Below are 452,975 nucleotides of genomic sequence, written 5' to 3'. Positions count from 1 at the left end.
GTACAAAACTTCACGACCTCGGTCAATGGCCAAGCGGTAGAAACTGTAGACCAAAGTAACCGAGATATTGGTTTTGTGAATGGCATGGCGACTACAGCGAGAATGACGGATAACAAAGATATCACCTTTGATGTGAACGTGGATGATACGACCATCAAAGTTGAGGGTGAGCAGTTGGTTGCAGTGACCACGGATTTAACGACCAACAACGGAAAAACGGATATTCCGACGGGGAATGATGCAAAAGCCTTAACCACGGCGGAAGATGTTGCTCATGCGATTAATGATGCTTATCACAACATTAATGTTGCACAAGATAGTGAGCAAACCGTTGCAGGTGGGAGTGTACAGCAAATCAATGCGGGCGACAGTGTTAACTATGTGGCAGGTAAGAATCTAGTTGCGAATATTTCGACAGAAACCGATGGTGTGACGAATGTCACCTATGGTTTAGCAGAAAATATCAGCGTGAAGCATGCTAATGTGACAGAAAGCCTTAAATTAGGGGATGAAAAAAATAAAACGATTTTAACCTCTACTGAAAAAGGTTTGGATGTTGGGGGAGATAAGATCACCAATGTGAGTTCTAACCTTAATCTTCAAACAGTAGCAACAAACCCTGATGCAGACAGCTCAACGGCTAGCGCCCCAACAGAACTGGTAAATTTGACTGAAACAACGGTGAATCCAAATTCTGCAGCGACGGTCGGTGATTTACAAAATATGGGCTGGGTTGTTTCTGCGGAAGATGGTTACCGTGATGTGGTTAAAAATGCGAATGAAGTGAACTTCACTGGCTCTGGTGTGGCGAACGTGACGGGTTCCACGGATACGGCAGGTGTGCGTACCATCAATGTGGAGGTGAAACGTGAAGATTTAGTTGGTGATATTACCAACGCATTGGATACCGTCACAAAAGATGGCAAGGTGGAAAGTTCATCTCATAACTTCTTGACGGGTGAACAAATTGCAGGAGCCATTAATAGTGCTTATTTCACAGTGAGTGCCACGGAATCGGAGGGTATTGTCGAAAGTCAAGGGGCTAAAAATGTGACCGCAGGCACGGCATTGACCTTTGATGCGGGTCGTGGGGTAGCGATTACGCAAGATGAAAATGATCCTGGTAAATTCTCTTTCAAAGTGTTAGATGCAACCTTGGAATTACCAGAAGGGGTAATTGGTGAAGATGGGAATGACTTAGATGGCACGGTAAGAATAAAACGTGAAACTGAAGGCACACCAGAAGAAATTGAGGCTAAAAATAAAGCGAATGAAAATCTGACCGTGACGGCTGGCAATGTGGTGGAGATGATCAATGGTGCTTATCATAAGGTTAATGTGGCCAACTCTGACCAGCAAGTGACAGCAACAGCGGGTTCAACTAAGGTGAAAGCGGGTACCACAATGAATTATGTGGCCGGTAAAAATCTGGTTGCTAACATTGATACTGCTACCAATACGATCACTTACGGCCTAGATGAAAATATTGATGTAAAACAAGTGAAAGCGGAACAAATTCAAGCAGAACAAGTGAGCGCTGGCAATATTACGATCAATAATGGAGGACGTATTTCTGGGGTAGCCTCGGGGATCAATGATAAAGATGCGGTGAATGTGTCACAATTAAAAGGCACGGAGCAAAGACTGGGTAGCCGCATCAATCGAGTTGGCAAAGAATCAAGAGCTGGGCTTGCAGGTTCCAATGCTGCAGCCGCTTTACCACAAGTTTACACGGCAGGTAAATCTATGGTGGCAGCGTCGACAGGAACGTTCAAAGGACAAGGTGCTGTGGCGGTGGGGTATTCTCGAGCCTCGGATAGTGGTAAAGTGATCCTGAAATTCCAAGGTAACGCCAATACACAAGGGGATGTAGGCGCCGGTATTGGTATGGGTTATCAATGGTAATTCAGCGCGTTAACCCCTGATTCAATGAGAGTGCGGTCGAAAATATTGGATTTTTTCACCGCACTTTATTTTATATATGCTTTGGATGTATTTTTTATCGCAAAATTCCGACGCAAACGTTTTCGTTAAACCATTTTTTCCTTTATAATAGGCGAGTTTTTTATTCATTCCATCTCTCACTCAAAGGAAAACATAATGTTGCAAATTTTCCGTGGCTCTCCAGCCTTATCTGAATTCCGTTTAAATCAACTAGCGGCTCGTTTTCAAAAAGCCAGTTTACCTGTTAAATCCTGCTATGCGGAATATGTGCATTTTGCCAATTTAACATCAGCATTAAGTGTAGAAGAAAGCAAAGAATTAGAAGAATTGTTGCATTACGGTCCAACCTTGGCACAACATGAACCGCAGGGTGAGTGTTTTGTGGTGATTCCTCGGGTTGGCACGATTTCATCTTGGTCATCTAAAGCCACCGATATTGCGCATAACTGCGGTTTAGATAAAGTGTTGCGGTTGGAGCGTGGTTTGGCGTTTTATTTTGAGTTTGAACGTGTTTTAACGGAAGATGAACAGGCAAAATTGCGTTCCCATATTCACGACCGAATGATGGAAAATGTGGTGCGTGATCCTGCCGAAGCGGCAAAATTATTTGAACAGCAAGAGCCAAAAGCCTTTACCTCAGTGGATATTTTGAGCGGTGGTCGCAAGGCGTTAGAACAGGCTAACGTCAATTTAGGCTTGGCGTTGGCGGAAGATGAAATTGATTATTTAGTGGAAAATTTCACCGCACTTGGGCGTAACCCCGTGGACATTGAATTGTATATGTTCGCACAAGCCAACTCGGAACATTGCCGCCATAAAATCTTTAATGCGGATTGGGTGATTGATGGTGAAAAACAAGAAAAATCCTTGTTTAAAATGATCAAAAATACCTTTGAGAAAACCCCTGATTATGTGCTGTCCGCTTACAAAGACAATGCGGCGGTGATGAACGGCTCAAAAGTCGGGCGTTTCTTCCCAGACGCAGACGGGCAATATCGCTATCACAATGAAGATGCTCATATTTTGATGAAAGTGGAAACCCACAACCACCCAACCGCCATTTCACCATTCCCAGGGGCGGCAACAGGTTCGGGCGGTGAAATTCGTGATGAAGGGGCGACGGGACGGGGTGCCAAACCAAAAGCAGGGTTAGTGGGTTTTTCCGTATCTAACTTAGCGATCCCAGGTTTTGAGCAACCTTGGGAAAATCCGTTATCCAAACCAAATCGTATTGCCTCGGCGTTAGATATTATGATTGATGGACCTTTAGGCGGTGCAGCATTTAACAATGAATTTGGTCGCCCTGCCTTATTAGGCTATTTCCGTACCTATGAAGAAAAAGTGAACAGTTTTGCGGGTGAAGAAGTGCGAGGCTATCACAAGCCGATTATGTTGGCAGGCGGGATCGGAAATATCCGTGCCGAACATGTGCAAAAAGGCAAGATTGCCGTTGGTTCAAAATTAATTGTGTTGGGCGGTCCTGCCATGAATATCGGTTTAGGTGGCGGTGCGGCATCTTCTATGGCATCAGGTAAATCCAAAGAAGATTTAGATTTTGCCTCCGTACAACGGGATAATCCCGAAATGGAACGCCGTTGTCAGGAAGTGATTGACCGTTGTTGGCAGTTAGGCACGGACAACCCGATTTTATTTATTCATGACGTGGGAGCTGGCGGTTTGTCTAATGCCATGCCTGAATTGGTTCACGACGGCGGTCGTGGTGGTAATTTTGAATTACGTAAAATTCTCAGTGATGAACGTGGTATGTCGCCATTAGAAATTTGGTGTAACGAATCGCAAGAACGCTATGTCTTAGCGGTGTCGCCTGAAAAATTACCGTTATTTGAAGAACTTTGTCAGCGTGAGAGAGCGCCTTATGCGGTGATTGGTGAGGCTACTGAGGAACTCCATTTAACGCTTAATGACAGCCATTTTGGCAACAAACCGATTGATTTACCAATGAATGTGTTATTGGGAAAAACCCCGAAAATGACCCGCAATGTACAATCAAGTGCGGTGCAAAATTTACCAGTTTCTCAACAGGGCATTGCCTTAAAAGAGGCTTTACATCGTGTGTTGCGTTTACCAGTAGTGGCAGAAAAAACGTTCTTAATCACCATTGGCGACCGCTCTGTAACAGGAATGGTGGCTCGTGATCAAATGGTCGGCCCGTGGCAAATCCCTGTGTCTGATGTAGCAGTCACTACCGCCTCTTTAGACAGCTATCATGGCGAGGCCATGACCATTGGCGAACGTGCGCCTGTTGCCTTATTAGATTTTGCCGCTTCAGCTCGTTTAGCTGTAGCGGAAAGTATCACCAATATCGCTGCCACCAATATCGGCGATATTAAACGCATTAAACTCTCTGCCAACTGGATGTCAGCGGCAGGACACAAAGGCGAAGATGCAGGTTTATATCAAGCAGTCAAAGCCGTGGGTGAAGAACTTTGCCCTGCTTTAGGCTTAACCATTCCTGTGGGCAAAGACTCCATGTCAATGAAAACCACTTGGCAGGAAGACGGCGAACAAAAATCTGTCACCGCTCCGTTATCGTTGGTGATTTCTGCCTTTGCTAGAGTGGAAGATGTACGCAAAACCGTGACCCCACAATTACGTACTGATCAAGGGGTAACTCGTTTATTGTTAATTGACTTAGGTGAAGGGAAAAATCGCCTTGGTGCAACGGCATTAGCACAAGTTTATAAACAATTAGGCGACAAACCAGCGGACGTAGTCAATGTGAGCTTATTGAAAAACTTCTTTAATGCGATGCAAACTCTGGTTCAAAAGGGTAACTTGTTAGCCTATCATGACCGTTCAGACGGTGGTTTAATTGTCACTTTGGCTGAAATGGCGTTCGCAGGACATTGTGGTGTATCAGTGCATATTAGCACTTTAGGCGATAACGATCTTAGCGTGCTATTTAATGAAGAACTTGGTGCGGTTATTCAAGTGCGAGAAAGTGAGCTTAATGCCGTACGTGATGTGTTAAACCAACACGGGCTACTTCATCTAACCAAAGAACTGGGCTATGTGACAGAAAATGATGAATTTGAGATTTACCGTGGTAATAAACTATTACTTAGTGAAAAACGCTCCGAATTGCGTGGGGTTTGGGCAGAATTAACCCACCAAATGCAACGTTTACGTGATAACCCTGAATGTGCGGATCAAGAATTTGCAGCCAAGAAAAATGCCGATGATAAAGGATTCTCAGCCCATTTAAGCTATGATGTTAATAAAGATGTGGCGGCACCTTATATTGCGAAAGGACTAAAACCACGTATTGCAATTTTGCGTGAACAAGGGGTGAATAGCCATGTTGAAATGGCAGCCGCCTTTGATCGTGCAGGCTTTGCGACCATTGATGTACACATGAGCGATCTGCATAATGCACGCCACAATCTCAAAGATTTCAATGCGTTAGTGGCTTGTGGTGGGTTCTCTTATGGTGATGTTCTCGGTGCAGGCGGTGGCTGGGCAAAATCTATCCTATTTAACACCGCACTTCGTGACCAATTCCAAGCGTTCTTTGAACGTGAAGATACTTTAGCTCTTGGTATTTGTAACGGTTGCCAAATGATTTCTAATCTTGCTGAAATTATCTCTGGTACAGAAAATTGGCCTCGTTTCGTGCGTAACACGTCTGAACGTTTTGAAGCTCGTGCCGCGTTGGTTCGTATTAATGAAAACCATTCCCCTTGGTTTGCTGGTATGGCTGGTTCACACATGCCGATTGCCGTGTCGCACGGTGAGGGGCGAGTGGAATTTAAACACGAAAATCAATTACAAGGGTTACGTGAACAAGGGTTAATTATTGCTCAATATGTAGATAACAATATTCAACCTACCGAAATGTACCCAGCCAATCCGAATGGTTCAGTCGAGGGCATTACGGCACTATCAAACAACAATGGACGAGTGGCAATTATGATGCCACACCCAGAGCGGGTATTCCGTGCAGTGAGCAACTCTTGGTATCCAGAAGACTGGAACGAAGACGGGGCGTGGATGCGGTTATTTAGAAATGCGAGAGTGTTTTTTAAATAGAGCCAGATAGAAAATCAATGGGTAATGCGTAAAATCATTGCCCATTTTTTTATGGGTTAATAGAAATGCTCTGAAAAAAAATAGCTAAAACGGTTCAGTGAAATAATACTGTCAAGACCTATTGGTCATCCTCTTTGATAAAAATCAACAAAATATTAAATCCTGTGCTAAATTTTATTTTTGATACAAAATATTGTAATTTCCACTTGAAATAGAGTTTTTAAGGAAATATTATATTGCCCGCAGTTTATAATGAGATTTGATTTTTTTATTAAGGAGAATACAATGAAAATCACTTATTTCAAATATTCGGCGTTAACACTGGCTTTAATGGCGAATTGTGCTGTGATCCAATCTGTGCAGGCAGAGGCCTCAGAAGTGGATCCCCAACCTATTATGAATAGACCAACTTACACCTTAAAAGATGTACATATCAAGGATAGAGGTGCGCTAAGTTCTCTTAGCCTCGCTAATGTCACTCATGCAACATTAAGTAATATTTCGATTTCCCATTCAGAAAAACAAAATGGGGCGATCCATGTGAGTGATAGTAATGTCACTATTAATGGGTTAATGCTCAACGCCACGAATCCAGCCAGTTATTTCAGTTTATTATTTGATAACTCGAATGTGACGATCAATCATGCGAATGTCAATGTTTCAACTAAATCTTCAGATAATCAACCTCAAGGATTACTTGGCGCATTGGAACTTAAAAATCGCTTTAATGGTAATGATCCGGCTTCAGAGGTGCTAAATTCCTCTTTTACTAATCGCGCAGATCAAAGTGCCGTGGTAGTATTGGCTAAAAATTATGCCATATTTGATCAGGTGACATTGAATGCAACGGGTAATAAATCGACGTTATTTTCATTAAAAGACGATTCTAAATTGGTGGCGAAAAATGTCACAGCAAAAAATATTCAGGGTCAAGAGGGATTATTTGTTCATATCGACACAGGGGGACTAAAGGGAGAAACCGTTAAGGTTCCGCATAATCATGATTTGCAATTTGAACAAAGCAATATTCATGCTACACAAGGTATTCAATGGATGGATGCCGAGGGGCGAATGACCTTAAACCTGTTGGATAGTACCTTGCAAGTTGACGATCAGCTAGTGAAAATCAATGATCCGAATGATGTTAAAAGCGATATTTTGACCGCCATTAGTTTAGATCGCTCCATCTTAATTGGTGGTTTACAACAACCAAATAGTTGGGTGGATATTCAATTGCTTGATGCGACATGGAAAGTGACCTCAAATTCTATTGTACATAATTTATCCTCTGTTGGAGAGGCATCGCATATTTATTTTGAGGATCAGCCAGATAAATTCAGTACTCTAACGATAACGGGTACCTACAATGGCGCACATCACTTCCACGTGAATTCAGATATCTCGAAAAATCAAAGTGATAAAGTCATCCTATCGGGCCCGATGAATGATAAAAGCAGTGCGACTTTTTTTGTTACCGATCAGAGTGAACATCAACAATTTGAGAATCCGACCGCACAACAGGTGACATTATTAGAATCTGCGGACCTATCCAATCAATTACGTGTAACATTGGGCGGTGAAAATCAATATGTTAATGCTGGCGGCTATCGTTATCGTTTACATGACAAAATTATTGCTCAGACTAAAATATGGGAGTTGACCAATCAATTAGATAATAACGGTCAACAGGAAAGTGATCCAGATTTTAATAAGCCGAAAGAGGTGCCGAAAGTAGAACAACCTGAGGAAACGCCTAAAATGGAACAACCTGAGGAAACGCCTAAAATGGAACAACCTGAGGAAACACCTAAAGTGGAACAACCTGAGGAAACGCCTAAAATGGAACAACCTGAGGAAATTCCTAAAGTGGAACAACCTGAGGAAATGCCTAAAATGGAACAACCTGAGGAAATGCCTAAAATGGAACAACCTGAGGAAACACCTAAAGTGGAACAACCTGAGGAAATGCCTAAAGTGGAACAACCTGAGGAAATGCCTAAAGTGGAACAACCTGAGGAAATGCCTAAAATGGAACAACCTGAGGAAATGCCTAAAGTGGAACAACCCCAAGTATTACCAAATGTTGTACCAAAGGTTGAATCCAAGCCTATGTTAGAACTGAATGACACAGCCAATAATTTGGCATCTTTACGTGCTGCACAAGTAGCAATATTAGATACGGAGTTAGCCGGTATTCACCAGCGTTTAGGCGATGTAAGACATGGCAAATCAACCAGTGTATGGACACGTAGCGTCAATCAAACTCAAAAATTTGATGAGCAATCTGTATCTTCACAAAGTAAAACTTCTGGAGGTACATTGGATACCTACAATTTACAACTCGGTGCAGAGACAAGTGTGACAGATAATGTACGTCTTGGTGGATTTGTTAGTGCTACTGCCGCTAAAATGGATTTTGACGGATCCTATAGCGATGCCAAATTATATTCAAAAGCGGTTGCACTTTATGCGAGCTATTTGAATGATAATGGCTTCTATTTGGATGGTATTGCCAAATACTCTCGTTTACGCTCCGAGTTTAATGCGGGTGGAACCAGCAAAAAAGATGTGACATATCATTATAATGCTTACACTGTTTCCACTGAAGTTGGTCGAGAATTTAGTTTTGCCAATCAATGGTCAGTAACACCACAAGTACAATTAGGTTGGTCAACTATTTCTGGTAACAAATATGAAGATCGCTTAAATGTATTGCATAGCAAAGCAGGTGTACGTTTAGCGAAAGGTATTCAAACCAGTCGCTTGACGTTAAAACCATTTGCCGAAGTGAACGGGGTTTATGATAAATTTAACCATAATAAAGTGACATTGGGTCAACAAGGTTTTGATATTGCCCGCCTTGGTGGTAGAGTGGAAACCGCCGTTGGTTTAAGTTTATCAGGGGGTAACCATAGCTTTAGTATTCAAGCGAATAATGCCTACGGTAAACACATCAAACAACCTTGGTCTGCACAAGCGACCTATCGTTATCAATGGTAACTGAATGAGGGAATCACCATGGCGAGAAAACCATGGTGATTTTTTAATCTAGCCGATCCTTATTGGCATAAGAAATTTGTCATCAATGCATTCTGTTACGTGATAAGATTTTTTTTGTGATCCAGTTCACAATTTCAACAAAAAATACTTTTTTTCTTTTATTTTTTCTTGTATCGTCTTGTTAAATTTAAATCGAAACGTTTCGATAAGTAAGTTTAGGGGAAAATAACAATGAAAAAAACAACCTTACTCAACGCTCAACTTTCTCATTGCATTGCCACATTAGGGCATACAGATGGAATCACCATTTGCGATGCAGGTTTACCAATTCCTGAAACAGTGGAACGTATTGATTTGGCGTTGACTGTTGGTGTACCAAGTTTTTTGCAGACATTTAATGTCGTAGTTACGGAAATGTTTGTAGAGCGAGCCGTGATCGCTGAAGAAATAAAATCAAAAAATCCTGAAATTTACACCGCACTTTTAAGTCGTTTGCAACAGCTTGAAAGCCAACAAGGCAATCAAATTCACATTCAATACGTGGCTCACGAGATTTTTAAAGAACTGACCCATAGCAATAAAGCCATTGTTCGTACGGGGGAATGTTCCCCTTATGCTAATGTGATTTTGTATTCGGGTGTGCCGTTTTAAGGGGAAAGTATGAGAAACGATCCTTTATTAAAGATTACAGGTATTGATAAATCTTTCCCTGGAGTGAAAGCCTTGTCTAATGCTTGTTTGTCTGTGTATGCAGGGCGTGCAATGGCATTAATGGGTGAAAATGGGGCTGGCAAATCGACCTTGATGAAAGTGCTAACGGGAATTTATAGCAAAGATAAAGGCACGATTGCCTATCTCGGGCGTGAAGTTAATTTCAAAAACCCGAAACAGTCGCAGGAATCGGGGATTAGTATTATTCATCAAGAATTAAATTTAGTCGGCAATTTGACCATTGCGGAAAATATTTTTCTCGGGCGTGAGTTTACCAAGCCTTGGGGAGCGATTGATTGGGCGAGAATGTATGCCGAAGCCGACAAATTATTAGCTCGTTTGAACGTTCCACACAGCAGCCAACAGCGTTGTGGTGAGTTGTCCATTGGCGAGCAACAAATGGTGGAAATAGCTAAAGCTCTGAGTTTTGAATCCAAAGTGATTATTATGGACGAACCCACTGATTCCTTGACGGATACGGAAACCGAAGCTCTTTTCAAAGTGATTCGGGAACTCAAAGCGGAAAATCGGGGTATTGTGTATATTTCACACCGTATTAAAGAAATTTTTGAGATTTGCGATGATGTGACCGTGCTGAGAGATGGTCAATTTATCGGTGAAAAAACGGTCGCAGAGCTTAATGAAGATCGTCTGATTGAAATGATGGTGGGACGGAAACTGGAAGAACAATATCCGCATATTGAACAGCAAGTGGGCGAAGTGCGGTTGGAAGTTGACGGACTTTCGGGCAGTGGCATAAACGATGTGAGTTTTCAGTTACACAAAGGCGAGATTTTGGGCGTGTCTGGTTTAATGGGGGCGGGGCGTACCGAATTAATGAAAGTGATTTATGGGGCGTTGCCAAAAACGAGCGGAAAAGTGCGGTTAAATAATCAAGAAATTTCTATCGATTGCCCACAAGACGGACTTAAGCACGGCATTGTATATATTTCCGAAGATCGCAAGGGGGACGGTTTAATTTTAGGGATGTCAGTGAAAGAAAATATGTCGCTCACCGCTCTCGATCATTTCGCTAAACTGGGGCGGATTAACCACAAAGCGGAGCAAATGGTGGTGACGGATTTTATTGATCTGTTTAATGTGAAAACGCCGAGTTCTGATCAGTCTGTGGGCTTGCTGTCAGGCGGTAATCAACAAAAAGTGGCGATTGCCAAAGGCTTAATGACTCGCCCTGATGTGCTGATTTTAGACGAACCCACAAGGGGCGTGGACGTGGGGGCGAAAAAGGAAATTTATCAGCTGATCAATAAATTCAAACAAGAAGGCTTGAGCATTATTTTAGTGTCTAGCGAAATGCCCGAAGTGTTGGGAATGTCGGATCGGATTTTAGTGATGCGAGAAGGCAAAATTAGCGGCGAATTTTCACGCACGCAAGCGACCCAAGAAAAATTATTAGCGGCGGCGATTGGTAAGCAAGGAGAATAACAATGACAACGGAAAAAAATACATTTCAATTCGGCAAATTTTTGCTAGAACAGCGGTCTATCGTGGCGTTATTGGTGTTAATCGCCATTGTATCGGCGATTAATCCTGATTTTTTCAGCCTAGATAACATCTTGAATATTTTACGCCAAACATCGGTCAACGCTGTGATCGCCGTGGGAATGACCTTTGTAATTTTAATTGCAGGGATCGATCTGTCGGTGGGTTCCATTTTAGCCTTAACAGGGGCGATAGCCGCCAGTCTGGTGGGAGCGGAATATCCGATCTTATTGGTGGTGCCAGCCACGCTTTTATTAGGTACATTGCTCGGTTCAATCAGTGGCGTGATCGTGGCAAAAGGCAAAGTGCAATCTTTTATCGCGACACTAGTGACGATGACCTTATTGCGTGGCGTAACAATGGTTTACACCGATGGTCGCCCCATTAGCACAGGCTTTTCCGATACCGCAGACAGCTTTGCTTATCTCGGCACAGGCTATTTATTCGGGATTCCATTTCCCATTTGGTTAATGGCGATTGTGTTTTTGGTGGCGTGGTATGTGCTAAAACACACCCAAATCGGACGCTATATTTATGCTTTAGGGGGCAATGAAGCGGCTACCCAATTATCAGGCATTAATGTGAATAAAATCAAAGTGTTTGTGTTTGCAGTAAGTGGTTTCTTATCTGCCTTGGCGGGTTTGATTGTCACGGCTCGTCTTTCTTCTGCTCAACCGACCGCAGGCGTTTCTTATGAATTAGATGCCATTGCCGCCGTGGTGGTCGGTGGCACTAGCCTAATGGGTGGTAAAGGGCGTGTAATGGGGACACTGATCGGGGCGTTGATTATTGGATTTTTAAATAATGCACTGAATTTATTAGATATTTCATCTTACTATCAAATGATAGCAAAAGCGTTGGTTATTCTCGTGGCGGTTTTAGCGGATAACTATTTGGGTACTAAAAAAGCGTAAATTAATAGGAGATTTCACTATGAAAAAATTAACCACATTAGCATCAGCCTTATTACTCAGTGGCGTATGCGGCGTAGCCTTGGCACAAGATACTATTGCGTTGACCGTGTCCACGCTGGATAATCCGTTCTTTGTGTCGTTAAAACAAGGGGCGGAGAAAAAAGCCGAAGAATTGGGCTACAAATTAGTGGTGTTGGATTCGCAAAACGACCCAGCCAAAGAGCTTTCCAATGTGGAAGATTTAATGGTGCGTGGGGCAAAAGTGCTGCTCATCAACCCAACCGACAGCGAAGCCGTAGGCAATGCGGTGGCGATTGCCAATCGTAATAAAATCCCCGTGATCACCCTTGACCGCAGTGCGGCAAAAGGCGAAGTAGTGAGCCATATTGCCTCCGACAACGTGGCAGGTGGCAAAATGGCAGGAGATTTCATTGCCGAAAAACTGGGCAACGGCGTGAAAATTATTCAACTGGAAGGCACCGCAGGCACATCCGCCGCTCGTGAACGGGGCGAAGGCTTTAAACAAGCCATTCTTGCACATCAATTTGACGTACTCGCCAGCCAACCCGCGGATTTTGACCGCACCAAAGGCTTGAATGTAATGGAAAACTTACTGCAATCCAAAGGCAGCGTGCAGGCCGTCTTCGCTCAAAATGACGAAATGGCATTAGGGGCATTGCGTGCCATTAGTGCGGCGAATAAAAAGGTGTTAGTGGTGGGTTTTGATGGCACGGATGACGGCGTGAAAGCCGTAGAAAGTGGAAAACTTGCCGCCACCGTGGCTCAACAACCTGAATTAATCGGCAGCCTAGGCGTAGAAACTGCTGACAAAGTGTTGAAAGGCGAAAAAGTGGAAACGAAAATTCCAGTGGATTTGAAAGTGGTCACGAAATAATACCATAAACCGTAGGGGCGTATTGCATACGCCCTAATAACCCTTTGATATAAACTAACATTTTTGGGCGTATGCAATACGCCCCTACAATGGAAAATATTATGAGCAAAACACTCACCATTCTGGGCAGTATCAACGCCGATCACGTCATTTCCGTTCCCCATTTCGCCAAACCAGGTGAAACACTCACAGGACATCACTACCACATCGCCTACGGTGGCAAGGGGGCGAATCAAGCGGTGGCGGCAGCAAGGTTAAGTGATGAACATACCCAAGTGAATTTTATCGGCTGTATTGGTGATGATGACATTGGTCGCACAATGAAAAATGCCTTTGAGCAGGACGGCATTAACACTCAATTTGTTCATCAAATCACCAACCAAACTACAGGGATTGCGATGATTCAAGTGGCAAGTAGTGGCGAAAACAGTATTGTGATTTCTGCTGGAGCGAATGGTTGTTTAGATGAAAATATTGTCGAGCAAAGCCGAACTCAAATTGAGCAAGCGGATATATTATTAATGCAATTAGAAACGCCATTGACCGCCATCATCAAAGCCACTAAAATTGCTAAAAATAACGGTGTAAAAGTGGTGTTAAACCCTGCACCTGCACAAAAATTGCCTGATGAATTATTAGAAAATCTTGCAATGATCACTCCCAACGAAACCGAAGCAGAAATTTTGACTGGGGTGAAAGTTACTGACCTTGAAAGTGCGGTGAAATCGGCGGCAGTTTTTCATCAAAAAGGTATTGAAACTGTGTTGATTACACTGGGTTCAAAGGGCGTGTTTGTAAGTCACCAAGGACAACAAGAAATTGTAGCAGGATTTAGAGTAAAAGCCGTTGACACCACCGCTGCAGGGGATACGTTTAATGGTGCATTTTTAATTGCCTTATTAGACGGCAAACCGTTACAAGATGCCATTCGTTTTGCTCACGCAGCAGCGGCGATTAGTGTAACCCGAGAAGGGGCGCAGCCGTCTATTCCGAGCAGAAAAGAAACGTTGGATTTTTTAACCGCACATTGATATATTGTAGGAGCGTATTGCATACGCCCTTATGCTCGATCTGTTTTTGGGCGTATGCAATACGCCCCTACAATACACCCCACGATTATTAAGGTTTCAACATTATGGCAACAATGAAAGACATTGCACGGCTTGCACAGGTTTCCATCTCCACGGTGTCGCTGGTTATTAACAATGCCCCCAATGTCAGTCCAGCAATGCGATCTAAAATAATGGCGGTGGTAAACGATCTGAATTACAAACCGTCAGCCCTTGCTCGTAGCCTAAAAGTCAAAGAAACTCGCACCATTGGCATGCTCGTCACTACCAGTGATAACCCATTCTTTGCTGAAGTGGTGGCGAATGTAGAGCGTTATTGTAATCGATTGAATTACAATCTGATTTTATGCAATACTGATGATGATCCACAACGCCTAGAAAAAAATATCCAAACACTTATTCAAAAGCAAGTAGATGGTTTATTGTTAATGTGTACTGAAAGCCATTTTCAGAACTTACAAGCTAAACCCTTAAATTTAACCTTGCCTTGCGTGATTATGGACTGGTGGCCAACTAAAGTTTGTGCCGATAAAATCGTGGAAAATTCTGAACTTGGTGGCTATTTGGCGACAAAAACCTTAATTGAACATCATCATCAAAAAATTGGCATTATCACAGGGAGCCTAAAAAAGCCGTTGGCACAAAACCGTTTAAAAGGCTTTAAACAGGCGTTAAAAGAGAATAATTTGGCAATCAATGAGCAATGGATTATCGAAAGCCATTTTAATTTTAATGGCGGTATTTGGGGAATGGAACAGTTACTTAACCAAAACGAACGCCCAACGGCTGTGTTTTGTTGTAGTGATACCATTGCCCTAGGTGCTTATCAATCCTTATGGCGACAGGGTTTATCCGTGCCACAAGATATGTCGATTATCGGTTATGACAATATCGCCCTTGCCCAATATCTCAGCCCACCGCTCACCACCATTCATCAGCCCAAAAATCGCTTGGCAGAAATGGCTGTGGATACGTTGTTACAACGGATAAAAAATGCGGATAAAAATTACCGCACTTTAATGTTGGAACCCAGTCTTGTTATGCGGGAATCCGTGGCTAAAGTGTGGTGAAATCATCTTCTTCATATTGAATGAAATCACTACATTTTTTCACATTGGGTGCCGTTGTGATGAAGTGATAGAAATGACTCGGCTCAGCAATGCTTCCGTTTGCATGTGTATTAAGAATTAGATATAATTTTTCATTTGATAATTGTAAATGGTAAATAGTGAGATCATCGTAACCAGATATTCCTGCCATAGGTGCATTATCTCTATCCTCCATAGTGCAAAAATCTTTGGCATCTAATGTTTTAGTTATTTTAATCGACTTTAAGCCGAGATATATTAACTTTTGATTGATGTTAAATTTATAATAGGATGTTTCAGCATTATTTTCTATGTTTAATTTGATCGCATTATTCTTATTTTCTAAAACCGCATTCGCTTTTCCATAATACGCTTTGTGTGAATCCAAATCCATTCCTTGATACTGTTTATAACTTTTCAATATTAAAGATTTTTTCACCGGTTTGCCCTGTGCAAAATCTAGCAAATATTGTTCACCTTTGCTTAATTTTGCATGGCTACTTGCCGTCTTGGTTGAGGTTGTAGTGGTGGCTGCTGTTGGTTGGCTGACGGGTTCAGTGGTGGTTGGGTTGAGATTTTCCACAAATTGATCGAGTTCTGCACAGCCGGTTAATGCGAACGGCATTAACATGAGTAAAGCATATTTTTTCATTTTAAACTCCTTATTTTTTTCTACGGGTGGATTTATCTTTAATACAAGCATTCACTGCAGCTTTAAAGTTATTGACATCATCAATAAAACATTGAGTGTCGGTGCATTTGAGCTGATATTTTACCGAGACATTTTCCTGATTGACGGCGTCAAAGAATTTGGCAATCACCACGTTATTGGGTGCGCTACTTATCTTTAACGTGCTTTTAATTTTTTCAATTTCATTACTGGAATAATCTTGCCAATAATAAGCGGCTGGAAATAAAAAGGTGAAGACATCTTTACGATTATTTAAAGGGTAAAAATCACAACTGGAATATTGATTAAATTCAGGATCATAACCTTGATATTTTGCGCCTTTTTTCAAGGTGGCTTTTAAATCATCAGAAAGATAGGGGGTAAATTGTTTAACAGATAAAATTTGTTGATTAGAGGTTGCGTGTTGATTGGCCATGTTAAGCGTTTCTGCTAAATATCCTTTTATCATTCCTTGTTGATAAGCATTGGATGGGGTAGCAGAGATGTTGGCAGAAAAACACATAATGAAAGAAAGGGCTGAACATTTGAGGAATGGTTTCATAAAAAATCCTTAGTGAGATACGTAGATTGAAAAGAAAACTTACCTATTGTAAAAAAAAAAATAAAAAGTCAAGCCAGTGAATTATTAAATGGTGAAGTCTTGAACAGTTAGTTTAGTCTGCTGGTCAGTGATTGATAGAGATATAAATGATATATTTTTTATTCATTTATGATAATGATGGAGGGGATTATTGATAATACAAAAGGTGAACCCCAAGCCAGTAGCTAGAAAGGATTCACTTTTGTTATCATTGTATAGAGATTAGACGTGGAATTTATTTAACTCAATGCCACACCACTCAATCCAATAAATAACCCCGCAATCGTGGCGCTCATTAAATTCGCCAAGGTGCCTGCAATCACGGATTTTAAGCCAAGACGGGCAATATCCGAACGGCGATTAGGTGCCATACTGCCGATACCGCCAATCAGAATTGCAATGGCCCCAAAGTTAGAGAAACCGCATAATGCAAAAGTGATAATGGCTTTGGTTTTATCACTGAGTTGCACCACCGCATCCGGTTGCAGATATTTAGCAAATTCAAAATAGCCCACAAATTCGTTGACGGCTAATTTCATGCCGATCATTTGCCCCGCAATGTCGGAATCGGCCCAAGGCACGCCGATTAGATATGCCAAAGGTTTAAATAAATAACCAAATAAAATTTGTAAGGTCAGCTCCTCCATGCCAAACCAACCGCCGATCCAACCAATCAAGCCATTTAATAAAGCGATTACGGCAATAAAGGCGATTAACATTGCACCGACATTCAGCGCAAGCATTAAACCTGAGCTTGCACCATTGGCGAGCGCCTCAACTACATTATGGGGTTGTTCTTTATCTTCCACGTTATCCAATGAATCGTTAAATTTTTCGGTTTGTGGATACATTAATTTGGCGAATACCAAACCTGCGGGGGCAGCCATAAAGGAACCGGCAATCAAGTAGGTTAATGGCACGCCCATACCGGCATAACCCGCCAATACGGAGCCTGCAATGGAGGCGGTACCGCCCACCATAATGGCAAATAATTCGGATTCGGTCATTCTGCTGACATAAGGGCGAACGACCAATGGTGCCTCGGTTTGTCCCACAAAAATATTGGCCGCTGCTGACATGGATTCCGCTTTTGAGGTACCGAGTGCTTTTTGTAAGCCACCGCCTAAAATGCGGATTACCCACTGCATAATGCCGATATAATAGAGTACGGAAATTAAGGCAGAAAAGAAAATAATCACGGGCAACACTTTCACCGCAAAGATAAAGCCAATGCTTTTAGGATCGGCAAGGTTACCGAATACAAAGGCGATCCCCTCGTTGCCGTAATCAATCACTTTTGATACGGCATTGGCCGTGCCGATTAAGGCGTCACGTCCAGCAGGCACATAAAGAATTAAGGCGGCAAAACCAATCTGAATGGCCAATGCGCCTAGCACAGTGCGGTAATTAATGGCGCGTTTGTTATTAGAAAGCAGAATCCCAATGGCTAACAACACCACAATGCCGATAATACTCATGAATATTTCCATATTTTAATCCCTTTTTAAATTAATAAATCGTTGTTATTTTTTGAATGCCACATTGTTTAGCAAAAGCCGCTAATTCGTCCGTTTGTTCAATGGTGGGAACAAACGGCGTTAAACCTTGTTCATCCCTTGTCCCTTTGGTATGTACCCGAATAATTTTTAACAGTACGTCGGGATAAGGTTCTAGTAATTTAGCTACTTTTTCAATCAGTTGGTGCGCATCAAAAAATGTTGTTACAAAAACTAACCGCACTTCTTCCACTTTGCCAAGGGGCAATAATTTGGCTAAATTTTGCAAATTTCGGGCGAGATTTTCGGGCTTAATATGGGCAATGGTCGGAATAATCTGTTCGGGCACTTTGCCTTGTTGATTTTTACGATCAAAACACAACGTTTGCAATCCCTCGCCATCACCTTTTAAGTCAAATAGAAATTTGTCCGTTACCTCAATCAGCGGTTCAATTACCTCATAGTCAAAAAAACCGCTGCTGTCCAAATAACAAGTTAAACCTTGCTTTCTTAATGCCTGAAATAAGGGCACCAATTTTTTATGATGAATCGTTGGTTCGCCACCCGACACCGTCACCCCCCGAATAAATGGCACCGCCGACATGGCTTGCTCATACAAATATTGTAGGCTGACTTGCTTGGCCTCGTCAGTATAACGGGGAATAGTTTCGGGATTGTGGCAATATAAACAATTCAGCTTGCATCCTTGCAAAAAAATACTGGTGCGATTACCTTGCCCCTCCACATTGGAAAAGGGAATAATGCGGTGTAATGGCACCTGTATTGTCGAAAGATCCATCTCATCAAGCATTTACATCATCTTCATCACGCAACTGACGATCAAAGACGTTGGCACAATCATCCGTGCCTGAACCGTACCAAGTGGTATCTCGCAACACGGCCTCGCCTTTGCGATAACGTTCGACTTCGCTTTTCTTGACTAAATAACCTGTTACCCGAATAAGATCGGTGTTTTTCAAATAGGTCGTGATGTAGCGATAACCGCTAGCAAAGGAGCCATCAATAATATCCACCACCGCATCCAAATGATCCGTATAGGTTTGGTCAAAGGCAAACAGATCGCCCGTACCAGAGGGGAAATATTTATGGAATGGGGCAGATTGTTTTAAATGGGCTAATAACGTTGGTTCTTCGCCCACCCGAATACGGTGTGCCGGCGTGTTGGTTTTATCTTCGGCGTGATTACTCGCACCCACTTGCGCATGCAACAAGTATTGATTATTGGTGCGTTCCACATACAAGCCTTTGTGTGCATCATTGACTTCTTTGAGTTTGTCCATTATTAAGGTAGCAATTTCATCACCACGCTGACTTTGTCCAAAGGTTTCGTTTAAGCCCTCTTTTTTGAGCAAGTGATTAGTGGCATCCGCAAGCCCAACAATGGCAATCATACTGGTGAAATTGGTGCGTTTAATAAAGCCCTCTTTGACCAAGAAATCGGTTTCAAAGAAATTGCTTTGTTCCACCAAGAATTTATGCCGTTTGTCCATGGTGGAAAGGGCAAGTTTAGCCACTTTCGGCAATAATTCACTGACCATTTCATCTACGCTTTGACAAGCACGCCCAATGGTACCTAAACGCAAACGGGTTAATGTATAAGCACCACCACATTCTGGCAAGGCATTATAACAACTGGCGATACCATATTCTTCACCAAGATCGGCAATATAATAAGCGTCATTGGCAAAGGACGGTTTAGACACTAACAAACAGGCTTTAGCGGCCAATTCGGCAAATTCCCGAGACGTTTTGTTTTTATCATAACGAATACTCATATTCGGTGTTGGATTTTCAAGCTCAATCACCGCTTGCAAAATCAACCGCCCCGCTTTGGTGTCGTAAGGACCTACATTAGCGTGGCAGAACGAGTCAGGAATGGTTTTATCAATATGATTTAAGAACCGTTTAATTTTAATATAATCTTGTTTTTCATCCGTAATAAACGGATCCAACAACACATCAAGACGACCGATATAAACAGGATAAGTGGTAATAGAGGGAACGTGAGAATAGAGAATTAATAAGCCGTCAAGGGCTTCATCTAAGTTGGTCGGTGGTGGTAAATCAAGGAATTTACAGCCTTTTTGAATATAAACGTTATAATCAGGCAAAATATAACGTGGGCGATAAATGGCATACCCCTCATTCAAATCACAAATCATTTGATTTTCAATATATTGCCATTCTTCTTCGGTGTAACCCAATAATTCAGTCGGATTAAATAAACGCTCTGCAATATTGCCTAAACACATCAATTTTTGATGGTAGGTGAGAGCATTCGATTTTACCGTGTCCAAAATATCTTGTAAGGTCGCTTGCATAATGAAATCCCCTTAATAACAATAAAAATCGTAGGGTATTTTAGCATAGGGAAAAAAGATTATGCAAAATATATTCGATCAGGCGGAGAGGAACTTCGTTAAGTCATCTGTTTAAATTTTAAGGGAATAGTTCATTGCCACGGCTGATAGTTGCAATCTGTAATTATTTTTTGCGAGTGCGATCAAAAAATTAAAATTGATCCTTTCCATTTACGAAATTACATTACATAATAGCGCTGATTTATCCGATGAGTAAATATTTTTTAAGGAATAATTATGGCTCAATTCAATTCTATTATCGCAATTTTAGGTATTATTGCTACTATCTACTTTTTAATCAAAAAATATGAAACCCGCACCGTGTTAATTGGCGTGGGGTTGATTATGGCAATTTTAACGTTCAAACCAATGGAGGCGTTGGATGCCTTTGCTAAATCCATGACTTCGGGCGGTTTGATTATGGCGATCTGTTCTAGTATGGGTTTTGCTTATGTGATGAAATTTACTAAATGCGATAGTCATTTAGTGCATTTACTCACCAAACCTTTAAGCGGTTTAAAATTCTTTTTAATTCCGATTGCGACAATTATTACGTTCTTTATTAATATCGCCATTCCCTCTGCAGCGGGCTGTGCGGCGGCAGTAGGCGCAACCTTAATTCCCGTGTTAAAAAGTGCGGGTGTACGTCCCGCCACCGCAGGGGCGGCAATTTTAGCAGGGACATTTGGTTCCATGATGAGTCCAGGGTCTTCTCACTCTGCTATGATTGCAGAAATGTCGGGCTTAACCATTACAGAAGTCAACCTTTCTCATGCACCCTATACTTTTATCACAGGTGCGATTGGTGCATTGGTATTGACGATTTTAGCACTAGTATTTAAAGATTACGGACAACAACATCGTGATGCTTATCTCCAAGAAAATCAAGAAACAGAATCGCATTTTGAGAAAGTGAATCTATTGTATGCCCTTGCGCCGTTAGTTCCTCTAGTCATTTTGGTGATTGGTGGGACTTCACTGCAACAGGTTTCAGGTTTAGAGTGGACCAAAATGGGTGTGCCACAAGCCATGTTAATTGGGGCCATTTATGCTTTAGTGGTTACACGGATTTCACCGATTAAAATCACCGAAGAATTTTTCAATGGGATGGGTAATTCCTATGCCAATGTGTTAGGTATTATTATTGCGGCTAGCGTATTTGTTGCGGGTTTAAAAGCCACAGGTGCAGTGGATTCTGCTATTGACTTTTTAAAACATTCTAACGAATTTGTGCGTTGGGGGTCTACTATCGGTCCATTCTTAATGGGTGTAGTCACAGGGTCAGGTGATGCGGCAGCGATTGCCTTTAATACAGCCGTGACACCGCATGCCGTAGAATTAGGCTATACCCATGTGAATTTAGGTATGGCGGCGGCTATTGCTGGAGCCATTGGTCGTACTGCGTCACCTATTGCAGGCGTGACCATTGTTTGTGCAGGATTGGCTATGGTTAGCCCTGTGGAAATGGTGAAACGTACTGCACCAGGTATGATTGTTGCAACCTTGTTCTTGGCGTTGTTTATGTTATAAAACTTATGCAAAAAACACCGCACTTTGATTAATTTTTCCAAAACTGCGGTGTGTTTTTTCAGACTTTTTAAGGAATATCATTATGGCAAATTTAAATCAATTAACCCAATGGCGACGTGAATTTCATCGTTTTCCCGAAACAGGTTGGAGTGAATTTTGGACAACGAGCCGTATTGCGGATTATTTAGAGGAAATGGGGGCAGAACTTTTATTTGGTAAACAAATTATCAACCCTGATTTTGTGCGGGGTCGTAATCAAAAAGTGGTAGAAAAAGGTATTCAAAACGCCCTTGCCTATGGTGCAAAACAAAAATGGCTAGATAAAATGGACGGCTACACGGGTTGTGTGGCGATTTTTGATTCAGGCAAAGCGGGGAAAACCGTAGCGTTACGTTTTGATATTGATTGTGTCAACGTGGGGGAAACCAAAGCGGAAAATCATATTCCAAATCAACTCGGATTTGCCTCTATCAATGATGGCTTTATGCACGCTTGCGGACATGATGGACACATTACTATTGGCTTAGGCACAGCATTATGGTTATCACAAAACAAAGATAAATACACGGGCAAAGTCAAAATTGTGTTCCAACCTGCGGAAGAAGGCGTGCGAGGTGCGGCTGCCATTGCTGCCAGTGGGGCCATTGATGATGCCGATTATTTTGCTAGCTCACATATTAGTTTCTGTGCCTTTAGTGGGACAGTAATTCCTGATTTAAAAAATTTCCTCTCTACCACCAAAATTGATATTCGCTATCGTGGCAAACCCGCTCACGCAGGTGCAGCACCGCATTTAGGAAAAAATGCCTTGTTAGCGGCAGCTCATGCGGTGACACAATTACACGGCATTGCTCGCCATGGGGGCGGTATGACCCGTATCAACGTTGGCGTGTTAAACGCAGGCGAGGGACGGAATGTTGTGCCAAGCAAAGCGGAAATTCAGCTTGAAGTGCGGGGAGAAAATAAAGAGATTAACCAATATATGGTGGATCAAGTGATGCAAATCGCCAAGGGTATCGCTATCAGTTTTGATGTGGAATATGAAACGGAAATCATGGGCGAAGCGGTGGATATGCTCAATGACAAAGAACTGGTGGATTTAGTCAGTGAAATCGCTTTACAACAACCGCAAGTGAATGAAATCGTAGATTATGCTTTTAACGCCAGCGAAGATGCCACAATTTTAGGTAGACGGGTGCAAGATCAGGGTGGTAAAGCCATTTATTTTATCTTGGGTGCAGATCGTACTGCGGGTCATCATGAGGCCGAGTTTGATTTTGATGAAAATCAATTAGAAACTGGCGTGAATATGTATACAGCACTGGTGGAGCGGTTGCTGAAATAACACATTTTATCTTGAAGAAAGACATCGTGGCGAGGTGATCGCCACGATTTTTCACACCACACCCCCTTTCAACAACTTCCTTAACCAACTTCGATTTCCCACCAAATTATGCAAAATATCTTCACTTAACGGCAAAGGTTCGCCGTAAATTAATGAACCCAATAGTTCGCCGAGTAAAGGGGCGGAGGTTAATCCTCGAGATCCTAATGCACCAATGAGGTACAAATTTGGGTAGTTAGCTGCTTGTGGAATGGGTTGTCTGCGGCGGCGTAGGTTGTAGATATTTTTGTAATCAATACGTTGTTGCTCAAAATTGGGTACGTTACCAACTAACGGCATGCGATCTCGTATGGCACAACGAACGCCCACTCTTGCAATATTACTTGAAGTATTCACTTCTTTTGTCCAATCTTCACCAATGTTTTGTTGAATTTTTTGTTGGTTTTGTTGCTGTTCTTCTCGGCTAAAATGGCGAGTGGCATTATCCCTAACGTGGCTTGCACCGATACAGTGGCTCATTTTCGATTGATCCACTGGCGTTAAATAGCCGTCATAACAAAGTACGGTGTTGAGTTTCAGTAAATTCTCGCTAGTCGGAATTTGGCTCACTTGTCCACGTACAGGGTAAGTTGGCAAGGGTTGGGTTTGCTCAAATTGACTGAGTTGATGACCGTTGGCAAGGATCACAATTTGATGTGGAAACTGTTCACTCTGTTGATTGGTTAACAGCCAACTATCTTCTTGTCGCTGAAGTGCGGTGATTTTTTGCGATGTTTTTAGGGTTAAGCCTAATGCTTGCAAATAAGCAAAGGTGTTTTGCACAAATTGGCGAGGATTGAGCCACGCACCTTGTGGAATAAAACCTCCGCCACAGGGTAGTGGCAAGCCGACAATATCCGATAATTGTTGTTGGTTAAGCGGTTGATAAAGACTGTTGTGCCATTGATATTGCGAAATTTTATCTAATTTCACCGCACTTTTTTGATCATAACCACACAATGCCACCCCACAAAATTGGTGTTCAAATTCAATGCCTTGTTTGATTGCCCATCTGAGTTGCTGTTGACCATAAGCAAAGGCATGAATATAGAAACGAATATTGCGAATATCATCATCACTTAATTGCGGATAAAATGCCCCTTGTTTGTTGCCTGAGGCGTTTAAGGCAGGTTGTTCATCTTCACAATAAAGCGTGACTTTTGCTCCACGTTGCAACAGGGCAAGTGCGGTAAAAAGTGAGGCAATGCCACCGCCGATAATCGCAATTTCCGCTTGTTGTTCAAATTGGGCGGTTTGCCAGTGATACCAAGGAAAAGCAAAGTGCGGTGTATTTTTGGTGAGTTTTTGACCATGCAAACATTCTCGTTTTTTGCCAAATCCTTTGCGTTTTTCTACCGCAAAACCGGCATTTTCTAAGCCTTTTCGCACCGCACTTGCAGCGGTGAATGTGGCAAATGTGCCGTTGTGTTTGGTGTAACGATATAGTTGATCGTAAAGTTGATTATTCCACATATCTGGATTCTTGCTCGGTGCAAAGCCATCTAAAAACCAAGCGTCAATGCGGTTTTGCATATAATCACCGAGTTGCGGAAGTTGTTCGTTAATGTCGCCAAACCAGAGATCTAAGGTCGTTTCGTCAAAATGAAAACGTTGGCAACCTGTGATCGGTTCAAGCCATTTCTCTTGTAAAGATTGCGTGAGATGGGCAAATTGAGCGTAGGCTTGATGAGCCTGTTTTAAGGATTCAATGGGAATCGGGTATTTTTCAAAGGAAATAAAAAACAGTCGTTTTAACGGAGATTGCGGATTTTCGGCTCTAAATTGGCGAAAAAGTGCGGTGGTAATAAAGAAATTTAACCCTGTACCAAAGCCTGTTTCAGCGATCACAAAATGGGCTTGTTTATATTTAAGCCAACGTTGCCAAAGTTGATTGCCTTGCACAAAGACGTAATCACTTTCTGCCATGCCGTCTTGATTACAAAAATACACATCATCAAATTGTTGAGAAACTGGCGTATTCTCTTGATTAAAATGAATTTCTGCGGATTTCACTTGTAGCATGGTTTTATTCCTTTTTTGCAATCTGTTATTTTGTTATAATAGCCAAAATTTTGGCACTGGTCGAACAAATCAATTTTAACTTGAAATTTTTTGATTTCGTAGTAAGTTAGCCAGAAATTTGAAAAATTTCACGTACAAAGGAAAATAAGTAATGAGAAGAGCAGTTATCACTGGATTCGGTATCGTTTCAAGTATTGGTAATAACAAAGAAGAAGTATTAGCGTCATTAAAAGCCGGTAAATCAGGGATTGAATTTGTGCCTGAATTTGCAGAGGTGGGCATGCGTAGCCAAGTGGCGGGGACGATTAAGTTAAATCCAGCGGAATTAATTGACCGTAAAGTTTATCGTTTTATGGGAGATGCGGCGGCTTATGCTTATCTTTCCATGAAAGAGGCGATTGAAGATTCAGGCTTGAGCGAAGATCAAGTGTCGAATGATCGTACGGGGTTAGTGATTGGTGCAGGAACCGGCTCGGCACATAGCCAGTTAGTGGCCTGTGATGCGGTGCGTAATGGCAGCGTGAAAAAAGTGGGGCCTTATGCCGTGACGAAAACCATGGCGTCCAGTGTTTCTGCTTGTTTAGCGACGCCTTATAAAATTCGTGGCGTAAACTATTCCATTAGTTCAGCTTGTGCGACCTCTGCTCACTGTATCGGTCATGCCTTAGAATTGATTCAATTAGGCAAACAAGATGTGGTCTTTGCCGGTGGTGCGGAAGAACTTTCTTGGGAATGTGCTACCGAATTTGACGCCATGGGAGCAGTTTCAACCAAATATAACGACACGCCAACCAAAGCCTCTCGTGCTTATGATGCCAACCGTGATGGTTTTGTGATTGCCGGTGGTGGTGCTGTTGTGGTGGTAGAAGAATTAGAACATGCGTTAGCTCGTGGTGCAAAAATTTATGCAGAAATCGTGGGTTATGGGGCGACTTCTGATGGCTATGATATGGTGGCGCCAAGCGGTGAGGGGGCAGAACGTTGTATGAAACAAGCCCTTGCTACGGTGGACAGCCCAGTGGATTATATTAACGTACATGGTACCTCAACACCCGTTGGTGATGTGAAAGAGTTGGGGGCGATTGCGAATGTTTTTGCGGGTCAAAAACCAGCCATTTCATCCACAAAATCCATGACTGGCCACTCATTAGGGGCGGCGGGCGCACATGAGGCGATTTACACCTTATTAATGTTACATAATGATTTTATTGCACCAAGCATTAATATTGAAACCCTTGATGAAAAAGCAGCGGGCTTAAATATTGTGACAGAAACCAAAGAAAATGCGGGATTACAAACCGTGATGTCAAATAGCTTTGGTTTTGGTGGGACGAATGCGACGTTGGTGTTTAAGCGTTATAAATAAAATCCCTGTTTGAATGAAGATAGTTGCTGATGGTGAACATAAGCAACTATTTTTTATCGGCGTGCAGTCTCCCGCACCGGTGTAATAACAAAATGAGTAGGGGCGTATTGCATACGCCCTAGAACCTGATGTTCCCATAATTTGAGAAGAAAAGAGATCGAGCATGGGCGTATGCAATACGCTCCTACATTAGATTGAAAAATAGTCAATTTTAGCAAGGATTATAATCCTTTTAGTTGTTATTGACATAACAACTAAAACACCTCTGCATATAAAAATAATCCATTGGAGTTTCGTATGAAAAAAATTGCTTTATTGATGTCCCTCCCTATTTTATTATCTTCTTGCGCTCAACTTAGTTTTGCCCAGAATACAGTCCTGCCAGATTATGAAACCTTTGAAAAATTTGCCAGTACAAATAATGGTGCTGAATTTAAACGTTATTTTGATCAAAAATACCCTAGTTCTGATGGGTATAATTTTAAATCTGATGTAAGTGTGGCCAAAAAAGCCTTTCCTGTTTATGATCTTGATGATTTTGAGTATCCTAGTTATTTCAAAGGTAAGGTGTATTTGGTGGGAGATAAGTTTAATGATTTAAAAAAAGAAACTACATTAGAATTTGAATTTCATTCATATTTAGATTTTACTCGATATAACTTTTATAAAGTATTTGGATTAGATTCAAATGATATTGGTATTGAAAAAATAAATAGATGTAAAAGAGGTCCTGGTTTTTGGGGAGAAGATGAACAATATAAATTAACACTAAAATCTGGAAAAGTGTTATATTTATTTTATTCTGGAGGTTATAATCCTGGTCCTAGAGAGTATACAAACTTAGTTATTTATAAAAATAAACAGAGTTGTAAGGCATTCGGGGATTCTCAAGGTAAACTTGATAAAAATGCACTTCAAGACTTTGAACGCACTGGCCCAATGAAAAATAAAATGTACGAAGAATAGGAATTTTATCTATGAAAAAACTGATATTATTACTGCTACTATTAACTGGCTGTGTACCATTACAGGCAGAAAATTCAACCTTAAGCAGCAAGAAAATACCTAATTATGTCGCCTATGAAACCTTTGCAAAGGCGAATAGTGCTGATTTTAGACATTATTTTGAGCAACAATATGCACCAATACAAAGCAAAACGAAAGGCAATTTTGCTTGGACGGCACTTTCCTATGATGATTTACAAGGAAATAAAATGGCTGCGCCAGTGCTGATTGTGGGGTTTAATAAAGCCTATAATTTTGTCACTCAAAAACAATTTTATAATTTGCTGCATCTGAATAAAAATGAGGCTAAGGTTGATATATCAGGTAACTATTGTGATGGTGGTGCAAGTAAAGCTACACCTTATAGACTGACGTTGAAAACAGGTGATGTATTACATGTGATGACTTATGTTTATTACTATATAGGGGAACCTGGTGACCCGTCAGATGTATCTACACAAGAAACATGGTTTATATTCTCTAAGCAACAGCTCACTTGTGATTTTTTTAACATACAGGGTGTAAACAAGCATACGACAAAAGAACTACAACGTTTTGAGAAAAATTAGTTGGTTTGAACTTTCATCATAAAATACCTGTTTTTGGTTATTATCTCAGAAACAGGTATTTACACAAATTTTGTTATAAGCATTAAATAATAATGCCCTATCTTGCTTGAATTTTTCCGCCTTTTTTGGTATAAAGTCAAGGTTTTATGCGTGCTTTCAGCATTTCAGTGGAAATCCGAAAGTGTATCGTTAATCTGATTTTGAACCTCTTACACATGTTATTTCCCACAGTTGAATATGCTCTCTTTTTTGTTTTTGCCTTTGCCGTATCATGGGGATTATGGCGCAATAATACTGCCAGAAAAGTCTTTTTATTAGTCGCCAGTTATGTTTTTTATGGCGTGTGGGAATGGTATTATGTGTTGCTGTTATTTGCGATTTCGCTGTTTAGCTACTTTATTGCGGCTCGCATTCAATATCATCCGAACCGTAGCGTGCAAAAACGTTGGTTAATTTTCGGGGTGAGCGTTTGTTTAGCTGTCTTAGCCTATTATAAATACATTGGCTTTTTTGTGTTAAACATCATCAATGTGGCGAATATTTTTGGCCAAGATTTGACCATTAATATTGCGTCGCCCATTTTACCATTAGGCATTTCTTTCTTTGTCTTTCATGCCATTTCGTTATTTGGTGATACTTATCAACAGAAAGTGGCGGTGCAGATTAAGCCTCTGGATGTGTTACTTTATATCGCTTTTTTCCCTCAACTTATTGCGGGCCCTATTTTGCGAGCCTCCGCCTTTTTACCTCAATTACAGCAATCGCCTAAGCCGCAAGATATTCGTGCCACATTGGCATGGATGTTAATTCTGTCCGGTCTGATCAAAAAGGTGATTATTTCCAATTATTTATCGAGTATGTTGGTGGATCAAGTGTTTGAATCACCGCAATCCTATAATGGCATGGATATTTTATTGGCTATCTATGGGTATGCTGTACAAATTTATTGTGACTTTTCTGGTTATACCAATATGGCGATTGGCTGCGCATTTTTGCTAGGCTACAAATTTCCGAAAAACTTTGATTCCCCTTATTATGCCACGAATCCACAGGATTTTTGGCGCCGTTGGCATATTTCCTTGTCCACTTGGTTAAGAGATTATCTCTATATTCCATTAGGCGGTTCTCGAGCATCGGTGAGCCGTACCCACGTGAATTTATTTATTACAATGGTGTTAGGTGGCTTATGGCATGGCGCCAGTTGGAATTTTGTCATTTGGGGTTGCTTGCACGGAATCTACCTCATTATTCACCGCACTTGGGCGATGAATACGCATGCCACTTTGACGACATTGCGACAGACGACAGCGTGGCGCTGGCTATCTCGCTTTTTGTTGTTCCATGCGGTCTGTTTGGCTTGGATCTTCTTTCGTGCGGCCGATTTGGATACGGCTTGGCAGATGATTCAAGGTCTTCACAATATTGACATGTCAATATTGGTTACCCCTGCGATTATCGGCTTAATCTTGGTGGGATTATTTGCCCAATATCGCCCGAAACGTTGGGATCGCACTTTAGAACTTGAGGTGAGTCATTGGCATCCCGTGATGATTGGTATCGCCATTGCTGTGGTGATTTATTTGATTGAATTATATGGTCCAACAGGTGTGGCACCTTTTATTTATTTCCAATTTTAAGGAGAAACACATGGAGAAGATCACACAAGAGCAAGTCAAAACAGTGAATCCTTTGTTACTATTCTCCGTGAAAAAAATCACGGTCAGTATTGTGGCGGCATTGATGATGCTGATTCTTCTTGAGGCCCAAGGGTTAGTCGTGTGGTCAGAACGGTTGGATAATCCCCGTGTGAAATCCTTTTTCTTGCCGATAACACAGCAACTTTATACGTTGGTGCAGCCACTTAAAATCGCTACGTATCGCAAACCGATTGCAGACAATATTCATCAAGACGGCGTGGCCACAACACCTTTGATACAACTGCTCACGCATGATGAGATGAATGACACGACACCACGCAGTTCAGAACAGCCGATGGTGGCACAAGAAATAAATGTACCTGTTGAATCAGTAGATTTGCCAATCGCAGCGTCTGAATTAGCAACAAATGAGCATACTGATTTACAGACCCACTCCGAATCAGCCACAATATTGATTCATGAAAGCGAAGCAGAGGAAAGTACGGTTCAAGAACAGATAGCATCAGACATCAATAACGTGGATGCGACAATGTCTACGTCGACGATGACTGCAACAACCTCAACAGCAGCCCCAACAACAGTGGCACTATTGAACGATAAATTGTTACTGAATTTACCGCCGTTACCCACTCATACGGTGTTTTCTCCAATGATTACAGCATTACCGAAACAAGCGTTAAAGGTCGCTTTGGTAGGGGATTCCATGATGGCCGTGGGATTGGCGGCGCAGATTCAGCATTATGATCGCCAACACAATATGCGCTTTATTCGGGCTTATAAATCGGGAACAGGGTTATCACGCCCTGATGTGTTTAATTGGCTACAAGAATACCCGAAAATGATCAAAGGGCAATCCCTTGATTTAGCCATTGTTGCTATCGGTGCTAATGATGCACAGCCTTATTATGTACGTGGTAAAGTGATTCATTTTGGTAGTGCGGAATGGTTAAAAATCTATGCGCAACGGGTCAATGATTTTGCGCAGTTGGTGAGTCAACCTAACTTGCCAGTGATTTGGCTTGGGCTACCGGCAATGAAAAGTGCCGCTTTTAATAAAAAAGTAGAAACCATCAATCGATTAACCTATCATGTGCTGTCGGTCTATCCGAATATCACTTGGTTAAATACGAATACCTTGCTTTCTACGGATGGCACTTTCCAAGAATATGGCAAAAATGCGGCGGGAAAAACGGTTCGATTACGCACGGAAGACGGTATTCATTTTACTTACGATGCTGGGAAATTATTGGTTCCTGCCATTTTCCAGTGGTAATACCACAATTTACGTATTCTTAAAGAGAAAATATCATGTTAAAAAAAAATCTATTATGGTTACTATTGAGCAGTAGTCTGATTGGCTGTTCAACTCAGCCACCTATGGTGAATCAACAGGTTGCGTCTCAAGCTATCAATATTCATCAATTAGACAGTTTTTCACCGCAAGGTTACAAAAGCCGTGAAATCTATCCCAATGTGATCGTACATGCGCTAGGTGAGGGGGAAAATCGGGTGTATATCTTTTTACCTGATACGCCAAAAAACAATCAGCTTTTCCCTGTGGTATTTTTACATCATGGTTGGCTAGGTATGAATCCGCTAAATTTTGGAGCGTTAACGGATCATTTAGCGCGTACAGGGCATATTGTGATTTACCCAGTATATCAATTTTCGGAAGTCACCAATCCGCAACATATTACACAAAATGCGGTTAAAGCCGATCGCAATGCTTTAACCTTTATTCAGCAACAGGGTTACCAATTAGATCAAAATCGAACGCTATATATTGGTTTTTCTATGGGGGCAGCGATCACGCTCAATATTTTGGCTGAACCTCAGCATTATGGTTTACCTACTCCAAAAGGGGCAGTGTTAATGGCACCGGGTGATGCCTACCATGTGAAACATGGTGAACAGGGTAAGAGTGTTTTTCCGAACTTGAAACATATCCCGAAAAATTTACCCGTTGCCATTATGTCTGGCAGTGCGGATACCCAAATCGGGGTGCCGACAGCCAGATTAATTGCCAAAGGATTATGCCATTTACCGAACAATAAACGGGTATTGTTAATGCTGCCAAATGACAGCCATGCAGGACGAAATGTCAAATCTGGTCATGGATCACCTGGGGCGCCAGATAGTCGCTATAATTTTGCGTTAACCGATCATGCGTTCCCTAAAACCATTGTAGGACGCCCACAATTTGAGGCCTCTGGATCGTTAAATAACTTGGATTTTTATGGCTATTGGCGTGTGATTATGACGCTAGATAACACACTGAATCAAGCGTCACCAGTATTAGTGGGCGTGGGGGAGAAACAGGTTAGCTTAGGTTATTGGCCAGATGGTACCGCATTTGCCCCGATGGTAAGCGAAAATTATTGCCAATAAGTATTTCCTTTCTATTTTCTCTCGTATAAGAGCGGGAATAGGGAGCCTATCCCACATTTTGTGTAAACACCAATTTCACTTAAAGGTGCTCCTTTAAACGATCACCAAATTCTAGCACAAAATGGTTCAATGCTGCTCGCCAATTTCGGATTGGCATTGACCATTTTTTAGATGCATTTTTAATCGCAAGCCAAATGATTTTAATCACGGATTCGTCAGTCGGAAAGACATTTCGTTTTTTAATCACTCGTCGAATCACGCTATTTAACGATTCTATCGCATTTGTCGTGTAAATTGCCTTACGAATATCGTCAGGATAGCTGAAAATCGTGACTAAATTTGCCCAATGATTCTGCCAGCTTTTGGCGATTAAGGGGTATTTTGCTTGCCATTTTTGCTCAAAATTAGCCAGTGCCTGTAGGGCTGCCGTTCCGTAGGTGATTGATAAATCAGATTTAAATCCGCTGTGACGGCTTTGTAATCTTTCCAAGTGACATATTTCAAATTATTACGAACCATATGCACGATACAAAGCTGAATTTTCGTTTCAGGAAAAACAGTATTAATCGCATCAGGAAAGCCTTTTAAACCGTCAATGCAAGCAATCAGAATATCCTGTACGCCACGATTTTTAAGCTCGGTTAGCACGTTTAACCAAAATTTTTCCCCTTCATTTTCAGCAATCCAGAGTCCTAATAGTTCTTTGTGTCCATCCAGATTCACGCCCAAAAGCGACAAAAACCGCTTTATTGATAATTCGACCATCTTGGCGAACTTTCACTACGATAAAATCCAAATAAACAATGGCATACACCGTGTTAAGGGGGCCATTTTGCCATTCAATAATGCGTTCTTTGACTGAATCTGTTACCCGAGAAATTCAGCTAGGTGAAACATCAGCATCATAAAATTCCTTAAACGAATCAACAATCTCTTGATTACTTAACCCTTTGGCATATAAGGCAATAATTTGCTCATCCATACCCATGATGTGCGTCTGATTTTTATCATAACCGAGATGTGAGGTCAACTCGGTATTGAGAGCCGCTTCAACGGTGATTTTTTTCAGCATTCGAGAAAGCTGATTGAGATCTTCTGGCGTTTTGAGGTTTTTAGCTAATTAATTAGCCAATAATTTAATTTGTTGTTCATTCATAATGAAAATACCTGTTTTTGGTTATTATCTCAGAAACAGGTATTTACACAAATTTTATTATAGGCTCTTACATATCGCTATAATGTTTGGATTTTTGTCAAATATAGACTGGAGTATATTATATAGATGTTATTTAGGATTAATATGCTTATTGTTAAGTTTTTCTTTGTGTTTAGTTTTTAATTCATATAAATTATAATTAACAGAAAAATTTTTTCTCGGCTGATAAATCTTCTTTTAGCGGAAGAGTACTGTTAAGCATTTATCGGAAATACCACCACTCTTCATTTTTACAAACTTATAACTACTGCATATCAATAAACACAATATAACTATCTCTTTATATATTTCAAAGTGAATTTCTTCATCTAAATATATTATTATACTTGTTAGAACCATAAGTATTACAAATACCCCAGTCGTTATTTTGCATAATTTTTTAGTTTACTGTTGATTTTACGGAACAAGTTTTATTTTGAACGTTAGAAATGTTGTGAGATGACGTGGACTTATTCATTTTTTACCCCTTTGATTAACAGATTGCGTTTCATACTAGCATTGTTTTTTTTGCACAATATCAGATTCTTTATTTGACTATGTTTCAACCAAAAGAAGAACGGGATTGAATGTGCTATCCAGCACGAAAGGAATGCCGTAATTTGCTGAAAAATCGGGAGAGGAGAGGGCGTTTGTACAATATCCTTTCTATTTCGCTAAAACTTGTCCCATCCTGAAGATGGGAATTTTCTTATTCTTCTTTTATGCAGAGGTAAAAAATTATTGGTTTTTTACACAAAAAATGATAATTTCCTTTGACTAATTCGCCTCCAACAGGTAATATTCGCACCCTATGCAAAAGGTAAAACTACCCCTAACCACAGATCCTGTGAAAGATGCGCAACGGCGGTTGGATTATGACGGTTATTATGCTGTCAGTCAGCTTGAGCGTCTTGGGCAGTCTGTGCTGAATGTGCTTAACGATGCGCAGGTTAGATTATCGTTTTTTATTGATCCACAGAAGTTGGTGGTGATAAAAGGTGAGGCAACGGTGGACGTTGAACTGGAATGTCAGCGTTGTGAGTCGCCTTTTGTACAAACATTGCGCTGTGAATTTTGTTATAGCCCAGTGAAAAACTTGGATCAAACTGATGAATTACCCGAAATTTATGAGCCGATTGAATTTAATGAATTTGGCGAAATAGATTTACTGGGCGTGATTGAAGATGAATTTATTTTATCTTTGCCTATCGCACCCATGCATTCATCTGAACACTGTGAAGTGTCCGTAGTGGAACAGGTTTTCGGCGAATTGCCAGAGGAATTGGCAAAAAAACCAAACCCGTTTTCTGTATTAGCTAGTTTAAAGCAAAAGTAAAATTTAGGAGATAAGCCCGTGGCTGTTCAACAAAATAAAAAATCTCGTTCACGTCGTGATATGCGTCGTTCTCACGATGCCTTAACTACTGCTGCCGTATCTGTGGATAAAGCAAGTGGTGAAACACATTTACGTCATCATGTTACTGCTGACGGTTTTTACCGTGGTCGTAAAGTGATCAATAAGTAATTGCTGTTATAAGGTAATAACTTGAGCCGTCTAACCCTAGCGTTAGATGTGATGGGCGGGGACGTAGGTCCCCGTATTACTATCCCCGCATCGTTAAAAGCATTGGAAGCTGATCCAATGTTGTCTTTGCTATTGTTTGGCGATAGCCAACAGATTTCGCCTTTGCTGGCAAATGTGCCTGAAAACCTCACCAAACGTCTGACCCTTTGTCATACTTCCCATCAAATCGAAAATAATCAAGGTTTAGCTTATGCCTTACGTCACAGTAAAGGGACGTCCATGCGTTTAGCCATTGAGGCGGTGCAAAAAGGTGAGGCGCAAGGCTGTGTCAGTGCGGGCAATACGGGGGCGTTAATGGGGTTGTCAAAAGTAATTTTGCAACCGCTGAAAGGGATTCAACGCCCTGCCTTGTTGGCCCTCTTGCCGACCATTGAGGGGCAATGTTCGGTGATGTTAGATCTGGGCGCCAATATTGATTGTGATGCGGAAAATCTGTATCAATTTGCTTTGATGGGGGCGATTTTCGCTGAACATCAATTAAATTTGGTGTATCCTCGAGTGGCATTGCTGAATATTGGGGTAGAAGAAATCAAAGGGCATCAGTCCATTCGTTCGGCGGCAGAAATGTTGCAAAAAGACACCGCACTTAATTATATCGGGTTTATTGAGGGCAATGATTTGCTCAATGGCAAAGCGGATGTGATTGTGAGTGATGGGTTTGCGGGCAATATTGCGCTGAAAACCTTAGAGGGCGTGGCGAAGAATATCATTGATATGCTCAAAGGGCATTCACGTCAGCATGTATTATGCCAACCGTTATTGCGTTGGTTTGGGCGTCAATTATTGCCTAGTAGTTATCAGCGTTTAAAAAACATTAATCCGGATAAATACAATGGGGCATCTTTAATTGGATTGACCTCCGTGGTAGTGAAAAGCCATGGCAGTGCGAACGTGGAGGCGTTTAGCAATGCAATTAAAGATGCGGCATTACAAGTCCGTCAACAAATTCCACAGAAAATTTTAGCGGGATTAGCACGCTATTAGAAAAATAATGAGAACATTATGCACAGTCGAATTTTAGCCACAGGTAGCTATTTACCTGAACAAATAAGAACCAACGCCGATCTGGAAAAAATGGTGGACACCTCCGATGAATGGATTGTCACTCGTTCAGGGATCCGTGAACGCCGTCTTGCTCGCCCTGATGAAACCGTGGCAACCATGGGCTACCAAGCCGCACAAAACGCCTTTGCGCAAGCGCAGATTGATCCGAATGATATTGATCTTATTGTGGTTGGCACTACCACCAATTCCCATGCTTACCCAAGTGCGGCCTGTCAAATTCAAACCTTGTTAAATATTGATGATGCCATTGCTTTTGATGTGGCGGCGGCTTGTACGGGTTTTGTGTATGCCTTATCCGTGGCCGATCAATTTATTCGTACAGGGCAAGTGAAAAAAGCCTTAGTGATTGGCTCAGATATCAATTCACGCAATTTAGATGAAACCGATCGTGGCACGGTGATTTTATTTGGTGATGGTGCGGGTGCGGTGATTTTAGAGGCCAGTGAACAGCAAGGCATTATTTCTACCCATTTACATGCTAGCCCTGATCGCCATGAAACCCTGTTGTTGCCGCAGTCTAAGCGCGGTGAAAAACAATCGGGTTTTATTCAAATGCAAGGTAATGAAACCTTTAAATTAGCCGTGCGTGAATTGGCCAATGTGGTGGAAGAAACCTTGACCGCAAACAATTTAGATAAATCCGATCTGGATTGGTTGGTGCCACATCAGGCAAATTTACGTATTATTGCGGCCACCGCCAAAAAATTGGAGATGGATATGTCGCAAGTGGTGGTGACCCTTGATAAATATGCGAATACCAGTGCGGCGACGGTGCCAGTGGCCTTAGATGAAGCCATTCGTGATGGACGTATTCAACGTGGACAGTTGTTATTATTAGAAGCCTTTGGTGGCGGCTGGACATGGGGTTCGGCGTTAGTTAAATATTAACCTCCTCTTTATTTTAACCCTCACCCTCACCCTAGCCCTCTCCCAGAGGGAGAGGGGATTAGAAAAGAGGGAACCAGAGATTAAGAGAGAAGAAATAAGCATTTAAAAAAGGAATAAAAAATGAAAAAATTTGCAATGGTTTTCCCAGGTCAAGGTTCGCAAGCTGTTGGTATGTTGGCGGAATTAGCCAGTGAATTTCCGATCGTTGAACAGACGTTTAAACAAGCCTCTGACGTATTAGGTTATGATTTATGGCAGTTGGTACAACAAGGCCCAAGCGAAGAATTAAACAAAACTTGGCAAACCCAACCCGCTTTATTAGCCGCCTCCGTGGCGATTTATCGCGTGTGGCAACAACAATATCCGGATTTGCAACCTACGCTGATGGCAGGCCACAGTTTAGGGGAATATTCGGCCCTAGTTTGCTCTGGTGCCATAGATTTTCAAGATGCGATTAAATTAGTGGAATTACGTGGTCGCTTAATGCAACAAGCCGTCCCTGAAGGCACAGGCGCCATGTATGCGATTATTGGCTTAGACAACGAAAGCATTATTGCCGCTTGCCAACAAGCCGAACAAGGCGAAGTGGTGTCAGCGGTGAATTTCAATTCACCGGGTCAAGTGGTGATTGCGGGTGCCAAAGCGGCGGTGGAACGTGCGGCGGTGGCTTGTAAAGAAGCAGGGGCAAAACGTGCCTTGCCGTTAGCGGTGAGTGTACCATCACATTGTGCTTTAATGAAACCGGCGGCCGATCAATTAGCGGTTGCGTTAGAAAGCATTGCGATTAAAGCACCAACAACGCCTGTCATTAACAATGTGGATGTGAAAACCGAAAATGAAAGTGCCGACATTCGTACCGCACTTGTGCGCCAGCTTTATAGTCCTGTACGTTGGACAGAAAGTGTAGAAAAAATGGCAAAATCAGGCGTAGAAGTGTTAGTGGAAATCGGGCCGAATAAAGTCTTAACAGGTTTAACGGGCCGTATTGTCAAAGAACTTACTGCGACGGCGGTTAATGATGTGAAATCATTGCAAGCAGTACAAGATGTTTTATTATAGGAATATTGCCCATGAAAAAATATTTGTTTATGTTATTGACTACGCTTTCATACAATGTAATGGCTGATTATGCGTTGGTTTCAGAACATTCTTCTTGGGGAATGAACCCAGTTGTTCAATCTAAAACATTGGAACAATGTCAGCAGAATAAAGCGAATTTTGAAGCGGTTATTCAACAAGATGAACAAAAAAAGAAAAGATATAATTTTCACTGTATAGAATTAGCACAAGGTTCAACTATTTAAATTTATAAGGAAAAATGATGCAAGGTAAAATCGCATTAGTCACGGGCGCAACTCGTGGAATTGGTAAGGCTATCGCCGAGGAATTAGTCAGCCGTGGGGCCTTTGTTATCGGTACCGCCACCTCGGAAAAAGGGGCGGAGAGTATTTCTGCTTATTTGGGACAACAGGGTAAAGGTTTAGTGTTGAATGTGGCAGATCAAGGTTCTATTGACGCTGTTTTGGCGAAAATCAAAGAAGATCACGGTGATATTGATATTTTAGTCAATAACGCAGGGATTACTCGTGATAACCTGTTAATGCGCATGAAAGAGGATGAATGGTTTGATATTATCCAAACCAACTTAACTTCCGTATTCCATTTATCTAAAGCCATGTTACGTTCAATGATGAAAAAACGTTTTGGGCGCATTATTACCATTGGTTCCGTCGTGGGTTCGATGGGTAACCCAGGTCAAGCCAACTATTGTGCGGCCAAAGCGGGGTTAATTGGATTTAGTAAAGCATTAGCCAAAGAAGTCGCAAGCCGTGGGATTACCGTTAATGTGGTGGCACCCGGTTTTATTGCGACAGATATGACAGAGGCGTTAACGGAAGAACAAAAAGCCCAAACCCTTGCAAATGTGCCTGCGGGTCGTTTAGGTGAGGCGAAAGATATTGCCAAAGCGGTGGCGTTTTTGGCGAGTGATGATGCGGGGTATATTACAGGAAATACGTTGCATGTGAATGGTGGGATGTACATGGCGTGATTTTCTTACTTTCTTTTGCTTGTGCAAAAGAAAGTAACAAAGAAAACACACCCTGATTTTGCCTTGTTTCCTACAAATTAAAAAATTTTCAGGCGGCAAAGACGGGGCCCATACTGGTAGGGGCGTATTGCATACGCCCTAAAAAAGCAGGCTTTTGCCTGCTTTTTTTGTTTTTGGGCATTACATTGAGCCAGTGGCACTGCCTAATCCAATTAGGCCTAATAATAATGGGGAGGTGAATAAGCCGATTATGGTTAAAACCCATGCCAGTATATTTACGCCGATACCACCGATGTTTTTGTTTTTGATGGCAATAATACTGCCAATGAGTGCGGTGATGGCGGCTAAGGGGACAAAAACCGTGCCTAGAAATAAAATACCTAAAATGGCTAATACGCAACTAATAATGCCAGCGATCAGTCCTGTTCCCGTTGATTTTGCTACATCTGTCATATATTTCTCCTTTTTGGGTGTTGAATAGGCATTCATCTTAACCTTGATCTAAAATAAATTCAATCGGATAGATGGCGTTGGCTGGTCTAATGAGCGATTGCATTATTGCGCATAAAAGCAAAGAAAATTACCGATTTAGCCTAGCCAAACGCCTTTCTAAATGGTAGAATTAGCCCAATTGTATAGGGTTTTTGCGGTTTGACCTGTAATAAAACACTTGCAAGTTTTGTAAAAATCCATAAACTAATCATTCTAACCAGTTAGGTAAACTACAATAGGAAACAAAAATGAGCATTGAAGAACGCGTAAAAAAAATCATTGTTGAACAATTAGGTGTTAAAGAAGAAGAAGCAAAACCAGAAGCTTCATTTATTGAAGATTTAGGTGCAGATTCTTTAGATACCGTTGAATTAGTGATGGCTTTAGAAGAAGAATTTGATATTGAAATTCCTGATGAAGAAGCAGAAAAAATCACCACTGTTCAATCAGCGATTGATTACGTACAAAACAATCAATAATTTCATTTTAGGCGGTGTTTATCACCGCCTAAATTTTTTTACCCTCACCCCAACCCTCTCCCAGAGGGAGAGGGGGGATTTAGTTATTCCGTTTTTCGACCCTTTTCAAATTCCTGCAACGATTGCCCCTGTTTTAAAATATGCGGTGTGACAAAAATTACTAATTCCCGTTTTTGATGTTTATCACTTTGTTTTCGGAATAAATGTTTCACTACAGGAATATCGCCTAGCACAGGCACTTTATCCACGCCTTTACTGAGCGTGTCTTGAAATACGCCACCCAACACAATGGTTTCCCCATCTTTGGCGAACACTTGGGTGTTAATTTCTTGTTTATCAATGGTGATCACTTCGCCCTCGCCAGATTGTACGGCGGTACCTGGGGAATTTTGGCTGACCAACAAATCCAATAAAATAGCATTGTCTTGGGAAATATGCGGTGTGACTTCTAAGCCTAACACTGCCTCACGGAATTCAACGGTTTGTGATCCGCTTTTTTCGTTGGTGGACACATAAGGAATTTCTGTGCCTTGTTTGATACTGGCGGCTTTTTTGTTGGTGGTGAGCAATTTCGGGCTAGCGATAATTTTTACGTTATTTTCTCGTTCCAGTGCGGTGAGTTCAAGATCTAATAGTCGCCCGTTAATTTTGGCTACTTGTAAAGCCAGTGAACCCGCCGGCGTGTTGACGGCGCCAAAATTGACGTTTAAATTGTTGGTGACATTGCTAAACCCGTTGGCGGCAAGGCTACCAGCCACTTTGTGGGTACTGGTGGTGGGATCAAATAAGCCCCAACGGACACCGAGTTCTTGTAAACTTTCATCGGTAATGGTGACAATTCTGGCCTCAATGGCAATTTGCTCAATGGGTTTATCTAATTCTTTGATCAGTTGACGAATAGTCTTAATTGAACGGGCATTATCTTTGACGATAAGTACATTGCTGCGATCATCAAAACTCATACTTCCCTCGCCAGACAATAGAGAACCGCTCCCCGTGGTTAAGGATTTGATCATTTCCGAGGCTTTGGCAAACTGCAGTTTGATGGTGGCCGTTTGTAGCGGTGCGGTTGCCGGTATATTGGGTAAATTCGCCAGGTTGGGCATATTATCTTTATTGGCGGTAGGAGCCTTATCCTCTTGATTAAGGTAATATACGCCTTTTTCCTTGACTAAAGACAAATGCTTAATTTTGGCCACCGCATGAAATAAATGATCGAGCGTGGTATTTTCGAGCTGTAAGGATAGCGTGCCTTTGAGTTCATCATTGATCATTAAATTGGTATTTTGCTCCAACGCCAGTTGTTGCAAGGTGGCTACTAAAGGCGCTTGTTTGAGGCGAATAGAAAATGTGGGATCTTCGTTTTCGGCATAGCTCATACTTGAAAAAATCCCCAAAATTACACCGCACTTTAGGCTAAATTTAATAACAGAAATCCATGTTTGCATTGCTATGTTCCTATAATTTACGTTTAATGATTTCACCGGCTGAACAATCCGCTTTCCAAGGTTGAAATTCAGCGTGGCTTTTATTGATACTGAGTAATTGATAGGCCTCTGCGCCGATCAAATCTTGTTCCGAGGCACTTTCTACATCACCGGCTTTATTTTGGAGCAGAATTTGTTTTTTCTCCTTGAACAGGAGAATACCGATAAAGGTGAGTTGCTCAAAAGGGCTGTCGGGCAAAATAGTCGCCTGTTTTTCTGGGCATAGATTGGCTTTACTTTTGGCAACCTGTTGAACAGGGGCAGCCTCTTGCGTGCGTTGCTGTTTATCAAAGGGATCGCCTTTGGCGAGGGCAGTGATGCCGTAGCAAGCTAACAAAAGGAGAGTAATTTTTCGATACATATCATGGGTTTCCTATTGAGGGTTTTCTGGTGGAGGATTTTGGGTGGCAAGGGTTAATTGAAAGATCACATCACTTTCAATGGAATACTCCGCCTGATCGGCTTGCTGGATTTGCAGTGATACCAAATGCAAGGTGGGATGTTGGGTTAAAAGTGCGGTGATAAATTGCTGAAGATCTTGAAAATAGCCTTGAATATGCAAATTCAACTGCGGTTTTTGATTAAAAATCCATTGCTGATTTTCAAGTTGCAATGCGCCTGATAATTGTTGAATAGCCTGATTAATCGGTGCTACCTGATTGGCTAATTCAGGAGTTAATAAATGCTGTTCAAGTTGTTGTTTAACCTGTTGTAATTGCTGTTGTTTGGCCACTATATTTTGTTGTGTTTGCTGATTGCTTTGTGCTGTTTGTTGCAATAAATAATAATGAGATCCTCCCTGAAAGAGTGGCCAATATAACAAGGTGCCAGCGAGCAAAATGAGGCCACAGCCTTGTTGTCGTGGAGAGAGTTTTAGCCATTTTCCCCATAAATTATCGGGGTTATTCAATATCGTCCAAGGCATGAGCGTGCTCCATATTAACGAATTGTAACTGAAATTCAAAGTGCAGTTTGCCATCAGACTGCGGTGAAAATTGCGCGAGTTTTAATTGCTTGATTTGTGGGTATTGTTTAAAAAATTGATGAATCTGTTCAAATTCGCTTTGCTGTTGAGCCAGCCCTTGCAGGCGAAATTGTTGGGCGGAAAATTGTAACCCCGTGAGTTCGCCTTGTTGCAAGGGTAACTCCGCAAGCAAATCAAATAAGGCGGTGACAAGATCCGTCGAAATATCCACCGCACTTTGCTTGCCTTGTTGCTGTAAACGTTGTTGAGATTGCACTAATTTTTGCTCCATTTGATGATGTTGCAACTGGATAGTCTGTTGTTTTTGTTGTAGCTCGGCATATTGCTGTTGATAATGTTGCGCCATTTTATCCAACGCAAATCCGCTGAGAGCGATCAATATCACGCACACACCCAGTCGCCATAGGCCTTGCCGACTGCGTTGTTGATGCTGTTCAAGGCGCCAAGGCAATAAATTGATTGTACTCTCTTGTTTATTGTTCATCTTGTTAATCCATTTGCCAACCTGTCTTCCATAACGCAGCGCCTAAGGGAATCAGGGGAATGTCAGAGGTGACCCGTTGATGTGGCACGGAAAAATGGTAGTCTGGCAGCGTGGAATAGTACAAAATCTTATCAATGGGTTGCTCGTAGCGTTGGGTAAATTGTTGATATAACTCGGTTAAATCTGCTTGCTTGGATTGCGAGAGAATTTGCCATTCCTGCTGAGTTTGACGGAATAACAGGGTGAATTGTGTATCTTGATAAATATATAAACTTTGTGCAGAGGGCGTGCTGTTTAACACATAGCGAAAGGCACGATAAAGGCAGCCCGTCATGGTATCAAGTACTTTTATTTTTAAGGGCAGAAAGTGGGTTAATAAACCTTGTGCCACCTCTCTTTTTACTGCAAATATATCCAAGCGTAGCCCTTGTTTTAATGGTGTTGTGACATAATCAAACCAAAGCTCATCAAGCGGAATTGGCAATTCCTTTTCTATGGTGTAACGGCATTGCTGTTTGCATTCACTTTCTGCTAACTGTTCCTGTAACAATAAATTTTTATACCACACTTGATGGGGCAAGCAGGGGGTGACCCAATCAATCGACAAAGGCCGTGGGGTGGTCATGTGTGCAGGCAGTTTTTCGTATAAAGTGGTGCGAATATCGGTGATAGCAAGATGTGTGACACGGCAAAAGTGCGGTGTTTTTTTGGCGTTTTTATCGCTCTCTAACCAAACCAGTTCATAATGATGTTTGGTCACCCAGATGCCCACTTGTAGACGGTTGTGTTTTTTGATGAATTTTTCCATTTGTTGTCCTTTTCTGTTTATTTTTACTTTCGTTCAAGAGTGTTAATCTTTATACTATTCACATGAAGTATGAACGAGAAATCAAATTCACGCATTAATTAAGAGTAAATTTTGGAATGAAGATCACAAAATTAATATTAAGTAGCTTACTGACCATGATCATTTTGGGCTGTGTGTTGGTGGGATTGGGCTATATGCACATCAAATCACAACTTCCCGACGTAGAAAGTTTGAAAACCGTGGAACTGCAACAGCCTATGCAGATTTATACCGCTGATGGCAAACTGATTGGCGAAGTGGGCGAGCAACGCCGTATTCCGGTGAAATTAGCCGAGGTGCCAAAGCAACTGATTAATGCCTTGATTGCCACGGAAGATAGCCGTTTTTATGAACACCATGGCGTGGATCCGGTAGGGATTGCTCGGGCAGTGTCGGTGGCGATCAGCAATGGTGGCGCCTCACAAGGGGCAAGTACCATTACCCAACAGTTGGCCCGTAATTTCTTTTTAACCCCTGAAAAGACCTTAATGCGTAAGGCCAAAGAGGCGGTGTTAGCCATTGAAATTGAGAATGCACTCAGTAAAGACGAAATTTTAGAATTATATTTAAATAAAATTTATTTAGGCTACCGTTCCTATGGCGTGTCTGCCGCAGCTAAAACCTATTTTGGTAAGAATTTGAATGAATTATCTTTATCCGAAATCGCCGTCATTGCCGGCTTGCCAAAAGCACCATCGACGATGAATCCATTGTATTCCTTAAAGCGTGCAACGGATCGCCGAAATGTGGTGTTAGGACGGATGCTGGAAACCAAATTTATTACTCAAGAAGAGTACAATCAAGCGATTCAAGAGCCTGTTGTGGCCTCGTATCATGGGGCTCAGTTGGATTTCCGAGCAGATTACGTGACGGAAATGGTGCGTCAAGAAATGGTCAAACGTTATGGCGAAGATGTGTCCTATAATCGAGGATACAAGGTGTATACCACAGTGTTGTCACAGGATCAATATCAAGCACAAAAAGCCGTGCGCAAAAATGTGATGGATTACGATCGGCGTCATGGTTACCGTGGTGCTGTCACATTATGGAAAAAAGATGAAAAGGCTTGGGAGCCAGAAAAAATCATTGATGAATTGCGTAAATTACCGCATTCAGATCCTTTGGTGCCAGCGGTTGTGCTAGCCACGGGCAAGGCCAGTGCGCAATTATTGTTAAGTTCAGGCGATAATGTGACGATTTCTAATACGGCGATGAAATGGGCTGGCAGCAAATTGCCGAAAACAGGTCAGCAAATTTGGGTATATCAACAGGATAAAGGCAGTTGGGCATTGGGACAAATCCCCGAAGTGAATTCCGCCATGGTGGCATTAAATAGTGATAATGGTGCGATTGAGGCTATTGTCGGGGGATTTAGCTTTGAGCAAAGTAAATTTAATCGTGCTACCCAATCTTTGGTACAAGTGGGATCAACGATTAAACCCTTTATTTACGCTGCGGGGTTAGAAAAAGGCTTAACCCTGTCGAGTGTGTTGCAAGATACGCCCATTGTGATTAGAAAACCAGGGCAAAAAGAATGGCGGCCTAAAAACTCGCCGAATCATTATGCGGGGCCTGTACGATTACGGGTGGGATTGGGACAATCCAAAAATATGATTGCGATTCGTACCATTCAAATGGCGGGCGTGCCATTTACGGCCGAGTTTCTGCAACGTTTTGGCTTTAAACGAGAACAATATTTTGCCAGTGAATCTTTGGCACTCGGTGCCGCCTCTTTTACCCCGTTAGAAATGGCCAGAGCCTATGCGGTGTTTGATAATGGGGGATTTTTAATTGAACCGTACTTAGTGGAAAAAGTGTTGGATAATACGGGCAAAGAAATTTTTGTGGCCAACCCGAAAATGGCCTGTTTGCGTTGTGATGATATTCCTGTGATTTATGACACCACGCAAGAGAAAATTGACGGTTATCAAGAAAACACTTCAGCGCTCGAACAGGGGCAGCAAGTGCAAAATAATGAAGTCAATGTCGAGCCTGATGACATCGAAACAGTAGAGGACGATAACCCAGAATTGGCCGGTAAAAATGGTCAGTTAAAAGACGATGAAATCAGTGTAATGGCTGATGATAGTCGGCAAAATGCTACCCCGCAATATGCGCCACGGGTGATCAGTGGGGAAATTGCTTTCTTGATTCGCAGCGCCCTGAATAGCGCTATTTTTGGCGAGAAAGGGGTTGGTTGGAAAGGGACCAGTTGGCGCATGGCTAATGAAATTAAACGCTCGGATATTGGCGGAAAAACGGGGACAACCAATAATTCTAAAGTTGCATGGTATGCGGGGTTTGGGGCGAATATTACGACCACCGTGTATATCGGCTTTGATGACAGTAAACGTAATCTCGGGCGTGGGGAAACGGGGGCAGCGAGTGCCATGCCTGCGTGGATTGCCTACATGAAAACTAGCTTACAAGATATGCCTGAAAGAGAGAACATATTACCCGCTAATATTGTTGAAAAACAAATTGATATTGCATCAGGTCTGCTTTCTAATGGTGGCGGTCGAGTCGAATATTTCATTAAAGGAACGGAACCGAAACGTGCCTTTGTTCAAGAAAGAGGCTATTATGTCCCGCAAGGTGTGTTAGATCGGTTTAAACCAAAACCAAGTGGCGACAGCCATTTACCGCCAGTCAATCCGTCTGGTGGTGTGCAAGAAGAATTGTTTTAGTACGTCCATATGCGTTAAGTGCGGTGTAAAAATAGCATTTTTTTACACCGCACTTTTTTATTTTGTGATTAAGGATAACCACAATGCTGAAATAGGCATCGCAAGAAACAACGCAGGTAGCATGTTGGCCACGGAGAATTGTTTAATGTTGCAAATGCGTAAACCCGTAGCAATCATAATGGCACCACCGACACCGCCAAAATCTGCTTTCATTTCAGGGGTAATTAGCGGCAGAATAATGATGGCCAAATAGGCGAGGATCAGTTGTAAGCCCATTTGTGGTAGACAGATTGTACACACGGAAAGACCTAAGGTGGTGGCGAAGATAATGGCGGTAAAAAAATCCAGTGAAGATTTGATAATCAAAATACTGCTATCGCCTACTAAGCCCTCGTGCATAGCGCCAAAAATACCCGTGCCACTGAAACTAAATAGCACCATTAAGCCCACAAATTTTTGTAAAAATTCTTCTTGAGAGGGGCTGTTTTTGGGCTGTGGGAATAAGTGCTCAACGCCTTTTTTGGCTTGACTGGATAGGCGGTTAATCAAATGTTCAACGGACAGAATTTCCCCAATAATGGTGCCGATTAACAGGGCGAATACCATCGCGGGCATGCTAGCAACTCGAGCAAGCATGACGACGCCCATGGCCATAGAACATAAACCGAAAAGCAAGGTGAGGTTATTGCGTAAGCGTTCGGGTATTCTGCCCCCTAAATAGGCACCGATTAGCCCACCGACAATGATACAAGCGGCGTTAATATAAGGTCCGATAATCATGTTTTTTCCTCAAATAAAAAAGGCGGTTAAATTTAACCGCACTTTGTCTGTTGATAGGTTAATGAAATAAACGACGTTGATTTTTTACTCGTCCGCCAAAGCATTGGCTTAATAAAAGGAATGCGAAAAGCAAACTGTATACCGCAAAAATAAACACTAACCATTGCACCATGGTAAAATTTAAAAAGGTCCAACTGATTTCACTGCAAAGTCCAGTGGGGTGAAAAAGCGCAGGGAACCATTTATCCAAGGGGAGCGTCGAGGGAAAATCGACGTTGATGGGGCATTGATCCCACGGATTAGGATTCAGTTGATAGCCGACGTGTTTAATGGATAGCAATAACCCTTTTATAGCACCCCATAATCCGACTCCTAAGGCCAATAAACGCATGATCATAAAACGGGGCGCAATGCAACCAATCAGGGCAGAAAAGAGAATACCAAATAAAGCGACACGTTCATAAATACACATGACGCACGGCTTTAATTCCATGCCATACTGAAAATAAAGTGCGGTCAATTCTAAGCACAAAGCAGAAATAAGGCATAATAACCAGATTGTTCGTTGGCTTGACAGCACTTTAATTTTATTCAGCATGCTTGTTCCTTTCTTAACAAATTAATGACCAACCATTGATTCCAATGGAATATGTGGACTACCGATTAACCCCATATTAGTTAACCATTGTGTGGCACCAGGGAGAATAAATTCTACGGAAATCAACCCAACAAGGGTTAATACAATGGTGTAAGGCAAGGCCATATAGACCATTCTGCCATAGGATAAACGAATTAATGGCGCAAGTGAAGAGGTGAGCAAGAATAAGAACGCCGCTTGTCCGTTTGGTGTGGCCACGGATGGCAAGTTGGTTCCCGTATTAATGGCCACCGCAAGCAATTCAAATTGTTGGGCGGAAATAGAATTTTCCATTAAGGCTTGTTTGGCCTCATTAATGTAAACTGTGGCCACAAATACGTTATCAGAAATGGCGGATAATAAGCCATTAAACACGTAGAACAGCAAAAGTTGGACATTTTCTGCGGCATTAAGGACAAAGTGAATTAATGGCGCAAATAAGTGTTGATCGATAATCACGGCGACAATGGAGAAAAAGACCACTAATAAGGCAGCGAACGGCAAGGATTCTTGGAAAGAACGGCCAATTTCGTGTTCGCTGGTGATGCCACAATAAGAGGTGGTTAAAATAATCACGCTTAACCCAATTAGGCCCACTGAGGCTAAGTGGAACGCTAACCCGATAATCAACCAAACGCCCACAAAAACCTGTACCCATAATTTGACTTTATCTTGTGCGGTCATTTTGGTTTCTTGGTTACGGTCGAATTTCGCTAATACAGACCAGACTTTACGGGGTAACTTGGTGCCGTAGCCAAATAGGCTAAATTTTTCCACCAACACACAGGTGGCGATACCTAAACATAAAACAGGAATAGTCACCGGTGACATACGGAAGAAAAACTCAATAAACTGCCAACCTGACTGCTCTGCAATAATCAAGTTTTGCGGTTCACCGACCATGGTCATCACGCCACCTAAGGCCGTACCGACGGCAGCGTGCATTAATAAGCTCCGTAAGAATGCGCGAAAATCTTCTAAAGTTTGTTGGTGATGATTAATTTTATCGTCATTGGTAATGTCGGTGGAATCCTCAAAGGAGGCACCTGAGGCGACTTTGTGATAAACCCCATAGAATCCCATGCCCACACTGATAATGACCGCAATCACGGTTAACGCATCTAAGAACGCAGAAAGAAACGCCGCACTTAAACAGAATGACACGGATAACACAATTTTAGAATGAATACGAAGCAATAATTTGGTGAACGCATACAGCAATAATTGTTTCATAAAGTAAATGCCTGCCACCATAAAAATCAGTAACAGAACCACTTCAAAATTCGCCATAATTTCGGCTTTAACATGGGCGGTACTGGTCATGCCGATAGTGATGGCCTCAATGGCTAACATCCCACCTGGCTGTAAAGGATAGCATTTTAATGCCATGGCTAAAGTGAAAATAAATTCGACCACCAATAACCATCCAGCAACAAACGGATTGATCCAAAAAATAACAGGGTTAATCAATAAAAATGCCACAATCGTGACTTTATACCAATTGGGACTTTTGCCCAAAAAGTTATTCATAAATGCTTGAACATACGTCATATAAATACACCCTTTAAAAATATGCTTTGCATATTTATTATTTTAAACTGATAATAGGCTACTATTCTTACCTGTAAATGAAAAAATTGCTAGTATCTTTGCTCTTTTTGAGTATTTTTTTGATCTATATTAAACAAAGTAGCTAAATATGACGAATCGACAACCATTATTAAAAGCACAAAGCCCTGCGGCCTTAGCCGAAGAATATATTGTGCAAAGTATTTGGAATCAGCATTTTCCTGCTGGCACCGACTTACCTGCAGAACGTGAATTAGCGGATAAAATCGGTGTGACTCGCACCACCTTACGTGAAGTGCTACAACGTTTGGCTCGAGAGGGGTGGTTGAGTATTCAACATGGTAAACCGACCCATGTGAACAATATTTGGGAAACCGGCGGACCGAATATTATCAGTAAAATTATTCAGCTTGATCGTGGCATTATGCCAACCATTATTGCTAATGTGGTGTCACTGCGTACCAAAATGGCGGAATATTATATTCCTGAGGCGGTTCGTCTGAATCCAGAGGAATCTTTAAAATTATTCGAGAATTTAACCGCACTTTCTGACGACGCACAGGCTTATGCAAAATTTGATTATTATTTATTCCGTCAATTTACCTTTATTGCCAATAAACCGGTGTATGGCTTGATTTTAAATAGCTTTAAGCAAATGTATCATCAGGTGGCGCATTTATTTTTTGTGAATCCCACTTCACGTCAAATTGCCTTGGCCTTTTATCAAGCCTTGCAACAGGCTTGTGAAATGAAAGATAGCGAGCAAGTGGCCGCTTGTATGGCGTTACACCGTGAACGCAGTACCGCCATTTGGGGGGATATTTTGAAACATTTACCTGAAGATTTTGGGTTATAATGTAAAGCAGCATGAAAGATAACGCACTGATTGATTTATTTTTAAATGAACTCTGGTTAGAAAAGGGCTTGTCAGATAATACGATTCAGTCTTATCGCCTTGATCTCACCGCACTGTCTGACTGGTCAGCCAAGCAAATGCTGAGCCTGATCGAAGTGGATGCGGTGCATTTACAACAATTTCTCGGTGAACGTGTCGACAAAGGCTATAAGGCTACTAGCACGGCACGTTTGCTCAGTGCTATGCGCAAATTATTTCAATATTTGTATCGGGAACAATACCGCCAAGATGACCCTAGTGCAGTATTAAGTTCACCGAAATTACCCAGTCGCCTACCGAAATATTTAAGCGAAGAACAAGTGGGCGATTTACTTGATTGCCCTTGTACTGATGAACCGCTCGAATTACGGGATAAAGCCATGTTGGAGCTGTTATATGCTACCGGTCTACGAGTGACGGAATTGGTGTCCTTAACCATGGACAGTATCAGTTTACAACAAGGCGTGGTGCGGGTGATTGGTAAAGGCAATAAAGAACGCATTGTGCCAATGGGCGAGGAGGCGGCTTATTGGGTCAATCAGTTTGTGTTATATGGGCGTCCGATGTTGCTGAATGGGCAAAGTTCAGATGTGGTGTTTCCAAGTAAACGAGCCGTACAAATGACAAGGCAGACCTTTTGGCACCGCATTAAACATTATGCGATTTTAGCGGAAATTAATACCGAAAGCCTGTCACCACACGTGTTACGTCATGCGTTTGCCACCCATTTAGTTAATCATGGGGCGGATTTGCGAGTGGTGCAAATGTTGCTTGGGCATAGCGATTTATCCACCACGCAAATTTACACCCATGTGGCAAAAGAACGCTTAAAACGCTTGCATGAGAAATTTCATCCAAGGGGATAAGTGATATTTGGTGGAAGAATCAAAATAAATTGCGATTTAAGGTTGAAAACATAGGGCATTTATTGAGATAATTCCGCCGTTTTGGTGATCCTTTTTTTATCGTTGAGAAATTTTTACGATATTGGGTCAATTTTTTACTTTAATAATAATGAAAAGATAATAACAATGGCAGAAAAACGTAATATTTTTTTAGTTGGACCTATGGGGGCGGGCAAAAGCACGATTGGTCGTCAGTTGGCCCAACAACTAAGCATGGAATTTGTTGATTCCGATAATGAAATTGAATCTCGGGCAGGGGCCGATATTGGCTGGATTTTTGATATTGAGGGCGAGGCGGGTTTTCGCAAACGTGAAGAACGTATTATTAGCGAGCTCACTCAGCGTCAAGGGATCGTGCTGTCCACGGGCGGTGGCGCAGTGTTGTCAAAAGATACCCGAAATCATTTATCCGCACGGGGCATTGTAATTTACTTAAAAACCACCGTGGATAAACAATATGAACGTACTCAACGTGATAAAAAACGCCCGTTATTGCAAGGGGTAGATGATGTGCGCCAAGTGTTGGAAGATTTAGCCAAAGTACGTAATCCGTTATATGAAGAAATTGCGGATATCGTGTTACCCACAGATGAACAAAGTGCGAAATTAATGGCCAATCAGATTATTGATTTGATTGATAATTTTCAAAATTAATTTCTCCCTGAATTAAGGTTAAAAGGTGCAATATGTTAACTGTCAATGTTGAATTAAAAGAACGCCGTTACCCCATTTACATTGGCGAAAACTTACTCAAAGATCCCGCTGTTTATCCGTTGAAAGCGGGCGATAAAGTGATGATTGTGAGTAATGAAACCGTTGCACCCTTGTATTTAGCCACGGTCACGCAAACCCTTGAAAAAATCGGTTGCCAAGTGAGCCATGTGTTATTACCGGATGGCGAAAAATACAAAACCTTGCCATCTTTAGACTTAATTTTCACCGCACTTTTAAAAGAAAATCACGGCCGAGATACCACGCTGATCGCCTTGGGTGGCGGTGTGATTGGTGATGTGGCGGGCTATGCAGCAGCAAGTTATCAACGTGGCATTAAATTTATTCAAATCCCGACGACGTTATTGGCGCAAGTGGATTCCTCCGTGGGCGGCAAAACGGCCGTTAATCACCCGTTAGGCAAAAACATGATTGGGGCGTTTTATCAACCCATCACCGTGATTGTAGACACCTTGACGCTGAACAGCTTACCGAAACGGGAAGTCAATGCGGGTTTGGCGGAAGTGATTAAATACGGCGCCATTTTAGATTTACCGTTTTTTGATTGGTTAGAACAGCATATTGATCAGCTCGTCGCCTTAAAACAAGCGGAATTGCAATATTGTATTGCTCGCTGTTGTCAGATTAAAGCGGACGTGGTGGCCCGTGATGAAACCGAAAAAGGCGACCGTGCCTTATTAAATTTAGGGCATACCTTCGGTCATGCCATTGAAACCCATTTGGGTTATGGCAACTGGTTACATGGTGAGGCAGTCGCCGTAGGCATGATGATGGCGGCAGCGTTATCTGAACAACTCGGCAATATCCGCCAAGCAGACGTCGGGCGTTTAGAGAAATTATTAGCCCGAGCCAATTTGCCAACGGTCAGTCCCGATACCATGCAACCCGAGGATTATTTGCCGCACATGATGCGTGATAAAAAAGTGTTAGCGGGTAAATTGCGTTTGGTGTTGTTACGCCATTTAGGGCAAGCCTATGTCACAAGCGACATTGACAAAGCCTTGGTGTTATCCGCCATTATGGCTTGTACGCAAACTGATTAGTTGCTTTTTATCTCATGGCAAAACAGGCGAAAAAATCCGTAAAAAAACACCGCGCTTTTTTAAAATGGGCGGGGGGCAAATTTCGCTTAACGGATGATATTAATCGACTGTTGCCAAAACAGAAACAATGCCTTGTTGAACCTTTTGTGGGCGCTGGCTCGGTGTTTTTAAATAGCCAGTTTGAACGCTATATTTTAGCGGATATCAATCCCGATCTGATAAACCTATTTAATACCATAAAAGCCGATGTGGAAAATTATATCAATACGTTGAAACCGATTTTCTTCCATCCCGAGGCCAATTCAGCAAGTTATTATTACGCCCGTCGTGAAGAATTTAACCGTTCCACGGATCCTTTTATCCGTTCAGTTTTATTTGTGTATTTAAACCGTTTTGGCTTTAACGGATTATGTCGTTACAACGCCAACAACGAATTTAATGTGCCTTTTGGCGCCTATAAAAACCATTATTTTCCTGAACAAGAAATGCGTTATTTCGCCGAAAAAGCGCAAAGTGCGGTGTTTATTTGTGGCGATTTTCAGCAAACCTTTGCCATGGCAGATGAACATTCGGTGATCTATTGCGATCCGCCGTATGCGCCTTTAACGCAAAGTAGCAACTTCACCCAATATTCCGGTCATGATTTCGGCTTATTACACCAACAGGCGTTGGCGGAACTGGCGAAACAAACCCAATTAGAGCGGAATATTCCGGTATTAATTTCCAACCACGACACGAAATTTACTCGTCAGATTTACAAAGGCGCCAGATTTCGCAAAATCCGAGTACAGCGTTCCATCAGCCAACATGGCGCTCGCCGTATTAAGGTCGGGGAATTAATTGCCGTGTTTAAAGTGAAATAAATATTACAAAATACGACTATTTTTGCAATATAAAATAAATTTGTAATATATATTTCCTCTTTTATGGAAATTTGCTAAACTTTTCACCACTGAATTGACATGTGAGGAAAGTTTTATGCTACATTCTCAACCCCAACCCCCTTATTTACAACCGACAACAGCCATTCCTATGTTGTTATGTGATTTTTATAAAGTCTCTCACCGAGAACAATATCCTGAGCATGCCGAAATTATTTACAGCACGTTCACGCCTCGCAGTAATCACTTAGCGCCCCATTTGGATCGTGCGGTTTCCTTTGGTTTTCAAGCCTTTATTATTAAATATTTGCTGAACTATTTTAATCTGAACTTTTTTGCTCGCCCAAAACAGCAAGTCGTCAAGGAATATGTGGCGTTTATTCAGCGCACCTTAGGTATGGACACTACGGGCGAACATATTGCACAATTACATGATTTAGGCTATTTACCGCTCCGCATTAAAGCCATTCCGGAGGGGCAATCGGTGGCCATGCGGGTGCCAATGATGACCATTGAAAATACCCATAAGGATTTTTTCTGGCTGACCAATTATGTGGAAACCTTGATTAATGTGTCTCTATGGCAACCGATTACCTCCGCCTCCATTGCCCGAGTATATCGTCGAACCTTGTTGCAATATGCCGAACAAACCTGTGATAACCACGATCATATTAATTTTCAATCGCACGATTTTTCTATGCGAGGCATGAGTTCCTTAGAAAGTGCAGAAACCTCGGGCGCAGGACATTTAACCGCCTTTTTAGGCACCGATACCATTCCGGCCATTTCTTATGTGGATTATTACTACGGCAGCCAAAATTTAGTCGGTACCTCAATTCCCGCCAGTGAACATTCCGTCATGAGTTCTCACGGTGTGGATGAATTGCCGACTTTTCGTTATCTTATGCAGAAATTCCCGAATAATATGATTTCAATCGTGGCAGATACCACGGATTTTTGGCATAACATTGCCGTCAATTTACCGCTGTTAAAAGATGAAATTATGGCTCGCCCTGAACATGCCCGTGTCGTTATTCGTCCTGACAGTGGCGAGGCCATGGCAATTTTGTGTGGCAATGCGCAAGCTGAAACTGAGGTAGAACGCAAAGGCTTAGTGGAAAGTTTATGGGATATTTTTGGTGGCACGGTCAATCGTAAAGGCTATAAAGTGTTAGATCCGCATATCGGCGTTATTTATGGTGATGGCGTAAACTTTGAGAAAATGGTGAATATTCTCAAGGGATTACAAGAAAAAGGGTTTGCCTCCAGTAATATCGTGTTTGGCGTCGGCTCCCGTACGTATCAAAGCAATACAAGAGATACCCTCGGTTTTGCGGTCAAAGCCACCTCGATTACGATCAACGGGGTTGAGAAAGCGATTTTCAAAGCCCCGAAAACAGACAGCGGGTTGAAAAAATCCCAAAAGGGACGAGTCAAAGTGGTGGATTTAGATCATTACATTGACGGCTTAACCGCTGACACGGATTTCAGTGACGATAAATTACAGCTTATTTTTGAGAATGGGCAATTATACAATCGCACGGATTTTGATCAGATTCGTCGGTATACCATGTTTGATGTTTAGCGCTAAACGTTATGCAAAGGAAAAGTGCGGTGAAAATAATCTGATGTTAAACACACCGCACTTTCAGTTTCCTTGCCCCAATGCTGGATTAATCCTAAACGTCAATTTCGTTATATGGGGCATGTCTTGTTGAATCATGCCCAACAATGTCTGTTGATGAAATAACAAACTTTGTCGCACCATGGCATTGGCCACTTCAATATTCAGGCTATTTTCGCTGAAATTCGCAAGGCGATAGAAACCTTTAAATTGAGCCGGAAAAATCTTCCCTAATTTCTCATTTAATTCATGAATTAATAAGCCTTTTTTCATGATCTTCGCCAGCTCTGATCTGGCTAACAGATCCTTGATATTGACGGCTTTTTCATAACGTTTTTGTTTCATCGCTTGTTTTCTCATCAATCGTCCCAATATTTAACGACATTCTAACGGATTTTCGGTATAATTCGATCACTTTTTCTGAGATAACTAAAAATAATGACATTAACAAAAGGTAAGCACAATTTCTGGTCGCAATTACTCGTCAGTATGATTGCGATCTTTGCCTTGCCTGATGTTCAGGTGGTGGAGCGTTCAGCGGACTATCCGCCCGCCTATCAAAACCAATCCATGCAACAACAGGTATTGCGTGCGATTTATCAGAGTCAGCAAGAGATTCAGCCGGCTAATTATCCGCCTGCCCATGGGGTGATGGCGATAAAACAGGCGGAATTTCAACCGCACTTTGTGGCCGCTATTTTGGCCGAACATGCGCCGATTCGAGGCAGTCCGTTAGCATAATATTGCGTTATTCTTATTTCCCTGTTTTCGTGTTTGACGAAAACGCCATCTATTTTTATAAAGAGAAACAATATTATGTTAACAACCATTGCCACCAAAATTTTTGGTAGTCGTAACGACCGTGTATTACGCCGTTTAAATAAACAAGTTAAAAAAATCAATGCCCTTGAACCCACCTTTGAGGCCTTAACCGATGACGAACTGCGGTCAAAAACCGCTGAGTTTCGTCAACGTTTGAGCCAAGGCGAAACCCTTGAACAACTTTTACCCGAGGCTTTTGCCACGGTGCGTGAGGCCAGTAAACGAACCTTAGGCATGCGCCCGTTTGATGTGCAACTCGTAGGTGGCATGGTGCTGACCAACCGCAATATTGCCGAAATGCGTACCGGTGAGGGGAAAACCTTAACCGCCACCTTGCCTTGTTATCTCAATGCTTTAACTGGTAAAGGCGTGCATGTGGTGACAGTCAATGATTACTTGGCTCGCCGTGATGCGGAAACTAACCGCCCATTATTTGAATTTTTAGGTATGACCGTTGCGGTCAACGTCCCAGGTTTACCGCCCGAAGTGAAACGTGAGGCTTATCAAGCAGACATCACCTATGCCACCAACAGTGAATTAGGCTTTGACTATTTACGGGATAATTTAGCCCATTCCGCCGCAGAACGCTTTCAACGTCCGTTGCATTACGCCTTAGTGGATGAAGTGGATTCCATTTTAATTGATGAGGCACGTACCCCGTTAATTATTTCAGGACCCGCCGAGGACAGCTCAGAATTATATATTGCCATCAATAAGTTAGCGCCAATTTTAATTGAACAAGAAAAAGAGGACAGTGAGGATTTCCAAGGGGAGGGCGACTACTCTTTAGATTTAAAACACAAGCAAGTGAATATGACCGAACGAGGTCAAGAAAAATGCGAACAATGGCTGATTGAACAAGGTTTGATGGGCGAAAATGAAAGTCTGTATTCGCCACAACGTTTGGGGTTGGTTCATCATATTAACGCCGCTTTGCGAGCCCATACCTTATTCCAAAAAGACGTGGATTATGTGGTCAAAGACGGTGAAATCGTGATCGTGGATGAACACACTGGCCGTACCATGGCGGGGCGCCGTTGGTCAGATGGTTTACATCAAGCCATTGAGGCCAAAGAGGGCGTGAAAATTCAAGGGGAAAACCAAACTGTCGCCTCCATTACCTATCAAAACTATTTCCGTTTATACGAAAAATTAGCCGGTATGACGGGGACAGCAGACACCGAGGCCTTTGAATTTCAACAAATTTATGGCTTAGAAACCGTGGTGATCCCAACCAACCGTCCAATGATCCGTGATGACCGAACAGACGTCATGTTTGAAACCGAGCAATATAAATTTAATGCGATTATTGAAGATATTAAAGATTGCGTGGCTCGTCATCAGCCTGTGTTGGTCGGTACGGTCTCTATTGAGAAATCCGAATTGCTTTCCAATGAACTGAAAAAAGCAGGCATTCCACATAATGTATTAAACGCCAAATTCCACGCCCAAGAGGCGGAAATTGTGGCCAATGCGGGTTATCCGGGGGCGGTCACCATTGCCACCAATATGGCCGGCCGTGGTACAGATATTGTGTTAGGCGGTAACTGGAAAGCGGAAATTGACAAACTAGACAACCCAACGCTAGAACAAATTGAGGCGATTAAATCCGCATGGCAAGCACGTCATGATATCGTGATGCAAGCGGGCGGGTTACATATTATCGGCACCGAGCGCCATGAATCACGCCGTATTGATAACCAGTTGCGTGGGCGTTCTGGCCGTCAAGGTGACCCTGGTTCCTCTCGTTTTTATCTTTCTTTAGATGATGCGTTAATGCGTATTTACTTAAACGAGGGCAAGCTGAATATGATGCGCAAAGCCTTTAGCACCGCGGGCGAGGCCATGGAATCCAAATTGTTGGCCAAAGTGATTGCCTCGGCCCAAGCCAAAGTGGAGGCGCATAACTTCGATGGTCGTAAAAACCTGTTGCAATATGATGATGTGGCCAACGATCAACGTCATGCGATTTATGCACAACGCAATGAATTATTGGATAACGGCGACGTGTCTGAGGCCATTGCAGCCATTCGTACCGATGTGTTTAATACGGTAATTGATGAATATGTTCCGCCACAATCTTTGGAAGAACAATGGGATATCCCGAGTTTAGAAACCCGTTTACGTCAAGATTTCGCCTTGGATTTACCGATTCAACATTGGTTAGAGGAAGACAATCAATTTAACGAAGATACCTTACGTGAAAGAGTCGTCGAGGCCGCCATCAGCGAATATCAACGCAAAGAAGAAATGGTCGGCGAAGAAACCATGCGTAACTTTGAAAAAGGCATTATGTTACAAACCCTTGATGAACTTTGGAAAGAACATTTAGCCGCCATGGACAGATTACGTCAGGGCATTCACTTACGCAGCTATGCGCAAAAAGATCCAAAACAAGAGTACAAAAAAGAATCCTTTGCGATGTTTACGGACATGCTCGAGGCGTTAAAATTCAATGTGGTGAGAACTCTCAGCCGAGTGCAAGTGCGTTCTGCGGAAGAAGTGGAACAAGCGCAACAACAGCAACAACAAGCTGCCGAACAACAAGCCAAAGCCCGAGAATACAACGGTGCCACGGAAGAAGTGAATGAACAAGTGGCCATGGCGGAAAGCGAACGCAAAATTGGTCGTAATGAACCTTGCCCTTGTGGTTCGGGCAAGAAATATAAGCATTGCCATGGCAATCGAGCGACTCAGGTTTAATCAAGCAGAGTGCGGTGAAAACTGCACTCTTTTTTATAGGAACATCATGCGATGAAGAAAAAATCGGTACAGGTCGCAGCAGGTATTATTCGTAATGAATTTGGCCAAATTTATCTCACTCAACGCCTTGAGGGACAAGATTTTGCGCAATCTTTGGAATTTCCGGGGGGCAAAGTGGATAAAGGCGAAACGCCAGAACAAGCCTTAAAACGTGAAATTGAAGAAGAAATCGGCTTGCATGTGCTAAGTGCGGTACTTTTTGAGCAATTTTTATTTGAATACCCGACCAAAATTATTCATTTTTATTTCTATCTCGTAGAAGAATGGGTCGGCGAACCCTTTGGCCGTGAGGGACAAGAGGGATTTTGGCTAGCGCAAAGTGAATTGGATGCGGGGTTATTTCCGCCGGCGAATACGAAATTGATTGCTCGTTTAAAAGCGGAATCAGAATCAGGGGCGTAGCTGATTAATACATGCAGTTTTGCCCCTTACGAGATCAATTTTTGTGATCTTGATTCCAAAACGACACATCCATTCTTGCAATTTTCGTCCCCTACCTCCTAAACTGGGTTTCTTCAAACAACTAAGGAACCCAGAATATGTACAGACCTCAACCTACCCGTTATCTCGATCTCACCACTGACTACGGTTTTAAACGTGTATTTGGCCGAGAAAGTCACAAAGCCGTTTTAATTGCCTTTTTAAATGATCTCTTTCAAGGTCGAAAAATTATCAAAGATCTGATGTACAACAAAAACGAGCACCCAGGTGCCACTGAAGAACAAGGTACTGTGATTTTTGATTTGACCTGCACCGCAGACGACGGCAGCCAATTTATTATTGAAGTACAACGCAGTAAACAAGCCCATTTTAAACAACGTACTATTTATTACGGGGCTAAACTTATTAGCGATCAAGCACCCCACGGCAACCGAGCAGAATGGGCTTACGACATTAGTGAAGTTTATGTGATTGCTATTATGGATAATTTTCAACTCTCTCAAAGCCAAAATGTATTGCATAATATTTGTCTATGTGACCAAAAGACAGGCGAAATTTTTTATGATAAACTGAGATTTATTTATATTGAGCTGCTAAATTTTGACAAATCCGAAGACCAGTTAGAAACAGATTTAGAAAGATGGCTATTTTTACTCAAAAACATGCCCAAACTAGACCAATTTTCAGCGCACTTCCAAACGCCCGTCTTCGAACAAGTTTTTAGCATTGCCGAATACACCCAACTTAATCAGGAGGAAAAACAAATGTATGATGTTAGCCTAAAACGTAAATGGGACGAATATGCGGTAAAACAATATTGGAAAGAAGAGGGAATGGAGTTAGGGTTACAGCAAGGGTTACAGCAAGGATTAGAGCAAGGATTAGAACAGGGATTAGAGCAAGGCTTGAAAAAAGGACGCTTAGAAGGGCTCAAAGATAGCGCCAGAAATATGTTGAATAGAGGTCTTGATGTACAATTTGTTTCTGAAATGGTCGGTTTATCGATTGAGGAAGTGAAGAAATTAATGAATTAAACGGGGACTAATTATCGGGTTATTTTTCGCCCGTCTTCGAACAAGTTTTTAGCATTGCCGAATACACCCAACTTAATCAGGAGGAAAAACAAATGTATGATGTTAGCCTAAAACGTAAATGGGACGAATATGCGGTAAAACAATATTGGAAAGAAGAGGGAATGGAGTTAGGGTTACAGCAAGGGTTACAGCAAGGATTAGAGCAAGGATTAGAGCAAGGATTAGAGCAAGGCTTGAAAAAAGGACGCTTAGAAGGGCTCAAAGATAGCGCCAGAAATATGTTGAATAGAGGTCTTGATGTACAATTTGTTTCTGAAATGGTCGGTTTACCGATTGAGGAAGTGAAGAAATTAATGAATTAAACGGGGACTAATTATCGGGCTACTTCTCGCTCGTTTTTAAACAAGTCTTTCGCATTTCCGAATGTACCCCACTTTATTTAAGCCTCGTACACCAGTGCGAGGCCTTTTAATTTATTATTTCCTTTGAATATCTGGTCAGACCTCTTGTATTGCTAAATGCTCAAAAAAACATCATAATTAATTGTTGTTGTTGTTGTTGTTGTTGTTGTTGTTGTTGTTGTTGTTGTTGTTGTTGTTGTTGTTGTTGTTGTTGTGTTCAAAAATAATCGGTGTATAATGACAACGATTTTTTATGTTTTAACTGAAAATTAAACGGCGTGTGTAGGCTAGCTTTAGGGATTTTAATAAAGTTAGGGCTTATTAGAGGCAACGGATGTATGGTTGTCTTGTTTCCGTTAAGTTAGTTGGAACAACGTCGTCGGGTAGATTAAGTAGGGGCGAAGTCTCTGCTTTTTTTGCCTATTTCATCTGCGACACTGGAAATGTCGCAGTTTTTTTCTTCATCAATAAACGAATGTGTGTCATTCGTTTACATTAAATAGGGTATTTAAATGAATAAAATTTTCCGCGTAATTTGGAATGCGAGCATTGGGGCTTTTGTGGTCACCTCAGAATTGGGTAAAGCAAAAGGAAAAACAAAATCAAGCAGCACGGCGAAAGTGTCACTTTCTGCGGTTGCCATTGCGGTTGCGGGTACAGGCCTTATGGGTGCAACTATTGGCACTGCACAAGCAGCAGACCAGTGGGTTCCTGTCTATGGTACAGTTGATAATCTAGCTACAAGTGGTGGTAATTGGGTAGCGCAAGAAAATGCAACCTACGGTATCGCCATTGGTGAAGGTAGTGAAGCACATAGTAATGCCATTGTTATTGGTAAAGATGCTGATGCTCAATACTCAGGTATTGCCGTTGGTAATAATGCAAGTGCTAATACATCTGCGGGACCTTCAGTTGCCGTCGGTTTAAATGCAAATGCGTCGGGCGCTTATACTGTAGCCATCGGTCATACGGCAAATGCATCTGAGGTTAATGCTGTATCTATCGGTTATATCACTAATTCAACAAATAATGGTGTTGCGATTGGTGCTCAAGCAAAAGCGGTACAAAGTGATGCTGGAGAACAAGGTGCTATTGCCGTCGGTGCAGGTTCTAATGCAAGCCAAAACCAAGCAGTTGCGGTGGGTCAGAATTCAAAAACAGAATCTGAAGTTTCTACTGCGATTGGTGGCGGGGCGACCGTTGAAGCAGACGCTCGTGGCTCTGTGGCAATAGGTCAGAACGCACACGTTTTTGCAGGCAGTGAATACTCACAAATCGTTGGTTGGGGTTCAGGTGTTACTGGTGATTCTTCAAACGGCTTTGGCACAAGAACGTCTGTTACTGGTGATGCTTCAAATGCCTTTGGTGCGAATACTTCGCTTACAGGTAATCACTCAAATACATTAGGTAATAACAACACGATTAAAGCAGATGATTCTACTGCGGTAGGTTATAACAACACCGTTACTGGTAACAACACTGTTGTATTAGGTAACAACGTTACTGCTGCCGATTCAGGTTCTGTGGTGTTAGGTGATGGTTCAACAGGTTCACCTGCGACCCCTGAAAAATTCGTGGATATTTCAGGTGCACATATTGAAGGCTTTTCTGGTGTAGTTGCTGAAGGGGATTCTGGTAATTACGTTTCTGTAGGTAATGCAACCGATCCACGCCAAATCAAATACGTAGCCTCTGGTAACATCTCTGCAGGTTCTACCGACGCAATCAACGGTTCACAACTTTATGCGGTAACCGACTACCTATTAAATATGGGTTGGGAATTGCAAGAAAACGGCACAACCGAAGATAAGAAAGTTAAACAATCTGATGTGATTAACTTCGTAAACGGTACGGGCACAACGGCAGTTATTGATCAAGTTGCAGATGACGGCAATGGCAACGTAACCAAAACTAACATTACTTATAATGTAAATACCGACGGTAAAACCATTAAACTTGATGGCAATAACATCACTGCGGTAACCAGCGACATCACACCAACAGGCACAAATAAAACAGCCGTAGCAACTACTGGCGACAGCCTTGTGAATGCTTCAACTGTGGCTGGTGCGGTGAATAACGTGAGCTTGAATTTTGCAGGAAATTCTGGCGGTACAGTTAATAGAAAAAATGGTGAAACGCTTAATGTCGTTGGTACGATGGATAGTTCAAAAACGGCGAGCTCTCATAACATTAATACAGCAGTAACGAATGAAAGTACTTTGGTTATTCAATTTGCTGAAAGTCCTGTTTTCGGCGGTGATTTAACCGCAAATACCCTTACATCAAATGGCTCTATTACGGGCGGTTCTTTAAAAGTTAATGGTCCAGCAACAGTAGCCGGCGACTTCACTGTTACACCATACCACGTTGTGGATATGGGTAATAACCGTATTCAAAACGTATCTAACGGTACCCAACCGAACGATGCCGTGGCATTGCAACAATTAACCGATAACATCTCTAACGTCACCGCATTAGCGAAAGCGGCAGAAGAAACCGTTACCGGTACGCACGGTGTGAACGTTACTAATTCAACCAACACCACAACTGGCGGTACAGATTACGTTGTTAAAGCTTTAACTGATGATAAAACTATCACAGTAAATACAACAACGGGTAATTTAGAAGCGGTTACTTCTGGCACAACAACGAATAACAATGGCCGTGCGGAAACCACAAACGGCGGTGGTATTGTGAATGCGACAACACTTGTAAATACAGTAAACAATGCGTTCCATACTGTTGCAGTGGGTGAGACTAAACAAGCTATCACGCAAGGCGGAAGCTCAGATCCAGTTAAAGCAGGTGATACCGTCACTTATGTTGCTGGTCAAAACTTAGTTTCTAATATCGCGACTTCTGGCACAAACACAAATATTACTTATGACTTGGCTGAAAACATCACTGTAAATAACATTACAGCGGCGAACAGCACTTTAGGTAATACCACAGTTTCTAACTTCACTGTTAAACCGAATTCAAATGTGGATATGGGTAATAACCAACTTCACAACGTGAAAGCAGGTACTGAAGGTACTGATGCGGTGAACTTAGACCAGTTAAATGCAACCACTAGCCTTGCAAATGCGGCGAATGAAAACATCACTGGTGAAAATGGTATTTTGGTAACTAACACCACTAACCCAGACGGCAGCTCAAACTACACCGTTAAAGCGGTAACCACAACATTAACCCCTGATAACACAGGTAAAGTTGCCGTAACTTCTGGCGGTAATGCAACGGATTTAATGAACGCAAGTTCTATTGCAGCTGCAATCAACAATAGTGGTTTCGTTACAACTTCAGCGAAAACTGGTACGGGTGAAGTAAGCGGCACAAGCAATGAAGTCGTTAATCCAGGTGAAACCGTTACTTTAACCGCTGGCGATAACATCAAAGTGGTTCAAAACGGTGCTAACTTCACGGTTCAAACTACTGAAAACGTTAAATTCAATAACTTAACTGCTGCAAACAGCACGTTAGGTAATGCGACTGCAACGAACTTAACCACTGGTAACTTAACTGTTAGTCCGAATGGCAACATTGATATGGGTAATAACAAAATCCATAACGTAACAGCGGGTACTGATGATACTGATGCAGTAAACGTAAGCCAGTTAAAAGAAGTTAAAAACACCGCAGATTCTGCATTGCAAAACTTCACCACTTCTGTAAATGGTGAAAAAGCGGAAACTATTGATAAAACAAACACAGATATTAACTTCATCAATGGTAATGCAACTACTGCACGTTCAGACAACGGCAACCTTACTTTTGATGTGAAAACTGATGGTTCAACTGTTACCATTAAAGACGGTAATGTTTCTGCGGTTACTACAGCAGTTGGCACAACTGATGCGGGTAAAGCAGATGCGGGCGATAAAGGTTCTAGCTTAGTGAATGCAAGTTCTGTGGCTGATGCAATTAATAACGCTTATTTCACCGCAGTTTCAAAAAGCACAACTGACCAAGTTACTAGCAACGAAGGTTCAGTACAAATTGGTGCCGGCGATAAGATTTCTTATGTTGCAGGTAAAAACTTAGAGGCGAATATCACAGGTGATGTGATTACTTACGGTTTATCACAAGATATTGATGTGAGAAATGTGAATGCAACAACTGTTGAAGCTGAAAACTTGAAAGGTGGTAACTTAACTATCGATTCAGGTTCAAACATCGATATGGGTGGCAACCAAATTCACAACGTATCTAACGGTACAAGCGACAATGACGCGGTGAATTTAAGCCAGTTAAATGCAACAACCGCAACCGCTAAAGCAGGTAATGAAAACATTACTGGTACGCACGGTGTGAATGTTACAAACGTATCAAATACTACATCTGGCGGTTATGACTATGTCGTTACTGCGAAAACTGATGATAAAACAATCACAGTAAATACAACCACAGGTAATTTAGAAGCCGTTACTTCAGGTACAACCACGAATAACAATGGTCGTGCGGAAACTACAAACGGTGATGGTATTGTGAATGCAACTACATTAGTAAATACCGTAAACAATGCGTTCCACACCATTAATGTTGGTGATACCCAACAAAAAGTGGTGCAAGGTGGAAGTTCTGCACAAATTAACCCAGGCGATACCGTAAGCTATGTTTCTGGTAAAAACTTAGTTGCAAACATCTCAACAGATGGCACAACAAGCAAAGTAACTTACGACTTAGCTGACGACATTACAGTGAACAATATCACTGCGGCAAACAGCACATTAGGTAATGCAACTGCGACTAACTTAACCACTGGCAACTTAACTGTTAGCCCAGATGGCAACATCAATATGGGTGGCAACCAAATCCATAATGTGAAAGCAGGTACTGAAGATACTGATGCGGTAAACGTGAGCCAGTTAAAAGAAGTGAATACGACTGCAAACTCTGCAATCCAAAACTTCACCACTTCTGTAAATGGTCAAGTAGTTGAAACCATCACTAAAGATAACAAAGACGTGAACTTTGTGAATGGTACAGGTACAACTGCCGCAGCTGACGGTCAAAACATTAAATACAATGTGAACACTGACGGTTCAACCATTAAAGTAAACAGCACTACAAACAACTTAGAAGCTGTAACTGCTGGAACTTCAGTATTAAACAATGGTTCTGTAAGTGCGGGTACAAATGGCGGTTCATTAGTTAATGCAAGCACATTAGCGGATGCAATCAATGGTGCATACTTCACCGCAGCGTCTAAGAGCACGACTGACCAAGTTACAAGTAACGAAGGTACAGTACAAATCGGTGCGGGTGATAAGATCACTTACGTTGCTGGTAAAAACTTAGAGGCGAACATTTCAGGCGATACAATCACTTACGGCTTATCACAAGATATTGACGTGAGAAATGTGAATGCGACAACTGTTAAAGCAGACACTGTTGAAGCTGAAAACTTGAAAGGTGGTAACTTAACTATCGATTCAGGTTCAAACATCGATATGGGCGGAAACCAAATTCACAACGTATCTAACGGTACAAGCGATAATGACGCGGTGAATTTAAGCCAGTTAAACGCAACGACTGCAACCGCTAAAGCAGGTAATGAACAAATTACAGCTGAGCACGGTGTGGTAGTTACAAATGTAGCAAATACCACTTCTGGCGGTTATGACTATGTTGTTTCTGCAAAAACTGATGATAAAACAATCACAGTAAATGCAACTACAGGCAACTTAGAAGCAATCACTTCAGGTACAACAACTAATGACAATGGTCGTGCGGAAACTACAAACGGCGCTGGTATTGTGAACGCGACTACATTAGTAGATACTGTAAACAATGCATTCCACACCGTTGCAGTAGGTAAAACCACGGACACTGTTGTACAGGGTGGCAAATCTGCGCAAATTAACCCAGGTGATACGGTAAACTATGTTGCAGGTAGCAACTTAGTAGCGAACATCTCAACAGATGGCACAACTAGCAACGTAACTTACGACTTGGCGAAAGATATTACTGTAACCACAGTAACCGCAGTTGAGAAAGTAACTACTAAAGATTTAGTTTCTACTGGTAACACAACTGTTCACAACTTCACTGTAAGCAAAGATTCAGAAGTGGATATGGGTAATAACCAAGTTCACAATGTATCAGCAGGTACAGCGGATACTGACGCAGTAAACGTAAGCCAGTTAAAAACAGCTGAAAGCAATGCAACTAAAGCGGCAACAGCAGCTGATGAAAACATCACTGGTGTACACGGTATTGATGTTACTGAAATGAAAAATGCTGACGGTAGCTCAAACTACACTGTTAAAGCGTTAACTGATGACAAAACCATCACTGTAAATACTGACGGTAACTTAGCGGCTGTAACGGGTGCGTTAGATAATACGACTAACAGCAACGGTTCAATCGCCGTATCTAGCGGTAGCACAGGGGATAACCTTGTAAATGCAAGTACAGTGGCGAACGCAATTAACAGTGCATACTTCACAGCAACTTCTAAAGATACTGATGATCAAGTTGTAAGCAACGAAGGTTCAGTGAAAATCAACGCAGGCGATAGCATCAACTACATCGCAGGTAAAAACTTAGAAGCGAATATCACAGGCGATAACATCACTTACGGTTTATCAAATGATATTGATGTGAACTCTGTAAAAGCCAACACTGTTGAAGCTGAGAACTTGAAAGGCGGTAACTTAACCATTGATGCGGGTTCAACCATTGATATGGGTGGAAACCAAATCAATAACGTAGCTGCTGGTACAGAAGATGGCGATGCAGTAAACGTTAAACAGTTAAACGACACTGTAGCGAAAAACAAAACTTATGTTGAAGGCGACCAAGGTGTAACAGTAACACCTATCGAGAATGCTAACGGTACAACAACTTACAATGTGAGTGCGAAAACCGATGGCACAACGGTTACCATCAATGCGGCAGGTCAGTTAGAGGCGAAGACTGCGACTTTAGGTACATCTGAGCCAACAACAAGCACCGTTAAAGTTACTGCACCAGATGGCACTGTGACTGAAACCACAACGACAACCCCAGGCGGTAAAGCGCAAATTACTGAGGGTGATAAAAACAACCTCGTTACTGCAGGTGATGTGGTCACGGCAATTAACAACGCTTACTATACTGTCACTTCTAAAGATACAGACGATCAAGTTGTGAGCCACGATGGTTCAACAACAATCAAAGCAGGCGACGAAGTGACTTATGTTGCGGGTAAAAACTTAGAAGCAAACATTGTTGGCGACACAATCACTTATGGTTTATCTTCAAGTATTGATGTAGATACCGTTACAGCGAAAGACTTGAAAGGTGGTAACTTAACCATTGATGCAGGTTCAACCATTGATATGGGTGGAAACCAAATCAATAACGTGGGTGAAGGTGTAGAAGATGGCGATGCAGTTAATGTTAAACAGTTAAACGACACGGTTGCTAAAAATAAAACTTACGTTGAGGGTGACCAAGGCGTAACGGTAACACCTAAGACAAATGATGACGGTAGCACAACTTACAATGTGAGTGCGAAAACGGATGATAAAACGATCACCGTAAACAGCACAACAGGTAATTTAGAGGCCATTACTTCAGGTACAACCACAACAAGTAACGGTCAAGCAGCAACTGAAAACGGTGCAGGTATTGTTAATGCAACGACATTGGTGAAAGCGGTGAATGAGGCTTACCACACTATCAAAGTGGGTGAAACAACACAAACCGTTACCCAAGGTGGCGACTCTGCACAAATCAATGCAGGTGATACTGTAACTTATGTTGCAGGTAAAAACTTAGTGGCAAACATCAGTACTGATGGCACCACAAGCAGCGTGACTTATGATTTGGCAAAAGACATTGCGGTTAATAGCACCACGATCGGTTCTGGTGATAACACCACGAGATTAACCTCCACCGGAGATAGTTTAAGTGTGGGTGGTGATAAGATTACTGGCGTAGCGAATGGTGATATTTCTGCGACATCAACGGATGCCGTAAACGGTAGCCAACTTTACAACTTAACCAAATCATTCAGTGGCGAGTTAACCTTTGCAGGTAATAATGCGACGAACACCACGACTAAAAAATTAGGTGATACAGTGGTGATTAAAGGTGAGTTAGCTGAACAAGCAGCCGCAAGCGGTAAAAACGTGATTGTGGATGTGGACAGCAACGGTGATTTAGTGATTAAAATTGCTGAAAATCCAACCTTTAATTCAGTTCACGCTGATGACAACATGACGGTAGGAACGAAAACCACTATCGGTGATGGCAATGCGACTATTGGTAACGTTGAAATTAAAGACGATGGTCAAATTGACGGCGTGAAAGCGGCAACCTTAAATAGCACCAGCCAAGAAGCGGTGAATGGTAGCCAGTTATATGCAACTAACCAAAACGTTAGCAATTTATCGACCGAAGTTGCGAAAGGTTGGAATATTACCACAACGGGTAATACAACAGGTTCTAGCTTATCTCAAGTGGCCATGGGTAATACTGTGACATTTGACGGTGGTAAAAATATTGAGCTTACTCAATCAGGTAACTCCGTATCTATCGCTACAAGCATGAACCCAACCTTTACCAGTGTGACCTCACAAACCGTTCATTTAACTGACGGCAATGGCGGTGGTGTAGCATTAAGTAACGTTGGCAACGATCTTAAAGTGGCTGATGCTAATGGCAATGCCGTTAAGATTACTAACGTTGCACCAGGTACAGAAGATACCGATGCAGTTAACGTGTCACAACTTAAAGCGGCGACACAAAACGGCGTAGGTAACATTGCAAATCAAGTCAACAAACTTGATAAACGTGTACGTGGTATTGGCGCAAGCTCTGCAGCGTCATCTTCGTTACCGCAAGTGTTTATTCCGGGTAAATCGATGGTTGCTGCCGCAGGCGGTGCTTACAGCGGTGCATCAGCTATCGCAGTGGGTTACTCTCGTGCAAGCGATAACGGTAAACTCTTATTGAAACTTACCGGTACAGCGAACAGCGAAGGCCACTACTCTGGTGGTGTGGGTATCGGTTACCAATGGTAATCTAACCAGACAAACAAAAGCGGATCAGATGATCCGCTTTTTTATTGGCGAAATTTAAGATAAATAAATAAGAGGGAAAGTGCGGGGAAAATGAGAGATAAATAAGGAGAGGTTAAAAGAAATATGTAATAGCGTAAAGATAGATCGTGCTATATAGTCCCTTTACGCCACCACAAGAATAGCTTATTAATTCATGAGCTTTTTGATTTCATCAACAGGTAAACCGACCATGTCAGAAATAAATTGAATATCGACACCATGCTCAAGCATATTTTTGGCCGTATTTTTCAATCCTTGCTGTAACCCCTGTTGCATACCTTGTTGTAATCCTATCTGTATGCCCTCACGTCTTCCTCTCGTTTCAGCAGAGGTAAGTACAGAATATTCATCCCATTTGCGTTTTAAACTGACGTCATACATATTTTTTTCCTCCCTATTCAGTCGGCTGTATTCGGCGCTGTTAAATAATTCTTCGAAAATTGGTGTACGTAAATAAGGCGATAATGCCTCTAATGTGGTGATATTTTTTAGTACAAATAACCAACGTTCTAAATCTGTTTTTAACTGATCTTCAGTTTTGTTAAAGTTGAGCAATTCAACATAAATAAAATCCAGTTTATCATAAAATATTTCGCCTGTCTTTCGGTCACAGAGGCAAATATTATGCAGATAATCTGTTCTCTCGGAAAAGCGAAAACCATCCATAATTGCAATGACATAAACTTCGCTAATGGCATAGCGCCATGTCTTTCTGTTGCCTTTGGGGGCTTGGTCGCTAATTAGTTTACTACCGTAGTAAATAGTGCGTTCTTTGAAATTTTCTTGGTGACTGCATTGGATTTCAATAATAAATTGGCTCCCATCTTCTGCGGTGCAAGCAAGATCAAAAATGACCGTGCCTTGCTCAGCAATATCGCCTTGATGTTCATTTTGATTATACGTCAAATCTTTGATCGTTTTCCGCCCTTGAAATAAATCATTGAGAAAAGCAATTAATAAATTTTTGTGTGTTTCACGGCCGAAAATGCGTTTAAAACCGTAGTCGGTGGTGAGATCGATATAGCGTGAATGTTGTTTGTACATAGTCATTTCTTGGTTGAGTTAATCTTTCCGCCAGTTTAGAGGACGTTGGCAGAAAAACACAAAAATCGTATGGAATACTTGTAAAACCGCCCCTTTTAGCTTATTCAACAACGCCAATGTAGATAAGCTCAAAGTGAATTAAAGGCTTTATTTTTGCCCCTAAAACCAGTATGCTATGCACAGTTTTGAATTGATTTATAACAAAGATGTAACAAATGTTAAACCAACAAATTTCCCAACTGATTGCTGACGAATTAAACGTTCGCCCAGACCAAATTTTAGCCGCTATTCAACTCGTGGATGATGGCAATACGATTCCCTTTATTGCTCGTTATCGCAAAGAAGTTACGGGTGGGTTAGACGATACTCAATTACGCCATTTTGAAACCCGCTTGATTTATTTGCGGGAGCTGGAAGATCGTCGCCAAACCATTTTGAAATCCATTGATGAACAAGGCAAACTCACGCCTGAGCTACAACAACAAATTCAGCAAACCCAAAGCAAAACCGAGCTAGAAGATCTTTACCTCCCTTATAAACCCAAACGTCGCACCAAAGGCCAAATTGCCATTGAGGCGGGGCTTGAGCCGTTGGCAGATTTATTATGGACAGAACCGAATCATGATCCTGAAAATACAGCGAGCCAGTTTGTGAATGCGGAGAAAGGCATTGCAGACAGCAAAGCTGCATTAGATGGCGCAAAATATATTTTAATGGAACGCTTTGCCGAAGATGCCACACTGTTGGCGAAAATTCGCCAGTATTTACAGCAAAGTGCGGTATTAATTTCCAAGGTTTTTGAGGGAAAAGAAAGCGAGGGTGCTAAATTCCAAGATTATTTTGCTCATCAAGAGCTACTGAAAAATGTGCCATCACACCGAGCATTGGCTATGTTGCGTGGCCGTAATGAGGGGATTTTGCAACTCAGTTTAAATGCAGATCCTGATGCCGAAGAGGGCAGTCGTTCAAGCTATTGTGAGGAAATTATCCGTGAGCATTTAGGCGTGCGTTTCAATGCACAACCCGCCGACAAATGGCGTGAGCAAGTGATTGCATGGACGTGGAAAATCAAGGTGGCGTTACATTTAGAAACCGAATTAATGGGCGCCTTGCGTGAAAAAGCGGAGGACGAGGCCATTGATGTTTTTGCCCGAAATTTAACCGCGCTTTTAATGGCGGCGCCGGCGGGAGCGAAAAATACCATGGGTTTAGACCCCGGTTTACGTACGGGTGTGAAAGTGGCCGTGGTGGATAACACAGGTAAATTGTTAGATACGGCGACGATTTATCCACATACCGGCCAAATAGATAACGCATTAGTGACCTTGTTTAAATTAATCAAAACCCATCATGTAGAATTGATTGCCATTGGTAACGGTACGGCCTCACGAGAAACGGAACGTTTTGCTAAGGAAGTGATTAAACAAATACCGCAGGCACCGCAAATTGTGGTGGTGAGCGAGGCGGGGGCGTCGGTGTATTCGGCCTCGGAGCTGGCGGCACAAGAGTTTCCGCAATTAGATGTGTCCTTGCGTGGGGCGGTGTCTATTGCTCGTCGTTTACAAGATCCCTTGGCGGAACTCGTGAAAATTGAACCCAAAGCCATTGGGGTGGGACAGTATCAGCATGATGTGAACCAAGCGCAATTAGCACGCAAATTGGATGCGGTGGTGGAAGATTGTGTAAATGCCGTGGGCGTGGATTTAAACACGGCCTCCTCGGCGTTATTGGCACGTGTTGCAGGCATGAGCAAAACTTTGGCACAAAATATCGTGGATTATCGTGATGAACATGGCCGTTTTGACAGCCGTGCGGCATTGAAAAAAGTCCCACGTCTCGGGCCAAAAGCCTTTGAACAATGTGCGGGTTTTATGCGCATTAATAACGGTAAAAATCCGCTTGATGCCTCGGGGGTTCACCCTGAAACCTATGCGGTGGTAGAAAAAATCTTGCAAGCCACGGAACAATCAATTCAAGAATTAATGGGCAATGCCAGTGCGATTCGTCAGCTTGATCCGAAACAATTTACGGATGAACAATTTGGTTTGCCAACGGTGAAAGATATTTTCAAAGAATTAGAAAAACCGGGCCGTGACCCACGGGGTGAATTCAAAACGGCTACCTTTATGGAGGGCGTGGAGGAGATTACTGATTTAAAAGCGGGCATGATTTTAGAGGGAACCATTACCAACGTGACTAATTTCGGAGCCTTTGTGGATATTGGCGTACATCAAGACGGGTTGGTGCATATTTCCTCGTTGTCGGACAAATTTGTGGAAGATCCCCATCAAGTGGTGAAAACCGGTGATGTGGTGAAAGTCAAAGTGTTAGACGTGGACGTGGCACGTAAACGTATTGCGTTAACCATGCGGTTAGAAGAAAGTGCGGTGCAAAAAGACAAAAAAGATCCGAAAAATGACCGCACTTCGGCACCAAAACGCCAAGAACGTCAGTCTAGCTTTAGCAATAATGCCTTTGCAGATGCGTTGAAAGGTTGGAAAAAATAATTTTACTTTAATATTAAGGATAGTATATGGGTATTTACGCTTATATCTGTTTTTTGTTTGGCATTTCGATTTTATTGGCGTTCATCACCCATAAAATCAGCGACCGAGTGCAATCCACCATTGCCATTACGGCCTCTGCCATGGTGGGGTCGTTGGTGTTATTGCTGTTAGGCTTTTTAGGCTGGTTGCGCTTAGATAACGTGGCCACCCATATTATGGAAGAACTGGATTTTAAAAACTTCTTGCTGAACGGTATGCTTGGCTTTTTGCTGTTTGCAGGGGCGTTAGGGATTAAATTGCCTTTAATGAAAGATCAACGTTGGGAAATTGCCACTTTCGCCTTATTCTCCACCTTATTTTCTACCCTGATGATTGGCGCGCTCATTTATTATGCGGCGAGTTTATTAGGTTGGCAGATTGATTTTATTTATTGTGTCGTGTTTGGTTCGTTAATTTCACCAACCGACCCGATTGCGGTGTTGGCGATCATCAAAAATTTGCGTGCGCCGAAACGCCTTTCCATGCAAGTCGAGGGCGAGTCCTTGTTTAATGACGGGGTTGGCTTAGTCATTTTTACCACTATTTTTGCTGTCGCATTCGGGGGCGAAGAAGCCTCTATCTCGGGGATCTCGACCTTGTTTTTACATGAGGCTGTAGGCGGTATTTTATTTGGTTTAATTACTGGCACGGTATCGCATTATTTGATTTCTGCCACCGACGACGGGAGTTTGGAGATTTTAATCACACTTACCATTCCCACGACGGGCTTTATGGTCGCCAACTTTATGCACGTATCGGGTGCACTCGCCATGGTGGTATCGGGTATTCTGATTGGGAACTGGACTCGCCGTCATGGGTTTTCAGAACAGAGCCAACGTTATTTAGACCACTTCTGGGAAATGGTCGACCATTCGTTAAACTCCTTATTATTCTTGTTAATCGGCTTGGCTTTGCTATTGGTAGACTTCACTTGGGCCAGTTCTATCATGATGTTAATTGCTATTCCTGCTTGTCTATTGTCTCGTTATATTAGCGTTTGGCTGCCTTTCAAAGTGATGCAACGGTTCCGTCAATACAATCCCTATACAGTGAGAATCCTCACTTGGGGCGGTTTGCGGGGTGGATTAGCCCTTGCTATGGCGCTGAGTATTCCAAGCCACGTGGCATTAATGACCGGTGATGATGTGGTAGTAGATGTGCGTGATTTAATTTTGTTAATGACCTATGCCGTGGTGACCTTTTCAATTTTGGTACAAGGTGTCACCATTGAGAAAATGATTGAACGCTCTAAACTGGTGGACCCAAAACGTCAAGCTTATGTCAAACTTGGTGCAGGAGATGATTATTCGCCTGATGTGTAAGGAAATCAGATGAGGGAAATGTGCAAAGTGCGGTTTATTTTTCTCTATTTTGCGCTAAATTCTGTTAAAATAGCGCTACTTTTTTTATTTAACCAATAATTGACATTATGAGCTTATTAAACGTATTAATTTACCCCGATGAACAACTTCGCACGTTGGCCGAGCCAGTGACGGCGTTTAACGATGATTTGCAAACCTTGATTGATAACATGTTTGAAACCATGTACGAACATGAGGGAATTGGATTGGCTGCCACTCAAGTGAATGTGCATCAACGTGTGATTGTCATTGATATTGAGGGCGACAAGGCCAATCAACTGGTGTTAATCAACCCTGAAATTTTAGAAAGTACAGGTGAAACGGGGATCGAAGAGGGATGTTTATCTATTCCTGGTTTCCGTGGTTTAGTGCCACGCAAAGAAACCGTAAAAGTACAAGCCTTAAATCGTCAAGGCGATACCGTGACATTTGAGGCGGATGGTTTATTAGCTATTTGTATTCAACATGAAATCGATCATTTAAACGGCGTGTTATTTGTGGATTATCTCTCGCCTTTAAAACGCAACCGGATTAAAGAAAAGTTAGTCAAATTACAAAAGCAAATGGCTCGAGGAAATGCTTAAGATAACAAAACCTGGCTTAATAGACAAAATGGTTGCTAAGTAGTGAGTTAAAGCCTTATAGTATCGGTATTATGTAGCAAATGTACAAAGCCCACATTAAGCTACCGTTGCATCCTCAATGGTAGCTTTTAGTTTTAGGCATAGTAGACAAAAACCGTATCAAATAATTGATACGGTTTTTTGATATTTGGTGGAGGTAAACGGGATCGAACCGATGACCTCTTGCATGCCATGCAAGCGCTCTCCCAACTGAGCTATACCCCCGAAAGTGACGATATAATAAATTCCGCCACGCTGAATGTCAATAGGAAATTTCGCTTATTTTTGAATAAATTCAACTGCTTTAGCGATTCTGGCTAAAGTGCGGTTTTTTCCTACAAGTTTTGCTGTAATATCCATCGATGGCGATTGGCCAGAACCCGTCACAGCCAAACGGAATGGCATGCCGACCTTACCCATACCGATTTCTAATTCCGCAGCGGTATCATTCATGGCTTGATGAATATTTTCCACCGTCCAGTCAGCCTCAGAAAGTGCGGTTAATTTTTCGGCTAATTTTTGTAATGGCACAACGGCCTCTGGTTTAAAGTTTTTCGTTGCGGCTTTTTCATCATAGCTATCAAACTCTTCATAGAAATAACGGCTTTGAGTCGCTAATTCTTTCAAGGTTTTCGCACGTTCACCTAACACAGGAATAATCTCTTCCAATGGCACACTATTTTCATAATCAATGCCTTGATCTTGCATATGCCATGCCAAATGTTTCGCCACATAGCTTGGATCTAAGGTACGAATATAATGCTGATTCAACCATTGCAATTTTTCCGTATTAAACGCACTGGCCGATTTGCTGACAGAATGAATGTCAAACAGCGAAATCATTTCATCTCGTGAAAAAATTTCTTGATCGCCATGTCCCCACCCCAAACGCACTAAATAGTTGATCAAGGCCTCAGGCAAATAACCGTCATCACGGTATTGCATCACACTCACTGCACCGTGGCGTTTTGAGAGTTTCTGACCGTCATCACCATTAATCATGGAAACATGTGCATAGGTCGGCACAGGAGCATTTAACGCTTTTAAAATATTGATTTGACGTGGCGTATTATTAATGTGATCTTCACCACGTACGACATGGGTAATGCCCATGTCCCAGTCATCTACTACTACACAGAAGTTGTAAGTCGGTGAGCCATCTGTACGGCGAATAATCAGATCATCTAATTCACTGTTGCTAATTTCAATACGACCACGCACGGCGTCATCAAATACCACAGAACCCTCTTGTGGATTTTTAAAACGAATCACGTGTGGTTCATCTGGTGAGTGACTGTGGTCATTTAAACAATGACGATCATATTTGGCTTTTTCTTTATTTTGTTCTTGTTGATGACGTAATTCATCTAAACGTTCTTTAGAACAATAACAACGATATGCGGTGCCTTCTTCTAACATTTGATCAATCACTTGATTGTAACGGTCAAAACGTTTGGTTTGGAAATAAGGGCCATGATCCCAAGCTAAATTTAACCATGCCATGCCCTCTAAAATCGCTTGTGTTGCCTCTGGCGTTGAACGCTCTAAATCGGTATCTTCAATACGTAATACAAACTCACCTTGATGATGTTTGGCATATAACCAAGAATACAAAGCCGTTCTTGCTCCTCCAACATGTAAATAACCAGTTGGACTCGGTGCAAAACGGGTACGCACGTTCACATTGGGATCTAAAGGAAATAAATTGTCGATTTTCATGAGTTACCTTTCTTATTCTTATTTAATTTGTGGGCTATTGTACCTTCTTTTCGGATTTAGCTTAACTGAATTTTGCATTTTATGGCTATTTTTACGGCAATTAAACCATTTTTTGCAGAAATAGATTGACTGAAATTCAAGAATACTTATAATGCACTCCACAACGCAATTAGCGGTGCAAGGGCGATTAGCTCAGTTGGGAGAGCACCTCCCTTACAAGGAGGGGGTCACTGGTTCGAGACCGGTATCGCCCACCACTTTTCAACGATGTAATATTGATAAGTTTCTTGCAACGTTTATGTGTTTTCCCTTGTTTAAGTGGGCGATTAGCTCAGTTGGGAGAGCACCTCCCTTACAAGGAGGGGGTCACTGGTTCGAGACCGGTATCGCCCACCACTTAAACAATCTACAAACAGGCTTTTATAGCTGTTATCGTAGGGCGATTAGCTCAGTTGGGAGAGCACCTCCCTTACAAGGAGGGGGTCACTGGTTCGAGACCGGTATCGCCCACCACTTTGATTATGTTTTAGATAAGATTGAGTAAATAGAGTGTCATTTCTAAACCTTGAAACGCTTATCGTTACGCTTTATTTGGTATTTTTTTATTTACTAGGTTTTGCATTATTTCATCGTGAAATCATGATAAAAATGTTTGTAACAAAAGAAGTACGAGAAAGTCAGCAATATGCACCGCACTTTAAACGATTACGTATACTCGGTATGCGATTTGATGCTAAATATATTGCGATTATTTTATCTCTCCCTTTTCTTATCGGTTCATTATTCAGCTTTATTAATACTCACCTCTCTGTCAATGCTTGGATCTTGTCGGGCTATATTTTTATTATTTCTTTTATTTTTATCAGCATTCTCATTGGGAATTATTTTTACTTTAAAACCTATCAAAATTACTATGATATTTTCATGTTCGGCCTAAAAGAAGATGATACGCAAGCCGTACTGAAAAATATCTATGAAGATTATCCCGTGATAAAAATGTTGTTTTTATGCCTGATTTTGGCCTATCTTCCTGCTAGTTTTAGTTATTATGCGACCCAAAATCAAGTTTTCTCTTTTTCAGACAGCATTTTTATACTCATTTTAGTTTACTTCATGACTTTTCTCGGTATTGCATTCTTAGCTCGTGGCACGATTCGTTCTTTACCCTTAGGGAAATCTCATGTCCAAATTTCCACATTGGCGATTTTAAATAAAATGGTACCTAATGGGATTGTGGCAATGGAATGGGCATTTAAAGATAGAAAAAGAGAAATCACATTTGAACCAGTGGATTTGGAAACAGGGCGTGCTTTAATGCAAGCCGCATTACAGAAAGATTCCTTGCTCGATAGCGTTCCACCATCAGATTATCTCGCTAAGACTCGTCCAAATGTGGTGTTAGCTTTGATGGAAAGTTTTGCCATGAATTGTTTGGTATTAGACGATCCCATTCATAATGATTTACTCGGAAAACTCCGTCCATTTTACGAGAATAGTTTCACGTTCAAACGTTTTTTATCTTCATCCAGTGGCACAGCGCCAAGTTTGGCTTATCTTTATTTTAATAGCCCGATACAAAATATTAGCCAATCCATTGCACAAAAAACACCATTAGCTCATACGCCATTTTTAGCTTATAAAAAACAAGGCTATAAAACCATTTTTATTACCTCTGGTAACATTATGTGGCGTAATTTGGGCAATTATCTGCCTTTACAGGGTGTAGATGAGATCTACGATCAAAGCCATATTATTGACATTTTTCCTGAAGCTCGTAAGACCTTATCTTACTGGGGAATTGCGGATGAATTTGCTTTCGCCTTAGCTGAAAAATGTTTATTGGAAAATGATGAACCTGTATTTATTAACATTTTAACCATTACCAATCATCCGCCCTATCAAGTGCCGAATCATTATCAAACCTTACCGATTCAACCCAATTTGTTGGAAAAGAGATTTGGTAAAAATCATGAAGAACGCAGCAATATGCTCAGTACATTTCAGTATGCCAGCAATGCGTTAGGGCAATTTATGCAAAATATTACCCAAAGTGCGGTGAAAAATAAGACGATTTTAGCTGCAACAGGTGATCATCATGTCAGATCCTTGAGCGCAAACTTACCTGAACAATATTTCATTGCCCATGCGGTTCCTTTTATCTTGCATATTCCAGATGAAATACAACAAAATCTGAATATTACCTTTGATCCTAAACGAATAGGATCACATAAAGATATTATGCCAACCCTTTATGCGGTGAGCTTATCCGATATAGAATACTGGAATTTGGGTGGGCAAAACCTGTTAGCGCCATCCGTGAATGATCATTATAATTTTGCTTATAATGAACAAATATGGGCGGATAATCATGGCGTGATTTGCCATTCAGATAATCTCACCAAATATACTTGGAAAGATGATATGTTAGTGTCAGATGAAACTCACTTATCTACGACAGAAGAAACCAATAAAATTAATGCCTACAAAAAATTATTATTTTGGCAAATCAATTTTCAAGTAAAAGGTTCAAATTAACCCTATAACAATAACGAGAATTTTATGAACAAAAACACCTTTATTGTCGGCTTTATGCTTTTTGCTATCTTTTTTGGTGCGGGTAATTTAATTTTTCCGCCTAAATTGGGCCTAGAAAGTGGCGAACACATGTGGTTGGGTGCCTTTGGGTTTATCGTCACCGGTGTTGGATTACCGCTATTAGGCATTATGGTTAGTGCGTTTTACCCTGGTGGTTACAGCAAAGCCCTAAAAAAAATTAACCCATGGTTTTCCTTACTATTTCTGAGTGCAATTTATCTGAGTATTGGGCCGTTTTTAGCCATACCTCGTACTGCAGCGACTTCTTTTGAAATTGCGGTACAACCCTTTTTACAAGGTGATACCCAAATTCCACAATTTATTTTCACCGCACTTTATTTTATTTTATCCCTGTGGTTAGCGTTAAGCCCTTCTAAAATGGTCGAGCGAGTGGGTTCTATTTTAACACCTGCACTTCTGATCTCTATTGCCGCATTAGTGATTAAAGCGATTTTCGCCCTATCAAGTGTGGATTACGTCCCTAGCACAATTCATGAACCATCCTTTTTTAAAGGCTTTGTTTCGGGTTATCTCACTATGGATGCTTTAGCCTCTATTGCCTTTTCCATGATTGTGATTTCCGCCATTCAGTCAAAAGGTGTCACACAAAAACAACTGACCCAACAAACCATTTTTGCTGGCCTGATTGCCGCCGCTGCATTAGCATTTATTTATCTCTCGTTAGCTTGGATTGGCAGTAAATCACATTTGAGTGAGCAAGCATTAGCTTATATTCAAGAAAGAAATCTGGATATGGGGACCTATTTGCTGAACAATATTGCTCAACAAACCTTTGGTGAATTAGGGCGTATTATTTTAGGTGTTATCGTGACCTTGGCCTGCTTAACCACGGCGATTGGCTTAATTGTTTCGGTCAGTGAATATTTTTATGAAATTTACCATAAAATTTCCTACAAAATTTATGCGTTATTTTTCACGGTGATTAGCTTTATTATTGCCAACCAAGGCTTGAATACGGTGTTAAGTAAATCGGTGCCGGTGTTATTGGTGTTATATCCCATTGCGATCACGGTTATTTTACTCATGGCAATCCATATTTTCATCAAACTGCCTATGCTTGCTCAACGCTGTTCCATTGGTTTGGTGTCGATTATTTCATTCTGTTCTGTGTTAGGTGTGAGCTTTACGGAGAAACTACCGCTTAAAGCCTATTCTATGGAATGGGTAATTTTCTCGGTGATTGGTTTGGGTATGGGTTATCTACTGCATGCGGTATTAAAAAAGTCCGAGAACGAAAAAGTGCGGTAATTTTCACCGCACTTTCATCCTGTTATTATTTATTCGACCCTTCGGGGTGTAATCCAATGCCTTGGTGGCGTTCTTTTAGTTTGTCCATCACATTCGCCCAATTTAAGTTGGCGTCTTGTAATAATACGGTTAAATGATAAAGCAGATCCGCAGTTTCAGAAACCACTTCATCCGGATCTTTCGCCATGGCTGCTAAGGCCGTTTCCACCCCTTCTTCACCGACTTTTTGCGCAATCTTTTTTGTTCCTTTGGCATACAATTTAGCAGTATAAGAACTGTCTGGATCGGCATTTTTGCGTGATTTAATCAGATTTTCTAATTTGCTGAAAAATACCCAATCGGGCAAGTTTTGCAATTCACTAAAACAGCTTTCGGTGCCTTTATGACAAGTGGGACCAATCGGATTGACTAAAATTAATAAGGTATCCTGATCGCAATCCAACGCCATGTCCACCACATGCAAAAAATGCCCAGATGTTTCGCCCTTTGTCCACAAACGCTGTTTTGTGCGAGAATAAAAGGTCACTTTCTTTTCCGCCAACGTTTTATTTAAGGCTTCCGCATTCATATAACCGAGCATTAACACTTCGCAAGTTTGTGCATGTTGCACAATGACAGGGAGCAAGTTATCGACTTTTTGCCAGTTAATTTGTTGGATATTGATCATCTTCTCACTTCCACCTGTTGTGTGGCTAAATAGGTTTTTAGCTCTCCAATATTAATCACTTGCTTATGAAAGACACTCGCCGCCAAGGCGCCGTCAACATTGGCGTCCACAAAGGCGTCCAGAAAATGCACCATTTCGCCCGCACCACCTGATGCAATTAACGGCACATGACAAACCTCACGCACTTTTTTTAACTGCACCAAATCATAGCCATTACGCACGCCGTCTTGATTCATCATATTCAACACGATTTCGCCCGCACCCCGTCGTTGCACTTCAGCGACCCAGTTCAATAATTGCCAGTGGGTTTGACGAGTACGCTGTTCATCACCGGTATATTGGTTCACCCAATATTTCCCCGTTTCCTGTTCAAACCAACTATCAATGCCCACTACAATGGCTTGTACGCCGAAACGTTGAGAAAGTGCGGTGATTAATTCGGGATTTTCCAACGCAGGCGAATTAATGGAAATTTTATCTGCCCCAAAGGCGAAAAGCTGTTCCGCATCGGCAATGGTTTTAATACCACCTGCCACACAAAAGGGAATATCAATCACTTTGGCGACACGTTCCACCCAGCTTTTATCCACGGTGCGACCGTCTGATGAGGCGGTAATATCATAAAAGACCAATTCGTCCGCCCCTTCTTCGGCATAACGTTTTGCCAGTGGCACAATGTCGCCAATCAATTCATGGTTGCGAAATTGCACGCCTTTTACCACTTGACCGTCTTTGACGTCTAAACAAGGAATTATCCGTTTTGCCAACATGCAATCGCCTCAGCTACATTAAATTTACCCTCTAATAAGGCACGTCCCACAATCACGCCCGCCACGCCAGTGCCTTTTAAGGCTTGAATATCCGACAATCCGCCAATACCGCCCGAAGATTGAAAATGGATTGCGGGGTATTTGGCACAAATTTCACGATATAAATCCACATTAGACCCCGATAAGGTGCCATCTCGGGAAATATCAGTACATAAAACATGTTGCAAACCCACGGATTGATAATCTTCAATTAATCTTTCAAGCGACACCCCACTAGTTTCTTGCCAACCACTGATGGCGATAATTTTATTGCCGTTTTCATCAATATTGACATCTAACGCCAAGACAAATTTTTCCGCCCCATATTTTTCAAACCAACCTTTCACAAGGTCTGCATTTTTCACCGCCGTTGAACCGATCACCACACGATTCGCCCCTACGGCTAATAAATCCGCCACATCTTGTTCGCTGCGAATACCGCCACCCACTTGAATGTTACATTGCGTGGTTTCAATAATGTGGCCAATGAGCTTGGTTTGACGTTTGGCCGGATCTTTCGCACCGGTTAAATCCACCAAATGCAACTGTTCCGCCCCTTGTACCAAATAATGCGCAAATTGCGCAATGGGATCATCACAATAGGTCGTTTGTTTGGCATAATCCCCTTGATGTAAGCGTACGACTTGCCCATCAATCAGGTCAAGTGCGGGGATAATCATGGATTTTTTCATGGCGTCGTCCTAAACCTGTTAACGTAAACGTAAGGTGGAACCCACTTTGAGTTTGGCCGTAGATGAAATGCCGTTTAAGCTCGCAATGTCATTGATACTTTTCCCGCTTAAATAGCTGATCAAATAAAGGGTATCGTATTTGCCCACGGTATAACTGGCATTGGTATAGCAACCTTTTTGAATTTGGCTATATACAGGGGTATTGTTCGCATCACGCACCACCGTACAATTTCCTACTTGCTCGCTGTTGTTGCTTGCGTCATAACTGGCTTGTGGCGGATTATAGGCGGGCTGTTGAATGGTCGGTTGTTGATAGGTCGGTTGCCCCATATTGGTTGGCATTTCGGTTACTTGTACATTAGTATAAGGTTCGCTGACATCCACCACTTCGGTTGATGATGCTGTATCTGTCGAGCTACTATTGGTACAAGCCACTAAAGCTAAGGCTGCCAAAGGGAAGATAAAACGTGATTTTTTCATTTGATTGTCCTATTTAAATAACATATAAATTATGGTTGAGCATGAAAGTTATAGCCTATCATAAATCTGTATTGAACGTAACCAATTCCAGCGCATTACGTTAGATATTTTCCACAAAATTGCGTAATAATTGTGCCCCATTTTTGCCGGAACGTTCAGGGTGGAACTGCACACCATAGAAATTGTTATGCGCAATGGCCGCCGAAAAATCAACCCCATATTGACTGGTCGCAATGGTGTTCTCATTCGGTAACACTGCATAACTATGCACAAAATAGAAATGGCTAGCTTGTTCAATCTCCGCAAACAATGGGTGATTTTCTGTATAATGTACCTTATTCCAACCCATATGTGGCAACGGTAAACCTGTATCAGGGATTAATTGCGTATTGCCAGTCATAAGATTTAAGGTGGATACATTGCCCTCGGCGGAATATGCCGTCATTAATTGCATACCTAAGCAAATGCCTAACATGGGTTGGGTTGCATTTTTAATGATGTCAATCAGTTGGCGTTGTTCTAAATTTTGCATCGCAGCAATCGCCGTACCAACACCGGGTAAGATCAATTTATCCGCAGAGTGGATTTCATTTATCTCTTGTGAGATTTCAGTACGGAAACCTAAACGGTCAAAGGCAAATTTGACCGAGGAGAGGTTGGCGCAGCCCGTGTCGATGACAATAATTTTTTGCATTAATTACTCCATTTGTAATTAGGGTAACTGGGTCAGTTTACGTAAATCTAATGTCATTGGTGGATTTTTAGGTTTTTCCCAGTGTGATTTTTCTTTATCTGAACCAATAAACATATTTGTTACTTTTTCTTTATTAGTTAAATAATTGGTGCTAATTTTGTCAATAGTATCGTAACTATGACTTGTGTATTCAGAACCGATTAAACTGAAAATTTGATTTTTATAGCGAATTTGATAGGTTTTATGCCAATTTCCAGTTGTGGAGCAATTTAAAGACCAACCCGTGTCTAGCCATAACTGACCTTTCTTAATTTCTATTCCTCCCTCAATCAACTCATCATTACAACTTTCTGCCACATTGACAGTGGGCAATAAACGTTCTTGGGTTTCTAATACCTGTTGATAAGCATTATTTTGGTTTAAGAAAATAAAGAGCTTACGAGGATAAACGGCGTCATCATCTACTTTGATGGATTTTCCCCCTTGCGCAATGACAGCGACATCATTTTGTTTATCGCCATTTAAGTCACCAATGGCATGATAGATGGGTTTCCAACTATTAGGCAGTTGAGATAGAACGTCATTGGGGAGCTGACTGGCTTGTGCCATGGTTGAATATAAACCTAACATCACTGCGGTAAACCCCATTGAACGTGATAAGATATTTTTCAATTTCATTTTATTACTCCTACTATAAAATCATTACAATACGCCTTTTGAACTCGGCAACACATCACTTTCAATCCGAATCGCCTGTCTTAAGGTGCGTCCAAACACTTTAAACAAACTTTCAATTTTATGATGATCATTCTCGCCTTGCACACTTAAATGTAAAGTCGCTAACATGGTAAACGCAATAGATTGGAAAAAATGTTCCGTGAGTTCAGTGCTGAAATCGCCCACTTTGTCCCGTTTGAAATCCGCATGAAATTTAATAAACGGACGCCCCGATAAATCTAATGCACATTCTGCTTTGCATTCGTCCATGGGCAACACAAAACCAAAACGAGCGATACCACGTTTGTCGCCAATCGCCTGTTTTAAGGCGGTGCCGAGGGCAAGTGCAGTATCTTCCACACTGTGATGTTCGTCAATCCATAAATCCCCTTTACAAGACACATTCATGCGAAAACCGCCGTGGGTGGCAATTTGATCGAGCATGTGATCGAAAAAGCCAATGCCTGTTTTGATCTCATTGACACCGGTTTCATCTAACCAAACCTGTACTTTAATATCGGTTTCTTTGGTTTTACGTACCACTTCCGCATAACGTGGCGCACGGTGGACAATATTGGTGACAGGCTCACCTAGCAATTTTTCCGCAATTAAATCCCAATTTAATTTTTCAGGGTGATATTGTAAGGCTTGAATACCTAAATTTTCGGCTAACTGCACATCCGTGGTACGGTCGCCAATCACAAAACTACTGGCAGGATCAAAAAGCTGTCTGGCAATATATTTTTCCAATAATTTGATCCGCGGTTTGCGGCAATCGCAATGATCTTCTGGCTTATGCGGACAAATCAGCACCTCATCAAATTCAATCCCTTGCGAACGAAAAATGTCCATCATGGCATTGTGCGGTTTATCAAAACTGTCTTGCGGAAAAGAATCCGTTCCCAAGCCGTCTTGATTACTGACCATCACAAAATGATAACGATCTTTCAGTTTAAGTAAGGCAGGAATCACATTTTTTTCCAGTTTTAGTTTTTCTAAACTATCAATCTGAAAATCGGTTTTGGGTTCATCAATTAATGTCCCGTCACGGTCAATAAATAAAATCGGTTGTGCAGTCATGGTGAGGTTTCCTTTTGTCTGTGATTAACCGTATTTTTAACAGTAAATGCCATAGAATTCAATCATTAATTGCTTGATGGCGTTTCTCTTTCACGGATTTTCTGATAAATCGCCTCTAAATCTGCCGCAAAATGAATTTTTTTCAATTCAACCACCGCATTGGATTTCACGATCATGCGCAACGGCTGAAATTGCATATTACACATATAAAGCTGTTGATGTGGCAACATGTGTTGCACAAAGCGGGTTAAGGCATGAATGCCCCCCGTATCCAACACCGTCACCGTATCACATTGCAACACAATATGCTTGATTTCGTTATCCGTATGCACGGTTTTTTCGTGTAAATCCGCAAACAGATTATCCGCCGCCGCAAAAAACAACGGACCACTAATGCGATACACCAACACATCATTTAAATCTTCGGGATGCGATTGCTCAATGGATTTGGTCATTTCCGCAATGGTACGAATAAACAGCAAACTGGCCAATAACACGCCCACCGTAATGGCAATCACCATATCGAAAATCACGGTTAAAAAAATACAGGTTAATAACACCGCAATTTCATTGGCCCCCGAACGGCGCACCAAGTGAATAATATTCCGAATATCCGCCATATTCCACGCCACCATTAACAACAAGGCCGCCATAGAGGCTAACGGCAGATAAGATAGCGCAGGGGCAAATAACAGCAACGCAAACAGCACCAACAAGCCATGGACCAAACTGGCAATCGGGGAGAACGCCCCCGATTTGACATTGGCCGCCGAACGCGCAATGGCCGCCGTGGCGGTAATCCCGCCTAAAAATGGCGCCACAATATTGCCCAACCCTTGTGCCAATAATTCGTTATTAGAATGATGTTTGGTATTGGTCATATTATCCAACACCACCGCACACAATAAGGACTCAATCGCCCCCAACACCGCCATGGAAAACGCTGCCGGCAATAAGGCTTGCAGGGTATCAAAATTCCATTCTACCAATTTCCCTTGCGCATTCGGTATCTGCCAAGGCAACACAAATTCAGGTAACACATTGGGAATCCCTTGTCCCACCGTGCCGTCCGCCAGTTGGTATTGGAACGCTGATCCAATGGTTTGCACCTCATAACCGCACGCAATCAGCCCCAAAGATAACAGCGTGCCGAGCAAAACCGCCGGCAAATGGCCGGGAAAGGGGAGGCGCAAACGGTGCCATTGGGATAGCGTCAATAACGTAACCACACCAATCGCCGTATCGCCCCAGTTTATGCTAGGAAGTGCGGTGAAAATGGCATAAATTTTTTCCACATAATGGGCGGGCATGACCGCAATATCTAACCCCAGAAAATCTTTGATTTGTAACGTGGCAATGGTAATCCCAATCCCACAGGTAAACCCGAGCGTCACAGGCAACGGAATATATTCAATTAACCGTCCCAATCGAAACAGCGCCATCAGCACTAAAATCATCCCCGATAACAGGGTCGCCATCAGCAAGCCACCCAACCCAAATTGTTGGGTAACCGGATATAAAATCACCACAAAGGCAGCGGTCGGTCCGGAAATATTAAAGCGAGAACCGCCCAATAACGCAATCACCATGCCCGCCACAATCGCCGTATATAACCCATGTTGCGGTGGCACGCCACTGGCAATCGCCAAGGCCATGGATAATGGAATGGCAATCACCCCCACGGTTAATCCGGCAATAATATCTTTCACCAACTGCGTTTTGCCATAACCCAAGCGAAACGCATCTTGTAACGCACTAAAAGGCTTAACCGCCAGCAGGGCATTTTTAGTTAGAAACCATTTATTTAACATTTTTCTCTCTCGAAAATTAAACGTGACGGACTATTCTAACTAAAATTTCAGCAAAAAACCTTGCGTTATCTCAAAAAATGCAAAAAAGACTAGACGAACGCAGCGTTAATTCTTATAATCACGCCCGCTTATTCCGATTAAGCAATCAAATTAACGGTGAGATGTCCGAGTGGTTGAAGGAGCACGCCTGGAAAGCGTGTATGTGGGAAACTGCATCGGGGGTTCGAATCCCCCTCTCACCGCCATTCTTTTAATATATTATTCCGCTATCTATCTAGTTCTTATTCTGTTTTTTATTTTTTCTTTTTCTTATTGGCTTTTTTGCTTCTTTTATTTCTTTGGTGGGCAGTTTACTTGCTGTTTTGCCATCCTTTTTTACGATTTTTGTGATCTGCATTCCAAAACTGCGGTAAATTTCTTGAGACTTTTTGCATTTTGCTTGAAATTACGTTCTGTTGAGTTTACTCACAATATTCTCAGCAAAAAAATCAACATTCATTTTCAAAAAGGAAATCTTATGAAATCTATTAAAACATTATTAAGTACTGTGGTACTTGTAGGCTCATTATTAAGCGGTGCAAACGCATTCGCAGAAAACACTCAACCAGTCACAGCTCCGACTCAACAAGTAGCAGTACAAACGGTTGCAACTGAAACACAAGCAGAAGTTGCCGTAGTCGGTGATAAATTAAATATTAACACCGCATCTGCAGCAGAGATTCAAAAAGCCTTAACTGGCATCGGAGCGAAAAAAGCGGAGGCGATGGTTCAGTATCGTGAAAAGCACGGCGCTTTTACGTCAGTAGAACAGTTATTGGAGGTGCAAGGTATTGGGCAAGCCACATTAGATAAAAATAAAGATCGGATTATTTTCTAGTTATTTGCCAATCATTAATCAAAAGCCATTGCAATATTATGGCAATGGCTTTACAACTTAGAATATACACCGCAAGGATAATATTCTAAATGTTAATTTATGGCATACCCTTGTGGCGAAAGTAATTGACCATCTAAATAGGCTTTTCCGTCAATTTCTTTCAAACGATCATCAACAAACCATTTCACCACCAAAGGATAAATTTGTAATTCTTGTGTTTTCACTCGTTGTTGAATATCTTCTATGCTATCGTCAGGGAAAATCGGGACTTTAGCTTGCAAAATCACGGCACCTCCATCCACTTTCTCATTCACAAAATGCACCGATGTACCATGTTCCGTTTCGCCAGCGTCCAAAGCCTGTTGATAGGTGTTTAAGCCACGGAATTTTGGCAATAATGACGGATGAATATTTAAAATCTTGCCGGCAAAGCGTTGGGTAAATTCAGCGGTGAGAATTTTCATATAGCCAGCCAACACAATCAAATCTGCCTTAATATCAGTAATAAAATCCCCAATAGCTAAATCCATTGCCAGATTATTTGGATAATGTTTACGTTCAAAAAGTGCGGTGGGAATATTGGCATTTTTGGCACGTTCTAAACCGTAAGCATTGGCTTGATTGCTAATCACAGCCACAATTTGCCCATTAACCATTTTATTTTCGCAAGCCTCTATAATCGCTTGTAAATTGGTGCCTGAACCTGAAATAAGAATAACGATTTTTTTCATAAAGATAGGTATTAAATTGAAAAATTAAGGGCGGACATATCGTTCCGCCCCCGAATATTATTGAATAATCACTTGTTGTTCGCCTGCTTGTAACGGTTCAATTTGACCAATTAACCAAGCGTCTTCACCTGCTGCACGCAACACTGTCAAGGCTTTTTCCACATCTGCTTGTGGTAATGCAATCACCATGCCCACACCGCAGTTAAAGGTGCGGTACATTTCATAGGTTTCAATATTGCCTTTTTCTTGCAACCATTTAAACACAGGCTGCCATTGCCAGCTTTTTTCATTAATGACCGCTTTCAGATTCTGTGGCAAAACTCGTGGAATATTTTCCCAGAAACCGCCACCGGTTAAATGCGCAATCGCATGCACATCAACATTTTCAATCAATTCTAACACCGATTTGACATAAATTTTGGTCGGTGCAAGCACTTGTTCGCTTAACGGGCGACCTGCTAATTGTTCTGTAGCAGGGTTTACGCCTGATACTTCAATCACCTTACGCACTAAAGAATAACCATTGGAATGTGGACCACTTGACGCTAACGCAATTAACGCATCGCCCGCTTGTACCTGCGAACCGTCAATAATTTTAGATTTTTCCACCACGCCAACACAGAAGCCAGCTAAATCGTAATCACCAGCGTGATACATCCCCGGCATTTCTGCTGTTTCACCGCCAACTAAGGCACAACCTGATTGTACACAACCCTCCGCAATGCCTTTCACCACATCAGATGCCACATCTACTTCCAATTTTCCTGTGGCATAATAATCCAAGAAGAACAACGGTTCTGCACCTTGCACCACTAAATCATTGACGCACATTGCAACCAAATCAATCCCAATCGTATCGTGTTTTTTCAAATCAATCGCTAAACGTAATTTGGTGCCAACACCGTCTGTACCTGAAACTAAAATCGGTTCTTTATATTTGCTTGGCAACGCACATAACGCACCGAAACCACCTAAACCGCCAATCACTTCAGGGCGAGTAGTGCGTTTTACGTGCGGTTTAATCCGTTCAACTAATTCATTGCCTGCGTTAATATCCACGCCAGCATCTTTATAACTTAATGATGGTTTGCTCACGATGTTGTCCTTTTATTAGAAATTTTGCCATATTATACCGAGTTTACTGATTTACGTAAACGTTTGCGTAATGGTATTTAAAATAAAAAAGTCCTAAAAAAGATGCTCCCCAATATCTAGGATATTAGGGAGTAGAGCTTTACGGTTATTTTTTCGGAAATTTCAAGAAATAATAATTAATTTAATGGCTTAAATACATTGAAACGAGCTGGATCTTTATTTTTCGCCTCAAAGAGAATTTTAAACAATGAATACAAAACTTTATTAGGGACAGGTCTAGAATTATCTTTACCGGATTTTCTTCTCCAACTTCGAATATTAGCCTTAGTCGCCTTTACCCCTTTTTCTTCCAATAGAGATAGCAATAGATCAATATCGTCAATTAATCCTGATAAATACAAGAGGTGATTAAAAGAGTCATTATTATCCATAAGATTCAACTAATTAAAGAAAATATTGGTCTTTTAGTATAGTTCAAAAACTATAATAACTCAATATTTCTACAATTTAAGCCAGAATACACATTATACCTTTTAGAGGTTAATTTGTGTTTTACCCTTTATGGGGGATTGAATTAAACCCTCAATATACTTTTTGTTTTTTCCTCGATCCCTTGCAAAATAGGTTCACGAATAAATTCAGGAATATGATCACATTGAATTTGTGATAGTGTTGGCAATGTTTGACTAATCTCATGTAAAATATCTTCCACATTTTCTTTGGCAAAACCTGCTAGTTTGGCGGTATGGAAGATATGGCGAAGTTGGATTTTATCCCAGAAATAATGCTTATTTTCGCCGTGCCATGCCATGGCCATTTTGATTTTTTGACGGCGTAGCCCTTTCGGATTAATTAATGGATAAGCTGACATCACATCATAAAATGGCGTTAGGCGATAGCGGTTACCTTGTTCCAGAAAAATACTGAAATTTTTGGTATGCCCATCAATGGCACATAACAGCCAATACAAAATCTGAGCTTTAAAAAAGCGCTTTCGGTCATTGAGCGGATCAGCAGAGCTATTGAGTAAGTTCATAATCGACAAAATGCCAGCACCGCCATCTGATTCATATTTGCGAGCGGGAGCAATATTTAAGGCTTGGCAGAGGTCTTCTTGTGGCAAACGTACAAGCCAATTTCCCGATTTTGCCCAACGGCGGTCAAATCGTTCTACAATTAACACTTTGGTTTCTCCAAAATGGCGAATTTCGGCGTTAGGTACATCTAAACCAAAGAGGCGTAAAATTTCCAAACAAAGCCATTCATTTTCACAACTCATTGAAAGATCAAGCTGACCTTGAGCGACTTGCCCAATGGGTAACTTAAAAATATGGCTAGTTGCGGTGGAATAAAGCGGACGTTTCCATTGTCTTTGATGAAGTAACAAGGCTGTTTTTTCTTGAGCACCAGCAAGTGAAATACGAAAATCATCTGATTTATCCATGCCTAATGGTAAGGATTGATAATTTTTCAACAGCACTTCAATTTCATGCTCATTTAATGTTGCTGCCTCGATTTGACGAATAAAATGCGGTGTTTCTTGATAAAGTTGAATTGCCCCTACACAATCTTGCCCAATGGCAGCAAGTAAATCAAAAGGGGTTTTGGTGTGAGTTTGAAAACGTTGCTGAATACGAGAGCGAATTTGCTCATTATCAGGTAATAAATTATCAAAAAAATTAAATACCACTTCGCCTTTATAAATTTTATTTGAAAGTGGGAGCGAAAGTGATATTGGTCGGCCACGTTCAGAATGTAGCCAGTTTGGGTTATATTGAAATTCGGTTGCCCCACTCGTTAGCTTGCGCCATTGTCCAACGTGAAATCCATTCATTGCAATATTCAAAATATTTTCCATTACCAAATCTCACTATCAACAATATAAGTTGCACTTTCTTCTCTAATCATATTTTTATCTGAGTCTTGTTTTTGGGTCGGCAACACCTGCCCCTGAGTTGGACGAGGTTGAACAATCAGTTCCAATTCCAATGCCATTAAAATTTTAAACAATGTGTCTAATTTTGTGCTTTCGGGCGTGTTTTCAAATACGGAAACAGTCGCTTGTTTTGTCGCCGCTTGTTTTGCTACATCTGTTTGGGATAAACCTGCTTGATAACGATATTCTCTAATAATTTGTGCAAGCATTTTTGCACTGGTAATACTTAATGCCATAATCTATTCCTATATGTTAAAAAGGGATAGTTTGCATTTTATCCTTTTTAAAGGTTAAATGCAAATTTATCCTTTATAGAGTATTGTTTTTCCTGTTTTATATAAAAATGAAAACATTCCCTCAAAAGAGTAGATAAAATTGAAGTCAGCAAGGAATTTACTACGATTTAGGTGATATGGCTGTGATTTTCTTTTTCACGAACAGTCCCACGACACGAAATAACACAAATAATAATAGCAGAAAGTACAATGGTTTGTTCCCTAACACGGCATAAGGTGTTTTACCTTGTGTTGGGGCAATTTTGTGCGTTAATGTCGTTTCCACAAACTGCGGTGCTTTTTGGATGATATTTCCTTGTGCATCAATAAAAGCGGTTACGCCAGTATTCGTGGCTCGAATCACGGGTTTACCTAATTCTAAGGCTCGCATTCTGGCCATTTGGAAATGTTGCCAAGGACCGTAGCTGTCACCAAACCAAGCATCATTGGAAACGGTTAAAATAAAATCGGTATCAGGTTTTAAATTAGCTTGTAATTGGCTGCCTTCAATAATTTCATAGCAAATTGCGCCCATAAAATGACGACCTTGGCTGACGAGATCAGGTTGGATAGCGAGGCCACTTTGGAAAGCAGACATGGGGAGATTAAAGACCGATCCAAGAGGGCGCAATAAACTTTCTAAGGGGACATATTCCCCGAATGGCACGAGATGATGTTTATTGTAACGTTGTGCCGTGTCAGAACGGTACTGGCCGTCAACTAAGGCAATGGAATTAAATAATTTTCCGCTCTCGTGATCATGATGAACGGTGCCTATCATAATATCCGTATGGGTGGTTTGACTGGCTTGATTTAATTCCGCAAAAAATGGCTGGATACGTTCTTCTAAGGCGGGTAGGGCGCTTTCGGGCAGAATAATCAGATCGGATTTGCCAAGATGTTGGCTAATTAACTTGGCGTAAATTTGCAAGGTGGATTGTAAGTAGTCGGGATCCCATTTTAGCGATTGGGCAATATTGCCTTGTGCTAATGTAATGGTAATGGCTTTTTCTTCCACGGGTTTGGTGTAATCCATTTTCGCTAGAGAGGCCACGGCGCTGACGACAATAGCCAGCAAGATGTTCACCAAGGCAATATTTTTTTTACGTGGTCGGTTGATTAAGGAAAAAACAGCATTAAAAATCATCGCACTTAACCAAACCACAAAGAACGTTAATCCACTGACCCCGAAAATAGGCGCAATGCCGGCAAAAGGGCTGTCAATTTGCGTGTAGCCGAATTGGAGCCACGGAAAACCGGTAAATAACCAACCTCGTAAAAATTCGGTCAATGTCCAAATTGCGCCAAAAATAACAGGGCTTGATACTTTAAAGCGTTGGACTAAATAACTGAAGAATAAAGGGAAAAGCGCTAAATAACAGGCGAGAAGTAATACCAATCCATAGCTTAACCAGAGGGGCGAACCGCCAAATTGGTGAATACTGACATGTAGCCAACTGGTGCCAATGCTAAAAAAACTCACGCCCCATAAAAAACTGGCCCGAAGTGCGGTGCTTTTTTGGGGAATTTTAGCCACATAAAGTAAACCAAACAGAGAAAGATAGGCAATGCCCCAATAATCAAAGGGAGAAAAGGCAAAGACGCCCACGCCACCTGAGATTAACGCAATAAGATAGGGTAAGCCTCGCATGGTTATTCTTCCGTGTTGTTTTCAATATGGCTGATGGTTTCCAACTGTTCATCCGTCACGGTAATGCGTAACTGAATAATCCGGCGGCTGTCGGCGGAAGTGACTTTAAAATGAATGCCGTCTAGCTCAATTTCTTCGCCTCGTTTGGGCAAATAACCAAAGGCTTGCATGATCACACCGCCGATAGTGTCCACTTCTTCATCCGCAAAATTTGTACCAAATTTCTCATTAAAATCATCAATGTCTGTTAAAGCCAGTACGGCATAAGTATGGCGAGAAAGTTGGCGGATATTGGCAATCACTTCTTCTTCATCAAATTCATCTTCAATATCGCCGACAATTTGCTCTAAAATATCTTCAATGGTCACCAACCCTGAAATGGCGCCAAATTCGTCCACCACGATTGCCATGTGAAAGCGTTCGGTACGGAAATCTTTCAGCATGCGATCCACCCGTTTACTTTCTGGCACGATCACCGCAGGGCGTAAAATCGCTTGTATATTGAACTCATCAGGCTGTTCGCGCAGAAATTGCAACAGATCTTTGGCATGCAAAATCCCAAGTACGTTATCTCGTTCATCCGTAATTACCGGAAAACGTGAGTGTGCAGTGTCAATAATGGTATCAAGGCAACTTTCGAGATCAAGATCGTTTTCAATAAAGACGATTTGCGCACGTGGGATCATAATATCCCGAACACGCAGTTCAGCGATTTCCATGACGCCCTCGATCATTTCTCGGGTGTCTTGGTCAATGAGATCATTTTGTTCAGAATCCCGAATGACTTCCACTAATTCTTCACGGTTTTTCAGTTCGCCCTGAAAAAAGCGACCAAATAAAGATTGAAAGAACGATTTTTTTTGAAAATTATCGGTTTGGGTTGGGTTATTCGAGTGTTCGTCCATAGTTTTTTTATTGGTTTGATAGTTGACCTGTTGAAATTAGCATATTTTTCATGCAAAGAAAAGGTTAGTTGAGCGAAAAGTGCGGTAGATTTTTAATGTGTTTTGCCAAAAAACAAAAGCCCGAATGTTTCGAGCTTTGTTGGTCAATATTTAATTATCTCGCACGGAAAATAATGCGCCCTTTGCTTAAATCATAAGGGGTCATTTCTACGGTCACTTTGTCACCAGTTAAAATACGAATATAGTTTTTACGCATTTTACCTGAAATATGAGCCGTCACCACGTGACCATTTTCTAATTCCACACGGAACATTGTGTTTGGCAAGGTTTCCAAAATGGTACCTTGCATTTCAATGCAATCTTCTTTAGACATTAATTGATTAATCCTTTTTTCTTTAACATAAATATAAAAAACGGGCGAATTATACTATTTTGTCGCCTGTTCTGAAAGCATTAATTTGATAAAATGTGATTAAAACTGTACAATAGCCAACCGATTTTATGACCCGATTAATAAATTAATTAAAATGACACAAAAATTACATATTAAAACTTGGGGCTGTCAAATGAATGAGTATGACAGCTCAAAAATGGCAGATTTACTTTTAAGCACGCATGGCTTAGAACTGACCGAAGAAGCCGAAGACGCGGACGTATTGTTGTTAAATACTTGTTCCATTCGTGAAAAAGCCCAAGAAAAAGTATTCCACCAACTCGGGCGTTGGAAACAATTAAAAAAACATAATCCGAATTTAGTGATTGGTGTGGGCGGTTGTGTGGCCTCACAAGAGGGGGCGCATATTCGTGATCGTGCGCCATTCGTGGACATTATTTTTGGCCCACAAACCTTGCACCGTTTGCCGGAAATGATTAATCAAATTCGGGGCGGAAAACGTGCTGTGGTGGACGTGAGTTTCCCTGAAATTGAGAAATTTGACCGTTTGCCAGAGCCTCGAGCCGAGGGGCCAACGGCATTTGTGTCAATTATGGAAGGCTGTAATAAATACTGCTCATTCTGCGTGGTGCCTTATACCCGTGGCGAAGAAGTGAGCCGTCCTGTGGACGATATTTTATTTGAAATCGCCCAACTTGCCGAGCAAGGTGTGCGGGAAGTAAACCTGTTAGGACAAAACGTGAATGCCTATCGTGGGGCAACCTTTGATGGCGAAATTTGTTCCTTTGCGGAATTGTTGCGTTTGGTGGCTGCCATTGATGGTATTGACCGTTTACGTTTCACCACCAGCCACCCGATTGAATTTACTGATGATATTATTGAGGTTTACAGCGATACGCCAGAGCTCGTGAGTTTCTTGCATTTGCCAGTACAAAGCGGGTCGGATCGTGTGTTAACCATGATGAAACGTAACCATACGGCGTTGGAATATAAAGCGATTATTCGTAAATTGCGTAAAGTTCGCCCAAATATTCAAATCAGTTCGGATTTCATTGTGGGATTCCCTGGTGAAACGGATCAGGATTTTGAAGATACCATGAATCTGATTGCCCAAGTGAATTTTGATATGAGCTTTAGCTTTATTTACTCGGCTCGCCCTGGGACACCTGCGGCAGATTTGCCTGATGATGTGAGCGAAGAGGAGAAAAAACAACGTTTGTACCTGTTGCAACAACGTATTAATAACCAAGCGGCACAATTTAGCCGTGCTATGTTGGGGACAGAACAGCGTGTCTTGGTAGAGGGGCCGTCTAAAAAAGACATTATGGAACTCACTGGTAGAACCGAAACCAACCGTATTGTGAATTTTAAAGGGACACCAGACATGATAGGCAAATTCGTGGATATTAAAATCACCGATGTCTATACCAATTCCTTGCGTGGTGATGTGGTGCGTACCGAAGATCAAATGGGCTTACGTGTGATTCAATCTCCACAAGCCGTGATTAATCGAACGCGTAAAGAAGATGAATTAGGGGTTGGCAAATATGCCGCCTAATTAAAAAATTCTGTCTATTTTCACCGCAGTTTTTGTTCTCAAATAAAAACTGCGGTTTTTTTTCACCAAAAAATGCTTTTTACTGTATAAACTGCTTGTCAATTAAACGATCTAAGTATAGAATTGAAAAAAATGTGGGAAAAAGTGGAGTTTTGTGTCGAATGACCTCGCTTAACACGCATTTTCAAGTAAATAACGGACTGAATAAGGCAAATAACAATGTTTCGTGGTGCAACAGCGGTGAATTTAGATACAAAGGGACGTCTTGCGATCCCGACCCGCTATCGTCCAGAAATTCTTGAACAAGATCAAGGACAAATGGTCTGCACTGTGGATATTCGCCAATCTTGTTTATTGTTATACCCCTTGAGTGAATGGGAAACCATTGAGCAAAAATTGTTAGCCTTATCGAATTTTGACCCTGCTCAACGCAGTTTACAACGTGTCATGTTAGGGTATGCCACGGAATGTGAATTAGATAGCGCCGGTAGAATTTTAGTCAGCGCACCATTACGTCAACATGCGAAATTAGAAAAAAATATCATGTTAGTCGGTCAGCTCAATAAATTTGAGATTTGGTCTGAAGCGGAATGGCACGCACAAATTGAACAAGACATGGCACTCGGTTCAAGTGGCCAATTTGCCTTGTCAGACGCATTAAAAACGCTCTCTTTATAAAGAGGGCAGCACTAGCAAACTCACTTAAGGGACAAAGATCCTCCGGTGAGATAATAAAAAAGGTGGCGAGCTAGAATTTTCTAGCTCCGCTCAACCTGATGAATACCTTTCTTGGATTAATTTTAGTTTTGGGATAATTTTATGAATGCGCCAAATACCTTATGTCAAACGCATATCACTGTGTTACTTCATGAAGCAGTGGACGGTTTGGCATTAAAAGAAAAAGGTATTTATATTGACGGCACTTTTGGCCGTGGCGGGCATTCTCGTTTAATCCTTTCTCAACTGGCGGATAATGGGCGTTTAATTGCCATTGATCGAGACCCGCAAGCTATTGCGGAAGCCAATACCATTCAAGATCCCCGTTTTCAGATTGAACATAATAGCTTTTCGGCCATGCCAGAGATTTGTGAAAAATTAGGTTTAGTCGGCAAAATTGATGGCATTTTACTCGATCTTGGTGTTTCCTCTCCGCAACTGGATGATGCTGAACGTGGCTTTAGTTTTATGAAAGATGGTCCGTTAGATATGCGTATGGATACCAGCAAAGGGCAATCGGCTGCGGAATGGTTGGCGAAGGTATCGGAAAGTGATTTAGCATGGGTGTTGAAAACCTTTGGCGAAGAACGTTTTGCTAAACGTATTGCGACGGCGATTGTGAATTATAATAAAAATGCCATGCAAAATAATCAGCCCATTTTACACCGCACGTTGCAATTAGCAGAATTGATTGCCAATGCGGTGCCGTTTAAAGATAAGCATAAACATCCGGCTACACGCAGTTTTCAAGCGATTCGTATTTTTATCAACTCAGAATTAGACGAATTAGAAACCGTGCTAAATTCAGCAGTGAAATTGTTAGCCCCACAAGGTCGTCTGTCCATTATTAGTTTCCATTCGTTGGAAGATCGCATGGTGAAACAGTTTATGCGTAAGCAAAGCAAAGGCGAGGAGATTCCAAAAGGGTTGCCGTTGCGTGAAGATCAAATTCAGCGTAATCAAACTCTCAATATTATTGGTAAAGCCATTCAAGCCAGTGAGCAAGAAGTGGTGTTAAATCCTCGTTCACGTAGTGCCGTGTTACGTATTGCGGAGAAAAGATAAATGAGCGAGCCTTTATTAAATAGTCAACGCTATCCGTTACAACATGTTGTGATTCAAGATATTTTTTCGGCCAATAAATTTGCCCTTTGTTTATTGCTTGCTATTGTCGTGACGGCCGTCGGTACAGTTTGGATTACTTATCAAACCCGAGACTTAATTTCACAAAAAGCAAGGCTTATTTTTGAAAAAGAAAAACTTGAAAATCAATTTAAGAATTTAACATTAGAAGAGGCCTCCTTAAGTGACAGTGGTCGTATTGAATCTATGGCGACCAAGGGCTTGGGGTTGAGTCGTGTTCAACCTGAACAAGAAGTGGTGATAGTAGAATGAAAGTGAAATTTAACTCAACACGTGGTAAGTCGAAAGCCAAAAGTGCGGTGAAAAAATCAGCCAGTTCACCGAGTGTTAAACTCAATAAGCCTACCAAGGTCTATACCAATAGTTTCTTAAAAGGACGTTATCGTTGGGCGCTTGGTGCGGTGTGTTTGTGTTTTTCCGCTTTGGTTGCCCGTGCCACTTTTGTGCAAGCGATTGAAGTTGATACTTTTAATCATGAGGCAGACAAACGTTCGTTACGTCAACAGAAAATTCTATCACCTCGAGGATCTATTTTAGATCGTAATGGACATCTCTTATCTGTCAGTGTCCCCACATACAATATTAAAGCCGATCCTAAATTTATTTTAGAGGGTGACTATTTAGCTGATAAAGAACGTTGGAAAGCCTTGTCTGATGCATTGCATATTAAGCATAAAGATCTTGTGGCGAAAATTCAAAACAAACCCAAATCTCGGGATATTATCTTAAGCCGCCAAATGAGCGAAAGCGTGGCAGAGTATGTTCGTCAATTAAAAATCCCAGGTATTATACTAGAAAACGATTTTCGTCGTTTCTACCCTCGGGCAGAAGAAACGGCGCATTTAATCGGGTTTACGGATATTGATAATAACGGGATTGAGGGCATTGAAAAAAGTTTAAATACCGATTTAACGGGTAAAGCGGGATTACGAACGTATCGTAAAGATAAAAAAGGCAATATTGTCGAAGAAATTTCCGATGTGAAAAAATATGCCGCCCATGATGTGGTATTAAGTATCGATGAAAAATTACAATCAATCGTCTACCGTGAAATTGCGAATGCCGTTAAACAAAATAAAGCGGACTCAGGCACGGCAGTACTCGTGGATGTACGTACGGGGGAAGTATTAGCGATGGCGAATGCGCCCTCTTATAACCCGAATAAACGGGACGGTATTTCCGAAGAATTAATGCGTAACCGAGCAGTTACAGATACCTTTGAGCCAGGGTCTACGGTGAAACCATTCGTTGTATTAACGGCATTGCAACGTGGTGCAGTGAAACGGAATGAAATTATTAATACTGGGCCATTGGTATTAAATGGTCATGAAGTCAAAGATGTGGCGCCACGTGATCAGCAAACCTTAGATGAAATTTTGGAAAATTCTTCAAACCGAGGCGTGAGTCGTTTAGCCTTGCGCATGCCACCCTCAGCGTTGATGGAAACCTATCAAAGTGCTGGATTAGGGAAATTTACTAATTTAGGTTTAGGAGGAGAACAAGCCGGTATGTTGGGGGCAAATCGTCCGAAGTGGTCAGATATTGAACGGGCTAACGTCGCCTTTGGTTACGGTATTAATGCCACACCATTACAAATTGCACGTGCTTATATCACCCTCGGCAGTTTTGGTATTTATCGTCCATTGTCAGTGACCAAAGTGGATCCACCGGTGATTGGTAACCGTGTCTTTTCTGAAAAAATCACCAAAGATGTGGTGCATATGATGGAAAAAGTGGCGATTAAAAATAAACGTGCCATGGTTGAGGGTTATCGTGTGGCGATTAAAACCGGTACGGCAAAAAAACTTGAAAAAGGCCGTTATGTGGATAAATATATGGCTTATACGGCTGGACTTGCCCCAGTGACTGATCCTCGTTTTGCTTTAGTGATTTTAATTGATAATCCGAAAGCGGGTCAATATTATGGGGGCGCCATTTCAGCCCCAGTCTTTTCGAGTATTATGAGCAGTGCTTTACGTGCTTATAACATTACGCCAGATGCTGAGGGCAGTGCGTCGAATATTAAAAATACAAAACGGGTTGTTCGGCTCAGTGATAAAAACACAGAGAAACAAACCAACTAAGTGAGAAAATAATGATAAAATTGACCGCACTTTTGGGCGATAACCGATTATCTGGGGAAAACTTATCGACCGAAACCATTGAGCAACTTGAACATATTTTCCCCCGTGATATGACCTTAGACAGCCGCTCTGTGAAGACTGGCTGTCTTTTCGTTGCAATTAAAGGGCATACTGTTGATGGTCGTCGTTTTATTCCACAAGCCATTGCAAAGGGTGCGGTTGCTGTATTAGCTGATGCCGACCAACCAAATGAACATTTAACCGTTCATGTTGAAAACAATGTCCCCGTTATTGCGTATTTTGATTTATCTTCGCACCTGTCTGAAATCGCTGATATTTTCTACGCCAGTCCCTCACAAAAATTAACCTTAGTTGGCGTGACTGGTACCAATGGTAAAACCACGATAGCCCAATTAATTGCACAATGGACGCAGATTTTAGGTCATAAACCCGCCGTTATGGGGACTATTGGCAACGGCTTATTTGGTCAGGTGAAACCCGCCGAAAATACCACGGGTTCGCCGATTGAAGTACAATCGTCTTTGGCTGATTTCGTTGCGCAAGGGGCAGATATTGCCGCCATTGAAGTGTCCTCCCATGGGTTAGTGCAAAAACGTATTGAGGCCTTGCATTTCGCCGTCGCCATTTTTACCAATTTAAGCCGTGATCATTTAGATTATCACGGCACCATGCAAGCCTACGCTGACGCTAAAAAACGGTTATTTACGGAATTAGTAACACAACAACAAATTATTAATGCAGATGATCCTATTGGTGCCGCTTGGTTAGCTGAATTACCCCATGGGATTGCGGTCAGTTGCCAACCGGATTTTCAACCGAATCAAAAAAATTGGTTAAAATGCACCGCAGTTTCTTTTCATCACAAAGGCGCAAGCATTGCATTCCAATCAAGTTGGGGCAGTGGCACATTGGACAGCCGTTTAATCGGGGCTTTTAATGTGAGCAATTTATTACTTGTGGTGGCGACCTTATTGGCGTTAGGCTACCCATTGGCGGATTTAATCAAAACCGTATCACAATTAACCGGCGTTTGTGGTCGAATGGAAATGTTGCACGCATCACATAAACCCACAGCGATTGTGGATTACGCACATACGCCAGATGCGTTAGAAAAAGCCTTACAAGCCGCACGAATTCACTGCCAAGGGAAACTTTGGTGTATTTTTGGTTGTGGCGGTGATCGGGATAATGGTAAGCGTCCACTGATGGCAAAAGTCGCAGAAAAATTTGCGGATGTGGTGATTGCCACGGATGATAATCCTCGTACGGAAGATCCAAGCAAAATTATGGCCGATATTGTGACCGGATTTGAACATCCTCAAGCGGTGCAAATTATCCATGACCGCCAGCAAGCGATTAAAACCGCTATGCAAAGTGCGGTGGAAAATGATGTGGTTTTAATTGCGGGTAAAGGACATGAAGATTACCAGATTATTGGGAAAGTGAAACAGCATTTTTCGGATCAGGAAGTGGTAAGGAAATATATTAATTAATTTAAATTGGGTTTCGCCCGATGGGCAACCATACTTTCTTTTGCTTGCTAGGTTCAGACGGGGCCCCGTCTTTGCCGCCTGAAAATAGTTAAATTTGTAGAAAAAGTTGTACTGTTTGAGCGAAGCGAGTTTACAACTTTTTCGTTAAGCAAATTTAACTATTTTCAGGAAACAAGGCAAAATCGGGGTGTGTTTCTTTTGTTACTTTTCTTTGCACAAGCAAAGAAAAGTAAAGAACATGGCAAAATACAATAATAACAATTTGAAATGAAAAACCAAAATGATAAAACTAACAACCAAAAAACTCACTGAAATCCTAAACGGCACTCTTATCGGAAATGCTGATACGCAAATTGAAAACATCAGCACCGATACCCGCCAACAAACCCAAAACGGTTTATTTTTTGCCCTAAAAGGCGAACGTTTTGATGCGCACCAATATCTTGAACAAGCCATGACACAGGGTAATGTCGCCGTGATTGTTGATCATCAATGTGATGTCAATGTGCCACAAATTATTGTCACCGATACCCGTTTAGCCCTAGGACAATTAGCCCAATGGCTAAAAGCCGAATTACATCCATTAACCGTAGCAATGACAGGATCTTCTGGCAAAACCACTGTCAAAGAAATGACCGCCGCCATTTTAGCTCAAACGGCAAGCAAAAGTGCGGTAGAAAAAAATCAAGTTTTATTTACCCATGGCAATTTTAATAACGATATTGGCGTGCCATTGACGTTGTTACGGTTGAACGAAAAACACCAATTTGCTGTCATAGAATTAGGGGCAAATCATCAAGGTGAAATTGATTACACCACACATTTAACCCAGCCAGATGTGGCTTTAGTCAATAACGTAGCCTCCGCCCATTTAGAGGGATTTGGTTCTATTGAGGGCGTGGCACAAGCGAAAGGTGAGATTTTTCGTGGTTTGAGCGAAAAGGGTGTCGCTATTGTGAATTTAGATTGTCATTATTTAGATATGTGGAAAAAAGAAATTGGGACACATAAAATCCAGTCTTTTTCCGCCCATCATGATCAAGCGGATTTTTATGCAAGCAATGTCAAGGCCACAGCAACGGGTTCAACCTTTATGTTGCACAGTCCACAAGGACAAATTGAGATTAGCTTGCCTTATTTAGGTGAACATAATGTCAGCAATGCCTTGGCTGCAACGGCGTTAGCCATGAACGTGGGCGCCAGTTTACAAGATGTGCAAGCAGGCTTAGAACAAAAATCCCAAGTGAAAGGACGTTTGTTCCCGATTCAGCCTTGCGAAAACTTGCTTTTATTAGACGACACCTATAATGCCAATGTGGGTTCATTAACCTCTGCTATTGACGTTTTGAAAAAATATCCCGCATTTCGCATTTTTGTTGTTGGAGATATGGCAGAATTAGGCGAAAATACACCGTTCTGTCATCAACAAATTGCCGATTATGCGGCACAAGCAAAATTAGAATGTGTGGCGAGCTTTGGCGTGCATAGTGCTGTTATTTCGCAGCAATCACAAGGGCAACATTTTACCGATAAAGCCGTGATGGCAGATTATTTAACGCAAATAATTAAACAAAAATTAGCGAATAATCAACAAGTTGTATTATTAGCAAAAGGATCACGTAGTCAAAAAATGGAAAACGTGATCGACATTTTAAAAGAAAATTTTAAAGGGTAATTTTCATGTTAGTTTGGCTTGCATCTTATTTACAGCAATATTTTAGTGATTTTCACGTGGTGTCTTACCTCACCGTGCGCTCGGTTTTTGCACTTTTAACGGCATTGTTATTGTCCCTATGGATTGGGCCGAAAATGATTCGCCGTTTGCAGATTTTCAAATTTGGTCAAGAAGTGCGCAATGATGGGCCAGAAAGCCACTTCCAAAAACGGGGTACGCCAACCATGGGCGGGATTATGATTTTATTTACCATTACGGTGAGTACGCTGTTATGGAGCGACCTGTCTAATCCCTATATTTGGTTCAGCTTGTTTGTGTTATTGGGTTACGGCGCTGTTGGGTTTGTGGATGATTACCGCAAAATTAAATACAAAAATACGGATGGCTTAATTGCACGTTGGAAATATTTTTGGTTGTCTGCGATTGCCCTGATTGCGGTGGTGGGGATGTATCTGATTGGAAAAGACACAGATGCCACACGTTTGGTGGTGCCATTCTTTAAAAATATCATGCCTCAGCTCGGCTTTTTCTATATTATCCTGTCTTATTTTGTGATTGTCGGCACCAGTAATGCGGTGAATTTAACCGACGGTTTAGATGGTTTAGCCATTATGCCAACGGTGTTTGTCGCCGGTGCCTTTGCCTTAATTGCGTGGGCAACAGGTAACATTGAAATTTCCAAATATTTGTATATTCCTTATGTGAAATACAGTTCGGAACTCGTGATTTTCTGTACTGCTATTGTCGGTGCGGGATTAGGTTTCCTTTGGTTCAACACTTATCCTGCACAGGTCTTTATGGGGGATGTGGGTTCACTTGCCTTAGGTGGTGCTTTAGGCGTGATTGCCGTATTAGTGCGTCAAGAATTTTTATTAGTGATTATGGGCGGTGTGTTTGTCATGGAAACCATTTCGGTGATTTTACAAGTGGGTTCTTACAAATTACGTAAAAAACGCATTTTCCGCATGGCACCGATTCATCACCATTATGAGCTCAAAGGTTGGCCCGAACCCCGAGTCATTATCCGCTTTTGGATTATTTCATTGATGTTGGTGTTGATGGGATTAGTGACCTTGAAATTGCGTTAGGACCCTCACCCTAGCCCTCTCCCAAAGGGAGAGGGGACGATTTAGGGAGAGATTAAAATAAATTATGCCTCATACTGTTCCCTCTCCCTTTGGGAGAGGGCTAGGGTGAGGGTAAAAACAGTGATGACAGAGAAAATAAGAAATGAATAACCTATATAAAAACAAAAACGTCGCCGTCATTGGCTTAGGTAAAACGGGTTTATCTTGTGTGAATTTTTTCGTCAAAAAACAAGCGAACGTGCGAGTTATTGACACAAGACCTTTACCGGCAGGCATCAATGAATTAGATGAAGATATTGATGTGCATACGGGATCGTTGAAACTGGATTGGTTATTAGACAGTGATTTAATTGTGATTAGCCCCGGGTTAGCGGTAAAAACCCCTGAAATTCAGACCGCACTTTCAGCCGGTGTCGAAGTGGTCGGGGATATTGAATTATTCTGCCGTGAAGCCAATAAACCGATTATTGCCATTACCGGTTCAAACGGCAAAAGTACCGTGACGACGCTGGTCGCAGAAATGGCAAAAGCGGATGGTTTGCGAGTTGGTATGGGCGGTAATATCGGTATTCCAGCCTTGTCCCTGTTAGAGGATGAATATGATCTTTATGTGTTGGAACTGTCCAGTTTCCAATTAGAAACCACGTCCAGCCTAAAAGCGGCGGCAGCGACCGTGTTAAATGTCACCGAGGATCACATGAACCGTTATGTGGACTTAGAAGATTATCGCCAAGCAAAATTGAAGATTTATGTGAATGCGGAAACGGCGGTGATTAACGGCGAAGATCCGTTGACCAAAGAAGACGGTCAGCAAAGTGCGAAACAGCAAGTCAGTTTTGCGGAACACCATGCGGATTATTGGTTAAAAACCGAAAACGGTAAACAATATTTAATGGCGGGTGATGACGTGATTTTACCTTGTGATGAGGTGAAAATCAGTGGTCGTCATAATTATATGAATGCCTTGGCATCGATTGCTTTGGCTCGGGCGGTAGGCGTAAAAAATAAGGGAATTTGCACCGCACTTCGTACTTTCACTGGACTCGATCACCGTTTTCAATTAGCCCATTTTGCCAATGGTGTGCGTTGGATTAATGATAGCAAAGCGACCAATGTCGGTAGTACGGTGGCGGCGTTAACAGGATTACATTTAAATGGTAAATTGCATTTATTATTAGGCGGTGACGGCAAAGGGGCGGATTTTAGCGAGTTAGAAAAACTGATCAATAAGCCTGAAATTTTATGTTATTGCTTTGGTCAAGACGGTGCCGAATTAGCTAAATTATCGGCTCAAAGCCAATTATTTGATACCATGGAACAAGCTATTCAAGCCTTGCGTCCATTGTTAAAATCAGGTGATATGGTGTTATTATCACCGGCTTGTGCGAGCTTGGATCAATTTAGTTGTTTTGAACAACGGGGTGAGGAATTTACCCGTTTAGCACAACTGGCAGAATAGGATGACAAATGGGATTTTGGAATAATGTGAAACAGGGCTGCCAACGTTGGACCACAATTACGCCAGCCAATGCGCTTTATGACCGCACATTGCTGTGGTTATTTGTGATCTTGCTATTTATTGGTTTTATTATGGTGGCCTCAGCCTCCATTCCTGTTGGCTCGAAAAATGAATTAGATCCTTTTTATTATGCGAAACGTGATGCCATTTATATTTGTTTTTCTATTATCACGTGCTATATTTTTCTGCGTATTCCGATGGAAAAATGGGAAAAATACTATGTTTGGATTTTCCTGATTTCTTTACTTTTATTGGTTGCCGTGAGTATTCCTGGGATTGGAAAATCGGTCAATGGTGCTAGACGTTGGTTGCCTTTCCCATTGTTTAATTTTCAGCCAGCAGAATTTGCAAAATTAGCCTTGATTTGTTTTCTTGCTAGTTATTTTACCCGCCGTTATGATGAAGTACGTACTCGCAAATTGAGTGCCGTGAAACCGTTCTTAGTCGTCGGAGTGATGGGGGCATTTTTATTATTGCAACCCGATTTAGGTAGCACGGTCGTCTTATTTGTGATCACCTTTGGCTTGTTGTTTATTGTCGGGGCGCATTTTTTACAATTCCTCGGTCTTCTGGGGTTAGGCGGTGTGTTGTTTATCTGGTTAGTGTTAACCTCCTCTTACCGTTTAAAACGCTTTATCGGTTTTATGGATCCGTTTAAAGACCCGTATGGTGTGGGATTCCAATTATCCAATTCCTTAATGGCATTTGGCCGAGGTGAATTTTTTGGCGAGGGCTTGGGCAATTCTATTCAGAAATTAGAATATTTACCAGAGGCCCATACTGACTTTGTGTTGGCGATCATGGGTGAAGAATTTGGTTTCTTTGGTATTATGCTGATGGTCTTTTTATTAGCTGCATTAGTCTTCCGAGCCATGAAAATTGGTAAAGAATCCTTATTATTGGAACAACGTTTTAAAGGCTTTTTTGCTTTTGGCATTAGTTTTTGGATTTTCTTCCAAGGTTTTGTTAATTTAGGCATGGCGTTAGGGATGTTACCAACTAAAGGGTTAACTTTTCCATTGGTAAGCTATGGCGGATCGAGCGTGATTATTATGTCTATCAGTATTGCGATTTTATTACGGATAGACCACGAAAATAGGCTGATGTGCGGCGGTCATGCCCGATTACGAGATGATTAGACAATAAAAAATAGTCAGGGATAAATTAGGTTATATGGAACAACAAAACGAAAAAAAACGATTACTGGTGATGGCGGGTGGCACGGGCGGTCATGTGTTTCCAGCCATTGCCGTGGCACAATATTTACAACAGCAAGGTTGGGAAATTTGTTGGTTAGGCACCGCTGACCGCATGGAGGCCCAACTTGTCCCGAAACATGGTATTCCGATTAAATTTATTCAAATTTCAGGCCTGCGTGGCAAGGGCATTGGGGCATTGTTGAAAGCGCCCTTTGCGATCACGAAAGCGGTGTTACAAGCGAAAAAAATTATTCAGGATTATCAACCGCATGCTGTGTTAGGTATGGGCGGTTATGTGTCAGGCCCCGGTGGCATTGCGGCTAAACTTTGTGGTGTACCCGTGATTTTACATGAACAAAATGCCGTGGCAGGACTGACCAATAAATGGTTAGCGAAGATGGCGAAAGCCGTATTGCAAGCCTTTCCAACCGCATTTTCTGATGCCGAAGTGGTCGGCAACCCTGTTCGTGCCGAGCTATTTCAAATGCCCTCACCGGAACAGCATTTTGTGGAACGTTGGAATGAACATGACGGCAAATTGCGTGTGTTAGTGGTCGGCGGTAGCCAAGGGGCGAGAGTGCTAAATCAAACGCTACCACAAGTAGTCACTCAGTTGGCGGATAAATTAGAGGTTCGTCATCAAGTGGGTGCCGGTTCGGTAGAAAATGTGACCGCACTTTATCCAGAAAATGTGCGAAGTGCGGTGAAAATTACAGAATTTATTGATAATATGGCAGAGGCCTATGCGTGGGCGGATTTAGTGATTTGTCGTTCAGGCGCATTGACCGTGTGTGAATTAGCCGCAGTGGGTACGCCTGCCATTTTTGTGCCGTTTCAACATAAGGATCGTCAACAATATTTAAATGCAAAATATTTAGCAGATGCAAATGCGGCTTATATTATTGAGCAAGTAGAGTTGACGGCCGATAAATTAGTGAACTTAATTAATCAGTTAGATTTAACTAAATTAAGAGACATGGGTATTCAAGCCAAATCTAGAGCGACGCCGTTGTCTGCTCAACGTGTAGCGGAAGTGATTATACAAAATGCGAATTAGTTTACCCTCACCCTAGCCCTCTCCCAGAGGAAGAGGGGATGGCTCAGTGGATAATAATGAACAGCGTAAAAGTAGAATAAAAGCGAGAAAATAAATGACATTACGACAAGAAAAAATTAGACAAACGGTGCCAAGTATGCGGCGAGTAAAACAAATTCATTTTGTTGGCATTGGTGGTGCCGGTATGGGCGGTATTGCGGAAGTATTGTTAAACGAGGGCTATGCCGTCACGGGGTCGGATATTGCGGAAAGTGCGGTGACAAATCGGTTAGTTTCTTTAGGGGCAAAAATTTACTTTTCTCACCAAGCAGAAAATGTGCAAGATGCGAGCGTAGTGGTGGTATCTAGTGCGATTAAAGCGGATAATGTGGAAGTGGCGGCGGCACGTGAAAAACGAATCCCCGTGATTCAACGTGCGCAAATGTTAGCGGAAATTATGCGTTTCCGTCATGGTATTGCTATTGCCGGAACGCACGGAAAAACCACCACAACAGCCATGGTGTCGATGATTTATACCCAAGCCGGATTAGACCCGACTTTCGTTAATGGCGGTTTGGTCAAATCTGCGGGAACCAATGCTTATTTGGGCGCCAGCCGTTATTTAATTGCCGAGGCTGATGAAAGTGATGCGTCGTTCTTGCATTTGCAACCTATGGTATCGGTGGTGACCAATATTGAACCAGACCACATGGAAACCTATAACGGTGACTTTGAAGAAATGAAACGCACTTATGTGAATTTTTTACATAATTTGCCGTTTTATGGTTTATCGGTGATGTGTGCAGATGACGCAGTACTGATGGAATTGGTGCCACAAGTGGGGCGTCAAGTGATTACCTACGGTTTTAGTGAGAGTGCCGATTACCGTATTGAAAATTATGAACAAACCGGTTTCCAAGGCCATTATGATGTGATTACCCCAACGGGTGAGCGGATTAATGTATTGCTCAATGTGCCAGGCAAACATAATGCCTTAAATGCCACGGCGGCGTTAGCGGTGGCGAAAGAAGAAGGCATTAATAATGAGGCTATTTTAGCCGCATTGGCGGATTTCCAAGGAGCGGGACGTCGTTTTGATCAACTCGGTGAATTTATTCGTCCGAATGGTAAAGTGATGTTAGTGGATGATTACGGTCATCACCCAACGGAAGTCGGTGTCACCATTCAAGCGGCTCGTTCGGGTTGGGAGAATAAACGAGTGGTGATGATTTTCCAACCGCACCGCTATTCTCGCACCCGTGATTTATTTGATGACTTTGTACAAGTATTGTCGCAAGTGGATGTGTTGGTATTGCTTGATGTGTATGCCGCCGGTGAACAACCGATTGCAGGGGCAGATAGTCGATCATTGGCGCGTTCCATTCGCAATTTAGGTAAAGTAGACCCGATTTTTGTGGCCGATCATAGCCAATTACCGGAAATTATGGATCAAATTATCCAAGATGGCGATTTAATTTTAGCCCAAGGGGCAGGCAATGTGAGTAAATTGTCACGCCAACTTGTGGAATTGTGGACAAAATAAGAAAAAGATAAAAGAAAAGGAAAAAGAAGATGATACCAGCACCGCATGAAATCAGAATTGCAGTATTAATGGGCGGCACCTCTGCCGAACGTGATGTGTCGTTAAACTCAGGGGCTGCCGTGTTACAAGCCTTACGTACGTTGGGCTATGATGCTCACCCTGTTGATCCGAAAACCGATGACGTGGCTAATTTAAAAAAACAGGGCTTTGCTTGTGCGTTCAATATTTTGCATGGTCGAGGCGGGGAAGATGGCGTGATTCAAGGCGTATTAGAACAAATTGGCTTGCGTTATACCGGTTGTGGCGTGATGACATCTGCTTTAACCATGGATAAAATGCGGACCAAAATGTTGTGGAAAGGTTTTGGCTTACCTATTGCGGAGATGGAAATTGTCACAAAAAACACCGCAGATTCGCTTAATCCACAAGCCGTGGTCGATCGTTTAGGCTTGCCGTTAATGGTAAAACCATCCCGTGAGGGGTCTAGCGTGGGCTTAACCAAAGTGAAATCCGTGGCGGAATTAAAACCGGCGGTAGAATTGGCATTGCAACATGATGAAACGGTATTGATTGAAGAATGGTTGGCGGGGGATGAATTGACCGTGCCGGTGTTAGATGGCGAAGTCTTACCAGCGGTGCAAATTATCCCAGACGGTGAGTTTTACGATTATAATGCCAAATATATTTCCGATAACACCCAATATATTTGTCCAATGCCAATGTCAGATGAACGTTGGCAAGAATTGCGTAGCTTAGTGAAGCGAGCTTATGACGCCGTGGGCTGTCAGGGTTGGAGCCGTATTGATGTGATGACTGATAGCCAAGGTAATTTCCGCTTGGTCGAAGTCAACACTACCCCCGGCATGACAAGCCATAGCTTATTCCCGAAATCAGCGGCGACCGTGGGGTATTCCTTTGATGATTTAGTGGGTAAAATTTTGCATACGGCGTTATGGGCGGATTTATCTCAAGATCCAATGGTGATGTATTAATTTGAATTGGAATCAAGTATGTCTGTGATTAAACGTAAACCACCACAAAAAACAGCAAAACTGCCAGAGTTTGGTCTGAAAAATTTTATTCAGATCAAACCAATCCTTTTGCTATTGTGTTTAGGTTTGCTATATTATACGTATACCCATTGGCAATCGTTATTAGAAAAATTAGATGATAAGCCAATCAGCGCCTTTGCCTTGTTGGGTTCACCACAGTATACGACCAATGAGGATGTGCGGGATAAAATTTTACAGCTCGGTGAGTTAAAAGGCTTTTTTGGTCAAGATGTTCATCTTGTGCGTGAACAAATTCAATCCTTGCCTTGGATTAAAGGGGCATTGGTGCGGAAAATTTGGCCAGATCGACTCAGTATTGTGGTGAGCGAATATACCCCAGTGGCATTTTGGAATGAAAATGAATTTCTGGCGAGTGACGGCACGGTATTTAGTCTGCCTTTTGATAAACTGAAAAATACCGATATGCCACGGCTATTTGGGTTAAATTACCAAAGTAGTGAAGTATTAGAGGCATGGAATAAAATCTATAAAGATTTAAAAGCCAAAAATTTAAATCTTAAAACCCTTGCCGTCAATGAACGTGGGGCATGGGAAGTGATATTGGATAACGATATTACCTTAAAATTAGGGCGTGGTGAGTGGAAAAATAAAATTGATCGTTTTGTGACAATTTATCCACAAATTGATGTGCCTGAGAATAAAAAAATTAATTATGTGGATTTAAGATATAACGTAGGGGCGGCAGTGAGTTTCACTGATGTGATTAAATAAATAGCGAAGTAAAGAAAATGGCAAAAATTGTAGAATCAAAAACCATTGTTGGATTAGAAGTTGGCACATCAAAAGTCGTCGCTGTGGTGGGTGAAGTGTTACCTGATGGCGTAATCAATGTGTTAGGTTATGGCAGTTGCCCCTCTAAAGGGATCGATAAAGGGAGTATTACAGATTTATCGGCGGTGGTGAAATCTATTCAGCGTGCAATTGACAGTGCAGAGGCCGTGGCGGATTGTGATATTTATTCCGTTACGTTGGCGATTACGGGAAAACATATTCAAAGTCTAAACGATAGCGGATTGGAACCGATTGCGAATAATGAGGTGACGCAAGAAGAAATTGATTCTGCCATGCACACAGCGAGTTCGGTTAAGTTACCTGAAGGCTTGTCCCTATTACATGTTATTCCGCAAGAATATGCCGTGGATCAACAACAAAATATAAAAAATCCGCTTGGCTTGCAAGGCATGCGCTTGAAAGCGCAAGCCCACCTTATTGGTTGTCATCAGGCTTGGTTAAGCAATTTACAAAAAGCGGTTGAGCAGTGTGGCTTAAAAGTCGATCAGGTAGTGTTTTCTGGATTAGCCTCAAGCTATTCAGTGTTAACCGAAGACGAAAAAGATTTGGGCGTTTGCTTGGTGGATTTTGGTGCGGGATCCATGGATATTATGGTGTATACCAATGGTGCGTTACGTTATAGCAAAGTGGTACCTTATGGCGGTAATGATATCACGGATTTCGTGGCACAAAGCTTAACCACCTCACGCCATGAAGCCGAAAATATTAAAATTAACTACGGAAGTGCGGTGAATCCGAGCCAAGATTTAGCGGAACATTTTGCCAAGAAAAAGGTCGAAGTAGCAGGGTTAGGTGGCACGTCTACACGCACCTTTACCAAAGCACAAATTGTCGATGTGACATCCAAATGCTATCGTGATTTACTGTTTGTGGTTAAAAATGAATTGGATAATTTACGTCAAGAGTTGATTAAAAAAGATGTCAAAGCGGATTTAATTGCTGGTGTGGTGTTAACTGGTGGTGGTGCCAATATGGATGATGTCGCAAAATGTGCAACAGATCTTTTTGGTTTCCATGTGCGAGTAGGTCAGCCATTAAATATTACTGGATTAACGGATTATGTGAATAAACCACAATATGCAACCGTATTGGGTTTATTGCAATATAGTCATCATAATAATGAAGAAAATAGCCCATTAATTAGTGGTCTGACCTCTGAAGACAGTATTTTAGGCTCAATTTGGGGCGGAATGAAAAAAATTGTAAAGAAAGTGGGCTCGGAGTTTTGATAATTCAGCCTTTTTCGGCTACAATAGGAAGAATTTTAGAATAGCTTATGTGCTATACCTTTTTTAGCACCCTCGGAGAATATAAATGGAAATGTATGCACCTGTACAATATGATTTTGATGATGAAGTCGGTCGCACACTGATTAAAGTAGTCGGTGTGGGTGGCGGTGGCGGTAATGCCGTTAACCACATGGTTGATAGTTTACTCAGTAATGGCGGTTCGCTTGTCGGGGAAGATTCTCTTGCCAGTGATGAACACGGTGAAATTATCTTCTATGCGGTGAATACGGATGCGCAGGCTTTACGCAAAAGTAAGGTTCAACAAACCGTACAAATTGGTGCAGAAACGACGCGTGGGTTAGGTGCTGGTGCTAATCCTAATGTAGGGCGCAAAGCGGCAGAAGATGATCAAGAGGCCATTCGTTCTATGCTCGAGGGCGCAGATATGGTGTTTATTGCGGCCGGTATGGGCGGTGGGACAGGAACAGGTGCTGCTCCTATCGTTGCGCAAGTTGCCAAAGAATTAGGTATTCTTACTGTGGCGGTGGTCACTAAACCGTTCTCCTTTGAGGGGAAAAAACGTATGGCGTTTGCGGAATTAGGCATTAGAGAACTTTCTAAACATGTGGATTCTTTAATTAGTATTCCAAATGAAAAATTATTAAAAGTATTAGGTAAAAACACTACCTTGGTGCAAGCATTTTCAGCCGTCAATGATATTCTCCGCAATGCCGTGACGGGTATTTCCGATATGATTACCTCACCGGGTTTGATTAACGTGGACTTTGCTGACGTGCGTACCGTAATGTCAGAAATGGGCCGTGCCATGATGGGTTCAGGTATTGCCAAAGGCGCATCCAGTGATGGCCGTGCAGAAAAAGCAGCGCAAGATGCGGTGGCCAGTCCTTTATTGGAAGATGTAGATTTATCGGGTGCAAAAGGGGTATTAGTCAATATTACTGCGGGCCTTGATTTAGGTTTAGATGAATTCTATGCGGTGGGGGATATTATTCGTTCTTTCGCCTCAGATGAAGCCACTGTGGTGGTGGGAACCAGTTTAGTGCCTGAAATGTCCGATGAAATTCGAGTCACTATCGTGGCGACGGGGATTGGCGATATGGAAGAACCTGTTGTCGTGACACCTCCGCTTGCCGGTGGTCGTCCTGAAAGTTTACAGGAACCGAAAAAAACGGTGGAACCACTCCGACCAGAGCAGCCTGTTAGACTGAATAATAATGATGTATTTAAGCCTGCTTTTTTACGTGGCAGCAATAACTAAAAAGATAACGAGAAACAAAATGTCACCCATTTTGGTATAAGTTGAGAAAAACTATGATTAAACAAAGAACATTAAAACAAAGCATTAAAGTGACTGGTGTGGGATTGCACAGCGGTAATAAAGTGACTTTGCATTTACGCCCTGCGGCGGTAAATACAGGGGTGATTTATTGTCGTACTGATCTCAATCCGCCAGTGAGCTTTCCCGCTGATGCGAAAGCAGTGCGTGATACGATGCTTTGTACTTGTTTGGTGAATGATCAAGGTGTGCGTATTTCTACTGTGGAACATTTGAATGCGGCACTTGCAGGGCTTGGCATTGATAATGTGATTATTGAAGTAGATGCGCCTGAAATTCCAATTATGGATGGCAGTTCTAGTCCGTTCATCTATTTATTATTAGATGCTGGCATTGAAGAACAAAATGCAGCGAAAAAATTTATTCGTGTGAAGAAAACAGTACGGGTAGAAGAGGGTGATAAATGGGCGGAAATCAAACCTTATCGTGGGTTCCATTTAGACTTCACCATTGATTTTAATCATCCAGCGATTCCGAAAAAATTAAGCCATTATCAACTGGATTTTTCTGCACAAAATTTTGTGCAACAAATTAGCCGAGCAAGAACCTTTGCTTTTATGAAAGATATTGAGTATCTCCAATCTCAAGGGTTAGCCTTAGGTGGTAGTTTGGATAACGCCATTGTGTTAGATAATTACCGTGTATTAAACGAAGATGGGTTACGTTTTAAAGATGAGTTAGTGCGTCATAAAATGTTAGATTCTATCGGTGATTTATATATGTGCGGTTACAACCTGATTGGGGCATTTACTGCTTATAAATCTGGCCATGGTTTAAATAATAAATTATTACGTGCCTTATTAGATGATCAAGAGGCTTGGGAGTTTGTGACTTTCGAGGATAAACAAACAGTGCCGCAAGGTTATATGGCAACCCAGCAAGTACTGATTTAATTCAGGTTATCAAAAAGCTATACTTTATTAAGTATGGCTTTTTTTGTATCTATCATTTAGATTTTAGCAAAAAATATCTTAGCCCTATGCTATAATCGGGTCTGTTGAAATTCATCAGACCCTTATTTTTATTACAGGATATTGTTATTTTATGGCACAAGATTTAGTGGAAATTCGCCAACAGATTACGCAAATTGACCGCAGTTTATTGAAATTATTATCAGAACGTCATCGTTTGGCCTTTGATGTGGTGCGGAGCAAAGAAATTACCCAAAAACCCTTACGTGATGAAGAACGTGAGCAAATCTTATTACAAGAATTAGTCAAATTTGCCGAAAGCCAAAATTATCAGTTGGAATCACAGTACATTATGCAAATTTTCCAACGAATTATTGAAGATTCGGTAGTAACACAACAGGTTTATTTACAGAAAAAACTCAACCAACAACGTGAGCAGAGTATTCATATTGCGTTTTTAGGCAAGCGTGGATCTTATTCCCATTTAGCCGCTCGCAATTATGCTACACGTTATCAAGAGCAGTTAGTCGAATTAAGTTGTAGCACCTTTGAACAGGTGTTTGACAAAGTCAAAGCAGGCGAGGCAGATCTCGGCGTATTGCCTTTAGAAAACACCACATCAGGATCTATTAATGATGTGTATGATTTATTACAACACACTGATCTTTCTTTGGTGGGCGAACTTGCTTATCCGATTAGACATTGTGTGTTGGTGAATGAACAGCAAGATCTTAGCCAAATTGACACGCTATATAGTCACCCGCAAGTGATACAACAATGCAGTCAATTTATTCGCAGTTTGGATCGTGTGCATATTGAATACTGTGAAAGTAGCTCGCATGCCATGGAATTAGTCGCCAGTTTGAATAAACCGAATATTGCTGCTTTAGGCAATGAAGATGGTGGTCATTTATATGGTTTGCGAGTATTAAAAACGGATATTGCCAATCAACCTAATAATATCACCCGTTTTATTGTACTGGCGAAAGAACCGTTATCGGTGTCGCCACAAATAGCTAGCAAAACCTTGTTATTGATGACCACAGGTCAACAAGCGGGGGCGTTAGTCGATGCCTTATATGTGTTTAAGAAACACCAAATTAATATGACCAAACTCGAGTCTCGCCCGATTTATGGTACACCGTGGGAAGAAATGTTTTATTTGGAAATTGAGGCCAATATTCATCATCCGAATACTCAGCAAGTGTTGGAAGAATTAAAACAATACAGCACCTTTTTAAAAGTATTGGGCTGTTATCCAAGTGAGATTGTGAAACCTGTTTCAGCCTAGATCTTTCCTCTTTTTTACTTAATTGAAGAAACTGTGGTGATTTTCACCGCAGTTTTTTTATATCTTCATCCTATCTGATTAAAATTTTTCAAAAAAATCTTTTTTTACTTGCTTGACATTATTTTTTTTTTTTTACAATAGGGAAGATTTAAGTTCAATTTAGTAAGGAGTGTTATGAATAAGAAAAGCATGATGATCGGCTTAGGATTATTGCTGTGTGGTTGTTCTTCCTTAAGTTCGATGTATTTACCTCAACCTACCCCTGAAAGTGATGGGGCGATTGCACAGCGACGGGCAGAGATCCGAGCAATGGAACAACAAGATTATAAAGATATGCGTCAAAAACGTAAGGACAGTATTCAAGATCTTGGTGAAATGCAAATGAATGAGGCAAAAGCCATTAATAAGGCTTATGAAAATCGTAGTAAACAATCTATCCAAATTCTTTATTAACAAAAGGGACATTCTATGAAAAAAGTATTGGTATTAGTTAGTTCAATTACTTTATTAACGGCCTGTGCAGGGAGCGGTGAGATTAATGCCTCAAGAGGAGTGAATTCCTCTCGTGTAACACAAGCTGAAATAGATCAATATCACAAACAACGAGCGAATGAAGTAGAAGAAGCGCAATCTCAAGCCGCAAAAGCGCAGGGTTATTCGGAAACGATTCGCCAAGGTTCTTCTGCCGTACAATCTGCGGTGGGCGCAATTAATTCTATTCGTGGCGTATTTGGTTTTTAATGATTATCCTTTGATAGCCTCCGCCCCCTAAAAAACGGAAGTCTTTCCGATAACTTAGGAGGCGGATTTTTTATTTAGAGAATCAGTTCCCCGATCAAACTTCGTGTTTCTTCTTTCACTTCGTTTAATTGCATATTAACAATATCACCAATTTTATAACAGCGTTCACCTTTGATATATAAGGCAATTTCATCAGAATTGACTTCCATTTCCTCTTTATTCGGGTGAATGGTCGAGGCTGGAATAAACACGCTTGCCCCATTTTCTAACAGTTGCACACGTAAACCGCCACGCATGACATCTTGCACTTCTGCCTCAAATTGTGGTTTTTGTGCTACTTTTTCATTAAGATAACGGCAATATAACCAATCGGCAATATCTCGTTCGACTAAGCGATTTTGACGGCGTGCTTCTTGTAGACGTGCCAAAATTTCATCAGCGGGTTTTTGATAGTTGCCCTGTTGAGCAATCGCTGCTTTGATTAAACGGTGGTTGACCATGTCGGAATATTTACGAATCGGTGATGTCCATGTGGCGTAACCGCTTAATCCTAAGCCAAAGTGCGGTGCTAATTCGGCTTTAAATTCGGCAAAGGTTAAGAAACGGCGTAAGCGGAATTCGTAATAATCACCGTCAAAGGGTTCAATGTCGTGTCGCATTTGGCAATAGCCACTGAGCGTACTCAAATTTTCCACCGAATAACGCTGCTCTAATTCTGCTCGATTTTCATCATTGGCAAAATTTGCCATCAAGAAATGATGGGCATTGGCAAGGAATTTCGTATCAAAGCCTTTATGCACATTGAAAATTCCTGTTTGAGTTTGTTCATCAAGATAATGTGCCGCACAAATATTGGCAATAATCATGGATTCTTCCACGATTTGATTAGCAATACGGCGGTGTTCGGCTTTGATCTCTAACACGTGACCATTTTCTGCCAGTACAAAACTATAATCAGGTTTTTCTTTAAATAATAAACCGTGCGTTTTACGCCATTGCATACGAGCCAACGCAAATTGGTGTAAATTGTTGACTTGTTCGGCGATTTGCGTGGTTTCAGGTTGCCACGCATTCGGTTGTTGCTCCAAATAATCGGACACTTTGTTATAAGCCAGTTTTGCTTTAGATTGCACATAAGCAGAAACAAAATAAGGTTGATTGGTGATTTCTCCCTTAAGATCGGTTTCAATATAACAAACTAAAGCTGGGCGAGTTTCATTGGGCATTAACGAACAAAGATCGTCGGACAATTCACGTGGCAACATAGGAATGTTAAAGCCTGGTAAATAGTTAGTGAAACAGCGTTGTTTGGCATCTTTTTCAATTTGTGAATTGACATCAATATAGGCTGTTGGATCGGCAATCGCCACCACTAAACGCCAGCCTGTTTGTGCATTATTTTGTTCGATCTTTTCGATATATAACGCATCATCCATATCCTGCGTGCTTTCGCTGTCAATGGTGACAAAATGAAGTGCGGTTAAATCTTCACGAGTTTGTTGATCAAGCATTTCGTACTGATCTTGCCCTTGAACCGGATGTCGTGATTGCTGATGACGTGCCAACGTCACCCACCATGGCGCAAATTCATCTTCTGCACGGCAAATAAATTCACTGATCTGAGCAAATAAGAAACGATCATCACGTAAGGGGTGGGTTTTAAGCGTTGCCACCACCCAGTCGCCTTCTTTTAATTCTTCTGGCACAGTTTTTAACTGAACGGCACCGATCGGCTGATTAATATTCGGGTGATCTACTAATACTTGTAATTTATTGTCTTTATTAAACCGCACTTTAGCAATAAATCGGGTGAGCATGGTTTCCACTAATTCTTCGGGAACCGCTTGCTTTTTGTCGCCCACTTCTTCGATCACAGCTTTAATTTTGTCGCCGTGTACCACTTTTTTCATCTCGGGTGGTGCGATAAAAAAGGTTTCTTTATCGGTTTCGAGAAAGCCATAGGCTTTATCCGTACCTTTTACCGTGCCTTCCACACGTACTTTGCTATCGTGCAGTTGTTGTTTGAGTTGGGAGAGTAGGGGGTTGTTTTGGAACATTTTTTTGTCTTTATGTATGATAAGATTGTAGGGGCGTATTGCATACGCCCAAAATAAATGAAGAACGTTAGAACGAACATAAGGGCGTATGCAATACGCCCCTACATAAAATAATTTTCAAAATTATTCTTCGCCTAATTCGCCCATGGCGGTGATACTAAAGCCAGCGTCAACATGCAAAATTTCGCCTGTTACACCAGAGGCTAAGTCAGAACATAAGAATGCGGCTGAATTACCCACGTCATCAATGGTTACGGTACGACGTAATGCGGCCGTATTTTCGAAAGCGGATAACATTTTTTTGAAGTTCTTAATGCCTGATGCCGCAAGGGTACGGATTGGACCGGCGGAAATGGCGTTAACACGAATCCCTTGTTTACCTAAATCGGCTGCCATTACACGAGTTGCCGCTTCTAATGAGGCTTTGGCTAAACACATCACATTGTAGTTTGGAATAGCACGTTCTGCCCCTAAATAAGATAGGGTTAAAAGTGCGGCATTTTCAGTTAAGAACGGACGAGCCGCTTGTGCCATAGCGACAAAACTGTATGCACTAATATCATGTGCAATGCGATAACCATCACGAGTCGCTGCATTGACATAGTCACCGTCTAATTGATCACCTGGTGCGAATGCAATAGCATGCACAAAACCGTCAAATTTTTCCCATGTTTTGCTTAATTCAGCAAAGCAATGTTGAATACTTTCATCCGTGGCAACATCTAATGGCAGAACAATATTTGAACCAAATTCTTTGGCAAATTCTTCTACACGAGGTTGTAATTTATCGTTTAAATACGTGAATGCTAATTCAGCACCTTGTGCTTTCATGGCCTTAGCAATACCGTAAGCAATAGAACGATTGCTAGCAAGACCAGTGACTAAAATTCGTTTACCTGTTAAGAAACCCATTTTGAAATCCTATAATTGTTGATTAGTAAAAATTGTGCTTAGTATAAGGCAAAAAGGCCATAACGCAAAGCTGACCTGAGAATTATTTATTTTTATTATTTAACAGATAAATGGCACCTAATCCTAAGGCGGAATAAGTTAATCCTTTTACTGAAAGCAATTTTCGATTGAGCAAGGAAAGAAATAAAGCTCGCATTGCGGGTTGAGCAAGGGTTGAACTGACGTGCTTAATCTGTGCTAATGGGTAAGCAATGTGATGCTGAGTATGCTGACTTTGGGCTAATAATTTCATTCGTAGGGCATCACCTTTCAGGATAAGCAATTCTTTTTCTTCGGTTAAGTGATCTTTCATATACCCTCCGATTATTCCGTGCGATTGGCTAATTGTTTTAATGCGACAATATCTAATTTGACTTCTTCCATTGTGCGTTGCATAAAACCGCGTTGTTTTTTTAAGGCGTTTAATATCATAAACATGCACAACAACACCAACAATAGTGCGACACCGCTGATACTCATAAAGGCGATTAAACGTTGGCTAGGATCATCAAAATAAGCGTTGACGGCAAATAACCCACTCATTAATGCAATAAACAGAAATACAATGAGTAACAGGGCTGAAATTAATACGGCAACCAATTGTTGCGTATGTTGGCGGAGTTCTATCCGTGCCATTTCTAAGCGAACCTGAGCTAATTCAAGGGTCGTTATTAGCATATTTTTTACGCCAGTTTTGATATTTTGAATTGTCTGCATAGGATGTCCTTAGAACATGAAGTTAAAGGGAGTTGCCTGTCGCCAAGCAACTCTGCTGAATCAGTACAATGCGTGATTATTTTTTGCTAATTAATACACCCAATAATAAACCGATTACACCAGCCACCCCGACAGCTTTATAAGGATTGTCTTGAACCAAGGAATCGGTTTGTTTCACCACTTGTTTTGCACTGGCCACGGCATCTTCTTGTAAGCCAGCAAATTTTTCTTTGACATCACCCACACGAGAATTTAATTTCTCTTTTAATTTTTTCAATTCTGCTTCGCCAGATTTACTTTTTTCATCAAATAAATCTTCTGCGTTAGTTAGAATGTCACGAATTTCATCTAATAATTCTTCACGTTTTTTATCGAATTGACTCATTATATTCTCCTTATTTATGCGATTGTATGTTGTTGTTTTAGTTACCTAGTGATTACTGAATGAATGACTAGGTGCTTTTATAATAAACATATTTTTTCTCAGATGTCAAATTCCGCTCAAAACTAATCGTATGATTTATCAACTGTTTTGGTTTGCATTATGTGTTAAATCTGCCCTAATTTTCTTTGTTTTTGTGATCTTGATTCCAAAAACTGCGGTGAAAAGTGGCGTAGTTTTTACTCTTTTGCTAGGATTAAAATATCCATTAATTATTGTATATACACAAATTGTGAGTTATAATCAATTGAAAATTGAATTTGATCCCAAAAAACGAGAGATAACGCTACTCGAAAGAGAGCTTGACTTTGCTATGGCAAATGAAATCTTTGCAGGACAGCACTTTACCTTGGAAGATACAAGGCAAGATTACGGTGAAACACGTTATATCTCTATTGGGAGATTAAAGTCAGCGAAAATGGTGGTGGTTGTATGGACATATCGTCCAAATTCAATTCGTCCTACCCATAGACGCATTATTTCAATGAGGAAAGCCAATGAGCGAGAAATTAGAAAATATGAACAGCATCTTAGATGAGGCACCAGAATTGGATGATGCGTATTTTGAGCAAGCGGATTTATACCAAGGTGACAAACTGATTCGCCGTGGTCGCCCAAAATCAGCCCAAACTAAAGTGGCTATATCAATTCGTTTAGATAAAGAAGTTGTCGATTATCTTAAAAACTCGGGGGCAGGTTGGCAGACCAGAGTCAATCATATTTTGCGGAGCAGTTTGTTGTAGCTTATCACAACATGATTACGTAAATGAGCTGATTTGCCAAGTTTGTTCCGTACTCAAATTCAACCGCCAAATAGCCGTATTCGGCATTGGTAAGTGCGGTTGGAATTGACGGAATTTTCGCATATCTTCGCTCGTGTTAGCTGAAAAGCCTAGCAGTCGCCAGACCAATAAGGCGATCCAAATACCGTGCGTAAAACACAAACTTTGATCGGGTAATGTCTTGGCTTGATGCAGAAAATGCACAATACGTTGATTAAATTCGGCAAAACTATCCGTATTTTCACCGCACTTTTCTAAGGGATTGGCTCGTTGCCAGTAGGCTTGGCTAATGGGGCGACGTTGTTCGCCATTGAGTCCGTCAATTAAGCTCAAAGGCAAGTAAGAAAATTCGTTCAGTTCGGGTAGAATTTGTGCGGTTAATTGATAATGTTGTAAATAGGGTTGTGCTGTTTGTTGTGTGCGTACAAATTCAGAAGTAAACACATGCTGGCTCGGTGGTAAATGTGGAATGATCCCCTGAGCTTGTCTTTGTCCCTGTTCGCTTAATGGAATGTCTTTATCGGGTAAACTTTTGGCTCCTGAATTGGCAAGACTTTCCGCATGACGAATTAAATAAATGGTTTTCATGATTAAGCTGGATTATCAATATCCACAAATTCTACATCCAAATCATATTCAGACGCTAACCATTCGCCTAAGGCTTGGATTCCGCAGCGTTCAGTGGCATGATGTCCGCAGGCGAAATAATGAATGCCTTGTTCTCTTGCAGAATGGGTGGTTTGTTCGGAAATTTCACCGCTGATAAAGGCATCACAGCCTTGTGCGTAAGCCAAATCAATGTAACCTTGACCGCCCCCCGTACAAATACCGATTTTTTGGATAAAGTGCGGTGCATTTGGGTTAAATTTTTCCACATCACAGGTGATCGGTTTTTTGCCTAATACTTTAGCAATGCGTTGTTGAAAATCTTGCACAGAAACTGGTTCACTCAACATGCCCCACATTGGAATACTGGTTGAACCTTGTTCTAACGGTTGTAAATTGTCAATGCCGAGCGATTTAGCTAATAAGGCGTTATTGCCCAATTCAGGATGAATATCTAACGGCAAGTGATAGCCATATAGATTGATGTCATTGACTAACAAGCGTTTAATCCGTTCGCCTTTCATGCCCCGAATACAAGGATTTTCGCTTTTCCAAAAATAGCCATGATGCACCAAAATGGCATCGGCTTGTTGTTGAATGGCATAATCAATTAAGGCAAGGCTAGCGGTGACGCCTGTGATGATTTTTTTGATTTCCGCCTTGCCTTCCACTTGTAATCCATTCGGGGCATAGTCATTAATGGCTTGTGCATTTAATTTTTGGTTAATCCGTTGTTCTAATTGAATATTCTTCATTTTTACACCGCACTTTTTACAGGATGAATAGAGGATATTTTAAATTTTGAATAAACTAATGCGAAGATAAACAGAACCGCTTGTAACAGAATGATACAAGGGCCAATATCCGCATTGAGATGAAAGCTAATAAGCGTCCCTAAGAAACTCGACAACACAGAACTCACCATGGCAATGGCAATCATATAGTCAAATTTCTTGGTCAGCATAAAAGCGGTAATCCCCGGTGAAATTAACATGGCGACCACCAAAATAACCCCCACCACTTGCATGGCTTCTACTATCGTCAGGGCTAACAGGGCAAGTAAGCCATAGTGTAAGATCCTTGGGGATAAACCAGCGACTCGAGCGTGACTTGGGTCAAAACAGAACAGTAAGAAATCACGGCGTTTTAATAACATGGTGAAGAAAATCAACACTGAAATGACTAAAATTTGCAGAAAGTCGTTTAGTCCCACGCCGAGTAAATTACCAAATAACACATGAGTTAAGTGCTGATCGCTTTCCACTTTGACAAACAATACCAAGCCAAAGGCAAACATACCTGAAAACACAATGCCCATCACGGTGTCCTCTTTGATTCGGCTATTTTCTTTTAAATAACCAATGGCTAAGGAACAAAATAAGCCAGACAGAAAGGCACCCAACATCAAAGGGAGACCACACACATAAGCCAGCACGATACCGGGTAATACTGCATGGGAAATGGCGTCCCCCATTAATGACCAGCCTTTTAATACCAAATAGCAGGATAACACCGCACACACAATCGCCACCACCACGGCTGTGGCTAATGCCATTTGCATAAAAGGGTAAGAAAGCGGTTCAATAAACCAATTCATCAAGGTTTCCATTAGCGATTCTCCCCAGTGACGAGCGGTTTATTTCGCATAAACAGGCCATATTTAGGCGAGAAAAAGAACGCTAACAAAAATAATAGGGTTTGTAAGCAGATGATTAATCCACCGGTGGCACCGTCTAGGAAATAGCTGACATACGCCCCAATAATGCTGGTGCTGATGCCTAAACATACCGCAATAATAATCAGTTTATGGAATTTATCGGTGAGCAAATAGGCGGTTGCCCCCGGTGTCACCACCATGGCAATGACTAAAATTGCTCCAACGGTTTGCAATGCTGCCACAATACAGGCACTTAACAAACTGAAAAATAACACTTTATAACGATAAGGGGATAACCCGACCGAAATGGCTTGAATTTCATCAAAGAACACCAGCAATAAATTTTTCCAAAAGAGTAAAAGCAACAGGGTGGCCACACTGATAATGATCGCAATTTGCACCACATCTTCATCAGAAATGCCCAAAATATTGCCGAGTACAATGCTTTGTACATCCACAGCAGTTGGATTTAACGACACAATTAACAATCCAATGGCAAAAAAAGTGGTAAAAATAAAGCCAATAATGGCATCTTCTTTGAGTTTGGTCATGGATTTGACCCAAAGAATCGAAAGTGCGGCTAAAATGCCAGAAAAAAATGCCCCAACGGAATAAGGCAAAGCGAGTGAATAGGCAATGGCCACACCGGGGACAACGGAATGCGAAAGGGCATCACCAATCAGTGACCAGCCTTTTAGCATTAAATAAGCGGATAAAAACGCACAAATTCCCCCCACGCCAGCACTGACCCAAATGGCTTTGACCATATAATTGTAATGAAAGGGTTCAAGTAAAATGTCTAACATTATGGCTGTTCCTGTACATCTTTTTTGCGGATCGGGGCAGGTGGATCGATTTTGGTTTGCCCATAGAACACCGCAGGGCGTTCATCATCAGTTAATACCGTGACCGCACGTTCATCTTCATCATCATGCAAATCTCGATTAGCCAATTTAACATGGCGTAAAACCCCACCAAATAATTTCTCTAAATTATGTTGGTTAAAGGTGCTTTCGGTGGAACCGGCGGCAATCACGGTACGATTAATCATCACCACTTGATCACAAAAATCTGGCACAGATCCTAAATTGTGGGTCGAAACTAAAATTAAATGCCCTTCTTGACGCAGTTGACCGAGTAAATCCACAATGGCATTTTCGGTTTTTACATCCACGCCGGTAAAGGGTTCATCAAGCAAAATCACTTTACTTTGTTGAGCTAACGCACGCGCCAAGAATACACGTTTTTTTTGACCGCCGGAAAGTTCACCAATTTGGCGATCTGCTAAATGTTGAATATCCACACGTTCCATGGCTTGCTGGACTTTTTGCTTATCAAGTGCGGTGGGAATGCGTAGAAAATTCATATAACCATAACGCCCTTGCATTACCACGTCATACACAGACACAGGAAATTGCCAGTCCACATCTTCACTTTGTGGCACATAGGAAATCAGATTTTGTTTCAGGGCCTTTTCCACCGGCAAATGGCAAAGCTGAATATTGCCTTGTTGATAGCGGATCAAGCCCATAATACTTTTAAATAAGGTTGATTTACCGCCACCATTGACACCAAGCAAGGCACAGATCGTTCCGCCTTCTAGTTGGAACGAGACATTTTGAATAGCAATATGCCCATTATTATAACGAACAGTGACATTTTCAATATCAATAGCAGCAGTAATATTTTGCATTATTTTTCAAATCCTTATTTTTCAAATCCCTGTGCAACAGTGGAAACCGTGGTTTTTAATAAATCAATATAGGTTGGAACAGGGCCATCCGCTGTGGAAAGTGAATCCACATACAGCACGCCACCGTATTTTGCCCCTGTTTCTTTGGCCACTTGTTTCATAGCTTTATCCGAAATGGTACTTTCGCTAAACACCACAGGAATATTGTGTTTGCGGACTTCATCAATCACTTTACGCACTTGTTTTGGCGTGCCTTGTTGTTCCGCATTCACTGCCCAAAGATAAAGTTCATGATAACCATAATCTTTCGCTAAGTAACTAAAGGCACCTTCACTGGTGACTAACCAACGTTTTTGTTCGGGGACTTGCATTAATTTTTCACGTAACGGTGCATCTAATGCCTTAATTTTTTCCGCATAAACAGCGGCATTTTTATTATAAGTTTCCGCATTCGCTGGGTCATATTTGCTCAACGCATTTTTAATGTTTTCAATATAAATCAACGCATTGGAAGTGGACATCCAAGAATGGGGATTCGGTTTACCTTGATATTCCCCTTCATAAATGGACAGTGGGGTAATCCCTTCTGTCACCACAACCGCAGGTACATTTTTCATATTTTGGAAAAATTTCTCAAACCAGCGTTCTAGATTTAATCCATTCCATAGAATCAAATCTGCCGATTGAGCCTGAGCCAGATCTTTTGGTGTCGGCTGATATTCATGAATTTCTGCCCCTGGCTTAGTGATAGAATATATATCCGCAGCCTCTCCAGCCACATTTTGTGCAATATCTTGAATCACCGTAAAGGTGGTGGCCACTTTAAATTTCGCATAACTGCTGGTGGCAGTAGCGGCAAGTAGGGTAATTAACATCAGTTTAGCAAGTTTTTTCATAGTTTCTCCTTAATAAATGAATGTAAACTTTAACATGATTTATCTACAATGCGGTTCCATAGAACCGAATTGCCCTACGAATTATAAGTATATATTTCACTAAGTCAAGCGATAATCATTCTCATTATCAAATTGATTATCATTTAGCTATGCCGCTAGCTTATAAGCATTTTGCCGGTTTGGGTAATCCGGCCAATTTAGTGGCTTGCTTAGCCGGTCCATCAGGGAATAAACGTTGTAAATAGCGACTGTTGCCTTTGTCAGCCCCCAATTTTTCCGCCATGGCTTTCACCAGCATGCGAATGGCTGGCGACGTTTTATATTCTTGATAAAATGACCGCACAAAGTAAATCACTTCCCAATGGGCATCCGTCAGTGACAGATCTTCCTGCTCGGCAATCGCCATAGCCACTTCTTCATTCCACTGATTTAAATCCAACAGATAACCTGCAGAATCGGTTTCAATTTGTATTTGGTTCACTTCAAGCATGCCATACCCTTACTTTTTGGGTGATTATAACAAAAAAACGCCCCACAATAGGGACGTTTCATTATTATTTTATCAATTGGTTAAACTAATCATCACCACGGAAAATACCGAGTAAATTTAATAGGCTGATGAATAAGTTATAAATTGAAACGAATAGACTCACTGTGGCACGAATATAGTTGGTTTCGCCACCGTGAATAATGTTGCTGGTTTCAAATAAAATCCCACCGGCAGAGAACAAGACAAATAATGCACTCATGGCCACATGCAAGGCTGGCATGTTTAAGAAAATATTCGCTACCATGCCGATTAACAACACGATAAATAAGGCAAACATCATGCCAGACAAGAAAGACATATCTTTCTTAGTAGTTAAGACATAAGCCGAACAAGCAAAGAATGTCGCTGCGGTACCGCCTAACGCAAGGACGATAGCGTCACTTAAACCTGCCCCCACATAGGCGTTTAAAATCGGCCCAATGGTGTAACCTAAAAAGCCAGTAAAGGCAAAAACAGCTAAAATTCCCGCCGCACTATTGGCTAAGGCATTGGTTAAAAACAATAAACCATAAAAACCCACTAACATCACAATGATACCTGGACGAGGTAAATTCAGTGACATAGAAACATAAGCCACGATAGCAGAAAAGGCTAAGGTCAGGCTTAATAAAAAGTAAGTGTTGCGTAACACTTTATGCGTTTGAAGAAGTGATTCGCTTTGCTCACGACCACCTAAAACAATACGAGATTGTTGTTGCATAGATTTTCCTTTTAAGTAATAAAAATAACTTCCGTTAAATTAATGTTAAATGAATGAAAAGTCAACGTATTTTGAACTTATCACGATTTATATGGGGGCTTTGTTTAAAATTTCAACGTTACTGCGCCATATTCTTAACGGATTTCAAAAAGCCAACGGCTGAATTGTATACTTCAGCTTTATTTTGTGCAGCTAAAATCATATCCGACATTTCACGAAATGCCCCTTTGCCACCGCCTAAGGTGAGCACATAATCCGCTTGATCTTTCACGTAATCGGCTGCATCCGCCACCGCAAAAGCCAAACCACAGACCGCAAAAGCAGGCAGATCCACGCTGTCATCACCAATATAAGCCGTTTGTTCTGGCGTAACATTGGCTTGTCGCATTAATTCAAAGCAAGCGGTTTCTTTTTCTAGTTTACCTAATATGGATAACCTAATGCCCAGATCCGCCATGCGTTTTTGTAAAATCGGGGAGGAGCGTCCAGACAATACCGCCACTTGAATACCTTGTTCCATCAGCATGCGAATGCCTAAACCATCACGTACGTGGAAACTTTTAATGGCCTCACCGTTGGCATCATAATGCAACAAGCCATCGGTTAACACGCCGTCAATATCGGTGATCACGAATTTGATTTTTTGTAATTTTTCTAACATATTGGCCTTTTTTAGCTTGAGAATTCAATTAGTCCCACCACTTCACGCTGATCATTCACTACCACTAAAGAGTGAATTTTATTTTCTTTCATAAAGATTTCAGCGGAGGATAAAAATTCATCTTGGTGAATGGTTTTCGGGTTGCGGGTCATTAAATCTTGTGCGGTTTGTGTTAGCGTTGTCGCCCCATTGGTGGTTAACGCACGGCGCACATCACCGTCGGTAATAATGCCTTGTAATTGATTATTTTCCATCACTAAGGCCACGCCCATTCGGCCCTCGTTCATAATCATCAAGCAGTCTGTAAAACTGGTGCTTGGCAAGGTGAGAGGCAAGCGGGTTTGCATTTGATCTTTTACACGGCAAAGCAAACGACGACCAAGAGAACCGCCTGGGTGGAATTTGGCAAAATCAATGGGTTTAAAATCTCGAGCATAGATTAATGCCACGGTTAAAGCATCACCCAACGCCAAGGTGACTAACGCAGAGGTGGTCGGCGCAAGATTATTCGGGCAAGCCTCACGTTCGATACTAATATCCAACACATAATCGGCGTGTTTGCCCAAGGTGGAATGCGGATTGCTGGTTAATGCAATGATTTTGTTACCAAAATTTTTCAAGCTAGGAATGAGTTTATTGACTTCGTCGCTTTCACCGCTATAAGAAATCAAAATCACCACATCAATGGGTTTTAACATACCTAAATCGCCGTGAAAGGCCTCGGTGGGGTGTAAAAAAAAGCTCGGCGTGCCAGTGGACGCAAGACTGGCCACAATTTTCTGCCCGATCAGGCCTGATTTGCCCACGCCACTGACGGCAATTCGCCCGTCACATTGTAGAATAAGCTCAATCACTTGATTAAAGGTATTGTCTAAATTCTGACTTAATTTTATTAAAGCCTGCTCTGCCATAGTAATGGTTTCACGGGCATTGTGTAGATGATCCATTTTGTCCCCAGCAAAAGTGCGGTGAAAAAAACTGCTGTTTATTCACCTAAAATTGTTGTTGGTATTTTAGCGCAAGTTTTGATTTCACTCTAGCAAAAATTCCGTTATACTACCGCCCGAGTTGGTTAGACAATCGCTGGTTTATTGAAGCCCTAACGTGTTCGTAAGAACGATCTAGTGGGACAAATAGACGAGAGGAAAGTCCGAGCTACACAGGGCAGAGTGCTAGGTAACGCCTAGGGGGAGCGATCCCACGACCAGTGCAACAGAGAGCAGACCGCCCCTCACCTAGATTGTTTACAATGTAGGTGAGGGGTAAGGGTGAAAGGGTGCGGTAAGAGCGCACCGCATGGCGGGTAACCGTTCATGGCATGGTAAACTCCACTCGTAGCAAGACCAAATAGGAACTCAATGGATGGCCCGTCCAGAGTTCGGGTAGGTTGCTTGAGCGTGCGTGCGAACGTACGCCTAGAGGAATGATTGTCCACGACAGAACTCGGCTTATCGATCAACTCATGTTATTCCAATCCCCTCTCCCTCTGGGAGAGGGCTAGGGTGAGGGTAGCTAACCCACTGCTTTCACTTTCACCAAGCACACCGCCCCAATCACAATCATCAAAAACGATACATAAAACACTGAGCTATAATGCCAATATTGCGCCAATAAGCCCGCCACTGGGCCAGATACCACCCAACTTAATTTGGCGGCGTTACTAAATAATGTGGTGGCAGCGCCCGCTTGGTTTGGCATTAAATCTTGGAAATACACCATACCGAGGGTGGCGATAATGCCGATAAAAATGGCGTTGAAAAATTGCAACAATACTAATTGCCATGTTTCTTGAAAAAATAATAAGCCAAAATAGAACAGAAAACCAGCGAATAGTGCGGTGAAAATTAACGCTTTTTTGCTGAAATATTGGGTTAAATAACCGCCTAATAACATGATCGGGATTTCTAATCCTGCGGCGGTTCCCATTAATGTCCCAGCCAGTTCAGCGGATAAATGCAATTCGTGGATCACATATAACGGCATATTAATCAAATACATACCGTTACAGTTAAAGATCATAAACACGGTGATAAACAGATACAGCACACTTTTTCGATTATTGGTGGGGGCTTGTCGTGGCGTATTGGTTTCCGTTTTTTTGCGTGGCACTTTGGGTAATAGCGTGATCGAAATCAACCCACAAAAAACAAACGCCAAGCCCGCAATGGAATACATCCAATCAAAGCCCCAATTTAACGCAATACTAAAAGACAACGGTGGCCCGACAATCCACGCTAGCGAGATTTGGGTTCGCATAATGGTGGAAAACATCACGGTTTCTTTGCCTGTGCTGTCGGCATATTCTCGTGCCAACGCAAAAGATTGTGGATTAGCGGAGGAGCCCAAGCCAAGTAATGTCGTCCCCAAGATCACTAATAACCAATAATCTCGGATAAACGCAAACACCAAACAACCGCCCACCGCTAATATACAGCAATACATCATTACTTTTCGGCGGTCGTCCAGATTGTCGGAATATTTGGCGAGTAGCTGGCTTAACCCAATGCCAATTAACGCATTAATAGCATAAAAATACCCCACCATGGCTGGGGAAACCTGAATTTCTTGCGATAAAAACAGGCTCAATGTGGGTAATTGAAAAGAGGAGGCAATGCCGGTTAAAAAGGCAATTAACAAAAACGCAAAAGCCACTAAATTGGCCGGTTTTTCAATGGATTGGGTTGGGGTGAGCATAATCGATCTCTGAAAAGCAAAAAGTGCGGTAGATTTTACCGCACTTTGGACAAATAAAATATTAAAAATCTAATTGAATGGGAGCAAGTTTTAACGCTTTTGCCACTTTTTCTTTAATTGCAGACTTTAATTGCTTCGCTTTTTCGTATTTTGCATAGGCAGGTTGAGAAATACCCAAACGTCGTGCCACTTCGCTTTGTGTGATATTGAGATATTTTCGCCAAGCCTGTAAAGGGGAAAGTCCATCTACAACGACCAGTCCTACCACTTCGTGTGGAACCGTTGGTTCAGGCTTTTTGTTTTCTTGCAATAAGTCAACATAGTCTGTATAAGGCAAAATCGCCACAAGGGGATTGCCCATGGTATCATTGACAATTTGCACATTATGCGTATGTACGTTCATCTCTTTTCTCCACTTGGTTAATGGTGATAATAATCGGATTGCCTTGCGTGTCAATTTCAAAAATAACTCGGTAATTGCCTACTCGTAGCCGATAATCTGAACGATTTTGCAATTTCTTAATGTCCAAACGACAATTTGGCCAATCGACAAGTAACCCTATTGTGTTAAATATTTTGAGCCGAATTTCTCTATTTGAAATTTTGCTTAAATTTTTACGAGCGGAGGCTTTCCATTCAATTTTATTCATGTTGATAATGAGTTAATGATGATAACGAAATTATAACTTTATAACTGATAGTATTCAATCTTTTAAGATAAATTTGTTTTCTATTTAATGAAAAAATACCCCGCACTTTCGTACGGGGTTAAGTATGGTGACGATACTTCGCACCTTATTTGGGCAACACTATTTCCCCAAATTATCAAAAAACTTCTTCACGCCATCAAAGAAACTGGAATGTTTTGGTCTTTGGGTGTCATGGCCCTCCAAACTTTCTTCCAATTGACGTAACAAGGTTTTTTGTTCTTCGTTGAGGGAAACCGGGGTTTCTACGACGATTTTGCAAATTAAATCGCCCGCATAACCACTTCGCATGGCGGTAATCCCTTTGCCACGCATACGGAACATTTTACCGGTTTGGGTGCCCTCTGGAATTTTTAATTTTGCACGACCCTCTAAGGTCGGCACTTCAATTTCGCCCCCAAGAGCGGCTTGGGTAAAGCTAATCGGGACCTCGCAGTATAAATTATTGCCGTCACGTTCAAAAATATGATGATCCTGTACATGAATAACCACATATAAATCCCCTGCTGGCGCACCATTTTCACCGGCAGCACCTTTGCCCGTTAAGCGTAATTGGTTGCCCGTATCCACACCCGCTGGGATTTTAACCGACAGACTTTCGGTTTTGTGTACACGTCCGTCGCCGTGGCATTGTTTACATGGTTTTTCAATTTTCTTACCTGTACCATGACAATGCGGACAAGCGGTTTCGGTGACAAAGAAACCTTGTTGACGGCGAACCCGACCCTGTCCGTGACAGGTTGAACAGGTTTCTACTTTGGAACCTTTTTCTGCCCCTGTGCCGTTACATTCATCACAATGCACCAAGGTGCGAATTTGAATGTCTTTGGTGACACCCCGCACGGCCTCTTCCAAGGTGATTTCAATGTCATAACGCAAATCGTCACCACGTACTACACGTTGACGACCACCGCCGCCCCCGCCGAACATTTCGCTGAAAATATCTTCAAAGCCACCGAAACCCCCAAAGCCACCGCCAAATCCGCCAGCACCGCCACCGAATCCGCCTTGTTCAAAGGCAGCGTGACCGTATTGATCGTAAGCCGCCCGTTTTTCTTTATCATTTAAGATTTCGTAGGCTTCGTTGATTTCTTTAAATTTTTCTTCACTGTCTTTATCGCCCTTGGTTCTATCGGGGTGATATTTCATGGCGAGGCGTTTGTAGGCACGTTTGATTTCTTTTTCATCCGCCCCTTTTTGAATGCCTAGCACATCATAATAATCTCGTTTTGCCATAATCTGTTACTCGAAATAAGTTAATCTGTAAATTTAATATTATGTACCCATTTAGCAATCAATGGCTGTAAAAACCAAATGGTTGGAAATGCGACACAAAAAGCCGTGAGCCAATTTTTTGTCCAAATAAATAAAAAATCTGGCGTAAGGCCGTTATTCGCTAACGCCATGCCAAGTGAAATAAACATGGAGTAAATAAATACCGAAACCGTCACCATAATGGGACGAAACCATCTTCGTTTGATTGCCATTTAAAATTCTCTTTATTTAACAGTGGGGAATGATAGAAATATAAATTTCTACTTTGCCATCTGGATAATATTTTTCATAATCAATGGAATAAGCACGTTTTAATAAACCTTGTTTAGATTTATGCCAAATGCTTTCCCAAGCTTTTCCGATAAATTCAGTGCTAGTAATAAAGGTTTCATACCAAATAGAAGAATCAATACTATAGGGTTGAATCCCAGTGTTATTCGGTGTTTCAGTTGCAATAGAAAACTCATATTTATCCAATTGATTATTCACATAATTTGTATAAACACCATAATAAGGTTGTTGTACTGGCAAATGTTGCTGATGCTGTTGCCATAATTTAATGATGCTATTAATATCATCATTACTCGTTGTTATGGTTTCAATCGGATAAAGTTGCATATTGTGTCCATTTCATATTGATTGAATACACTAAAAGGGCGTATCACTACGCCCTTAATCGGTTATCAAGATAATTATTTATTATCTTTCACTTCTTCAAACTCTGCATCCACCACATCATCTTGTGGTTTGCCGTTTTGAGCTTGTTGAGCGTCTGGTTGTGGTTGAGCGGCTTGCATTAATTTTTCAGAGACCTGAATTAACGCTTGCAATTTCGCATCAATTTCTGCCTTATCTTCGCCTTTTGCAGCGGTTTCCAATTCGCTTAACGCTTTTTCAATCGGCGCTTTGTCGTCCGCAGAAAGTTTGTCGCCCACTTCGCTTAATTGTTTGCGAGTAGAGTGAACAATGGCGTCTGCTTGGTTGCGAGCTTGCACTAATTCTTCAAATTTACGGTCGGCTTCAGCGTTGGCTTCCGCATCACGTACCATTTGTTGAATTTCTTCATCACTTAAACCAGAGGAGGCTTTGATCGTGATTTGTTGCTCTTTACCTGTGCCTTTATCTTTCGCTGACACGTGGATAATACCGTCTGCGTCAATATCAAACGTCACTTCAATTTGTGGCATACCGCGTGGTGCTGGGTTAATGCCTTCAAGGTTGAATTGACCCAAAGATTTATTGGCTGACGCTTGTTTACGTTCACCTTGTAACACGTGGATGGTTACCGCACTTTGGTTATCTTCTGCGGTGGAGAACACTTGCGATTTTTTGGTTGGAATCGTGGTGTTTTTCTCAATTAAGCTGGTCATTACACCGCCCATGGTTTCGATACCCAATGATAACGGGGTCACGTCTAACAATAACACATCAGTCACGTTACCAGACAACACGCCACCTTGTACCGCTGCACCCACTGCCACCGCTTCATCTGGGTTCACGTCTTTACGTGGTTCTTTACCAAAGAACTCGGCAACTTTTTGTTGTACCAATGGCATACGAGTTTGACCGCCGACCAAAATCACATCATCAATTTGTGAAATGCTCAAGCCTGCGTCATTTAATGCCACTTTGACAGGTTCAATAGAGCGAGCCACTAAATCTTCCACTAAAGCCTCTAATTTGGCACGGGTCAATTTAATATTCAAGTGTTTAGGACCTGTGGCATCTGCGGTGATATAAGGCAAGTTCACATCTGTTTGTTGTGCAGAAGAAAGTTCGATTTTCGCTTTTTCGCCTGCTTCTTTTAGCCGTTGCATTGCTAATGGATCGTTGCGTAAATCGACACCTTGTTCTTTTTTGAACTCGTCAACCAAGTAGTTAATCACACGGTTATCAAAGTCCTCACCCCCTAAGTGGGTGTCGCCGTTGGTGGCTAATACTTCAAAGGTTTTCTCGCCGCCCACTTCATCAATTTCAATGATGGACAAGTCGAATGTACCGCCCCCCAAGTCGTAAACCGCAATGGTTTGGTTGCCTTTGCCTTTATCTAAACCGTAAGCCAATGCCGCTGCAGTTGGTTCGTTGATGATACGTTTTACATCTAACCCTGCGATACGACCTGCGTCTTTGGTGGCTTGACGTTGGGCGTCGTTAAAGTAAGCCGGTACTGTGATGACGGCCTCGGTGACGGTTTCGCCCAAGAAATCTTCGGCGGTTTTTTTCATTTTTTTCAACACTTCGGCTGAAATTTGTGGTGGCGCTAATTTGTCGCCTTTCACATCCACCCACGCATCACCGTTGTCGGCTTTTACAATGCTGAATGGCATAATGTTCACATCACGTTGTACTTCTTGGTCCTCAAAACGGCGACCAATTAAACGTTTGATGGCAAATAACGTATTTTTCGGATTGGTCACCGCTTGACGTTTCGCTGGTTGACCGACTAAAGTTTCGTTGTCATTTGTATAGGCAATGATTGACGGGGTGGTGCGATCGCCCTCGGCGTTTTCAATCACACGTGGTTTGTCGCCATCCATGACAGCCACACAAGAGTTGGTTGTCCCTAAGTCAATACCGATAATTTTTCCCATAATTTGTTTTCCTTCTAGTTAAATCTGTTTATTTCGCAATGCTTTTCTGGTTTATATTCAGAATAAGCTCGCTTGCTTGTTACTTAAAATGTGGTTGGCTTTTCCTTTTTCAAGGGCTGTTTTAAAATTTTTTTGACATTTTAAAATAGCAGGACAATATCACATTTTTTGATTGTGTTGATAAAGTAAGGTTGGTTTTGCGTATTTCAAGTGGGGAGAAAGAAAATAGGGGGAGAAAGAGAATGGGGGGAGGTGGCTTAAAATCAAGGTGAAACTGCGGTGTAAAAAAGTGAAGATTTTCCACCGCACTTTGTTGCAAGTTACTGATGTCGGATTAAGCTCAGTGTGCCTTGAATAATCCAACCTACCGCAAGCGCATAGACTAATGTGCCGATACCGACCGTACCACCGAGCCAATATCCTAAGGCGCAGGCAGTCACTTCAATGATGGTTCTGACCACCGCAATGCGCCAATGAAATTTTTGGCATATTCCCACCATTAAACCATCACGAGGGCCTGCCCCAAGATGGCAAGTGAGATAAAAGGCGGTGCCAACGCCAAGTAGTAACATGCCCATTAAAAAGTAGCCAATTTGCCAGATTAAATCTGTTGGGAAAGGGAGATAGGCAACGGTGAGACCGAGTAATATGGCGATCACAATGACATTTAACAGGGTGCCAATACCCAGTCGCATTTTTAGCGGGATCCAGAGCAGCATGACGATTCCGCTGATCAGAAAAGACGCCCAACCGACACTAAAATGGCCTTGCAACGCAATGCCTTGCGAGAGTACTGTCCACGGAGCCGAACCGAGATCGGAAAGCAAAATCAAGCCCTCACCGATCCCCATAATGATGAGGGTTGGCAATAGCACAAACAAAGACTTGGTTTCCAGTGACCAAATATGTTTGGCGGTCCAAATCGTGTCGGGTAACGTGGCGGGTTTTAGTTTCATTCAATCGTTCCAAAGCAATTAAGTCTATCATAATCAAAAAATGATGAGAAAAAAACAAAATTAAACGCATAACTTATAGCAGAAAAATATAAAAGCGGTTAGAATGGGGCAATTTTTACTTTCAGGAGAAATACATCATGGGGTCATTAATTAGTATCTTAGGGATTGTGGTATTATTGGGTATCGCATTCTTATGTTCAAACAATCGTAAAGCCATTAATTTCAGAACCGTGTTCGGGGCGTTACTTATTCAAATCATTTTTGGCGCACTGATTCTTTATGTGCCTGCGGGACGAGATGCCTTGCTCTGGTTATCCAATGGCGTGCAAAAAGTGATTGGTTATGGCTTTCAGGGGATTGAATTTGTTTTTGGTGGTTTAGCCAGTAATAAAATTTTTGAAGTAATGGGCGGTGATGGCTTTATTTTTGCCGTGCGTGTTCTCCCAAGTATTATTTTCTTCTCCGCATTAATTTCCGTGCTGTATTATATCGGTGTCATGCAATGGGTGATTAAAATTATCGGCGGTGGCTTGCAAAAATTATTAGGCACTTCTAAAGCGGAGTCCATGTCTGCGGCGGGGAATATTTTTGTTGGACAAACCGAGGCCCCCTTACTGGTGAGACCTTACATCAGCAAAATGACCAACTCTGAACTTTTTGCCATTATGTGTGGTGGTTTGGCGTCAATTTCAGGCTCTATGTTAGCCGGTTATTCAAGCATGGGCGTGCCATTACCTTATCTGATTGCTGCCTCCTTTATGGCTGCACCGGCGGGTTTATTGTTCGCTAAAATGTTATATCCACAAACCGAAAAATTTGATGACAGTATTGAACATGTTGAATTAGAAAAACCCTCTAATATTTTAGACGCCGCAGCAGGTGGCGCCTCTTCTGGTTTACAACTAGCGTTAAATGTGGGTGCAATGTTAGTGGCCTTTATCGCTTTAATTGCCTTGATTAATGGTATTTTAGGCGGTGTCGGTGGCTGGTTTGGCTATGATGAATTATCTCTTGGCGTGATTTTTGCTTGGATTTTCAAACCATTAGCTTGGTTGATCGGGGTACCTTGGGAAGATGCAGGTGTCGCAGGCCAAATGATTGGTACAAAATTAGCGATTAACGAATTTGTCGGTTATTCAGATTTTGCCAAATATTTAAGCCCAGAAAGTGCGGTGCAATTAGCGGACAAAACGAAAGCGATCATCACCTTTGCCTTGTGTGGTTTTGCGAACTTTGGTTCGATTGCGATTTTGATCGGTGGCTTAGGTGCCATGGCGCCAAATCGCCGTGGTGATATTGCTCGTTTAGGCTTGAAAGCGCTGGTTGCAGGAACATTATCAAACTTAATGAGTGCGACTATTGCGGGCTTATTTATCGGTTTAAGCGGTGTTGCTTTAGCCTAAACCACGGTATAATGAATGACCGATTTAAGGAGTACACCACAGCATTGTCTGTGGTGTTGTTATTTTTAACCCTGTTAAACGTTTGCGTGAACGGAAATAAGGAAAGAAAAGGATGAAACGTGTATTCATCATCATGCTTGATTCGCTCGGCATTGGCAGTGCAAGGGATGCGGATAAATTTGGCGATCAAGGGGCCAATACATTGGGGCATATTGCACAATATTGTGCGGCCAATCAAGCAAACAGTACGGATTTATCCATTCGTCAAGGGCGCTTGAAATTACCTCATTTGGAAACCCTCGGCTTGGGGCTTGCCGCCGAAAAATCTTGTGACGTGTTACCTGACGGCTTTCAAGCCGCACCCGAATTAATCGGTGGTTATGCCTTTGCACAGCAAATTTCATCCAGTAAAGATACGATTTCAGGGCATTGGGAAATAGCGGGAGTCCCCGTCTTTTTGAAGTGGAATGTTTTTCCGCAAGCAGAACAGAGTTTTCCTGAGGATTTGCTTGAGCGCATTGTACAAAAAGCGGGCTTGGCAGGGTATTTAGGAAATTGCCACGGCACCAGTGCGACAATTTTAGATACCTTTGGCGAGGAGCATATCAAAACGGGTTATCCGATTTTTTATACCTCGGAAGAATCCGTGTTTCAAATTGCTTGCCATGAACAACATTATGGCTTAGAGAAACTGTATGAACTTTGCCAGATTGTGCGAGAAGAATTAGCTCTCGACAATATTGGGCGAGTGATTGCACGTCCTTTTGTGGGGGAAAAAACAGGAGAATTCCAACGCACTACGAATCGTCGAGATTTCACCGTAGAGCCACCGGCCAAAACCCTGTTACAAAAACTCATTGAAGAAAAACAAGGGATTGTGGTTGCCGTGGGCAATGTAGCGGATATTTATGCACATACGGGGATTAGCAAAAAAGTCAAAGCGACGGGGCTAGAAGAATTGTTTGATAAAACCTTGCAAGAAATCCGAAGTGCGGGGGAAAACACCCTCGTTTTTGCCAATTTTGTGAATTTTGATGCCACCGTGGGTTATCACCGAGATGTCACAGATTATGCCATAGGCTTAGAATATTTTGATCGCCGTTTGCCGGAATTATTGGAATTAGTCAACAACGAGGATCTATTAATTCTGACCACCGATCATGGTTGTGATCCAACATGGCAAGAGTCCATTCATACCCGTGAACATATTCCCGTGTTACTGTATGGTTCAAGCATACCCAAAGCCTTTCTTGGTCAACGAGAAACCTTTGCGGATATCGCACAAACCGTAGCACAATATTTTGATTTATCGCCGATGGATTACGGTAAATCGATCCTTTAATTGATTAAACAGAGAGGAAAACATTATGACTCCACATATTAACGCACCAGCAGGCGCATTTGCAGATGCCGTATTAATGCCGGGTGATCCACTTCGTGCTAAATACATTGCAGAAACATTTTTAGAAAACGTTCAAGAAGTAACCAATGTTCGTAATATGCTTGGTTATACGGGGACTTACAAGGGCCGCCGAATTTCCGTGATGGGACATGGCATGGGGATTCCCTCTTGCTCGATTTACAGTAAAGAACTGATTACCGAATATGGCGTGAAAAAAATTATTCGTGTTGGTTCTTGCGGTGCCGTCCGTCAGGATGTGAAAGTCCGTGATGTGGTGATTGGCCTCGGCGCTTGCACCGATAGCAAGGTCAATCGTATTCGTTTTAAAGATAACGATTTTGCCGCCATTGCGGATTTTGAGATGACACAAGCTGCCGTACAAGCGGCGAAAAACAAAGGCGTTAAGGTTCGAGTTGGGAATTTATTCTCTGCCGATCTTTTCTATACACCGGATGTGGAAATGTTTGATGTGATGGAAAAATACGGTATTCTGGGGGTTGAAATGGAGGCTGCAGGGATTTATGCTGTGGCGGCAGAATATGGGGCGAAGGCCTTATGTATCTGTACGGTTTCCGATCATATTCGGACAGGCGAACAAACCAGTTCAGAAGAACGTCAATTCACCTTTAATGAGATGATTGAGATTGCATTAGACAGTATCTTAATTGGCGATTCTGCCGAATAAGGCGCATAAAAAGTGCGGTGATTTTATTCAATAATTTGATTGAATTTTGCACCGCACTTTATGCTTGAGACAAGGGTTAAGCCTTTTTCAGAAACGCCGATTTTAATGAAAAAGGTTGGCCCTCAATTTTACAATCCACATCATGATCGCTGTCGACTAAGCGAATATTCTTCGCTTTGGTGCCTTTTTTCAACACAATAGATGACCCCTTTACTTTAAGATCTTTAATTAAAATAACGTCATCGCCATCTTGTAATAGATTACCATTGCTGTCTTTCCACACTTTTTGTTGGTTTTCTTCGCTTATTTCTTCACCTGACCATTCATAAGCACAGTCAGGGCAAACAAAATTCACGCTATCGTGATAAACATAGTCACCCTGACATTTGGGGCAAGTCGGCATTTGATCCATTTTCTTTTCCTTACGTATAAAATTGGGCGCCAGTATAGCAGAGAATCGGCGATTTATCCAAAATTCGTCCTTGTGCGAATTTCTTTTATGCTCGGATTTCTTTTATACTCACTTTTCAGTAGAATAGAGCGCAACATTTAATTAAGAGGTGAGTATGAAAACAAAACAACTGATTATTGCATTATCCACAGCGTTATTTTCGAATGTGTTATTGGCGCATAATATTCAAGTAAACAGCCCATTACCGGCAGTTAGCGTACAAAAAGACGGTGAGATAAATCTCAATGGTGACAAAATTCAATATCAAGGTTGGCATTCTGCCCAATTAGTCGGCAAAGTTCGAGTGGTACAGCATTTTGCCGGCAGAACCGCAGCCAAAGAAAAAAATGAGGCATTAATTCAAGCCATTAAACAAGCGGGATTTGACCGTAACAAATATCAAACCACCAGCATTATTAATGCGGATGACGCCGTGATCGGTACGGGGATTTTTGTTAAAAACAGCGCAGAAAAAGGTAAAAAGGAAAATGCCCACAGTCAGGTGATTTTGGATCAACAAAGTGCGGTGAAAAATGCGTGGCAATTACGTGAAAAAGACAGTGCGGTGATTGTGTTAGATAAAACCGGTAAAGTCCAATTTGTGGCAGAGGGCAAATTATCGGTGGAACATGTAAAAGAAGTGATTGATTTAGTGGAAAAATTACTCAAATAATCCTTAAAAATTTGCCCCATACTTCACATTCAGGAAGATGGGGCATTTTTTATCGCTTATTGTGCATTAGCTTTCGCTTTAGTCGGTTTATCTTCTGGTAAGATTAAATTTAAGATCAAGGCAAGCAAGGAGCCGACGGTAATGCCTGAACCAAAAATTTCTTTGAAGAACGTTGGCAGTTTATCCAATAATTCTGGACGTGTGGTGACCGCTAATCCGCAACCGATAGAAATCGCAATAATTAAACCGTTGCGTTTGCTACGTTCAATGTTGTCCAACATTTGAATACCGGCCGCAATAATCATGGCGAACATCATTAAGCCCGCCCCACCTAAAACAGGCAATGGAATAGAAACGATTAACGCCCCAAACACAGGGAATAAGCCCGCTAATACCAATAAACCGCCCGTCAGTGCAACAACATAACGACTTGCTACGCCTGTCAAGGTGATTACACCGATATTTTGTGAGAAAGAAGAAAATGGCGTGGTCGACATCACGGCTGCTAAAGCAGAACCTAACCCATCACACAAAATACCACCACGTAAATGTTTGCCCGTGATTTCCGTTTGGGTCGCATTGCCTAAAGCAAGGAAATTACCGCTACTTTCTACGATAGTGACTAAATAAGCAATCGCCATACCGATAATGCCGGTAATCGGGAAAGATAAGCCAAAATGTAAAGGTTGTGGCAAGGCAAAGGCTTGTGCCTCTTTTACGCCAGTGAAATCAATCCATCCGAGGGCAAGGCAAAGGATATAACCGGTCATCATGCCGATCACAATCGCAGCCGCAGAGAAAATGCCGGTTCCCCATTGCACTAACGCCACTACAATAACGAGTACAAACGTCGCCATCATCAGATTTTCAGGGGCTGCATAATTGGCATCAGAACGCTGACCACCCGCAAACCAGTCCACCGCCACAGAAATCAAACTTAATCCGATCATCATGACGACCGTGCCAGTGACCACCGGTGGGAATAATTTACGAATACTCGGCATAAAGAAACTGCCGATAATCATCACTAAAGCACCGACTAAGGACGATCCAAGAATACCTGCCACCCCATGTTCACTAAAGCCTACGGCAAGGGCGGCTGACACGAATGTAAAGCTGGTTCCCATTACGCTAGGTAATCGAATCCCAATCGGCCCCAACCCACGGCATTGAATGATCGTCACGATCCCCGATACTAACAAGGCAGCGTTGACTAAAATAATGGTGTCGGGAGTAGGTAATTTTAATACGTTACCAATCACTAATGGTACGGCAATAATACCGCCGAGCGCAGCGAGTAAATGTTGTGCCGCTAATAATAAACTTAACCCAAAAGGCGGTTTATCTTCTACGGTATAAAGTAGGTTGTTATTCATAATGGTTCCTTAACGAAAAAATAGGCACGCATTATACAGCAAACGTTTGCGTTTTGTTAGAAAAAAGTGCGGTGGGAAATCGAAAAGTTTTTCAATGTAATACTGATATTGATGTGGCGTGACAAGGAGATTGCTCCCTCCATTTTCGGAGGGAGTGAGATTCATTCCTAAGGATCGGAATTACGAGCGTTTCATAATCTCAAAAAATTCTTCGTTGGTTTTGGCGACCATGAGTTTATCAATTAAGAACTCCATGGCGTCCACTTCACCCATAGGATTAAGAATTTTACGCAAGATCCACATTTTTTGGAGTTCATCTGGCGTGGTGAGTAAGTCTTCTTTACGAGTACCAGAACGGTTGAAGTCAATAGCTGGGAATACACGTCTTTCGGCGATTTTGCGAGAAAGGTGAAGTTCCATATTCCCCGTTCCTTTAAATTCTTCGAAAATCACTTCGTCCATTTTTGAACCCGTATCCACTAAGGCCGTCGCAATAATAGTTAAGCTACCGCCTTCTTCGACATTACGGGCTGCCCCGAAGAAACGTTTCGGGCGGTGTAAAGCGTTGGCATCGACACCACCAGAGAGGATTTTACCAGAGGCCGGTGTGACGGTGTTGTAAGCTCGGGCTAAACGAGTGATACTGTCTAATAAAATCACCACGTCTTTTTTATGTTCCACTGAACGTTTCGCTTTTTCGATTACCATTTCTGCCACTTGTACGTGACGGGTAGCAGGTTCGTCAAAGGTGGAGGCAATCACTTCACCTCGTACGGTGCGTTGCATTTCGGTCACTTCTTCAGGACGCTCATCAATCAGCAATACAATTAGCTCACATTCTGGGTAGTTGTGAGTAATACTTTGGGCGATATTTTGTAATAATACGGTTTTCCCCGCTTTTGGCGGCGCCACAATTAAACCACGTTGGCCTTTCCCAATAGGTGAGGCTAAATCAAGAATACGAGCGGTTAAGTCTTCGGTAGAGCCATTTCCTCGTTCCATACGTAAACGAGAGTTAGCGTGTAATGGCGTTAGGTTTTCAAAGAGGATTTTACTGCGAGAAACTTCGGGTTTGTCATCATTGACTTGATCGACTTTGAGAAGTGCAAAATAACGTTCTCCCTCTTTAGGTGGGCGAATTTTGCCCTCAACTTTGTCACCAGTTTGTAGATTGAAACGACGAATTTGACTCGGGGAAACATAGATATCATCAGGGCCAGCGAGGTAGGAACTGTCGGCAGAACGGAGGAAACCGAAACCATCAGGTAGAATTTCTAAAATACCACCGCCGAAAATATCTTCGCCACTTTTGGCATGTTGTTTGAGGATGGCAAAGACGATGTCTTGTTTACGTAAACGGGCTAAATTTTCTAAGCCCATTTGACCTTCACCTAGCTCAACTAACGTTGACACTGGCGTATTCTTAAGTTCTGTTAAATGCATAATGTTTAATTTGTAGATTTGAATAAATGGATTGTTATGAGTTGACATTGTTGTCATTAGGTGTCGCTAAGGTAACACTAATTTTTGGCATTGTCTAGTTTTCAAGGAAAAAAATCAAGAAAATGCGGTGTTTTTTTGGGGATTTTTGCATATCGTGCTATGCTAGCAAAAATTTTTACTAGAACGAAAGCCATTATGACAACAAACCATTTATCTCAGCAACGCTTTGCTGATTTACCGTTAAATTCCCAAGTATTGCAAGCATTACAAAGCAAAGGTTTTGATTATTGTACCCCCATTCAAGCCTTATCTTTACCCATTACTTTGCAGGGCAAAGATGTGGCTGGCCAAGCGCAAACGGGCACGGGCAAAACCATGGCGTTTTTAACTGCGACTTTTCATCATTTGTTAGAAAAACCGCAGAACTCAACGAAAAATCAGCCACGAGCATTAATTCTAGCGCCAACGCGTGAGTTGGCGGTGCAAATCGATCATGATGCAGAATTATTAGTCGAAACAACGGGATTAAAGACCGCACTTGCCTATGGCGGTGACGGTTACGATAAGCAATTAAAAGCCATTGAGCAAGGCGTGGATATTTTAATTGGCACGACGGGGCGTGTGATTGATTATGTCAAACAAGGCATTATTAACTTGGAGGCGATTCAAGTGGTGGTGTTAGATGAGGCGGATCGCATGTTTGACTTGGGATTTATTAAGGATATTCGTTACTTATTGCGTAAATGCCCGAGTGCATCACAACGGTTGACCATGTTATTTTCAGCAACGTTGTCATACAAAGTACGAGAATTGGCTTTTGAAGATATGAATGATCCAGAATATGTGGAAATTGAACCTTTACAGAAAACCGGTCACCGCATTAAAGAGGAATTATTTTATCCGTCCAATCAGGACAAAATGGCGTTATTGTTGACTTTGTTAGAAGAAGAATGGCCAGATCGTTGTATTGTATTTGCGAATACTAAACATAAATGTGAAGATATTTGGGGCTATTTGACGGCTGACGGCCATCGTGTCGCCTTATTGACTGGGGATGTGGCGCAGAAAAAACGGTTATCCTTGTTAAAACAATTTACGGATGGCGACTTGGATGTTTTAGTTGCCACAGATGTTGCTGCTCGTGGCTTGCATATTGCCGATGTGACCCATGTGTTTAATTATGATCTGCCTGATGATTGTGAAGATTATGTGCATCGTATTGGCCGTACTGGACGTGCTGGCGAGAGTGGTGTATCGATTAGTTTTGCTTGTGAACAATATGCTATGAATCTGCCAGCCATTGAAGAATACATTGGCCACAGTATTCCCGTGAGCCAATACGATCCTACCTCGTTAATTCAGGATTTACCTCGACCGGTACGGATTAAACGTAATAGTTCACCGACCAGTCGGGCCAAACCGAAAAAACCGTTTACTAAACGTTATTAGGAAAACATGATAAAGTCGATTTCACGTATTTTTACTTTTTTATTATTAACGATGTTAGTGAGTAATATGGCGAACGCTGGGATCGTAACAAAAGCAGTTGGCGCCTATATTATTTATAAAATAGTGACTAAAGATAAAAAAGACGATAAATCGCAATCCGAGCTGAAATCAGCACAATCATCTTCTGAAGTTGAAGAGGAAGATTGTGAAGAAGATGACTGTGCAGAGGAGAGTGAAGAATAATGTGGTATCGTATTAGCTAGTTTATATATTAGGGAGAGAGATCATGCAAAGTCAATCCGCATTAGCAACAGCACTTCATCACCGTTCGATTAGGCGTTTTACCGATCAAGCGATTCCAACGGAAGTATTTGAGCAATTAATTGAGGCTGGACAAATGGCCAGTTCATCAAGTTTTTTGCAGTCGGTGAGTATTATTCGAGTGACCGATTCGATTAAACGCCAACAAATTCGCACCATTTGTGGCGGAGGCAGTGAAACAGGGCAAATGTATGTGCAAGAAAGCCCTGAGTTCTTGGTGTTCTGTATTGATACCTACCGTCACCAGCAGCTTGTCCCTGAGGCACAGACTGATTGGATGGAAATGTTGTTAATTGGTGCAGTAGATGTGGGCATTATGGCTCAAAATGTATTACTTTGTGCGGAAAGTGTCGGCTTGGGTGGCGTGTATATTGGCAGTTTGAGGAATGGTATTGCACAGGTTGCGGATATTTTAGGTTTACCGACGGGCGTGGTGCCCTTGGTCGGATTATGTTTGGGCTATCCTGATCAAACCCCATTACAACGACCACGCTTGCCAACGCATGTCATTTTGTCAGAAAATCACTATCAAGCGGCTAGTCAACGGGATCTAGCGGAATATGACGAGCAAGTGCGAGCTTATTACGTACAGCGGAGCAGTAAAGCATTGAATTGGACGGAGCAGGTGAGAAATACGTTGGCAAAACCAATTCGTCCAGAGATTTTACCGTTTTTACATAAACAAGGCTTGGCTAAACGGTAATTTTATTTCTATTTTGATATCAGCAACAAAAAAAGGCGGATTCCCATTGGGCATCTGCCTTTTTATATGGCTAGAAAAGCGTTTTACCAGTGATAACGGCCATAATGGTAACCAACCGATGGCATTAACACCACAGGAAACGTACTACGGCGAGTCGTGGTATTTTTGGGTTGACTGTCACTGGCGTTTAATGGCATATTCACTGGTGCTTGTTGGACTTTCTGATTAGCGGGTACCGTGTTTCCGCTATATACTTTTTGATTGTAGGATTCGACAGTTTTCATGTCTAACGGCGCTTGCGGTTGGCCCATTGGTGGGTGAGAACTGCAAGCAGTGAGTGTCATACTCGCCATGATAAAAATGATTTTGTTCATAATTTATTTTCCTTTCTTATTGTCCTTTTTAGGTGGACATACCACGTTAGATAACACAGAGGTGCGATCTTGCAAATTTTTCTTCGCTATATTTTGCCCCCGCAGTGTATCCTGTTCTTTCAAATATTTTGACATACGGGGATCATTGATGTTAAACACTGAGGCATATTGCACCTTTTTCGGCACACCCTCATGATTTACCACTCCCCCTGAAATATTAGCATAATATTCTTCTTTAGATTTATCTTTGACATAATAAGTAGCAGAGTCGGTGACTTCTACACCATTATTCAGATAGCCGTAACAGATGCCACCACCATGCTCAAATACCGTATGAATTTGGCTATTTTCGTTGATCACAAAGACTTCAAATTCCACACTTTTGGCTAATTCGTTGACATCACTTTGATCTTTTAAGTCAAATTTCTGTAAGCTACCTTTGGTGACATAGGTCGGTTCATTATTGGAATCAGACTCAGTAATGACCGTATTATCTTCTGAAATATGGATGGAGATCGTTGAGTCAGCCAGTGCGTAAAAACTGACCCCACTCAATAATGCCATCACGGTTAAGATATTGTATTTCATCAATAATATTTCCCTTTTTCTGGTTTCGAAAACTATGAAGACAGGGTTTCATAAAATTCTAGTGGTAAGTTATCAGGATCTTTAAAAAAAGTAAAACGTTTTTGCGTGATTTCGTCAATTCGAATCGGTTCACAAGCAATATCAAAATCAGCTAAATAATCCACCGCACTTTGCACGTCAGCAACTTTAAAGGCTAAGTGGCGTAAACCACAGGATTCAGGCGTAGAGGGGCGTGGAGGCGGTGTAGGAAAAGAAAATAATTCTATTTGACTGCCGTCAGGAAAAGCAAGATCGAGTTTATAACTCTGTCGTTCTGCACGATAAGTTTCTGCTAATATACGGCATCCCAGTATATTGACGTAGAAATGCTTTGATTTCGTATAATCAGAAACAATGATAGCAATGTGGTGAAAACCCAGTATCGGTGACATATAAATCCTTTATGACAGAGATTAGTCTAGTATAGCTATTTTAAGCATGGGAATAAAGTGAATATCATCTGATATGACCAGTAAATGGCACGCCCTAAAGGATTCGAACCTTTGACCCACGCCTTAGAAGGGCGTTGCTCTATCCAGCTGAGCTAAGGGCGCATTGCAGAGGATATTAAGTGGTAAAAATGAAGTGGTCGGCGAGATAGGATTTGAACCTACGACCCACTGGTCCCAAACCAGTTGCGCTACCAAGCTGCGCTACTCGCCGACAAAGTGATGCTTATTATAAAAGGCTGTAAATTTCCGTCAATCATTTTTTTACTTTTTTGGTTTAATTGATTAAATTTATTGCGAAATACAAATCTATTCGCCTTTTGAATGATTTTCTGACAAAATAGCAATCGTTTTCTTGATTACTCATCATTTATCATTAAGGTAAGATTATGACGGCAAAATTCATTTCTGGCACCGAGTTGGCCAAACAAGTAAAAGCAGAGGTGGCGGATAAAATCGCTTATCATGTGGCACAGGGCAAACGTTCCCCCGGATTGGCGGTGATTCTCGTGGGTGCCGATCCCGCTTCGCAAGTATATGTAGGCAGTAAACGCAAAAGTTGTGCAGAGTTAGGGATCGCATCTAAATCTTATGATTTACCTGAAAACACTAGCGAAACCGCATTACTAGCATTAATTGATGAATTAAATCAAGATGATAGCATTGATGGTATTTTGGTACAGCTCCCATTGCCGAAACATATCGACAGCACTAAGGTCATTGAACGTATTTCCCCGACCAAAGATGTGGACGGTTTTCATCCTTACAACGTGGGGCGGTTATGTCAACGTATTCCAACCTTAAGAGCTTGTACGCCTTATGGTGTGATGAAATTGTTAGAAACCACCGGCGTTGATTTATACGGACAACATGCCGTGATCGTAGGTGCCTCTAATATTGTGGGGCGTCCAATGGCATTGGAATTATTGCTTGCCGGCTGTACAGTGACGGTGACCCACCGTTTTACTAAAGATCTGGAACAGCATGTCCGTCAAGCAGATATTTTAGTCGTCGCCGTTGGAAAACCGGCGTTTATTCCTGGCGAATGGATTAAATCGGGTGCCATTGTGATTGATGTCGGAATTAACCGTGGTGCAGACGGTAAATTAACCGGTGATGTGGCACCAAGTGCGGTGCAAAATGCGGGATTTTTAACACCCGTCCCAGGTGGTGTGGGGCCAATGACGGTGGCTATGTTGATGTTCAATACTTTAGCTGCTTACGAAACCCATTGATCAGGAACAGAATAAAAAGCTCAATTTGATTAAATTGAGCTTTTTGTATGTATGTGAACAAATCATTGACAAAATGCAGCGGAAATCTCATGGAGTTGTGACCATACATCAGCACTAAAATCTAATTTGGTTGCACGTTCAAGATCGGCTAATTGTTGGATAATCCCATATAATTTTCGATAGGTGAAACGTTGAAAGGTGGCTGTATACAAGGAACGTCGATTTTGCCAGACTTTTAAGCGATCAAATCCCTCACGTAATTGTGCGGTAGGAAGGGGGAGATCCAAATGCTCAAGCCGTTGTTGAGGTTTGGATAACTCAAGCAAGATCATAAGTTCTCGTTGTAAGGTACGTAATAAAATAATCGGCTGGATGTCCTCGCCTTGTAAGCCTTTTAGGATCCGTCTAGCACGAGATAATTTCCCCTCTAATAAGGCATCAATCCATTGAAAAGGGGTGAATACTGAAGATTGTTCCACCACCTTTTGCACACGAGCTAAGGTTAATTTGCGGTCACTGTACAACAATGCGAGTAATTCTAAGGTTTGTTTTAATGCAATGAGATTATTTTCATGGCTGTAACAAAGTAATTGAATGGCATCTTGTTCTGCATGGCATTGCATTTGTTTCACTCGTTGGCTGACCCAACGGGGTAATTGCTCAATACTTGGTGTCTGGCAATTAACCACGGTTAAGTGCGGTTCAAATTCAAGGGATTTTTTGATCCAGTCTTGTTTCTCGGCGGTTTTCGCAAGTTTGGGCAGTTGAAAAACAAACAACAAATCCTGATGTAATAAGCTGACTAATTCGCTTAATTTGGCTTGTAAGGCAGCGGTGAGGGTTTCTGGTAACTGCACATTGATCACTTGCCGTTGAAAGAATAACCCCATGGCTTGACAGCTTTCAAATAGGGTTTGCCAGTCGGTATTTGCCTCAATTTGAATGGATTGTTTTTCATCAAAACCTTGTTCGGATGCCTTGCGAAAGATCGCATCTTGACTTTCACCGAGTAATAGAGGATCTTGCCCGACCAAATAATAAATACTCGCCAAACGAGTGTTTAGCGAGTGGGGAAGTTGTTCAGGAAAAATCCGATTCATAGGCATGTTTACTTGGTTTGAACCTGCGTTTGCAACGCCACCATTTTGGAAATTAATTGGCGTGCGACTTGTTCACGCATATCTGCCCAGATGATCTCACGTTCAGAGGATTTGGCTAACGCTGCGCGAGAGTTATCAAAGAACGTCCGACTGACTTTGGCTGAAATTGGATAGGCGTCTTTGTTAGGTAATTGTACGCTCGCATCTACTTGTAACATCAGCATTTTTTCTGCCTCACGGCCTTGTTTAAATACGGAGGCCACTTCATCATCTGTGCTAACTTTGGTAATCCGCAAAATAGGGACGCCTTGTTGTTCTACAATACTGATATTGTTGGCTTGTAATTGCTTACGCATGGCTATGGACATATCGCTGTAAGGATCACTGCTTTCAAATTTTAAAGTGCGTAATTCTTGCGGAATTAATTCACCATTTTGAAAATGAAATCCGCATGCGGTAAGTAATGTGATACTTAGCATGAAAAAGGCGGTTTTAATTGGTTTGAACATTGATTTATTCCTATTTACAAATAATATTAAATAAAATACTGGCTTTTTCTTGGATATTCGCCACGGCTAAATTTTTGCCTCGTTTTTGCTCATCTTGTTTCATCAGCGCTTGAAAGTTGGCATCATTGCCAGTAAAACTGGCATTATAACCGATTTCTTGTGGTGCTTGCTGAGTTTGTAATTTTACCTCAAGCAGCGCAGTGTAAAAATCGGTAAAACTATTTTCAGGGTAATAGTTGGTTGTCATCACTAAATCCACACCATTTTTCCCTTTGAAATCTTTACAAATTTCAGTTTTAGCTCTGAATTTAGCATGGCTTAAGCGCATGCCACCAAATTCGTAAAACTCAAAAGCATGGGCTTTAGCAAGGGTTTGTACATCTTCTGTTTTGTAAATATTGAGCGATTTGTTATCCAATAAAAAAATGGTTGCCATGGAATAGTCGCCCTTGAAGTGGCCGAGTGGGAAGATTTCACCTAAGCGTTTGAAGGTTTTACTTTTTCCAAAAGGCACCGCAAGGTTGGCAAAATGACGTTCAACGGGCTGAGATGTCTTGGATTTATTAATTTGTTGTTCTGTTAGCGTGACAAAAGACACTTCTTGTATTGTGCCATCAATATCTTTGTAAGGTCGCCATTTCAGCTGTTCTGCATCATTTGTACAAGCGATTAATAAAGAAGAACACAAGGCGACAACAGATAATTTTGTCAATTTCATTTTAATTTCTCATGGGTTATAGGGCAGATATATGGATCCGCCCCTACAAGTCTGAATTACTTCGCCACAAAACTAAACAATTTACCCGGCACATAAATGGTTTTCACCACATTCAAGCCATGCAAGAATTTTTGCACATTTTCATCTTGTAACGCTACGGCTTTGATGTCATCTTCTGCCATATCCGCAGGCACAGTGATTTTTGCTCGTACTTTACCGTTCACTTGCACCACCACCAATTTTTCATCTTCCACCATAGCCGTTTCATCAGCGACCACCCAAGGGGCAAAATCAATGGCGTTTTCGTTGCCTAGATCTTGCCAAAGTTGGAAACAAATATGTGGCGTGATTGGGTACAGCATACGCACCACGGCATTTAAGGCCTCCGCCATCACCGCACGATCTTGTTCGTTGTCTAACGGTGCTTTGGTGAGCTTGTTCATCAACTCCATGACCGCCGCAATCGCCGTGTTAAAGGTTTGACGGCGACCAATATCATCACTGACTTTGGCTATGGTTTTGTGTACGTCACGGCGTAAGGCTTTTTGTGAGCCAGAAAGTGCGGTAATTTCCACCGCAGTTTTGGCGGGGTTTTTGTTGTATTCAAACACCAAATTCCACAAACGGCGTAAGAAACGGTTTGCTCCCTCTACACCTGACTCTTGCCATTCTAACGTCATTTCTGCCGGTGATGCAAACATCATAAATAAACGCACGGTGTCCGCCCCGTATTTGTCCACCATTTCTTGCGGATCAATCCCGTTATTTTTGGATTTTGACATTTTGGTCATACCGCTATGCACTAACTCGTGACCCTCGTCATCAATGGCTTTCACAATCCGCCCTTTTTCATCACGCTCAAGGGTGACTTTGGTTGGACTGACCCAAATTCGCTCATTAGTTGGGCTGATATAATAGAACGCATCGGCTAACACCATGCCTTGACAGAGCAATTTTTGTGCAGGCTCATCGGAACTCACCAAGCCTGCATCACGCAATAATTTATGGAAGAAACGGAAATACAACAAGTGCATGGTGGCGTGTTCAATCCCGCCGATATATTGATCCACAGGCAACCAATAATTGGCCTCGTCTGAATCCAACATGGCGGAATGACTTTGTGGACTGGTGTAGCGAGCATAATACCAAGAAGACTCCATAAAGGTGTCGAATGTATCGGTTTCTTTCAATGCAGGTTGTCCGTTAAAGCTAGTTTTCGCCCAGTTTGGATCCGCTTTAATCGGGCTTTTCACCCCGTCCATCACCACATTTTCTGGCAACACAATCGGTAAATCTTGTAATGGAGCAGGCACCACATCACCATTTTCCAAAGTTAACATTGGAATCGGCGCCCCCCAATAACGCTGACGAGAAACGCCCCAGTCACGCAAACGGTAATTTACTTGACGTTTGCCTACGCCTAATTTTTCTAATTTATCCGCGATGCCGTTGAATGCTGCATCAAACGCTAAACCATTAAATTCATCAGAATTGACTAATTTACCGTGTTCGGTAAACGCAACTTTGCTTAAATCAATGTCTTCGCCGTTAGCTGGCTCAATCACTTGCTGAATTGGCAAACCATATTTAGTGGCAAATTCAAAGTCACGCTGATCGTGAGCAGGCACTGCCATTACCGCCCCTGTGCCGTAGTGCATTAACACAAAGTTCGCCACCCAAATTGGCACAGGCTTACCCGTAATCGGGTGAATGGCATTTAAACCCGTTGCCATGCCTTTTTTCTCCATGGTAGCCAGCTCGGCTTCCGCTACTTTGGCATTTTTACATTCCTGAATAAACGCTGCCAACTCAGGATTGCCTTGTGAGGCACGCTCCGCCAACGGATGTCCAGCGGCAACCGCCATATAAGACACGCCATAGAACGTATCAGGGCGAGTGGTATACACTGCCACGGTTTCATCCGAATTTTCGATTTTAAAGGTAATTTCCACCCCTTCCGAACGCCCGATCCAGTTGCGTTGCATGGTTTTCACCATATCAGGCCATTGTGGCAAGGTTTCTAATCCGCCTAAAAGCTGCTCGGCATAATCGGTGATTTTAATAAACCATTGTGGAATTTCTTTTTGTTCCACAGGGGTATCACAACGCCAACAACAGCCCTCATGAACTTGCTCATTCGCCAACACGGTTTCATCATTTGGACACCAGTTCACGGTAGAGGTTTTTTTATACACCAAGCCTTTTTTATACAACTCAGTAAAGAACCATTGTTCCCATTTGTAATATTCAGGACGGCAAGTAGTCACTTCCCGATCCCAATCAAACCCAAAGCCCAAATTTTTGAGCTGATTTTTCATATAGGCAATATTTTCATAGGTCCATTTGGCTGGAGCGGTTTTATTTTTCACCGCAGCCCCTTCCGCAGGCAACCCGAACGCATCCCACCCCATAGGTTGCAACACATTTTTGCCGTTCATGCGTTGATAACGAGAAACCACATCACCAATGGTATAATTCCGCACATGCCCCATATGCAGGCGACCTGAGGGGTAGGGGAACATGGATAAACAATAATATTTCGGCTTGCTTTCGTCTTTAATGGCTTTAAAGGTTTTGTGAGTTTCCCAATATTTCTGCACTTCGCTTTCAATTAAATCGGGACGATATTGTTCTTGCATAGTTTTACCTTAAAATTTCTGAAAAAATCACCGCCGTTTTAGCGGTTTCTGTTAATTTGGAAAATGCCTAATAGAATAGCGGAAAACGGGGAAAATGAACAGTAAAAAAGTGCGGTAAAAAAATCAAAACTTTCTGATTTTTCACCGCACGCTATTGTAACCAAACGGGGTCCCCGTCTTTGCCGCCTGAAAATGATTTAATTTGTAGGAAAATGGCGTTTGTCTGAGCGTAGCGAGTTCAGCCATTTTACGTTAAGCAAATTAAATCGTTTTCAGGAAACAAGGCAAAATCGGGGTGTGTTTCTTTTGTTACTTTTCTTTGCACAAGCAAAGAAAAGTAAGGAAACGTGGCGAAACCCGATTTAATTAAAACGAATATTTCAACGTCGTATAATACGCCCGCCCAATCTCATTCGACTTACTCGCCGCACTACTTGTGACATTAATTCGTTTGTTAAGAATATTGCTCACCCCAGCACGCACACTGAAATCATGCCATTTATAACCCACGCTCGCTCCCCAAACACCATAGCTACCCAAACGTTCTTGCACGGTTTTGTCATCGCCTGTGTTAGTATTAAAGTCCATATAACGCACGCCATTTGGACGAGATAATTGTTTGCCGTAGCGAGTGTAAGTCGTGGCTAAATCAAGATTATCTGTCGCTTGATAGGTTAACGTTGAGCTAATCGTATATTTTGGCATTAAGCTCAATGGATTGCCTGTGGTTTTATTGAGACTCTTACGGATGTAAGTGAAATTGGTTGATAAATCTAGTTTATCCGTTACTAACGGTAAATTTAAATAACCTTCCAAGCCTTCCACTGTGGCACGAGGAATGTTATCCCATTTATAAACCGTAGTACCCGCTGTTTCACTCACTCGTGCAGCTTTCCAACCTGGATTATAAACGGTGGCTAACACGTTGGTATCGGCTTCAATTTTATTGTGGTACGCATTGTGATAATAGGTTAAACCGAGTTTATAGCCATCTTGATTATGTAATTCAAACCCAATTTCTTTATTAAAACTGGTTTCAGGTTTTAGATCTTTATTCCCCACGGTATAACAAGACCCTACATCGGCTAACGCTCGACCATTGACAGGGCAGTTATTTTGACGGTTGGTTAACACATAATTTGGGTTAGATTGATATAAATTGGGGGCTTTATAAGCACGAGCTAAACCACCTTTCAAGGTTAAATATGGATTCACATCATGGCTAATATTTAAACTTGGACTCCAATTTGATTTTGATACCGTATGATAGTCAAAACGCAACATTGGTGTGACGACGGTTCCTTGTTTAAAGTCAATTACATCTTCAATAAAAATGCCGTATTCACTCGCACTGCTGTTGCCGTCACGGTTACCTTGAGCAAGCCAAGGAATTGTACCTAATGAACCTATAGAGGCAATGCTATCATTGACAAAATCATAGCTGGTGGAATCTGGGTCATTTAATTTGCTGTGATTTGCATCAACACCGATAGTGAGTTTATGAACGCCATGCCATTCGAATGGTACAATCATTTCATTGTTGAAACGGTAGTTATACAGTTTGCTATCAACAAAATTTTGATTTTCCCACGTTCCCTCTGTACCGAAACCAAGATAAACTGGATAACGACTGTTCACCGTTTTATCAAATTGGAAATAGGTTTTGTTTTCGCCCCAAGACCATTTTCCTTCGTGAGTTAGTGCATAAACTTGGCGATAGACACGATTGGTTTCTGCACCTTGCATATCTAAGGTTGTTGCATCAATACTAGACGATTCGGTATCGCCACCTGCATATAAATTCCCTTGACGGCTGTAACTGGCATCCAAGGTTAAGACTTGATCAGGCGTGATTTTCCAGCTTAAACGCCCTGCAATATCTTTATTCCGAACCCCTTCACGAGCAGCATAATAGGTGGTGGATGGCGAACCATTACGTCCAACAGTCACAATCGGCGGATTAGCATCCATTGCATCTTGTTTGGTTTTATTCCAACTGCCATACAAACGGAAACCTAATACATCTTGCACAATTGGGCCGCTCAAATTAAATGTAGCACGATTACTCGTACCAAATTTACTATTTTCAGGCACATTTAAACTATAAGTGACACTGCCTTTTAATTTATCCGTCACAGGTTTAGTTTTAATATTTACCACACCGCCCATGGCACCATTGCCATAGCGAGCCGCTTCGGTACCACGAATTACTTCAACGGAGTCAATTTCTTCAATCGGCACCCATTTGCTGTCGCCAAGTGTATTACGTCCATTATTTCGTCCATAACGAGCCGATTGACGAGAAGTCGCCGGTTTGCCATCAATCAAAATCAGGGTGTTTTCTGTGCCCATACCACGCAAATCAATTTGGCGTTTATTGCCATATTGCCCAGTGGCACTGCCTGAATTATAGGTCACACCAGGTTGGTGACGAAGAATATCAGCAACATCATTCACTGCAGGTTGCTTTTCAATAGCCTGTGATGAAACCGTGGTTTTGCCGAGGGATTGCTGTGCTTGTGATGCTGTGGCCGAATGAACTGGATCTTGGGCGACAACAGAAATTACATCAAGTTGTTGTGTTTCTGCTGTTGCGTAAGCGGAAAACAATGCTAGGCTGATAGCTGATAGTGCTAATTTAGACATAAGGTATCCTTATTAGTTAGGTTATATAATAGAGTAAATAGCGTATTTTACGCCAATTTTTCTTTATGTAAATCAATATATAAAGTTTGTTTATTCTTATGACTAAATCGGTTAAACTGTTTTTATTATGTAACCTAATGACATTCACTAAATGAAATACCGTTTCTCGCTTTTTTTCTTACTTTGCCTGATGTTGCTCGGCGTATTAATTTCCCTTTCTCTGGGGCGAATGCACATTCCACTAGAAAATGTGATGAATACTTTGCTTGGCAATAACCCCAATGCAGTGGAAAATAACGTGATCTTAATCCTAAGATTACCGCGAATTTTAACCGCACTTTTAGTCGGTGCAGGACTGGCCATTGCGGGGGTGACCTATCAAGGCGTGTTTAAAAATCCGTTGGTATCGCCGGATATTTTAGGCGTATCAGAGGGAGCTTGTATTGGGGCATCTGTCGCCATTTTATTCGGCTTAGGATCGTTTTCTATTCAAATTTTGGCTTTTATCGGTGGTGTTGTTGCGGTGTCGCTCACCATGCTTGTCCCACTGTTAATGCGGCGAGATAGCATGATTATTTTAGTGCTATCAGGCATTATCGTCGGCGGTTTTATGGGGGCAAGCCTAGGGTTAATCAAATATTTAGCTGACCCTGAAACCCAGTTAGCGGATATTGTCTATTGGTCAATGGGGAGCTTAACCAAATCCAATTTCAAAAATCTCACCGCCTTTTCGCCAGTGATGATCATCACTGCCTTGGTGTTATTATTGCTCCGTTGGCGAATTAATTTGCTTTCTTTGGGCGAGCAACAAGCTAAACTGATTGGCGTGAACATTAAAATGGAACGTAACTTAATGATTTTATGTTCCACCTTGCTCACCGCTTCAGCCGTGTGTTTAAGTGGTACGATTGGTTGGATTGGCTTGGTTATTCCCCATTTAGCACGGTTGTTAATTGGGGATGATAATATTAAAACCTTGCCGTTAGCCGCCTTAATTGGGGCAATCTTCCTGTTATTGATCGATACCTTGGCGAGAAATCTTTATACGGAAGAAATTCCACTGGGGATTTTAACCGGCTTTATCGGGGCCCCTTTCTTTGCGTGGGTGCTGGTGAAACAGCGAATGGTGAAATAAGTGCGGTGTAAAAATGTTAAAAATTAAAAACTTATCCTTTCATCATGCCAAACAGGCGAGCTTGTTAGAAAATATCAATTTGCAGGTAAAGCAAGGGGAATTACTCACTATTCTTGGGGCGAACGGCACAGGAAAATCCACTTTATTGAACTGTATTGCCGGACTGTTGCAACCCAAGTGCGGTGAAATTTTATTGAATAATCATAATCTTGCCGAATTAAGCCACAAGGAAATTGCTAAACACATTGCCTATGTCTCGCAGCAGCCACCCGAAACTTATCAATATACCGTGCGTGATTATGTGGTTCTCGGGCGAGCGGTGCATTTGAGTTTATTCGATCAACCGAGCGAACAAGATTTTACTTTGGTGGATGACGCCTTAGCAAAATTAGGGATTTCGCATTTAAGCGACAAAATCTATATGCAGTTGAGTGGCGGTCAGAAACAGTTAGTTAATATCGCCAAAATTCTGGTACAACAACCGCAGTTGATTTTATTTGATGAACCGACTTCGGCACTGGATTATGGCAATGTGTTTAAAACCTTAACCTTAATTCGAGAATTAGCCGAACAGGGATTTTCAATTATTATGACCACCCACAACCCCGATCATCCTATGTTATTACAAAGCAAACTACCCGACAGCTTAGTGGCCATTTTAACTGCTCAAGGCAAGCTACAAGTGGGTAAAACCCTTGATATTATTACGGAAAAAAATCTCACTGCACTTTACCAAACGGATTTGCGAATGGTGGATGTGGCGGAACTCAATCGAAAAATTTGTGCAATTAAATCAATCTAAAAGGAATAAACATGAAATTAAAAAAATGGCTACTTGCCATCGCACTTTCCCTTAGCTTAACGGCGAACTTTGCTTTGGCGAAAACCATTACGGACGTCAAAGGGAAAAGCGTAGAAATCCCCGATCAAGTGGAGCGTGTCGTGGATTTATGGCATGCCAACAATCAAGTGGTGTTGTTGCTTGGCGGTGCGGATAAATTAGTCGGCACGACGAACATTATTAAATCAAATCCATGGTTTAATTTGGTCTATCCCAATATTAAAAACGTCCCTGCCATTAACAGCCAAAACAGCACGCAATTAGAAGAACTTATTGCGGCAAAACCTGATGTGGTGTTGGTGTCCAATAAACCCGCTCAAGAAGAAGTAGAAAAGGCCGGTTTAAAGGCGTTGTTAATTGGTTTTCAGAATTTTGATGGCCTAAAAAACACCGTACGTATTACCGCTGATGTGTTGGGTGATAAGGCTCCAACTATTGCGGAAGATTACATCAAAGAATTAGAGGCGAATATTGCGTTAGTGAGTGAGCGTTTAAAAGATGTGCCACAGGAAAAACGCCCTACGGTGATCCACATTTCCAACGGCTCAAATTTATATAAAATTGACGGCGGTCGTTCGATTATTGGCGAATGGGTCAAACTCGGTGGTGGCCGTAATGCCTTTGAAGATCAAGCTAATTTGGTGGAAGTGAGTGTAGAAGATGTGCTAAAAGCCAATCCTGATGTGGTGATTGTGGGCAGTCAAAACGCAGATAAAGCGGTGGAGCAAATTAAACAAGATCCCTTGTGGGCGAGCGTAAGTGCGGTGAAAAATAATCACGTTTTTGTAAATCCAACCGGCACATTCCCTTGGGATCGTTACAGTGCTGAAGAGGCCTTGCAAATTTTATGGGTAGCGAAGTTATTGCACCCTACCTTATTTGAAGATATTGATCTGGTGGCAAGAACCCAACAATTTTATAAAAAATACTACGATTACGATCTGAGTAAGGAAAATGCAGAGCAGATTTTGAAAGGGGCAAATCCTATTCAATAAGGTGAGTGGGGGGGGGCGAATATATCGCCCCTAATTTTTCACAATGGTATGATAATGTAACTTGTCAATCGCTTGAATGAGCTGTTCGTTTGTCACTTTTTCTTCCGCCACAATCTTCACCAACCGATCATTAAAATTGCCTTTGGTGGAAATCACGCCGTCAATAGCTCGCAATTCTTTATTGACTAAATACACACAAAGTTGACAGTTCATTTCTTCAATATGCAAGGTGACATGTTTTTCCGCAGCGAAACTCAACGCTGAAAACAAACAACCGAGCAACAATATGACCCATTTTTTCATTCAACATACTCCAAGATTAACGGCAATAGCGTAGGGTAGCTTAACAAGAAAATAATGAACATAAATAAAATCCAGTAACCCCATAATAACGCTTTCCGAGATAAGTATTTCGTGCAAATAATCTTTTTGGAAAAGACCAATAACCAAAATCCATAACCAAACGCCCCCAAGGATAAAATCAGCATGGGCATGCGTAACCAGTCCAGTTGATTTAAGCCAATTAGCCAAGTAGATGACACCCCGAAAATCAAATAAATCAAGGGGGCAATGCAGCACAGGCTAGAGGTCACGGCAGCGATCAGTGCCGTGACACAGGCTGTCCAAAAGGACGGATTATAGTTCTTTTGAGATAAACTCATAACCGAAGGATTTGGCATCATAAGAATTTAACGGATCGCCACCCACTTCTGCGTAAGGATAGCCGAAGTTATTAATTGGGGCGAGTTCTGGCGTTGGGTAAAGGTTGAAATCACGAGCGTGATTAAAGCCGATCCAGTTGGCTTCCCAGTTGCCGAATAAGTAGTTTGCCACGGCTTGGGTGTCTTTATCATCTACGGCTTTTTTCTCGGTTAAACGGTATTTTGCCACATCCGCAGAATCCACAGGCACCCAACCGAAACCGGCTAAATAAAATTCCGCACGGCAATGTTGACCGCCATTTTCATTCGCCACTTTATCTTTCGCACCGCCAAAAGCCGATTTGGAATATTCGCCCATTTTCACCGCTTGACCTAAACGAATACCAAAAATTTCACGCGCTGGAATACCGGCAGCACGAGCTAATGCCACAAATACCGAATTAATGTCCGTACATTTGCCTTTTAATACGCCAGTAGTGAGCATTTTTTCTACATCACCATCACCGCAACCTAATACGGAGTTATCACGTTCCATATTATTCACGATCCAATCATGAATTAATTTTGCTTGTTTTAATGGATTGGTTTCTTTGCCCACAATTTTATCGGCAAATGCTTTTACCACGCCATCTGTTTTAATATGTTGGGTCGGCTTTAAATATTGTTGCACATCCACCGAATATTCAATTTTTTCAGGGGCTTGATAGTCTTTTAATAAGCCTTGAACCATGGGTTCACGATCTTGCGTCTGCACCAATAATTTAACGGTTAAATCTCGTTTTTCTGCCTTTTCGTCCCAATTCGCATACAGGGTTTTGGCACCATATTGGTTATTTTCGGTAATATAGGCTTGCTTGAAATTGCCGTCAAATTCAATTGATTGCACCGTTTGATAATCTGAATTAAACGGCAACGGCACCCACAACTTGGTTTCGCCTTTAGAACCTTGCGGTACATTCACCTGATAGGTTTGGGTCATTTCATAGGTATGTGTGGTAGTGTTAGGATTTGGCACACTTTGTGCTTGAGCGAAGAATGCACTGCTTAAAAGTGCGGTGGTTAAAAGTAATTTTTTCATAGATTTCCTGTTAGATAAACAAACAAAACTTGTCACGTTTAAGTTCAGGGCTGCAAGCAGAATGAACTGGCTGTAAGGATACCTGAAATAGAGCAAGAAAAAAATAAAAATTTACACCGCACCTTTGATTATTCTTTGTCGCTTTTCTCCGATTTCTCCGCTTTTCCCTTATACATGGACTCAATTTGTTCACGATAGCGTTGTAAAATAATTTTACGACGCAGTTTGAGCGTTGGGGTGATTTCTTCCATTTTGGTGGTGAATGCTTGCGGTAATAAGGTGAATTTTTTAATTTGCTCGAAGTGAGCCAGTTCTTTTTGTAGATCGTTAATGCGTTTTTCAAACATCTGAATAATTTCAGAATTTTTGACTAATTCTAAGCGATCTTGATATTTAATATTCAACTGTTTAGCGTAGTCTTCTAAACTTTCAAAGCATGGCACGATTAAGGCGGAAACGTATTTTTTAGCGTCCGCAATGATCGCAATTTGTTCCACAAATTTGTCTTTGCCGATCTTTCCTTCGATCATTTGAGGGGCAATATATTTGCCGTTGGAGGTTTTCATCAGTTCTTTAATACGGTCGGTGATGTATAAATTGCCGTCCGCATCAAATTCACCGGCGTCACCGGTTTTTAAGAAACCGTCTGCGGTAAAGGCTTGGGCGGTTTCTTCGGGCTTTTTGTAATAGCCACGCATGACCATGCCACCACGCACCAAAATTTCGTTATCTTCCCCGATTTTGACTTCCGCATCTGGCATTAAGGTGCCAATAGAATTGGGGTTGAATTTCACATCATCCCAACAGGAAACGGTGGCGGTGGTTTCAGTCATACCATAGCCGAGTTTGACGTTTAAGCCGATACTGTGGAAAAACAAACCGATACTCGGTTCCAATTTGGCACCACCACAAGGCATCATGCGAATGCGTCCGCCGAGAAGTTGGCGGAGTTTGCTGAACACGATTTTATCCGCTAACGCATATTGTTTTTGCAATAAAAAAGACGGTTTGTGCTCTGATCCTTTCGCATGAAAATAACGTTCTCCCATTTTCAAGGCCCAGTTAAATAAGGCTCGGCGATAAAAGGGGGCTTGCTGTACTTTGTCCCAAACTGCGGTGTAAATTTTCTCATAAAAACGTGGCACGGCACACATAATCGTTGGGCGAACTTCGCTTAAGGCTTGGCGAACTTGGTTGGTGTCTTCCAAATAAGCATTGACCGCACCACAATGGAGAATATAGGCGACCCAAGCACGCTCAAAAATATGCGAGAACGGCAAGAAAGACAGCGATACGTCTTGTTCGGTTACGTTGAGTAATTTATCGTGAGCTTGTAATTGATGGGCTAAGTTCGCATAATCTAACATTACGCCTTTGGGTTCGCCGGTGGTACCAGAAGTGTAAATTAGGGTAAAGAGATCATCAAGAGATTTGTCTGCAAGGCGTTGATTCAATTCAGGTTGGTATTGTTCTGAACCGAGTTGCACAAAATCAGACCAATGATAGGCCTTTTCGCAGTAATGCAAGGCAATATCGGGTGTCATGGCCACAATTTTTTCTAATTGTGGGCATTGATCTAATACGTCAAGAAGCTGGTCATATTGTTCTTGTCCGCCGACAAACAGGATTTTCATGTCGGCGTTATTGATAATAAACGCCGCTTGATTGGCGGTGTTGGTGGCATAAATCGGTACAGTAACCGCACGAATTTGCAAGGACGCAATATCGGTGATGGTCCAGTTTGGCATATTGTGAGCGAAAATGCCGATCTTATCTTGCACCTGTACGCCATTGGCTAATAAAGCGAGACTCAGTTTATCAATGTGAGATTGGAAATCCGCCCAATTCATATCGACCCATTGGTCTTGTTGTTTATAACGCAATGCGGTTTGTTTGGCGAGCGTTTTTGCTTGGTGGCGAATACGGTTGATAAAGTGAAAATCCAAGCTCATGATTAAAATCCTGTGATATCGTTTTGTTTAGCGTACAAGTGTTCGCTAATATAACGATTTGTGAGAATAAAATCTAGTGAAAATGTCAGAAAATCGCTATACTTGTGGCGAAATGAGAAGGATTATAGGAAGAAAATCATGAAAACATGGCATGATGTGATTGGTGAAGAGAAACAAGCCCCTTATTTTCAGCATATTTTGCAACAAGTTCATCAAGCAAGACAGGCGGGAAAAATCATTTATCCGCCCCAAAGCGAGATTTTTAATGCCTTTAAATTGACTGAATTTGAACAAGTGAAAGTGGTGATTTTAGGCCAAGATCCTTATCATGGACCTAATCAAGCCCATGGTTTAGCTTTTTCGGTGAAACCACCGGTTGCTCCACCGCCGTCTTTAGTCAATATTTACAAAGAATTGCAACAAGAATATCCCGATTTTCACATGCCAAATCATGGCTCATTGCTAGCATGGGCGACGCAAGGTGTGTTATTATTAAACACCGTATTAACTGTCGAGCAAGGACTTCCGCATTCTCATGCGAATTTTGGTTGGGAAACCTTTACTGATCGGGTGATTTCCGCCTTAAATCAACATCGTGAGCATGTGGTGTTTCTGTTGTGGGGTAGCCATGCGAAGAAAAAAGGGCAGTTTATTGATCGCCACAAACATTGTGTATTAACCGCTCCCCATCCGTCGCCGTTATCGGTTTATCGTGGTTTTTTCGGCTGTGGGCATTTTCGTCAAGCCAATGATTATTTACGTCAACATCAGATCGCTGAAATTGATTGGCGTTTAGACAATATTTAAGGAATAACATGCTAGCCATTATCTCGCCAGCGAAAACATTAGATTATGAAAGTGCGGTGGAAAAATTTGAATTTTCTCAACCGCAGTTAACCCAATATAGTGAACAATTAATTCAGCTTTGCCGTCAACTTACGCCTGCTCAAATCGGTTCGTTAATGTCAATTAGTGATAAATTGGCTGGATTAAATGCCGCACGTTTTGCCGAATGGCAAGTGGCACATAATGAACAAAATGCTCGAGCTGCTATTTATGCTTTTAAAGGGGATGTTTATACTGGCTTGGCAGTAGAAAGTTTAAGCAAAGATGATATTCAATTTGCTCAACAACATTTGCGTATGTTGTCAGGGCTTTATGGCTTGTTGCGGCCGTTAGATTTAATGCAACCTTACCGCTTAGAAATGGGTACCAAGTTGCAAAATCCACAAGGCAAGGATTTGTATCAATTTTGGGGAAATGTGATTACCGAGGCATTACAGCAATCTATTGATCAACAAGGCGATAATGTGTTGATTAATTTGGCATCGGATGAATATTTTAAAGCGGTGAAAACGGATTTACTTCAAGCAAATATCATTAAACCTGTCTTTTTAGATTTAAAAAATGGCAAATATAAAGTCATTAGTTTCTATGCCAAAAAAGCCCGTGGCTTAATGTGTCGCTATATGATTCAGAACCGTTTAACCCAAGCCGAGCAATTAAAAGCCTTTGATTTAGGCGGTTATTGGTTTGATGAAACCACATCCAGTGAGCAAGAATGGGTGTTTAAACGAGATTTAAGTGAGTAAAATAATGAAAAAATTACTTACCATCCTTGAAAGGATGGTTCGGGGCTTTGCCCCCGCCACAAGTGGCGTTCAAAATGCCTATCGGAATGTTGTCACCGCACTTTTGGCTGTTTTGTGGCTATCTGGCTGTGTCACTCAGCAACCGACGGAACCTACGCCACAAGTTCAATTAAATGTACCGCAAAATATTACCTATCATCATAAAAACTATGCGTTGAAATCCAGTCAAGATCTAGGAAGTATGGCGCATTATGTGTATTTTATGAAGAAAGAAAACGGTAAAAATTGGAAAACTGCGATTGAATTATTACATGATCGTAATGTACAAAATGTATCTTTACAAGAACGGATTCAGTTGAGAGAAAACGTGTATAAAACCAATGGGGTAGAGCATTTTAATTTTACGGTGGAAAACGGTACAATGTACGCCTTTGTGATCTATGCTCCAAATGAACAGCAGCCTAATTGGCAATTAGAAGTGGCTCGTGCATCGGATGTGGCGAGCTGTGGTTTTGTGCAATATCAATATTCTTTAAAAGTACCGCAGTCACGTAAATTGGCCAATATGGGAAAAGAAAAGTTGGTGGGCTATTTGAAAAAATATGCGATAGATAAAGAGTTAGCAAGGTTACATCAATTAACATGGCATTGGCATTGTGAATTACCACAAATATCCTCCGTTCAAAAGTAAACAGAATTTTAACTAGATCAAATTTTGTGTGAAAATGATGAAATTTTACTAGAGCCAAATAAGGGAATAGTGTAATCTTAGCACGCAAAAATTTATCGGATTTTTATATTTAATAAAAGGTAACAGACATGATTAAAAAAATTGCAGTATTAACCAGTGGTGGTGATGCACCAGGTATGAATGCCGCCATTCGTGCGGTAGTGCGTTCAGCATTAGATAACGGTTTAGAAGTTTTTGGTATTTATGAAGGATACCGTGGTTTACATCAAAATAATATTAAACAATTAACACGTTATAGCGTATCGAATATCATTAACCGAGGCGGTACATTTTTAGGTTCTGCACGTTTCCCTGAATTTAAAGATCCAGCGGTGCGTGCAGAATGTGCTGAAGTTCTACGTTCACATGGCATTGATGCGCTTGTGGTAATCGGCGGAGACGGTTCTTATACCGGCGCAAAATTATTAACCGAAGAACATGGTTTCCCTTGTATCGGTTTACCAGGTACCATTGATAACGATATTCCGGGTACCGATTATACCATTGGTTATCAAACGGCGTTAGAAACAGCGGTAGTATGTATTGACCGTTTGCGTGATACATCTAGCTCACACCACCGTATTTCTATCGTGGAAATTATGGGGCGTCATTGTAGTGACTTAACCTTATCGGCAGCCATTGCGGGCGGTTGTGAATATGCGATTCCGGCAGAAATCGGTTTTAATAAAGAAGATTTAATTCAAGAAATTGAAAGCAGCTTTGCAGAGGGTAAAAACCACGCTTTGATCGTGATTACTGAGTTAGTCACCGATGTACATCAATTAGCTAAAGACATTGAAGATCGTGTGGGAAATGAAACTCGAGCTACCGTATTAGGTCATATTCAACGTGGTGGTACGCCATCTGCCTTTGACCGTATTTTGGCCTCTCGTATGGGGGTTTATGCGGTGGATTTATTATTACAAGGCGAAAAAGGACGTTGTGTTGGGATCCAAAATGAGAAATTGGTTCACCATGATATTATTGATGCCATTGATAATATGCGTCGTCCGTTTAAAGAAGATTTATTGGATGTGGCGAATAAATTAGTCTAAGGATAATGGTTAATAAAAAAGCGTATTGAGTCATACGCTTTTTTTCTATTCAATCCCAATCAACTTATGCGTCTGAATACTCAACTGCCATTTAGGCTTATTCGGGCGTTGATTGAGCTTGCCTAAAAACGTAATGGTTTCCAGCAAATTCATTTTGCCGTCAATTTCGCAAGGGGATAAATAATAATTATCCGCTTGGATTTTGCTTTCAATTAACTGACAGAAATCTTGTACATTATCGTCTTTTTCATCTACCACAATTCGCACTTCGTGAGCAAATTCAATGCAGCGGTTTTGGTATTTTTTCGCATACATGGATTTCGGGCTGGTGGCGATGTAGTCAATTTGTGGCGGAATTGTTTTTAGCCCGTTGGTTTCAATGGCAAGAAAATAGCCGTCTGCTTTGAGGCGGTCTAACAGTAGTGCGATCCCCGCCTGAATTGTGGGTTCGCCACCAGTAATGATAATATTCTTGGCAGAAAATGACCGCACTTTTTGCAAGATTTGGCTTAATGTCCATTGCTCAAATTCATTGTAATTGGTGTCACACCAAGGGCAAGCCAGATTACATTTGCCAAAACGCACAAAAATACTCGGCATGCCTGTATTGGCCCCTTCCCCTTGTAGGCTTTCAAAGATTTCGACAATGGGAAATTTGGGTTCATTAATTAAATGCACTGCGATTATTCCCGATATTCACAAAATGAAGTCGGGGTTTCCCACAAACGAATAGCAGAGATTGGCAATTCTGTTTTCAAACGATTAAACATAAAACGTGCCATTTCTTCGGCGGTGGTACGTACTGGAATACCGAATGTTTTTGAATTTAACTCATTGAGTAAATTTGCAATTTTACATTCTCTTTGGCTAGTGGTGTCATAAATAAAGGCATGATCCATGGGATCTAAAATAGCATGTTTGACCACAGTTTTCACATCAGTAAAATCGATCACCATGCCTTTTTTCGCTCCGTCAGCGACTAAATCACCGCTCACTTCTACTTGTAATTTATAAGTATGTCCATGCAAATTTTGGCACTTACCGTCATGACCGTCCAAAATATGTGCCATATCAAAACTGAATTCTTTTGAAACTTTAAACATTTTTCACCGCACTTTGTTGTTTTAACATTAAATATTCGTTTAGCCCTTTATTGCGTAACAAGCAACTTGGGCATTCTCCGCAACCGCCATCAACACCTAAATAGCACGTGTGGCTATGTTGTTGCACATAATCTAACGCCCCCAATTCATCGGCTAATTGCCAAGTTTGGGCTTTGGTTAAATACATCAACGGCGTGATGACACGGAAGTTATAGTCCATGGCTAAATTCAACGTGACATTCATGGATTTGATAAATACATCACGACAATCAGGGTAGCCACTAAAATCGGTTTCACACACCCCTGTGATAATGTCGGTAATCCCTTGCCCTTTGGCGTAAATTGCCGCATAGAGTAAAAATAACGCATTGCGACCGTCCACTAGGGTATTGGGTACACCGTTCTCGCCGATTTTGATTTCTGTACTGCTCATCATAGCATTAGCAGAGAAAATCTGCGTACTTTCCATATCAATTAGGGTTTGTTTTATGCCGAGATCTTGGCAAATCCATTGCGCTTTATCTAATTCAATGGCGTGGCGTTGTCCGTATTTAAACGTGACAGTTTCCACGTTATTTTTGCCATATTGTTGGATTGCTTGAAGTAAGCATGTGGTGGAATCCTGTCCACCCGAAAAAATCACCACCGCCTTGCGGTCATGATTAGGATTGAAAAGTTGCATTGTTTTTCCTTAGTTTTTTAGCGTGGGAGTTTGCGAACCACGGTTGTTTCTTAATGTAAAAGTGCGGTGCATTTTAGCAGAGATTTTAGGATTTGTCCTGAATTTGTCTAATATGGCACATAGTGTGTCGTGTGAGTAATGGTCAAGATTGCTCTTTTACTCCTGTTTTGGATTTCAAAAAATGAATTTTTGTGATCTTGATTCCAAAATTAAATCAAAAATCTTGAGCAATTTTTACCGCAGTGAATAATAGCCCTAATTCAATATTACCCAAAGGGGATATTATGCAACAGCATTCACGTTATATCGATCTCACTACCGATTATGGTTTCAAACATGTTTTTGGCATGGAGCCACACAAGGATATATTGATTTCTTTTCTTAATGAGCTTTTCAAAGGTAAAAAAGTCATCACCGATTTGGTGTACAATAAAAATGAACATACTGGTGATACGTCAAAATTAGGCACCGTGATTTTTGATCTGACTTGCACGACGGATGATGGTAGCCAGTTTATTCTTGAAATGCAACGTAGCCAACAGGATAATTTTAAAGAACGTACAATTTATTATGGGTCTAAACTGATCAGTGACCAAGCACCAAAAGGTAAACGGTACGATTGGGGGTATGCGATCACCGAGGTCTATGTGATTGCAATTATGGATAATTTCCATTTCTCTGACACACAAGATTATTTGCACGATATTGGCCTTTGCAACAGGCAGACAGGGGAAATTTTTTATGATAGACTGGGATTTATCTATATAGAGTTGCCAAATTTTAATAAAACCAGTGAACTGTTAACAAGTGTGCTAGAAAAATGGTTGTTTGTACTGAAAAATATGGTAAAACTCAATAAATTACCCAATTTTCTAGATGATCCAGTTTTTCAAGAATTATTCCAGATTGCGGAATACAGCAACTTAAGCAAGAGGGAAAAAGCAATGTACGATGTCAGTTTAAAACGTAAATGGGACGAATATTCTTTACTCACTTCAGCGACAAATAGAGGAATTCGGCAAGGTTTACAACAAGGGCTGCAACAGGGTTTACAACAAGGGCGGTTGGAAACTTTGAAAGAAAATGCCCAAAATATGCTCGCTTTGGGTTTGGATCTCGATATTATTTCTAAATCTGTGGGCTTATCTATTGAAGAAATTAAAAAGTTGCGTAACTAGGTTTTGAAGCCAAATTTATAAAATGAAACCCAACCACTTGTGTGATTGGGTTTTAATTTAAATAATCCTTGCTGAAAGCGAATTATTGTTTCGCACCCACAAATACACCGAACGAATCGGAGCGTTCAAATTGTCCGCCGACTTCAGCAGCGGCAGAGCCATAGAAGTTACCCTCTAAGCCTTTGCCTGTGTTTGCATCATCCCAAGTGGCAGTAAAGCCGTTGCCTGATACGCTACCAGAGAAAGCCTCTGCTGTTGACATTTGACCATCATCACGAATGGTACCTGTGATGGTTTTGCTACCGAAGTCAACATTAGCAGTAAAAGCACCCGCACTTACGCCAGAGGCTTGGAATAGGTTATCTTTGTTGGCTTCGTTGAAACGTAAGCTACCACCAATGTATGAGGCTGTGCCACTTGTTGGGGTGTCGGTACTTTTTGCACCTTGTACAAAGAGATATTGACTATCACCGACTTGGGTTGCACCAGCAACTACGTTAGCGAAAGTGTATGCATCTGTTTTAGAGGAAATCACTGTGGCGTTAGAAAAATCTTTACTGTAACCTGAATTTTCAGCAGAATCAGCATGGAACACAGCTTTCACGAATTTGGGATTACCGCGGTGTGCTGAGGTTTTTGCCTTAGCTAAGTCAACTTCCACACCATCAATGGTAATCTTATCGAAATTAGCCACATTATCGTTATCTGTCCATGTTTTTACACCAAAACTGTTTTCACTTTTTTTAGCAGCTTCTTTTGCTGCAGCTTCTGCTTCGGCTTTTTTAGCCGCTTCTGCTTTTTCAGCTGCTGCTTTTTCAGCTGCTGCTTTTTCGGCTGCTGCTTTTTCGGCTGCTGCTTTTTCGGCTGCTGCTTTTTCAGCTGCGGCTTTTTCGGCTGCGGCTTTTTCGGCTGCGGCTTTTTCGGCTGCTGCTTTTTCAGCTGCTGCTTTTTCGGCTGCTGCTTTCTCGGCTGCTGCTTTCTCGGCTGCTGCTTTCTCGGCTGCTGCTTTCTCGGCTGCTGCTTTTTCAGCTGCTAATTTTTCTGCTTGTGTTATTTGTGTACTTGGGGTGACGGCTGGTGTATCGCCGCTGCTAGAAGACGAGCTACAAGCAGAAAGAGCAAGGCCACAGGCGATAACAATAGCACTGAGTTTAAATGGGTTTTGCATGGAAAAACTCCTTAGAATAATGACAAAATACATAGGAAAGCACTGATTTCTGCTTGCCTGGCTTAAATTTACATCGTGGCTTGAAGTCAGACGACTTTATCGTTAAGTACGATAACATCGTTTACCACGCAAAGAATCCATTTAGAATAAAAACGATTCCTATTGTTAGGATAAGGGATTCTGATAAATTTGTAAAGTGTTATTGATGGGAGGCTGAATGGATTCCTAGCAGATTTTGAAAACGTTTCATATACTCGTGAAATGATAAAAAAACACCCCAACGAGCAAGCACAAGTTGGGGCGTAAAATATCAGATTTAATATGGATTATTCTGCTTTTTCTGATTGTTCAGCAATAAACACACCAAATGAATCTGAGCGTTCAAATTGCCCTGCCATTTCGGTTGCTTGAGGACCGTAGAAGTTACCCTCTAAGCCTTTGCCTGTATCTTTATCATCCCAAGTAGCGGTAAACTCATTACCTGATAATGTACCAGTGAAGTCTTGTTGTACGGCACTACGACCTGGATCACGTAAGAAACCCGTGATGGTTTTTGAACCAAAGTCAACATCGGCTTCAATTCGGCCTGTCAACACGCCAGTGTCTTGGAATAGATCTTCTTTATTGTCTGCCATAAAGCGTAATGTACCGCCACTATAATAAGCGGTGCCCGTTGTTGGCGTGTCTGTACTTTTCGCACCTTGAACAAAGAGAACATCTTCGCCATTAGCTTTGGCTGCCCCGACTACAACATGCTCAAAGTTATGTTTATTCACATAGTTTGCATTGGCACTGCCATTATTGGTTGACACAATTAGGGAAGAATCTTTAACATTAATATTGTAACGAATAACGGTTTCACCTAGCGCAGAGTCAGTATTGAATACGGGGTGAACAGCTCTTGGACTTCCTTGTGTCGCATTTTCTGTGGCTTTGGCTAAATTAATTTCTACACCATTAACAGTGATTTTGTCAAACGTTGCTTTTTTAGCAGATGTGGATACTTTCACACCGAAACTATTTTTTTCAATTTGAGCAGATTCGCCAGAACTGGATGAGCCACAGGCTGTAAGGGCGAAACTACAAGCAATAAGCATAGCACTAAATTTGAATGGGATTTGCATGAAAAAACTCCTTAGATAATTAAAACGAGATAGACAAGCACCGTTTGGGGTGCGAATATTCACTGGGTGGTGTAAACTCAGATGATCTCTTTGTTAAACGTTACTGCAATTAGGCCATTTGCCACGTTGCTAACCACACGAAAGAATCCTCTTTAAAATAAAAATGATTCCTATTTAATAGGATAAGAGATTTAGTCAAGTTTGTAAAGGATTATTGAATGTGGTTAAATCAAAATAGCCATTTCTGTAAAAGAGGTGAAAATATTGATGATGGGTAAAACGACAAAAAATAACCCTATCATTAAGATAGGGTTAGTCTTATAGGTTAACTAAAATTAATTTAGCATTAGCCTTTGTAGTTATAAACGTGAGCCACTAAGTCTAATACTTTGTTTGAGTAGCCAGTTTCGTTGTCATACCAAGACACTAATTTCACGAAAGTATCCGTTAATGCGATACCTGCGTCTGCATCAAATACAGAGGTTTCAACTGCACCGTTGAAGTCAGTAGAAACAACCGCATCTTCAGTGTAACCTAACACGCCTTTTAATTCGCCGTTGAACGTTTTACCTTCTGCCGCATCTTTGATGGCTTTTTTGATTTCGTCGTAGCTTGCTGCTTTTTCAAGATTTACAGTTAAGTCAACCACAGAAACGTTAGTAGTAGGAACACGGAACGCCATACCAGTTAATTTACCGTTTAATGCTGGTAATACTTTACCCACGGCTTTAGCAGCACCAGTTGAAGATGGGATGATGTTTTGAGACGCACCACGACCACCACGCCAGTCTTTCGCAGATGGACCATCCACAGTTTTTTGGGTTGCTGTGGTAGCGTGAACAGTCGTCATTAAACCGTCTTTGATACCGAAAGTTTCGTGGATAACACGTGCTAATGGTGCTAAACAGTTAGTTGTACAAGACGCATTAGACACGATGTCTTGGCCTGCGTATTCTTTGAAGTTAACACCGTTTACGAACATTGGTGTGTTATCTTTAGATGGACCAGTTAAAACGACTTTTTTCGCACCGGCAGTGATGTGTTTACGTGCAGTTTCGTCAGTTAAGAATAAACCTGTTGCTTCAACGGCGATATCCACACCGATTGCACCCCAGTTCAAGTTGGCTGGATCACGTTCAGCAGTCACACGGATTTCTTTACCGTTTACCACTAATTTGCCATCACGTACTTCAACAGTACCGTCAAAACGACCGTGAGTTGAATCGTATTTTAACATGTAAGCCATGTAATCAACGTCGATTAAGTCGTTGATACCTACCACTTCAATGTCTGAACGTTTTTGTGCAGCACGGAATACGATACGACCGATACGACCGAAGCCGTTAATACCAATTTTAATTGCCATAAGATTTTCACCTATATTTAAAGTTAAACAAAATTTGTACAGTTCATGACTTTGGTTAAGTCAACTACCTGACAGTCGGCGATTATAGCACGATTTTTTTAAATAACGAAATAATCGGCATGCCGTTGTGCGAAACTTTTGTGATCTCGATCAAATTTTTGAATTAAATTATTATTAAAATTTTTACCGCACTTTATAATGCTTTTTATTAGCCTTAAGGGCATAATAAGGAAAAATATCATCATCAGGGGGAAATATGGCACAAGGTAATTTATATATTTTATCGGCACCCAGTGGCGCAGGGAAATCATCATTGATTTCGGCTTTGTTAGACAAGGAACAAGGGAAAAACAGAATGGTGTCGGTGTCGCACACCACCCGTCAGCCACGCCCAGGGGAAGTGGATGGCGTCCATTATCATTTTGTTTCGGTGGCGGAATTTGAATCCCTGATTGAACAAGGGGCGTTTTTGGAATATGCCAAGGTGTTCGGTGGCAATTATTATGGCACGTCGTTACCGGCCATTGAAAAAAATTTGGCGCAAGGTATCGATGTCTTTTTGGATATTGATTGGCAAGGCGCCAGACAGATCCGAGAAAAAGTGCGGTCAGTAAAAAGTATTTTTATTTTGCCACCGTCATTGCCAGAATTAGAACGCCGTTTAATTGGGCGAGGACAAGATAGCGCTGAGGTGATTGCCGATCGGATGGCAAAGGCCAAAGCGGAAATTTCCCATTATGATGAATATGATTATGTGATTATCAACGATAATTTTGAGCAAGCATTAGTGGACTTGCAAAGCATTTTGCGAGCCGAAAAACTGACTTTAGGCTATCAAAAACAGGAAAATCAACGCTTAATTCATGAATTACTAGCAAAATAGCCTGCAGTTTAGTATTATATTTCCCTTTATAGCAAAAAATGTGAATTATTATTGGAGTAAAATATGGCGCGTGTAACCGTACAAGACGCAGTGGAAAAAATTGGTAATCGTTTTGACTTGATTTTAACGGCCTCTCGTCGTGCAAGACAATTACAGTTAAATCAATCTGAACCTTTGGTGCCAGAAGAAAATGATAAGCCGACGGTGATCGCTTTAAGAGAGATTGAAAAAGGGTTGATTAATGATGAAATTATGAATCAGCAAGAACGTCATGATGCCTTTGCTTATGCGGAAAAAGAAACCCAAGCAACGGCCTTTGTGACGGAATAAATGCGGTTCATTTTCTGGCATTTTAGGTTCGCTGTTTGACCATCTAAAGTAAGTATAAGGTAAGTAAATATGCTTTTTTTTGAACCGTTAGAAAAAATTATTCAGGAATATTTACCCGCTGAACAAATTGAGTTGATTAAACGTGCTTTCTTGATGGCTAAAGACGGTCATGAGGGGCAATTTCGTTCAAGTGGTGAGCCTTATATTACCCATCCCGTGGCGGTGGCCTGTATTATCGCAGACATGCACTTGGATCATGAGGCCGTGATGGCCGCCTTGTTGCATGATGTGATCGAAGATACGCCTTATACGGAAGAACAGTTGACCGCTGCCTTTGGTAAATCGGTGGCGGAAATTGTAGATGGTGTGTCGAAATTGGACAAACTGAAATTCCGTACTCGCCAAGAAGCCCATGCGGAAAGTTTCCGCAAGATGATTTTAGCCATGACGAAAGATATTCGTGTGGTGTTAATCAAGCTCGCTGACCGCACCCATAATATGCGTACTTTAGGGGCGTTACGTCCTGACAAGCGTCGTCGCATTGCCAAAGAAACCCTTGAAATTTACAGTCCTTTGGCTCATCGTTTAGGCATTGAACATGTTAAAAACGAATTGGAAGATCTGTGTTTTCAGGCCATGCACCCGCAACGTTATGCGGTGTTACAAAAAGTCATTCAGTTGGCCCGCAGTCGTCAGCAAGAATTGATTCAACCGATTTTAGATGGATTACAAACTCGTCTAAAAAATGTTCCGATTACCGCTCGAGTATTTGGGCGTGAAAAACCGCTGTTTTATATTTATCAAAATATGAAACAACGTGATCAAGAATTTCGTTCTATTTTAGATATTTATGATTTCCGCATTATCGTCAACAGCGTTGATGAATGTTACCGCACTTTAGGCGTGGTGCATGCCTTGTATAAACCTCGTGCTGGCCAGTTTAAAGATTATATTGCGGTGCCAAAAGCCAATGGTTATCAGGCTTTGCATACCTCGACGATTGGACCGAAAGGTGTGTTGGTGGAAATTCAGATCCGCACCGAAGAAATGGATAATATGGCGGAAATGGGGATTACCGCTCATTGGGCTTATAAAGTAGACGGCAAGAACGACAGCACCACTGCCCAAATTAAGGCGCAACGTTGGCTCCAAAGTTTGATTGAATTACAGCAAAGTGCGGGCAATTCGTTTGAATTTATTGAAAGCGTGAAGTCCGATTTATTCTCGCACGAAATTTATGTGTTCACACCGAAAGGCCGGATTATTGAATTGCCACAAGGGGCAACCGCTGTGGATTTTGCTTATGCCGTGCATACAGATGTAGGCAATAAATGTATTGGTGCACAAGTGGATCGGGAAGATTATCCGCTTTATCAACCGCTATCTTCAGGACAAACGGTGGATATTGTGACGGACGACAATGCCAGACCGCAAGAAAACTGGTTAAATTCCGTGGTAACGGGGAGAGCCAGAGCAAAAATTCGCCAAGAATTAAAAAATTGGGCAGAAAATACCGCAGTTTCTACCCCGTCGGTCAAGGCTCGTATTTTGGCGAATTGTTGCCATCCAATTTTGGGTGATCCTATTTGTGCCTATGAAGATGAACACAATCGTTTGGTGGTTCATCATAAAAACTGCGCAACCTTAACTTGCCATCAAGGGCATTTTGCGTTATTAGATTGGACAGATCATATTGCAGATCAACATTTTGAAGTGGAATTACGCATTGAGATGCGAGAACAACAGGCTTTGGGTTTGATCATGACGGCCCTGTCTACCTTGCAAAGTCAGGTGCATAGTGTCTGGACAGAAGAAGATGGCGATAGCTCGTTTGCCGTTTTAGTGATTACGACACAAAATACCAAACATTTGGCCAAAATGGTGCGTAAAATTCAGCACCTTGCTGGCGTAGTGCGTGTTGAACGCAATATTAATGCTGTGTAATCATGAGCCTACAACTTCTTGATGCCGTTCCTTTAACCACTTTATCGGGTGTGGGTGCGGCAGTTTCCGCCAAGTTAAGCCGTTTAGGTATTAATAATTTACAAGATCTATTATTTCATTTACCCACTCGTTACGAAGATCGTACCTGTATTACACCGATTGCAGATCTTCGTCCTGAACAATACGCCACCATTGAGGCCGTGGTACAAACTTGCGACGTCCAATTCGGTCGTCGTCCGATCTTAACGGTGAGCCTGTCCGACGGCACGGCGAAAATCATGTTGCGTTTCTTTAATTTTAATGCGGGCATGAAAAACAGCTTTCAAATTGGCGTGCGAGTGAAAGCCTTTGGTGAAGTGAAACGGGGTCGATTTATGGCGGAAATTCATCACCCCGAATACCAAATTATTCGGGATAATCAGCCGTTGCAATTAGATGAAACGCTCACCCCGATTTATGCCACCACGGAAGGACTAAAGCAAACGTCTTTACGCAAACTCACCGATCAAGCCCTTGAATTATTAGATAAGATCCAAATTGCGGAAATTTTACCCAATGAATTTAATCCAAATCCCTTTAGCCTAAAAGACGCCATTCGCTTTTTGCACCGCCCACCGCCTGATATTTCGCTGGAAATGCTGGAAAAAGGGCAACACCCCGCTCAAGTGCGGTTAATTTTTGAAGAATTATTGGCGCATAATTTGGCCATGCAAAAAGTCCGTTTGGGGACACAGCAACATTATGCGTTGCCGTTGCACTATCAAACGGATTTAAAACAACGTTTTCTAGCAAAATTGCCGTTTCAACCGACCAATGCGCAACAGCGAGTGACGGCAGATATTGAACAAGATTTAGCCTTAGATCATCCTATGATGCGATTGGTACAAGGTGATGTAGGTTCAGGCAAAACCTTAGTGGCAGCCTTGGCGGCGTTGCTTGCCATTGATAACGGCAAACAAGTCGCCTTAATGGCTCCGACCGAAATTTTAGCCGAGCAACACGCCCAAAATTTCCGCCGTTGGTTTGAGCCGTTGGGGATTGAAGTAGGTTGGTTAGCGGGCAAAGTGAAAGGCAAAGCTCGCACTGCCGAATTAGAAAAAATACAAACAGGGGCGGTACAAATGGTCGTCGGTACGCACGCCTTGTTTCAACAAGAAGTAGAATTTGCCAATTTAGCCTTAGTGATTATTGATGAACAACACCGTTTCGGCGTGCATCAACGTTTAATGTTGCGAGAAAAAGGCGAAAAAGCGGGTTTTTATCCGCACCAATTAATTATGACGGCGACCCCAATTCCGAGAACGCTGGCAATGACGGTGTATGCGGATCTGGATACGTCGATTATTGATGAACTCCCTCCTGGGCGAACACCGATTACTACCGTAGTAATGTCCGAAGAACGCCGTGCGGAAATCGTGGCACGGGTGCATCATGCTTGTACGAAAGAAAAACGCCAAGCCTATTGGGTCTGTACCCTGATTGATGAAAGCGAAGTGTTAGAAGCCCAAGCCGCCGAAGCCATTGCGGAAGATTTGCGAAACGCCTTGCCACAATTACGCATTGGCTTAGTGCACGGACGGCTAAAACCAGCGGAAAAACAAGCCATTATGCAATCGTTCAAAGAGGCCGAGCTGGATTTGTTGGTGGCGACCACAGTGATTGAAGTGGGTGTGGATGTGCCGAATGCGAGCCTGATGATTATTGAAAATGCCGAACGGTTAGGCTTGTCGCAGTTGCACCAATTGCGTGGACGAGTGGGGCGTGGTAGTACGGCGTCTTTTTGCGTGCTAATGTATAAACCGCCGTTGGGTAAAATTTCGCAAAAACGCTTGCAAGTGTTGCGTGATAGTCAAGACGGTTTTGTGATTTCCGAACGTGATCTAGAAATTAGGGGACCGGGGGAAGTGCTAGGTACCAAACAAACGGGCGTGGCAGAATTTAAAGTCGCCAATTTAATGCGAGATCGCAAGATGATCCCAACCGTGCAACATTATGCGAAACAACTGATTGTAAAATACCCAGATGTGGCAGATGCGTTGATTAAACGTTGGTTAAATAATAAAGAAATATATAGTAACGCTTAAAGTGTGGTATTTTTTGAGAAGATTTTATGACAACGATACTTTTATATGATTCAGGAATGGGCGGTTTAACTATCTATGATGCCGTTCGTCATCATTTTCCTAACGCACGCTATTTGTATTGCTTGGACAACGCCTTTTTCCCTTATTCTGAAAAATCCACGTCCTTATTAATTGAACGAGCGGAAAAAATCGTGGGAACATTAGCCGAACAATTTACCATTGATATGGTGGTGGTGGCATGCAACACCGCCAGCACCGTGGTATTGCCCGCCTTGCGAGCCAAATTTGCTTTTCCTGTGGTGGGAACGGTTCCCGCCATTAAACCTGCCGCCAAATTATCGCAAACTAAAGTCATCGGTTTGTTAGCCACGAAAGGCACGGTAGAACGAGATTATGTGACGGATCTCATTGATAAATATGCTCCGAATTGTGTGGTGGAAAAAATTGGCTCTACCGCTTTAGTGGAAATGGCAGAGCAAAAACAACAAACCGGCAAATTGGATTTAGCCTGTTTAGCCAATGAAATTAAACCTTGGAAAAAAATTACCGCACTTGATACCGTGATTTTAGGCTGTACCCATTTCCCCCTAGTGAAAGACGAATTACGCCAATTATTGCCGCAAGTGAAATACTTCGTCGACCCAGCCGAAGGCATTGCCAATCGGGTCACCAGTTTGTTGGCGGACGTGAGCGATGCAATCGCAGAAAATATCGCTTTTTGTACCCAACGACCAATGGATTTTGAACAGAAAGAAAAGGTGTTAAAGGATTGGGGATTTGTGGGGTTGCAATTATTGGCGGTGTAAAAAACACGCCGTGGGGCGATGGAATGACAATCTGCTATTATTTAACGGCTCTATTTTTGAGCAAAACTCCAGTAATCAAAGGCACTCAATGACGGTTGGGTGCTTTTTTATGGAAAATATATAAGGTTTCTCTCTTTAAAATGCGTATTTTTGTGATCTTGATTCCAAAATGAAATATCAAATCTTGTGATTTTTATGCCACAGTGAATAATGCTCCTACTTATTTCAAAAGGGAGCAACACAATGCAGCAAACTTCTCGCTATATAGATCTGACTACCGATTACGGCTTTAAACGTGTTTTTGGTACGGATGTGAACAAAGATATACTGATTGATTTTCTTAATGATTTATTTCAAGGTAGAAAAGTCATTAAAGATTTGGTTTACAACAAAAATGAACAGGTGGGCGATACGTCCAAATTAGGTACAGTGATTTTTGACTTGATTTGTACCGCAGATGACGATAGTCAATTTATCATTGAGGTCCAACGCAGTCGTCAAGAAAATTTCAAAGAACGTATTATTTATTACGGCAGTAAACTTATTAGCGACCAAGCACTTAAAGGTAAACGAGAACAATGGGCGTATGCCATTACCGAAGTGTATGTGATTGCGATTATGGATGGTTTTCACTTTTCCGATACGCAAGATTACTTACACGATATTTGCCTTTGCAACCGAAAGACAGGGGAAATCTTTTATGATAAACTGGGTTTCATCTATATTGAATTGCTCAATTTTAGCAAAACAGAAAATGCACTAGAAAGCGATTTGGATAAATGGTTATTTGTGCTAAAAAATATGTCAAGATTAGACAAATTGCCCATTTATTTGAAAAAGCCGATTTTTCAAAAACTGTTCCAAATTGCTGAATACAGTAACCTAAGTAAAGGGGAAAAGGAAATGTATGATGTTAGCTTAAAACGCAAATGGGATGAATACGCCGTAAAACAGTATTGGAAAAAAGAAGGCTTACAGGAGGGAATTCAAGAAGGCAAGCTAGAAAATATGAAGTCGGTGACAAGGAATATGCTTTCCCTTGGTTTGGATGTAGAACTTATTTCTAAAGCGGTTGGTTTATCGGTTGAAGAAATCAAAAAATTGCAGTGATAGGTATTGTTCAGGGGGACTTGCAGTATTTTTATACCTTATGTTTTACACTTACCATCAACGTCAACAGTGCTTTAAATAAAGGCAAAATAGTCTGTTTTCTCCATAAAAAAAGTCATTTTTGTGATCTTGATTCCAAAAATGACACTCAAAAGTTGGATTATTTTTTTAATTCGCATAGATTAATAGGGCGGAAATCGGTAGAATAACGCCCTTTTATATTGTTTAAAATACAAACAATGTCGTAAGTGTAGCAACGTGACAATAGGGTAAATATGTCAGATAAAATTAATTTAATGAATTTAACTCGCCAACAAATGCGTGAGTTTTTTAAAGAAATCGGTGAAAAGCCGTTTCGAGCCGATCAGTTGGTCAAGTGGATTTATCATTTTGGTGAAGATGATTTTGATAAGATGACCAATATTAACAAGCAGTTGCGTGAGAAATTAAAAGCGGTGGCGGAAATTAAAGCCCCTGAGGTTGCGGTGGAGCAACGTTCTTCTGATGGCACGATTAAATGGGCAATGCAAGTAGGCGATCAACAGGTGGAAACCGTGTATATCCCTGAATCGGATCGAGCGACATTGTGTGTGTCCTCGCAAGTGGGTTGTGCTTTGGCTTGTACGTTCTGTTCTACTGCACAACAAGGGTTTAACCGCAATTTGACGGTGGCGGAGATTATTGGACAAGTGTGGCGAGCGTCTAAAATTATTGGTAATTTTGGTGTGACAGGAATTCGTCCGATTACTAACGTGGTAATGATGGGGATGGGTGAGCCGTTGTTGAATGTGGCCAATGTGGTGCCTGCCATGGAAATTATGTTAGATGATTTTGCGTATGGGTTATCTAAACGCCGTGTGACATTGTCTACGTCAGGCGTGGTGCCAGCGCTGGATAAACTCAGCGAGATGATTGACGTGGCATTGGCGATTTCTTTGCACGCCCCCAATGATGAATTGCGTGATGTGTTGGTGCCGATTAATAAAAAATACAATATCAAAATGTTGATGGACAGCGTGCATCGTTACCTTGAAGTATCGAATGCCAATCACGGCAAAGTCACCATTGAATATGTGCTGTTAAATCAAGTCAATGATGGGGTGGAACATGCTCATCAGTTGGCGGGTGTGTTGAAAAATACGCCGTGTAAAATTAATTTAATCCCGTGGAATCCGTTCCCTGAAGCGCCTTATGCGAAAAGCTCGAATACTCGCATTGACCGTTTCCAAAAAACGTTGATGGAATATGGGTTCACCGTGATTGTCCGCAAAACCCGTGGTGATGATATTGATGCTGCGTGCGGGCAGTTGGCGGGGGATGTGATTGACCGCACTAAACGTACGGCAACCATTGCCATGAAAAAACAATTCGGGCAAGGGATTGAGGTGAAAACACATTAAGCCTGTTATTACAGTCTCTCCCTTTGAGAGAGGATGGAGAAAATTTTGAAAAAATTTTCGGGAGGTGAGGGTTAATGATGTTCACTGTGGTTTATGACCCTCACCCTAGCCCTCTCCCAGAGGGAGAGGGGATTATAAAGGAGATTTTTATGAAATTTATACCGCACTTTTTTATGTTCTGTTCGCTTATTTCACTGACGGCGTGCGTGTCACAGCCCGCCGAAGATGTGGATTTTGATCAACAATCTGCTGCCAAAGCCCGAGTAGAATTAGCGCTAGGTTATTTATCCCAACAAAATTTAGATGCGACCAAACAAAATCTGGATAAAGCCATGAGCTATGCCCCTGATTATTATTTGGTGCATTCTGCCTTTGCTTATTTCTATCAACAACAGGGTAATGTTGCTCAGGCTCGAGAGGCCTATTTAAAGGCGATTAAATTAGATGATAAGCAAGGTGATGTACACAATAATTACGGCACCTTTCTTTGTTCGCAAGGGGAATTTCAAACGGCTTACGAACAGTTTGATCTTGCGATGACCAGTCCCAATTATTATCGTCAAGCGGATAGCTTAGAAAACAAAGCCTTGTGTGCCTTGTCGGAAAACAATCAAACGGTTTATCAACAAAGCAAACAAGCCTTAGAAAAAATGGATGCAGAACGGGCGAAGAAATTGAAATAATGTAGGGTAGCGGAACCATAAAAATTCAGCTACCCAAGACGCATTATTTGGAAACCATATCTTGATTATTACGTAAGTCTATATTTGTGCCTTGAGCGGTACGCACACCTGTTGAAACTGCGGTGGAATTGCCTGAATTTTTTGTGGATGGCTGACCATATAAGGCTTTGCGGTAGGTCTCTACCCACATGGCCGTGGCACCGCAAACCGCCACAGGAATCACCACTAAATTTACCAGTGGTACAAACATACACAGGCTAATCAACCCACCGAAGATTAGACTTTGCGTGCGATTTTCTTTGAGTTTTACTCGCATAGTATGGAATGAAATTTTATGATTATCAAAGGGATAGTCGCAATATTGGATAGCCATCATCCAAGCCGCAAATATAAACGTTAAAACTGGCACCACAGATTGTCCAAGCATAGGGATAAAACCGAGTAAAAACAAGGCGATATAAATCGGTAAACTATACACCAATTTTTGCCATTCCCGCACTAACATGCGTGGAATATCTTTGATAAAATCAATCATCGTCATGTCAGCGAGGCTTTCACCGGTCAGCATGTTTTCTACTTTTTCCGCCAATAAGCCGTTAAATGGTGCAGCGATAAAACCTGATAACATGGTAAAGGAAAAATAAAATCCCATCAGGATCAGCACCAAGGACATAATAAACATCACCGAACTGAGCCAATCAAGCCAACTGGGTAAAAAGCCCATTACCCAGTCGATCATGCCACTAATTTGACTGATAAACAGCCAACTCAAGCCGATCATTAACACAACATTGAGTAAAATCGGCATCACCACAAAACGGCGCAAGCCTCGTTGGGTAATTAAATGCCAACCCATGACAAAGTAATGAAAACCCGATTTGACTTCTTTTTCTTCAATCATGCTTTTTCCTATCTTATCCATTTTTATGTAAAACCTTGTACAGGATACAAAGTGCGGTCAAAAAATGCAAATTTCAAGATCCATAATGTCAATAAATATGGTAAGCTAACAATTATTTCTGCTGGTTTGGAATAGGACATATTGCAATGGATCTCAATACAGTTTTAATTATCTTAGGTATTCTGGCCTTAATTGGTTTAGTGGCGCATGGTATTTGGTCAAATCGTCGTGAAAAATCGCAATATTTTGAGCATGCGAATAACTTTGGGCGAGCTCAACACCACCAATCGGTTAACTCCTCAGAACAAAACGAAACAGTGGTGCCAAATTTTGCCCAACCGACCACTGCCTCACCTTTGAATGTGTCGCCACAATCAGCGGTATCGCAACAGACTGTTCAGCAACAAGCTGTACAGTCAGTTGTTCCGGCAAACGAGGTACCTGTGGCTGCGCCAAGCGTATCGGTTGGACAAGCGCATTCTGTGGATCAAATTAAAATCACGTTGCCGAATGCTGATTTTAATCAGTCCGCCGACGAACCCGTGCATTATGAATATCACCCTGAACCAAAACAGCCGAAAGCTAATATGGCGGACTATACTTTAGCGGATGCCGTGGACTTTGCGGAAACCCAAGCGCAAGTGGATATGACATCACCAGAATTGCGTGTACAGTTGCAGCAGGCCAGTTCACCGATTTCTGAACCCGCATTACAACAACCGATTGATAATCCAAAAGCCAGTGAGCCAGTGGCGCAAGCGCAACCCGTAGCGACTGATTTTATGCTATTGTATGTTGTCGCCCCCGAAAATCGTCAATTTTTAGGGCTTTCTATTGCACAATCCTTGGATAATCTCGGTTTTATTTTTGGCCAAGACAATTTATATCACCGTCACGTTGATACGGTAGCCAGTCCAGTGATTTTCAGTGTGGCGAATATTGAACAACCCGGTACATTTAATCCTTATGCCATGAATGAATTTTCCACTATCGGTCTTGCCCTATTTATGCAAGTACCGTCACAGGTTGGAAATGACAAAGCCAATTTAAAAATGATGATCCAAGCCGCAAAAAATTTAGCTGAAGAATTAAATGGTTTTGTGTTGACCGATCAACAAGCTATTTTTGATGACAAGCAAGAACAAGATTATTTAGATCGCATGTAGCGAAAATTGTCGATTGAAAACCGCACTGTTGAGCGTTCAAAGTGCGGTTTATTTTGTTAATAATTTTAGAAAAGAAAAATAAAATGACGGATATAGCCAAACAAATGAATCAGTTGCGTGAAACATTGCGTTATCACGAATATCAATATCACGTGCTTGATGAACCCAAAATTCCAGACAGCGAATATGATCGTTTATTTCATCAATTAAAAACCTTAGAACAACAATATCCCGAATTCATTACCGCCAATTCGCCGACCCAGCGTGTCGGGGCAAAACCATTATCGGGCTTTAGCCAAGTTACCCATGAAATTCCCATGTTATCCCTAGATAATGCGTTTTCCGATGAAGAATTTTATGCCTTTGTAAAACGTATTCAAGATCGTTTGGTGTTATTGCCAGAAACCCTTGAATTTTGTTGTGAACCAAAATTAGACGGTTTGGCAGTGAGTATTTTGTATGTCAATGGTATTCTTACGCAAGCGGCAACAAGGGGCGATGGTACTACGGGAGAAGATATTACTGCCAATATTCGTACCATTCGCAATATTCCCTTACAATTATTAACTGACCATCCGCCTGCTCGTTTAGAAGTGCGTGGTGAAGTATTTATGCCACAAGCGGGCTTTGAAAAATTAAATGAATTAGCCTTAGCCAAAGGGGAGAAAACCTTTGCTAATCCACGTAATGCTGCTGCTGGCTCGTTGCGTCAACTCGATCCGAAAATTACTAGCCAACGTCCATTAATGCTGAACGCTTATAGTATTGGGATTGCCGAAGGGGTGGATTTGCCCGAAACCCATTATGGACGTTTGCAATGGCTGAAATTTATCGGTATTCCAGTGAATGCGGAGATTCAGCTTTGTGATGGGGTAGAAAATGTGTTGAATTTCTACCGCACTATTCAACAAAAACGTCCAACTTTAGGCTATGACATTGATGGCACAGTGTTAAAAATTAACGATATTGCGTTACAGCAGGAACTTGGCTTTATTTCTAAAGCACCACGTTGGGCGATTGCGTATAAATTTCCTGCACAGGAAGAAATGACGATACTAAAAGATGTGGAATTTCAGGTAGGACGAACGGGGGCAATTACGCCTGTGGCAAAATTACAACCTGTTTTCGTGGCTGGCGTAACGGTGAGTAATGCGACCTTGCATAATGGCGATGAAATTGCACGTCTTGATATTGCCATTGGTGATACCGTGATTATTCGCCGTGCAGGTGATGTGATTCCACAGATTATTGGTGTGGTACATGATCGCCGTCCAGCCAATGCAGAATCGATTATTTTTCCAACCGAATGCCCCGTGTGTGGTTCGCAAGTGGTGCGAATTGATGGCGAGGCAGTTGCTCGTTGTACTGGTGGCTTATTTTGTGATGCACAACGTAAGGAATCTTTGAAACATTTTGTTTCTCGCAAAGCCATGGATATTGACGGCGTGGGAGCAAAACTGATTGAGCAGTTAGTGGATCGAGAGTTTATTCATACGCCAGCAGATTTATTTAAATTGGATCTTTTCACCTTAATGCGATTAGAACGTATGGGACAAAAATCCGCTCAAAATGCACTGGATAGCCTAGAAAAAGCCAAGTCAACAACTTTAGCACGCTTTATTTTTGCCCTAGGTATTCGGGACGTGGGCGAAGCCACCGCATTGAATTTAGCCAAATATTTCAAAAATCTCACCGCACTTCAACAAGCAGATTTAGAACAATTACAAGCCGTACCAGATGTGGGCATCGTTGTGGCAAATCGGATTTATGTGTTCTGGCGTGAACAACATAACTTGGACGTAGTGAATGATTTAATCGCACAAGGTGTCCATTGGGACGATGTGGAAGAAAAAGACATTGGTGAAAATCCGTTAAACGGTAAAACCGTGGTATTAACGGGAACCTTAACTCAAATGGGACGCAATGATGCCAAAGCGTTATTGCAATCTTTTGGGGCGAAAGTGAGTGGCAGTGTGTCAGCAAAAACCGATATTGTGATTGCAGGCGATTCAGCAGGATCAAAACTAACCAAAGCCCAAGAATTGGGTGTTCAAATTTGGGACGAACAGCGGTTTTTGGATTTTGTGAAACAGTATCAATAGCGTAGGAATAATATCATGGGATTATTTGAGGCAATTTTAATTATTTTAGGCTTAATTATGCTCAGTGCGGTGATTTCTTCAGCAGAAATTTCCCTAGCAGGCGCCAGAAAAATTAAGCTACAAGTTTTAGCCAATGATGGTGACATCAGGGCCACACAAGTCTTGCAGTTACAAGAAAAACCGGGGCGTTTTATTACTGTGGTGCAAATCGGCTTAAATATGGTGGCCATTTTAGGCGGTATGATTGGGGAAAGTGCGCTAAATCCGTATTTTGTCAAGCTGTTAAGCCAGTATACACAAGCAGAATGGGTAGAAAGCGTGGCATCTTGGACGGCGTTTGCGTTGGTGACGTTTTCTTTTATTTTGTTAGCGGATTTGATCCCTAAGCGTCTTGCTATGACCTATCCTGAACAAATCGCCATGCGAACCGTGGGCGTTATGCGGTTTTGCATTTTTATTTTTAAGCCCTTAGTGATGATTTTTGACACGTTGGCAAATGGGGTGTTTCGCTTTTTACGTGTGTCTACGGTGCGTGAAGATAATATGACGTCGGAAGATATTGTGGCTCTCGTGGAGGCCGGTGCTGAGTCGGGAGCATTGAAAGCACAAGAGCAGTATTTGATTGAAAATATTTTTGATATGCAATCAAGAACGGTGACATCCACAATGACGACCCGTGAAAATATTGTGTTTTTAGACCGCAGTTTTAATCAGCAAGAAGTGCTAGATACCTTGGCTAAAAATTCCCATTCAAAATTACTGATTTGTGATGCGGGATTAGATAAAATTCTAGGCTATGTGGAGTCGCATACCTTGCTCACTTTGTATTTAACTGACAACAAAGTGGCGCTGACGGATTCTAAGTTATTACGTAAAGCCTTGTTTATTCCCGATACCTTATCTCTCTATGAAGTATTGGAATTATTTAAATCTACCGGTGAAGATTTTGCGGTGATTGTGAATGAATATGCGTTGGTGGTGGGGATTGTCACACTCAATGATGTGATGAGTATTGTGATGGGGGAATTGGTCTCTAACGAAGAAGAACAGATCGTACAACGTGATGAACATTCATGGCTTATTGATGGCATTACCCCATTAGAAGATGTCATGCGATATTTAGATATTCCAGCGTTTCCCTCAGATGAAAATTATGAAACCATTGGCGGATTTATGATGTATATGCTACGCAAAATCCCGAAAAAGACCGATTTTGTGTTATATGACAAATATAAATTTGAAATTATTGATACGGAAAACTTTAAAATCGATCAGTTGTTAGTGTCGTTGCGTAAGGATTTGCAAGAGAGTTCTGCTACGAATTAGCGATGAAAGGCACTGGATTAAGTGCCTTGTTTTTTTAATTTTCCAACATCAATTCTTTCAAATACTGATAAATTTCCCGATACGCTTTCGGTGGTTTATTTTGTTCTTTTTCTTTTTGGGCGGAACGCACTAAATTACGCAAATGTTGACGGTCAGCCGTTGGGTGTTCATCAAAAAATTGAGCTAATACGTCATCACCTTTTTCGACTAAATCATCACGCAAATATTCTAATTTATGCAACATGGCTTGTTGTTGATTATGTTTATTTTCAATTTTATCTAATGCTTCTTGAATGGGATCGGTGTCGGTGGCACGCAATAATTTGCCGATAAATTGCAGTTGACGGCGTTTGGCCTCTTTGACTGATTTACGAGCCAAATGAATGGCATCAAGCAAGGTTTCATCAAGGGGGATTTTTTCCAAATTAGCAGGGGTTAATTCCACTAATTTTGAGCCTAATTTTTTTAAATCTTCCGCATCACGTTTAATTTCACTTTTGCTGACCCAGATAATTTCTTCTTGCTCATCTGTCCAATCTAATTCTGGCTTTTTGCCCCGTTTTTTCATTTCCTATCCTTTCTTATTGATATTTTGCTACATTGTAGCAAATAAGCTAAAATGCGACAAATTTATAAATAATAAGGAAAAGAGCAGCATGCCAGAAAAAAATACGGAAAATTCCACCGCACTTTTAAAACAGCAAGAACAAGAATTACGTGCGGCGGTGAGTTATGCGGTCGAGTTGGCTCAAAATGCAGGGGCAACAGCGGAAGTGGCGGTGACCAAAGTCAGTGGGCTTTCGGTTTCTACTCGGTTGCAAGAAGTCGAAAACGTAGAATTTAATAATGACGGAGCTTTAGGCATTTCGGTGTACTTGGGGCAACAAAAAGGCAACGCATCCACATCGGATTTAAGCCAGCCAGCAATTAAATCCGCCGTTGATGCGGCATTAGCGATAGCCAAATATACTTCTCCCGATGATTGTGCGGGTTTAGCCGATAAAGCCTTAATGGCATTTAATGCACCTGATTTAGATTTATATCACCCCACTGATATTGATGTAGATCGGGCAGTGGAATTAGCCTTACAAGCGGAAACCGCTGCTTTGCAATATGATCAGCGGATTGTCAACAGTAATGGTGCGGCGTTTAATTCCCATACGGGAGTTCGCGTGTATGGGAATAGCCATGGTATGTTGCAAAGTCATTTATCAAGCCGTTATTCGTTGTCTTGCTCAGTATTGGGTGGTGTTGATGATTTATTAGAAAGTGATTACGAATACACGATTTCTCGTAAAGCGAATGAGTTAGCTGCACCTGAATGGGTAGGGCAAAATTCAGCGAAGAAAGCCATTGCTCGTTTACGACCGCAAAAAATTGCAACCCAAACGGCACCTGTGATTTTTCTTAATGATGTCGCAACAGGGTTAATTGGGCATTTAGCGACTGCTATTAGTGGCGGCAGTCTATATCGCAAAAACAGCTTTTTGTTAGATAAACTTGGACAAAAAGTGTTGCCTGATTGGTTTCAAATTAGCGAACGTCCGCATTTGTTAAGCGGTTTAGCTTCTACACCGTTTGATAGCGAGGGCGTGAGAACGCAAGATTTGGAGATTATTCAAGACGGTATTTTGCAAACTTATTTATTAACCAGTTACAGCGGTAAAAAATTAGCTATGCAAAGCACGGGACATGCAGGCGGTATTCATAATTGGTTGGTTAAACCAAATTCTCAAGGAAATTTAACCGCACTTTTAAACCAAATGGGAACAGGCTTGTTAGTGACTGATTTAATGGGGCAAAGTGTGAATATGGTAACGGGGGATTATTCTCGTGGTGCATCGGGCTTTTGGGTGGAAAATGGTGAAATTCAATATCCCGTTTCAGAAATCACCATTGCTGGCAATTTAAAACAGATGTTTGATCATTTGGTGGCGGTTGGTGATGACATTGAAACCCGTTCCAATATTCAAACTGGCTCAATTTTATTGGAAGAAATGAAAATTTCTGGAAATTAATTAAAAATGATAATAATTCTTATTGACAGAGATTATTTTATATATTAATATACACACATCTGTTAAGACATAGGTAGCTAAACAGGTAGAGTAGAAAGTAAATTCGTTAGGGTTTAAGACCGAAGTGTTGTCACTTCGGTCTTTTTTTATCCCTGCACTAGCGTACAGGGTTAAGCATGGTAACGATGCTCCGCATCTGAAAGGAAAAGCCACGGAGTTGCGTGACCATGCGTAGCCTAGTACGCAAGTGCTAGGCTCTTTTCCGTCTTTTTTATTTTGTATTTTTCCTTATTATGATATAGTCGTTTCCATATTTTTATACAGAGAAACCGTTATGAAAAAACATCATGTTGAAGTCTTGATTTCAGAGCAAGATGTGCTTGCTAAAATTGATCAGCTCGGTGCGGAAATTACCGCTTTTTATCAACAAAAGAAAGTGGATAAATTGATTGTAGTCGGTTTATTACGTGGCTCATTTATGTTTATGGCAGATTTAGTACGTAAAATTGACTTACCGCTCGAAGTAGAATTTATGACCACATCAAGTTATGGTATCGGCATGAGTACCAATCATGATGTAAAAATTACCCAAGATTTAAATGGTGATATTAAGGGCGAACACGTGTTAATTGTGGAAGATATTATTGATTCAGGTTACACGCTCGAAAAAGTCCGCAAAATCCTAGAACTCCGCGATCCAGCCAGTCTTGCCATTTGCACCTTATTAGATAAACCATCACGCCGTGAAGTAGAAGTGCCAGTAGAATGGGTGGGATTTGCCATTCCGAATGAGTTTGTTATCGGTTATGGTATTGACTATGCTCAACGTTATCGTAATTTAAGTTTTATCGGTAAAGTGATATTAGAAGAATAAGCCAGCTAAAGTGCGGTGTATTTTTTGTTAGATTTAATAATCATAAAAAAGAAAGGAAACAAGATGAGTAAATTATTCCCAACAGCCACCTTACGTAGCAAAGCCCCTTATCGTTTTGATATTGTCGGCAGTTTTTTACGTTCTGATGAAATTAAGCAAGCTCGCCAACAATGTAGTTGTGGTGATATTTCTTGTGCGGAGTTAGCTAAAGTTGAAGATAAAGAAATTGCTAAATTAGTGGAACATCAAAAAAGTGTGGGATTACATGCAGTAACAGACGGAGAATTTCGCCGTACTTTCTGGCATTTAGATTTTTTAGCAGGTTTAGACGGTGTGGAAGAAGTTGATGCTGAAAAATTTTCGGTACAATTTAAACATGATAATGTTCGCCCGAAAACCTTAAAAATTGTGGATAAAGTCGATTTTTCTGAAAGCCACCCGTTTGTCGAACATTTCCGTTCTGTTAATCAAATTGCTAACGGTCAAGAAGTGAAATTTACCATTCCATCACCGTCAATGCTGCATTTAATCACCAATGTACGAGCGACCGATTATGTAGCAATTCCACGTTATGAAAACAACAACCGACTTTTATTAGACGATATTGCTAACGCTTATATTAAAGCCATGCAGATTTTCTACAAATTAGGTTGTCGCAATTTACAATTAGATGATACTAGCTGGGGTGAATTTTGTGCGGAAGATAAACGAGCCGCCTATAAACAGCGTGGTTTTGATTTAGACCAAATTGCCAAAGATTATGTCTATATGATAAATAAAATTGTGGATGCTAAACCTGCTGATGATATTGCAATTACCATGCACATTTGTCGTGGCAATTTCCGTTCCACTTGGTTCTCGGCTGGTGGTTATGAACCTGTCGCAGAAACCTTGTTTGGTACTTGCCGTGTAGATGGTTTCTTCCTTGAGTATGATAGCGATCGTGCGGGAGATTTCAAACCATTACGCTTTATCAAAGATCAACAAGTTGTGTTAGGGTTAATTACGTCTAAAGACGGTACACTTGAAAATCGTGATGATATTATTGCTCGCATCAAAGAAGCCACTCAATATGTGGATATCAATCAACTATGTTTAAGTCCGCAATGTGGTTTTGCATCAACGGAAGAAGGTAATATTCTGACCGAACAGCAACAATGGGCGAAGTTAGAATTTATTCGTGATATTGTGCAAGAAGTTTGGGGCGAGTAGTTAGGTAGGGAAAATATATGCTCGAAAAAATAGAACGCTTAATTGATGAAATTAATAAGGTACATTTAGCTTTTTCACAAGACTATTTTGAAACAGGGAAAATTCAAAAGGTGAATTTAAAACATACACTTGCGAAAGTGCCTGTAGAGCATATATTAGCCTATCGTTTAAATTTGCACGAAGCCATTAATGATTATTTGTATCGTGCCGATTTAACGGATATTTCCTATTTTTATCGTGTCAAAACATCGGAATCTATTTTACATAAAATTGAACGGTTTCAACAACGTAGCGAAGGCTTTCCAGTCAATAGTATTATGAATGATATTTTTGGGGCAAGAATGATTGTCAGTACGGAAGATATTACCCAAGTCATGAATAAATTAGATGAATGGAAAGAAAAATATGGATTAAAAAACTGGTACTTACGAGATAAAGATGAGTATGTGGGGATTCATATTTATTTCAAAAATTCGAGTAATTTTTATTATCCATGGGAACTGCAGATTTGGGATCGTAAAGATGCGGAACGTAATATTCAAAGCCATCGTAAATATAAACGAAATTTTGTGAATTTTTAAGGATAAATTATGCAAGTTTTACTTTCACATCAAGCCCCTGATGAAGTTTGGGGCAAAAAAGCGTTTTTAACTTTTCAGCAAAATCAAGCCATTGTTCATTTTTCTGAAAATTTTGACCGCACTTTAGTACAAAAAGCCGCACGTAAACTGCGTGGACAAGGTATTAAGCAAGCGGAATTAATCGGTGAACATTGGAATGCAGATAGTTGTTGGGCATTTTATCAAGGGTTTTATACGGCGAAACAAGATTTTGAGGTGGATTTTCCTGAGTTAGATGAAGTGGAAAATGAAAAATTACTTGAATTGATTGAAACAGGCGATTTTGTGCGTGAAATCATTAATTTACCGTCTGATGTATTGACCCCAGAAGTATTGGCCAATCGAGCGGTACAATTTATTCAACAGCAAGCGGAAGATTGGCAAGCGGGCGAGTTAAGTTATAAAATTATCAAAGGCAAAGATTTACATGAACAAGGCTATCATGGTATTTGGACGGTCGGTAAAGGATCCGCCAATGCGCCTGTGATGTTGCAATTAGATTTCAACCCAACGGGGGATGTTAACGCCCCCGTGTTGGCCTGTTTAGTGGGCAAAGGCATTACCTTTGACACGGGCGGTTACAGCTTAAAACCTAGTAACAGCATGGAAAGCATGAAAGCGGATATGGGCGGTGCGGCCTTATTAACAGGCGCATTGGGCTTGGCCATTGCCCAAGGATTAAACGCCCGAGTGAAACTGTATTTATGTTGCGCAGAAAACATGATCAGCAGCAACGCTTTTAAATTAAACGATATTATTCAGTATCGTAATGGCGTGACAGTGGAAGTGACCAATACCGACGCAGAGGGGCGTTTAGTGTTGGCGGATGGCTTAATTGAAGCCGATGCACAAAATCCACAATTTATTATTGATGCAGCAACGCTGACTGGTGCAGCGAAAGTCGCTGTAGGCAATGACTATCATTCTGTGCTTTCAATGGACGATCAATTAGTGGCGGATTTATTACAATCTGCTCAACAAGCACAAGAGCCATTTTGGCGTTTACCTTTTGCTGAATTACACCGAGGACAAATTTCCACCGCCTTTGCGGATATTGCTAACTCAGGCTCCTTGGCCGTGAGTGCGGGAGCCAGTACAGCGACGGCATTTTTATCTTACTTCGTGAAAAATTATCAACAACATTGGTTACACCTTGATTGTTCCGCTACTTATCGCAAATCACCGAGTGATCTATGGGCAGTGGGCGCAACCGGCATTGGTGTACAAACCTTGGCAAATTTACTTTTAACTAAAGCAAAACAGGGAGTGTAAAATGACAATAGAACGTACATTATCGATTATTAAACCTGACGCCGTTGAGCGTAATTTGGTCGGCAAAATTTTAACGCGTTTTGAAGAGGCGGGTTTTCAAATTTTGGCCACCAAAATGTTGCATTTAACCCAAGCACAAGCCGAGGGATTTTATGCCGAACACCAAGGCAAAGATTTTTTTGCTGGCCTTGTAGACTATATGATGTCTGGTCCCGTGGTGGTGTCGGTGTTAGAAAAGGAAAATGCTATTCAGGATTATCGCACCCTGATTGGCGCCACGGATCCCGCTAAACAAGCCGAGGGCACTATTCGGCGTGACTTTGCTCAAAGTAAAACACGCAATTCTGTCCACGGCTCCGACAGTTCCGATAGCGCCGCTCGTGAAATTGCCTATTTCTTTGTGGAAAGTGAAATCTGCCCACGATAAAAAGAACGAAAAAACACCGCATTTTGCCTAAAGTGCGGTGTCAATTCTGTTAATTTCCCTTTTCAACATATCGCTATCCCTATTAACAGGGTTCATCATCTTCGCCCTAAATTTGTAGAAATACAAACGATTCTGATTAAAAACAATTATTGTATATTTTATGATTTTTTTCCGTTAAAATACGCATTATATTCGGTTTTCGCTATGAAAATCAGATAGTTCTACCGCTTTTTAGGTATTTTTCAATGACAATTTTGGTTCTCGGCATTAATCACAAAACCGCAAGCGTGGGATTGCGGGAAAAAGTGGCGTTTTCGCAAGAAAAACGTCAGCTTGCCTTGCAACAAATTCAGCAATTGGGTTTGGCACAAAGTGCAGTGATTTTATCCACTTGTAATCGAACTGAAATTTATCTTCATAATAAACATCTTTCTCCCGTCGAAACCCAACAGATGCAAGATTTTCTTGATCAGGTGGTGGCGTGGTTTGCCCAAATTCATCAAATTGATTTAGCCGAACTCAAAACCTGTTTATATTTGCATCAAGATAAAAATGCCGTGAAACACCTGATGTCGGTGGCTTGTGGACTGGATTCCTTAATTTTAGGTGAACCACAAATTCTCGGGCAAGTGAAACAAGCCTATCAATTAGCGGAAGAATATTATCAAGCACAATCTGATAATACGTTAACCAGTGAATTTTCTCGTTTATTCCAAAAAACCTTTGCGGTCGCAAAACGTGTTCGCAGTGAAACCAATATCGGTGAAAGTGCGGTTTCCGTGGCCTATGCCGCTTGTAGCTTGGCTCGCCAAATTTTTGAACAACTAAAAACCTTAACCGTATTGCTTGTGGGGGCAGGGGAAACCATTGAATTGGTTAGTCGTCACCTGTTACGTCATGGCGTCAAAAAAATCATTATTGCCAACCGCACGTTATCTCGAGCCGAAGCATTGGTGAGCCGTTTAGATCAGGGTGAACAAATTCAAATCATGAGTTTGGCACAACTGCAAGATGGCTTGAATCAAGCGGATATTGTGATTTCATCCACGGCCTCTGAGCAAATTTTGATTACTAAACAAATGGTCAAAATGGCTCAAAAACAACGCCGAAATGCCCCGATGTTGGTGGTGGATATTGCAGTGCCAAGGGATGTGGAAGAAAGCGTAAGCGATCTGGATAGTGTTTACCATTACAGCGTAGATGATCTGCAAAATATCATTCAACACAATATGGGCCAACGTGAAAAAGCCGCCGAACAAGCTCAGCAAATTATTGAACAAGAATGCAGTGATTATTTTGAGTGGTTAAAAGTTCATCAATTTTCTAATTTAATCCGCCATTATCGAGATAACGCCGAACAAACTCGTCAAGCCTTGCTTGAAAAAGCCGTTACAGCCTTACATCAAGGGGAATCTGCTGAGGCGGTACTGCAAGAATTAAGTTATAAATTAATGAATAAACTCATTCACTCCCCAACCCAAGCCATGTCTAGCATGGTAAAAGCTGGTAATTCCACTGGATTGCGGAGTTTTTCGCAAGCGTTGGGTGTGGCAAGCGAAGATTCCACCCTCTAAATCATTTTCCACTATTGCTTTTTTGACATAATTGTTTGATAATTCTCTTGCAATCCATTTTAACCTCGTTACACTGCAAGGAGAATGTCGAATGTCGAATGTCGAATGTCGAATGTCGAATGTCGAATGTCGAATGTCGAATGTCGAATGTCGAATGTCGAATGTCGAATGTCTGGCTATTTCTACGCCTAGACGGTTTCTCTTCTTTCAAACATTTTTTTACTACTTTTTTCAATCTTTTTTTCCACGCGACACAACCTGTCGTTCCCCCTTTGTTAGACTGTTCTCACGTTATTAATTTCGGGGGAACAAAATGAAAAACGAAACACTTGCCAACCGTCTCGCACAGATTTTGTTTTTATTAAATCAAGGAAAACGCATTGATTTAACAAAATTATCTGAAGAATTTGGCGTTCATCCACGTACTCTTCAACGGGATATGAAACGCCTTGATTTTCTCCAATGGGAAGAAAACGGCAATAATCTCTACAAACTCAATCGCCAAGCCTACGGCATTTTAAATCAACAAGACATCGAACGTTTTGCCCGCTTTGCTAGCGTAGCGGATCTATTTCCAAAAATCGATCAAGATTTTTACCAAGAAAAACTCATCGAAAGCGTGCAAGTGAAAGGCATTGAATACGAAGATATTTCCACTCGTCAAAAAGAGTTTGATTTAATTAAAACCGCCATTGAACAGCATAAATTGATTGATTTCAACTACCAAAAGTGCGGTGAAAAACAAGGCAGTTTCCGCCAACTTGCCCCCTATGCGTTGACCAATAAAAACGGCATTTGGTATGTAATCGGTACAGAAAACGATAAACAAAAAACCTTTTGTTTCAATCAAATTTCATTGCTTAAAATACTTGATGAAACCTTTACCCCAAATCAAACCTTGATTGAACAAATTAAAACCAACGACAGCCTTTCTCACGGCAATCAATTAGCAGAAGTAACGATTCAGGTTTCTACATTCGCCGCCCCATATTTTTTAAGACGCAATTTATTACCGAATCAAAAAATTATTCACCAAACCAAAGACAAAGAGCTGATTATTTCTTGTGAAAACGTGAATGAATGGGATGTGATTCCTGTGGTGCAATATTGGATTCCGCATTTAACCGTGATCAGCCCACAAGGATTACAAGAAAAAATCTTTGCCAATTTGCAAAATTATATGGATAAACCGAATGGAGAGAAAAAATGAGCAAACCAGTTACCCAAATTGATTATAAAGACGGTTTTGCACAATACCCAACCTTAATTGACCAGCGAGCTAGCTTTGAAGTTTGCTTTGTGGAACTCAGCGATATGTTACCCCTTTGTGCCGAACTGGAAAGCCTTATTGAAAATCGGGGCTTAACTTGCCGAGTTTATACGCAAAATCGTATTGCATCAGTTTTAACAGGATTAGTAAAAAGCAAATGGGGTATTTTGTCGTTGGCAGGCATCGTTGCTCACAATGCTTTTACTTATGATCCTGATTATGAGATTGGGAGGGATTTGGCGAATGGTAGGGTTAAGGTCTTATTTAAAAAATAAGATTTAAACAATGTTGAAAACAAATATATAGATTAATCATTTAATTAAGGAGTTATTTATGTCTATAAATCGTCAACAAACTAGTGAACAACTTAATAGTGTATTATCAAAAATGCCTATTGATGTTAGAGAACTAATGAAAACGCATTTAGAAAAAACTATTTTCTATACGCCACGAGTAGGAATTATGGGAAAATCAGGAGCGGGAAAATCTACACTTGCCAATTCACTTGTAGGAAAAAGAGTGTTTAAAACAGGGGGAGTCGGTGGATGTACTCGATCTTTCCAAGAAGAAAAATTAGCTATTGGTTCTCGAGAAATTGCTTTTGTGGATTTACCTGGTATTGCAGAAAATAAAGAACGTCACGAAGAATATCTTCAACTTTATGAAGATAAGATAAAGGATCTTGATATTATTTTATGGGTTATTAAAGTTGATGATCGTGCTAATGTTGATGATGAACGTTTTTACGAATGGCTGATTCAGAAATATAAGAAAGAGCAAATCATTTTTGTATTAAGTCAATCGGATAAAGCTGAACCAACGAGGGGGTGGAATTATGAGACTTATCAACCTTCAGACAAACAATTAGACATTATTAGTCAAAATCAAGCTCGTATTAGTGACGCATTTAATATTGATTCTGATGATGTAGTTCCTGTTGCTTGTGAGTTTATCGAGGATGAATGTAAATTTGATCGTTATAATATTGATAAACTTGTTACAAAAATTGTTAATAAGGTACCCCAAAATGCAAAGAGTAGCTTGTTAGCTAGTGTAGATAAAGATAATCAAACGACAGAAGCAAAATCTGATGCACAAGATGCTTTTGGTAATATTGTTGAGAATGTTATAGATACTGCCTTAGACGTTCTTCCTATTCCTACTCCCGTTAAAACAGTAATCAAAAGTGTCAAAAAAGATATTGTTAAGGTTGTGAAAGGATTATGGAATACGTTCTTTGGATGATTTGGGTAGATTGTAAATTCAATACTAGTACACAATGTTATAAGGACGGTGATTATGCCAATGCCCCCAAAAGTTTATTTTTATCAAAAATGTTCCAAATGTGATTTTAAAACACCGCTGATTACCAGTGATGTGAGATTTCCTGTTGGAACGGGGAATACTTGTCCTGATTGTGGAGCAAAATTGATTGATGTTGAATGTCCTGAGCGTGATCCACGTTATGGACCACAACATATAATTCTTAATTTTATTAAGAAATTACTTAACTAATTTGATTAACAACAATAGGAGATGACGTATGTCAGATAACAGCCAATATGAAAAAGAATATTCCGAAGATAGCTTTTGGGATAAATTAACCAATTATGCAAAATCAGCAGGTAAGGATTTAGTGGAGCTTGCATTAAAAATGTATTATGCCGCTACGGATTCTGATACGCCGATATGGGCAAAAACAGCCATTTTTGGTGCTTTGGGTTATTTTATTTCGCCGATTGATGCGATTCCTGATTTGATTCCAGTCGTTGGATATTCTGATGACTTAGGGGTGTTGACGTTGGCGATTGCAACCGTGTCTGCTTATATTAAAGAAAAACACGTTCAACAAGCCAAAGAAACATTATCTCGTTGGTTTGATTAAAACATTAAAAAATGTAAATAAATTTCAGTCCAGTGATTTTTATTGGGCTGAAATTTTTTGTGCATTTCTCTTTTGGTTATTTTCCCAATAGTTATACAAGGTTAATTTATATGCAAATCACTGAACTCGAAACCCATTACAAATCCATCCGTGATAATTTTAACGAAAACTTCCGCTTGCGTATTCACCGTTCCATTAGTTGGCTAAAAAGAGCAGAAATAGAAGAAAATGAAGATATGAAATTTGTTTCTTTATGGATTGCTTTTAATGCGGCTTATGCGAAAGAATTGAGTGTATTGGGAGGAGATAGAATTAGTTTTGAGCGTTTTTTAAAGAGCCTTTGTTCTTTAGATAAGGCTGGGAAGATAGAGCATATTGTTTGGTATGATTCAAGACAAGCTATTGGGAAATTGCTAGATAACAAATTCTTATTGAAAGCATTTTGGGATTTCCATAATGGCAAAATTTCAGAAATTAAGTATAACAATGCAAGAGCTAAGAGTATTCAAAATTTCCGTTTGGTATTAGAGGATAGAAATACAGCAGGTATTTTATTATTTTTATTTGATCGTTTATATGTTATGCGTAATCAAATTATTCACGGCGGCTCAACCTATGGTAGTTCCACCAATCGTGATCAAGTGAGAGATAGTTGTCGAATTTTAACCGCACTTTTGCCAGAAATGTTGCAGATTATGATGAATAACCATAACGAAGTGGATTGGGGCAAGCCGTTTTATCCTGTGGTGAAAGAATAGGGACAATTTTATACAAAAATTGCGGTGCGACACAAGCTGTCGTTTATAGTTCTTTATAATAAGACAATAATTTATTATGAGTTAGGGGTTAAATACTTTTCTGAAAAAGACAACCGTGTATTTGAATGGTTGGAAAAATCAGCAGAAAATGGCGATCCTAATTTGGCATTAAAAAATGGTTTAAAAGGGGAGCAGAAAAAAATAGTAAAAGAAAAACTTGCTACATTATCTAAATCGTAGAAATGTTGTTAGAAGAACATTCATCTTATATCTATGTACATTTTAAGGATCAAAACTGCGGTGAAATTTCTTAAAAAATAGCATATCTTGCCATATCTCCCTTACTGGTATATACTCAAGACATATACAATCCATTTTAGGAGAAATCAAATGCAAACCGCCAGTATTTTTAAAAATAATCGCAATCAAGCCGTACGCCTTCCACAGGCGGTGGCTTTTCCTGATTATATCAAACAAGTGGAAGTGATTAGTGTGGGCAATACTCGTATTCTTGTGCCAGTGGGGGAACGTTGGCAAGCGTGGGCCAATAGACAATCACAATTAACCGAAGATTGTTTTTCCAATCGTGATCAGCCCGAAGCTCAAGAAAGAGAAGGGTTTTAATAATGTTGAAATATATGTTGGATACCAATATCTGTATTTACGCTATTAAACAAAATCCGATTTACGTGGTGCAAAAGTTAGCCCAATATGAAGATCAAGTTTGTATCAGTTCGGTGACTTTAATGGAGCTTTATTACGGGGCGGATAAGTCCAGTAATCCCGTCAAAAATCGCTTTGAAATTGATTATTTCGTTGGCAATCTTGTGGTACTTGATTATGACGCTAAAGCCAGTAGTCATACAGGCAATATTCGATCCGATCTCGCCCGTAAAGGCACGCCAATTGGTGCTTATGACAGTATGATTGCAGGACACGCTCGCAGTCAAGGTTTGGTTTGTGTGACCAATAACACCAAAGAATTTGAGCGAGTAGATGGGTTAATGTTGGAGAATTGGTGGTCATAACACCCTTGTTTAAGGGCGTTTTACGCTATATTAGGATAACGCCATTTTCGGAGAAATGGAGAGATTTAACCCAAGAGCGGTAATAATTTTTAAAATAGTATCAAAACGTGTTTTTTCGCTTGAGAGAGTTTCTCAGCCGATGCCTGATTTTTCGGCAATCTCGGACATCCCTTTAGCTCGAGCGACGGTATTTAGGGCGTGGATAAATTCTTCTGCTGAGCCTTCTTCTAAAGCCATGGCAAGATAAACAGCCATCATTTCTTCATCTTTAAGATAGCGTGCTGCATCAAATTCTCGGGTTTTAATGGTTATTTTTTAGTTCCTGTTTGATTTGTTGCCAAAGTTGCTTGGCTTTAACTATGTCGTTGTTTTGTGTGGGTTCCGATAATGGCTAGGACTATTGTCTTGTTTTGGATACAGTGAGGCGAGAAATATAATTTATCATTCATTTTTCCTTATGGTATTTACCATTTTTAAGATGATTTAAGAATAATAGGAAATAAAAATGGTGACAAAAGTAATTTTCCAAATTTGGAATCAAGATCACAAAAATAACCTTAAAAAATTTGCTTTCCTTTTGGTTACGGATTAGACTGATAAACAGTTTTACGAAAAGGGGGAAATATGGAACTGGCTCTTAATCCGAATAAGTTTATCTCTACTGAGAATGAAATTTCAGAAGAAGATCAAGTGTTTACTAATCAAGAAAAAATCTGGGCTGCATTGGCAACCGCACAATTTTATGCAGATTTTGAAAAGGGTGTTGCAGTGCAGATGACATCAAGAAAGAATAAGCAAAATGTTTAAACCTTATTCGGTCTATTTTGCCAATGTGTATATAGCAAATTTTATTGATGTGTATTTGGATGATATTCAACATGAATTTTTGCTATATCAGCTTTCACAAAATTATAATTTACGTCCCTATTGGGGAACAACAAAATATAAATACATTGTAGTGAGGAATATTTACTTTTTGTATGACATAGATAATGACAATGAAGTGGTTTATATTTTGGGCGTAAAATTCAATAATAAACGAAAAACCTTTAATTTCGCTAGCACACCAACACAAATCAAAACAATTAAGAATTGGATAGCAGACAAGGATTTTTATTCAACTTGAAATCAAAGTGATAACTGAACGAGCATTAAAAAGGAAGAGATCACAAAAATTTCCCACCAAAATGCAAACGTTTGCTTTTTTTGCTTGAAAACTGCGGTATAATTTACCGCAGTTTTTTATTTCACCTTTTATTTTCTCAAACAAGGGTAATCCAATGGCAGAATTAAGTCTTAAAAAAATCTATTCGGGCAAAGTGCGTGATCTTTATGAAATTGATGATAAACGGATGTTAATGGTGGCGACGGATCGGCTGTCGGCGTTTGATGTGATTCTGGGTGATCCGATTCCACGCAAGGGTGAGATCTTGACCCAAATTTCGAACTTTTGGTTTAACAAATTAGCCCATATTATGCCGAATCATTTTACTGGCGATACGGTGTATGATGTGTTACCGAAAGCCGAGGCGGATTTAGTGAAAGATCGGGCGGTGGTGTGTAAACGTTTAACGCCGATTAAAATTGAAAGCATTGTGCGAGGTTATTTAACAGGTTCGGGTTTGAAAGATTATAAACAAACTGGCACGATTTGTGGCTTGGAACTGCCGAAAGGGTTAGTGGAGGCAAGCAAATTGCCCGAACCGATTTTCACGCCGTCTAGCAAAGAAGAGGTGGGCGATCACGATATTAATATTAGTTATGCAGAATGTGAGCGTCAAATTGGGGCGGAGTTAGCGGCGCAAGTGCGTGATTCGGCGATTGCGTTATATAAAGCGGCGGCAAATTATGCCTTGACGAAAGGGATTATTATTTGCGACACTAAATTTGAATTTGGTTTAGATGAAAACGGGACATTGACCTTGATGGATGAGGTGTTAACGCCAGATTCTAGCCGTTTTTGGTCGGTGGACACTTATCAAGAAGGCAGCAATCCGCCGTCCTTTGATAAGCAATTTGTGCGTGACTGGTTGGAGCAAAGTGGTTGGAATAAGCAACCGCCTGCGCCGAAAGTGCCAGCGGATGTGATTGAGAAAACCGTGGCAAAATATCAAGAGGCCTTGGATTTATTGACACAATAGTTGGCTGACTTTTGGCCATTTTTCTTCACCAGTAGGGGAATGAAAGGGGGAGATAAAGGAATATTATGCGAACGGTAGCCATTGTTGGGCTAGGTTGGTTTGGTTTACCACTGGCTTGCGATTTACGCAATTTAGGCTGGAAAGTGAAAGGCAGTAAGCGTACTCACGAGGGTGTGGAGGAAATGCGTTTATGGCGGTTGGAAACTTATCAACTGCGATTGGAACCAGAAATCAATGCCGATCCTGACGAATTAACAGCCTTGTTGTCGGTGGATAGTTTGGTGATTAATATTCCGCCTAGCGACTATTTTTTTGATGCGGAGAGTTATACGCAAGGCATTGAAAATCTGGTGAATGAAGCCCTGTTATGTGGGGTAAATCATATTATTTTTATCAGTTCTACTTCGGTTTTACCCATGCAAAGTGGGCGGTTTGATGAACAATGTCAAGCGCCATTTTCGCCTTTGCATGAGATTGAACAAGTCTTGTTTACTTTGCAGGATATTGATGTAGACGTGGTGCGTTTCGGTGGATTGATTGGCAAAGATCGCCATCCTGTGCATGCGATGGCGGGCAAGTATTATTCACAAGGCAACAGCCCAGTCAATTTGGTGCATTTAGAGGATTGTTCAAGGGCGGTGCAGAGTTTGCTAGAAACCCACGGTGGCCATCGTTTATATCATTTGGTCGCACCGCAACACCCTAAAAAAGGGGAGTATTACCCCGTGATGGCAAAGAAATTTGCCGAAAATCCACCGCACTTTGCATGTTCAGAGCAGGATCCACAACGGATTATTGTGGCGGATAAAATTTGTCAGGAATTAGATTTTGTGTACCAGTATCCAGATCCGTATTTGATGTAGTATGGTGAAAGTGCGGTTGATAAATCCAATTTTTTGGCACATAATGAATTGAATAAAACCTTAATTAACTATATATAGGACGAGTTATGTCAAACACAATTTTACAAAATCTTCCCTTAGGTCAGAAAGTCGGTATCGCATTTTCAGGCGGTTTAGATACCAGTGCAGCGTTATTATGGATGCGTCAGAAAGGTGCCGTGCCTTACGCCTATACGGCGAATTTAGGCCAGCCAGATGAAGAGGATTACAACGCTATTCCGAAAAAAGCCATGGAATATGGGGCGGAAAATGCACGTTTAATCGACTGTCGCAGCCAACTTGCTCATGAGGGGATTGCGGCGATTCAAGCGGGGGCGTTCCATGTGTCTACGGGCGGCATTACTTATTTTAACACCACGCCATTAGGCCGTGCGGTGACTGGTACCATGTTAGTTTCAGCCATGAAAGAAGATGACGTGAATATTTGGGGCGACGGTTCTACGTTCAAAGGTAACGATATTGAGCGTTTTTATCGTTATGGCTTATTAACTAATCCGAATTTAAAAATCTATAAACCTTGGTTAGACGATCTATTTATCCACGAATTAGGCGGTCGTCATGAGATGTCTGAATTCTTGATTGCCAACGGTTTTGATTACAAAATGTCGGTGGAAAAAGCCTATTCAACGGATTCCAATATGTTGGGTGCTACTCACGAGGCGAAAGATTTGGAATTTTTAAGCCGTGGCATTCGTATTGTGAATCCAATTATGGGGGTCCCTTTCTGGCGTGAAGATGTGGAAATCAAAGCTGAAGAAGTCACCGTACGTTTTGAAGAAGGGGTGCCTGTGGCATTAAATGGCAAAACCTTTAGTAATATCGTCGAGCTTTTCTTAGAGGCCAATCGTATCGGTGGTCGCCATGGTTTGGGTATGTCGGATCAAATTGAAAACCGTATTATTGAAGCCAAATCCCGTGGTATTTACGAGGCACCGGGGATGGCATTATTCCACATTGCTTATGAACGTTTAGTTACTGCGATTCACAATGAGGACACCATTGAGCAATATCGTATTAATGGTTTGCGTTTAGGTCGCTTATTGTATCAAGGTCGTTGGTTCGATCCACAAGCCTTAATGTTGCGTGAAACCGCCCAACGTTGGGTGGCGAAAGCAGTAACGGGTGAAGTGGTGTTAGAATTACGTCGTGGTAATGACTATTCGATTTTGAATACCTCCTCTCCGAATATGACCTATCACCCTGAACGTTTAAGTATGGAAAAAGTGGAAAATGCACCGTTTGATCCGGTGGATCGTATCGGTCAATTAACCATGCGTAATCTTGATATTTTAGATACTCGTGACAAGTTAGGTATTTATTCAAATACAGGCTTGTTAGCGGTGTCAAAAGAAATTGCGTTACCGCAGTTGAAGAAATAAATCTTGTCGACATAATTTGCCCCCTGATGGTAACCATAAGGGGGCATTTTTATCGGCGACATTCCTTGTCGCCTGGGGTTTTCCTGTTATTTTAAGCAGCTTGCATAGCTGTCAGCGGTAAATTGTAAGAATTGGCTATACGCATTTTTGCCTAATTTCACGCTGTCGCCCATTGGGTCTAAACGACCGACTTTAACTCCCGTGCTTTTCGCCAAGCTATTAATCACTTTCGGGGTAAATTGCGGTTCCGCAAATAAGCAGTTGACTTTGTGTTCTTCAATTTCTTCTTTGATATGCGCAATGGTTTTGGCGCCCGGAGCCACTAACGGATTGATAGTAAATGCACCGGTTTGGTTTAATCCATAGGCACTGTTGAAGTAACCGTAAGCGTCATGGAATACAAAGAATCCTTTGTCTTTAAATGCACTTAATTGTTGGGTAATTTCGCTATTTTTCTCTTGCAAAGTGCGGTTGAAATTCGCCAAGTTTTCTGCAATTAAGGCTTTTTTCGCTGGGAATTGAGCGGTTAATTTTTCCGCTAATTGATTGGCCACTAATTGGCTGATTTTTGGTGAATACCAAATATGCCAGTTTACGGTTAAGCCATTTTCATCCACTTCATGGTGATGACCGTCGTGATCATGGTCGTGATCGGCGTGGTCATGATCGTGATCATCATGGTCGTGATCATGATCATCATCATCTCCGTCATCATGATGATGGTGATGGGCGGATTTTTCTAATAAGGCCGTGACGCCCTCGATATCAGCAATGGTGACGACTTTTTTACTGTCCGCTTGGGCAATAGGTTTGGTTAAAAAACTGTCGACGTCTTTACCGATCCATAACACTAAATCTGCCGATTTGATTTTTTGAATATCGGTAGGTTTTAAATTGTAATCATGAGGAGAGGTGCCTGCAGGCACGATAATTTGGGTATCCAATACGCCGTCAGCAATGGAAGAGGCAATAAAACCGAGTGGTTTGACTGAGGTGACAATATCGGCTTGAACACTGAATGCAGCGGCTAAAATGGCGCTAGCAATGGCTGTTTTTGTTAATTTTGACATAATAATTTCCTTACTTAATAACCAAAAGTGCGGATAGATTACGCTAAATTTGACAAAAAAGCCATCTTTTTTTTTGTTAAAAAATAAGATTATTGCGTGGTATGAAGTAATTTATCAATGACCCGAGAAACCGCAAAAAAACCAAAAGTGGCTGTCATCATGGTTGCCGCACCGAAACCATTGGCACAATTCATGCTTGCAGAGATCTCACAATTCTCACGCATTTGGGGAAAAATTAATGGCTGTGTAGAGAAAACTGCCTCAACGCCAAATTTTCGTTTGGGATTTTGGCTAAAATGGTAGTCTTTACGTAAGGTAGAACGCACTTTCGCCAGTAGCGGATCTTGAATGGTTTTGCTTAAATCGGCAATTTGAATTTGGGTGGGATCGGTTTGTCCACCTGCGCCACCAATGGTAATCACCTTGATTTTGTTCCGTTTACAATAAGCGATTAACGCAGATTTGGTTTTTACGCTATCAATGGCGTCAATCACATAATCATAGTCAGCGGTTAAATAGTTGGCTAAATTTTCACTAGAAAGAAAGTCGTCAATAATATGAACCTGACATTCAGGATTGATTAAGTTAATCCGTTCTGCCATCACCTCAGTTTTCAACTTACCAATAGTTCCCGTTAAGGCAGGCAGTTGGCGATTAATATTGGTCACACAAATGTCATCCATATCAATCATGGTAATTTTGCCAATACCTGAACGAGCCAATGCCTCGACCACCCAAGACCCCACGCCACCAATGCCGATCACACAAATATGGCTTTGGCGTAGTCGCGCTAAGCCATTGGGCGTATACAACCGCCCAATGCCTCCGAAACGCTGTTCAAAATTATCGATTTTTTCTGTCATGGAATTAACGTAATACCCAAACTCGGCCGTAATGTTTGGTCAAGCCGGCAAAATGGCCTGCTTGATCGCCAATGCCATAATATAAATCAAAGTGCTGACCATTCACTGCACCGCCAACATCAAGGGCAACCATGAGATGTAATTTGTGTGCGCCAGTCCAATTACCATTGCGGTCAATTTCTGGTACTTCGACTAATAAGACGGTACCTGATGGCACGATGTTGCGATCGGAGGCGACGGAGGCCATGGAAACTAAAGGCACGCCTGCAGAGCCTTTTACTTGTCCCGTTGGATCATTTTTGAAGAACACATAAGACGGATTGCGTTCTAGCAAGCCTCGCACACGAGATGGGTTGCGTTGTCCCCATTCACGAATGGCTTTAATTGACATTTGTTCTTTCGGCACTTCGCCATCTTCTACCAGCAAACGGCCAACAGAGGTATATTTAAAGCCATTTTGGCCCGCATAAGCGAGGTAATTTAAGCGACCATCCCCGAAATCCACATAACCACTGCCTTGCACGCCCAGTAAGAAATTCTCTAACATGGAATCGCTGTAAGCCAATTCTAAGCTTTTCCCCGCCAAGGCGCCCGCATAAATTTGGGATCGTGAGAAACGCTTATTGGCTGGCATGGCGTAAATTGGCTGATTATATTTGCCTTGTGGCGTGCGGCGTGCGTGAATTACAGGTGAATAGTAACCTGTCATCAACACATTCTGATAGTTATCCATCCCCGACATCACTTGGGAGTGAATACCATATTTGGCAAGATCGCTCACTTTGGCACCGGCATTTACCCATTGTTGGATTTTGCTATAATTATTGGCGAAACGATTGGTGATACTGCTAGAATAATTACGCACATTATTTAATTGATTAATAAAGTTTTTTGAGTTCACAATGGCGCTGTTATTATCAATTTTTGATACGGGGGTAAATACGGCGGTGGAATAGGTTCTGCCACTGTATTTTGCTCCCAGTTTTTGCATGTCCGTATTGCCTACATTGGTTTTTACGGCTTGTTGAGGTTGCGTTTTTTGGGAAGAACAAGCGACCAATAAGGCAGAAAGTGTTAGAATTGCCAGTTTGTATGAGGTACGTTTTGATATCATGGGGTGAAATCCTAAATTAAACAAATCCGAAAATAAGACCCAATATGCTATCAAAATTTAACCACTAACCCTAGTTTTTTTTATCCTTTTTGTTGGTTTTTACGGCAAACAAACGGATTTCAGGGATTTTTGCTTGCATTGCGGATTTTTCAGTGTATATTACACCGCATCAGACGCGGGGTGGAGCAGCTTGGTAGCTCGTCGGGCTCATAACCCGAAGGTCGTTGGTTCAAATCCGGCCCCCGCAACCAAATTCAAAAAAAGCGTTAATCACAAGGTTAACGCTTTTTTACATTTTATTTTAGGCAAAACATTTTAAAGTTTTGGTTAACCGCTCAATCCCTTGTAAGAGATCTTGTTCACTGATATTTAATGCGGGTGCAAAACGTAACACATTCGGTCCAGCCACTAAAATCATTAAGCCGTTTTCTGTCGCCACTTTGACGAAATCACTTGCTTTGCCTTGGTATTTTTCAACTAATTCTGCACCAATTAATAACCCCTCGCCTCTAATTTCCTTAAATAAATGAAATTGTTCGTTTAATTTAGCTAATTCGGCTTTAAATAGTACAGAAGTGCGGTTAACTTGAGCCAAAAATTGATCATTAGCAATGGTGTCAATTACTTTTTCGGCGACAGCACAAGCTAATGGATTTCCCCCAAAGGTGGTGCCGTGTACACCAGGTGCAAAACTTTTGGCAATCTCTGTGGTGGTCAGCATGGCACTAATTGGAAAGCCATTACCTAAGGCTTTGGCCGTGGTGAGAATATCAGGGATGACACCATATTTTTGATACGCATACAGGTAGCCAGTACGCCCCACGCCTGTTTGCACTTCGTCAAAAATCAACAAGGCATTATTTTCATCACAAAGCTGACGTAAGCCTTGTAAAAATTCTGTGGTGGCAGGAATAATCCCACTTTCGCCTTGGATAGGTTCGACAATCACCGCACAGCAACGATCATCAATCACCGCTTTTACGCTGGCTAAATCATTAAATTTAACATGAATAATATCTGCTGGTTTTGGACCAAAGCCATCAGAATATTTCGGTTGTCCTGCAACGCTGACGGTAAACAGCGTACGACCGTGGAAACTTTGTTTAAAGGAGATAATGGTCGATTTTTGATAACCGTAGTTATCTACTGCATAACGGCGAGCTAATTTTAATGCCGCCTCATTGGCTTCTGCACCAGAATTAGCGAACATGACACGCTCTGCAAAAGTATGTTGCACCAGTTTAGTGGCAAGAGCAAGCGTAGGTTCGCTGGTGAACCAGTTACTTGAATGCCATAATTTTTCGCTTTGGGCTTTGAGTACATCCACAATTTCATCAGGACAGTGACCGAGTGAATTAACGGCAATGCCACTGGTGAAGTCAATATATTCCTTGCCGTCTTGATCCCAGACGTGGCTTCCTTTTCCTTTGATGGGGATAAAGTTAGCGGGGGTGTAGTTTTGGATCATGACTTGATCGAATGTTTGTCTGTTGTATTGGGGCATTTTGATCTTCCTTTATTTTTTTAGATAGGATAAAAGGATTTGATTTTTTATGCAATAGTTTTGAATAAAAATTCAGTTTTTTAATTGGAATCGGTTTCGCCGATGGCGACCGTACTTTCTTTTGCTTGTGCAAAAGAAAGTAGGCAAAGAAAAGCACACCCCGACTTCACCGCTTATCTGAGCTTATTTGGTATTTTCTTAACGCTAAATTTTGAACTCGCTACGCTCAGACAGGCAAAATTTAGCTAAAAATACCAAAACGCTCAGGCGGTTCAGACGGGGCCCCAATTTTTGACCGAGCGTAAATAAAAGTGCGGTTAAAAAATAGATATTTTTTCTAAGATACGGAGTAGCGTTACCATGCTTAACCTAGTACGTCAGTACTAGGTATTTTCAATTTTTCCACCAATTTTTATTTTACCACCAATGGGGTCCCCATGTTTGCCGCCTGAAAATGCTTTAATTTGTAGGAAAATGGCGTCTGTCTGAGCGTAGCGAGTTCAGCCATTTTCCGTTAAGCAAATTAAAGGATTTTCAGGAAACAAGGCAAAGTTGGGGTGTGTTTCTTTTGTTACTTTTCTTTGCACAAGCAAAGAAAAGTAAGGATCAACTTGTTCCCCCAACCGTAATTCTCTCAATCTTACAAGCTGGTTGCCCCACCCCCACTGGTACACTTTGTCCGTCCTTACCACACACCCCAATGCCGTGATCGATTTCTAAATTATCCGCTACCATAGACACCTGTTGCATGACTTCAATCCCATTACCAATCATCGTTGCCCCTTTAATTGGCTTAGTGATTTTGCCTTTTTCAATTAAATAGGCTTCTGACATGGAGAAAGTAAATTTACCCGACGTAATATCCACCTGACCGCCACCAAAGTGCGGTGCAAAAATACCCTGATCGACACTGGCGATCAAATCATCAAATTTACTTGAACCTGCCAACATATAGGTATTTGTCATACGTGGCATTGGCAAATGGGCATAGCTTTCACGGCGACCGTTGCCAGTCGGGGCAACACCCATTAAACGGGCATTCATTTTGTCTTGCATATAGCCTTGTAAAATACCGTCTTTAATCAGTACATTACATTGACTTGGCACGCCCTCATCGTCCACGGTGATGGAGCCACGACGATGTTGTAACGTGCCGTCATCGACAATCGTACATAAAGGGGAAGTGACTAACTCACCAATTTTACCTGTAAATAATGAACTTTCTTTACGGTTGAAGTCCCCCTCTAAACCATGACCAACGGCTTCATGTAATAGCACCCCAGGCCAACCCGCACCCAAAATGACAGGCATTAAACCAGACGGAGCAGATACTGCATTCACATTGACTAAGGCTTGGCGAACGGCCTCTTTAGCAAAATAAACGGCTCTCTGCTCACCTAAATGGGATTCAAAGAACCAGTCTAAGCCTACTCTTGCCCCCACGCCAGCACTACCACGTTCACGTTTACCGTCTTTTTCTACCATAACGGAAATGGACAAGCGAATTAACGGACGAATATCAGCTGCCAAGGTGCCATCAGTGGCAACTACTAACATTTCTTCATAAAGTGCGGTGAGATTTGCCGTGACTTTAGTCACATAAGGGCTTTCTGCTCGGGCAGTGCGATCCACCAAATGCAATAATTCAATTTTCTGTTCTTTGCTTAAGGTATTTAAAGGGTTAATAGCAGCATAACGAGCAATAGCGTTCACTTCATTAAAACGTAATGGTTTGATAATATTGCCATGATTAGGTAGTGCAATACCTTTTACCGCATTCGCACATTGCTGTAAATTGGCTAAATTAATCTGGTCAGAATAGGCAAACCCTGTTTTTTCACCACTTACTGCACGTACGCCCACACCACGATCAATATGAAAACCGCCCTCTTTGATAATGCTATCTTCTAATACCCAACTTTCATCTTGGCTAAGTTGGAAATAGAGATCGGCATAGTCGATTTGGCGGTGCGACATGATGTCGAAGATGTTTTGGAGATCGGGTAGGGATAGGTTGCTTTGGGTGAGTAGGGATTGTTGAACGTTATTTAGCATTTTGTTTTTTGTTTTTGTTAATGAATGTTGTGGTGGATTTTAACATAAATTTTTTTGTTTGTGTTAGATCGGGTTTCGGCGATGGCGACCATACTTTCTTTTGCTTGTGCAAAAGAAAGTAGGCAAAGAAAAGCACACCCCGACTTCACCGCTTTTCTGAGCTTATTTGGTATTTTCTTCACGCTAAATTTTGAACTCGCTACGCTCAGACAGGCAAAATTTAGCTAAAAATACCAAAACGCTCAGGCGGTTCAGACGGGGCCCCAAGTTTCGATCGAGTTTAAGTAAAAGTGCGGTGAAAAAATAAATATTTTTTAAGCTACGGAGTAGCGACACCATGCTTAACCTAGTACGCCAGTGCTAGGTAATTTACTTAATTTCATAGACAGTTACACCACAATCTGAACCAGATGTAAATGGTGCAACTTCGTAATCTTTTCCAGCTTCGGCATTAAAAGTTACACTATTACCAGTACAGCCTACGGTTGTCATTATTGTTGTGGTTTTAGTTATACTACCATCTAATCCAGTATTATAACCTATGGATGTATTTGTCATTGGCGTAATACTATTATTAACGGTTGTTTTACCGACAGGAATAACAAATTCTTTAAAGAAAATACTTGATACTAATCCTTTATCATAGGCTGATGGATTTTTACTTAATGGTGTATCTGGCATACCTATACTTTCATTTCCTTTGGCCCCAACCATTGAACTTAACGCTTGCCCAAATCCTCCGCCTACTGATATTTTTTCTGTTTTTCCATTTATCACAACTTCTAATGTGGACGGTTTACCATTTTGTCCATACAAACGGATGCGTGCATTTTGGCTTGCATCATAGCTCTGTGTTTGGGTGGATAATTCAGTTGAAACACAACCTGATAATGCAGTGACAACTGCGGTTAATATAAGTAATTTTTTCATAATGTTAACTCCATTGATTATATTTACATAACAACAACATCAAACTGTTCCTGATGATAAAACACCTCAGGACGCACTTGAACCTGCTTGCCAATAAACATCTCCACTTCCGCCAGCAACCCATGGCTTTCTTCCTTAATCAAATAATCCGCCACCGCTGGAGAAGCATAAATAGTAAATTGTTCACTGGAAAATAAATGATGTACCCGAATCACTTCACGCATAATTTCATAACACACGGTTTCCACTGTTTTACTGTGTCCCCGTCCTTGGCAAGCAGGGCAATCGTCACACAAAATATGCTCTAAACTTTCACGTGTACGTTTGCGGGTCATTTCCACTAAACCCAGTTGAGTAAAGCCATTGACGTTAGTTTTCACCGGATCTTTACTTAACGCCTCCTGTAAGGATTGTAAGACACGTTGACGGTGATCTTCGGTTTGCATATCAATAAAATCAATAATAATGATACCGCCTAAATTACGTAATTGTAACTGTTGTGCAATGGCTTGAGTGGCTTCAATATTGGTGTTAAAAATGGTTTCTTCCAAATTGCGATGACCGACAAATGCCCCTGTATTAATATCAATGGTGGTCATGGCTTCGGTTTGCTCAATAATTAAATAGCCGCCAGATTTTAAATTAACCCGTTTATTTAATGCGATATTAATAGCACTTTCCACCCCATATACATCAAATAGTGGCTGATCACCAGAATATAATACTAATTTATCGGTGAGTTCAGGCATAAATTCTTCGGTAAATTCTTTTACTTCCGCAAAGCAGAGTTTAGAATCAATACGGATTTTTTCAATGCCTTGCCCAATGAAATCACGTAATACCCGTTGGGTTAGGGCTAATTCACCATAGATTTTTGTTTTCGTTTTATATTTAGCTCGGCGTTCCATGACTTTTCGCCAAACACGTTTTAAAAAATCCGCATCTTGTTTTAATTCTTCTTCACTCACCCCTTCCGCTGCGGTTCGTACAATATAACCGCCAAGTTCATCACAATAGGGTTCGGCAAGAGCTTTTAATCTCGCTCTTTCTTCTTCGCTTTCAATACGTTGTGATACGCCCACATGGCTATTTTCTGGCATAAAGACTAAATAGCGAGAGGGGAGCGTAATATCGGTTGTCAATCTCGCCCCTTTGGTGCTGATCGGGTCTTTGACCACTTGTACCACAATATCTTGTCCCTCGTGAACTAATTGAGCAATGTCTTTCACCACAAATTGCTTTTGTTCATCTTCATTCACACATTCGGTATGTGAAACAATATCGGAGGCGTGTAGGAAAGCGGCTTTTTCTAAACCAATATCCACAAAAGCGGATTGCATACCAGGTAAAACACGTGTTACACGACCTTTATAAATATTCCCGACAATACCACGCTTGGCTTGGCGTTCAATATGCACTTCTTTTAAAATCCCCGAGTCCATCAAGGCAATTCTAGTTTCGTTCGGGGTAATATTGACTAATAATTCAACGGAATTCATTTGAGTTCCAACTTCCTAAATTTAAAAATGATGACCTAGGATAGCGAAAAGTAAAATAGAAATACAAGCACAAATCAGGTAAAATGTGACCTTTCTCAAATTTATGTGAATTTTATGATTGATTTTCGTCCTTTTTATCAACAAATTGCCACCACTAATTTATCGGCGTGGTTGGAAACATTGCCCTTGCAACTCAAACAATGGGAAAAACAAACCCATGGTGATTATGCTAAATGGGCAAAAGTCGTAGATTTTTTACCGCACTTAACGGCTGATCAGATTGATTTGAAAACTGCGGTGAAATCGGTGCGAGATTTGCCATTATCAGACGGTGAACAACAGCGTTTGGTTTATCATCTCAAACAGCTTATGCCGTGGCGAAAAGGGCCTTATCATCTGTATGGCGTACATATTGATTGTGAATGGCGGTCAGATTTTAAATGGGATCGGGTATTGCCGCATTTAGCCCCATTGCAAGATCGTACCATTTTAGATGTCGGCTGTGGCAGTGGTTATCACATGTGGCGAATGGTGGGCGAGGGGGCTAAAATGGTGGTCGGTATTGATCCGACAGAATTATTTTTATGTCAATTTGAAGCAGTTCGTAAACTGCTCAATCATGACCGCCGAGCGAATTTGATTCCTTTAGGCATTGAACAAATGCAACCGTTGGGTGTGTTTGATACGGTGTTTTCGATGGGCGTGTTATATCATCGCAAATCACCTTTAGATCACCTAAGCCAGCTGAAAGATCAGCTCCGCAAAGGGGGCGAGTTAGTGCTAGAAACCTTGGTGATTGATGGTGATGTGAATACCGTACTGGTGCCAGCAGATCGTTATGCCAAAATGAAAAATGTGTATTTTATCCCCTCTGTCGCCTGTTTGATTAACTGGTTACAAAAAGTCGGTTTTCGTCATGTACGTTGTGTTGATCAAGCCATGACGACATTGGAAGAACAGCGTAAAACAGATTGGTTAGACAATGAAAGCCTGATTGATTTTTTAGATCCGGAAGATCACAGTAAAACCATTGAGGGTTATCCCGCACCGAAAAGGGCAGTGATTATTGCCAATAAATAAAATTAAGGTGCGAATAAACGCACCTTATATTTTACTATTTCACTTGATTAATCAAAAACTGGGTGAGCAGCCCAACAGGTCGTCCAGTCGCCCCTTTATTCGCCCCTTGTAACCAAGCTGTGCCCGCAATATCTAAATGCGCCCAAGGGTATTTGGTCGCAAAATTGGCTAAAAACGCCCCTGCCGTAATGGCCCCACCAAAACGTCCGCCAATATTGGCTAAATCGGCAAAATTCGATTTAAGCTGCTCTTGATATTCTTCGCTTAACGGTAAACGCCATGCTTTATCTTGGCTTTGTTGTGAGGCTTGCAATAATTGGGCAGAAAGATCATCATTGGTCGAAACTAAACCACTGTTATGCAGACCTAATGCAATCATACAAGCGCCCGTTAAGGTGGCAATATCAATTACACATTCAGGATCAAAACGTTCAACGTAAGTCAAGGTATCACACAATACTAAACGTCCCTCTGCGTCCGTATTGAGTACTTCTACGGTTAATCCATTCATGGTGGTCAGAATATCACCAGGGCGATACGCATTGCCGTCAGGTAGGTTTTCACAACCTGCCAACACGCCAATCACGTTGAGGGGTAATTGCAATTCAACTAAAGCGTTCATCACACCCAAGACACTCGCTGCACCGCACATATCGTATTTCATTTCGTCCATCTCCGCAGCGGGTTTCAGCGAAATACCGCCGGCGTCAAAGGTGAGTCCTTTTCCGACTAACACGATAGGTTTGGCATTGGGATTCGGGTGATTTTTATAGTCTAAAATACTCAGTTTAGCTTCATTGTGTGAACCACGTGAAACGGCTAAATAAGCGTTCATACCTAATTTCGCCATATCTTTTTCGTCTAGAACGGTGGTGGTTAAAAGTGCGGTGCGTTTTTCAAGATTTTTTGCTTGTTCACTTAAATAGCTTGGTGTACACACATTCGGTGGGCAATTAGCCACATCTTTGGCTATTTTTACTCCTAAAGCAATGGCTTTCGCATGCTGAATCGCTTGTTCTGCTTGTGGCACATCCGTATGGAAAATAATTTCGCTTAATTTGTGTTGAACGTCGCTTTTCTTGCTTTTAAATTGATCGAAAATATACTCTTCAGCGGCAAAGGTTTCGAGAGCAAAACGAACATTCCAATATAAATCACGATCTTTAATGTTGACATCGGTTAAGCCATTCACCAAGGTTTTGGTGGCGGTTTGTTTAACAAATTGAATCGCTTTTTGTGCAATCTGTTTAAATTCACGTTCGCTGATTTCACCTTGTTTGCCCGCTCCCACCAAAATTAAACGTTGCCCATGTTGGCGTAACAAACTGATCTGTCCGATTTTTCCTGAAATTTCACCGCACTTGATAAGCGCACTTATTTCCCCTGCGTTATCAAATTGTTTGGCCGTATTTGACAGTTCGCCTTGTTCAAAAATAGCGAGTAAAATGGCATTTGCACTGGAAAGTGCGGTGGTGTTTGCTGAATATTTCATCTGTTTTCCTACTGTTTTTATCGTTAAAAATAGGGTATCATAGCCGACTAGCTTTATACCGACAAAGTGCGGTTTAAATTACCCCAATTTTTATAAATTGCAAGTAAAATCTTGTGATGAAAGACTTGCAATACAAGAACAGGCATAATGTGATTTTAAATAGATATTTATTTAAGGAAGTATTCAAAAGCCAAGTGGCCATTTTGTTTATTTTACTTCTGATTTTCTTTTGTCAACAATTAGTTAGAGTATTAGGTTCGGCGGCGAATGGTAAAGTGCCTGCGGATTTAGTGGTATCTTTGCTTGGGCTAGGTATGCCAACCATGGCGCAATTAATGTTGCCATTGTCATTATTTATTGCGATCTTACTCACGTTAGGGCGATTATACGCAGAAAGTGAAATTACCGTCATGCGTGCTTGTGGCGTGGGTTCTCGCCTATTGGTGAAAGTGGTGTTGATTTTATCGGTGTTTACCGCAGGATTAGCCGCTTACAATGCTCTCTGGCTTTCACCTTGGGCGATCAAAAAACAAACCGAAATTGTGGAAGATGCCAAAGCCAATCCTCGTATGGCCGCCTTAAGTTCGGGTCAGTTTATGTCCTCCGATAATGGTGATTTTGTTTTATTTATTAATGAGATTAGCCAGAATAAAATCCATGATGTGTATATTTTCCAAATGAAACCGAAGAAAAACTTTAAACCGGCCGTGGTGACGGCGGAAACGGGCGAGTTAACCTCCTTGCCCAATGGTGACCAGTTGTTAAGTTTGGAAAATAGCCAACGCATTGAGGGAACGGCGGTATTACCGGATTTTCGAGTGACCAATTTTGCACAATATCATGCGTATTTAGGCCATCAAATAGCGGATGCCAAAGAGTCTGATGAGGCCGCAGTGTTAAACTTTGCCGAGTTAACGCAAGCCAAATCCAATGCCGCAAAAGCCGAATTCCATTGGCGACTTACCTTAGTGTTGGCGGTGCCATTAATGGCCTTATTGGCGGTGCCGTTAAGCCGTGTGAATCCACGTCAAGGCAGATTTGCGAAAATTTTACCCGCACTTTTATTATATTTAATCTATTTCTTAGCACAAAGTTCCTTGAAATCCTCGGGTGGCGCAGGGAAACTTGACGCAAGTTTATGGATGCCGTTGGTGAATGTGATTTTCTTTGTGTTGGGTATCGTGTTAAATAGTTGGGAAACGGCATTTATGTATAAAATGCGTAATTTGCTCAATAAACCAAAGGCGGCATAGAAAAATGATGATGAATACCTTAGAACGTTATATTGGCAAAAGTATTTTAGGTACCATTTTTGCGACCTTGCTCACCTTAGTGGGTTTATCGGCGATTATTAAATTTGTGGAACAATTTCGTAGCGTCGGAAAAGGCTCTTACGACAGTCTGCAAGCGATTGTATATACGCTGTTGACCATGCCAAAAGATGTGGAAACCTTTTTCCCGATGGCCGCCTTATTGGGCGCTTTAATTGCCTTGGGTAATTTGGCTAGCCGTAGTGAACTGATCGTCATGCAATCTGCCGGTTTTTCACGTTTAAAAATTGGTTTGGCTGTGATGAAAACCGCTTTACCCTTGGTGATCTTAACTATGATCATTGGTGAATGGGGCATTCCACAAACAGAACAATATGCACGTGATATGCGGGCTAAAGCCATTTCGGGCGGTTCCATTATGTCCGTCAAAAATGGTGTGTGGGCGAAAGATGGCAATGATTTTATTTTTGTGCGAACCATTAATGAAGGGGCGCAATTAAATGATATTTATATTTATCATTTTAATGAGCAACGTAAACTTGAGCAAATGACTCATGCCAATCAGGGGATGTATGAAGAGGGTGAATGGGTTCTCAAGAATATTAATACGTCGCAAATTAGTGAAGAACAGGTGACGACCAAAAATAAATTAATGGATAAATGGAAAACCAATCTGACACCAGATAAATTAGGCATTGTATCGTTAAGACCCACATCATTGTCTATTTCCGGCTTATCCGATTACATCAGCTTTTTAAAGCAAACTGGCCAAGATAGCAAAAAATTTGAGTTAACCTATTGGCGGAAATTATTCCAACCGATTTCCGTTGGCGTGATGATGTTGTTGGCATTGTCCTTTATTTTCGGCCCGCTACGTAGCGTGACCGCCGGCGCCAGAATTGTGGCGGGGATTTGTTTTGGTTTCTTGTTCTATGTGGTGAATGAGATTTTTGGGCCATTAAGTTTAGTCTATAACGTTCCACCTTTAGCGGGCGCCTTAATGCCTAGTTTGCTGTTTTTGATCATTACTTGGTGGCTGTTGAGTCGGAAACGGGATTAATAAACAACAAAAAAGAGTTGATGGGAATCAACTCTTTTTGTTTATGTTCAATCTGTTTTTTCTATTATTCAAACAGTTCTTTATGCAATGCACGCACCACATCATCAGCTTGATGGCTTGGGACTAAGGTGCAAATATTATTGGTACTCGCACCGTAGCTGATCATGCGGATATGGTATTGTTCAAGTGCGCCGAATACACGTTTGGCGACGCCTGAGGCAATATGTAAATCATTGCCAATTAAGGCCACTAAGGATAATCCCGTATCCACTTTTACTGTACAAACTTCGCTTAATTCCGCTAACAATTCACTGGAAAGCAGATCCGCTCCAGAAGAGGCGGAACCCGTTTTATCAAGGGTTAATGCCACGCTGACTTCGGAGGTGGTGATGGTATCTACGGATATTTTATGTTTAGCTAAGATACCGAAAACGTTGGCTAAAAAACCTTGCGCATGTAGCATGTTTAGGCTTGATAAGGTGAGTAAGGTTTGATCACGACGTAGGGCTATGGCACGAAACGTCGGACGTGGTTGTGGATCACGAGTCACCCAAGTGCCTCCATCTTGCGGGGCTTTGCTTGAACCCACATAAACAGGGATATTACTGCGCACGGCAGGAAGTAATGTAGCAGGGTGCAAGACTTTGGCGCCAAAGGTCGCCATTTCAGCCGCTTCCGCAAAGCTCATGGTATCAATACGTTGCGCATTTGGTACAATGCGAGGGTCGGTGGTGTAAATGCCAGCAACATCCGTCCAAATTAACACATCTTTGGCATTTAATACTTCCGCAATTAAGGCGGCAGAGTAGTCAGAACCGCCACGGCCTAAAGTCGTGGTTTTGCCCTCTGCATCACGTCCGATAAAGCCTTGTGTAATCACCAATTCTCCCCGATTAATCAGCGGTTTTAAAATCAGATCACTGTTTTTCTGGGTTAATTCATCATCGGGTGCGGCTTTGCCGAAATGGCTATTGGTGGCCACAATGGTACGGACATCCACCCAAGTGGCTTGTGCATTTAATTCACGCAACACTTCAATGAAAATATGGGTTGACATCATTTCACCGTGACTGATTAATTCATCAGTTAGAGCGGGAGAGGTCGCTAAGCTAGCGGCCTCAGAAAGTGATTCAATATTATTTAATAAACGCTCAATTTCTGGGCGAACGAGCGTATCATTTTTTAATTCAAGCAAAATATTTTCTTGAATTTGACGGATTTCACCAATTAATTTTTTCCGTTGTGCGCCGTCTACACCGTTGGCTAAAGCCACTAACAGGTTGGTGACGCCCGCCGAGGCCGATAAAACCACCACTCGGGTATTGGGATCAGCGATCACGATATTGGCACAGGCGACCATGGCGGCATGGTTGGCGACACTGGTGCCACCAAATTTAGCGATAGATAAATGCGACATAAAATGTTCTCCAAAAAATAAAACAAATAACGAAAAGTATAGAAATATCGGTTTAATGAAATCTTGTCAATATTTTTATGTGAATTTCAGGGGGAAAAATAAAAGCGCCTGAAATTTTATCCATAAATGATTGCGTCTGGCGGATAAAGTGCGGTAAAATGTGGCATATTTTTTATTCTAAGATTTTAATATGACAACAGAACAAACAACAGCACAAACAGAAGTACAAGCGGACACACAAACAACACAAATTGCGCCACAAGCTCAGCAGGAAAGCACCAACACAGAGAACGTAAGACATTCCAATAAAGAAGTGATTGCGTATTTGGCGGAAAAATTTCCCCTTTGTTTTAGTGTCGAGGGTGAGGCAAAACCGTTAAAAATTGGCTTATTCCAAGATTTAGCTGAGGCGTTAGCGGATGATGAATTTGTTAGCAAAACCCAGTTACGTTATGCGTTACGTCAATACACGTCTAATTGGCGTTATTTACATGGTTGTCGTTTAGGTGCAGAGCGCGTGGATTTACAAGGTAATCCCGTTGGTGTGCTTGAACAAGAACATGTTGAACATGCACAACAACAATTAGCCGAGGCGAAAGCAAAATTGGCGGAAAAACGTGCGGCAGAAAAAGCAGCAGCAAAAGAAAAAATGAAAAAACGCCCAACTCGTAAGCCACAGCACAATAAACCGCATAATAAAGCCAACAACAAGCCAGTAAATGCGCATGCGGCCAGTGCGAATTCCGCAGAAAAACCACAAAAATTGACCGCAGTTTCTTTGGCGAGCTTAAAGCAAAATGCACGGATTAAAGTCAAAGTAGGCGAAAGTGTGAAAAGTGCGGTGATTTTAGAAATAGTTAAAGATACGGCACGTGTGCAATTAGATAATGGTTTGGTGATGAATGTCACCGCAGATCGTTTATTTGCATAATATGCTTTTCATGCCGTCACCTCAATCCAGAGGCATGACGGCATTTGAACATCTTATAGGCGACCTAGCAGATGTTTTTCTTTTATTAGGAAAGTCAAAATGAAGTTGATGAAAACACAATATATTTCAGTTTTATTGGCAACCCTGTTTTTCTCGGGCGCCATCAATGCGGTAGCGCCGACATTGAAAGCGAGTGATATTAAACTACCACAAGCGAGCGAAGAAAATACCTTGGCGACGAAACGTGTGACAACCCGTTTAACCCAATCACATTATCGCAAGTTTCAATTAGATGATGCGTTTTCTAGCAAGATTTTCGATCGTTATGTGGACTTATTAGATTATAGCCATAACTTGTTTATTCAATCGGATATTGATGATTTACGTACAAAATACGCAACACAATTAGATGATGAGCTAAACGAGGGTAAGTTGGATATTGCCTTTGCAATGTATGACTTGATGACACAACGTCGTTATGAACGTTATGTTTATGCACTTTCTTTATTGGATAATGAGCCGAATTTAACCAGCAATGATCAAATTGAAATTGATCGTAAGAAAGCGCCTTTTGCCAAAAGTGCAGAAGAGGCGAATAAATTGTGGGAACAACGGGTTAAAAATGACGTTATTGAGCTGAAATTAAAAGACAAAAAATGGCCAGAGATTAAAAAGACCCTGACCAAACGTTATAATCTAGCCATTCGTCGTTTAACCCAAACCAAAGCCGATGATATTACGCAGCTTTATTTAAATGCGTTTGCTCGTGAAATCGATCCGCATACCAGTTACTTGTCACCTCGTGCAGCGAAAAACTTTAATGAAAGCATGAATTTATCGTTGGAAGGTATTGGTGCAACCTTACGTCAAGAAGATGATATGACGATTATTCAGTCTCTGGTGCCTGGTGCGCCGGCAGCTCGTAGCAAAAAACTGAAAGCCGGTGATAAAATTGTCGGTGTCGGTCAAGCCAAAGGCGAAATTGAAGATGTGGTCGGCTGGCGTTTAGAAGATGTCGTCGATAAAATCAAAGGTAAAAAAGGTAGTCAAGTTCGCTTAGAAATCGAACCAGAAAAAGGCGGTAAAAATAAAATTATTACCTTAATCCGAGATAAAGTGCGGATTGAGGACAGTGCGGCCAAATTAACCGTTGAAAAGGTCAATGGTGAAAATGTTGCAGTGATTAAAATTCCGACCTTTTACATTGGGTTAACTGCGGATGTACGTAAATTATTAGCGGACATGAAAAAGAAAAAAGCCACCTCACTGATTATTGATTTACGTGAAAATGGTGGCGGTGCGTTAACTGAGGCGGTTGAATTGAGCGGTTTGTTTATTTCTGACGGCCCAGTAGTACAAGTTCGAGATGCCTATAATCGTATTCGAGTGCATGAAGACCCAGATAATACACAAGTGTATTCTGGCCCACTATTGGTGATGATTAACCGTTATAGTGCCTCGGCCTCTGAGATTTTCTCTGCGGCTATGCAAGATTATAACCGTGGCATTATTGTGGGGCAAAATACCTTTGGTAAAGGTACCGTACAACAAAGTCGTTCGTTAAATTTTGTGTATGATTTGAGTCAAGAACCGTTAGGTTTTATTCAATATACCATTCAGAAATTTTATCGTATTGATGGTGGCAGTACTCAGTTAAAAGGGGTGGCCGCAGATATCAAGTACCCTGAAATTATTGATGCGAAAGAAAGCGGTGAAGAAAAAGAAGATAATGCGTTGCCTTGGGATAAAATTCCTGCGGCAACCTATTCTGAAGTAGATAAAGCTCGTCAGGCAGTGGATGTATTAAATGAAAAACATGTACAACGTATCGCCAAAGATCCAGAATTTGTGGCGTTAAAAGAAGATCTAAAAATTCGTGATGAACGTCGTGAGCGTAAGTTTTTGTCGTTGAATTATCAAGTGCGTAAAGCGGAACATGATAAAGATGATGCAAGACGTTTAAAAGCCTTGAATGAACGCTTTGCTAGAGAAGGTAAAAAAGCCTTAAAAAATCTGGATGATTTAGCCAAAGACTATGAGGCGCCAGATTTCTTCTTAAAAGAGACGGAAAAAATGGCAGTCGATTTCGTGAAGTTTCAGGGAGAGCATGCGTATTCAAGCATGAAAAAATCAGCAGACAGTGTTTCTTCAGACACGAAAGCTGTCAGTCAAAATCAATAATTTTTTACCGCACTTTAGCAAAGATTAGGGTGTATACGCAAAAAGTGCGGTGTGTTTTAATGTCATTTAAGGATGTTTAATGAAAACAACAGCAAAACCATTTAGATTTGCCCCATTAGTGATTTTAATTTCTGGGTTATGTACTAGCTGTACGGTGTCAGATTACTTTAATGCAAGCGCCAACGTCGATCCGAAAGAAAGCATTAATGTGGAGCAAGCGAATCAACAAATTGCGGAGGCAAAAGCAGCGGAACAAGCCCGTATTGCCTTAGAAAAACAGCAACAAGCTGAGGCGCAAGCCATGCAATTACTTGCGAATCAACCGGTGCAATTTCTGCCAACATTAGCCAAAATTTATGCGGCAAGAGATTTTGCCCCAATTTGGCAAGATGATGCAGCGAAAAAGAAATTCTTACATGAATATGCGGCTTTTGTGGCAAGTGGTATTTCACGTTCTGCCGCTACTGAATTAGAATCGATCAGTGCGACCCCTGTGGATGACATTAAGCATGATATGTTAGTCACGGATGCGTTCTTAGGTTATATGCACTATACACAAAAAGTGCCGAATTCCGCTCAAAGTTGGTTGTATTCGCAAAATAGCTACAAATCAGATAAACCGACGGATGAATCTATTGATAAATGGTTAAGTGCGGTGCAAAATAATCAACATTCTGAATTTGTGAATCAAATTGCCTCTAAGAATCATCTTTATCAGGAAACCTTGCAACGTATTGCGAGTAACTTGGCAACGGGTAAAGTGAAATCCAATGCAGAATTGTATAAATTAGCTTTAAATGCCCAACGTTTACGGATTATTCCAAGTTTTGATAATGGGATTTTTGTGAACATTCCAAGCTACCAGTTGAATTACTACCGTGATGGTAATCTTGTGCTAAACTCCCGTGTTATCGTGGGTAAACCCGCACGTAAAACGCCTGTCATGTACAGTAAACTCAGCAACGTGGTGGTTAACCCGCCTTGGAGTGTGCCGAGTACGATTTTGAGCAAAGATTTAGTGCCAAAACTCGCTCGTGATCCAGGTTACGCAGATCGTGCCAGTTTAGAAATCTTTGATGGCAGTGGTAATAAAGTGAGTGCGTATAATGTGAATTGGTCACAATATGTGAATAAAAAAGGTATTCCTTACCGTATTCGCCAAAAAGCAGGGGATAACAGCGCATTAGGCCGTTTTAAATTTAATATGCCAAGTTCCGATGCGATTTATTTGCACGATACACCAAACCATAGCCTCTTTAGTAAAACCGATCGTGCCTTGAGTTCTGGTTGTGTTCGTGTATCTAAATCCGATGAGTTAGCCAGCATCCTATTAAAAGAGGCGGGTTGGACAATGGATAAAAAACAACGTGTTTTAACTAGCAAGAAAACCACGTCGGTACCAATTCAATCCAGTAACCCTGTGTATTTATATTATGTCACGACTTGGGTTGAAAATGGCAAAGTACAAACCGCACCAGATATTTATGGTTACGATGGTAAGCTCAGCGCACCAAGCTATATTAATTGGACAACGGTACAAAAATATCTTTAATGGTGAAGATAATATAAAATTATCGGATAATAATTTGAACTAAATCGAATATCGTTGTTCTAAGTAAGAATGATATTCACCAATATAGAGAAGAAAAAATGACAGAAATTAACCATAGTCGCCGCAAGTGGTTATCTTTAGGAGGTATTGTGCTGGGAGCAGCAACATTAGCGCCTAACTCCGTGTTAGCGGTTGTTTCCACTCCAAAACCACGAATTTTGCGTTTAAGAAGTATTAACACAGGAGAAACATTTAGCTCTGAATTTTCCGCAGGGAAAGGCTTTTCTAGCGCCACTATGCAGAAATTAAATTGGTTTATGCGTGACTGGCATGTGAATCGTTCACGGGCCATGGATCCGAATTTATTTACCAAATTGTATAATATTCAATCTGGTTTAGGCTTACGCAATACCGAAATCTTAGTGATTTCCGGTTATCGCACCCAAGCGACCAATAATCGTATGCACCGTCGTTCTCGTGGTGTGGCCTCAAATAGTTATCACATTAAAGGCCAAGCCGTGGACTTCCGTATTGAGGGTGTACCATTAGCGAAAGTGAAATCCGCCGCCGAACATCTGCATAATGGTGGTGTGGGTTATTATCCAAGAAGTAACTTTGTACACGTAGACACTGGGCCAGTACGTACTTGGCGTGGTTCATGAGATAAAAATACCGAGAAACAAGACCGCACTTTTGCGGTTTTGTTGTTTTATACTGGTTTATGTGAGGGAAAAACATGAATATTGACATCATTCCCGTTACGCCATTTCAGCAAAACTGTTCACTGATTTGGAATGACGAAAAAAAAGCAGCGATTATCGATCCCGGTGGCGACACCCTGAAATTAATTAAGCGGATTGAACAACATGGCCTTGATTTACAAGCTATTTTGTTGACCCATGGCCATTTAGATCATGTGGGCGCAGCGGAAAAATTAAAACAGCATTTTCAAGTCGACATTTTAGGTTCTCATTCTTTGGATAAGATCTTATTTGACAGCTTACCGCAACAATCTCGTCAATTTGGTCTGTTTGAAATTTCGGCTTTTGTACCTGATCGTTGGTTAGATACCGAGGGTGAAATCTTAAATATTGCGGGTTTTAGCTTTGAAATTCTGCATTTACCTGGTCATGCCCCCGGTCATATTGGTTTTATTGAACATCAAGAGGGCATTGCGTTTACGGGAGATGTGTTGTTTAAACAAGGCATTGGGCGAACCGATTTATTGGGTGGCAACCATGCTCAATTAATCGATACCATTAAACAAAAAATGTTTAAATTGCCTGATGATATGGTGGTGCTACCCGGTCATGGCCCACACACCACGATTGGTCAAGAGAAATTAAATAATCCTTTTGTGAAATAACGTTTTGAAATATGGGCGTAGGCTATACGCCCTGATCTCGGTTAAGTTAGCCGACAAATTCCAAATAAGATCGCAAAAACCGCTCAAAATCTTCCAAACCGAGAAAGGCGATACTTTCTTCATCGTAATAATGAAAATCCGGTTCTAATTCCGTTGTATCTTGATGAATGGCTAAATTATTGGCTCGAATCATTACTTCATCCGCATTAATAAACAGGCTATATTCTTTACCAAACAGCTGGCTTTCTTGCTCTGGCGTGAAAGATTTGGCTATCTGTAATTGTGCAAGTGCGGTGGAAATTAATTGAGAATTTGAGGGGACTTCCGTATTAAACCAGTTGGCAACAGCAAAATGCTCCATTGAACATTTTGCCATGACCTGACCTTGTAACAGGGTAAATTGGAAATCCATGAATTGAAAAGAAAATTAGATACTAAACGACGAGCCACAACCACAAGTGCTAGAGGCATTCGGATTTTGCACCACAAAACGGGAGCCTTCTAAGCCCTCAACATAATCAATGGTACCGCCAATTAAATATTGCAAACTCATGGGATCCACCACCAGTTGCACGCCTGAATTTTCCACGGTCAAATCGCCATCATTGACTTTTTCATCAAAGGTGAAGCCATATTGGAACCCACTACAACCGCCACCGGTAATATAAACACGTAATTTAAGGGCTAAATTTTCTTCATCGGTAATCAATGCTTTCACCTTGTTAGCGGCCGCATCGGTAAAATTAATTGGTACTGAAATCTCTGACATCACATTTTCCCACAATAAAAATTTCTGCCATTATCTAATAACCGACTAATTCATTCAAGGATATTTTTATTTCAATCGGGTTTAGTGCTATTATATAGGCAATATTTTTAGATCAAGAGATAAGATGATGTCCATTCCATTAAGAACAGAACAAGAAATTGAAAAATTGCGAGTCGCCTGCAAATTAGCGGCGGATGTGTTAGTGATGATTGAACCGCATATTAAAGCGGGCGTGAGTACGGGCGAATTGGATCGTATTTGTCATGATTATATGGTGAACGAACAAAAAGTGATTCCCGCCTGTTTGAACTATCACGGCTTTCCGAAAGCCACCTGCATTTCCCTTAACGAAGTCGTCTGTCATGGCATTCCAAGTGATGATAAGATTTTGAAAAATGGGGATATTTTAAATATCGATGTGACCGTGATTAAAGACGGCTATTATGGCGATAATTCCAAAATGTACATTGTGGGCGACACCAATATTCGTAGCCAAAAATTAGTTGAGGCTGCACAAGAGGCGTTATATGTGGGTTTGCGAGCCGTGAAACCTGGGATTCGTTTAAAAGAAATTGGCCGTGCGGTGCAAAAATATACGGAATCACAAACCTTTAGCGTGGTGCGTGAATACTGTGGCCATGGCATTGGCGACCAGTTCCACAGCGAACCACAAGTGTTGCATTATTATGCCGATGACGGTGGCGTTGTGTTACAAAAAGGCATGGTGTTTACCATTGAACCTATGATTAACGCCGGTAAAAAAGAAGTGCGCTTAATGGGCGACGGTTGGACCGTCAAAACCAAAGATCGTAGCCATTCCGCCCAATATGAACATCAAATTGTGGTCACAGAAAATGGTTGTGAAGTGATGACGATTCGTGAAGAAGAAGAGAAAGTAGGGCGAATTAGCCGTTTTATGGTGAATGAATAGAAATTAACGTAGGGGCGTATTGCATACGCCCTTTTGCTCGATCTTTTTTGAGCGTATGTAATACGCCCCAATCCCTGAAAAATTAAATTTAATTAGAAAATCATGCAAACACTCAGCCCAACCTACATCAAACAACAGCGAGAATTGCTGAAACAGCAAGAATTAGACAATTTTGCGCAAACGGACGTAAATGCCCTGATTTTACACCGCACTTTATTTTGCGATCAGCTCCTTTGTCAGCTTTGGCAACAGTTCCAATTAGATCATGCGCCCTTAACTTTGATTGCGGTCGGGGGCTATGGGCGACAAGAAATGTTTCCCTTGTCCGATCTGGACTTTTTAATTTTATCTGAACAACCAAATTCCCCAGAAGTCGAGCAAAAGCTCAGGGATTTTATTCAATTCTTATGGGATTGTAGCTTTGATGTGGGGGCGAGTGTGCGTACCTTAAGTGAGTGCGACGAACAAGGCCGTGCGGATATTAGCATTGCCACTAACTTATTGGAAAGCCGCTATCTTTGCGGTAACGCAGAAAATTTTGAAAAATTAACCGCACTCTTGAGCCAACCCGATTTTTGGCCAAGAGAAACGTTTTTTAAGGCGAAAGTCGAGGAAAAACAACAACGTTATCAACGCTATAACAATACGAGCTATAACCTAGAACCCGATATCAAATACAGCCCCGGTGGCTTGCGTGATTTGCACCTGATTTACTGGATTGCTTTACGTCATTCCCACGCCATCACCTTACAAGAGATTTTACAAGCGGGCTTGCTGTACCCCGAAGAATATGGGTTATTGCAATACCATCAGCAATTTTTATTCAAAGTGCGTTTTGCTTTACACTTAATCTTAAAACGCTATGACAACCGCTTATTGTTTGATCGCCAAGTGAAGATTGCCGAATTATTAGGCTATCAAGGCAACGGCAATCAAGGCGTTGAGCAGATGATGAAACGCTTTTTTCAAGCCTTACAAACCATTTCAGGGCTAAGTGATGTGTTAACCAAACATTATCGAGAGCATTTTTTGGTCGGGCGTTTTGTGTTAAATAAAAGTGCGGTGCAAAATTCACGTATTTTTTTAGACCGACATTTTCTGTTGCAAAATAATTTGATTTGTTTAATTCAAGAAAATGGCTTTATTACTGAACCCGATACTATATTGGATTTATTCTATCATCTCACCGCCCAACCACAGGCAGAGATTCATTCCTCTGTGCTACGCCAGTTGCATATTGCCTTAAAGCAACAACGCCAACCGCTCAGTGAATTGCCGCTTGCTCGAGAAAAATTTTTACGTGTCTTATCACAGCCCAACGCCATTGCACGGGCGATTATCCCCATGCACCAATATGGCGTTTTCAGCGCCTATCTTCCCCAATGGCAAGGCATTGAGGGCTTAATGCAATTTGATTTATTTCATGTGTACACCGTAGACGAACATACCATGCGAGTGTTGCTTACCTTGGAACGTTTTTTACAGCCAGAAAGTGAATCAGATTACCCCATTTGTCATCAAGTGTTTCCCACTATTGCCGACCGCACGTTGCTTTATATCAGTGCCTTATTTCATGATATTGCCAAAGGGCGAGGTGGCGATCATGCGGAACTTGGGGCGGAGGACGTGCGGAAATTTGCTCAACAGCATGGCTTTGACGCCCGAGAAACGGCCTGCATGGAATGGTTAGTCAAACAGCATTTATTGATGTCAACGGTGGCACAACGGCGTGATATTTACGATCCCGAAGTGGTGATGGCCTTTGCGGAAGAGGTGCAAAATAAAGTTCGCTTAGATTTATTGCTTTGTTTAACCGTCGCTGATATTTGCGCCACCAATCAGACGCTGTGGAACAGTTGGAAATTGGCCTTATTCACCACTTTGTATCAATCCACCTTGAAACAATTTGCCCAAGGTATGGATCAGCTTTTGGATAATCAGAAAACTATTGATGAAAATCGTCATCAGGCGTTGAACATGCTCAACCCATCTCAGCAACAACCTATCCAAACCTTATGGCAACGTTGCCCTGATGATTATTTCTTACGCAATACGCCAAAAGAACTGGTCTGGCATTTTGAATTGCTCGAGAAGATGACCCAACAACCCTTGGTCAAAATCAGTAACCGTTTTTCCGACGGTGGCACGGAAGTCTTTGTGTATTGCCAAGATCAACCTAATTTATTTTACAAAGTCGTGGCCACCATTGGGGCGAAAAAAATCAGTATTCATAATGCTAAAATCAGCACCAGCCTAGACGGTTATGTGTTAGATACCTTTATTGTCACCGAATTAAACGGCGACTTATTGCCCTTTGATCGCCGCCGTGATTTAGAAAAAAGCCTCACCACCGCCTTAACCCAAGAAAAGCTGCCCATTTTGTCCAGTTCAAGCAACCCCAAATTGGCGCATTTTCAGGTTAAAACGGACGTTCGTTTTCTCGACACCAAAAAAGCCGAACACACCGAAATGGAACTCTTTGCTTTAGACAAAGCGGGCTTATTGGCAGCCGTCAGCCAAGTTTTCAGCGAGCTACATCTGAATATTATTAACGCCAAAATCACCACCGTCGGCGCCAGAGCGGAGGACTTTTTTATGCTGACTAACGCCCAGAATAAAGCACTAAATGAAACCGAGCGACATCAGTTAGAGGCCTTGTTGTTGGCGCGGTTGGGATAAAAAATTCCCCTGTTGAACAGGGGAATGAAAACATTAAACTGCGGTATAAAACAGATAACTATTATACCCAACATAACAAAGCAACAATAACAACCCTTTAAACCGCCCAATTTGTCCATTGGGTTGTTTAAAGGCATAACCGAATGCAAACAAGGCGACTGTTAAAGCGGACATAATCAAAACATCACGAGAAAGCACCGCACTTTCTACTTCCATTGGATGAATTACGCCGGCAATTCCCACCACGGCAAGGGTGTTAAATAAGTTAGAACCAATAATATTGCCCACGGCTAAATCCACCTCGCCTTTTCGGGCGGCGGCAATGGAGGAGGCTAATTCGGGTAATGATGTGCCGATTGCCACAATAGTCAAGCCAATCACTAAATCACTGACGCCAAAATAATGGGCAATTTCCACTGCACCCCATACTAAGAGTTGCGAGCTAGCCATCAGCAACACCAAGCCAATAACCAGCCAAAATAGCGCTTTGCTTAACGGCATGTATTTTTGATGTTGCAATTCTTCTGGCAATTCAACATTTTTCTGGCGTAACCCTTGCCAGATTGTCCACGCCATATACCCTGCGAGAATGGCGATTAAAATTACGGCATCAAGGCGAGAAATTTGCATATCATAGAGTAAATAGGCAGACAGTGCGGTGACGATAAGCAAGATGGGTAAATCCTGTTTTATCACTTGTGAATGCACTAAAATGGGTTTCACTAACGCAGTGAACCCTAAAATCAGGGCGATATTGGTAATGTTTGAGCCATAAGCATTGCCCAAGGCAATACCGGGGTTGCCACGAAAAGCCGAGATGGCTGACACCACCATTTCAGGGGCAGAGGTACCAAAGCCAATAATCACGATACCAATTAACAGCGGAGGCATGCCAAAATGGCGAGCCGTGGCGGCGGCACCATCTACAAAACGGTCGGCCGACCAGACCAATAACAATAATCCGAAAATAAGCGCTAAACTAGGTAAAAGCATAAATAATCATTCAATCTAAAATAAAGGTGGGCATTATAGCGGATTCAGGAAAAGAGAGATAGTGCAGAAAAAATAAAAGCCCAAAAAAATTTGGGCTAAAACTTCTGGCTTAATAGGAACTTTTATCAAAGGAGATAAATAAAAGTTCACCAAAAGGAAATGGCTCCTCCTGCGGGACTCGAACCTGCGACATATGGATTAACAGTCCACCGTTCTACCGACTGAACTAAGGAGGAATAATTCTGAATCAATCAAGATAGGTGGCGAATGATAATGATCTCTGCATGAATTGTCAAGTCTAAAAATCAATAAAATGTGTTGTTTTTTCTATCCACACAAGCTGTGGATAACTCTGTGAGTTAAATTTAAAAAAATTCGGTCATGCTAGGCCATATCTAGCTTGATGGCGGTTCTGTGAGGGATTGTTCGTAAAATAACATTGATATGTAAATCAATAAGTTAACTAAAATCTAGTGAAATTTTACAAAATTTTTAATGAAAATGTTTTTTATTCAGCTTGACAACGATAAGTCTGTGTAAAACTTGAATTTTTTCAACCTGATTTTAAGCTAAAAATATGATAAAATACTCACAATCCTTTTTAGGATTGTTCGGGGCTTTTGCCCCCGTTGCAAGCAACGTTCAAAATTCATGTCGGAATTTTGTACACCGCACTTTACAAATGATCAGTAGCAAACATGGCCACCAAAATTAACAGTAAACCTTTTATTTTACATTCCGAATTCCAACCCTCTGGCGATCAACCCACCGCCATTGCGAAATTAGCGGAAAATTTAAACGACGGTTTAGCCCATCAAACATTATTGGGGGTAACGGGATCGGGCAAAACCTTTACCATTGCCAATGTGATTGCACAACTTAACCGCCCCGCTATGGTGCTCGTCCCGAATAAAACGCTCGCTGCCCAACTTTATGCGGAAATGAAAGCGTTTTTCCCTGAAAATGCGGTGGAATATTTTGTGTCTTACTATGATTATTATCAGCCTGAGGCCTATGTGCCGAGCAGCGACACCTTTATTGAAAAAGATGCGTCGATTAATGATCAAATCGAACAAATGCGATTGTCTGCCACCAAATCTTTTCTGGAACGGCGAGATACCATTGTGGTGGCCTCGGTGTCTGCGATTTATGGTTTGGGCGATCCCGACAGCTATTTGAAAATGATGTTGCATTTGCAAAGCGGTGCCATTATCGATCAACGGCAAATATTGGCGAAGTTGGCTGAATTGCAATATACTCGCAATGATCAGGCGTTTCAGCGTGGCACCTTTAGAGTGCGGGGCGAAATCATTGATATTTTCCCTGCCGAATCGGACGATAAAGCGGTTCGTATTGAATTATTTGATGATGAAATTGAACGTTTAAGCCTGTTTGATCCACTGACAGGAACGAGCTTTGGCGCCATGCCTCGCTTTACCATTTACCCGAAAACCCACTATGTGACGCCAAGAGAACGGATTTTAGAGGCGATTGAGAAAATCAAAGCAGAATTAGTGCAACGCCGTGAACAGTTTATTCAAGAAAACAAATTACTGGAAGAACAACGAATTACGCAACGCACCCAGTTTGATATTGAAATGATGAATGAACTCGGTTATTGCTCTGGCATTGAAAATTACTCTCGCTATTTATCTGGTCGAAAAGAGGGCGAACCGCCACCGACCTTGTTTGATTATATGCCGTCTGATGCTTTGTTGGTGATTGATGAAAGCCATGTCACGGTGCCACAAATTGGGGGCATGTATCGGGGCGACCGTTCACGCAAAGAAACCTTGGTGGAATACGGTTTTCGTTTGCCATCGGCGTTGGATAATCGTCCGTTACGTTTTGAAGAATTTGAGCGATTGGCGCCGCAGACCATTTATGTGTCAGCGACACCAGGGCCTTATGAATTGGACAAATCAGGAGATGAAATTATCGATCAGGTCGTGCGCCCAACCGGCTTGTTGGATCCTGAAATTGAAATTCGTCCCGTGGCGATTCAGGTGGATGATTTGCTTTCCGAGGCCCGTATTCGAGCGGATCTCAATGAACGTGTATTAGTCACTACCTTAACCAAACGCATGGCGGAAGATTTAACCGATTATTTGGAAGAACATGGCGTGCGAGTGCGTTATTTACACTCCGATATTGATACGGTGGAACGGGTGGAAATTCTGCGTGATTTACGCTTGGGTGAATTTGATGTGTTGGTGGGAATTAACTTATTGCGAGAGGGATTGGATATTCCGGAAGTGTCTTTGGTCGCGATTTTGGACGCAGATAAAGAGGGCTTTTTGCGTTCCGAACGCTCCTTAATTCAAACCATTGGCCGTGCTGCTCGAAACCTGAAAGGCAAAGCCATTTTATATGCAGATCGCATTACCAACTCCATGGAAAAAGCCATCAGCGAAACCAACCGCCGTCGTGAAAAACAAATCAAATATAACGAAGAACGAGGTATTGTCCCGCAAGCGTTAAACAAAAAAGTGGGCGAATTGTTAGATATTGGGCAAGGGGCAATGAACAAAGCTAAAGGCAGGGGCAAAGGTGGTCGCATTGAAGAACCGCAAGCCACTTATCGGGCGATCGATCCAAAAGCCTTGCAAAAAGAAATCAAGAAATTGGAACAGCAAATGTATCAATTTGCTCAGAATTTGGAATTTGAACAAGCGGCTGCGGTGCGAGATCAGTTACATCAGCTTAGAGAACGATTTATTAGGGAATAGAGCATGAAAAAATTTTTTGTATTTTGCACCGCACTTTGGCTAGCATTTTCTGCACAAGCGGGATTATTTGACGGTAAAAAGACGTTTTTACCCGCAGATCAGGCATTTCAGTTCTCTGTTCAGCCAAATCAACAACAAGTTGCATTACATTGGCAGATTGCCGAGGGCTATTATTTATATAAAAATGAATTGAGCGTCACGGCAGAAAATGGTTATGTGGGGACGTTACAATTTCCAACAGGGGAAATTCATCAAGATGAATTTTTTGGTGAAACGGAAATTTTTCGCCATGAATTAAGCGTTTTAGTGCCAGAATTGCAAGCCAATGCGCAAACTAAATTAAAGGTGAATTATCAGGGTTGTACCCAAGGATTATGTTACCCGCCCGAGGAAAAAATCGTGGATTTAGCCAATTTCCCTGTTTTGTTTGAACAAAGTGCGGTGGAAAAGACGGCTGTTTTTGCCACGGAGAGTGAACAGGATCAACTGGCTAATCGATTATTCCAATCGCACTATGCCGTATTTTGGTTTTTCTTACTCGGCTTAGGCTTGGCGTTTACACCTTGCGTATTGCCCATGCTCCCTTTACTGTCTGCGATTGTGATTGGTCAAGGTGAGCGCCCTAGCACAGGACGTGCCTTGGCGCTAAGTGTGATTTATGTGCAAGGCATGGCGTTAACTTATACCTTACTCGGGTTAATCGTGGCTGCTATTGGCTTGCCCTTTCAACAAGCCTTACAAAGCCCGCCCGTTTTAATCGGCTTGTCGTTGTTATTTGTGTTATTAGCCTTATCCATGTTTGGTCTGTTTACTCTACAATTGCCAACAAGGTTACAAACCAAAATCACCCAATTAAGTCAAAAACAGCAGTCAGGTGCTTATTTCGGTGTATTTGTTATGGGGGCATTGGCGGGGTTAGTGGCGTCCCCTTGTACATCCGCACCGCTTTCAGGTGCATTATTGTATGTGGCACAAAGTGGAGATCTTTTTATTGGGGCAATTACCCTGTATTTATTGGCCTTAGGGATGGGGATACCCTTAATTTTAGTGACGGTATTTGGCAATCAAATTTTACCTAAATCGGGAAATTGGCTGAATATGGTGAAACAGTTGTTTGGTTTTATCCTTTTGTTATTGCCAGTGATTTTATTAGAACGAGTATTCGGGCAATGGTCGTTAGAACTTTGGGCGGTATGGTTAATCTTATTTTGTGCTTGGATTGCCAGTCAACGTTATTGGTTGGGTGTTGTTGTCGCTTTATCGGCATTTTTCACATTGCAATATTCAGGTATGTTTGCTCAGACTGCACAAAGTGCGGTACAAAAACAGGGAAATTTTGCACCGCACTTTCAACGTATTCATAGCCTTACGGAATTAGAACAAGCCTTGGCCAATAACCCAAAATCGGTTGCTATGGTGGATTTGTATGCGGATTGGTGCGTAGCTTGTAAAGAATTTGAGAAATATACTTTTGTAGATCAACAAGTACAACAGGACTTTGAACAGATTTTATTATTGCAAGTAGATATGACCAAAAATACACCAGAAAATCAAGAAATTATGGCTAAATTCAAGGTGCTAGGATTACCGACGATTTTGTTTTTTGATCAGAAAGGTAAGGAAATAACTGGAGCTAGAGTGACAGGTTTTTTGAATGCAGAGACATTTCATCAGCATATTAATTCATTCCAACCGTAATGACAAACCAACGGCGTTAATAGATTAACGCCGTTAATCTTACGCAATCGCATCAAGGCCTTTTTGTTGCACAATATTTAATAATTTCAAGGCTGCCCCAGAGGGTTTCTTTACACCACGCTCCCACGCAGACACGAGGCTTTTACTGACGTTTAAATGATGTGCAAAAGTGCCTTGTGAAATGCCTTCTTTTTCACGAATTTCGCAAATTTCGTTGCTAGTGAGTTGTTGGACTGGTACAAGACAACTTTTATCAAATTTATCCATGGTTTTTTTATCAACGAGTCCATTTTCATATAAATCAGTCACGTGTTCATGGAGTTGTTGGCATATAATGCTGTTATATTTCATTGCTTTCTCCAATGTGAGTTAGAAAAATTTCAATTAAAGAACCTTTTTTCATCCGTTGTGCTATGTGTTCATCGGAAAGTGAAAAATATTCCTCGCTTAAGTCTTTTAATGCAGTAAGTTCATTTCTTGAGATATTGTCTTTATCGCTTTTCTCAAAAATCGACACAAAAAACACATGTTGCCCAATTTTATAAAAAATCAATGATCGATACCCCGAAGATCGCCCTTGTCCTTTTCTGGCTATTCGCTGTTTGATCACACCACCGCCGAGATCTGCATCAATCAGGCCTTTTTCGGCACGTTCAACGGCCTCAATTAATAAGCTGTCTTCAATCCCTTTTTTATCGGCGAAATCCGCAAAGGGTTTAGTTTTAAATAGTCGCATAAATTATCGGTTATCTCTCATATAATGGCAAGATGAAATTGACAATAAAATGTTGGCGTAAATTTGTATAGAAAAATGATGTCATTTTGGAATGCAGATCACAAAATGAGATTATTTAGTGGTGTATTTAATATGTTAAGCAAGATTATTCACTAAAAATAAAAAGTTCTTTCACTCATTTAGGCTTTATTAACCAAAAGAAATCCGTATAATGAAAACTCATTTTTATTTTATTAAGGAAAGTAGTATGAATTCATTAAATAAATATTCCCCTTATGCGTTAGCCTTGTTACGTATCATGGCGGCTTATATGTTCTTGTTACATGGCACGGCGAAGTATTTTGAATTTCCTATGTCCATGACTGGCGGAAATGGTGCAGTGCCTGTATTTTCTATGTATGGTATTGGCGGTATTTTAGAAATTACAGGCGGTATCTTATTGATTTTAGGTTTGTTTACTCGCCCAGTGGCATTTTTGCTTTCTGGTATGATGGCGGTGGCGTATTTCCAAGTGCATGCGATCCCTGCCGATAATTTATTCTTACCTTTGACCAACAAAGGGGAATTGGCAGCGTTATATTGCTTTGCCTTTTTCTATATTTTCTTCCAAGGTGGCGGTGCCTTTGCGTTAGACAATAAATAACCGCACTTTATGTCATACCAGAAGCCTGTATTTTAAGAGATATAGGCTTTTTTTATTTATCCAGTACATAAACGCAACCGTTTGCGTTATAATGCAAACCGATTTTTATTTATTCTCAAAGGAACATGTCAATGCAATCAAATCGTCCTATTCGTCAGGCGTTATTAAGCGTTTCAGACAAAAGTGGTATCGTGGAATTTGCACAGGGTCTAGTGCAACGTGGGGTGAAATTATTATCAACAGGCGGTACGGCTAAATTGTTAGCAGACAGTGGTTTAGCCGTAACGGAAGTTTCTGATTATACTGGCTTTCCCGAAATGATGGACGGGCGAGTGAAAACCTTACATCCGAAAGTGCATGGTGGCATTTTAGGTCGTCGTGGCACAGATGATGGTATCATGCAACAGCACGGAATTGATCCTATTGATATGGTGGTGGTGAATCTTTATCCTTTTGCGGCAACGGTGGCGAAACCTGATTGTAGTCTTGCCGATGCGGTGGAAAATATTGATATTGGCGGACCAACTATGGTGCGATCTGCAGCGAAAAACCATAAAGATGTGGCGATTGTGGTAAATAATCAAGATTTTAATGCCATTCTTGCCGAAATGGATAAAAATCAAAATAGTTTAACCTTAGAAACCCGTTTTGATTTGGCGATTAAAGCCTTTGAACATACCGCTCAATATGACAGCATGATTGCCAATTATTTTGGTAAATTGGTAAAACCTTATTTTAAAGCAGACGAAGAAGATGAAAATGCGGTTTGTGGTCAATTTCCACGTACTTTGAATCTGAATTTTGTACGCAAACAAACCATGCGTTATGGTGAAAATAGCCATCAAAATGCTGCATTTTATGTGGAACAAGATGTCAAAGAAGCCAGCGTTTCCACCGCCAAACAATTACAAGGCAAAGCCCTTTCTTATAACAATATTGCAGATACAGACGCTGCTCTTGAATGTGTTAAATCCTTTGCTGAACCTGCTTGTGTGATCGTAAAACACGCTAACCCTTGTGGTGTGGCATTGGGCGAGAATATTTTGACAGCCTACGATCGGGCTTATCAAACGGATCCGACTTCTGCCTTTGGTGGGATTATTGCCTTTAATCGTGAGTTAGATGAACAAACGGCGAAAGCGATTGTAGAGCGTCAATTTGTGGAAGTGATTATTGCACCAACAGTTTCAGCCACCGCTGTTGAAGTGGTGAAAGCAAAGAAAAATGTGCGTTTATTAGCTTGTGGTGAATTTAGTTCAGCTCAACAACGTTTAGATGTTAAACGTGTCAACGGTGGATTATTGGTGCAAGACGCAGATTTAGGTATGGTGGGCATTGATGATTTAGAAGTGGTCAGCAAACGTAAACCGACAGAAAAAGAATTACAGGATTTATTATTCTGCTGGAAAGTGGCGAAATTCGTCAAATCTAACGCCATTGTTTATGCCAAAGATAACCAAACTATCGGTATCGGAGCAGGGCAAATGAGCCGAGTTTATTCTGCCAAAATTGCAGGCATTAAGGCACAAGATGAGGGTTTGAACGTGGCGGGTTGCGTAATGGCATCTGATGCGTTCTTCCCGTTCCGTGATGGTATTGATGCAGCGGCAAAAGTAGGCATTGAATGTGTGATTCACCCCGGTGGTTCAATGCGGGATCAGGAGGTGATTGATGCGGCGGATGAACATGGGATGGTGATGGTGTTAACGAGAATGCGGCATTTTAGACACTAGGATTTTAAGAGAATTTTTCTTTTAATCTAGATCGGGTTTCGCCGATGGCGACTTACTTTTTCTTTGCTTGTGCAAAGAAAAAGTAAGCAAAAAGAAAGCACACCCCAACTTTGCCTTGTTTCCTGAAAATAATTAAATTTGCTTAACGGAAAAGTTGTCAACTCGCTTCGCTCAAACAGCACAACTTTTCCTACAAATTTAATTATTTTCAGGCGGCAAACATGGGGCCCCATTGGTGGTGGAATAGAAAGCAGTGGAAAAATAGAGAATACCTAGTACTGGCGTACTAGGTTAAGCATGGTGACGCTACTCCGTAGCTTAAAAAATATTTATTTTTTCAACCGCACTTTTGTTTACGCTCGGTCAAAATCTGGGGCCCCGTCTGAACCGCCTTTGCGACTTGGCATTTTTAGCTAAATTTTGCATGTCTGAGCGAAGCGAGTTCAAAATTTAGCGTTAAGAAAATGCCAAACGAGCAAAGAAAAGCGGTGAAGTCGGGGTGTGCTTTTCTTTGCCTACTTTCTTTTGCACAAGCAAAAGAAAGTATGGTCGCCCAACGGGCGAAACCCGTTATTAAAAAACAAACATATTGTAATTAAAATAAAGGAAACAAAATGAATATATTAATTATTGGAAATGGCGGTCGCGAACACGCCCTCGCTTGGAAAGCTGCCCAATCACCACTCGCCACCAAAGTCTTTGTCGCCCCAGGAAACGCAGGAACAGCCAGAGAAAGTGCGGTGCAAAATGTACCCATTTCTGCGACCGACGTACCTGCTTTAGTCAAATTTGCGCAAGATAACCAAATCGGCTTAACTATCGTGGGTCCTGAAGCTCCGTTAGTCGTCGGTGTGGTCGATGCCTTTGAACAAGCAGGGCTAACCATTTTCGGACCACGTCAATCTGCAGCTCAACTGGAAGGCTCGAAAGCCTTTACCAAAGATTTTTTAGCTCGTCACAAGATCCCAACGGCGGAATATCAAAACTTCACGGAAATTGAACCTGCTCTTGCCTATATTCGTGCAAAAGGTGCACCGATTGTGATTAAAGCAGATGGTTTAGCGGCTGGCAAAGGCGTGATTGTGGCAATGACGTTGGCAGAAGCCGAAAATGCGGTGCGTGATATGTTAGCCAGCAATGCCTTTGGTGAAGCGGGTAGCCGAGTGGTGGTGGAAGAATTTCTGGACGGTGAAGAAGCCAGTTTTATTGTCATGGTAGACGGTGAACACGTTGAACCCATGGCAACCAGTCAAGACCATAAACGTGTTGGTGAACATGATCAAGGGCTGAACACCGGTGGAATGGGGGCATATTCACCAGCACCTGTGGTCACACCAGAAATTCATCAGCGTGTGATGGAACAAATTATTTATCCAACCGTACGTGGTATGGCAGCGGAAAATAATGTGTATAAAGGCTTTTTATATGCGGGTCTAATGATTGATAAAAATGGTCAGCCGAAAGTGATCGAATTTAACTGCCGTTTTGGTGATCCTGAAACCCAACCGATTATGATGCGTTTGCAATCAGATTTAGTTGAGCTTTGTTTGAAAGCCTGTCAAGGTGAGTTAGATCAGCTGAAATCCCAATGGGCAGAACAGCCTGCATTAGGTATCGTGTTGGCAGCAGAAGGCTATCCCGCAGATTACCGTAAACATGACGAAATTCACGGTTTACCAACAGAAAGTAAGACAGATGAAAAAGTCTTTTTAGCCGGTGTGGCAGAAAAAGACGGTAAACTTGTTACTAACGGTGGACGAGTGCTGTGTGTCACGGCTTTAGGTAATTCCGTATTTGATGCCCAACAAAAAGCCTTGAAATTAGCCGAAAAAGTGAATTGGACAGGCCGTTTTTATCGCCGTGATATTGGCTATCGGGCAGTGGCGAGAGAGCAAACGAAATAAAGATGAAAATTATTCATTTAGAATTGGAATAATTAACAATTAAATTTTAATCCAAAACAGGGTAAACTATCACAAAATTTACCCACCAACTTTAGAAGGACAAATCTATGTTTAAAAAATCTGTCACCATTGAAAATTACGATCCTATTTTATGGCAAGCCATTCAAGATGAAAACCGTCGTCAAGAAGAGCATATTGAATTGATTGCCTCTGAAAACTATGCCAGCCCATTAGTAATGGCAGCACAAGGCTCACAATTTACCAATAAATATGCGGAAGGTTATCCAAGCAAACGTTATTACGGTGGTTGTGAATATGCGGATGTTGTTGAACAATTAGCCATTGATCGTGCCAAACAATTATTTGGGGCAGATTATGTCAATGTGCAGCCGCATTCAGGTTCACAAGCCAATGCAGCCGTCTATATGGCGTTAATTAAACCAGGTGATACGATTTTAGGCATGGATTTAGCACATGGTGGTCACTTAACCCATGGGGCGAAAGTGAGCTTTTCGGGCAAGATCTACAATTCCGTGTTATACGGTATCACCGCAGACGGTTTAATCGACTATGCAGATGTACGTCAAAAAGCCTTAGAATGCAAACCAAAAATGATCGTCGCCGGTTTCTCTGCTTATAGCCAAGTGGTGGACTGGGCAAAAATGCGTGAAATTGCCGACGAAGTGGGGGCGTATTTATTTGTCGATATGGCACACGTAGCAGGTTTAATTGCCGCCGGCGTTTATCCAAATCCATTACCACACGCTCATGTTGTGACCACAACCACCCACAAAACTTTAGGCGGTCCACGTGGGGGGTTAATCCTTTCTTCTTCTGGTGATGAAGAAATGTACAAAAAATTCCAATCTGCGGTATTCCCTGCGGGTCAAGGTGGTCCATTAGTGCATATCATTGCAGCAAAAGCCGTTTGTTTTAAAGAGGCTCTTGAACCAGAATACAAAGTCTATCAACAAAATGTGGTTAAAAACGCTAAGGCCATGGTGGAAGTGTTTAAATCTCGTGGTTATGACGTAGTGTCTAACGGCACCGAAAACCATTTATTCTTGGTGAGCTTTGTAAAACAAGGCTTAACAGGTAAAGCAGCGGATGCGGCATTAGGTCGTGCCAATATTACGGTCAACAAAAATGCCGTGCCAAATGATCCACAAAAACCGTTTGTGACATCAGGTATTCGTGTAGGTACACCATCTGTCACTCGTCGTGGTTTCAATGAGCAAGATGTCACTGCATTAGCCGGTTGGATGTGTGATGTATTAGATGCGTTAGGCAAAGACAATGAAGAAAGCGTCATTGCAGCAACCAAAGCGAAAGTGTTGGAAATTTGTAAACGTTTACCGGTTTATGAAAAATAAGCCATGCTTTACTTCTTTATAACCTATATAGCGGTGGTGAATATCACCGCTTATTTTTTAATGCGAGAAGATAAAAAACGTGCTGAAAATAAACAATGGCGAATTGAAGAATTGGTGTTCTTTACCCTTTGTTTTATTGGTGGGTTTATCGGTGTGCATTTGGGTATGCAACATTTTCGGCATAAGACCCAACATTGGCAATTTAAATGGGCGGTCGGTTTAAGTGCGGTGCTTTTTTTAGTGATTTTGCCTTTATTATTCTGGTGGCGAATGGGATTTTAATTTTTTAATCCTTTCTTCATTTTTTCTTAATACTTATCTGTTTTAATCTCTCTCAACAAAGTGATGTCATGGCGCAACGCTTTGGATGATTAACGTTATTTTACAAAGGAAATGATGATGAAAAAAAATGTAATGAAAAAAACGAGTTTAGCGGCCTTATTGGGTTTATCTATTTTAGCGGGGACAACGCTTGTACAAGCAGAAACCGCACCTGAATCACAAGCCACCTTAGATCCCGTGGTGGTGCAAGCAAAAGCAAGATCGCCAGAGAATCGTAGGCAAGGGGCTGAACGTGGCAATAGAATGGCGGAAAATCGTCCTAATCATGAACGTCCTGAACCTTTTATGCACGGTGGATTTATGCCGACCAAAACTACACAAGTGGCGGACGCAGAAAAGTGGCAAGATGATCAACCGATTATTTTAATCGGTCATATTGTGAAACAAGTGGGTAAAAACGACTTCGTATTTAAAGATAGCTCAGGTGAATTAACCTTAGAGATTAATCGTAAAGCCATGCGTGGATTGATTACGCCAGAAGATAACGTCAAGATCGTGGCCGAAGTGGAAAAATCTTGGGGCAAAACTGAAGTGGAGGCGGTTGTGGTGGAGAAAGTAAGAACAAGACCAGAGGGCAAGCCGTCGAGTAAACCTGCTGAAAAAGCAGAATAATTTTCTCTAAAAGCGACTATTGCGGTCGCTTTTTTGTTATGCTAATAGAACAAATTGAAAAACTGCGGTGTAATTTATGCGAATTTTAGTGATTGAAGATGATCCCTTAATCGGTAATGGGTTAAATATTGGCTTAACCAAATCAGGCTTTTTGGTGGATTGGTTTACTGACGGCAAAACAGGTTTTGAGGCGATTAAATCTGCGGATTATGACGCCGTCGTGTTAGATTTAACCTTGCCCAAAATGGATGGATTGGCTATTTTGCAACAATGGCGAGCGGATAATCAAGATGTGCCGATTTTGATTTTAACCGCTCGTGATACCTTAGATGAACGTATCCATGGCTTGCAACGTGGGGCGGATGATTATTTGTGTAAGCCCTTTGCTTTAGCGGAAGTGGTGGCACGTTTGCAGGCGTTAATTCGTCGCCGTCATGGGCAAACGAACCCGATTATTGAATACGGCGCCGTGAAATTTGATCCGAATAATCATAAGGTTTGGCTCGAAGATCAAGATATTTCGCTCACCACAAGAGAATATAAGTTACTTGAATTGTTTATGCTCAATCAAAAACGGGTGTTAAGTCGCACGTTTATCGAGGAAAAATTATACAGTTGGGAGGATGATGTGAGCAGTAATGCCCTTGAAGTTCACATGTATAATTTACGTAAAAAATTAGGCAAACAATTTATTCGAACCGTGCATGGCGTCGGTTACGCCTTAGGAAAACAGGATGAAATTACGGCAAAAGAATAGCTTACGCTTACGTTTAATTTCCATTTTGTCGTTAACTGCCTTAATTATATGGGGCATTTCGACGGCGATTGCGTGGTTTGAAGTGCGTAAGGAAGTGGACGAACTGTTTGATGCACAACAGGTGTTATTAGCCAAACGATTAGCTACCTCGAACTTACATCAAATTCTGCTGGAACGCCAAAAACGTGGCGGATTTCGTCCGTTTCATAAACGGAAATCTCATTATGATGATGACGCCTTAGCTTTTGCTGTATTTACACGTGACGGCCAATTATTATTGGGGGATGACGCAAAAGGGGAAAACTTTATTTTTGCCCCAACACGCGGATTTTCGGTGACGACGTTGGCGGGCGAAGATAAGGATAAATGGCGCATTTTTTGGTTGCCCTCCGAAGATCGTAGCTTAATTGTGGCGGTCGGGCAGCAGCTTAAATATCGGGGTAGCCTGATTAATGATATGGTGTTTAAGCAAATGTGGGTGTGGATTGCGGGCTTGCCCTTACTTATTGGCTTGATGATTTTACTGATTGGGCGAGAATTAAAAGCCATTAATCAAGTGGGGCGGGAAATGCGGCGCCGTTCGCCAGATAATCATCAACATATTACCACAGAAAATCTACCGGATGAAATTTTGCCGTTAGTGCAAGGATTAAACGGCTTTTTTGACCGCACTTCCAGCATGTTAGCCCGAGAGCGTCGCTTTACGTCCGACGCCGCGCATGAGTTACGCAGCCCATTAGCGGGTTTACGGATTCAAGCGGAAATTGCGCAAATGGTCGGTGATGATGTAGCATTAAGAGAGGAAGCCTTAACAAATCTCACGCAAGGCATTGATCGTGCGACACAGGTGATCGAACAATTATTAACCCTCTCTCGCTTAGATAATCTGCAACAATTAGAGGAATTGGAAAACATTGATTGGCAAACGCTGATTAGCTCGGTAATCAGCGAGCTGTATTTTTCCGCCCAACACAAACAGATTGAACTGCATTTTGACGTTAAGGCGACTCCCGAACCACGCCAAGGGCAAACCGTCTTGTTGTCTTTAATGTTGCGCAACGTCATGGATAACGCCATTAAATATTGCCCAACCCATAGCCAAGTCAAGGTGCGGTTAGAAAAAACGGCGATTTATATTGAGGATAATGGTGGCGGGGTGAATCAAGCCGATTTAGATAAATTGGGCCAGCGTTTTTATCGTCCCGCCGGGCAAAATGAAAAGGGCAGTGGGTTAGGTTTATCCATTGTGAAACGCATTGCGGAATTACATCATATTCAAGTGCGGTTAGAAAATCGGCAGAATAATCCGCAGAATATTGGCTTGCGGGTGATTTTTCAGCTGTAATTTTTACTTACTCACTCCACTTTATGCGATTTTTTGCCTTGTTTCCCCTCATAATGGAGTGATATATAGCGTGAGTTGTCTATAAAATAGACTAAAATGCAAGAAAAATGTGATCTTCATCACATTTTTTTGGAAAATTTGTTTTTTATGGTTGACCTTGATTTTATTCTTTGGCAATATGACTAGGCTTTAAAAAAGCGAGGTTTGACCGCATTCTTTTTGAAAAGTTCAAATCTTAATTGTATATAACAATAATCCTGATACAAGAAGGAATCTATTATGAAAAAAACATTAGTAGCATTAGCAGTGGCTGCCACAGCCGCAACAGCAGTAAGCACAGCCAACGCCGCCACCGTTTACGAAAAAGACGGCACAAAAATTGAATTAAGCGGTTCATTCCGTATGGCATTAGGTCGTTTTGGAAATGATCAACGTACTGATTTACAAAATGATGGCTCTCGTGTACTTGTCGATGTCAAACAAGATTTAGGTAATGGTTTCGGCGCATTTGCGGGTTATCAATTACGTTTTAACGATGGTGCGGACGAGAAGAGCTCGTTTAACAATCCAACTACCAATAAATTATTCGGTGGTTTTGAACACCAAGATATCGGTGCATTAAGTTTTGGTCGTCAAGCAACCAATGCAGATGATGTGATTGGTGATAACGGTTATACTTTCAGTGGAGCATTAATTCCGTTAACAACTGATGCAGACAAATCTGTTAAATTCCGTTCAGCAGAGTGGAGTGGTTTTAGCTTTGGTTTAGATTATTTATTTGGTAATAGTAGTAAAACTCGTACTAGCGGTGGTTCAACAGACGATAGTTTGAAAAATGGTTACGCAGCAACCTTATTCTATAACCTAGAATTAGGTGAAAGTCAGGCATTAGATTTTGCTGCTGTTTATAGTCAAGACAACTATGATAATGGTACAACAAGAGATACTGTGGCGAAAAACCGTCAATGGTTAGTTCACGCTGGTTATACCTTGGGTGACTTTAACCTTGGTTTAAACTACGGTCAAGCCAACCATAAAGTTAAATCTCAAAATTCAAATGATAAGAGCAACTATGCTTTAGTTCAAGCAAGCTATCAAGTGACAGAACCATCTCGTGTTTATGTACAATGGGAACGTGCTGAAAATAAAGCGGTTGATATCACCAATAAATACTTAGCTGGTGTAGATTATCAATTACACAAAAACGTGGTAACTTTTGTTGAATATGCACATTTCCGCACTAAAACATATGAAGCTACTGGTCCAGCTTACTCAAAAGACAACAAATATGTTGTTGGTTTACGTGTATTCTTCTAATTGAAAAATTAGTGTAAGAATTTGAAAACCCGAGCTTGGCTCGGGTTTTTTGTTGTTTCCTCCTATCCCATAGGGATAGGGGGCAGGGTTAGTGGAGCGTTATCTCACCATCACCCCCAATCCCTTTCCCACGCACTCTCATCCAATCCATGCTCAAAATGGCTTTCTACTAACCGTTTAGTAATATCGCTTTTCGGATGGTTAAACACGTTTCTTGTATTGCCGTATTCCACCACCATGCCTTTATCTAACACCAGAACTTGATCCGCAATATGTTTGACAAAACCGAGGTGTTGGCTTACATAAATATAGGATATGCCACGGCGTTCTTGTACGTTTAACATCAAATTGGTCAGTTGTGTTTTCACCGAGGCATCAAGGGTGCCGATGGTATCATCTGCAATGATGATTTGAGGTTCAAGAATCAAAGCTTGGGCAAGTGCAATCCGTTGTTTTTGGCTGGCGGAAAGGGTGTTGATTTTGACATTGGTATGGTCCGGATACAGGCCGACTAAGCGGAGAATCTCAACGATTTTTTCATTGCGTTGTGTTTCATCCAATTCTGTGCCGAGTCGGAGAGGCGTATCTAAAATTTGCCCAATGTTTAAACGAGGGTTAAAGGCAAAATTGGGATCTTGCATCAGCATACGAATTCGTTTAGAACGATATTGATAATCCCCGAATGTCAAGGGTTTTCCCTCTAATAAAATACAACCTGAAGTGGGGCGTGTAATGCCGACAATCATTTTCGCCAGTGTCGATTTCCCCGAGCCGTTATTGCCGATAATCGCCAAGGTTTTTTTCTGTTCAAGGCTAAAACTCACGTCTTGCACGGCGTGAAAGGTATCGGGGCCAAATAACCCTTGGTGTTCTTTAAAGGTTTTGGATAAATCGTTAACTTCTAAAAGTGCGGTCATTTTTTCTTCCATTTCTCGGGTAAACCCATTACTCGGTCTGTTGTTGTGCTGTATTGTCAATGTTTAACACTAACGGGCTAGCCGTTTCTTTGATGACGCCATTTTCCCGTAAATTGAGCGGGTGGTGACAAGCAAATTCATGTTGTCGAACACGGCGTAAAGGCGGTTTATTGACACAGTCTTTTTGCGCAAAAGGACAACGCGGGCCTAAGCGACAACCCATCGGCATGTGTTCCAATAATGGTACGCTGCCTCGCAAGGTACTTAAACGGCTTTTGAGTGGTAAAGGTTGACTGAAATCTGGCGTGGCATGCAACAACGCTGCTGTATAAGGGTGAAATGGGGTCTCTAGTACGCTTTCTTTCGGCCCCATTTCGGTGTTTTGGCCACAATAAAGTACGCTAAAACTGTCACACCATTCACTGATTTCGGCAATGTCGTTACTGGCCAGTAAAATGGTCATGCCGTTATTTTTATTCATGCTGGACAGCAAGCGAAAGATTTGTAATTGCGTAGTGGGTTCCAGTGAATTGGTCGGTTCATCGGCAATCAGTAAGCGAGGTTGATTGGCCACCGCAATGGCAATCATCACTTTTTGTCCCTCTCCCTCAGTGATTTCTTTCGGGTAGCTGTTCATGATGTCTTTGTGTTCTTTGATCCCGACACGATGTAACAATTCAATGGCACGGCGTTTTTTCCAACCGAACCACTTCCACCAACGGCCTTTAAACGTCCAAGAGGGAATATTTTGAATAATTTGTTTACCAATTTTACGGCTCGGATCAAGATAGGTGAGCGGTTGTTGATAAATCATGGAAATGGCTTTGCCCACCAGTTTACGTCGTTGATAAGGGCGTAATTTCAGCAATTCCACATCGTCAAAACGAAAGCGATCGGCGCTGATGAGCCAGTCTTCTTTTACCGCATTACAAATCACTTTGGCAATGAGGCTTTTGCCTGATCCTGTTTCGCCCACCAGTCCGCAAATTTCACCCTCATTTAGGGTTAAATTGACATTATCTACCAATTTAATGCGCCCTTGTGGGGTGGGAATTTCAATGCAAAGATTACGAATATCTAATAATGCCATGTTGACTCCTATTCATAATATTTGTTGATGGTTTTACATAAGCCGTTACCAAATACGACCACCACGAGCAAGGATAAAATAATGGCTATACCCGGTAGAATCACCGTCCAAGGGGCGAGATAAACCAATTCTAAGCTATCTCGAATCATTGCCCCCCATTCTGGTGTTGGGCGTTGTGCACCGAGGGCAATAAAACTTAATGCACTGATTTCCATCAGGGTGACTGAAAAAGAACGAATGACTTCTTGAATATAGCGCACGCTGATATTCGGTAAAATGGTTTCTTTCAGCAACACCAAATTAGATACGCCCTCTAAACGGAGTACCAAAACATATTCTTTTTTCAATTCTTGTCGGATAGCTTGATAAATTTCATGAATAAAGTGCGGTAATAATGCAAGAAAAATAGCCAACATCGCATTGGGTAGGCTCGGTTCCATTAACGTGGCAATCACGATACTGATTAACAAAATCGGAATGGATAAAAACGCATCCAGAAAATGCCCTAGCATACGTGATTTTAACCCTTTCGACATACCTGCCAGAATACCTAAAATGCCGCCCAGTAGCGAGGCAAAAAAGACCACAATCATGCTGCCGCCAAAGGTGTAGGTGACGCCATGAATCAAGCGACTAAATACATCTCGTCCCAGATCATCGGTACCCAAAAAGTAGATTACCTTACCGGCGCTATTCCAAGAGGGGGGCGTTAATTCTTCGCCTAAAAATTGCATATCGCTACTATAAGGCGCTAGCCAAGGGGCAAAAATCGCAATAAACAATAAGCCCAAAGTAGCGTAGAAACTAAATAGCGCAATACGATTTTTGCGGAACAATAACCAAATTTGGTTTAATGCATCGCTTTCACGAAATTCGTAGGGTTCTTTATCGAGCATTATTCAGCCATCCTTTTTTGCCAAAGGGATCGAGTATAAATAAACTCAATTCCGCCATAATATTCACAATCATGATAAATAAGCCAATAATCATTACACCCACGGCAATACTATTATAGTCTTGTTGTTCCATGGACAAAATTAACCAACGCCCAATACCAGGCCATGCGAAAGTGGTTTCAATTAACATGGATAAGGCCAAGGTAAAGGTGATTAAGCGGGGAATTTCGGGGATTAACACAGGGAGTGTGTTACGAAAGATGTAACGGCGCAAAATGGTAAAATTTGACCAACCACGGGTCATGGAAAATTTGACGTAATTTTGCGACAAAATCCATTCGGTGCGTTGTTGGATTAGCTTGGTGATTTCCATGGTCGGTGAAATGGCCAATACCAACGTTGGTAACGCCAGATGTTGGAATACATTTTGAATCACTTTGATACGATAAGGCACGTCCAAAAACCATACATCAATTACACTAAATCCAGTGACCTTTGGGATTTCATATAACACATTATATTGTCCCACGGAGGCAATTTCCCACTGATAAACAGCACCTAAATATAGTAAAATTGGTGCAATCCAGAACACGGGTACCGACACACCGAAAGAAGACAAGGCGCTGATGGTTTTACCGTAAATCCGATTTTTGTTAAAGGCACCGATAATCCCCCAAGGCACACCAAACAAAAAAGCCAGAAAAATAGCGGCAAAACACAGTTCTAAAGTGGGTGGAAACACGGTAAAAATCACCAAATTGAGGGAATCGCCACCGTTGTAAGTAATACCTAAATCGCCCTCTAATAAACTGCTTACATAGCTGATATAACCCGAAAAAAAGTGCGGTGTAGAAAAGGCGAGATTTGATGGTTCACGCATAAAAATGGTGTAGCTCACCAAGGACAGTAAGAACAAATTAATAAAGGTTAGAAAAACTCGCCGACAGAACGCATAAATCATTCTTTCTGTTCTCCCATGGATAATTTGCCAAAATGGATATTCCCAAAGGGGGTAATTTCAACGCCTCGCACATTGGCATCGGAAATCAATAAACGCTTGATATTGGCAATGGGAAAAATTGGCAATTCGGTTAAAATTTCTTGTTGTGCCAAAGCATAATCTGCGTTACGTAATTCCGTATTGTTACTCATTAAGGCTAAATCTAACAGGTTATCAAATTTGTGTGAACACCAGTTAGAAAGATTGGTGATTTCGTTGGTGGTGTTGCAGGTTAACAACGGGCGTAAAAAACTATCAGGATCAAGGCTACTAGACAGCCAACCGCTGACGATCAGATCATAATCTTCGGTTTTATTATTCAAATTGTGCATTAAAAAGTTGCGAGAAACGGACCGCAGTTTGACGCTCACGCCCACTTTGGCTAAATCGGATTTGATCATCTCGGCCATTTTTATTGGTGAGGGATTATATACTTGTTCTTGATCGATCACCCACATTTCTAATTTCAGTTTTTTATCTTGTAATAAGGCTTTAGCTTGTTGTGGATCGTAAGGATAATCTTGATAACGACGGTTATCATGCCCCGCCCAAGAGGCGGGGGGGATAATGCGATTGGCGATCGTTGCTGTATCATAATAAATATGTTGGATAATACGCTCACGATTAATGGCTTGCGCAATAGCACGGCGAACATTGACATCTTGCATGGCTGGACGCAAAAAGTTAAAGGCCAAATAGGCTAAATTCATGCCATCGGTCATCGTCATTTGAAAACGCTCGCCACGTTGTTTTAACAAGCCAAGTTGGCTTGGATCGGGATAATTCGCAATTTGACATTCATCATTGAAAAATTTGGCCAAACGCCCCATTCTATCCGTAGACAGATCAATCACAATATGTGGAATGGCGGCTTTTTTCCCCCAGTAATGGGGGTTGCGCTGTAAGCGAATATATTGGCTACGGAAATAATCTTTCAGTTGATAAGCGCCCGTTCCCACGGGTAATTCATCTAACTGGCTCAGGTTATCGTCAGCATTCAGTTGTAACGCATATTCTTGTGATAAAATCACCGCATATTGACTCGCCAAATGAGATAGCACTGACGCATCGGGCGCAAACAGTTCAATTTGCACCGTGTAAGGATCGAGAGAGGTGATTTGTTTGATTTTTTCGCTCAATTTCACGCTTTCAAAATAAGGAAAGCGGGATTTTTTGGCTAATTCATGATAAATCTGATATTGCCGATTGATCTTCTCATTGCTATCGGGAGCAAATTCTGGCAGCGAGGTGTTATGCCCCAACACCCGATTTAACGAAAAAACCACATCATCCGCATTGAGCGCACGAGTGGGGGTAAACCAAGGTGTATGGTGAAATTGCACGCCTTTACGTAAATGAATAGTAATGATTTTGCCATTGGGTGACAGCGTATAGGACTGTGCCAGTGAGGGCTGAATGGCAGCGCTATTGTGAGTGGGTTCAAATAATTTATTATAGATTTGCTCTGTGACCACGTTCATACTGGTGCCAGCGTCTGCGGTTTGTGGATTAAATGAAAATCCACTGGCATTGGTGCAGTAAATTAAGCCATTATTTGTTATAATTTGTGGCACTTTCGGGGCAGCCAATGCCATCGTCGTGGCGCTGAGTAGGCACAGCCACAATAAAAAACGGCATGGACGAAAAGCAAATGTGTTAAGCATAATGTCAGTTATTTGTGATAAATTAGCTTAATTTTATAGGATTTAGGCCGAGATTAAAAATAAAAATGTTCAATAGTTTACAAAAAGAAGTGAATCAATTTATTGACCGTGGTTTAGACCGCAGTTTACGTCTGGCAGTGACGGGACTGAGTCGTAGCGGAAAAACCGCTTTTATTACCAGTTTAATCAATCAGTTATTACATATTAACCGTGCCGATAATAGCCATTTACCGCTGTTTGATGCTGCTCGCAATCATCGTATTTTAGGCGTAAAACGTATTGCACAACAGGATTTGAGTGTACCACGTTTTGACTACGAGCGAAATTTGGCCGAACTTATGCAAAATCCACCGCACTTTCCGCAGTCTACCCGTGGCGTGAGTGAAACCCGTTTGGCGATTCGTTATGAACGCCAAAGCGGATTGATGCGTTATTTAAAAGAAACAGGCACATTGTATCTGGATATTTTTGATTACCCCGGTGAATGGTTGCTCGATTTACCGTTGTTGGAACTGGATTATCAACAATGGTCACAAGGTTTATCGGCGTTATTTTCGCCCCACCGTCAGGCGTTGGCGCAAAATTGGTTAAACAAAGTCGCCACATTGGATTTAACCGCAGTGGCGAATGAAGATGTATTGGCCGAGATCGCACAGGATTACACCGATTATTTACAGGCCTGTAAGGCGCAAGGGTTGCATTTTATTCAACCGGGGCGATTTGTGTTACCGGCAGAATTAGAGGGGGCGCCAGCCTTGCAATTTTTCCCGCTGTTACAGCTCACAGAGGAACAATGGAAACAGTTAAAAAATACCGCCAGTTCAAACAGTTATTTTTCCGTGCTAGAAAAACGTTATGAATATTATCGTAATAAAATTGTGAAAAAGTTCTATCAGGATTATTTTGCGCATTTTGATCGCCAAGTGATTTTAGCCGATTGCTTGACACCGCTCAATCATAGTCGCCAAGCCTTTGAGGATATGCAAGAGGGCTTAACCCAACTGTTCAAAAATTTTCATTATGGTAAACGCCATTTGTTAAGCCGATTATTTTCCCCTCGCATTGACAAATTAATGTTTATTGCGACCAAAGCCGATCACATTACTACGGATCAGTTGCCGAATTTAATGAGTTTAATGCGTCATTTGGTACAAAAAGGCGGGAGCTATGTGGAATTTGAGGGCATTGAAACCGAATACAGTGCGATTGCCGCCATTCGGGCCACCCAACAGGTGAACGTCACGCAACATGGACAGAAATTCAAAGCCATTCAAGGCGTGCGTTCCAGTGATTTACAACGGGTAACGCTGTTCCCCGGTTCAGTGCCAATGAATATTCCCAACGAAACTTTTTGGCAACAGAATAAATTTGAGTTTGATCAGTTTGAGCCACAACGGCTAGAACAAGGCGAAATCATACCGCACTTGCGTATGGATACCGTATTACAATTTTTACTCGGTGATAAGTTAGATTAGGACAAGATATGAACGATAAAATGATTTTTGATGAAACCCAAGCAACGGAAAATGACAATGTTTTTCAAGCGAAACAAGAGTTTAGCGAAACCGAGGCGGACATTGAACTGGACAATTCACCTTTAGAGGGGGAATTATTAGAGGAACAATTTGAACAGGCCATTGGGGCAACATCCAACTGGTGGGTGAGAGGATTGATGATCGCCTTTGGATTATTATTAGTGGCTACGGTGGCACAATCTATTCAATGGTTAGTGGATACGTGGCAGCAACATCAATGGATTTATTTTGTCTTTGCTTTGGTGAGTTTTTTTGTGGTGATATTGGGCATCACGGCCGTTGGGCGGGAATTGCTACGCTTGCGCCATTTACGCCAACACCTCTTAATGCAACAACAAAGTACGCATTGGCAAGCGAATACGACATTGAATACGATGCAAAGTGCGGTGCAATTTGAGTCAGATTTTTCTCATGAACAAGCCCAATCCTTTTGCTTAAAGGTGGCGGAGGCAATGCAGATCGATCCACAACAACCGAGCATTGTGCAATGGCAAAAACAAATTTCCGAAAGTCATAACGCACAAGAAGTGGGCTTTTTATTTAGTCAAACCGTGATGCAACCCTTTGATAAAAAAGCCAAACAACTGATTACGAAAAACGCCTTAGAAAGTGCGGTAGTGATTGCTATCAGCCCCTTGGCCGTGGTGGATACCTTTTTTATGGCGTGGCGCAATATTCGCTTAATTAATCAAATTGCCCGCTTATATGGTATTGAACTGGGCTATTTCAGCCGTTTGCGTTTGATGAAATTAGTATTGATGAACATGGCGTTAACTGGTGCCTCTGAACTGATTCAAGAAGTGGGCATGGATTGGTTGTCACAAGATATGTTGGCGAAATTGTCTGCTCGAGTGGGGCAAGGCATCGGTGCGGGATTATTGACCGCACGCTTAGGCATTAAAACCATGGAATTTTGTCGCCCGTTAGCGTTCCAAAAAGGGGAAAAACCGCATTTGAGCCATATTCATAAGGAAGTGTTAAGCCATTTAAAAGCCACGGTGTTGAATGCCAGTAAATTGAAACAATCAGAAAAATTGTAAAGATTAATTGACGATTTGCCTTTTTTGGTTTACATTTTAATCATCTAACGCTATAAAAACGTAGAGAGAATGAAAAAATGACCGAAAATGCACCGCAGCTCATGCCCACTTTTACTGACATCGTGGCTGAAAGCGACAGTATGCAAGCCTTGTTGGTAACCGCTAAAAAGTTTGCAGCTCTGAATGCGCCGTTGTTAATTCAAGGTGAAACGGGCACGGGTAAGGATTTATTGGCCAAAGCCTGTCACCAAGCAAGTGAACGGCGAGGCAAGAAATTTATTGCGGTGAATTGTGCCGGTCTGCCGAGTGAAGATGCGGAAAGCGAGATGTTTGGTCAAGCCAAAGGTGATAAAACCAGTATCGGCTTTTTTGAATATGCCGAGGGTGGCACCGTGTTATTAGATGGTGTGGCGGAATTATCTTTGCCACTACAAGCAAAATTATTGCGTTTTTTAACCGATGGTACGTTCCGACGAGTAGGCGAAGAACAAGAGCATTATGCCGATGTGCGAGTGATGTGTACAGCGCAACAGCCTTTGCACTATGCGGTGCAACAAGGCAAAGTGCGTGATGACTTATTTCATCGTCTGAATGTACTCGTGTTAGATGTCCCCCCTTTACGCAAACGTCAGCAAGATATTCCAGCGTTAACGGCATTATTTATCCAACAAATTAGCCAAAAACTGGCAATTTCTCCACCGCAGTTTAGCCCAGAATTGATAACTTATTTACAGCATTATACTTGGTCGGGCAATGTACGAGAATTGTACAACGCCTTGTATCGGGCTTGTTCCTTAGCTGAACATCAAACGCTTGATATTCAAGCCCTGAATTTATCTGAACAAGCCATGCCATCCTTAGAACATCACGCCTTGTCTATTGAACAATTTGGCTCACAAACACTAGATCAAATGATGGCGGATTTTGAATGTCAGGTGTTAACAGCATTTTACAAAAAATACCCGAGCACTCGAAAATTGGCACAACGTTTAGGTGTATCTCATACGGCCATTGCGAATAAGTTGAAAGCCTATGGTATTGGGAAATAATTAAGGGTTAAAGACGGTTAATGCTTTAAATTTTTTTACCAACTTTAGCCATTCTACTTGATCGATTCGCAGTTGTAATTGATAATCACCAAGGTCGCTCATTTTTTCTTGGCGAACGCAATCAAGCTGATAAAAGGCGTGGCGAATTTTGCCATCTTGGGGAGAGAGCTGGATGTTTAAGTTGAGAATGGTATTGCTTAAGCGCTGACGAATCGCCTCTCGCAATAAATCTATCCCCTTGCCTAATTGTGCCGACAGATAGACCGCAACAGGTTGATTTTCATCATTATATTCAATATGAGCTTGCACATTGTCGAGTTGATCGATTTTATTATACACCAACAAAGTCGGCACCTTATCGGCCTGAATTTCTTGTAACACGTCATCCACGGCCTGAATATTTTCCCTTTGACGCTGATCCGCCGCATCGACTACATGCAATAATAAACTGGCCTCAGTGGTTTCTTGCAAGGTGGATTTAAAGGCAGAGACTAAATCATGAGGCAGTTCACGAATAAAGCCCACGGTATCTGCCACAATGGTGGTGCCTAGATCTTGAATGCTCAAACGGCGTAGGGTTGGATCGAGGGTGGCGAACAGTTGATCTGCCGCATACACATCAGCTTGGGTGAGCTGATTAAATAGGGTGGATTTGCCGGCATTGGTATAGCCCACGAGGGAGATCGTGGGAATGGCGGCCTTTTGTCGAGTTTGGCGATTTTGCTGGCGCTGTTTGCTCACTTTTTCTAAGCGATTTTGTAGCTGTGCCATACGTACTCTAATTAAACGGCGATCGGTTTCCAGTTGGGTTTCCCCTGGACCTCGTAAGCCAACGGCGCCTTTTTGTTGATCTAAGCCAGTTTTTCTTCGCACTAATCGGGTGGCCAGATGTTTTAGTTGGGCCAGTTCAACTTGTAATTTTCCCTCGTGGGAACGTGCTCGTTGCGCAAAAATATCTAAAATTAGCCCCGTGCGGTCCACCACACGGCATTGGCATAGGGTTTCTAAATTTCGGGTCTGTGCTGGGGTGAGTTGATGATTGACTAAAATTACATCCGCTTGATGACATTCCACGGCTTGTGCAATTTCTTCCGCTTTGCCTTGACCAACAAAATATTTGGCTTGTGGTGTTGACCGAGCGGTGGTGAGTACTTGGGCAATGTCCACTTGCGCAGACTTGGCTAATAATTGAAATTCATTCAAATCGTCCACATTTTTATCTTGTGAGAAAAAAACGTGAACAACAATAGCACGGTCTAATTGGCGCAAGTCAGAGACTGCGGTAGAAATTGATGAATTTTCTACCGCACTTTTCAGGTTATCAGCACAATATTGTGTCTGAATGGGATCGAAATAAGTCAATCTTATTCTGTGACAGTTTCGACTTCAGCGGATTGTTGTGTATGTTGCTGTCCGTTATTATTATGATGTGATACTGAACGAGCAGGTACAACCGTTGAAATCGCATGTTTGTACACCATTTGATTAACAGTATTTTTCAGCAAAATCACAAATTGGTCGAATGATTCGATTTGGCCTTGTAATTTGATGCCGTTGACTAAGTAAATAGAAACTGGAATACGCTCACGACGGAGTGCATTCAAATAAGGATCTTGTAATGATTGTCCTTTTGCCATGTTGTTTTCCTTCTTATTGTTATTATGCGTTAGCCGTGTCGGTTAACTGTTTCACTATATCAATTTTGCATAGCAAGATCAAAGGCTTGTTGCACCTTTTTTAAATTTTGTTCATTTTGTAAGCTATCTAGCCATTGAATCGGGCTTTTCCAACCTCGTAACCATGTAATTTGACGCTTGGCAAGCTGTCGGGTGGCGCAAATTCCTCGATAGATAGCCTCCTCTAAATCATAATCACCTTGTAAATGTTCCCACATTTGACGATAGCCCACACAGCGCATAGCGGGCAAATTAATATGTAAATCAGGGCGTGCGTAGAGTTTTTCCACTTCCGCTTGAAAGCCTTGTGCGATCATGTTTTGGAAACGTAAAGCGATCCGTTGATGTAAAACCGTACGATCTTCAGGCGCAATAGCAAATTGCAAAAGCTGATAGGGCAGTGCCTCGCCTTTTTGTGCGGTGAGTTCGGTCAGTGATTTGCCCGTTAAATAAAATACCTCTAATGCCCGATTAATGCGTTGGCTGTCATTGGGGTTAATACGTTGTGCAGAAACAGGATCTACCAGTGCCAACTCTTGATGTAACGCCACCCAACCTATTTTTTCGGCTTTCGTTTCAATCTCAGCTCGCAAGATTTCATCGGCATTGGGCAAAGGAGAAAGCCCCTCTAATAAGGCTTTGTAATATAACATGGTGCCACCGACCAACAAGGGAATTTTGCCTTTGGCGGTAATCTCTGCCATTTCTCGCAACGCATCGGCTCGAAAATTCATGGCGGAATAGCTTTCTGCGGGATCCAAAATATCAATTAGACGGTGTGGCGCTTGTGCTAATTCTTCGGCGCTAGGTTTGGCGGTGCCAATGTCCATGCCTTGATAAATCAAGGCACTGTCTACGCTGATAATTTCCACGGGAAGTGACTGATACAGTTTAATGGCTAAATCGGTTTTCCCCGAGGCGGTAGGCCCCATCAGAAAAATGGCAAGAGGTTGAGTTGACATAGCGGTGAGGTTTTCCTTAATCAAGATACGGGGAAAAATCCACGTTAATCAATAATGATGATAACTGCGGTGCGGCTTGCTTGTGCTGTTCCACTCCTTGCAATACATTCACCGCACTGGCCAATGTTGTGATGGGCGAGGATTCCACCAAGTCTATGAGTGCGGTGCGAAAATCGTCCATTTTGGCTAAAGGTAAATTAAGCAAAGACAGCACGATTTTTTGTAAATTTTGTTGGCGTAAACAGACGGGGATTTGATTGAGCGTAAGACGTTGTTGTGCCACATTTTCGACAAATTCAAAGCCAACTTCTGCAAAATAAGCCTGTTGTTGTTGCCAACGATCACGTTGTGACGGGGCTAAACGAAAGACCACGGGAATTAATAATGGCTGTTTTGGGGCATGGTTCGTCAGGGTTAACTTCAACGCTAACTTTTGTAAAGCGGCTAATGGCAATAAATAGAACGTCTCATGCTGTTGTAATAATAACGCACGATTTTCGACGAGTGCTAAAGCACGCAACATTGTGGTTTGGGCTAACTGTGGCGCAGTATTGACCTCGACTGACATGCTTGGTGTCGTATTGCTAGAGGGGGCCACTGTCGGTGTTGTTTTAATCAGCTCCGCATATAAGCGTTGCTCTGTTTTGGTCGGATGGTTAGCGTCAACCGATGAGGTAAAGTGCGGTGGAAAATGTGCTGATTTTGCCGCTGTATTTGAACTGGAATGGCGAGAAAAAATATTTTCTCCTGCCGCTTGGCGATTCGGTTTTATGCTGACATGATACTCAGCTTGTGGTTCTTGCACTTGCCCATGGTTTACGTCAACTGGTTCAGCATGTAAGTCTAACTGAGCGGCCGATAATAGGGCATTGCTTACACCCTGAAAAATAAAATCATGAATTAAACGAGCCTGTTGAAAACGGACCTCATGTTTAGTCGGGTGAACATTCACATCCACTTCATTGGGATTGAGATCCAAAAATAACACAAAAGCAGGGTATTGTTCCGTGCCTAAATAGTCCGCATAGGCCTGACGAATGGCATGAGTAATAACTTTATCTTTCACCATACGCCCATTGATATAACAATAACTTAAATCATTTTGGGTACGAGTAAATTGGGGGGTCGCCACCCATCCTGATAAATGCAGATCATCGTGTTTCCAATTGATATGCAAGGCGTGCTGTACAAAATCTTCGCCACAAATGGCGGCCACACGTTTTAAAATCTGTGATTTTTCCACCGCACTTTTATATTGACGCATTATTTTGCCATTGTGCGTGAGTGTAAAGGCAATTTGTGATTTGGCTAAAGCAATGCGCCGAATCACTTCATCAATATGGGCGAATTCGGTTTTATCTGTGCGTAAAAATTTGCGTCTGGCTGGTGTGTTAAAAAATAAATTGGCCACTTCAACGGTGGTTCCTACTGGGTGAGAGGCGGGAGTAATCGTACTTTGTTGATCTCGCCCTTGCACATACACTTGCCAAGCCTCATTTTGTTCTGCGGTGCGAGAGGTAAGGGTTAAACGTGAAACCGAGCTAATACTCGCCAACGCCTCGCCGCGAAAGCCAAGGCTTAAAATGGCTTCCAAATCTTCTAAGCACGTGATTTTACTGGTGGCATGGCGAGCTAAGGCCAACGCTAGTTCTTGTTTGGCAATCCCTATGCCATTATCCCGAATACGAATTAATGTGGCGCCGCCGTGTTCAATATCAATTTGAATACGATTGGCGCCTGCATCAAGGCTATTTTCAACCAATTCTTTCACCACCGAGGCAGGCCGTTCCACCACTTCGCCAGCAGCGATTTGGTTAGCCAGTTGAGGGGGGAGAATTTGAATCGTCATCGTGATCAATCCCCTTATTCTCGAATTTGGATTTTCTGGCCAACAACCACTTTACCATTTTTCAATTTCGGATTTAATTTCAAGATCTTATCTGCCGATATCCCATATAAACGTGCGACCGCATAAATGGTTTGATCTTTCTCAATGGTGTGATATTTCGGTATTGCCTGACTTTTTTCTTTTTTATGTTCCGCTTGATTGGCTGTTGTTTTTTGCTCTGTTTTTGGCGTTGTTTTTACCGTCGTTTTGGCAGTCGCCGAGGCGGTTTCTTTGGCCTGGGTTTTGCTCGTATTTTCATTGTTTTTAGTGTTTTTCTTCTGGCTTTCTTTCGCATTTTCCCCATGACTATTTTTATCGACCGTTTTTTTACTGTCAACTTTCTCGCTAGAACTTGTGGTGGTTTTGCTACTCGCCGGGATTTTGAGGGTTTCACCAATCCACAATTCTTTACGTTTGAGGTGATTTAATGTCACAATGTCGTCCGATTTCACCGCATATTTTTGCGCCAATCCACCGAGCGTTTCTCCTGATTTTACCTTATGTCGTACCCCACTATCTGATATTTCATTAGCGGCATTTTTCTTGTTATCTTTATCCTCTTTATGGGTTGTTTTATTCGGGTTTTTACTGTCTTTTTTCTCACTAGTTTGATTTTTTTCTTGAGTACTTTCCTTATAAGCTACCGTGGTATTCACGTCTAATCCGCCATTTTTACGGCGATAATCGACTAAGCCCTGATAAATAATATAGGCAATGCGACGACGATAAGAAGGCGTACTTAATTTAGCCTCTTCTTCGGTATTTGACAGAAAACCAGTCTCCACCAAGACGGAGGGAATATCTGGCGAACGCAACACGCCGAGGCTCGCATGTTGAGGGCGGCTGCGGCTCAATGTGGTGATGCGTGAAAAATGTTGTAAAATGGTATTACCCAACTCATAGCCCACACGTTGGCTATGACCAAATTGTAAATCAAGAACAGTTTGATTCAGATAGACTTCCTTGCTATGGGATAACACTTTGCCAGCGCCGCCCAGTAATTCCGATTGTTTTTCGTGATCTTCCAACCATTGCCCCATTTCATCATTGGCACGACGATTAGACAGTACCCACACGGAGGCGCCACGCATACTGCTTTTTACAGAGGAATCCGCATGAATGGAAATTAAATAATTCGCTTTGTTGCGACGGGCAATTTCGGAACGAGAGGGCACAGTAATATAATAGTCGCCATTACGGGTTAATACGCCACGGAAATTCGGATCTTTATCCAATAACGCTTTGAGTTCACGAGCGATAGAGAGGGTGACATTTTTTTCATAAATATGTAAATTACGCCCAATGGCACCGGGGTCTTTTCCGCCATGGCCAGGATCAATCGCAATCGTCCACACCTCCGCCAAGCTAACAGAGGAAAAAAGTGCGGTTAAAATTAACAATAAAATACGTTTCATAGGGTTATTGGATGTTGTTGTAATTGTGTGATGATTTCGGTACCAAGAGTACTATTGGCGCTTAATTCAATACGTCGTGTGTCGTTATCGTAGTCGATATTCACGAATAAATCTGCGCTATTTAACACGCCCTCGCCTTTTTCAGCCCATTCAATCAAGCAAATCGCTTGTGCGGTAAAATAATCACGAATGCCCATAAATTCTAATTCTTCGGGATCGTTTAAGCGATACAAATCAAAATGATAAATGTCTCGCTCGGCCACATGATAGGTTTCCACTAACGTGTAAGTAGGGCTTTTTACATTGCCTTGATAGCCTAAACCTTGAATCATACCACGGCTTAATGTGGTTTTTCCGGCCCCCAGTTCACCATTTAAATAAATGACCACGCCATGTTCATGGGTGAACGGATAAATAAGGTTCACTAATTGGGCGCCAAAGCGACAAGTAGCTTGTTCATCAGCAAGTGGTTGGCTATAACTTATATTCATGTGTAGGCGTTTGATATATGACGAAAATTAAAAAAATTATACCGCACTTTGCGTATTTTAACAGTAAAAAAACATCGGATAAGCTTAAAATAGTGGATCATTTTCAAATTAAGGGAAATTGCTTTATAATGCACTGAACCTGTTTTAATGTTATTTTAGGAGTGAACATGAATCATTTGACAACCTTGAGTGTTGCTTTTTTACTTGCCCTGTCTTTATCGGCTTGCGATGAAAAACAGACGGAACCTGCCAAAGCGGTTTCTTCTTCGCAAACCACTACCACACAAGCGGCCTCTGCACAAACCAACAGTATTGTTGCCTTACCTGAATTTGATTTACGATTATTAAAACCCATTTTATTATCTAACAATAAATCGGTTAGAGGGGCGGAAGACTTTGTTAAATTCTATGAATGGTCAGCTAAATTTGATCAAAAACAACAAAAATTGATCGCAGAATTACAAGGGCATATCAATTCACCCGAAGAAAGCCATTACATTGAAAAAAATGCGAAATTTAGCGACAAGATTACGGCACAGTTAAATGAATTGGTGGAGTCAACCGATGAATATGAGCGTGTATTAAAAGCTTTTACCATTAAGGATAATGATGTCAAAACTGTGCTTGAAAGAAAAATGGCGTTGACAGCCCTTTCAAATGCGGCCATGGCGGAAATTTTTAAGGCCGCCATCAAACTTGGCAAATCTACACCAGAACAACAGCAAGAGTTTAGCGCCGTGACGAAAGATTTCCAAGCAAATGTGCAACAAGCCCGTTCAATTTTAAATGAGGCGACGAATAAATTAGTTCGTCAATATTTGGTGGTGCCTCCAACACAGAAAGTGCAACCATCGGCTCAGTCAACAACACAACCTGTGCCAACTAAAGCGCAGTCCTCACAAAAAACAAAGTAATGGAGAGGATTCCAAAATAAGTTGTTTGTCGTGCGGTCTGAATAATCAGTCGATTCAGACCGCACTTTTTATAGCACTTATTTATACCCGTGAGTGGCGAGTTATGCCGCAAATTTCATGCTATTTTTACGGGGTTTTATTTGATGAATCGTATTGGTCACCGTGCCAACAATAGGCAGACTATCCCAATGTTGGGTTTTAATATGCTGTGCTTTTGAACTCAAGGGAAAGAAAATAAATTCACCGTTATTGTGGCTAACAAATTCATAGACTTCCATTTGTTGATCCACGTCGATCACAATCAGATCACCTAAAGATAAGCTATCATTTTTTTCTACCACGAGCATATCATCTTGTTCAATGCCCCAAGCTAACATATCAGGATTGGTGACCCGAATAAAACAAGTTTGTTGTGGTCGTTTGATACAATATAAATTGAGATCGAGCTTACGACTGTAATTTTTCGTCATGGACTGGCGATCCTCAAAATAGGGAATAGGGTGGTAAGAAAAATCATTGGCGATCATCGTATTGGTATTACGGTAGTGAGCGTGGTTGATTGTATTATTCATAATAATTACCCTGTAAAAAAATTAACTTGTTTTCTTGAACAGGTGTATGTTACTGTATTTGAAAACAGTCAGTCAAGTAAAATTTAGATCTTTTTTAAAATTTTTAATCTTTTTTGTAAAAATATCGTAATTTATTTTTTTACTATTTCTTTTAATTTAAATTTCAGCTATCTTTGAAGTGCTTATTGGATCGTAAGATCTGTGTGATTAACCGCAAGCAAACGCTTGCCTCATTTTGTGGATTGAAATTATGGATAGTTCACGTTTATTTTCATTTTTATTCCAAGGAAGTTTAGTTAAACGCATTTCTATTGGTTTAGTTCTCGGTATTTTACTGGCTTTGGTTGCGCCTGAATGGGCTGCTAAATTTGGTGTATTAGGCACGATTTTTGTTAAAGCATTACGTGCTGTTGCCCCGATTCTGGTGTTCGTGTTAGTGGTCTCTGCCATTGCAACAAGGGAAGTGGGCGCAAAAACCAATATGAAATCCATTGTTTGGCTCTATATTTTGGGGACTTTCTTGGCGGCGTTCACTGCCGTGATCGTGAGTTTTGTATTCCCTGTGACCATTCCGTTGCAAGCCGCTGAACAATCCTTAACGCCTCCAGGATCGATTAGCGAAGTTTTGACGACGGTGATCTTAAATATTTTTGATAACCCAATCAAAGCCATTGCAGATGCCAATTTTATCGGTATTCTTGCGTGGGCGATTGCCTTGGGTTTAGTGTTACGCCATGCAGCGGATAGCACCAAAAATGTATTTAATGATATTTCCGAGGCCATATCTAAAATTGTACATTTAGTCATTAGCTTAGCGCCTTTTGGGGTGTTTGGTTTGGTGGCAGATACTTTAGCGGATAAAGGTTTGGCAGCTTTAGCCAATTATGTTTATTTATTAGCGGTGTTACTTGGCGCTATGTTCTTCGTGGCTTTCGTGATGAATCCACTTATTGTATATTGGAAAATTCGTCGTAATCCTTATCCATTAGTCTGGGAATGCATTCGTGTAAGTGGCGTGACCGCTTTCTTTACACGCAGCTCTGCAGCGAATATTCCAGTGAACATGGAATTAGCCAAACGCTTAAACTTAAATGAAGAAACCTATTCCGTATCCATTCCGTTAGGTGCTACCATTAATATGGGCGGTGCAGCGATTACCATTACCATTTTAACCTTAGCAGCCGTGAATACCTTAGGTATTCAAGTGTCTATTCCCTCTGCGATTTTGTTAAGTCTGGTTGCTGCTATTTGTGCCTGTGGTGCATCGGGCGTGGCAGGCGGTTCATTATTGCTGATTCCATTAGCTTGTAGTTTATTTGGTATTTCTGCTGATGTGGCGGTGCAAGTGATCGCTGTTGGCTTCATTATCGGGGTATTACAAGACTCCACAGAAACTGCGTTGAATTCTTCCACTGATGTACTCTTTACCGCAGCGGTTTGTCTGGCGGAAGAGCAGAAAGGAAATCAAGAGGCTTAATTGATATTGATAGCCTACATGAAAAAGCGATCCTGTGAGGTCGCTTTTTTATTGCCATAAAAATAAATTGATCAGCAAGGAACTTATTACCTATTTAAGACTCTTAGCATACGAGTATGATCACTCTATATTTTATTATTACAAGGAATTTACATGAAAGCACTTGCCTCTATTTTAACATTAGGACTTGGTTTAGCCATTTCTTCTACTTCATTTGCAAACAGCGTGACAAATACGGTGTTATCCACAGCAAAAGACAGCGCAAAATCGGCTGTGACAGAGAAAGTCACATCTAGCACCAGTTCTGCCACCAATGCGGTGAGTTCAGCGAAAACAGCGGTTAGCGATAAAATTAACGCAGTAAAAACTTCTGCCACCAGTACGTCGACCAGTTCGGTAACGGATAAAGTCACCTCAGCTAAAACGGCGGTAACAGACAAAGCGACTTCGGCAAAAACAGCCGTAACGGATAAAGCGACTTCAGCCAAAACAGCGGTAACTGATAAAGTCACGTCAGCAAAAAGTGCGGTATCTTCAAGCGCTAAAGTGAATATTAATACGGCGGATGCCAGTACCTTACAATCACTCAGCGGCATTGGTGAAACCAAAGCAAAAGCCATTATTGAATATCGCAATAAAGTGGGTAAATTTACCTCAGCCTCTGATTTATCTAATGTATCAGGCTTAGGCAGCACCACTATTGAGAAAATCACCCCATATTTAAGTTTCTAACTTTTGGCTTACGCAATAAAAAAACCGAGTGAAAACTCGGTTTTTTGTTGCCAAAAATTGGCGAAAAATGACCGCACTTTACGTGCCGTTAATACCACAAATATGCTTTATTAATCAGATCTTCTACTTGGTTCCAATACAAGGTCAAGGTAATGTCCCCCTCGACATAATAACCAATCGCATAAGGTGGGTAGACAAAATTTATGCCCTCTGCAGAGAAATAAAAAGCAGGAGAAACATAAAAATCCTTTTGATTAGCATAAAGCTCTCCATCAGAGTTTTCTTGACGATAGGTTTTATAGCTTTCCCATAACAAGTCTTGGAATTTGCTTTGGTTGGCTTTTGGAATGAGATCATCTAGTCCGATTTTTGCTTTTTTATTGATATCTACATTAATGTAATCGGTCCAACCATTACCATGCGCCCCGCCAGTAAATGCGTATTTACTATAAGAAAATGTGACCACATTTTGACGTTGACCCAAATAGAAAACGGAGTCGGAAAGCTCGTTGCCAAAAGTATTAAATTCCTTGACCTCGGCCAGTCCCTCTTGATAATACACCTCATAGAGTTTGAGTAAACGATCTTTGGGCGTCGGGAGCTTGTTGAGTTCAGCCAATAAATTTTTATCTTCAATAAAGGCGGTGTCGCCAATCAGTTCATTGTAAAGCAAATCATCTAGCCACGTTATTCCTGTTTCAACGCTCGATAAATGATAATCCACGTAACTTTGACTTACACCAAAATCATCTTCTTTGATGCTATCGGGATCTCGATTAAATTCTTGTCTTTTCTCAAACAAGGTGACAGGTTTTACCTGTAACGCAGGGACTTCCGTGAGCTTTTCTTGCGCAATTTTTAATTCCGCTTGCGATTTTTCCAACTGTGCATTTAGCTGACTAATCGTTTGCTCGGCGGTTTGTAATTTGGCTTGCGTATCTTTGTCATCACAAGCAGAAAGTACCAAAGTGGAGGCTATCAATAAAGCAAGGAGCGATTTTTTCATACCATTTTCCTTTTGTTATCTGAAAATTCCCTCTCCCTATGGGAGAGGGCTAGGGTGAGGGTCGTTACATTTTCTCAACCGTTTTAATCCCAAGTAAATCTAAACCTTGTTTTAAAATACGTTCGGTTAATTGAGCTAATTTTAAACGGCTTAATTTAACTGCTTGCTCGGCATTTAAAATTGGGCAATGTTCATAGAAACTCGAGAACACACCGGCCAATTCATATAAATAAGCACAAAGTACATGCGGTGTACCGTCTTTCACCACAGTTTGCACGGCCTCTTCAAATTGCAATAATTTTATCGCCAATGCTCGTTCTTTTTCTTCATTTAACACAATAGGGGCTTGCGAAAGTGCGGTGGAATCCACATCTGTTTTATTGAAAATCGAACGAATACGTGTATAAGCATATTGCATATAAGGTGCCGTGTTGCCCTCAAAGCTCAACATATTATCCCAATCAAAAACGTAGTCCGTGGTGCGGTTTTTAGACAGATCCGCATATTTCACCGAACCAATAGCCACCGCCTCAATCACCTCAGCTTTTTCTTGCTCAGAAAGTGCGGTGGATTTTTCATTAATTAATTTGCCGGCACGTTCCACGGCCTCGTCTAACAAATCCGCTAATTTCACCGTGCCACCGGAACGAGTTTTAAATGGCTTGCCGTCTTTGCCTAACATCATGCCAAAATTCTGGTGTTCAAGACTAAAACTCTCCGGCACATAACCTGCTTTACGAGTGATTAACCAAGCCTGTTGCATATGTTGGCTTTGGCGAGTGTCGGAGAACACTAAGGCACGGTCGGCGTGCAAGGTTTCATAGCGATATTTGGCTGCGGCAATATCCGTGGTGGTGTATAAAAATCCGCCGTCTTTTTTCTGCACAATTACGCCCATTGGGTCGCCGTCTTTGTTTTTAAATTCGTCCAAATACACCACTAAGGCACCGTCATCTTCCACGGCTAATCCTTTTGCTTTCAAATCAGCGACAATTTCAGGCAACATTGGATTATATAAACTTTCGCCCATCACATCTTTTTCAGTGAGACTCACATTTAACCTATTATAATTAAGTTGATTCTGTGACATGGTCATATCAACTAATTTTTTCCACATGGTTAAGCAATATTGATCGCCCCCTTGCAATTTCACCACATATTGACGAGCTTTTTCAGCAAAGACGTCATCGGCGTCATAATGTTCTTTGGCAGCACGATAAAAGGCCTCTAGATCGCTTAAGTCCATTTCGCTAGCATGTTCATTTTCCATTTTTTCAAGGTAAGCAATCAACATACCAAACTGCGTTCCCCAGTCACCGACATGGTTAGCACGGATCACCTTATGTCCCATAAATTCCAATGCACGGACAACGGCATCACCGATAATCGTAGAACGTAAATGCCCCACGTGCATTTCTTTGGCAACATTGGGAGAGGAATAATCCGCCACCACGGTCTGCGATTTATCCGTTTTTATGCCAAAATTCACCGCACTTAACGCCTGTTCGGCGTTGTCGGCTAACCAGTTTTTATCTAAGAAAATATTAATAAAACCGGGCCCGGCAATTTCTAATTTTTCCACTATCCCATTTAATTCGACAGCATCCACTACTTTTTGTGCAAACTCACGAGGATTTAAGCCTAATTTTTTGGCTGCTCCCATAATGCCGTTGGCTTGATAATCACCAAATTGAGGTTTACCCGATTGGCGTACTGCTGGCTCGACATTGTTTTCTGCTCCAGCCTTAATCATGGCTTGTTGAATTTTTTCCGATAAAAGAGTTTGAATATTCACGTTTTATACCTATAAATAAATGATACTTGTTAATGGGTTATGATACCGTTGTTTGTTGGTTTAGAAAAGGAAATTTGCACAATCAAAGGGTAATTTGCTGTTTCTATTTGGTGGTTTTCCACGGTGCAATCCAAATCAAACACAACATTCCTGGGATCGCCAACCAAAAACAAAGCCAAAAATAATCATAATAACCCAACCGATCAATTAACGCACCGGCTTGTGTATTGATCGTGGCACGTGGCAAGGCGGATAAACTGGTAAATAAGGCGAGTTGCGTCGCCGTATAAAGTGGATTAGTTTCTCTTGCCATAAAGGCCACAAAGGCAGCGGTGCCTAAGCCGACGCCAATATATTCGGCGGCAATCACTAGGCTTAACGCAAACAATTCATAGCTACCGATTTGATCAAACGGCCCTTGTTTTGCCAACCATGCAAAGCCTAAAATGGTGAGAATTTGCACCACACCAAATAACCATAAGGCTTTATTAATGCCAATTTTCAACATGATCACACCGCCCACAATACTGGCAATCACCATAGGCCAAAGGGAGGCATTTTTGGCGATAATCCCGATTTGGCTGTTGCTAAAGCCCATATCTAAATAGAACGGCGAAATCAGGGCAGTGGCCATGCTGTCGCCGAGTTTATACAGGAAAATAAAGGCAAGAATGGCTAAGGCTGACCAAAGTCCTTTGCGACCAAAAAATTCTTTAAATGGCTCAATGACATTATCTCGTAAAGTGCGGTGCGAATTAAGCAAGATTTTAGGTTCACGGCTGATAAATAGGGTCATCAAAATCCCCGGCAACATAAACAGTGCGGTGATAATAAACACGGTTTGCCAATCAAAATAATCCGATAAAATCAATGAGAGAGAACCCGGCACTAAACCTGCAATGCGATACGCATTAACATGAATAGAGTTACCCAAGCCCAATTCTTCGTCCGATAAAATTTCTCGCCGATACGCATCTAACACTACATCTTGATTCGCCGAAAAAAACGCACAAAGGGTAGCCAGTCCTGCGATTAGGGTTAAGCCTTGATTGCTTTGGGGGGAGATAAATCCAAATAACGCCATGGAGAGTAATAACAGAAGTTGTGAAACCAAAATCCAACCACGGCGGCGACCGAGAAAAGGGAGCGTGTAGCGATCAAGCAACGGCGACCACAAAAATTTCCATGTAAAAGGGAGCGTAACGGCGGTGAAATGCCCGAGGGTTGTTAAATCCACCTGTTCAGAACGTAGCCAAATCGGCAACAGGGAAATCAAAATATAAAAGGGCAACCCAGAGCTGAATCCAGTAAAAATACAGATCAGCATATTACGGCTGAAAATTTGGGAGAGAACGGTCGGTTTATTTGGCATAGTCAATTTATTATCTTAATGAAAGCCCCCTTTCCCTCTGGGAGAAGGCAGGGGTGAGAGTAGATGTATTGTCCTTGATTTTCGGGGAGGGTGCAAGTGTTAAAACGTCAATTTGGCGTGATCTTGTTGAAGAATAAATCGATCTCGGTGTTTTATTTTTCCTTGGTTGTGAGATGTGTTGGGTTATGTTTTGGTTAAAAAATAGACGAGTAAGTAAAAGGCAATTGTGCAAAAAAAAAACAATGTTAGTATAGGAAGCAATCGCATTGAATTGCATAATTCTTAATCAACTTACTAAGGAAATTCTTATGAATGTTAAAATGAACAGAGGACTATTTTTATTAATAGCCATTATCCCCTTATTGATTATTCCTCTTATTATTGCTTTTCCAAATTGTTTTCGTATTCCTAGCCCTATATTAGTCTTAATCGTAGTGGCACAAGGATTGCTATTTTCGAGTTTAATTGTATACGCTGAAAATTTTAAATATTGGGAGATGACCAAATGTATAAGCTCAAAAAAAGTTTTTTTTACAATAATTGCTATTCTTACCGCTGTCGAATTTGGGAGCTATGTTTATTCTAGTCCAAAGCCAGTAGAGCAGCTTCTCTATAATGAGATACTTCCTTTTGTATTGGGTTTACTTTATATCTACTTTTTAGACCCGAAAATTCAGAAAATACTTAAACAGAATGATACAGACCAATTAAAAGAAAATTCATCTGAACAAAAATAAGTTTAAGCTATGTTTAATCAATGTATTGATTATCTTATAAAATGAGGTTTTATAAAAAAGGAACGAATATGTTAAAAAGTAAAATTAAATTAGGTTTCCTGTTGAGTTGTTTATTTATTTCACCAAATGTTTGGTCTTATGGTTGCAATGATTTTTCAAGAAGTAGCAATGAATATTGCACTCCAGATGGTTCAAGACTATATTATTATGATGAAGTAACCAAAGAAATGAAGAAAATTAAAAGTACATTTAGGGGAAAAACTTATACTTATAAAGATTTAATTCAACCTTTAAATCCTGATGAATTAGTTGGTTATAAAGAGTTTTCAAGAGATTTAGATAGCTTTAATCTTGAATTAGAGAGAAAATTAAATAATTTAACTGAGGCTCAATTTATGCAAGTCTTGCAAATTCGTGGTGATTACTTAGAAAAAATATTAGATAATAAATATTATGATTTAGGAATAGTTTATTCATTAATGGGAATTGATAAAATGATTATTTCTCTTTTTGATAAATTCAAAGTCAGCCCAGAAAATCAGAAACTATTTAAAACAGGTTCTGCTGAAAAACATAAGACTTTAGAGATTATGTCAAACTACATCAAACTTGTCACATATTAAATAAAAACACCGCAGTTTTAAACTACGGTGTTACCTTCACCCTAACCCTCTCCCAAAGGGAGAGGGGATTTTTGGGGTTAGTCTTTATAGCCCTTTGGATTATTTTTCTGCCAATTCCACGTATCACGCATCATAGCATTTAAATCTCGTTCTGCTTTCCAACCCAATTCTCTTAAGGCACAGCTAGCATCCGCATAATTTTCCGCAATATCGCCGGCACGACGTGGTGCGAATTTATAAGGCACCTTGATATTGTTGGCATGTTCAAAGGCATTCACCATATCTAACACGGAATAACCCACACCTGTACCGAGATTATAAATATGCAAACCGCCGTCATTTTCGTGACGAGCTAAGGCTTTTACATGTCCAATAGCCAAATCCACCACGTGAATATAGTCACGTACGCCTGTGCCATCTGGGGTTGGGTAATCGTTACCAAAAATAGACAATTCTTTCAATTTGCCGACAGCGACTTGGGCAATATAAGGCATTAAATTATTCGGAATACCGTTTGGATCTTCGCCGATCAAGCCACTTTCGTGGGCACCAACAGGGTTAAAATAACGTAATAGGGTAATGCTAAATTTCGGTTCCGCTTTGGCAATGTCGGTGAAGATTTGTTCTACCATTAATTTAGACGTGCCGTACGGATTAGTCGTGCCACCTACTTTGCAATTTTCGGTGACAGGAATCACTGCAGGATCGCCATACACCGTGGAAGAGGAGCTAAATACAATATTCCACACGCCCGCTTGTCGCATTTGTTCGATTAAATTGAGTGAACCGACCACGTTGTTGTGATAATACGCAATCGGTTTTTGCACGCTTTCGCCCACTGCTTTTAAGCCGGCAAAATGGATCACCGATTCAATGTGATTTTCCGCAAAAATACGCTGTAAAAGTGGGCTGTCTAAAATATCCCCTTGATAAAATTTGGCTTGTTTGCCCGTAATTTGTGCCACTCGTTCAAGGGATTTGGCGGAGGAATTACATAAATTATCCAATACCACTACGTCTTTACCGACATTTAATAATTCAACCACGGTATGTGAACCGATATAGCCGGCACCGCCTGTCACTAAAATTGCCATAATATTTTCCTTTTATTAAACTGAGTTTAACTAGTATAAATCCGATTCACCTTTTCACAAAGGGATAAATTATTCGGGTTTATTGCCTGCAAATTGTTTCATTAAATCGTGCATTTTGGCACATTGTGCTTGAAATTTTCGGCAATGTGGACAAAACATGACATGGGTTTTGACCCCAATTTTTTCGTTAAAATTGAGTTCACGTTCCTGTGCATCAGAAATTAATTTGGTGGCTTGTAAGCAGTTCATGGGTCATCTCTTATTTCTAATGTAATTTATGGGTTAAGCAATGTTGTAGTTGTAATCTGGCACGGTACAGCAAAATATGCAAGTTGCTACTGGTAATATCGACTTCTTGGCAAATATCCTGAGCAGAGTAGTCCAAATATTCTCGCATCATAAACACTCGACTTTGTTTGGCAGGCAAATGGGTTAAACAGGTTTCAAACACCAACCAAAATTCATCAGAATACACCGCACTTTCGGGCAAATTTTCGGGGGAATATTCGGCTTTCCAATGACCATGTTGATCAAAAAAGGAATTATCTTCTTCATCATTCACCAAATCGCTTTCCACCACAAAACGATCTTTCTGACGCAAATAGTCAATAATCTTGTTTTTCAGAATAGCGAACACCCAAGTTTTCAACGCCGATTGACGTTGAAAATTCTCAATATTTTTCACCGTACTTAACAAGGCCTCTTGCACGATATCTTCCGCCACGGTTTCATCTCGCAGTTGAAGTCGGGCAAATTTCAGCATTTGCTCCCGAATTTCAACTAGCTGTGCAGATTGCATTAAAGAGAGAGTTTGCACATTAATGTTCTCTGGTTTTGAAGAATGTCACATCAGGATAGCGTTCCTGAGCCAAATTTAAATTTACCATGGTTGGAGCAATATAGGTTAAATTATCGCCGCCATCCAATGCCAAATTCTGCTCATTTTTGCGTTTAAATTCTTCAAATTTTTTCACATCGCCACATTCCACCCAACGAGCGGTTGCCACGTTGACATTTTCATAAATCGCCTCGACGTTGTATTCAGATTTTAGGCGAGAAACCACCACATCAAACTGCAACACACCCACTGCACCCACGATTAAATCGTTGTTTATTAATGGACGAAACACTTGCACTGCTCCCTCTTCAGAAAGCTGTACTAAGCCTTTGAGTAATTGCTTTTGTTTAAGCGGATCTTTCAAACGAATACGGCGGAACAGTTCAGGGGCGAAGTTTGGAATCCCTGTGAATTTCAGATCTTCTCCTTGGGTAAAGGTATCGCCAATTTGAATGGTACCGTGATTATGCAAACCGATAATATCCCCTGCGTAGGCTTCTTCTGCATGGGTGCGGTCGCCTGCCATAAAGGTCAAGGCATCAGAAATCACCACATCTTTACCAAGGCGAACATGACGAAGTTTCATGCCTTTTTCATATTTGCCTGATACCACACGCATAAACGCCACTCGGTCACGGTGTTTTGGATCCATATTGGCTTGAATTTTAAACACAAAACCGCTGAATTTTTCCTCCGCACTTTCCACCAAGCGAGTGTCCGCTTGACGTGGCTGCGGTGCTGGCGACCATTGAGTTAGCCCATCTAAAAAATGATCTACGCCAAAATTACCTAACGCTGTACCAAAATAAACAGGGGTTAATTCGCCATTAATAAATAAATCGTGATCAAACTCATTGGAGGCACCTTGCACTAGTTCCAATTCATCACGCAACTGTTGAGCCAAATCTTCGCCTACGGTTTGATCTAACTCAGGATTATTTAACCCTTTGATAATACGGACATCTTGAATGGTATGCCCTTGCCCTGTTTGGTATAAATAGGTTTCATCTTTGTATAAATGATACACCCCTTTAAACAGCTTGCCACAACCGATAGGCCAAGTAATCGGGGCACAATGGATTTTCAACACATTTTCCACTTCGTCCAATAATTCCATGGGGTCACGAATATCACGGTCGAGCTTGTTCATAAAGGTAACAATTGGCGTATCTCGCAATCTTGTGACTTCCATTAATTTAATGGTACGTTCTTCCACCCCTTTGGCACTGTCAATCACCATTAAACAGCTGTCCACGGCGGTCAACGTGCGGTAAGTATCTTCCGAGAAATCTTCGTGTCCAGGGGTATCAAGCAAATTCACCAAACAATCGTTGTACGGAAATTGCATCACGGATGTGGTAATCGAAATCCCCCGTTGCTTTTCCATTTCCATCCAGTCCGATTTCGCATGAGCCTGAGAGCCTTTACCTTTTACTGAACCTGCGGTTTGAATCGCATTTCCATAGAGCAACACTTTTTCTGTAATGGTGGTTTTCCCCGCATCGGGGTGAGAAATAATCGCAAAAGTGCGACGTTTGTTTACTTGTTGTGGATAGGTCATTTTTTGTCTGTTTTTTTAAGAATAAAATTAATAACGTATTGTCGTTGATTTTGTGGGTGGGTGCAAGGTAAAAATTGGAGAAAAAACACCGCACTTCAATCACTCAAAGTGCGGTGTAAATTTTACGAATTTTTGCTTATTGTGTCGCTTGAATCGCTGTCAACGCAATAGTGTACACAATATCATCCACCAATGCCCCACGAGATAAGTCGTTTACTGGTTTACGCATACCTTGCAGCATTGGACCGATAGACACTAAATCCGCAGAGCGTTGTACTGCTTTGTAGGTGGTGTTACCGGTGTTCAAGTCTGGGAACACGAATACAGTCGCTTTACCCGCAACAGGAGAATTTGGCGCTTTGGATTTTGCCACATCTTCCATCACGGCAGCGTCATATTGTAATGGGCCGTCAATGATTAAATCTGGGCGTTTTTCTTTGGCAATACGGGTAGCTTCTTTCACTTTTTCAACATCTGCACCAGATCCTGATGTGCCTGTTGAGTAAGAGATCATGGCCACTTTTGGATCCACGCCAAAGGCTTTGGCTGAGTCGGCGGATTGAATGGCGATTTCCGCTAATTGTTCAGCGTTTGGATCTGGGTTTACTGCACAGTCACCATAAACTAACACTTGATCTGGTAGCAACATAAAGAAGATAGAAGAAACAATCGAGCTACCTGGTGCCGTTTTGATGATTTGCATTGGTGGGCGAATGGTATTTGCTGTGGTGTGAACTGCACCTGACACTAAGCCGTCCACTTCGTTGGCCTCTAACATCATGGTACCCAATACCACATTGTCTTCTAATTGCTCACGAGCTGAGGTTTCTGTCATGCCTTTAGCTTTACGCAATTCTACTAAACGATCCACATAGTTTTCACGCACGGAGGCAGGATCAATAACCGTAATACCTTTGCCTAATGTTACGCCTTGCGCTTCTGCTACACGTTGAACATCTGCTGGGTTGGCTAATAAAATACATTCTGCAATGCCACGTTCCGCACAAAGTACAGCGGCTTTAATAGTGCGAGGTTCGTCGCCCTCTGGCAATACAATGCGTTTTTTCGCCGCACGAGCTAATTCGGTTAATTGGAAACGGAACGCAGGTGGGGATAAACGGCGGATACGCGTAGAGGCAGCCGCTAATTGATTAACAAATTCTGCATCAAATTGTTCGCTAGTATATTGTTTGATATTTTCAATGCGCTCTTTGTCATCCACTGGCACTTCTAAATTGAAACTTTGTAGATTTAACGCCGTTTGCCATGTGTTACCCTCTACACGGAAAATCGGTAGGCCTGTGGTTTCAAAGGCACGTTGGCAGAGTTTGCTGATTTGTGCATCAATTTTGTAACCACCTGTTAATAAAATCCCCGCTAATTCTACACCGTTAGTGGCAGAAAGTGCGGCGGCAGCTAATACATCGGGACGGTCAGCGGAGGTCACTAATAAGCTACCGGTGCGGAAATGTTCCACCATATTTTGTAAGCCTCTGGCACAGAATGTAATGCCACGGATACGGCGTGTGGTGATTTCCCCCTCATGAAGAATCGCCGCACCTAAATGTTTGACTAAATCAATGGCACGGGTGGCAATGAGTTCTGCCGACCAAGGAATACAAGCTAACACTTTAATTGGGCTAGTGGCAAATAAGCGATAGACTTCACCGGCTTGATTATGGCTATGTTGATAAGAATCGAAGATTTCGGTTAAATCTGGACGAGTACGTTCGGATTCATCCACAGGGGCATTAAATTTGTTTACCACCACGCCGAGTAAGTTTTTATTTTCTTTGCCACCAAAAGAGGCTGCGGCGGCTTCAATACGTTCTTTTAATTCCACAGGGGTGTCATTACCCGGTGCGGCCACTAAAATAATTTCCGCATCAAGGGCTTGTGCGATTTCGTAGTTAATGCTGTTGGCATAGGAATTTTTGCGAGCGGGGATTAAGCCCTCGACCACCACAATTTCATTGTTTTTACTTAATGTTTGGTGCTGTTCAACGATTCTTTCTAATAAGACATCGGATTGATTGCGACCAATTAAGGTTTCTGCCACACTTAACATCACAGGTTCTGCGGTTTCAAGTGCGGTACTGGTGCGAACAATGGAAGTGGTGCGGTCTAATTTATCCTCACCTGAACTTGGTTGTGAAATGGGTTTAATAAAGCCGATCTTGACCCCTTTTTGTTCAAGTGCTCGAATTAAACCCAGACTTACGCTGGTTAAGCCCACGCCACTACTAATGGGAATAAGAATAATCGTTCTTGACATAATATTTCCTATATTGAGATTGTACTGAATGCAAAAGTAAACAGCCGATAATCATCGGCTGTTGTTGGGATTATTTAATGCAAAGACGAGCAGTGTCTTGTGCAATCACTAATTCTTCGTTAGTTGGAATTACCATAGCGATTGGTGACCCCTCTTTGGTAATTACGCCCTCTTTGCCGAAACGTGCGGCTAAGTTTTTCTCATCATCCACGTTATAACCAAATAATTTTAAGTGGTTTAAAGTGATTTCACGTACGTGAGCAGAGTTTTCACCAATACCACCAGTAAATACGATGGCATCTAAACGCTCACCGATAACGGCCATGTAAGAACCAATGTATTTAGCTAAACGGTAGCAATACACATCTAACGCACGTTTGGCTGGTTCTTCTTTATCGTAGTTATCTTCTGCATAACGGCAGTCGCTCGTCACTTCAGTTAAGCCTAATAAACCTGATTTTTTGACTAAGGTTTCTTCCACTTCGTCCATTGACATACCAAGATTTCTGTATAGATAGAACACGATTGCAGGGTCAATATCACCAGAACGAGTTCCCATCACTAAACCCTCTAATGGGGTTAAGCCCATGGACGTATCAATACATTCACCATGACGAACAGCAGACACTGAGCCACCGTTACCTAAATGGCAAGTGATGACATTCACTTTATCTTCCGCCACGCCTAAGCGTTTGGCGGCTTCACGGCTAACAAAATAGTGGCTTGTACCATGTGCACCGTAACGACGAATAGCATGATCTTTATAAAGTGAGTAAGGAAGAGCATATAAATAGGCTTCTTCCGGCATGGTAGTATGGAATGCAGTATCAAATACCACCACGTTTTTGTCTTTTAAGTGAGGGAAAATATTGAATGCTTCTTTAATACCGATTAAGTGAGCAGGGTTGTGTAATGGAGCAAATTGAATAGCGTCTTCAATACCTTTTACCACTTCATCTGTTACGATAACAGAGGAAGTAAATTTCTCACCACCGTGAACGATACGGTGACCGATTGCGACAATGCTGTCTTTTAATTCTTGAGTTAATACATTTTCAACGATAAATTTCAAGGCTTCGCTGTGAGCTGCACCGGCACCTAAATCGGCATTACCTTTTTCACCGTGAATTTTCCATTTAATACGTGCTTCTGGCAGATAGAACGCTTCAGCTAAACCTGATAATTTTTCGTCACCAGACACAGGATCTAAGATAGCAAATTTTAAAGATGAGCTACCACAGTTTAAGATAAGAACTAATTTTGACATAAATTAACCTATATTAAGGGTTGAAGTTAGAAGATATTCAGTAAATACTGAACAGACGTTTTAAAAGTCATAATGTGGTATAGAATACACTTTTCTGAGGATAAAATAAATTATTAAACAGAGAAAAATTGCATCTTTATCAAAAAAAGTTGAAAGTTTAAACATTTTTTATAAAGTGCGGTGTAAATTTATTGAATTCACCCCTTAAAATTGATATTAATCAATGAATAGGTGAATTAGACTTTTTATTTGTAAGGTTTTTGTATATGATTCCCGCATCAAGAGAAGATGCTTGATAATTCATAAAGTTCCTAAATAAATATAACTAGATAATAGCTAAACTACTTTCCTACCACCCAAAATTTGGGTGGTTTTTTTTATTTATAAGCTAGCAATTAGCAACTGGATAAAAAAGATCAGTGAAATAATTATTTCGGCTAAACCCACCTGTTTGGTGGAGAGCTTTTTCGTTGGCAATATAATGGCTCTGACTAATGGTGGCACAAACGCCAGTGCGAATAATATTTGTTGGAAAGGGAGGAAAGCGATTACACAAAGGGTATGAAAAACAATCGAAATGATCAAATAATAAGGATTTTTTCGCTCACGTAGCACTGATTTGACATAAAGTGTGACACCGATAAAAAATAGGCTAGGTAACACGGCAACCCACCAAATCCGTTGATCAAATTGGTTTTCCGCAAAATAATAGGCGGCCATTCCCGCAATCGCAAAAATCACAATGGCATTGAGATCATTGAATAAAGCACGTTCATTTTTTTGTTTTGCATAGTAGATACTGATGAAACTGAATGGAATAAACAATATAGCAAAATATAAAATTCTCCAATTATGCAAAAGTGCGGGAATCACAAAAATGAAACAGGCGACAGCATAAATGAGGGTCCATTGTTTATAGAAGGCGAGATTTCTTCCTTTAAACAAATTGAGAAAAGGGTAGCTCATTAAATATAAGGAAAACCAAGCGAGCAGTAGAAAAGCATGTTGCCAAATGGGGTGGGAAAGCAACATGCCGTATAAAAAGGGCATTAACGCCATCACAATGGCGCCGTGTTGGTTGGAGATTAATAATTTCATGCTTAAATAATTGATTGACAAAATAAGAAATTTTCGTTTATTTTAGCTTTCCCTTATTTAAAACACAATCCAAAGGAAGTAAACATGACAATTCAACGTTTTCACATTAGCAAGCGTTTATCCGAAGTAACCGTATACAATGGCGTTGCCTATTTGGCGGGACAAATTCCAGCCAATACGCCAAATCAACCTATCTATGAGCAAACGAAAGATGTATTAGCTGAAATTGATCGTTTGTTGGCGGAAGTTAATTCCGACAAAACCCGTATTTTACGGGCTGAAGTTGTATTGGTGGATATGAATGATTATGCCGAAATGAACCGTGCTTGGGACGAATGGGTGGCCGACAATAATGCGCCACCACGAGCGACGATTCAAGCGAAATTAGCCAATGAGGCGTGGAAAATTGAAATTGTGATCACCGCTGCAACAAATTAATCACCCTTAAAAAACAGGTAATGTGCATCACTCATAGCATATTACCTGTTTTTATTTTCAGATAAAAACAAAATAAAATGCTTGCATTTTAGGCAAAAATGCGTATTATAGCCGTCTATACTTCTAAATGAAAAATTAAGGAACATTATGTCAAGCTATTTGTTTACTTCTGAAAGTGTATCAGAGGGACATCCTGATAAAATTGCCGATCAGATTTCAGATGCGGTGTTAGATGAAATTTTAAAACAAGATCCTAAAGCACGTGTCGCCTGTGAAACCTATGTAAAAACAGGTATGGCGTTGGTTGGCGGTGAAATTACCACTTCTGCTTGGGTAGATATTGAAAACTTAACCCGTCAAGTGATTTGTGAAATTGGTTATGAACATTCTGATATGGGATTTGATGGCCATTCTTGTGCCGTATTAAATGCCATTGGTAAACAATCTTCTGATATTAATCAAGGGGTTGACCGTGCGAATCCATTAGATCAAGGGGCGGGCGACCAAGGCATTATGTTTGGTTATGCCACTAACGAAACCGATGTATTGATGCCAGCCGCCATTACCTACGCTCACCGCTTAATGGAACGTCAAGCACTAGTGCGTAAAAATGGCACCTTAGATTGGTTACGTCCCGATGCGAAAAGCCAAGTCACCTTGAAATATGATAATAACAAAATTGTCGGTGTGGATGCCGTAGTGCTTTCCACGCAACATAGTGATACGGTGAGCCAAGCCGATTTAATTGACGGCGTGATGGAAGAAATTATTAAGCCGATTTTGCCAGCAGAATGGTTAAATAAAGACACGAAATATTTTATTAACCCAACAGGACGTTTTGTGATCGGTGGTCCAATGGGCGACTGTGGTTTAACTGGGCGTAAAATTATCGTGGACACTTACGGCGGTGCCGCTCGTCACGGTGGTGGTGCATTCTCGGGCAAAGATCCATCTAAAGTCGACCGTTCCGCTGCCTATGCCGCACGTTATGTGGCAAAAAATATCGTGGCAGCAGGGCTGGCAGATCGTTGTGAAATCCAACTGTCTTATGCGATTGGCGTAGCGGATCCAACCTCTATTATGGTGGAAACCTTTGGTACAGGCAAAGTGAGCAATGAATTGTTAGTTAATCTTGTGCGTGAGTTCTTTGATTTACGCCCTTATGGTTTGATTAAAATGTTAGATTTAATTAAACCCATTTATCGTCAAACCGCCGCTTATGGACACTTCGGACGTGAGCAATTTCCGTGGGAAAAAACGGATCGTGCAGAAGAATTGAGAAAGGCGGCTGGGTTGTAGTTTTGATATAATTGAGAGTAAAGTGGGCGAAATGTCCACTTTTTTATTACTAGCTTAATATATTGATGTGTAAACAGAGTTAAAACTAAGTGACTAACTTATCGCATTTTATGGGCAGAAACGCTATAATGTGATTTAATTCTAAGATCCAATAGTAAAATACAATGCGACAATTAACAATAAATTTTGATTATGATATTCCCAAGTTAGACTATGTTATAAAGAGTTCTAATTTGCATAATATTGCGCCTCTTAAAATACAGGAAAATGTGAGAGAAGATAGTTATAGATTAAAGTTCATTGATCTTTTTTCAGGTATTGGGGGATTCCACTATGCATTACATAATCAGGGGGGAGTATGCGTTTTTGCTGCTGAATGGAATAAACAATGTCGAGAAACATATCAAGAAAACTTTAAAGAAATATCCCCCGAGTTATTTAATAATAATCATTTTGCAAGCGATGTAACGTTGGTTGATCCTAACTCTATTCCTGAACATGATATTTTGTGTGCAGGGTTTCCTTGTCAGCCTTTTTCTATTTCAGGAAAACAACAAGGTTTTAATGATACTAGAGGAACGCTTTTTTTTAATGTATTAGAGATTATTCAATCCAAACATCCTAAGGTTATTTTTTTAGAAAATGTAAAACATTTAGTTCATCATGATAATGGTCGTACTTTAAAGGTAATAGTTCAAAGTTTAGAAAAGTTAGATTATCAAGTTGCTTGGAAAGTATTAAATGCAAAAGACTTTGGTTTGGCACAAAATAGAGAACGTATTATTATTGTTGCACATAAAAATAAACGGTTTGATTTTAACAAATTAAAACATAGACCCTCAGTAAAAATTAAAGATATTTTAGATAATTATGACGATGAATATTTGAGTAAGAGTGAATATACTTTATTAGATGAGAGTTTGTGCAAAAAGCAGTCATCAGGTTTGATTTTTTGTGGCTACCGTAATAAAACAATTCGAACTACTGGGGTTCGTCCAAATACAGAACATTTATCAAGAGTGCATAAGCAACCTAATCGCATTTATCATATAAATGGTACACATCCAACAATTCCATCGCAAGAATCATCAGGACGTTTTTTTATTTATGATAATAAAGGTGTGAGAAAATTAACTATTGATGAATGTTATAAATTACAGGGATTTCCAAAATCGTTTAAAAAGCATAGTCAATTATCTGCTTGTTATAACCAAATAGGTAATTCAGTTGCTATTCCAATGATTGAAGAAATTTTTATTCAAATAAAATCTCAACTATTAAATGAGTAATGATAAAATGATAGATACAGATTTTCGTCAAATATTGACAGATTGTTATAGGAAGTCACAAGATATTGTTATGGATTTAGATAATGAAATAATAAACAATGTGGAATATATTATTTCTCGGATTGATAAAAATAAAGGAGTTTATACTGTTTTAATTACACTTGCTTTATATAAGTTTACTCATCCAACACAGGATATTCGTCAACATAAAATTGAACTAAAAAATGGTTTTTCTGGTCGTTCTTTTGATACTCAATATGTCACACCTGTTTTAAAGGAATTAGGTTTACCTGCAATGGCAGAAAGTGGCTGGCTAACAAGAAGTTTAGAACAGGCTTACGCTTATGACAAAAATTATAATGGGAAAATTACCCCTAAAGAACTTAAAGATGCTTTTTTAGATACAGTGGAGAATATCAATAAAAATCAACAGCAAGCTAAAGATATTTTGTTATTGTTATTAAAGGGTGGTTTTCAATTTCAACAAGAAAATAAAATCACTATTAATAAAATAGATCTACTTGATATAGATATTAATCTTATTATTCAATTATTACAACAACACTTTTCTGAAAATTACCATACTCATGGTGGTTCAAAATTACCAGTTATAGCTTTTTATGCGATATATTCTATTTTGGTTACTGAGTTAGGGAGATTTAAAAATTGTATTTTGTCTCCCTTGGGCAGTCATACAGCTTCCGATCGAACTTCTAAAAGTGGTGGTGATATTGAAGTTTTGAAAAATGGGAAAGTTTTTGAATCTTTAGAAATTAAATTAGATAAGTCACCAACAATGCACATGGTGAGAGTAGCTTATGATAAAATCAATAAGTTTTCAATAAGTCGTTACTATATATTGTCAGGAGTAAGTGCTAATAATATAGAACAAGAAGGTATTAATAAATTAATTCAAGATATTAAACAACAACATGGATGTCAATTAATTGTTAATGGTTTATATTTTAGCTTGAAATATTATTTACGTTTGATTTCTAATCCAGTGCTATTTATGAATAAATATATTGAATTAGTAGAACAAGATAAAGAATTGCAGTTAGTACATAAGCAAAAATTACAAGATCTTTTAATTCAGTTTGATATTTTTTAGAATCAAAAAGGAACTAAGTTTCATGATGAAAAAACAAAACCTCGTTATCCTCGGCTCAACAGGCTCAATCGGTACCAGTACACTTTCCGTTATCGAACATAATCCCGAACAATATCAGGCATTTGCCTTAGTAGGTGGACGTAATGTGGATTTAATGGTTCAACAATGCGTGAAATTTCAACCGCAGTTTGCCGCCTTAGATGATGAAAGTGCGGCGAAAAAATTAGCCGAAAAATTAACCGCACTTGGGAGTAAAACGGAAGTATTAAGCGGACAAAAAGCGATTTGCGAATTAGCCGCTCACCCTGATGCGGATCAAGTAATGGCGGCGATTGTGGGGGCGGCAGGATTGTTGCCAACGCTTTCCTCTGTACAAGCCAGTAAAAAAGTGTTGTTAGCCAACAAAGAAAGTTTGGTTACGTGCGGACAGATTTTTATTGATGCGGTGAAAAAACATCATGCTCAACTGTTGCCGGTGGACAGCGAACATAATGCGATTTTCCAATCTTTACCGCCCGAGGCTCAGCAAAAAATCGGTTTTTGTCCGCTAAAGGAATTGGGTATTAGCAAAATTGTGCTAACAGGTTCTGGCGGTCCTTTCCGTTATACGGATTTAAGTGAATTTGATAGCATTACGCCAGCCCAAGCGGTGGCTCACCCGAATTGGTCGATGGGGAAAAAGATCTCGGTGGACAGTGCGACTATGATGAACAAAGGGCTGGAATATATCGAGGCTCGTTGGTTGTTTAATGCCAGTGCCGATGAAATGGAAGTGATTATTCATCCACAATCTATTATTCATTCTATGGTGCGTTATATTGATGGTTCGGTGATTGCACAAATGGGGAATCCTGATATGCGTACGCCGATTGCGGAAACTATGGCCTATCCTAATCGTATTATTTCAGGGGTTGCACCGTTAGATTTTTATCAGCTTAATGACTTGACTTTTTTAGCACCTGACTTTAATCGCTACCCGAATTTGAAATTAGCCATGGATGCCTTTGCCGCTGGGCAATATGCCACTACTGCCATGAATGCGGCCAATGAAATCGCCGTGGACGCTTTTTTAAATGGGCAAATTAAATTCACCGATATTGCCAAGGTCAATCAACAGGTGGTGGAAAAAATTCAACCACAACAGATTTTAGCGATTGATGATGTCTTGGAAGTGGATCGCTTGGCTCGGGAATTTGCAAGGAATGTGGTAAAAACTCAATGACATATGGCTTGGAAATATGCTATATTCACGCCCAAATTTTCAATTCACCTTTGTGATTTAGGATTAAATGAAAGAATTAGATCCGCATAATATACCGAAACATGTGGCCATCATTATGGATGGCAATGGACGTTGGGCGAAAAGCCAAGGTAAAATGCGTATATTTGGGCATACAAATGGGGTAAAAGCGGTACGCCGTGCGGTGTCTTATGCTCGCCAAATCGGGGTGCAATCCTTGACCATGTATGCTTTTAGCAGTGAAAACTGGAATCGTCCTGAACAGGAAGTGTCGGCCTTGATGACGCTATTTATGCAAGCCTTGGATTCGGAAGTGAAAAAGCTGCATAAAAATAATATTCGGTTAAATATTATCGGCGATACCTCCAAATTCAGTGAAAAATTACAACAAAAAATTATCAACGCAGAAAAATTAACTGAAAAAAACACCGCACTTTGCTTAAATATTGCGGCTAATTATGGTGGCTGTTGGGATATTGTGCAAGCCGCACAGAAATTGGCGTTACAAGTGAAAGCGGGAGAACTCGCTGTCGATCAGATTGATGAAAATTTGTTTCAGCAACATTTGGTCACAGAACAGCAACCGCCCGTAGATTTATTAATTCGTACCAGTGGCGAACAGCGGATCAGTAATTTTTTACTCTGGCAAATTGCCTATGCCGAATTATTTTTTTCACCGGTATTATGGCCAGATTTTAGTGAACAAGAATTTAACCAAGCTATTTGGGCTTATCAACAACGAGAACGCCGTTTTGGCGGGGCTTAAAGAGGGAAAACACGTGCTTAAACAACGTATTTTATCGGCAATCGTGATGATTGCACTGGTCTGTGCAGCATTATTTTTATTCTCGCCATTCTATTTTACTTTGGCGTTAGGCGTGATCGTCACTGCTGGCGTGTGGGAATGGACGCAATTTCCACGCTTAAAAATCGTTTGGCGTTTTGTGGCGACCTCGATTGCTTTGGCAATGTTATTTGTTTGGATTTTTAGCCAAGCGGATTATCTCAATGCTGGGCGTGTGTTTGCGGATTATGCAGAACCCTTATTATTAGTCGCCGTGATTTGGTGGGTTGTCGCACTGGGTTTGGTGATCACCTATCCGACTTCCGCCAATATTTGGGGCAAATCGGTCATTTTACAAATTATTTTCGCTTGTGTGACGTTGGTGCCGTTTTTAATTGCGGTGGCTGCATTACGTTTAGAAAATTACAATGTTGACAGTTTACACGGCATTCAATTATTGCTTTATGTATTTGTGTTAGTCTGGGCGGCCGACAGTGGCGCCTATTTTGCAGGGCGGAAATTTGGCAAACATAAATTAGCCCCGAAAGTGTCGCCGGGGAAAACTTGGCAAGGTGTGATTGGCGGTGTGATTACCGCTGGCGTGTTGTCAGAATTATTTATTTATTTTGTCGGCGATCAGTTCTTTATGCACGGAAATACCTTAAGTTTAACCGCACTTTCCATTGCAACCGTAGCGGTTTCGGTGTTAGGCGATTTAACCGAAAGCATGTTTAAACGTCAAAGTGGCATTAAAGACAGCAGTAATTTAATCCCTGGGCATGGTGGTATTTTGGATCGTATTGATAGCTTAACCGCCGCCGCCCCATTCTTTGCGTATTTCTACTTTTTCTGGCTTTAACAGGCGGTATTGATGTCATTTTTGTGGTCGTTAGTTTCGTTTATTATTGTGATTGGTGTACTGGTATCGGTACACGAATATGGGCATTTCTGGGCGGCCAGAAAGTGCGGTATAAAAGTGCATCGTTTTTCCATTGGTTTTGGTAAAGTCTTGTGGTCAAGAAAAGATAAGCAAGGTACCGAGTTTGCCGTTTCCTTAATCCCTTTGGGGGGGTATGTGAAAATGCTAGATGAACGCAATGAAACCGTGCCAGAAGAACTAAAATTCCAATCGTTTAACAGTAAAACCGTGTTACAACGTATGTTTGTGATTGTGGCAGGCCCAGCAGCCAATTTTATTTTTGCTATTTTAGCCTATTGGGTGGTGTTTGCCGTGGGGATCCCGAGTGTAAAACCGGTCATCGATGGCGTTAAACCCAACAGCATTGCGGCACAAGCACAACTTGTTCCGAATAGCCAAATTTTGGCGGTAGATGGCACCGAATCACCGGATTGGGAAACCATTAATATGTTGTTGGCGACCAAGTTAGGCAATGAGCAAGTCACATTAACCGTCACGCCGTTTGGGGAAAATCGTCCACAACAAAAAACCTTAAATATCCAAGCATGGACATTTGATCCCGATAAACAAAGTGCTTTTGGTGCCTTGGGCATTCAACCCGTAGGCAATCAAGTGGAAATGAAAATTGCCAAAGTGGTGGAAAATTCGCCGGCTGAAAAAGCAGGTTTATTGGTCGGTGATGAAATTTATACTGCACAAGGTGAAACCTTTGCATGGCAAGATTTTGTTAAACAAGTGCAACAAGGTCATCCGTTGTCGCTACAAATTCATCGTGAGGGGCAAATCTTGGCGGTGACTTTAATGCCAGAACAGCAAGAAAACCGTTATGTGGTTGGGATCGCACCGACCATTCATCCGATGAATGAACAGTATCGTACGGAATTAAAATATGATATGCTTGATGCCTTATGGAAAGGGGCGGAAAAAACCGCACAACTTTCTTGGTTAACCCTGAAAGTGATCGGCAAATTATTGACTGGCGATTTATCGCTGAATAATTTAAGTGGTCCAATTTCGATTGCTCAAGGTGCAGGGATTTCCTCACAAATCGGTTTCGTGTACTATCTTGGGTTTATGGCGTTAATTAGCGTAAACCTTGGGATGATGAATTTATTTCCATTGCCCGTATTAGACGGCGGACATCTGGTCTTTTTGGCAGCGGAAGGAATTAAAGGCAAGCCTGTTTCTGATAAGGTGCAAAATGTGTTTTATCGCATTGGTGCCACCCTTTTATTGATGTTAACAGCCTTTGCTTTGTTTAATGATTTTTTACGTTTATAGAACGTTTTAAAATTTTAGCAGTCTGTATAGATTGTATGGATGCGTATCCTATTTGTAAACGAATGTGTAAAAATTTTTAATATAGAAATTTTATCCGCGTTACTTTAATTTAATAAGGTCATTGTAAGATGAAAAAACTTTTAATAGCTAGTTTATTATTCGGTTCTGCGAGTGTTTATGCGGCCCCTTTTGTGGTACAGGATATTCGTGTGGAAGGTGTGCAATCTGGTTCAGAAATGAACGTGTTAGCAGGATTGCCCGTGCAAGTCGGCAAACGTGCTACTGATAATGATATTGCCAATGTGGTGAGAACCCTTTACGCTCGTGGTTATGATAATGTACGAGCAGACAGAGAGGGCAATACCTTAGTGATTGGGGTGACTCAACAGCCGATCATTACCGAAGTGACCTTTGATGGTAACAGCTCTATTCCGAATGAGGCATTAAAAGCAAATTTGGAGTCAAACGGATTTAAATCAGGTGAAACCTTAAATCGTGAGAAATTAGAGGGTTTCCGCCAAAGTTTAGTGGAGCATTATGCCAGTACAGGCCGTTACAACGCAAAAGTCGAGGCCATTGTTAACCCATTGCCAAACAATCGTGCAGAAGTAAAATTACAAATTAAAGAAAATGATGTCGCACTATTAAAAGAAGTGAACTTTGAGGGCAATAATCATGTGTCGAGCAGCAAATTAAAAGAACAAATGGAACTGCAAACGGACTCATGGTGGAAACTCTTTGGTAATAAATTTGCGGCGGATCAATTCAGTAAAGACTTAGGTGCAATCCAAGATTATTATGGCGAACATGGTTATGCCAAAGCCAAAGTGACTGACACCGACGTGCAAATCAGTGATGATAAAAATGAAGCTCGAGTGAAAATTGTGGTGGATGAGGGTGAGATTTATACTGTCACCAATGCCAGAATTATCGGGGATGTCGGTGGCATGCAAGATGCTTTGGCACCGCTGTTAAAAACAATTCATTTAAATCAAGAGTTTCAACGCAGTGAAGTGAAAAGCGTGGAAGATAATATTCGTGCCAAATTGGCCGAACAGGGTTATGCGAATGCGCAAGTGAATATTCACCCAGAATTTGATGAAACCAATAAAACGATGGCGTTAACCTATATTGTGGAAGCGGGGCGTCGTTATTCTGTACGCCAAATTCGTTTTGAGGGCAATACCGTTACGGCAGACAGAACTTTGCGTCAAGAAATGCGCCAACAAGAGGGAACATGGTTATCTTCCCAATTAGTTGAACTGGGTAAAATTCGTTTAGAGCGTACAGGTTTCTTTGAAACCGTGGAACAACGTACGGAAAATGTAAAAGGTACCGATGATGAATTAGATGTTATCTATAATGTCAAAGAACGTAATACAGGGAGTATTAACTTTGGTATCGGTTACGGGACAGAGAGTGGATTTAGCTATCAAGCGAGTGTCAAACAAGATAACTTCTTGGGTATGGGTTCGTCTATTAGCTTGGGTGGTCGTAAAGATGACTATACCACCAGTGTTAACCTAGGTTATACCGAACCGTATTTCACTAAAGACGGTGTCAGTCTTGGTGGAAACGTGTATTATGAAAAATACGATAACTCTGATGATGATACGTCAGCCAGTTATGCACGTACCACTTACGGGATCGATTTAACCTTAGGTTTCCCAGTCAATGAAAATAACTCTTACTATTTAGGTGTGGGTTATGCTTATAATAAACTGAAAAATGTGGTTCCAGAATATACTCGCCAAAAATATATTGATTCCATGGGGTATAGTGGTACCTCATTTAAATCACAAGACTTCACCTTTAAAGCGGGTTGGAACTACAACAGTTTAGACCGCGGTTATTTCCCAACCAAAGGGGTAAGAGCGAGTTTAGGTGGTTCCGTGACGATTCCAGGATCGGATAACAAATTCTATACATTAAGTGCAGATGCACAAGGTTATTATCCATTAGATCGTAACCGTACATGGGTGCTTTCTGCCCGTGCAGGTGCCGCTTATGCTAATGGCTTTAGTGGAAAATCTTTACCGTTCTATCGTAACTATGCCGCGGGTGGTATTGGTTCCCTACGTGGTTTTGCCTCTGGTGCGGTGGGACCGCAAGCGATTTATCTTACCCAAGATGGTCCTCGTTGGGACGACGATATTATCGGTGGTAATGCCATGGTGACGTCTAGTATTGAATTGATTGTGCCAACGCCATTTGTCGCAGATAAGAACCAAAATTCTGTACGTACCTCTTTATTCTTTGATGCGGGCAGCGTCTGGAATACAAAATGGTCTAACGCAGATAAAGATAAATTTAAGGCCACCTATCCAAATATGCCAGATTACAGCGATCCAAGCCGTATTCGGACTTCTGCAGGGATAGGATTCCAATGGCAATCACCGATTGGGCCGTTAGTTTTCTCTTATGCGAAACCATTGAAAAAATATGAGAACGATGATATTGAACAATTCCAATTTAGTATTGGTGGATCATTCTAATTGATTTAGATTGAACTAATCGGATTTTATAACCTCTAAGCAATACCCGTGCCAAATAGTGTTTATTTGGCACCTCAACAATATGATAATGAAAAAGGAAATTTATCCCCATGAAAAAAATTGTAAAAGCCACCGCACTTTCTTTAGCCTTAGCTTTCGCCTCATCTGCTGCATTTGCAGCAGAAAACATTGCATTTATTAATGCAGCGTATTTATTTGATCATCACCCTGATCGTGAAGCGATTACGAAAAAATTAGATGCAGGGTTCAAAAAACAAACTGATGAACTTGCAGCGAGTAAAAAATCCATTGATAACAAAATTGCGGCATTACAAAAAGAGGCCAAAAATTTACGTAGTGCAGACATTAAAAAACGTGAAGATGAAATCAATAAATTGATGAAAGCACATGATGCTAAAGTGCAGAAATATCAACAAGAGGCACAAAAGCAAGAAATGACGGAACGTGCGAAATTGTTAGAATCAATTCAAAACGCCACCAATACATTAGCAAAAGAAAAAGGCTATACTTATGTGCTCGACGCCAATTCAGTCGTGTTTGCTATTGACGGGAAAGACATTAGTGATGAGGTGTTAAAAGCCATTGGCGGTAAAGTGCCAACAGCAGACGCTCCTCAAGCTGAAATGAAAGCCGATAGCAAAGACGCTGAAAAACCAGCAGCAAAATAATCTTTTAACAGGTTAATTACTTTATGCGTTCTTATACATTAAAAGAATTAGCAGAACATATCGGCGGTGTCATGCGTGGCAACGCCGATGTTTTTGTGACGGCCATTGCGCCTTTAGATAAAGCGAGCAAGACCCATCTCACGTTTATTTCCAATGTGAAATATCGTCCTTATTTATCCCTTTCACAAGCCGGCATTTTGGTTGTGTCAGAGGCGGATGTGGAATTTTGTGCCGAGCAAGCGAACCTCATCATTGTGAAAAATCCTTATGTAGCCTATGCCTTACTGGCTCAATATATGGACAGTACACCTAAAGCAGCAACAGATATTGCGCCAAGTGCGGTGATTTCTAGCACGGTTTCTTTAGGTAAAAATGTTAGCATTGGCGCAAATGCCGTTATTGAAGATGGGGCGGTGATCGGTGACAATGCGGTGATTGGTGCCGGTTGCTTTATTGGACAGCACGCCCAAATCGGTGCGAACACGCAATTATGGGCAAATGTGTCGATTTATCATCATGTGCAAATCGGTGAACATTGTTTAATTCAATCAGGTGCGGTGATTGGGAGTGATGGTTTTGGGTATGCGAACGAACGTGGACGTTGGATCAAAATTCCACAAACGGGAACGGTCGTGATTGGTCACCATGTGGAAATTGGCGCTTGCACTTGTATTGACCGTGGTGCATTAGATAACACGGTGATTGAAGATAATGTGATCATTGATAACCTTTGTCAAATTGCCCACAATGTGCATATTGGCACAGGAACCGCCGTCGCAGGTGGCGTCATCATGGCGGGCAGTCTCACCGTCGGACGTTATTGCCAAATTGGTGGCGCCAGTGTAATCAATGGTCATATGGAGATTTGCGATCAAGCGGTCGTGACGGGGATGAGTATGGTTATGCGACCGATTACTGAACCCGGTGTTTATTCCTCCGGTATTCCATTACAGCCCAACAAAGAATGGCGTAAAACTGCAGCGTTAACCATGGATATTGACAAGATGAATAAACGGCTTAAAGCCTTGGAAAAGAAATTAGCCGACTAAATTAACGTATTTCGATAAGCTCATCTTCATGGTGAGCTTTTTTATGATTGAAAATTGGCTTAAATTTCACCGCACTTTACCTATTCATGAACTCAGCGGATCACTGTTTTATGACGGTTTTACTACAATCTATTTTTTAAATCATGTATAATTAAGCAAGACATATTAAAAATTGAAAAACATTGAAGGTAATTATTGTGACAACAGAAACTAGCCCATCTCGTATTATTGAAACAAAAGAAATTATGACATTATTACCCCACCGCTATCCATTTTTATTAGTGGATCGTGTGTTAGATTTCAAAGAGGGTGTGTGGTTAAAAGCAATTAAAAATGTGAGCGTGAATGAACCTTGTTTTACCGGTCATTTCCCGCAAGAACCGATTTTCCCAGGTGTATTAATTCTCGAAGCGCTCGCACAATCCATGGGCTTGTTAGCATTTAAAACCCATGAATTACAAGGCGGAGAACTGTTTTATTTTGCCGGAATTGATGACGCTCGCTTTAAACGTCCCGTGTTACCGGGCGATCAACTTGAATTATATGTCGAAGTGATTAGAGAACGTCGTGGTATCACGGCGTTTACAGGGATCGCTAAAGTCGATGGCGAAGTGGCTTGTGAAGCTAAACTCATGTGTGCAAGACGTTAATCATTAAGCATAAGGAGCAGATATGATCCATTCAAGTGCGAAAGTCCATCCCTCTGCCATTGTGGAGGATGGAGCTAAAATTGGTGAAGATGTGGTGATCGGACCATTTTGTGTGATTGGTTCACAAGTGGAAATTGGTAAAGGTACCGTTTTGCATTCACATGTTGTGGTGAATGGTATTACGACCATTGGCGAAGATAATCAGATTTTTCATGGCGCCACCATTGGTGAAGTCAATCAAGATTTAAAATATAATGGCGAACCCACTAAAACCATTATTGGCAACCGTAACCGTATTCGTGAAAATGTCACCATTCACCGTGGTACCGTACAAGGTGGCGGGGTGACACGTATTGGGGATGACAATTTATTTATGGTTAACGCTCATATTGCTCACGATTGCCAAATCAAAAACCGTTGTATTTTAGCCAATAATGCAACGCTTGCTGGTCATGTGGAATTAGATGATTTTGTGATTGTTGGTGGCATGTCTGCTATCCATCAGTTTGTGATTGTTGGTGCGCACGTGATGTTAGGTGGCGGTTCCATGGTCAGTCAAGACGTGCCACCTTATGTGATGGCACAAGGCAATCATGCTCGTCCATTTGGTGTCAATCTTGAGGGCTTAAAACGCCGTGGTTTTGAAAAGCCGACGTTACACGCCATTCGCAACGTCTATAAATTAATTTATCGGAGCGACCGAACCTTAGAAGAAGTGATGCCAGAAATTGAACATTACGCCAAAACAGAATCGGCGATCAGTTTCTTCTTAGCCTTTTTCAAACGCTCCACACGTGGCATTATTCGCTAGAAAAAAGTCGACGAATTTACACCGCATTTTTGAACATAAAGTGCGGTGATTTTTTATAAAGGACAGTGAAGTGGAAAATCAAGTAAATCCTCCGCAAATTACGCCTACTATTGCCATTGTCGCCGGTGAAGTCTCGGGTGATATTTTGGGGGCGGGCTTAATTCGTGCTTTAAAAAGTCATTACCCACAAGCCAAATTTATCGGGATAGCGGGCAAAAATATGCTCGCTGAGGGCTGTGAAAGCCTGATTGATATAGAAGAAATCTCGGTGATGGGATTGGCTGAAATTTTAAAGCACTTGCCTAGACTATTAAAAATCCGCAAAAACACGGTACAAACCTTGTTAGCCAAAAAACCGGATGTTTTTATTGGGATTGATTCCCCTGAATTTAATTTATATGTCGAACAAAAACTGAAAAATCAAGGCATTAAAACCATTCATTATGTCAGCCCGTCCGTGTGGGCGTGGCGACAAAAACGGATTCATAAAATTTCCCGAGCAACCGATCTTGTGCTAGCCTTTTTACCGTTTGAAAAAGCCTTTTATGATCGTTTCAATGTGCCTTGCCGCTTTATTGGGCATACCATGGCGGATGCGATTCCGTTAAAGCCAAACCGTGCCGAAGTATGTCAAATTCTTAATCTTGATCCAACGCAACAGTATCTGGCGATTTTAGTCGGAAGTCGGGGTTCAGAAGTTGAGTTTCTCACCGAACCTTTTCTAAAAACAGCCGTATTGTTAAGACAGCAATATCCTCATTTGCAATTTTTAGTGCCTTTAGTCAGTGAAAAACGCCGTGATCAATTTGAACGAATTAAGGCGCAAGTTGCACCTGAACTTGATGTGATTATCTTGGATGGCAACGCTCGCCAAGCCATGATGATCGCAAAAGCGACTTTACTTGCGTCAGGTACAGCCGCATTAGAATGTATGCTGTGTAAATCACCTATGGTGGTGGGTTATCGCATGAAACCACTCACTTATTTTTTAGCCAAACGCTTAGTGAAAACACCCTATATTTCCTTGCCAAATCTGTTAGCCAATGACATGTTGGTGCCAGAAATGATACAAGCGGATTGTACCCCTGAAAAATTAGCCGAAAAATTATCGGTTTATTTAGACCAATCCGAAAGTGCGGTGCAAAATCGTCAAGTTTTAATTCAGCGTTTTACTGAATTACATCAATTTATTCAATGTGATGCCGATAGCCAAGCCGCCAATGCCGTGATTGATTTATTGGAGGGAAAATAACCATGTCAGATTTTGAATATCCGCAAGGCGTTGAGTTGATTGCAGGCGTGGATGAAGTCGGGCGAGGCCCTTTAGTTGGGGCGGTGGTGACCGCTGCGGTCATTTTAGATCCCCATCAGCCTATTGATGGCTTAACCGATAGCAAAAAATTGAGTGAGAAAAAACGCTTATTATTAGCGGAAGAAATCAAGCAAAAAGCCTTAGCTTGGGCGTTAGGCCGTGCGGAACCCGAGGAAATTGATGAACTGAATATTTTGCATGCCACCATGCTTGCCATGCAGCGAGCGGTAAAATCACTGAAAATTCCACCGCAGTTTGTGTTAGTGGATGGTAATCGTATTCCTGATTTACCCATGCCGGCACAAGCGGTGGTAAAAGGTGATAGTAAAGTTGCTGAAATCAGTGCTGCGTCTATTTTAGCCAAAGTAGCCCGTGATCAAGAAATGTTAGAATTAGATCAACAATTTCCACAATATGAATTTGCCAAACACAAAGGGTATCCCACTAAAGCCCATTTAGAAAAGCTAGCGGAATTTGGCGTGTTACCACAATATCGCCGTAGTTTTTCACCGGTGCGTCAAATACTCGAGCAACATACCCTTTGATTTAAGGAAATATTGTGATGAATGCTGACTTATTTACTGCGTTACACACCCCATTAACCGCTGTGATCGTTTTGTTATTGGGGGCGATCTTTTTGTTTATTCAAAATAAATTGCGTATGGATACGGTCGCATTGGTGGTCATGCTTGCCTTTTGTCTGAGTGGCATTTTAACCGTTGAAGATGTATTTGCAGGATTTAGCGATCCCAATATTATTCTCATTGCATTATTGTTTATTGTGGCAGATGGTTTAGTGCGTACCGGCGTGGCCTATCAAGTGAGTGAATGGCTCATGCACGTCGCCAATAACAGTGAAACGAAAGTCCTTATTTTATTAATGTTATCCGTTGCGGGCTTGGGATCCTTTATGAGTTCTACGGGTATTGTGGCGATTTTCATTCCGGTGGTGTTGGTGATTTGTCAGCAAATGCACATTTCACCCAAACGTTTAATGATGCCGTTAAGCATGGCGGGCTTAATTAGTGGCATGATGACTTTGATTGCCACGGCGCCAAATTTGGTGGTAAATGCCGAATTAGTCCGCACACAAGCGGGACGTTTTGATTTCTTTTCGTTTACGCCTATTGGCTTAATTGTGTTGGTGTTAGGCGTATTCTATATGTTATTAGCTCGTCGTTGGTTAGCCTCGCCAGAGCAACATAATCCGCAAGAAACCGCCCGTTATTCCTTTAATGATCTCATTGAAAGTTATCAGTTACACCGCAGAATTAAACGTTTTGTGGTGTTAGCGGATTCCGATTTTATTGGGCAGAATGTCGAAGAATTACATTTACGGGCCAATTATGGTCTAAATATTTTAGCTATTGAGCGTTGGAAACGCTTTCGACCGATTTTTATGGCCGCCTCCCTTGGCAAAGAAGAAATTCGCCATAAAGATTTATTGATGATGGATATTAGTCAGCCAGACTTGGATTTGAGCGAATTTTGCCGTGCACATCATTTAGAATTGGCCCCTATTCGTAATGTTCATTTTAGTGAACAAGCTAAATCCATTGGCATGGCAGAAATTACCCCGATTCCCGACGGCAGTGCAGTGGGGAAAAGTGCGGTGCAATTACGCTTTCGATCCCATTATGGGTTGAATATTATTGGGATTAAACGTAACGGCGAGTTATTGCAAGGCAATCTTGCGGAAGAAATATTGAAAGTGGGCGATCTCTTGTTGGTGGTGGGGCAGTGGAAACTGTTACAACAATTACGGGATAAAACCAAATCTTTCTTTTTATTAAGTTATCCCAGTGAAATTGACAAAGCCGTTCCCGCAGCGAGCCAAGCATGGCATGCGATTTTTGCCATTGCGACCATGGTGTTATTAATGGTCACGGGCGTCGTGCCGAATGTGGTGGCCGCTCTTATCGCTTGTTTAATGCTCGGTAAATTCCGTTGTATTGACGCCAAAAGTGCTTATGCCAGTATTCATTGGCCGAGCTTGATTTTAATCGTTGGCATGATGCCTTTTTCCATTGCGCTACAAAAAACGGGTGGGGTGGATTTAGCCGTGGATTTTATGATTCACACCGTGGGAACCATGGGTAAACACTGGATGTTGATTAGCTTATTTATGCTCTGTGCGGTTGTTGGCTTGTTTATTTCTAATACGGCGACCGCTATTTTAGTGGCACCGATTGCGATTAGTATGGCGCAGCAATTACAGCTTTCGCCCATGCCTTTTGCTATGACCGTGGCTATTGCCTCGTCGGCGGCGTTTATGACCCCAATTTCTTCCCCGGTGAATACCATGGTGTTAGGGCCGGGTGGCTATAAGTTTGCGGATTTTGTTAAAATCGGTGTGCCATTTACATTGTTAGTTATGTTAGTCACGGTATTTTGTATTCCGTTGTTATTTCCATTTTAAAAATAAGGTAAAAAATGACCGCAGTTGATGAAAAAATCTTAAAAATTGGCTTGGTTTCCGTTTCTGATCGGGCCTCGCAAGGTATCTATGCCGATCAAGGCATTCCCGAATTAACCGTTTGGTTAGAACAAGCATTAGTGGATAAATTTTTAGTAGAAACCCGTTTAATCCCTGATGAACAGGATAAAATTGAGCAAACCTTGATTGAATTAGTCGATCAACAACAATGCCAGTTAGTTTTAACCACGGGCGGTACGGGGCCTGCAAAACGTGATGTGACACCGGAGGCGACACTGGCCGTGGCGGATCGTGAAATGCCGGGATTCGGTGAACAAATGCGTCAGGTGAGTTTACATTTTGTGCCTACCGCCATATTGTCACGGCAAGTCGGGGTGATTCGCAAAAACAGTTTAATTTTAAATTTACCTGGGCAACCCAAAGCCATTAAAGAAACCTTAGAGGGCGTGAAAGACGAACAAGGGAAAGTGCAAGTAAAAGGGATTTTTGCTGCCGTGCCTTATTGTTTACAGTTGATTGATGGGATTTATATTGATACGGATCCTGCTGTGATTGAAAGTTTCCGTCCAAAATCCGCTAAAAAATAGGAGCAAGTGATGAAAAAAATTGAAGCAATTATCAAACCGTTCAAATTAGATGATGTCCGTGAGGCTTTGTCGGATATTGGGATTACTGGCATGACAGTGACGGAAGTGCGAGGCTTTGGCCGTCAAAAAGGGCATACGGAACTGTATCGTGGCGCCGAGTATGCGGTGGATTTCTTACCGAAAGTCAAACTGGAAATTGTGATCGCAGATGATGTGCTACAACAATGTATTGACGCCATTGTAGAAACGGCTCAAACCGGTAAAATCGGTGATGGTAAGATTTTTGTGTATGATGTGGCTCGTGTGATTCGTATTCGCACCGGCGAAGAAAATGAAGAGGCGATTTAACTAAGTGCGGTATATTTTATGATAAAAAACAATCCATTACATCAATTTATTTTTGTGAGTGCCGCCTTGGTGATTATTTTGGCGGGCATTAAAGTGTCCTCTGTGATCGTGGTGCCATTTTTGCTGTCGTTATTTATTGCGATCATCTGTTCACCCTTGATTCGCTTTATGACTAAGCGACATGTGCCGCATTGGTTAGCGATTGCCTTATTATTGCTGTTGATTTTATTGGTGTTTTTCTTTTTAGTCGGCTTGATTAACGGATCGGCGCAAGAATTTACGCAATCCATTCCACAATATCGGCAATTAATGACCGCTCGCTTGAACGATATTCAGGCCATTGCACAAAAATGGCATATTCCCTTTTCTGTCAAGCCCGACGCTATTGTTAAGCATTTTGACCCGAGTTCAGTGATGAATTTCGCTAGCAGTTTGTTGATGAATTTCTCCAATGTGGTGTCCAATGCCTTTGTGTTAATTTTAGTGGTCATTTTTATGTTGTTAGAGGCACCCACCGCTAAACATAAATTTGCGTTGGTGTTTAGTCGTCAAGATGGCGAGGAAGAAAATCATTTAGAACGCGTGTTAGAAAGCATTATTGGTTATTTGGGCGTCAAGAGCATGATGAGCCTGTTGACGGCGGTGGCGATTTGGACGTTACTCACCATAGCAGATGTACAATATGCGATTTTATGGGCGACCTTAAGTTTTTTGTTTAACTATATTCCAAGTATCGGCTCGATTATTGCTACGATACCGATTATTTTACAAACGTTCTTACTAAATGGTTTTACCACCGGATTTGTGGTCACCATTAGCGTGATTGTTATTAACGTATCTATTGGTAATGTGCTAGAGCCGAGAATTATGGGGAAAAAATTAGGACTTTCTACTTTAGTGGTATTCCTTTCTCTTTTATTTTGGGGTTGGTTACTAGGCACCGTGGGTATGTTGCTTTCAGTTCCTCTGACGATGGCATTAAAAATTGCCTTAGAATCAAGCCCAAGTACAGAACGTTATGCCATTTTGTTAAGTGATCGATTGCCGAATAAAGGAAAAATACCGTCATAATTTAATGCAATTTAGTTATAAAATAGAACAAATAGCTATTTTTTTATTATTAAATATTATGTTACAAATAGCATCAACAATTAAATCATTCTTTCAAGGAGAAACACAATGACGATTTTTGCAGATAATTCCTATTCTATTGGTAACACCCCATTAGTTCGCTTAAACCATTTTGGTCAAGGCAACATTGTGGTGAAAGTTGAGGGTCGTAACCCGAGCTTTAGCGTAAAATGCCGTATTGGTGCCAACATGGTATGGCAAGCGGAAAAAGATGGCACGTTAACCAAAAATAAAGAAATTGTTGATGCGACCAGTGGTAACACCGGTATTGCTTTAGCCTATGTGGCCGCCGCCCGTGGCTATAAAATTACCCTCACCATGCCAGAAACCATGAGTACCGAACGTAAACGTTTATTACGTGGTTTAGGGGTGAATTTGGTGTTGACCGAGGGCGCCAAAGGCATGAAAGGAGCAATCGCCAAAGCCGAAGAAATTGTGGCAAGCGATCCAAACCGTTATATCATGTTGAAACAGTTTGAAAATCCGGCTAACCCTGCTATTCACCAACAAACCACTGGCCCTGAAATCTGGCAAGGCACAGAGGGAAAAGTGGATGTTATCGTGGCAGGTGTGGGGACAGGTGGTACCATCACGGGTATTAGCCGTTATATCAAACAAGATCAAGGCAAAGCCATTACCACCGTTGCGGTTGAACCAGCGGAAAGCCCTGTGATTACGCAAACCTTAAAAGGCGAAGAAGTGAAACCGGGTCCACATAAAATTCAAGGTATCGGTGCCGGCTTTATTCCGAAAAACTTAGATTTGAGCTTGGTTGATCGTGTTGAGCCAGTGGACAGTGAAACCGCCATTGCTACCGCACGCCGTTTAATGGCAGAAGAAGGTATTTTAGCCGGTATTTCCTCAGGCGCCGCCGTTGCCGCCGCCGAGCGTATTGCGAAATTACCTGAATTTGCTGATAAATTAATTGTGGTGATCCTCCCATCTGCGTCAGAGCGTTATTTAAGTACCGCTTTATTTGAAGGTGTAGAGGCATAAGCCCAATTTAATCCGAATCCCCTAAATAAAAATAATAAGTATAGATAGTATTTGACCAACTCAACTGAGTTGGTCTTTTTTGTCTGGGAATAGAAAATAAAAGCATGGGAAGTCAATGATTGATAACCTGTTGTTTGGCGTAGTTTTAGTTTATTTCGGCAGTTTATTTCGGCACATAAAAAAGACGGCATAAACCGTCTTTTCTTGTTGATTGGTGCTGAGCGGGACTTGAATAGAGTTTTATTTCATTGATATTTAACTAAAAATTTAGTTTAACTTTTTATGATACTACATACGATACTACTAAAATACAATTCGATGAATATTTGGAGCAGACGCTATACAGTCTGCTTTTTATTTTAGACTGCCTTTTAAATATAGCAAGATTTATTATTTTGCCCTGTGTTTTAAATTTTATTAAAAAAGGTATTCACCTATTCACCTTTTAATAAAAAATCCTTATATATTAATATATTATAGGGTGAATACCTTATTCTTAAGTGTTCACTAGTGTTCACTAGTGTTCACCATATAAAAAAGCCTAAAAATTCTGTAATTATAGATTCTTTCTTTATTCCAAAGATTAAAAAATAATCAATCGAATTTTATTAACTTATCGTATCTTATCGCCACTTAACGCTTAAAAAATAGTCTATTTACATTCTTTTTGATGTGGTTATATTATGATATGGGCTGATTTTAGCCGTCTTAATTAAGATAAATATCAAAGGATTAAATTATGTTTAAAAAACTTTTAGAACTACGCCAACAAAAGGCAAAAGCCGTTGAAGATATGCGTAACATTTTGAGTAAAGCGGATGCGGAAAACCGCAGCTTAAATGAAACCGAATCAGTAGATTTTGATAAATTGAAAGATTTGGTTAAACAATTAAGCGATGAGATTTCACGTTATGAATCAGTTACTGATGAAGAACGTAACCAAGCAGGTAAACCAGTAGAAACAAGTAATAAAGCTCAATTCGGAAATGATGAGCTACGTCATTATATCAAGACAGGTGAATTAAGATCTACGTTATCCACGACTGCAAATGATGATGGCGGTTATACCGTGATCCCACAATTAGACAAGCAAGTAATGACCCGTTTAACAGATGACAGCGTTATGCGTCAGATTTGTAATGTGGTTCGCTTGCCAGTAGGGGCGAAAGAGTATAAAAAACTTGTTTCTGCTGGTGGTGCCGTGATTAATCATGGTGAAGAGGGTAAGGCACGTACGGCGACCAATACACCGAAATTAAATGAAGTCACTATCGCTTTAAATCCGATTTATGCCTATCCGAAAACCACGCAAGAAATTTTAGATTTTTCGTCTATTGATGTTTTAGGTTGGTTGACGGAAGAAATTTCAGAAAGTTTTGCAGAAACTGAAGAAGTAGATTTGACCGATGGCGATGGAAGTAAGAAAGCGAAAGGCTTGTTAGCTTATACTCGTTCAAAGGGAAATGATAAAACTCGTGCTTTTGGCGAGTTGCAAAAATTAGAAGTTGCAGGGGCAGATAAAATCACTGCTGATAATTTAATTGATTTGTTCTACACATTACATAGCAAATATAGAAAAAATGCCGTTTGGGTGATGTCTTCTACCATTGCGGCGATGTTGCAAAAAATCAAAAATAAAAACGGTGATTATATTTGGCGTGACGGCTTAACCGCAGACGCTCCCGCAACGCTTTTAGGTCGTCCTGTTTATTTCCTTGAAACAATGCCGACGAGTGGAGCGAATCAAGCCGTATTAGCGTTTGGTGATTTTAAACGCGGTTATTATATCGTAGACCACGAAACAGGCGTACGCACTCGACCAGATAACATTACAGAGCCTGGATTCTACAAAGTCCACACCGATAAATATTTAGGCGGTGGCGTGGTTGATAGCAATGCGATTAAGTTCATTGAAACGACGGCTTAATAAATTTGATACAGGGGGCGTTAAGCCCCTTTTTTGTCAGTGGGTAGAATATGAATAAAGAGTTTGAAATTAGATCGGCAGATGTTCAAGCAGAGAATAAAAAGCTGATTGGTTACGTAGTGAAATGGAATAGCCCTAGCGAGCTATTGTGGGGCGAATTTTCAGAGCGTTTTGCTCCTAACGCCTTTGCAGAAAGTTTAGCGAGTGGGTCGGATATTCGGGCATTATTTGAACACGATTACAGCAAGTTATTAGGCAGAACGAAAGCCAATACGTTAAAACTGGAAGAAGATAAGATCGGGTTACGTTTTGAATTAACGCCGCCTGATACAACCCTAGGGCGTGATTTATTGGTTAGTGTAGAGCGTGGCGATATTTCGGGCATGTCTTTTGGCTTTTTGGTTAAATCTGAAGAATGGGATTTTGATGTCACACCTTGCCAACGAACGATTAAAAATGCGGAATTAGTGGAAGTTACAGTAACGAGTATTCCTGCTTATCCTGAAAGTAATATTCAGATTGCCAAGCGTTCAATGGAACAGGCAAAAATTAAGCAAAAACCGACCGCACTTTTACACCGTTGGGCTGAATTAGCGGGGCTTTGATTATGTGGTTATTTGGACGAAAAAAAGAACAGCGTAGCACCCAAGTCAATATTGATGAACTGCTTTCTTATTTGGGCGTAAGCAATACAGGTGCAGGGGAATTTGTCAGCCCACAAACCGCCGAAGCCTTGCCTGCGGTAATGAACGCCGTAACGGTGATTAGTGAAGCGGTTGCTAGTATGCCTTGCTATTTGTATCAACTTAAAGATGACGGACGGGAAAGAGTTTTTAATCACCCTATTGACTATTTGCTTAATGAAATGCCTAACCGCAATCAAACCCCTTATCAGTTTAAATACACGATGATGCGACACTGCTTGCTAAATGGCAATGCCTATGCGGTTATCGGGTGGGATAAAAAAGGACAGCCAGAAAGCCTAACACCATTTCCGCCAAGTGCGGTAAATATTATTCGTTTAGTGGGTGGCAAGTATATTTATCAAATTACCGACCTAGACGGAAACACGCACCAATATTTACAAGATGAGATTTTACATTTACGCCATTCTAGCCTTGATGGCTTTATGGGGCGTTCGCCGGTCACGATTTGCCGTGAAACAATCGGGCTAGGATTAGCACAACAAAAACACGGTGCAAGCGTGATGAAAAATGGCTTAATGGCGAGCGGTTTAATCACTACAAGCGAATGGTTAGACGAAGCCAAGGCACAAAAAGCCATTAAAGCCCTAGAGCGTTACAAAGGGGCTAAAAATGCGGGTAAAACGCCAGTTCTTGAGGGTTCAATGGAATATAAGCAGCTAGGCATGACAAACCAAGATGCGGAATGGTTGCAGAGCCGTACATTTACGATCGGGGATATCGCACGTATTTTTAATATCAGTCCGATTTTTTTGCAGGAATATTCAAACAGTAGCTATTCAAATTTCAGTGAAGCAAGCCGAGCATTTTTATCACAGACTTTGCGACCATGGCTAACCAATTTTGAACAACAACTCAAAGATGCCTTAATGGTTGATGTGGCAGATAGAACCGCACCCCGTTATTTAATTGAATTTGATACCGCTGATTTATTGCGAACCAGTCAGAATGAACGCTTTAGCAGTTATGAGATTGCGATTAAATCGGGCGTGATGTCACCGAATGAAGTAAGAAGACGTGAGGGGCTTACGCCTTATGCTGGTGGCGATGAATTTAGCCAAGCATGGAAGCAAACCGTAGAAGTTAAGCAAGGTGATAGCAATGGCACGAATGATTAAGGCTGGCAAATATAACAAGGTGATTACGTTGCAAGAACAAAAGCAAGTAATGACAGATTATGGTGCGGTTAATATTGAATGGGTAGATTTTAAAACTGTGAGAGCGAGTGTAGAACCATTACAAGGCAATGAGTATTTTACTTCTGCTCAATTACATAGCGAAACGCAATTACGCATCAGAATCCGTTATATTGATGATGTGTGTTCTGTAATGCGAGTTAAATATGGTAATAGAGTATTTTCAATTATTGCTGTAATTGATAGTAAAGAAAGCCATAGGGAATTACAGTTAATGTGTAAAGAGGGTGCAACAGATGGGCGTTAGTATTGGATTAGATGAAGTAAAAGCACATTTAAATTTAATGGATGACTTTGCGCTAGATGATAACCTACTTACTGGATTTATTAACGTCAGCCTTGAAGTAGCACAAAAGCATATAGGGAAAACATTTGGCGAACAGGAAACAGATTCAACGATTCCATTTTACCCAGCAATCAAAGTAGGCTGCTTGATGTATATCGCTCACTTGTACACGAATAGAGAAATCACCACAGACACAGCTCAAACCATTATACCAATGACGGTTAGCAGCTTGTGGAATGTGTACAGAGAGCCTTGTATCTATTAAAGGGAAGTTATGCCAATTCAGCCGTTAAAACGTTGTAGTTATCCGAATTGTAGAAACAAAGTTAGATTTGGGCGATGTGAAGAACATAAGCCAAAGGATAGCCGAGCAAGTGCTAGCAAACGTGGTTACGACCATAAATGGAGCAAATATAGAGCCGAATATCTCAAGCATAACCCTTTATGCGTGATGTGTTTAGAGAAAGGTAAATATACTCCAGCAACAGTAATAGACCACATTAAACCAGTAGAGAACGGACAAGCCGATCCGAATTTCTGGCGGTCAGATAATCATCAACCATTATGCCGTGATTGCCATAGCTATAAGACAAGAGTAATCGATCAGCGTGGATTTGGGGCAAAAAAGCAATAATAAACTTAAAGATTAGTTTTTATTTAAATATCAATAAGTTATATTTTGTTTTAAATTTGTTTTAGACGGGTGGGGGGAGTTTTGAAAAGAAAAGCCCAAGCCTAACGAACCGCCCGCCCAACTCAATTTTCACGCACGGCAAATTTTTAGAAAATAAGGAAAGCCAATGAAAAGAACAACTTATAAAACGCCCGAGTTCTTAGATAATATTGCTAAGAGCCAATGGAAAGCACGCATTAAACAGCTGTCAGAGCGTGGCGATATTAAAGCCGAAGACTTAACCAACTTAGAAATTTATTGCGAAAATTACGCTATTTGGCGGCATTCCGTAGCGGATTTAGCGAAGAATGGATTTGTTATTACCAATTCACAGGGAACAAAATCAAGAAACCCCGCTTTGTCTGCTAAATCGGATGCGGAAAAAGTAATGATCAAGATGTCAACCCTGTTAGGATTTGACCCAGTCAGCCGTAGAAAGAACCCAGTAGAAAGCGAAGAACTAGATCCGCTTGATGATATTATCATTATGTAGCTATGAGCATTTGGCACGATTACGCACAATCCGTCAGAGATAACAAGATAAACGCTTGTAAACGCATTAAGCAAGCGGTAGAACGTTATTTTTCAGATTTAGCCAACTCTGATTATATCTTTGATGAAAGTACCGTAGCCAAGTTTATTGCCTTTTCCAGATTATGTCCGCACGTCAAAGGACACCTAAGGGGGCAACCGATAGAGCTAAGCGACTGGCAACAATTTCTATTTGCCAATATTTTGGGCTTTAAATATCGAGACACAGGTTTAAGAAAATACCGATCCGCCTACATTCAAGTAGCCAGAAAAAATGCAAAATCAACCGTTGCAGCCGTGCTGGCGAATTGGTTTTTAATAATGGAACAAGGTCAGCAAGATATTTACACCGCAGCAGTAAGCCGAGACCAAGCCCGAATTGTTTTTGATGACGCTCGTCAGATGTGTTTACTTTCTCAACCTTTGCGGAAACGGCTAAATATTCAACAGCATAAACTTATCAACCCAAAGAACAACAGCATAATGCGACCCTTAGCGGCTAAATCAAGCACCATTGAAGGAACTAACCCAAGCCTAGCTATCGTGGACGAATACCATTTACACGCTGACAACAGCGTATATTCAGCCTTAGAGCTAGGGCAAGGGGCAAGACCGCAAGGGCTTTTATTTGCCATTACAACCGCAGGCAGTAACACTATATCAGCCTGTAAACAGCATTATGATTACTGTTGTCAGATTCTGGACGGCAACGAGCAAAACCCAAGCATTTTCATAATGATTTTTGAACTGGACGAAGAAAGCGATATTGATAACCCTGATAATTGGATTAAAGCGAATCCGAATATCGGTAAATCTATTCCTTATTTAGATTTTGAGAACACAATCAGAAAAGCTAGGGGTATTCCGTCAGAATGGGTGGAAATGCTCACAAAACGCTTTAATGTATGGTGTAACGGTCAAACGCCGTGGTTAAATTTAGATGCGTGGGCGTTATGTCAGCGTAGCTATGATGATAGCGATTTGTTGCAATCTGACTGCTATATGGGCTTAGATTTATCCAGTACGAGCGATTTAACCAGTATTTGTTACAGCTTTCCAGTTGAAAACAAAGTGCGGTTATATTGTCGCCATTATATCCCAGAATATCAGCTTGAAAACGTGGCAAATAAAAACCGAGCTATTTACCGCCAATGGGTGCGACAAGGTTGGTTAACGACCACAACAGGCGATTGCATCGATTATGACAAAATCCGAGATGATATTTTAAAAGACGCTGAAAGATTTAATATCAAAATGATTGGCTTTGATGTTTGGAACGCCACACATTTACGCACACAATTACAATCAGCTGGGCTAGAAGTAGAACCCTTTCCGCAGACTTATCAACGATTCAGCCCTGTTGCAAAGTCCGTGGAAGTGGTAATTAATCGTAAACTGATTGAACATAACGGCGACCCTGTTTTAGCGTGGGCATTATCTAACGTAGTAATGGAAACGGATGCAAACGCCAACATTAAACCGAACAAGAAAAAGGCAGCCAATAAAATTGACCCCGCCATAGCGTTTTTAATGTCTTATGGTACTTATCAGCTTGAATACGGCGATCTGATTTTTGAGCTATCAGAAGCACATCAGCAAGCATTGCAAGATTTTAACGGAATTGATTTATAGAAAAATTGGAAAAAAAACGGCAATACCCTTGAAAAAACGTCAGAATATCACTATCTTTTAGATGTGACTAGCTGGCAAAAAAAGGGGTGAAATATTGTTTAAGATTATTTTATTTATTTTTAGTCCAATTATTGCATTTGTTATGATTCCTATTATTGCGAACCATTGGAAAATAGCTTTATTATCCATTGGCACGAGTATATTATTTTCTGTAATATGGATTATCTATAATGACAGAAAAATCAAGCAAGCGATAGATGGCAAAAGATTAGATAATTATTGGATAAAACAAGAATTAAACCGCCCAATTATCAAAGCGAAATTGGCACAGGAACAAAAGCCCGATATATTTATGCGAGTAAGTCACACGGATAAAACAGGCAAGAAAACAGATTTGCTTGATGTTAATATAAATATTAACGATAATACCGAATAAAAGAATTAAACGCACCTAGGCTGATCCCCGAAAGCAAGAAACCTTATCTTGTTGGTGCGTTCCTATCATAAGGGATAATGCAGAAAGGGGCATTATGGAAACGCTAAAATATTTACCTAAAAAAGTATACTCACTAGATGATGCAGTTAAATATATTTCATCAAACCACAATATAGACATATCAAAAAAAGATTTACTGGAATATTTTCAAAACGGTGATATTCAATTATCTATTCATCTTTCAGGCAATACAAACGAAATCAGAACAATAAACAGAAAGCGAGCGGATCGAAAAAATCCATTATTGATAGATATAAATTCCGTTTTTATCAAAATAAATTCAGAGATAATCAAATCCAAGATGTTATTTGATAATGATGATTTTATTGAATTTAATATTGGTGATTTCAAGATCTCAATCAGATTAAATCAAGAAAATAGCATATATAATGATGTGAAAAATTTTAGCTATATTGAATTGGATAATGAAAAATCAAATTGCTTACGTTCTTTTTTCTTTGATGGTTATTTCCCATTAGATAGAAGCCTTACTGAAAATTATAATATAGAGTTAATTTTAGATTTGGGATATATTAAAAACTTCAGTTATGTATTAGTAAAAAGAACAGATGTTTCCTTGTTTTTATCAGCAGGTAAAAATAGATCTCCAATATATCTTGATGATGTTTGTATATTACATAGTGATTTAATTAAATTTTTAGAAATGTTTTCCATTATTGATAGAAAATATAATCAGATTGATGAAATAAATAGCCTAAAAGAAGAAATTAAAAAATTAAATGAAACGATAGCAGAAAAAGACAACCAGATAGCTAAATTAAAATCTCAACTTGCAGAAGAAAATCGCCCAATATTGTTAGGTGAGTATAGAGAAGATGACCTGTTAAAAGTTGCTATTGAAGTGCGTAAAAAATATTGGTCGAATTATCCCGAAAATATAAAATCTAACATACAAATAAGAGATTACATCAAGCGAGATTATGGCATAGCTACAACAACCGCCGAAGAAATAGAAAAAATCGCTTGCCCGATAAATCGAACGAAAAATAAGAAATAATCTAACTTATTGATTTTATTATATCCTGTCTATGTAGGCAGGATATTTTTTTCAACCTTGTTATAACCCCCCTATATATTCAATGTGTTTTAATTCCCCCCGTAACGTTACGCAACCAACCGAAACCAAACACACAAGGGGGTAATTATGGAAACATCAACCAACCAATCACAGCAATTAATTTCAGCGGTAAATGTTCTGCAAAAAGTGGGATTCGGTCGCACGAAATTAAATGAGCTAGTGAAAGCAAAACAATTTCCGCAACCAATCCGATTTTCTCAAAATTTCATCCGTTGGGATTTAGCAGAAGTGAATAATTGGATTGAACAACAAAAAGCAACAAGGGAGTAATTATGCTCACAAGAGAAATGATTATTTGTAAATCAATGCTTGAAAATCCACAGGCTGGCATCAGCGAAAAAGAAAGCTATTTTGAAGTCCATTTCTTAAACGCACGCAACGAAGTTGGACGCATTGAAAGAATTATTGGCAGCCGTTTTAATCGTCAATGTGAAACCAGTCAACACGATAGACGTTATACAAGATACACGCCAAAGGACGAAAAACAAATTAGAAAAATTGCAGCCTTGTTTAATGAAAAACTGGCATATCACCAAGCTAAGAACCGTTATCTTGATGAATTGCCTATCGGTGAAAGTCAGATTCAAAATGCAGTGAACAGGTTAGCACGCTAATAAAAGTAAACCCCCAATAAATGGGGGCTACAAAGCAGGATAATCTATTTCAATCACATAGAGAACTTTAATAATATGCCTAAAATCAAAGTCTATGCTAGATTTAATATGAAATTAAATCATAGTTATAATAACAAAGATGAAAACAATTCACAATACATTTTCTTGACAAAGTGCGGTGAAATTTGCGATAGTTTTCACGCACTAGCAAAATCTAGTGCCGAGCCTGAGAACTCGAACGTTTTACTTGTGGCGAACGACAGCACGCCAATTTATCACCGTGCTTTTTTTGTTCGTAGCATACGCACACCCGAAGAAAGCAACCGGCTCAATTTTGAGCGGGTTAGCACTTTATCAAATGAAGTTGCAAAGCTCAAATTTGAGCCTAGCAATTTTCTTTCAATGGTGGCGTGTAATGGGAAAGGTTTAGCCCTTTGCTGTGTTCCACAAGTCGCAGTTTCTCAGCCTGTTACACGTTACCGCCCAAAGCCTGAGAACTTTCAAGCGGTAATTTCTACAAAACTTTTACTTGTGGAGTTATCAGCAATGATTTACTTATTCCTAGGCATACACCGCCAAAACTTAGGCAACACAAGCCTATCTGTAAACCGCTTGCCAAAAGCAAGAATTGTTATTCAAGCCGACAACGAAAGCACGGCACGGGCAAAAATCGCTAAAGATTATTGCTTGTTGCAATGCTGGAACGTCAAAAACTCGCACCATTTACACCGCACTTTATCCAACATTAAGGGGGTGATTTATGCGTAAAATTTCTTCCGTCCTATTGCGTAGTCTTAAAAATAGCGGTAGTATTGCCAATGTTGCAACCACTAATTGCAACGAACTACTTACAGTTAACGGCACCCGCACACGTAAGACTTGCGGATTTTTTATACCTCAAATTCAATTCATAGGGCAACTAACCCTATCTGAAAAAGCCGAATTTGTGGCAAGGTTAATACGTCGAACTAAGGCGGACCCAGTCCGCACGAATAAGGCGAGCCGATTAACTGCGGTAGTTGATACCTTGTCACACCTATTACAGGTTGGCAATTCATTACTAATTACAGTTAAGAGACAATTCACAATGAAACAATCCAACACTTTAACCAATGCGTTAAATCCTATTCGCTATTCTCAACCGTTTTCATTAATGGGGGTGACCTATGCTTAAACGTATCAACCATCAATACACAGAACGCAATGCAAGAGATTTAAAATCTATTTGTAATTACATTCAAACTTGCAACTTTTTAAATCAAAGTCTAGACGCTTTCAAAAACGATAGCACGTTAAGCCCTGAAGAATACAGGGAAGTTTTTGAGAATCTCACAACCTTACAATCACTACTTAATGAAATTGACTTTACAGGGGGCAAAAATGCGTAACTCATTCGAACTAATCGACACACTAGAGAACAGAATTAACAAACTACTTCAACCCTTGTCACTGGTTCATCTTCTCACAAAAGTAGATAACTATTCTATTGAGCCTTGTGAGTTAGTTGATAGTTTAATGGGCGTGAGAGACTTAATGCAACGTTCTATTGATGACCTAAATGACTATGTAGATTTATTGCGAAAAGCCGTCAATGATGTGGAGATTGCGAATAATCCACCAACAATAGACAAAAGCGAAAAGGTAGAACAACCGCATGCGGGGCCAAGTAAATCTAAAACAGTCAGAACAAATTAAGGTGGTGGAAATGAATAATAAACCATATCAGCTTTTTATGGTATTCAGTCAAAGCCAAGTGCTTATTGATGAATTTGAGACACTGGCCAAAGCACTGCAAGCCAAAAATGAAATCAGCCAAAAACAGAAAGCGGGCAATGTGTTTTTTGATAATAGCTTTACGCTTTCCATTGTAAAAAAATGAGGTGGTGGAATGAAAAGTAATGAAGTATTGACCGCACTTTGCGAGCAAGCAGAGCTAGAGCAGAAAATCATACATGAATACTTGTTCAAAATGGCATGCCAAATAAAGCTCAATAGCGAGCAGATAACGGCATTAATCCACCACAGCAAGGAATTACAAGGCTATTTACGAATGATTAAAACTGGATTGAATTAAGGGGGACTTATGGAAACAATCACAGAATTAAATTTACAAACATTGACGGAATTAAGCAAACAACCAATTAAAGCAACATTGAGCTTTTTAGATTTTCCCTATATTGCATTAACGCAAAATGACGGCTATCTAATTGGCACATTATGGCTAGATGTTGATAATTTCATTACCGTAGAAATGGCAAATGCGACAGCGTGGCGTGAAGCATTAGCAATTATTGCTTATCACCAACAGCATACTGATACACCATTGTTGATTAATGATGAATTGGAAACCGCAGTTAAATATTTTAGCGACACGCCTAACGGTATTTGTAACTTTATCAATCAGCAAGGAAATAAAATTACGCTTGAAATGATGACTAAACAAAACCGCAAACAGGAAAACATAATGGAGAAAATGGGGGTAAGCAATGGCAAAATTAATTAACGCACCACATTTAAAAGAGCCGTGGAATAATCAGCTATTCAGTGACCTGATTATTTTAGCGGGTAGTACGGCGTGGGGAGCATGGAACAAGGGCAAGGGGGCGTTATGGCACATTCTAGCCGACGCTTTGAAGATTGATGATTTTTCTGTTAATGGGGAGAAAATTCACCGCTACGACCAGAAACCGGTAATTATTGACGTTAAACAGCTTGCGAGCCTAGAAAATACAAGGCTTTGTAATCAAGAACAGAGATTTATTAAAATCTTCCAATATGGCGAGCTAACACAAGAGCAGAAAACCGCTATTTGCTTGAACCTTGCCACCAACAACAAAGTAAACGGCCTAGCTGTTGGCTTGTATGATGGCGTGAGCATGGAGAAATTAGAAAATCTAAGCGGTTATATTGAACGCTTGCGCACGCAAGAAAGCGAACAGGATTTAGCTAAAACGATTGCAAAAGATGCAAGCAAAAAGGCAGATCATTCTATTCGTGAAAATGACCGCACAAGCGAAAAGTCTAAATCATTTTACGGCTGGTTAAATTGGGATATGGCACTTCATAGAAAAAATAAGAGCCTATACCGTTATGACGGCAAAATATGGAATACCGTAGACGAAATTGATATTAAGCATAAAGTGGTAGAGTTTTTTGAGCTGAACAATCAGGGTTATAGTGAGCGGTCGGTAAACAGTCTGATAGAAACCTTAAAAATTCAGATTCCATTAATGCGAGATTCGGAGCTGTCGATAGAGTTTATTGCGTTTAATATGTGGGGTACTGACAATATTTGCATAGTGGGGGATTTTTGGTTTTTTGGTGTAGGTGGTTGATTTTGTTTGGGTTGTGGGGTGGTTGGGAGAGGATTATGCAAATAATGAAAATGGTGGGGAATGGTGGAAAATGGGCAGAAATTGCATCATTATTTGCATAGGTTTGGGCAAGAATGAGCGGGTTTTAAATGTTTTTTAAAATTGACATTTAAGTTTTTAAAATTGGTGTTTAAGTTTTTAAAGTTGGCGTTTAAGTTTTTAAAATTAGGGGTTGGTTTTTAAAATTAGTTTTCGTTTGTTGTGGGGGAAGTTTTGGACTTCCCCTTTTTTTGTTGTTTTTTATTTGCCTTTTTTTGGTTAAAAATCTCGGTAGCCACGGACGACTTGGCCTATGATGTTGAGTTGATTGGATTCTTCTTCGTTGAGTTTTATTGGGTCGTAGAAGTTGTTGTCGCTAATAAGTTCTATGCTGTCAAAGTTTCTTTTAATGCGTTTTACCCACATGGTGCCGGAGTGGTTTATTATAAATATTTTGCCTTCGGTTAGGTCTTTTTTGGAGCAGTCCACTATGATTTCTTCGTTGTCGTCTAGGGTTGGGTACATGCTGTCGCCGCTGACTTTGAACATGGCACAATTCTTGGCATTTAAGCGGTTGCGGAGAAACCATGCACGCTCTACTTTAATTGTGTTTAATTCGGTTGGTTCGTCATTTTCGTAGCCGAAGCCTGCGGAAATTCGCACATCTCTATAATCCACAATGTCATCATAGGTTTCATCTTCTTGTTGGAAATTTACGTTTTTTTCCGTTTCGTTGGGCTGATCTTGCTCTGTGCTTGGGGTAAAGCCTAGTGCTTGTTGTACGACAAGGGGGAATGAGGTGTAGTGGTATTCGTAAGCTACTCCCCTTTTCCCTTTTATCTGTCTTTTCTGCCAATTTTCAGTTTTAGCTTTTCTTGTGATATTACTCGCTCCCTTAGGCAATCCGCCCACATCTTCTAGCTCAAAAGCTGTAAACCACTCTTTATTTTTAGATGAATTCATAATGCACCCTTGTAAATTCAATTTATAAACAAAGTGAATTCAAAATAAATATACCATAAAATCAAATAGTTAAATTAAATTCATTAAAATTTGTGAAATTTCTATGAATTCAGCATTTGACTTTAAAATGAATTCACTATATTATTCAATTCATAGTTAGACAATTTACGTTGTCTATGTAGTTTAAAACTATCTTTTAAGGATCTCACATTATGGCGAAAAATAAAAGAGCTAAAGATATGAGTAACCACGAAATCAGGGGTGAGTTAATGAAAAAAGGCAAATCTCTATCTCAGTTGGGAATAGAAAACGGGTTAGCAAAAACAACCGTGCGTAATGCGTTAGATAAGCCTTATCCAAAAGGCGAACGAATTATTGCAGATGCTTTAGGTATGCAACCGCACGATATATGGCCCAGTCGTTATTCTATGAGTAATTAGGTGGTGATTATGAAACAGTGGTATTCATCAAAAGAACTAGCAGGCATTGCTAATTTACCTAAACAACCTAGCAATGTGACTAGACGTGCAACAAAAGAAAACTGGAAGAAAAGACAAGTCGGTGGAGTAAAGGGTGTCAGCTATGAATACGCCCTTGACTCTCTCCCTGAATCGGTACAAATGGCGATTCGGGAGCGGTTTGTGCGGGCGGTGGTGGCGGATAAGCCACGGTTGCCTGTGGTGCGGGTGCGTGAGGTGGATTTGGCGAGCTTGACGGCACAACAGCGGGCGGTGGCGGATGCTCGGATGGCGTTGGTGGTGGCGGTGTTGGAATTGGAGCAGTCTATGTCACGTCAAAAAGCGATTCATTATTTTTGTGAGCAGGCAAAGTGCGGTGCGATTTCGGGGCGTTTTATGGGGTTGGTGCAGGTGGCTAATGCGAAAAATGGTAATGGGAGCGGTCGGGTGTTGAGTCCGAGGACGTTGCATGATTGGGTGTTGCGGTATGTGAAAGCGGAAACGCCTGAAGATCGGTTGATGGCGTTGGTGCCGTTGCAACGGCAGGCGACGTCGCCTGATATGTTGGGTTGGTTGCCTGAGTTTTTGGCGGTGTATCGGCAGACCAATGGGGTTTGTGTGGCGGAGGCTTATGATGAATTTGCGCAACGTTGGCATGAGGCATTTTGGGATCAGCCGTTGCGGTTGGCTATGTTGCCAAGTTTGAGTACGGTGCGACGTGGGTTAGCGAAGTTGCCTGCGATCGTGCGTGAAGTAGGTAGAAAAACAGGCGCGGAGTTAAGAGCGATGAAAACGTATGTAAAAAGAGATTGGTCAGGTTTACGAGCCAATGATGTGTGGGTGGGTGATGGTCACTCTATGAAGATGAAAGTGGCACACCCTGAGCATGGTCGTCCGTTTATTCCTGAAGTCACTTTGGTGATGGATGCGGCGAGTCGGTTTATTGTGGGCTGGTCGGTGAGTTTGGCGGAGAACTGCTTGGCGGTGGCGGATGCGATTCGCTCGGGGGTTGAGCAGTATGGGTTGCCGGCGATTTATTATTCGGATAATGGGGGCGGTGAGAAGAACTGGATGTTAGATGGCGATATTACGGGGATTTTGCCACGATTGGGGATTAATCATCAGACGGGGATTCCGGGCAATCCGCAAGGGCGTGGGATTATTGAGCGGTTGAATAAGACGTTGTTGTTACGGATTGCTCGGCAGTTTGAGACTTATCATGGTTTGGGTGCGGATCGGGAGACGGTGCGAAAAACAAGTACGGCGGTGGTGTCGTTGGATAAGGCGATTCGGCAAGGGCGGACGGAGCTTACGGATAAACAGCAGTGGGCGAAAGGCAAGTTGCCTAGTTGGCATCAGTTTATTGATGCGGTGGCTGAGGGGGTGCGTTGGTATAACGAGGAACATGTGCATGGGGAAATTGGCACGACGCCTGCGAGGAAGTATGCGCAGTTGTTGGACGGTGAGGCGGTGTTGATGATTTCCAAGGCGGAGGCGAGGGATTTATTCCGTCCGCATGTGATTCGCACTGCAGAACGTGGCTGGGTGAGGGTGTTTAATAATGATTATTTTCACAAGGATTTGATTTTGGTGGACGGTGAACAGGTGCAGGTGGCGTTTGATATTCACTGTGCGGAGAATGTGATTGTGCGAAGTCTTGACGGGCGGTTTTTGTGCGAGGCGGTGTGGAATGGTAATAAGCGTGATGCGTTCCCGAAAGCGTTTGTGGAGAAAGCGAGGGAAGAACGGGGCAGACGTCGGTTGAAGTTGAAAGAAGAACAGGTTGATGAAATTCGTGCGGAGATGATGCCGGCGATTGAGGTTAAGGAAAGCGAGGGGGCGGTGTTGTTGCGACAAATGCGGATGGCACGGCATGAAGAGGAAATAGTGCTTGAAGATGCATCGATTGCGATTTTTCAAGCGGATTTTAAACGGCAGAAAAAGGTAGGTTAAAGATGACTATGCAGACAATAACACAACATGAAATGGGGCTTGAAAAAGCTAAACAGGCTCGTGCGAAAAGACGAGCCAGACAGAAAGCACGGTTGGTTAAAGAGATTGAACAAGAGATGAGTGCTACTCGTATCGATCCAACTGTTCTTGGGTTAGAAAAGGATAAGGTATTGGCTTATTTGTCGGATGAAACGGTAGATCGTCGAGTACGTCTTGCAGATTTGTCCACTCTCGAAAGCATTGGAGAAACCAGATTTCGGGATTCGGGTGGCTGTATTGACCGACTTGTTGCAACCATTCATGGACGAGTTTGCCGTTGGCGAGAACGTGCCAGCGAGCATAGGCTAACAGGTAATTTGGTTCGTGCCATTTTTTGGGATTTTGGCGTTGTTGTGGGGTCGCAGCTATATACGCATAGACTTCGTCAGCATGCTTTGCGAACCATTGATAAAAATTAGGTTTGGCATCAGGCATTAAAAGGCTGTTGAGGTGATCTTGCTGTTTGGGGGAGAGATTATTGAGGATTTCATCCCAGTATTGTTGGCAGTGAAAACTCCGTAACGGTTTTATTGAATCAAACATTTTAAGCTCCTTTAAAGTGGGGTTAAACGGTTTTTAGATTATAGGAAAAACAAGATGAAAGCACAATTACAGCAGTATATGCAGGAAAACAATTTAACACAGGCACAGGTGGCGACAGCGATTGGTAAGTCTGTGGCGGTGGTGAATCAGTATTTGAAAGGCACTTATAAGGGCAAAACTGAGGAAGTGGACGAGGCGGTGAGCCGTTTGATGGGGCGACATCAGGAGCGTGTGGTAGAACGGCGTTTTAATGGGGCGTTTGTGCATACGCATAAGGCGGAGTTGTGTTTAGATGCGGTGAATACGGCACATATTGAGGGGGTGATTGCGGTGGTGATTGGGGCTGCGGGCTTGGGGAAAACGCAGGCATTACGGCACTATGTGAAAGGCAATCCTGAAACCTTATTAATTGAGGTTGATCCGAGTTTTAATCCAAAAGTGTTGTTGAAAACCTTGTGTCAGCAGTTGGGCTTAAGCGAAACAGGGGAAAATCATGATTTGTTTGTGCGGATTTGCCAACGTTTAGGCGCTGGGCGGTTGTTGATTGTGGACGAGGCGGAGCTGTTAAGCACGAAATGTTTGGAGTATATCCGCCGTATTCATGACAAAACAGGTTGCGGTTTGGTGTTGGCGGGTATGCCGAAATTGATTGCCAATTTGCGTGGTAAACATGGGGAGTTGGCTCAGCTTTATAGCCGTTCTGGGGTGTTTTGTGATTTGGGCAATGGGTTAAGTCTGGAAGATGTGGGCTTGTTGGCGGAATCGGGATTAGGCACAAGCGAGTTTAATGCGGTGCTGTTTAAAATCAGTCAGGGCAACGCTCGGCGGTTAAATTATTTAATGCGTGGGGCGATTCGGGTGGCGGCTATGTATGAGCGTCCGATTGATGAACAGATTATTTTAGCCTATGCGGATGCGTTGATTAAGTAAGGAGGTGGCAGATGAAAGGTCGGCAAATTTATGCTCTTTATCGGGGGGATGAAAATTTGGCGGACGGGACGGCGGAGGAATTGGCAAGGTTTCTGGGGGTGAAGGTGAATACGGTATTACATATGTCGACACCGGCACATCATAGGAAAGATAAGGGGCAACAGTTAGTGGTTGTGAAGTTAGAGAAAGAAAAATTAGGTTAAACAATAGGAGAAAATCATTATGGCAAAAACAGCAAGTCGAATTAAAGCACCTACGCAGGCGGTGCGTGTGCAGTCGAGAGAAGAAGTAGAGATTGCGATTAAGCAGTTAGGCGACAAACAGCGTGAGTTGCAACGCTTGACGACAGCTCAGAATGATGAAATTGCGGTGATTACGGAGCGTTATGCGGAGCCGTTGCAAGCATTAAAAGGGGAGATTGGCGACCAACAACAGGCGATTCAGGCGTGGTGTGAGAGTCACCGTGATGAATTGACCCTTAACGGTAAGCAGAAAACGGGGTATTTCAATACGGGCGAGGTGCAATGGCGTACTAATCCGCCGAGCGTGCGAATTACCAAGGCAGATCAGGTGTTGGAGAACTTGAAAACCTTAGGCATGTTGGAATTTATCCGCACCAAAGAGGAAATCAATAAGGATGCGATTTTGCTTGATCCTGAGAAAGCGAAAAGCGTCAACGGGATTTCGATTAAATCAGGTGTGGAAGAATTTGTAATTAAGCCGTTTGAGCAAGATGTGAAATAAGGGGGGGGCGCTATGTTTGGTGAAACTTCTCTGGCAATTTGTACCGTATTGTGTTTTGCATGGTTATGGTATTTGGCAGACCAATGGGAGAACAGACAATGACAGAGTATTTACCCTTTGCCTATTTGGCTTTTATGGCGTGGTTGGGTTGGCTGATAGCCCGTTATTTTTAAATTAAAGCCGTTTTCAATGCCATTTTAATGCGGTTTGAAGTGGCATTTATAAACGATTTTATCTAACACAACAAGGAGAAATTATGGCAAGTGTGAGTGAGAAAAAAGCGGTCTATTTAGAGTGGAGCGAGGCAGCCGTGGAGGCCGAACGCAAGGGCGATTATGCAGCCGCTGCGAGGGCGTGGCAAAGGGCGAAACTTTATGCTACAGGACGCAATTATTACTGGGCGAAAGATCGGATTGAGTTTTGTGATCGTATGATGAAAAAGCCGTTTAGGGGGGAAGAATGAGAAAGAAAAAATTTAATTTTGATGCGCAGTTGGATGATATTTTAGCTCAACTGGAAACCGCTCGGTACTTATATTCGGAAATGTCAGAGCAAGGGGCTTTGTTGGTGCTAAACACAACGTGTACGGATTTAAAAACGTTGATTTTGCGGGTTAAATCAGGCGTGAAAGGTGGTTGACCCTCACCCTAGCCCTCTCCCAAAGGGAGAGGGGATCAGGAAGATGTGTTTAGAATGTATTTACAGCTCATTTTAGCGGCTAAAGTGGGCTGAATAATAGGTTTTAGACAGGAGAAAAAGGCAAATGAAATGTAAATGTCCTGCTTGTGGGGCGGTGTTTTCCCTTGATGTATTGTTACAACATGAACAGGCAAGTCAAGCTGTCTTTTCTGCCTTATCCATTAATGGCGAGTTTGGGCGGTTGGCGGTGCAGTATTTGGGGTTGTTTCGTCCTGAAAAAACCATGTTGACTATGGAACGTCTGGCTAAAGTGTTGAATGAATTGTTAGAACTTGTCAATGCAGGGGGCTTTAAACGTAATGGTCAGCAAGTGAATACCCGTTTAGACAGTTGGATTGACGGTTTAAATGCGGTGTTAATGAATCGCCACGGGATTAAACGCCCGCTCACTTCGCATAATTATTTGTTGGAAGTGGTGAGTCAACGGCAAGGGCGAGGGGTAAGTGTGATAAATCACCCTGAGCCACGCCAATTACGCCAATTTGAAAGTAAAACAGGCAAGGCGGTGGCGAGTTTAGTGGAGTTTGCCAATGAGTAAGGGGTCACCTGAGCAAATAAAGTGGCTAAAAAGTGTGGTGGCGCAAGGATTGGCACGCTTAATCGTGTTAGGTTTGCCCGGTCGCCCTGCGGAGGAAATGACAAAACAGGTGGCGACGGTTTGGGTGGAGGCCTTGTTGTTTAAATTCCCTGATTGGGACGAAAAACTGGATAGAAAGCGACTAGAAAAGGCCTTTTTGCGGTTGTGTTGTGAATGCGATAAGTTTCCGAGTCCGAAGATGTTATTTGATGTGTTATCGCCAAGAGAGGTGATAGCATTACCCGTCCCGCCACCAAGAACCCCTGAACAGCAAGCAGAATCGGCAAGACGGTGGCGAGAGTTGCGGTTACTTTTGGGACAGGCTCGTTTAAAAAAATAAGGAGACGTGAAGATGTATTACAGCAAAGCGAAATTGATTCAGTTGATCCATATTGGTAAGCAACAACTGGGCATGGACGAGGTGAGCTATCGGGCGTTGTTGGTGCAGATGACGGGCAAGGATAGCTGTAAATTGCTCGGATTGGCGGAGCTTGAGGCAGTGTTTGGGGTGATGAAACAAAAGGGCTTTAAGCCAACCACAACGAAGTTTAAGGGGCAGAAACGGGCGATTCCAAGGGTGGATAAGCAAAAATATTTGGCAAAAATCACCGCACTTTTGGCCAATCTTGGGTTGCCTGTGCAGTATGCGGACAGTATGGCGAAAAAAGCCTTTGGGGTGGATTTTGTGCATTGGTTGGAACCGAGGCAGTTGCATAAGGTGGTGCAGATGTTGGCGGTGTATGGGTACAGGAAACAGGGGGCAGGTGTTAGGGAACAGGGATTTGGCTAGGGGGAGATGACCTAGGGTGTTAACCCTAGGTATTTTTTTGTGCGAATTTTGGGCGGAATATCTAAAGTTTTTAAAATGTTGTGGTTTAATTTGGGGGTAAATGGGGTTTAAACTGGTTTTAACAGGAGGCGTTATGGCGAGGGGGTTGCGTGATGTGGCGGAGTTGTTGCCTGATGTGGTGTTGGAAATGGTGGATTTGATTGGGTTTGCTCAGACAGAGAAAGTGATTCGGGCATTTGGTGGGGTGTCGTTTCGGTTTTCGGATGGGGCGGTGTATTTTCCGCAGTTGGTTGAATTGATTGGGCGTGAGAGTGCGGTGAAAATGCGGGAGTATTTTCGGGCGGAGCATGTGTATATTCCCCGCTGTGAAGTGGCGTTGCGTGCGTTACGGAATGGGCAGTTTAAGGCGGAATTTGATTATTTAACCCAAGCGGCGGGGAAAAGTGGGCGACAGGCGATGTTGTGTCTGTGTCCGCAGTTTGGGATTTCGGATAGATTGGGGTGGGATATTGTGACGAAGTCGGTGGCGGATGGGTCGCAGTTGGGGTTGTTTGCTTAGAGGAAGTGAGTTTTACCCTCACCCTAGCCCTCTCCCAGAGGGAGAGGGAATGAGATAGGGAGATTTGTTTTTGAGGTGGGTTGTCTGCTGAATGGGGTCATCTCGGTGAAGTGATTAAAATAGATAAAAATAGTCCTTGAATATTGGTTATTTAAGGGCTTTTTTTATGGGCGTAACTATTGAAAAAATTGTGGTGCATTGTTCGGCTACCCGAAATGGGAAAACATTAGCCCGCAAGGGGTTGTCATCTGCGCAGGTGATTGATGGGTGGCATAAACAGCGAGGCTTTAAGCGACTTGAAAGCAATCGTCAAGGGTTTAATCCGCAGTTGGGGGCGATTGGCTATCATTATGTGATTGATGTTGACGGCACGGTTGCCACTGGGCGCAAGGTAGGCGAAACAGGGGCGCATGTGAAAGGGCATAACCTAAATAGTGTGGGGATTTGTTTAGTGGGTGGGATTACCGCAGACGGCAAAAACCATGGGGAATATACGGCAGCGCAATGGTATGCGTTGTATGCGTTGATTTGTGGGTTAGAACAACGTTTTCCGAATGCCAAAATTTATGGACACCGTGATTTGTCGCCGGACTTAAATGGGGACGGGACGATTAGTCCGAATGAATGGGTTAAGGCTTGTCCTTGTTTTGATGTGTGGGAATGGTTGGACAGTGGCAGTGTGATTAATGTGGATCATTTGTTTAAGGGGTAAGAAATGGACGTGATTATCAAAATGATTGATACATCCTTGGCGGTTTATGCCATTGGTTTTTTATTTGCCTTGGGCGCGATTACTGCTGGGGTAGCGTGGGAGTTTGTGCGTAATGCAGTGGTGAAACGTCAAGTCAGAAAAGAGGTAGAGCGTGAGCGTTAAAGAACTGATTTCTAATCATGATGGGCGACTTTCTACCACGGCCACTATCCAATTTTTCGGTTTTGTGGCAGCGGTGGGGGTGATGCTTTATTCGGTGTATATGGATAAGGCGTATGTGCCTGAGTTGTTTAGTACGTTTTTGTTTGCGTGCGTCGGAACAGCAGCGACGAAAGGCGTTGCCAATGCACTTCAGAGAACAGGTGACAGAGGACGGAGGACAGAAGAACAATGAATTTGATTTTGATTGGGATTGTGTTGGCGCTGATTGGGGTTGCTGTGGGGTGGTTTAAGTGGTTTATGGCAAGCCGAGAGGTTGAGCGGTTGCTGGAAACGACGGCGACATTGGAAGAAGAAAAGGCGGCACTACAACAGCAAAAAGCAGTGGTGGAAACGCAGGTTAAACATTATCAGGTGAAACAAAAAAATGAAGAAAGTACTCGTCATCTTGAGCGTGATGCTGTTATTGAGCAGTTGTACGCCGAAGGCGATCTCCGTGATTAATACAAGTTGTGCGGGGTTCGGGTTGATTAAAGCCAGTCGGCAAGATACCACGGAAACGTTGCGACAGGTGTTGGCGCATAATCGTAATTACCGTTCTATTTGTGGTTCTGAACAGAAAGGAGGCGACAATGGAAGTGGAGATTAATGGGGCGATTGTGTTTAATTTCTTGGTGAGTATTGCGGTGTTTTTTATCGGGCTGTGGTTTAAGCGGTTGGATAATGATTTAAAAAGCATGCAAGGGGATATTGTGCGGATCCGTAGCAATTATCAGCGTAAGGATTTGGCGGAACAAGTCAGTCATGGGTTTGAGGCGCAGTTAGATCGGATTTTGCAGAAATTGGATTCGATTGATGAGAAGTTAGATCGGAAAGTGGACAAATAATAGGGGTGAACATGAAGAAACAACAGCGAAAATCAGCGGAAGAAAAGCTAGATTTGATTTTGCAGATGACGGAAATCATTAATGATAAAGTCGACCAACAAAATCAGGAAATTGCGGATTTGCAACGGCAGATTCGGGGGTTGCAAGAAGATTTAAAGAGTCTCGCTCGTCGCAATCGCTATCAGTCTTTGGTGGCTGGCGGTTTGGGCGGTGGTTTGGTGGCGGTGGGGTTTGAGTTGATTCGCTTAAAACTCGGGGGCTAGGCAATGGCATTTGATGAGAAAACCAAGGCATTTGTGCGGCGTTTTTATGTGTTTGAACGGTTGAGCCTTGAACTGGCAGCGGAGAAAGCGGAGGTGTCGTTTAATACGGCACGCCGTTGGAAAAAGCAGGCGTTAAGCAAGGGGGATGACTGGGACAAGGTGCGTGATGCGCATGTGATGGCGGGCGGTGAGTTGGAGAATGTGTCCCGTTCTTTGTTGACGGGGTTTATTTTGGAATATCGGCAAGCCATGGCAAGCCTGAATGAGGCGGATTTAGACCCGCTTGAGAAAGCGGAAGTGTTGGCGAAGATGGCAGACAGTTTTACTAAGATGACGGCAGCGAGCAAGCGGATTATGCCCGAGGTGTCTGCGTTGGCGACGGCACTTAAAACGGTGGAATTGTTGGGCAAGTTTATTCAACAGCATAAACCGCAGTTGTTGGCGGAATTTTTGGATTTGTTGGGGGCGTTTGGGGAAACGTTGGATAGCGAGTTTAAATAATCCTCACCCGAGAACTACCCTCACCCTAACCCTCTCCCAGAGGGAGAGGGGATTTTTGTAGAAAGGGATTAATAAGAGAAATGGCGAATGAAAAGTAAAGAATTTTTGAAAGAGTTGCAAGCCTATGCGGAGAGTTTACGGCAAAAGGTGGAGGCTTGTTTTAGTGGGTGGGACGATAGCCCGACTGCGGTGTTGGCACGGCGTGAGAAAGTGTTTGACCCCGTGTCGGGCTATGATTTTTTTGTGAGCCATTATTTCCCCCATTATGTGCGCAGTGAAAGCCGTTCGGATTTGCATCATTATTTGTTTGAGCAGTTGCCAAAAGCGTTGCAAAAAGCGAGTTCTGCCCATTTGGCGATTGCTGCCCCTCGTGGTGAGGCAAAATCTACCTTGGTGTCGCAGTTGTTTAGTTTGTATTGTTTGGTGACGCAGCAAAAACGCTATGTGTTGATTGTGATGGACAGTATCGATCAGGCCTACCCGATGTTAGAGGCCATTAAGGTGGAGTTGCAGTTTAATCAACGGTTGTGTATTGATTTTCCTGAGGTGACAGGGGTTGGTCGGGTGTGGCAATCGGGGACGATTATCACCAGTGCCAATCAGAAAGTACAGGTGGCAGGGTCCGGCAAAAAATTGCGTGGCTTACGACATGGGGCGTTTCGTCCGGATTTGGTGGTGTTGGATGATATCGAAAATGACGAGCAAGTGCGCTCGCCTGAACAGCGGGATAAATTGCATGGTTGGTTGAAGAAAACCGTGTTGCCGTTAGGGGCAGCGGATGGCAAGTTAGATATTGTGTATATCGGGACTATTTTACATTATGACAGTGTGTTAAGCCGTACGCTTGCAAGTAAGGCATGGCAGACGGCACGCTTTCAGGCGTTGCGAAAAATGCCGGATGATATGGCGTTGTGGGATAAATGGGAAAGTTTTTATCTGAATGAGGGCGAGGCGGTGGCAGATGCCTTTTATGCCTCGCACAAGGCGGAAATGGACAAGGGGGCGGTGGTGTCTTGGGCTGCTCGTCCGTTGTTGGCATTAATGAAAATTCGGGCCAGAGATGGGCATGCTGTGTTTGATTCGGAATATCAGAATGATCCGGTGAGCGGTGAAGAGGCCATTTTTTCGCAGAGTATTCAGTATTGGACCACCCTACCTGATGATTTGGTTTATTTCGGGGCGGTTGACCCCTCTTTAGGCAAAGCGGGGGCAAGCCGTGACCCGTCGGCGATTTTGGTGGGCGGTTATCAGCGAGCCACGGGCAAGTTGTTTGTGGTGGAGGCGCAAGTGAAAAAACGGTTGCCGGATTTGATTATTGAAGATGTGATTCGGTTGCATCAGCAATATGGTTGTCAACGTTGGTTTGTGGAAACGGTGCAGTTTCAGGAATTTTTGAAAGATGAATTGGTTAAGCGTTCGGCGTTGCGTGGTGTACCTGTGCCGGCGGTGGGGATTAAACCAAGCAGCGATAAGATGTTGCGGATTGAGAGCTTGCAACCGCATATTGCCAATGGGTTGATTTTATTGCATAGCTCGCAGTCGGCGTTGATTGCGCAGTTACGGCATTTTCCGAAAGGGGATCATGATGACGGCCCTGATGCGTTGGAGATGTTGTGGAAAAATGCGTTAAGCAATTCAGCGGTGATTGAGTGGACGGCATTAAATGATAATTTGGCGTTTGGTGAGGCCATGAATGATGAAGATTATTCGGGTTTTTGGGATATTTAACGGGGGCGTAAATGGCGGATAAATTTTGGTTAAAAGTAAAAAGTGCGGTGAAAAAATGGGTTAATCCAATGCAGACCGACGAGGCGGAAGTGACGGCAAGTGGTCGGGTGATTGCCGATCACCCGAGTTTTAAAATTACCCCTGCCAAGTTGAAAGGCTTGTTGGAAGATGCCGAGGCGGGCGATATTACCGCTCAACATGAGCTGTTTGCAGATATTGAAGAACGGGACGGCGATATTGCCGCCAATATGGGGACAAGAAAGCGGGCCATTTTAACCCTAGATTGGGGGATTTTTGCCCCTGAGAAAGCGACCCCACAGGAAGAAAAATTGACCGAATCGGTACAGGCACTCTTTGAGCGGATGGGCTATTTAGATGATTTTTTAATGGACTGTATGGATGCGGTGGGGCATGGTTTTTCAGCTATGGAGATTGAATGGCAGTTGGTGGACGGTCAGCAGTTGCCGTTACGTTTTTTGGCACGTCCGCAGTCGTGGTTTCGGTTAGATAAAGATGATAATTTGTTATTAAAAACCCCGGCTAACACCATGGGCGAACCGTTGCGTCCGTTTGGGTGGGTGGTGCATGTACATAAAAACCGTTCTGTGCAACTGGCTCGTAACGGGTTGTATCGTACGCTGGCATGGCTGTATATGTTTAAACATTATGCGGTGCATGATTTTGCGGAGTTTTTGGAACTTTACGGCATGCCGATTCGGATTGGTAAATATGGTGCCGGTGCCACCGAGGGCGAGAAGAAAACGCTTTTACGTGCGTTGGCACAAATTGGGCATAACGCTGCGGGGATTATGCCGGAAAGTATGGCGGTGGAACTGCATAATGCCGCCAGTGGCACCAGTAGCGGGAATAATCCGTTTTTGCAGATGATTGATTGGTGCGAAAAATCCATTGCACGGTTGATTTTGGGGCAAACCTTAACCAGTGGCGCAGACGGCAAGAGTTCGACCAATGCGTTGGGGACGGTGCATAATGAAGTGCGACGTGATTTGTTGTTGTCAGATGCCAGACAGATTGAGCAAACCATTACGCAACAGGTGATTTTGCCGTATTTGCAGGTGAATGTGGATCCGAATATGGATGTGAGCCGTTTACCGTATTTTGCCTTTGATACGCAAGAGACGGAGGATTTAGCGAGCTTTGCGGAGGCCTTGCCGAAGTTGGTAGATGTGGGCATGCAAATTCCTGAACACTGGGCGAAAGATAAACTGGGCATTCCTGAACCGAAAGAAGATGAACCGGTTTTAAAACGGGTTTTAAATGGCGTTCAAATGGGGAATGAAACCGCATTAAAAAACACCGCACTTTCTGCTGTTTCGCACGGCGTGGGTTGCCCTTGTGGTTGTCAGGCGGTGGCGTTGGGGGCAACGATTGACCCAACTTCCCCGCAAGGACGGTTAGATGGGGCGATTGATGAGGCGTTAGGGGCAGTGGATTTTAATGCACAGTTAGATCCCCTAGTGCAAGTGGCGGTGTCGGCGTTGATGCGTTGTGAAAGCTATGCCGAGGCGAGCGATAAGTTGGCGGAGATTTACCCTGATTTGACCTCGGTGGAACATCAGCGGTATTTACGCAATGGCTTATTGGTGGCGGATTTGTTAGGGGGCGGTCGTGGCTGATGTGGGGTTTTTGTTAGGGCTTGAGCCGAAAAAGGCGATTGAATTTTTACAAAACAAGAAAGTGGCCGCAGGGAAACTTAATCAAGCGGGCATGATTGATAGTGCCACGGCAAGAGCCACCAGTATTGCCAATTTGTCGAGCCTTGAGATGACCAAAGATATTTATCAATCGCTGGCAGAGGCGCAGGCGAAAGGCATTGCGTTTGGGCAGTGGAAAAAGGATTTAGTGGCTCATTTTGAAAAGAAAGGCTGGGTGGTTGGGCATGATAAGAAAATCAGTCGAGGCATTGATGGCACGATTTTAGCCGACCCGAAAACAGGCGAGCTGTTTGGTACGCCTCGGCGATTAGAAACCATTTTCCGGACCAATATGCAACAGGCCTTTGCCGCACAAAATTATCAGGCGTTGCGGGATAATGCGGATGAGCGCCCTTATTGGCAATACAGTGCAGTGAATGATGACCGCACTCGCCCGAGTCATGGGGCTATGGATGGGTTGATTTATCGCTTTGATGATCCGTTTTGGTCGGTGTTTTATCCGCCAAATGGGTTTAATTGCCGTTGTACGGTGATTGCCTTGGCGGATCGGGATATTGAGCGGGATAAGTTGTTTGTGTCGGATGGTGAGGACAATCTGATTGAGCATGAGCGTCCGTTAAAACAAGGTACGGAGAAAACCACGGCATTTAAGTTGCCTGATGGGCGGTTGGCAGTGACGGATCGGGGCTTTGATTATAATGTGGGGAAAATGAGCTATCGTCCGAATTTGGATAATTACCCTGAAACTTTGGCGCATGCGTTTGCGAAAAGGGAAATGAGTGGGGGGGAGTTTCGGTTTGAGTATGGGCGGTTGGAGAAAACCTTTTTTGAAGCGAAACAGAAACTCGGTTTTGATACCTTAACAACAAAAGATTTGCAGTATATTGAAAATCGGCTCACTAGAAATTTTAAATTCGCTACTGGGGTGTTATCCAATGAAACACAAAAAGCGATTCAATCAAGCGTGAAAACGGTTTGGCTATCGGATTCCACGCTGATTAAACAATTTGATAGCCGAGAGGGACAAAATTTTAGTGTAGAGAATTATGCAGTTGCACCTGATGTGATTTATCAGCCTGATAAAGTAGTTGTTGATAACACTGGATTTAAATTATTTAAATTAGTGAATGGGATTAAATTGATTGCAGTGTTGAAAGTGTTAAATGAACATGGTGAAATCTTTATGACTTCATTTAGAAAAGCAAGCGATAAACAATGGAAGAAAGCATTTGAATAAGCCACTAGGCAGGGCTCGAACCCACTGCACACAGTCCAGATACTATTTCAATCCTACGCTCGCGATATCGAGATTCATCGCTTTTCTAGTGGCTGAGAATAATATAAGTGATTGTGGGTGGGATGTCAAGGGATATGTAGGATAAGCCACTAGGTAGGACAGCGACCCCTACACACGCGCTCGGTCACCTGAGCAGAATAAATTCATCCCAAGTAGGCTGCGATTAGCTGATTCATCGCTTTTCTAGTGGCTTGATGGCAACTAGGGGGTACTGCCACGCCCCACACGCACTCGTACACCTGAGCAGAACTAGTCATCCCAAGTAGGCCGCGGTCGGCAGAATTCACCGCTTTTCTAGTTGCCAAAGGTAGTGTAAAAGGTTGTAGGGAGGTTGTCAATAAATGTGTAGTATTGGAAAAAGTAGTGAAACAAAAAATAAAGCTAACTATCTGGTGGGACTCGAACACACCCACACATGTATCCCTGCCCTACGGCATTCGTTTAACAGTTCTCGAGATTCACTGTGTCAGATAGTTAGCATGGATAATATAAGGGGTTATGAGTGAGGTGTCAATGTGTGTAGGATAAGCCACTAGGTAGGACAGCGACCCCTACACACGCTCTCGGTCACCTGAGCAGAATAAATTCATCCCAAGTAGGCTGCGACCAGCTGATTCATCGCTTTTCTAGTGGCTTATAGCAACTAGGGGGTACTGCCACGCCCCACACGCTCTCAGTCACCTGAGCAGAGTAAACTCATCTCAAGTAGGCAGCGGTGGGCAGAATTCACCGCTTTTCTAGTTGCTGTGGATAATATAAATGGTTGTGGGTGGGGTGTCAAGGGTTTACCCTCACCCTAGCCCTCTCCCAAAGGGAGAGGGGATTGGTTAGGTTTTTTTGGAGGGAATATGATTCAGGTTGAGATTGATGATCAGATTTTGGTTGAGCAGTTGCGGAAGTTGCAACGGGGGGTTGTGCGACGTCAGCGGTTGATGAAAGCGTTGTCTGGGACGTTGAAAACGGCAGTAGATAAAAACTTTGCTCAGGGTGGGCGTCCTAAGTGGCAGGGGTTGAAGTATCGCAATGGGGTGCCGTTGGTGAATACGGGACATTTAAAAAATAGCATTCAGTCGGTGTATGATAATGATGTGGCGCAGGCGGGGACGAATGTGGTGTATGCGGGGATCCATCAATTCGGGGGTAAGGCGGGGCGCAATCGTCAGGTGACAATTCCTGCTCGTCCGTTTTTACGCTTGACTGCGGAAGATGAGGGGGATTTGGTGACGGATATTCAACGCTATTTACAGGGATTATTACAATAATTTGAAATCATGCGTCAATCGCTCGCTGTGGGGCTTTTAGGGGTAAGACGTAGGGTTGGTTAGATAAAAGTTTTTAAAAAAAATTAAAATGGTTTTAAAAGGGTTTTAAAACGGGTTTACCTCAACTTTGCCCTCTCCTATCGGGAGGGGGATTTTTTTATTCATTTCCTCTTTCTCTTCATTTTTTCATTTCGTTTTGTTTTTTAGGTATTGGTTATCTGCTGAATGCGGTCATCTCTTTGGGCGTTTGGGGCGGGGGTATGCTGTGAGTATGGGCGTCATTGTGAGGAGATGGATTGCGTGGAAAAGTTAAAACTGGCGGTGGCTGGGTTTGAGTTGCAACAAGGGCAACATGGGCGGATTCAGTTATTGCCCTATGGCGAGTTTCGGGCGGTAGATGGTCGCCCAACGGATGTGAAAGCGTGGATTGTGGCGGATAGCAACGGGCAAGATGTGGTGGATTTGGCGAACGGTCAGCAAAACCCCTTGCCGATTGATTATGAACATCAGATTTTGCATAGCAAAACCAATGGCAAAGAGGCACCGAGTGCGGGGTGGATGGAATATTTGTATTTTACCCCTCAGGGCATTTTTGCCGATGTGCGGTGGACGGATAAGGCAGCGGAGTATATTCGGTTGGGGGAATATCGCTATATTTCGGCGGTGTTTGCTTATGATACGGAGGGTTTCGTGCGCAAGATTTTTCATGCGGCATTAACCAACTTCCCTGCTTTAGATGGGATGGACGAGGCTATTGTGATGGCCAGTTCAGGATTTGATTTATCAACAACAAAGGAAATGAAACCAATGGATAAAGAACTATTAACGGCGTTATGTGCGTTATTTGGGCGTGAGGGTGCCACTGAGGCGGAAATTAAAGCGGAAGTGTTAGCTTTGGCGGAATCTAAGGGCGAAAGTGCGGTGGCCTTGTCGCAAGTTTATGCAGTGTTACAGGCTAAGGAGCAGAAAGTCGCCAGTCTGACGGCAGAAATGGGTAAGGTGGATCCGGCTAAATTTGTGCCAGTAGATCAGGTTGTCGCCTTGCAAGCGGATTTAAATGCGTTGAAAGCGGAGCGTGAGGGCGAGAAGAAAGCGCAGTTGATTCAAGCGGCGTTAAGTCAGGGCAAGTTGGCCCCTGCGTTGACAGACTGGGCGAACAGTTTGTCGGTGGCGGATTTATCGGCCTATTTAGATAAAGCCCCTGCGATTGCAGCGTTAAGTGGTGATACGCAAGCGAAAACTGATCCGAATGTTAATCAGGTGGCGTTATCAGCGGAAGAAGTGGCGGCAGCGAAGATGTTGGGTATGTCGGCAGCGGAATTTATCCAACAACATAAACAGTAATTATTAGGAGAATGAACATGAGTTTTAATAAATCTGCGGTATTAAGCATTTTAGACAGTCAATTTAAAAAGGACTTTGTGGCGGGGTTAGCGTTGACTAAACCACAATGGGGCGAGGTGGCAATGAAAATTGCCTCTAACACGAAAACCAATACTTATGGCTTTTTGGGTCAATTCCCGAAAATGCGTGAATGGGTGGGTGAACGTCAAATTCAAGCCATGCAAGCGCAAGGCATGAGCATTGAGAATAAAACCTATGAAACCACGGTGTCTATTCCTCGCACGGATATTGAGGACGACCAAGTGGGCTTGTTCCGTCCGATGGTGCAACAAGCGGCACAAAGTGCGGCGGAATTGCCGGACGATTTGGTGTTTGGGTTGTTGAAAAAAGGCAAAACCGAGCTGTGCTATGACGGTCAGGCGTTTTTTGACACCGATCACCCTGTTTACGAGAAAGTGGACGGTACGGGTTCGGCATCTCAGCAAAGCAATATTAGCAAAGGCGGTAATACGGGCGAACCGGCATTTTATTTGCTTGATACTAGCAATGCGATTAAGCCGTTAATTTGGCAAGAACGCACGGCGCCTGAAATTGAGACCAAGTTTGATCCGAGTCAATCGGAGAAAGTGTTTATGGAAGATGTGTACCTGTGGGGTGTGCGCTCCCGTGGTGCAGCGGGCTTTGGTTTTTGGCAGTTAGCGCACCGTGTGGAAGATACCACGCTGAATGCAGAAAATATTATGGCGGCACTGGCGAAGATGAAAGCCTTAAAAGGTGACGGCGGTAAGCTGTTAAATCTGCGTCCGAATGTGTTGTTAGTGCCACCAAGTTTAGAGTTTAAGGCTCGTCAGATTTGTGAGGCGGAGTTGATTAATGGCTCGTCTAATATTCTGAAAGGGGTGTTAAAAGTGGTGGTATCTAGTCAGGTGGTTGAGTAAGTATACCCTCACCCTAGCCCTCTCCCAACGGGAGAGGGGATTGGTTAGGGCAATATGTCTTTTGGAGTGAAGAATATGGCGAAGAAGAAAACGGAACAAGGGGCGGATGTGTTGGATAACGCACAAGAGGCGGTACAGCCAGATAATGAGGCAACGCAATTTGTTCAACCTAGCGGGGTGATGGTGCGATTGCGTGAGAATCATCCGCAAGATAGCTATGGGCGTGCGGGCATGCGTTTTGGCAAGGAGAAATGGGTGGAAATTGGCATGGCTGAATTAAGCCATGAGCAACTTGAAGCGCTTCTCCATGACGATTGGTTGCAAGTGGAATTTATCTCTCAAGGTTAGGTGATGTGATGGCAAGTTATGCGAGCGCAGCGGATTTTATTTTGCGGGTGGGCGAATTGCAGAGTTTGCAGTTGACCGACCGTGAGGGCAAGGGGGAGATCAATACCCTGTTGTTGGAATTGGCGTTGACGGATAGCAGTTCGCAAATGGACGGCTATTTGACGGCTCGTTATGGCTTGCCATTGGCAGAGATTCCGCAGAATCTGGTGCGAATCTGCTGTGATTTAGCCCGTTTTCGGTTGTGCAGTATGTCGGATGTGGAGATTACCGAGGAAATTATTGAGCGTTATAAGTTGAGCTTGAAAGAGTTGGAACAGTTGGCGAGCGGTAAAATTTCGTTAGGTTTAGTGCCTGCGGACGACTTGGATAATTCAACGGCGGAAAATGCGGTGCAGTTTTTTAATGGCAATAATCGGGTGTTTGGACGTGATTACGAAAATTGAGAATGGGTTAGTTGAACGGCTGACAAGGGGCTTGGGACGACTTGCTGCGACGGTGAAAAGCTATGGCGGTGAGTTGGACGACAAGAGCCTTGGCACCAGTCGGTTGCCGTTGGTGATGGTGACTTATGGCGGTTCTCGTATTCATTGCAAAAATATTCGGGCGGGTCGGTATCAAAGCGAGGCGAGTTTTGCGGTGTTGGTGGTGACCCAATCGTTACGCAGTAATTTAGCCGGTCGGCAAGGGGGCGTGGATAGTCGGGAAATTGGGGCAAATACCTTGATTTCAGCGGTGCGCCGTTTGTTAGATGGGCAGACGTTGGGCGGGTTATGTCAGCCATTGCGACCGATGCGGATTGAAACGCTGTTTAATCATGCGCAGGTGCAAGCCAAGACGTTGACGGCGTACAGCCTCGAATATGAGGCGGTGTTTGATGACTTGGCGCCGTTGGAAGATGGGCGATTCCCTGAGGTGACGCAAGATGAACGCAGTGCTGATTATGTGTTTAATGCCTATTCGGGGGAATTATCGCCTGAGTATGGTTGGCTTGAACAGGTAACGGGCAAGATTTTTGATCCGACCACGGGGGCAACAGTGCCGTTTGAGGTGGAAACGCAGACGCCATCAGCAGAAAGTGCGGTTAAAAAGTAAGGAGTTTTTTTATGTTAGTAAAAGCGAAAGATGGCGTGAAAGTGCCGTTTGAAAATAACCCCGCTCAGGTGATTGAGCAAGAGGCGGTGAGCGTGGTAGATAGCCTGTATTATCGCCGTTTGGTACAGCAAGGGGATTTAGTGATTGTGGAAAACGTGGCAAAAACTAAAACCAGTGGCAAAGTGAAAACAGAGAAAGGAGCAGACTAATGGCAGTTGAATTTGAACATATTCCAACCAGTACTCGCCATCCAGGCGTATATACGGAATACAATACCAAAGGGGCGGTGAGTACACTTCCCACCAATGAGCAGGAAGTGTTAATTCTTGCCCCGATGACGAAAACGACAGAAAACGGTTTTACGGCGCCGGTGCGTGTGTATTCGGATGTGGAGGCAGCGGAGGCCTTTGGGTATGGCTCATGGGCGCATTTGATGGCCCGTGTGGCGATTAAAAATAATGCGTTGATTCGTTTATCCATTGTGGGCTTGGCGGATCACCCTGCGGGGGTGGCAGCGACAGGCTCGGTGAGTTTAGCGGGTACCGCTGGCGGACAAGGGGTGGTGACGGTATCTGTTGCCAATCAGGATTTTAAAATTAGCGTGACCACAGGGGAAACCGCCGCACAATGTGCGACTCGTTTGGCGACGTTGATTAATGCCACACCTGATGCGGTGGTGACGGCAGCAGTCAATGAGGGAACGTTAAGTTTCACCGCAAAATGCAAAGGCGAGATCGGTAATGAGATTTCAATCGGCACCCAAAATACGGTGACGGGCTTGAGCTTGTCCGCCACGGCGTTTAATGGCGGGCAAGAAAATGCGGAATTAACCCCTGCGTTAACTAGCGTGGCGGGCGAACAATATCATGTGATTATTTCGCCGTTTGCAGATGTGAAAAATGCCAAAGCCTTGGGCGAGCATTTAGCGGCGGTATCCAGTCCAACGGAGAAAAAGCCCGGTATTGGTGTATTGGGTTGGTCTGGCAGTATGGCCAGTGGCACCACCTTTACGCAACAGTTAAATGATGCTCGTTTGACTTGTGGTTGGTATAAAGGCTCGACGGATTCGGTGGCGTTGATTGCTGCTGGCTTTGGGGCGGTGATTGCTGGGGAAGAAGATCCAGCTCGTCCGTTAAATACCTTGCAAGTGAAAGGCTTGGCGGAAGTGGATGCGACGCAGATTCCGTTATTTACGGAGGCGAATCAAGCGTTATTTCATGGTTTAACGCCGTTAAAAATCGTCAATCACAAGGTGCAGATTTTGCGTGCGATTAGTACGTATACCAAATCGGCGACCAATACGGACGATCCGTCATTGTTGGATTTAACCACGATTCGTACGCTAGATTATGTGCGTAAAGCGGTGGAACAGCGTATTGAGTTGCGTTTCCCTCGGGCGAAATTGTCGGCACGTACGCCAGCGAAAGTGAAATCGGAAGTGTTGGATGTGTTGTTGCGGATGGAAGATTTGGAAATCTTGGAAAATGTGGCAGCGAACAAAGGCAAGTTGGTGGCAGAACGCAATGGGCAAGATGTGAACCGTTTAGATGTGGTGATCCCTGCGGATGTGGTGAACGGCTTGCATGTGGTGGCGAATCGTATTGATTTGATTTTATAGGAGTAGATTATGGCGTTGAAATATGCAAGTTTGGGCGTGGTGGACGTTGACGGTCAGGAAATTGAACTGACTAAGTTGGATGTAAAAGTCATCACAGGGCGAAAAGCGGTAAAAACCATTAATCGTAAAGGGCGTGTGAAAGGCTATGCGAAAGGCATTGCGGAGTTTAGTTTGTCTATGACGGTAGCCGTGCCATTAGATGGCTCAGAGCCTCTGTGGGATGATGTGGATGATGCCCGTGTGACGGTGGAAGAACAAAACGGGGAGCGTATTTCTTACTTAAACTGTTTTGTGACGGAAGTTGGCACCAGTTACACCGTGGATAACGAAGAATTGCGTGATATTCAAATGGTGGCGTGCGATAAGGTGGCTGAATAATGAACGGTCGCTTGTTGCTTGGGCTAGCGGTGGACGGGGCGGTTTACTTTGATTTTGAAGTGAACCTGCTCACGCTCGCTGGCGAATGTCGGGCGGTGGCGATGTTGGACGAGTTGGGCTTGGTGGGCTTGCCAGAGAATATGTTATCGGCAGAGCAAATGCTGTTAATTGAGATGGTGTATTTGTCGCAACAGTTGAACATTGTGGGCGTGCCGTCTGAACAGCTTTCGGCGGAATTTCTGTTAAACCATCTCACCCCGACAGATTATGAACTGGTGGGGCAATGTTTGGCGGATTTGCGAAAAAAGCGTATCGCCGCTGGGGAGCGCCTAAGCGAGAAACCCATCAGCCCGTAGTGCCTCTTTCGCTGTTTGAACTGGAAAAGGGGCTGCGAAGTGCGGTGCTTTTTTTAAGTAAATTTGGCTTTGGGTATGTGCAAGTGGCGAGCATGTGTCATGCAGAGCTTGGCGCTTGGGTAGACAGCGGGTTGTCGGCGTTGGGGATTTCTCCACAAGATCGGCGCTCGGCGCAGGAAAACCATACGCAGTATGTGTTCCAACGGCGGAAAAACACAGCGGAAAAAACAAGCAATGTGGGTCAATAGACCCTAAGAAAAAGGGGCGTGATGCCCTTTTTTATAGGGGTTAAATGAGGTTTAAATCAGGTTTAAAGAGGTTTTTATGGCAGATAATTTAGATTATACGGTATCGGTGCGATTTGATGATCAGGCCAGTGATGGGGTAAAAAAGGTCACGTCTGAAATTGAGAAAGGGGCGAAACAAGCCACGGAGGCGGTGAAACGGGGGCAACAGGAACAACAAAACAGTGCCAAGAAAACCGACGAGGTGCAACGGGGCTTGTCGGAGAAAGCCGCCAATTATGCACGGCGATTAAGTGCGGTACGGTCGCAGTTGGGCGTGCGGTCAGAGCATCAGATTCGGCGTGAAATTCAACGCACGGAGGCGGCCTATAATCGGTTGGCTCGCAGTGGCACGGCCTCGGCGGGGGAATTACGACGGGCGTTTGCGGCGCAACAGCAACAGGTGAGAGCGTTGAATGCGGAGATGGGGCGTGTGTCTGTGGGGGCGAGAGTTGGCTCGGTATTTCAGGGCGTGGCAGGGTTAGCGGCTGGTGTGACGGCTGGCGCAATGGTATTGCGTGAGCCGGTAAAAAAAGAGATGAACTATGATCGGCAATTAGCCATGGTGGCAAATACCGCCTTTTCTGAGCGGGATGTACCTGGGCGTATTGCGGGCAAAAAGGAACTGCATGAGGCAGTGAAAAAAGCGGTGGAAGTTGGCGGCGGTAGCAAAGAAGATGCCTTGAGTTCGTTAGATACCATGTTGGCCTCGGGTGTGGTGAAAGCCGATACGGCAATGGCATTGTTGCCGACTTTGCAGAAAGGGGCGGTTGCCACGGGGGCAAGCTCGGAGGATTTAGCCAAGATTGCGATTTCGTCTATGCAACAGTTTGGGATTGGTGAGAATGACATTGGCAAGGTGTTGGATATGGCTGTGGCTGCGGGGCAAGCGGGGAATTTTGAGCTAGCCGATATGGCTCGTTGGCTACCGCAACAAATGGCAGCCGCCAAAAGTGCGGGATTGAGTGGTATTGATGGCTTGCAAACCTTGTTAGTGGCGAATCAGCAAGCAAGGGTTACCGCAGGGAGCAGTGATGAGGCGGGCAATAATTTGGTGAATTTGTTAGCCAAAATCACCAGTAAGGAAACCACGGAACGCTTTAAGAAAATTGAATATACGGATAAAAAAGGCAAGAAATATGACGGCATTAACTTAATGCAGTCTATGGAAAATTATAAAGCCAAGGGGCAAGACAGTTTGCAAGCCTTTATGTCGATTATGGATGATGTGATCGGCAATGACAAAAATTATAAAACCTTGCAGAAAAAGCTGAAAACCGCCAAAACGGAAGAACGCAAAGCCTTATTGGAGCAGATGACGAACTTGGTGGAGGGAACGGCGATTGGGCAAGTGATTTCGGATCGTCAGGCGTTAATGGCGTTGTTGGGGATCCGCAATAATGTGCAGTTAGGCGAGGAAGTGCGTGAGCAAGTAGAACATTCGGATGGTGCGGTGGAAACGTCCCATCAGGTGATTAAAGATACCAATGATTATAAGACGGAAGATTTAAAAAATACCGCTGATTTTGCGCAAATGGCGAGCATGAAAGGGTTTAATAATGTGTTGGGTAATGTGAGTCAGCAGTTGGCGGATTATGGTAAGGAATACCCTGAGCTTGCCAGTGCGATTGCGGGCGCTGGCACAGGCATTAAAGCCTTGGGTGCAGCAGCTATGACGGCTGCTGGTGCGGTGGCGTTGCTAGGGGGTGGTCGTGGGTTAGGCGGGGGCATGTTACGTGGCGGATTGGGACGAGTGTTTACTACCGCTGCGACGGCAGGCACCGCAACAGCAACTGCTGGAGCAACGACGGCGACGGCAGGCACAACGGCTAGTGCAGTGGGTGCAGGGTTGATTGCACCCGTTTTGGTCGGGGCGATTGGGTTGGGCTATTCCAGTAATTTAAATACGGGCGAAAATGACACCGTGGCATTGCAACAAAAAGTAGCGAGTGGCACAGCGACGCCGACGGAGTTGGCACAAGCGGATAGCTTGTATGCCAATAATCGGGCGGAAGTTGAGCAGAAACGGGTAAAACGTGAGGCGTATTTTCAACAGCAAGGGCGCCCTGCGTTGAACGCTGAACAACAGGCGGAATATGAATCAGCGTTAGCGCCTATTTTGGCGGCGTTGGCGGCGAAAGAGAAACAAGCCAATAAGAAAAAAAGCGACGATGCCAGAAGTACGTTGAATAACTTTTGGGCGAGTGATGAAGAAAAAACCGAGGCTCGGGCGTGGTTGGATAGTCAGAAAAAAGGTAAGTTGGGCGTTTCTGCTCGTGGGGCGACTGGGGGCTATTCAGGGTTGGCGAATGCAGAACTCGGCAAGCCGTCGTTATTGTCTGGGCAAAGTGTGGGGGCGATTGATTTTGCACCGTTGCAACAATCACAACAGCAAGGTTGGGAGGCGTTACGCTCGGGGTTGAGTGCGGATATTGCGGGATTGGGGCAGAAAATAGAAAGTTTGTTTATGGGCAAGGAAACCACGATTCAGAACAAGATTACGCTAGAAATGGACGGTCGCCCTGTGGCAGAGAAAACGTCAGAATATCAGTATCGGGAATTTAAGCGAGGGGGTTAAGAATGAGTTTAATGCGTGGTTGGACCATGTCGGTGCGTCAGGCGAAATTTGGCGGGGTGAGCTTTGATGTGTTGGCAGTGGAAGATAGCTTTGAGCGTGCGGTAGTGGAACATAGCTATCCGTTTGTCAATGGAGCAGATTTGGAGGCTATGGGGTTAAATCCGTTGTCGGTGAGTTTGTCGGCGGTGTTTTTTGGAGAAAGTTATTATGCGGATTTTCAGGCGTTTTTAAAAGCGTTGGAGAAAAATAAGCCTGATGTGTTGATGCACCCGATTCGAGGGCGGTTGCCGAATATGTTGTGTGTGTCGTCGAATTTTCGCCATGAGGCAGATTTGGTGGATTATGTGCAAGTGGATTTGCGCTTTGAGGAGGCCTCCCCTGCGCAACCGATTTTTGTGTTTAACAATGCGTTGTTGTCGCTGATTAATCAGGCGTTAGAGGCCATTGATAATCTGATTGAGACGATTTTAGATTATTACGATGTGGTGATGAAAACGGTGGTGACGGTGTTGAGTGTTAAAAATCGGTTGCTTGGCATGCGTGATACTTTGTTGGGGCTGTTTGATGCGGTGTGTGAGATGTTTGGTAAAAAAGCCACCTCACCGTTGCGGTCGGGAACGGTGGCCACGGTGAAAACCCTAAGCGAGGTGTTAAATGAGGGGTTGATGGCGATTGCGGAAGTAGATCAGGTGCAACAGGAACAGGCCATAGCGCATGAAAGTGCGGTGGAAAATAGCGCTGTTTTTTCAGCCAAAAGCCGTTTTGATGAACTGTTGCGCCAAGTGGAGGCGGTGTTGGCGTTGCCAGAGGATTTGTTGGTGGGGCGTGAAAGTGCGCCAACGGTGGATCAGGTGATGTCGGCGTTGGCGAACCCTGAGCAGGCGAAAACCAGTCAGGCAGGCTTTACCCCAGAGAATATGGCGGCATTGGCTTGTACGGTGCGGTTGTTGTGTGCGGGGTTGGTAGCGAAAGCAGCGGTGTTATTGATTGAGGAGGAGGCGGAAACGCTGTTGCCGACAGAGATTGAGCATATTTGCACGCAGGCGAGATGGCAGTTGTTGGGGGCGTTAAATGGGGTGCGTGCGTTGTTGGTGGAAGAAGAAAGCAAGCAAACGCTGCAACAGGGCGAATCGGGGGTGTATACCGCCATGCAGGAAACCGCCGAGGGGTTGCGTGAGGTGGCTCATCAAATGACGGCGTTGGCGTTGAGTGCGATTAATCAGAAACCGCCGTTGATGGTGCGTGAGGCGCCGGTGTCGGGGGCGTTGGTGCAACAGGCGCATAGTTTGTATGGGGATTATTCTCGGGCGGACGAGTTGTTGCGGTTAAATCCGCATATTCGCTATCCAAATTGGGTGGAAAAAGGGACGGTGTTAAATGGCTATGCAAGATAATGGGCAAGATAGTGGGCAAGATAACGGTTATCCGTTTAATAATGAAATTGTGGTTGAAATTGACGGCAAACAGCATAAAAACTGGGCGAGCTATGATATTGATAGCGATTTTCTGATCCCTGCGGATGCTTTTAGTTTTGAGCTAGGCAAGGGGTCGGATGACAATGTGGTGGCGGATTATTCGGGGCAGTCGGCGTTGGTGAAAATCAATGGGGAAACGGTGTTAACGGGGATTATAGACAGCGTGCAACATGAGATCAGCAAACAGGGGCGACGGTTAAGTTTAAGTGGGCGTGATCGGGCGGGCATTCTGTTGGACTGCTCGGCGCCACAGGTGAATGTGAAAGGCTTGACGGTGTTAGCAGCGGTGAAAAAACTGGTTGAGCCGTTGGGGATTACGCAAGTGAAGTTGAAAGCGGAGAGTAATCCGACACTGGACAAGGTCGATATTGAGGTGGGCGAGAGTGCGTGGGACGCTATTATTCATTGTGCCAATTCGGCGGGCTTGCATTGTTGGTTTGAGCCAGAGGGCGTGTTGGTTGTGGGCGGGGCGGATTATAGCTCGCCCCCTGTGGCGACATTGTGTTGCAGTAAAAATGGTGATCGGAATAATTTTTCACAGGCGAGTTTGATGTTTGATGTGTCGCAACAGTTTAGTGAGGTGACGTTTTTGGCACAACGGCATGGGCGCTCGGGGGATAGCAATAAAAATGATTTGAAGTGGGTATATCGAGATCCTGAGGTGGCGGTGTATAAGCCGAAAACCGTGGTGGTGCCGGATGTGGAGGATTTGACTGCGTTGCAGAAATGGGCGAAGAAATATCTTTCAGATAGCCAGTTGGAGGGGTTTACCTTGACGGTGACGGTACCCGATCATAAAACTCAGTCGGGGGTGCTTTGGGTACCAGGGCAACGGGTGCATGTGATTTGTGAGGAATTTGGCTTAGATGGGATTTTCTTTTTAATGGGTCGGCGGTTTATGTTGTCCCGTCAGGGCGGGTCGCAGACGGAATTACGCTTTAAGCAAGATGGGGTGTGGACGCCTGATGCTTATGTGGCGAAATCGGAAAAAGCGAGAAAACGCAAAGGCAAGAAAGGTAAAAAAGGCAAGAAAAAATTAGAGTTGGCCTCACTGGGTGCATAAATAACGGGTAAATAAGGGAGAACGTATGCGAAAAATGATTCGGCAAGTGAGAACGGTGGCGGAACAGGTGCAGTCTGGGGTGCGTCAGGCGTTTCGTGGGGTGTTGAATTTGATGTTGTCAGGGGATGAAATCCAGAAAACGCAGGTGTCGGGCTTGGCGGGGGAAACGCTTTCTGATGTGGAATTGATGCAACAGTTTGGGTTTACCTCTGTGCCTCCACAAGGCACGCAGGCGGTGATTTTACCGATTGGCGGGGCGACCACACACGGGGTGGTGATTGCCACGGAATGTGGGGCGTTTCGGGTGAAAAATTTGCAAGATGGCGAGGTGGCGGTGTATGACAAAAGCGGGTCGTCTATTGTGTTGAAACAGGGGCGGTTGATTGAGATTGATTGTGATGTGTTGAAAATTACCGCCTCAAGCAAGGTAGATATTCATTCGCCGTTAGTGGAAACGGATCGGGTGTTGACGGCTCAGGGTCAGATTAATGGCAATGGGGGGATGGCAGTGCAAGGCGGTTCGGGGGCGAGCTTTACGGGCAATGTGGCACAATCGGGGGGCAGTTTTACCACCACTGGGGATATGACGGCGAGTGGCAAGTCGTTTTTAGCGCATACGCATAAAGAACAGGGTGATGGGGCTGCGACAAGTCCGCCGTTATAAAGAGAAAGTGCGGTGTTTTTTTAGCGAGTTTTGGGGTTTTAAAGGGAGGAGATGTGCTGAATTGGCTCATCTCTTTTATTTGGGCTGAAAGACGAAAAATGGCGATTATGGATAGAGAAATTCACCCTCTCACTGGGGATTATACAGGTGAGCAGATTAATACGCTACAAAATGCGGTGTATGTGCGGTTGACTACCCCACTGGGTTCTTGGTGGGCAGATCCTTTGTTGGGGTCGCTGTTGCATACCTTGGCTCGTGAAAAAGATGTAGAACGGGTGCGGTTGTTGGCGCAACAGTACGCTGAGGAGGCGTTGCAACCGTTGTTAGAGGATGGGCGTGCAGCGGAGATTAGCGTCACGGTGAGTCAGTGGCATGCAGGGGCGTTGTTGTTAGCCATTGCTGTGACGGATTTGAGCGGTCAGGCGTTTGTGTTTAAGCATAATGTAAAAGTGATTTAAAAGGGGTTTAAAGCATGTTTAATGTGCCAAGTTTTGAGGTGATTCGCACGACGATTCTGCGTGATTATCAGAGTTTGGATAGTCGGGCAGATGTGAGTGTGGACAGTGACCATTATGCCCGTGCGTCGGCGTTGGCTGCGGTGGCAGAGGGCGTGTATGCCCATCAAAAATGGTTGGTAAAACAGTTTTTCCCTGATACAGCGGATACGGCATTTTTGGAAAAACATGCGGCGTTGCGTGGGATTCGGCGAAAATCGGCAACACTTGCTAGTGGTGTGGGTAGTGCCACGATTACAGGTCAAGCGGGTGCGGTGATTGCGTCAGGCGTGCAGATTAAGACGGCGGATAATCGGTTTTATGTGGTGACGGAACAGGCTACGGTGAATGCTCAAGGGGTGGCAAAGGCGAGTGTGCAAGCCTTGGCGGTGGGCAGTGAGAGTAATATTTTTTCCGCCGTGAAAGCGACGTTTATGTCTCCGCCTGCGGGTTGTCAGTCGGAATTGTTGTTGACCAATGTGGTGGGTGGGACAGATCAGGAAACGGATGCGTCTTTGTTAGCCCGTTTGCTTGAGAAAATTCGCCGTCCTGCGGCGGGAGGCAATCGGTATGATTATAAAAACTGGGCCTTGGATGTGGACGGGGTGGATGCGGCTTATGTGTATCCGTTACGGCGTGGGTTAGGAACGGTAGATATTGCGATAACCAGTGATAATAATGTGCCGAGTGATGAAACGGTGGCACGGGTGCAGGCCTATATTGATACGGTGCGACCGGTGACGGCGAAAGAGAGTTTGGTGGTGAAACCTAATGTGACGAGGGTGAATTTTACGATTGAAGTGAGTTTGTCGGGGATCACATTGGCGGAGGCGCAATCTTCTATTTATGCTGCATTGGTGGCGTTCTTTAATGGCTTAAATCCAGGCGATAGCTTGGTGGTGTCGCAATGTGAGGCGGTAGTGAGTGATTTGGTGGGGGTGGTAGATCGGCGATTTATTACCCCGAAAGCGAATTTGAAAGCGGATGTGGTGAATAAAATTGAGTGGTTTCGGTTGGGGAATGTGCAGGTGCGGTTAATGGGGGCGTAATGGGTGAGTATTGAGCATAAGCAAGTGTTAGCGGGGCTTTATCCGCCCGTAGCCTATGATATTAATGGCGAGCAGTTTTTGATTCAATGTGAGGTGGATGGCAAGGCGTTTGACCGTTTGCAACAGAAAGCCACGGAAGTTTTAAATGCAATTTCACCTGAAGAAAGTGGCTCGCTGTTGGCGGACTGGGAGCGTGTGTGTGGGTTGGTGACAGATTTAAGCCTGAGTTATAGTGAGCGAGTGAATCGGGTGATTGTGCAGTTAAATGCGGTGGGCGGGTTGTCTATTCCCTATTTTACTCAGTTGGCAGAGAGTATTGGCTATAAAATTGTAATTAAGGAATTTTCACCGTTGCAGCATGATTTGCCTGATCCTGGGGACATTGGACAATTTTATGGGGAACCTGAAGATCGTTTGATTTTTATGTGGCGTGTAAGCGTGATCAATGGGGAAAACAATATTGTATATTTTCGAGCGGGAAATAGTTGTGCGGGCGAGCCGTTGGTGGGATTTGGAGATCCGATTATTGAAACCTTTTTCCGTGATTTGAAACCAGCCCATACTTATTGTTATTTTGCCTATCCCGTGAGTTAAGACGGCAGTTAAACAGGAGAAAAGATGAAAGATTTATTAACGAAAATTGACAGCGAAGATGGTCTGTTCCATAACGGCAACCCAGCCACGGGGACGGCGGGAACCAGAGTAAATGATGTTTGGCTAAATGATGTACAAGCGAGCTTGCGAGATGTGGGGGGGGAGCTGAGCTATTTGTTGAGCAAGGCGAATATGCGTCCCGTGCCGTCTGATACGACGCAGGTGTATAAGGCGATTAAGCAGATTATTGGGGCGGAGCGTCCGCTTTATTCGGGTTATGACAAGAATGATGAGAGTTTAGGTGCGACAGCTAAGGCTGTGAATGTATTGAAAGGGTTTATTGATAGTAATACAAGAAACTTTGCTAACTACATTCCGAATAGCAAAAAATCCAATGCAGTGAATTCAAGTTCTGCTGATAACGTGGCCACCAGTGTGGCGGTGAAAACCGCCTATGATAAAGGGGTAGAAGCAAAAACTGCAGCAGATAAGGCGCAACGTACGGCTGATGAGAAAGTGAGTAAATCGGGTGATACGATGACTGGTGAGCTTAGACTAGAAAAACGTGTTGTCCGCTTTATCAAAAATAATGAGTTGTTAGGCTATGCTGGTGTCCCAAGCCCAGAATCAGAGTTAATTCGCCTTTGCTCCAACAAATGGAATAGCTATATTGAACTGCAAAACGGAAAGGTCGTTAGCCCCCAACCTTATTATGTCGGCAATGATAAAGTAGCGTTAGAAACGTGGGTTAATAATAGTTTTGTTAAAAAAACTGGCGATACGATGACCGGTACATTGCAAATTAATGCAGCAGATAGCTATGTTCGTGGGCAGCGTAGCGGTAAAAATATTTGGTATGTTGGCACCACGTCATCAAGCTCAGAAGATGTTGCGTTGAATAATTATGCCAAAAACACTAGTATTCAATTGCAAGATAACCAAGTGGCTATTAACAAAGATTTACAATTACCCAATGAAGGAGCGGTAGTTTTCGGGAGTAACAACCGAAACAACAAAAATGTTGACCATATCCACTTTTCAGATGGGGATAATCAGCCAGGGACTTATTATTTTTGTGCCGATGCCGCTTATAAAGGCAAAGAGGCTAATTCAATGGCAGATATTGCCACAGGTTGGTTACGCACTTATGGCAATAAAGGCTGGTATTCGCAAACTTACGGTGGCGGTTGGTGTATGACTGACTCTACTTGGATTCGTTCATATGGTAATAAAAAAGTCTATACAGGAAACAGTGAGAATGATGCATTTTATACTTTAGGTGGTGTGCGTGCGAACAATGGATTTTACTGGGGTTCGCAAAGTTTAGATAACCGTTATTTAAAACAAACAGGTGGAACTTTAACTGGCGTATTAGAGTTAAATTATAACAACGGCTATTCACAAATTAATCAGCACAATAAAGACGGAAAACATGCTCGCATTGAAGTTACACCTGATAATAGTAATGCGTTCTATCAAATAAGCTATCGTACAACAAACCCAGATAAACCAATACATGTAGTTTATTTTGCTAAAAAATCAGGCACCGTAGCATTACTAGATGATATAAAAAATAATGTTGTTGTCTTAAGCGGATATATAGTCCACGGTGGGACTATTCCTTTACCTAATGGATTTACTGAAAGTCAATGTAAATGGATGGTTTCCATGAATTCTGATAACCCAACTAGTAGCACATGGGATATTTTTGAAAGTGGTGCACACATGCACTATCGTTTTGAATGTTATGCTCATACTCGTAAAGTCACGGCGAAAGCATATCATAATGGATCTGAAATAGTGGGTGTAGCTAATTATATCATTATAGGAGTGAAATAATGTTTTATATCTTTGACCCTAAAGGCAATTTTATTGCCAGTTGCGACTTTGCCCCCAATCTTGAAGATTTAAATGAACGTCAAGAAAGTGCAGTGGAAAGTGAGGATAAATTTATTAATCCAGTTTTACACGAAGGACGGATTTTAGAAAAAGGTATTGCTCCGTCCAATTATCACCAATGGAACGATACTGAATGGATTTTACCAACTGAAAAACAAGCAGAAATTAAAGCAGAGCAACAAGCCCAAATATGGGAACAAATAAAACAGAAACGCTACGATAACGGACGCAATGGCGTGTATGTCAAATCGGTGGATAAATGGTTTCACACCAACGATGTGAGCCGTCAACAATATACCTTTCTGCGAACTTTAGAGAGTTTTCCTGATACCGATTGGAAAGTGATGGACAACAGTTTTGTAAAATTAAATAAAGCCTTGTTAGATGAACTTTCTCTGGCTATGTTCAACCATGAACAAGCTGATTTCAAGAATGCAGAAATGCACCGCATGAAAATGTTGCAAGCAGAAAATCCACTAGATTACGATTATTCAACCGGTTGGAGTGCGATTTATGGAAACTAAGATTTATTTAGCTTTTTACAAAAATAAGCGTTCATGGCGACAAGAGCCGTTAAAAGCCTTAGCAGATTGTGTCACCCGAAAACTGACGAAAGGGCAATATTCTCATTGTGAAATTGTGGTGGAGAAAACAGTATTCACTAAAGGCAGGCACTACGAGCAAGAAAGCCAGTTTGAATGCTATTCTGCATCTGTTCAAGATGGAGGTGTGCGTTGTAAGGGAATCAATGTGAAAGATGGTAAGTGGGATTTAATTGAGCTTAAAAATATCACTGAAAGCGAGATTAAAGCCTATTTTAACCAAACTAAAGGCAAAAAATATGACTGGTGGGGAGCCTTGGGTGTGGTACTTGGTATTAAGCAGAAACGCAGTAAATTCTTTTGTAGTGAGTGGTGTTTTAATGCCATTTACAATAGTCAAAACGGCTGGCGGTTTAGTCCGAATGATTTGGCGGTGATGGTGAGATAATATAATAACAATTTTGGTTTTTAAGTTTGATTAAAAGTCAGTTTTATTTGCATAGTTTTTGATGTGGGGCTATGCAAATAATTGTGGTGTTTTATGCAAAAAGTTTTGGCGGTTTACAAATAATGGCATTTTAAACCGCACTACGGGCGAATTTAAGCCACATACAAGAGATTTATATTTAACTAATATGATTCCCTATGATTATCAAAATAACGCCGTAGCAACGCCGAATTTTGATAAATGGCTTGATTTTGTTTCAGATGGAAACGCCGAGAAATCAAAGAATATTTTAGCCGCACTTTATGCGATTTTAACCAATCGTTACGACTGGCAGGTATTTTTTGAGATTAACGGCGTAGGCGGATCAGGCAAATCTATTTTTGCTAATATTGCTACAATGTTGGCAGGCAAGCAAAACACCGCATCAGGTTGTTTATTTGATTTAGATACCGCAAGGGATCGGGCGCCATTTTTTAATAAACGGCTGATTATTTTACCCGAACAGACAAAATACGGCGGTAGTGGAGCAGGACTAAAAGGTATTACAGGCGGTGATATGTTGAGCATTGATCAAAAATATCAAACTAGATTTGATGCAATAATTAAAGCGATTGTTTTGATTGTGAATAATGAGCCGACTATGTTCGCTGAACGAGAAGACGGAGTAGATCGACGCAGAGTCATTTTCAAGTTTGATAAATCTGTTCCACCTGAACACAGAGATGAAAAATTAACCGATAAACTTTTATCGGAATTTGGCGGCATTGTTCGCAAATTACTAGACACCTTCAAAGATCCAGACGAGGCGAAAAAATTATTAGATGCTCAAAAAGACAGTAAAGAGGCGTTAGAGGTTAAAATAGCGTCAGATCACATTACTCAATTTTGCCAATATTTCGAAACTAGAGAATTAATAGAGGGGATGTTTATTGGTAATGCTCAGCAAGCAAAACGAGAGAAAACACATCTATATCCTGCTTACTGTTCATTCATAAGTGCATTAAATATCAATCACGGATTATCACTAAATAATTTTTCAAACTCACTTAGACAAGGATTAAAGCAACACGGGAACAAACACGAATTTCAAAAAAAGAGAACAAACGATGGAGTGAAAACCAACGTTTTTTATCGTAATTTTGAAGAGTTCTTTAATGAGTTCATAAAACCATAAAGGCGAAATAGTAAGTAAAAATAGGGCGAAAAGCCCTTTTTTTTATGAAAAAAGTGAACACCTTTATAAAAAAAAGGTGAACACTTTAAATATGTGTTCATACCATAATATATTGATTTTAAAAATAAAATTAGATTTTGGTGAATAGTGAACACCTTATAGCAAAACAAAAAACACACAGCACAAAACACAACGCACATTTTATATTTTTGGAGTGCTTTTTTCTATGTATTCACTCCATAATTGCATTACTGATTTTCTTTGTTCTAAATAATTAGAACGATTGTACGCACGTCTAACCCGATCTTTAATTCCATGCGATAAACAAGCCTCAATAACATCTGGCGAGATAAATGGCTCATATTCGTTTAGGTAGGTACTAGCAATAGCTCGTAAGCCGTGGCCGTCTAATTTATTTTTGTAACCTAAATCAATCAGCGCTTTATTCACCGTTTGGCTGTTCATTGGTTTATGTGGATTTCTGGCACTTTGAAAAACATATTGCTTGTTACCGTTGAATTGTTGCATTACATTTAAAATCTCAAGCGCTTGAGTAGATAACGGTACAATATGCTCATTGCGTTTTTTCATTCTTTTAGCCGGAATCGTCCATAATTTTTGATTTAAATCAATTTCAGAGCATTCAACATTACTTGCCTCAGATGGGCGAACCATTGTTAAAAGTTGGAATTTAATCAAGCATCGAGTAAATAGCGTCAGTTTTGAGTTATGGATTTTAAAAAGTAGAGTTGGTAATTCTTCCGGTCTAATTGTGGGATGGCTTTCACTTTGACCGAAATTAAAAACTTCATTCACATTTAAGCAAGGATTAAATGGCAACAAGCCACTATTGACGGCATACGTCAAGATCTCATTAATCAAGCGTATGACACGTTTTAATGTATCGCCTTTGTTCTGTTGGTTTAATGGTTCAAGGGATTTAATGACGAGATTTGGCAAAATGTCTGCAACGGGCATATTAGCCAAAAAAGGAAACGCATAAATTTCTAATCGCCGCCAATTTTTTTGCAAGGTCAATGGCTCAATTTCTTTGGTTTTTTTCTCTTTCCACTTATTGGCAACTGATAAAAAACTGTTTTCTATTTGGGCGGTTATATCCGCTTTCTGTTGATTGCGGTGTATTTGTGGGTCAATGCCTTGAGCAAGTAGCGTGCGGTATTCCTCTTTTCTTCTTCGAGCATCCGCCAAAGTAACTTCAGGATAAATGCCAAGGCTAATATCTGTTCGTTTGTTGGTAACAGGTTTTACATAATTAAACCGCCATAGCTTTATGCCGGTGGATTTTACAAGTAAATAAAGTCCTTGCCCATCAGCAAGTTTATAATCTTTATCTTTTGTTTTTGCCTTAGAAATTTCGGTTGCATTAAGTGGCTTTGTAGTACGTGGCATAAGGCTTTCCCCTGTTTTTAGTAGTACGCAATTTTGCAGTATCTTTGGAGTATAGTAAGATCCTACATAGGATACTACTAAAATCCGCAATAAGAAACGATTGACTACGAGTGGTTACGATAAGCAAAAACACATTAAAGTCTGATTTTACTAGAAAAAACAAAGCCTTTCGAGTGGTTACGAAAGGCTACGTTAAAAGACTTGGTGCGCTGAGCGGGACTTGAACCCGCACGCCGTGAAGCACTACCCCCTCAAGATAGCGTGTCTACCAATTCCACCACCAGCGCATGTTGTTTTGAGGTTAAATTAACTGTTAGTTTTGCGGAATATCTGCATTTTTATTTTCTTCAACGGTTGGCGCTACTGCTTTTTGTTGTTCTAACTGTTGTGCAGCTTGAGATAAGTCGTCAAATTTACCCTCTTTTACTTTATCATGGTGAGAGTTTAAGTTGCCAAGCACGATACTTGAGGCGAAGAAAATAATCGCTAAGACAGCCGTAGTACGAGATAAAAAGTTACTTGAACCCGCAGAACCAAATACCGTACCAGAGGCACCGCCACCGAATGAGGCACCTGCATCAGCGCCTTTTCCTTGTTGAATCAGGATAAAACCGATCATCACGACGGATACGATAAGGTAAACAAATAATAATGCGTTGTACATTGTAAATTCTTCTCTGTTATCAATTTATAATTTAAAAAACGTGTGGATATTACCGAATATTTCGTGTTTAATCAAGGCGTTTTTATTCGGTTGATGAAAATCTAAGCGGAATTCACCGCACTTTCTGGTTTATTTTTTGTTTTCGCATTTCCTTTGTTAAATTTCGGCTTGGCTGGATTGTTTGCCACCGTACTTAATTGGCGTAATGCGGAGAAATTCACGTAATGCACTAAATCCGGTAACATTTGTGTGAGTTGCCACATAAAGTGTTGATAATTCGTTTCTTTTTTACTAATACTGGTTAATTGTGATTCCCATTGTGCGGTCATGTCGGGTTGGGTCGCCATATCGGGTAAGGCCTGAATTAAAATCCGTCCAGTGTCGGTGCTGTGGATATTTTTACCTTTTTTAACTAAAAAACTGCGTTTAAATAATAATTCAATAATGCCCGCTCTAGTGGCCTCGGTGCCTAATCCATCCGTTTCACGTAGGATTTTTTTCAATTCTTTATCTTGCACAAAACGTGCAATGCCCGTCATGGCGGAAAGCAAGGTGGCGTCCGTGAACGGTTTGGGGGCTTGCGTTTTTTTACTGACAATTTCCCCGTGATGACAAAAAAGTAATTGCCCTTTTTTGACGATGGGTAACGGTGGGGATAATTGTTCTTCGTCATCTTCTTTGCCGATTAACTCTTTCCAACCGGCAATTTGTAAGTTGCGAGCTTGGGCAATAAAGGTGCCGCCCGCAATGGTTAAGGTGATTTTGCTTTTACGATATTCCGCATCAGGACAAAATTGCATGAAATATTGACGAGCAATAAGTTGGTAAATTTGCTGTTCTCTCAAATTCAAATTGACGGGGCGGTTTTTGGCAGTCGGAATAATGGCGTGGTGAGCCTCGACTTTTTTATCATTCCAACAACGATTTTTTTGTTCTAAATTCACCGCACTTGGCACATTCTGATATTCGGCACAATGCGTGGCAATGGCTTGTATGACTTTATGGCGGTCAGCAAAATGCTCATTGGGTAAATAACGGCAATCGGAACGGGGGTAAGTAATAATTTTGTGTTTTTCATATAAATCTTGGCATGTGTCTAGCACTTCTTGGGCAGACAGGCCAAAACGTTTTGCCGCATCAATTTGCAACGCCGAAAGGGAATAGGGCAGTGGGGCGGTTTCTTTTTCCCGTTTATCTTCATAAGCTGTGACTTCAGCAGGTTGTTGGGTGATTCGTTTCACCACATTTTCAGCTAAACCTTTTGATAGCACTCGGCCGTCATCATCTTGATAATCTTCGCAGGCTTTGCTCGGTTGCCAAAGTGCGGTGAAATTTGCCGGTGTTTGTTCATCATGGGAGAGATGGGCTAATACTTCAAAAAAATCTTTTGGTTGAAAATGTTCGATTTCTAAATCACGGCGAACGATCAAGCCTAACACGGGCGTTTGCACCCGCCCAACAGACAGCACGCCATTGTAACCCGCTTGGCGACCTCGAATGGTGTAGGCTCGGGTCATGTTAATGCCATACAGCCAATCGGCTCTAGCTCGGGCTAAAGCTGATGTGGCAAGGGGAATAAAATTGCGATTGGGTTGCAATTTATTGACCGCTTTTTCCACCGCACTTGGGTTTAAATCACTGATTAAACAACGTTGGATTTGCGGGTATTTGTCGGCCGGTAAATTGGCGTAGTTAAACACTTCATCCACCAATAATTGCCCCTCTCTATCGGGGTCGCCTGCGTTAATCAGAATATCGGCTTGGTGAATGAGTTTTTCTACCGTTTTTAACTGTTTAGCCACTTCTTTGCGTGGTATTAATTGCCATTTTTCCGGTATGATCGGCAAATGCTCCAACCGCCATTGTTTAAAATTGGGGTTGTAAGCATCAGGTTCGGCTTGCTCAAGCAAATGACCGACACACCAAGTGACATAATCCTGTTCGCCACAGCGAATAAAACCGTCACCACGTTGATGTGGCTTGGGTAAAATATCCGCAATGGCACGTGCCAAGCTCGGTTTTTCTGCAACAAATAAACGCATTCAGTAAAAAATTAAAACACTTTTTTGAACGGTTTGATGATCACATCACCATATACGCCTGCGTCCACATAAGGATCCTCACTGGCCCATTGTTGCGCTTGCTCAATAGAATCGAATTGTGCAATAACCGTGGAACCGGTGACGCCAGTGCCATCAACGGTTGGATTGGGGCCTGCCGTTAAGAGGCGATTTTCTTGTTGAAGTTGTTCTAAACGAGCCAAATGTTGGGCACGCACAGCCAAGCGTTTTTCTAACATATTGGGTTTGTCTTGCGCAAAAATCACATAATATTCCATATAAAACTCCTTAATTACACATTTTCGATCATAGCTAGCGCTTGATCTAATTCGGGATTATCCTCACGAGGAATGGCTTTGGGTTTCCCATTTTTATCAATCGCCACATAGGTAAATAACGCCTCGGTGACACAATAGCGATCACGTAATCCTTGGTACACTTTTTTGATCCAAACATCCACTTTCACTTGTAAGGAGGTTCGTCCCACTTTGACCAGTTTCCCATAGCAACAAACCACATCACCGACCGCAATGGGTTGTAAGAAACTCATTTTGTCCACGCAAACCGTGACCACAGGGCTTTTCGCAATTTCTTTGGCTAAAATCGCCCCGCCAATATCCATTTGCGACATAATCCATCCGCCAAAAATATCCCCATTGGCATTGGTATCAGAAGGCATGGCGAGGGTTCTTAATAAGAGGGTGCCGTGGGCTCTTGCGTCGACGGGTTGCTCGGTTACGGTATTACAACTCATATATCACTCCTTGTCTTTCGGTAAATAACGATAAATATAAACGCCTGTGCCAAGGGTGGCAACAAAGGTCATGGCTAAAATGCCAAAGGATTTAAATTCCACCCAAACTTCTTCGGAAAAGGCTTGGCTAATATAAATATTCACCAACATACACAGGATAAAAAAGATGGCCCAAGCAAGGTTAAGATTATGCCAAACCGCTTGTGGCAGTTCAATTTCTTTACCCAATAATTTTTGAATTAGCGGTGTTTTGAAACCAAATTGCGCCACCAATAAAATCAGCGCAAACAAACCATAAACAATGGTTACTTTCCATTGTAAGTATTTAATTTCATTAAAATAAGCGGTAAGTAAACCGAAAAAAACGACCGCACTTCCCATCACGATTTGTTGTTTTTCAATTTTGCCGTATTTCCATTTTAAAATAATCAGTTGCAAAAGCGTGGCAATCACCAAGGTAATTGCAGCCTCACGTACGCCGGCCAGTTTATAGACGACGAAAAATAAAATAAGTGGAATAAATTCTAACAATTGTTTCATATCAAGCCTGCTGATTGAATACGCTGTAAAAGCGGTAAGTAAACACAATGGAGAACACATTAATCAATGACATAATGATTAAGGCGATCACAGTTAACAGAAAATTTTGAGCGAGTAAGGCCAGTTGAAAGCCAATCAGCGGAAAGAATAAATAGCTGATTGTGCAATAGAAAAACAACACAGAGGCACGTCCTTTGGCAGAATTAAGACTATTTTGCACCGCACTTTTTAAGGTTTCATTGGCCACTAAATAACGAACCGGTGCCAAGCACAAGCGAATTAAAATAAAAATCCCCGACACCATTAAAAACAGGCTCACAAAAGAAAGTGAGGATTGACTTAACACGCCCGCAATGGTGCCGATTGCGCCGATAAAAAAGGGCAAAAAGCACAGTACAGTGAGCAGAATAATGCCAATTAAGCGACTGAATGTCAGCCCCGCCATGTGGGCTAATCGTGGCGATTGACGTTGACTAATGTGATGAACGGTTAAGGTACCCCAATAGACAATAAACACGGTGGCAAGGCCTTTTGCGAGGGTGAACCATAAAAAGGTTAAGTCACTGCTTTGTTGGAGTAAGACGTCCATTTGTTGTTCTTCAGTCAAACTGTCAACATTTTCCAGAACAGGAAAAATCGCCTGTTGCAACAGGCCAAAACCCGCCGAGGCTAACACAAAGAGAGAGAGAAAGATGAACGCAAACTTTCGTTCATTTTGTAAAAAATGCCAACTGTCTTTAAAAAGTTGGGTAAAATTGATCGGCATGGCTTTTCCTTTTCGCACATCACAAATTCTTCGCCTAATTATACCGATTTTAAGGATAAATGTATAAAAAAGTGAGAAATTGATTTTCATCAACGTAGCGGGTTTGTTTAAAAAATTAACAAATAAGTAAAAACAATAAAAATTTTTTAACAATCTTTCAATTTTATGATCTAGATCACAGTTTTTATTTTCCAAAAGGGGTATATTTCTCCTCGTGTTAAACACATATTTTTTTTATGGGTATAATCTAGGGAATAAACCCCCTAATAAATAATCAAGGAGATCAATATGAAAAAATCAGCATTAGCAATCGGTTTAGCCACAGCGTTATTAAGCAGTGTGGCCATGGCTCACCAAGCAGGTGATGTGTTAATTCGTGCTGGTGGTATTTTTGTTAACGCCAACTCTCATTCTAAAACCACAACTGCAACTGAAATTGGCTTAGAAGTGAATAATAATGCACAAGTCGGTTTAACAGGAACTTACATGTTCACTGATAATATCGGTTTAGAATTATTAGCAGCCACACCGTTCTCTCACCGTGTGACAGCTAATGTGCCAGCATTGGGTGCAAATTTAGGTAATGTTGTTTCCCTTAAACATCTTCCACCAAGCCTTTATGCACAATATTATTTCTTAGATAAAGATGCGGGTTCTCGCCCTTATGTGGGTGTGGGTATTAACTATACTCGTTTCTTTGATGCGGAATCAACCAACCCTGCCATTACTAATTTAAGAGTGAAAAAACACTCTGTTGGCCCAGTGGCTAACTTAGGTATTGACATTAAATTAACTGATGACCTTTCTTTGAATGCGGCAATGTGGTATACACATATTCGCACCAAAGCGAATTTCACTGCATTAGGTGCAGAACATGAAGTGAAAATCAAATTAGATCCAGTTATTTACTTCGCTGGTTTAACTTATCGTTTCTAATTAACTGATTTAATCACTAACCTCGTACATTCGTACGAGGTTTTTTATGCCCTGCACTGGCGTACAGGGCTAGGCAAATTACGATGCTCCGCATCTTAAACTATATTGAACGCTACGGCGTAGCGACACTATGTTAACCACGTCAGTGCGGGGTATTTTAGTGAGCTATTTACCCTTGCTTTATACTACTCTTAACTCGCCAAATCCAACATTTCTTGTGCATTCGCTAAGGCGGAATCCGTAATTTTACTTCCACCCAATAACTTCGCTAAGGCTTTAACCCGTTGCGAGGCGGAAAGTGCGGTCATTTTTGTTTCTGTTTTTTCATCAACGGTAAATTTTTCTACCACAAAATGATGATTACCATAGCTTGCCACTTGCGGTAAATGGGTGACGCAAATCACTTGGCATTTAGTGCCTAAACGACGTAAAAGTTTGCCTACTACGCTTGCTGTTGCTCCGCTAATTCCCACGTCAATTTCATCAAAAATCAAGGTTGGAATGGCACTTTTATCGGAAGTGAGTACCTGAATAGCTAAAGCGATCCGTGATAATTCCCCGCCAGAGGCTGTTTTTGCCAAAGATTGTGCGGATTGTCCCAAGTTACTTTGTAAATCAAATTGCACATTATCCGCACCATTTGCCCCAATTTTGCTGTAATCGGTATTTAATTTTATAAAAAATTGGGCGTTTTCCATGGCTAATTGCTTAATGGATTTTGTCACTTGATCGGCTAATTTACTTGCGCCCATTTCACGGCTTTGATGTAAGGCAGTGGCGGTCGCTTGCATTTGGGCAAAGGCCTGTTTTTCTTGTTTAATCAGTTCATCTTCACTTTCAGAATAATCGATCAACTGTGCCAACTCTGTTTTTAAAGTGCGGTGAAATTCCACTAAGTTTTCTGGCGAAATATAATGTTTCTTGGCTAAATGAATCGCTTGGCTCATGCGTTGTTCGATTTCTTCTAATAAATACGGATCTTGCTCAATATCAGAGGCCAAATGTTGCACTTCACTACTGGCTTCTTGTACTTGAATTAACGCATCTTGCAACATAGTTTGAATGTCGGCATAGCGAGGATCGAGTTCTGCCAATTCATCCACATATTGGGTGGCTCGATAGAGTAGGCTATCCGCACTCACGGTATCATTTTCACTTAAAATACCGAGCAAAGACTGGGAAAGCGAAGTTAGTTCCTCACTATTAGAAAGCCGTTTATGATCTTCTTCTAATTGCTCAAATTCATCTTCTTGTAGATTAAATTCATCTAGTTCATTAACTTGATATTGGAGTAATTGTTTTCTAGCCTCATTTTCTGCACATTTTTGTTTAAATTCAGCCACTTGTTGTTGCAAGGATTTCCAACGGTGGTAATCAGTTTTCATTTGTGCCAATAAAGGCGCATGAGAACAGAACGTATCTAAGGTTTGTAATTGATACTCGGGTTTTAATAATAATTGTGAGGCATGTTGTCCATTAATATGAATAAGATAAGTCCCCAATTCTTTTAGTTGCGCCACCGACACGGGCGTGCTGTTAATAAAGGCTTTAGAACGTCCATCTTGATTAATAATACGGCGTAAAATACAGTTCTCAGGATTATCCTGATCTTCTAATTCTTGCTGTTGTAACCAATGGGCTGCGGTACTTTGGGGATCAATTTGAAAGGTAGCACATACGTCTGCTCGTTCTTGCCCCTCACGTAGCATAGCAAGCTCGGTACGTTGGCCTAAACAAATCCCTAAGGCATCTATGGCAATGGATTTACCGGCCCCCGTTTCACCGGTGATCACCGACATACCTTGGGATAATTCAATATCTAAATGACGAACAATGGCAAAATTATTAATAGTGAGTTGAGTAAGCATAAAAAAATCCCCTTTACTGTATGGAATGCAGTATAATTCATAATAAATTTACAGTAAAGGATTTTTTTACAGTTTTTAGAAAAGTTTTTTTAGCCAACCTAATTTTGAACTTAACACATTGTAATAATTGTAATTATGCAAATGGAGTAAACGGAGCTTATAGGCGCTTTTTTGTACGGTAACCACATCATCACTGGTTAAATTTAAAGCTAATTGGCTGTCGCAGCTCACTTCTAATTGCGGTGTGTTGTAATCGGCAAAACGCAGTGAGATCTTGCTGTCACCGTCAATAACCAAAGGACGAGATGAGAGCGTATGTGGATACATAGAGACCAACGTGATTGCATTCATATTCGGGGTTAAAATCGGGCCTCCGGCAGAAAGCGAGTAGGCTGTGGATCCGGTTGGGGTGGCGATAATTAACCCGTCTGAACGTTGCGAAAAAGCAAATTTATCATCAATATACACATGGAAATCAATCATATGGGCGATTTGCGCAGGATGAATGACCGCCTCATTAATGGCGTTACCGTTATTGATCACCACGCCGTTATGTTCAATATTAACCTCTAATAAAAAGCGTTCTTCGACAAAAAACTCACCGTCCAGACAAGCCTGTAATTGGGCGTAAGCATTTTTCGGGTCAATATCGGTTAAAAAGCCCAAGTTGCCACGGTTAATGCCGATTAACAACAGATCGTATTTCGATAAAATCCGAGCACGCCCAAGCATATTGCCGTCGCCGCCAATAACGATAGCCAGTTGTGCCTGTTTGCCGATTTGTTCTAATGACGCAATTTGTTGCTCGGGCAGTGCTAAGGCTTGGCCCACTTCGGTTTCCACTAAGACGGTATAGCCCTTTTCTTGCAACCATAAAAAAATATTTTTGTGCATTTGCAAGGTCATATCATTGCGTGGGCGACCGACTAACCCAATGGTTTTAAAGGTTTTATGTAGCGGGTTAATATGATTATTGATAAATTCCATGATCCTGATGACTTGAATTTTAAAAAAACGCCTTTATATTACATTGAAAATGACTTGGAGCAAAGGTTAACATTTGATTATTCCTTTGTTACAATGCGCAACCGCTCAGATTTTATCATATTTTTAATGGAGTACATGATGACAGAACAAGAAAAACAACCTACCGAAGACATGATCGCAGAAGAAATGGTTACAGAAGAAACGCAACCAGAGCAAGTGGAAACAGCAGAAGAAAGCGCCGAGAATGCAGAAGCCAATGAAGAAACAGATGCCTTGGAAGAAGCCATTTTACGTGTGCAAGAATTAGAGCAACAACTGGTTGAGGCCGCTCAAAAAGAACAAGAAAGTTTGTTGCGTGCCAGAGCCGAAATGGAAAACGTTCGTCGTCGTGCGGAACAAGATGTGGAAAAAGCGCATAAATTCGCCCTAGAAAAATTTGCCAAAGAGATTTTGAATACCATTGACAACCTTGAGCGAGCCTTAACTACGCCGGCAAATAAGGAAGATGAATGTGTGAAAGGCTTATTTGACGGTGTAGAATTAACCCTGAAAGATTTATTGGCCACCGTTGCTCGTTTTGGTATTGAGCCAGTGGGTGTGGTGGGCGAAACCTTTAACCCAGACTTGCACCAAGCGATTTCCATGCAACCCACCGAGGGATTTGAAACCAATCAAATTACCGTGCTATTACAAAAAGGCTATTTATTAAATAGCCGTGTGATTCGTCCCGCCATGGTGATGGTCGCTGCGTAATTTCACTAAAACGCCCTCTTTATTGGCGGGCGTTTTGTTCTCTAAGATCGGGCCGTGTAGTCCCCCACAGCCACCCATTTATAGGTAGTTAATGCCTCTAGTCCCATTGGCCCTCGAGCATGTAATTTTTGTGTACTGACGGCCACTTCTGCCCCTAAACCAAACTGCCCACCGTCAGTAAATCGGGTGCTGGCATTAATATAAACAGCCGCCGCATCCACTTGTGCCACAAATTGTTGAGCCAGTTTTTGTGATTCTGTCAAAATCGCCTCAGAATGTTGACTGCCGTATTCACGAATATGATCAATGGCTTGTGCCATATCTTTCACGATCACCACGTTTAAATCTTTGGATAACCATTCTTGGCGTAATTCTTGATCTTGCACAGCCACCACGTCTGCTCCTGCTTGTTGTAAAATAGAAAGTGCGGTGGAATCAGCGTGAAATTTTACCTGTTTAGCTTTTAAATGTGCTGCCAATTTAGGTAAAAATTGGCTGGCAATGCTTTCTTGTACTAACAGGGTTTCTAATGTATTGCAGGTGCTAGGACGTTGGGTTTTGGCATTATCAATTACAGAAAGTGCTTTATTTTGATCCGCACTTTGTTCTACAAAAGTGTGACAAACACCAATCCCACCGACGATCACAGGAATGGTGGCGTGTTGTTTACAAAGCTCGTGCAAACCCGCACCACCACGAGGGATAATCATATCCACATAACGATCGAGTTTGAGTAATTGCATGACTAAATCACGATTGGGATCCGTAATTGCTTGCACTGCAGTTTTCGGTAAACCGGCTTGTTCAAGAGCCGATTGTACCACTTCTACCAGCACTTTATTAGAATGTTGGGTTTCTTTGCCACCACGTAAAATCACCGCATTCCCGGTTTTTAAACAGAGGCTTGCCACATCAATGGTCACATTCGGGCGCGCCTCATAAATGGTCCCAATCACGCCGAGTGGCACACGTACTCGTTCGAGTTTTAAACCACTATCCAATATGCCACCGTCAATTAATTGCCCCACCGGATCGGCAAGGGAAATCACATGACGTACATCATTCGCAATGCCTGTTAAACGCTCTGGCGTGAGCAATAAGCGGTCAATAATCGCCTCACTTATGCCCGCCTGTTTAGCCAATGCAATATCTTGGGCATTGGCCGTTAAAATACGTGCTTGCTGTTGTTCTAGCTGATCGGCAATAATCGCCAAAGCCTGATTTTTTTGTGGTTGAGAAAGTTGAGAAAGAATAAAAGAGGCTTGTTTAGCCGCTTTACCCATGGCAATTAAATCGGTCATGATATTATCCTGTTAATTTGTGCGTTGAATTTGTTGCCAAAGTTGACGTTTGGCTTTGGTATCTTGTTGTAATGTGGTTAAATCTGGGCTTTGCCATAAATGAGATGATTGTTCACATAATGGCAAAGTGCGGTCTATTTTTTCAGCATTTTCACTGAGCAACCAATAAGTGACCTGCTGTGTTACATTGAGATGATAGATTTGTTCAAAATCAATGAATAAACAGTCATTGGATTCAATTTGAGAACTTCGTAATACATCTTGTATAAAATCGCCATCAGCGGAGAGCGGTGTTTCTGAAATAATAATCAAACGGATATGTTCAGCCACTGGAATATATACCGCCCCTTTTAAGGTATCCGGACGGCGTAATTTCCACTGGGTAATACCCATTTGTTGTAACAGAAGATCTCGGCGGTTCAAAATGGTATCCACAAAAATAAAAAATTGGCTTTATTGTAAATAGGTTTTAGAGTTTCGTAAATAGATTGCGTATAATAGTGAAAATTTTATATAGGATTATTACCATGCTCAGTCTTGAAAGCCAAGTTTTACAGCGCCATTTGCCTTTTTTTGAACATAAATCTGTGCTATTTGCCGGGGGAATCAATGATGATTTTCCAACTCAAATTCGTTCGCAAGCTAAATCGGTGCAGATTTGGTCTTGTTATTTTGATTATGTGAACCGTTTGCAAGACAAAAGTGCGGTGCATTTTGGCGAAATTTTTCAGGATCAAGCAGATTTGATGGTTTTTTATTGGACCAAAAATAAGCAAGAAGTGCAATTTCAGTTAATGCAATTATTAGCCCATTCGCCACTCAATCAAGAAATCTTGATTATTGGGGAAAACCGTTGCGGTGTGCGTTCAGTGGAAAAAATCCTCGCACCATTTGGGGATATTGGCAAAATTGATAGTGCAAGACGTTGTGGCTTATATCATTTTTGCTTAAAAAAAGCACCGCAGTTTGATGTCGAGAGTTATTGGAAAACCTATCAAAATGCAAAATTAGGTGAGCTAAAAATTCAAAGTTTACCTGGGGTGTTTAGTGCCAATGAACTGGATATGGGAACGGATTTATTGCTTTCAACTTTGGCTCACAAAATAGCGGGTGACGTGTTGGATTTAGGCTGTGGGGCGGGGGTAATTGGAGCGTTTATCAAGCAACATCATCCACAAATTAATTTAGTCATGAGTGATATTCATGCAATGGCGATTGCTTCGGCTAAACGGACGTTAGCTGAAAATGGGTTGGCTGGTGAGGTAATTGCAAGTGATGTCTTTTCTCATATTCAAGGTAAATTTGATTTGATTATTTCTAATCCACCGTTTCATGACGGCATTGATACGGCCTATCAGGCGGTCACGACCTTAATTGAACAAGCCAAACAACATCTAAAAGCCGGTGGAGAATTGAGAATTGTCGCCAATGCGTTTTTGCCCTATGCAGATTTGTTGGATCGATATTTTGGTCGGCATCAGGTGCTGGCGAAAACAGGGAAGTTTAAGGTGTATTCGGTGTGTTTGTGATGGTTTATCCCCGTACTCTCGTACGGGGTAAATAAATTAAATCCCTTTAATCGAATTAATCACTAAGTCCCAAAAACGATCTTTATCCAATTTTTTAGCCACAAACGTATTGCAAGGTTTGGGCGGATAGCGGAAATCCGCAACTGTCATACCTAGCGTATGCGTGCCAGTAAGTTCAATATTGACAGGCACATTTTGCACTTCAATCAATGTAGGATCAATCACATAAGCCACCGCACAAACATCATGCACCGGTGGGGAATCAAAGTTTTGGTTCTTTTTGTACATTCGCCCGAAGAAGTCTAATAATTCCACCACAAATTGAGAAACAGGCGTGCCAATATCAGCAATGCGTTGCACCACATCAGGCGTGGCTAAGGCCTGATGGGTAAGATCTAAGCCAACCATGGTGACTTTCCAACCCGCATTGAACACAATGTGAGCCGCCTCGGGGTCAATTTTAATATTAAATTCAGCCACCGCAGACCAGTTGCCTGTATGATAACCGCCCCCCATTAACACCACTTCTTTCACCCGCTCAATAATACGAGGTTCAAGGCGAGCGGCTAAAGCGATATTGGTTAATCCCCCTGTTGGCACTAAAGTAATGGTTTTTTCAGGGTGTGACATAATTAAATCAATGATTAAATTGACCGCATGCTTTTCGCTTAATGATTGGCGAGGATTCGGCAAAACGGGACCATCTAAGCCTGAATCACCATGAATACTCGGTGCATTTTCCACTTCTCGCACTAACGGACGGGTTGCCCCTTTGGCAATAGGGATGCCACGAATGTTGGCAATTTCTGCCACCGCTAGAGCGTTGCGAGAAACTTTGTCAATGGTTTGATTGCCGACTACCGTGGTGATTGCCAATAAATCAATGTTCGGATTGCCATGAGCCAGTAAAATCGCAATCGCATCATCATGGCCAGGATCGCAGTCGAGAATGATTTTTTGTGCCATAATTTTTCCTTTTTAGGGTAGTTCTCTCAAGTGCGGTTAAAAAATATCATTATTTTTCACCGCACCTTTACAAACAATTATTCTTTTCTCAACAAAAATACCCCATGCTCACTCAAATACACAAAAGCATTTTCCGCATTAGGATCAAAATCTTCTGGATTACAATTCACCAATAAATCTTTTCCGCCCCAATTCGCCACAATTTCCCAATGGTTACCCATATATACCGCCGTTTTAATTTGGCATTTTTGGCTAGGATCGCCACTGTGTTTTAAGTGAATAGCCTCAGGACGCACACCGACCAAACATTCGCCATCTGGCAAACCAAATTGAGCCGTGTTCGGTAAATGGAATTGATAGCCGTTAATAGTCACTTGATCTTGTGAAACCGAACCCTCAAAAATGCTACTTTCGCCCATAAAGTTGGCTAAAAACAACGAATTAGGGCGTAAATACAGTTCTTTCGCTGGGGCTTTTTGCATAATTTTGCCTTTGTGCATGACGATCACTTCATCCGACACCGCAAAGGCTTCGGTTTGATCGTGGGTCACATAAAGGGAGGTAATGCCCAAACGTTGTTGCAATTCACGGATTTTTTCACGCATTGAACGGCGAAGATTCGCATCCAAGTTACTCAATGGCTCATCAAATAACAACACTTTCGGCTTTAACACCAAGGCACGAGCCAAGGCGACACGTTGTTGTTGACCACCTGAAATTTGATCCACAAAGCGATCTTCAAAACCGCCTAAATCCACTAATTCTAAGGCCTCTTTCACACGCTGTTTGCGTTCTTCACCGCTCACACCTTGCATTCGCAAGCCATAGCCCACGTTATCGCCAATCGACATATGCGGAAATAACGCATAGGATTGGAACACAATACAAATATCCCGATTTTGAATGGATGATTTGGTCACATCTTCGCCATCAATAAAAATTTGCCCTGAAGTGGGGTTTTCTAACCCTGCCACCAACCGCAACACAGTGGTTTTACCGCAACCAGATGGTCCTAAAAGCGTGACCATGGTGCCACGTTTAATGGTTAAATCTAAATTATCAATAACAATCGCTTTGCCAAAGGCTTTAGTGATATTTTTTAATACTAAGAAATCTTGACTCATAATTTACAACCTTAAAATTAATTCATTTTTTTCGCTTTGGAACGAGAAATGCGAGTATCGCCCACGATCCAGTCAAAGAATAAGATAATCGCCATCATCACCACGATTAAAATCGAACCATAGGCAATGGCAATGCCGTATTCACCGTCCTCTACACGGTTTAAAATATAGGCAGTTGCCACACGAGTATCGGCGGTGACTAAGAAAATAATCGCACTTACGGTGGTCATTGCACGCACGAAACTGGTGACCAGAGCGGACAATAATGCAGGTTTCAACAACGGAAACACAATATACCAAATGGTTTTGAATGAGCTGCCTTTCAAAGAAAGGGACGCCTCATCAAGGGATTTATCTAACTGTCCTAAACCTGCTATCGCTGCACGCATCCCGATTGGTAAATCACGCATGACCATGGAAATAATCACGATAATGCTGGTGCCAGTGATGTACATTGGGGCATCATTAAAGGCTAAGATATAAGACACCCCTGCCACCGTCCCTGGCACGGCAAAGCAGAGCATCGTTAGAAATTCCAACGTTTTTTTGCCTTGGAAGTCTTTGCGAACCACCACATAAGCAATCAGTAAACCGAAAAGTGCGGTTAAAGGTGCTGCAATACCAGCATAGAACATGGTATTAAGTAGTGAAGGCCATGCCCCATCGCTTAATCCTTGCCCGAATAATAAGGCATAGTTTCTCGTGGTTAAGGTGTAATCTACCCCCCAGTTGACAGTGAAACTGCCGTAGAAAATACTGCCGTATAACGCCAAGTTAAACACAATCCAGAACGCTAATATCGCTACGATTGTCCATTTCAAGCCATTTGGTAATTCTTGCACGTCGCCACGATAAGATTTGCCTGATACGGTGACATAGGAACGATTACCGATCCAAATATATTGCACCACGAAAATCAGCAAAGAGAAGATTAATAACATTGAACCCAAGGTACTCGCAGACGCATAATCTAATTGTGATCCTGCAATGTAGAAATAAATTTGGGTCGCAATCACGTCAAAGCTACCACCCAGCACCAACGGATTACTAAAATCCGCCAAAGATTGAATAAACACAATCAAAAACGAGTTTGCTAAAGCAGGGCGGAGCAGTGGGAAAATAATGTTATAGAACGTTTGATAGCGATTAGCTCGCAAGGTATAAGACGCTTCTTCAATGGACGGATGAATAGATTTCAACGCCCCATCTAATAACATAAAGGACATCGGCGTAAAGGCTAAAATCTGAGCCAATGCAATGCCGTTAAAGCCATAAAGCCAGTTATGATCGGTGAAACCCAAATAGTCACTTAAAAATTCCGTCACATAACCTGAACGTCCTAGCATCAAGGTTACCCCAAGACCGACTACAAACGGCGGTGTCACAATCGGCAAAATGGAGAAAATTTTACCAATAAAGGCGGTTCGTCTGGCAATTCTTGTGGTATAAAGGGCAAATGCCAAACCAAAAATCGTGGAAATCAAGCCCACAAATGTGGATAACGCCAAAGAATTGGTAATCACCCGAACAATGTAACTTTGCCCTAAAATGCGTAACACTTGTTGCGGTGCAAAGGTATCGCCGTCATAAAACATCGAAATAAAAATGGCGACCGTTGGATAGACAATAAAGAAGAAAATCAATAGGACAATTGTCAAAATTGAGCCGATAATAAATTTATCGCCTTGCATGACTTTAAGTTTGGCAAGAGCAAAGGTGGCTAACGCTGACAGTGTGCAAATTAAAATCAGCACTGAATAGCCCATGGAAACTTTGTAAATCATCGCCGTGATAAACAAAAATAAAAAGTTAAATGCGACTAAACCTAGTTCGGCTTTGGCTTGTTTTTCAGTGGATAAATTTAATTTTGGAATAATCAAAAAGCCGATTAATGGTAAAAACCATAATATCGTCAAATTAACAGATGACCAACCCATGGCATCATAAAATTCATCGGCGGTACTTTCTAACAAGCCATAATCCAAGGCTTGTGATGGTAACACCAGAAAGGCGATTAAAGAAAGCAACAACCAAAATGGGGTTGTTTGTGTAAAAGGTGTTTTTGCGGAATACATATTATCTCCATTTTTTGTATGAGATACATCATTCAATTTGTATGATGTTGCCGTATAGCACGACATAACTCGCTTAATTCAATGTGAAAAAAACAGTTGGATAATACTATATTTCTAAATGTAATTCTGTGATGATGATCACAAATTTTGTAGATTGGAGAATTGTTTGAGGAAATAATCTACTTGAAATTATTACTTTTTAATCAGGTGGGCTAATCGTTTTTTTTGCTTTGGTGAAAGATGAATGAATTGATTACTGGAAGAATATCTTTCTTTTATTTTGAAAGTTTATATTGGGGGGAGTTGTTCTATGTCCAGTTTTTTATGTAAAAAACTGGACATATTTAGTTAAAAATAAAACAAGGTTAAGTCCACTCAAACTTAGCCCTAATTCAAAACTGCGGTGTTTTTGCAGCAAGTTTTATCACTTCGCCAATTTCACTTCATCCACCCATTTTGTAATCAAACGTTTACGTAAATCGCTTGCACCATATTTATCAAAATCATAATTAATTAAATTAATAGATTTGAAATCTAAAGAATAAGGTGATTGTTTGGCTTGGTTATTGGTTAAAATTTGATGCGTTTCACCTTTTTGCCAAGAGAGTTCTTGTGCCTCGGCAGATAATGCCCAGTCCACAAATTTTTTCGCATTTTCAAGGTTTCTTGCACCTTTAATCACGCTTACGCCGCCAATTTCATAGCCAGTTCCCTCGCAAGGAACGACCAATTCAACAGGTGCGCCTTTTTCTTTCTCAATAGAATGTTCGTGTAAGAACCCTACACCAATAGCGGCCTCACCACGAGCGGTGTTGCGAGTAGCAGTGTTGCCTGATTTGGTATATTGCGATACATTTTTATGTAAATCTTTCAAATATTGGAAAGCCTGATCTTCGCCCCATAGTTGTACAAAGGTGGCTAGGGCGGTGTAAGCTGTTCCTGAACTTTGTGGATCGGCCGCTTGAATTTCATTTTTCAAACGTGGATCGGTTAAATCTTTCCAGCATTTTGGTACAGGAATACCGAGTTTGGCAAGGCGTTCTGTATTCACACCAAAGCCTAAAATACCTAAATAAATCGCTGATGTATAATTACCTTTTACTTTAGCGGGATCTTTTAATTCATCAGGAATAAATTGCAAATTAGGGGATTTATATTGAACCAATAAGCCCATTTCACCCGCTTGAGAGTGCGGATCTAGCGTTCCACCATACCAAACATCGCCTTGAGGATTGGCTTTTTCTGCATCAATTTTGGCTAAAATACTGCCTGTGCCGCCACGAATAAAACTGGTTTTAATCCCTGTTTTCTTTTCAAATGCCAAGGTTTCTTGTTCACACATGGTATTTTGAGCGGAACAATACACCACTAAACGCCCATTATCTGCTATTGCATTTTGGCTTAATGCTACGCTACCTAATAAAAAAGTAGAGAGTGAAACAGCAATTTTAGATATTTTCATCAGATTTTCCTTTCATTATTAATGTGTTAATAAACATCAGGGCGTACAAATACGCCCTGAGAATACTTTTAACGAGAAATTATTTCGCTAATTTCACTTCCTGAACCCATTTCTCAATCAAGCGTTTACGTTCGGCACTGTCGCCATATTTTTCAAAATCATAATTGATTAAGTTTAATTTGGTTGGATCGAATGCCACAGGGGATTGTTCAGCGGTGGTGTTGGTTAAGATTTGTAGGCTGTTGCCTTTTTTCCATGCCAACTCTTGACCCTCTTTGGATAAGGCCCAATCCACGAACAATTTCGCATTATCAAGGTTTCTTGCGCCTTTGATAATACTTAAACCGCCCAATTCATAGCCTGTTCCCTCGCAAGGAACGACCATTTGGATTTTGGCACCTTGTTGTACTTGTAACGCATAGTCATGTAAGAAACCGATACCCACCGTGGCCTCACCACGTGCCGCACTGTTAGACGGCGTGATACCGGATTTAGTGTATTGTGAAATATTCGGGTGTAATTGTTTGAAGTAATCAAACGCACCTTGTTCGCCCCAAAGTTGTACGAAAGTCGCAATGGCGGTGTAAGCGGTACCGGAGCTTTGCGGGTCAGCGATTTGGATTTCGCCTTTTAAGCGTGGATCGGTTAAATCTTTCCAGCATTTTGGCACTTCTTTAATGCCTAATTTTTCTAAGCGTTCAGTGTTGACCCCAAACCCCAAAATCCCCATATACACAGCAGACACATAATGTCCCTTGACTTTACCTGGATCTTGGAATTTTTCTACGATTTCTTTAATGTGTTTGGATTCATAAGGTTGTATTAAACCCATATCTGCCGCTTGGGCTTGTGGGTCAAATGTACCACCATACCACACGTCAGCTTGCGGATTGTTTTTTTCTGCCTCTACTTTAGCAAACGTGGAACCAGAACCGTTACGAATAAAGGCGGTTTTGACACCATATTTTTCCCCAAAGGCTTGGGTTTCGGTTTCGCACATTTCATTGGTGGCGCTACAATAAACTACTAAGCGACCTTTGGCGAGAACTTGTGTTGATAGCATTAAACCTGCACCTAAGAGTGCGGTGGAAATGGCAAAAGAAATTTTATTGAATTTCATAGAATACCTCATTTTGTTGAATGTCATGTTAAAATACTCGCATATCATAACGGTTTTATGGATTCAATTCTGTGAGATAAGTCACAAAAATGAAAATTCATAATAGAATATTCTTCTATTTGATATAAGAATCGAATATTTATTGAGCGTTTTGGAAAGGCGGCTTAGATTGATAAAGATGAAATGGGGTTCTCTATCTCAAAATAAATCCCATAATGCTTTTTACACCCTGCATTAAATTGTGCTTGGCAATAAGGGCAATGGGTGACTTGCATATATTGTTGAATTGACAACGTGCGTTGGCAATGACCACATAAAATCGCTTGTTGCTCAAATTCGTTAGGTTGCCAACGTTCAATGGGGTGATTTTCGCACGCATTATGGCATTGGTAGCAAGGATAAAATTTTCCACAACATTTGAATTGAATGGCAATAATATCTACCTCGCTGTGATAATGCTCACAGCGAGTTTGATCATCCACTAATAAACCATAAACGTGCATTATTTTTTCTTCGCCAACATGGTAACAAATTTCATTTTAATCCGATTGCCATTGGCATCGGTTTTGTGCAATTCACCCAATTCTTCGTTATATTTTAATAATTCCCAGTCCGCATAATAATGGTGCAATTCATTTTCTTTAAAGGTGAAAGAAAATGGCACAGGGCAAGGATAATCGGCAGTGTCCATGGCCGCAACGATTAAATTATAACCGCCAGCGTTGGTGTGGCTTTGCATATTTTCAATAATCGCTGGCACAGCCTCACGATTAAGGAACATAAATACCACGGTTGAAAGGATAAAATCATAATTTTCTTGAATATTGGCCGAGTTAATGTCATAAACTGCGGTGGAAATCGGCAGATTTTCTTTAGTTTTGGTTTCATTTAAAAAAGCCAAACTGGTTTCATTGTGATCCCAAGACGTCACATCATAGCCAAGTAAACTTAAGAACAGTGAATTTCGACCCTGTCCGCAACCTAAGTCTAACACTTTGCATGGCTGAATTTGTTCAACTGCCGCTTTGACTTCGGAGTGAGTAGGGGTCATATTGTATTTTTTGCTGAAGTAATCTTCTTTTTTGCAATGAAATTCAAGGAAACATTCTAAATCATCAGATAGGGCCTCGACTTTATGCCAAACTTGCGGTTCCACTAACGGAATCTCGCTTTCCGGTGTGAAAATATGTTGGCTTAATTCCGTGCCGTTTTCATCTAACACATAGAATTTCAGTTGGCCTTTCAGCACGGTTAATTTTCCCCATGTGTCGACTTTGGTGTTGTGCTTTTCTTGGAACATTTGCGGTAAGCTATTTTTGTTCCATACTGGCATGCGTTTATAGCAGATAAGTTCATTTTTCATGGTCAATTCCCTGTTAAATAATAGTTGAGTTTTATACTAGGGTATTTTATGGCATGACGCAATAAAAAACGGCTCAAAAAATTGAGCCGTATCAAGTTTTGGTGGATTAAATTATTTTAATGAACCGACCATATCTTCTGGACGCACCCATTTATCAAAATCGTCCGCAGCCACTAATCCAAGGTTAATGGCCTCTTCACGTAATGTGGTGCCATTTTTGTGAGCCGTTTTGGCGATTTTCGCTGCATTTTCATAGCCAATGTGGGTATTTAAGGCCGTCACCAACATTAAAGATTGTTCTAACAATTGTTTAATGCGAGGGTGATTTGGCTGAATACCGCTCGCACAATGTTCATCAAACGAAATGCAAGCATCAGCTAATAATTGTGCAGATTGCAAGAAGTTATACGCCATTACTGGTTTGAACACGTTTAATTCAAAATGCCCTTGGCTGCCCGCAAAAGAAATGGTTGTGTCGTTGCCTAACACTTGAGCACACACCATGGTTAAGGCTTCGCATTGAGTTGGGTTGACTTTACCTGGCATAATAGAAGAACCGGGTTCGTTTTCAGGAATCAAGATTTCGCCGATACCTGAACGTGGACCCGATGCCAATAAACGCACATCTTGAGCAATTTTGAACAATGACATGGCTAATTGTTTTAATGCACCATGGGTTTCTACCACGGCATCATGCGTCGCTAAAGCCTCAAATTTATTGTCAGCGGTAATAAATGGAAGTGCGGTGAATTTTGCAATATATTCTGCCACTTTCACATCATAGCCTTTTGGCGTATTTAAGCCAGTACCCACTGCTGTACCACCTAAAGCCAATTGACCTAAATGCGGTAAGGTATTTTTAAGGGCTTTTAAACCAAAAGAAAGTTGTGCGGCATAGCCACTAAATTCTTGACCTAATGTTAGAGGAGTAGCGTCCATCAAGTGAGTACGGCCGATTTTCACCACATCTTTAAATTCTTCCGCTTTTTTAGCTAAGGTTTTTTGTAAACGTTCTACCGCTGGAATAGTATGTTCCACGACTTTTTTGTACGCCGCAATATGCATGGCAGTTGGGTAGGTGTCGTTGGAAGATTGGGATTTATTCACATCGTCATTTGGGTGAATATAAGATTTTTCGCCTAATTTACCGCCATGTAACACATGCGCACGGTTCGCAATCACTTCGTTTAAGTTCATATTAGATTGCGTACCAGAACCGGTTTGCCAGATGACAAGTGGGAATTGGTCATCTAATTTACGGGCTAAAATTTCATCACAAGCCTGTGCAATTAAGTCACGTTTATCAACAGGTAACACGCCTAAATCATGGTTAGCAAAGGCTGCTGCTTTTTTCAAATAACCAAAGGCTTCAATAATTTCATGTGGCATAGAGGCTTCAGGCCCGATTTTAAAATTATTGCGAGAGCGTTCAGTTTGTGCTGCCCAGTATTTATCCGCAGGTACTTGCACTTCGCCCATTGTGTCTTTTTCAATACGATATGTTGTCATAAAAATCACCTTTTAAAGTTAAAATCAAATTCTGATAGAGTGTAGCACTTTATACTGTCTTTGTTAAAAGGGAAATGTTGGTTTTGTGACGTAGATCATATTTTTTGATGACGCAAATCATATAACCATTTGTGCAAATTACTTTGTATTTTATAGTATTCTCGTCTAATTTTAGTCCACAAACTTCTACGTTGAATGATAGCGTGTGGGGCAATATTGGAATTCTGACTGAAATCAGGTTTAACAAAAGGTGGCGTTAATCCTAGAAATTGAACCTGATTTTCCCAATAACGATCCATGGTAATATCTACGTTATACACCCATTCTTGGCATTGACTGAGAAATTTTTGTGCGGCTTTGGGCGTAATATAATAGCCTGTCGTATTGCCCCAACCCTTAAAATATTGGCGAAGTTCACCCACCTCTGGTGAAATGCGGAGGTAATTTTTAGATTTGTGTGGTTTATTTTTGCCTGTCCAATATGCCGACCAACCCGCAGGACAAAGCCAGAAAAATTCAGCTGTATTTTGTGGTGTAGCGGTAAAATCGTATGTGGCTAAGAAATTTTCTTGTAGTATGGCGTCATCTTCCAACACAATAATCGGCTGATTTAATTCCACGCATTTTTCCCATAATAAATAATGACTGGCAAAACAGCCGAGTTGCCCTATGTTCATGGCGTAACCTTTACGGGCAAGACGTTTTTGTTCATTGTATTTTTTGAAAAGATAAAAATCGGGGTTTTCTTTGCCGTAAACTGCGGTGAAAAATTGGTAATTTATTTGGCGTTGGGATTGGGTTTGTAATTGTTCAAATTGGTCAGAAATAAATTTTTTGCGTTCGGTTGACTTGGCTAAATTAATCACGAAAATCGCTGTTGGTTGGTTGGTTGGTTGGTTGGTTGGTTGGTTGGTTGGTTGGTTGGTTGGTTGGTTGGTTGGTTGGTTGGTTGGTTGGTTGGTTGTCATAATGTTATCCTCAAATTCCCCGCACTGGCGTACGGGGTTACATAAGTAACGATGCTCCGCATCTTTTTTATGAAATAGCCACAGCGTGGCGTTATATAATTAGCCCCGTACGTGAGTGCGGGGCTTTTGTGGTATTTTTCTATTCTTCTGAATTTTCGATTTCACCCTCAAATTCATCATCTTCCGTTTCGGCTAAACGTTCTAAGCTGACGACTTGCTCGGTTTCAGTGGTACGAATTAAACGTACACCTTGAGTGTTACGGCCCACAATGCTGACTTCGCTGACGCGGGTACGCACCAGTGTGCCTGCGTCAGTGATTAACATAATTTGGTCAGTATCAATCACTTGCGTAGCCGCCACGACTTTACCATTACGCTCACTCACTTTAATGGAGATCACGCCTTTGGTGTTACGTGATTTGGTTGGATATTCTTCCAATTTTGTCCGTTTACCGTAACCGTTTTGCGTAGCGGTTAAGATTTCGCCATCATTTTTTGGCACCACCAAAGACACCACTTTATCAATATTCAGATCTAAGCTGTCTTCGCTGTTATCATCAGAAACGTCTTCCATTTCCACCGTACTTTCATCATCAGAAAGATCGTTGGTTAAAGCAAGTTTAATGCCTCGAACACCCGTCGCAGTTCGTCCCATGGCTCGCACGGCCGTTTCGGCAAAGCGGACCACACGACCTTGTGAGGAGAACAACATAATTTCACTTGAACCGTCGGTAATATCTACGCCGATTAATTCATCTTCATCACGTAAGTTGACCGCAATAATGCCGTTGGCACGTGGACGACTAAATTCGGTGAGAGCAGTTTTCTTCACGATACCGCCAGCGGTGGCCATGAGGACAAATTTATTTTCATCATAGCTCGCCACTGGGAGAATCGCTGTAATACGTTCGTTTTCTTCCAACGGTAAAATATTGACGATTGGACGTCCACGTGCGCCACGACTGGCTTGTGGTAATTGATAGACTTTCAACCAATATAAACGGCCACGACTAGAGAAACAGAGAATCGTATCATGGGTATTGGCGACCAATAATTTTTCAATGAAATCTTCTTCTTTCATTTTGGTGGCCGATTTACCTTTGCCGCCCCGTTTTTGCGCCTCATAATCGGTGACGGGTTGATATTTCACATAGCCCTCGTGAGAAAGGGTCACCACCACATCTTCTTGGGCAATTAAATCTTCTAAATTAATGTCACCGGAGGCAGCGGTAATTTCGGTGCGACGGGCATCATTAAAGTTCGTTTTAACTAACTCTAATTCTTCACGAATTACTTCACGTAGCCGTTCGGCACTGGTGAGAATATGCAATAATTCGCCAATTTCGACTAAAATATCGTGATATTCTTCCACGATCTTTTCGTGTTCTAAACCAGTTAAACGGTGTAAACGTAATTCTAAAATGGCACGAGCCTGTGCATCTGAAAGGAAATATTGACCATCATGCACGCCAAATTCAGCGGCTAAATCATCAGGGCGAGAGGCATCTACGCCCGCCGCCTCTAACATAGGCGCCACATTGCCTAAAGCCCAAGGTTGCGCAAGTAATCCCTCACGGGCCTCTTCGGCTGTTTTAGAGGCACGGATTAAATTAATCACCGGATCAATATTGGCTAAGGCAATGGCTAATCCCTCTAAAATATGCGCTCTTTCTCGGGCTTTGCGAAGTTCGTACACGGTACGGCGTGTGACCACTTCACGGCGGTGTTTGACAAAGGCGGCAATGATTTGTTTTAAATTGAATAATTTCGGTTGACCGTGATCCAAGGCGACCATGTTAATCCCGAACGTGACTTGCATTTGAGTTAAGGCGTAGAGGTGGTTTAATACCACTTCACCTACGGCATCACGTTTAATGTCAATTTCGAGGCAGATCCCCTCTTTGTTGGAAAGATCGAGAATGCCCGCAATGCCTTCAATTTTCTTTTCACGAATCAGTTCAGCAATTTTATCGACCAATTTGGCTTTATTTACCTGATAAGGAATTTCCGTGATAATGATTTTTTCACGGCCCTTGTCATTGGTTTCTACGCTCGCTTTGGCTCGTACATAAACTTTGCCTCGCCCTGTTTTATAGGCTTCTTCAATGCCTCGGCGACCGTTAATTAAGGCGGCAGTCGGGAAGTCTGGGCCAGGGATAAACTGCATTAATTCATCAATGCTGATGTCCTCATTATCGATATAGGCTAAACAGCCGTCCATCACTTCGCCAAGATTATGGGGGGGAATATTGGTCGCCATACCGACCGCAATCCCTGAAGAACCATTGACTAACAAAGACGGGATTTTGGTTGGCAAGACGTCAGGAATCATTTCTTTGCCGTCATAGTTCGGCGAGAAATCCACGGTTTCTTTATCTAAATCCGTTAATAATTCCTGTGTGATTTTTTGCATGCGCACTTCGGTATAACGCATGGCGGCGGGTGCGTCACCATCAATGGAACCAAAGTTCCCCTGACCATCTACCAACATATAACGCAACGAGAACGGTTGTGCCATACGCACAATGGTGTCGTACACGGCACTGTCACCATGCGGGTGATATTTACCGATCACATCACCGACCACACGAGCGGATTTCACATAAGATTTATTGTAGGTGTTACCACTTTGATCCATGGAGAACAACACACGGCGGTGAACGGGTTTCAAGCCGTCACGCACATCAGGCAAAGCACGGCCAACAATGACCGACATGGCATAATCGAGATAAGAAGATTTCAGTTCTTCTTCAATACTAATCGGGGTGATATCTTGGGTTAATTCAGACATTGCGTTTTCCTAAGTCTTAGAGAAAAATTGGCGTTATTATAGCATAAAGTATGAGGTTTTACCTAAGAGAAATTTTCGCCATTAGGGCGAGGTATAACAAAAAAGTGCGGTGAAAATCACCGCACTTTTGAGGTTTGTTTGTGATAGGGGATTATTTCTCACATTTCTCAATATCCGTACATTTTCCATACAGATATAAGCTGTGATTTTCTAATTGAATACCATGTTCTTTACTGATTTGTTTTTGGCGTTCTTCAATCACGGTGTCGTTAAATTCAAACACTTTGCCACAATCTACACAAATAATGTGGTCGTGATGAACAGTTGGGGCTAATTCAAACACCGATTTATTGCCCTCAAAATTGTGACGGGTTAAAATTTTGGCCTCATGGAACTGATTTAATACACGATAGACTGTGGCTAAACCGATTTCTTCGCCTTGTTCAAGTAACAGTTTGTACACATCTTCCGCAGAAAAATGTTCCATTTTGTGGGCTTGCATAAGTGCCAAAATGGTTAAACGTGGTTCAGTGATTTTGAGGCCCACTTTTTTGAGTAATTTGATATTTTCTTCTGACATAGTGATTTTCCTTATGCGAGTTCTGCTAAACACATTTCATCATAAACTTGTTTCACCCAAGTTTCGACACGTTCAGCGGTTAATTCTGGTTGGCGATCTTCATCAATACACAATCCGACAAAGGTGTTGTCGTCAATAAGCGCTTGTGATGATTCAAAAGTGTATCCTTCCGTTGACCAGTTTCCGACAATGATCGCCCCATTTGGTTCAATAATATTGCGTACGGTACCCATGGCATCACAGAAATAATCGGCATAATCTTCTTGATCGCCACAGCCAAAAATGGCTACTAATTTGTCCGTAAAATCAATTTTTTCTAAGGTTGGGAAGAAGTCATCCCAGTCACATTGGGCCTCACCGTAATACCATGTTGGAATCCCAATCATGATAAAATCGTAGCTTTCAATATCTTCTTTGGTGCTTTTGGCAATGTCACGAATATCTACTAATTCGTTGCCAAGTTGTTTTTGAATCATTTTGGCAATGTTTTCTGTATTGCCTGTGTCACTACCGTAAAATAAACCAACAATAGCCATTTTTTATTTACCTATTTCCTTGAATATTAAAATAATTTTGTAATATGTTTTCGATTACATCCGCTCGGCTGAGTTTATTCAGTTGGGCCAGTTCTTCTAATTGTTGAACCAACTGGTGATGTAATTTTAATTCTATTCGTTTTAATCCGCTAGATTTGTCACGCCGTAGTTGGTTGCGTTTATTTATGCGGATTTGTTGTTCTCTGCTTAACGGATTGGTTTTCGGACGTCCGACACGTCTTTCATCAGCAAAAAGATCCAACGTAATGCAATCTGCGTCTTGTTTTGCCATTTTTTATTACCGTTCATTATCGCCTTTATTAACAATCATTCGTATGCTGATAATGATTAGCTGAAGTGAGAATAATGGCGGAACTATATCATAAATTCCCTATAATTTAAATGCCTAAATTAAGATTAATGTGATTGAAGAAACCGTTCAATGGCTCTGACCACAAAATCCGGCTTTTCCGCATGGATCCAATGGCCAGCACCGTTGACGGTAAACGAGGTGGCTTGCGGAAATTGGGCTAAAATTCGTTGGGTATCGTCGGGGTGAATATAATCCGATAAACCGCCTTTGATGAACAGTGTTGGTATCTGGCATGGCGATTGCGCTTGCCAATCCATAATATCCGCATAATGTTGATAAAGTGCGGTGGTATTAAAACGAAATTTTTCAGGGGCCTGAGAATCGAAAGATTTCAACATAAATTGTTGAATGCTTTCCTCTTTGATATGTTCGGATAACAGCGGTTTAGCCTGTTGTCGACTGTCAACCTTGGCTTGTTTCACTGCCAACAGCCCCATAAACACATCATTATGCCAGTTGTGCTGATAACGCACGGGGGCAATATCAATCACAATTAATTTGTCGAGTAAGTCAGGGCGTAAATGTGCCACTCGCATGGCGGTTTTGCCGCCCATGGAATGACCCACTAAAATCACCTGATTGAGTTGGAGATGGTTTAACACCGCAATCACATCTTGTGCCATTAAATCATAGTTCATTTCGTCAGAATGGAAACTTTGGCCGTGATTGCGTAAATCAAGGCGTAAAATATGGTATTTTTCACTGAACGCACGGGCGATAATCCCGAGGTTATTCATGTCACCAAAAAGGCCGTGAATAAAGACAATGGTTTTCGCTTGCTCGTGCTGACAGGCGCTAAATTGATAATTGAGTAATTGTTGAGCTGACATGGCTTTTTTAATCGTTTTTTACATAGAGAATTTGATCAGAAGTAGGTATAATGCGAAAAAATGGATTGTTAATCAAGTTTTGAGAGCAGAATAAATGAAAATAATTGAAGTAGATGAAGAACTCTATCAATATATTGCCAGCCATACGCAGTCTATTGGCGAAAGTGCGTCGGATATTTTACGCCGTTTATTAGCTTTGCCTTGTTTAAGTATTAGCTCGGTGGCGTTGGATTTATCGGAAAAAGCGGAAACCGAACAGACCGGCTTACCGCAATCGTCGTCACCAGAGGAAGATATTCCGTCGACCCCGTCTGAAGTCGAGGTGAGTGTTGGCGAACCAGAGAATACACCAGAACCACCCGTTCAAACAGCGCCAACAGAGGTAAAACAAGGGGATAGTCGTGCGTTAGTCGCCTTATTGGACGCACCTGAATTTAAACAAGAAACCAAAGCGGTGGTGCGTTTTCTAACGATTTTAAGTGGATTGTATCAATCGAATCCAACGGATTTTTCCGCTGCCATTCGGAGCGAAAATGTACAAGGTCGTACCCGAGTCTATTTTGCACAAGATGAACAAACCTTATTGGCGGCGGGCAATCACACCAAACCAAAACAAATTCCCAACAGTCCACATTGGGTAATTACCAATAATAACAGTGGCCGTAAAATGATTATGTTTGAGGGCGTGATGCGTGAAATGGGCTTTGATGAGAAAACCATTGACTACGTGAAAAATGCTTTTGTGGCCGATTAAGCATTCAGGCAAGATTATCGTTATGCAACTATTGCCTTGGCAAATTTATGCTCATCAGCCGCAGAAACAAGCCCAAATCGCCTTGCGAGATCATTCGCAGGGCGTTGCTTTTAGTTGGCTTGAACTGGCGCAGCAGATTTCAGCCAAATTGGCTTGGTTAACGGCATTAGGATTAAGCGCAGGCAGTGGCGTGGCCTTGTCGGGGAAAAATAGCTTTGAATTATTGCTGTGTTATTTGGCGGGATTGCAAGGTAATATGCGGGTTTTAGGCATAAATCCCGCTTTCCCTCGTGAAAAAATACATCAACTTTGTGTGACCCATCAAATTCTATATTGGATTGATTGTACCCATACAGAAAAACCAATGGCCATATCGCCTATGGCAGATCGGGTTGAACGCCATGAGGGATTGACATTAACCTTAACCTCGGGTTCAACAGGGCAACCAAAAGCGATAGTGCATAATGTACAAGCTCATTTAGCCAATGCGGCGGGCGTCTGTGCTTTAATGGCTTTTACGTCAGACAAATCTTGGTTACTGTCGTTACCCTTGTATCATGTGTCCGGTCAAGGCATTGTGTGGCGTTGGTTAGCGCAAGGGGCGGAATTGCATGTGCCGAGTGTGGATTTTTACGCCTCGGTATTACAAGCAAGCCATGTGTCTTTGGTGCCAACACAGGCATTACGCTTGTTTGATTATGTGGCCACAAAGCCGAAAAGTGCGGTGCAAACGCAAGCGATTTTATTAGGGGGCGCAAATATTCCCCTCGAAATAACCCAAAAATTAACCGCACTTGGTCTACAAACCTATGCGGGTTATGGCATGACAGAAATGGCCTCGACGGTTTTTGCCAAACGTTGTGATGGTCAATCGGGCGTGGGGCAACCTTTGTTGGGGCGTGAATTTCAGATCGTCAAAGATGAAATTTGGCTTAAAGGCGCAGGATTGGCTTTAGGCTATTGGCAACAAGGCCATCTTCAGCCGGTGACTAATTCACAAGGTTGGTTAGCCACCAAAGACAAAGCCATTTGGGACGGTGAACAGTTGCATATTTTAGGACGCTTGGATAATCAATTTATTTCGGGCGGTGAAAATATTCAGCCAGAAGAAATTGAGCAAATTATTCAACAACATCCCAGTGTAGAACAGGTTTTTGTCCTCCCTGTGGCAGATCAAGAATTTGGTCAACGTCCTGTGGCAATGGTGACATTTCAACAGGATTTTTGTCAAACTGCGGTGCAAAATCTGCAAGATTGGTTACAAGATAAAATTGAACGATTTAAACAGCCAGTGCGTTATTTTCCGTTAACGGTGAAATCGCAAGGTAATATTAAAATTTCACGGGCTAGCCTTAAACAGGCATTGGCCGACTTAATCAGAGCGTAATTTATGAGTATGTTTTACAAGGCGTTGAGCCACCTTTTTTTCGCCATATTATTCACCCTGAGCTTGCCTGCGTCGGCGAATTTACCCACGGCGAAAGAGATTCAAACCCAATTAGCCAGTTTGCAAAAAGACAATCAAGCGGAAGATAACCAAGCGGACATTAAGAATTTAGAAGAAACCTTGGCATTACTGACGCAATTGGATAAGCAGAAACAGGATAATGAGAATTTAACCAAGCAAATTCAAGATTCCGCAGAGGCGTTACAACATAGCCAGCAAAATATTCGTCATCTGAAATCAAAAGCGCGGAGTGCGGAACAGATCCAAAAATCCTTGGCGAATTTATCTGTGGATCAGATGAAAACCCATGTAGATGAAATTAATCAAAATTTGCAACAAATTCAAGCGGATTTAACCACGCTGAATGCAAATTTGTCGAGTCAAAAAAGTGTGCCAGAACGGACACAAGCAACCTTGACGGAAAATTCCGCACGTATTCAAGCCATTAATGACGCCCTTGCATCAGCCAGTACCTCAAGCACCAGACGAGCAAGATTGGCGGTAGAATTAGATTATTTACTGGCCAGTAACAATTACAAACAAATTCAGCTCAGTGGCAATGAATCCTTAACCAGTTTGTACACCAGTCAGTTAGAAGAAAAAACCTTAATGCAACAGCAATTACAAGCCGAATTGGTGGAATTGCAAACGGCAATTAATACAAAAAATCTGCAAGAGAGCCAAAATCAATTAGAACAAGCGACGGCACAAAAAAATAGTAATACCACCGATAATCCTGTGATTGTCCGTGAACTCGAATTTAATGCTCGAGTCAGTGAGGAATTATTGGCGCAGACCACGCAGCTTAATGCTTTGTCGCAAGATCACTTACGTATAAAAAGCATTTTAGATAATTTACAACAAACCCAACGGAATATTGATGAACAAATTAGTTCGTTGCAAGGCACCTTGATTCTTTCTCGTGTGATTAATAAACAACGTCAATCGTTGCCTAAAGATGAGATGATTTCTGGCTTATCCAAAAAGATTGCCGATTTACGGGTGAGAATTTTTGATATTAGCGAATTTCGTGATCGCATGAATAACGTTGACAGCTATATTGATAACTTGGCGAAAGAAGAAAAAATTACCTTTACCGATAAAGAACGGGTACGTCTGAAAACCATTATTGAAGAACGTAGTAAGGTGATTTCGGACGTATTGAAACAGTTAAATAACCAATTAAATTTATCTATCAATATTGAATTAAATCAGCAACAAGTGCAAACCATCAGTGATACATTGCAAGATAAACTCAAACAACAAAGTTTCTGGGTGAAAAGTAATGCGTCGATTGATCTGGATTTTTTCAAGAATTTACCCACTTATCTTAAATTCCAATCTCGTGATATTGCTAAACGTTTTGACTTTTCCAACTGGCGGGATAATGTGTGGTCAGCGAGTTTTTTAGTGGCGATATTATTGTTGTGTACGTTAGCGATTTTGCGTCAAAAAAACAAGATTAAGCAGAAAATTACCGAAATTAATAATAAATTAAAAACCTTAGGTAGCGATAATCAATGGAACACGCCAAGTGCGGTGTTTTGGACCTTAATTTTGTGTTTGCCAAGCACTTTTGTATTTTTAATCCTGTTTATTTTGGTGACCTATTTCTGTTTGCAAGATCCCACTGAGGCTTGGACGTGGGGCTTAAAAATGGCGGGGTATTGGTTGTATTTTGCCTTTATGTTGGCATTATTACGCCCAAATGGCATTGCGCATACCCATTTTAAAATGCCAAAACAAAGTTCTGAAAATTTCCGACGTATTCTAAAACGTTCCATGTGGGTGGTGGCATTATTATTAAATACCTCCATTTTCACGAATTTAGAGGGCGGTGTTGCCTACGATATCCTCGGTGAAATCATGACCATTTCCGTGTTGATTATCCTGTTGTTGTTGATCGGCCCTGAGATGCGTTTGGCGATCAGTTCTTACCAACATACCTTAACGCACCAACAAAGCATGAAAATCTATTTGCTGCGGTTTTTGCGGTTTTTCTCCTTGCTTGCGCCAATCTCTCTAATTATTTTGATTGGGTTGGGGTATTATTACACCTCATTAGTGTTGATTGAGCATTTAATTTCCTCTTACATGGCGCTCACCACTTGGTTGATTGTGCGTAGTCTGATTTATCGTGGCTTAGAAGTGTCTGCACGTCGCTTGGCTGCTCGGCGTTTAAAAGAAAAACGTGAGCAAGCCATGGCAAAACAACTGGCAGACAATAATAGTGGTGACAAGAGTAAAGAAGAATTTATTATTGATGTACCGCAGCAAGATGATGTGTTAGCCGTGAGCCAAGTAAAAGATCAGGTGTTACGTTTAATCGATTTTACCCTCTGGGTGGCTTTATTGGGCTTAATGTATTTTGTGTGGTCAGATTTGGTGACAGTGGCTTACTATCTCAACGGCGTCACATTATGGCAACAAAGTGTTGCTACGGAGACAGGAACCGTAATGGAATCCGTCACATTATTGAATTTATTGGTGGCCTTTGTGGTGCTATTTGTCACCTATGTGATTATCCGAAATCTAAGTGGTTTATTAGAAGTCGTGGTTTTCTCGAATATTAAATTATCTCAGGGAACACCTTATACCATTACCACCTTGCTCACCTATATAATAATTGCCTTGGGGGCGGCGTTAGCTTTTGGCATGTTAGGCATGTCGTGGTCTAAATTACAATGGTTATTTGCTGCATTATCCGTCGGGCTTGGGTTTGGTATGCAAGAAATCTTTGCTAATTTCGTGTCGGGTATTATTATCTTATTTGAACGTCCTGTTCGGATTGGTGATGTGATTACCATTGGTGAATTTAGCGGCACGGTGTCTAAAATTCGTATTCGTGCGACGACCTTAGTGGATTTTGATGGCAAAGAAGTTATTGTGCCAAATAAAGCCTTTGTGACTGAGCGTTTAGTGAACTGGGCGTTGAGTAATAGTATGACGAGAGTCGTGATCAGCGTTGGGGTAGCTTACGGTTCAGATTTAGAACTGGTTAAAACATTATTATTACAAGCCGCCACAGAATGTGAGAAAGTGTTAAAAGATCCTGCACCACGCGCATTCTTCTTAACTTTTGGTGCGAGCACTTTGGATCATGAATTACGGGTTTATGTGGACCAAATTGGTGATCGCAATCCGACCATTGATTTCTTAAATCGTCGGATCAATCAATTATTTAATGAACGTAATATTGAGATTGCCTTTAATCAACTTGATATTTTTATTAAAAATCAACAAACAGATGAAGAAGTCAAACTTCATACAGAAAAATTAGCATAAGGTTTTTTTATGGCAGGAAATTCAATCGGACAATTATTTAAAGTCACCACCTTTGGCGAATCCCATGGCATTGCTTTAGGTTGTATTGTTGACGGCGTGCCGCCGAATATGGCGTTAACCGAAGCTGATATTCAACCCGACTTGGATCGTCGCAAACCGGGTACATCTCGTTATACCACGCCACGTCGTGAAGATGATGAAGTGCAGATTTTATCGGGCGTCTTTGAGGGCAAAACCACAGGCACGAGCATTGGTTTAATCATTAAGAATGCCGATCAACGTTCGCAGGATTATGGTGAGATTAAACATCAATTCCGCCCTGGTCATGCCGATTTTACCTATCAACAAAAATACGGCATTCGGGATTATCGTGGCGGTGGCCGTTCTTCTGCGCGTGAAACTGCTATGCGAGTGGCCGCTGGTGCCATTGCTAAAAAATATTTGCGGGAGCAGTTTGGCATTGAAGTCAGAGGTTATTTATCTCAAATTGGGGATGTACAAATTGATCCGCAAACGGTGGTGGATATTAGCCAAATTGATTGGCAACAGGTGAATTCCAATCCATTTTTTAGCCCCGACCCAAGTGCGGTGGAAAAATTTGATGAATTGATCCGCCGTTTAAAAAAAGAGGGCAATTCTATCGGGGCTAAATTAACCGTAGTAGCGGAACATGTGCCTGTTGGCCTTGGCGAACCGGTTTTTGATCGTTTAGATGCGGATCTCGCCCATGCCTTAATGAGCATTAATGCGGTAAAAGCGGTGGAAATCGGTGATGGTTTTGCCGTCGTGAATCAAAAAGGCACCGAACACCGTGATGAAATGACACCCGAGGGCTTTTTATCCAACCATGCGGGGGGTATTTTAGGCGGAATTAGCAATGGCCAACCGATTATTGCCACCATTGCGTTAAAACCAACCTCAAGTATTACGATTTCAGGTCGTACGGTGGATATTCATAATCAAGCGGTTGACTTGATCACCAAAGGGCGTCATGATCCTTGTGTGGGTATTCGAGCGGTACCGATTGCGGAAGCCATGATGGCCATTGTGTTGTTGGATCATTTATTGCGGTTTAAGGCACAGTGTCGATAAAACGATATCAATAAAAAAGTGAAGGTATATTAATGATTGACTTAAGCGAAGAAAATCTCAATATTGTCAAAGCTATTTTGGCGAAATTCGTACCTGATTTGCCTGTGTGGGTATTTGGTTCCCGCATCAAAGGCACGGCAAAAAAATATTCCGATTTGGATTTAGCCGTGATTACCCAACAGCCGATGTCCATTCGTCAGCAAGCAGATATTGAGGAGGCCTTTAGTGAATCCGATTTACCGATTTTTGTGGATGTGATCGACTGGGCCAGTTGCAGTGAGAATTTTAAACAGATTATTTTACAACAGTATGAAATCCTACAAACGGGGATTTAATTTTTATTTATCGGGAATTTTTATAATGAAATTGAAAAAAACAGCATTCATTTTAACCGCACTTTTAGGCATATCTACCACCGTTTTGGCCTCGCCAGCGGAATGGCAACGAGTGAAACGCCCGATTCCCAGTGAAAATGGGCAAGCTCAACCGATTGGTTCTTATGCCAACGGCTGTATTATCGGTGCGAAAGCCTTACCCGCAAGAGGGGAGGGGTATCAGGTGATTCGTATCAATAAAAACCGTTATTATGGTCACCCTGATATGATTAGTTACTTACAACGCTTAGGTCAACGAGTAAAAAAAGCGGGTTTGCCGACCATGTTAGTGGGCGATATTGCCATGCCCGGTGGCGGGCGTTTCTTAACGGGTCACGCTAGCCATCAAATGGGCTTGGATGCGGATATTTGGTTGCGCATGGGTGCTATGTCGGATCAAGAGGCCTTAAATTCGGATGGTAAAGGCTTGTTAGTGGTAAATCGTGCCGCTCAAGTGGTAGATGAGCGTGTTTGGAATCAGAACCACTTTAATTTAATTAAATTAGCGGCACAGGATAATCAAGTGACCCGTATTTTTGTGAATCCTGCCATTAAAGTGAAACTTTGCCAAACGGAAAAAGCCGATCGCAGTTGGTTACATAAAATTCGTCCTTGGTATGGTCATGATAGCCATTTTCACGTACGTTTAGCTTGTCCGCAAGGCGCAGCCTATTGTGAAAATCAAGCACCCGTGCCGGCAGGAGATGGTTGTGGGGGAGAATTGTATTCTTGGTTTGAACCGAAAAAACCTTCTGCTAGCACAAGTAGCACAGTGAAAGCGAAACCCGCAGAGCCATTTTTATGTCAGCAGGTGTTAAATTCACCTAAACGCAGTGAATGGTTGGAATAAGCAGAGGAAAGTGCGGTGGAAATTAGCATAGAAATCATCAGTTTACTATTTACCGTGGCTTTAGTGGCGGGCTTTATTGACGCCATTGCGGGTGGTGGTGGCTTGATCACCATTCCCGCTTTGTTAATGGCGGGCATTCCACCGGTATTGGCCTTAGGCACCAATAAATTACAAGCCTGTGGCGGTTCTTTTTCGGCCAGTTTGTATTTTATTCGCCGTAAAGCGGTGAATTTACGCCAGATTTGGTTGTTGATTCTGATGACATTTATTGGCGCAGTGATTGGCACGGTGTTAATTCAGCACATTGACAGTTCGTTTATTAAAAAGGTGATCCCCTTTTTAGTGTTAGCTATGGGGCTGTATTTTTTATTCACGCCCACATTAGGCGAAGAAGATCGCCATCAACGTTTTTCTTTTGCGGGCTTTGCGTTCACGGCTGGCTTGGGCATTGGTTTTTATGATGGTTTTTTTGGCCCTGGCACCGGATCCTTATTGAGTTTAGCTTTCGTGACTTTACTGGGGTTTAATTTACCGAAAGCCACGGCGCATGCGAAAGTGTTGAACTGCACGTCAAATATTGCCTCGCTGATTTTCTTTTTGATTGGTGGACACATTTTGTGGACCGTGGGCTTGGCGATGATGTGTGGTCAATTTATTGGGGCCAATTTAGGTGCGAGAATGGTACTCACCAAAGGCAAAAAATTAATTCGCCCAATGGTGGTGATCATGTCTTTTATGATGACCGCTAAAATGGCCTATGATCAAGGTTGGTTTAATTAATGCAACATCCAGAAAATAAGATACGTGAAACGGCCAGAGTGGGTTATGAGCCACATTTTTCATGGCAATATTTAAAACCGCAATATTGGGGCATTTGGCTTGGTATTGTCTTGTTAATTATATTGGCCTTTATTCCCTATCGTTGGCGGGATAAACTCGCTAGCAAAATTGGCTTAATTGCGGGGCAAAAAGCCAAAAAACAACGCCATCGTGCCAGATTAAATTTAGCCCTTTGTTTCCCCGATTGGAGCGAACAACAACGTGAAAAAGTGATTGATGGGATGTTTATCACACTAGGGCAAGTGATGCTAGGGATTGGTGAAATTGCGGTACGTTCTAAAAAACATTTGCAACAACGCAGTGAATTTTTAGGCATTGAACATATTCAACAAGCTAAAGCCAACGGCCATAATATTATTTTATTGGTGCCGCATAGCTGGTCCATTGATGCCTCGGGGATTATTTTACACACCCACGGAATGCCGATGACGTCAATGTTTAATCCACACCGTAATTTGTTGATTGATTGGCTTTGGACGAGAACAAGAGTACGCTTTGGTGGCAAAATGCACACCCGTCAAAATGGCATTAAACCTTTTTTATCTATGGTGAAAAAAGGGGATATGGGCTATTACTTACCGGATGAAGATTTTGGTGCAGAGGCCAGTGAGTTTGTCGATTTTTTCGCCACCTATAAGGCCACCTTACCGGGTTTAAATAAAATGGCGAAATTAGCCAAGGCGGTGGTGATTCCAATGTTCCCTCGCTATAACGCACAGGCAGGTAAATACCAAATGGAAATTTTAGCGCCGATGACATTAACCGATGATCCTGTACAATCGGCTCGAGCCATGAATGAAATCATTGAATATTTTGTGGGGCAAACGCCCGAGCAATATGCGTGGATTTTGCAATTATTCCGTACCCGTAAAAACGGCGAAGATATTTATTCAAATTAACAAATATTTTTACTATAACGCTTGCAATTTAAGGCAAATTTCTTTACATTCACAGCGTTAATTTTATAAAAGGTCAACATTCTGACCGCACTTTGGGCGACAAAATGAACGAACAATTACAGCTTATTAAATCTTCGATTAAATCCATTCCTAATTATCCGAAAGAGGGAATTATTTTCCGTGACATCACCAGTTTAACTGAAGTGCCAGAGGCCTTTAGCGCAACCGTTAATCTCATGGCGGCACAATTTAAAGATGTGGGTATTACCAAAATTATTGGTACCGAGTCACGTGGTTTTATTTTTGGTGCACCGGTCGCCATTGCGTTAGGTTTACCTTTTATTTTAGTGCGTAAACCAGGGAAATTACCTCGTGCCGTGATTTCACAAAATTACCAATTAGAATATGGTGAAGATACCTTAGAAATCCATTCGGATTCGATTCAAGCGGGTGATAAGGTGTTAATTATTGATGATTTATTAGCCACAGGTGGCACGCTCGAGGCTTGCGTGAAATTGGTTCAGCGTTTAGGCGGCGAAGTTAAACATGCGGCTTTTGTGATCAGTTTACCAGAATTAGGCGGCGAAGAACGTTTACGTAAATTGGGCGTTGAACCTTTTACTCTGGTGGATTTTGCAGGACATTAATGGTTACCCTCACCCTAGCCCTCTCTTAGAGGGAGTGGGGATAGCGAAAGTAAAATAAAAAAAGGATAATACGTGAGTTATCAAGTTCTCGCCCGTAAATGGCGACCAAAAACCTTTCGTGAAGTTGTCGGCCAAACGCATATTTTGACCGCACTTTCTAATGGCTTGAAAGAAAATCGCCTACACCATGCTTATCTTTTTTCGGGTACTCGAGGTGTCGGCAAGACCTCTATTGCCCGCTTATTTGCCAAAGGCTTAAATTGTATTCATGGCGTGACGGCCGAACCTTGCGGTGAATGTGAACATTGTAAAGCCATTGAACAAGGCAATTTTATTGATCTGATTGAGATTGACGCCGCCTCACGTACCAAAGTCGAAGACACCCGAGAATTATTGGATAACGTTCAGTATAAACCGGTGCAAGGCCGTTACAAGGTGTATTTGATTGATGAAGTGCATATGCTGTCACGTCATTCTTTCAATGCCTTACTCAAAACCTTGGAAGAACCGCCTGAATATGTCAAATTCCTGTTGGCCACCACCGATCCGCAAAAATTGCCGATCACGATTTTATCCCGTTGCATGCAGTTTCATTTAAAAGCATTAGATCAGCAACAAATTAGCCAACATTTAGCCCATATTTTAGACGCAGAAAAAATTCCCTATGAATTGACCGCACTTGATCGCCTTGCAAAATCAGCTCAGGGCAGTATTCGTGATAGTTTGAGCCTGACCGATCAGGCTATTGCCATGTCGAATGGCGATATTCGCACCGACATTGTCAACAAAATGTTGGGCTTATTGGATGATAACCAACCGATTGAGATTTTGTATGCCTTGCAACAAGGTAATGGCGAGAAATTGATGGCGGTCGTGCAGTCGGTGGCTGAAAAGGGTGTGGATTGGGATCAGCTTTTGCTTGAAGTGGGCGAGAAATTACATCAAATTGCCATGCAGCAGTTGCTGTCCGTCAATGTTCAAGAAAACAGCCCTATCACATTTCTTGCCCAACATATGTCGCCTGAAGATGTGCAGTTATTTTATCAAATGATTGTCATGGGCAGAAAAGAGCTAGCCTTTGCGCCCAATCGTCGCATTGGCGCAGAAATGACCTTACTGCGTGCTTTGGCGTTTCACCCCAAATTCAGCCAAGCCACTGCGGTACAAACCGTGCCGACATCAAATGCGACGGAAAATTTGGTGGATATGCCTGTGGTCTCACAAAATATTAAAGCCAATTATCCTGCACAACATGCTGTTCAACATTCACCGAAAGAACCGTCGCAGAAACCCATTCATGCCGAGGGCAATCAGGCATTAAGTGCAGTGGATCAGTTGCAAAAATTACGTGCGACCTTGAACCAACAAACAGATAACGAAAAAAAAAAGTCGTCGCTAAGTAAAGCGAGTAATGCTCGTCCTGATTCGGTTCAACCCCTTGAATTACCGGTGATTTCATCTCGTCCAAGCAAAAAAACACAACCTGATCTGATGGATCGATTAGCAAAACTTGCTGACGTAGCGCCGTCTGAAACTGTGAAACCTGAGCTCAGTAGCGAGTTGGATATGGCCAGCGAAAATCCTACTGAGCATGATGACAATGCCACTGAACTGAATGCGGAGGATTATCGTTGGGAATGGATGAATCCCGAATTGGCGAATCAAGTGGAGTCCATGCGCCCTTCTGATATTAAAAAGCTGATTTTAGAACAGAAAAGCCCTGAATTAAGACAGAAAATGGTGAAAATTGGGATTGAGCGGGATCCATGGTTTCACATTATTGAACAATTAGGCTTAGATGATATAAAAATGGCCAAGCAATTAGCCATTAATTCCGTCTTGTTGGCGCAAAATGAACAGGAAGTTCACCTTGGACTACGTTCAAATCAATCCCATTTACAACGTGAGAATTCCATTGCGGCGCTGACCCAACGCTTATCCGACTTCTTTCATCACCCCTTACAATTACGGATTACCCTCCATGATGATCCCGCCACGTTGACGCCATTGGAGCATTATCAACAGATTCATCAAGAACTCATCGCGCAAACAACACAGAATTTACTGGCAGATAACGGTATTCAATTGTTACAAAAACACTTTGAGGCAAAACTGGACATGGATACCATTCGTCCCGTTTAATCGGCACGAAATAGCCCCACGGCGCCTTGTAATTTATCTCCATAAAAAATCAACGGAATCCGTTGGCGTTGCCACACAGGAACGTTGAATTGTTGCCAAATCTTTTTGATGTCACGGCGCATTTTCTGACCGACTAATTGTACCGAGCCAGAATAGGCAAATTTTACCCAAATCGGTTGCGCTGTGAAAGGCAGATCCAGATGATGTAATTGGTTTGCCTGTTGCCAAACTGCGGTGAAAAAGTTGGGATTTTTTTCTAACCACAGTGCGCCAAGATTATCGGGTAATTTCAACCGCAGTTCGGGAGAAAGTGGCTGTTGAAAATGGCTGACATCTGCCAAGTGATCCGTGAGGTAAAGCCGTTGTTGATAACGGCGAATAACCTTGTTACCTAGCACATAATGTGGCATGGCATCAGCTCGGGCCGCAATCACCTCTTTTTTAATATGTGCCAGTTGAACCACTGACGGCATGGGGTGGTGTAATGCGGCAAGCCACATTCTTAACAAGGCATTTTGTTTGAGAGCAGGATATTCCGACCATTGCACGATTGACAATGTCCCTTGATGGGGATCGAAATGGCGTTGAAAATCCTCGGCTAATAATTGATGAATAAGCTGTTGTTGTTCTGCGCAATGTTGTGCTGAACGGGCGACCATTTGATCGAAATGTGGCCAACGTTGCCGCAGTGTCGGCAACACCTGATGACGTAAAAAATTACGATCATAATGCAGATCCGCATTGCTATCGTCCTCCACCCAAGTTAATTTTTCCGCCTGCACATAATGTTCTAGCTGTTGACGTGAAGAGGTCAGCAACGGTCGAAAAATCGGCATGCCATTTAGCGCCGCATAGGGTTGCATGGCGCCCAATCCTTGCACGCCACTCCCTCGTTTTAGGGCAAGAAAAAAAGTTTCGGCTTGATCTTGTAAATGATGGGCGGTAACCACGATTTCATTGGGCAATCGACTGTCTGCAATGGCTTGATAGCGTGCCTCTCTTGCGCCTTGTTCAAGGCCATTGGCTTGATCCACTTGTACTTTTCGCACCAGTAAGGGAATGGCGAATCGCTGGCAAAGTTGCTCACAATGGCTGACCCAGTGATCGGCATGAGGATGTAATCCATGATGAATATGCACCGCACGTAATTGCAAGTGCGGTTGTTTTTCTCGGGCTTTTGCCATGAGAGAGAGTAGCGCCGTGGAATCCAATCCACCACTCAAGGCGATCAGATAGTGAGTATGTTGCAGTTGAGATTGAAATTCGGTAAACAAGCTCATGTTTTAATCATTTCTCTCGTTCCCTCTCCCTATGGGAGAGGGTTAGGGTGAGGGGAGGGTTAAGCAATTTTTTCTGCTTGATAGCTTGAAACAGGCTGCATAATTACATGACGTGCCTCAATGAGTTGCAATTCATAGGAATTGACATCATGGGTGATTTTCATCACATCATGCACCGCATTGCCCATGCGCTCAAAGGCCGCCAATTCATCATGGCCATTGAGTAAATTCGCTAAGAATAAGCTCGCCGTTAAATCGCCCACGCCAACGGGGTGCTTGGCGAACGGATAGAGCGGACGAATGAGGCTCCACACACCATGTTGTGTCCCCATTAACATTTCAAATTGGTTTGTATCTCGTCCTGCCTCGCCTAAATGTTTGACAATGACGATTTTCGGGCCTTTGCTTAAGAGGTGTTTGACTGCGGTGATGGCTTGTTCAATATTGTTGACAGGCAAACCGCTTAATTCACGTAATTCAAGCAAATTTGGGGTAATAATATCTGCTTGTGGAATGGCAATGTTGATTAAGCCCTCTTTCACACCGCCTGCCACCACGCAGCCTTTTTCAGGGTTGCCCATGACGGGATCGCATAAATACAAGGCGTTTGGATTGATGGCTTTGACTTTATGATAAGCCTTAATAATTTCATCGACCTGTTCTGCAGAGCCAATATAACCCGAATACACCGCATCACATTTGGCCAGTTCACCAATGTCATCAATACCTTGGACAATTTCACCAATTTGTTCTTTCGGAATTACCATGCCCGTCCATTTACCATACTGCGTATGATTGGAAAATTGCACCGTATTTAATGCCCACACATCAATCCCGTTTAATTGCATTGGAAAGGTGGCAGATTTATTGCCCGCATACCCAAACACCACATGAGATTGAATGGAAAGTACATTTTTCATTGAATTTATTCCCTTAATTATGTTGAATTTATCATAGAAAAGTGCGGTATTTTTCACCGCACTTTTTAATTTTTTCCTGTCTTCAGTTCTCTGTCTTCAGTCTTCTGATCAGCAATAACCGTATGACATCAAGCGTTGATAACGGCGATCCAATAAGTCTTGTTTATCTAGCACGTCTAAATCAGCCAAATCATCTAAAAGACGTGTTTTGAGATTTTTGGCCATTTCCACATGATTACGATGTGCGCCACCTAGCGGTTCGTTGACGATATTATCAATTAAATCTAATTGTTTTAAACGTTTCGCCGTCAAGCCCATGGCCTCTGCTGCGGTGGAGGCTTTGTCGGCACTTTTCCATAAAATCGAGGCACAGCCCTCAGGGGAAATCACTGAATAAGTGCTGTATTGCAACATATTGACTTTGTCACCCACGCCAATGGCTAAGGCGCCACCTGAACCGCCCTCACCAATCACGGTACAAATCACCGGCACGGTGAGCAAGGCCATTTCACGCAGATTACGAGCAATGGCCTCAGCTTGACCACGTTCTTCAGCGCCAACACCCGGATAAGCCCCTGGGGTGTCAATAAAGGTAATAATCGGTAAATTAAACCGTTCAGCCATTTGCATTAAACGCAAGGCTTTACGATAGCCCTCTGGGGCTGGCATACCGAAATTACGTAAGACTTTTTCTTTGGTGGAACGGCCTTTTTGATGACCAATCACCATCACAGGACGGCCATCTAAACGGGCTAATCCGCCCACAATGGCTTTATCGTTGGCAAAGGCACGATCACCGGCTAATTCTTCAAAATCGGTGAAAATATGTTCAATGTAATCCAAGGTATAAGGACGATTTGGGTGACGTGACATGCGTGAAATTTGCCAAGCATCTAAATCGGCAAAGGTTTTCTTGGTGAGTTCTTTGCTTTTTTTCTGTAAGCGTTTGATTTCATCATCCAGATTAATGCTGCTGTCATCACTGGATACAGAACGCAGTGATTCAATTTTTGCTTCAAGTTCGGCAATCGGTAATTCAAAATCTAAATATTCTTGGCTCATTTTTTTTCCTAACTATTGAAATTAGCACAAAACATACCGCACTTTAGCAATATTCTGATGGGTATGCAAATTTGCGTTCTATTGTATGCTTTTTTGCGGTAAATTGCAGTAATTTTTCAGTGGTAAGAGGGGATAAGATAAACAAAAAGCTACCCGAAAGTAGCTTTTTGCTAACAAGATTGGATTAGTTAAACATCGCTGAAATGGATTCTTCGTTACTAATACGACGAATCGCCTCAGACAACATACCAGACAGGGTTAACACACGAACTTTGCCCAAGGCTTGAATCGCAGGGCTAAGTGGAATGGTGTCAGTGACCACAATTTCATCGACAATACTGTTGGCAAAGTTATTGACCGCATTACCCGAGAAAATCGCATGGGTCGCATAAGCAAATACACGTTTTGCTCCCCGTTCTTTTAAGGCCTCAGCCGCTTTACATAAGGTACCGCCCGTGTCGATCATGTCATCCACTAAAATACAATCACGACCCGCCACATCCCCGATAATGTGCATGACTTGGGAAACGTTGGCTTTTGGACGACGTTTATCAATGATCGCCATATCCGCATCATTTAATAATTTCGCCACCGCTCTGGCACGTACCACGCCACCAATATCAGGCGACACGACCATTGGTCTTTCTAAGTCGGTTTTTTTCAAAATATCATGAATTAACACGGGCGAACCAAACACGTTATCCACAGGCACATCAAAGAAACCTTGAATTTGTTCGGCATGCAAATCACAGGTTAACACACGGTCAACCCCCACGCTAGACAAGAAATCTGCGACCACTTTGGCCGTAATCGGCACACGAGCAGAACGCACACGACGATCTTGACGGGCATAGCCAAAATAAGGAATCACGGCAGTGATACGGCCAGCAGAGGCACGGCGTAGGGCGTCCACCATTACGATTAATTCCATTAGATTATCATTGGTTGGCGCACAAGTGGATTGGATAATAAACACATCGCTACCACGGACGTTTTCATTGATTTGCACTTGAATTTCGCCATCGCTAAAACGTCCAACGGTGGCATCACCTAAAGACGTATAAAGACGTTCGGAAATGCGTTGTGCAAGTTCTGGTGTTGCATTACCAGCAAAGAGTTTAATATCAGGCATTTTAATTTGACCTCAGGGTTATGATAATGAAAGAAAATTTAATTCTGTCGTTCAAGTTGATCAAGTAATAGCGCTAAAGGCGACCTATTACAACCTTTTGCTACAAAACCAGTAAATTGGGCTGGTTTGAGCTGATAAATTGCTTGGGCGGCCTGTTCGCTGTCAAATTCAGCAAACACACATGCCCCCGTTCCAGTTAATCTTGCTGGTGCATATTGTAGCAACCAAGCGATAAGTTCATCAATAATCGGATAGTGATTTCGCACAATTTTTTCACAATCATTATGATATGGATCATGTAATAGTTGGGAAATGGCCTTTTTCGGTGTATTGCGAGTGAGATCGGGATCGCCAAAAACCTTGGCGGTGGAAATGGCTAAGTCAGGTTTTAACACCAAATACCATTTTTCGGCAGGTTCACAATAGGTCATTTTTTCCCCGACACCCTCCGCCACGGCTGATTTTCCCGCAATAAAAATCGGCACGTCCGCCCCCAATTTCACCCCAATATCCATTAATTGTTGTTGCGTCAGCCCCGTTTGCCATAAATAATTTAACGCCACTAAGGTGGTAGCCGCATTAGATGAACCGCCGCCAACACCGCCGCCCATTGGCAGAATTTTATCTAAATGAATATCTGCCCCAAACCTTGTTTGGGTAGCTTGTTGTAAGGCAACTGCCGCACGGTAAATTAAATTATCTTCGGTTTTTAAGTCGGCAAACGCAGGCGTTAAGTAAATTTGCCCATCTTCTCGCACGGAAATTTCTAACTCGTCGCCGTAATCTAAAAATTGAAACAGGGTTTGTAATTCATGGTAGCCGTCGGCCCGTTTATGATTAATATATAAAAACAGATTGAGTTTGGCTGGGCTAGGGAAACGGATAGGGTTTCCCTGTGGTATCGTTGATAAGTCGGAAAGTGCGGTTGAAAAAGGGGAATTTTTCATTATAAAGCCCAATGATCTACTCGAATTTTTAAGGTTTGCGTGGCATTTTTCAGCAAAATATCTTTCGGTAATGCTGGCGTGCGATCCTGATGATACACTAAATAATCCGCTGTCCAGATAATGCCATCCACAGGATAGCTAAAGCTCGATAAATAGTGATTTTCGCCCACTTGATATTCGGATTTTTCATCTGGCTGACCTTTTAACCACGTGGCCAACTGTGCTAATGGCACGTCCATTCCCACAATCTCTTTGACTAAAGATTTCGCATCTTGTTCAGAACGTTGATTGCCTTTATTGTCGGAAATCGTCATACCCGCATTGTGCATTTGCAAGGTTAAACTGCTGGCACTGATAGTCGAGTAAAGTTTTAAGGTGTAGTTTTTGGGATTCACATATTGCCATTCAAAACGGCTAGAAAAACGTTCTTTTGCGCTGATATAACCTAATTGACCTTGGGCTTGGTAGCGTTGAATTTGTTTGAGTTGGCTTAAATGTTGTTGCCAGATTTGATCGGTTTTGCTGATGGTTTTGATGTCTGTGGGGCGTTGTTCGTTAATGTCTAGGCTTGAACAGCCTGTGAAAAAAACGGCAGACAAGATAATGAGCGATAAATGGTTGAGTTTCATATTAAAATGTACGCTGAAAAAATCAAGGGCTATTTTACCTTGTTCTAAGATTGAAGTCAAAATTCATTTTTTGTTTAGTGATTGGGGTTTTATGTCAGAAAATGTGATCTTTAGCCATTTTTTGCTTTCTCTATTTCCTGCTTGACCGCCATGATTCTGCGTCGGGTTAATTCCTCTCGAATGCCTTGCTTTTCAAAACCGTCTTGAATCACTTGCTGCACATCCACTTGCAAGGCGGTTTGATAAAGTTGCCAGACATAGTCTTTTTGTGGGTAGTCACGCTGTTCAAATCCTGTGCGACCACGGCTGTCGGCTATGCACACGGTGAGAAACGCCACAAAACGTTGCGGTTTGCGCCACGCATCAAATTGATTAAACAATTTAACGAATGTGTTCGCTCGCAACTCAAAGGCCTTATGAATATGGGTATGGTATTCGCAAGTTAATTCGGCTAATTCTTGATAAGCTCGAGGCACTTTTAGGCGTTTACAAAGTTGGCGAGTGGGCGAAATGCCTAGCCTTTCATGGCCATGATGATGTGGCCAGTTGTCGGGGGGCGTGCGTGCTTTGCCGAAATCATGACAAAGTGCGGCAAAACGTACCGCCGTTTTATTTTGTTCGGTTTGCTCGGTGAGTAGGGTAGCTTGTTGCAACACCAACATGGTATGAATAAAACTGTCTATTTCAGGATGATGTTGTGGTGGATTCGGCACGCCATCAAGGGCAGCCAGTTCGGGAAATAACAGGGGCAACGCCCCAACTTGTCGCAAGGTATCAAAATAGATCTCAGGATTTTTTTCATTCAAGGCTTTTTCGGTTTCTAACCAAATGCGTTCAGCGGTTAAATGGGCAAGCTCGCCTTGGACAGTAAGTTGTTGCATTAATTGCAAGGTTTCAGGGGCAATGGTAAAACCCAACGCATGAAAACGAGCGGCAAAGCGAGCGACACGTAAAACACGCAAGGGATCTTCAGCAAAGGCCGGCGAAATATGGCGTAAAATGCGTTGCTTGATATCTTGAATGCCACCAAAAGGATCGTGCAACTGGCCTTGTTCGTCTTGCGCAATGGCATTGATGGTTAAATCACGGCGGATTAAATCTTGTTCAAGGGTAATTTCCGGTGAAAAATCGCAGATAAAGCCGGTATAACCCGAACCTGATTTGCGTTCGGTGCGAGCAAGTGCGTATTCTTCTTTGCTTTTAGGGTGCAGGAAAACAGGAAAATCATGACCGACTTGTTGATAGCCTTGTTGAATTAACTGTTCGGGCGTCGCCCCGACAACCAACCAATCTCGATCTTTAACGGGTAAATTGAGCAGTTGATCCCGAACCGCCCCCCCAACTAAATAAACTTGCATATTTCCATTCCTCTAAACATCCCCTCTCCCTCTGGGAGAGGGCTAGGGTGAGGGTTTTACCACCCATCACGACGGCGACGTTTAGGTAAAATAATGGGAATAATTAACCCCAGTAATAATCCCACGCCCAATACCGAGCCACCATAAATAAACCACTGAATTGCAATTTCACGTTTACCCGCATCCAATAAGGCTTCTAAATCACGGTTTTTATTTTTGGTGATTTCTAATTCACGTTTAAGTTGGGAATTTTCCTCTAATAATTGGCTGCTGCGTTGGTCGCTGTCGCTTGCTCGGCGTTGCATTTCTACCGTACGCTGTTGCCAGTCTTTATCCAGATTATTTAGCTTTAAGGTTAAATCCTGTACTTTTGCTTTTAACTGCGGATTTTCATTTTTCGCACTTGGTGTGGTGCTTAATTCACTGCTTAGGATCCAGCCCTCACGGTTTTTACTGTCACGGATCAAAGTATAGCGTTCTTTGCGATCCAAAATATTTACCGCTTCACCGGCTTGAATTGAACCGGAAATTTTAAAATTATCGCCAGCGCCTTTGCGTAAAAATGTGTGCAAATTTTCGGTGACATATTGGGTTTCTGCCTGCGCAACTTGAATGGTGGCCACGCATAAAAGCGAGGCAAAAAGTCCTTTTAATCGTTTTTGCATGTCATCAATCTCCTGAATAAATACTGGAAAAGTGCGGTGATTTTAACCGCACTTTTTCTCCTTTTAGCGGAAAATAAGATCCAAAATAAAATAAATAATAATGGCGAAAAAAGCACCTGCTGGGAGGGTCACAATCCAAGAGGCGATAATATTACGAATCACATTTAAATTTAATGCCGCAATACCTCGAGCTAATCCGATACCCAGTACCGCCCCCACTAAGGTTTGGGTGGTGGAAATCGGTAAACCTGTGCCTGACGCCACGACCACGGTGGCTGCGGTGGCAAACTGCGCCGCAAAACCACGGCTTGGGGTTAAATCCGTAATCCCTGTGCCAATGGTTGCCATGACTTTGTAACCCATGACCACTAAACCTGCTGCAATGCCCGCTGCACCTAGCGGTAACACCCACCACGCCATCGGGGCGCTAGCCATAATATTGCCACCGTTTTCTACAATAGTCACGACGGCCGCCAATGGGCCAATGGCGTTGGCTACATCATTTGAACCATGGGCAAAAGCCATGGCGCAGGCGGTCATTAACATCAGAATACTAAATACCCGTTCAACTCCGCCAAACACACCACTGCGGGCTTTTTTGATAAAGCGTTTACTGCGGAAATAGAAATAACTGATGACCACCGAGACAAAACTAATGCCTAATGAAATCAGGATGGTTTCTCGGGTGGTTAAGTCTAATCCAATATGTTTTAGCCCTTTGGCTACGGTCACAATCACCAAAATAAATACCGTTAATCCCATAAAATACGGGCCGAATTTTTGCGCATTATGTAACGGCTTTTCGGTGTCAAAAATCAGTTTTTGGATAACAAAGAAAATCCCATAGGCTAATACGCCAGCAATCACGGGGGTGATAAACCAACTGCCCACAATGCCACCGATTGCACTCCATTTAACGGAATGCGTACCTGCTGTAATGCAAGCAAAACCAATCACAGCCCCGATAATCGAGTGAGTGGTGGACACTGGCCAACCCCAACGAGAGGCAATGAGCAACCAAGAACCCGAGGCAAATAGGGCAGACATCATGCCTAACACCAAGGTATCTGGTGCATTGATAAAATTCGTTGGATAGATAATGCCACTTTTAATGGTTTCCGTCACTTCACCGCCGGCTAAATAAGCCCCAGCACATTCAAAGATTAATGCAATAATAATCGCTTGTTTCGCATTAATGGTGCCAGATCCCACGGAAGTCCCCATGGCATTTGAGACGTCGTTTGCCCCCACCCCAAAAGCCATAAAAAAGGCAAAAGCGGCGGTAATGATAATCAGGATGGTACCGTAATGTTGTAATACGTCCATAGTCAATCTCCTATGTGATTATTACGAGCGTGCTAACATCAGTTCAATACGAGAACCGACACGTTGCGCTTGATCGGCCAATACGCCAACCCATTCAAAAATTTTGTATAAGAACATCACATCAATGGGATTATAGTTGGATTCAATTTGACGTAACATGCGGCGCAACTTGATTTGCATTTGATCAGTATCATCTTCAATAATATCAAGTTCATTGATCATATCGTTGACAAATTTGAGCTCACGTCCTTTAAAACCCGTTTCTAATAATTGATCCATTTCTCTGATCACATTGTGTGCTTGCACCGTGGCGTCTAAACTACGACAAAGAAAATCCATAAAATCTTGTTGTAGGCTTTCAGGAATCCCGAATTGACGCCCCACCATACGGCCGGCAATATCTTTGGCATAATTGGCTAGTTTATCTTGTTGGGTGACGAGTTCTAATAAATCGGTACGGTCGATAGGTAAAAATAAACCACGTGGCAATTTTAAACGGATTTCACGTTTTAGCGTATCCGCTTGGCGTTCCGTTTCGGAAATTTGTAAGCGAATTTGCTCAGATTGTTCCCATTCGTTGTTAAACGTGGCCTCAAAAAAAGGAATCAATAAACTACAAGCCTCGGTCACTTTATCCGAATGCTGTTGTAACGGTTTTAACGGGGAATGCGCAAATAAACCGAGAATATTGTTAATTGCCATAGAAAACTCCAAATAGATAACATAAAATTGGGTGCATATTACCTTATATGGGCGAAAAATTCACGCTATAAATGAAAAAAGCTCTATAATACCCCTGATTTTTACTTATTAAGGACGTTAGCATGTCGAATGAAATCGAATTGAAATTAGCCGTCACCGCTGAGATAGCCGAGCAGTTTTCACAGTTGTTGAGTGATTTTCGCTTATTGCAACAAGCGAAGATCTTTTTAGCCAATACCTATTATGATACCGCCGATCATTATTTTGCACGGCATAAAATGGGGCTAAGAGTGCGGTCGGAAAATCAGCAGTTTACCCAAACCCTCAAAACCAATGGAAAAGTGACAGGGGGGCTACATGTTCGTCCAGAGTATAATTTTCCACTAGATTCTGCTGAACCGAATGTCACCTTGTTGCAAGATATAGCAAACTTATCCTTGCCCGAGCCACTTGAACTTCGCCCGATTTTTAGCACGGATTTCACTCGTCAGTGGTGGTTAATCGAATGTGGTCAACATACCGAAATTGAAGTGGCGTTGGATCGCGGTGAAATCAAGGCCAATGGACAAGTTGAGCCGATTTGTGAAATTGAATTTGAATTAAAAAATGGCGCATTAGCGGATTTATTCACTTTTGTGGCCAATTTAAGTTTTGTGAACGGTGTCCGATTAAGTTCGCTCAGTAAAGCCAAACGTGGTTATCAACTGGCGCAAGGGAAATGCCCGCCACCGAGAGATTGGATTGACGCATGGCGTGATTTTTTACACACCGAGCAAACGGCGGAAAATCCTGCGCAAATTTTGACCGCACTGTTAGGTTATGAACAACAATTAATAGAAGAAACCTTGCAATTAGGCTCGGCTTTTTTTGCGCAAACCTTTATTCAGACCGTAGAACGTATCGGTGCCTTTTTTAATTTGTACCATTATTATACGGATCACGGCTATTTGCTCCAACAGGTGTTAGCACAGCAAGAAATGGCTTATGTGGACGAAAGCATTGTGTTAGAGGTGATCGACGCACATCAGTATTTATTTGCACAAATTCGTCAGATTATTCAGCTGCATAGTGAAAGCAAAGATAATGCGTTAGCAATGAAAAAATTAAATGAATTACTCTTTCAAGGGCAATACCTGAAACGTATGCTCGCCTTAATTAGCATGGTGAATTAGTATGGCAAAAGCACCCAAAACCGCTTATGTATGTAATGATTGTGGGGCAGAATTTGCCCGTTGGCAAGGGCAATGTTCGGCCTGTAAATCTTGGAATAGCATCAGTGAAGTCCGTTTAGTTTCGGCAAAATCCACCTCAAAAGGGGATCGTTTTAGTGGCTATGCCGGTGAAACCCAAGCGAAAATTCAAACTTTGGCGGAAATCAGTTTACAAGAAACGCCAAGATTTTCCAGTGGCTTTCATGAACTGGATCGTGTGCTAGGCGGCGGTATTGTCCCTGGCTCGGCGATTTTAATCGGTGGTCATCCGGGGGCGGGAAAATCCACCTTATTATTGCAAGTGATGTGTGGTTTAGCGCAAAATATGACCGCACTTTATGTGACTGGTGAAGAAAGTTTGCAACAGGTCGCCATGCGGGGGAATCGTTTAGGCTTGCCAGCGGATCAGTTAAAAATGTTGTCGGAAACTTCGGTGGAGCAAATTTGTAGCTTGGCTGATCAGCTTAAACCACAAATTATCGTGGTGGATTCCATTCAAGTTATGCACTTGGCGGATATTCAATCTAGCCCCGGTTCGGTGGCTCAAGTGCGTGAATGTGCCTCCTTTTTAACTCGTTATGCGAAAACTCGTCAAGTCGCCATTATTATGGTGGGACATGTGACCAAAGACGGCACCTTGGCGGGGCCGAAAGTGTTGGAACATTGTATTGACTGCTCGATTTTATTAGAGGGTGAGTCAGACAATCGTTATCGCACCTTGCGTAGCCATAAAAACCGTTTTGGGGCGGTGAATGAGTTAGGCGTTTTTGCCATGACGGAACAGGGCTTAAAAGAAGTGAAAAATCCCTCGGCGATTTTTTTAAGCCGTGGTGATGAATTAACTTCGGGTAGCTCGGTGATGGTGTTATGGGAGGGAACTCGCCCGTTGTTGGTGGAAATTCAGGCCCTAGTGGATCATTCTATGTTAGCCAATCCCCGCCGTGTGGCCGTGGGCTTAGAGCAAAACCGTCTTGCCCTATTGCTGGCCGTATTACACCGCCATGGTGGCTTGCAAATGTCCGATCAGGATGTGTTTGTCAATGTGGTAGGCGGTGTCAAAGTGACGGAAACCAGTGCAGATTTAGCCTTATTGTTAGCCTTGATTTCCAGTTTCCGAAACCGTCCATTGCCACAGGATTTAGTGGTGTTTGGTGAAGTGGGACTGGCGGGCGAAATTCGCCCTGTGCCAAGTGGTCAAGAGCGTATTAGTGAGGCAGCGAAACATGGCTTTAAACGGGCGATTGTCCCCTTTGCTAATAAGCCGAAAAGTGCGGTGAAAAATATGCAAGTTTTCACGGTGAAGAAATTGGCGGACGCCTTGGCGGTGTTGGAGAATTTATGATATGTAGGGACGTATTGCATACGCCCTTTCTCAACGTTAGGGCGTTTTCATACGCCTTTGCTCAATATCAGGGCGTATGCAATACGCCCTTACATTTTATTAAAACCCTTCCTCAAATTCTTCTCTTGTCGCCACTTTAATTTGCATATGTTCACGATCTAAACCGAGATCATAAGCAACAGCAATCGCCACGAAAATAGAAGAATAAGTCCCAAATCCGATACCGATTAATAAGGCTAAAGAGAAACTATAAATACTTGCGCCACCAAAGAATAATAAGGCGAATACCACAAACAACGTGGTTAATGACGTCATAATTGTTCTTGATAGCGTTTGGGTCAAGGAAATATCAATCACTTCTTGACTACTCATGCGACGAATTTTGCGGAAGTTCTCCCGTACACGGTCGAACACCACGATACTGTCGTTCAAGGAATACCCCACCACGGTGAGAATCGCTGCCACGAACGTTAGATCAATTTCAATTTGTAAGAATGAAAACACCCCAAGGGTAACAATCACGTCATGAGCAAGGGCAAGAATACCACCTAGCCCTAAACGCCATTCAAATCGCATTCCCACATAACCTAATAATAGGATTAATGTGGCTAAGGTGGCATAAATTGCACCTTGGGTTAATTCTTCACCGACATTTGGGCCAACAAACTCGACAGATTTCACTTCAATGTTGTGATCAAGCGTCGTCATCATTTCTTTGATTTGTGTCCCAATTTGGGCATCACTGGCGGTTGCGGGTAAACGAATAATCACATCACTGGTAGACCCTGTTGTTTGCACCAATGCACTGGCAATACCATTATTGCTTAAGGTAGCACGCACTTGATCCAAATTAGCGGGCTGTGAAAAGTGGGTATCAATTACCACACCGCCAGTAAAATCTAAGCCCCAGTTAAGGCCTTTGGTAAACAGACAGAAAATGCAGAATCCAGTTAGCAATAAGGAGAACAGATAACCGAACTTGCGGAAATTCATAAAACGGATAAGGCTAAATGGTAAGCCTATTCCTTGATATTCGTGCTTTTGTTTAGATAAACTCACAATATTTTCTCCGCACTAAATAGATAATTTTTCAACACGTCGGCCACCGTAAATCCAGTTAACCAGCATACGTGTACCGGTAATGGCGGTAAACATAGAAATCGCCACGCCTAATGCAAGGGTAATCGCAAAGCCTTTTACTGGACCCGTTCCCACCGCATACAAGACGATAGAGGTTAAAATCGTGGTTAAGTTGGCATCAAAAATAGATGACCAAGCACCGTTGTAACCCTCGTGAATTGCTTGCTGAATTGGACGACCATTACGTATTTCTTCTTTAATCCGTTCAAAGATCAATACGTTCGCGTCCACCGACATCCCGACTGACAGAATAATCCCCGCAATTCCGGGCATGGTTAAGGTTACACCGGGGATTAACGACATTAAACCGACCACTAAAATCATATTGGCACAAAGCGCAAGGCTCGCAATGAAACCGAATAGTTTATAGAACACTAAACAGAAGATAATCACAATCACCAAACCCCAAAGGCCTGCAGTTAAACCTTGTTCAACGTTTTGTGCGCCTAATGATGGCCCGACGGTACGTTCTTCAACAATTTGAATTGGCGCAATTAACGCACCTGAACGGAGTAGTACCGAAAGATTTTTGGCCTCTGCAGGGCTATCAATACCAGTAATTTGGAATTGGCTACCAAAACGGCCTTGAATAGTCGCCACGTTAATCACTTCGGCATTTTTTTCTAAAATGGTTTTGCCATTTTCGTCTTTTTTGCCGTTGTCTTTATATTCCACATATAAGGTCGCCATGGGTTTTTTGAGGTTGAGTTTGGTGGTGTTGGCCATGATTTCACCGCCCTCACTGTCTAAACTCACGCTCACTTGAGGGGTCGAGGTATTATGATCTAAGCCCGAGGTGGCATTGGTAATATGCTCACCACCTAACACCGCTTTACGATATAACGCCACTGGTTGACCGTGACGGTTTAACTGAATTTCCGTATCTGACGGCACAATGCCACGAGCCAGAGCCTCAGGGCTAACATTACCATTTACCATGCGGAATTCTAAGGTCGCAGTTGCACCCAATAATTCTTTGGCACGTGCGGTATCTTGAATGCCGGGTAATTCCACCACAATACGTTCAGCACCTTGTCGTTGAATCACCGCCTCGGCCACGCCTAATTCTTCCACACGTTTACGCAAAATGCTTAAGTTCTGCTCAATGGCGTGATCACGCGCCTCAATGAGGGCGCTGTCTGATAAGGCTAACGCAAGGGTGCTATCATTCACTTCATTGACGGTTAAATTGGTATGCTGCTTACGAATCAGTTGTTTGGCAGCAAAAAGTTGTTCCGGTTTGGTAATGGTGAGTAATGTACTAAAATTCTCGCCATTTTTCACCGCACTATATTGAATTTTTTCTTTACGTAATTCACTGCGTAAACTGTCTTGCAACTGTTCTTGACGTTTGCTTAATGCGGTATTCATATCCACTTCCATCAGAAAGCGAACCCCACCTCGTAAGTCTAAACCCCATTTCATTGGGTTGCCCCCAATACTGCTTAACCAAGCGGGGGTTGATGGCGCCAAGTTTAATGCGGTAGAGTATTGATTGCCTAATTTTTCAGCAATTTTATCTTTGGCGAGAAGTTGATCATTGGTGTTATTAAAACGAGCCAAAATGGAGCCGTTTTCTAACAAAATGGATTTGGGTTGAAGATGATTACTGCTCAGTAGGCGTTGAACTTCACTTAATGTGGTTTCACTGGCTTGCTGACCACGTGTACCCGAGATTTGCACGGCCGGATCTTCGCCGTAAATATTTGGAAGTGCGTATAAAGCACCAATGGCGATCATAAAGATCACCATTAGATTCTTCCATAAAGGGAAACGGTTTAACATCGGTTAATACCTTTTTTATGAAATTAAATAGATTTGATTGAACCTTTTGGTAACACAGCCACAATAAAGCTACGTTTAATGGTGACTTCATTGGTTGGGTTTAAGGCAATCACCACTTCATCGGAATTTTCAGATAATTTGGTAATTTTACCGATCAAGCCACCAGAGGTTAAGATTTCAGACCCTTTTGCTAAGGATTCCATTAAGGCCTTATGTTCTTTATTACGTTTTGCTTGTGGGCGGTAAATCATAAAATAGAAGATTAAACCGAAAATCGCAAAGATAATAATCATTGACATCGGGCTGCCTTGTTGTGCGTCCATGTTGTTTTCCTTTTTTGTTGATAAATGTAATAAAAATAAGGTGCATAAAATAGCATAAGATCAAGGGAAAAGCTAGTGTGCTAACCTTTCCGAATGATGATTTGCCAATCAAGTGCGGTGAATTTTTGCCAAGAAATCAACTGATAACCTTGTTGTTGGCATAAAAGTTCAAAATCTTGCACCGCACTTTGTTCATTTAGCATTATGGTTAATATGGTGTTGTTCGGTAAATTATCAAGGGCTTTTTTCGCCATTAATAAAGGTAATGGACAGCCATATTGACGTAAATCTAATTGATAATCCATTTACAGCTGACGGCGAGCTGCCATCACTTTTCCCATACTTTCCAATTCAGTCTCAGAAATACAGTCTTTGCCTAAAGCAAATAAAGGTTCTTCCAAGGCAATATGCACATCATAACCGGCAATAAAATTGGCAATCAATTCGGCATCAATATGATCTCGCTTATCTTGAATCAGTTCGGTTAATTGAAGAGACAACTTATGCCAATTATCATGCAAAATAAAATGCTGACGTTCTAATTCATCAATGGTTTGTTGTGAGTGAGCGTGATATTTTGCCACCACAGGGAAAAAATCGTTTTCTTCATCATCATGATGTAACGGTGCGGCGATATTAAAATAATTTAAAATCTGCTGCACATCATTTTTGACCGCTTGATTTACCCCATTTTTTGCTAAATAATCGGGCAAAATTTTCAGTTGTGAACAGAAATTTTTCACTCGTCCATGACAAGCATATAACATTTCAATAGGCTGTTCCCAACTGACAAATTGTTGTGGTTCTAAATTAATCATGTTGTTTTTCTCTTTGTAACGGTGGCACCTCTTTGCCGATTTTAGCATAAAATTCCAGCACAAAATCCTCAAAACGATCTTGTTCAATGGCGGTGCGGATTTGCTCCATTAAACGTTGATAATAACGTAAATTATGAATGGTATTCAGTCTTGCCCCCAAAATTTCACCGCACTTATCCAAATGATATAAATAGGATTTGGTGTAATGCTTGCACGTATAGCAATCACATTCAGGATCGAGCGTGGTGGTATCATCACGATATTTGGCATTACGAATTTTCACAATGCCGTTTGATACAAACAAATGCCCATTCCGAGCGTTGCGGGTCGGCATGACGCAATCAAACATATCAATCCCACGACGAACACCCTCGACTAAATCTTCAGGTTTACCCACGCCCATTAAATAACGCGGTTTATCTTGTGGCAACAATGGATTGACAAATTCCAAAATACGGTGCATTTCTTCTTTTGGTTCACCCACGGCTAAACCGCCTACCGCATAGCCGTCAAAACCAATGTTGACTAAACCGTCCACGGAAATTTTACGTAATTCTTCAAAAGTACCGCCTTGCACAATACCAAATAAGGCATTTTTGTTTTCCAATTCATCAAAGCGTTGACGGCTGCGTTTCGCCCAACGTAACGACATTTCCATGGAGTTTTTAGCATAATCAAAGGTGGCAGGATAAGGTGTACATTCATCAAAAATCATCACAATATCGGATCCGAGATCGTATTGAATTTCCATGGATTTTTCAGGCGATAAAAAGATCTTTTCACCGCTGATCGGATTTTGGAAATGCACGCCTTCTTCTTTGATTTTGCGAAGTTTGCCTAAACTGAATACTTGGAAACCACCGCTATCGGTTAAAATTGGTCTATGCCATTGCATAAAATCATGAAGATCGCCGTGTTTACGCATGACTTCCTGCCCTGGGCGTAACCAGAGATGAAAGGTGTTACCGAGTAAAATTTCTGCACCGGTGGCACGGACTTCTTCTGGGGTCATACCCTTTACCGTGCCGTAGGTGCCGACGGGCATAAAAGCGGGGGTTTGGACGGTGAATTCGCCGCTTGGACGGTTAAACGTCATTTCGCCACGGCGGGCAGTGCCGTTTGTTTTTTTTAAGTTAAATTTCATAGTTTTCCTTTTCGAATAAACAGTTCGATGGTGATTTTTGTTTAAAATTGTTTTTTTTTATAAAGTTGTGTTTTGTTAATATCGGATTTCGCCGATGGCGACTTACTTTTTCTTTGCTTGTGCAAAGAAAAAGTAAGCAAAAAGAAACACACCCCGACTTCACCGCTTTTCTGAGCTTATTTGGTATTTTCTTTACGCTAAATTTTGAACTCGCTTCGCTCAGACATGCAAAATTTAGCTAAAAATACCAAAACGCTCAGGCGGTTCAGACGGGGCCCCAATTTTTGACCGAGCGTAACAAAAGTGCGGTTAAAAAATAGATGTTTTTTAAGCTACGGAGTAGTGTTACCATGCTTAACCTAGTACGCAAGTACTAGGTATTCCTCAATTTTTCCACCGCACTTTATAATTTCTCCCATGGGGTCCCCATGTTTGCCGCCTGAAAATACTTTAATTTGTAGGAAAATGGCGTCTGTCTGAGCGTAGCGAGTTCAGCCATTTTCCGTTAAGCAAATTAAAGTATTTTCAGGAAACAAGGCAAAGTTGGGGTGTGCTTTTCTTTGCCTACTTTCTTTTGCACAAGCAAAAGAAAGTACGATCGCCCATCGGGCGAAACCCGATTTGAACATTAAAAAAATTCTATTTTAACGTCCCAATATCATTATTCTTCGTGATAAACATCGCATCCCCATAACTAAAAAACCGATACCGATTTTCCACCGCCATCTTATACGCATTCATCACATTCTCATACCCCGCAAACGCCGACACCAACATAATCAACGTACTTTCCGGCAAATGAAAATTCGTAATCAAACTATCCACCACCCGAAATTTCTTCCCTGGGTAAATAAAAATCGACGTATCAGAAAAATACGGCGCAATAATCTGCGAACAACCTTTTTCTTCCGCAAATAACGCTGCGCTTTCCAACGAACGCACGGAAGTTGTCCCCACCGCAATCACACGCTTACCATTGGCTTTCGTGGCTAACACGGCATCTACCACCTCTTGCGGCACTTCCACATATTCAGCGTGCATATGATGATCTTCAATATTTTCCACCCGAACAGGCTGAAACGTCCCCGCCCCGACGTGCAACGTCACAAAGGCAAAATTGACCCCTTTGGCCTTTAATTTTGCCAATAATTCATCATCAAAATGCAAGCCAGCAGTGGGTGCTGCCACCGCACCGGGGACTTTATTATATACCGTCTGATAACGCTCTTTGTCCGCATTTTCATCAGGACGATCAATATAAGGCGGCAATGGCATATGCCCAATTTGGTTGAGAACATCTAAAACTGCGGTATTTTTTTCCGCAATTTCTAGCTCAAACAACGCCCCTTGACGCCCGAGCATGTTCACTTGAACGCCCTGATTTTTACCCAATTTATCTTCACCCAAAATCAACACAGTTCCGTCTTTGGGTGCTTTACTAGCTCGAACATGGGCTAAAAACGTGGTTTCACTCAACACACGTTCCACCAACACTTCCAATTTTCCCCCACTGGCTTTACGTCCAAACATGCGAGCAGGGATAACCCGAGTATTGTTAAAAACTAACAGATCGCCAGCGTTGACTAAATCCAATACATCCGCAAAAGTGCGGTGCGAAATTTCCCCATTTTCACCGTTTAATTGTAACAAACGGCTTGCCGTACGGTTTGGGGTGGGGTAACGAGCAATTAACTCATCAGGCAAATCAAAATAAAAATCGGATACCAGCATAATTCAAATAAGAGATTGTTGAAATGTGCGATAGTCTATTGCGATTTTCCACGAAGTACAAGTAAAAACCTTTATTTATTAGCATTTTTTCGTTAGAATTAGACGTTTAATTCCAATGTAAAAACAAGATTGCCAATGCCGAAAATCGCTAAATTTTATCTCATCAAACCAACGTCATCGCCAAATACCCTGTCAGGCGAGATGGCGTTAGCTTGTGATTTATCCGCTCAATTATGGCGACAAGGACAACGTGTATTGATTGCTTGTGAAACCGAACAACAATCCTTAGATTTAGACGAAGCCTTATGGGCAAGAGATCCCGAGCAATTTGTGCCACATAATTTATCAGGCGAAGTCACCAATTTCGCCACACCAATCGAAATCAGCTGGATCGGCAAACGCAACGCCCAACGGCGAGATGTATTGATTAATTTGCAATCGGTGATTCCCGATTATGTATCTGCGTTTAATCAGGTGATTGATTTTGTGCCAGTGGACGAAGAACAAAAAGCCGTGGCACGAGAGCGATATAAGCAATATCGGCAAATGGGGTGGCAGATGGAGATGGTGGAGTAAAATGACCAAAGAAGAACTACTAAAAAAACACAACGATATGCTGATTTTATGGAAAGCGTGGATGGACGAGAAGAAAAAGCACGAAATCCTGACTTTTGAAAATGAAAAGGGCGATATTGTGCGACATTATCCTGACGGTAAAGAAGTTGTGATTGAATATGCAAACTAATTTAGCGATTTTTTACTGTGGCACGAATGGTGCTGGCAAATCTACTTTGCGTGGATTTAATCAAGATCCTGTGCAGATTGTTATTGTTAACGTTAAAAGAGTTAAAATAATCTAGAAAAAATTTTGAAATCCATAAACTAGGAATTTAATATGAGTTACCAAAAAACAAAAGAGTTACTTAATCCTATTCTAAATGTACTAAATAGAAATACTCATCTATTTCTTAACGACATAGTAAATGAACTTGCATTATATTTTAAACTAGATGAGAATTTCCTATCTCAACGCTATGAAGTAAGTAATGCAAAAATTTTTGAAAATACTGTTCTATGGAAATTAAATGATTTAAGCAAATCAGGACTAATTGATTTTATAAAAACAAATAATAAGAGAGCTTATATTGTTAGCAAAAAGGGAATATCGTTTTTAAATAAATCAAATGATGAGATAGCCAAATATATTAGTGATAATTATAAGAAAAAAATTAAAAATGTAGAAGAATTAGATAAGCCAGAACATCCTATTGAGATTTCATTGGAAATGGCGCAAATTGCTCCATTAGAACAGTTGGAAAATTCGTATAAAATATTACGAAATCAAATTTATGATGATATTTTAGATGTTGTCTTGTCTAAATCGCCTATTGCATTTGAACATATCGTTACTCAATTACTTCAAAAAATGGGGTATGGTGATGGTGAAGTAACTCAAATTAGTCGTGATGGTGGCATTGATGCTCGAATTAAAGGTGATGTACTAGGTTTTGAGCAAATATACGTTCAAGCAAAACGTTATCAAAGAGATAAAACAATTAGCCGACAAGATATTCAAAGTTTTATCGGGGCATTATCCGGTATTGAAGGAAATGCAACTAAAGGTGTTTTTATTACGACCGCTCAATTTTCAAATGATGCCAAAGAATTCGCACAGAAAATTCAAAAATCTAGGATTATATTAATTGATGGAAAGCAACTGGCAAAATATATTTATGAATATGAGTTAGGTGTTCAAACAGAAAAAAGTTTTAGTATCAAGAAAATAGATAATGATTTTTGGAATGAATTTCAAAATAATGAGTAATAGAAGAATTTAATTAAAGAGAAAACTAAATGACACAAAACCTTCAAATGGCAGACCGCTTTGAGCCGTCTGCGGTAGAACAAGCCTTGTATCGCCACTGGGAAGAGCAAGGGTATTTTAAACCAAGCGAAGATGAGAGCCAACAAGGCTACTGCATTGCGATTCCGCCGCCGAATGTAACAGGATCGTTGCATATGGGACATGCTTTCCAGCAAACTTTAATGGATACGCTGATCCGTTTTAACCGTATGGAAGGCAATAATACGCTGTGGCAAACGGGTACTGACCACGCAGGTATTGCGACCCAAATGGTGGTGGAACGCAAGATTGCGGCGGAAGAAGGCAAAACTCGCCACGATTATGGGCGTGAATCCTTTATCAACAAAATTTGGGACTGGAAAGCCTATTCGGGTGGGACGATCAGCCAGCAAATGCGGCGTTTGGGCAACTCGATCGACTGGGTTCGTGAGCGTTTTACGATGGACGATGGGCTGTCTAATGCGGTGAAAGAAGTTTTCGTTCGCCTACACGAAGAAGGCTTAATTTATCGTGGTAAACGCCTTGTGAACTGGGATCCGAAATTGCATACTGCCATTTCTGATTTGGAAGTGGAAAACAAAGAGAGCAAAGGCTCGTTATGGCATTTCCGCTATCCGTTGGCAAATGGGGCAAAAACCGCTGAAGGCAAGGATTATTTGGTGGTGGCGACCACGCGCCCTGAAACTGTACTCGGCGATACAGCGGTGGCGGTTCACCCTGAAGACGAACGTTATCAATCGCTTATCGGTAAATCGGTAATTCTGCCGTTAGCGAACCGTGAAATTCCGATTGTGGCGGACGATTATGTGGATCGTGAGTTCGGTACAGGTTGTGTGAAAATCACCCCAGCCCACGACTTCAACGACTACGAGGTGGGCAAACGCCATAATTTGCCGATGGTCAATGTGATGACCTTGAATGCGGATATTCGTACAGAAGCGGAAATTGTCGGTTCAGACGGAAAAATTTTGGAAAATTACACCGCACTTATTCCTGCCGATTATCAAGGCTTAGAGCGTTTTGCCGCACGCAAAAAAGTCGTCGCCGATTTTGAAGCACTCGGTCTTTTAGAAGAGATCAAACCGCACGATTTGAAAGTGCCTTATGGCGACCGTGGTGGTGTGCCGATTGAGCCGATGCTGACCGATCAGTGGTATGTGAGCGTGAAACCGTTGGCGGAAGTGGCGACTAAAGCGGTAGAAGACGGTGAAATTCAATTCGTGCCAAAACAGTATGAAAACCTGTACTTCTCGTGGATGCGTGATATTCAGGACTGGTGTATTTCTCGCCAACTTTGGTGGGGACATCGTATTCCTGCGTGGTATGACGAAGCGGGCAACGTGTATGTGGCTCGCAACGAAGAAGAAGTGCGGGCGAAACATAATCTACCTGCGGATCTTGCCTTAAAACAAGATGAAGACGTGTTAGATACCTGGTTCTCATCGGGCTTGTGGACGTTCTCAACCCTTGGCTGGCCAGAGCAAACCAAAGAGTTGCGAATGTATCACCCAACGGACGTGTTGATTACGGGCTTTGACATCATTTTCTTCTGGGTTGCACGAATGATTATGTTCACAATGCACTTTATCAAAGACGAAAATGGCAAACCGCAAGTGCCGTTCAAAACCGTGTACGTTACGGGCTTGATTCGTGATGAACAAGGTCAAAAAATGTCCAAATCTAAAGGTAACGTGCTTGACCCGATTGATATGATTGACGGCATTTCTCTGGAAGATTTGCTTGAAAAACGCACTGGCAATATGATGCAGCCGCAACTGGCGGAAAAAATCGCCAAAGCGACCAAAAAAGAGTTTGCAGACGGCATTGCCCCACACGGCACGGATGCACTGCGTTTCACCTTGGCAGCCTTGGCAAGCAACGGACGTGATATTAACTGGGATATGAAACGCCTTGAAGGCTACCGCAATTTCTGCAATAAACTGTGGAACGGCAGCCGTTTTGTTCTCACGAATGATAAGCTTGATTTATCCGCAGGTGAAACAGAATTATCCGTTGCGGATCGCTGGATTATTTCCACGTTTAACCGCACCGTAAACGAGTTCCGCACCGCTTTAAGTCAATACCGTTTTGACTTAGTCGCTAATGCGATCTACGACTTCACTTGGAATCAGTTCTGCGACTGGTATTTGGAACTCACCAAACCTGTGTTTGCAAATGGAACGGACGCTCAAAAACGTGGTGCAAGCCAAACCTTGGTTAATGTGCTTGAGCAATTACTCCGCCTTGCTCACCCGATTATGCCATTTATCACCGAAGAAATTTGGCAAAAAGTGAAAGGCTTTGCGGGCGTGAGCGGTGAAACCATTATGTTGCAACCGTTCCCGAAAGCAGACGATACCAAACTTGACGCACAAGCCGAAAAAGAGATTGAGTTCTTAAAAGAAATCATCGTCGCAGTGCGTAATATCCGTGCCGAAAGCAACATCGCCCCGAGTAAAGGGTTGGATTTATTGCTCAGAAATGTGGACGCTGAAAATTGCAAAACCTTGCAAAAAAATGACCGTACTTTGAAAGCCTTAGCTAAGTTGGACGATGTAAAAGTGTTAGCAGACGGTGAAAAAGCCCCATTATCGGTAGCAAAACTAGTCGGTAAAACCGAATTGCTCGTACCGATGGCAGGCTTTATCAACAAAGAAGCCGAACTCGCCCGTCTTGCCAAAGAGATTGAAAAACTCAACGGCGAAGTCGCACGCATTGAAGCCAAACTTTCTAACCAAGCCTTTGTGGCAAAAGCGCCGGAGCAAGTGATTGCGAAAGAAAGGGAGAAAATGCAAGGGTATCAAGAGGGTATTGCGAAGTTGGTGAGCCAGCAAGCAGAAATTGAATCCCTTTAATTGATCAATATCCTCTTGAATAAGGGGATATTTTTATATTAGGAAATGATGTTATGAAAGATATTTATTTTTTAACTATTAGTCGAGAAAATACAGTTCTGTCGCCCCAACCGCATTTAATGTTGTGTGGCGAGAATATTTCATTTTTAAATCCCATTTTGAAAGATTCTACATTAATAGAGCAGTCAGAAGATTTTTTTAATATGAAAGTGACTTTTTTTAAAGGAAGTCGATTTTCTCAAACATTAGAAAGTAAAGTGCTTTGTTCTGAAACTCAGTTATTTGGTAATAAAAAGCAGTTACCTGAATGTAAATATCCTTGCTTGGGTAAAGTGGTGATTGCAACTGAAATTAAACAGATCGATGTAGAATTGCTTAAAAATATTTCTTGGTTTATTCGAGGATCTGAAACATTAAAACCTGAAAGTTTAAAAGAACTACCTAATGAATGGCGGATTATTGATGGTCGTGGCATGGCTTTATTAGAAAAATATCCACAAAGTTTGAAACAATCTTGTCGTCAGCTCTTTTTGGTTATGTTAGGATTAGCCTATTATTATGCTTTACAACAAATTAATGAAGAACTTTCTTATGTTTTGTCAAAATCAGACAATACGAGCGAATTAGATCAACTTTATTCTGATGCGTCAATATTTAATGCCAGTTATTATTTTTATAATCCCATTGAATTTTCTCGTTATGCAACGTTTCGAACTTGGCAAGATGTGCGAGAAGCCTATCATCTTGAACAGAAAAACAAAGAAATTACCTCTCAATTAGCTCAAGTACATCAGATTTTAAGCTATAAAGAACAGAAAAATGAACAAATATTAGACAAATTAAGAAATAAAAAAATCGCATGGTTTGGGGGTATTATATCTGCACTAGGCTTAGTTGAGGTGATTGATGTGATAAAAAATTGGTTAAGCTAGCGCTTTAAATATTTAAGCGAAAGAATGTTATTGTCTGAAAACCATAATTATTATTTGATGAAAGTTGCTGGAAAGAGACTATAACAAAATTTGTATAACAGCTTGTTTTTTATATAGTAACTAAAAAATGAGCTATTTAATCTCTATTTATAAGGATAACGATGAAAAAACTACTTTCAACATTATTTATACTGTCAGCAACCAGTATGGCAGTGGCAAAAGAAGTAAATATTAAATTTTTAGGTACATCTGATGTACATGGGCGCATTGTGCCGTGGTCTTATGGGGCAGATGTTGCGGATAAATCTGGCTCCTATGCACAAATTTCAACCTATGTAAACGAGGTGCGTAAACATAACAAAAATGTTGTATTGGTTGATATTGGTGATGCCATTCAAGATAACCAAGTGGAAACCTTTGCTAAAACGGAGCAATATTACAAAGATAATCCCGTACCCAAAGTATTGAATGCAATGAAGTATGATTTTTTTGTTTTAGGAAATCATGAATTTAATTTTGGGATGACGGCGTTAGATGAAATTCTGAAAGATATTGAAGCCAAAATTCTCACCGCAAATTTCTATTATCAAGATGGGAAACGCTATGTTGAACCCTATGCAATTATTGAGAAAGAGGGCGTAAAATTAGGGATTCTTGGCTTAACAACACCGATGTCAGCAACCTTTGAAAAAGATTCAGGGCATTTGGATAAGATGAAATTTAGTTCTCCGACGGAGGAAGCCAAAGCACAAATTGCAGAATTAAAAAAACAAGGTGTTGATGCGATTATCGTTCTTGCTCATATGGGGATTGAAAATGAAAATAATATTCCTGATACAGGTGTTGCTGATCTTGTGAATAATGTCGAGGGGATTGATGTAATTATTGCAGGGCATATGCACAAAAATGTGCCAGCAGAAACCATTAAAAATACGCTAATTACTGAACCGCATCGTTATGGTACAGTCGTGTCAGAAGTGGATTTATCATTTGATGTGGCGGATGATGGCAAAGTGAAATTACTGAGCAAAGTAGCCAAAACCGTTCCTGTTAAAGCACTTGAGGCGGATCCGAAGATTGAGCAAATTTATCAACCTTACCACGATGAATTACGCCGTTTAAATAATGTCAAAATTGGCGAAGTGGCGAACGATATGATTCCGCAAGGAAAAGATCACGGTGTATCGATTGCATTTGCTCGAGATACTGGCATGTCATCCTTTATTACCGATGTAGAAAAACATTACAGCCAAGCCGATGTCGTTTCGTTCGCTTATGATTATGAAACGGTGCGCTTGGATAAAGGCGATATTAAGAAAAAAGATATCATCTATAATTACCGTTATGCGGGGGGAGATGTGACCGTATATGAAGTCACAGGTAAACAGTTAAAACAATATATGAATTGGTCTGCGGATTACTTTGATACAATTCAAGCTGGCGATAAAGATTACCGTTATAATGACGTGCGTGGTAAATCAAAATACGTGACCTTTGATATTTTCGGTGGTGTGAAATACCATGTTGATTTACGTCAACCAAGTGGTGAAAAAATCACGAACTTAACCTTTGCTGATGGTAAAGCGATTACAGATGACGCCAAAATTAAGTTAGGGATGAATTCCTATCGCTATGGTCAGTTGATTAAACAGGGCGGTATCTGGGCAGGGCAACAAATCCCTGTACTTTGGGAATCTAAAGTCGCTATGGGTTCAGAGGCTGGTACTATTCAAAATATGATGATTGATTATATTCAGAACGTGAAACAGGGCAAAATTGACGGTGTATCACATAATTATTGGAAATTAGTCGGATTGGATTAGACTATCATGCAGAAAATGTCGCTTTATCTAGGTAGAAAAAGCGACATTTTTTATAAATATTAATGTGGATTACGTGTATTGGTGCCGTTTAAATTCCGCATCAACAACCCATATTCCAACTCAATATCCGTTGGTACGTCTAAAAATACAAAATGCCCATCGCCAAGACCGGCTTCAACATGTTCATTTTTGCGGTTTAACATACGTTCGATTTTGAAAACAATATTACCTTTCGGGGTCATCATTTCTACCGAATCGCCGACTAAGAATTTATTTTTCACCGCCACTTCCGCCATGCCTTGATCATTACGTTTACCCGTAAATTCGCCGACAAATTGTTGACGTTCGGAAATGGAGTAGCCGTATTCATAATTTTGATATTCATCGTGGGTGTGTCGGCGTAAGAAACCCTCGGTATAGCCACGGTGAGCAAGGCTTTCTAAGGTATCCATCAGGCTCTCATCAAACGGTTTGCCCGCAGCAGCATCATCAATGGCTTTGCGATACACTTGAGCGGTTCTGGCACAGTAATAGAACGATTTTGTCCGTCCTTCGATTTTCAAGGAATGAACGCCTAATTTGGTTAATTGCTCAACGTGTTGAACGGCACGCAAGTCTTTGGAATTCATAAAATAGGTGCCGTGTTCATCTTCAAAAGCGGTCATTTGCTCATCAGGGCGGTGCGGTTCGGTGTATAAAAATACCTTGTCGGTATGACCGCCCTCGCCTAAAGTTGGGGCGACATTTTTTACCTCAATTTCAGGTTCAAATTTTTGTACTGCCTCTTTTTCTACAATATTGCCCACTTCGTCAAGCGTGCCTTCTTCCATTTTATATTCCCAACGGCAAGCATTGGTGCAAGTACCTTGATTCGGGTCCCGTTTATTGATGTAGCCAGACAGCAAACAACGCCCCGAATACGCCATACATAATGCTCCATGTACGAAAATTTCCAGTTCCATATCAGGCACTTGCTGGCGAATTTCGGCAATTTCATCAAGGGATAATTCACGAGATAAGATCACTCGAGTTAATCCCATTTGTTTCCAAAATTTCACCGTTGCCCAGTTTACCGCATTGGCTTGCACGGAAAGATGAATATCCATATCAGGGAAATTCTCACGCACCATCATAATTAAACCGGGATCGGACATAATTAACGCATCGGGTTGCATATCCACGACCACTTTTAAATCTTTAATAAAGGTTTTTAATTTGGAATTATGTGGGGCGATATTCACCACCACATAGAATTTTTTGCCAAGCGAATGGGCTTCATCGATGGCAATTTTTAAATTGGCGTGGTTAAATTCGTTATTCCGCACACGCAAACTGTAACGAGGTTGTCCTGCATAAACGGCATCTGCTCCGTAAGCAAAGGCATAACGCATGTTTTTTAGCGTGCCAGCAGGGGAAAGTAATTCGGGTTTGAAAGTCATAATAAAATTTTCTCTGAGTATAAGTCAGTAGCTCACGCAAGGTGAACCGTTAAAAGGTGCGGTATTTTAGCAAAAAATATGCTAAAGTGCGGTATAAATTTACGGAGTTTTGAAAAAATTATGGAAAATCTGAATAACTTTTCACTGATCAGCCGTTTATTCGGTAATTTATTTTATCGCTGTCCAACAGATCCGATTTTAGCTGGCGTATTTGGTTGGTTGCAACAGGGCGGATTAAGCCAAGTTTGGGCATTGGAAACCGATAAATCCACCCAATCCGCCATTGAAAGCCTGCAAGTCCCCTTGGATTTAACGTTGTTGGAGCAAGAATATCAAAAACTCTTTGCCAAAGTTGAACTTGCCATTTCGGCGTATGGCGTGGATGTGGCAGAATTTGTGGCATTTCGGCAAGCCCGAGCTATGCCAGAAGTGGAAAGTGCGGATCATTTTGGGTTACTTTTTTTAACCGCTTCTTGGATTGAAGATAACCTAGATTCAGTCGATGCTCAACAGGAATTATTTGAACGCTTTTTATTACCTTGTGCCAGCCAGTTTTTAAACCAAGTGGAAATGCAGGCAAGTTTGCCGTTTTATAAAGCATTGGCATTGTTATCCCGAGAAATTTTAGCTGCAATGGCGGATGAATTAGAAGAAACCACTTGAAATGTGAAAGGAAAGTCTTATAATAAAAAAGGTCGTAGACGGGTAGCCGTCCCGTCTACTTCCTAGCCGTTAGGCTAATTTAGTTAGAATTGCAATTAGTATATCCAATGTGGCTAACATTTTTAAGCTAATTGCCCCAACTAGCAAGATTGCTAGTAGGATCAGAGTAATAATTTCTGATACTTTCACATAAATCACCTCCTTAGTGCTATACGACTAAGGCGACTAGGCGAAGTGCTATTGAGAGTGGCACTTCACCGGCCTCATAGCACGAAAGAGATTATACACAAACCCCTGTCTATTTGTCTAGGGGTTTGTTATTTTTACCGATATGAAAAAGAGTAAGGCGGTATGATCAAACTCAACAAGCTAAAATTCCAATACAAAACCATGGCAATGCAATTTGATTTACATATTGCTAAAGGCGAAAAAGTGGCGATTGTCGGTGCAAGTGGTGCGGGCAAAAGTACGCTGTTGAATTTAATTGCTGGGTTTGAAATGGCAAATTCAGGTGATATTTATTTAAACGGTGAAAAACATAATACCACTGAACCCTATCAACGTCCTGTTTCCATGCTATTTCAAGAAAATAATGTGTTTCCCCATTTAACAGTTTTTCAAAATATTGCATTTGGGCTAAAAGCTAATTTAAAGTTGAATAATCAACAAGTCCAACTTGTTGAACAGGCAGCAAGTGCGGTAGGATTAAGTGAATTTTTGCAACGAAAACCCACCGCACTTTCAGGTGGGCAAAAGCAAAGAGTGGCGTTAGCCCGTTGTTTATTGCGAGATAAACCGATATTATTATTGGACGAACCGTTTTCCGCACTTGATCCGCAATTACGTCAAGAAATGTTGGATTTGTTGCTGAAATTAAGTGATGAAAAAAATATCACCTTATTAATGGTGACACACCAACCTAATGAATTGGTTGGCAAAATTGACCGTGTTATTCAAATTGAAAATGGATTTATAGTATGATTAAGCAACCTTTACAAATTTACTCTATTACTCCCCATAAAACCGCTGAATATTGGTCAGTGTGTAAAGTGGAAGCCTTGTTTGAAACGCCTTTTTTAGAGCTGATTTTTAAAGCGGCTCAAATTCACCGTGAAAACTTTAATCCGCAAGCGATTCAACTTTCTACCCTCATGTCCATTAAGACGGGTGGTTGCCCAGAAGATTGTCATTATTGTCCACAATCTGCTCGCTATCAAACGGGTGTGCAAAAACAAGATTTATTAGATATTGCCGATATTTTAGAAAAAGCCAAAATCGCTAAATCTCGTGGGGCAAGCCGTTTTTGTATGGGGGCAGCGTGGCGTGGACCAAAGCCAAAAGATGTGGCAAAAATTACCGAAATTGTTAAAGCAGTGAAGTCCTTAGGTTTGGAAACCTGTGGCACCTTTGGCATGTTAGAAGACGGCATGGCGGAAGACTTAAAACAAGCTGGCTTAGATTACTACAATCATAATCTTGACACTGCCCCTGAGCATTATTCCGAGATTATTGGCACACGCCGTTTTGATGACCGCATGAGTACGCTCGGTAAAGTACGTAAAGCAGGCTTGAAAGTGTGTTGCGGCGGTATTGTGGGTATGAACGAAACTCGCAAAGAGCGAGCAGGCTTGATCGCAAGTTTGGCTAATTTAGATCCGCAACCTGAATCCGTACCAATTAATCAGTTGGTAAAAGTGGAAGGTACGCCGTTAGAAGATGCAGAAGAGCTGGATTGGAGCGAATTTGTCCGCACGATTGCAGTGGCTCGCATTACCATGCCACAAAGCTATGTGCGATTGTCCGCTGGTCGTCAGGGAATGAGCGAAGAAATGCAAGCCATGTGCTTTATGGCAGGGGCAAATTCTATTTTCTACGGCGATAAATTATTGGTTACTGAAAACCCAGAAGAGGATGGCGACCAAGTATTGATGGCGAAACTTGATTTAGAACCAGAAACAGCGGAAAATCGATTGAGATAGGTGAAACTTCTGTTACAATACGCCAGAACAATAGGGCTAATGTTAAACGAATTTCTCATTATGCAATTATTCTTCTTTACTTTTATTTTTACTCATAGGAGAACACAATGAGTTGTAAAATTCATCAAAACCACGAACACGTCCACGGTGAAAACTGCGGCCATACCGCAATTAAACACGGCGATCATGTTGATTATTTACATGACGGTCATTTACACCACGCTCATGGCGAACATTATGACGAGCATTCATTGGATGTAAATGCACAAAATCCAGATGAATGTAATCATCAACACCAATGTGGTGAGCATGTTCATGGTGAAGGTTGTGGACATGAAGCAGTGCCACATGGCGATCACGTAGATTACATTGTTGACGGACGTTTACATCATCAACATGGCGATCATTGTGACGATCACGGCCCAGTTGAAATCGTGAAATAAATACCCTATTTGAAAAAAGCTCAAGGCATTAACCTTGAGCTTTTTTGTCTTCTTTATTAACCCAAACTGGCGACCATCACGGCTTTAATCGTGTGCATACGATTTTCCGCTTGATCAAACACAATACTGGCAGGGGATTCAAACACATCTTCGGTGACTTCAATGCCATTGGCAAAATCAGGATATTGAGTAGCGATTTCTTTGCCGATTTTAGTTTCACAATTATGGAACGCAGGTAAACAGTGCATAAATTTCACCTTTGGATTACCAGTGCGTTGCATTAATTGGCGATTGACTTGATAATCTTTCAATAAATTAATCCGTTCGCCCCAGCTTTCCACAGGTTCGCCCATTGACACCCAAATATCGGTGTGAATAAAATCCACGCCTTTCACGGCTAAATCAATATTTTCTGTTACGGTAATTCTCGCCCCAGATTGTTGTGCAAATTGTTGACACATTTCAACCAAGCTGTCTTCAGGCAACAAGGCTTTTGGTGCACAAATGCGTACATCCATGCCTAATTTTGCCCCGATTAACAACAGGGAATTGCCCATGTTATTGCGAGCATCGCCAATATACACATAACTAATCTCATTCAGCGGTTTTGAATTATGTTCAATCATGGTTAAGGCATCCGCCAACATTTGGGTCGGGTGAAATTCATCAGTTAAACCGTTGAAAACTGGCACGCCTGCATATTCAGCCAATTCATTCACAATGGCTTGGCTAAAACCACGGTACTCAATGGCATCATACATTCGCCCTAACACTCTAGCGGTATCTTTCATGCTTTCTTTATGCCCGATTTGCGAAGATACAGGGTCAATATAAGTCACATTCGCCCCTTGATCATGAGCTGCCACTTCAAAAGCACAGCGAGTGCGAGTAGAGGTTTTTTCGAAAATTAAGGCAATATTTTTGCCTTTAAGGCGAGGTTGTTCTGTGCCTGTGTATTTGGCAGTTTTGAGATCTTGAGCGAGTTTAAGCAAGAATTTGATTTCGTCTGTGGAATGGTTAACCAGACTTAATAAATGACGGTTTTTGAGATTGAAAGCCATAGGAATTTCCTTTAATTGTTGTGTTAACAAGGATAATTCTACAATAAATTTTTCAATCAAGATAACAAAAATCATTTTTAACCTGTGTTTTCAGCTATTAAATTTTCTTTCTCAACGGTATAATTCCAATAAACATAAAACAGGAAATGTGAAGATGGAAAATATTATTATTACGGTCGATGGCCCAAGCGGTGCAGGCAAAGGCACGCTTTGTTATGCCTTGGCGGAAAAATTGGGCTTTGCGTTGTTGGACAGTGGGGCGATTTATCGTGTCACGGCATTGGCCGCCCTGAAAAGTGCGGTGGATTTAGCAGACGAATTAGCATTAGCGGATTTGGCTCGTCATTTGGATGTCCAATTTTTACCCGAGAATGGCGAAGTGAGTATTTTGTTAAATGGCGAAAATGTTAGTGGTCAGATTAGAACGCAGGAAGTCGCCGAAGCGGCTTCTAAAGTGGCAATTTTTCCGCAAGTTCGCACCGCACTTTTGCAGTTGCAACAAGACTTTGCTCAACAAGGGGGCTTGATTGCGGATGGACGCGATATGGGGACGGTGGTGTTCCCCAATGCCCAAGTGAAGCTATTTTTAGACGCAAGTAGCGAAGAAAGAGCAAAAAGACGATTTAAACAGTTGCAAAATAAAGGAATTAATGGTAACTTTGCACAGATTTTAGCCGAGATTCAAGATCGTGACTTTCGGGATAGAAATCGAGCGGTTGCACCACTGAAACCTGCGGATGATGCGTTATTGTTAGACAGTACGGAATTGTCCATTGATGAAGTGATTCAGCAAGCCCTAGATTACATTGCACTGAAAGTGAAAAGCTAATTTCAAATACATTTTTTCGGTTTATTCAAGGACGGATAGACTTTTATTATCAACCCCACTTGTTACGGATTTTAAGTGGATGTTATTAACTTATTAAAGAAGATTAATTATGTCAGAATCTTTCGCTCAACTCTTTGAAGAATCATTAAATAACCTTGAAACTCGTTTAGGCTCAATCGTTAAAGGTCACGTTGTGGCTATCGAAAAAGGCTTTGTTTACGTAGATGCTGGTTTAAAATCTGAAGCACGTATTCCAGCTGAAGAGTTCACTAACGCTCAAGGTGAAGTTGAGGTTAAAATTGGCGACGTAGTAAACGTTGCATTAGATGCAGTTGAAGACGGTTACGGTGAAACTAAACTTTCTCGTGAGAAAGCGGTACGTCACGAATCTTGGATCGAATTAGAAAAAGCATTCGAAGCTCAAGCTAGCGTGATCGGTTTAGTGAATGGTAAAGTAAAAGGCGGTTTCACTGTTGAATTAAACGGTGTGCGTGCGTTCTTACCAGGTTCATTAGTAGATACTCGTCCAACTCGTGATGCAGATCATTTACTCGGTAAAGAAGTAGAATTCAAAGTTATCAAATTAGACCAAAAACGCAACAACGTTGTTGTTTCACGTCGTGCGGTTATTGAATCTGAAAGCAATCAAGATCGTGATGAAGTATTAGCGAATCTTGCCGAAGGTGCAGAAGTTAAAGGTGTAGTTAAAAACTTAACTGAGTACGGTGCATTTGTTGACTTAGGCGGTGTGGATGGTTTATTACACATCACAGATATGGCTTGGAAACGTGTTAAACACCCAGGCGAAATCGTGAATGTAGGTGATGAAATCACCGTTAAAGTATTAAAATTCGACAAAGATCGTACTCGTGTGTCTTTAGGCTTAAAACAATTAGGTCAAGATCCTTGGGCGGCGATTGCTGAAAATCACCCAGTAAACAGCAAATTAACCGGTAAAGTGACTAACTTGACTGATTACGGCTGTTTCGTTGAGATTTTAGACGGTGTTGAAGGTTTAGTTCACGTTTCAGAAATGGATTGGACTAACAAAAACATTCACCCATCTAAAGTGGTGAGCCTTGGAGATGTGGTTGAAGTGATGGTGTTAGAAATTGACGAAGAACGTCGTCGTATTTCTTTAGGCTTAAAACAATGCAAACCAAACCCATGGTTACAATTTGCTGAAACCCACAACAAAGGCGACAAAGTTGAAGGTAAAATCAAATCTATCACTGATTTCGGTATCTTCATCGGTCTTGAAGGTGGTATCGATGGTTTAGTTCACTTATCTGACATTTCTTGGAATGTACAAGGTGAAGAAGCCGTTCGTCAATACAAAAAAGGTGACGAAGTCGCAGCCGTTGTGTTACAAGTTGATTCAGCCAAAGAACGTATCTCTTTAGGTATCAAACAATTAGAAGAAGATCCGTTCAACAACTTTGTGGCAATCAACAAAAAAGGTGCTGTATTATCAGCAACTGTTGTTGAAGCTGACAGCAAAGGTGCCAAAGTTGAATTAGCCGGTGGCGTTGAAGGCTATATCCGTGCAGCAGACTTAACAAGCGAAGTGGCAGCAGGTGATGTGGTTGAAGCGAAATACACTGGTGTAGATCGTAAATCTCGTATCGTTCACTTATCTGTGAAAGCGAAAGATCAAGCTGAAGAAGCTGCAGCCGTAGCAAGCGTGAATAGCAAACAAGAAGAAGTGGCTATTCCTAATGCAATGGCAGCCGCATTTGCACAAGCGAAAGGCGAATAATTTATTCGCATAAATAAAACTGGCGTGTCTAGGCACGCCAGTGATTAAAAAATTAAGTATTTTGCACCGCACTTTTTCGTTTCTAAAGGAACAGCGAAGCTACGTAAAGTAAAACCACGTATGTATTTTAATTTAGAATAATTACGTTGTTTTATTGGCTCAAAAACAAGGAATAAATTATGACAACCAAATCAGAACTTATCGACACATTAATTGAAAAACACCCATCTCTTGCAGTGAAAACCGTTGAAAATTCAGTAAAAGAGATTTTAGAACAGCTTTCGCAAACCTTAGAAAATGGTAATCGTATTGAAGTGCGTGGTTTTGGTAGCTTTTCATTGCATTGCCGTCAACCAAGAGTAGGACGCAATCCAAAAACGGGCGAAAGCGTGAAATTACAAGCAAAATGTGTACCGCACTTTAAAGTGGGTAAAGAATTAAAAGAGCGTGTTGATCAATAATTTGATTGCTCGGCGTAAATATATTAAAACGACACAATTTATGTGTCGTTTTTTGTAGTGATTTTTGGCATAATACAGGCGAATGCGTTTTTAACTCGAGTATTTATATCAGGGGGAAGTATCATGTTTAAATACCTTTTAGGATTGGTGGTCGTGATTGCGGTGATTTTGGTTGCGATTACGGTAGGGGCGAATAACGATCAAGTGATTACCTTTAACTATATTGTGGCTGAAAATGAGTTTAAACTTTCAACTTTAGTAGCGATATTATTTGGTTTAGGTTTAATTCTTGGCTGGTTAATTACGGGAATTTTTTATCTGCGTATTAAAATCAAAAATATGGCTTTATCTCGTCAAATTAAACGCCAAACTCAACAAATTAACGAGTTGACATCAAGTCTGAAAAAGGCTGAATAAGCATGATTGAATTACTTTTCCTGCTCTTGCCGATTGCCGCCGCTTATGGTTGGTATATGGGGCATCGTAGTGCCAAAAAAGATCAGGAAGAAGTGAGTAATAAATTCTCCCGAGACTATGTCACAGGGATGAATTTTTTATTATCCAATCAAACCGAAAAAGCGGTGGACTTGTTTTTAGAAATGCTGCAAAAGCAAGAAACCGAAAACGATATTGAACACCGCTCCCAATTTGAAGCTGAACTCACCTTAGGCAACTTATTTCGCTCTCGTGGTGAAGTGGATCGGGCCTTACGTATTCATCAAGCCTTAGATCGTAGCCCTAATTATTCTTTTGAGCAGAAATTATTAGCGAAACAGCAATTAGCCAAAGATTTTATGTCTGTGGGTTTTTTTGATCGGGCAGAAAATTTGTATATTGTGTTGGTGGATGAACCTGAATTTGCCAGTGGGGCATTGCAACAATTAGCCATTATTTATCAAAAAACCAAAGAATGGAAAAAAGCCATTAATGTGGCGGAAAAATTAGCGAAAATTGAGCCTAAAACGGATAATATTGAATTGGCACAATTTTATTGTGAGTATGCGAATTTATTACCGGCAGACAGCAAAGAAAATCCGAAAGGTTTACTCGAGCAAGCCTTAGCTGTATCGCCTAATTGTGTGCGTGCGTCCATGATGTTGGGGAAATGGTATATTCAGCAAAACGATTTCAAAAGTGCGGTGAAAATTTTAGAAAATGTGCTGAATCAAAATGCGGATTATGTGGGGGAAGTGTTACCTCAGCTCAAAGATTGCTATCAGCAATTAGGTTTACTGGACAATTTTGAACTCTTTTTAGTGCGAGCGAGCCAACTTAGTGCAAATGCCAGCGTGGATTTAGCTTTAGCGGATGTGATCGAACAAAAAGATAGCCGTGCCACCGCACAAAGCAAAGTCTATCAAAAAATTGGCACCAATCCGAATATGTTTTTATTTCATCGTTTTATTCAATATCAAATTGATGATGCAGAAACAGGGCGTGCTAAAGATAGTCTAGTGTTATTGCATAAAATGGTCGGCGAACATATTAAACAAGGTTTTGATTATCGTTGCACCAACTGTGGCTATCAAAGCCATAAGTTAATGTGGTGTTGCCCATCTTGTCGCCAGTGGGAAAAGGTTAAGCCAATTCGTGGCATTGAATTTCCAAATTAATACAGCATTCAACTCATCAAGTAAGGAAATGAATATGGATAGCAAAATTATTGTGGCATTAGATTATGAAAATGAATCCGATGCGTTAAACTTGGTGGATCAAATTGATCCAAGTCTTTGTCGTCTAAAATTAGGTAAAGAAATGTTTACCAGTTTAGGCACCAATTTTTTGAAACAATTACATCAACGTAAGTTTGAGGTATTTTTAGATTTAAAATATCACGATATTCCAAATACCGTGGCTCGAGCAGTGCGTTCAGCGGCTGACTTAGGTGTGTGGATGGTGGATTTACATGCCAGTGGTGGCTTGCGTATGATGGAAGAGGCCAAAAATATTCTGGAACCTTATGGCAAAGATGCACCTTTATTAATCGGCGTGACCGTATTAACCAGTATGGAAGATTTGGATCTGTTACAAATTGGGATTAACGCCTCGCCGTTAGAACAAGTGATTCGTTTAGCCCATTTAACTCAACGTGCAGGCTTAGACGGTGTCGTTTGTTCACCGCAAGAAGTGGAAATTTTACGCAAAAACTGCGGTGAGCATTTTAAATTAGTGACACCGGGGATTCGTCCTGTGGGCAGTGAATTTGGCGATCAACGCCGAGTCATGACACCTGCGGCGGCCGTGGGTGCGGGGGCGGATTATTTAGTGATTGGTCGCCCGATTACCCAAGCAGATAAGCCGGCAGATGTATTGCGTGCTATTAATGCGTCGTTGGCAAACTTGTAATGAGTGAGCTAGTTTATTCCACCGAAGTCGGACGGATTAAAGCGGATAAACCTAAAGCTGAACGTCTAAAAGGGGATGGCGTTGTACGTATTCAACGCCAAACCAGTGGCCGTAAAGGGGCGGGCGTTTGTGTGATTACTGGCTTGGATTTATCAGATGATGATCTAAAAAAGATGACAGCTGAACTGAAGAAACGTTGTGGTTGTGGTGGATCCGTGAAAGATGGACATATTGAAATCCAAGGCGATAAACGAGATTTGCTGAAACAACTGTTGGAACAAAAAGGCTTTGTGGTGAAACTGGCCGGTGGATAAGTTAAAAAATCTGCAAAAAAATAACCGCACTTTTGATCGGATTTCCCGAACAAAAGTACGGTTTTGTTATATTAGTGACCGTAGCCTAAGAACATGGCGCCGAGTAGGCACAAGACAGCACCCACGAAGAACACGGGTTTTGGCTGTTGGATTTTCTTACTAAAGAATTTAAACGCACAGAACACATAGCCCACAAAGCAAGCGAGTTTCACTAGTTTCCAAATGGAAAAGCCAAAGCTGATAAAGAAAAAAGCTGCCGTGACCAATAATACGGTATCAGATAAGTGCGGTAGAATTTTGAGCGGTTTTACCGCACGCCAATCTTTGCCAGACAGTTGCATTGCACCACGAATCACTAATAAAAATAAACTTAAATAAGCAAACACAATATGTGTTTTTATAACAATAGGTACCATTTTTCACTCCAAAATAAAAAGGCCATTATAGAGAAAGCATAAAAAACGGTCAAATGTTAATTAGATCTTTAGCCATTTATTGATTAAACCAAATAAAAAGCATAAAGTGCGTTATTTTTTACTGAATTTTATTTAATTTACTGTTATATTAAGACATTCACTGTTAATTGACAGTATTTTATTCTTTTTATGGGGAGCTTTATATGGATAAAAAATTAGTTAAGCCTTTTGATGCCATTGATATTAAAATTCTAGATGAATTACAGCGTAATGGCAAAATCTCCAATATTGATTTATCTAAGAAAGTAGGACTTTCGCCAACACCTTGTTTAGAGCGTGTAAAACGTTTAGAAAAACAAGGCGTTATTATGGGCTATCGTGCTTTGCTCAATCCCGAATTATTAGAGGCGCCATTGTTAGTGATTGTGGAAATCACGCTTGTGCGTGGCAAGCCAGATGTATTTGAAGAATTTAATGATGCGGTGCAATTATTGGATGATATTCAAGAATGTTATCTGGTCTCGGGCGATTTTGACTATCTGCTTAAAACCAGAGTAGCGGATATGTCCGCTTATCGTAAATTACTTGGCACCACCTTATTACGCCTACCCGGTGTGAATGATACACGTACCTTTGTGGTGATGGAAGAAGTCAAACAAACCAATTTTTTACAATTAAAATAATATGATTAGAAAAATAACAGACGGCTTTTCACCAACCCATTATTTGGTGGAAGTTTTATTTGGATTGACCGCACTTTTCGGCTTTTATTTGATTATTGCATGGTCGAGTTATAGTTCCTTTGACAATGCTTGGTCCGTGGTAAGTTATCAAGATGAGGTGATCAACAAAGCTGGGCGTTTGGGTGCTTGGATAATCGATCTCTTTTTTGTGCTATTTGGCTATGTTGGTCATTTATTACCTTTCTTACTCTGTATTGCCCCGATTTATTTTATTCGTACTAAACGAGTAGATAGCTTGACTTGGACACGCTTTTCCTTACGTATGTTTGGTTTTGTTCTGTTAATGCTTGGCTTGACGGCATTGTCTGCCATGTTACTCCCGCATACGAGCGACCATTTAGCCGGCGGTGTACTGGGTGGGGTGTTGGCGAAATATATGCTCCCATTATTGGGTAAGTTTGGTTTACTCCTGTTTGGCGTCCTGTTCAGTATTTTAGGGTTCATTTTTTGTTCTGGCGCCTCTTTGATTCGTTTAGTGGTACGTTTTTATAACTGGTTAACGGTGAAAAATGAGGAGCCTGTTGAGGAGATAACCGCAGAAAATGAAGAAGAACTGAACGACATTTCTGTTCAAGCCTCGGCACCTCAAGAGGAAGATAATACTGAAATAGAAACAGTGCAACCGATCCATATTTCGGGTTTAGGTGGAAGCGTGACGGATCCACAACATACGCAAACAGCGTACGAGGACACCACGGCGGGTTTTGTGGGAGATGATGTATTTAAGCCGATTGAATTTGAAAACCCAACTTTACCTGAAGTGAAAATTGCCCAACCGAATGGTGTAGAAACAACGGAGATCAATGTTGTATTACCCTCCCAAGTGACAAAAGATGACAACATCAATCGACCCGATTTCTTAACGGAAAATGGATTAAATGTGACATTGCCGCAAGAAACGCCGACGCCGGTGATACCGGAAGTTAAGCTGACACCAGCAAAACCGTTAATGCCAATTGAAAATGAGGGATTAGACGATCTTTCTGCCGAATTAGCCGAACAGTTTGCTCAACAAGAGGCAGAAAAAGAACGGCAACGTTTAGAGCAGGCTCAACAATTAAGCGTGCATTTAGCGAATCAGCCTGATGATATTTCTATTGAAGTAGAAGATCCAGAAGAAGCTGAAGAAGAAAAAATGCAAAATGGTTTGCGTACGATTCCGATTGATAAATTGGTGGAATTATATGGCGATCATACGCCTAAAGAAAAACCCACTACCGATTTACCTTTGTTAGATTTGTTAGATAAACGGGTGATACAAGCCCAAGATATTTCGGAACAACAAATTTTCGATACCTCAAAACGGATTGAGCAACAATTACAGAATTTTAAAATTAAAGCCACGGTGAAAGATGTGTTAGTCGGGCCAGTGGTCACGCGTTATGAACTGGAATTATTACCGGGTGTCAAAGCCTCCGCCGTCAGTCGAATTGATACGGATTTAGCTCGAGCGTTGATGTTTAAAGCGATTCGGGTCACGGAAAGTATTCCAGGGAAACCTTATATTGGTATTGAAACGCCCAATGAAAAACGCCAAATCGTACCATTACGAGATGTGCTAGACAGCGACGAGTTCCGCAATAGCAAAGCCTTATTACCTATGGCATTAGGCAAAGATATTAGCGGCATGCCGATTGTGATTGATTTAGCCAAAACGCCACATTTATTGGTGGCGGGTTCTACGGGGTCAGGAAAATCGGTTGGGATCAACACCATGATTTTAAGTTTGCTTTTCCGTGTGAAACCGGAAGAAGTCAAATTTATTATGATCGACCCGAAAGTGGTGGAATTGTCCATCTATAACGATATTCCGCATTTATTAACCGAAGTCGTGACGGACATGAAGAAAGCCGCCAATGCGTTGCGTTGGTGTGTGGATGAAATGGAACGTCGTTATCAACTGTTGTCACAACTACGAGTACGAAATATTGAGGGCTTTAATGAACGCCTTGATAGCTACCGTGAACAAGGTATCGGCATTCCCGATCCACTTTGGAAACCCGGTGATACGTTAGACAGCACAGCCCCATTATTAGAACGAATGAACTATATTGTTGTCATAGTGGATGAGTTTGCTGATTTAATGATGCAAGTGGGTAAACAGATCGAAGAATTAATTGCTCGTTTAACCCAAAAAGCTCGTGCTGTGGGGATCCATGTTATTTTGGCTACACAACGTCCATCGGTAGATGTCATTACGGGGTTGATTAAATCCAATATCCCAAGCCGTATTGCCTTTACCGTAGTGCAACGTAATGACTCTCGTACCATTCTCGATCAAAATGGCGCCGAGGCATTATTAGGCATGGGGGACATGCTTTATTTGGGGAATGGCACCACGGATTTAGTGCGTGTACATGGCGCCTATATGTCGGATGATGAAGTGTCTCGTGTAGCGGATGACTGGCGAGCCAGAGGCAAACCGAATTATATTTCGTCGATTTTAGAAAGTGCTGAGGATAATGAGGGCGGAGAGGATGACGGATTTGCTACCAGTAGCGAAGAATTGGATCCGCTGTTTGACAAAGCCGTTGAGATCGTGGTGAATACAGGTATGACCTCTACGTCATTTATTCAACGTCGATTAAAAATTGGCTTTAACCGTGCAGCAAATTTAATGGATCAACTGGAAGAACAAGGTATTGTATCCGAAATGCGTAACGGTAAACGTGAATTATTGGCACGCACGCCAGATTATTAAAAAGGAAAGTAAAATGAAAAAAATATCACAAAAAATCACCGCACTGTTGGCTTTCGCCTTGGCGACGCCTTTTGCGTTGGCGGATGCGGCGAGTGAATTACAATCACGTTTGCAAAAAGTGCAAATGTTCACTGCCGAATTTAATCAAAATGTGAGTTCTGCCAATGGTAAACAAGTGCAACAGGGTTCGGGTAAATTGCAAATTAAACGCCCAAATTTATTCCGTATGGATACCCAAGCACCGCAAGAAAGCCAAATTATTTCTGACGGTAAAACCTTGTGGTTCTACGATCCTTTTGTGGAACAAGTGACCGCTAATTGGGTTACTGAAGCCGTGAATAATACGCCGTTTGTGTTATTAACCAGCAATGATAACAGCCATTGGCAACAGTATAACGTGGTGCAAAATGCCGATACCTTTGTGTTAAAACCGAAAGCGAAAAGTAGCAATATTAAACAATTTGATGTGCGAATTGACGGAAATGGCATATTGAAAGGGTTCAGTACCATTGAAAAAGATGGTCAATCCAATCTTTATATTTTACGCAATATTCGTAATGATAATATTGCTGATACGGTTTTCCAATTTAGCGTACCGAAAGGGGCTGAATTTGATGATCAACGGAATAAAAAGAAAAAATAAGACTTTATACCCTCACCCTAGCCCTCTCCCAAAGGGAGAGGGAACATGTTAGGGTAAATAATAAAATGAAATCATCCCTCATTCTGTCCCCTCTCCCAAAGGGAGAGGGAACATGTTAGGGTAAATAATAAAATGAAATCATCCCTTATTCTGTCCCCTCTCCCAAAAGGAGAGGGAATATGTTAGGGTAAATAATAAAATGAAATCATCCCTTATTCTGTCCCCTCTCCCTTTGGGAGAGGGCTAGGGTGAGGGTAAAGCAATTTTAAAGGATGCTCATGTCCAATCTCAATCTCGATTTCTCCAATACCGATTTCCGCCCCCTTGCCGCACGTATGCGACCACGCACGTTAGATGAATATTGCGGTCAGCAACATTTAATTGGTCAAGGCAAACCTTTACGTAAAGCCATTGAGGCGGGACATGCCCATTCCATGATTTTATGGGGGCCACCAGGCACAGGTAAAACGACCTTAGCAGAAATTATCGCTCACCGTATTCATGCTGAAGTAGAACGTCTTTCCGCCGTGACCAGTGGCGTCAAAGAAATTCGAGAGGCTATTGAACGAGCGAAACAGAATCAACTTAATGATCGCCGTACCATTTTATTTGTGGATGAAGTACATCGTTTTAACAAAAGTCAGCAAGATGCGTTTCTCCCCCATATTGAAAATGGCACCATTATTTTTATCGGCGCCACGACGGAAAATCCGTCTTTTGAATTGAATAGTGCCTTGCTATCTCGTGCCAGAGTGTATATTTTAAAATCCCTAGATAAGCATGATATTCAACAAGTATTACAACAAGCCATTGATGATCCTGAGCGTGGACTCGGTAAACTGCGGTTAAAAATCGAAGAGAATTTGCTAGCCTTGTTGGCAGAATATGTCAATGGTGATGCTCGTTTAGCCTTGAATTGTCTCGAATTAATGGTGGATATGGCAGATGAAGATCAGAAAAATGGCAAGATTTTACACCGCACTTTATTAACCGAAGTGCTAGGCGAACGGCAAGCTCGTTTTGATAAACAGGGCGACCGTTTTTATGATTTAATTTCGGCGTTGCATAAATCCGTACGTGGCTCAGCACCTGATGCGGCGTTATATTGGTATGCACGGATTATTACGGCTGGCAGTGATCCTTTATATGTGGCTCGTCGTTTGTTAGCCATTGCATCAGAAGATGTGGGCAATGCCGATCCCCGTGCAATGCAAGTGGCGTTGGCCGCATGGGATTGTTTTACTCGAGTCGGTGCTGCAGAGGGAGAGCGAGCCATTGCCCAAGCCATTGTCTATTTAGCGGTGGCTCCGAAAAGCAATGCGGTGTATCAGGCATTTAATCAAGCTAAAGCATTGGCAAAACAAGCACCAGATTATGATGTCCCCGAGCATTTACGCAATGCCCCAACGAATTTAATGAAAGAAATGGGGTTAGGGGCAGAATACCGTTATGCCCATGATGAACCCAATGCCTATGCTGCTGGGGAGGATTATTTCCCTGAGCCATTAAAAGATACCCAATTCTATTTTCCAACCAACCGCGGTATGGAAGTTAAAATAAAAGAAAAATTAGATTGGTTACAACAACAGGATAATAAAAGCAATAAAGTGCGGTGGAAATAATGGAAATTCTCACTAATTCGTTATAGAATGAAAGTCATGTTTACCGTATTAATTTAAGGAAGAAAAAATGATCGATCCGAATTTATTACGCAATAATATTGCGGAAACAGCACAATTATTAAAATTAAAACGTAATTTTGATTTGGATGTGGCAAAAGTCACCGAATTAGAAGAACAACGCAAAGCATTACAGGTTAAAACCGAAACCTTACAAGCAGAACGTAATACCAGATCAAAAGCCATTGGTGCGGCCAAAGCACGTGGTGAAAATATTGAATCCTTAATGCAAGATGTGGATAGCATGGGGATTGAACTGGCTCAAGCGAAAGGTTTATTGGATGATGTGTTAGCGGAATTAAATACCTTGGCATTGACCATTCCAAATTTGCCGGCAGACGAAGTGCCATTAGGCAAAGACGATAGCGAAAATAAAGAAATTTCACGCTGGGGAACGCCACGTCAATTTGATTTTGAGGTGAAAGATCATGTGACCTTGGGTGAACAACTTAACGGCAGTTTAGATTTTGCCGCTGGGGTGAAATTAAGCGGAGCAAGATTTGCAGTGATGAAAGGCCAAATTGCTAAAATGCACCGTGCCTTAGCTCAATTTATGCTGGACTTACATACCGAACAACACGGCTATACAGAGGCTTATGTGCCTTATTTAGTCAATCACGATACTTTGTATGGTACAGGGCAATTACCAAAATTTGGTGAAGATTTATTTCACACCAAACCATTGGAGGGGGAAGTCCCTTACGCCTTAATTCCAACCGCCGAAGTACCAGTGACCAATTTAGTGCGTGGTGAAATTCTTGACACCGAACAATTACCGTTAAAAATGACCGCACATACGCCTTGTTTCCGTTCCGAGGCGGGATCTTATGGCCGTGATACTCGTGGTTTAATTCGTATGCACCAATTTGACAAAGTCGAATTAGTCCAAATTGTTGAACCTGAAACCTCCATGCAAGCCTTAGAAGAATTAACCGGTCATGCGGAAAAAGTCTTGCAATTATTGAATTTGCCGTATCGTAAAGTGTTGCTTTGTACCGGTGATATGGGCTTCGGTTCGTGCAAAACCTATGATTTGGAAGTTTGGGTACCTGCTCAAAATACCTATCGTGAAATTTCATCTTGTTCTAATATGTGGGATTTCCAAGCTCGCCGTATGCAAGCCCGTTGCCGTGCGAAAAGTGATAAGAAAACTCGTTTAGTACATACTTTAAATGGTTCAGGTTTGGCGGTGGGGCGTACCTTAGTTGCTGTATTAGAAAATTATCAAAATGCCGATGGTTCCATTACCGTGCCAGAAGTATTACGTTCTTATATGGGCGGATTGGAAGTCATTGGAAAATAATTTTCCAATGACCGTGTAGGGGCGTATTGCATACGCCCTGATACACAAACGAGATTTTGGGGCGTATGCAATACGCCCCTACGATATTTAAATAGACAACAAGAGAATAAAAAATGTCATCACAATTCGTTTTCACTATGCACCGAGTAGGCAAGGTTGTGCCGCCGAAACGTCATATTTTGAAAGATATTTCCTTGAGCTTTTTCCCTGGGGCGAAAATCGGGGTTCTTGGTTTAAACGGTGCAGGTAAATCCACCTTATTACGCATTATGGCTGGCGTAGATAAAGAATTTGAGGGGGAAGCTCGTCCACAACCAGGGATTAAAATCGGTTATCTTCCGCAAGAACCAAAATTAGATCCGCAACAAACTGTGCGTGAAGCCATTGAAGAAGCGGTTTCGGAAGTGAAAAATGCGTTAACTCGTTTAGATGAAGTGTATGCCTTATATGCCGATCCTGATGCGGATTTTGACAAACTTGCGGCGGAACAAGCTAATTTAGAGGCCATTATTCAAGCACATGATGGACATAATTTAGATAACCAGTTAGAGCGTGCGGCTGACGCATTACGTTTGCCAGAATGGGAATCAAAAATTGAACATCTTTCAGGGGGCGAACGTCGCCGTGTAGCATTGTGTCGTTTATTGCTCGAAAAACCCGATATGTTGTTATTAGACGAACCAACCAACCACTTAGACGCTGAATCCGTAGCGTGGTTAGAACGTTTCTTACATGATTATGAAGGTACTGTGGTGGCAATTACCCATGACCGTTATTTCTTGGATAACGTCGCAGGTTGGATCTTAGAGCTTGACCGTGGTGAGGGTATTCCATGGGAGGGTAATTATTCTTCTTGGTTAGAACAAAAAGAAAAACGTTTAGCCCAAGAGCAAGCCACCGAGTCCGCACGTCAAAAATCTATTGAAAAAGAATTAGAATGGGTTCGCCAAAATCCAAAAGGTCGTCAAGCGAAAAGTAAAGCACGTATGGCACGTTTTGAAGAATTAAATTCAGGCGAATATCAAAAACGTAATGAAACCAACGAACTCTTTATTCCACCTGGTCCACGTTTAGGGGATAAAGTGATCGAAGTGGAACATTTAACCAAATCCTATGGTGATCGTACCTTAATTGATGATTTATCATTCAGTATTCCAAAAGGAGCGATTGTGGGGATTATCGGGGCAAATGGGGCAGGGAAATCTACTTTATTCCGTATGTTGTCAGGCAAAGAACAGCCTGATAGCGGTTCCATTACCTTAGGAGAAACGGTGACCCTAGCGTCTGTGGATCAATTCCGTGATGCGATGGACGACAAAAAAACCGTGTGGGAAGAAGTGTCTAACGGACAGGATATTTTAACTATCGGTAACTTCGAAATTCCAAGCCGTGCTTATGTGGGGCGTTTTAACTTTAAAGGTGTCGATCAGCAAAAACGAGTCGGCGAATTATCAGGCGGTGAGCGTGGTCGTTTGCATTTAGCTAAACTGCTACAACGTGGTGGCAATGTATTGTTATTGGACGAACCGACCAATGACTTAGACGTAGAAACCTTGCGTGCCTTAGAAAATGCCATTCTTGAGTTCCCAGGTTGTGCGATGGTGATTTCCCACGACCGTTGGTTCTTAGACCGTATCGCCACCCATATTTTGGACTACGGCGATGAGGGCAAAGTGACGTTCTACGAAGGTAACTTTACCGACTACGAAGAATGGAAAAAGAAAACCTTAGGCGAGGCGGCGACCCAACCGCATCGGATTAAGTATAAACGCATGACCAAGTAGTTAAAATTTTATTAGAAAAATACCGCACTTTGATTTAAAGTTAATCAAGTGCGGTATTTTTTTATAAAAAAATGAAATTTTTTGTAAGGATTTTGTTTTTATCACGACTAATGTAATGCAAGGCAAATTTTTTAGCCGATTTACAAGGAGAAAAACATGAAATACGGAAAATTATCTTTACTTTTTATGTCAGCGATGGCAATGAGCCAAATCAGTGTCGCAGATAGCATGAGTAAACCTATGACGGAGATGAAAAAGATGGACAACACAATGCAACAAACTCAACAACAAGATATTCGTGAAATTTATTTAGCCGGTGGTTGTTTCTGGGGTATCGAAGCCTATATGGAAAGAATTTACGGCGTGAAAGATGCCACCTCAGGTTATGCCAATGGGAAAACGGAACAAACCAGTTACCGTTTAATTGGCGGTACCGATCATGCGGAAACCGTGCATGTGACCTATGATGCCAATTTGGTGTCATTAGATAAACTATTGAAATATTATTTCCAAGTGATTGATCCCACTAGCGTAAATAAACAAGGCAATGACCGTGGTCGTCAATATCGTACAGGGATTTATTATCAAAATGAACAAGATAAAGCGATTATTTTAGCGGCCATTCAAGCGGAGCAAGCCAAACATAAAGATAAAATTCAGGTGGAAGTCGAGCCGTTGAAACATTATATTTTGGCGGAAGATTATCATCAGGATTATTTAAAGAAAAATCCAAATGGTTACTGTCATATTGATTTGGAACAGGCGAACAATATTATTATTGATCCCAAAGATTATCCAAAACCGAGCGATGAAGAATTAAAAGCCAAATTAACGCCGTTACAATACAGCGTGACGCAAAAGAAAAATACTGAGCGTTCCTTTAGCAATGAATATTGGAATAATTTTGAACCGGGTATTTATGTGGATGTCACCACCGGTGAGCCGTTATTTTCTTCTACGGATAAGTTTGAATCGGGCTGTGGTTGGCCTAGCTTTACCCAACCGATTGACAAGGATGTCGTCACTTATGCCGATGATAACAGCTTTAATATGCACCGAACCGAAGTGTTGAGTCGCAGTGGAAAAGCCCATTTAGGTCACGTGTTTGATGATGGCCCGAAAGACAAAGGCGGTTTACGTTATTGCATCAACAGTGCCTCGATTAAGTTTATTCCCTTTAATCAAATGGAAAAACAACATTATGGCTATTTAATGGGGTTGGTGAAATAAGATGTTTGATCAGCAATTAGTAATTAGTAGCGTTTTTCTGGCAGGCTTGTTATCGTTTCTTTCGCCTTGTATTTTCCCCATTGTGCCGATTTATTTTGGTATTTTGAGTAAAGGCGGGAAAAAGATTCTCAACACATTCTTGTTTGTGTTGGGCTTATCCTTGACATTCGTTGGATTGGGCTTTGGCTTTGGTTTTTTAGGTGATGTGTTGTTTAACGATACCACCCGAATTATTGCCGGTATTATCGTGGTGATTTTGGGCGTACACCAATTAGGTATTTTCAAAATTCATGCCTTAGAGCGAACCAAATTGGTGGAAATCAAAACCAGCGGTAAAAGTGCCTCCCTTGAAGCCTTTGTGTTAGGATTAACCTTTAGCCTTGGTTGGACACCTTGTATTGGTCCTGTATTAGCCTCGATTTTGGCCTTATCCAGCAACGATGGATCCGCGTTATACGGTGCCGCCATGATGTTTGTTTATGTGTTAGGGTTAGCCACCCCCTTTATTGTGTTTTCTTTCTTCTCGGAGAGTTTATTGAAAAAAGCAAAATCCATGAATAAACATTTAAACAAATTTAAAATGGTGGGTGGAATATTAATCATTTTAATGGGTATTTTATTAATTACCAATAATTTACATATCTTTATGTAAAATCATATAAGGAAAAATTAAATCATGAAAAAATTATTTGCGTTAGTGTTTATGTTATTGAGTGTGAATTCATTTGCAGCAGGAGAAACCACATTGAAAGATATCCAATTTAAAGATTTAAATAATCAGTCCGTGACCTTAGCACAATATCAAGGCAAACCACTCTATGTCAAAATGTGGGCCTCTTGGTGTCCGATTTGTTTGGCTGGGCTGGCAGAAATTGACGAGTTAAGTGCGGATCAAAATAACGGTTTTAACGTCGTCACTATTGTTTCCCCTGATCAAAAAGGTGAAAAATCCACCGAGAAATTTATTGAGTGGTATAAAGGACTGGAATATAAAAATATTGTGGTCTTGCTTGATGAAAGTGGCGAAGTGCTTAAACGTACGAAAGTGCGAGGCTATCCGTCAAGTGTGGTGATTGATCAGGATTTAAATGTTCAAAAAGTGATTCCAGGGCATTTAGGCACAGCACAAATTAAACAAGCGTTTAATGAGTGATATTACCAAGGAGGGGAGGGGCTAACTTTCGGGTTAGCCCTTTTTTCGTTTAATGTGATTGGGCTAATTGTGCAAAAGCCTTATCTGCAGCCACTAAAGTGCGGTCAATATCTTCGTCCGAATGAGCCAAGGACATAAAACCTGCTTCATAAGCAGAGGGGGCAAGATAAATCCCTTGTGCTAACATAAAATGGAAGAATCGGTTAAATGTTGTGGCATCACATTGCATCACTTGTTGGAAGTTGCAAATTTCTTGCTGTTCAGTGAAGAATAAACCGAACATACCGCCCACATATTGCACTTGGAATGGTACGCCGTGCTTGTCTGCAAGAGCCTTTAAGCCGTTGGCTAATTTGGCGGTTTTCTGGGCCAATTTTTCTTCATTGCCCGTTTTACTTAATTCCGTTAAGCAAGCTAATCCTGCGGCCATGGCAATCGGGTTGCCAGACAGCGTACCGGCTTGATAAACAGGGCCAGTTGGGGCAATGTATTGCATAATTTCTCGCTTACCACCAAAGGCCCCCACAGGCATACCGCCACCAATAATTTTGCCTAAACAGGTTAAATCGGGGGTGACACCGTAGTAAGATTGAGCACCGGATAACGCCACACGGAAACCGGTCATCACTTCGTCAATAATGAACACAGTGCCGTACTGATCGCAAAGTTGACGTAAACCTTGTAAAAAGCCGTCTTTCGGTGGAACACAGTTCATATTGCCGGCTACCGGTTCAATAATTAAACAAGCAATCTCATGAGGATATTGCTCAAAGGCTTGTTTGACCGACTCCAGATCATTGTAAGTGCAAGTTAAAGTATGTTTCGCAAAATCTTCTGGTACACCAGGGGAACTGGGTTGTCCGAGCGTTAACGCCCCTGATCCGGCTTTGACTAATAACGCATCGGAATGACCATGATAGCAACCTTCAAATTTGATAATTTTATCTCGTCCAGTATAGCCACGAGCTAAACGAATCGCCGACATGGTCGCTTCAGTGCCTGAACTGACCATTCGCACTAATTCAATCGACGGCATGAGTTTACAGACTAATTCCGCAAGGGTGATTTCGCCCTCTGTGGGTGCCCCAAAACTTAATCCATTTGGCACCGCTTTTAACACGGCATCAATAATCGCCGGGTGATTATGGCCGAGCACCATTGGCCCCCACGATCCCACATAATCAATATATTGCTTGCCGTCGGTGTCGGTAATATAAGCACCTGCGGCTTTTTGAATAAATACGGGCGTGCCACCTACGCCTTTAAAGGCTCGAACCGGTGAATTGACGCCCCCCGGAATCACCCGTTCTGCACGAGAAAAAAGTGCGGTTGAATTTGACATAATTTTTCCTTTATCATTACTTAGATGGAACTATTGTACTGTATTTTCTGTCTAAATTTCGCTTTTTTATAAAAATATTCTGCAATCAACGCTGATTAATGCTATGCTTTGCAATATTTTTTAGGTGTAGCTTGAATAAGGCAAATAAAGGACATGTGGTTAGATTTACTGTTAACATTTTTCGCATCTTTTCTGACAATTGTTGTGATGCGTCCGATTGCTATTGCGGTAGGATTAGTGGATAAACCCAATTATCGCAAACGTCATCAGGGAGCCATTCCTTTAATTGGCGGGATTTCGCTGTTTATGGGCAACCTGTGTTTTTACCTATTACAATGGGATCAAACCAAGTTACCGCAACTGTATTTATTTAGCGTTTTTGTGTTGTTAGCGATTGGGATCTTAGATGATCGCTATGATATTAGCCCTTTCTTGCGAGCTGGGATCCAAGCCATATTGGCGGTATTTATGATCTATTATGGGCGTTTATCCCTTGATCATTTAGGTCAAATTATTGGGCCGTTTACCGTGACGCTCGGTTGGATTGGCGTGGTGATTACGGTATTTGCGACCATTGCGATTATTAATGCCTTTAATATGATTGACGGTATTGACGGCTTACTCGGTGGCTTGTCTAGCGTGGCTTTTGCTGGCGTGGGGATTCTCATGTATATGGATAATCAACACGATCTGGCTCGTTGGTGCTTTGCCTTAATTGTGGCGATTATGCCCTATGCCATGTTTAATCTGTGTATTCCTTTTGGCAAAAAATTCAAAATTTTTATGGGTGACAGTGGCAGTACGTTAATTGGGTTTACGATTATTTGGATTTTGTTACTCAGTACGCAAGGCAAAGGCCATCCCATGAATCCAGTGACCGCCTTATGGTTAGTGGCGATTCCGTTAATTGATATGGTGGCGATTATTTATCGCCGTTTGCGTAAAGGTAAAAGCCCATTTCGTCCTGACCGTTTACACGTGCATCACTTAATGGTGCGAGCCGGCTTAACTCACCGCCAAGCCTTTATGCTAATCACGTTTATTGCGGCACTTTGTGCAGGATTTGGTATTTTAGGCGAAATTTATTATATTAATGAATGGCTGATGTTTATTTTATTCATTGGGTTATTCTTTTTGTATTCTTATTCGATAACAAGAGCATGGCGAATTACCCGATTTATTCGCCGTCATCGTCGCCGTTTGCGTAAAGCAAAAACATCTGCGATGTAGATTTATTTTTAGTTAGGAAAATTTATGAAATTAGTAAAAAGCACATTATTTATTCTTTTTTTTACCGCACTTTTTGCCGTAGCAGGTTATGGCGGAAGTTATGCTATGAAAGAGCAGTGGAAAGTGGATGTCGAAGTACGTCAACCGAAAGTAGAACAGTTAGGTAATTATTTTGCTTTATTTGATATGTATCAATTAGTGAGTGGCAATAAAGCCAAAGCGGAAGAACAAAAAGATACGGCCAATATAGTGTTTAACAGTTTTAAACAACAAGTGCAAGGGTATGATAATTTAGCGAAATTCTGGTCAAATTCAGATTTTTATAAACAACGCCAAACAGGGATTGAAGAAAAAGACAATGCCTTTTTACAAGATCTGATTGCCAATACGACATTTGTGGAAGGAAATCCTGATCGACATATACCAGATCGTATCAGTGTAACCTTAGATAATCCCAAACAAGCAGCACAGCAATTGGATAATTTTGTCAAATATACCAATTATGTGACGCAACAATCTTTATATAATGAATTGATTGCTAAATGGAAAACCTTGTTTAATCAAGTAAATTTGGCTGCCCAACAAAGCACCGATAATGCCGCACAAAATGAATTAAGTTGGAAAGGTAAATTAAACATGATGAAATCGGTTTCACCTTTGGATAACCAATTAATGACCTTTGATTACTTGAAATCACCCAGTCAACCGCAAGTTGCCTCACCGGATCGTTTATTATGGGCCAGCGTAGGCGGTGCGTTCGGGTTCTTATTGGGGTTATTACTGGCATTAATTTTTGCTGGACGTAAACAAAAAAATCATAGCTAATTTCCTGAATGGTGAAATTTAAACTATTAACCGTATTTGGGACACGTCCCGAGGCCATTAAACTGGCTCCGTTAGTCAAATTATTGGCGGAGCAAGTGGAATTTGACAGCCGAATTTGTGTCACAGGACAGCATCGAGAAATGCTGGATCAGGTGTTATCTCTGTTTGATTTAACGCCTGATATGGATCTTGATGTGATGCAAAATGAACAGGATCTGACAGATTTAACCTGTCGAATTTTGCAAAAAGTGCGGTCGGTTTTAACTGAGTTTCGCCCCGATCTTGTGTTAGTACAAGGCGATACCACCACCGCTTTTGCTACCAGTTTAGCCTGTTATTATCAACAAATTCCTGTGGGGCATATTGAGGCGGGTTTACGCACTTATCAACCTTATTCCCCTTTTCCCGAAGAAACCAATCGCCGTTTAACATCCGTGTTAGCACGTTGGCATTTTGCTCCAACACCACAAGCCAAACAACATTTATTAGCGGAGCATTATCCTGAACAACATATTGTGGTGACAGGCAATACGGTGATTGATGCGTTACATTGGATTCAAAAAAATCCACCAAAAAACACCGCATTTTTTTCTTTTGAACCCAATCAAAAAAGCCTATTAGTGACAATGCACCGCCGAGAAAATTGGGGCAAGGGCATTGAGCAATTGTGTCACAGTTTAATGGCATTGGCTCAACAAGGTTGGCAGATCATTTTTCCTGTTCACCCCAATCCACAGGTGCGAGAACCTGTTTATCAATTATTATCACATCAAGCCAATATTCGGTTAACCGATCCGTTACCTTATGTTGATTTTGTGCAATTAATGCAACAAGCCTTTTTGATTTTAACGGATTCGGGCGGCATTCAAGAAGAGGCCACGGCATTGGGTAAACCTGTTTTATTATTGCGAGATCAGACGGAACGAATCGAAGCGGAAAGCTCAGGGATTGTGCAACGAGTCAGTGTGGAATGTTTAGCTATTGTTAATGCCGTGAATGCGTTGGCAAAAAATCCAATAAAATATCAACAAATGGCACAAGCCAGCACCTTGTACGGTGACGGCAAGGCTTGTGAGCGGATTATTCAATTTATCAAACAGATAGTAAAAAATGACTAAGCAAATTTCGGTAATTGGATTGGGATATATTGGCTTGCCAACAGCGGTAATCTTGGCTAATCTTGGGCATATTGTGTATGGAATGGATACGGATATGAGCAAAATTTGTGCGATTCAACGAGCAGAAATCACGAGCACCGAACCTGAATTAGCCAATGCGTTAAAAAGTGCGGTGCAATCGGGGCGACTTTTCGCTAGTTTAGATGTGAAAAAAGCGGATATTTTTTTGATTGCTGTGCCAACACCGTTGAAAGCGGATTTGACAGCGGATCTAAGCTATTTGCAACAAGCCATACAACAAATTGCTCGCCAGTTACAAAAAGGCAATTTGGTGGTTATTGAATCCACCGTGCCAGTCGGCACAACGGAACAAGTGGCTCAATGGTTACAAGAATTACGCCCTGATTTGAGCTTTCCGTTGCTCTCTCAAAATACAGCAGATGTACAAATTGCCTATTGCCCTGAACGAGTGTTGCCGAGCAAAATGATGCAAGAGTTGGTACAAAATGATCGGGTAATCGGTGGATTAAGCCCTGCTTGCACACAACGAGCGGTGGATTTTTATCAAGATTTTGTGCGAGGTAAATGCCTTGCGACCAATGCCAAAACCGCCGAAATGTGCAAGCTGACGGAAAACAGTTTTCGAGATGTGAATATTGCTTTTGCTAATGAATTGTCGCTGATTTGTGATCAACAAGGTATTGATGTGTGGGAATTGATTAATCTGGCGAATCATCACCCAAGAGTGGACATTTTACAGCCGGGTGTTGGCGTGGGCGGACATTGTATTGCGGTGGATCCCTATTTTATTTGTTCACAATCCCCAGAACAGGCAAAATTGATCCATACCGCCCGAGAAGTGAATAACCATAAGCCTGTTTGGGTAGTAGAAAAAATAAAAGTTGCAGTGGCGGATTTGATGATGGCAAAAAATTGTCGCCCTGATGAAATTAAGATCGCCTGTTTAGGGTTAAGTTTTAAAGCCGATGTGGACGATTTGCGAGAAAGCCCAGCATTAGCAATTACACAAGCCCTTGCTCAATGGCATCAGGGAGAAATTTGGGCGGTGGAACCCCATATTCAGACATTTCCTGTGAGCTTAACGGATCAGGTAAAATTAACCGATTTTTCCACCGCACTTCAGCAAGCGGACATCATAGTACATTTGGTGAAACATTCTTGTTTTGCTACAATCAAGCCAAATTCAACGCAAGTTTATTTAGATTTTTGCGGTGCTACAGTGTAAAAACGGCAAAAATAAAGGCGGTCACGGATATGTCAACCATCACAAAACCAACCTTAACCAGTACAACCCTTTGGACATCCACCGCTGTTGTGATTAAGCTCATTATCGGGCTTGTTGTTATTAAAATCTTTGCTTTAAATTTTGGTTCGGCAGGTTTAGGGCAAGCAGCAAATTATATGACCTTGCTCACGGTATTGGGCGTGCTTTCAGGGGCAGGCATTTTAAATGCGGTGACCAAATTTGTAGCCGAATATGAACAGGACTCGCAACGGTTACAAGCCATTTTAGGCGTAAGCAGTCTATGGATTATGTCGGTTTCAGCAATGTTGGCTCTGATTGGCTTGCTGTTTGCTCAACCCATTTCCTTGTTTTTATTTCAAACCACTGATTTCAGTCTAACTATTCAACTGCTTGCTTTATTGCAATGCTTGATGGCATTAGGTAATTATTTTATCGCCATTTTAAAAGGACAACGTCAAGCCAAAGCCTGTGCGATGAGTTCTATTTTTTCTAATTTGGTCGGCTCAATATGCTTATTGTTGTGCTTATGGTTCGCAGGTTATCAAGGGGGATTGATCGGTTTTGCTTGTATTCCTGCCTTGATTGTTGTTCCCAGTTTAATTGCCTTATTCAAGCAACATTGGCATTGGCAATGGTTGAAACCTAAATTTGATTTCTCGATCAGTGCGTTATTGAGCCGTTATATGCTAATGACTTTGGTGACGGCTTGCACTATGCCAGTGGTGTATATTTTATTGCGTAATCAATTAATCGACAGTCAAGGCTTAAGTGCGGTGGGTTTATGGCAAGGATTAAGCCGTATTTCCGATGCCTATTTACAGCTTTTAACCACCGCATTTTCCGTGTATTTATTGCCAACATTTGCGAAATTAAGCGATAAATCGGCGATTCAGAAAGAAGTTAAAAAAGCCTTGGGTTTTATTTTTCCGTTGGCGTTAGGTCTGGCATTATTGGTATTTTTTTTGAGAGATTACTTGATCATTCTGTTATTTAGCCCTGATTTTACCCCAATGTCTGATCTGTTTGGTTGGCAATTAGTGGGTGATCTGTTTAAAGTGGCGAGTTACGTTTTTGGCTATTTATGGCTCGCCAAAGCGGCGACTGCTCGCTATATTTGTGCTGAAATGGTACAGGGAATGTTATTGTTTGGTTTATCTAGTTATGGTATCGCACAACAGGGTGTCGCAGGGGCAACCTTGGGTTATGGACTTTGCTATATGATTTATTTTGGTTTTTGTTGGGCTTTATTTAAGTTAGATTACGGGAGTAAAAAATGAAACAGATTATTCACGTTTTAGGTTCGCCCATTCCCCATCATAATCATACCATGTTGCGTTTTTTAGCGGAGCAGTTGCAACCCCAATTACCGAAACAAGCCATTAAGCAAGTGTTGGTGGTGGGCAAGGGGTATCAAGAGCAATATCCAAGCCTTTACATTCAGGAATTTGACAGTAAAAAAAGTATTGCTCAAGCCATCTGTCAGTTAGCAAAACAAGATCCACGAAACTATTTTTATTTACACGGTCAATTTAATTTTCCCCTTTGGATCGCTATCTTTTTCGGCAAATTACCACCCGACAGGCTCACTTGGCAAATGTGGGGGGCAGATTTACACGAAGATAGTCAACAATGGAAATTTAAGCTCGCTTATCCGTTACGCCGTTTTATTCAAAAGAAATTAATTTCCGTGGCGGGTTATCAGGGGGATTTAGCTTATTTTAAACTGTATATTAATCCGAATGTGCAAGGGCATTTAGTGTATTTTCCGAGTAAAATGCACCGCAGTTTTCAGCTAACGGAAAAGCAAAAATCCGATAAACTCACCATTTTATTAGGCAATTCAGGCGATCCGTCTAATCGTCATTTAGTGGGATTGGAGCAAATAAAACAACAGCTTGGGAATAATGTGCAGATTATTATACCAATGGGCTATCCCGAACATAACGGTGATTATATTGCCCAAGTGTCCGCTCACGCCACCAGATTATTTGCTCAAAGTGCGGTGCAAATTTTAACCGAAAAAATGCCATTTCAAGATTATTTAGCTTTGCTTAATCAATGTGATGTGGCGTATTTTATTTTTCAACGTCAGCAAGGGGTGGGATCTTTGTGTTTATTAACTCAATTTAATGTGCCAGTAGTGTTACATCCGAAAAATACCTTTATTGACGATATGCAATTATATCAAGTGCCGTTTCTGTTGCAGGATCAAGTGAGTGAACAACGGATTCGAGAAACTCAGCAAAAATTAACCGCACTTGATAAAGAGAGTATTGGCTTTTTTGATCCCCATTTTATTGCAGGGTGGTTGGCTATATTAACGCAGATTTTACAACAAGGGGAAGAGAATGCTTGAATTTGCAGAACTTATCCTGTTGACGCTCGTGTATATTTTGTCATTAAGTGTGGTGCTTTATTTATTACAACAAGATGTAAAACAGCAAGGTTTTTCCTTTCATTTATTGTTTAGCTTGGTTTATTTATCGGTCTTTTATTTAGGCTTTCCGTTGTCAATGGGGTTGATGTATGGCTTTCATATTTCATTGCCACCTTTTGTGGTCTTATGCCAAACTTTGTTGACCGCAACGGGATTTTATTTACTTTATTATTGGGTTTATCAAGGCAAATTTTATCCCCATTTATTGCCAGAAAAACGTGAGAAAAATACACCGCAGTTGACAGCTAAGATTACGATGTGGATTTTATTGGCGATAAGTTTAGGGGCAATGGGGATTTTTTATGGGTTGAATGGCTTGTTATTATTTAAATTAACCGCCTATAATCAGATTTTCTCGGCTCAGGTGAGTGCAGTCGCATTAAAACGTTTTTTTTATTTTTGCTTACCAGCGTTGTTAATTTTTTATTTTATTCAACCGAGTAAACGCCGTTGGTGGCAATTTCTGTGTTTAGGCGTGGCTTTCGGTGTGTTGAGTTATGTGGTGATCGGTGGCACGCGTGCAAATTTGGCGTTAGCGGTTGCTTTGTTTGTGTTGATTGGCATTGCTCAGGGCTATATTTCTATGTTTGCTTTAGTGATGTTGGCAATTTTAGGTATTTTCGCCATGTTTTTATTGGCAATGTGGCGATATGGGTTAGTTTTTAACGATGAACAAACGCTGTTTCGTTTTTTACACTTAACTCGGGATACCTTTTCGCCGTGGGAAAATTTGGCTACCATTCTTAATACAAAAAATATTGAATATCAAGGATTAATGCCCATCATTCGGGATTTTTATGTGTATATTCCCAAAGCCTTATGGGCGGATCGTCCTGATTTAGTGTTAAATACGGCAAATTATTTTACTTGGGAGATTAAGCATTATTATGCGGGCTTGGCGATTTCCCCGACCTTAATAGGATCGTTTTACATTATGGGGGGCTATCCAATGATCTTGGCGGGGGCGGTGGGTTCTGCATTGGTTGTCAAAGGATTTGATGGATTGTACCGTTGGGCTAAAGATGATGAAAGTGCGGTGTTAAAAGCCTATTGTTTTTCGCATATTTTTACCTTGACGGTGTTAGTGCGAGAAGGGTTTGATGCGTTTGTTTCTCGTTTTGTCTTTTTGACGATAGGTTGGGGCGTGGCGTATGGATTAGCAAAAGGAATCGTAAAATGGAAAAAGTCGTCATTCGAGAAATAGATATTTTGGTGCCTGAAAATAAGCAAGCGTTGGTTGATCATTTGATTTCCGAAAAGCAAATAAAAACGGGGTTATTGATTGCGATAAATGCGGAAAAAATGATTGCTTGTGCTAAAAATCCCCAAGTGAACGCCTTAATTCAGCAAGCAGAATTTAACTATGCAGACGGCATTAGCGTGGTTTTTTCCATTAAAAAGAAATATCCACAATGGCAAAAATTAACACGGATTGCAGGGATTGATTTATGGCAAGCCTTGTTGCAACGTTCGGCAGAATTGAGTGTGCCAGTTTTTTTGATTGGGGGACAAGCGGATGTGGTGAATCAGGTGGCAGAAAAATTATCGCATCAGCAAGTGAATATTGTGGGATGCCAGCACGGTTATTTTTCTGAACAAGAAGAAAGGGCTGTGATTGAAAGAATTAAGCAAGCTAAAGCGAAGTTTGTGACGGTGGCTATGGGATCGCCAAAACAAGAGATTTTTATGCAAAAAGCACAACAGATTTATCCTGATTGCCTTTATATGGGGGTAGGGGGGAGCTTTGATGTGTTGGTGGGTAAGACCAAACGGGCTCCGTTATTATGGCGAAAACTGAATTTGGAATGGTTATATCGTTTATTAAGTCAACCCGCACGTTGGCAACGCCAGTTAAATTTATTGCGATATGCTTATTATTATGTGACGAATAAGTTATAAAATAATCTGAACCGAAGTAAATTCCAGACAAATTGCACAAATTAACAGCTAACGTGAGAAAAACTAAAATTTTTTGAAAAAAGTGCTAGACAACAATGAGCAAAATCATTAATATACGCCTCCGTTGCAACGCAATATGTGTGCGTTCGTAGCTCAGTTGGATAGAGCGTTGGCCTCCGGAGCCAAAGGTCGCAAGTTCGAATCTTGTCGAGCGCGCCAGAGTCAATGCAAAACAACAAAAAAACAATGGTGGCTATAGCTCAGTTGGTAGAGCCCTGGATTGTGATTCCAGTTGTCGTGGGTTCGAATCCCATTAGCCACCCCATTTACTTTATGTAAATCAGACGGCGAGTAGCGCAGCTTGGTAGCGCAACTGGTTTGGGACCAGTGGGTCGTAGGTTCAAATCCTATCTCGCCGACCAATTTTATAAAATTTGCGAAAGCAAAATCGTTCTTTAACAATTTATCAGACAATCTGTGTGGGCACTTGTTGATTGACTTGTTTTAAAAAATTAAATAAAACTTGAAGTCTTAA

The 452,975-nt window shown here is 41.7% G+C and carries 438 protein-coding genes, 13 tRNA genes, 1 other RNA gene, 2 pseudogenes and 1 riboswitch; of the genes and pseudogenes, 284 read left to right on the top strand and 170 right to left on the bottom strand.

The features are described from left to right. From ACTG7Q_RS05030 to ACTG7Q_RS04990, 9 genes are all read left to right on the top strand, one after another. The coding region (locus ACTG7Q_RS05030; protein WP_439241504.1) for a YadA family autotransporter adhesin at nucleotides 1-1,905 on the top strand (1,905 nt) is incomplete at its 5' end. A 195-nt stretch (nucleotides 1,906-2,100) separates the two neighbouring features. Next, complete coding sequence (purL, locus tag ACTG7Q_RS05025) at nucleotides 2,101-5,994, top strand: phosphoribosylformylglycinamidine synthase (RefSeq protein WP_439241502.1); 3,894 nt, start codon at nucleotides 2,101-2,103, stop codon at nucleotides 5,992-5,994. A 285-nt stretch (nucleotides 5,995-6,279) separates the two neighbouring features. Next, the gene (locus ACTG7Q_RS05020; RefSeq protein WP_439241500.1) at nucleotides 6,280-8,994 is read left to right on the top strand and encodes an autotransporter outer membrane beta-barrel domain-containing protein; all 2,715 of its coding nucleotides are present in this window, start codon (nucleotides 6,280-6,282) and stop codon (nucleotides 8,992-8,994) included. A gap of 231 nt (nucleotides 8,995-9,225) precedes the next feature. Beyond that, nucleotides 9,226-9,645 (top strand): D-ribose pyranase, encoded by a 420-nt coding sequence (gene rbsD / locus ACTG7Q_RS05015; protein ID WP_439241498.1) that lies wholly within the window; start codon nucleotides 9,226-9,228, stop codon nucleotides 9,643-9,645. Nucleotides 9,646-9,654: 9 nt separating this feature from the next. Next, nucleotides 9,655-11,151 (top strand): ribose ABC transporter ATP-binding protein RbsA, encoded by a 1,497-nt coding sequence (gene rbsA / locus ACTG7Q_RS05010; RefSeq protein ID WP_439241496.1) that lies wholly within the window; start codon nucleotides 9,655-9,657, stop codon nucleotides 11,149-11,151. Nucleotides 11,152-11,153: 2 nt separating this feature from the next. Next, nucleotides 11,154-12,122: a ribose ABC transporter permease gene (gene rbsC, locus ACTG7Q_RS05005; protein WP_439241494.1), complete on the top strand. Its 969-nt coding sequence runs from the start codon at nucleotides 11,154-11,156 to the stop codon at nucleotides 12,120-12,122. A gap of 19 nt (nucleotides 12,123-12,141) precedes the next feature. After that, nucleotides 12,142-13,017, top strand: coding sequence for a ribose ABC transporter substrate-binding protein RbsB (rbsB, locus tag ACTG7Q_RS05000; protein ID WP_439241492.1), 876 nt, complete (start codon nucleotides 12,142-12,144; stop codon nucleotides 13,015-13,017). A gap of 101 nt (nucleotides 13,018-13,118) precedes the next feature. Next, nucleotides 13,119-14,048 (top strand): ribokinase, encoded by a 930-nt coding sequence (rbsK, locus tag ACTG7Q_RS04995; RefSeq protein WP_439241490.1) that lies wholly within the window; start codon nucleotides 13,119-13,121, stop codon nucleotides 14,046-14,048. A 104-nt stretch (nucleotides 14,049-14,152) separates the two neighbouring features. Then, nucleotides 14,153-15,157, top strand: a complete 1,005-nt coding sequence (locus ACTG7Q_RS04990) for a substrate-binding domain-containing protein (RefSeq protein ID WP_439241488.1) — start codon at nucleotides 14,153-14,155, stop codon at nucleotides 15,155-15,157. Here ACTG7Q_RS04990 and ACTG7Q_RS04985 read toward each other — a convergent pair. The 5 genes from ACTG7Q_RS04985 to ACTG7Q_RS04965 form a co-directional block, all read right to left on the bottom strand. After that, a complete protein-coding gene (locus ACTG7Q_RS04985; RefSeq protein WP_439241486.1) occupies nucleotides 15,144-15,827 on the bottom strand; it encodes a hypothetical protein in 684 nt (227 codons plus the stop codon). The two genes, ACTG7Q_RS04990 and ACTG7Q_RS04985, sit on opposite strands and share 14 nt — an antisense overlap. A gap of 10 nt (nucleotides 15,828-15,837) precedes the next feature. Further along, entirely contained in the window at nucleotides 15,838-16,407 is a 570-nt protein-coding gene (locus tag ACTG7Q_RS04980) for a hypothetical protein (protein ID WP_439241484.1), read from the bottom strand. A 278-nt stretch (nucleotides 16,408-16,685) separates the two neighbouring features. Further along, entirely contained in the window at nucleotides 16,686-17,936 is a 1,251-nt protein-coding gene (locus tag ACTG7Q_RS04975) for a NupC/NupG family nucleoside CNT transporter (RefSeq protein ID WP_439241483.1), read from the bottom strand. A 19-nt stretch (nucleotides 17,937-17,955) separates the two neighbouring features. Continuing rightward, nucleotides 17,956-18,741 (bottom strand): radical SAM protein, encoded by a 786-nt coding sequence (locus tag ACTG7Q_RS04970; RefSeq protein ID WP_439241530.1) that lies wholly within the window; start codon nucleotides 18,739-18,741, stop codon nucleotides 17,956-17,958. A 4-nt stretch (nucleotides 18,742-18,745) separates the two neighbouring features. After that, the gene (locus tag ACTG7Q_RS04965) at nucleotides 18,746-20,284 is read right to left on the bottom strand and encodes a YjjI family glycine radical enzyme (protein WP_439241481.1); all 1,539 of its coding nucleotides are present in this window, start codon (nucleotides 20,282-20,284) and stop codon (nucleotides 18,746-18,748) included. A 276-nt stretch (nucleotides 20,285-20,560) separates the two neighbouring features. On the opposite strand from ACTG7Q_RS04965, the gene dcuC reads away from it, so the two are divergent. Both dcuC and ACTG7Q_RS04955 read left to right on the top strand, forming a co-directional pair. Next, nucleotides 20,561-21,853, top strand: a complete 1,293-nt coding sequence (dcuC, locus tag ACTG7Q_RS04960; RefSeq protein WP_439241479.1) for a C4-dicarboxylate transporter DcuC — start codon at nucleotides 20,561-20,563, stop codon at nucleotides 21,851-21,853. Nucleotides 21,854-21,935: 82 nt separating this feature from the next. Further along, nucleotides 21,936-23,198, top strand: a complete 1,263-nt coding sequence (locus tag ACTG7Q_RS04955) for a M20 family metallo-hydrolase (RefSeq protein WP_439241477.1) — start codon at nucleotides 21,936-21,938, stop codon at nucleotides 23,196-23,198. Between the two features lie 51 nt (nucleotides 23,199-23,249). Here the strand turns inward: ACTG7Q_RS04955 and mnmC are convergent, their stop codons facing one another. Then, entirely contained in the window at nucleotides 23,250-25,259 is a 2,010-nt protein-coding gene (mnmC, locus tag ACTG7Q_RS04950; protein ID WP_439241475.1) for a bifunctional tRNA (5-methylaminomethyl-2-thiouridine)(34)-methyltransferase MnmD/FAD-dependent 5-carboxymethylaminomethyl-2-thiouridine(34) oxidoreductase MnmC, read from the bottom strand. Nucleotides 25,260-25,410: 151 nt separating this feature from the next. Here mnmC and fabB point away from each other — a divergent pair, with 151 nt between their 5' ends. The 6 genes from fabB (at nucleotide 25,411) to ACTG7Q_RS04920 (ending at nucleotide 32,245) form a co-directional block, all read left to right on the top strand. Then, entirely contained in the window at nucleotides 25,411-26,625 is a 1,215-nt protein-coding gene (fabB, locus tag ACTG7Q_RS04945) for a beta-ketoacyl-ACP synthase I (protein WP_439241473.1), read from the top strand. A gap of 297 nt (nucleotides 26,626-26,922) precedes the next feature. Continuing rightward, the gene (locus ACTG7Q_RS04940; RefSeq protein ID WP_439241471.1) at nucleotides 26,923-27,591 is read left to right on the top strand and encodes a hypothetical protein; all 669 of its coding nucleotides are present in this window, start codon (nucleotides 26,923-26,925) and stop codon (nucleotides 27,589-27,591) included. 11 nt (nucleotides 27,592-27,602) lie between these two features. After that, nucleotides 27,603-28,199, top strand: a complete 597-nt coding sequence (locus ACTG7Q_RS04935; RefSeq protein WP_439241470.1) for a hypothetical protein — start codon at nucleotides 27,603-27,605, stop codon at nucleotides 28,197-28,199. A 215-nt stretch (nucleotides 28,200-28,414) separates the two neighbouring features. Next, on the top strand, nucleotides 28,415-29,836 hold the full coding sequence (locus ACTG7Q_RS04930) for an MBOAT family O-acyltransferase (RefSeq protein WP_439241468.1): 1,422 nt from the start codon (nucleotides 28,415-28,417) through the stop codon (nucleotides 29,834-29,836). Nucleotides 29,837-29,846: 10 nt separating this feature from the next. Next, nucleotides 29,847-31,130: an SGNH/GDSL hydrolase family protein gene (locus ACTG7Q_RS04925; RefSeq protein WP_439241466.1), complete on the top strand. Its 1,284-nt coding sequence runs from the start codon at nucleotides 29,847-29,849 to the stop codon at nucleotides 31,128-31,130. A 35-nt stretch (nucleotides 31,131-31,165) separates the two neighbouring features. Further along, nucleotides 31,166-32,245 (top strand): alpha/beta hydrolase family protein, encoded by a 1,080-nt coding sequence (locus ACTG7Q_RS04920; protein WP_439241464.1) that lies wholly within the window; start codon nucleotides 31,166-31,168, stop codon nucleotides 32,243-32,245. Between the two features lie 79 nt (nucleotides 32,246-32,324). On the opposite strand, the pseudogene ACTG7Q_RS04915 reads toward ACTG7Q_RS04920, so the two are convergent. Then, a pseudogene (locus ACTG7Q_RS04915) lies at nucleotides 32,325-33,401 on the bottom strand (IS256 family transposase). Nucleotides 33,402-34,251: 850 nt separating this feature from the next. Between ACTG7Q_RS04915 and yceD the strand changes: the two are divergent. The 7 genes from yceD (at nucleotide 34,252) to fabG (ending at nucleotide 39,028) form a co-directional block, all read left to right on the top strand. Next, nucleotides 34,252-34,776 carry a 23S rRNA accumulation protein YceD gene (gene yceD, locus ACTG7Q_RS04910; protein ID WP_439241462.1) on the top strand — a complete coding sequence of 175 codons (525 nt, stop codon included), beginning with the start codon at nucleotides 34,252-34,254 and terminating at the stop codon, nucleotides 34,774-34,776. A gap of 18 nt (nucleotides 34,777-34,794) precedes the next feature. Then, nucleotides 34,795-34,965: a 50S ribosomal protein L32 gene (rpmF, locus tag ACTG7Q_RS04905; protein WP_132302023.1), complete on the top strand. Its 171-nt coding sequence runs from the start codon at nucleotides 34,795-34,797 to the stop codon at nucleotides 34,963-34,965. Between the two features lie 21 nt (nucleotides 34,966-34,986). Beyond that, nucleotides 34,987-36,009, top strand: coding sequence for a phosphate acyltransferase PlsX (gene plsX / locus ACTG7Q_RS04900; protein ID WP_439241460.1), 1,023 nt, complete (start codon nucleotides 34,987-34,989; stop codon nucleotides 36,007-36,009). A gap of 18 nt (nucleotides 36,010-36,027) precedes the next feature. Next, on the top strand, nucleotides 36,028-36,978 hold the full coding sequence (locus ACTG7Q_RS04895; RefSeq protein WP_439241458.1) for a beta-ketoacyl-ACP synthase III: 951 nt from the start codon (nucleotides 36,028-36,030) through the stop codon (nucleotides 36,976-36,978). A 120-nt stretch (nucleotides 36,979-37,098) separates the two neighbouring features. Beyond that, nucleotides 37,099-38,037, top strand: a complete 939-nt coding sequence (fabD, locus tag ACTG7Q_RS04890; protein WP_439241456.1) for an ACP S-malonyltransferase — start codon at nucleotides 37,099-37,101, stop codon at nucleotides 38,035-38,037. Nucleotides 38,038-38,048: 11 nt separating this feature from the next. Further along, complete coding sequence (locus ACTG7Q_RS04885) at nucleotides 38,049-38,282, top strand: hypothetical protein (RefSeq protein ID WP_439241454.1); 234 nt, start codon at nucleotides 38,049-38,051, stop codon at nucleotides 38,280-38,282. Between the two features lie 17 nt (nucleotides 38,283-38,299). Beyond that, nucleotides 38,300-39,028, top strand: a complete 729-nt coding sequence (gene fabG / locus ACTG7Q_RS04880; protein WP_439241452.1) for a 3-oxoacyl-ACP reductase FabG — start codon at nucleotides 38,300-38,302, stop codon at nucleotides 39,026-39,028. Between the two features lie 180 nt (nucleotides 39,029-39,208). On the opposite strand, the gene ACTG7Q_RS04875 is transcribed toward fabG, so the two are convergent. Next, nucleotides 39,209-39,481, bottom strand: a complete 273-nt coding sequence (locus ACTG7Q_RS04875; protein ID WP_439241450.1) for a hypothetical protein — start codon at nucleotides 39,479-39,481, stop codon at nucleotides 39,209-39,211. A 287-nt stretch (nucleotides 39,482-39,768) separates the two neighbouring features. On the opposite strand from ACTG7Q_RS04875, the gene acpP reads away from it, so the two are divergent. Continuing rightward, nucleotides 39,769-39,999 carry an acyl carrier protein gene (gene acpP, locus ACTG7Q_RS04870; protein ID WP_132302013.1) on the top strand — a complete coding sequence of 77 codons (231 nt, stop codon included), beginning with the start codon at nucleotides 39,769-39,771 and terminating at the stop codon, nucleotides 39,997-39,999. A gap of 83 nt (nucleotides 40,000-40,082) precedes the next feature. On the opposite strand, the gene ACTG7Q_RS04865 is transcribed toward acpP, so the two are convergent. The 5 genes from ACTG7Q_RS04865 to ACTG7Q_RS04845 are packed head-to-tail and all read right to left on the bottom strand — an operon-like array spanning nucleotide 40,083 to nucleotide 43,763. Next, nucleotides 40,083-41,447, bottom strand: coding sequence for a type IV pilus secretin PilQ (locus ACTG7Q_RS04865; protein ID WP_439241448.1), 1,365 nt, complete (start codon nucleotides 41,445-41,447; stop codon nucleotides 40,083-40,085). A 10-nt stretch (nucleotides 41,448-41,457) separates the two neighbouring features. Then, on the bottom strand, nucleotides 41,458-41,847 hold the full coding sequence (locus ACTG7Q_RS04860; protein ID WP_439241446.1) for a hypothetical protein: 390 nt from the start codon (nucleotides 41,845-41,847) through the stop codon (nucleotides 41,458-41,460). 12 nt (nucleotides 41,848-41,859) lie between these two features. After that, the gene (locus ACTG7Q_RS04855; RefSeq protein ID WP_439241444.1) at nucleotides 41,860-42,411 is read right to left on the bottom strand and encodes a competence protein; all 552 of its coding nucleotides are present in this window, start codon (nucleotides 42,409-42,411) and stop codon (nucleotides 41,860-41,862) included. Continuing rightward, nucleotides 42,389-42,955, bottom strand: coding sequence for a hypothetical protein (locus ACTG7Q_RS04850; protein WP_439241442.1), 567 nt, complete (start codon nucleotides 42,953-42,955; stop codon nucleotides 42,389-42,391). Before ACTG7Q_RS04850 ends, ACTG7Q_RS04855 begins: the two co-directional genes overlap by 23 nt. Before the next feature lie 4 nt (nucleotides 42,956-42,959). Further along, complete coding sequence (locus tag ACTG7Q_RS04845; RefSeq protein WP_439241440.1) at nucleotides 42,960-43,763, bottom strand: hypothetical protein; 804 nt, start codon at nucleotides 43,761-43,763, stop codon at nucleotides 42,960-42,962. Nucleotides 43,764-43,879: 116 nt separating this feature from the next. On the opposite strand from ACTG7Q_RS04845, the gene ACTG7Q_RS04840 reads away from it, so the two are divergent. Continuing rightward, on the top strand, nucleotides 43,880-46,489 hold the full coding sequence (locus ACTG7Q_RS04840) for a penicillin-binding protein 1A (RefSeq protein ID WP_439241438.1): 2,610 nt from the start codon (nucleotides 43,880-43,882) through the stop codon (nucleotides 46,487-46,489). A gap of 57 nt (nucleotides 46,490-46,546) precedes the next feature. On the opposite strand, the gene ACTG7Q_RS04835 is transcribed toward ACTG7Q_RS04840, so the two are convergent. From ACTG7Q_RS04835 to nhaB, 3 genes are read right to left on the bottom strand one after another with little or no spacing between them, the layout of a single operon-like run. Then, complete coding sequence (locus tag ACTG7Q_RS04835) at nucleotides 46,547-47,269, bottom strand: DUF554 domain-containing protein (RefSeq protein WP_439241436.1); 723 nt, start codon at nucleotides 47,267-47,269, stop codon at nucleotides 46,547-46,549. Between the two features lie 58 nt (nucleotides 47,270-47,327). Continuing rightward, complete coding sequence (dsbB, locus tag ACTG7Q_RS04830) at nucleotides 47,328-47,867, bottom strand: disulfide bond formation protein DsbB (RefSeq protein ID WP_439241434.1); 540 nt, start codon at nucleotides 47,865-47,867, stop codon at nucleotides 47,328-47,330. Nucleotides 47,868-47,888: 21 nt separating this feature from the next. Continuing rightward, the gene (gene nhaB / locus ACTG7Q_RS04825; RefSeq protein ID WP_439241432.1) at nucleotides 47,889-49,457 is read right to left on the bottom strand and encodes a sodium/proton antiporter NhaB; all 1,569 of its coding nucleotides are present in this window, start codon (nucleotides 49,455-49,457) and stop codon (nucleotides 47,889-47,891) included. A 148-nt stretch (nucleotides 49,458-49,605) separates the two neighbouring features. Here nhaB and fadR point away from each other — a divergent pair, with 148 nt between their 5' ends. The 6 genes from fadR (at nucleotide 49,606) to ACTG7Q_RS04795 (ending at nucleotide 55,516) form a co-directional block, all read left to right on the top strand. Then, nucleotides 49,606-50,331 carry a fatty acid metabolism transcriptional regulator FadR gene (gene fadR, locus ACTG7Q_RS04820; RefSeq protein ID WP_439241430.1) on the top strand — a complete coding sequence of 242 codons (726 nt, stop codon included), beginning with the start codon at nucleotides 49,606-49,608 and terminating at the stop codon, nucleotides 50,329-50,331. Between the two features lie 11 nt (nucleotides 50,332-50,342). After that, nucleotides 50,343-51,236: a site-specific tyrosine recombinase XerD gene (xerD, locus tag ACTG7Q_RS04815; protein WP_439241428.1), complete on the top strand. Its 894-nt coding sequence runs from the start codon at nucleotides 50,343-50,345 to the stop codon at nucleotides 51,234-51,236. Between the two features lie 165 nt (nucleotides 51,237-51,401). Beyond that, on the top strand, nucleotides 51,402-51,929 hold the full coding sequence (gene aroK / locus ACTG7Q_RS04810) for a shikimate kinase AroK (RefSeq protein ID WP_439241426.1): 528 nt from the start codon (nucleotides 51,402-51,404) through the stop codon (nucleotides 51,927-51,929). 32 nt (nucleotides 51,930-51,961) lie between these two features. Beyond that, entirely contained in the window at nucleotides 51,962-53,050 is a 1,089-nt protein-coding gene (aroB, locus tag ACTG7Q_RS04805) for a 3-dehydroquinate synthase (RefSeq protein WP_439241424.1), read from the top strand. Between the two features lie 14 nt (nucleotides 53,051-53,064). Continuing rightward, nucleotides 53,065-53,913 carry a Dam family site-specific DNA-(adenine-N6)-methyltransferase gene (locus ACTG7Q_RS04800; protein WP_439241422.1) on the top strand — a complete coding sequence of 283 codons (849 nt, stop codon included), beginning with the start codon at nucleotides 53,065-53,067 and terminating at the stop codon, nucleotides 53,911-53,913. 115 nt (nucleotides 53,914-54,028) lie between these two features. Next, complete coding sequence (locus ACTG7Q_RS04795) at nucleotides 54,029-55,516, top strand: nicotinate phosphoribosyltransferase (protein ID WP_439241420.1); 1,488 nt, start codon at nucleotides 54,029-54,031, stop codon at nucleotides 55,514-55,516. A gap of 63 nt (nucleotides 55,517-55,579) precedes the next feature. Here the strand turns inward: ACTG7Q_RS04795 and ACTG7Q_RS04790 are convergent, their stop codons facing one another. Further along, nucleotides 55,580-55,900 (bottom strand): DciA family protein, encoded by a 321-nt coding sequence (locus ACTG7Q_RS04790; RefSeq protein ID WP_439241418.1) that lies wholly within the window; start codon nucleotides 55,898-55,900, stop codon nucleotides 55,580-55,582. Nucleotides 55,901-55,993: 93 nt separating this feature from the next. Between ACTG7Q_RS04790 and secM the strand changes: the two genes are divergently transcribed. The 6 genes from secM to ACTG7Q_RS04760 all read left to right on the top strand — a co-directional run bounded on the left by secM (nucleotide 55,994) and on the right by ACTG7Q_RS04760 (nucleotide 70,033). Continuing rightward, nucleotides 55,994-56,296: a secA translation cis-regulator SecM gene (gene secM, locus ACTG7Q_RS04785; RefSeq protein WP_439241416.1), complete on the top strand. Its 303-nt coding sequence runs from the start codon at nucleotides 55,994-55,996 to the stop codon at nucleotides 56,294-56,296. A gap of 75 nt (nucleotides 56,297-56,371) precedes the next feature. Beyond that, complete coding sequence (gene secA, locus ACTG7Q_RS04780; protein ID WP_439241414.1) at nucleotides 56,372-59,080, top strand: preprotein translocase subunit SecA; 2,709 nt, start codon at nucleotides 56,372-56,374, stop codon at nucleotides 59,078-59,080. Between the two features lie 51 nt (nucleotides 59,081-59,131). Next, nucleotides 59,132-59,542 (top strand): 8-oxo-dGTP diphosphatase MutT, encoded by a 411-nt coding sequence (mutT, locus tag ACTG7Q_RS04775; RefSeq protein WP_439241412.1) that lies wholly within the window; start codon nucleotides 59,132-59,134, stop codon nucleotides 59,540-59,542. A gap of 137 nt (nucleotides 59,543-59,679) precedes the next feature. Further along, on the top strand, nucleotides 59,680-60,615 hold the full coding sequence (locus ACTG7Q_RS04770) for an Rpn family recombination-promoting nuclease/putative transposase (protein WP_439241410.1): 936 nt from the start codon (nucleotides 59,680-59,682) through the stop codon (nucleotides 60,613-60,615). A gap of 92 nt (nucleotides 60,616-60,707) precedes the next feature. Beyond that, a complete protein-coding gene (locus tag ACTG7Q_RS04765; protein ID WP_439241408.1) occupies nucleotides 60,708-60,977 on the top strand; it encodes a hypothetical protein in 270 nt (89 codons plus the stop codon). A 551-nt stretch (nucleotides 60,978-61,528) separates the two neighbouring features. Further along, a complete protein-coding gene (locus tag ACTG7Q_RS04760) occupies nucleotides 61,529-70,033 on the top strand; it encodes a YadA-like family protein (protein WP_439241406.1) in 8,505 nt (2,834 codons plus the stop codon). A gap of 186 nt (nucleotides 70,034-70,219) precedes the next feature. Here ACTG7Q_RS04760 and ACTG7Q_RS04755 read toward each other — a convergent pair whose 3' ends face one another. After that, nucleotides 70,220-71,116: an Rpn family recombination-promoting nuclease/putative transposase gene (locus tag ACTG7Q_RS04755; protein WP_439241404.1), complete on the bottom strand. Its 897-nt coding sequence runs from the start codon at nucleotides 71,114-71,116 to the stop codon at nucleotides 70,220-70,222. 215 nt (nucleotides 71,117-71,331) lie between these two features. Here ACTG7Q_RS04755 and ACTG7Q_RS04750 point away from each other — a divergent pair, with 215 nt between their 5' ends. The 3 genes from ACTG7Q_RS04750 to def all read left to right on the top strand — a co-directional run bounded on the left by ACTG7Q_RS04750 (nucleotide 71,332) and on the right by def (nucleotide 75,607). Next, nucleotides 71,332-73,623, top strand: a complete 2,292-nt coding sequence (locus tag ACTG7Q_RS04750) for a Tex family protein (protein WP_439241401.1) — start codon at nucleotides 71,332-71,334, stop codon at nucleotides 73,621-73,623. Between the two features lie 26 nt (nucleotides 73,624-73,649). Beyond that, nucleotides 73,650-74,984 carry a cation:proton antiporter gene (locus ACTG7Q_RS04745; RefSeq protein ID WP_439241399.1) on the top strand — a complete coding sequence of 445 codons (1,335 nt, stop codon included), beginning with the start codon at nucleotides 73,650-73,652 and terminating at the stop codon, nucleotides 74,982-74,984. 107 nt (nucleotides 74,985-75,091) lie between these two features. Continuing rightward, complete coding sequence (def, locus tag ACTG7Q_RS04740; RefSeq protein WP_439241397.1) at nucleotides 75,092-75,607, top strand: peptide deformylase; 516 nt, start codon at nucleotides 75,092-75,094, stop codon at nucleotides 75,605-75,607. 188 nt (nucleotides 75,608-75,795) lie between these two features. Here the strand turns inward: def and ACTG7Q_RS04735 are convergent. Both ACTG7Q_RS04735 and gltX read right to left on the bottom strand, forming a co-directional pair. Then, nucleotides 75,796-75,871: transfer RNA gene (locus ACTG7Q_RS04735), tRNA-Ala, on the bottom strand. A gap of 54 nt (nucleotides 75,872-75,925) precedes the next feature. Beyond that, nucleotides 75,926-77,365: a glutamate--tRNA ligase gene (gene gltX, locus ACTG7Q_RS04730; RefSeq protein ID WP_439241395.1), complete on the bottom strand. Its 1,440-nt coding sequence runs from the start codon at nucleotides 77,363-77,365 to the stop codon at nucleotides 75,926-75,928. A gap of 181 nt (nucleotides 77,366-77,546) precedes the next feature. Between gltX and ACTG7Q_RS04725 the strand changes: the two genes are divergently transcribed. The 5 genes from ACTG7Q_RS04725 (at nucleotide 77,547) to brnQ (ending at nucleotide 81,229) form a co-directional block, all read left to right on the top strand. Further along, nucleotides 77,547-77,622: transfer RNA gene (locus ACTG7Q_RS04725), tRNA-Val, on the top strand. 63 nt (nucleotides 77,623-77,685) lie between these two features. Next, a tRNA-Val gene (locus ACTG7Q_RS04720) sits at nucleotides 77,686-77,761 on the top strand. A gap of 41 nt (nucleotides 77,762-77,802) precedes the next feature. Further along, nucleotides 77,803-77,878, top strand: a tRNA-Val gene (locus tag ACTG7Q_RS04715). 135 nt (nucleotides 77,879-78,013) lie between these two features. Then, nucleotides 78,014-79,900, top strand: a complete 1,887-nt coding sequence (locus tag ACTG7Q_RS04710; protein ID WP_439241393.1) for an LTA synthase family protein — start codon at nucleotides 78,014-78,016, stop codon at nucleotides 79,898-79,900. A gap of 24 nt (nucleotides 79,901-79,924) precedes the next feature. Then, a complete protein-coding gene (brnQ, locus tag ACTG7Q_RS04705) occupies nucleotides 79,925-81,229 on the top strand; it encodes a branched-chain amino acid transport system II carrier protein (RefSeq protein ID WP_439241391.1) in 1,305 nt (434 codons plus the stop codon). 25 nt (nucleotides 81,230-81,254) lie between these two features. Here the strand turns inward: brnQ and hisIE are convergent, their stop codons facing one another. The 8 genes from hisIE to dauA form a co-directional block, all read right to left on the bottom strand. Then, nucleotides 81,255-81,896: a bifunctional phosphoribosyl-AMP cyclohydrolase/phosphoribosyl-ATP diphosphatase HisIE gene (gene hisIE / locus ACTG7Q_RS04700; protein ID WP_439241389.1), complete on the bottom strand. Its 642-nt coding sequence runs from the start codon at nucleotides 81,894-81,896 to the stop codon at nucleotides 81,255-81,257. Next, entirely contained in the window at nucleotides 81,893-82,666 is a 774-nt protein-coding gene (gene hisF / locus ACTG7Q_RS04695) for an imidazole glycerol phosphate synthase subunit HisF (RefSeq protein WP_439241387.1), read from the bottom strand. The genes hisIE and hisF overlap by 4 nt, the downstream gene beginning before the upstream one ends. After that, complete coding sequence (gene hisA / locus ACTG7Q_RS04690; RefSeq protein WP_439241385.1) at nucleotides 82,648-83,397, bottom strand: 1-(5-phosphoribosyl)-5-[(5-phosphoribosylamino)methylideneamino]imidazole-4-carboxamide isomerase; 750 nt, start codon at nucleotides 83,395-83,397, stop codon at nucleotides 82,648-82,650. Before hisA ends, hisF begins: the two co-directional genes overlap by 19 nt. A gap of 18 nt (nucleotides 83,398-83,415) precedes the next feature. Then, the gene (locus tag ACTG7Q_RS04685) at nucleotides 83,416-83,877 is read right to left on the bottom strand and encodes a LysM peptidoglycan-binding domain-containing protein (protein ID WP_439241383.1); all 462 of its coding nucleotides are present in this window, start codon (nucleotides 83,875-83,877) and stop codon (nucleotides 83,416-83,418) included. Nucleotides 83,878-83,977: 100 nt separating this feature from the next. Beyond that, nucleotides 83,978-84,571, bottom strand: coding sequence for an imidazole glycerol phosphate synthase subunit HisH (gene hisH / locus ACTG7Q_RS04680; RefSeq protein ID WP_439241381.1), 594 nt, complete (start codon nucleotides 84,569-84,571; stop codon nucleotides 83,978-83,980). A gap of 18 nt (nucleotides 84,572-84,589) precedes the next feature. Further along, entirely contained in the window at nucleotides 84,590-85,249 is a 660-nt protein-coding gene (locus ACTG7Q_RS04675) for a hypothetical protein (protein ID WP_439241379.1), read from the bottom strand. Nucleotides 85,250-85,273: 24 nt separating this feature from the next. Further along, nucleotides 85,274-86,368, bottom strand: coding sequence for a bifunctional histidinol-phosphatase/imidazoleglycerol-phosphate dehydratase HisB (gene hisB / locus ACTG7Q_RS04670; RefSeq protein ID WP_439241377.1), 1,095 nt, complete (start codon nucleotides 86,366-86,368; stop codon nucleotides 85,274-85,276). Between the two features lie 65 nt (nucleotides 86,369-86,433). Further along, on the bottom strand, nucleotides 86,434-88,179 hold the full coding sequence (gene dauA / locus ACTG7Q_RS04665) for a C4-dicarboxylic acid transporter DauA (protein ID WP_439241375.1): 1,746 nt from the start codon (nucleotides 88,177-88,179) through the stop codon (nucleotides 86,434-86,436). A gap of 155 nt (nucleotides 88,180-88,334) precedes the next feature. Here dauA and ACTG7Q_RS04660 point away from each other — a divergent pair. Both ACTG7Q_RS04660 and ACTG7Q_RS04655 read left to right on the top strand, forming a co-directional pair. Further along, nucleotides 88,335-88,424, top strand: a tRNA-Ser gene (locus tag ACTG7Q_RS04660). Between the two features lie 272 nt (nucleotides 88,425-88,696). Continuing rightward, a complete protein-coding gene (locus ACTG7Q_RS04655; protein WP_439241373.1) occupies nucleotides 88,697-89,056 on the top strand; it encodes a ComEA family DNA-binding protein in 360 nt (119 codons plus the stop codon). A gap of 92 nt (nucleotides 89,057-89,148) precedes the next feature. Here ACTG7Q_RS04655 and purN read toward each other — a convergent pair whose 3' ends face one another. The 8 genes from purN to infA all read right to left on the bottom strand — a co-directional run bounded on the left by purN (nucleotide 89,149) and on the right by infA (nucleotide 96,022). Continuing rightward, nucleotides 89,149-89,787 (bottom strand): phosphoribosylglycinamide formyltransferase, encoded by a 639-nt coding sequence (gene purN, locus ACTG7Q_RS04650; RefSeq protein ID WP_439241371.1) that lies wholly within the window; start codon nucleotides 89,785-89,787, stop codon nucleotides 89,149-89,151. Nucleotides 89,788-89,844: 57 nt separating this feature from the next. Further along, on the bottom strand, nucleotides 89,845-90,882 hold the full coding sequence (gene purM, locus ACTG7Q_RS04645; protein WP_439238799.1) for a phosphoribosylformylglycinamidine cyclo-ligase: 1,038 nt from the start codon (nucleotides 90,880-90,882) through the stop codon (nucleotides 89,845-89,847). Between the two features lie 176 nt (nucleotides 90,883-91,058). Then, nucleotides 91,059-91,313 carry a hypothetical protein gene (locus ACTG7Q_RS04640; RefSeq protein ID WP_439241369.1) on the bottom strand — a complete coding sequence of 85 codons (255 nt, stop codon included), beginning with the start codon at nucleotides 91,311-91,313 and terminating at the stop codon, nucleotides 91,059-91,061. Nucleotides 91,314-91,456: 143 nt separating this feature from the next. Next, nucleotides 91,457-92,740, bottom strand: a complete 1,284-nt coding sequence (locus ACTG7Q_RS04635) for a type II toxin-antitoxin system HipA family toxin (protein ID WP_439241367.1) — start codon at nucleotides 92,738-92,740, stop codon at nucleotides 91,457-91,459. Next, nucleotides 92,740-93,054, bottom strand: a complete 315-nt coding sequence (locus ACTG7Q_RS04630; RefSeq protein ID WP_439241365.1) for a helix-turn-helix domain-containing protein — start codon at nucleotides 93,052-93,054, stop codon at nucleotides 92,740-92,742. Before ACTG7Q_RS04630 ends, ACTG7Q_RS04635 begins: the two co-directional genes overlap by 1 nt. Before the next feature lie 160 nt (nucleotides 93,055-93,214). Next, nucleotides 93,215-94,744: an apolipoprotein N-acyltransferase gene (gene lnt, locus ACTG7Q_RS04625; protein ID WP_439241363.1), complete on the bottom strand. Its 1,530-nt coding sequence runs from the start codon at nucleotides 94,742-94,744 to the stop codon at nucleotides 93,215-93,217. Nucleotides 94,745-94,746: 2 nt separating this feature from the next. Next, a complete protein-coding gene (corC, locus tag ACTG7Q_RS04620) occupies nucleotides 94,747-95,649 on the bottom strand; it encodes a CNNM family magnesium/cobalt transport protein CorC (protein ID WP_439241361.1) in 903 nt (300 codons plus the stop codon). A gap of 154 nt (nucleotides 95,650-95,803) precedes the next feature. After that, a complete protein-coding gene (gene infA, locus ACTG7Q_RS04615) occupies nucleotides 95,804-96,022 on the bottom strand; it encodes a translation initiation factor IF-1 (protein WP_132301427.1) in 219 nt (72 codons plus the stop codon). 154 nt (nucleotides 96,023-96,176) lie between these two features. Here infA and miaB point away from each other — a divergent pair, with 154 nt between their 5' ends. From miaB to ACTG7Q_RS04515, 20 genes are all read left to right on the top strand, one after another. Further along, entirely contained in the window at nucleotides 96,177-97,601 is a 1,425-nt protein-coding gene (gene miaB, locus ACTG7Q_RS04610; RefSeq protein ID WP_439241359.1) for a tRNA (N6-isopentenyl adenosine(37)-C2)-methylthiotransferase MiaB, read from the top strand. A 219-nt stretch (nucleotides 97,602-97,820) separates the two neighbouring features. Beyond that, a complete protein-coding gene (mraZ, locus tag ACTG7Q_RS04605) occupies nucleotides 97,821-98,279 on the top strand; it encodes a division/cell wall cluster transcriptional repressor MraZ (protein ID WP_439241358.1) in 459 nt (152 codons plus the stop codon). Nucleotides 98,280-98,420: 141 nt separating this feature from the next. After that, complete coding sequence (gene rsmH / locus ACTG7Q_RS04600; protein WP_439241356.1) at nucleotides 98,421-99,383, top strand: 16S rRNA (cytosine(1402)-N(4))-methyltransferase RsmH; 963 nt, start codon at nucleotides 98,421-98,423, stop codon at nucleotides 99,381-99,383. Then, a complete protein-coding gene (gene ftsL / locus ACTG7Q_RS04595; RefSeq protein ID WP_439241354.1) occupies nucleotides 99,384-99,713 on the top strand; it encodes a cell division protein FtsL in 330 nt (109 codons plus the stop codon). Beyond that, entirely contained in the window at nucleotides 99,710-101,545 is a 1,836-nt protein-coding gene (gene ftsI / locus ACTG7Q_RS04590) for a peptidoglycan glycosyltransferase FtsI (RefSeq protein ID WP_439241352.1), read from the top strand. Before ftsL ends, ftsI begins: the two co-directional genes overlap by 4 nt. 11 nt (nucleotides 101,546-101,556) lie before the next feature. After that, on the top strand, nucleotides 101,557-103,059 hold the full coding sequence (murE, locus tag ACTG7Q_RS04585) for a UDP-N-acetylmuramoyl-L-alanyl-D-glutamate--2,6-diaminopimelate ligase (RefSeq protein WP_439241350.1): 1,503 nt from the start codon (nucleotides 101,557-101,559) through the stop codon (nucleotides 103,057-103,059). A 280-nt stretch (nucleotides 103,060-103,339) separates the two neighbouring features. After that, entirely contained in the window at nucleotides 103,340-104,734 is a 1,395-nt protein-coding gene (murF, locus tag ACTG7Q_RS04580; RefSeq protein WP_439241348.1) for a UDP-N-acetylmuramoyl-tripeptide--D-alanyl-D-alanine ligase, read from the top strand. A 5-nt stretch (nucleotides 104,735-104,739) separates the two neighbouring features. Continuing rightward, the gene (mraY, locus tag ACTG7Q_RS04575; RefSeq protein WP_439241346.1) at nucleotides 104,740-105,822 is read left to right on the top strand and encodes a phospho-N-acetylmuramoyl-pentapeptide-transferase; all 1,083 of its coding nucleotides are present in this window, start codon (nucleotides 104,740-104,742) and stop codon (nucleotides 105,820-105,822) included. A 142-nt stretch (nucleotides 105,823-105,964) separates the two neighbouring features. Next, on the top strand, nucleotides 105,965-107,281 hold the full coding sequence (gene murD / locus ACTG7Q_RS04570; RefSeq protein ID WP_439241344.1) for a UDP-N-acetylmuramoyl-L-alanine--D-glutamate ligase: 1,317 nt from the start codon (nucleotides 105,965-105,967) through the stop codon (nucleotides 107,279-107,281). Nucleotides 107,282-107,289: 8 nt separating this feature from the next. After that, nucleotides 107,290-108,480, top strand: coding sequence for a putative lipid II flippase FtsW (gene ftsW, locus ACTG7Q_RS04565; protein ID WP_439241342.1), 1,191 nt, complete (start codon nucleotides 107,290-107,292; stop codon nucleotides 108,478-108,480). 34 nt (nucleotides 108,481-108,514) lie between these two features. After that, complete coding sequence (gene murG / locus ACTG7Q_RS04560) at nucleotides 108,515-109,597, top strand: undecaprenyldiphospho-muramoylpentapeptide beta-N-acetylglucosaminyltransferase (protein ID WP_439241340.1); 1,083 nt, start codon at nucleotides 108,515-108,517, stop codon at nucleotides 109,595-109,597. A 94-nt stretch (nucleotides 109,598-109,691) separates the two neighbouring features. Next, nucleotides 109,692-111,119 carry a UDP-N-acetylmuramate--L-alanine ligase gene (gene murC, locus ACTG7Q_RS04555; protein WP_439241338.1) on the top strand — a complete coding sequence of 476 codons (1,428 nt, stop codon included), beginning with the start codon at nucleotides 109,692-109,694 and terminating at the stop codon, nucleotides 111,117-111,119. 29 nt (nucleotides 111,120-111,148) lie between these two features. Then, on the top strand, nucleotides 111,149-112,111 hold the full coding sequence (locus ACTG7Q_RS04550) for a D-alanine--D-alanine ligase (protein ID WP_439241336.1): 963 nt from the start codon (nucleotides 111,149-111,151) through the stop codon (nucleotides 112,109-112,111). Nucleotides 112,112-112,129: 18 nt separating this feature from the next. After that, nucleotides 112,130-112,903 (top strand): cell division protein FtsQ/DivIB, encoded by a 774-nt coding sequence (locus tag ACTG7Q_RS04545; RefSeq protein ID WP_439241334.1) that lies wholly within the window; start codon nucleotides 112,130-112,132, stop codon nucleotides 112,901-112,903. Nucleotides 112,904-112,920: 17 nt separating this feature from the next. Next, on the top strand, nucleotides 112,921-114,213 hold the full coding sequence (gene ftsA, locus ACTG7Q_RS04540) for a cell division protein FtsA (protein ID WP_439241332.1): 1,293 nt from the start codon (nucleotides 112,921-112,923) through the stop codon (nucleotides 114,211-114,213). 91 nt (nucleotides 114,214-114,304) lie between these two features. Further along, nucleotides 114,305-115,492, top strand: coding sequence for a cell division protein FtsZ (ftsZ, locus tag ACTG7Q_RS04535; RefSeq protein WP_439241528.1), 1,188 nt, complete (start codon nucleotides 114,305-114,307; stop codon nucleotides 115,490-115,492). Between the two features lie 53 nt (nucleotides 115,493-115,545). Next, on the top strand, nucleotides 115,546-116,463 hold the full coding sequence (gene lpxC / locus ACTG7Q_RS04530; protein WP_439241330.1) for a UDP-3-O-acyl-N-acetylglucosamine deacetylase: 918 nt from the start codon (nucleotides 115,546-115,548) through the stop codon (nucleotides 116,461-116,463). Nucleotides 116,464-116,614: 151 nt separating this feature from the next. Then, nucleotides 116,615-117,772 carry a prephenate dehydratase gene (gene pheA, locus ACTG7Q_RS04525; protein ID WP_439241328.1) on the top strand — a complete coding sequence of 386 codons (1,158 nt, stop codon included), beginning with the start codon at nucleotides 116,615-116,617 and terminating at the stop codon, nucleotides 117,770-117,772. Between the two features lie 174 nt (nucleotides 117,773-117,946). Next, entirely contained in the window at nucleotides 117,947-118,225 is a 279-nt protein-coding gene (locus ACTG7Q_RS04520; protein ID WP_439241326.1) for a hypothetical protein, read from the top strand. 15 nt (nucleotides 118,226-118,240) lie between these two features. Continuing rightward, the gene (locus ACTG7Q_RS04515) at nucleotides 118,241-118,513 is read left to right on the top strand and encodes an NGK_0946 family protein (protein WP_439241324.1); all 273 of its coding nucleotides are present in this window, start codon (nucleotides 118,241-118,243) and stop codon (nucleotides 118,511-118,513) included. A gap of 74 nt (nucleotides 118,514-118,587) precedes the next feature. Here ACTG7Q_RS04515 and rnb read toward each other — a convergent pair whose 3' ends face one another. The 5 genes from rnb to ACTG7Q_RS04490 all read right to left on the bottom strand — a co-directional run bounded on the left by rnb (nucleotide 118,588) and on the right by ACTG7Q_RS04490 (nucleotide 122,626). Then, nucleotides 118,588-120,570, bottom strand: a complete 1,983-nt coding sequence (gene rnb, locus ACTG7Q_RS04510; RefSeq protein ID WP_439241322.1) for an exoribonuclease II — start codon at nucleotides 120,568-120,570, stop codon at nucleotides 118,588-118,590. 123 nt (nucleotides 120,571-120,693) lie between these two features. Then, entirely contained in the window at nucleotides 120,694-121,482 is a 789-nt protein-coding gene (locus ACTG7Q_RS04505) for an enoyl-ACP reductase FabI (protein ID WP_439241320.1), read from the bottom strand. Nucleotides 121,483-121,564: 82 nt separating this feature from the next. Continuing rightward, nucleotides 121,565-121,834: a hypothetical protein gene (locus tag ACTG7Q_RS04500; RefSeq protein ID WP_439241318.1), complete on the bottom strand. Its 270-nt coding sequence runs from the start codon at nucleotides 121,832-121,834 to the stop codon at nucleotides 121,565-121,567. Between the two features lie 11 nt (nucleotides 121,835-121,845). Then, complete coding sequence (locus ACTG7Q_RS04495) at nucleotides 121,846-122,238, bottom strand: phage holin family protein (RefSeq protein WP_439241316.1); 393 nt, start codon at nucleotides 122,236-122,238, stop codon at nucleotides 121,846-121,848. A gap of 76 nt (nucleotides 122,239-122,314) precedes the next feature. After that, entirely contained in the window at nucleotides 122,315-122,626 is a 312-nt protein-coding gene (locus ACTG7Q_RS04490) for a DUF883 family protein (RefSeq protein ID WP_439241526.1), read from the bottom strand. 127 nt (nucleotides 122,627-122,753) lie between these two features. On the opposite strand from ACTG7Q_RS04490, the gene ACTG7Q_RS04485 reads away from it, so the two are divergent. Next, nucleotides 122,754-123,218, top strand: coding sequence for a BrnT family toxin (locus ACTG7Q_RS04485; RefSeq protein ID WP_439241314.1), 465 nt, complete (start codon nucleotides 122,754-122,756; stop codon nucleotides 123,216-123,218). After that, on the top strand, nucleotides 123,178-123,423 hold the full coding sequence (locus ACTG7Q_RS04480) for a BrnA antitoxin family protein (protein ID WP_439241312.1): 246 nt from the start codon (nucleotides 123,178-123,180) through the stop codon (nucleotides 123,421-123,423). Before ACTG7Q_RS04485 ends, ACTG7Q_RS04480 begins: the two co-directional genes overlap by 41 nt. 15 nt (nucleotides 123,424-123,438) lie before the next feature. On the opposite strand, the gene ACTG7Q_RS04475 is transcribed toward ACTG7Q_RS04480, so the two are convergent. The 10 genes from ACTG7Q_RS04475 to ACTG7Q_RS04430 form a co-directional block, all read right to left on the bottom strand. After that, complete coding sequence (locus ACTG7Q_RS04475) at nucleotides 123,439-124,050, bottom strand: histidine phosphatase family protein (protein WP_439241310.1); 612 nt, start codon at nucleotides 124,048-124,050, stop codon at nucleotides 123,439-123,441. A 2-nt stretch (nucleotides 124,051-124,052) separates the two neighbouring features. Further along, nucleotides 124,053-124,823: a Nif3-like dinuclear metal center hexameric protein gene (locus tag ACTG7Q_RS04470; protein WP_439241308.1), complete on the bottom strand. Its 771-nt coding sequence runs from the start codon at nucleotides 124,821-124,823 to the stop codon at nucleotides 124,053-124,055. A gap of 2 nt (nucleotides 124,824-124,825) precedes the next feature. Continuing rightward, nucleotides 124,826-125,677, bottom strand: a complete 852-nt coding sequence (locus ACTG7Q_RS04465; protein ID WP_439241306.1) for a metal ABC transporter permease — start codon at nucleotides 125,675-125,677, stop codon at nucleotides 124,826-124,828. Beyond that, nucleotides 125,677-126,531 carry a metal ABC transporter permease gene (locus tag ACTG7Q_RS04460; protein WP_439241304.1) on the bottom strand — a complete coding sequence of 285 codons (855 nt, stop codon included), beginning with the start codon at nucleotides 126,529-126,531 and terminating at the stop codon, nucleotides 125,677-125,679. The genes ACTG7Q_RS04465 and ACTG7Q_RS04460 overlap by 1 nt, the downstream gene beginning before the upstream one ends. After that, the gene (locus ACTG7Q_RS04455) at nucleotides 126,531-127,418 is read right to left on the bottom strand and encodes an ATP-binding cassette domain-containing protein (protein ID WP_439241302.1); all 888 of its coding nucleotides are present in this window, start codon (nucleotides 127,416-127,418) and stop codon (nucleotides 126,531-126,533) included. The genes ACTG7Q_RS04460 and ACTG7Q_RS04455 overlap by 1 nt, the downstream gene beginning before the upstream one ends. Nucleotides 127,419-127,432: 14 nt before the next feature. Then, entirely contained in the window at nucleotides 127,433-128,314 is an 882-nt protein-coding gene (locus tag ACTG7Q_RS04450) for a metal ABC transporter substrate-binding protein (protein WP_439241300.1), read from the bottom strand. Between the two features lie 160 nt (nucleotides 128,315-128,474). Continuing rightward, nucleotides 128,475-128,804 (bottom strand): TusE/DsrC/DsvC family sulfur relay protein, encoded by a 330-nt coding sequence (locus ACTG7Q_RS04445; RefSeq protein ID WP_439241298.1) that lies wholly within the window; start codon nucleotides 128,802-128,804, stop codon nucleotides 128,475-128,477. Between the two features lie 85 nt (nucleotides 128,805-128,889). Continuing rightward, nucleotides 128,890-129,564, bottom strand: coding sequence for a Bax inhibitor-1 family protein (locus ACTG7Q_RS04440; RefSeq protein ID WP_439241296.1), 675 nt, complete (start codon nucleotides 129,562-129,564; stop codon nucleotides 128,890-128,892). Nucleotides 129,565-129,682: 118 nt separating this feature from the next. Beyond that, nucleotides 129,683-130,225, bottom strand: coding sequence for a KdsC family phosphatase (locus tag ACTG7Q_RS04435; RefSeq protein WP_439241294.1), 543 nt, complete (start codon nucleotides 130,223-130,225; stop codon nucleotides 129,683-129,685). 11 nt (nucleotides 130,226-130,236) lie between these two features. Continuing rightward, complete coding sequence (locus ACTG7Q_RS04430; protein WP_439241292.1) at nucleotides 130,237-131,172, bottom strand: KpsF/GutQ family sugar isomerase; 936 nt, start codon at nucleotides 131,170-131,172, stop codon at nucleotides 130,237-130,239. A 117-nt stretch (nucleotides 131,173-131,289) separates the two neighbouring features. On the opposite strand from ACTG7Q_RS04430, the gene rnpB reads away from it, so the two are divergent. After that, nucleotides 131,290-131,692: RNase P RNA component class A (gene rnpB, locus ACTG7Q_RS04425), an RNA gene on the top strand. Nucleotides 131,693-131,737: 45 nt separating this feature from the next. Here rnpB and ACTG7Q_RS04420 read toward each other — a convergent pair. From ACTG7Q_RS04420 to ACTG7Q_RS04385, 8 genes are all read right to left on the bottom strand, one after another. Continuing rightward, nucleotides 131,738-132,919 carry an MFS transporter gene (locus ACTG7Q_RS04420; RefSeq protein WP_439241290.1) on the bottom strand — a complete coding sequence of 394 codons (1,182 nt, stop codon included), beginning with the start codon at nucleotides 132,917-132,919 and terminating at the stop codon, nucleotides 131,738-131,740. Nucleotides 132,920-132,980: 61 nt separating this feature from the next. Next, complete coding sequence (locus tag ACTG7Q_RS04415; protein WP_439241288.1) at nucleotides 132,981-133,322, bottom strand: helix-turn-helix domain-containing protein; 342 nt, start codon at nucleotides 133,320-133,322, stop codon at nucleotides 132,981-132,983. Beyond that, complete coding sequence (locus tag ACTG7Q_RS04410) at nucleotides 133,303-133,569, bottom strand: type II toxin-antitoxin system RelE family toxin (RefSeq protein ID WP_439241286.1); 267 nt, start codon at nucleotides 133,567-133,569, stop codon at nucleotides 133,303-133,305. The genes ACTG7Q_RS04415 and ACTG7Q_RS04410 overlap by 20 nt, the downstream gene beginning before the upstream one ends. Before the next feature lie 159 nt (nucleotides 133,570-133,728). Then, entirely contained in the window at nucleotides 133,729-134,862 is a 1,134-nt protein-coding gene (dnaJ, locus tag ACTG7Q_RS04405) for a molecular chaperone DnaJ (protein WP_439241284.1), read from the bottom strand. A 20-nt stretch (nucleotides 134,863-134,882) separates the two neighbouring features. Next, nucleotides 134,883-135,113: a DUF2798 domain-containing protein gene (locus ACTG7Q_RS04400; protein ID WP_439241282.1), complete on the bottom strand. Its 231-nt coding sequence runs from the start codon at nucleotides 135,111-135,113 to the stop codon at nucleotides 134,883-134,885. A gap of 16 nt (nucleotides 135,114-135,129) precedes the next feature. After that, nucleotides 135,130-135,519, bottom strand: a complete 390-nt coding sequence (locus ACTG7Q_RS04395) for a GyrI-like domain-containing protein (protein WP_439241280.1) — start codon at nucleotides 135,517-135,519, stop codon at nucleotides 135,130-135,132. Nucleotides 135,520-135,593: 74 nt separating this feature from the next. After that, nucleotides 135,594-137,492, bottom strand: coding sequence for a molecular chaperone DnaK (dnaK, locus tag ACTG7Q_RS04390; protein ID WP_439241278.1), 1,899 nt, complete (start codon nucleotides 137,490-137,492; stop codon nucleotides 135,594-135,596). Between the two features lie 320 nt (nucleotides 137,493-137,812). Beyond that, nucleotides 137,813-138,448 (bottom strand): YczE/YyaS/YitT family protein, encoded by a 636-nt coding sequence (locus ACTG7Q_RS04385; RefSeq protein ID WP_439241275.1) that lies wholly within the window; start codon nucleotides 138,446-138,448, stop codon nucleotides 137,813-137,815. Between the two features lie 137 nt (nucleotides 138,449-138,585). Between ACTG7Q_RS04385 and ACTG7Q_RS04380 the strand changes: the two genes are divergently transcribed. From ACTG7Q_RS04380 to deoD, 3 genes are all read left to right on the top strand, one after another. Beyond that, nucleotides 138,586-139,851, top strand: a complete 1,266-nt coding sequence (locus tag ACTG7Q_RS04380; protein WP_439241273.1) for a NupC/NupG family nucleoside CNT transporter — start codon at nucleotides 138,586-138,588, stop codon at nucleotides 139,849-139,851. Nucleotides 139,852-139,963: 112 nt separating this feature from the next. Then, on the top strand, nucleotides 139,964-141,193 hold the full coding sequence (locus ACTG7Q_RS04375; RefSeq protein ID WP_439241270.1) for a phosphopentomutase: 1,230 nt from the start codon (nucleotides 139,964-139,966) through the stop codon (nucleotides 141,191-141,193). Between the two features lie 25 nt (nucleotides 141,194-141,218). Continuing rightward, a complete protein-coding gene (deoD, locus tag ACTG7Q_RS04370; RefSeq protein ID WP_439241268.1) occupies nucleotides 141,219-141,938 on the top strand; it encodes a purine-nucleoside phosphorylase in 720 nt (239 codons plus the stop codon). A 76-nt stretch (nucleotides 141,939-142,014) separates the two neighbouring features. Here the strand turns inward: deoD and ACTG7Q_RS04365 are convergent, their stop codons facing one another. Then, entirely contained in the window at nucleotides 142,015-142,350 is a 336-nt protein-coding gene (locus tag ACTG7Q_RS04365; RefSeq protein ID WP_439241266.1) for a zinc ribbon domain-containing protein YjdM, read from the bottom strand. Nucleotides 142,351-142,504: 154 nt separating this feature from the next. Between ACTG7Q_RS04365 and ACTG7Q_RS04360 the strand changes: the two genes are divergently transcribed. Next, nucleotides 142,505-143,062: a YtfJ family protein gene (locus ACTG7Q_RS04360; RefSeq protein WP_439241263.1), complete on the top strand. Its 558-nt coding sequence runs from the start codon at nucleotides 142,505-142,507 to the stop codon at nucleotides 143,060-143,062. 56 nt (nucleotides 143,063-143,118) lie between these two features. Here the strand turns inward: ACTG7Q_RS04360 and ACTG7Q_RS04355 are convergent, their stop codons facing one another. Both ACTG7Q_RS04355 and rho read right to left on the bottom strand, forming a co-directional pair. Then, the gene (locus tag ACTG7Q_RS04355) at nucleotides 143,119-144,438 is read right to left on the bottom strand and encodes a nucleobase:cation symporter-2 family protein (RefSeq protein WP_439241261.1); all 1,320 of its coding nucleotides are present in this window, start codon (nucleotides 144,436-144,438) and stop codon (nucleotides 143,119-143,121) included. Nucleotides 144,439-144,618: 180 nt separating this feature from the next. Beyond that, nucleotides 144,619-145,881, bottom strand: coding sequence for a transcription termination factor Rho (gene rho, locus ACTG7Q_RS04350; protein ID WP_386687441.1), 1,263 nt, complete (start codon nucleotides 145,879-145,881; stop codon nucleotides 144,619-144,621). Nucleotides 145,882-146,076: 195 nt separating this feature from the next. On the opposite strand from rho, the gene rhlB reads away from it, so the two are divergent. From rhlB to nfsA, 3 genes are read left to right on the top strand one after another with little or no spacing between them, the layout of a single operon-like run. Beyond that, nucleotides 146,077-147,330, top strand: a complete 1,254-nt coding sequence (gene rhlB, locus ACTG7Q_RS04345; protein WP_439241259.1) for an ATP-dependent RNA helicase RhlB — start codon at nucleotides 146,077-146,079, stop codon at nucleotides 147,328-147,330. A 6-nt stretch (nucleotides 147,331-147,336) separates the two neighbouring features. Then, the gene (locus ACTG7Q_RS04340; protein ID WP_439241257.1) at nucleotides 147,337-147,573 is read left to right on the top strand and encodes a hypothetical protein; all 237 of its coding nucleotides are present in this window, start codon (nucleotides 147,337-147,339) and stop codon (nucleotides 147,571-147,573) included. A gap of 43 nt (nucleotides 147,574-147,616) precedes the next feature. Further along, nucleotides 147,617-148,354, top strand: a complete 738-nt coding sequence (nfsA, locus tag ACTG7Q_RS04335; RefSeq protein WP_439241255.1) for an oxygen-insensitive NADPH nitroreductase — start codon at nucleotides 147,617-147,619, stop codon at nucleotides 148,352-148,354. Nucleotides 148,355-148,437: 83 nt separating this feature from the next. On the opposite strand, the gene ACTG7Q_RS04330 is transcribed toward nfsA, so the two are convergent. The 5 genes from ACTG7Q_RS04330 to ACTG7Q_RS04310 all read right to left on the bottom strand — a co-directional run bounded on the left by ACTG7Q_RS04330 (nucleotide 148,438) and on the right by ACTG7Q_RS04310 (nucleotide 150,018). Next, a complete protein-coding gene (locus ACTG7Q_RS04330) occupies nucleotides 148,438-148,728 on the bottom strand; it encodes a hypothetical protein (protein WP_439241253.1) in 291 nt (96 codons plus the stop codon). A gap of 3 nt (nucleotides 148,729-148,731) precedes the next feature. Further along, nucleotides 148,732-149,316: a hypothetical protein gene (locus ACTG7Q_RS04325; RefSeq protein ID WP_439241251.1), complete on the bottom strand. Its 585-nt coding sequence runs from the start codon at nucleotides 149,314-149,316 to the stop codon at nucleotides 148,732-148,734. Nucleotides 149,317-149,348: 32 nt separating this feature from the next. Then, complete coding sequence (gloA2, locus tag ACTG7Q_RS04320) at nucleotides 149,349-149,747, bottom strand: SMU1112c/YaeR family gloxylase I-like metalloprotein (RefSeq protein ID WP_439241249.1); 399 nt, start codon at nucleotides 149,745-149,747, stop codon at nucleotides 149,349-149,351. Nucleotides 149,748-149,832: 85 nt separating this feature from the next. After that, nucleotides 149,833-149,909 (bottom strand) — tRNA-Arg (locus ACTG7Q_RS04315). Nucleotides 149,910-149,941: 32 nt separating this feature from the next. Continuing rightward, nucleotides 149,942-150,018, bottom strand: a tRNA-Pro gene (locus ACTG7Q_RS04310). Between the two features lie 175 nt (nucleotides 150,019-150,193). Here ACTG7Q_RS04310 and folD point away from each other — a divergent pair. Beyond that, nucleotides 150,194-151,039, top strand: a complete 846-nt coding sequence (gene folD / locus ACTG7Q_RS04305) for a bifunctional methylenetetrahydrofolate dehydrogenase/methenyltetrahydrofolate cyclohydrolase FolD (RefSeq protein WP_439241247.1) — start codon at nucleotides 150,194-150,196, stop codon at nucleotides 151,037-151,039. A gap of 62 nt (nucleotides 151,040-151,101) precedes the next feature. Here the strand turns inward: folD and holA are convergent, their stop codons facing one another. The 5 genes from holA to ACTG7Q_RS04280 form a co-directional block, all read right to left on the bottom strand. Next, a complete protein-coding gene (gene holA, locus ACTG7Q_RS04300; RefSeq protein WP_439241245.1) occupies nucleotides 151,102-152,139 on the bottom strand; it encodes a DNA polymerase III subunit delta in 1,038 nt (345 codons plus the stop codon). A gap of 8 nt (nucleotides 152,140-152,147) precedes the next feature. Next, a complete protein-coding gene (locus ACTG7Q_RS04295) occupies nucleotides 152,148-152,648 on the bottom strand; it encodes an LPS-assembly lipoprotein LptE (protein WP_439241243.1) in 501 nt (166 codons plus the stop codon). Nucleotides 152,649-152,658: 10 nt separating this feature from the next. Then, nucleotides 152,659-153,366: a hypothetical protein gene (locus ACTG7Q_RS04290; protein WP_439241241.1), complete on the bottom strand. Its 708-nt coding sequence runs from the start codon at nucleotides 153,364-153,366 to the stop codon at nucleotides 152,659-152,661. Nucleotides 153,367-153,422: 56 nt separating this feature from the next. Further along, nucleotides 153,423-156,005, bottom strand: coding sequence for a leucine--tRNA ligase (gene leuS / locus ACTG7Q_RS04285; RefSeq protein ID WP_439241239.1), 2,583 nt, complete (start codon nucleotides 156,003-156,005; stop codon nucleotides 153,423-153,425). Between the two features lie 366 nt (nucleotides 156,006-156,371). Then, nucleotides 156,372-158,651 carry a FepA family TonB-dependent siderophore receptor gene (locus tag ACTG7Q_RS04280; RefSeq protein WP_439241237.1) on the bottom strand — a complete coding sequence of 760 codons (2,280 nt, stop codon included), beginning with the start codon at nucleotides 158,649-158,651 and terminating at the stop codon, nucleotides 156,372-156,374. A gap of 151 nt (nucleotides 158,652-158,802) precedes the next feature. Between ACTG7Q_RS04280 and ACTG7Q_RS04275 the strand changes: the two genes are divergently transcribed. The 3 genes from ACTG7Q_RS04275 to ACTG7Q_RS04265 are packed head-to-tail and all read left to right on the top strand — an operon-like array spanning nucleotide 158,803 to nucleotide 161,622. Beyond that, nucleotides 158,803-159,786, top strand: coding sequence for a FecCD family ABC transporter permease (locus ACTG7Q_RS04275; protein ID WP_439241235.1), 984 nt, complete (start codon nucleotides 158,803-158,805; stop codon nucleotides 159,784-159,786). A 13-nt stretch (nucleotides 159,787-159,799) separates the two neighbouring features. After that, nucleotides 159,800-160,588: an ABC transporter ATP-binding protein gene (locus ACTG7Q_RS04270; RefSeq protein ID WP_439241233.1), complete on the top strand. Its 789-nt coding sequence runs from the start codon at nucleotides 159,800-159,802 to the stop codon at nucleotides 160,586-160,588. A gap of 11 nt (nucleotides 160,589-160,599) precedes the next feature. Then, complete coding sequence (locus tag ACTG7Q_RS04265; protein ID WP_439241231.1) at nucleotides 160,600-161,622, top strand: ABC transporter substrate-binding protein; 1,023 nt, start codon at nucleotides 160,600-160,602, stop codon at nucleotides 161,620-161,622. 30 nt (nucleotides 161,623-161,652) lie between these two features. Here ACTG7Q_RS04265 and ACTG7Q_RS04260 read toward each other — a convergent pair whose 3' ends face one another. The 4 genes from ACTG7Q_RS04260 to ACTG7Q_RS04245 form a co-directional block, all read right to left on the bottom strand. Continuing rightward, nucleotides 161,653-161,925, bottom strand: coding sequence for a heavy-metal-associated domain-containing protein (locus ACTG7Q_RS04260; RefSeq protein ID WP_439241229.1), 273 nt, complete (start codon nucleotides 161,923-161,925; stop codon nucleotides 161,653-161,655). Next, the gene (locus ACTG7Q_RS04255) at nucleotides 161,922-162,284 is read right to left on the bottom strand and encodes a hypothetical protein (protein ID WP_439241227.1); all 363 of its coding nucleotides are present in this window, start codon (nucleotides 162,282-162,284) and stop codon (nucleotides 161,922-161,924) included. Before ACTG7Q_RS04255 ends, ACTG7Q_RS04260 begins: the two co-directional genes overlap by 4 nt. Beyond that, nucleotides 162,259-163,362, bottom strand: coding sequence for a transglutaminase-like domain-containing protein (locus ACTG7Q_RS04250; protein ID WP_439241225.1), 1,104 nt, complete (start codon nucleotides 163,360-163,362; stop codon nucleotides 162,259-162,261). The genes ACTG7Q_RS04255 and ACTG7Q_RS04250 overlap by 26 nt, the downstream gene beginning before the upstream one ends. 128 nt (nucleotides 163,363-163,490) lie before the next feature. Continuing rightward, nucleotides 163,491-165,314: an AMP-dependent synthetase/ligase gene (locus ACTG7Q_RS04245; RefSeq protein WP_439241223.1), complete on the bottom strand. Its 1,824-nt coding sequence runs from the start codon at nucleotides 165,312-165,314 to the stop codon at nucleotides 163,491-163,493. Nucleotides 165,315-165,452: 138 nt separating this feature from the next. Between ACTG7Q_RS04245 and ung the strand changes: the two genes are divergently transcribed. The 4 genes from ung (at nucleotide 165,453) to pfkA (ending at nucleotide 168,691) form a co-directional block, all read left to right on the top strand. Further along, nucleotides 165,453-166,121, top strand: a complete 669-nt coding sequence (gene ung / locus ACTG7Q_RS04240) for a uracil-DNA glycosylase (RefSeq protein WP_439241221.1) — start codon at nucleotides 165,453-165,455, stop codon at nucleotides 166,119-166,121. 8 nt (nucleotides 166,122-166,129) lie between these two features. Beyond that, complete coding sequence (gene yaaA, locus ACTG7Q_RS04235) at nucleotides 166,130-166,906, top strand: peroxide stress protein YaaA (protein ID WP_439241219.1); 777 nt, start codon at nucleotides 166,130-166,132, stop codon at nucleotides 166,904-166,906. Nucleotides 166,907-166,910: 4 nt separating this feature from the next. Beyond that, entirely contained in the window at nucleotides 166,911-167,597 is a 687-nt protein-coding gene (locus ACTG7Q_RS04230; protein WP_439241217.1) for a 6-phosphofructokinase, read from the top strand. A 128-nt stretch (nucleotides 167,598-167,725) separates the two neighbouring features. Next, complete coding sequence (gene pfkA, locus ACTG7Q_RS04225) at nucleotides 167,726-168,691, top strand: 6-phosphofructokinase (RefSeq protein WP_439241214.1); 966 nt, start codon at nucleotides 167,726-167,728, stop codon at nucleotides 168,689-168,691. Nucleotides 168,692-168,736: 45 nt separating this feature from the next. On the opposite strand, the gene ACTG7Q_RS04220 is transcribed toward pfkA, so the two are convergent. From ACTG7Q_RS04220 to queC, 3 genes are read right to left on the bottom strand one after another with little or no spacing between them, the layout of a single operon-like run. Continuing rightward, on the bottom strand, nucleotides 168,737-169,375 hold the full coding sequence (locus tag ACTG7Q_RS04220; RefSeq protein ID WP_439241524.1) for a 7-carboxy-7-deazaguanine synthase QueE: 639 nt from the start codon (nucleotides 169,373-169,375) through the stop codon (nucleotides 168,737-168,739). Continuing rightward, nucleotides 169,375-169,794 (bottom strand): 6-carboxytetrahydropterin synthase QueD, encoded by a 420-nt coding sequence (queD, locus tag ACTG7Q_RS04215; protein WP_439241212.1) that lies wholly within the window; start codon nucleotides 169,792-169,794, stop codon nucleotides 169,375-169,377. The genes ACTG7Q_RS04220 and queD overlap by 1 nt, the downstream gene beginning before the upstream one ends. Next, entirely contained in the window at nucleotides 169,787-170,476 is a 690-nt protein-coding gene (gene queC, locus ACTG7Q_RS04210; protein ID WP_439241210.1) for a 7-cyano-7-deazaguanine synthase QueC, read from the bottom strand. The genes queD and queC overlap by 8 nt, the downstream gene beginning before the upstream one ends. Nucleotides 170,477-170,479: 3 nt before the next feature. Then, nucleotides 170,480-170,523, bottom strand: a riboswitch (PreQ1 riboswitch). A gap of 237 nt (nucleotides 170,524-170,760) precedes the next feature. Here queC and ACTG7Q_RS04205 point away from each other — a divergent pair. Beyond that, nucleotides 170,761-171,654 carry an Rpn family recombination-promoting nuclease/putative transposase gene (locus ACTG7Q_RS04205; RefSeq protein ID WP_439241208.1) on the top strand — a complete coding sequence of 298 codons (894 nt, stop codon included), beginning with the start codon at nucleotides 170,761-170,763 and terminating at the stop codon, nucleotides 171,652-171,654. A gap of 82 nt (nucleotides 171,655-171,736) precedes the next feature. Here ACTG7Q_RS04205 and ACTG7Q_RS04200 read toward each other — a convergent pair whose 3' ends face one another. The 3 genes from ACTG7Q_RS04200 to gap form a co-directional block, all read right to left on the bottom strand. Next, nucleotides 171,737-172,822 (bottom strand): transferrin-binding protein-like solute binding protein, encoded by a 1,086-nt coding sequence (locus tag ACTG7Q_RS04200; RefSeq protein ID WP_439241206.1) that lies wholly within the window; start codon nucleotides 172,820-172,822, stop codon nucleotides 171,737-171,739. Nucleotides 172,823-173,148: 326 nt separating this feature from the next. Further along, nucleotides 173,149-173,946, bottom strand: a complete 798-nt coding sequence (locus ACTG7Q_RS04195) for a transferrin-binding protein-like solute binding protein (RefSeq protein WP_439241204.1) — start codon at nucleotides 173,944-173,946, stop codon at nucleotides 173,149-173,151. Between the two features lie 346 nt (nucleotides 173,947-174,292). After that, a complete protein-coding gene (gene gap / locus ACTG7Q_RS04190; RefSeq protein WP_439241202.1) occupies nucleotides 174,293-175,312 on the bottom strand; it encodes a type I glyceraldehyde-3-phosphate dehydrogenase in 1,020 nt (339 codons plus the stop codon). Between the two features lie 256 nt (nucleotides 175,313-175,568). Between gap and gmk the strand changes: the two genes are divergently transcribed. The 8 genes from gmk to pilW all read left to right on the top strand — a co-directional run bounded on the left by gmk (nucleotide 175,569) and on the right by pilW (nucleotide 184,552). Next, nucleotides 175,569-176,195, top strand: a complete 627-nt coding sequence (gmk, locus tag ACTG7Q_RS04185; protein WP_439241200.1) for a guanylate kinase — start codon at nucleotides 175,569-175,571, stop codon at nucleotides 176,193-176,195. Nucleotides 176,196-176,258: 63 nt separating this feature from the next. Beyond that, nucleotides 176,259-176,525 carry a DNA-directed RNA polymerase subunit omega gene (gene rpoZ, locus ACTG7Q_RS04180; RefSeq protein WP_439241198.1) on the top strand — a complete coding sequence of 89 codons (267 nt, stop codon included), beginning with the start codon at nucleotides 176,259-176,261 and terminating at the stop codon, nucleotides 176,523-176,525. Between the two features lie 69 nt (nucleotides 176,526-176,594). Further along, complete coding sequence (locus ACTG7Q_RS04175; protein WP_439241196.1) at nucleotides 176,595-178,469, top strand: RelA/SpoT family protein; 1,875 nt, start codon at nucleotides 176,595-176,597, stop codon at nucleotides 178,467-178,469. Nucleotides 178,470-178,471: 2 nt separating this feature from the next. Beyond that, nucleotides 178,472-180,553, top strand: a complete 2,082-nt coding sequence (recG, locus tag ACTG7Q_RS04170) for an ATP-dependent DNA helicase RecG (protein WP_439241194.1) — start codon at nucleotides 178,472-178,474, stop codon at nucleotides 180,551-180,553. Between the two features lie 26 nt (nucleotides 180,554-180,579). Continuing rightward, on the top strand, nucleotides 180,580-181,359 hold the full coding sequence (murI, locus tag ACTG7Q_RS04165) for a glutamate racemase (protein ID WP_439241192.1): 780 nt from the start codon (nucleotides 180,580-180,582) through the stop codon (nucleotides 181,357-181,359). Nucleotides 181,360-181,602: 243 nt separating this feature from the next. After that, nucleotides 181,603-182,469, top strand: coding sequence for an Rpn family recombination-promoting nuclease/putative transposase (locus ACTG7Q_RS04160; protein WP_439241190.1), 867 nt, complete (start codon nucleotides 181,603-181,605; stop codon nucleotides 182,467-182,469). 275 nt (nucleotides 182,470-182,744) lie between these two features. Then, the gene (locus ACTG7Q_RS04155) at nucleotides 182,745-183,869 is read left to right on the top strand and encodes a bifunctional tRNA (adenosine(37)-C2)-methyltransferase TrmG/ribosomal RNA large subunit methyltransferase RlmN (RefSeq protein WP_439241188.1); all 1,125 of its coding nucleotides are present in this window, start codon (nucleotides 182,745-182,747) and stop codon (nucleotides 183,867-183,869) included. Between the two features lie 149 nt (nucleotides 183,870-184,018). Further along, nucleotides 184,019-184,552, top strand: a complete 534-nt coding sequence (gene pilW / locus ACTG7Q_RS04150; protein ID WP_439241186.1) for a type IV pilus biogenesis/stability protein PilW — start codon at nucleotides 184,019-184,021, stop codon at nucleotides 184,550-184,552. A 43-nt stretch (nucleotides 184,553-184,595) separates the two neighbouring features. Here pilW and cysZ read toward each other — a convergent pair whose 3' ends face one another. Next, entirely contained in the window at nucleotides 184,596-185,453 is an 858-nt protein-coding gene (gene cysZ, locus ACTG7Q_RS04145; RefSeq protein ID WP_439241184.1) for a sulfate transporter CysZ, read from the bottom strand. 146 nt (nucleotides 185,454-185,599) lie between these two features. Here cysZ and zipA point away from each other — a divergent pair, with 146 nt between their 5' ends. The 3 genes from zipA (at nucleotide 185,600) to ACTG7Q_RS04130 (ending at nucleotide 190,047) form a co-directional block, all read left to right on the top strand. After that, nucleotides 185,600-186,619 (top strand): cell division protein ZipA, encoded by a 1,020-nt coding sequence (gene zipA, locus ACTG7Q_RS04140; RefSeq protein ID WP_439241182.1) that lies wholly within the window; start codon nucleotides 185,600-185,602, stop codon nucleotides 186,617-186,619. 83 nt (nucleotides 186,620-186,702) lie between these two features. Beyond that, nucleotides 186,703-188,721 (top strand): NAD-dependent DNA ligase LigA, encoded by a 2,019-nt coding sequence (gene ligA, locus ACTG7Q_RS04135; protein ID WP_439241180.1) that lies wholly within the window; start codon nucleotides 186,703-186,705, stop codon nucleotides 188,719-188,721. A 15-nt stretch (nucleotides 188,722-188,736) separates the two neighbouring features. Then, a complete protein-coding gene (locus tag ACTG7Q_RS04130) occupies nucleotides 188,737-190,047 on the top strand; it encodes a hemolysin family protein (protein WP_439241178.1) in 1,311 nt (436 codons plus the stop codon). Between the two features lie 34 nt (nucleotides 190,048-190,081). Here the strand turns inward: ACTG7Q_RS04130 and yjgA are convergent, their stop codons facing one another. Beyond that, nucleotides 190,082-190,615 carry a ribosome biogenesis factor YjgA gene (gene yjgA / locus ACTG7Q_RS04125; RefSeq protein WP_439241176.1) on the bottom strand — a complete coding sequence of 178 codons (534 nt, stop codon included), beginning with the start codon at nucleotides 190,613-190,615 and terminating at the stop codon, nucleotides 190,082-190,084. An 88-nt stretch (nucleotides 190,616-190,703) separates the two neighbouring features. Here yjgA and pmbA point away from each other — a divergent pair, with 88 nt between their 5' ends. The 14 genes from pmbA (at nucleotide 190,704) to vapC (ending at nucleotide 202,985) form a co-directional block, all read left to right on the top strand. Then, nucleotides 190,704-192,065, top strand: a complete 1,362-nt coding sequence (gene pmbA, locus ACTG7Q_RS04120) for a metalloprotease PmbA (RefSeq protein ID WP_439241174.1) — start codon at nucleotides 190,704-190,706, stop codon at nucleotides 192,063-192,065. A 334-nt stretch (nucleotides 192,066-192,399) separates the two neighbouring features. Further along, the gene (hpt, locus tag ACTG7Q_RS04115) at nucleotides 192,400-192,939 is read left to right on the top strand and encodes a hypoxanthine phosphoribosyltransferase (protein ID WP_386687040.1); all 540 of its coding nucleotides are present in this window, start codon (nucleotides 192,400-192,402) and stop codon (nucleotides 192,937-192,939) included. A 63-nt stretch (nucleotides 192,940-193,002) separates the two neighbouring features. Further along, nucleotides 193,003-194,151: a 5-methyltetrahydropteroyltriglutamate--homocysteine S-methyltransferase gene (locus ACTG7Q_RS04110; protein ID WP_439241172.1), complete on the top strand. Its 1,149-nt coding sequence runs from the start codon at nucleotides 193,003-193,005 to the stop codon at nucleotides 194,149-194,151. Nucleotides 194,152-194,168: 17 nt separating this feature from the next. Next, nucleotides 194,169-194,732 carry a GTP pyrophosphokinase gene (locus ACTG7Q_RS04105; RefSeq protein ID WP_386687037.1) on the top strand — a complete coding sequence of 188 codons (564 nt, stop codon included), beginning with the start codon at nucleotides 194,169-194,171 and terminating at the stop codon, nucleotides 194,730-194,732. A 9-nt stretch (nucleotides 194,733-194,741) separates the two neighbouring features. After that, entirely contained in the window at nucleotides 194,742-196,043 is a 1,302-nt protein-coding gene (gene pepB / locus ACTG7Q_RS04100) for an aminopeptidase PepB (RefSeq protein ID WP_439241170.1), read from the top strand. Between the two features lies 1 nt (nucleotide 196,044). Next, a complete protein-coding gene (gene ndk, locus ACTG7Q_RS04095) occupies nucleotides 196,045-196,470 on the top strand; it encodes a nucleoside-diphosphate kinase (RefSeq protein ID WP_439241168.1) in 426 nt (141 codons plus the stop codon). Nucleotides 196,471-196,715: 245 nt separating this feature from the next. Next, nucleotides 196,716-198,044 (top strand): glutamyl-tRNA reductase, encoded by a 1,329-nt coding sequence (hemA, locus tag ACTG7Q_RS04090; protein WP_439241166.1) that lies wholly within the window; start codon nucleotides 196,716-196,718, stop codon nucleotides 198,042-198,044. A gap of 313 nt (nucleotides 198,045-198,357) precedes the next feature. Then, a complete protein-coding gene (locus ACTG7Q_RS04085) occupies nucleotides 198,358-199,254 on the top strand; it encodes a helix-turn-helix transcriptional regulator (RefSeq protein WP_439241164.1) in 897 nt (298 codons plus the stop codon). After that, nucleotides 199,251-199,589 carry a hypothetical protein gene (locus ACTG7Q_RS04080; protein ID WP_439241162.1) on the top strand — a complete coding sequence of 113 codons (339 nt, stop codon included), beginning with the start codon at nucleotides 199,251-199,253 and terminating at the stop codon, nucleotides 199,587-199,589. The genes ACTG7Q_RS04085 and ACTG7Q_RS04080 overlap by 4 nt, the downstream gene beginning before the upstream one ends. 58 nt (nucleotides 199,590-199,647) lie before the next feature. Next, a complete protein-coding gene (locus tag ACTG7Q_RS04075) occupies nucleotides 199,648-200,559 on the top strand; it encodes a GTPase family protein (RefSeq protein WP_439241160.1) in 912 nt (303 codons plus the stop codon). A gap of 298 nt (nucleotides 200,560-200,857) precedes the next feature. After that, entirely contained in the window at nucleotides 200,858-201,199 is a 342-nt protein-coding gene (locus ACTG7Q_RS04070) for a YkvA family protein (protein ID WP_439241158.1), read from the top strand. A gap of 110 nt (nucleotides 201,200-201,309) precedes the next feature. Next, nucleotides 201,310-201,957: a hypothetical protein gene (locus ACTG7Q_RS04065; RefSeq protein WP_439241156.1), complete on the top strand. Its 648-nt coding sequence runs from the start codon at nucleotides 201,310-201,312 to the stop codon at nucleotides 201,955-201,957. Nucleotides 201,958-202,347: 390 nt separating this feature from the next. Continuing rightward, complete coding sequence (vapB, locus tag ACTG7Q_RS04060) at nucleotides 202,348-202,581, top strand: type II toxin-antitoxin system VapB family antitoxin (RefSeq protein WP_439241154.1); 234 nt, start codon at nucleotides 202,348-202,350, stop codon at nucleotides 202,579-202,581. 2 nt (nucleotides 202,582-202,583) lie between these two features. Beyond that, nucleotides 202,584-202,985 (top strand): type II toxin-antitoxin system tRNA(fMet)-specific endonuclease VapC, encoded by a 402-nt coding sequence (gene vapC / locus ACTG7Q_RS04055; protein ID WP_439241152.1) that lies wholly within the window; start codon nucleotides 202,584-202,586, stop codon nucleotides 202,983-202,985. 30 nt (nucleotides 202,986-203,015) lie between these two features. On the opposite strand, the pseudogene ACTG7Q_RS04050 reads toward vapC, so the two are convergent. Then, a pseudogene (locus tag ACTG7Q_RS04050) lies at nucleotides 203,016-203,297 on the bottom strand (addiction module antidote protein). 312 nt (nucleotides 203,298-203,609) lie between these two features. Here ACTG7Q_RS04050 and ACTG7Q_RS04045 point away from each other — a divergent pair. The 5 genes from ACTG7Q_RS04045 (at nucleotide 203,610) to argG (ending at nucleotide 207,407) form a co-directional block, all read left to right on the top strand. Next, complete coding sequence (locus ACTG7Q_RS04045) at nucleotides 203,610-203,792, top strand: hypothetical protein (RefSeq protein WP_439241150.1); 183 nt, start codon at nucleotides 203,610-203,612, stop codon at nucleotides 203,790-203,792. Next, entirely contained in the window at nucleotides 203,785-204,111 is a 327-nt protein-coding gene (locus tag ACTG7Q_RS04040) for a hypothetical protein (RefSeq protein ID WP_439241148.1), read from the top strand. The genes ACTG7Q_RS04045 and ACTG7Q_RS04040 overlap by 8 nt, the downstream gene beginning before the upstream one ends. A 154-nt stretch (nucleotides 204,112-204,265) precedes the next feature. Then, complete coding sequence (locus ACTG7Q_RS04035) at nucleotides 204,266-205,126, top strand: phosphoribosylaminoimidazolesuccinocarboxamide synthase (RefSeq protein WP_439241146.1); 861 nt, start codon at nucleotides 204,266-204,268, stop codon at nucleotides 205,124-205,126. 65 nt (nucleotides 205,127-205,191) lie between these two features. Then, the gene (locus ACTG7Q_RS04030; RefSeq protein WP_439241144.1) at nucleotides 205,192-205,989 is read left to right on the top strand and encodes an SDR family NAD(P)-dependent oxidoreductase; all 798 of its coding nucleotides are present in this window, start codon (nucleotides 205,192-205,194) and stop codon (nucleotides 205,987-205,989) included. 86 nt (nucleotides 205,990-206,075) lie between these two features. Further along, nucleotides 206,076-207,407, top strand: a complete 1,332-nt coding sequence (gene argG / locus ACTG7Q_RS04025; protein WP_439241142.1) for an argininosuccinate synthase — start codon at nucleotides 206,076-206,078, stop codon at nucleotides 207,405-207,407. 86 nt (nucleotides 207,408-207,493) lie between these two features. Here argG and znuA read toward each other — a convergent pair whose 3' ends face one another. The 3 genes from znuA to mltA all read right to left on the bottom strand — a co-directional run bounded on the left by znuA (nucleotide 207,494) and on the right by mltA (nucleotide 210,454). After that, nucleotides 207,494-208,477 carry a zinc ABC transporter substrate-binding protein ZnuA gene (gene znuA / locus ACTG7Q_RS04020; protein WP_439241140.1) on the bottom strand — a complete coding sequence of 328 codons (984 nt, stop codon included), beginning with the start codon at nucleotides 208,475-208,477 and terminating at the stop codon, nucleotides 207,494-207,496. Nucleotides 208,478-208,566: 89 nt separating this feature from the next. After that, nucleotides 208,567-209,340, bottom strand: a complete 774-nt coding sequence (tcdA, locus tag ACTG7Q_RS04015; RefSeq protein ID WP_439241138.1) for a tRNA cyclic N6-threonylcarbamoyladenosine(37) synthase TcdA — start codon at nucleotides 209,338-209,340, stop codon at nucleotides 208,567-208,569. A gap of 4 nt (nucleotides 209,341-209,344) precedes the next feature. Next, nucleotides 209,345-210,454 (bottom strand): murein transglycosylase A, encoded by a 1,110-nt coding sequence (mltA, locus tag ACTG7Q_RS04010; protein WP_439241136.1) that lies wholly within the window; start codon nucleotides 210,452-210,454, stop codon nucleotides 209,345-209,347. A gap of 174 nt (nucleotides 210,455-210,628) precedes the next feature. On the opposite strand from mltA, the gene ACTG7Q_RS04005 reads away from it, so the two are divergent. Next, nucleotides 210,629-210,705: transfer RNA gene (locus tag ACTG7Q_RS04005), tRNA-Met, on the top strand. Nucleotides 210,706-210,755: 50 nt separating this feature from the next. On the opposite strand, the gene ACTG7Q_RS04000 is transcribed toward ACTG7Q_RS04005, so the two are convergent. From ACTG7Q_RS04000 to rng, 4 genes are all read right to left on the bottom strand, one after another. Beyond that, nucleotides 210,756-211,958, bottom strand: coding sequence for an aspartate aminotransferase family protein (locus tag ACTG7Q_RS04000; RefSeq protein ID WP_439241134.1), 1,203 nt, complete (start codon nucleotides 211,956-211,958; stop codon nucleotides 210,756-210,758). A 606-nt stretch (nucleotides 211,959-212,564) separates the two neighbouring features. After that, nucleotides 212,565-214,013: a metalloprotease TldD gene (tldD, locus tag ACTG7Q_RS03995; protein WP_439241132.1), complete on the bottom strand. Its 1,449-nt coding sequence runs from the start codon at nucleotides 214,011-214,013 to the stop codon at nucleotides 212,565-212,567. Nucleotides 214,014-214,382: 369 nt separating this feature from the next. Further along, the gene (locus ACTG7Q_RS03990) at nucleotides 214,383-214,943 is read right to left on the bottom strand and encodes a hypothetical protein (RefSeq protein WP_439241130.1); all 561 of its coding nucleotides are present in this window, start codon (nucleotides 214,941-214,943) and stop codon (nucleotides 214,383-214,385) included. 23 nt (nucleotides 214,944-214,966) lie between these two features. Further along, the gene (gene rng, locus ACTG7Q_RS03985; protein ID WP_439241128.1) at nucleotides 214,967-216,442 is read right to left on the bottom strand and encodes a ribonuclease G; all 1,476 of its coding nucleotides are present in this window, start codon (nucleotides 216,440-216,442) and stop codon (nucleotides 214,967-214,969) included. Nucleotides 216,443-216,556: 114 nt separating this feature from the next. Here rng and cmoB point away from each other — a divergent pair, with 114 nt between their 5' ends. Next, complete coding sequence (gene cmoB / locus ACTG7Q_RS03980; RefSeq protein ID WP_439241126.1) at nucleotides 216,557-217,522, top strand: tRNA 5-methoxyuridine(34)/uridine 5-oxyacetic acid(34) synthase CmoB; 966 nt, start codon at nucleotides 216,557-216,559, stop codon at nucleotides 217,520-217,522. 34 nt (nucleotides 217,523-217,556) lie between these two features. Here cmoB and ACTG7Q_RS03975 read toward each other — a convergent pair whose 3' ends face one another. Next, on the bottom strand, nucleotides 217,557-219,014 hold the full coding sequence (locus tag ACTG7Q_RS03975; RefSeq protein WP_439241124.1) for a leucyl aminopeptidase: 1,458 nt from the start codon (nucleotides 219,012-219,014) through the stop codon (nucleotides 217,557-217,559). A 149-nt stretch (nucleotides 219,015-219,163) separates the two neighbouring features. Between ACTG7Q_RS03975 and lptF the strand changes: the two genes are divergently transcribed. Together lptF and lptG are read left to right on the top strand one after the other, a co-directional pair. Then, complete coding sequence (lptF, locus tag ACTG7Q_RS03970) at nucleotides 219,164-220,267, top strand: LPS export ABC transporter permease LptF (protein ID WP_439241522.1); 1,104 nt, start codon at nucleotides 219,164-219,166, stop codon at nucleotides 220,265-220,267. Nucleotides 220,268-220,274: 7 nt separating this feature from the next. After that, complete coding sequence (gene lptG / locus ACTG7Q_RS03965; protein WP_439241122.1) at nucleotides 220,275-221,345, top strand: LPS export ABC transporter permease LptG; 1,071 nt, start codon at nucleotides 220,275-220,277, stop codon at nucleotides 221,343-221,345. Nucleotides 221,346-221,409: 64 nt separating this feature from the next. Here lptG and lysC read toward each other — a convergent pair whose 3' ends face one another. Beyond that, nucleotides 221,410-222,762, bottom strand: a complete 1,353-nt coding sequence (lysC, locus tag ACTG7Q_RS03960) for a lysine-sensitive aspartokinase 3 (protein ID WP_439241120.1) — start codon at nucleotides 222,760-222,762, stop codon at nucleotides 221,410-221,412. A gap of 190 nt (nucleotides 222,763-222,952) precedes the next feature. On the opposite strand from lysC, the gene proQ reads away from it, so the two are divergent. The 5 genes from proQ (at nucleotide 222,953) to ACTG7Q_RS03935 (ending at nucleotide 228,792) form a co-directional block, all read left to right on the top strand. Beyond that, a complete protein-coding gene (gene proQ, locus ACTG7Q_RS03955; protein ID WP_439241118.1) occupies nucleotides 222,953-223,693 on the top strand; it encodes an RNA chaperone ProQ in 741 nt (246 codons plus the stop codon). A gap of 108 nt (nucleotides 223,694-223,801) precedes the next feature. After that, a complete protein-coding gene (prc, locus tag ACTG7Q_RS03950; protein ID WP_439241520.1) occupies nucleotides 223,802-225,874 on the top strand; it encodes a carboxy terminal-processing peptidase in 2,073 nt (690 codons plus the stop codon). Nucleotides 225,875-225,953: 79 nt separating this feature from the next. After that, entirely contained in the window at nucleotides 225,954-227,426 is a 1,473-nt protein-coding gene (locus ACTG7Q_RS03945) for a L,D-transpeptidase family protein (RefSeq protein WP_439241116.1), read from the top strand. A 98-nt stretch (nucleotides 227,427-227,524) separates the two neighbouring features. Beyond that, nucleotides 227,525-228,088: a DUF882 domain-containing protein gene (locus ACTG7Q_RS03940; RefSeq protein ID WP_439241113.1), complete on the top strand. Its 564-nt coding sequence runs from the start codon at nucleotides 227,525-227,527 to the stop codon at nucleotides 228,086-228,088. Between the two features lie 74 nt (nucleotides 228,089-228,162). Beyond that, entirely contained in the window at nucleotides 228,163-228,792 is a 630-nt protein-coding gene (locus ACTG7Q_RS03935; protein ID WP_439241111.1) for an MBL fold metallo-hydrolase, read from the top strand. 46 nt (nucleotides 228,793-228,838) lie between these two features. Here ACTG7Q_RS03935 and ACTG7Q_RS03930 read toward each other — a convergent pair whose 3' ends face one another. Further along, a complete protein-coding gene (locus ACTG7Q_RS03930; RefSeq protein ID WP_439241109.1) occupies nucleotides 228,839-229,204 on the bottom strand; it encodes a YacL family protein in 366 nt (121 codons plus the stop codon). A gap of 15 nt (nucleotides 229,205-229,219) precedes the next feature. Next, on the bottom strand, nucleotides 229,220-229,561 hold the full coding sequence (erpA, locus tag ACTG7Q_RS03925) for an iron-sulfur cluster insertion protein ErpA (protein WP_439241107.1): 342 nt from the start codon (nucleotides 229,559-229,561) through the stop codon (nucleotides 229,220-229,222). 127 nt (nucleotides 229,562-229,688) lie between these two features. Here erpA and map point away from each other — a divergent pair, with 127 nt between their 5' ends. Continuing rightward, the gene (gene map / locus ACTG7Q_RS03920; protein ID WP_439241518.1) at nucleotides 229,689-230,492 is read left to right on the top strand and encodes a type I methionyl aminopeptidase; all 804 of its coding nucleotides are present in this window, start codon (nucleotides 229,689-229,691) and stop codon (nucleotides 230,490-230,492) included. A gap of 102 nt (nucleotides 230,493-230,594) precedes the next feature. Then, the gene (glnD, locus tag ACTG7Q_RS03915; RefSeq protein ID WP_439241105.1) at nucleotides 230,595-233,171 is read left to right on the top strand and encodes a bifunctional uridylyltransferase/uridylyl-removing protein GlnD; all 2,577 of its coding nucleotides are present in this window, start codon (nucleotides 230,595-230,597) and stop codon (nucleotides 233,169-233,171) included. Between the two features lie 33 nt (nucleotides 233,172-233,204). On the opposite strand, the gene ACTG7Q_RS03910 is transcribed toward glnD, so the two are convergent. Beyond that, nucleotides 233,205-234,164, bottom strand: a complete 960-nt coding sequence (locus ACTG7Q_RS03910) for a calcium/sodium antiporter (protein ID WP_439241103.1) — start codon at nucleotides 234,162-234,164, stop codon at nucleotides 233,205-233,207. Nucleotides 234,165-234,324: 160 nt separating this feature from the next. Further along, nucleotides 234,325-234,400 (bottom strand) — tRNA-Asn (locus tag ACTG7Q_RS03905). Between the two features lie 462 nt (nucleotides 234,401-234,862). Between ACTG7Q_RS03905 and uvrB the strand changes: the two genes are divergently transcribed. Together uvrB and ACTG7Q_RS03895 are read left to right on the top strand one after the other, a co-directional pair. Next, on the top strand, nucleotides 234,863-236,893 hold the full coding sequence (gene uvrB / locus ACTG7Q_RS03900) for an excinuclease ABC subunit UvrB (protein WP_439241101.1): 2,031 nt from the start codon (nucleotides 234,863-234,865) through the stop codon (nucleotides 236,891-236,893). Nucleotides 236,894-236,896: 3 nt separating this feature from the next. Further along, the gene (locus tag ACTG7Q_RS03895) at nucleotides 236,897-238,591 is read left to right on the top strand and encodes a protein-disulfide reductase DsbD (RefSeq protein ID WP_439241099.1); all 1,695 of its coding nucleotides are present in this window, start codon (nucleotides 236,897-236,899) and stop codon (nucleotides 238,589-238,591) included. A gap of 39 nt (nucleotides 238,592-238,630) precedes the next feature. On the opposite strand, the gene ACTG7Q_RS03890 is transcribed toward ACTG7Q_RS03895, so the two are convergent. Both ACTG7Q_RS03890 and ACTG7Q_RS03885 read right to left on the bottom strand, forming a co-directional pair. Then, nucleotides 238,631-238,942 carry a helix-turn-helix domain-containing protein gene (locus ACTG7Q_RS03890; protein ID WP_439241096.1) on the bottom strand — a complete coding sequence of 104 codons (312 nt, stop codon included), beginning with the start codon at nucleotides 238,940-238,942 and terminating at the stop codon, nucleotides 238,631-238,633. After that, nucleotides 238,932-239,327 (bottom strand): type II toxin-antitoxin system RelE/ParE family toxin, encoded by a 396-nt coding sequence (locus tag ACTG7Q_RS03885; protein WP_439241094.1) that lies wholly within the window; start codon nucleotides 239,325-239,327, stop codon nucleotides 238,932-238,934. Before ACTG7Q_RS03885 ends, ACTG7Q_RS03890 begins: the two co-directional genes overlap by 11 nt. Nucleotides 239,328-239,574: 247 nt before the next feature. Here ACTG7Q_RS03885 and ACTG7Q_RS03880 point away from each other — a divergent pair, with 247 nt between their 5' ends. The 9 genes from ACTG7Q_RS03880 to ACTG7Q_RS03840 all read left to right on the top strand — a co-directional run bounded on the left by ACTG7Q_RS03880 (nucleotide 239,575) and on the right by ACTG7Q_RS03840 (nucleotide 249,353). Next, nucleotides 239,575-239,970: a DoxX family protein gene (locus tag ACTG7Q_RS03880; RefSeq protein WP_439241092.1), complete on the top strand. Its 396-nt coding sequence runs from the start codon at nucleotides 239,575-239,577 to the stop codon at nucleotides 239,968-239,970. Between the two features lie 131 nt (nucleotides 239,971-240,101). Beyond that, nucleotides 240,102-241,703: a bifunctional phosphoribosylaminoimidazolecarboxamide formyltransferase/IMP cyclohydrolase gene (gene purH, locus ACTG7Q_RS03875; RefSeq protein WP_439241090.1), complete on the top strand. Its 1,602-nt coding sequence runs from the start codon at nucleotides 240,102-240,104 to the stop codon at nucleotides 241,701-241,703. A 614-nt stretch (nucleotides 241,704-242,317) separates the two neighbouring features. Further along, the gene (purD, locus tag ACTG7Q_RS03870; protein WP_439241088.1) at nucleotides 242,318-243,607 is read left to right on the top strand and encodes a phosphoribosylamine--glycine ligase; all 1,290 of its coding nucleotides are present in this window, start codon (nucleotides 242,318-242,320) and stop codon (nucleotides 243,605-243,607) included. A gap of 107 nt (nucleotides 243,608-243,714) precedes the next feature. After that, complete coding sequence (gene glyA, locus ACTG7Q_RS03865) at nucleotides 243,715-244,980, top strand: serine hydroxymethyltransferase (RefSeq protein WP_439241086.1); 1,266 nt, start codon at nucleotides 243,715-243,717, stop codon at nucleotides 244,978-244,980. A 3-nt stretch (nucleotides 244,981-244,983) separates the two neighbouring features. Continuing rightward, nucleotides 244,984-245,262, top strand: coding sequence for a DUF1294 domain-containing protein (locus tag ACTG7Q_RS03860; RefSeq protein ID WP_439241083.1), 279 nt, complete (start codon nucleotides 244,984-244,986; stop codon nucleotides 245,260-245,262). Between the two features lie 117 nt (nucleotides 245,263-245,379). Continuing rightward, nucleotides 245,380-245,934 carry a YgiW/YdeI family stress tolerance OB fold protein gene (locus ACTG7Q_RS03855; protein WP_439241081.1) on the top strand — a complete coding sequence of 185 codons (555 nt, stop codon included), beginning with the start codon at nucleotides 245,380-245,382 and terminating at the stop codon, nucleotides 245,932-245,934. Nucleotides 245,935-246,010: 76 nt separating this feature from the next. Further along, a complete protein-coding gene (locus ACTG7Q_RS03850) occupies nucleotides 246,011-246,691 on the top strand; it encodes a response regulator (RefSeq protein WP_439241079.1) in 681 nt (226 codons plus the stop codon). Then, nucleotides 246,669-248,036 (top strand): quorum sensing histidine kinase QseC, encoded by a 1,368-nt coding sequence (qseC, locus tag ACTG7Q_RS03845; RefSeq protein WP_439241077.1) that lies wholly within the window; start codon nucleotides 246,669-246,671, stop codon nucleotides 248,034-248,036. Before ACTG7Q_RS03850 ends, qseC begins: the two co-directional genes overlap by 23 nt. Before the next feature lie 279 nt (nucleotides 248,037-248,315). Continuing rightward, on the top strand, nucleotides 248,316-249,353 hold the full coding sequence (locus ACTG7Q_RS03840; RefSeq protein WP_439241075.1) for a porin: 1,038 nt from the start codon (nucleotides 248,316-248,318) through the stop codon (nucleotides 249,351-249,353). Between the two features lie 110 nt (nucleotides 249,354-249,463). Here ACTG7Q_RS03840 and ACTG7Q_RS03835 read toward each other — a convergent pair whose 3' ends face one another. The 5 genes from ACTG7Q_RS03835 to ACTG7Q_RS03815 are packed head-to-tail and all read right to left on the bottom strand — an operon-like array spanning nucleotide 249,464 to nucleotide 254,920. Then, the gene (locus ACTG7Q_RS03835) at nucleotides 249,464-250,270 is read right to left on the bottom strand and encodes a peptide ABC transporter ATP-binding protein (protein ID WP_439241072.1); all 807 of its coding nucleotides are present in this window, start codon (nucleotides 250,268-250,270) and stop codon (nucleotides 249,464-249,466) included. A 28-nt stretch (nucleotides 250,271-250,298) separates the two neighbouring features. After that, the gene (locus ACTG7Q_RS03830; protein ID WP_439241070.1) at nucleotides 250,299-251,360 is read right to left on the bottom strand and encodes a peptide ABC transporter ATP-binding protein; all 1,062 of its coding nucleotides are present in this window, start codon (nucleotides 251,358-251,360) and stop codon (nucleotides 250,299-250,301) included. Nucleotides 251,361-251,368: 8 nt separating this feature from the next. Then, the gene (locus tag ACTG7Q_RS03825) at nucleotides 251,369-252,256 is read right to left on the bottom strand and encodes an ABC transporter permease subunit (RefSeq protein WP_439241068.1); all 888 of its coding nucleotides are present in this window, start codon (nucleotides 252,254-252,256) and stop codon (nucleotides 251,369-251,371) included. After that, a complete protein-coding gene (locus ACTG7Q_RS03820) occupies nucleotides 252,246-253,217 on the bottom strand; it encodes an ABC transporter permease (RefSeq protein WP_439241066.1) in 972 nt (323 codons plus the stop codon). The genes ACTG7Q_RS03825 and ACTG7Q_RS03820 overlap by 11 nt, the downstream gene beginning before the upstream one ends. Then, on the bottom strand, nucleotides 253,214-254,920 hold the full coding sequence (locus ACTG7Q_RS03815) for an ABC transporter substrate-binding protein (RefSeq protein ID WP_439241063.1): 1,707 nt from the start codon (nucleotides 254,918-254,920) through the stop codon (nucleotides 253,214-253,216). The genes ACTG7Q_RS03820 and ACTG7Q_RS03815 overlap by 4 nt, the downstream gene beginning before the upstream one ends. Nucleotides 254,921-254,985: 65 nt before the next feature. Here ACTG7Q_RS03815 and ACTG7Q_RS03810 point away from each other — a divergent pair, with 65 nt between their 5' ends. The 3 genes from ACTG7Q_RS03810 (at nucleotide 254,986) to ACTG7Q_RS03800 (ending at nucleotide 258,544) form a co-directional block, all read left to right on the top strand. Next, entirely contained in the window at nucleotides 254,986-256,395 is a 1,410-nt protein-coding gene (locus tag ACTG7Q_RS03810) for a YcjX family protein (protein ID WP_439241061.1), read from the top strand. A gap of 8 nt (nucleotides 256,396-256,403) precedes the next feature. Beyond that, complete coding sequence (locus ACTG7Q_RS03805; RefSeq protein WP_439241059.1) at nucleotides 256,404-257,495, top strand: TIGR01620 family protein; 1,092 nt, start codon at nucleotides 256,404-256,406, stop codon at nucleotides 257,493-257,495. 77 nt (nucleotides 257,496-257,572) lie between these two features. Beyond that, nucleotides 257,573-258,544: a sigma 54-interacting transcriptional regulator gene (locus tag ACTG7Q_RS03800; RefSeq protein ID WP_439241057.1), complete on the top strand. Its 972-nt coding sequence runs from the start codon at nucleotides 257,573-257,575 to the stop codon at nucleotides 258,542-258,544. Here the strand turns inward: ACTG7Q_RS03800 and hflX are convergent, their stop codons facing one another. From hflX to tsaE, 6 genes are read right to left on the bottom strand one after another with little or no spacing between them, the layout of a single operon-like run. Then, on the bottom strand, nucleotides 258,545-259,906 hold the full coding sequence (gene hflX / locus ACTG7Q_RS03795) for a ribosome rescue GTPase HflX (RefSeq protein WP_439241055.1): 1,362 nt from the start codon (nucleotides 259,904-259,906) through the stop codon (nucleotides 258,545-258,547). It abuts the gene before it with no gap. A 2-nt stretch (nucleotides 259,907-259,908) separates the two neighbouring features. Further along, entirely contained in the window at nucleotides 259,909-260,181 is a 273-nt protein-coding gene (hfq, locus tag ACTG7Q_RS03790) for an RNA chaperone Hfq (RefSeq protein ID WP_439241053.1), read from the bottom strand. A gap of 59 nt (nucleotides 260,182-260,240) precedes the next feature. Then, nucleotides 260,241-261,182 (bottom strand): tRNA (adenosine(37)-N6)-dimethylallyltransferase MiaA, encoded by a 942-nt coding sequence (gene miaA, locus ACTG7Q_RS03785; protein WP_439241051.1) that lies wholly within the window; start codon nucleotides 261,180-261,182, stop codon nucleotides 260,241-260,243. 16 nt (nucleotides 261,183-261,198) lie between these two features. After that, nucleotides 261,199-263,031, bottom strand: coding sequence for a DNA mismatch repair endonuclease MutL (mutL, locus tag ACTG7Q_RS03780; protein ID WP_439241049.1), 1,833 nt, complete (start codon nucleotides 263,029-263,031; stop codon nucleotides 261,199-261,201). 14 nt (nucleotides 263,032-263,045) lie between these two features. Further along, nucleotides 263,046-264,485, bottom strand: coding sequence for an N-acetylmuramoyl-L-alanine amidase (locus ACTG7Q_RS03775; protein WP_439241047.1), 1,440 nt, complete (start codon nucleotides 264,483-264,485; stop codon nucleotides 263,046-263,048). Then, nucleotides 264,482-264,976 (bottom strand): tRNA (adenosine(37)-N6)-threonylcarbamoyltransferase complex ATPase subunit type 1 TsaE, encoded by a 495-nt coding sequence (tsaE, locus tag ACTG7Q_RS03770; protein ID WP_439241045.1) that lies wholly within the window; start codon nucleotides 264,974-264,976, stop codon nucleotides 264,482-264,484. The genes ACTG7Q_RS03775 and tsaE overlap by 4 nt, the downstream gene beginning before the upstream one ends. A gap of 167 nt (nucleotides 264,977-265,143) precedes the next feature. On the opposite strand from tsaE, the gene ACTG7Q_RS03765 reads away from it, so the two are divergent. Continuing rightward, nucleotides 265,144-265,890, top strand: a complete 747-nt coding sequence (locus ACTG7Q_RS03765) for a hypothetical protein (protein WP_439241043.1) — start codon at nucleotides 265,144-265,146, stop codon at nucleotides 265,888-265,890. A gap of 101 nt (nucleotides 265,891-265,991) precedes the next feature. On the opposite strand, the gene ACTG7Q_RS03760 is transcribed toward ACTG7Q_RS03765, so the two are convergent. Continuing rightward, nucleotides 265,992-266,462: a LexA family protein gene (locus ACTG7Q_RS03760; protein WP_439241041.1), complete on the bottom strand. Its 471-nt coding sequence runs from the start codon at nucleotides 266,460-266,462 to the stop codon at nucleotides 265,992-265,994. A gap of 250 nt (nucleotides 266,463-266,712) precedes the next feature. On the opposite strand from ACTG7Q_RS03760, the gene sstT reads away from it, so the two are divergent. Further along, nucleotides 266,713-267,939, top strand: a complete 1,227-nt coding sequence (gene sstT, locus ACTG7Q_RS03755) for a serine/threonine transporter SstT (protein WP_439241039.1) — start codon at nucleotides 266,713-266,715, stop codon at nucleotides 267,937-267,939. A 153-nt stretch (nucleotides 267,940-268,092) separates the two neighbouring features. Continuing rightward, a complete protein-coding gene (locus ACTG7Q_RS03750; RefSeq protein ID WP_439241037.1) occupies nucleotides 268,093-268,671 on the top strand; it encodes a ComEA family DNA-binding protein in 579 nt (192 codons plus the stop codon). A gap of 88 nt (nucleotides 268,672-268,759) precedes the next feature. Here ACTG7Q_RS03750 and ACTG7Q_RS03745 read toward each other — a convergent pair whose 3' ends face one another. The 3 genes from ACTG7Q_RS03745 to ACTG7Q_RS03735 form a co-directional block, all read right to left on the bottom strand. Beyond that, nucleotides 268,760-269,677, bottom strand: a complete 918-nt coding sequence (locus ACTG7Q_RS03745; protein ID WP_439241035.1) for a DUF3298 domain-containing protein — start codon at nucleotides 269,675-269,677, stop codon at nucleotides 268,760-268,762. Between the two features lie 64 nt (nucleotides 269,678-269,741). Further along, the gene (gene argS / locus ACTG7Q_RS03740) at nucleotides 269,742-271,472 is read right to left on the bottom strand and encodes an arginine--tRNA ligase (protein ID WP_439241033.1); all 1,731 of its coding nucleotides are present in this window, start codon (nucleotides 271,470-271,472) and stop codon (nucleotides 269,742-269,744) included. A 103-nt stretch (nucleotides 271,473-271,575) separates the two neighbouring features. After that, nucleotides 271,576-272,844, bottom strand: coding sequence for an AmpG family muropeptide MFS transporter (locus tag ACTG7Q_RS03735; protein WP_439241031.1), 1,269 nt, complete (start codon nucleotides 272,842-272,844; stop codon nucleotides 271,576-271,578). Nucleotides 272,845-273,152: 308 nt separating this feature from the next. Between ACTG7Q_RS03735 and ACTG7Q_RS03730 the strand changes: the two genes are divergently transcribed. Both ACTG7Q_RS03730 and ACTG7Q_RS03725 read left to right on the top strand, forming a co-directional pair. Next, the gene (locus ACTG7Q_RS03730; RefSeq protein ID WP_439241029.1) at nucleotides 273,153-273,581 is read left to right on the top strand and encodes a hypothetical protein; all 429 of its coding nucleotides are present in this window, start codon (nucleotides 273,153-273,155) and stop codon (nucleotides 273,579-273,581) included. Between the two features lie 68 nt (nucleotides 273,582-273,649). After that, complete coding sequence (locus tag ACTG7Q_RS03725) at nucleotides 273,650-274,204, top strand: hypothetical protein (protein ID WP_439241027.1); 555 nt, start codon at nucleotides 273,650-273,652, stop codon at nucleotides 274,202-274,204. A 77-nt stretch (nucleotides 274,205-274,281) separates the two neighbouring features. Here ACTG7Q_RS03725 and galE read toward each other — a convergent pair whose 3' ends face one another. The 7 genes from galE to ACTG7Q_RS03690 all read right to left on the bottom strand — a co-directional run bounded on the left by galE (nucleotide 274,282) and on the right by ACTG7Q_RS03690 (nucleotide 282,337). Beyond that, on the bottom strand, nucleotides 274,282-275,298 hold the full coding sequence (gene galE, locus ACTG7Q_RS03720; protein ID WP_439241025.1) for a UDP-glucose 4-epimerase GalE: 1,017 nt from the start codon (nucleotides 275,296-275,298) through the stop codon (nucleotides 274,282-274,284). Nucleotides 275,299-275,367: 69 nt separating this feature from the next. Continuing rightward, a complete protein-coding gene (locus tag ACTG7Q_RS03715) occupies nucleotides 275,368-275,547 on the bottom strand; it encodes a zf-HC2 domain-containing protein (protein ID WP_439241023.1) in 180 nt (59 codons plus the stop codon). 16 nt (nucleotides 275,548-275,563) lie between these two features. Then, entirely contained in the window at nucleotides 275,564-276,097 is a 534-nt protein-coding gene (locus ACTG7Q_RS03710) for a sigma-70 family RNA polymerase sigma factor (protein ID WP_439241516.1), read from the bottom strand. A gap of 19 nt (nucleotides 276,098-276,116) precedes the next feature. Beyond that, the gene (gene prfC / locus ACTG7Q_RS03705) at nucleotides 276,117-277,697 is read right to left on the bottom strand and encodes a peptide chain release factor 3 (RefSeq protein WP_439241022.1); all 1,581 of its coding nucleotides are present in this window, start codon (nucleotides 277,695-277,697) and stop codon (nucleotides 276,117-276,119) included. Nucleotides 277,698-277,833: 136 nt separating this feature from the next. Beyond that, the gene (gene pta, locus ACTG7Q_RS03700) at nucleotides 277,834-279,972 is read right to left on the bottom strand and encodes a phosphate acetyltransferase (RefSeq protein ID WP_439241020.1); all 2,139 of its coding nucleotides are present in this window, start codon (nucleotides 279,970-279,972) and stop codon (nucleotides 277,834-277,836) included. A 70-nt stretch (nucleotides 279,973-280,042) separates the two neighbouring features. Next, complete coding sequence (locus ACTG7Q_RS03695; protein WP_439241018.1) at nucleotides 280,043-281,239, bottom strand: acetate kinase; 1,197 nt, start codon at nucleotides 281,237-281,239, stop codon at nucleotides 280,043-280,045. A gap of 381 nt (nucleotides 281,240-281,620) precedes the next feature. After that, complete coding sequence (locus ACTG7Q_RS03690; RefSeq protein WP_439241016.1) at nucleotides 281,621-282,337, bottom strand: YwiC-like family protein; 717 nt, start codon at nucleotides 282,335-282,337, stop codon at nucleotides 281,621-281,623. Nucleotides 282,338-282,421: 84 nt separating this feature from the next. On the opposite strand from ACTG7Q_RS03690, the gene ACTG7Q_RS03685 reads away from it, so the two are divergent. The 40 genes from ACTG7Q_RS03685 (at nucleotide 282,422) to ACTG7Q_RS03490 (ending at nucleotide 315,696) form a co-directional block, all read left to right on the top strand. Continuing rightward, the gene (locus ACTG7Q_RS03685; RefSeq protein WP_439241015.1) at nucleotides 282,422-282,775 is read left to right on the top strand and encodes a RidA family protein; all 354 of its coding nucleotides are present in this window, start codon (nucleotides 282,422-282,424) and stop codon (nucleotides 282,773-282,775) included. A gap of 147 nt (nucleotides 282,776-282,922) precedes the next feature. Then, nucleotides 282,923-284,074 carry a methionine adenosyltransferase gene (gene metK, locus ACTG7Q_RS03680; protein ID WP_439241013.1) on the top strand — a complete coding sequence of 384 codons (1,152 nt, stop codon included), beginning with the start codon at nucleotides 282,923-282,925 and terminating at the stop codon, nucleotides 284,072-284,074. Nucleotides 284,075-284,238: 164 nt separating this feature from the next. Further along, the gene (locus ACTG7Q_RS03675) at nucleotides 284,239-285,363 is read left to right on the top strand and encodes a DNA cytosine methyltransferase (protein WP_439241011.1); all 1,125 of its coding nucleotides are present in this window, start codon (nucleotides 284,239-284,241) and stop codon (nucleotides 285,361-285,363) included. Nucleotides 285,364-285,433: 70 nt separating this feature from the next. Next, the gene (locus ACTG7Q_RS03670) at nucleotides 285,434-286,474 is read left to right on the top strand and encodes a hypothetical protein (RefSeq protein ID WP_439241009.1); all 1,041 of its coding nucleotides are present in this window, start codon (nucleotides 285,434-285,436) and stop codon (nucleotides 286,472-286,474) included. Nucleotides 286,475-286,496: 22 nt separating this feature from the next. Continuing rightward, nucleotides 286,497-287,696, top strand: coding sequence for a 1-deoxy-D-xylulose-5-phosphate reductoisomerase (gene ispC / locus ACTG7Q_RS03665; protein WP_439241007.1), 1,200 nt, complete (start codon nucleotides 286,497-286,499; stop codon nucleotides 287,694-287,696). A gap of 67 nt (nucleotides 287,697-287,763) precedes the next feature. Continuing rightward, a complete protein-coding gene (gene uppS / locus ACTG7Q_RS03660; protein ID WP_439241005.1) occupies nucleotides 287,764-288,480 on the top strand; it encodes a polyprenyl diphosphate synthase in 717 nt (238 codons plus the stop codon). 13 nt (nucleotides 288,481-288,493) lie between these two features. Continuing rightward, entirely contained in the window at nucleotides 288,494-289,357 is an 864-nt protein-coding gene (locus tag ACTG7Q_RS03655; RefSeq protein WP_439241003.1) for a phosphatidate cytidylyltransferase, read from the top strand. 12 nt (nucleotides 289,358-289,369) lie between these two features. Further along, nucleotides 289,370-290,698: a sigma E protease regulator RseP gene (gene rseP / locus ACTG7Q_RS03650; protein ID WP_439241001.1), complete on the top strand. Its 1,329-nt coding sequence runs from the start codon at nucleotides 289,370-289,372 to the stop codon at nucleotides 290,696-290,698. Nucleotides 290,699-290,826: 128 nt separating this feature from the next. After that, on the top strand, nucleotides 290,827-293,193 hold the full coding sequence (bamA, locus tag ACTG7Q_RS03645; RefSeq protein WP_439240999.1) for an outer membrane protein assembly factor BamA: 2,367 nt from the start codon (nucleotides 290,827-290,829) through the stop codon (nucleotides 293,191-293,193). Nucleotides 293,194-293,303: 110 nt separating this feature from the next. After that, nucleotides 293,304-293,882 carry an OmpH family outer membrane protein gene (locus ACTG7Q_RS03640; RefSeq protein WP_439240997.1) on the top strand — a complete coding sequence of 193 codons (579 nt, stop codon included), beginning with the start codon at nucleotides 293,304-293,306 and terminating at the stop codon, nucleotides 293,880-293,882. Nucleotides 293,883-293,905: 23 nt separating this feature from the next. Continuing rightward, nucleotides 293,906-294,931 carry a UDP-3-O-(3-hydroxymyristoyl)glucosamine N-acyltransferase gene (lpxD, locus tag ACTG7Q_RS03635; RefSeq protein ID WP_439240995.1) on the top strand — a complete coding sequence of 342 codons (1,026 nt, stop codon included), beginning with the start codon at nucleotides 293,906-293,908 and terminating at the stop codon, nucleotides 294,929-294,931. 197 nt (nucleotides 294,932-295,128) lie between these two features. Beyond that, nucleotides 295,129-295,581, top strand: a complete 453-nt coding sequence (gene fabZ / locus ACTG7Q_RS03630) for a 3-hydroxyacyl-ACP dehydratase FabZ (protein ID WP_439240993.1) — start codon at nucleotides 295,129-295,131, stop codon at nucleotides 295,579-295,581. Nucleotides 295,582-295,603: 22 nt separating this feature from the next. Further along, a complete protein-coding gene (gene lpxA, locus ACTG7Q_RS03625; protein ID WP_439240991.1) occupies nucleotides 295,604-296,392 on the top strand; it encodes an acyl-ACP--UDP-N-acetylglucosamine O-acyltransferase in 789 nt (262 codons plus the stop codon). A 70-nt stretch (nucleotides 296,393-296,462) separates the two neighbouring features. Continuing rightward, nucleotides 296,463-297,644 carry a lipid-A-disaccharide synthase gene (lpxB, locus tag ACTG7Q_RS03620; protein ID WP_439240989.1) on the top strand — a complete coding sequence of 394 codons (1,182 nt, stop codon included), beginning with the start codon at nucleotides 296,463-296,465 and terminating at the stop codon, nucleotides 297,642-297,644. A 2-nt stretch (nucleotides 297,645-297,646) separates the two neighbouring features. After that, nucleotides 297,647-298,249: a ribonuclease HII gene (gene rnhB, locus ACTG7Q_RS03615; protein WP_439240987.1), complete on the top strand. Its 603-nt coding sequence runs from the start codon at nucleotides 297,647-297,649 to the stop codon at nucleotides 298,247-298,249. A gap of 17 nt (nucleotides 298,250-298,266) precedes the next feature. Then, the gene (locus tag ACTG7Q_RS03610; RefSeq protein ID WP_439241514.1) at nucleotides 298,267-300,123 is read left to right on the top strand and encodes an SLC13 family permease; all 1,857 of its coding nucleotides are present in this window, start codon (nucleotides 298,267-298,269) and stop codon (nucleotides 300,121-300,123) included. Nucleotides 300,124-300,137: 14 nt separating this feature from the next. Further along, complete coding sequence (gene mog / locus ACTG7Q_RS03605; RefSeq protein ID WP_439240985.1) at nucleotides 300,138-300,728, top strand: molybdopterin adenylyltransferase; 591 nt, start codon at nucleotides 300,138-300,140, stop codon at nucleotides 300,726-300,728. A 9-nt stretch (nucleotides 300,729-300,737) separates the two neighbouring features. Further along, nucleotides 300,738-301,076 carry a nitrogen regulatory protein P-II gene (gene glnB / locus ACTG7Q_RS03600; protein WP_439240983.1) on the top strand — a complete coding sequence of 113 codons (339 nt, stop codon included), beginning with the start codon at nucleotides 300,738-300,740 and terminating at the stop codon, nucleotides 301,074-301,076. Between the two features lie 18 nt (nucleotides 301,077-301,094). Then, complete coding sequence (locus ACTG7Q_RS03595) at nucleotides 301,095-302,147, top strand: AI-2E family transporter (protein WP_439240981.1); 1,053 nt, start codon at nucleotides 301,095-301,097, stop codon at nucleotides 302,145-302,147. Nucleotides 302,148-302,255: 108 nt separating this feature from the next. Further along, entirely contained in the window at nucleotides 302,256-303,203 is a 948-nt protein-coding gene (cysK, locus tag ACTG7Q_RS03590; protein WP_439240979.1) for a cysteine synthase A, read from the top strand. A 739-nt stretch (nucleotides 303,204-303,942) separates the two neighbouring features. Further along, nucleotides 303,943-305,130, top strand: coding sequence for a phage major capsid protein (locus tag ACTG7Q_RS03585; RefSeq protein WP_439240977.1), 1,188 nt, complete (start codon nucleotides 303,943-303,945; stop codon nucleotides 305,128-305,130). A gap of 50 nt (nucleotides 305,131-305,180) precedes the next feature. Next, complete coding sequence (locus ACTG7Q_RS03580; RefSeq protein ID WP_439240975.1) at nucleotides 305,181-305,735, top strand: HK97 family phage prohead protease; 555 nt, start codon at nucleotides 305,181-305,183, stop codon at nucleotides 305,733-305,735. Between the two features lie 2 nt (nucleotides 305,736-305,737). Next, a complete protein-coding gene (locus tag ACTG7Q_RS03575) occupies nucleotides 305,738-306,952 on the top strand; it encodes a phage portal protein (protein ID WP_439240973.1) in 1,215 nt (404 codons plus the stop codon). Continuing rightward, nucleotides 306,936-307,277 (top strand): phage head closure protein, encoded by a 342-nt coding sequence (locus tag ACTG7Q_RS03570; protein ID WP_439240971.1) that lies wholly within the window; start codon nucleotides 306,936-306,938, stop codon nucleotides 307,275-307,277. Before ACTG7Q_RS03575 ends, ACTG7Q_RS03570 begins: the two co-directional genes overlap by 17 nt. Continuing rightward, nucleotides 307,267-307,581: a head-tail connector protein gene (locus ACTG7Q_RS03565; RefSeq protein ID WP_439240969.1), complete on the top strand. Its 315-nt coding sequence runs from the start codon at nucleotides 307,267-307,269 to the stop codon at nucleotides 307,579-307,581. The genes ACTG7Q_RS03570 and ACTG7Q_RS03565 overlap by 11 nt, the downstream gene beginning before the upstream one ends. Before the next feature lie 9 nt (nucleotides 307,582-307,590). Next, nucleotides 307,591-307,950 carry an HNH endonuclease signature motif containing protein gene (locus ACTG7Q_RS03560; protein WP_439240967.1) on the top strand — a complete coding sequence of 120 codons (360 nt, stop codon included), beginning with the start codon at nucleotides 307,591-307,593 and terminating at the stop codon, nucleotides 307,948-307,950. A gap of 166 nt (nucleotides 307,951-308,116) precedes the next feature. Continuing rightward, on the top strand, nucleotides 308,117-308,482 hold the full coding sequence (locus ACTG7Q_RS03555; protein ID WP_439240965.1) for a phage terminase small subunit P27 family: 366 nt from the start codon (nucleotides 308,117-308,119) through the stop codon (nucleotides 308,480-308,482). A 2-nt stretch (nucleotides 308,483-308,484) separates the two neighbouring features. Next, nucleotides 308,485-310,152: a terminase large subunit gene (locus tag ACTG7Q_RS03550; RefSeq protein WP_439240963.1), complete on the top strand. Its 1,668-nt coding sequence runs from the start codon at nucleotides 308,485-308,487 to the stop codon at nucleotides 310,150-310,152. 94 nt (nucleotides 310,153-310,246) lie between these two features. Continuing rightward, entirely contained in the window at nucleotides 310,247-310,588 is a 342-nt protein-coding gene (locus tag ACTG7Q_RS03545) for a hypothetical protein (protein WP_439240961.1), read from the top strand. Nucleotides 310,589-310,682: 94 nt separating this feature from the next. Continuing rightward, nucleotides 310,683-311,666: a hypothetical protein gene (locus tag ACTG7Q_RS03540; protein WP_439240959.1), complete on the top strand. Its 984-nt coding sequence runs from the start codon at nucleotides 310,683-310,685 to the stop codon at nucleotides 311,664-311,666. 147 nt (nucleotides 311,667-311,813) lie between these two features. Next, nucleotides 311,814-312,017: a helix-turn-helix transcriptional regulator gene (locus tag ACTG7Q_RS03535; RefSeq protein ID WP_439240957.1), complete on the top strand. Its 204-nt coding sequence runs from the start codon at nucleotides 311,814-311,816 to the stop codon at nucleotides 312,015-312,017. Between the two features lie 2 nt (nucleotides 312,018-312,019). Beyond that, nucleotides 312,020-312,361: a hypothetical protein gene (locus ACTG7Q_RS03530; RefSeq protein ID WP_439240955.1), complete on the top strand. Its 342-nt coding sequence runs from the start codon at nucleotides 312,020-312,022 to the stop codon at nucleotides 312,359-312,361. A gap of 108 nt (nucleotides 312,362-312,469) precedes the next feature. Continuing rightward, the gene (locus ACTG7Q_RS03525) at nucleotides 312,470-313,129 is read left to right on the top strand and encodes an ash family protein (protein ID WP_439240953.1); all 660 of its coding nucleotides are present in this window, start codon (nucleotides 312,470-312,472) and stop codon (nucleotides 313,127-313,129) included. Further along, nucleotides 313,122-313,535, top strand: a complete 414-nt coding sequence (locus tag ACTG7Q_RS03520) for a hypothetical protein (protein WP_439240951.1) — start codon at nucleotides 313,122-313,124, stop codon at nucleotides 313,533-313,535. Before ACTG7Q_RS03525 ends, ACTG7Q_RS03520 begins: the two co-directional genes overlap by 8 nt. Then, nucleotides 313,528-313,749 carry a hypothetical protein gene (locus ACTG7Q_RS03515; protein ID WP_439240949.1) on the top strand — a complete coding sequence of 74 codons (222 nt, stop codon included), beginning with the start codon at nucleotides 313,528-313,530 and terminating at the stop codon, nucleotides 313,747-313,749. Before ACTG7Q_RS03520 ends, ACTG7Q_RS03515 begins: the two co-directional genes overlap by 8 nt. Continuing rightward, nucleotides 313,742-314,056, top strand: a complete 315-nt coding sequence (locus ACTG7Q_RS03510) for a hypothetical protein (RefSeq protein ID WP_439240947.1) — start codon at nucleotides 313,742-313,744, stop codon at nucleotides 314,054-314,056. Before ACTG7Q_RS03515 ends, ACTG7Q_RS03510 begins: the two co-directional genes overlap by 8 nt. A 10-nt stretch (nucleotides 314,057-314,066) precedes the next feature. Beyond that, nucleotides 314,067-314,240 carry a hypothetical protein gene (locus ACTG7Q_RS03505; RefSeq protein WP_439240945.1) on the top strand — a complete coding sequence of 58 codons (174 nt, stop codon included), beginning with the start codon at nucleotides 314,067-314,069 and terminating at the stop codon, nucleotides 314,238-314,240. 9 nt (nucleotides 314,241-314,249) lie between these two features. Then, nucleotides 314,250-314,435, top strand: coding sequence for a hypothetical protein (locus ACTG7Q_RS03500; protein ID WP_439240943.1), 186 nt, complete (start codon nucleotides 314,250-314,252; stop codon nucleotides 314,433-314,435). 9 nt (nucleotides 314,436-314,444) lie between these two features. After that, nucleotides 314,445-314,864, top strand: a complete 420-nt coding sequence (locus tag ACTG7Q_RS03495) for a hypothetical protein (protein ID WP_439240941.1) — start codon at nucleotides 314,445-314,447, stop codon at nucleotides 314,862-314,864. Next, nucleotides 314,848-315,696, top strand: coding sequence for a hypothetical protein (locus tag ACTG7Q_RS03490; RefSeq protein ID WP_439240939.1), 849 nt, complete (start codon nucleotides 314,848-314,850; stop codon nucleotides 315,694-315,696). Before ACTG7Q_RS03495 ends, ACTG7Q_RS03490 begins: the two co-directional genes overlap by 17 nt. A gap of 297 nt (nucleotides 315,697-315,993) precedes the next feature. On the opposite strand, the gene ACTG7Q_RS03485 is transcribed toward ACTG7Q_RS03490, so the two are convergent. Next, the gene (locus ACTG7Q_RS03485) at nucleotides 315,994-316,677 is read right to left on the bottom strand and encodes a helix-turn-helix domain-containing protein (protein WP_439240937.1); all 684 of its coding nucleotides are present in this window, start codon (nucleotides 316,675-316,677) and stop codon (nucleotides 315,994-315,996) included. 212 nt (nucleotides 316,678-316,889) lie between these two features. Between ACTG7Q_RS03485 and ACTG7Q_RS03480 the strand changes: the two genes are divergently transcribed. The 45 genes from ACTG7Q_RS03480 to ACTG7Q_RS03260 all read left to right on the top strand — a co-directional run bounded on the left by ACTG7Q_RS03480 (nucleotide 316,890) and on the right by ACTG7Q_RS03260 (nucleotide 350,792). Then, nucleotides 316,890-317,117: a helix-turn-helix domain-containing protein gene (locus ACTG7Q_RS03480; protein ID WP_439240935.1), complete on the top strand. Its 228-nt coding sequence runs from the start codon at nucleotides 316,890-316,892 to the stop codon at nucleotides 317,115-317,117. Between the two features lie 9 nt (nucleotides 317,118-317,126). Next, entirely contained in the window at nucleotides 317,127-319,088 is a 1,962-nt protein-coding gene (locus ACTG7Q_RS03475; protein ID WP_439240933.1) for a Mu transposase C-terminal domain-containing protein, read from the top strand. 8 nt (nucleotides 319,089-319,096) lie between these two features. Next, a complete protein-coding gene (locus ACTG7Q_RS03470; protein WP_439240931.1) occupies nucleotides 319,097-319,546 on the top strand; it encodes a hypothetical protein in 450 nt (149 codons plus the stop codon). Nucleotides 319,547-319,724: 178 nt separating this feature from the next. Next, on the top strand, nucleotides 319,725-320,600 hold the full coding sequence (locus tag ACTG7Q_RS03465) for an AAA family ATPase (protein WP_439240929.1): 876 nt from the start codon (nucleotides 319,725-319,727) through the stop codon (nucleotides 320,598-320,600). An 11-nt stretch (nucleotides 320,601-320,611) separates the two neighbouring features. Beyond that, nucleotides 320,612-320,803: a hypothetical protein gene (locus ACTG7Q_RS03460; RefSeq protein WP_439240927.1), complete on the top strand. Its 192-nt coding sequence runs from the start codon at nucleotides 320,612-320,614 to the stop codon at nucleotides 320,801-320,803. A gap of 19 nt (nucleotides 320,804-320,822) precedes the next feature. Next, entirely contained in the window at nucleotides 320,823-321,344 is a 522-nt protein-coding gene (locus tag ACTG7Q_RS03455) for a host-nuclease inhibitor Gam family protein (protein ID WP_439240925.1), read from the top strand. A gap of 256 nt (nucleotides 321,345-321,600) precedes the next feature. Then, nucleotides 321,601-321,807, top strand: coding sequence for an ANR family transcriptional regulator (locus ACTG7Q_RS03450; RefSeq protein WP_439240923.1), 207 nt, complete (start codon nucleotides 321,601-321,603; stop codon nucleotides 321,805-321,807). Continuing rightward, nucleotides 321,804-321,983, top strand: coding sequence for a hypothetical protein (locus ACTG7Q_RS03445; protein WP_439240921.1), 180 nt, complete (start codon nucleotides 321,804-321,806; stop codon nucleotides 321,981-321,983). Before ACTG7Q_RS03450 ends, ACTG7Q_RS03445 begins: the two co-directional genes overlap by 4 nt. A gap of 124 nt (nucleotides 321,984-322,107) precedes the next feature. Then, a complete protein-coding gene (locus ACTG7Q_RS03440) occupies nucleotides 322,108-322,581 on the top strand; it encodes a hypothetical protein (RefSeq protein WP_439240919.1) in 474 nt (157 codons plus the stop codon). Then, nucleotides 322,574-322,960, top strand: a complete 387-nt coding sequence (locus ACTG7Q_RS03435; RefSeq protein WP_439240917.1) for a hypothetical protein — start codon at nucleotides 322,574-322,576, stop codon at nucleotides 322,958-322,960. Before ACTG7Q_RS03440 ends, ACTG7Q_RS03435 begins: the two co-directional genes overlap by 8 nt. A 12-nt stretch (nucleotides 322,961-322,972) precedes the next feature. Beyond that, on the top strand, nucleotides 322,973-323,410 hold the full coding sequence (locus ACTG7Q_RS03430) for a gp16 family protein (RefSeq protein WP_439240915.1): 438 nt from the start codon (nucleotides 322,973-322,975) through the stop codon (nucleotides 323,408-323,410). A gap of 133 nt (nucleotides 323,411-323,543) precedes the next feature. Beyond that, nucleotides 323,544-323,969, top strand: a complete 426-nt coding sequence (locus ACTG7Q_RS03425; RefSeq protein ID WP_439240913.1) for a mor transcription activator family protein — start codon at nucleotides 323,544-323,546, stop codon at nucleotides 323,967-323,969. A 166-nt stretch (nucleotides 323,970-324,135) separates the two neighbouring features. Continuing rightward, nucleotides 324,136-324,681 carry an N-acetylmuramoyl-L-alanine amidase gene (locus ACTG7Q_RS03420; RefSeq protein ID WP_439240911.1) on the top strand — a complete coding sequence of 182 codons (546 nt, stop codon included), beginning with the start codon at nucleotides 324,136-324,138 and terminating at the stop codon, nucleotides 324,679-324,681. Nucleotides 324,682-324,684: 3 nt separating this feature from the next. Beyond that, nucleotides 324,685-324,843: a hypothetical protein gene (locus ACTG7Q_RS03415; protein WP_439240909.1), complete on the top strand. Its 159-nt coding sequence runs from the start codon at nucleotides 324,685-324,687 to the stop codon at nucleotides 324,841-324,843. Continuing rightward, nucleotides 324,833-325,075, top strand: coding sequence for a DUF2644 domain-containing protein (locus ACTG7Q_RS03410; protein WP_439240907.1), 243 nt, complete (start codon nucleotides 324,833-324,835; stop codon nucleotides 325,073-325,075). Before ACTG7Q_RS03415 ends, ACTG7Q_RS03410 begins: the two co-directional genes overlap by 11 nt. Continuing rightward, entirely contained in the window at nucleotides 325,072-325,344 is a 273-nt protein-coding gene (locus ACTG7Q_RS03405; protein ID WP_439240905.1) for a DUF2681 domain-containing protein, read from the top strand. Before ACTG7Q_RS03410 ends, ACTG7Q_RS03405 begins: the two co-directional genes overlap by 4 nt. Continuing rightward, the gene (locus ACTG7Q_RS03400; RefSeq protein WP_439240902.1) at nucleotides 325,337-325,489 is read left to right on the top strand and encodes a hypothetical protein; all 153 of its coding nucleotides are present in this window, start codon (nucleotides 325,337-325,339) and stop codon (nucleotides 325,487-325,489) included. The genes ACTG7Q_RS03405 and ACTG7Q_RS03400 overlap by 8 nt, the downstream gene beginning before the upstream one ends. Beyond that, on the top strand, nucleotides 325,473-325,727 hold the full coding sequence (locus ACTG7Q_RS03395; RefSeq protein WP_439240900.1) for a hypothetical protein: 255 nt from the start codon (nucleotides 325,473-325,475) through the stop codon (nucleotides 325,725-325,727). The genes ACTG7Q_RS03400 and ACTG7Q_RS03395 overlap by 17 nt, the downstream gene beginning before the upstream one ends. Nucleotides 325,728-325,738: 11 nt before the next feature. Then, complete coding sequence (locus ACTG7Q_RS03390) at nucleotides 325,739-325,990, top strand: hypothetical protein (protein ID WP_439240898.1); 252 nt, start codon at nucleotides 325,739-325,741, stop codon at nucleotides 325,988-325,990. A 3-nt stretch (nucleotides 325,991-325,993) separates the two neighbouring features. Beyond that, the gene (locus ACTG7Q_RS03385; protein WP_439240896.1) at nucleotides 325,994-326,491 is read left to right on the top strand and encodes a DUF1804 family protein; all 498 of its coding nucleotides are present in this window, start codon (nucleotides 325,994-325,996) and stop codon (nucleotides 326,489-326,491) included. Nucleotides 326,492-326,578: 87 nt separating this feature from the next. Next, nucleotides 326,579-328,219, top strand: a complete 1,641-nt coding sequence (gene terL / locus ACTG7Q_RS03380) for a phage terminase large subunit (RefSeq protein ID WP_439240894.1) — start codon at nucleotides 326,579-326,581, stop codon at nucleotides 328,217-328,219. A gap of 11 nt (nucleotides 328,220-328,230) precedes the next feature. Continuing rightward, nucleotides 328,231-329,856, top strand: coding sequence for a DUF935 domain-containing protein (locus ACTG7Q_RS03375; RefSeq protein ID WP_439240892.1), 1,626 nt, complete (start codon nucleotides 328,231-328,233; stop codon nucleotides 329,854-329,856). Next, entirely contained in the window at nucleotides 329,849-331,132 is a 1,284-nt protein-coding gene (locus ACTG7Q_RS03370) for a phage minor head protein (RefSeq protein ID WP_439240889.1), read from the top strand. The genes ACTG7Q_RS03375 and ACTG7Q_RS03370 overlap by 8 nt, the downstream gene beginning before the upstream one ends. A 908-nt stretch (nucleotides 331,133-332,040) precedes the next feature. Continuing rightward, nucleotides 332,041-332,454, top strand: coding sequence for a phage virion morphogenesis protein (locus ACTG7Q_RS03365; protein WP_439240887.1), 414 nt, complete (start codon nucleotides 332,041-332,043; stop codon nucleotides 332,452-332,454). Nucleotides 332,455-332,679: 225 nt separating this feature from the next. Next, complete coding sequence (locus tag ACTG7Q_RS03360) at nucleotides 332,680-333,798, top strand: phage protease (protein ID WP_439240885.1); 1,119 nt, start codon at nucleotides 332,680-332,682, stop codon at nucleotides 333,796-333,798. Nucleotides 333,799-333,815: 17 nt separating this feature from the next. Then, nucleotides 333,816-334,736, top strand: a complete 921-nt coding sequence (locus ACTG7Q_RS03355; protein WP_439240883.1) for a Mu-like prophage major head subunit gpT family protein — start codon at nucleotides 333,816-333,818, stop codon at nucleotides 334,734-334,736. A 54-nt stretch (nucleotides 334,737-334,790) separates the two neighbouring features. Further along, nucleotides 334,791-335,084: a hypothetical protein gene (locus ACTG7Q_RS03350; protein ID WP_439240881.1), complete on the top strand. Its 294-nt coding sequence runs from the start codon at nucleotides 334,791-334,793 to the stop codon at nucleotides 335,082-335,084. A gap of 8 nt (nucleotides 335,085-335,092) precedes the next feature. Then, complete coding sequence (locus ACTG7Q_RS03345; protein ID WP_439240878.1) at nucleotides 335,093-335,527, top strand: gp436 family protein; 435 nt, start codon at nucleotides 335,093-335,095, stop codon at nucleotides 335,525-335,527. Further along, complete coding sequence (locus ACTG7Q_RS03340) at nucleotides 335,487-336,176, top strand: phage protein Gp37 (protein WP_439240876.1); 690 nt, start codon at nucleotides 335,487-335,489, stop codon at nucleotides 336,174-336,176. The genes ACTG7Q_RS03345 and ACTG7Q_RS03340 overlap by 41 nt, the downstream gene beginning before the upstream one ends. 11 nt (nucleotides 336,177-336,187) lie before the next feature. Continuing rightward, the gene (locus tag ACTG7Q_RS03335) at nucleotides 336,188-336,385 is read left to right on the top strand and encodes a DUF2635 domain-containing protein (RefSeq protein ID WP_439240874.1); all 198 of its coding nucleotides are present in this window, start codon (nucleotides 336,188-336,190) and stop codon (nucleotides 336,383-336,385) included. Then, nucleotides 336,385-337,794 (top strand): phage tail sheath subtilisin-like domain-containing protein, encoded by a 1,410-nt coding sequence (locus ACTG7Q_RS03330; protein WP_439240872.1) that lies wholly within the window; start codon nucleotides 336,385-336,387, stop codon nucleotides 337,792-337,794. Before ACTG7Q_RS03335 ends, ACTG7Q_RS03330 begins: the two co-directional genes overlap by 1 nt. A 9-nt stretch (nucleotides 337,795-337,803) precedes the next feature. Continuing rightward, nucleotides 337,804-338,172, top strand: a complete 369-nt coding sequence (locus ACTG7Q_RS03325; RefSeq protein WP_439240870.1) for a phage tail tube protein — start codon at nucleotides 337,804-337,806, stop codon at nucleotides 338,170-338,172. Then, a complete protein-coding gene (locus ACTG7Q_RS03320) occupies nucleotides 338,172-338,528 on the top strand; it encodes a hypothetical protein (protein ID WP_439240868.1) in 357 nt (118 codons plus the stop codon). The genes ACTG7Q_RS03325 and ACTG7Q_RS03320 overlap by 1 nt, the downstream gene beginning before the upstream one ends. Continuing rightward, nucleotides 338,456-338,776, top strand: a complete 321-nt coding sequence (locus tag ACTG7Q_RS03315; RefSeq protein ID WP_439241531.1) for a hypothetical protein — start codon at nucleotides 338,456-338,458, stop codon at nucleotides 338,774-338,776. The genes ACTG7Q_RS03320 and ACTG7Q_RS03315 overlap by 73 nt, the downstream gene beginning before the upstream one ends. Nucleotides 338,777-338,852: 76 nt before the next feature. After that, on the top strand, nucleotides 338,853-341,390 hold the full coding sequence (locus ACTG7Q_RS03310) for a phage tail tape measure protein (protein WP_439240866.1): 2,538 nt from the start codon (nucleotides 338,853-338,855) through the stop codon (nucleotides 341,388-341,390). 2 nt (nucleotides 341,391-341,392) lie between these two features. Beyond that, nucleotides 341,393-342,784 carry a DNA circularization protein gene (locus ACTG7Q_RS03305; RefSeq protein WP_439240864.1) on the top strand — a complete coding sequence of 464 codons (1,392 nt, stop codon included), beginning with the start codon at nucleotides 341,393-341,395 and terminating at the stop codon, nucleotides 342,782-342,784. Next, the gene (locus ACTG7Q_RS03300; protein ID WP_439240862.1) at nucleotides 342,768-343,928 is read left to right on the top strand and encodes a phage baseplate assembly protein; all 1,161 of its coding nucleotides are present in this window, start codon (nucleotides 342,768-342,770) and stop codon (nucleotides 343,926-343,928) included. Before ACTG7Q_RS03305 ends, ACTG7Q_RS03300 begins: the two co-directional genes overlap by 17 nt. A 25-nt stretch (nucleotides 343,929-343,953) precedes the next feature. Then, nucleotides 343,954-344,592, top strand: coding sequence for a phage baseplate assembly protein V (locus ACTG7Q_RS03295; protein ID WP_439240860.1), 639 nt, complete (start codon nucleotides 343,954-343,956; stop codon nucleotides 344,590-344,592). Nucleotides 344,593-344,699: 107 nt separating this feature from the next. Beyond that, a complete protein-coding gene (locus tag ACTG7Q_RS03290) occupies nucleotides 344,700-345,050 on the top strand; it encodes a phage GP46 family protein (protein ID WP_439241512.1) in 351 nt (116 codons plus the stop codon). Nucleotides 345,051-345,064: 14 nt separating this feature from the next. Next, a complete protein-coding gene (locus ACTG7Q_RS03285) occupies nucleotides 345,065-346,135 on the top strand; it encodes a baseplate J/gp47 family protein (RefSeq protein WP_439240858.1) in 1,071 nt (356 codons plus the stop codon). 3 nt (nucleotides 346,136-346,138) lie between these two features. Beyond that, nucleotides 346,139-346,729, top strand: coding sequence for a YmfQ family protein (locus ACTG7Q_RS03280; protein WP_439240856.1), 591 nt, complete (start codon nucleotides 346,139-346,141; stop codon nucleotides 346,727-346,729). 24 nt (nucleotides 346,730-346,753) lie between these two features. After that, nucleotides 346,754-348,568 (top strand): shufflon system plasmid conjugative transfer pilus tip adhesin PilV, encoded by a 1,815-nt coding sequence (pilV, locus tag ACTG7Q_RS03275; protein ID WP_439240854.1) that lies wholly within the window; start codon nucleotides 346,754-346,756, stop codon nucleotides 348,566-348,568. Beyond that, the gene (locus ACTG7Q_RS03270; RefSeq protein WP_439240852.1) at nucleotides 348,568-349,152 is read left to right on the top strand and encodes a DUF4376 domain-containing protein; all 585 of its coding nucleotides are present in this window, start codon (nucleotides 348,568-348,570) and stop codon (nucleotides 349,150-349,152) included. The genes pilV and ACTG7Q_RS03270 overlap by 1 nt, the downstream gene beginning before the upstream one ends. Continuing rightward, nucleotides 349,142-349,618 (top strand): enoyl-CoA hydratase, encoded by a 477-nt coding sequence (locus ACTG7Q_RS03265; protein ID WP_439240850.1) that lies wholly within the window; start codon nucleotides 349,142-349,144, stop codon nucleotides 349,616-349,618. The genes ACTG7Q_RS03270 and ACTG7Q_RS03265 overlap by 11 nt, the downstream gene beginning before the upstream one ends. A 61-nt stretch (nucleotides 349,619-349,679) precedes the next feature. Further along, nucleotides 349,680-350,792, top strand: a complete 1,113-nt coding sequence (locus ACTG7Q_RS03260) for a DNA primase family protein (RefSeq protein ID WP_439240848.1) — start codon at nucleotides 349,680-349,682, stop codon at nucleotides 350,790-350,792. Between the two features lie 201 nt (nucleotides 350,793-350,993). Here ACTG7Q_RS03260 and ACTG7Q_RS03255 read toward each other — a convergent pair whose 3' ends face one another. The 8 genes from ACTG7Q_RS03255 to ACTG7Q_RS03220 all read right to left on the bottom strand — a co-directional run bounded on the left by ACTG7Q_RS03255 (nucleotide 350,994) and on the right by ACTG7Q_RS03220 (nucleotide 356,986). Then, on the bottom strand, nucleotides 350,994-352,202 hold the full coding sequence (locus ACTG7Q_RS03255; protein WP_439240846.1) for an integrase arm-type DNA-binding domain-containing protein: 1,209 nt from the start codon (nucleotides 352,200-352,202) through the stop codon (nucleotides 350,994-350,996). A 202-nt stretch (nucleotides 352,203-352,404) separates the two neighbouring features. Further along, a tRNA-Leu gene (locus ACTG7Q_RS03250) sits at nucleotides 352,405-352,489 on the bottom strand. Nucleotides 352,490-352,515: 26 nt separating this feature from the next. Further along, nucleotides 352,516-352,866 (bottom strand): preprotein translocase subunit SecG, encoded by a 351-nt coding sequence (secG, locus tag ACTG7Q_RS03245; protein WP_439240844.1) that lies wholly within the window; start codon nucleotides 352,864-352,866, stop codon nucleotides 352,516-352,518. Between the two features lie 101 nt (nucleotides 352,867-352,967). Then, the gene (locus tag ACTG7Q_RS03240) at nucleotides 352,968-354,908 is read right to left on the bottom strand and encodes a DNA topoisomerase III (RefSeq protein WP_439240842.1); all 1,941 of its coding nucleotides are present in this window, start codon (nucleotides 354,906-354,908) and stop codon (nucleotides 352,968-352,970) included. A gap of 11 nt (nucleotides 354,909-354,919) precedes the next feature. Then, nucleotides 354,920-355,204: a YciI family protein gene (locus ACTG7Q_RS03235; RefSeq protein ID WP_439240839.1), complete on the bottom strand. Its 285-nt coding sequence runs from the start codon at nucleotides 355,202-355,204 to the stop codon at nucleotides 354,920-354,922. Between the two features lie 14 nt (nucleotides 355,205-355,218). Then, complete coding sequence (gene yciA, locus ACTG7Q_RS03230) at nucleotides 355,219-355,680, bottom strand: acyl-CoA thioester hydrolase YciA (RefSeq protein ID WP_439240837.1); 462 nt, start codon at nucleotides 355,678-355,680, stop codon at nucleotides 355,219-355,221. Between the two features lie 3 nt (nucleotides 355,681-355,683). Then, nucleotides 355,684-356,220 carry a septation protein A gene (locus tag ACTG7Q_RS03225; protein WP_439240835.1) on the bottom strand — a complete coding sequence of 179 codons (537 nt, stop codon included), beginning with the start codon at nucleotides 356,218-356,220 and terminating at the stop codon, nucleotides 355,684-355,686. Between the two features lies 1 nt (nucleotide 356,221). Then, complete coding sequence (locus ACTG7Q_RS03220) at nucleotides 356,222-356,986, bottom strand: hypothetical protein (protein WP_439240833.1); 765 nt, start codon at nucleotides 356,984-356,986, stop codon at nucleotides 356,222-356,224. Between the two features lie 288 nt (nucleotides 356,987-357,274). On the opposite strand from ACTG7Q_RS03220, the gene ACTG7Q_RS03215 reads away from it, so the two are divergent. Further along, nucleotides 357,275-357,922, top strand: coding sequence for an OmpW/AlkL family protein (locus ACTG7Q_RS03215; protein WP_439240831.1), 648 nt, complete (start codon nucleotides 357,275-357,277; stop codon nucleotides 357,920-357,922). Nucleotides 357,923-358,113: 191 nt separating this feature from the next. On the opposite strand, the gene recN is transcribed toward ACTG7Q_RS03215, so the two are convergent. After that, on the bottom strand, nucleotides 358,114-359,790 hold the full coding sequence (recN, locus tag ACTG7Q_RS03210) for a DNA repair protein RecN (RefSeq protein ID WP_439240829.1): 1,677 nt from the start codon (nucleotides 359,788-359,790) through the stop codon (nucleotides 358,114-358,116). 75 nt (nucleotides 359,791-359,865) lie between these two features. Next, on the bottom strand, nucleotides 359,866-360,777 hold the full coding sequence (locus ACTG7Q_RS03205) for an NAD(+) kinase (protein WP_439240827.1): 912 nt from the start codon (nucleotides 360,775-360,777) through the stop codon (nucleotides 359,866-359,868). A gap of 138 nt (nucleotides 360,778-360,915) precedes the next feature. Between ACTG7Q_RS03205 and grpE the strand changes: the two genes are divergently transcribed. Further along, complete coding sequence (gene grpE, locus ACTG7Q_RS03200) at nucleotides 360,916-361,530, top strand: nucleotide exchange factor GrpE (RefSeq protein ID WP_439240825.1); 615 nt, start codon at nucleotides 360,916-360,918, stop codon at nucleotides 361,528-361,530. A gap of 41 nt (nucleotides 361,531-361,571) precedes the next feature. On the opposite strand, the gene proA is transcribed toward grpE, so the two are convergent. Further along, on the bottom strand, nucleotides 361,572-362,831 hold the full coding sequence (gene proA / locus ACTG7Q_RS03195; RefSeq protein ID WP_439240823.1) for a glutamate-5-semialdehyde dehydrogenase: 1,260 nt from the start codon (nucleotides 362,829-362,831) through the stop codon (nucleotides 361,572-361,574). Nucleotides 362,832-362,843: 12 nt separating this feature from the next. Beyond that, nucleotides 362,844-363,254, bottom strand: coding sequence for a DNA polymerase III subunit psi (locus ACTG7Q_RS03190; protein ID WP_439240821.1), 411 nt, complete (start codon nucleotides 363,252-363,254; stop codon nucleotides 362,844-362,846). A gap of 104 nt (nucleotides 363,255-363,358) precedes the next feature. On the opposite strand from ACTG7Q_RS03190, the gene rsmC reads away from it, so the two are divergent. After that, nucleotides 363,359-364,360, top strand: coding sequence for a 16S rRNA (guanine(1207)-N(2))-methyltransferase RsmC (gene rsmC / locus ACTG7Q_RS03185; RefSeq protein ID WP_439240819.1), 1,002 nt, complete (start codon nucleotides 363,359-363,361; stop codon nucleotides 364,358-364,360). A gap of 36 nt (nucleotides 364,361-364,396) precedes the next feature. Here the strand turns inward: rsmC and uriH are convergent, their stop codons facing one another. The 14 genes from uriH to ACTG7Q_RS03115 form a co-directional block, all read right to left on the bottom strand. Further along, nucleotides 364,397-365,326: a uridine-preferring nucleoside hydrolase UriH gene (gene uriH / locus ACTG7Q_RS03180; RefSeq protein ID WP_439240817.1), complete on the bottom strand. Its 930-nt coding sequence runs from the start codon at nucleotides 365,324-365,326 to the stop codon at nucleotides 364,397-364,399. Between the two features lie 77 nt (nucleotides 365,327-365,403). Continuing rightward, nucleotides 365,404-366,450 (bottom strand): ferric ABC transporter ATP-binding protein, encoded by a 1,047-nt coding sequence (fbpC, locus tag ACTG7Q_RS03175; protein WP_439240814.1) that lies wholly within the window; start codon nucleotides 366,448-366,450, stop codon nucleotides 365,404-365,406. Between the two features lie 17 nt (nucleotides 366,451-366,467). Next, nucleotides 366,468-368,525, bottom strand: a complete 2,058-nt coding sequence (locus ACTG7Q_RS03170) for an ABC transporter permease (protein ID WP_439240812.1) — start codon at nucleotides 368,523-368,525, stop codon at nucleotides 366,468-366,470. A 424-nt stretch (nucleotides 368,526-368,949) separates the two neighbouring features. Beyond that, entirely contained in the window at nucleotides 368,950-369,987 is a 1,038-nt protein-coding gene (locus tag ACTG7Q_RS03165) for an ABC transporter substrate-binding protein (RefSeq protein ID WP_439240810.1), read from the bottom strand. A gap of 79 nt (nucleotides 369,988-370,066) precedes the next feature. Then, nucleotides 370,067-371,107 (bottom strand): ABC transporter substrate-binding protein, encoded by a 1,041-nt coding sequence (locus ACTG7Q_RS03160; protein ID WP_439240808.1) that lies wholly within the window; start codon nucleotides 371,105-371,107, stop codon nucleotides 370,067-370,069. Nucleotides 371,108-371,271: 164 nt separating this feature from the next. After that, nucleotides 371,272-371,613: a CHY zinc finger protein gene (locus ACTG7Q_RS03155; RefSeq protein ID WP_439241510.1), complete on the bottom strand. Its 342-nt coding sequence runs from the start codon at nucleotides 371,611-371,613 to the stop codon at nucleotides 371,272-371,274. Continuing rightward, nucleotides 371,610-372,470: an SAM-dependent methyltransferase TehB gene (gene tehB / locus ACTG7Q_RS03150; RefSeq protein ID WP_439240806.1), complete on the bottom strand. Its 861-nt coding sequence runs from the start codon at nucleotides 372,468-372,470 to the stop codon at nucleotides 371,610-371,612. Before tehB ends, ACTG7Q_RS03155 begins: the two co-directional genes overlap by 4 nt. A gap of 111 nt (nucleotides 372,471-372,581) precedes the next feature. After that, the gene (gene fumC, locus ACTG7Q_RS03145; protein ID WP_439240804.1) at nucleotides 372,582-373,979 is read right to left on the bottom strand and encodes a class II fumarate hydratase; all 1,398 of its coding nucleotides are present in this window, start codon (nucleotides 373,977-373,979) and stop codon (nucleotides 372,582-372,584) included. A gap of 95 nt (nucleotides 373,980-374,074) precedes the next feature. Next, nucleotides 374,075-374,947: a glycosyltransferase family 25 protein gene (locus ACTG7Q_RS03140; protein ID WP_439240802.1), complete on the bottom strand. Its 873-nt coding sequence runs from the start codon at nucleotides 374,945-374,947 to the stop codon at nucleotides 374,075-374,077. 139 nt (nucleotides 374,948-375,086) lie between these two features. Next, nucleotides 375,087-377,738, bottom strand: coding sequence for a DNA topoisomerase (ATP-hydrolyzing) subunit A (gyrA, locus tag ACTG7Q_RS03135; RefSeq protein WP_439240800.1), 2,652 nt, complete (start codon nucleotides 377,736-377,738; stop codon nucleotides 375,087-375,089). Nucleotides 377,739-377,889: 151 nt separating this feature from the next. Continuing rightward, nucleotides 377,890-378,318, bottom strand: coding sequence for a ferric iron uptake transcriptional regulator (gene fur, locus ACTG7Q_RS03130; RefSeq protein WP_439240797.1), 429 nt, complete (start codon nucleotides 378,316-378,318; stop codon nucleotides 377,890-377,892). Nucleotides 378,319-378,329: 11 nt separating this feature from the next. Then, nucleotides 378,330-378,854, bottom strand: coding sequence for a flavodoxin FldA (gene fldA, locus ACTG7Q_RS03125; RefSeq protein WP_439240795.1), 525 nt, complete (start codon nucleotides 378,852-378,854; stop codon nucleotides 378,330-378,332). Between the two features lie 7 nt (nucleotides 378,855-378,861). Next, nucleotides 378,862-379,146 carry a LexA regulated protein gene (ybfE, locus tag ACTG7Q_RS03120; RefSeq protein ID WP_439240793.1) on the bottom strand — a complete coding sequence of 95 codons (285 nt, stop codon included), beginning with the start codon at nucleotides 379,144-379,146 and terminating at the stop codon, nucleotides 378,862-378,864. Nucleotides 379,147-379,271: 125 nt separating this feature from the next. Beyond that, the gene (locus ACTG7Q_RS03115) at nucleotides 379,272-380,057 is read right to left on the bottom strand and encodes an alpha/beta fold hydrolase (RefSeq protein ID WP_439240791.1); all 786 of its coding nucleotides are present in this window, start codon (nucleotides 380,055-380,057) and stop codon (nucleotides 379,272-379,274) included. 94 nt (nucleotides 380,058-380,151) lie between these two features. On the opposite strand from ACTG7Q_RS03115, the gene seqA reads away from it, so the two are divergent. The 10 genes from seqA (at nucleotide 380,152) to dnaX (ending at nucleotide 392,387) form a co-directional block, all read left to right on the top strand. After that, nucleotides 380,152-380,811, top strand: coding sequence for a replication initiation negative regulator SeqA (gene seqA / locus ACTG7Q_RS03110; RefSeq protein WP_439240789.1), 660 nt, complete (start codon nucleotides 380,152-380,154; stop codon nucleotides 380,809-380,811). Continuing rightward, the gene (gene menE / locus ACTG7Q_RS03105) at nucleotides 380,792-382,198 is read left to right on the top strand and encodes an o-succinylbenzoate--CoA ligase (protein WP_439240787.1); all 1,407 of its coding nucleotides are present in this window, start codon (nucleotides 380,792-380,794) and stop codon (nucleotides 382,196-382,198) included. Before seqA ends, menE begins: the two co-directional genes overlap by 20 nt. 9 nt (nucleotides 382,199-382,207) lie before the next feature. Next, nucleotides 382,208-385,543: a mechanosensitive channel MscK gene (mscK, locus tag ACTG7Q_RS03100; RefSeq protein WP_439241508.1), complete on the top strand. Its 3,336-nt coding sequence runs from the start codon at nucleotides 382,208-382,210 to the stop codon at nucleotides 385,541-385,543. A gap of 9 nt (nucleotides 385,544-385,552) precedes the next feature. After that, the gene (gene aroC, locus ACTG7Q_RS03095; RefSeq protein WP_439240785.1) at nucleotides 385,553-386,635 is read left to right on the top strand and encodes a chorismate synthase; all 1,083 of its coding nucleotides are present in this window, start codon (nucleotides 385,553-385,555) and stop codon (nucleotides 386,633-386,635) included. Nucleotides 386,636-386,667: 32 nt separating this feature from the next. Then, nucleotides 386,668-386,970, top strand: coding sequence for a nucleotidyltransferase family protein (locus ACTG7Q_RS03090; protein ID WP_439240783.1), 303 nt, complete (start codon nucleotides 386,668-386,670; stop codon nucleotides 386,968-386,970). Nucleotides 386,971-386,995: 25 nt separating this feature from the next. Beyond that, nucleotides 386,996-387,859: a penicillin-insensitive murein endopeptidase gene (gene mepA / locus ACTG7Q_RS03085; RefSeq protein WP_439240781.1), complete on the top strand. Its 864-nt coding sequence runs from the start codon at nucleotides 386,996-386,998 to the stop codon at nucleotides 387,857-387,859. A 15-nt stretch (nucleotides 387,860-387,874) separates the two neighbouring features. Then, nucleotides 387,875-388,639 (top strand): TSUP family transporter, encoded by a 765-nt coding sequence (locus ACTG7Q_RS03080; protein ID WP_439240779.1) that lies wholly within the window; start codon nucleotides 387,875-387,877, stop codon nucleotides 388,637-388,639. Beyond that, a complete protein-coding gene (gene lpxM / locus ACTG7Q_RS03075; protein ID WP_439240777.1) occupies nucleotides 388,639-389,598 on the top strand; it encodes a lauroyl-Kdo(2)-lipid IV(A) myristoyltransferase in 960 nt (319 codons plus the stop codon). The genes ACTG7Q_RS03080 and lpxM overlap by 1 nt, the downstream gene beginning before the upstream one ends. Before the next feature lie 104 nt (nucleotides 389,599-389,702). Further along, a complete protein-coding gene (gene apt, locus ACTG7Q_RS03070) occupies nucleotides 389,703-390,245 on the top strand; it encodes an adenine phosphoribosyltransferase (protein ID WP_439240775.1) in 543 nt (180 codons plus the stop codon). A gap of 72 nt (nucleotides 390,246-390,317) precedes the next feature. Continuing rightward, a complete protein-coding gene (dnaX, locus tag ACTG7Q_RS03065; RefSeq protein WP_439240773.1) occupies nucleotides 390,318-392,387 on the top strand; it encodes a DNA polymerase III subunit gamma/tau in 2,070 nt (689 codons plus the stop codon). Here dnaX and tilS read toward each other — a convergent pair. The 10 genes from tilS to ACTG7Q_RS03015 all read right to left on the bottom strand — a co-directional run bounded on the left by tilS (nucleotide 392,384) and on the right by ACTG7Q_RS03015 (nucleotide 402,408). After that, on the bottom strand, nucleotides 392,384-393,667 hold the full coding sequence (gene tilS, locus ACTG7Q_RS03060) for a tRNA lysidine(34) synthetase TilS (protein WP_439240771.1): 1,284 nt from the start codon (nucleotides 393,665-393,667) through the stop codon (nucleotides 392,384-392,386). The genes dnaX and tilS overlap by 4 nt on opposite strands. Before the next feature lie 59 nt (nucleotides 393,668-393,726). Next, a complete protein-coding gene (pdxY, locus tag ACTG7Q_RS03055; RefSeq protein ID WP_439240769.1) occupies nucleotides 393,727-394,587 on the bottom strand; it encodes a pyridoxal kinase PdxY in 861 nt (286 codons plus the stop codon). Nucleotides 394,588-394,695: 108 nt separating this feature from the next. Further along, complete coding sequence (gene accA / locus ACTG7Q_RS03050) at nucleotides 394,696-395,649, bottom strand: acetyl-CoA carboxylase carboxyl transferase subunit alpha (protein WP_439240767.1); 954 nt, start codon at nucleotides 395,647-395,649, stop codon at nucleotides 394,696-394,698. Between the two features lie 184 nt (nucleotides 395,650-395,833). After that, on the bottom strand, nucleotides 395,834-396,781 hold the full coding sequence (locus tag ACTG7Q_RS03045; protein WP_439240765.1) for a ribose-phosphate pyrophosphokinase: 948 nt from the start codon (nucleotides 396,779-396,781) through the stop codon (nucleotides 395,834-395,836). A gap of 38 nt (nucleotides 396,782-396,819) precedes the next feature. After that, on the bottom strand, nucleotides 396,820-397,728 hold the full coding sequence (gene ispE, locus ACTG7Q_RS03040) for a 4-(cytidine 5'-diphospho)-2-C-methyl-D-erythritol kinase (RefSeq protein ID WP_439240762.1): 909 nt from the start codon (nucleotides 397,726-397,728) through the stop codon (nucleotides 396,820-396,822). Continuing rightward, entirely contained in the window at nucleotides 397,728-398,357 is a 630-nt protein-coding gene (gene lolB / locus ACTG7Q_RS03035) for a lipoprotein insertase outer membrane protein LolB (protein WP_439241506.1), read from the bottom strand. The genes ispE and lolB overlap by 1 nt, the downstream gene beginning before the upstream one ends. Nucleotides 398,358-398,467: 110 nt before the next feature. After that, nucleotides 398,468-399,715 (bottom strand): multifunctional CCA addition/repair protein, encoded by a 1,248-nt coding sequence (locus ACTG7Q_RS03030; RefSeq protein WP_439240760.1) that lies wholly within the window; start codon nucleotides 399,713-399,715, stop codon nucleotides 398,468-398,470. A gap of 56 nt (nucleotides 399,716-399,771) precedes the next feature. Further along, nucleotides 399,772-400,380 (bottom strand): TIGR04211 family SH3 domain-containing protein, encoded by a 609-nt coding sequence (locus ACTG7Q_RS03025; protein ID WP_439240758.1) that lies wholly within the window; start codon nucleotides 400,378-400,380, stop codon nucleotides 399,772-399,774. A gap of 63 nt (nucleotides 400,381-400,443) precedes the next feature. Beyond that, nucleotides 400,444-401,706: an inorganic phosphate transporter gene (locus tag ACTG7Q_RS03020; RefSeq protein ID WP_439240756.1), complete on the bottom strand. Its 1,263-nt coding sequence runs from the start codon at nucleotides 401,704-401,706 to the stop codon at nucleotides 400,444-400,446. A 21-nt stretch (nucleotides 401,707-401,727) separates the two neighbouring features. After that, entirely contained in the window at nucleotides 401,728-402,408 is a 681-nt protein-coding gene (locus ACTG7Q_RS03015) for a TIGR00153 family protein (protein ID WP_439240754.1), read from the bottom strand. 122 nt (nucleotides 402,409-402,530) lie between these two features. Between ACTG7Q_RS03015 and ACTG7Q_RS03010 the strand changes: the two genes are divergently transcribed. Beyond that, nucleotides 402,531-403,580 carry a CYTH domain-containing protein gene (locus tag ACTG7Q_RS03010; RefSeq protein WP_439240752.1) on the top strand — a complete coding sequence of 350 codons (1,050 nt, stop codon included), beginning with the start codon at nucleotides 402,531-402,533 and terminating at the stop codon, nucleotides 403,578-403,580. Between the two features lies 1 nt (nucleotide 403,581). Next, entirely contained in the window at nucleotides 403,582-404,961 is a 1,380-nt protein-coding gene (gene radA, locus ACTG7Q_RS03005) for a DNA repair protein RadA (RefSeq protein ID WP_439240750.1), read from the top strand. A 99-nt stretch (nucleotides 404,962-405,060) separates the two neighbouring features. Here the strand turns inward: radA and secF are convergent, their stop codons facing one another. The 7 genes from secF to queA all read right to left on the bottom strand — a co-directional run bounded on the left by secF (nucleotide 405,061) and on the right by queA (nucleotide 411,902). After that, nucleotides 405,061-406,020 (bottom strand): protein translocase subunit SecF, encoded by a 960-nt coding sequence (gene secF / locus ACTG7Q_RS03000; RefSeq protein ID WP_439240749.1) that lies wholly within the window; start codon nucleotides 406,018-406,020, stop codon nucleotides 405,061-405,063. A gap of 15 nt (nucleotides 406,021-406,035) precedes the next feature. Next, nucleotides 406,036-407,886: a protein translocase subunit SecD gene (gene secD, locus ACTG7Q_RS02995; protein WP_439240747.1), complete on the bottom strand. Its 1,851-nt coding sequence runs from the start codon at nucleotides 407,884-407,886 to the stop codon at nucleotides 406,036-406,038. Nucleotides 407,887-407,909: 23 nt separating this feature from the next. After that, entirely contained in the window at nucleotides 407,910-408,209 is a 300-nt protein-coding gene (yajC, locus tag ACTG7Q_RS02990; protein ID WP_439240745.1) for a preprotein translocase subunit YajC, read from the bottom strand. A gap of 80 nt (nucleotides 408,210-408,289) precedes the next feature. Continuing rightward, nucleotides 408,290-408,514 (bottom strand): sulfurtransferase TusA family protein, encoded by a 225-nt coding sequence (locus tag ACTG7Q_RS02985; RefSeq protein ID WP_439240743.1) that lies wholly within the window; start codon nucleotides 408,512-408,514, stop codon nucleotides 408,290-408,292. Next, a complete protein-coding gene (locus tag ACTG7Q_RS02980) occupies nucleotides 408,515-409,027 on the bottom strand; it encodes a hemerythrin domain-containing protein (RefSeq protein WP_439240741.1) in 513 nt (170 codons plus the stop codon). Further along, complete coding sequence (gene tgt / locus ACTG7Q_RS02975) at nucleotides 409,020-410,171, bottom strand: tRNA guanosine(34) transglycosylase Tgt (RefSeq protein WP_439240739.1); 1,152 nt, start codon at nucleotides 410,169-410,171, stop codon at nucleotides 409,020-409,022. Before tgt ends, ACTG7Q_RS02980 begins: the two co-directional genes overlap by 8 nt. A gap of 639 nt (nucleotides 410,172-410,810) precedes the next feature. Continuing rightward, entirely contained in the window at nucleotides 410,811-411,902 is a 1,092-nt protein-coding gene (queA, locus tag ACTG7Q_RS02970) for a tRNA preQ1(34) S-adenosylmethionine ribosyltransferase-isomerase QueA (RefSeq protein ID WP_439240737.1), read from the bottom strand. Nucleotides 411,903-412,037: 135 nt separating this feature from the next. Here queA and ACTG7Q_RS02965 point away from each other — a divergent pair, with 135 nt between their 5' ends. The 6 genes from ACTG7Q_RS02965 to ACTG7Q_RS02940 all read left to right on the top strand — a co-directional run bounded on the left by ACTG7Q_RS02965 (nucleotide 412,038) and on the right by ACTG7Q_RS02940 (nucleotide 419,376). Continuing rightward, nucleotides 412,038-412,478, top strand: coding sequence for a DNA polymerase III subunit chi (locus ACTG7Q_RS02965; RefSeq protein WP_439240735.1), 441 nt, complete (start codon nucleotides 412,038-412,040; stop codon nucleotides 412,476-412,478). A 1-nt stretch (nucleotide 412,479) separates the two neighbouring features. Further along, nucleotides 412,480-412,647, top strand: coding sequence for a hypothetical protein (locus ACTG7Q_RS02960; RefSeq protein WP_439240733.1), 168 nt, complete (start codon nucleotides 412,480-412,482; stop codon nucleotides 412,645-412,647). Nucleotides 412,648-412,797: 150 nt separating this feature from the next. After that, nucleotides 412,798-413,727: a restriction endonuclease gene (locus tag ACTG7Q_RS02955; protein WP_132302347.1), complete on the top strand. Its 930-nt coding sequence runs from the start codon at nucleotides 412,798-412,800 to the stop codon at nucleotides 413,725-413,727. A 29-nt stretch (nucleotides 413,728-413,756) separates the two neighbouring features. Next, complete coding sequence (locus ACTG7Q_RS02950) at nucleotides 413,757-416,621, top strand: valine--tRNA ligase (protein ID WP_439240730.1); 2,865 nt, start codon at nucleotides 413,757-413,759, stop codon at nucleotides 416,619-416,621. Nucleotides 416,622-416,674: 53 nt separating this feature from the next. Beyond that, complete coding sequence (locus tag ACTG7Q_RS02945; RefSeq protein WP_439240728.1) at nucleotides 416,675-417,553, top strand: hypothetical protein; 879 nt, start codon at nucleotides 416,675-416,677, stop codon at nucleotides 417,551-417,553. Between the two features lie 161 nt (nucleotides 417,554-417,714). Beyond that, nucleotides 417,715-419,376, top strand: coding sequence for a bifunctional metallophosphatase/5'-nucleotidase (locus ACTG7Q_RS02940; protein WP_439240726.1), 1,662 nt, complete (start codon nucleotides 417,715-417,717; stop codon nucleotides 419,374-419,376). Between the two features lie 59 nt (nucleotides 419,377-419,435). On the opposite strand, the gene trhP is transcribed toward ACTG7Q_RS02940, so the two are convergent. Beyond that, a complete protein-coding gene (gene trhP / locus ACTG7Q_RS02935; protein ID WP_439240724.1) occupies nucleotides 419,436-420,815 on the bottom strand; it encodes a prephenate-dependent tRNA uridine(34) hydroxylase TrhP in 1,380 nt (459 codons plus the stop codon). A 120-nt stretch (nucleotides 420,816-420,935) separates the two neighbouring features. Between trhP and ACTG7Q_RS02930 the strand changes: the two genes are divergently transcribed. The 4 genes from ACTG7Q_RS02930 (at nucleotide 420,936) to ACTG7Q_RS02915 (ending at nucleotide 423,900) form a co-directional block, all read left to right on the top strand. Next, complete coding sequence (locus tag ACTG7Q_RS02930; protein WP_439240722.1) at nucleotides 420,936-421,478, top strand: TorD/DmsD family molecular chaperone; 543 nt, start codon at nucleotides 420,936-420,938, stop codon at nucleotides 421,476-421,478. A 351-nt stretch (nucleotides 421,479-421,829) separates the two neighbouring features. Further along, nucleotides 421,830-422,459, top strand: a complete 630-nt coding sequence (gene thiQ / locus ACTG7Q_RS02925; RefSeq protein WP_439240720.1) for a thiamine ABC transporter ATP-binding protein — start codon at nucleotides 421,830-421,832, stop codon at nucleotides 422,457-422,459. Continuing rightward, complete coding sequence (bioB, locus tag ACTG7Q_RS02920) at nucleotides 422,456-423,457, top strand: biotin synthase BioB (protein ID WP_439240718.1); 1,002 nt, start codon at nucleotides 422,456-422,458, stop codon at nucleotides 423,455-423,457. The genes thiQ and bioB overlap by 4 nt, the downstream gene beginning before the upstream one ends. A gap of 107 nt (nucleotides 423,458-423,564) precedes the next feature. Beyond that, nucleotides 423,565-423,900: a hypothetical protein gene (locus ACTG7Q_RS02915; protein ID WP_439240716.1), complete on the top strand. Its 336-nt coding sequence runs from the start codon at nucleotides 423,565-423,567 to the stop codon at nucleotides 423,898-423,900. 56 nt (nucleotides 423,901-423,956) lie between these two features. On the opposite strand, the gene ACTG7Q_RS02910 is transcribed toward ACTG7Q_RS02915, so the two are convergent. Further along, a complete protein-coding gene (locus ACTG7Q_RS02910) occupies nucleotides 423,957-424,961 on the bottom strand; it encodes an ornithine carbamoyltransferase (protein WP_439240714.1) in 1,005 nt (334 codons plus the stop codon). 154 nt (nucleotides 424,962-425,115) lie between these two features. On the opposite strand from ACTG7Q_RS02910, the gene cmk reads away from it, so the two are divergent. From cmk to yciH, 7 genes are all read left to right on the top strand, one after another. Next, nucleotides 425,116-425,790: a (d)CMP kinase gene (cmk, locus tag ACTG7Q_RS02905; protein ID WP_439240712.1), complete on the top strand. Its 675-nt coding sequence runs from the start codon at nucleotides 425,116-425,118 to the stop codon at nucleotides 425,788-425,790. Between the two features lie 109 nt (nucleotides 425,791-425,899). Further along, nucleotides 425,900-427,549 carry a 30S ribosomal protein S1 gene (gene rpsA / locus ACTG7Q_RS02900; protein ID WP_439240709.1) on the top strand — a complete coding sequence of 550 codons (1,650 nt, stop codon included), beginning with the start codon at nucleotides 425,900-425,902 and terminating at the stop codon, nucleotides 427,547-427,549. Nucleotides 427,550-427,728: 179 nt separating this feature from the next. After that, a complete protein-coding gene (locus ACTG7Q_RS02895) occupies nucleotides 427,729-428,010 on the top strand; it encodes an integration host factor subunit beta (protein ID WP_439240707.1) in 282 nt (93 codons plus the stop codon). A 123-nt stretch (nucleotides 428,011-428,133) separates the two neighbouring features. After that, the gene (locus ACTG7Q_RS02890; RefSeq protein WP_439240704.1) at nucleotides 428,134-428,427 is read left to right on the top strand and encodes a LapA family protein; all 294 of its coding nucleotides are present in this window, start codon (nucleotides 428,134-428,136) and stop codon (nucleotides 428,425-428,427) included. Nucleotides 428,428-428,429: 2 nt separating this feature from the next. Next, nucleotides 428,430-429,623, top strand: coding sequence for a lipopolysaccharide assembly protein LapB (gene lapB / locus ACTG7Q_RS02885; protein ID WP_439240701.1), 1,194 nt, complete (start codon nucleotides 428,430-428,432; stop codon nucleotides 429,621-429,623). Between the two features lie 34 nt (nucleotides 429,624-429,657). Further along, entirely contained in the window at nucleotides 429,658-430,356 is a 699-nt protein-coding gene (gene pyrF, locus ACTG7Q_RS02880) for an orotidine-5'-phosphate decarboxylase (RefSeq protein WP_439240699.1), read from the top strand. After that, nucleotides 430,356-430,670: a stress response translation initiation inhibitor YciH gene (gene yciH, locus ACTG7Q_RS02875; protein ID WP_439240697.1), complete on the top strand. Its 315-nt coding sequence runs from the start codon at nucleotides 430,356-430,358 to the stop codon at nucleotides 430,668-430,670. The genes pyrF and yciH overlap by 1 nt, the downstream gene beginning before the upstream one ends. 71 nt (nucleotides 430,671-430,741) lie before the next feature. Here the strand turns inward: yciH and ACTG7Q_RS02870 are convergent, their stop codons facing one another. Then, nucleotides 430,742-431,086: a SirB2 family protein gene (locus ACTG7Q_RS02870; protein ID WP_439240695.1), complete on the bottom strand. Its 345-nt coding sequence runs from the start codon at nucleotides 431,084-431,086 to the stop codon at nucleotides 430,742-430,744. Nucleotides 431,087-431,289: 203 nt separating this feature from the next. On the opposite strand from ACTG7Q_RS02870, the gene lrp reads away from it, so the two are divergent. From lrp to ACTG7Q_RS02825, 9 genes are all read left to right on the top strand, one after another. Continuing rightward, nucleotides 431,290-431,769, top strand: a complete 480-nt coding sequence (lrp, locus tag ACTG7Q_RS02865) for a leucine-responsive transcriptional regulator Lrp (RefSeq protein ID WP_386686649.1) — start codon at nucleotides 431,290-431,292, stop codon at nucleotides 431,767-431,769. Nucleotide 431,770: 1 nt separating this feature from the next. Then, nucleotides 431,771-434,530, top strand: a complete 2,760-nt coding sequence (locus tag ACTG7Q_RS02860; protein ID WP_439240692.1) for a DNA translocase FtsK — start codon at nucleotides 431,771-431,773, stop codon at nucleotides 434,528-434,530. 13 nt (nucleotides 434,531-434,543) lie between these two features. Beyond that, the gene (gene lolA, locus ACTG7Q_RS02855; RefSeq protein ID WP_439240689.1) at nucleotides 434,544-435,173 is read left to right on the top strand and encodes an outer membrane lipoprotein chaperone LolA; all 630 of its coding nucleotides are present in this window, start codon (nucleotides 434,544-434,546) and stop codon (nucleotides 435,171-435,173) included. Nucleotides 435,174-435,451: 278 nt separating this feature from the next. Beyond that, a complete protein-coding gene (locus ACTG7Q_RS02850) occupies nucleotides 435,452-436,795 on the top strand; it encodes a replication-associated recombination protein A (RefSeq protein WP_439240686.1) in 1,344 nt (447 codons plus the stop codon). 67 nt (nucleotides 436,796-436,862) lie between these two features. Continuing rightward, the gene (serS, locus tag ACTG7Q_RS02845; RefSeq protein WP_439240683.1) at nucleotides 436,863-438,155 is read left to right on the top strand and encodes a serine--tRNA ligase; all 1,293 of its coding nucleotides are present in this window, start codon (nucleotides 436,863-436,865) and stop codon (nucleotides 438,153-438,155) included. Nucleotides 438,156-438,268: 113 nt separating this feature from the next. Next, nucleotides 438,269-439,939, top strand: a complete 1,671-nt coding sequence (gene ettA, locus ACTG7Q_RS02840) for an energy-dependent translational throttle protein EttA (RefSeq protein ID WP_439240681.1) — start codon at nucleotides 438,269-438,271, stop codon at nucleotides 439,937-439,939. A 156-nt stretch (nucleotides 439,940-440,095) separates the two neighbouring features. Continuing rightward, on the top strand, nucleotides 440,096-441,169 hold the full coding sequence (msrB, locus tag ACTG7Q_RS02835) for a peptide-methionine (R)-S-oxide reductase MsrB (RefSeq protein ID WP_439240679.1): 1,074 nt from the start codon (nucleotides 440,096-440,098) through the stop codon (nucleotides 441,167-441,169). A 1-nt stretch (nucleotide 441,170) separates the two neighbouring features. Beyond that, nucleotides 441,171-441,821 carry a cytochrome c biogenesis protein CcdA gene (locus tag ACTG7Q_RS02830; RefSeq protein WP_439240677.1) on the top strand — a complete coding sequence of 217 codons (651 nt, stop codon included), beginning with the start codon at nucleotides 441,171-441,173 and terminating at the stop codon, nucleotides 441,819-441,821. Nucleotides 441,822-441,845: 24 nt separating this feature from the next. After that, on the top strand, nucleotides 441,846-442,322 hold the full coding sequence (locus ACTG7Q_RS02825) for a redoxin family protein (protein ID WP_439240675.1): 477 nt from the start codon (nucleotides 441,846-441,848) through the stop codon (nucleotides 442,320-442,322). Nucleotides 442,323-442,371: 49 nt separating this feature from the next. Here the strand turns inward: ACTG7Q_RS02825 and hemL are convergent, their stop codons facing one another. Then, a complete protein-coding gene (hemL, locus tag ACTG7Q_RS02820) occupies nucleotides 442,372-443,664 on the bottom strand; it encodes a glutamate-1-semialdehyde 2,1-aminomutase (protein ID WP_439240673.1) in 1,293 nt (430 codons plus the stop codon). 153 nt (nucleotides 443,665-443,817) lie between these two features. Between hemL and wecA the strand changes: the two genes are divergently transcribed. The 11 genes from wecA (at nucleotide 443,818) to ACTG7Q_RS02765 (ending at nucleotide 452,862) form a co-directional block, all read left to right on the top strand. Next, nucleotides 443,818-444,894: a UDP-N-acetylglucosamine--undecaprenyl-phosphate N-acetylglucosaminephosphotransferase gene (gene wecA, locus ACTG7Q_RS02815; protein WP_439240671.1), complete on the top strand. Its 1,077-nt coding sequence runs from the start codon at nucleotides 443,818-443,820 to the stop codon at nucleotides 444,892-444,894. 24 nt (nucleotides 444,895-444,918) lie between these two features. Next, nucleotides 444,919-445,719: a chain-length determining protein gene (locus ACTG7Q_RS02810; RefSeq protein WP_439240668.1), complete on the top strand. Its 801-nt coding sequence runs from the start codon at nucleotides 444,919-444,921 to the stop codon at nucleotides 445,717-445,719. An 8-nt stretch (nucleotides 445,720-445,727) separates the two neighbouring features. Further along, nucleotides 445,728-446,837: a non-hydrolyzing UDP-N-acetylglucosamine 2-epimerase gene (gene wecB, locus ACTG7Q_RS02805; RefSeq protein ID WP_439240666.1), complete on the top strand. Its 1,110-nt coding sequence runs from the start codon at nucleotides 445,728-445,730 to the stop codon at nucleotides 446,835-446,837. After that, the gene (gene wecC / locus ACTG7Q_RS02800) at nucleotides 446,830-448,083 is read left to right on the top strand and encodes a UDP-N-acetyl-D-mannosamine dehydrogenase (protein ID WP_439240664.1); all 1,254 of its coding nucleotides are present in this window, start codon (nucleotides 446,830-446,832) and stop codon (nucleotides 448,081-448,083) included. Before wecB ends, wecC begins: the two co-directional genes overlap by 8 nt. Nucleotides 448,084-448,112: 29 nt before the next feature. After that, entirely contained in the window at nucleotides 448,113-449,381 is a 1,269-nt protein-coding gene (gene wzxE, locus ACTG7Q_RS02795) for a lipid III flippase WzxE (protein ID WP_439240662.1), read from the top strand. Further along, nucleotides 449,378-450,460: a TDP-N-acetylfucosamine:lipid II N-acetylfucosaminyltransferase gene (locus ACTG7Q_RS02790; RefSeq protein WP_439240660.1), complete on the top strand. Its 1,083-nt coding sequence runs from the start codon at nucleotides 449,378-449,380 to the stop codon at nucleotides 450,458-450,460. Before wzxE ends, ACTG7Q_RS02790 begins: the two co-directional genes overlap by 4 nt. After that, complete coding sequence (locus tag ACTG7Q_RS02785) at nucleotides 450,453-451,745, top strand: WzyE family oligosaccharide polymerase (protein ID WP_439240658.1); 1,293 nt, start codon at nucleotides 450,453-450,455, stop codon at nucleotides 451,743-451,745. The genes ACTG7Q_RS02790 and ACTG7Q_RS02785 overlap by 8 nt, the downstream gene beginning before the upstream one ends. After that, on the top strand, nucleotides 451,718-452,440 hold the full coding sequence (wecG, locus tag ACTG7Q_RS02780) for a lipopolysaccharide N-acetylmannosaminouronosyltransferase (RefSeq protein WP_439240656.1): 723 nt from the start codon (nucleotides 451,718-451,720) through the stop codon (nucleotides 452,438-452,440). Before ACTG7Q_RS02785 ends, wecG begins: the two co-directional genes overlap by 28 nt. Before the next feature lie 142 nt (nucleotides 452,441-452,582). After that, nucleotides 452,583-452,659, top strand: a tRNA-Arg gene (locus tag ACTG7Q_RS02775). 30 nt (nucleotides 452,660-452,689) lie between these two features. Beyond that, nucleotides 452,690-452,765, top strand: a tRNA-His gene (locus ACTG7Q_RS02770). Between the two features lie 20 nt (nucleotides 452,766-452,785). After that, nucleotides 452,786-452,862, top strand: a tRNA-Pro gene (locus tag ACTG7Q_RS02765). Nucleotides 452,863-452,975: the final 113 nt, after the last annotated feature.

The sequence above is a fragment of the Lonepinella sp. BR2474 genome (genome assembly GCF_051851555.1).
In the GTDB taxonomy this organism is placed as follows: Bacteria; Pseudomonadota; Gammaproteobacteria; order Enterobacterales; family Pasteurellaceae; genus Lonepinella.
Note: the sequence above shows the minus strand (reverse complement) of the source record. Positions and strands in the feature narration are given on the sequence as shown.

Bases quoted from the DNA above. Each gene is read 5' to 3' on its own strand.
- purL (WP_439241502.1), top strand. From the start codon at position 2,101: ATGTTGCAAATTTTCCGTGGCTCTCCAGCCTTATCTGAATTCCGTTTA.
- ACTG7Q_RS05020 (WP_439241500.1), top strand. From the start codon at position 6,280: ATGAAAATCACTTATTTCAAATATTCGGCGTTAACACTGGCTTTAATG.
- rbsD (WP_439241498.1), top strand. From the start codon at position 9,226: ATGAAAAAAACAACCTTACTCAACGCTCAACTTTCTCATTGCATTGCC.
- rbsA (WP_439241496.1), top strand. From the start codon at position 9,655: ATGAGAAACGATCCTTTATTAAAGATTACAGGTATTGATAAATCTTTC.
- rbsC (WP_439241494.1), top strand. From the start codon at position 11,154: ATGACAACGGAAAAAAATACATTTCAATTCGGCAAATTTTTGCTAGAA.
- rbsB (WP_439241492.1), top strand. From the start codon at position 12,142: ATGAAAAAATTAACCACATTAGCATCAGCCTTATTACTCAGTGGCGTA.
- rbsK (WP_439241490.1), top strand. From the start codon at position 13,119: ATGAGCAAAACACTCACCATTCTGGGCAGTATCAACGCCGATCACGTC.
- ACTG7Q_RS04990 (WP_439241488.1), top strand. From the start codon at position 14,153: ATGGCAACAATGAAAGACATTGCACGGCTTGCACAGGTTTCCATCTCC.
- ACTG7Q_RS04985 (WP_439241486.1), bottom strand. From the start codon at position 15,827: ATGAAAAAATATGCTTTACTCATGTTAATGCCGTTCGCATTAACCGGC.
- ACTG7Q_RS04980 (WP_439241484.1), bottom strand. From the start codon at position 16,407: ATGAAACCATTCCTCAAATGTTCAGCCCTTTCTTTCATTATGTGTTTT.
- ACTG7Q_RS04975 (WP_439241483.1), bottom strand. From the start codon at position 17,936: ATGGAAATATTCATGAGTATTATCGGCATTGTGGTGTTGTTAGCCATT.
- ACTG7Q_RS04970 (WP_439241530.1), bottom strand. From the start codon at position 18,741: ATGGATCTTTCGACAATACAGGTGCCATTACACCGCATTATTCCCTTT.
- ACTG7Q_RS04965 (WP_439241481.1), bottom strand. From the start codon at position 20,284: ATGCAAGCGACCTTACAAGATATTTTGGACACGGTAAAATCGAATGCT.
- dcuC (WP_439241479.1), top strand. From the start codon at position 20,561: ATGGCTCAATTCAATTCTATTATCGCAATTTTAGGTATTATTGCTACT.
- ACTG7Q_RS04955 (WP_439241477.1), top strand. From the start codon at position 21,936: ATGGCAAATTTAAATCAATTAACCCAATGGCGACGTGAATTTCATCGT.
- mnmC (WP_439241475.1), bottom strand. From the start codon at position 25,259: ATGCTACAAGTGAAATCCGCAGAAATTCATTTTAATCAAGAGAATACG.
- fabB (WP_439241473.1), top strand. From the start codon at position 25,411: ATGAGAAGAGCAGTTATCACTGGATTCGGTATCGTTTCAAGTATTGGT.
- ACTG7Q_RS04940 (WP_439241471.1), top strand. From the start codon at position 26,923: ATGAAAAAAATTGCTTTATTGATGTCCCTCCCTATTTTATTATCTTCT.
- ACTG7Q_RS04935 (WP_439241470.1), top strand. From the start codon at position 27,603: ATGAAAAAACTGATATTATTACTGCTACTATTAACTGGCTGTGTACCA.
- ACTG7Q_RS04930 (WP_439241468.1), top strand. From the start codon at position 28,415: ATGTTATTTCCCACAGTTGAATATGCTCTCTTTTTTGTTTTTGCCTTT.
- ACTG7Q_RS04925 (WP_439241466.1), top strand. From the start codon at position 29,847: ATGGAGAAGATCACACAAGAGCAAGTCAAAACAGTGAATCCTTTGTTA.
- ACTG7Q_RS04920 (WP_439241464.1), top strand. From the start codon at position 31,166: ATGTTAAAAAAAAATCTATTATGGTTACTATTGAGCAGTAGTCTGATT.
- yceD (WP_439241462.1), top strand. From the start codon at position 34,252: ATGCAAAAGGTAAAACTACCCCTAACCACAGATCCTGTGAAAGATGCG.
- ACTG7Q_RS04895 (WP_439241458.1), top strand. From the start codon at position 36,028: ATGCACAGTCGAATTTTAGCCACAGGTAGCTATTTACCTGAACAAATA.
- fabD (WP_439241456.1), top strand. From the start codon at position 37,099: ATGAAAAAATTTGCAATGGTTTTCCCAGGTCAAGGTTCGCAAGCTGTT.
- ACTG7Q_RS04885 (WP_439241454.1), top strand. From the start codon at position 38,049: ATGAAAAAATATTTGTTTATGTTATTGACTACGCTTTCATACAATGTA.
- fabG (WP_439241452.1), top strand. From the start codon at position 38,300: ATGCAAGGTAAAATCGCATTAGTCACGGGCGCAACTCGTGGAATTGGT.
- ACTG7Q_RS04875 (WP_439241450.1), bottom strand. From the start codon at position 39,481: ATGACAGATGTAGCAAAATCAACGGGAACAGGACTGATCGCTGGCATT.
- acpP (WP_132302013.1), top strand. From the start codon at position 39,769: ATGAGCATTGAAGAACGCGTAAAAAAAATCATTGTTGAACAATTAGGT.
- ACTG7Q_RS04865 (WP_439241448.1), bottom strand. From the start codon at position 41,447: ATGCAAACATGGATTTCTGTTATTAAATTTAGCCTAAAGTGCGGTGTA.
- ACTG7Q_RS04860 (WP_439241446.1), bottom strand. From the start codon at position 41,847: ATGTATCGAAAAATTACTCTCCTTTTGTTAGCTTGCTACGGCATCACT.
- ACTG7Q_RS04855 (WP_439241444.1), bottom strand. From the start codon at position 42,411: ATGCCTTGGACGATATTGAATAACCCCGATAATTTATGGGGAAAATGG.
- ACTG7Q_RS04850 (WP_439241442.1), bottom strand. From the start codon at position 42,955: ATGAACAATAAACAAGAGAGTACAATCAATTTATTGCCTTGGCGCCTT.
- ACTG7Q_RS04845 (WP_439241440.1), bottom strand. From the start codon at position 43,763: ATGGAAAAATTCATCAAAAAACACAACCGTCTACAAGTGGGCATCTGG.
- ACTG7Q_RS04840 (WP_439241438.1), top strand. From the start codon at position 43,880: ATGAAGATCACAAAATTAATATTAAGTAGCTTACTGACCATGATCATT.
- ACTG7Q_RS04835 (WP_439241436.1), bottom strand. From the start codon at position 47,269: ATGATTATCGGACCTTATATTAACGCCGCTTGTATCATTGTCGGTGGG.
- dsbB (WP_439241434.1), bottom strand. From the start codon at position 47,867: ATGCTGAATAAAATTAAAGTGCTGTCAAGCCAACGAACAATCTGGTTA.
- nhaB (WP_439241432.1), bottom strand. From the start codon at position 49,457: ATGACGTATGTTCAAGCATTTATGAATAACTTTTTGGGCAAAAGTCCC.
- fadR (WP_439241430.1), top strand. From the start codon at position 49,606: ATGACGAATCGACAACCATTATTAAAAGCACAAAGCCCTGCGGCCTTA.
- xerD (WP_439241428.1), top strand. From the start codon at position 50,343: ATGAAAGATAACGCACTGATTGATTTATTTTTAAATGAACTCTGGTTA.
- aroK (WP_439241426.1), top strand. From the start codon at position 51,402: ATGGCAGAAAAACGTAATATTTTTTTAGTTGGACCTATGGGGGCGGGC.
- aroB (WP_439241424.1), top strand. From the start codon at position 51,962: ATGTTAACTGTCAATGTTGAATTAAAAGAACGCCGTTACCCCATTTAC.
- ACTG7Q_RS04800 (WP_439241422.1), top strand. From the start codon at position 53,065: ATGGCAAAACAGGCGAAAAAATCCGTAAAAAAACACCGCGCTTTTTTA.
- ACTG7Q_RS04795 (WP_439241420.1), top strand. From the start codon at position 54,029: ATGCTACATTCTCAACCCCAACCCCCTTATTTACAACCGACAACAGCC.
- ACTG7Q_RS04790 (WP_439241418.1), bottom strand. From the start codon at position 55,900: ATGAAACAAAAACGTTATGAAAAAGCCGTCAATATCAAGGATCTGTTA.
- secM (WP_439241416.1), top strand. From the start codon at position 55,994: ATGACATTAACAAAAGGTAAGCACAATTTCTGGTCGCAATTACTCGTC.
- secA (WP_439241414.1), top strand. From the start codon at position 56,372: ATGTTAACAACCATTGCCACCAAAATTTTTGGTAGTCGTAACGACCGT.
- mutT (WP_439241412.1), top strand. From the start codon at position 59,132: ATGAAGAAAAAATCGGTACAGGTCGCAGCAGGTATTATTCGTAATGAA.
- ACTG7Q_RS04770 (WP_439241410.1), top strand. From the start codon at position 59,680: ATGTACAGACCTCAACCTACCCGTTATCTCGATCTCACCACTGACTAC.
- ACTG7Q_RS04765 (WP_439241408.1), top strand. From the start codon at position 60,708: ATGTATGATGTTAGCCTAAAACGTAAATGGGACGAATATGCGGTAAAA.
- ACTG7Q_RS04760 (WP_439241406.1), top strand. From the start codon at position 61,529: ATGAATAAAATTTTCCGCGTAATTTGGAATGCGAGCATTGGGGCTTTT.
- ACTG7Q_RS04755 (WP_439241404.1), bottom strand. From the start codon at position 71,116: ATGTACAAACAACATTCACGCTATATCGATCTCACCACCGACTACGGT.
- ACTG7Q_RS04750 (WP_439241401.1), top strand. From the start codon at position 71,332: ATGTTAAACCAACAAATTTCCCAACTGATTGCTGACGAATTAAACGTT.
- ACTG7Q_RS04745 (WP_439241399.1), top strand. From the start codon at position 73,650: ATGGGTATTTACGCTTATATCTGTTTTTTGTTTGGCATTTCGATTTTA.
- def (WP_439241397.1), top strand. From the start codon at position 75,092: ATGAGCTTATTAAACGTATTAATTTACCCCGATGAACAACTTCGCACG.
- gltX (WP_439241395.1), bottom strand. From the start codon at position 77,365: ATGAAAATCGACAATTTATTTCCTTTAGATCCCAATGTGAACGTGCGT.
- ACTG7Q_RS04710 (WP_439241393.1), top strand. From the start codon at position 78,014: ATGTTTGTAACAAAAGAAGTACGAGAAAGTCAGCAATATGCACCGCAC.
- brnQ (WP_439241391.1), top strand. From the start codon at position 79,925: ATGAACAAAAACACCTTTATTGTCGGCTTTATGCTTTTTGCTATCTTT.
- hisIE (WP_439241389.1), bottom strand. From the start codon at position 81,896: ATGATCAATATCCAACAAATTAACTGGCAAAAAGTCGATAACTTGCTC.
- hisF (WP_439241387.1), bottom strand. From the start codon at position 82,666: ATGTTGGCAAAACGGATAATTCCTTGTTTAGACGTCAAAGACGGTCAA.
- hisA (WP_439241385.1), bottom strand. From the start codon at position 83,397: ATGAAAAAATCCATGATTATCCCCGCACTTGACCTGATTGATGGGCAA.
- ACTG7Q_RS04685 (WP_439241383.1), bottom strand. From the start codon at position 83,877: ATGAAAAAATCACGTTTTATCTTCCCTTTGGCAGCCTTAGCTTTAGTG.
- hisH (WP_439241381.1), bottom strand. From the start codon at position 84,571: ATGCAAAAAATTATTGTCATCGACACGGGCTGCGCCAACCTCTCCTCG.
- ACTG7Q_RS04675 (WP_439241379.1), bottom strand. From the start codon at position 85,249: ATGAAATTGAAAAATATCTTATCACGTTCAATGGGGTTTACCGCAGTG.
- hisB (WP_439241377.1), bottom strand. From the start codon at position 86,368: ATGACTGCACAACCGATTTTATTTATTGACCGTGACGGGACATTAATT.
- dauA (WP_439241375.1), bottom strand. From the start codon at position 88,179: ATGTTAAATAAATGGTTTCTAACTAAAAATGCCCTGCTGGCGGTTAAG.
- ACTG7Q_RS04655 (WP_439241373.1), top strand. From the start codon at position 88,697: ATGAAATCTATTAAAACATTATTAAGTACTGTGGTACTTGTAGGCTCA.
- purN (WP_439241371.1), bottom strand. From the start codon at position 89,787: ATGAAAAAAATCGTTATTCTTATTTCAGGTTCAGGCACCAATTTACAA.
- ACTG7Q_RS04640 (WP_439241369.1), bottom strand. From the start codon at position 91,313: ATGGATAATAATGACTCTTTTAATCACCTCTTGTATTTATCAGGATTA.
- ACTG7Q_RS04635 (WP_439241367.1), bottom strand. From the start codon at position 92,740: ATGGAAAATATTTTGAATATTGCAATGAATGGATTTCACGTTGGACAA.
- ACTG7Q_RS04630 (WP_439241365.1), bottom strand. From the start codon at position 93,054: ATGGCATTAAGTATTACCAGTGCAAAAATGCTTGCACAAATTATTAGA.
- lnt (WP_439241363.1), bottom strand. From the start codon at position 94,744: ATGCGAGGCTTACCCTATCTTATTGCGTTAATCTCAGGTGGCGTGGGC.
- corC (WP_439241361.1), bottom strand. From the start codon at position 95,649: ATGGACGAACACTCGAATAACCCAACCCAAACCGATAATTTTCAAAAA.
- infA (WP_132301427.1), bottom strand. From the start codon at position 96,022: ATGTCTAAAGAAGATTGCATTGAAATGCAAGGTACCATTTTGGAAACC.
- miaB (WP_439241359.1), top strand. From the start codon at position 96,177: ATGACACAAAAATTACATATTAAAACTTGGGGCTGTCAAATGAATGAG.
- mraZ (WP_439241358.1), top strand. From the start codon at position 97,821: ATGTTTCGTGGTGCAACAGCGGTGAATTTAGATACAAAGGGACGTCTT.
- rsmH (WP_439241356.1), top strand. From the start codon at position 98,421: ATGAATGCGCCAAATACCTTATGTCAAACGCATATCACTGTGTTACTT.
- ftsL (WP_439241354.1), top strand. From the start codon at position 99,384: ATGAGCGAGCCTTTATTAAATAGTCAACGCTATCCGTTACAACATGTT.
- ftsI (WP_439241352.1), top strand. From the start codon at position 99,710: ATGAAAGTGAAATTTAACTCAACACGTGGTAAGTCGAAAGCCAAAAGT.
- murE (WP_439241350.1), top strand. From the start codon at position 101,557: ATGATAAAATTGACCGCACTTTTGGGCGATAACCGATTATCTGGGGAA.
- murF (WP_439241348.1), top strand. From the start codon at position 103,340: ATGATAAAACTAACAACCAAAAAACTCACTGAAATCCTAAACGGCACT.
- mraY (WP_439241346.1), top strand. From the start codon at position 104,740: ATGTTAGTTTGGCTTGCATCTTATTTACAGCAATATTTTAGTGATTTT.
- murD (WP_439241344.1), top strand. From the start codon at position 105,965: ATGAATAACCTATATAAAAACAAAAACGTCGCCGTCATTGGCTTAGGT.
- ftsW (WP_439241342.1), top strand. From the start codon at position 107,290: ATGGGATTTTGGAATAATGTGAAACAGGGCTGCCAACGTTGGACCACA.
- murG (WP_439241340.1), top strand. From the start codon at position 108,515: ATGGAACAACAAAACGAAAAAAAACGATTACTGGTGATGGCGGGTGGC.
- murC (WP_439241338.1), top strand. From the start codon at position 109,692: ATGACATTACGACAAGAAAAAATTAGACAAACGGTGCCAAGTATGCGG.
- ACTG7Q_RS04550 (WP_439241336.1), top strand. From the start codon at position 111,149: ATGATACCAGCACCGCATGAAATCAGAATTGCAGTATTAATGGGCGGC.
- ACTG7Q_RS04545 (WP_439241334.1), top strand. From the start codon at position 112,130: ATGTCTGTGATTAAACGTAAACCACCACAAAAAACAGCAAAACTGCCA.
- ftsA (WP_439241332.1), top strand. From the start codon at position 112,921: ATGGCAAAAATTGTAGAATCAAAAACCATTGTTGGATTAGAAGTTGGC.
- ftsZ (WP_439241528.1), top strand. From the start codon at position 114,305: ATGTATGCACCTGTACAATATGATTTTGATGATGAAGTCGGTCGCACA.
- lpxC (WP_439241330.1), top strand. From the start codon at position 115,546: ATGATTAAACAAAGAACATTAAAACAAAGCATTAAAGTGACTGGTGTG.
- pheA (WP_439241328.1), top strand. From the start codon at position 116,615: ATGGCACAAGATTTAGTGGAAATTCGCCAACAGATTACGCAAATTGAC.
- ACTG7Q_RS04520 (WP_439241326.1), top strand. From the start codon at position 117,947: ATGAATAAGAAAAGCATGATGATCGGCTTAGGATTATTGCTGTGTGGT.
- ACTG7Q_RS04515 (WP_439241324.1), top strand. From the start codon at position 118,241: ATGAAAAAAGTATTGGTATTAGTTAGTTCAATTACTTTATTAACGGCC.
- rnb (WP_439241322.1), bottom strand. From the start codon at position 120,570: ATGTTCCAAAACAACCCCCTACTCTCCCAACTCAAACAACAACTGCAC.
- ACTG7Q_RS04505 (WP_439241320.1), bottom strand. From the start codon at position 121,482: ATGGGTTTCTTAACAGGTAAACGAATTTTAGTCACTGGTCTTGCTAGC.
- ACTG7Q_RS04500 (WP_439241318.1), bottom strand. From the start codon at position 121,834: ATGAAAGATCACTTAACCGAAGAAAAAGAATTGCTTATCCTGAAAGGT.
- ACTG7Q_RS04495 (WP_439241316.1), bottom strand. From the start codon at position 122,238: ATGCAGACAATTCAAAATATCAAAACTGGCGTAAAAAATATGCTAATA.
- ACTG7Q_RS04485 (WP_439241314.1), top strand. From the start codon at position 122,754: ATGATTTATCAACTGTTTTGGTTTGCATTATGTGTTAAATCTGCCCTA.
- ACTG7Q_RS04480 (WP_439241312.1), top strand. From the start codon at position 123,178: ATGAGCGAGAAATTAGAAAATATGAACAGCATCTTAGATGAGGCACCA.
- ACTG7Q_RS04475 (WP_439241310.1), bottom strand. From the start codon at position 124,050: ATGAAAACCATTTATTTAATTCGTCATGCGGAAAGTCTTGCCAATTCA.
- ACTG7Q_RS04470 (WP_439241308.1), bottom strand. From the start codon at position 124,823: ATGAAGAATATTCAATTAGAACAACGGATTAACCAAAAATTAAATGCA.
- ACTG7Q_RS04465 (WP_439241306.1), bottom strand. From the start codon at position 125,677: ATGGAAACCTTGATGAATTGGTTTATTGAACCGCTTTCTTACCCTTTT.
- ACTG7Q_RS04460 (WP_439241304.1), bottom strand. From the start codon at position 126,531: ATGTTAGACATTTTACTTGAACCCTTTCATTACAATTATATGGTCAAA.
- ACTG7Q_RS04455 (WP_439241302.1), bottom strand. From the start codon at position 127,418: ATGCAAAATATTACTGCTGCTATTGATATTGAAAATGTCACTGTTCGT.
- ACTG7Q_RS04450 (WP_439241300.1), bottom strand. From the start codon at position 128,314: ATGAAAAAACTTGCTAAACTGATGTTAATTACCCTACTTGCCGCTACT.
- ACTG7Q_RS04445 (WP_439241298.1), bottom strand. From the start codon at position 128,804: ATGCTTGAAGTGAACCAAATACAAATTGAAACCGATTCTGCAGGTTAT.
- ACTG7Q_RS04440 (WP_439241296.1), bottom strand. From the start codon at position 129,564: ATGCAACAACAATCTCGTATTGTTTTAGGTGGTCGTGAGCAAAGCGAA.
- ACTG7Q_RS04435 (WP_439241294.1), bottom strand. From the start codon at position 130,225: ATGTTAGAAAAATTACAAAAAATCAAATTCGTGATCACCGATATTGAC.
- ACTG7Q_RS04430 (WP_439241292.1), bottom strand. From the start codon at position 131,172: ATGGATCATCTACACAATGCCCGTGAAACCATTACTATGGCAGAGCAG.
- ACTG7Q_RS04420 (WP_439241290.1), bottom strand. From the start codon at position 132,919: ATGCTCACCCCAACCCAATCCATTGAAAAACCGGCCAATTTAGTGGCT.
- ACTG7Q_RS04415 (WP_439241288.1), bottom strand. From the start codon at position 133,322: ATGAACGTACATACGCATAATGTGCAAATTGTCAATGATACCATGGGC.
- ACTG7Q_RS04410 (WP_439241286.1), bottom strand. From the start codon at position 133,569: ATGAATAAAATTGAATGGAAAGCCTCCGCTCGTAAAAATTTAAGCAAA.
- dnaJ (WP_439241284.1), bottom strand. From the start codon at position 134,862: ATGGCAAAACGAGATTATTATGATGTGCTAGGCATTCAAAAAGGGGCG.
- ACTG7Q_RS04400 (WP_439241282.1), bottom strand. From the start codon at position 135,113: ATGGCAATCAAACGAAGATGGTTTCGTCCCATTATGGTGACGGTTTCG.
- ACTG7Q_RS04395 (WP_439241280.1), bottom strand. From the start codon at position 135,519: ATGCAACTTTATCCGATTGAAACCATAACAACGAGTAATGATGATATT.
- dnaK (WP_439241278.1), bottom strand. From the start codon at position 137,492: ATGGGAAAAATTATCGGTATTGACTTAGGGACAACCAACTCTTGTGTG.
- ACTG7Q_RS04385 (WP_439241275.1), bottom strand. From the start codon at position 138,448: ATGAAACTAAAACCCGCCACGTTACCCGACACGATTTGGACCGCCAAA.
- ACTG7Q_RS04380 (WP_439241273.1), top strand. From the start codon at position 138,586: ATGGGGTCATTAATTAGTATCTTAGGGATTGTGGTATTATTGGGTATC.
- ACTG7Q_RS04375 (WP_439241270.1), top strand. From the start codon at position 139,964: ATGAAACGTGTATTCATCATCATGCTTGATTCGCTCGGCATTGGCAGT.
- deoD (WP_439241268.1), top strand. From the start codon at position 141,219: ATGACTCCACATATTAACGCACCAGCAGGCGCATTTGCAGATGCCGTA.
- ACTG7Q_RS04365 (WP_439241266.1), bottom strand. From the start codon at position 142,350: ATGGATCAAATGCCGACTTGCCCCAAATGTCAGGGTGACTATGTTTAT.
- ACTG7Q_RS04360 (WP_439241263.1), top strand. From the start codon at position 142,505: ATGAAAACAAAACAACTGATTATTGCATTATCCACAGCGTTATTTTCG.
- ACTG7Q_RS04355 (WP_439241261.1), bottom strand. From the start codon at position 144,438: ATGAATAACAACCTACTTTATACCGTAGAAGATAAACCGCCTTTTGGG.
- rho (WP_386687441.1), bottom strand. From the start codon at position 145,881: ATGCATTTAACAGAACTTAAGAATACGCCAGTGTCAACGTTAGTTGAG.
- rhlB (WP_439241259.1), top strand. From the start codon at position 146,077: ATGACAACAAACCATTTATCTCAGCAACGCTTTGCTGATTTACCGTTA.
- ACTG7Q_RS04340 (WP_439241257.1), top strand. From the start codon at position 147,337: ATGATAAAGTCGATTTCACGTATTTTTACTTTTTTATTATTAACGATG.
- nfsA (WP_439241255.1), top strand. From the start codon at position 147,617: ATGCAAAGTCAATCCGCATTAGCAACAGCACTTCATCACCGTTCGATT.
- ACTG7Q_RS04330 (WP_439241253.1), bottom strand. From the start codon at position 148,728: ATGAACAAAATCATTTTTATCATGGCGAGTATGACACTCACTGCTTGC.
- ACTG7Q_RS04325 (WP_439241251.1), bottom strand. From the start codon at position 149,316: ATGAAATACAATATCTTAACCGTGATGGCATTATTGAGTGGGGTCAGT.
- gloA2 (WP_439241249.1), bottom strand. From the start codon at position 149,747: ATGTCACCGATACTGGGTTTTCACCACATTGCTATCATTGTTTCTGAT.
- folD (WP_439241247.1), top strand. From the start codon at position 150,194: ATGACGGCAAAATTCATTTCTGGCACCGAGTTGGCCAAACAAGTAAAA.
- holA (WP_439241245.1), bottom strand. From the start codon at position 152,139: ATGAATCGGATTTTTCCTGAACAACTTCCCCACTCGCTAAACACTCGT.
- ACTG7Q_RS04295 (WP_439241243.1), bottom strand. From the start codon at position 152,648: ATGTTCAAACCAATTAAAACCGCCTTTTTCATGCTAAGTATCACATTA.
- ACTG7Q_RS04290 (WP_439241241.1), bottom strand. From the start codon at position 153,366: ATGAAATTGACAAAATTATCTGTTGTCGCCTTGTGTTCTTCTTTATTA.
- leuS (WP_439241239.1), bottom strand. From the start codon at position 156,005: ATGCAAGAACAATATCGTCCCGATTTAATTGAAAGCGAAGTGCAGAAA.
- ACTG7Q_RS04280 (WP_439241237.1), bottom strand. From the start codon at position 158,651: ATGTCTAAATTAGCACTATCAGCTATCAGCCTAGCATTGTTTTCCGCT.
- ACTG7Q_RS04275 (WP_439241235.1), top strand. From the start codon at position 158,803: ATGAAATACCGTTTCTCGCTTTTTTTCTTACTTTGCCTGATGTTGCTC.
- ACTG7Q_RS04270 (WP_439241233.1), top strand. From the start codon at position 159,800: ATGTTAAAAATTAAAAACTTATCCTTTCATCATGCCAAACAGGCGAGC.
- ACTG7Q_RS04265 (WP_439241231.1), top strand. From the start codon at position 160,600: ATGAAATTAAAAAAATGGCTACTTGCCATCGCACTTTCCCTTAGCTTA.
- ACTG7Q_RS04260 (WP_439241229.1), bottom strand. From the start codon at position 161,925: ATGAAAAAATGGGTCATATTGTTGCTCGGTTGTTTGTTTTCAGCGTTG.
- ACTG7Q_RS04255 (WP_439241227.1), bottom strand. From the start codon at position 162,284: ATGAGTTTATCTCAAAAGAACTATAATCCGTCCTTTTGGACAGCCTGT.
- ACTG7Q_RS04250 (WP_439241225.1), bottom strand. From the start codon at position 163,362: ATGAAAAAATTACTTTTAACCACCGCACTTTTAAGCAGTGCATTCTTC.
- ACTG7Q_RS04245 (WP_439241223.1), bottom strand. From the start codon at position 165,314: ATGAGCTTGGATTTTCACTTTATCAACCGTATTCGCCACCAAGCAAAA.
- ung (WP_439241221.1), top strand. From the start codon at position 165,453: ATGAAAACATGGCATGATGTGATTGGTGAAGAGAAACAAGCCCCTTAT.
- yaaA (WP_439241219.1), top strand. From the start codon at position 166,130: ATGCTAGCCATTATCTCGCCAGCGAAAACATTAGATTATGAAAGTGCG.
- ACTG7Q_RS04230 (WP_439241217.1), top strand. From the start codon at position 166,911: ATGAAAAAATTACTTACCATCCTTGAAAGGATGGTTCGGGGCTTTGCC.
- pfkA (WP_439241214.1), top strand. From the start codon at position 167,726: ATGATTAAAAAAATTGCAGTATTAACCAGTGGTGGTGATGCACCAGGT.
- queD (WP_439241212.1), bottom strand. From the start codon at position 169,794: ATGTTTAAAGTTTCAAAAGAATTCAGTTTTGATATGGCACATATTTTG.
- queC (WP_439241210.1), bottom strand. From the start codon at position 170,476: ATGCAACTTTTCAATCCTAATCATGACCGCAAGGCGGTGGTGATTTTT.
- ACTG7Q_RS04205 (WP_439241208.1), top strand. From the start codon at position 170,761: ATGCAACAGCATTCACGTTATATCGATCTCACTACCGATTATGGTTTC.
- ACTG7Q_RS04200 (WP_439241206.1), bottom strand. From the start codon at position 172,822: ATGCAAAACCCATTTAAACTCAGTGCTATTGTTATCGCCTGTGGCCTT.
- ACTG7Q_RS04195 (WP_439241204.1), bottom strand. From the start codon at position 173,946: ATGCAAATCCCATTCAAATTTAGTGCTATGCTTATTGCTTGTAGTTTC.
- gap (WP_439241202.1), bottom strand. From the start codon at position 175,312: ATGGCAATTAAAATTGGTATTAACGGCTTCGGTCGTATCGGTCGTATC.
- gmk (WP_439241200.1), top strand. From the start codon at position 175,569: ATGGCACAAGGTAATTTATATATTTTATCGGCACCCAGTGGCGCAGGG.
- rpoZ (WP_439241198.1), top strand. From the start codon at position 176,259: ATGGCGCGTGTAACCGTACAAGACGCAGTGGAAAAAATTGGTAATCGT.
- ACTG7Q_RS04175 (WP_439241196.1), top strand. From the start codon at position 176,595: ATGCTTTTTTTTGAACCGTTAGAAAAAATTATTCAGGAATATTTACCC.
- recG (WP_439241194.1), top strand. From the start codon at position 178,472: ATGAGCCTACAACTTCTTGATGCCGTTCCTTTAACCACTTTATCGGGT.
- murI (WP_439241192.1), top strand. From the start codon at position 180,580: ATGACAACGATACTTTTATATGATTCAGGAATGGGCGGTTTAACTATC.
- ACTG7Q_RS04160 (WP_439241190.1), top strand. From the start codon at position 181,603: ATGCAGCAAACTTCTCGCTATATAGATCTGACTACCGATTACGGCTTT.
- ACTG7Q_RS04155 (WP_439241188.1), top strand. From the start codon at position 182,745: ATGTCAGATAAAATTAATTTAATGAATTTAACTCGCCAACAAATGCGT.
- pilW (WP_439241186.1), top strand. From the start codon at position 184,019: ATGAAATTTATACCGCACTTTTTTATGTTCTGTTCGCTTATTTCACTG.
- cysZ (WP_439241184.1), bottom strand. From the start codon at position 185,453: ATGATTGAAGAAAAAGAAGTCAAATCGGGTTTTCATTACTTTGTCATG.
- zipA (WP_439241182.1), top strand. From the start codon at position 185,600: ATGGATCTCAATACAGTTTTAATTATCTTAGGTATTCTGGCCTTAATT.
- ligA (WP_439241180.1), top strand. From the start codon at position 186,703: ATGACGGATATAGCCAAACAAATGAATCAGTTGCGTGAAACATTGCGT.
- ACTG7Q_RS04130 (WP_439241178.1), top strand. From the start codon at position 188,737: ATGGGATTATTTGAGGCAATTTTAATTATTTTAGGCTTAATTATGCTC.
- yjgA (WP_439241176.1), bottom strand. From the start codon at position 190,615: ATGAAAAAACGGGGCAAAAAGCCAGAATTAGATTGGACAGATGAGCAA.
- pmbA (WP_439241174.1), top strand. From the start codon at position 190,704: ATGCCAGAAAAAAATACGGAAAATTCCACCGCACTTTTAAAACAGCAA.
- hpt (WP_386687040.1), top strand. From the start codon at position 192,400: ATGAAAAAACATCATGTTGAAGTCTTGATTTCAGAGCAAGATGTGCTT.
- ACTG7Q_RS04110 (WP_439241172.1), top strand. From the start codon at position 193,003: ATGAGTAAATTATTCCCAACAGCCACCTTACGTAGCAAAGCCCCTTAT.
- ACTG7Q_RS04105 (WP_386687037.1), top strand. From the start codon at position 194,169: ATGCTCGAAAAAATAGAACGCTTAATTGATGAAATTAATAAGGTACAT.
- pepB (WP_439241170.1), top strand. From the start codon at position 194,742: ATGCAAGTTTTACTTTCACATCAAGCCCCTGATGAAGTTTGGGGCAAA.
- ndk (WP_439241168.1), top strand. From the start codon at position 196,045: ATGACAATAGAACGTACATTATCGATTATTAAACCTGACGCCGTTGAG.
- hemA (WP_439241166.1), top strand. From the start codon at position 196,716: ATGACAATTTTGGTTCTCGGCATTAATCACAAAACCGCAAGCGTGGGA.
- ACTG7Q_RS04085 (WP_439241164.1), top strand. From the start codon at position 198,358: ATGAAAAACGAAACACTTGCCAACCGTCTCGCACAGATTTTGTTTTTA.
- ACTG7Q_RS04080 (WP_439241162.1), top strand. From the start codon at position 199,251: ATGAGCAAACCAGTTACCCAAATTGATTATAAAGACGGTTTTGCACAA.
- ACTG7Q_RS04075 (WP_439241160.1), top strand. From the start codon at position 199,648: ATGTCTATAAATCGTCAACAAACTAGTGAACAACTTAATAGTGTATTA.
- ACTG7Q_RS04070 (WP_439241158.1), top strand. From the start codon at position 200,858: ATGTCAGATAACAGCCAATATGAAAAAGAATATTCCGAAGATAGCTTT.
- ACTG7Q_RS04065 (WP_439241156.1), top strand. From the start codon at position 201,310: ATGCAAATCACTGAACTCGAAACCCATTACAAATCCATCCGTGATAAT.
- vapB (WP_439241154.1), top strand. From the start codon at position 202,348: ATGCAAACCGCCAGTATTTTTAAAAATAATCGCAATCAAGCCGTACGC.
- vapC (WP_439241152.1), top strand. From the start codon at position 202,584: ATGTTGAAATATATGTTGGATACCAATATCTGTATTTACGCTATTAAA.
- ACTG7Q_RS04045 (WP_439241150.1), top strand. From the start codon at position 203,610: ATGGAACTGGCTCTTAATCCGAATAAGTTTATCTCTACTGAGAATGAA.
- ACTG7Q_RS04040 (WP_439241148.1), top strand. From the start codon at position 203,785: ATGTTTAAACCTTATTCGGTCTATTTTGCCAATGTGTATATAGCAAAT.
- ACTG7Q_RS04035 (WP_439241146.1), top strand. From the start codon at position 204,266: ATGGCAGAATTAAGTCTTAAAAAAATCTATTCGGGCAAAGTGCGTGAT.
- ACTG7Q_RS04030 (WP_439241144.1), top strand. From the start codon at position 205,192: ATGCGAACGGTAGCCATTGTTGGGCTAGGTTGGTTTGGTTTACCACTG.
- argG (WP_439241142.1), top strand. From the start codon at position 206,076: ATGTCAAACACAATTTTACAAAATCTTCCCTTAGGTCAGAAAGTCGGT.
- znuA (WP_439241140.1), bottom strand. From the start codon at position 208,477: ATGTCAAAATTAACAAAAACAGCCATTGCTAGCGCCATTTTAGCCGCT.
- tcdA (WP_439241138.1), bottom strand. From the start codon at position 209,340: ATGACAGAAAAAATCGATAATTTTGAACAGCGTTTCGGAGGCATTGGG.
- mltA (WP_439241136.1), bottom strand. From the start codon at position 210,454: ATGATATCAAAACGTACCTCATACAAACTGGCAATTCTAACACTTTCT.
- ACTG7Q_RS04000 (WP_439241134.1), bottom strand. From the start codon at position 211,958: ATGCCCCAATACAACAGACAAACATTCGATCAAGTCATGATCCAAAAC.
- tldD (WP_439241132.1), bottom strand. From the start codon at position 214,013: ATGCTAAATAACGTTCAACAATCCCTACTCACCCAAAGCAACCTATCC.
- ACTG7Q_RS03990 (WP_439241130.1), bottom strand. From the start codon at position 214,943: ATGAAAAAATTACTTATATTAACCGCAGTTGTCACTGCATTATCAGGT.
- rng (WP_439241128.1), bottom strand. From the start codon at position 216,442: ATGAATTCCGTTGAATTATTAGTCAATATTACCCCGAACGAAACTAGA.
- cmoB (WP_439241126.1), top strand. From the start codon at position 216,557: ATGATTGATTTTCGTCCTTTTTATCAACAAATTGCCACCACTAATTTA.
- ACTG7Q_RS03975 (WP_439241124.1), bottom strand. From the start codon at position 219,014: ATGAAATATTCAGCAAACACCACCGCACTTTCCAGTGCAAATGCCATT.
- lptG (WP_439241122.1), top strand. From the start codon at position 220,275: ATGATGAATACCTTAGAACGTTATATTGGCAAAAGTATTTTAGGTACC.
- lysC (WP_439241120.1), bottom strand. From the start codon at position 222,762: ATGTCGCATTTATCTATCGCTAAATTTGGTGGCACCAGTGTCGCCAAC.
- proQ (WP_439241118.1), top strand. From the start codon at position 222,953: ATGACAACAGAACAAACAACAGCACAAACAGAAGTACAAGCGGACACA.
- prc (WP_439241520.1), top strand. From the start codon at position 223,802: ATGAAAACACAATATATTTCAGTTTTATTGGCAACCCTGTTTTTCTCG.
- ACTG7Q_RS03945 (WP_439241116.1), top strand. From the start codon at position 225,954: ATGAAAACAACAGCAAAACCATTTAGATTTGCCCCATTAGTGATTTTA.
- ACTG7Q_RS03940 (WP_439241113.1), top strand. From the start codon at position 227,525: ATGACAGAAATTAACCATAGTCGCCGCAAGTGGTTATCTTTAGGAGGT.
- ACTG7Q_RS03935 (WP_439241111.1), top strand. From the start codon at position 228,163: ATGAATATTGACATCATTCCCGTTACGCCATTTCAGCAAAACTGTTCA.
- ACTG7Q_RS03930 (WP_439241109.1), bottom strand. From the start codon at position 229,204: ATGGATTTCCAATTTACCCTGTTACAAGGTCAGGTCATGGCAAAATGT.
- erpA (WP_439241107.1), bottom strand. From the start codon at position 229,561: ATGTCAGAGATTTCAGTACCAATTAATTTTACCGATGCGGCCGCTAAC.
- map (WP_439241518.1), top strand. From the start codon at position 229,689: ATGTCCATTCCATTAAGAACAGAACAAGAAATTGAAAAATTGCGAGTC.
- glnD (WP_439241105.1), top strand. From the start codon at position 230,595: ATGCAAACACTCAGCCCAACCTACATCAAACAACAGCGAGAATTGCTG.
- ACTG7Q_RS03910 (WP_439241103.1), bottom strand. From the start codon at position 234,164: ATGCTTTTACCTAGTTTAGCGCTTATTTTCGGATTATTGTTATTGGTC.
- uvrB (WP_439241101.1), top strand. From the start codon at position 234,863: ATGGCCACCAAAATTAACAGTAAACCTTTTATTTTACATTCCGAATTC.
- ACTG7Q_RS03895 (WP_439241099.1), top strand. From the start codon at position 236,897: ATGAAAAAATTTTTTGTATTTTGCACCGCACTTTGGCTAGCATTTTCT.
- ACTG7Q_RS03890 (WP_439241096.1), bottom strand. From the start codon at position 238,942: ATGAAATATAACAGCATTATATGCCAACAACTCCATGAACACGTGACT.
- ACTG7Q_RS03885 (WP_439241094.1), bottom strand. From the start codon at position 239,327: ATGCGACTATTTAAAACTAAACCCTTTGCGGATTTCGCCGATAAAAAA.
- ACTG7Q_RS03880 (WP_439241092.1), top strand. From the start codon at position 239,575: ATGAATTCATTAAATAAATATTCCCCTTATGCGTTAGCCTTGTTACGT.
- purH (WP_439241090.1), top strand. From the start codon at position 240,102: ATGCAATCAAATCGTCCTATTCGTCAGGCGTTATTAAGCGTTTCAGAC.
- purD (WP_439241088.1), top strand. From the start codon at position 242,318: ATGAATATATTAATTATTGGAAATGGCGGTCGCGAACACGCCCTCGCT.
- glyA (WP_439241086.1), top strand. From the start codon at position 243,715: ATGTTTAAAAAATCTGTCACCATTGAAAATTACGATCCTATTTTATGG.
- ACTG7Q_RS03860 (WP_439241083.1), top strand. From the start codon at position 244,984: ATGCTTTACTTCTTTATAACCTATATAGCGGTGGTGAATATCACCGCT.
- ACTG7Q_RS03855 (WP_439241081.1), top strand. From the start codon at position 245,380: ATGAAAAAAAATGTAATGAAAAAAACGAGTTTAGCGGCCTTATTGGGT.
- ACTG7Q_RS03850 (WP_439241079.1), top strand. From the start codon at position 246,011: ATGCGAATTTTAGTGATTGAAGATGATCCCTTAATCGGTAATGGGTTA.
- qseC (WP_439241077.1), top strand. From the start codon at position 246,669: ATGAAATTACGGCAAAAGAATAGCTTACGCTTACGTTTAATTTCCATT.
- ACTG7Q_RS03840 (WP_439241075.1), top strand. From the start codon at position 248,316: ATGAAAAAAACATTAGTAGCATTAGCAGTGGCTGCCACAGCCGCAACA.
- ACTG7Q_RS03835 (WP_439241072.1), bottom strand. From the start codon at position 250,270: ATGACCGCACTTTTAGAAGTTAACGATTTATCCAAAACCTTTAAAGAA.
- ACTG7Q_RS03830 (WP_439241070.1), bottom strand. From the start codon at position 251,360: ATGGCATTATTAGATATTCGTAATCTTTGCATTGAAATTCCCACCCCA.
- ACTG7Q_RS03825 (WP_439241068.1), bottom strand. From the start codon at position 252,256: ATGCTCGATAAAGAACCCTACGAATTTCGTGAAAGCGATGCATTAAAC.
- ACTG7Q_RS03820 (WP_439241066.1), bottom strand. From the start codon at position 253,217: ATGATTTATGCGTTCTGTCGGCGAGTTTTTCTAACCTTTATTAATTTG.
- ACTG7Q_RS03815 (WP_439241063.1), bottom strand. From the start codon at position 254,920: ATGCTTAACACATTTGCTTTTCGTCCATGCCGTTTTTTATTGTGGCTG.
- ACTG7Q_RS03810 (WP_439241061.1), top strand. From the start codon at position 254,986: ATGTTCAATAGTTTACAAAAAGAAGTGAATCAATTTATTGACCGTGGT.
- ACTG7Q_RS03805 (WP_439241059.1), top strand. From the start codon at position 256,404: ATGAACGATAAAATGATTTTTGATGAAACCCAAGCAACGGAAAATGAC.
- ACTG7Q_RS03800 (WP_439241057.1), top strand. From the start codon at position 257,573: ATGACCGAAAATGCACCGCAGCTCATGCCCACTTTTACTGACATCGTG.
- hfq (WP_439241053.1), bottom strand. From the start codon at position 260,181: ATGGCAAAAGGACAATCATTACAAGATCCTTATTTGAATGCACTCCGT.
- miaA (WP_439241051.1), bottom strand. From the start codon at position 261,182: ATGTCAACTCAACCTCTTGCCATTTTTCTGATGGGGCCTACCGCCTCG.
- mutL (WP_439241049.1), bottom strand. From the start codon at position 263,031: ATGACGATTCAAATTCTCCCCCCTCAACTGGCTAACCAAATCGCTGCT.
- ACTG7Q_RS03775 (WP_439241047.1), bottom strand. From the start codon at position 264,485: ATGAAACGTATTTTATTGTTAATTTTAACCGCACTTTTTTCCTCTGTT.
- tsaE (WP_439241045.1), bottom strand. From the start codon at position 264,976: ATGAATATAAGTTATAGCCAACCACTTGCTGATGAACAAGCTACTTGT.
- ACTG7Q_RS03765 (WP_439241043.1), top strand. From the start codon at position 265,144: ATGAATCATTTGACAACCTTGAGTGTTGCTTTTTTACTTGCCCTGTCT.
- ACTG7Q_RS03760 (WP_439241041.1), bottom strand. From the start codon at position 266,462: ATGAATAATACAATCAACCACGCTCACTACCGTAATACCAATACGATG.
- sstT (WP_439241039.1), top strand. From the start codon at position 266,713: ATGGATAGTTCACGTTTATTTTCATTTTTATTCCAAGGAAGTTTAGTT.
- ACTG7Q_RS03750 (WP_439241037.1), top strand. From the start codon at position 268,093: ATGAAAGCACTTGCCTCTATTTTAACATTAGGACTTGGTTTAGCCATT.
- ACTG7Q_RS03745 (WP_439241035.1), bottom strand. From the start codon at position 269,677: ATGAAAAAATCGCTCCTTGCTTTATTGATAGCCTCCACTTTGGTACTT.
- ACTG7Q_RS03735 (WP_439241031.1), bottom strand. From the start codon at position 272,844: ATGCCAAATAAACCGACCGTTCTCTCCCAAATTTTCAGCCGTAATATG.
- ACTG7Q_RS03730 (WP_439241029.1), top strand. From the start codon at position 273,153: ATGAATGTTAAAATGAACAGAGGACTATTTTTATTAATAGCCATTATC.
- ACTG7Q_RS03725 (WP_439241027.1), top strand. From the start codon at position 273,650: ATGTTAAAAAGTAAAATTAAATTAGGTTTCCTGTTGAGTTGTTTATTT.
- galE (WP_439241025.1), bottom strand. From the start codon at position 275,298: ATGGCAATTTTAGTGACAGGCGGTGCCGGCTATATCGGTTCACATACC.
- ACTG7Q_RS03715 (WP_439241023.1), bottom strand. From the start codon at position 275,547: ATGAACTGCTTACAAGCCACCAAATTAATTTCTGATGCACAGGAACGT.
- ACTG7Q_RS03710 (WP_439241516.1), bottom strand. From the start codon at position 276,097: ATGCAATCTGCACAGCTAGTTGAAATTCGGGAGCAAATGCTGAAATTT.
- prfC (WP_439241022.1), bottom strand. From the start codon at position 277,697: ATGACCTATCCACAACAAGTAAACAAACGTCGCACTTTTGCGATTATT.
- pta (WP_439241020.1), bottom strand. From the start codon at position 279,972: ATGTCAAGAACGATTATTCTTATTCCCATTAGTAGTGGCGTGGGCTTA.
- ACTG7Q_RS03695 (WP_439241018.1), bottom strand. From the start codon at position 281,239: ATGTCAAAATTAGTTCTTATCTTAAACTGTGGTAGCTCATCTTTAAAA.
- ACTG7Q_RS03690 (WP_439241016.1), bottom strand. From the start codon at position 282,337: ATGAAATTATTAATCTCCAACCAACACGGCGCCATTGTGATGGCGTTA.
- ACTG7Q_RS03685 (WP_439241015.1), top strand. From the start codon at position 282,422: ATGACAATTCAACGTTTTCACATTAGCAAGCGTTTATCCGAAGTAACC.
- metK (WP_439241013.1), top strand. From the start codon at position 282,923: ATGTCAAGCTATTTGTTTACTTCTGAAAGTGTATCAGAGGGACATCCT.
- ACTG7Q_RS03675 (WP_439241011.1), top strand. From the start codon at position 284,239: ATGCGACAATTAACAATAAATTTTGATTATGATATTCCCAAGTTAGAC.
- ACTG7Q_RS03670 (WP_439241009.1), top strand. From the start codon at position 285,434: ATGGATTTAGATAATGAAATAATAAACAATGTGGAATATATTATTTCT.
- ispC (WP_439241007.1), top strand. From the start codon at position 286,497: ATGATGAAAAAACAAAACCTCGTTATCCTCGGCTCAACAGGCTCAATC.
- uppS (WP_439241005.1), top strand. From the start codon at position 287,764: ATGAAAGAATTAGATCCGCATAATATACCGAAACATGTGGCCATCATT.
- rseP (WP_439241001.1), top strand. From the start codon at position 289,370: ATGTCATTTTTGTGGTCGTTAGTTTCGTTTATTATTGTGATTGGTGTA.
- bamA (WP_439240999.1), top strand. From the start codon at position 290,827: ATGAAAAAACTTTTAATAGCTAGTTTATTATTCGGTTCTGCGAGTGTT.
- ACTG7Q_RS03640 (WP_439240997.1), top strand. From the start codon at position 293,304: ATGAAAAAAATTGTAAAAGCCACCGCACTTTCTTTAGCCTTAGCTTTC.
- lpxD (WP_439240995.1), top strand. From the start codon at position 293,906: ATGCGTTCTTATACATTAAAAGAATTAGCAGAACATATCGGCGGTGTC.
- lpxA (WP_439240991.1), top strand. From the start codon at position 295,604: ATGATCCATTCAAGTGCGAAAGTCCATCCCTCTGCCATTGTGGAGGAT.
- rnhB (WP_439240987.1), top strand. From the start codon at position 297,647: ATGTCAGATTTTGAATATCCGCAAGGCGTTGAGTTGATTGCAGGCGTG.
- ACTG7Q_RS03610 (WP_439241514.1), top strand. From the start codon at position 298,267: ATGAATGCTGACTTATTTACTGCGTTACACACCCCATTAACCGCTGTG.
- mog (WP_439240985.1), top strand. From the start codon at position 300,138: ATGACCGCAGTTGATGAAAAAATCTTAAAAATTGGCTTGGTTTCCGTT.
- glnB (WP_439240983.1), top strand. From the start codon at position 300,738: ATGAAAAAAATTGAAGCAATTATCAAACCGTTCAAATTAGATGATGTC.
- ACTG7Q_RS03595 (WP_439240981.1), top strand. From the start codon at position 301,095: ATGATAAAAAACAATCCATTACATCAATTTATTTTTGTGAGTGCCGCC.
- cysK (WP_439240979.1), top strand. From the start codon at position 302,256: ATGACGATTTTTGCAGATAATTCCTATTCTATTGGTAACACCCCATTA.
- ACTG7Q_RS03585 (WP_439240977.1), top strand. From the start codon at position 303,943: ATGTTTAAAAAACTTTTAGAACTACGCCAACAAAAGGCAAAAGCCGTT.
- ACTG7Q_RS03580 (WP_439240975.1), top strand. From the start codon at position 305,181: ATGAATAAAGAGTTTGAAATTAGATCGGCAGATGTTCAAGCAGAGAAT.
- ACTG7Q_RS03575 (WP_439240973.1), top strand. From the start codon at position 305,738: ATGTGGTTATTTGGACGAAAAAAAGAACAGCGTAGCACCCAAGTCAAT.
- ACTG7Q_RS03570 (WP_439240971.1), top strand. From the start codon at position 306,936: ATGGCACGAATGATTAAGGCTGGCAAATATAACAAGGTGATTACGTTG.
- ACTG7Q_RS03565 (WP_439240969.1), top strand. From the start codon at position 307,267: ATGGGCGTTAGTATTGGATTAGATGAAGTAAAAGCACATTTAAATTTA.
- ACTG7Q_RS03560 (WP_439240967.1), top strand. From the start codon at position 307,591: ATGCCAATTCAGCCGTTAAAACGTTGTAGTTATCCGAATTGTAGAAAC.
- ACTG7Q_RS03555 (WP_439240965.1), top strand. From the start codon at position 308,117: ATGAAAAGAACAACTTATAAAACGCCCGAGTTCTTAGATAATATTGCT.
- ACTG7Q_RS03550 (WP_439240963.1), top strand. From the start codon at position 308,485: ATGAGCATTTGGCACGATTACGCACAATCCGTCAGAGATAACAAGATA.
- ACTG7Q_RS03540 (WP_439240959.1), top strand. From the start codon at position 310,683: ATGGAAACGCTAAAATATTTACCTAAAAAAGTATACTCACTAGATGAT.
- ACTG7Q_RS03535 (WP_439240957.1), top strand. From the start codon at position 311,814: ATGGAAACATCAACCAACCAATCACAGCAATTAATTTCAGCGGTAAAT.
- ACTG7Q_RS03530 (WP_439240955.1), top strand. From the start codon at position 312,020: ATGCTCACAAGAGAAATGATTATTTGTAAATCAATGCTTGAAAATCCA.
- ACTG7Q_RS03525 (WP_439240953.1), top strand. From the start codon at position 312,470: ATGAAATTAAATCATAGTTATAATAACAAAGATGAAAACAATTCACAA.
- ACTG7Q_RS03520 (WP_439240951.1), top strand. From the start codon at position 313,122: ATGCGTAAAATTTCTTCCGTCCTATTGCGTAGTCTTAAAAATAGCGGT.
- ACTG7Q_RS03515 (WP_439240949.1), top strand. From the start codon at position 313,528: ATGCTTAAACGTATCAACCATCAATACACAGAACGCAATGCAAGAGAT.
- ACTG7Q_RS03510 (WP_439240947.1), top strand. From the start codon at position 313,742: ATGCGTAACTCATTCGAACTAATCGACACACTAGAGAACAGAATTAAC.
- ACTG7Q_RS03505 (WP_439240945.1), top strand. From the start codon at position 314,067: ATGAATAATAAACCATATCAGCTTTTTATGGTATTCAGTCAAAGCCAA.
- ACTG7Q_RS03500 (WP_439240943.1), top strand. From the start codon at position 314,250: ATGAAAAGTAATGAAGTATTGACCGCACTTTGCGAGCAAGCAGAGCTA.
- ACTG7Q_RS03495 (WP_439240941.1), top strand. From the start codon at position 314,445: ATGGAAACAATCACAGAATTAAATTTACAAACATTGACGGAATTAAGC.
- ACTG7Q_RS03490 (WP_439240939.1), top strand. From the start codon at position 314,848: ATGGCAAAATTAATTAACGCACCACATTTAAAAGAGCCGTGGAATAAT.
- ACTG7Q_RS03485 (WP_439240937.1), bottom strand. From the start codon at position 316,677: ATGAATTCATCTAAAAATAAAGAGTGGTTTACAGCTTTTGAGCTAGAA.
- ACTG7Q_RS03480 (WP_439240935.1), top strand. From the start codon at position 316,890: ATGGCGAAAAATAAAAGAGCTAAAGATATGAGTAACCACGAAATCAGG.
- ACTG7Q_RS03475 (WP_439240933.1), top strand. From the start codon at position 317,127: ATGAAACAGTGGTATTCATCAAAAGAACTAGCAGGCATTGCTAATTTA.
- ACTG7Q_RS03470 (WP_439240931.1), top strand. From the start codon at position 319,097: ATGCAGACAATAACACAACATGAAATGGGGCTTGAAAAAGCTAAACAG.
- ACTG7Q_RS03465 (WP_439240929.1), top strand. From the start codon at position 319,725: ATGAAAGCACAATTACAGCAGTATATGCAGGAAAACAATTTAACACAG.
- ACTG7Q_RS03460 (WP_439240927.1), top strand. From the start codon at position 320,612: ATGAAAGGTCGGCAAATTTATGCTCTTTATCGGGGGGATGAAAATTTG.
- ACTG7Q_RS03455 (WP_439240925.1), top strand. From the start codon at position 320,823: ATGGCAAAAACAGCAAGTCGAATTAAAGCACCTACGCAGGCGGTGCGT.
- ACTG7Q_RS03450 (WP_439240923.1), top strand. From the start codon at position 321,601: ATGGCAAGTGTGAGTGAGAAAAAAGCGGTCTATTTAGAGTGGAGCGAG.
- ACTG7Q_RS03445 (WP_439240921.1), top strand. From the start codon at position 321,804: ATGAGAAAGAAAAAATTTAATTTTGATGCGCAGTTGGATGATATTTTA.
- ACTG7Q_RS03440 (WP_439240919.1), top strand. From the start codon at position 322,108: ATGAAATGTAAATGTCCTGCTTGTGGGGCGGTGTTTTCCCTTGATGTA.
- ACTG7Q_RS03435 (WP_439240917.1), top strand. From the start codon at position 322,574: ATGAGTAAGGGGTCACCTGAGCAAATAAAGTGGCTAAAAAGTGTGGTG.
- ACTG7Q_RS03430 (WP_439240915.1), top strand. From the start codon at position 322,973: ATGTATTACAGCAAAGCGAAATTGATTCAGTTGATCCATATTGGTAAG.
- ACTG7Q_RS03425 (WP_439240913.1), top strand. From the start codon at position 323,544: ATGGCGAGGGGGTTGCGTGATGTGGCGGAGTTGTTGCCTGATGTGGTG.
- ACTG7Q_RS03420 (WP_439240911.1), top strand. From the start codon at position 324,136: ATGGGCGTAACTATTGAAAAAATTGTGGTGCATTGTTCGGCTACCCGA.
- ACTG7Q_RS03415 (WP_439240909.1), top strand. From the start codon at position 324,685: ATGGACGTGATTATCAAAATGATTGATACATCCTTGGCGGTTTATGCC.
- ACTG7Q_RS03405 (WP_439240905.1), top strand. From the start codon at position 325,072: ATGAATTTGATTTTGATTGGGATTGTGTTGGCGCTGATTGGGGTTGCT.
- ACTG7Q_RS03395 (WP_439240900.1), top strand. From the start codon at position 325,473: ATGGAAGTGGAGATTAATGGGGCGATTGTGTTTAATTTCTTGGTGAGT.
- ACTG7Q_RS03390 (WP_439240898.1), top strand. From the start codon at position 325,739: ATGAAGAAACAACAGCGAAAATCAGCGGAAGAAAAGCTAGATTTGATT.
- ACTG7Q_RS03385 (WP_439240896.1), top strand. From the start codon at position 325,994: ATGGCATTTGATGAGAAAACCAAGGCATTTGTGCGGCGTTTTTATGTG.
- terL (WP_439240894.1), top strand. From the start codon at position 326,579: ATGAAAAGTAAAGAATTTTTGAAAGAGTTGCAAGCCTATGCGGAGAGT.
- ACTG7Q_RS03375 (WP_439240892.1), top strand. From the start codon at position 328,231: ATGGCGGATAAATTTTGGTTAAAAGTAAAAAGTGCGGTGAAAAAATGG.
- ACTG7Q_RS03365 (WP_439240887.1), top strand. From the start codon at position 332,041: ATGATTCAGGTTGAGATTGATGATCAGATTTTGGTTGAGCAGTTGCGG.
- ACTG7Q_RS03360 (WP_439240885.1), top strand. From the start codon at position 332,680: ATGCGGTCATCTCTTTGGGCGTTTGGGGCGGGGGTATGCTGTGAGTAT.
- ACTG7Q_RS03355 (WP_439240883.1), top strand. From the start codon at position 333,816: ATGAGTTTTAATAAATCTGCGGTATTAAGCATTTTAGACAGTCAATTT.
- ACTG7Q_RS03350 (WP_439240881.1), top strand. From the start codon at position 334,791: ATGTCTTTTGGAGTGAAGAATATGGCGAAGAAGAAAACGGAACAAGGG.
- ACTG7Q_RS03345 (WP_439240878.1), top strand. From the start codon at position 335,093: ATGGCAAGTTATGCGAGCGCAGCGGATTTTATTTTGCGGGTGGGCGAA.
- ACTG7Q_RS03340 (WP_439240876.1), top strand. From the start codon at position 335,487: ATGGCAATAATCGGGTGTTTGGACGTGATTACGAAAATTGAGAATGGG.
- ACTG7Q_RS03335 (WP_439240874.1), top strand. From the start codon at position 336,188: ATGTTAGTAAAAGCGAAAGATGGCGTGAAAGTGCCGTTTGAAAATAAC.
- ACTG7Q_RS03330 (WP_439240872.1), top strand. From the start codon at position 336,385: ATGGCAGTTGAATTTGAACATATTCCAACCAGTACTCGCCATCCAGGC.
- ACTG7Q_RS03325 (WP_439240870.1), top strand. From the start codon at position 337,804: ATGGCGTTGAAATATGCAAGTTTGGGCGTGGTGGACGTTGACGGTCAG.
- ACTG7Q_RS03320 (WP_439240868.1), top strand. From the start codon at position 338,172: ATGAACGGTCGCTTGTTGCTTGGGCTAGCGGTGGACGGGGCGGTTTAC.
- ACTG7Q_RS03315 (WP_439241531.1), top strand. From the start codon at position 338,456: ATGTTTGGCGGATTTGCGAAAAAAGCGTATCGCCGCTGGGGAGCGCCT.
- ACTG7Q_RS03310 (WP_439240866.1), top strand. From the start codon at position 338,853: ATGGCAGATAATTTAGATTATACGGTATCGGTGCGATTTGATGATCAG.
- ACTG7Q_RS03305 (WP_439240864.1), top strand. From the start codon at position 341,393: ATGAGTTTAATGCGTGGTTGGACCATGTCGGTGCGTCAGGCGAAATTT.
- ACTG7Q_RS03300 (WP_439240862.1), top strand. From the start codon at position 342,768: ATGGCTATGCAAGATAATGGGCAAGATAGTGGGCAAGATAACGGTTAT.
- ACTG7Q_RS03295 (WP_439240860.1), top strand. From the start codon at position 343,954: ATGCGAAAAATGATTCGGCAAGTGAGAACGGTGGCGGAACAGGTGCAG.
- ACTG7Q_RS03290 (WP_439241512.1), top strand. From the start codon at position 344,700: ATGGATAGAGAAATTCACCCTCTCACTGGGGATTATACAGGTGAGCAG.
- ACTG7Q_RS03285 (WP_439240858.1), top strand. From the start codon at position 345,065: ATGTTTAATGTGCCAAGTTTTGAGGTGATTCGCACGACGATTCTGCGT.
- pilV (WP_439240854.1), top strand. From the start codon at position 346,754: ATGAAAGATTTATTAACGAAAATTGACAGCGAAGATGGTCTGTTCCAT.
- ACTG7Q_RS03270 (WP_439240852.1), top strand. From the start codon at position 348,568: ATGTTTTATATCTTTGACCCTAAAGGCAATTTTATTGCCAGTTGCGAC.
- ACTG7Q_RS03265 (WP_439240850.1), top strand. From the start codon at position 349,142: ATGGAAACTAAGATTTATTTAGCTTTTTACAAAAATAAGCGTTCATGG.
- ACTG7Q_RS03260 (WP_439240848.1), top strand. From the start codon at position 349,680: ATGTGGGGCTATGCAAATAATTGTGGTGTTTTATGCAAAAAGTTTTGG.
- ACTG7Q_RS03255 (WP_439240846.1), bottom strand. From the start codon at position 352,202: ATGCCACGTACTACAAAGCCACTTAATGCAACCGAAATTTCTAAGGCA.
- secG (WP_439240844.1), bottom strand. From the start codon at position 352,866: ATGTACAACGCATTATTATTTGTTTACCTTATCGTATCCGTCGTGATG.
- ACTG7Q_RS03240 (WP_439240842.1), bottom strand. From the start codon at position 354,908: ATGCGTTTATTTGTTGCAGAAAAACCGAGCTTGGCACGTGCCATTGCG.
- ACTG7Q_RS03235 (WP_439240839.1), bottom strand. From the start codon at position 355,204: ATGGAATATTATGTGATTTTTGCGCAAGACAAACCCAATATGTTAGAA.
- yciA (WP_439240837.1), bottom strand. From the start codon at position 355,680: ATGAGTTGTAATACCGTAACCGAGCAACCCGTCGACGCAAGAGCCCAC.
- ACTG7Q_RS03225 (WP_439240835.1), bottom strand. From the start codon at position 356,220: ATGAAACAATTGTTAGAATTTATTCCACTTATTTTATTTTTCGTCGTC.
- ACTG7Q_RS03220 (WP_439240833.1), bottom strand. From the start codon at position 356,986: ATGCCGATCAATTTTACCCAACTTTTTAAAGACAGTTGGCATTTTTTA.
- ACTG7Q_RS03215 (WP_439240831.1), top strand. From the start codon at position 357,275: ATGAAAAAATCAGCATTAGCAATCGGTTTAGCCACAGCGTTATTAAGC.
- recN (WP_439240829.1), bottom strand. From the start codon at position 359,790: ATGCTTACTCAACTCACTATTAATAATTTTGCCATTGTTCGTCATTTA.
- ACTG7Q_RS03205 (WP_439240827.1), bottom strand. From the start codon at position 360,777: ATGGAATTTATCAATAATCATATTAACCCGCTACATAAAACCTTTAAA.
- grpE (WP_439240825.1), top strand. From the start codon at position 360,916: ATGACAGAACAAGAAAAACAACCTACCGAAGACATGATCGCAGAAGAA.
- proA (WP_439240823.1), bottom strand. From the start codon at position 362,831: ATGACCGATTTAATTGCCATGGGTAAAGCGGCTAAACAAGCCTCTTTT.
- rsmC (WP_439240819.1), top strand. From the start codon at position 363,359: ATGCTCAGTCTTGAAAGCCAAGTTTTACAGCGCCATTTGCCTTTTTTT.
- uriH (WP_439240817.1), bottom strand. From the start codon at position 365,326: ATGGCACAAAAAATCATTCTCGACTGCGATCCTGGCCATGATGATGCG.
- fbpC (WP_439240814.1), bottom strand. From the start codon at position 366,450: ATGAGTCAAGATTTCTTAGTATTAAAAAATATCACTAAAGCCTTTGGC.
- ACTG7Q_RS03170 (WP_439240812.1), bottom strand. From the start codon at position 368,525: ATGTATTCCGCAAAAACACCTTTTACACAAACAACCCCATTTTGGTTG.
- ACTG7Q_RS03165 (WP_439240810.1), bottom strand. From the start codon at position 369,987: ATGAAAATATCTAAAATTGCTGTTTCACTCTCTACTTTTTTATTAGGT.
- ACTG7Q_RS03160 (WP_439240808.1), bottom strand. From the start codon at position 371,107: ATGAAATTCAATAAAATTTCTTTTGCCATTTCCACCGCACTCTTAGGT.
- tehB (WP_439240806.1), bottom strand. From the start codon at position 372,470: ATGAAAAATGAACTTATCTGCTATAAACGCATGCCAGTATGGAACAAA.
- fumC (WP_439240804.1), bottom strand. From the start codon at position 373,979: ATGACAACATATCGTATTGAAAAAGACACAATGGGCGAAGTGCAAGTA.
- ACTG7Q_RS03140 (WP_439240802.1), bottom strand. From the start codon at position 374,947: ATGACAACCAACCAACCAACCAACCAACCAACCAACCAACCAACCAAC.
- gyrA (WP_439240800.1), bottom strand. From the start codon at position 377,738: ATGTCTGAATTAACCCAAGATATCACCCCGATTAGTATTGAAGAAGAA.
- fur (WP_439240797.1), bottom strand. From the start codon at position 378,318: ATGTCAGAAGAAAATATCAAATTACTCAAAAAAGTGGGCCTCAAAATC.
- fldA (WP_439240795.1), bottom strand. From the start codon at position 378,854: ATGGCTATTGTTGGTTTATTTTACGGTAGTGACACAGGCAATACAGAA.
- ybfE (WP_439240793.1), bottom strand. From the start codon at position 379,146: ATGGCAAAACAAGACGCAGATTGCATTACGTTGGATCTTTTTGCTGAT.
- ACTG7Q_RS03115 (WP_439240791.1), bottom strand. From the start codon at position 380,057: ATGTCAGCTCAACAATTACTCAATTATCAATTTAGCGCCTGTCAGCAC.
- seqA (WP_439240789.1), top strand. From the start codon at position 380,152: ATGAAAATAATTGAAGTAGATGAAGAACTCTATCAATATATTGCCAGC.
- menE (WP_439240787.1), top strand. From the start codon at position 380,792: ATGCTTTTGTGGCCGATTAAGCATTCAGGCAAGATTATCGTTATGCAA.
- mscK (WP_439241508.1), top strand. From the start codon at position 382,208: ATGTTTTACAAGGCGTTGAGCCACCTTTTTTTCGCCATATTATTCACC.
- aroC (WP_439240785.1), top strand. From the start codon at position 385,553: ATGGCAGGAAATTCAATCGGACAATTATTTAAAGTCACCACCTTTGGC.
- ACTG7Q_RS03090 (WP_439240783.1), top strand. From the start codon at position 386,668: ATGATTGACTTAAGCGAAGAAAATCTCAATATTGTCAAAGCTATTTTG.
- mepA (WP_439240781.1), top strand. From the start codon at position 386,996: ATGAAATTGAAAAAAACAGCATTCATTTTAACCGCACTTTTAGGCATA.
- lpxM (WP_439240777.1), top strand. From the start codon at position 388,639: ATGCAACATCCAGAAAATAAGATACGTGAAACGGCCAGAGTGGGTTAT.
- apt (WP_439240775.1), top strand. From the start codon at position 389,703: ATGAACGAACAATTACAGCTTATTAAATCTTCGATTAAATCCATTCCT.
- tilS (WP_439240771.1), bottom strand. From the start codon at position 393,667: ATGAGCTTGTTTACCGAATTTCAATCTCAACTGCAACATACTCACTAT.
- pdxY (WP_439240769.1), bottom strand. From the start codon at position 394,587: ATGAAAAATGTACTTTCCATTCAATCTCATGTGGTGTTTGGGTATGCG.
- accA (WP_439240767.1), bottom strand. From the start codon at position 395,649: ATGAGCCAAGAATATTTAGATTTTGAATTACCGATTGCCGAACTTGAA.
- ACTG7Q_RS03045 (WP_439240765.1), bottom strand. From the start codon at position 396,781: ATGCCTGATATTAAACTCTTTGCTGGTAATGCAACACCAGAACTTGCA.
- ispE (WP_439240762.1), bottom strand. From the start codon at position 397,728: ATGAAAAATTCCCCTTTTTCAACCGCACTTTCCGACTTATCAACGATA.
- lolB (WP_439241506.1), bottom strand. From the start codon at position 398,357: ATGAAACTCAACCATTTATCGCTCATTATCTTGTCTGCCGTTTTTTTC.
- ACTG7Q_RS03030 (WP_439240760.1), bottom strand. From the start codon at position 399,715: ATGCAAGTTTATTTAGTTGGGGGGGCGGTTCGGGATCAACTGCTCAAT.
- ACTG7Q_RS03025 (WP_439240758.1), bottom strand. From the start codon at position 400,380: ATGCAAAAACGATTAAAAGGACTTTTTGCCTCGCTTTTATGCGTGGCC.
- ACTG7Q_RS03020 (WP_439240756.1), bottom strand. From the start codon at position 401,706: ATGGACGTATTACAACATTACGGTACCATCCTGATTATCATTACCGCC.
- ACTG7Q_RS03015 (WP_439240754.1), bottom strand. From the start codon at position 402,408: ATGGCAATTAACAATATTCTCGGTTTATTTGCGCATTCCCCGTTAAAA.
- ACTG7Q_RS03010 (WP_439240752.1), top strand. From the start codon at position 402,531: ATGTCGAATGAAATCGAATTGAAATTAGCCGTCACCGCTGAGATAGCC.
- radA (WP_439240750.1), top strand. From the start codon at position 403,582: ATGGCAAAAGCACCCAAAACCGCTTATGTATGTAATGATTGTGGGGCA.
- secD (WP_439240747.1), bottom strand. From the start codon at position 407,886: ATGTTAAACCGTTTCCCTTTATGGAAGAATCTAATGGTGATCTTTATG.
- yajC (WP_439240745.1), bottom strand. From the start codon at position 408,209: ATGGACGCACAACAAGGCAGCCCGATGTCAATGATTATTATCTTTGCG.
- ACTG7Q_RS02985 (WP_439240743.1), bottom strand. From the start codon at position 408,514: ATGGATTATCAATTAGATTTACGTCAATATGGCTGTCCATTACCTTTA.
- ACTG7Q_RS02980 (WP_439240741.1), bottom strand. From the start codon at position 409,027: ATGATTAATTTAGAACCACAACAATTTGTCAGTTGGGAACAGCCTATT.
- tgt (WP_439240739.1), bottom strand. From the start codon at position 410,171: ATGAAATTTAACTTAAAAAAAACAAACGGCACTGCCCGCCGTGGCGAA.
- queA (WP_439240737.1), bottom strand. From the start codon at position 411,902: ATGCTGGTATCCGATTTTTATTTTGATTTGCCTGATGAGTTAATTGCT.
- ACTG7Q_RS02965 (WP_439240735.1), top strand. From the start codon at position 412,038: ATGCCGAAAATCGCTAAATTTTATCTCATCAAACCAACGTCATCGCCA.
- ACTG7Q_RS02960 (WP_439240733.1), top strand. From the start codon at position 412,480: ATGACCAAAGAAGAACTACTAAAAAAACACAACGATATGCTGATTTTA.
- ACTG7Q_RS02955 (WP_132302347.1), top strand. From the start codon at position 412,798: ATGAGTTACCAAAAAACAAAAGAGTTACTTAATCCTATTCTAAATGTA.
- ACTG7Q_RS02950 (WP_439240730.1), top strand. From the start codon at position 413,757: ATGACACAAAACCTTCAAATGGCAGACCGCTTTGAGCCGTCTGCGGTA.
- ACTG7Q_RS02945 (WP_439240728.1), top strand. From the start codon at position 416,675: ATGAAAGATATTTATTTTTTAACTATTAGTCGAGAAAATACAGTTCTG.
- ACTG7Q_RS02940 (WP_439240726.1), top strand. From the start codon at position 417,715: ATGAAAAAACTACTTTCAACATTATTTATACTGTCAGCAACCAGTATG.
- trhP (WP_439240724.1), bottom strand. From the start codon at position 420,815: ATGACTTTCAAACCCGAATTACTTTCCCCTGCTGGCACGCTAAAAAAC.
- ACTG7Q_RS02930 (WP_439240722.1), top strand. From the start codon at position 420,936: ATGGAAAATCTGAATAACTTTTCACTGATCAGCCGTTTATTCGGTAAT.
- thiQ (WP_439240720.1), top strand. From the start codon at position 421,830: ATGATCAAACTCAACAAGCTAAAATTCCAATACAAAACCATGGCAATG.
- bioB (WP_439240718.1), top strand. From the start codon at position 422,456: ATGATTAAGCAACCTTTACAAATTTACTCTATTACTCCCCATAAAACC.
- ACTG7Q_RS02915 (WP_439240716.1), top strand. From the start codon at position 423,565: ATGAGTTGTAAAATTCATCAAAACCACGAACACGTCCACGGTGAAAAC.
- ACTG7Q_RS02910 (WP_439240714.1), bottom strand. From the start codon at position 424,961: ATGGCTTTCAATCTCAAAAACCGTCATTTATTAAGTCTGGTTAACCAT.
- cmk (WP_439240712.1), top strand. From the start codon at position 425,116: ATGGAAAATATTATTATTACGGTCGATGGCCCAAGCGGTGCAGGCAAA.
- rpsA (WP_439240709.1), top strand. From the start codon at position 425,900: ATGTCAGAATCTTTCGCTCAACTCTTTGAAGAATCATTAAATAACCTT.
- ACTG7Q_RS02895 (WP_439240707.1), top strand. From the start codon at position 427,729: ATGACAACCAAATCAGAACTTATCGACACATTAATTGAAAAACACCCA.
- ACTG7Q_RS02890 (WP_439240704.1), top strand. From the start codon at position 428,134: ATGTTTAAATACCTTTTAGGATTGGTGGTCGTGATTGCGGTGATTTTG.
- lapB (WP_439240701.1), top strand. From the start codon at position 428,430: ATGATTGAATTACTTTTCCTGCTCTTGCCGATTGCCGCCGCTTATGGT.
- pyrF (WP_439240699.1), top strand. From the start codon at position 429,658: ATGGATAGCAAAATTATTGTGGCATTAGATTATGAAAATGAATCCGAT.
- yciH (WP_439240697.1), top strand. From the start codon at position 430,356: ATGAGTGAGCTAGTTTATTCCACCGAAGTCGGACGGATTAAAGCGGAT.
- ACTG7Q_RS02870 (WP_439240695.1), bottom strand. From the start codon at position 431,086: ATGGTACCTATTGTTATAAAAACACATATTGTGTTTGCTTATTTAAGT.
- lrp (WP_386686649.1), top strand. From the start codon at position 431,290: ATGGATAAAAAATTAGTTAAGCCTTTTGATGCCATTGATATTAAAATT.
- ACTG7Q_RS02860 (WP_439240692.1), top strand. From the start codon at position 431,771: ATGATTAGAAAAATAACAGACGGCTTTTCACCAACCCATTATTTGGTG.
- lolA (WP_439240689.1), top strand. From the start codon at position 434,544: ATGAAAAAAATATCACAAAAAATCACCGCACTGTTGGCTTTCGCCTTG.
- ACTG7Q_RS02850 (WP_439240686.1), top strand. From the start codon at position 435,452: ATGTCCAATCTCAATCTCGATTTCTCCAATACCGATTTCCGCCCCCTT.
- serS (WP_439240683.1), top strand. From the start codon at position 436,863: ATGATCGATCCGAATTTATTACGCAATAATATTGCGGAAACAGCACAA.
- ettA (WP_439240681.1), top strand. From the start codon at position 438,269: ATGTCATCACAATTCGTTTTCACTATGCACCGAGTAGGCAAGGTTGTG.
- msrB (WP_439240679.1), top strand. From the start codon at position 440,096: ATGAAATACGGAAAATTATCTTTACTTTTTATGTCAGCGATGGCAATG.
- ACTG7Q_RS02830 (WP_439240677.1), top strand. From the start codon at position 441,171: ATGTTTGATCAGCAATTAGTAATTAGTAGCGTTTTTCTGGCAGGCTTG.
- ACTG7Q_RS02825 (WP_439240675.1), top strand. From the start codon at position 441,846: ATGAAAAAATTATTTGCGTTAGTGTTTATGTTATTGAGTGTGAATTCA.
- hemL (WP_439240673.1), bottom strand. From the start codon at position 443,664: ATGTCAAATTCAACCGCACTTTTTTCTCGTGCAGAACGGGTGATTCCG.
- wecA (WP_439240671.1), top strand. From the start codon at position 443,818: ATGTGGTTAGATTTACTGTTAACATTTTTCGCATCTTTTCTGACAATT.
- ACTG7Q_RS02810 (WP_439240668.1), top strand. From the start codon at position 444,919: ATGAAATTAGTAAAAAGCACATTATTTATTCTTTTTTTTACCGCACTT.
- wecB (WP_439240666.1), top strand. From the start codon at position 445,728: ATGGTGAAATTTAAACTATTAACCGTATTTGGGACACGTCCCGAGGCC.
- wecC (WP_439240664.1), top strand. From the start codon at position 446,830: ATGACTAAGCAAATTTCGGTAATTGGATTGGGATATATTGGCTTGCCA.
- wzxE (WP_439240662.1), top strand. From the start codon at position 448,113: ATGTCAACCATCACAAAACCAACCTTAACCAGTACAACCCTTTGGACA.
- ACTG7Q_RS02790 (WP_439240660.1), top strand. From the start codon at position 449,378: ATGAAACAGATTATTCACGTTTTAGGTTCGCCCATTCCCCATCATAAT.
- ACTG7Q_RS02785 (WP_439240658.1), top strand. From the start codon at position 450,453: ATGCTTGAATTTGCAGAACTTATCCTGTTGACGCTCGTGTATATTTTG.
- wecG (WP_439240656.1), top strand. From the start codon at position 451,718: ATGGAAAAAGTCGTCATTCGAGAAATAGATATTTTGGTGCCTGAAAAT.